At 64.5% G+C, this 454,660-nt stretch carries 401 protein-coding genes, 2 tRNA genes, 2 other RNA genes, 2 pseudogenes and 2 riboswitches (2 of these 409 cut by a window edge); of the genes and pseudogenes, 195 read left to right on the top strand and 212 right to left on the bottom strand.

All coding sequences use genetic code 11. The features are described from left to right. The 5 genes and pseudogenes from ACR42D_RS00280 to ACR42D_RS00300 all read left to right on the top strand — a co-directional run. Positions 1-619 carry the 3' portion of an EamA family transporter gene (locus ACR42D_RS00280; protein ID WP_484564876.1) on the top strand. It extends 227 nt beyond the left edge of the window, so only the last 619 of its 846 coding nucleotides appear in the window; its start codon lies beyond the left edge, outside the window; the stop codon is at positions 617-619. A gap of 204 nt (positions 620-823) precedes the next feature. Then, positions 824-2,167, top strand: a complete 1,344-nt coding sequence (locus tag ACR42D_RS00285) for a glutamine synthetase family protein (protein WP_484564877.1) — start codon at positions 824-826, stop codon at positions 2,165-2,167. A gap of 573 nt (positions 2,168-2,740) precedes the next feature. Further along, complete coding sequence (locus ACR42D_RS00290; protein WP_484564878.1) at positions 2,741-4,051, top strand: RHS repeat domain-containing protein; 1,311 nt, start codon at positions 2,741-2,743, stop codon at positions 4,049-4,051. 1 nt (position 4,052) lies between these two features. Continuing rightward, positions 4,053-4,244, top strand: a complete 192-nt coding sequence (locus ACR42D_RS00295; protein WP_484564879.1) for a hypothetical protein — start codon at positions 4,053-4,055, stop codon at positions 4,242-4,244. A gap of 72 nt (positions 4,245-4,316) precedes the next feature. Beyond that, positions 4,317-4,667, top strand: a pseudogene (locus tag ACR42D_RS00300) (RHS repeat-associated core domain-containing protein); the annotation flags it as partial. A gap of 84 nt (positions 4,668-4,751) precedes the next feature. Here the strand turns inward: ACR42D_RS00300 and ACR42D_RS00305 are convergent. The 5 genes from ACR42D_RS00305 to ACR42D_RS00325 all read right to left on the bottom strand — a co-directional run bounded on the left by ACR42D_RS00305 (position 4,752) and on the right by ACR42D_RS00325 (position 7,485). After that, positions 4,752-5,126, bottom strand: a complete 375-nt coding sequence (locus ACR42D_RS00305; protein ID WP_484564880.1) for a putative zinc-binding protein — start codon at positions 5,124-5,126, stop codon at positions 4,752-4,754. 24 nt (positions 5,127-5,150) lie between these two features. After that, positions 5,151-5,381 (bottom strand): thioredoxin family protein, encoded by a 231-nt coding sequence (locus ACR42D_RS00310; RefSeq protein WP_319582674.1) that lies wholly within the window; start codon positions 5,379-5,381, stop codon positions 5,151-5,153. A gap of 21 nt (positions 5,382-5,402) precedes the next feature. Beyond that, positions 5,403-6,485 carry a permease gene (locus tag ACR42D_RS00315; protein ID WP_484564881.1) on the bottom strand — a complete coding sequence of 361 codons (1,083 nt, stop codon included), beginning with the start codon at positions 6,483-6,485 and terminating at the stop codon, positions 5,403-5,405. A 152-nt stretch (positions 6,486-6,637) separates the two neighbouring features. Continuing rightward, positions 6,638-6,940 (bottom strand): ArsR/SmtB family transcription factor, encoded by a 303-nt coding sequence (locus ACR42D_RS00320; RefSeq protein ID WP_484568427.1) that lies wholly within the window; start codon positions 6,938-6,940, stop codon positions 6,638-6,640. A gap of 95 nt (positions 6,941-7,035) precedes the next feature. Continuing rightward, on the bottom strand, positions 7,036-7,485 hold the full coding sequence (locus ACR42D_RS00325; protein WP_484564882.1) for a hypothetical protein: 450 nt from the start codon (positions 7,483-7,485) through the stop codon (positions 7,036-7,038). Between the two features lie 187 nt (positions 7,486-7,672). Between ACR42D_RS00325 and ACR42D_RS00330 the strand changes: the two genes are divergently transcribed. From ACR42D_RS00330 to ACR42D_RS00340, 3 genes are all read left to right on the top strand, one after another. Beyond that, positions 7,673-8,107 (top strand): MOSC domain-containing protein, encoded by a 435-nt coding sequence (locus ACR42D_RS00330; protein ID WP_484564883.1) that lies wholly within the window; start codon positions 7,673-7,675, stop codon positions 8,105-8,107. Between the two features lie 67 nt (positions 8,108-8,174). Continuing rightward, entirely contained in the window at positions 8,175-8,633 is a 459-nt protein-coding gene (locus ACR42D_RS00335) for an NfeD family protein (protein WP_484564884.1), read from the top strand. Between the two features lie 2 nt (positions 8,634-8,635). Beyond that, positions 8,636-9,628 (top strand): SPFH domain-containing protein, encoded by a 993-nt coding sequence (locus ACR42D_RS00340; protein ID WP_484564885.1) that lies wholly within the window; start codon positions 8,636-8,638, stop codon positions 9,626-9,628. A gap of 549 nt (positions 9,629-10,177) precedes the next feature. Here the strand turns inward: ACR42D_RS00340 and ACR42D_RS00345 are convergent. Then, entirely contained in the window at positions 10,178-12,010 is a 1,833-nt protein-coding gene (locus ACR42D_RS00345; RefSeq protein ID WP_484564886.1) for a hypothetical protein, read from the bottom strand. Between the two features lie 203 nt (positions 12,011-12,213). On the opposite strand from ACR42D_RS00345, the gene ACR42D_RS00350 reads away from it, so the two are divergent. Then, a complete protein-coding gene (locus ACR42D_RS00350; RefSeq protein WP_484564887.1) occupies positions 12,214-12,840 on the top strand; it encodes a CatA-like O-acetyltransferase in 627 nt (208 codons plus the stop codon). A gap of 1,220 nt (positions 12,841-14,060) precedes the next feature. Further along, positions 14,061-16,043 (top strand): anaerobic carbon-monoxide dehydrogenase catalytic subunit, encoded by a 1,983-nt coding sequence (gene cooS / locus ACR42D_RS00355; RefSeq protein ID WP_484564888.1) that lies wholly within the window; start codon positions 14,061-14,063, stop codon positions 16,041-16,043. Positions 16,044-16,187: 144 nt separating this feature from the next. Here the strand turns inward: cooS (ACR42D_RS00355) and ACR42D_RS00360 are convergent, their stop codons facing one another. After that, positions 16,188-16,961 carry a DUF169 domain-containing protein gene (locus ACR42D_RS00360; protein ID WP_484564889.1) on the bottom strand — a complete coding sequence of 258 codons (774 nt, stop codon included), beginning with the start codon at positions 16,959-16,961 and terminating at the stop codon, positions 16,188-16,190. A 619-nt stretch (positions 16,962-17,580) separates the two neighbouring features. Here ACR42D_RS00360 and cooS (ACR42D_RS00365) point away from each other — a divergent pair. The 5 genes from cooS (ACR42D_RS00365) (at position 17,581) to ACR42D_RS00385 (ending at position 24,186) form a co-directional block, all read left to right on the top strand. Beyond that, a complete protein-coding gene (gene cooS / locus ACR42D_RS00365; protein WP_484564890.1) occupies positions 17,581-19,584 on the top strand; it encodes an anaerobic carbon-monoxide dehydrogenase catalytic subunit in 2,004 nt (667 codons plus the stop codon). A gap of 195 nt (positions 19,585-19,779) precedes the next feature. Beyond that, positions 19,780-20,544, top strand: a complete 765-nt coding sequence (locus ACR42D_RS00370; protein WP_484564891.1) for an HPP family protein — start codon at positions 19,780-19,782, stop codon at positions 20,542-20,544. A 166-nt stretch (positions 20,545-20,710) separates the two neighbouring features. Further along, positions 20,711-22,336, top strand: coding sequence for a sigma-54-dependent Fis family transcriptional regulator (locus ACR42D_RS00375; RefSeq protein WP_484564892.1), 1,626 nt, complete (start codon positions 20,711-20,713; stop codon positions 22,334-22,336). Positions 22,337-23,105: 769 nt separating this feature from the next. Continuing rightward, complete coding sequence (locus tag ACR42D_RS00380; RefSeq protein WP_484564893.1) at positions 23,106-23,855, top strand: hypothetical protein; 750 nt, start codon at positions 23,106-23,108, stop codon at positions 23,853-23,855. Then, positions 23,806-24,186 (top strand): tyrosine-type recombinase/integrase, encoded by a 381-nt coding sequence (locus tag ACR42D_RS00385; RefSeq protein WP_484564894.1) that lies wholly within the window; start codon positions 23,806-23,808, stop codon positions 24,184-24,186. The genes ACR42D_RS00380 and ACR42D_RS00385 overlap by 50 nt, the downstream gene beginning before the upstream one ends. 202 nt (positions 24,187-24,388) lie before the next feature. Here ACR42D_RS00385 and ACR42D_RS00390 read toward each other — a convergent pair whose 3' ends face one another. From ACR42D_RS00390 to ACR42D_RS00480, 19 genes are all read right to left on the bottom strand, one after another. After that, complete coding sequence (locus tag ACR42D_RS00390; RefSeq protein WP_484564895.1) at positions 24,389-25,609, bottom strand: phosphopentomutase; 1,221 nt, start codon at positions 25,607-25,609, stop codon at positions 24,389-24,391. Continuing rightward, positions 25,609-26,952: a thymidine phosphorylase gene (gene deoA, locus ACR42D_RS00395; RefSeq protein WP_484564896.1), complete on the bottom strand. Its 1,344-nt coding sequence runs from the start codon at positions 26,950-26,952 to the stop codon at positions 25,609-25,611. Before deoA ends, ACR42D_RS00390 begins: the two co-directional genes overlap by 1 nt. 155 nt (positions 26,953-27,107) lie before the next feature. Further along, the gene (gene deoC, locus ACR42D_RS00400; protein ID WP_484564897.1) at positions 27,108-27,893 is read right to left on the bottom strand and encodes a deoxyribose-phosphate aldolase; all 786 of its coding nucleotides are present in this window, start codon (positions 27,891-27,893) and stop codon (positions 27,108-27,110) included. A 2-nt stretch (positions 27,894-27,895) separates the two neighbouring features. Further along, positions 27,896-28,309 carry a cytidine deaminase gene (locus tag ACR42D_RS00405; RefSeq protein ID WP_484564898.1) on the bottom strand — a complete coding sequence of 138 codons (414 nt, stop codon included), beginning with the start codon at positions 28,307-28,309 and terminating at the stop codon, positions 27,896-27,898. Next, positions 28,310-29,284: an ABC transporter permease gene (locus ACR42D_RS00410; protein WP_484564899.1), complete on the bottom strand. Its 975-nt coding sequence runs from the start codon at positions 29,282-29,284 to the stop codon at positions 28,310-28,312. Next, positions 29,281-30,378, bottom strand: a complete 1,098-nt coding sequence (locus tag ACR42D_RS00415) for an ABC transporter permease (RefSeq protein ID WP_484564900.1) — start codon at positions 30,376-30,378, stop codon at positions 29,281-29,283. The genes ACR42D_RS00410 and ACR42D_RS00415 overlap by 4 nt, the downstream gene beginning before the upstream one ends. Continuing rightward, positions 30,379-31,947, bottom strand: a complete 1,569-nt coding sequence (locus ACR42D_RS00420; RefSeq protein ID WP_484564901.1) for an ABC transporter ATP-binding protein — start codon at positions 31,945-31,947, stop codon at positions 30,379-30,381. It abuts the gene before it with no gap. Position 31,948: 1 nt separating this feature from the next. Continuing rightward, entirely contained in the window at positions 31,949-32,938 is a 990-nt protein-coding gene (locus ACR42D_RS00425; protein WP_484564902.1) for a BMP family lipoprotein, read from the bottom strand. A gap of 176 nt (positions 32,939-33,114) precedes the next feature. Further along, positions 33,115-34,107 carry a BMP family lipoprotein gene (locus ACR42D_RS00430; protein ID WP_484564903.1) on the bottom strand — a complete coding sequence of 331 codons (993 nt, stop codon included), beginning with the start codon at positions 34,105-34,107 and terminating at the stop codon, positions 33,115-33,117. Between the two features lie 631 nt (positions 34,108-34,738). Next, the gene (locus ACR42D_RS00435) at positions 34,739-35,524 is read right to left on the bottom strand and encodes a hypothetical protein (protein WP_484564904.1); all 786 of its coding nucleotides are present in this window, start codon (positions 35,522-35,524) and stop codon (positions 34,739-34,741) included. A 353-nt stretch (positions 35,525-35,877) separates the two neighbouring features. Beyond that, positions 35,878-37,146, bottom strand: a complete 1,269-nt coding sequence (locus ACR42D_RS00440) for an amidohydrolase family protein (RefSeq protein ID WP_484564905.1) — start codon at positions 37,144-37,146, stop codon at positions 35,878-35,880. A gap of 15 nt (positions 37,147-37,161) precedes the next feature. Beyond that, a complete protein-coding gene (locus ACR42D_RS00445) occupies positions 37,162-38,103 on the bottom strand; it encodes an ABC transporter permease (protein WP_484564906.1) in 942 nt (313 codons plus the stop codon). 1 nt (position 38,104) lies between these two features. Next, the gene (locus tag ACR42D_RS00450; protein WP_484564907.1) at positions 38,105-39,154 is read right to left on the bottom strand and encodes an ABC transporter permease; all 1,050 of its coding nucleotides are present in this window, start codon (positions 39,152-39,154) and stop codon (positions 38,105-38,107) included. Next, positions 39,145-40,689 (bottom strand): ABC transporter ATP-binding protein, encoded by a 1,545-nt coding sequence (locus ACR42D_RS00455; protein WP_484564908.1) that lies wholly within the window; start codon positions 40,687-40,689, stop codon positions 39,145-39,147. The genes ACR42D_RS00450 and ACR42D_RS00455 overlap by 10 nt, the downstream gene beginning before the upstream one ends. Before the next feature lie 54 nt (positions 40,690-40,743). Continuing rightward, positions 40,744-41,736 carry a BMP family protein gene (locus ACR42D_RS00460; RefSeq protein ID WP_484564909.1) on the bottom strand — a complete coding sequence of 331 codons (993 nt, stop codon included), beginning with the start codon at positions 41,734-41,736 and terminating at the stop codon, positions 40,744-40,746. A 362-nt stretch (positions 41,737-42,098) separates the two neighbouring features. Then, positions 42,099-42,174 (bottom strand) — tRNA-Phe (locus ACR42D_RS00465). Positions 42,175-42,265: 91 nt separating this feature from the next. Further along, on the bottom strand, positions 42,266-44,026 hold the full coding sequence (locus ACR42D_RS00470; RefSeq protein WP_484564910.1) for an aldehyde ferredoxin oxidoreductase N-terminal domain-containing protein: 1,761 nt from the start codon (positions 44,024-44,026) through the stop codon (positions 42,266-42,268). After that, the gene (locus ACR42D_RS00475) at positions 44,019-44,450 is read right to left on the bottom strand and encodes a 4Fe-4S binding protein (protein WP_484564911.1); all 432 of its coding nucleotides are present in this window, start codon (positions 44,448-44,450) and stop codon (positions 44,019-44,021) included. Before ACR42D_RS00475 ends, ACR42D_RS00470 begins: the two co-directional genes overlap by 8 nt. A 34-nt stretch (positions 44,451-44,484) precedes the next feature. Next, positions 44,485-46,107: a glycosyltransferase family 4 protein gene (locus tag ACR42D_RS00480; protein ID WP_484564912.1), complete on the bottom strand. Its 1,623-nt coding sequence runs from the start codon at positions 46,105-46,107 to the stop codon at positions 44,485-44,487. Positions 46,108-46,371: 264 nt separating this feature from the next. Here ACR42D_RS00480 and ACR42D_RS00485 point away from each other — a divergent pair, with 264 nt between their 5' ends. The 6 genes from ACR42D_RS00485 (at position 46,372) to ACR42D_RS00510 (ending at position 52,323) form a co-directional block, all read left to right on the top strand. Next, a complete protein-coding gene (locus ACR42D_RS00485; protein WP_484564913.1) occupies positions 46,372-47,853 on the top strand; it encodes a sensor domain-containing diguanylate cyclase in 1,482 nt (493 codons plus the stop codon). Positions 47,854-48,511: 658 nt separating this feature from the next. Continuing rightward, complete coding sequence (locus tag ACR42D_RS00490; RefSeq protein ID WP_484564914.1) at positions 48,512-48,745, top strand: hypothetical protein; 234 nt, start codon at positions 48,512-48,514, stop codon at positions 48,743-48,745. A 1-nt stretch (position 48,746) separates the two neighbouring features. Next, positions 48,747-50,510: a portal protein gene (locus tag ACR42D_RS00495; RefSeq protein WP_484564915.1), complete on the top strand. Its 1,764-nt coding sequence runs from the start codon at positions 48,747-48,749 to the stop codon at positions 50,508-50,510. Next, positions 50,503-50,733 carry a Bbp19 family protein gene (locus ACR42D_RS00500; protein WP_484564916.1) on the top strand — a complete coding sequence of 77 codons (231 nt, stop codon included), beginning with the start codon at positions 50,503-50,505 and terminating at the stop codon, positions 50,731-50,733. Before ACR42D_RS00495 ends, ACR42D_RS00500 begins: the two co-directional genes overlap by 8 nt. Then, positions 50,730-51,572: a hypothetical protein gene (locus tag ACR42D_RS00505; RefSeq protein ID WP_484564917.1), complete on the top strand. Its 843-nt coding sequence runs from the start codon at positions 50,730-50,732 to the stop codon at positions 51,570-51,572. The genes ACR42D_RS00500 and ACR42D_RS00505 overlap by 4 nt, the downstream gene beginning before the upstream one ends. Before the next feature lie 406 nt (positions 51,573-51,978). Next, positions 51,979-52,323: a hypothetical protein gene (locus ACR42D_RS00510; RefSeq protein WP_484564918.1), complete on the top strand. Its 345-nt coding sequence runs from the start codon at positions 51,979-51,981 to the stop codon at positions 52,321-52,323. Between the two features lie 33 nt (positions 52,324-52,356). Here ACR42D_RS00510 and ACR42D_RS00515 read toward each other — a convergent pair whose 3' ends face one another. Further along, complete coding sequence (locus tag ACR42D_RS00515) at positions 52,357-52,773, bottom strand: hypothetical protein (RefSeq protein WP_484564919.1); 417 nt, start codon at positions 52,771-52,773, stop codon at positions 52,357-52,359. Positions 52,774-53,030: 257 nt separating this feature from the next. Here ACR42D_RS00515 and ACR42D_RS00520 point away from each other — a divergent pair, with 257 nt between their 5' ends. Both ACR42D_RS00520 and ACR42D_RS00525 read left to right on the top strand, forming a co-directional pair. Further along, positions 53,031-54,518, top strand: a complete 1,488-nt coding sequence (locus ACR42D_RS00520; protein WP_484564920.1) for an MBOAT family O-acyltransferase — start codon at positions 53,031-53,033, stop codon at positions 54,516-54,518. Beyond that, complete coding sequence (locus ACR42D_RS00525) at positions 54,518-55,582, top strand: hypothetical protein (protein WP_484564921.1); 1,065 nt, start codon at positions 54,518-54,520, stop codon at positions 55,580-55,582. Before ACR42D_RS00520 ends, ACR42D_RS00525 begins: the two co-directional genes overlap by 1 nt. Positions 55,583-55,618: 36 nt before the next feature. Here the strand turns inward: ACR42D_RS00525 and ACR42D_RS00530 are convergent, their stop codons facing one another. The 7 genes from ACR42D_RS00530 to ACR42D_RS00560 form a co-directional block, all read right to left on the bottom strand. Then, positions 55,619-55,837 (bottom strand): hypothetical protein, encoded by a 219-nt coding sequence (locus ACR42D_RS00530; RefSeq protein ID WP_484564922.1) that lies wholly within the window; start codon positions 55,835-55,837, stop codon positions 55,619-55,621. Further along, positions 55,834-56,697, bottom strand: a complete 864-nt coding sequence (locus ACR42D_RS00535) for an NAD(P)H-hydrate dehydratase (protein WP_484564923.1) — start codon at positions 56,695-56,697, stop codon at positions 55,834-55,836. Before ACR42D_RS00535 ends, ACR42D_RS00530 begins: the two co-directional genes overlap by 4 nt. Next, complete coding sequence (locus ACR42D_RS00540) at positions 56,685-57,236, bottom strand: putative Se/S carrier protein (protein WP_484564924.1); 552 nt, start codon at positions 57,234-57,236, stop codon at positions 56,685-56,687. The genes ACR42D_RS00535 and ACR42D_RS00540 overlap by 13 nt, the downstream gene beginning before the upstream one ends. A 2-nt stretch (positions 57,237-57,238) precedes the next feature. Further along, positions 57,239-57,457, bottom strand: a complete 219-nt coding sequence (locus ACR42D_RS00545) for a sulfurtransferase TusA family protein (protein ID WP_484564925.1) — start codon at positions 57,455-57,457, stop codon at positions 57,239-57,241. 9 nt (positions 57,458-57,466) lie between these two features. Continuing rightward, complete coding sequence (gene yedE, locus ACR42D_RS00550) at positions 57,467-58,552, bottom strand: YedE family putative selenium transporter (RefSeq protein WP_484564926.1); 1,086 nt, start codon at positions 58,550-58,552, stop codon at positions 57,467-57,469. A gap of 202 nt (positions 58,553-58,754) precedes the next feature. After that, positions 58,755-59,708, bottom strand: a complete 954-nt coding sequence (locus ACR42D_RS00555; protein ID WP_484564927.1) for a PA2778 family cysteine peptidase — start codon at positions 59,706-59,708, stop codon at positions 58,755-58,757. Positions 59,709-59,718: 10 nt separating this feature from the next. Then, positions 59,719-60,120 (bottom strand): PA2779 family protein, encoded by a 402-nt coding sequence (locus tag ACR42D_RS00560; protein ID WP_484564928.1) that lies wholly within the window; start codon positions 60,118-60,120, stop codon positions 59,719-59,721. A 152-nt stretch (positions 60,121-60,272) separates the two neighbouring features. On the opposite strand from ACR42D_RS00560, the gene rlmN reads away from it, so the two are divergent. After that, positions 60,273-61,313: a dual-specificity RNA methyltransferase RlmN gene (gene rlmN / locus ACR42D_RS00565; protein ID WP_484564929.1), complete on the top strand. Its 1,041-nt coding sequence runs from the start codon at positions 60,273-60,275 to the stop codon at positions 61,311-61,313. A 3-nt stretch (positions 61,314-61,316) separates the two neighbouring features. On the opposite strand, the gene ACR42D_RS00570 is transcribed toward rlmN, so the two are convergent. Beyond that, positions 61,317-62,123, bottom strand: coding sequence for a substrate-binding periplasmic protein (locus ACR42D_RS00570; protein ID WP_484564930.1), 807 nt, complete (start codon positions 62,121-62,123; stop codon positions 61,317-61,319). Between the two features lie 245 nt (positions 62,124-62,368). Here ACR42D_RS00570 and ACR42D_RS00575 point away from each other — a divergent pair, with 245 nt between their 5' ends. The 4 genes from ACR42D_RS00575 (at position 62,369) to ACR42D_RS00590 (ending at position 66,476) form a co-directional block, all read left to right on the top strand. Next, the gene (locus ACR42D_RS00575) at positions 62,369-62,650 is read left to right on the top strand and encodes a hypothetical protein (protein ID WP_014323020.1); all 282 of its coding nucleotides are present in this window, start codon (positions 62,369-62,371) and stop codon (positions 62,648-62,650) included. Between the two features lie 16 nt (positions 62,651-62,666). After that, positions 62,667-63,512 (top strand): deoxyribonuclease IV, encoded by an 846-nt coding sequence (locus tag ACR42D_RS00580; protein ID WP_484564931.1) that lies wholly within the window; start codon positions 62,667-62,669, stop codon positions 63,510-63,512. Between the two features lie 175 nt (positions 63,513-63,687). Beyond that, a complete protein-coding gene (locus tag ACR42D_RS00585; RefSeq protein WP_484564932.1) occupies positions 63,688-64,353 on the top strand; it encodes an HAD family hydrolase in 666 nt (221 codons plus the stop codon). Between the two features lie 137 nt (positions 64,354-64,490). After that, positions 64,491-66,476 (top strand): methyl-accepting chemotaxis protein, encoded by a 1,986-nt coding sequence (locus ACR42D_RS00590; protein ID WP_484564933.1) that lies wholly within the window; start codon positions 64,491-64,493, stop codon positions 66,474-66,476. An 84-nt stretch (positions 66,477-66,560) separates the two neighbouring features. On the opposite strand, the gene ACR42D_RS00595 is transcribed toward ACR42D_RS00590, so the two are convergent. From ACR42D_RS00595 to ACR42D_RS00605, 3 genes are all read right to left on the bottom strand, one after another. Further along, a complete protein-coding gene (locus ACR42D_RS00595) occupies positions 66,561-67,463 on the bottom strand; it encodes a TIGR01777 family oxidoreductase (RefSeq protein WP_484564934.1) in 903 nt (300 codons plus the stop codon). 274 nt (positions 67,464-67,737) lie between these two features. Then, positions 67,738-69,930 (bottom strand): sensor histidine kinase, encoded by a 2,193-nt coding sequence (locus ACR42D_RS00600; RefSeq protein WP_484564935.1) that lies wholly within the window; start codon positions 69,928-69,930, stop codon positions 67,738-67,740. 11 nt (positions 69,931-69,941) lie between these two features. Beyond that, positions 69,942-70,529: a DUF4390 domain-containing protein gene (locus tag ACR42D_RS00605; protein ID WP_484564936.1), complete on the bottom strand. Its 588-nt coding sequence runs from the start codon at positions 70,527-70,529 to the stop codon at positions 69,942-69,944. A 117-nt stretch (positions 70,530-70,646) separates the two neighbouring features. Here ACR42D_RS00605 and ACR42D_RS00610 point away from each other — a divergent pair, with 117 nt between their 5' ends. Next, positions 70,647-71,531 carry a universal stress protein gene (locus ACR42D_RS00610; protein ID WP_484564937.1) on the top strand — a complete coding sequence of 295 codons (885 nt, stop codon included), beginning with the start codon at positions 70,647-70,649 and terminating at the stop codon, positions 71,529-71,531. Positions 71,532-71,938: 407 nt separating this feature from the next. Here ACR42D_RS00610 and ACR42D_RS00615 read toward each other — a convergent pair whose 3' ends face one another. Then, complete coding sequence (locus tag ACR42D_RS00615; protein ID WP_484564938.1) at positions 71,939-72,508, bottom strand: dienelactone hydrolase family protein; 570 nt, start codon at positions 72,506-72,508, stop codon at positions 71,939-71,941. Positions 72,509-72,643: 135 nt separating this feature from the next. Further along, entirely contained in the window at positions 72,644-73,276 is a 633-nt protein-coding gene (locus ACR42D_RS00620; protein ID WP_484564939.1) for a peroxiredoxin, read from the bottom strand. Between the two features lie 217 nt (positions 73,277-73,493). On the opposite strand from ACR42D_RS00620, the gene ACR42D_RS00625 reads away from it, so the two are divergent. Then, the gene (locus ACR42D_RS00625) at positions 73,494-76,403 is read left to right on the top strand and encodes an insulinase family protein (RefSeq protein ID WP_484564940.1); all 2,910 of its coding nucleotides are present in this window, start codon (positions 73,494-73,496) and stop codon (positions 76,401-76,403) included. A 467-nt stretch (positions 76,404-76,870) separates the two neighbouring features. On the opposite strand, the gene ACR42D_RS00630 is transcribed toward ACR42D_RS00625, so the two are convergent. The 7 genes from ACR42D_RS00630 to ACR42D_RS00660 all read right to left on the bottom strand — a co-directional run bounded on the left by ACR42D_RS00630 (position 76,871) and on the right by ACR42D_RS00660 (position 83,451). Next, complete coding sequence (locus ACR42D_RS00630) at positions 76,871-78,106, bottom strand: glycosyltransferase family 2 protein (protein WP_484564941.1); 1,236 nt, start codon at positions 78,104-78,106, stop codon at positions 76,871-76,873. A gap of 5 nt (positions 78,107-78,111) precedes the next feature. Next, positions 78,112-78,828 carry a class I SAM-dependent methyltransferase gene (locus tag ACR42D_RS00635; RefSeq protein WP_484564942.1) on the bottom strand — a complete coding sequence of 239 codons (717 nt, stop codon included), beginning with the start codon at positions 78,826-78,828 and terminating at the stop codon, positions 78,112-78,114. Positions 78,829-78,949: 121 nt separating this feature from the next. Next, on the bottom strand, positions 78,950-79,504 hold the full coding sequence (locus tag ACR42D_RS00640; RefSeq protein WP_484564943.1) for a MarR family winged helix-turn-helix transcriptional regulator: 555 nt from the start codon (positions 79,502-79,504) through the stop codon (positions 78,950-78,952). 2 nt (positions 79,505-79,506) lie between these two features. Beyond that, positions 79,507-79,953, bottom strand: a complete 447-nt coding sequence (locus ACR42D_RS00645) for a hypothetical protein (protein WP_484564944.1) — start codon at positions 79,951-79,953, stop codon at positions 79,507-79,509. A gap of 334 nt (positions 79,954-80,287) precedes the next feature. After that, positions 80,288-81,691, bottom strand: coding sequence for a sigma-54-dependent transcriptional regulator (locus ACR42D_RS00650; RefSeq protein ID WP_484564945.1), 1,404 nt, complete (start codon positions 81,689-81,691; stop codon positions 80,288-80,290). 102 nt (positions 81,692-81,793) lie between these two features. Then, the gene (locus ACR42D_RS00655) at positions 81,794-82,942 is read right to left on the bottom strand and encodes an NAD(P)/FAD-dependent oxidoreductase (protein ID WP_484564946.1); all 1,149 of its coding nucleotides are present in this window, start codon (positions 82,940-82,942) and stop codon (positions 81,794-81,796) included. A gap of 23 nt (positions 82,943-82,965) precedes the next feature. Then, complete coding sequence (locus tag ACR42D_RS00660) at positions 82,966-83,451, bottom strand: hypothetical protein (RefSeq protein WP_484564947.1); 486 nt, start codon at positions 83,449-83,451, stop codon at positions 82,966-82,968. A 172-nt stretch (positions 83,452-83,623) separates the two neighbouring features. On the opposite strand from ACR42D_RS00660, the gene ACR42D_RS00665 reads away from it, so the two are divergent. Then, on the top strand, positions 83,624-85,393 hold the full coding sequence (locus ACR42D_RS00665) for a 6-hydroxymethylpterin diphosphokinase MptE-like protein (RefSeq protein ID WP_484564949.1): 1,770 nt from the start codon (positions 83,624-83,626) through the stop codon (positions 85,391-85,393). Here ACR42D_RS00665 and ACR42D_RS00670 read toward each other — a convergent pair. Continuing rightward, positions 85,390-87,048 (bottom strand): NAD+ synthase, encoded by a 1,659-nt coding sequence (locus ACR42D_RS00670; RefSeq protein WP_484564950.1) that lies wholly within the window; start codon positions 87,046-87,048, stop codon positions 85,390-85,392. The two genes, ACR42D_RS00665 and ACR42D_RS00670, sit on opposite strands and share 4 nt — an antisense overlap. Positions 87,049-87,353: 305 nt before the next feature. On the opposite strand from ACR42D_RS00670, the gene gmd reads away from it, so the two are divergent. The 23 genes from gmd to ACR42D_RS00785 all read left to right on the top strand — a co-directional run bounded on the left by gmd (position 87,354) and on the right by ACR42D_RS00785 (position 114,360). Continuing rightward, positions 87,354-88,448, top strand: a complete 1,095-nt coding sequence (gene gmd / locus ACR42D_RS00675) for a GDP-mannose 4,6-dehydratase (protein ID WP_484564951.1) — start codon at positions 87,354-87,356, stop codon at positions 88,446-88,448. 292 nt (positions 88,449-88,740) lie between these two features. Next, a complete protein-coding gene (locus ACR42D_RS00680; protein ID WP_484564952.1) occupies positions 88,741-89,772 on the top strand; it encodes a glycosyltransferase in 1,032 nt (343 codons plus the stop codon). A gap of 95 nt (positions 89,773-89,867) precedes the next feature. Further along, a complete protein-coding gene (locus tag ACR42D_RS00685) occupies positions 89,868-90,854 on the top strand; it encodes a class I SAM-dependent methyltransferase (protein WP_484564953.1) in 987 nt (328 codons plus the stop codon). A 10-nt stretch (positions 90,855-90,864) separates the two neighbouring features. Further along, positions 90,865-91,914 carry a glycosyltransferase family 4 protein gene (locus ACR42D_RS00690; RefSeq protein ID WP_484564954.1) on the top strand — a complete coding sequence of 350 codons (1,050 nt, stop codon included), beginning with the start codon at positions 90,865-90,867 and terminating at the stop codon, positions 91,912-91,914. Beyond that, the gene (locus tag ACR42D_RS00695; RefSeq protein WP_484564955.1) at positions 91,911-93,317 is read left to right on the top strand and encodes a B12-binding domain-containing radical SAM protein; all 1,407 of its coding nucleotides are present in this window, start codon (positions 91,911-91,913) and stop codon (positions 93,315-93,317) included. The genes ACR42D_RS00690 and ACR42D_RS00695 overlap by 4 nt, the downstream gene beginning before the upstream one ends. Further along, a complete protein-coding gene (locus tag ACR42D_RS00700; RefSeq protein ID WP_484564956.1) occupies positions 93,310-94,281 on the top strand; it encodes a glycosyltransferase family 2 protein in 972 nt (323 codons plus the stop codon). Before ACR42D_RS00695 ends, ACR42D_RS00700 begins: the two co-directional genes overlap by 8 nt. 2 nt (positions 94,282-94,283) lie before the next feature. Beyond that, complete coding sequence (locus ACR42D_RS00705; protein WP_484564957.1) at positions 94,284-96,902, top strand: radical SAM protein; 2,619 nt, start codon at positions 94,284-94,286, stop codon at positions 96,900-96,902. A gap of 10 nt (positions 96,903-96,912) precedes the next feature. Then, positions 96,913-98,157, top strand: a complete 1,245-nt coding sequence (locus tag ACR42D_RS00710) for a glycosyltransferase family 4 protein (protein WP_484564958.1) — start codon at positions 96,913-96,915, stop codon at positions 98,155-98,157. A gap of 88 nt (positions 98,158-98,245) precedes the next feature. Further along, positions 98,246-99,628 carry a B12-binding domain-containing radical SAM protein gene (locus ACR42D_RS00715; RefSeq protein WP_484564959.1) on the top strand — a complete coding sequence of 461 codons (1,383 nt, stop codon included), beginning with the start codon at positions 98,246-98,248 and terminating at the stop codon, positions 99,626-99,628. Continuing rightward, on the top strand, positions 99,618-100,205 hold the full coding sequence (locus ACR42D_RS00720) for a class I SAM-dependent methyltransferase (protein ID WP_484564960.1): 588 nt from the start codon (positions 99,618-99,620) through the stop codon (positions 100,203-100,205). The genes ACR42D_RS00715 and ACR42D_RS00720 overlap by 11 nt, the downstream gene beginning before the upstream one ends. A gap of 53 nt (positions 100,206-100,258) precedes the next feature. Then, the gene (locus ACR42D_RS00725; protein WP_484564961.1) at positions 100,259-101,137 is read left to right on the top strand and encodes a glycosyltransferase family 4 protein; all 879 of its coding nucleotides are present in this window, start codon (positions 100,259-100,261) and stop codon (positions 101,135-101,137) included. 4 nt (positions 101,138-101,141) lie between these two features. After that, entirely contained in the window at positions 101,142-101,957 is an 816-nt protein-coding gene (locus ACR42D_RS00730; RefSeq protein WP_484564962.1) for an NHL repeat-containing protein, read from the top strand. A 24-nt stretch (positions 101,958-101,981) separates the two neighbouring features. Next, positions 101,982-102,677, top strand: a complete 696-nt coding sequence (locus ACR42D_RS00735; RefSeq protein WP_484564963.1) for an acylneuraminate cytidylyltransferase family protein — start codon at positions 101,982-101,984, stop codon at positions 102,675-102,677. Beyond that, a complete protein-coding gene (locus ACR42D_RS00740; protein ID WP_484564964.1) occupies positions 102,665-104,161 on the top strand; it encodes a hypothetical protein in 1,497 nt (498 codons plus the stop codon). Before ACR42D_RS00735 ends, ACR42D_RS00740 begins: the two co-directional genes overlap by 13 nt. A gap of 6 nt (positions 104,162-104,167) precedes the next feature. Further along, a complete protein-coding gene (locus tag ACR42D_RS00745) occupies positions 104,168-105,109 on the top strand; it encodes a GDP-L-fucose synthase family protein (protein ID WP_484568428.1) in 942 nt (313 codons plus the stop codon). Positions 105,110-105,114: 5 nt separating this feature from the next. After that, the gene (locus ACR42D_RS00750; RefSeq protein WP_484564965.1) at positions 105,115-105,936 is read left to right on the top strand and encodes a glycosyltransferase family 2 protein; all 822 of its coding nucleotides are present in this window, start codon (positions 105,115-105,117) and stop codon (positions 105,934-105,936) included. Next, positions 105,936-106,877 carry a class I SAM-dependent methyltransferase gene (locus tag ACR42D_RS00755; RefSeq protein ID WP_484564966.1) on the top strand — a complete coding sequence of 314 codons (942 nt, stop codon included), beginning with the start codon at positions 105,936-105,938 and terminating at the stop codon, positions 106,875-106,877. The genes ACR42D_RS00750 and ACR42D_RS00755 overlap by 1 nt, the downstream gene beginning before the upstream one ends. Before the next feature lie 50 nt (positions 106,878-106,927). Then, complete coding sequence (locus ACR42D_RS00760; protein ID WP_484564967.1) at positions 106,928-107,944, top strand: elongator complex protein 3; 1,017 nt, start codon at positions 106,928-106,930, stop codon at positions 107,942-107,944. A gap of 216 nt (positions 107,945-108,160) precedes the next feature. Next, complete coding sequence (locus tag ACR42D_RS00765) at positions 108,161-109,291, top strand: amidohydrolase family protein (protein ID WP_484564968.1); 1,131 nt, start codon at positions 108,161-108,163, stop codon at positions 109,289-109,291. A 22-nt stretch (positions 109,292-109,313) separates the two neighbouring features. After that, a complete protein-coding gene (locus ACR42D_RS00770; protein WP_484564969.1) occupies positions 109,314-110,243 on the top strand; it encodes an aspartate carbamoyltransferase catalytic subunit in 930 nt (309 codons plus the stop codon). Positions 110,244-110,493: 250 nt separating this feature from the next. Further along, on the top strand, positions 110,494-111,777 hold the full coding sequence (locus tag ACR42D_RS00775; protein WP_484564970.1) for a dihydroorotase: 1,284 nt from the start codon (positions 110,494-110,496) through the stop codon (positions 111,775-111,777). A gap of 135 nt (positions 111,778-111,912) precedes the next feature. Then, positions 111,913-113,247: an HD domain-containing protein gene (locus ACR42D_RS00780; protein WP_484564971.1), complete on the top strand. Its 1,335-nt coding sequence runs from the start codon at positions 111,913-111,915 to the stop codon at positions 113,245-113,247. Between the two features lie 267 nt (positions 113,248-113,514). Beyond that, positions 113,515-114,360: a hypothetical protein gene (locus ACR42D_RS00785; protein ID WP_484564972.1), complete on the top strand. Its 846-nt coding sequence runs from the start codon at positions 113,515-113,517 to the stop codon at positions 114,358-114,360. Between the two features lie 70 nt (positions 114,361-114,430). Here the strand turns inward: ACR42D_RS00785 and ACR42D_RS00790 are convergent, their stop codons facing one another. After that, positions 114,431-115,297 (bottom strand): LysR family transcriptional regulator, encoded by an 867-nt coding sequence (locus ACR42D_RS00790; protein ID WP_484564973.1) that lies wholly within the window; start codon positions 115,295-115,297, stop codon positions 114,431-114,433. A 112-nt stretch (positions 115,298-115,409) separates the two neighbouring features. Between ACR42D_RS00790 and ACR42D_RS00795 the strand changes: the two genes are divergently transcribed. Next, positions 115,410-116,690, top strand: a complete 1,281-nt coding sequence (locus ACR42D_RS00795; RefSeq protein WP_484564974.1) for an APC family permease — start codon at positions 115,410-115,412, stop codon at positions 116,688-116,690. A gap of 156 nt (positions 116,691-116,846) precedes the next feature. Here the strand turns inward: ACR42D_RS00795 and folD are convergent, their stop codons facing one another. The 5 genes from folD to ACR42D_RS00820 form a co-directional block, all read right to left on the bottom strand. Then, on the bottom strand, positions 116,847-117,704 hold the full coding sequence (gene folD / locus ACR42D_RS00800) for a bifunctional methylenetetrahydrofolate dehydrogenase/methenyltetrahydrofolate cyclohydrolase FolD (protein WP_484564975.1): 858 nt from the start codon (positions 117,702-117,704) through the stop codon (positions 116,847-116,849). 176 nt (positions 117,705-117,880) lie between these two features. After that, a complete protein-coding gene (gene eno / locus ACR42D_RS00805; RefSeq protein ID WP_484564976.1) occupies positions 117,881-119,167 on the bottom strand; it encodes a phosphopyruvate hydratase in 1,287 nt (428 codons plus the stop codon). A gap of 136 nt (positions 119,168-119,303) precedes the next feature. Then, the gene (locus ACR42D_RS00810; RefSeq protein WP_484564977.1) at positions 119,304-119,843 is read right to left on the bottom strand and encodes a hypothetical protein; all 540 of its coding nucleotides are present in this window, start codon (positions 119,841-119,843) and stop codon (positions 119,304-119,306) included. Between the two features lie 16 nt (positions 119,844-119,859). After that, the gene (locus ACR42D_RS00815; RefSeq protein WP_484564978.1) at positions 119,860-120,630 is read right to left on the bottom strand and encodes a type III pantothenate kinase; all 771 of its coding nucleotides are present in this window, start codon (positions 120,628-120,630) and stop codon (positions 119,860-119,862) included. Between the two features lie 98 nt (positions 120,631-120,728). Next, positions 120,729-122,960, bottom strand: coding sequence for a methyl-accepting chemotaxis protein (locus tag ACR42D_RS00820; protein WP_484564979.1), 2,232 nt, complete (start codon positions 122,958-122,960; stop codon positions 120,729-120,731). 189 nt (positions 122,961-123,149) lie between these two features. On the opposite strand from ACR42D_RS00820, the gene ACR42D_RS00825 reads away from it, so the two are divergent. From ACR42D_RS00825 to ACR42D_RS00845, 5 genes are all read left to right on the top strand, one after another. Continuing rightward, positions 123,150-124,193 (top strand): hypothetical protein, encoded by a 1,044-nt coding sequence (locus tag ACR42D_RS00825; protein WP_484564980.1) that lies wholly within the window; start codon positions 123,150-123,152, stop codon positions 124,191-124,193. Positions 124,194-124,196: 3 nt separating this feature from the next. After that, entirely contained in the window at positions 124,197-126,707 is a 2,511-nt protein-coding gene (locus tag ACR42D_RS00830; protein ID WP_484564981.1) for a multiheme c-type cytochrome, read from the top strand. Positions 126,708-126,723: 16 nt separating this feature from the next. After that, positions 126,724-127,620 (top strand): pirin family protein, encoded by an 897-nt coding sequence (locus tag ACR42D_RS00835; protein WP_484564982.1) that lies wholly within the window; start codon positions 126,724-126,726, stop codon positions 127,618-127,620. Positions 127,621-127,988: 368 nt separating this feature from the next. Beyond that, positions 127,989-128,897: a hypothetical protein gene (locus tag ACR42D_RS00840; protein ID WP_484564983.1), complete on the top strand. Its 909-nt coding sequence runs from the start codon at positions 127,989-127,991 to the stop codon at positions 128,895-128,897. Between the two features lie 10 nt (positions 128,898-128,907). Beyond that, the gene (locus ACR42D_RS00845; protein ID WP_484564984.1) at positions 128,908-129,294 is read left to right on the top strand and encodes a hypothetical protein; all 387 of its coding nucleotides are present in this window, start codon (positions 128,908-128,910) and stop codon (positions 129,292-129,294) included. 97 nt (positions 129,295-129,391) lie between these two features. Here the strand turns inward: ACR42D_RS00845 and ACR42D_RS00850 are convergent, their stop codons facing one another. The 4 genes from ACR42D_RS00850 to rocD form a co-directional block, all read right to left on the bottom strand. Then, entirely contained in the window at positions 129,392-131,125 is a 1,734-nt protein-coding gene (locus ACR42D_RS00850) for a PTS fructose-like transporter subunit IIB (RefSeq protein WP_484564985.1), read from the bottom strand. 5 nt (positions 131,126-131,130) lie between these two features. Beyond that, on the bottom strand, positions 131,131-132,090 hold the full coding sequence (gene pfkB, locus ACR42D_RS00855) for a 1-phosphofructokinase (protein ID WP_484564986.1): 960 nt from the start codon (positions 132,088-132,090) through the stop codon (positions 131,131-131,133). 11 nt (positions 132,091-132,101) lie between these two features. Next, positions 132,102-134,570, bottom strand: a complete 2,469-nt coding sequence (ptsP, locus tag ACR42D_RS00860; RefSeq protein ID WP_484564987.1) for a phosphoenolpyruvate--protein phosphotransferase — start codon at positions 134,568-134,570, stop codon at positions 132,102-132,104. A gap of 205 nt (positions 134,571-134,775) precedes the next feature. After that, positions 134,776-135,975 (bottom strand): ornithine--oxo-acid transaminase, encoded by a 1,200-nt coding sequence (rocD, locus tag ACR42D_RS00865; protein WP_484564988.1) that lies wholly within the window; start codon positions 135,973-135,975, stop codon positions 134,776-134,778. Positions 135,976-136,144: 169 nt separating this feature from the next. On the opposite strand from rocD, the gene ACR42D_RS00870 reads away from it, so the two are divergent. Continuing rightward, positions 136,145-139,234, top strand: a complete 3,090-nt coding sequence (locus ACR42D_RS00870; protein ID WP_484564989.1) for a PAS domain-containing hybrid sensor histidine kinase/response regulator — start codon at positions 136,145-136,147, stop codon at positions 139,232-139,234. Positions 139,235-139,240: 6 nt separating this feature from the next. On the opposite strand, the gene selD is transcribed toward ACR42D_RS00870, so the two are convergent. Continuing rightward, on the bottom strand, positions 139,241-140,290 hold the full coding sequence (gene selD / locus ACR42D_RS00875; protein ID WP_484564990.1) for a selenide, water dikinase SelD: 1,050 nt from the start codon (positions 140,288-140,290) through the stop codon (positions 139,241-139,243). 158 nt (positions 140,291-140,448) lie between these two features. Here selD and ACR42D_RS00880 point away from each other — a divergent pair, with 158 nt between their 5' ends. Then, complete coding sequence (locus ACR42D_RS00880; protein ID WP_484564991.1) at positions 140,449-141,255, top strand: YkgJ family cysteine cluster protein; 807 nt, start codon at positions 140,449-140,451, stop codon at positions 141,253-141,255. Position 141,256: 1 nt separating this feature from the next. Continuing rightward, positions 141,257-141,739: a D-glycero-beta-D-manno-heptose 1-phosphate adenylyltransferase gene (gene rfaE2 / locus ACR42D_RS00885; RefSeq protein ID WP_484564992.1), complete on the top strand. Its 483-nt coding sequence runs from the start codon at positions 141,257-141,259 to the stop codon at positions 141,737-141,739. Between the two features lie 491 nt (positions 141,740-142,230). On the opposite strand, the gene ACR42D_RS00890 is transcribed toward rfaE2, so the two are convergent. Further along, entirely contained in the window at positions 142,231-144,660 is a 2,430-nt protein-coding gene (locus ACR42D_RS00890) for a glycosyltransferase (protein ID WP_484564993.1), read from the bottom strand. A gap of 51 nt (positions 144,661-144,711) precedes the next feature. Continuing rightward, positions 144,712-145,062 carry a TraR/DksA family transcriptional regulator gene (locus ACR42D_RS00895; protein ID WP_484564994.1) on the bottom strand — a complete coding sequence of 117 codons (351 nt, stop codon included), beginning with the start codon at positions 145,060-145,062 and terminating at the stop codon, positions 144,712-144,714. 212 nt (positions 145,063-145,274) lie between these two features. On the opposite strand from ACR42D_RS00895, the gene ACR42D_RS00900 reads away from it, so the two are divergent. The 10 genes from ACR42D_RS00900 to metW all read left to right on the top strand — a co-directional run bounded on the left by ACR42D_RS00900 (position 145,275) and on the right by metW (position 153,242). After that, the gene (locus ACR42D_RS00900) at positions 145,275-145,718 is read left to right on the top strand and encodes a DMT family transporter (RefSeq protein ID WP_484564995.1); all 444 of its coding nucleotides are present in this window, start codon (positions 145,275-145,277) and stop codon (positions 145,716-145,718) included. A 13-nt stretch (positions 145,719-145,731) separates the two neighbouring features. Next, on the top strand, positions 145,732-146,595 hold the full coding sequence (locus ACR42D_RS00905) for a UbiA-like polyprenyltransferase (protein WP_484564996.1): 864 nt from the start codon (positions 145,732-145,734) through the stop codon (positions 146,593-146,595). 23 nt (positions 146,596-146,618) lie between these two features. Continuing rightward, the gene (locus tag ACR42D_RS00910; protein WP_484564997.1) at positions 146,619-147,992 is read left to right on the top strand and encodes a mechanosensitive ion channel family protein; all 1,374 of its coding nucleotides are present in this window, start codon (positions 146,619-146,621) and stop codon (positions 147,990-147,992) included. A 3-nt stretch (positions 147,993-147,995) separates the two neighbouring features. Then, positions 147,996-148,391, top strand: a complete 396-nt coding sequence (locus ACR42D_RS00915) for a rhodanese-like domain-containing protein (protein WP_484564998.1) — start codon at positions 147,996-147,998, stop codon at positions 148,389-148,391. Beyond that, positions 148,388-148,804 carry a FosX/FosE/FosI family fosfomycin resistance hydrolase gene (fosX, locus tag ACR42D_RS00920; protein ID WP_484564999.1) on the top strand — a complete coding sequence of 139 codons (417 nt, stop codon included), beginning with the start codon at positions 148,388-148,390 and terminating at the stop codon, positions 148,802-148,804. Before ACR42D_RS00915 ends, fosX begins: the two co-directional genes overlap by 4 nt. Positions 148,805-148,815: 11 nt before the next feature. Beyond that, positions 148,816-149,976: an aminotransferase class III-fold pyridoxal phosphate-dependent enzyme gene (locus ACR42D_RS00925; RefSeq protein WP_484565000.1), complete on the top strand. Its 1,161-nt coding sequence runs from the start codon at positions 148,816-148,818 to the stop codon at positions 149,974-149,976. Positions 149,977-150,082: 106 nt separating this feature from the next. Further along, a complete protein-coding gene (locus ACR42D_RS00930; RefSeq protein ID WP_484565001.1) occupies positions 150,083-150,931 on the top strand; it encodes a sulfite exporter TauE/SafE family protein in 849 nt (282 codons plus the stop codon). Between the two features lie 11 nt (positions 150,932-150,942). Continuing rightward, entirely contained in the window at positions 150,943-151,353 is a 411-nt protein-coding gene (locus ACR42D_RS00935; protein WP_484565002.1) for a MarR family winged helix-turn-helix transcriptional regulator, read from the top strand. A gap of 93 nt (positions 151,354-151,446) precedes the next feature. After that, a complete protein-coding gene (gene metX, locus ACR42D_RS00940) occupies positions 151,447-152,628 on the top strand; it encodes a homoserine O-acetyltransferase MetX (protein ID WP_484568429.1) in 1,182 nt (393 codons plus the stop codon). Continuing rightward, positions 152,625-153,242 (top strand): methionine biosynthesis protein MetW, encoded by a 618-nt coding sequence (metW, locus tag ACR42D_RS00945; RefSeq protein ID WP_484565003.1) that lies wholly within the window; start codon positions 152,625-152,627, stop codon positions 153,240-153,242. The genes metX and metW overlap by 4 nt, the downstream gene beginning before the upstream one ends. 87 nt (positions 153,243-153,329) lie before the next feature. Here the strand turns inward: metW and ACR42D_RS00950 are convergent, their stop codons facing one another. Continuing rightward, a complete protein-coding gene (locus ACR42D_RS00950) occupies positions 153,330-154,211 on the bottom strand; it encodes a LysR family transcriptional regulator (protein WP_484565004.1) in 882 nt (293 codons plus the stop codon). 137 nt (positions 154,212-154,348) lie between these two features. On the opposite strand from ACR42D_RS00950, the gene ACR42D_RS00955 reads away from it, so the two are divergent. Beyond that, positions 154,349-155,197 carry a DUF169 domain-containing protein gene (locus ACR42D_RS00955; protein WP_484565005.1) on the top strand — a complete coding sequence of 283 codons (849 nt, stop codon included), beginning with the start codon at positions 154,349-154,351 and terminating at the stop codon, positions 155,195-155,197. A gap of 103 nt (positions 155,198-155,300) precedes the next feature. Here the strand turns inward: ACR42D_RS00955 and ACR42D_RS00960 are convergent, their stop codons facing one another. The 3 genes from ACR42D_RS00960 to ACR42D_RS00970 all read right to left on the bottom strand — a co-directional run bounded on the left by ACR42D_RS00960 (position 155,301) and on the right by ACR42D_RS00970 (position 158,969). Further along, entirely contained in the window at positions 155,301-156,572 is a 1,272-nt protein-coding gene (locus ACR42D_RS00960) for a glycosyltransferase (protein WP_484565006.1), read from the bottom strand. Continuing rightward, on the bottom strand, positions 156,572-157,735 hold the full coding sequence (locus ACR42D_RS00965) for a glycosyltransferase family protein (RefSeq protein WP_484565007.1): 1,164 nt from the start codon (positions 157,733-157,735) through the stop codon (positions 156,572-156,574). Before ACR42D_RS00965 ends, ACR42D_RS00960 begins: the two co-directional genes overlap by 1 nt. A gap of 121 nt (positions 157,736-157,856) precedes the next feature. Further along, on the bottom strand, positions 157,857-158,969 hold the full coding sequence (locus tag ACR42D_RS00970; protein WP_484565008.1) for a radical SAM protein: 1,113 nt from the start codon (positions 158,967-158,969) through the stop codon (positions 157,857-157,859). Positions 158,970-159,083: 114 nt separating this feature from the next. Here ACR42D_RS00970 and ACR42D_RS00975 point away from each other — a divergent pair, with 114 nt between their 5' ends. The 8 genes from ACR42D_RS00975 (at position 159,084) to ACR42D_RS01010 (ending at position 166,908) form a co-directional block, all read left to right on the top strand. Beyond that, on the top strand, positions 159,084-159,848 hold the full coding sequence (locus tag ACR42D_RS00975; protein ID WP_484565009.1) for a polysaccharide deacetylase family protein: 765 nt from the start codon (positions 159,084-159,086) through the stop codon (positions 159,846-159,848). Between the two features lie 118 nt (positions 159,849-159,966). Beyond that, complete coding sequence (locus ACR42D_RS00980) at positions 159,967-160,824, top strand: GNAT family N-acetyltransferase (protein WP_484565010.1); 858 nt, start codon at positions 159,967-159,969, stop codon at positions 160,822-160,824. A 43-nt stretch (positions 160,825-160,867) separates the two neighbouring features. Further along, on the top strand, positions 160,868-161,446 hold the full coding sequence (locus ACR42D_RS00985; protein ID WP_484565011.1) for a WbuC family cupin fold metalloprotein: 579 nt from the start codon (positions 160,868-160,870) through the stop codon (positions 161,444-161,446). A 73-nt stretch (positions 161,447-161,519) separates the two neighbouring features. Continuing rightward, a complete protein-coding gene (locus ACR42D_RS00990) occupies positions 161,520-162,431 on the top strand; it encodes a DMT family transporter (RefSeq protein WP_484565012.1) in 912 nt (303 codons plus the stop codon). An 815-nt stretch (positions 162,432-163,246) separates the two neighbouring features. Beyond that, a complete protein-coding gene (locus tag ACR42D_RS00995) occupies positions 163,247-164,233 on the top strand; it encodes a glycosyltransferase family protein (protein ID WP_484565013.1) in 987 nt (328 codons plus the stop codon). A gap of 10 nt (positions 164,234-164,243) precedes the next feature. After that, positions 164,244-165,062 carry a TatD family hydrolase gene (locus tag ACR42D_RS01000; RefSeq protein WP_484565014.1) on the top strand — a complete coding sequence of 273 codons (819 nt, stop codon included), beginning with the start codon at positions 164,244-164,246 and terminating at the stop codon, positions 165,060-165,062. 83 nt (positions 165,063-165,145) lie between these two features. Next, on the top strand, positions 165,146-165,976 hold the full coding sequence (locus tag ACR42D_RS01005) for a substrate-binding periplasmic protein (protein ID WP_484565015.1): 831 nt from the start codon (positions 165,146-165,148) through the stop codon (positions 165,974-165,976). Positions 165,977-166,020: 44 nt separating this feature from the next. Beyond that, the gene (locus ACR42D_RS01010) at positions 166,021-166,908 is read left to right on the top strand and encodes a DMT family transporter (RefSeq protein ID WP_484565016.1); all 888 of its coding nucleotides are present in this window, start codon (positions 166,021-166,023) and stop codon (positions 166,906-166,908) included. Between the two features lie 10 nt (positions 166,909-166,918). Here ACR42D_RS01010 and ACR42D_RS01015 read toward each other — a convergent pair whose 3' ends face one another. Then, complete coding sequence (locus tag ACR42D_RS01015; RefSeq protein ID WP_338669008.1) at positions 166,919-167,275, bottom strand: PilZ domain-containing protein; 357 nt, start codon at positions 167,273-167,275, stop codon at positions 166,919-166,921. A 102-nt stretch (positions 167,276-167,377) separates the two neighbouring features. Between ACR42D_RS01015 and ACR42D_RS01020 the strand changes: the two genes are divergently transcribed. Continuing rightward, positions 167,378-168,232, top strand: coding sequence for a 4Fe-4S ferredoxin (locus ACR42D_RS01020; protein ID WP_484565017.1), 855 nt, complete (start codon positions 167,378-167,380; stop codon positions 168,230-168,232). A gap of 175 nt (positions 168,233-168,407) precedes the next feature. Here ACR42D_RS01020 and glpX read toward each other — a convergent pair whose 3' ends face one another. The 7 genes from glpX to ACR42D_RS01055 are packed head-to-tail and all read right to left on the bottom strand — an operon-like array spanning position 168,408 to position 175,904. After that, positions 168,408-169,391: a class II fructose-bisphosphatase gene (glpX, locus tag ACR42D_RS01025; protein WP_484565018.1), complete on the bottom strand. Its 984-nt coding sequence runs from the start codon at positions 169,389-169,391 to the stop codon at positions 168,408-168,410. Positions 169,392-169,400: 9 nt separating this feature from the next. Continuing rightward, a complete protein-coding gene (gene tkt, locus ACR42D_RS01030) occupies positions 169,401-171,362 on the bottom strand; it encodes a transketolase (protein ID WP_484565019.1) in 1,962 nt (653 codons plus the stop codon). Positions 171,363-171,387: 25 nt separating this feature from the next. Then, positions 171,388-171,828, bottom strand: a complete 441-nt coding sequence (gene rpiB, locus ACR42D_RS01035) for a ribose 5-phosphate isomerase B (RefSeq protein WP_484565020.1) — start codon at positions 171,826-171,828, stop codon at positions 171,388-171,390. Further along, positions 171,825-172,130 carry a hypothetical protein gene (locus ACR42D_RS01040; protein ID WP_484565021.1) on the bottom strand — a complete coding sequence of 102 codons (306 nt, stop codon included), beginning with the start codon at positions 172,128-172,130 and terminating at the stop codon, positions 171,825-171,827. The genes rpiB and ACR42D_RS01040 overlap by 4 nt, the downstream gene beginning before the upstream one ends. Positions 172,131-172,153: 23 nt before the next feature. Further along, entirely contained in the window at positions 172,154-173,029 is an 876-nt protein-coding gene (locus ACR42D_RS01045; RefSeq protein WP_484565022.1) for a hypothetical protein, read from the bottom strand. After that, the gene (locus ACR42D_RS01050; RefSeq protein WP_484565023.1) at positions 173,026-174,780 is read right to left on the bottom strand and encodes a tetratricopeptide repeat protein; all 1,755 of its coding nucleotides are present in this window, start codon (positions 174,778-174,780) and stop codon (positions 173,026-173,028) included. The genes ACR42D_RS01045 and ACR42D_RS01050 overlap by 4 nt, the downstream gene beginning before the upstream one ends. Before the next feature lie 29 nt (positions 174,781-174,809). Next, positions 174,810-175,904 carry a sigma-70 family RNA polymerase sigma factor gene (locus ACR42D_RS01055; protein ID WP_484565024.1) on the bottom strand — a complete coding sequence of 365 codons (1,095 nt, stop codon included), beginning with the start codon at positions 175,902-175,904 and terminating at the stop codon, positions 174,810-174,812. A gap of 296 nt (positions 175,905-176,200) precedes the next feature. Between ACR42D_RS01055 and ACR42D_RS01060 the strand changes: the two genes are divergently transcribed. From ACR42D_RS01060 to ACR42D_RS01105, 10 genes are all read left to right on the top strand, one after another. Then, positions 176,201-178,612: a homocysteine S-methyltransferase family protein gene (locus ACR42D_RS01060; protein ID WP_484565025.1), complete on the top strand. Its 2,412-nt coding sequence runs from the start codon at positions 176,201-176,203 to the stop codon at positions 178,610-178,612. 474 nt (positions 178,613-179,086) lie between these two features. Beyond that, positions 179,087-179,617 carry a TlpA family protein disulfide reductase gene (locus tag ACR42D_RS01065; RefSeq protein ID WP_484565026.1) on the top strand — a complete coding sequence of 177 codons (531 nt, stop codon included), beginning with the start codon at positions 179,087-179,089 and terminating at the stop codon, positions 179,615-179,617. 6 nt (positions 179,618-179,623) lie between these two features. Further along, the gene (locus ACR42D_RS01070; protein ID WP_484565027.1) at positions 179,624-180,082 is read left to right on the top strand and encodes an N-acetyltransferase; all 459 of its coding nucleotides are present in this window, start codon (positions 179,624-179,626) and stop codon (positions 180,080-180,082) included. A 14-nt stretch (positions 180,083-180,096) separates the two neighbouring features. Beyond that, entirely contained in the window at positions 180,097-180,627 is a 531-nt protein-coding gene (gene hpt / locus ACR42D_RS01075) for a hypoxanthine phosphoribosyltransferase (protein ID WP_484565028.1), read from the top strand. Positions 180,628-180,660: 33 nt separating this feature from the next. Then, entirely contained in the window at positions 180,661-181,890 is a 1,230-nt protein-coding gene (locus ACR42D_RS01080; RefSeq protein WP_484565029.1) for a DUF3426 domain-containing protein, read from the top strand. A gap of 315 nt (positions 181,891-182,205) precedes the next feature. Beyond that, entirely contained in the window at positions 182,206-182,508 is a 303-nt protein-coding gene (locus tag ACR42D_RS01085) for an AtpZ/AtpI family protein (protein WP_319583697.1), read from the top strand. Further along, the gene (locus ACR42D_RS01090) at positions 182,492-182,893 is read left to right on the top strand and encodes an ATP synthase subunit I (RefSeq protein ID WP_484565030.1); all 402 of its coding nucleotides are present in this window, start codon (positions 182,492-182,494) and stop codon (positions 182,891-182,893) included. Before ACR42D_RS01085 ends, ACR42D_RS01090 begins: the two co-directional genes overlap by 17 nt. A gap of 28 nt (positions 182,894-182,921) precedes the next feature. Continuing rightward, a complete protein-coding gene (atpB, locus tag ACR42D_RS01095; RefSeq protein WP_484565031.1) occupies positions 182,922-183,644 on the top strand; it encodes a F0F1 ATP synthase subunit A in 723 nt (240 codons plus the stop codon). Between the two features lie 71 nt (positions 183,645-183,715). Next, positions 183,716-184,024, top strand: a complete 309-nt coding sequence (locus ACR42D_RS01100) for an ATP synthase F0 subunit C (protein ID WP_484565032.1) — start codon at positions 183,716-183,718, stop codon at positions 184,022-184,024. Between the two features lie 115 nt (positions 184,025-184,139). Further along, positions 184,140-184,772 carry a redox-sensing transcriptional repressor Rex gene (locus ACR42D_RS01105; RefSeq protein WP_071545634.1) on the top strand — a complete coding sequence of 211 codons (633 nt, stop codon included), beginning with the start codon at positions 184,140-184,142 and terminating at the stop codon, positions 184,770-184,772. Between the two features lie 943 nt (positions 184,773-185,715). On the opposite strand, the gene ACR42D_RS01110 is transcribed toward ACR42D_RS01105, so the two are convergent. Next, on the bottom strand, positions 185,716-186,402 hold the full coding sequence (locus ACR42D_RS01110) for a response regulator (protein ID WP_484565033.1): 687 nt from the start codon (positions 186,400-186,402) through the stop codon (positions 185,716-185,718). A gap of 256 nt (positions 186,403-186,658) precedes the next feature. Here ACR42D_RS01110 and ACR42D_RS01115 point away from each other — a divergent pair, with 256 nt between their 5' ends. The 3 genes from ACR42D_RS01115 to ACR42D_RS01125 all read left to right on the top strand — a co-directional run bounded on the left by ACR42D_RS01115 (position 186,659) and on the right by ACR42D_RS01125 (position 188,790). Then, complete coding sequence (locus tag ACR42D_RS01115; protein WP_484565034.1) at positions 186,659-186,874, top strand: hypothetical protein; 216 nt, start codon at positions 186,659-186,661, stop codon at positions 186,872-186,874. 149 nt (positions 186,875-187,023) lie between these two features. Then, the gene (locus tag ACR42D_RS01120) at positions 187,024-188,211 is read left to right on the top strand and encodes a sensor domain-containing diguanylate cyclase (RefSeq protein ID WP_484565035.1); all 1,188 of its coding nucleotides are present in this window, start codon (positions 187,024-187,026) and stop codon (positions 188,209-188,211) included. Between the two features lie 132 nt (positions 188,212-188,343). Then, positions 188,344-188,790, top strand: a complete 447-nt coding sequence (locus ACR42D_RS01125) for a VOC family protein (protein ID WP_484565036.1) — start codon at positions 188,344-188,346, stop codon at positions 188,788-188,790. A 63-nt stretch (positions 188,791-188,853) separates the two neighbouring features. On the opposite strand, the gene ACR42D_RS01130 is transcribed toward ACR42D_RS01125, so the two are convergent. Then, positions 188,854-190,017, bottom strand: a complete 1,164-nt coding sequence (locus ACR42D_RS01130; RefSeq protein ID WP_484565037.1) for a DegT/DnrJ/EryC1/StrS family aminotransferase — start codon at positions 190,015-190,017, stop codon at positions 188,854-188,856. A 130-nt stretch (positions 190,018-190,147) separates the two neighbouring features. Here ACR42D_RS01130 and ACR42D_RS01135 point away from each other — a divergent pair, with 130 nt between their 5' ends. The 3 genes from ACR42D_RS01135 to hisG all read left to right on the top strand — a co-directional run bounded on the left by ACR42D_RS01135 (position 190,148) and on the right by hisG (position 192,550). After that, entirely contained in the window at positions 190,148-191,185 is a 1,038-nt protein-coding gene (locus tag ACR42D_RS01135; RefSeq protein WP_484565038.1) for a PrsW family glutamic-type intramembrane protease, read from the top strand. 112 nt (positions 191,186-191,297) lie between these two features. Continuing rightward, positions 191,298-191,675 (top strand): phosphoribosyl-AMP cyclohydrolase, encoded by a 378-nt coding sequence (gene hisI, locus ACR42D_RS01140; RefSeq protein WP_484565039.1) that lies wholly within the window; start codon positions 191,298-191,300, stop codon positions 191,673-191,675. After that, positions 191,672-192,550: an ATP phosphoribosyltransferase gene (gene hisG, locus ACR42D_RS01145; RefSeq protein ID WP_484565040.1), complete on the top strand. Its 879-nt coding sequence runs from the start codon at positions 191,672-191,674 to the stop codon at positions 192,548-192,550. The genes hisI and hisG overlap by 4 nt, the downstream gene beginning before the upstream one ends. Before the next feature lie 979 nt (positions 192,551-193,529). Here hisG and ACR42D_RS01150 read toward each other — a convergent pair. From ACR42D_RS01150 to ACR42D_RS01160, 3 genes are all read right to left on the bottom strand, one after another. Beyond that, the gene (locus ACR42D_RS01150; RefSeq protein WP_484565041.1) at positions 193,530-194,255 is read right to left on the bottom strand and encodes a TerC family protein; all 726 of its coding nucleotides are present in this window, start codon (positions 194,253-194,255) and stop codon (positions 193,530-193,532) included. A 201-nt stretch (positions 194,256-194,456) separates the two neighbouring features. Next, positions 194,457-195,077: a class I SAM-dependent methyltransferase gene (locus ACR42D_RS01155; protein WP_484565042.1), complete on the bottom strand. Its 621-nt coding sequence runs from the start codon at positions 195,075-195,077 to the stop codon at positions 194,457-194,459. Positions 195,078-195,080: 3 nt separating this feature from the next. Next, complete coding sequence (locus ACR42D_RS01160; protein WP_484565043.1) at positions 195,081-195,872, bottom strand: substrate-binding periplasmic protein; 792 nt, start codon at positions 195,870-195,872, stop codon at positions 195,081-195,083. A gap of 137 nt (positions 195,873-196,009) precedes the next feature. On the opposite strand from ACR42D_RS01160, the gene ACR42D_RS01165 reads away from it, so the two are divergent. After that, positions 196,010-196,669, top strand: coding sequence for a Crp/Fnr family transcriptional regulator (locus ACR42D_RS01165; RefSeq protein ID WP_484565044.1), 660 nt, complete (start codon positions 196,010-196,012; stop codon positions 196,667-196,669). On the opposite strand, the gene ACR42D_RS01170 is transcribed toward ACR42D_RS01165, so the two are convergent. Then, the gene (locus ACR42D_RS01170) at positions 196,670-196,918 is read right to left on the bottom strand and encodes a hypothetical protein (RefSeq protein ID WP_484565045.1); all 249 of its coding nucleotides are present in this window, start codon (positions 196,916-196,918) and stop codon (positions 196,670-196,672) included. It abuts the gene before it with no gap. A gap of 428 nt (positions 196,919-197,346) precedes the next feature. Between ACR42D_RS01170 and cooS (ACR42D_RS01175) the strand changes: the two genes are divergently transcribed. The 3 genes from cooS (ACR42D_RS01175) (at position 197,347) to ACR42D_RS01185 (ending at position 202,487) form a co-directional block, all read left to right on the top strand. Then, positions 197,347-199,224 (top strand): anaerobic carbon-monoxide dehydrogenase catalytic subunit, encoded by a 1,878-nt coding sequence (cooS, locus tag ACR42D_RS01175; RefSeq protein ID WP_484565046.1) that lies wholly within the window; start codon positions 197,347-197,349, stop codon positions 199,222-199,224. Between the two features lie 302 nt (positions 199,225-199,526). Further along, positions 199,527-200,303, top strand: a complete 777-nt coding sequence (locus ACR42D_RS01180) for an ATP-binding protein (RefSeq protein ID WP_484565047.1) — start codon at positions 199,527-199,529, stop codon at positions 200,301-200,303. Between the two features lie 153 nt (positions 200,304-200,456). Beyond that, complete coding sequence (locus ACR42D_RS01185; RefSeq protein ID WP_484565048.1) at positions 200,457-202,487, top strand: methyl-accepting chemotaxis protein; 2,031 nt, start codon at positions 200,457-200,459, stop codon at positions 202,485-202,487. Positions 202,488-202,497: 10 nt separating this feature from the next. On the opposite strand, the gene ACR42D_RS01190 is transcribed toward ACR42D_RS01185, so the two are convergent. From ACR42D_RS01190 to ACR42D_RS01205, 4 genes are read right to left on the bottom strand one after another with little or no spacing between them, the layout of a single operon-like run. Next, entirely contained in the window at positions 202,498-203,166 is a 669-nt protein-coding gene (locus ACR42D_RS01190; RefSeq protein WP_484565049.1) for an HAD family hydrolase, read from the bottom strand. Between the two features lie 2 nt (positions 203,167-203,168). Next, complete coding sequence (locus tag ACR42D_RS01195) at positions 203,169-204,266, bottom strand: ABC transporter ATP-binding protein (protein ID WP_484565050.1); 1,098 nt, start codon at positions 204,264-204,266, stop codon at positions 203,169-203,171. A gap of 1 nt (position 204,267) precedes the next feature. Continuing rightward, positions 204,268-206,376, bottom strand: coding sequence for an ABC transporter permease (locus tag ACR42D_RS01200; protein ID WP_484565051.1), 2,109 nt, complete (start codon positions 206,374-206,376; stop codon positions 204,268-204,270). Between the two features lie 30 nt (positions 206,377-206,406). Further along, positions 206,407-207,429, bottom strand: coding sequence for an ABC transporter substrate-binding protein (locus tag ACR42D_RS01205; RefSeq protein ID WP_484565052.1), 1,023 nt, complete (start codon positions 207,427-207,429; stop codon positions 206,407-206,409). Between the two features lie 383 nt (positions 207,430-207,812). On the opposite strand from ACR42D_RS01205, the gene ACR42D_RS01210 reads away from it, so the two are divergent. Both ACR42D_RS01210 and ACR42D_RS01215 read left to right on the top strand, forming a co-directional pair. After that, positions 207,813-209,993, top strand: a complete 2,181-nt coding sequence (locus ACR42D_RS01210) for an MASE3 domain-containing protein (RefSeq protein WP_484565053.1) — start codon at positions 207,813-207,815, stop codon at positions 209,991-209,993. Positions 209,994-210,370: 377 nt separating this feature from the next. Continuing rightward, on the top strand, positions 210,371-212,521 hold the full coding sequence (locus ACR42D_RS01215) for a methyl-accepting chemotaxis protein (protein WP_484565054.1): 2,151 nt from the start codon (positions 210,371-210,373) through the stop codon (positions 212,519-212,521). A 422-nt stretch (positions 212,522-212,943) separates the two neighbouring features. Here the strand turns inward: ACR42D_RS01215 and ACR42D_RS01220 are convergent, their stop codons facing one another. Then, entirely contained in the window at positions 212,944-213,336 is a 393-nt protein-coding gene (locus ACR42D_RS01220) for a winged helix-turn-helix transcriptional regulator (RefSeq protein WP_484565055.1), read from the bottom strand. 140 nt (positions 213,337-213,476) lie between these two features. Between ACR42D_RS01220 and ACR42D_RS01225 the strand changes: the two genes are divergently transcribed. The 9 genes from ACR42D_RS01225 to ACR42D_RS01265 all read left to right on the top strand — a co-directional run bounded on the left by ACR42D_RS01225 (position 213,477) and on the right by ACR42D_RS01265 (position 228,387). After that, complete coding sequence (locus ACR42D_RS01225) at positions 213,477-214,415, top strand: alpha/beta fold hydrolase (RefSeq protein WP_484565056.1); 939 nt, start codon at positions 213,477-213,479, stop codon at positions 214,413-214,415. 574 nt (positions 214,416-214,989) lie between these two features. Further along, a complete protein-coding gene (locus ACR42D_RS01230; protein WP_484568430.1) occupies positions 214,990-215,235 on the top strand; it encodes a TNT domain-containing protein in 246 nt (81 codons plus the stop codon). After that, complete coding sequence (locus tag ACR42D_RS01235; RefSeq protein WP_484565057.1) at positions 215,235-215,627, top strand: Imm63 family immunity protein; 393 nt, start codon at positions 215,235-215,237, stop codon at positions 215,625-215,627. Before ACR42D_RS01230 ends, ACR42D_RS01235 begins: the two co-directional genes overlap by 1 nt. A gap of 537 nt (positions 215,628-216,164) precedes the next feature. Next, positions 216,165-216,239: riboswitch (cyclic di-GMP riboswitch) on the top strand. Positions 216,240-216,327: 88 nt separating this feature from the next. Further along, positions 216,328-218,124, top strand: coding sequence for a ShlB/FhaC/HecB family hemolysin secretion/activation protein (locus tag ACR42D_RS01240; protein WP_484565058.1), 1,797 nt, complete (start codon positions 216,328-216,330; stop codon positions 218,122-218,124). A 15-nt stretch (positions 218,125-218,139) separates the two neighbouring features. Continuing rightward, the gene (locus tag ACR42D_RS01245; RefSeq protein WP_484565059.1) at positions 218,140-223,851 is read left to right on the top strand and encodes a two-partner secretion domain-containing protein; all 5,712 of its coding nucleotides are present in this window, start codon (positions 218,140-218,142) and stop codon (positions 223,849-223,851) included. 1 nt (position 223,852) lies between these two features. After that, a complete protein-coding gene (locus ACR42D_RS01250; protein ID WP_484565060.1) occupies positions 223,853-224,785 on the top strand; it encodes a hypothetical protein in 933 nt (310 codons plus the stop codon). Positions 224,786-225,144: 359 nt separating this feature from the next. Continuing rightward, on the top strand, positions 225,145-227,136 hold the full coding sequence (locus ACR42D_RS01255) for a hypothetical protein (RefSeq protein WP_484565061.1): 1,992 nt from the start codon (positions 225,145-225,147) through the stop codon (positions 227,134-227,136). A gap of 9 nt (positions 227,137-227,145) precedes the next feature. Beyond that, on the top strand, positions 227,146-227,541 hold the full coding sequence (locus tag ACR42D_RS01260; RefSeq protein ID WP_484565062.1) for a hypothetical protein: 396 nt from the start codon (positions 227,146-227,148) through the stop codon (positions 227,539-227,541). 171 nt (positions 227,542-227,712) lie between these two features. After that, the gene (locus ACR42D_RS01265; protein ID WP_484565063.1) at positions 227,713-228,387 is read left to right on the top strand and encodes a transposase; all 675 of its coding nucleotides are present in this window, start codon (positions 227,713-227,715) and stop codon (positions 228,385-228,387) included. Positions 228,388-228,683: 296 nt separating this feature from the next. Here ACR42D_RS01265 and ACR42D_RS01270 read toward each other — a convergent pair. The 3 genes from ACR42D_RS01270 to ACR42D_RS01280 form a co-directional block, all read right to left on the bottom strand. Next, positions 228,684-228,760, bottom strand: a tRNA-Arg gene (locus tag ACR42D_RS01270). A 57-nt stretch (positions 228,761-228,817) separates the two neighbouring features. After that, positions 228,818-229,234, bottom strand: a complete 417-nt coding sequence (locus tag ACR42D_RS01275; protein WP_484565064.1) for a secondary thiamine-phosphate synthase enzyme YjbQ — start codon at positions 229,232-229,234, stop codon at positions 228,818-228,820. 16 nt (positions 229,235-229,250) lie between these two features. Further along, on the bottom strand, positions 229,251-229,847 hold the full coding sequence (locus ACR42D_RS01280) for a hypothetical protein (protein WP_484565065.1): 597 nt from the start codon (positions 229,845-229,847) through the stop codon (positions 229,251-229,253). A 497-nt stretch (positions 229,848-230,344) separates the two neighbouring features. On the opposite strand from ACR42D_RS01280, the gene speD reads away from it, so the two are divergent. Continuing rightward, positions 230,345-230,752, top strand: coding sequence for an adenosylmethionine decarboxylase (speD, locus tag ACR42D_RS01285; protein ID WP_484565066.1), 408 nt, complete (start codon positions 230,345-230,347; stop codon positions 230,750-230,752). Beyond that, positions 230,734-231,675, top strand: a complete 942-nt coding sequence (locus ACR42D_RS01290) for a spermine/spermidine synthase domain-containing protein (protein ID WP_484565067.1) — start codon at positions 230,734-230,736, stop codon at positions 231,673-231,675. Before speD ends, ACR42D_RS01290 begins: the two co-directional genes overlap by 19 nt. A 255-nt stretch (positions 231,676-231,930) precedes the next feature. Here the strand turns inward: ACR42D_RS01290 and ACR42D_RS01295 are convergent, their stop codons facing one another. Further along, positions 231,931-232,356, bottom strand: a complete 426-nt coding sequence (locus tag ACR42D_RS01295; RefSeq protein ID WP_484565068.1) for a pyrimidine dimer DNA glycosylase/endonuclease V — start codon at positions 232,354-232,356, stop codon at positions 231,931-231,933. A 6-nt stretch (positions 232,357-232,362) separates the two neighbouring features. Next, the gene (locus ACR42D_RS01300) at positions 232,363-232,911 is read right to left on the bottom strand and encodes a hypothetical protein (protein ID WP_484565069.1); all 549 of its coding nucleotides are present in this window, start codon (positions 232,909-232,911) and stop codon (positions 232,363-232,365) included. 359 nt (positions 232,912-233,270) lie between these two features. On the opposite strand from ACR42D_RS01300, the gene ACR42D_RS01305 reads away from it, so the two are divergent. Continuing rightward, positions 233,271-235,136, top strand: a complete 1,866-nt coding sequence (locus ACR42D_RS01305; protein WP_484565070.1) for a 30S ribosomal protein S1 — start codon at positions 233,271-233,273, stop codon at positions 235,134-235,136. 18 nt (positions 235,137-235,154) lie between these two features. Further along, on the top strand, positions 235,155-236,051 hold the full coding sequence (gene sppA / locus ACR42D_RS01310; protein WP_484565071.1) for a signal peptide peptidase SppA: 897 nt from the start codon (positions 235,155-235,157) through the stop codon (positions 236,049-236,051). Between the two features lie 132 nt (positions 236,052-236,183). Here the strand turns inward: sppA and ACR42D_RS01315 are convergent, their stop codons facing one another. The 7 genes from ACR42D_RS01315 to ACR42D_RS01345 form a co-directional block, all read right to left on the bottom strand. Then, positions 236,184-238,478 (bottom strand): PAS domain S-box protein, encoded by a 2,295-nt coding sequence (locus ACR42D_RS01315; RefSeq protein WP_484565072.1) that lies wholly within the window; start codon positions 238,476-238,478, stop codon positions 236,184-236,186. 103 nt (positions 238,479-238,581) lie between these two features. After that, positions 238,582-239,460: a zinc dependent phospholipase C family protein gene (locus tag ACR42D_RS01320; protein ID WP_484565073.1), complete on the bottom strand. Its 879-nt coding sequence runs from the start codon at positions 239,458-239,460 to the stop codon at positions 238,582-238,584. A gap of 136 nt (positions 239,461-239,596) precedes the next feature. Then, positions 239,597-240,403 (bottom strand): helix-turn-helix domain-containing protein, encoded by an 807-nt coding sequence (locus ACR42D_RS01325; protein ID WP_484565074.1) that lies wholly within the window; start codon positions 240,401-240,403, stop codon positions 239,597-239,599. Between the two features lie 12 nt (positions 240,404-240,415). Then, entirely contained in the window at positions 240,416-240,799 is a 384-nt protein-coding gene (locus tag ACR42D_RS01330; RefSeq protein WP_484565075.1) for a cupin domain-containing protein, read from the bottom strand. Positions 240,800-240,865: 66 nt separating this feature from the next. Then, positions 240,866-241,435: a GrpB family protein gene (locus tag ACR42D_RS01335; protein ID WP_484565076.1), complete on the bottom strand. Its 570-nt coding sequence runs from the start codon at positions 241,433-241,435 to the stop codon at positions 240,866-240,868. Next, complete coding sequence (locus tag ACR42D_RS01340) at positions 241,432-242,205, bottom strand: HD-GYP domain-containing protein (protein ID WP_484565077.1); 774 nt, start codon at positions 242,203-242,205, stop codon at positions 241,432-241,434. Before ACR42D_RS01340 ends, ACR42D_RS01335 begins: the two co-directional genes overlap by 4 nt. Position 242,206: 1 nt before the next feature. Continuing rightward, positions 242,207-243,067 (bottom strand): NmrA family NAD(P)-binding protein, encoded by an 861-nt coding sequence (locus ACR42D_RS01345; RefSeq protein ID WP_484565078.1) that lies wholly within the window; start codon positions 243,065-243,067, stop codon positions 242,207-242,209. Positions 243,068-243,294: 227 nt separating this feature from the next. Between ACR42D_RS01345 and ACR42D_RS01350 the strand changes: the two genes are divergently transcribed. Both ACR42D_RS01350 and ACR42D_RS01355 read left to right on the top strand, forming a co-directional pair. Further along, entirely contained in the window at positions 243,295-244,998 is a 1,704-nt protein-coding gene (locus ACR42D_RS01350) for a hydantoinase/oxoprolinase family protein (RefSeq protein WP_484565079.1), read from the top strand. A gap of 3 nt (positions 244,999-245,001) precedes the next feature. Beyond that, positions 245,002-246,336, top strand: a complete 1,335-nt coding sequence (locus ACR42D_RS01355) for a histone deacetylase family protein (protein ID WP_484565080.1) — start codon at positions 245,002-245,004, stop codon at positions 246,334-246,336. Between the two features lie 703 nt (positions 246,337-247,039). Here ACR42D_RS01355 and ACR42D_RS01360 read toward each other — a convergent pair. Together ACR42D_RS01360 and ACR42D_RS01365 are read right to left on the bottom strand one after the other, a co-directional pair. After that, positions 247,040-247,615 (bottom strand): flavodoxin family protein, encoded by a 576-nt coding sequence (locus ACR42D_RS01360; protein ID WP_484565081.1) that lies wholly within the window; start codon positions 247,613-247,615, stop codon positions 247,040-247,042. Positions 247,616-247,624: 9 nt separating this feature from the next. Beyond that, positions 247,625-248,134, bottom strand: coding sequence for a nitroreductase family protein (locus tag ACR42D_RS01365; protein WP_484565082.1), 510 nt, complete (start codon positions 248,132-248,134; stop codon positions 247,625-247,627). A gap of 164 nt (positions 248,135-248,298) precedes the next feature. On the opposite strand from ACR42D_RS01365, the gene ACR42D_RS01370 reads away from it, so the two are divergent. Both ACR42D_RS01370 and ACR42D_RS01375 read left to right on the top strand, forming a co-directional pair. After that, on the top strand, positions 248,299-248,676 hold the full coding sequence (locus ACR42D_RS01370) for a winged helix-turn-helix transcriptional regulator (protein ID WP_484565083.1): 378 nt from the start codon (positions 248,299-248,301) through the stop codon (positions 248,674-248,676). Between the two features lie 89 nt (positions 248,677-248,765). Continuing rightward, positions 248,766-249,137: an Hpt domain-containing protein gene (locus tag ACR42D_RS01375; RefSeq protein ID WP_484565084.1), complete on the top strand. Its 372-nt coding sequence runs from the start codon at positions 248,766-248,768 to the stop codon at positions 249,135-249,137. Positions 249,138-249,223: 86 nt separating this feature from the next. On the opposite strand, the gene phoU is transcribed toward ACR42D_RS01375, so the two are convergent. The 5 genes from phoU to ACR42D_RS01400 all read right to left on the bottom strand — a co-directional run bounded on the left by phoU (position 249,224) and on the right by ACR42D_RS01400 (position 253,634). Beyond that, entirely contained in the window at positions 249,224-249,889 is a 666-nt protein-coding gene (gene phoU, locus ACR42D_RS01380; protein WP_484565085.1) for a phosphate signaling complex protein PhoU, read from the bottom strand. A 27-nt stretch (positions 249,890-249,916) separates the two neighbouring features. Continuing rightward, a complete protein-coding gene (pstB, locus tag ACR42D_RS01385; RefSeq protein ID WP_371386606.1) occupies positions 249,917-250,678 on the bottom strand; it encodes a phosphate ABC transporter ATP-binding protein PstB in 762 nt (253 codons plus the stop codon). A gap of 120 nt (positions 250,679-250,798) precedes the next feature. Continuing rightward, positions 250,799-251,524: an AMIN domain-containing protein gene (locus ACR42D_RS01390; protein WP_484565086.1), complete on the bottom strand. Its 726-nt coding sequence runs from the start codon at positions 251,522-251,524 to the stop codon at positions 250,799-250,801. A 74-nt stretch (positions 251,525-251,598) separates the two neighbouring features. Beyond that, positions 251,599-252,870, bottom strand: a complete 1,272-nt coding sequence (locus ACR42D_RS01395) for an Hpt domain-containing protein (RefSeq protein WP_484565087.1) — start codon at positions 252,868-252,870, stop codon at positions 251,599-251,601. 215 nt (positions 252,871-253,085) lie between these two features. Next, positions 253,086-253,634: a chemotaxis protein CheD gene (locus ACR42D_RS01400; protein ID WP_484565088.1), complete on the bottom strand. Its 549-nt coding sequence runs from the start codon at positions 253,632-253,634 to the stop codon at positions 253,086-253,088. A gap of 229 nt (positions 253,635-253,863) precedes the next feature. Here ACR42D_RS01400 and ACR42D_RS01405 point away from each other — a divergent pair, with 229 nt between their 5' ends. Continuing rightward, positions 253,864-256,437 (top strand): PAS domain S-box protein, encoded by a 2,574-nt coding sequence (locus ACR42D_RS01405; protein WP_484565089.1) that lies wholly within the window; start codon positions 253,864-253,866, stop codon positions 256,435-256,437. Here the strand turns inward: ACR42D_RS01405 and ACR42D_RS01410 are convergent. The 4 genes from ACR42D_RS01410 to ACR42D_RS01425 all read right to left on the bottom strand — a co-directional run bounded on the left by ACR42D_RS01410 (position 256,434) and on the right by ACR42D_RS01425 (position 261,140). Further along, a complete protein-coding gene (locus tag ACR42D_RS01410; RefSeq protein ID WP_484565090.1) occupies positions 256,434-257,447 on the bottom strand; it encodes an HD domain-containing phosphohydrolase in 1,014 nt (337 codons plus the stop codon). The two genes, ACR42D_RS01405 and ACR42D_RS01410, sit on opposite strands and share 4 nt — an antisense overlap. Next, the gene (locus tag ACR42D_RS01415) at positions 257,447-258,595 is read right to left on the bottom strand and encodes an HD domain-containing phosphohydrolase (protein WP_484565091.1); all 1,149 of its coding nucleotides are present in this window, start codon (positions 258,593-258,595) and stop codon (positions 257,447-257,449) included. Before ACR42D_RS01415 ends, ACR42D_RS01410 begins: the two co-directional genes overlap by 1 nt. 2 nt (positions 258,596-258,597) lie before the next feature. After that, a complete protein-coding gene (locus ACR42D_RS01420) occupies positions 258,598-259,851 on the bottom strand; it encodes a response regulator (RefSeq protein ID WP_484565092.1) in 1,254 nt (417 codons plus the stop codon). A gap of 134 nt (positions 259,852-259,985) precedes the next feature. Continuing rightward, positions 259,986-261,140, bottom strand: a complete 1,155-nt coding sequence (locus ACR42D_RS01425; RefSeq protein ID WP_484565093.1) for an MFS transporter — start codon at positions 261,138-261,140, stop codon at positions 259,986-259,988. A gap of 74 nt (positions 261,141-261,214) precedes the next feature. On the opposite strand from ACR42D_RS01425, the gene ACR42D_RS01430 reads away from it, so the two are divergent. The 4 genes from ACR42D_RS01430 to ACR42D_RS01445 all read left to right on the top strand — a co-directional run bounded on the left by ACR42D_RS01430 (position 261,215) and on the right by ACR42D_RS01445 (position 263,636). Further along, on the top strand, positions 261,215-261,646 hold the full coding sequence (locus tag ACR42D_RS01430; protein WP_484565094.1) for a 2-thiouracil desulfurase family protein: 432 nt from the start codon (positions 261,215-261,217) through the stop codon (positions 261,644-261,646). Beyond that, complete coding sequence (locus ACR42D_RS01435; RefSeq protein ID WP_484565095.1) at positions 261,643-262,362, top strand: M48 family metallopeptidase; 720 nt, start codon at positions 261,643-261,645, stop codon at positions 262,360-262,362. Before ACR42D_RS01430 ends, ACR42D_RS01435 begins: the two co-directional genes overlap by 4 nt. A 51-nt stretch (positions 262,363-262,413) precedes the next feature. Continuing rightward, positions 262,414-262,752 (top strand): ArsR/SmtB family transcription factor, encoded by a 339-nt coding sequence (locus tag ACR42D_RS01440; RefSeq protein ID WP_484565096.1) that lies wholly within the window; start codon positions 262,414-262,416, stop codon positions 262,750-262,752. 233 nt (positions 262,753-262,985) lie between these two features. After that, a complete protein-coding gene (locus ACR42D_RS01445; RefSeq protein ID WP_484565097.1) occupies positions 262,986-263,636 on the top strand; it encodes a flavodoxin family protein in 651 nt (216 codons plus the stop codon). 248 nt (positions 263,637-263,884) lie between these two features. On the opposite strand, the gene ACR42D_RS01450 is transcribed toward ACR42D_RS01445, so the two are convergent. Then, positions 263,885-264,124 (bottom strand): hypothetical protein, encoded by a 240-nt coding sequence (locus tag ACR42D_RS01450; protein ID WP_371387565.1) that lies wholly within the window; start codon positions 264,122-264,124, stop codon positions 263,885-263,887. A 90-nt stretch (positions 264,125-264,214) separates the two neighbouring features. On the opposite strand from ACR42D_RS01450, the gene waaF reads away from it, so the two are divergent. Beyond that, a complete protein-coding gene (waaF, locus tag ACR42D_RS01455; RefSeq protein ID WP_484565098.1) occupies positions 264,215-265,258 on the top strand; it encodes a lipopolysaccharide heptosyltransferase II in 1,044 nt (347 codons plus the stop codon). A 481-nt stretch (positions 265,259-265,739) separates the two neighbouring features. On the opposite strand, the gene ACR42D_RS01460 is transcribed toward waaF, so the two are convergent. From ACR42D_RS01460 to ACR42D_RS01520, 13 genes are all read right to left on the bottom strand, one after another. Beyond that, positions 265,740-266,159 carry a F0F1 ATP synthase subunit epsilon gene (locus ACR42D_RS01460; protein WP_484565099.1) on the bottom strand — a complete coding sequence of 140 codons (420 nt, stop codon included), beginning with the start codon at positions 266,157-266,159 and terminating at the stop codon, positions 265,740-265,742. A gap of 12 nt (positions 266,160-266,171) precedes the next feature. Then, positions 266,172-267,569, bottom strand: a complete 1,398-nt coding sequence (gene atpD, locus ACR42D_RS01465) for a F0F1 ATP synthase subunit beta (RefSeq protein WP_484565100.1) — start codon at positions 267,567-267,569, stop codon at positions 266,172-266,174. A 16-nt stretch (positions 267,570-267,585) separates the two neighbouring features. Then, complete coding sequence (locus tag ACR42D_RS01470) at positions 267,586-268,467, bottom strand: F0F1 ATP synthase subunit gamma (RefSeq protein WP_484565101.1); 882 nt, start codon at positions 268,465-268,467, stop codon at positions 267,586-267,588. Between the two features lie 16 nt (positions 268,468-268,483). Further along, a complete protein-coding gene (gene atpA / locus ACR42D_RS01475) occupies positions 268,484-269,992 on the bottom strand; it encodes a F0F1 ATP synthase subunit alpha (protein WP_484565102.1) in 1,509 nt (502 codons plus the stop codon). A gap of 4 nt (positions 269,993-269,996) precedes the next feature. Continuing rightward, on the bottom strand, positions 269,997-270,548 hold the full coding sequence (gene atpH / locus ACR42D_RS01480) for an ATP synthase F1 subunit delta (protein WP_484565103.1): 552 nt from the start codon (positions 270,546-270,548) through the stop codon (positions 269,997-269,999). Next, positions 270,545-271,132 (bottom strand): F0F1 ATP synthase subunit B family protein, encoded by a 588-nt coding sequence (locus tag ACR42D_RS01485; protein ID WP_484565104.1) that lies wholly within the window; start codon positions 271,130-271,132, stop codon positions 270,545-270,547. Before ACR42D_RS01485 ends, atpH begins: the two co-directional genes overlap by 4 nt. Positions 271,133-271,152: 20 nt before the next feature. Further along, complete coding sequence (locus ACR42D_RS01490; protein WP_484565105.1) at positions 271,153-271,575, bottom strand: ATP synthase F0 subunit B; 423 nt, start codon at positions 271,573-271,575, stop codon at positions 271,153-271,155. A 124-nt stretch (positions 271,576-271,699) separates the two neighbouring features. After that, the gene (locus ACR42D_RS01495) at positions 271,700-272,074 is read right to left on the bottom strand and encodes a bactofilin family protein (RefSeq protein WP_484565106.1); all 375 of its coding nucleotides are present in this window, start codon (positions 272,072-272,074) and stop codon (positions 271,700-271,702) included. A 56-nt stretch (positions 272,075-272,130) separates the two neighbouring features. Then, complete coding sequence (gene rodA / locus ACR42D_RS01500) at positions 272,131-273,243, bottom strand: rod shape-determining protein RodA (protein WP_484565107.1); 1,113 nt, start codon at positions 273,241-273,243, stop codon at positions 272,131-272,133. Further along, positions 273,233-275,107 (bottom strand): penicillin-binding protein 2, encoded by a 1,875-nt coding sequence (mrdA, locus tag ACR42D_RS01505; RefSeq protein WP_484565108.1) that lies wholly within the window; start codon positions 275,105-275,107, stop codon positions 273,233-273,235. The genes rodA and mrdA overlap by 11 nt, the downstream gene beginning before the upstream one ends. Further along, complete coding sequence (locus tag ACR42D_RS01510) at positions 275,091-275,576, bottom strand: hypothetical protein (RefSeq protein WP_484565109.1); 486 nt, start codon at positions 275,574-275,576, stop codon at positions 275,091-275,093. The genes mrdA and ACR42D_RS01510 overlap by 17 nt, the downstream gene beginning before the upstream one ends. After that, positions 275,560-276,471 carry a rod shape-determining protein MreC gene (mreC, locus tag ACR42D_RS01515; RefSeq protein ID WP_484565110.1) on the bottom strand — a complete coding sequence of 304 codons (912 nt, stop codon included), beginning with the start codon at positions 276,469-276,471 and terminating at the stop codon, positions 275,560-275,562. Before mreC ends, ACR42D_RS01510 begins: the two co-directional genes overlap by 17 nt. Before the next feature lie 92 nt (positions 276,472-276,563). Further along, positions 276,564-277,607, bottom strand: a complete 1,044-nt coding sequence (locus ACR42D_RS01520; protein ID WP_066799352.1) for a rod shape-determining protein — start codon at positions 277,605-277,607, stop codon at positions 276,564-276,566. A 180-nt stretch (positions 277,608-277,787) separates the two neighbouring features. Here ACR42D_RS01520 and mnmL point away from each other — a divergent pair, with 180 nt between their 5' ends. The 3 genes from mnmL to ACR42D_RS01535 are packed head-to-tail and all read left to right on the top strand — an operon-like array spanning position 277,788 to position 279,570. After that, positions 277,788-278,768 carry a tRNA modification radical SAM protein MnmL/YtqA gene (mnmL, locus tag ACR42D_RS01525; RefSeq protein ID WP_484565111.1) on the top strand — a complete coding sequence of 327 codons (981 nt, stop codon included), beginning with the start codon at positions 277,788-277,790 and terminating at the stop codon, positions 278,766-278,768. Next, positions 278,765-279,268, top strand: a complete 504-nt coding sequence (locus tag ACR42D_RS01530) for a methylated-DNA--[protein]-cysteine S-methyltransferase (protein ID WP_484565112.1) — start codon at positions 278,765-278,767, stop codon at positions 279,266-279,268. Before mnmL ends, ACR42D_RS01530 begins: the two co-directional genes overlap by 4 nt. 17 nt (positions 279,269-279,285) lie before the next feature. Further along, complete coding sequence (locus tag ACR42D_RS01535; protein WP_484565113.1) at positions 279,286-279,570, top strand: hypothetical protein; 285 nt, start codon at positions 279,286-279,288, stop codon at positions 279,568-279,570. Here the strand turns inward: ACR42D_RS01535 and ACR42D_RS01540 are convergent. The 4 genes from ACR42D_RS01540 to ACR42D_RS01555 all read right to left on the bottom strand — a co-directional run bounded on the left by ACR42D_RS01540 (position 279,567) and on the right by ACR42D_RS01555 (position 283,349). Further along, complete coding sequence (locus ACR42D_RS01540) at positions 279,567-279,764, bottom strand: heavy-metal-associated domain-containing protein (RefSeq protein ID WP_319582411.1); 198 nt, start codon at positions 279,762-279,764, stop codon at positions 279,567-279,569. The two genes, ACR42D_RS01535 and ACR42D_RS01540, sit on opposite strands and share 4 nt — an antisense overlap. 54 nt (positions 279,765-279,818) lie before the next feature. Continuing rightward, complete coding sequence (locus ACR42D_RS01545; protein ID WP_484565114.1) at positions 279,819-280,253, bottom strand: hypothetical protein; 435 nt, start codon at positions 280,251-280,253, stop codon at positions 279,819-279,821. A gap of 89 nt (positions 280,254-280,342) precedes the next feature. Continuing rightward, a complete protein-coding gene (locus ACR42D_RS01550; RefSeq protein ID WP_484565115.1) occupies positions 280,343-282,847 on the bottom strand; it encodes a heavy metal translocating P-type ATPase in 2,505 nt (834 codons plus the stop codon). A gap of 73 nt (positions 282,848-282,920) precedes the next feature. Beyond that, the gene (locus ACR42D_RS01555; protein WP_484565117.1) at positions 282,921-283,349 is read right to left on the bottom strand and encodes a MarR family winged helix-turn-helix transcriptional regulator; all 429 of its coding nucleotides are present in this window, start codon (positions 283,347-283,349) and stop codon (positions 282,921-282,923) included. A 58-nt stretch (positions 283,350-283,407) separates the two neighbouring features. On the opposite strand from ACR42D_RS01555, the gene ACR42D_RS01560 reads away from it, so the two are divergent. After that, complete coding sequence (locus tag ACR42D_RS01560; RefSeq protein WP_484565118.1) at positions 283,408-283,893, top strand: GNAT family N-acetyltransferase; 486 nt, start codon at positions 283,408-283,410, stop codon at positions 283,891-283,893. On the opposite strand, the gene recQ is transcribed toward ACR42D_RS01560, so the two are convergent. Further along, entirely contained in the window at positions 283,890-286,106 is a 2,217-nt protein-coding gene (recQ, locus tag ACR42D_RS01565; RefSeq protein WP_484565119.1) for a DNA helicase RecQ, read from the bottom strand. The genes ACR42D_RS01560 and recQ overlap by 4 nt on opposite strands. 119 nt (positions 286,107-286,225) lie before the next feature. On the opposite strand from recQ, the gene ACR42D_RS01570 reads away from it, so the two are divergent. After that, on the top strand, positions 286,226-288,046 hold the full coding sequence (locus tag ACR42D_RS01570; RefSeq protein WP_484565120.1) for a PocR ligand-binding domain-containing protein: 1,821 nt from the start codon (positions 286,226-286,228) through the stop codon (positions 288,044-288,046). A 165-nt stretch (positions 288,047-288,211) separates the two neighbouring features. Then, positions 288,212-289,633, top strand: a complete 1,422-nt coding sequence (locus ACR42D_RS01575; RefSeq protein ID WP_484565121.1) for an MFS transporter — start codon at positions 288,212-288,214, stop codon at positions 289,631-289,633. 48 nt (positions 289,634-289,681) lie between these two features. Here ACR42D_RS01575 and ACR42D_RS01580 read toward each other — a convergent pair whose 3' ends face one another. Continuing rightward, positions 289,682-290,098, bottom strand: a complete 417-nt coding sequence (locus ACR42D_RS01580) for a hypothetical protein (protein ID WP_484565122.1) — start codon at positions 290,096-290,098, stop codon at positions 289,682-289,684. Between the two features lie 294 nt (positions 290,099-290,392). Here ACR42D_RS01580 and ACR42D_RS01585 point away from each other — a divergent pair, with 294 nt between their 5' ends. The 3 genes from ACR42D_RS01585 to ACR42D_RS01595 all read left to right on the top strand — a co-directional run bounded on the left by ACR42D_RS01585 (position 290,393) and on the right by ACR42D_RS01595 (position 295,628). Continuing rightward, positions 290,393-291,244 carry a sulfide/dihydroorotate dehydrogenase-like FAD/NAD-binding protein gene (locus tag ACR42D_RS01585; RefSeq protein WP_484565123.1) on the top strand — a complete coding sequence of 284 codons (852 nt, stop codon included), beginning with the start codon at positions 290,393-290,395 and terminating at the stop codon, positions 291,242-291,244. After that, positions 291,231-292,643, top strand: coding sequence for an NADPH-dependent glutamate synthase (gene gltA / locus ACR42D_RS01590; protein WP_484565124.1), 1,413 nt, complete (start codon positions 291,231-291,233; stop codon positions 292,641-292,643). Before ACR42D_RS01585 ends, gltA begins: the two co-directional genes overlap by 14 nt. 669 nt (positions 292,644-293,312) lie before the next feature. Further along, a complete protein-coding gene (locus ACR42D_RS01595) occupies positions 293,313-295,628 on the top strand; it encodes a cache domain-containing protein (protein ID WP_484565125.1) in 2,316 nt (771 codons plus the stop codon). Between the two features lie 294 nt (positions 295,629-295,922). On the opposite strand, the gene ACR42D_RS01600 is transcribed toward ACR42D_RS01595, so the two are convergent. Next, a complete protein-coding gene (locus tag ACR42D_RS01600; protein ID WP_484565126.1) occupies positions 295,923-297,284 on the bottom strand; it encodes a TAXI family TRAP transporter solute-binding subunit in 1,362 nt (453 codons plus the stop codon). Between the two features lie 167 nt (positions 297,285-297,451). Here ACR42D_RS01600 and ACR42D_RS01605 point away from each other — a divergent pair, with 167 nt between their 5' ends. The 3 genes from ACR42D_RS01605 (at position 297,452) to ACR42D_RS01615 (ending at position 301,479) form a co-directional block, all read left to right on the top strand. Then, positions 297,452-298,324: a LytR/AlgR family response regulator transcription factor gene (locus ACR42D_RS01605; RefSeq protein WP_484565127.1), complete on the top strand. Its 873-nt coding sequence runs from the start codon at positions 297,452-297,454 to the stop codon at positions 298,322-298,324. A gap of 159 nt (positions 298,325-298,483) precedes the next feature. After that, positions 298,484-300,400 (top strand): acetate--CoA ligase, encoded by a 1,917-nt coding sequence (acs, locus tag ACR42D_RS01610; RefSeq protein ID WP_484565128.1) that lies wholly within the window; start codon positions 298,484-298,486, stop codon positions 300,398-300,400. A gap of 371 nt (positions 300,401-300,771) precedes the next feature. After that, positions 300,772-301,479 carry a metallophosphoesterase family protein gene (locus ACR42D_RS01615; protein WP_484565129.1) on the top strand — a complete coding sequence of 236 codons (708 nt, stop codon included), beginning with the start codon at positions 300,772-300,774 and terminating at the stop codon, positions 301,477-301,479. Between the two features lie 183 nt (positions 301,480-301,662). On the opposite strand, the gene ACR42D_RS01620 is transcribed toward ACR42D_RS01615, so the two are convergent. Together ACR42D_RS01620 and ACR42D_RS01625 are read right to left on the bottom strand one after the other, a co-directional pair. Beyond that, the gene (locus tag ACR42D_RS01620) at positions 301,663-302,241 is read right to left on the bottom strand and encodes an OmpA family protein (RefSeq protein WP_484565130.1); all 579 of its coding nucleotides are present in this window, start codon (positions 302,239-302,241) and stop codon (positions 301,663-301,665) included. Positions 302,242-302,250: 9 nt separating this feature from the next. Beyond that, complete coding sequence (locus ACR42D_RS01625) at positions 302,251-302,757, bottom strand: FecR family protein (RefSeq protein ID WP_484565131.1); 507 nt, start codon at positions 302,755-302,757, stop codon at positions 302,251-302,253. Between the two features lie 278 nt (positions 302,758-303,035). Here ACR42D_RS01625 and ACR42D_RS01630 point away from each other — a divergent pair, with 278 nt between their 5' ends. From ACR42D_RS01630 to ACR42D_RS01655, 6 genes are all read left to right on the top strand, one after another. After that, positions 303,036-303,356, top strand: coding sequence for a cytochrome c (locus tag ACR42D_RS01630; protein ID WP_484565132.1), 321 nt, complete (start codon positions 303,036-303,038; stop codon positions 303,354-303,356). 169 nt (positions 303,357-303,525) lie between these two features. After that, complete coding sequence (locus tag ACR42D_RS01635) at positions 303,526-305,721, top strand: molybdopterin-containing oxidoreductase family protein (RefSeq protein ID WP_484565133.1); 2,196 nt, start codon at positions 303,526-303,528, stop codon at positions 305,719-305,721. Continuing rightward, a complete protein-coding gene (locus tag ACR42D_RS01640; RefSeq protein WP_484565134.1) occupies positions 305,721-306,455 on the top strand; it encodes a 4Fe-4S dicluster domain-containing protein in 735 nt (244 codons plus the stop codon). Before ACR42D_RS01635 ends, ACR42D_RS01640 begins: the two co-directional genes overlap by 1 nt. Beyond that, entirely contained in the window at positions 306,448-307,179 is a 732-nt protein-coding gene (locus ACR42D_RS01645; RefSeq protein WP_484565135.1) for a formate dehydrogenase subunit gamma, read from the top strand. The genes ACR42D_RS01640 and ACR42D_RS01645 overlap by 8 nt, the downstream gene beginning before the upstream one ends. A gap of 66 nt (positions 307,180-307,245) precedes the next feature. Further along, entirely contained in the window at positions 307,246-308,337 is a 1,092-nt protein-coding gene (locus tag ACR42D_RS01650; protein WP_484565136.1) for a rhodanese-like domain-containing protein, read from the top strand. 68 nt (positions 308,338-308,405) lie between these two features. Beyond that, positions 308,406-309,410 (top strand): rhodanese-like domain-containing protein, encoded by a 1,005-nt coding sequence (locus ACR42D_RS01655; RefSeq protein ID WP_484565137.1) that lies wholly within the window; start codon positions 308,406-308,408, stop codon positions 309,408-309,410. On the opposite strand, the gene ACR42D_RS01660 is transcribed toward ACR42D_RS01655, so the two are convergent. Next, positions 309,407-310,024, bottom strand: a complete 618-nt coding sequence (locus tag ACR42D_RS01660) for a TorD/DmsD family molecular chaperone (protein WP_484565138.1) — start codon at positions 310,022-310,024, stop codon at positions 309,407-309,409. The genes ACR42D_RS01655 and ACR42D_RS01660 overlap by 4 nt on opposite strands. Before the next feature lie 100 nt (positions 310,025-310,124). Between ACR42D_RS01660 and ACR42D_RS01665 the strand changes: the two genes are divergently transcribed. Both ACR42D_RS01665 and ACR42D_RS01670 read left to right on the top strand, forming a co-directional pair. Then, the gene (locus ACR42D_RS01665; protein WP_484565139.1) at positions 310,125-310,418 is read left to right on the top strand and encodes a metal-sensitive transcriptional regulator; all 294 of its coding nucleotides are present in this window, start codon (positions 310,125-310,127) and stop codon (positions 310,416-310,418) included. A 25-nt stretch (positions 310,419-310,443) separates the two neighbouring features. Continuing rightward, the gene (locus ACR42D_RS01670) at positions 310,444-310,701 is read left to right on the top strand and encodes a hypothetical protein (protein WP_484565140.1); all 258 of its coding nucleotides are present in this window, start codon (positions 310,444-310,446) and stop codon (positions 310,699-310,701) included. Between the two features lie 81 nt (positions 310,702-310,782). Here the strand turns inward: ACR42D_RS01670 and era are convergent, their stop codons facing one another. The 4 genes from era to ACR42D_RS01690 form a co-directional block, all read right to left on the bottom strand. Beyond that, the gene (gene era, locus ACR42D_RS01675; protein ID WP_484565141.1) at positions 310,783-311,691 is read right to left on the bottom strand and encodes a GTPase Era; all 909 of its coding nucleotides are present in this window, start codon (positions 311,689-311,691) and stop codon (positions 310,783-310,785) included. 3 nt (positions 311,692-311,694) lie between these two features. Then, complete coding sequence (locus ACR42D_RS01680; protein ID WP_484565142.1) at positions 311,695-312,114, bottom strand: DnaJ family domain-containing protein; 420 nt, start codon at positions 312,112-312,114, stop codon at positions 311,695-311,697. Between the two features lie 661 nt (positions 312,115-312,775). Next, a complete protein-coding gene (locus tag ACR42D_RS01685) occupies positions 312,776-314,164 on the bottom strand; it encodes a B12-binding domain-containing radical SAM protein (RefSeq protein ID WP_484565143.1) in 1,389 nt (462 codons plus the stop codon). A gap of 5 nt (positions 314,165-314,169) precedes the next feature. After that, a complete protein-coding gene (locus ACR42D_RS01690) occupies positions 314,170-314,346 on the bottom strand; it encodes a hypothetical protein (RefSeq protein ID WP_484565144.1) in 177 nt (58 codons plus the stop codon). A 197-nt stretch (positions 314,347-314,543) separates the two neighbouring features. On the opposite strand from ACR42D_RS01690, the gene ACR42D_RS01695 reads away from it, so the two are divergent. After that, positions 314,544-315,725 (top strand): hypothetical protein, encoded by a 1,182-nt coding sequence (locus ACR42D_RS01695; RefSeq protein WP_484565145.1) that lies wholly within the window; start codon positions 314,544-314,546, stop codon positions 315,723-315,725. A gap of 140 nt (positions 315,726-315,865) precedes the next feature. On the opposite strand, the gene ACR42D_RS01700 is transcribed toward ACR42D_RS01695, so the two are convergent. Further along, entirely contained in the window at positions 315,866-316,630 is a 765-nt protein-coding gene (locus ACR42D_RS01700) for a purine nucleoside phosphorylase YfiH/LACC1 family protein (RefSeq protein WP_484565146.1), read from the bottom strand. Beyond that, positions 316,618-317,199 carry a 5-formyltetrahydrofolate cyclo-ligase gene (locus ACR42D_RS01705; RefSeq protein WP_484565147.1) on the bottom strand — a complete coding sequence of 194 codons (582 nt, stop codon included), beginning with the start codon at positions 317,197-317,199 and terminating at the stop codon, positions 316,618-316,620. The genes ACR42D_RS01700 and ACR42D_RS01705 overlap by 13 nt, the downstream gene beginning before the upstream one ends. A 141-nt stretch (positions 317,200-317,340) precedes the next feature. Between ACR42D_RS01705 and ACR42D_RS01710 the strand changes: the two genes are divergently transcribed. Together ACR42D_RS01710 and ACR42D_RS01715 are read left to right on the top strand one after the other, a co-directional pair. Next, positions 317,341-318,720, top strand: coding sequence for a sigma-54-dependent transcriptional regulator (locus ACR42D_RS01710; RefSeq protein WP_484565148.1), 1,380 nt, complete (start codon positions 317,341-317,343; stop codon positions 318,718-318,720). Beyond that, positions 318,720-319,883, top strand: coding sequence for an ATP-grasp domain-containing protein (locus ACR42D_RS01715; RefSeq protein WP_484565149.1), 1,164 nt, complete (start codon positions 318,720-318,722; stop codon positions 319,881-319,883). Before ACR42D_RS01710 ends, ACR42D_RS01715 begins: the two co-directional genes overlap by 1 nt. Positions 319,884-320,186: 303 nt before the next feature. Here the strand turns inward: ACR42D_RS01715 and ACR42D_RS01720 are convergent, their stop codons facing one another. Then, complete coding sequence (locus tag ACR42D_RS01720) at positions 320,187-320,786, bottom strand: HD-GYP domain-containing protein (RefSeq protein ID WP_484565150.1); 600 nt, start codon at positions 320,784-320,786, stop codon at positions 320,187-320,189. A 148-nt stretch (positions 320,787-320,934) separates the two neighbouring features. On the opposite strand from ACR42D_RS01720, the gene ACR42D_RS01725 reads away from it, so the two are divergent. From ACR42D_RS01725 to ACR42D_RS01735, 3 genes are all read left to right on the top strand, one after another. Continuing rightward, a complete protein-coding gene (locus ACR42D_RS01725; protein WP_484568431.1) occupies positions 320,935-323,799 on the top strand; it encodes a DEAD/DEAH box helicase in 2,865 nt (954 codons plus the stop codon). A 366-nt stretch (positions 323,800-324,165) separates the two neighbouring features. After that, positions 324,166-325,398 (top strand): MFS transporter, encoded by a 1,233-nt coding sequence (locus ACR42D_RS01730; RefSeq protein ID WP_484565151.1) that lies wholly within the window; start codon positions 324,166-324,168, stop codon positions 325,396-325,398. A gap of 116 nt (positions 325,399-325,514) precedes the next feature. Continuing rightward, on the top strand, positions 325,515-326,285 hold the full coding sequence (locus tag ACR42D_RS01735) for a tetratricopeptide repeat protein (protein WP_484565152.1): 771 nt from the start codon (positions 325,515-325,517) through the stop codon (positions 326,283-326,285). A 263-nt stretch (positions 326,286-326,548) separates the two neighbouring features. On the opposite strand, the gene ACR42D_RS01740 is transcribed toward ACR42D_RS01735, so the two are convergent. After that, positions 326,549-328,327, bottom strand: coding sequence for an N-acetylmuramoyl-L-alanine amidase (locus tag ACR42D_RS01740; RefSeq protein WP_484565153.1), 1,779 nt, complete (start codon positions 328,325-328,327; stop codon positions 326,549-326,551). Between the two features lie 154 nt (positions 328,328-328,481). Beyond that, positions 328,482-329,219 carry a metallophosphoesterase family protein gene (locus tag ACR42D_RS01745; protein ID WP_484565154.1) on the bottom strand — a complete coding sequence of 246 codons (738 nt, stop codon included), beginning with the start codon at positions 329,217-329,219 and terminating at the stop codon, positions 328,482-328,484. A gap of 87 nt (positions 329,220-329,306) precedes the next feature. On the opposite strand from ACR42D_RS01745, the gene ACR42D_RS01750 reads away from it, so the two are divergent. Both ACR42D_RS01750 and ACR42D_RS01755 read left to right on the top strand, forming a co-directional pair. Continuing rightward, on the top strand, positions 329,307-329,786 hold the full coding sequence (locus ACR42D_RS01750) for a chemotaxis protein CheD (RefSeq protein ID WP_484565155.1): 480 nt from the start codon (positions 329,307-329,309) through the stop codon (positions 329,784-329,786). Then, positions 329,783-330,652, top strand: coding sequence for an HDOD domain-containing protein (locus ACR42D_RS01755; RefSeq protein WP_484565156.1), 870 nt, complete (start codon positions 329,783-329,785; stop codon positions 330,650-330,652). The genes ACR42D_RS01750 and ACR42D_RS01755 overlap by 4 nt, the downstream gene beginning before the upstream one ends. Positions 330,653-330,662: 10 nt before the next feature. Here ACR42D_RS01755 and ACR42D_RS01760 read toward each other — a convergent pair whose 3' ends face one another. Genes ACR42D_RS01760 through ACR42D_RS01770 form a run of 3 tightly spaced genes read right to left on the bottom strand, consistent with a single transcriptional unit; the run spans position 330,663 to position 333,072 of the window. Beyond that, entirely contained in the window at positions 330,663-331,307 is a 645-nt protein-coding gene (locus ACR42D_RS01760; RefSeq protein ID WP_484565157.1) for a peptidylprolyl isomerase, read from the bottom strand. A 24-nt stretch (positions 331,308-331,331) separates the two neighbouring features. Further along, positions 331,332-332,141 carry a shikimate dehydrogenase gene (gene aroE / locus ACR42D_RS01765; RefSeq protein WP_484565158.1) on the bottom strand — a complete coding sequence of 270 codons (810 nt, stop codon included), beginning with the start codon at positions 332,139-332,141 and terminating at the stop codon, positions 331,332-331,334. Between the two features lie 4 nt (positions 332,142-332,145). After that, entirely contained in the window at positions 332,146-333,072 is a 927-nt protein-coding gene (locus ACR42D_RS01770) for an ACP S-malonyltransferase (RefSeq protein WP_484565159.1), read from the bottom strand. Positions 333,073-333,308: 236 nt separating this feature from the next. On the opposite strand from ACR42D_RS01770, the gene ACR42D_RS01775 reads away from it, so the two are divergent. The 3 genes from ACR42D_RS01775 to ACR42D_RS01785 all read left to right on the top strand — a co-directional run bounded on the left by ACR42D_RS01775 (position 333,309) and on the right by ACR42D_RS01785 (position 334,994). After that, complete coding sequence (locus ACR42D_RS01775; RefSeq protein WP_484565160.1) at positions 333,309-333,926, top strand: acetyltransferase; 618 nt, start codon at positions 333,309-333,311, stop codon at positions 333,924-333,926. A 327-nt stretch (positions 333,927-334,253) separates the two neighbouring features. Further along, the gene (locus ACR42D_RS01780; protein WP_484565161.1) at positions 334,254-334,679 is read left to right on the top strand and encodes an HIT family protein; all 426 of its coding nucleotides are present in this window, start codon (positions 334,254-334,256) and stop codon (positions 334,677-334,679) included. Between the two features lie 30 nt (positions 334,680-334,709). After that, positions 334,710-334,994: an integration host factor subunit alpha gene (locus ACR42D_RS01785; RefSeq protein ID WP_319582363.1), complete on the top strand. Its 285-nt coding sequence runs from the start codon at positions 334,710-334,712 to the stop codon at positions 334,992-334,994. 64 nt (positions 334,995-335,058) lie between these two features. Here ACR42D_RS01785 and ACR42D_RS01790 read toward each other — a convergent pair whose 3' ends face one another. Beyond that, complete coding sequence (locus ACR42D_RS01790) at positions 335,059-335,811, bottom strand: SPOR domain-containing protein (RefSeq protein ID WP_484565162.1); 753 nt, start codon at positions 335,809-335,811, stop codon at positions 335,059-335,061. 400 nt (positions 335,812-336,211) lie between these two features. Here ACR42D_RS01790 and ACR42D_RS01795 point away from each other — a divergent pair, with 400 nt between their 5' ends. Beyond that, the gene (locus ACR42D_RS01795) at positions 336,212-337,585 is read left to right on the top strand and encodes a protein kinase domain-containing protein (RefSeq protein WP_484565163.1); all 1,374 of its coding nucleotides are present in this window, start codon (positions 336,212-336,214) and stop codon (positions 337,583-337,585) included. Between the two features lie 407 nt (positions 337,586-337,992). On the opposite strand, the gene ACR42D_RS01800 is transcribed toward ACR42D_RS01795, so the two are convergent. From ACR42D_RS01800 to ACR42D_RS01815, 4 genes and pseudogenes are all read right to left on the bottom strand, one after another. After that, entirely contained in the window at positions 337,993-338,784 is a 792-nt protein-coding gene (locus tag ACR42D_RS01800) for a hypothetical protein (RefSeq protein ID WP_484565164.1), read from the bottom strand. A 250-nt stretch (positions 338,785-339,034) separates the two neighbouring features. Then, positions 339,035-339,283, bottom strand: a pseudogene (locus ACR42D_RS01805) (RHS repeat-associated core domain-containing protein); the annotation flags it as partial. Further along, positions 339,247-339,633 carry a hypothetical protein gene (locus ACR42D_RS01810; RefSeq protein WP_484565165.1) on the bottom strand — a complete coding sequence of 129 codons (387 nt, stop codon included), beginning with the start codon at positions 339,631-339,633 and terminating at the stop codon, positions 339,247-339,249. The gene ACR42D_RS01810 and the pseudogene ACR42D_RS01805, both read right to left, overlap by 37 nt. Positions 339,634-339,679: 46 nt before the next feature. Continuing rightward, positions 339,680-340,903: an RHS repeat domain-containing protein gene (locus ACR42D_RS01815; protein WP_484565166.1), complete on the bottom strand. Its 1,224-nt coding sequence runs from the start codon at positions 340,901-340,903 to the stop codon at positions 339,680-339,682. A gap of 432 nt (positions 340,904-341,335) precedes the next feature. Here ACR42D_RS01815 and acs (ACR42D_RS01820) point away from each other — a divergent pair, with 432 nt between their 5' ends. Beyond that, on the top strand, positions 341,336-343,321 hold the full coding sequence (gene acs / locus ACR42D_RS01820; protein WP_484565167.1) for an acetate--CoA ligase: 1,986 nt from the start codon (positions 341,336-341,338) through the stop codon (positions 343,319-343,321). 93 nt (positions 343,322-343,414) lie between these two features. Here the strand turns inward: acs (ACR42D_RS01820) and ACR42D_RS01825 are convergent, their stop codons facing one another. Both ACR42D_RS01825 and ACR42D_RS01830 read right to left on the bottom strand, forming a co-directional pair. Beyond that, the gene (locus ACR42D_RS01825; protein WP_484565168.1) at positions 343,415-343,738 is read right to left on the bottom strand and encodes a hypothetical protein; all 324 of its coding nucleotides are present in this window, start codon (positions 343,736-343,738) and stop codon (positions 343,415-343,417) included. Positions 343,739-343,740: 2 nt separating this feature from the next. Then, on the bottom strand, positions 343,741-344,367 hold the full coding sequence (locus ACR42D_RS01830) for a TetR/AcrR family transcriptional regulator (protein ID WP_484565169.1): 627 nt from the start codon (positions 344,365-344,367) through the stop codon (positions 343,741-343,743). A 305-nt stretch (positions 344,368-344,672) separates the two neighbouring features. Here ACR42D_RS01830 and ACR42D_RS01835 point away from each other — a divergent pair, with 305 nt between their 5' ends. After that, positions 344,673-346,187 (top strand): catalase, encoded by a 1,515-nt coding sequence (locus ACR42D_RS01835; protein WP_484565170.1) that lies wholly within the window; start codon positions 344,673-344,675, stop codon positions 346,185-346,187. Between the two features lie 376 nt (positions 346,188-346,563). Here the strand turns inward: ACR42D_RS01835 and dapF are convergent, their stop codons facing one another. Both dapF and ACR42D_RS01845 read right to left on the bottom strand, forming a co-directional pair. Beyond that, positions 346,564-347,415 (bottom strand): diaminopimelate epimerase, encoded by an 852-nt coding sequence (dapF, locus tag ACR42D_RS01840; RefSeq protein WP_484565171.1) that lies wholly within the window; start codon positions 347,413-347,415, stop codon positions 346,564-346,566. A gap of 89 nt (positions 347,416-347,504) precedes the next feature. Next, a complete protein-coding gene (locus ACR42D_RS01845) occupies positions 347,505-347,876 on the bottom strand; it encodes a hypothetical protein (RefSeq protein ID WP_484565172.1) in 372 nt (123 codons plus the stop codon). A 210-nt stretch (positions 347,877-348,086) separates the two neighbouring features. Here ACR42D_RS01845 and ACR42D_RS01850 point away from each other — a divergent pair, with 210 nt between their 5' ends. The 4 genes from ACR42D_RS01850 to ACR42D_RS01865 all read left to right on the top strand — a co-directional run bounded on the left by ACR42D_RS01850 (position 348,087) and on the right by ACR42D_RS01865 (position 352,165). After that, positions 348,087-348,260 (top strand): hypothetical protein, encoded by a 174-nt coding sequence (locus tag ACR42D_RS01850; protein WP_484565173.1) that lies wholly within the window; start codon positions 348,087-348,089, stop codon positions 348,258-348,260. Positions 348,261-348,336: 76 nt separating this feature from the next. Beyond that, complete coding sequence (locus ACR42D_RS01855) at positions 348,337-349,089, top strand: MBL fold metallo-hydrolase (RefSeq protein WP_484565174.1); 753 nt, start codon at positions 348,337-348,339, stop codon at positions 349,087-349,089. A gap of 126 nt (positions 349,090-349,215) precedes the next feature. Beyond that, entirely contained in the window at positions 349,216-350,550 is a 1,335-nt protein-coding gene (locus ACR42D_RS01860; protein ID WP_484565175.1) for a tetratricopeptide repeat protein, read from the top strand. A gap of 151 nt (positions 350,551-350,701) precedes the next feature. Further along, on the top strand, positions 350,702-352,165 hold the full coding sequence (locus ACR42D_RS01865; protein WP_484565176.1) for a tetratricopeptide repeat protein: 1,464 nt from the start codon (positions 350,702-350,704) through the stop codon (positions 352,163-352,165). A gap of 301 nt (positions 352,166-352,466) precedes the next feature. Here ACR42D_RS01865 and ACR42D_RS01870 read toward each other — a convergent pair whose 3' ends face one another. Beyond that, complete coding sequence (locus ACR42D_RS01870) at positions 352,467-353,351, bottom strand: DMT family transporter (protein WP_484565177.1); 885 nt, start codon at positions 353,349-353,351, stop codon at positions 352,467-352,469. Between the two features lie 24 nt (positions 353,352-353,375). After that, positions 353,376-354,215, bottom strand: coding sequence for a helix-turn-helix domain-containing protein (locus ACR42D_RS01875; protein WP_484565178.1), 840 nt, complete (start codon positions 354,213-354,215; stop codon positions 353,376-353,378). Between the two features lie 121 nt (positions 354,216-354,336). Here ACR42D_RS01875 and ACR42D_RS01880 point away from each other — a divergent pair, with 121 nt between their 5' ends. From ACR42D_RS01880 to ACR42D_RS01900, 5 genes are all read left to right on the top strand, one after another. Then, on the top strand, positions 354,337-355,368 hold the full coding sequence (locus tag ACR42D_RS01880) for a DUF2157 domain-containing protein (protein WP_484565179.1): 1,032 nt from the start codon (positions 354,337-354,339) through the stop codon (positions 355,366-355,368). A 115-nt stretch (positions 355,369-355,483) separates the two neighbouring features. Continuing rightward, complete coding sequence (gene argS / locus ACR42D_RS01885; protein WP_484565180.1) at positions 355,484-357,127, top strand: arginine--tRNA ligase; 1,644 nt, start codon at positions 355,484-355,486, stop codon at positions 357,125-357,127. Between the two features lie 31 nt (positions 357,128-357,158). Continuing rightward, positions 357,159-357,872 carry an SPOR domain-containing protein gene (locus ACR42D_RS01890; RefSeq protein WP_484565181.1) on the top strand — a complete coding sequence of 238 codons (714 nt, stop codon included), beginning with the start codon at positions 357,159-357,161 and terminating at the stop codon, positions 357,870-357,872. An 84-nt stretch (positions 357,873-357,956) separates the two neighbouring features. After that, positions 357,957-358,745: an alpha/beta fold hydrolase gene (locus tag ACR42D_RS01895; RefSeq protein WP_484565183.1), complete on the top strand. Its 789-nt coding sequence runs from the start codon at positions 357,957-357,959 to the stop codon at positions 358,743-358,745. 22 nt (positions 358,746-358,767) lie between these two features. Continuing rightward, positions 358,768-359,418 (top strand): CatB-related O-acetyltransferase, encoded by a 651-nt coding sequence (locus ACR42D_RS01900; protein WP_484565184.1) that lies wholly within the window; start codon positions 358,768-358,770, stop codon positions 359,416-359,418. 226 nt (positions 359,419-359,644) lie between these two features. On the opposite strand, the gene ACR42D_RS01905 is transcribed toward ACR42D_RS01900, so the two are convergent. The 18 genes from ACR42D_RS01905 to ACR42D_RS01990 all read right to left on the bottom strand — a co-directional run bounded on the left by ACR42D_RS01905 (position 359,645) and on the right by ACR42D_RS01990 (position 381,559). Continuing rightward, positions 359,645-360,334, bottom strand: coding sequence for a queuosine precursor transporter (locus ACR42D_RS01905; RefSeq protein ID WP_484565185.1), 690 nt, complete (start codon positions 360,332-360,334; stop codon positions 359,645-359,647). A 309-nt stretch (positions 360,335-360,643) separates the two neighbouring features. Further along, on the bottom strand, positions 360,644-361,921 hold the full coding sequence (gene tyrS, locus ACR42D_RS01910; protein WP_484565186.1) for a tyrosine--tRNA ligase: 1,278 nt from the start codon (positions 361,919-361,921) through the stop codon (positions 360,644-360,646). Positions 361,922-361,959: 38 nt separating this feature from the next. Beyond that, the gene (locus ACR42D_RS01915; RefSeq protein WP_484565187.1) at positions 361,960-362,739 is read right to left on the bottom strand and encodes a TIGR00282 family metallophosphoesterase; all 780 of its coding nucleotides are present in this window, start codon (positions 362,737-362,739) and stop codon (positions 361,960-361,962) included. 64 nt (positions 362,740-362,803) lie between these two features. Then, positions 362,804-363,694, bottom strand: a complete 891-nt coding sequence (locus tag ACR42D_RS01920) for a CheR family methyltransferase (RefSeq protein ID WP_484565188.1) — start codon at positions 363,692-363,694, stop codon at positions 362,804-362,806. 145 nt (positions 363,695-363,839) lie between these two features. Next, positions 363,840-365,396 carry a ribonuclease Y gene (gene rny / locus ACR42D_RS01925; protein WP_484565189.1) on the bottom strand — a complete coding sequence of 519 codons (1,557 nt, stop codon included), beginning with the start codon at positions 365,394-365,396 and terminating at the stop codon, positions 363,840-363,842. A gap of 187 nt (positions 365,397-365,583) precedes the next feature. Continuing rightward, positions 365,584-365,767, bottom strand: a non-coding RNA gene (ssrS, locus tag ACR42D_RS01930) — 6S RNA. Positions 365,768-365,793: 26 nt separating this feature from the next. Then, positions 365,794-366,063: a cell division protein ZapA gene (zapA, locus tag ACR42D_RS01935; protein WP_484565190.1), complete on the bottom strand. Its 270-nt coding sequence runs from the start codon at positions 366,061-366,063 to the stop codon at positions 365,794-365,796. 12 nt (positions 366,064-366,075) lie between these two features. Further along, positions 366,076-366,252: a hypothetical protein gene (locus ACR42D_RS01940; RefSeq protein ID WP_484565191.1), complete on the bottom strand. Its 177-nt coding sequence runs from the start codon at positions 366,250-366,252 to the stop codon at positions 366,076-366,078. Between the two features lie 73 nt (positions 366,253-366,325). Beyond that, complete coding sequence (gene glmU, locus ACR42D_RS01945) at positions 366,326-367,705, bottom strand: bifunctional UDP-N-acetylglucosamine diphosphorylase/glucosamine-1-phosphate N-acetyltransferase GlmU (RefSeq protein WP_484565192.1); 1,380 nt, start codon at positions 367,703-367,705, stop codon at positions 366,326-366,328. Between the two features lie 252 nt (positions 367,706-367,957). Next, entirely contained in the window at positions 367,958-369,913 is a 1,956-nt protein-coding gene (locus tag ACR42D_RS01950; protein ID WP_484565193.1) for an OPT family oligopeptide transporter, read from the bottom strand. A 20-nt stretch (positions 369,914-369,933) separates the two neighbouring features. Then, positions 369,934-370,776 (bottom strand): substrate-binding periplasmic protein, encoded by an 843-nt coding sequence (locus tag ACR42D_RS01955; protein WP_484565194.1) that lies wholly within the window; start codon positions 370,774-370,776, stop codon positions 369,934-369,936. A 10-nt stretch (positions 370,777-370,786) separates the two neighbouring features. Then, on the bottom strand, positions 370,787-371,575 hold the full coding sequence (locus ACR42D_RS01960; protein ID WP_484565195.1) for a substrate-binding periplasmic protein: 789 nt from the start codon (positions 371,573-371,575) through the stop codon (positions 370,787-370,789). 14 nt (positions 371,576-371,589) lie between these two features. Continuing rightward, positions 371,590-373,602 carry a DUF6785 family protein gene (locus ACR42D_RS01965; protein ID WP_484565196.1) on the bottom strand — a complete coding sequence of 671 codons (2,013 nt, stop codon included), beginning with the start codon at positions 373,600-373,602 and terminating at the stop codon, positions 371,590-371,592. Continuing rightward, the gene (locus tag ACR42D_RS01970; RefSeq protein ID WP_484565197.1) at positions 373,599-377,948 is read right to left on the bottom strand and encodes an ABC transporter permease; all 4,350 of its coding nucleotides are present in this window, start codon (positions 377,946-377,948) and stop codon (positions 373,599-373,601) included. The genes ACR42D_RS01965 and ACR42D_RS01970 overlap by 4 nt, the downstream gene beginning before the upstream one ends. Beyond that, positions 377,885-378,517, bottom strand: a complete 633-nt coding sequence (locus ACR42D_RS01975) for a hypothetical protein (protein WP_484565198.1) — start codon at positions 378,515-378,517, stop codon at positions 377,885-377,887. Before ACR42D_RS01975 ends, ACR42D_RS01970 begins: the two co-directional genes overlap by 64 nt. Before the next feature lie 3 nt (positions 378,518-378,520). Next, on the bottom strand, positions 378,521-379,285 hold the full coding sequence (locus ACR42D_RS01980) for an ABC transporter ATP-binding protein (protein WP_484565199.1): 765 nt from the start codon (positions 379,283-379,285) through the stop codon (positions 378,521-378,523). Between the two features lie 9 nt (positions 379,286-379,294). Further along, positions 379,295-379,954 (bottom strand): ABC transporter permease, encoded by a 660-nt coding sequence (locus ACR42D_RS01985; protein ID WP_484565200.1) that lies wholly within the window; start codon positions 379,952-379,954, stop codon positions 379,295-379,297. Positions 379,955-380,080: 126 nt separating this feature from the next. Next, positions 380,081-381,559, bottom strand: coding sequence for a PP2C family protein-serine/threonine phosphatase (locus tag ACR42D_RS01990; protein WP_484565201.1), 1,479 nt, complete (start codon positions 381,557-381,559; stop codon positions 380,081-380,083). Between the two features lie 210 nt (positions 381,560-381,769). Here ACR42D_RS01990 and ACR42D_RS01995 point away from each other — a divergent pair, with 210 nt between their 5' ends. The 3 genes from ACR42D_RS01995 to ACR42D_RS02005 are packed head-to-tail and all read left to right on the top strand — an operon-like array spanning position 381,770 to position 383,661. Continuing rightward, a complete protein-coding gene (locus ACR42D_RS01995; RefSeq protein WP_484565202.1) occupies positions 381,770-382,375 on the top strand; it encodes a hypothetical protein in 606 nt (201 codons plus the stop codon). 1 nt (position 382,376) lies between these two features. Continuing rightward, positions 382,377-383,306 (top strand): hypothetical protein, encoded by a 930-nt coding sequence (locus ACR42D_RS02000; protein ID WP_484565203.1) that lies wholly within the window; start codon positions 382,377-382,379, stop codon positions 383,304-383,306. Next, positions 383,284-383,661: a PqqD family protein gene (locus tag ACR42D_RS02005; protein ID WP_484565204.1), complete on the top strand. Its 378-nt coding sequence runs from the start codon at positions 383,284-383,286 to the stop codon at positions 383,659-383,661. Before ACR42D_RS02000 ends, ACR42D_RS02005 begins: the two co-directional genes overlap by 23 nt. Positions 383,662-383,821: 160 nt before the next feature. Here ACR42D_RS02005 and ACR42D_RS02010 read toward each other — a convergent pair whose 3' ends face one another. From ACR42D_RS02010 to ACR42D_RS02020, 3 genes are all read right to left on the bottom strand, one after another. After that, a complete protein-coding gene (locus ACR42D_RS02010; RefSeq protein WP_484565205.1) occupies positions 383,822-384,031 on the bottom strand; it encodes a DUF4911 domain-containing protein in 210 nt (69 codons plus the stop codon). A gap of 930 nt (positions 384,032-384,961) precedes the next feature. After that, positions 384,962-385,972: an HD-GYP domain-containing protein gene (locus ACR42D_RS02015; protein WP_484565206.1), complete on the bottom strand. Its 1,011-nt coding sequence runs from the start codon at positions 385,970-385,972 to the stop codon at positions 384,962-384,964. 57 nt (positions 385,973-386,029) lie between these two features. Further along, positions 386,030-386,104, bottom strand: a riboswitch (cyclic di-GMP riboswitch). A 65-nt stretch (positions 386,105-386,169) separates the two neighbouring features. Further along, positions 386,170-386,631: a hypothetical protein gene (locus ACR42D_RS02020; RefSeq protein WP_484565207.1), complete on the bottom strand. Its 462-nt coding sequence runs from the start codon at positions 386,629-386,631 to the stop codon at positions 386,170-386,172. Between the two features lie 120 nt (positions 386,632-386,751). On the opposite strand from ACR42D_RS02020, the gene uvrA reads away from it, so the two are divergent. The 3 genes from uvrA (at position 386,752) to ACR42D_RS02035 (ending at position 391,023) form a co-directional block, all read left to right on the top strand. After that, the gene (uvrA, locus tag ACR42D_RS02025) at positions 386,752-389,514 is read left to right on the top strand and encodes an excinuclease ABC subunit UvrA (RefSeq protein ID WP_484565208.1); all 2,763 of its coding nucleotides are present in this window, start codon (positions 386,752-386,754) and stop codon (positions 389,512-389,514) included. Positions 389,515-389,717: 203 nt separating this feature from the next. Continuing rightward, entirely contained in the window at positions 389,718-390,008 is a 291-nt protein-coding gene (locus ACR42D_RS02030) for a YciI family protein (RefSeq protein ID WP_484565209.1), read from the top strand. Between the two features lie 268 nt (positions 390,009-390,276). Beyond that, entirely contained in the window at positions 390,277-391,023 is a 747-nt protein-coding gene (locus ACR42D_RS02035; RefSeq protein ID WP_484565210.1) for a substrate-binding periplasmic protein, read from the top strand. 90 nt (positions 391,024-391,113) lie between these two features. Here ACR42D_RS02035 and ACR42D_RS02040 read toward each other — a convergent pair whose 3' ends face one another. Together ACR42D_RS02040 and ACR42D_RS02045 are read right to left on the bottom strand one after the other, a co-directional pair. Then, positions 391,114-391,338, bottom strand: coding sequence for a hypothetical protein (locus ACR42D_RS02040; protein ID WP_484565211.1), 225 nt, complete (start codon positions 391,336-391,338; stop codon positions 391,114-391,116). A 94-nt stretch (positions 391,339-391,432) separates the two neighbouring features. After that, positions 391,433-391,828 (bottom strand): 3D domain-containing protein, encoded by a 396-nt coding sequence (locus ACR42D_RS02045; RefSeq protein ID WP_484565212.1) that lies wholly within the window; start codon positions 391,826-391,828, stop codon positions 391,433-391,435. 126 nt (positions 391,829-391,954) lie between these two features. Between ACR42D_RS02045 and ACR42D_RS02050 the strand changes: the two genes are divergently transcribed. Then, positions 391,955-392,701, top strand: a complete 747-nt coding sequence (locus ACR42D_RS02050; protein WP_484565213.1) for a substrate-binding periplasmic protein — start codon at positions 391,955-391,957, stop codon at positions 392,699-392,701. Here the strand turns inward: ACR42D_RS02050 and ACR42D_RS02055 are convergent, their stop codons facing one another. Continuing rightward, the gene (locus tag ACR42D_RS02055; RefSeq protein WP_484565214.1) at positions 392,702-393,418 is read right to left on the bottom strand and encodes a glutamine amidotransferase; all 717 of its coding nucleotides are present in this window, start codon (positions 393,416-393,418) and stop codon (positions 392,702-392,704) included. It abuts the gene before it with no gap. A gap of 166 nt (positions 393,419-393,584) precedes the next feature. Here ACR42D_RS02055 and ACR42D_RS02060 point away from each other — a divergent pair, with 166 nt between their 5' ends. After that, positions 393,585-394,916, top strand: coding sequence for a M48 family metalloprotease (locus ACR42D_RS02060; RefSeq protein ID WP_484565215.1), 1,332 nt, complete (start codon positions 393,585-393,587; stop codon positions 394,914-394,916). Positions 394,917-395,078: 162 nt separating this feature from the next. Here the strand turns inward: ACR42D_RS02060 and ACR42D_RS02065 are convergent, their stop codons facing one another. The 4 genes from ACR42D_RS02065 to ACR42D_RS02080 all read right to left on the bottom strand — a co-directional run bounded on the left by ACR42D_RS02065 (position 395,079) and on the right by ACR42D_RS02080 (position 400,576). Beyond that, positions 395,079-396,176: a linear amide C-N hydrolase gene (locus ACR42D_RS02065; protein ID WP_484565216.1), complete on the bottom strand. Its 1,098-nt coding sequence runs from the start codon at positions 396,174-396,176 to the stop codon at positions 395,079-395,081. Between the two features lie 66 nt (positions 396,177-396,242). Then, entirely contained in the window at positions 396,243-398,492 is a 2,250-nt protein-coding gene (locus tag ACR42D_RS02070) for a vitamin B12-dependent ribonucleotide reductase (protein WP_484565217.1), read from the bottom strand. 288 nt (positions 398,493-398,780) lie between these two features. Then, on the bottom strand, positions 398,781-400,097 hold the full coding sequence (locus tag ACR42D_RS02075) for a MerR family transcriptional regulator (protein WP_484565218.1): 1,317 nt from the start codon (positions 400,095-400,097) through the stop codon (positions 398,781-398,783). A gap of 17 nt (positions 400,098-400,114) precedes the next feature. After that, positions 400,115-400,576, bottom strand: a complete 462-nt coding sequence (locus ACR42D_RS02080) for an SRPBCC family protein (protein ID WP_484565219.1) — start codon at positions 400,574-400,576, stop codon at positions 400,115-400,117. Positions 400,577-400,758: 182 nt separating this feature from the next. On the opposite strand from ACR42D_RS02080, the gene ACR42D_RS02085 reads away from it, so the two are divergent. Next, positions 400,759-401,931, top strand: coding sequence for a pyridoxal phosphate-dependent aminotransferase (locus tag ACR42D_RS02085; protein ID WP_484565220.1), 1,173 nt, complete (start codon positions 400,759-400,761; stop codon positions 401,929-401,931). Positions 401,932-402,868: 937 nt separating this feature from the next. On the opposite strand, the gene ACR42D_RS02090 is transcribed toward ACR42D_RS02085, so the two are convergent. Both ACR42D_RS02090 and ACR42D_RS02095 read right to left on the bottom strand, forming a co-directional pair. Beyond that, positions 402,869-403,198, bottom strand: a complete 330-nt coding sequence (locus tag ACR42D_RS02090; protein ID WP_484565221.1) for a carboxymuconolactone decarboxylase family protein — start codon at positions 403,196-403,198, stop codon at positions 402,869-402,871. A gap of 247 nt (positions 403,199-403,445) precedes the next feature. Beyond that, positions 403,446-405,974 (bottom strand): ABC transporter ATP-binding protein, encoded by a 2,529-nt coding sequence (locus ACR42D_RS02095; RefSeq protein ID WP_484565222.1) that lies wholly within the window; start codon positions 405,972-405,974, stop codon positions 403,446-403,448. Between the two features lie 165 nt (positions 405,975-406,139). Between ACR42D_RS02095 and ACR42D_RS02100 the strand changes: the two genes are divergently transcribed. Together ACR42D_RS02100 and ACR42D_RS02105 are read left to right on the top strand one after the other, a co-directional pair. Further along, positions 406,140-408,731, top strand: coding sequence for a SpoIIE family protein phosphatase (locus ACR42D_RS02100; protein ID WP_484565223.1), 2,592 nt, complete (start codon positions 406,140-406,142; stop codon positions 408,729-408,731). Between the two features lie 20 nt (positions 408,732-408,751). Continuing rightward, positions 408,752-409,084 (top strand): STAS domain-containing protein, encoded by a 333-nt coding sequence (locus tag ACR42D_RS02105; protein WP_484565224.1) that lies wholly within the window; start codon positions 408,752-408,754, stop codon positions 409,082-409,084. Between the two features lie 179 nt (positions 409,085-409,263). On the opposite strand, the gene ada is transcribed toward ACR42D_RS02105, so the two are convergent. The 6 genes from ada to radA all read right to left on the bottom strand — a co-directional run bounded on the left by ada (position 409,264) and on the right by radA (position 416,022). Further along, on the bottom strand, positions 409,264-410,331 hold the full coding sequence (gene ada / locus ACR42D_RS02110) for a bifunctional DNA-binding transcriptional regulator/O6-methylguanine-DNA methyltransferase Ada (RefSeq protein WP_484565225.1): 1,068 nt from the start codon (positions 410,329-410,331) through the stop codon (positions 409,264-409,266). A gap of 135 nt (positions 410,332-410,466) precedes the next feature. Beyond that, positions 410,467-410,937, bottom strand: coding sequence for a LysM peptidoglycan-binding domain-containing protein (locus tag ACR42D_RS02115; RefSeq protein ID WP_484565226.1), 471 nt, complete (start codon positions 410,935-410,937; stop codon positions 410,467-410,469). Positions 410,938-410,989: 52 nt separating this feature from the next. Further along, positions 410,990-411,760, bottom strand: coding sequence for a hypothetical protein (locus tag ACR42D_RS02120; protein ID WP_484565227.1), 771 nt, complete (start codon positions 411,758-411,760; stop codon positions 410,990-410,992). Between the two features lie 29 nt (positions 411,761-411,789). Next, positions 411,790-413,211, bottom strand: a complete 1,422-nt coding sequence (locus ACR42D_RS02125; RefSeq protein ID WP_484565228.1) for a sensor histidine kinase — start codon at positions 413,209-413,211, stop codon at positions 411,790-411,792. A 4-nt stretch (positions 413,212-413,215) separates the two neighbouring features. Next, on the bottom strand, positions 413,216-414,556 hold the full coding sequence (locus ACR42D_RS02130) for a glucose-6-phosphate isomerase (protein ID WP_484565229.1): 1,341 nt from the start codon (positions 414,554-414,556) through the stop codon (positions 413,216-413,218). A gap of 143 nt (positions 414,557-414,699) precedes the next feature. Next, a complete protein-coding gene (gene radA, locus ACR42D_RS02135; RefSeq protein ID WP_484565230.1) occupies positions 414,700-416,022 on the bottom strand; it encodes a DNA repair protein RadA in 1,323 nt (440 codons plus the stop codon). 118 nt (positions 416,023-416,140) lie between these two features. On the opposite strand from radA, the gene ACR42D_RS02140 reads away from it, so the two are divergent. The 3 genes from ACR42D_RS02140 to ACR42D_RS02150 all read left to right on the top strand — a co-directional run bounded on the left by ACR42D_RS02140 (position 416,141) and on the right by ACR42D_RS02150 (position 418,296). After that, positions 416,141-416,836: an AzlC family ABC transporter permease gene (locus ACR42D_RS02140; protein ID WP_484565231.1), complete on the top strand. Its 696-nt coding sequence runs from the start codon at positions 416,141-416,143 to the stop codon at positions 416,834-416,836. Further along, positions 416,829-417,152 (top strand): AzlD domain-containing protein, encoded by a 324-nt coding sequence (locus ACR42D_RS02145; protein ID WP_484565232.1) that lies wholly within the window; start codon positions 416,829-416,831, stop codon positions 417,150-417,152. The genes ACR42D_RS02140 and ACR42D_RS02145 overlap by 8 nt, the downstream gene beginning before the upstream one ends. Before the next feature lie 139 nt (positions 417,153-417,291). After that, on the top strand, positions 417,292-418,296 hold the full coding sequence (locus ACR42D_RS02150) for a fatty acid desaturase (protein WP_484565233.1): 1,005 nt from the start codon (positions 417,292-417,294) through the stop codon (positions 418,294-418,296). 28 nt (positions 418,297-418,324) lie between these two features. On the opposite strand, the gene ACR42D_RS02155 is transcribed toward ACR42D_RS02150, so the two are convergent. Continuing rightward, positions 418,325-419,755 (bottom strand): sigma-54 dependent transcriptional regulator, encoded by a 1,431-nt coding sequence (locus tag ACR42D_RS02155; RefSeq protein WP_484565234.1) that lies wholly within the window; start codon positions 419,753-419,755, stop codon positions 418,325-418,327. A gap of 164 nt (positions 419,756-419,919) precedes the next feature. On the opposite strand from ACR42D_RS02155, the gene ACR42D_RS02160 reads away from it, so the two are divergent. After that, positions 419,920-422,061, top strand: coding sequence for a glycosyltransferase (locus ACR42D_RS02160; RefSeq protein ID WP_484565235.1), 2,142 nt, complete (start codon positions 419,920-419,922; stop codon positions 422,059-422,061). Next, positions 422,042-423,610 (top strand): glycosyltransferase family A protein, encoded by a 1,569-nt coding sequence (locus tag ACR42D_RS02165; RefSeq protein WP_484565236.1) that lies wholly within the window; start codon positions 422,042-422,044, stop codon positions 423,608-423,610. The genes ACR42D_RS02160 and ACR42D_RS02165 overlap by 20 nt, the downstream gene beginning before the upstream one ends. Before the next feature lie 871 nt (positions 423,611-424,481). On the opposite strand, the gene ACR42D_RS02170 is transcribed toward ACR42D_RS02165, so the two are convergent. The 3 genes from ACR42D_RS02170 to ACR42D_RS02180 are packed head-to-tail and all read right to left on the bottom strand — an operon-like array spanning position 424,482 to position 426,747. Further along, positions 424,482-425,264, bottom strand: coding sequence for an ABC transporter permease (locus ACR42D_RS02170; RefSeq protein ID WP_484565237.1), 783 nt, complete (start codon positions 425,262-425,264; stop codon positions 424,482-424,484). After that, a complete protein-coding gene (locus ACR42D_RS02175; RefSeq protein ID WP_484565238.1) occupies positions 425,261-425,914 on the bottom strand; it encodes an ABC transporter ATP-binding protein in 654 nt (217 codons plus the stop codon). Before ACR42D_RS02175 ends, ACR42D_RS02170 begins: the two co-directional genes overlap by 4 nt. Positions 425,915-425,919: 5 nt before the next feature. Next, positions 425,920-426,747 (bottom strand): tetratricopeptide repeat protein, encoded by an 828-nt coding sequence (locus ACR42D_RS02180; RefSeq protein ID WP_484565239.1) that lies wholly within the window; start codon positions 426,745-426,747, stop codon positions 425,920-425,922. A 225-nt stretch (positions 426,748-426,972) separates the two neighbouring features. On the opposite strand from ACR42D_RS02180, the gene ACR42D_RS02185 reads away from it, so the two are divergent. From ACR42D_RS02185 to ACR42D_RS02210, 6 genes are all read left to right on the top strand, one after another. Then, positions 426,973-427,533 (top strand): helix-turn-helix domain-containing protein, encoded by a 561-nt coding sequence (locus tag ACR42D_RS02185; protein WP_319582287.1) that lies wholly within the window; start codon positions 426,973-426,975, stop codon positions 427,531-427,533. Between the two features lie 9 nt (positions 427,534-427,542). Next, a complete protein-coding gene (locus tag ACR42D_RS02190; RefSeq protein ID WP_484565240.1) occupies positions 427,543-429,183 on the top strand; it encodes an AMP-binding protein in 1,641 nt (546 codons plus the stop codon). Between the two features lie 163 nt (positions 429,184-429,346). Further along, positions 429,347-429,895 (top strand): helix-turn-helix domain-containing protein, encoded by a 549-nt coding sequence (locus ACR42D_RS02195; RefSeq protein WP_484565241.1) that lies wholly within the window; start codon positions 429,347-429,349, stop codon positions 429,893-429,895. Between the two features lie 100 nt (positions 429,896-429,995). After that, on the top strand, positions 429,996-431,633 hold the full coding sequence (locus tag ACR42D_RS02200; protein WP_484565242.1) for an AMP-binding protein: 1,638 nt from the start codon (positions 429,996-429,998) through the stop codon (positions 431,631-431,633). A gap of 314 nt (positions 431,634-431,947) precedes the next feature. Then, positions 431,948-433,459 carry a hypothetical protein gene (locus tag ACR42D_RS02205; protein WP_484565243.1) on the top strand — a complete coding sequence of 504 codons (1,512 nt, stop codon included), beginning with the start codon at positions 431,948-431,950 and terminating at the stop codon, positions 433,457-433,459. A 166-nt stretch (positions 433,460-433,625) separates the two neighbouring features. Then, positions 433,626-435,101, top strand: a complete 1,476-nt coding sequence (locus ACR42D_RS02210) for a hypothetical protein (RefSeq protein ID WP_484565244.1) — start codon at positions 433,626-433,628, stop codon at positions 435,099-435,101. A 49-nt stretch (positions 435,102-435,150) separates the two neighbouring features. On the opposite strand, the gene ACR42D_RS02215 is transcribed toward ACR42D_RS02210, so the two are convergent. The 14 genes from ACR42D_RS02215 to ACR42D_RS02280 all read right to left on the bottom strand — a co-directional run bounded on the left by ACR42D_RS02215 (position 435,151) and on the right by ACR42D_RS02280 (position 446,630). Then, positions 435,151-435,408 (bottom strand): hypothetical protein, encoded by a 258-nt coding sequence (locus tag ACR42D_RS02215; protein ID WP_484565245.1) that lies wholly within the window; start codon positions 435,406-435,408, stop codon positions 435,151-435,153. A gap of 24 nt (positions 435,409-435,432) precedes the next feature. Then, on the bottom strand, positions 435,433-435,903 hold the full coding sequence (locus tag ACR42D_RS02220; protein ID WP_484565246.1) for a 23S rRNA (pseudouridine(1915)-N(3))-methyltransferase RlmH: 471 nt from the start codon (positions 435,901-435,903) through the stop codon (positions 435,433-435,435). Then, the gene (locus ACR42D_RS02225) at positions 435,904-436,560 is read right to left on the bottom strand and encodes a metallophosphoesterase family protein (RefSeq protein ID WP_484565247.1); all 657 of its coding nucleotides are present in this window, start codon (positions 436,558-436,560) and stop codon (positions 435,904-435,906) included. A gap of 148 nt (positions 436,561-436,708) precedes the next feature. Next, complete coding sequence (locus tag ACR42D_RS02230) at positions 436,709-439,126, bottom strand: Lon protease family protein (protein ID WP_484565248.1); 2,418 nt, start codon at positions 439,124-439,126, stop codon at positions 436,709-436,711. A gap of 179 nt (positions 439,127-439,305) precedes the next feature. Beyond that, complete coding sequence (fliQ, locus tag ACR42D_RS02235) at positions 439,306-439,575, bottom strand: flagellar biosynthesis protein FliQ (protein ID WP_319582273.1); 270 nt, start codon at positions 439,573-439,575, stop codon at positions 439,306-439,308. Between the two features lie 82 nt (positions 439,576-439,657). After that, the gene (gene fliP / locus ACR42D_RS02240) at positions 439,658-440,317 is read right to left on the bottom strand and encodes a flagellar type III secretion system pore protein FliP (RefSeq protein ID WP_484568432.1); all 660 of its coding nucleotides are present in this window, start codon (positions 440,315-440,317) and stop codon (positions 439,658-439,660) included. 94 nt (positions 440,318-440,411) lie between these two features. After that, a complete protein-coding gene (fliO, locus tag ACR42D_RS02245; RefSeq protein ID WP_484565249.1) occupies positions 440,412-440,756 on the bottom strand; it encodes a flagellar biosynthetic protein FliO in 345 nt (114 codons plus the stop codon). A gap of 31 nt (positions 440,757-440,787) precedes the next feature. Next, on the bottom strand, positions 440,788-441,345 hold the full coding sequence (fliN, locus tag ACR42D_RS02250; protein WP_484565250.1) for a flagellar motor switch protein FliN: 558 nt from the start codon (positions 441,343-441,345) through the stop codon (positions 440,788-440,790). Between the two features lie 83 nt (positions 441,346-441,428). After that, positions 441,429-441,932, bottom strand: a complete 504-nt coding sequence (locus tag ACR42D_RS02255; protein ID WP_484565251.1) for a flagellar basal body-associated FliL family protein — start codon at positions 441,930-441,932, stop codon at positions 441,429-441,431. 78 nt (positions 441,933-442,010) lie between these two features. Next, positions 442,011-442,736 (bottom strand): OmpA/MotB family protein, encoded by a 726-nt coding sequence (locus ACR42D_RS02260; RefSeq protein ID WP_484565252.1) that lies wholly within the window; start codon positions 442,734-442,736, stop codon positions 442,011-442,013. A 3-nt stretch (positions 442,737-442,739) separates the two neighbouring features. Further along, positions 442,740-443,561, bottom strand: coding sequence for an OmpA/MotB family protein (locus tag ACR42D_RS02265; protein ID WP_484565253.1), 822 nt, complete (start codon positions 443,559-443,561; stop codon positions 442,740-442,742). Positions 443,562-443,585: 24 nt separating this feature from the next. Further along, positions 443,586-444,347, bottom strand: a complete 762-nt coding sequence (locus ACR42D_RS02270) for a motility protein A (RefSeq protein ID WP_484565254.1) — start codon at positions 444,345-444,347, stop codon at positions 443,586-443,588. A gap of 19 nt (positions 444,348-444,366) precedes the next feature. After that, positions 444,367-445,074 carry a YggS family pyridoxal phosphate-dependent enzyme gene (locus ACR42D_RS02275; protein ID WP_484565255.1) on the bottom strand — a complete coding sequence of 236 codons (708 nt, stop codon included), beginning with the start codon at positions 445,072-445,074 and terminating at the stop codon, positions 444,367-444,369. Positions 445,075-445,499: 425 nt separating this feature from the next. After that, entirely contained in the window at positions 445,500-446,630 is a 1,131-nt protein-coding gene (locus tag ACR42D_RS02280) for a twin-arginine translocation signal domain-containing protein (RefSeq protein WP_484565256.1), read from the bottom strand. 390 nt (positions 446,631-447,020) lie between these two features. Between ACR42D_RS02280 and topA the strand changes: the two genes are divergently transcribed. Together topA and ACR42D_RS02290 are read left to right on the top strand one after the other, a co-directional pair. Then, positions 447,021-449,438 (top strand): type I DNA topoisomerase, encoded by a 2,418-nt coding sequence (gene topA / locus ACR42D_RS02285; RefSeq protein ID WP_484565257.1) that lies wholly within the window; start codon positions 447,021-447,023, stop codon positions 449,436-449,438. Positions 449,439-450,028: 590 nt separating this feature from the next. Continuing rightward, a complete protein-coding gene (locus ACR42D_RS02290) occupies positions 450,029-450,706 on the top strand; it encodes a 16S rRNA (guanine(527)-N(7))-methyltransferase RsmG (protein WP_484565258.1) in 678 nt (225 codons plus the stop codon). 271 nt (positions 450,707-450,977) lie between these two features. Here ACR42D_RS02290 and cysS read toward each other — a convergent pair whose 3' ends face one another. The 4 genes from cysS to rnpB all read right to left on the bottom strand — a co-directional run. Next, positions 450,978-452,435, bottom strand: coding sequence for a cysteine--tRNA ligase (cysS, locus tag ACR42D_RS02295; RefSeq protein ID WP_484565259.1), 1,458 nt, complete (start codon positions 452,433-452,435; stop codon positions 450,978-450,980). 43 nt (positions 452,436-452,478) lie between these two features. Beyond that, positions 452,479-453,360: a hypothetical protein gene (locus ACR42D_RS02300; protein ID WP_484565260.1), complete on the bottom strand. Its 882-nt coding sequence runs from the start codon at positions 453,358-453,360 to the stop codon at positions 452,479-452,481. Positions 453,361-453,362: 2 nt separating this feature from the next. Beyond that, complete coding sequence (ispD, locus tag ACR42D_RS02305; protein ID WP_484565261.1) at positions 453,363-454,559, bottom strand: 2-C-methyl-D-erythritol 4-phosphate cytidylyltransferase; 1,197 nt, start codon at positions 454,557-454,559, stop codon at positions 453,363-453,365. A gap of 62 nt (positions 454,560-454,621) precedes the next feature. Beyond that, an RNA gene (rnpB, locus tag ACR42D_RS02310) (RNase P RNA component class A) lies at positions 454,622-454,660 on the bottom strand; it runs 321 nt beyond the window's last position.

Consider the following 454,660-nt stretch of genomic DNA (forward strand, 5'->3'; position numbering starts at 1 on the left):
GCTGAACTCCTACCGTTTCGGCGACCTGAGCCACGTCTATCCCCTGGCGCGCGGGTTCGCGCCCCTGGCCGTGGCCGGGGTCTCGGTGGCGTTTCTGGGCGAATCGTTGTCGGGCGTGGAACTGGTCGCCGTGCTGGCCATTGCGGCCGGGATCATGAGCCTGGCCCTGACCCGGCGCGACGACGGCATGCGCAACGGCCGGGCCGCGCTCTTGGCGCTGGGCACCGGCGCGTTCATCGCGGCCTATTCCCTGGTGGACGGCCACGGCGCGCGGCTGGCGGGCACCGCGCTCGGTTTCTACGGCTCCCTGACCATCCTCAACGGCCTGGTCCTGGCCGGGTACATGCGCCTGACCCGGCCCGGTCTGGTGACCGCCTCCGTGACCCGCAACCTGCGCTTCACCCTGGCGGGCGGGGCGGCCTCGTTCACGGCCTACGCCCTGGTCACCTGGGCCTTCACCATGGCCCCCATCCCCCTGGTCACGGCCCTGCGCGAGACGAGCATCGTCTTCGCCCTGCTTTTCGGCGTGTTCGGCCTCAAGGAGACCCTCAACCTGACCAAGGTCCTGGCCACGGGCTGCACCCTGTTCGGGGCCTGCCTGTTGCGATTCGGCCGGTAGCCGCCCGAAGTCGCTTTTTCGCCCTCGAACCGCGTCTTTTCCCGCGTCCGTAACAAATTGAGGGACATTTCTGTTGATAGCCGCCCCGGAAAACGGGTAAACATCTAGGCATATCATCTCGAAAGCACCGGCATGGCCGTTTCGGCCCGAGGCCGCGCCCAGGAGGACGGCCCGTTGCTCCAACATCATAACCGGAGGAGTCTTATGAGTTTCCCTGTTTTCAACTGCAAAAACGCGGACGACGTGATGAAGGCGGTCAAGGACTACAACGTCAGCTTCATCCAATACTGGTTCGTGGATATCCTCGGTACCCTGAAGAGCTTCCAGATCACCCCCAGCGAGCTCGAGGCGTCCTTTGAGGAGGGCATGGGCTTCGACGGCTCGTCCATCCTCGGCTTCTGCCGCATCGACGAATCCGACATGGTCGCCATGCCCGACCCGACCACCTTCCAGATCTGCTCCTGGCGGCCCTCGGAAAAGCCCGTGGCCCGCATGTTCTGCGACGTGGTCAATCCGGACGGCTCCCCGTTCGAGGCCGATTCCCGGTTCGTGCTCAAGAAGGTCATGGCCCAGGCCGCCGAGAAGGGCTATACCTTCTATGTCGGCCCCGAACTTGAATTTTTCCTGTTCGCCGACGACCAGGACACCGAGACCCTGGACGCGGGCGGCTACTTCGACGCCCCGCCCCTGGACCTGGGCAACAACATCCGCCGCGACATCATCTTCGCCCTGGGCGCCATGGGCATCCAGGTGGAGTACTCCCACCACGAGGTCGCCCCGTCCCAGCACGAGATCGACCTGCGCTACCAGGAAGGCATGAAGATGGCCGACACGGCCATGACCTACCGCGTGGTGGTCAAGGAGACCGCCCGCAAGTTCGGCTGCTACGCCACGTTCATGCCCAAGCCCATCTTCGGCGAGAACGGTTCGGGCATGCACGTCCACCAGTCCCTGTTCAAGAACGGGCGCAACGTCTTCTACGACGCCAACGACGAGTACCATCTGTCCGCCGAGGGCAAGGCCTACATCGCGGGCATCCTCAGGCACGCCCCGGAGTTCGTCTGCGTGACCAACCAGTGGGTCAACTCCTACAAGCGGCTCGTGCCCGGCTACGAGGCCCCGGTGTACATCGCCTGGGCGCGGCGCAACCGCTCGGCCCTGGTGCGCGTGCCCATGTACAAGCCCGGCAAGGAGAACGCCACCCGCATGGAGCTGCGTTGCCCGGACCCGGCCGCCAACCCGTATCTGGCCTTCGCGGTCCAGCTGGCCGCCGGCCTCAAGGGCATCGAGGAGAACTACACCCTGGCCGATCCGATCGAAGAGGACATCTTCGCCATGAACGACCGCCAGCTCAAGCGCAACAAGATCAAGGCGCTGCCCGGCTCCCTGTACGAGGCGGCCATGAACCTGCAGAGGTCCACCTTCATGAAGGACGTCCTGGGCGAGCACCTGCACACCGCCCTGGTCGAGAACAAGATCGCCGAGTGGGACGAATATCGCACCCAAGTCACCGAGTATGAATTGGACAAGTATCTGCCGATACTTTAGGGGCGCTCAATCAACAATGAAAAGGGCCCGCTGTCGATGCAGCGGGCCCTTTTCTGTTGTGCTTTCGCGCAGGGGGGCGGCTTGGGATAGCGGGCCAACCGCACATTTTTCGAGGGCCCGCCTGATCCTCACGTACAGGGAGTACGCTGCGGTCAGGCAGACCCTCGAAAAATGCACGTCTGACCCACTCTCCCAAGCCTATCCATAGCGCGGTGAGAGAGCCGCTGTCGGGTCGCTGCGCTACCCGAATCGCTCCAGAGGAGAGAGGTATTTGCGGGTCCGCACGGTCCTGCCGCAGGCACACAAAAAGTTTGGAAGAGGAGTCCAGAGGGGAAACTTTCTCGAAAGTTTCCCCTCTGGCCGATCGCTGCTGTCCTCATCCGTAGGGCTCGAAGACTCGCCAACGGCTGTAGGCCCGGAGGCATTCTTCCTCCCCCTGTCAAGTTGCTTTTTTATGCTTATCGGGTGCTTTTGGGCGTCATTCTTCGACAAAACAGGGTGTTGGCGAAAATCGGGGGTATGCTGGTTTGGATTCCCGGGGGTGGACCTCGGGGGCGAAACCAGGAGGTTGCCATGGCAGCACCATATCTCTGTGATGTGAGGCGCGGCCCGGACGGGCGCATTGTGGAGAAAACCGAGACGGTCCGAGGGCGCAAGTCAACCTGGACCTATGCGTATGACTCCGGCGGGCGGCTGGCCGAGGCCAAGCTGGACGGACGGCTGATCTGCCAGTGCTGGTACGACCGTGAAGGCCGTCGGGTGCGGGATTACCTGCCCGCCACGGCCGGGGCGAATTATCGCGACTACCAGTACACCCCGGACAACCGGCTGATGCGTGCCGGGGGCGGGCAGTATTCGCACGACGAGCGCGGTTTCCGGTCCATCTGGTCGGACAAAGGCGTGTATACTTTGTACGAGTACAGCCCGGACTATCGGCTGCTCAAGGCCGAAGAGGAGGACCGCGACAAGGCCTTCACCTTTGCCCACGACGAGGACGGGCAGCGCGTGGCCAAGTACAGGAACGGCCAATTCGTGGAGGCCTACCAGTGGCTCGACTTCGTGCGCCTGGCCGCGTTTCAAGACGGGCGGCACCAATACGAATTCGCCTACCGCGACGGCGAGCGCACGCCCTTCGCCATGCGCCGCGACGACGGGACCGTGGCCGGACTCTTCTACGATCAGGTCGGTTCCCTGCGCGTGGTTGCCGACGTAGACGACAACGTGATAAAGGAAGTGCTGTACGACCCGTTCGGCGGCATCATCGAGGACACCAACCCGGACCTGCGCCTGCCCATCAGCTTTGCTGGCGGCCTGCACGACCGGGACCTGGGCTTCGTCCGCTTCGGCTGGCGCGACTATGACGTCAGGACCGGCCGATGGACCGCGTCGGACCCGCTGGGCGACAAGGGCGGGGACCCGGATTGGTATGGGTATTGTTTGGACGATCCGGTGAACGGGATCGACCCGCTGGGGTTGGAAGGCGGCTTTTGGGGAGGCGTGAAGAAAATCGGAGCCGGGCTTGGTAAGTTATGGGACAGGGCACCGGCCGGCATAGGCGAGGCCATTACCAAGGGCGCAAAGGGAGCCGGGGAAGCATTGAGCAAAACGGCTGAAGCCTTCAAGACGAATAAGGACTTGCAAAAATATACCGCCATTGCCCTGGGGGCCGGGGCGGTTCCCATCGTCGCGGCGGGAGCGGTTGAAGCGGCCCCTGCGGTCATAGGGGCTGCCATGCGATACCCGGATAAGCTTGCGGCCGGGTCAAAGGTTGCAGCGGATTTCGTCTCTGGCGCTTTCGATCCGGGGCCGCCGCCTCCGAGCGAGGCTGGCTATGCGGGCGTGGCAGCGAGCAAAATATATGATCGGTGGAAAAACAGGAGATGACATGAGAATCAAACCTGGTGAAATTGTACTCAGCACTATTCTTATCGGGACAAGCTTGTTGGGTATCCTTTCCGGTGAAGCTTTTTTCAGGGGGTATCCTTCACCGATTTGGGTGGAATGGGTAATGTTGGCGGGAGGTGTTGCCATCCCAATCTTGGCTTGGTTCCTCCGCTCGCCTTCTCGAAATAAATAGAAATAACCATATGAAATGCCCTGGAAGCTGCTTTCCAGGGCGTTCCTTTAACCTTATGGCTCCCTCGGCTTCGCGGGCGGCCTGCACGACCGGGACCTGGGTTTTGTCCGCTTCGGCTGGCGGGATTACGACGTCAGGACCGGCCGATGGACCGCGCCTGATCCGATTGGGGAGAAGGGTGGGGACCCGGACTGGTACGTCTATTGTCTGGACGACCCGGTGAACGGGGTGGATCCGCTGGGACTGGAAACAAATGGGTTGGGGCTCGGCGCTGCCCTTTCCGCCTTGGGTCTGACTGTCGGGGGCAACGCCATGCTTTCCGAGGATGAAGATGGAGAACGGGCCCTGGAGTTCAGCATCGAGGCAGGCGGAGAAAAGAGCGATGATTACCCCCCTGGGCCTCCGTTCTCCAAGGACGATTAGCCCGTCCAGCAGAGCTCGATTTTGACCACGAAAAAGCCCCCTGCGGCATGCGCTGCGGGGGGCCTCGTTCGCCTATGAGGTGGGTTATTTCGAGAACGCTTCGGAAACGGCCCGCATCACGGTCTGGATGTTTTCCGGGGTGGCCGGGGTCTCGCCTTTCTTGAAGCCGAGGCCGTCGAGTTGGATATGTTCGAACCCGGTGAAGCCCGCTTCCTCCAGGGTCTTGCGCGCGCAGTTCAGGGGGCAGCCGTCGATGGCCACCACCTTTTGCGCCGCTTCGGTGGACTTGACGATGCCGGACACCCGGCCGCCGATGCCCGCCAGGCAGAACATCTTGGCCGTTCCCTCACGGGACACGGACCGGGCGGCCTGGTCCGCCACCTCGCCGACGTCCGCCGCGCCGGAGCAGGAGAACACGAATTTCGGGGCCGCCTGACACGAGCAACCGCAATCTGACATGATGGTTTCCTCCTTGTTATACGGTTACTTCAGCCAGCCGAGCACGTCTTTTTTGGACGGGGCCTTGCCGACCACCTTGACCTCGCCGTCGATGACCACCGCCGGGGTGGAGAAGATACCGTACTTGGCGATTTCCTGGAAATCCTTGACCTTTTCGATGTCCGCCGCGATGCCCGCTTCGGCCACGGCGTCGCGCACGGTCTTTTCGGCCTGTTCACACTTGGGGCAGCCCGGGCCCATGACCAGAATCTTCATGATAAACTCCTTTGAAATCGGTTAGATGACAGCATTGAAAAGATAGCCGACGATGAGGATGCCGCAGCCGACCACCCCGATGAAGGCGGCGATGAGCCTCGGCTTGAGGACCTTGCGCAGGATGACCATCTCCGGGAAGGACAGGGCGATGACGGACATCATGAAGGCCAGCGTGGTGCCCAGCGCCGCGCCCTTGCCGAGCAGGGCTTCGACCACCGGGATAATGCCCGCCGCGTTGGTGTACATGGGGATGCCGAGCAGGACGGACAGGGGCACGGACCACCACGTATCGCTGCCCATGATCACGGCCAGTTGGCCTTCGGGCACGTAGCCGTGGATGGCCGCGCCCGCAGCGATGCCCAGGACCACGAACTTCCAGACCCGGCCCACGATGTCGCGCACGGATTCGAGCGCGTAGGTGAAGCGGTCCTTCCAGGTCATGTGCGGCTCGTCGGCCGCCTCGCCCGCGCGGATCTCGCGCACCCAGTCCTCGACGTATTGTTCCAACCGCATGCGGCCCATGACCCAACCCGCGACCACGGCGATGGAGATGCCGGTGGCGAAATACAGGGCGGCGACCTTCCAGCCGAGCAGCCCGTAGAGCAGGACCAGGGCGATCTCGTTGACCATGGGCGCGGCGATGAGGAAGGAGAAGGTCACGCCCAGCGGAATGCCCGCGGTCATGAACCCGATGAACAGGGGCACGGCCGAGCAGGAGCAGAACGGGGTGATCACGCCGAGCAGCGCGGCCAGCACGTTGCCCGCCGATTCCCGTTTTCCGGCCAGGAAGGACCGGGTCCAGTTGACGGTCACGAACGAACGCAGGATGCCCACGCCGTAGACCACCAGCAGCAGGAGCATGAGCACCTTGGGCGTGTCGTAGACGAAGAACTGCACGGCCGCCCCCAAGTGCCCGGCCGGGTCGAGCCCGAGCAGCCCGTAGGCGAACCACTCGGAGAAGGGCAGCAGTTGCAGGTAGAGGGCATACCAGGCGGCCACGGCCAGGACCTGCAAGGCCAGGATCCGCACGACACCGGCTTCGCCCTTGGCTCCCTTGCGCGCGTTGCTCTCGCAGGCGCAGGAAATGTTGTTCTGTTCAGACATGATTACCTCGTTTGGCGTTTTCGCCAAGTGTGTCTCCAAAAAAATATCCAACCCGCCCCAAAGGAATCAAATGGGTTGGAAGGGTGCGACCCCTTCCCCGCCGGAGGCGAAGTCACCCAACAAATCCCGCCGCAGGCGGCCTCCATAATTCTTCATTTCTCCTTGGCCTCGATCACGGACTCGATGCAGTGGAAGAAGTTGATCACGCAGGGCACGCGCAGCCGGTAGTAGATGTTCTTGCCGCGCCGTTCGTCCTCGACGATGCCCGCCTTCTTGAGCACGGTAAGGTGCTTGGACACGGTGGACATGTCGGCCCCGACCAGGTCGCGCAGGTCGCAGACGCACCGCTCGCCGCGCGAAAGCTCGTCGATCATCATCAGCCTCGACGGGTGGGCCATGGCCTTGACCACCTTGGCCCGCTCCTCGAAACGGTCGGCCAGCACGATTTCCTGCACCACATGCACCTCCATGGTCTACGCTTGGCAATATAGCCAAATGATCGCCCGAGTCAAGAGCGGGGGCGGAAAAAAGCGAAAAAAGATGTTCAGGCTCAGTCGCGGGGTGCGATGGTGGCCCTGCCGTGGCTGTAGCTCAGCCGGTAGGGCTCGTTGCGGACCACGTGGTCCAGGGCGGCATTCATGGGCGTGAAGCTGGTGATGGCCCCACCGTTGGTGGTCACGGTGACGAAGACCTTCTGGCCCGGCCGGGGATTGAAGTAGACCATGCCCTCGGCCCGCTTCTGCCAGCCGCCGGAAAAGGTCTTGCAGCCGCCGACAAAGGTGTCGGGTACGTAAGGCGTGACGGCGTAGACCTTCTTGAAGGTCACGTTGTTGAGGGTGCCGTCGGCGTTGTGGGCCATGGCCTGTACGGTGGCCACGGTGGCGATGGCCTTGATCTCCGATTCCTGGGCCATCATGGACAGGTAGTCGGGGTCCTGGGCACGCGCGGGCAGGGCCAGAATCAGAAGCAGCAGTATCGAGAGGAGTGTGCGGATTTTCATGAGTATTTATGGTTTCCGGGGGATGAGCGGCGGAAACGAATGCACCCTAGCCCAGATGAACGGCAGGCGCAACAATGTGCAAACCGCCCGGTGCACAAGGGTGGGGAATACCCTTGGGGCTTGCCTTTGCGCGGATTCGGATTAATTCTATACCACAGAAATCTGGATTATAACCCCGGAGGCGACCATGGGAACGGTACAGGCGGTCAATATCAGCGACAGGACCGGTGAGAAGAAGCATGAGGTGGAATCGATCACGCTCATCGAGGACTACGGCGTGGAACACGACGCCCACGGCGGGAGCGGGCGGCAGGTCAGCCTGCTGGCGCTGGAGCGCATCGAGGACATGAAAAAGGCGCTCGACACCCTCAAGGCGGGCGATTTCGCGGAGAACATCACCACTACGGGCGTGGCCGCGTCCGAGCTTGCGCCCGGTATGCGCCTGGCCGTGGGCGAGGCCGAGCTGGAGATCACCCAGATCGGCAAGACCTGCCACCACGGGTGCGCCATCCGCAAGCAGGTGGGCTACTGCATCATGCCCAAGGAGGGCGTGTTCGGCAGGGTGACAAAGGGCGGGGTCGTCAAGAAGGGCGACCGCATCGCCATCGTGCAAACCGCATAACCGTCGCCGGTCCGTATCGACAAACCGCGCTGAATCCGTTAGCTTTCATGGTGACCTGGGAGGTCCCATGGAATACTTCGCCTCGGCGCAAAACATACAGTGGCTCATCTGGCTCGGTGTGGGCCTGGTCTTCGTCATCGCCGAACTGGTGGTGCCCGCCTTTATCGTCGTCTTCTTCGGCGTGGGCGCGTTCATCGCCGGGGGAACGGCCTTTTTCGGGGCTACGGTTCCGGTCCAGCTGGTGGTCTTCGGCGTCTCGTCCGTGATCCTGCTCATCCTGTTCCGCAAGATGATGGCCGCCACCTTCACTGGTGAAAAGGCCGAGGACGAGAAAGAAGAGAACATCATCGGCCAGCAGGCTGAAGTCGTGGACGCCATCCGTCCTCCCCAACCCGGAAGAATCAAGTTCCAGGGCTCGTTCTGGAGCGCCCGGAGCAGCGAGGCTGTGGAGCGGGGCTCCATGGTCCGCATCGTCAAGCGTGACGAAAACGACGTGAACGCCTTTATGGTGGAAAAGGAGCAATAGATATGGATCCCGCAACCATGACTTCCCTGATCACGGCCCTGGTGTTCGTCCTCCTGGTGGTCGTCCTGATCATCAAGACCGCCGTGGTCGTACCCCAGAAAAGCCAGTTCGTCATCGAGCGGCTCGGTAAATACGCTAAGACCATCGGCGCGGGCCTGCACATCCTCATCCCGTTCATCGACCGCATCGCCTACAAGCGGTCCCTCAAGGAAGAGGTCATGGACATCCCGGCCCAGACCTGCATCACCCGCGACAACGTGTCCGTGACCATCGACGGCGTGCTCTACATACGGGTCATGGACGCCAAGATGTCCGCCTACGGCATCGAAAACTACTACATCGCCGCCTCTCAGCTGGCCCAGACCTCCCTGCGCTCGGCCATCGGCAAGATCGACCTGGACAAGACCTTTGAGGAACGCGAGACCATCAACGCCTCCGTGGTCCAGGCCGTGGACGAGGCCGCCCAGGAATGGGGCATCAAGGTCATGCGCTACGAGATCAAGGACATCACCCCTCCGGGCACCGTCATGGCCGCCATGGAAGCCCAGATGAAGGCCGAACGCGAAAAACGCGCCGAGATCGCCACCTCGGAAGGCGACCGCCAGTCGCGTATCAACCGCGCCGAAGGATTGCGCCAGGAAGCCATTCAGGTCTCGGAAGGCGAAAAGCAAAAACGCATCAACGAGGCAGAAGGGCAGGCCCAGGAAATTCTTCTCGTGGCCGAAGCCACCGCCGAAGGCATCCGCAAGGTAGCCGAGGCCGTCAACCTGCCCGGCGGACCCGAGGCCATGAACCTCAAGGTTGCTCAGCAGTACGTCGGGGCATTCGGCAACCTGGCCAAGACCAACAACACCATGATCATCCCCGCCGACCTCGCCGGCATGGGCGGCATGGTCGCCACTGCCACCGAAATTATCAACACCGCCATGCACAAGGGCCGCAAGGGCAACTGCAAGACCGCCGAGCCCGGCCAGGCCGAGTTCACGATAGAATAACCGCGACCACAACGTCTGCGAAAAGGCCCCGTTCGGATCACCGAGCGGGGCCGTTTTTGCGCGTGCGGGGGAGAGCGGGGAGCGCCTTCGGCGGGCCCTCGCCGGGCGGGCGTCTCCGACGGCCAGGGAACCCTTTGGGAAAAGGGTTCCCTGGACCCTCCCAAACCTTTTGTGTCGCCTGCGGCGAAGGTGGGGGCGCGGAATGTGGCTTGCTTTACGCTGTAGTGGGATGGGCGCGGCAGGGCGGTGTCCCGGAGTGTCCGCGCCGAACGTCCATGGAGCTCGGAGGGCCGTCCGGCGCGAATCCTCCGGGACGGTTGCCAACGCCGCAGGCGGGCATGGCTGAACTCGAAAAAACGTCTTGGCGGCGTTTTGTGACTATGGTGAAAAAGTAGGCCTTTTCGATCCTCTCCGCACGCGCGGATGCGCATACAAAAAGTTTAGGAAGGGAAAGGGGATGGGGGGTCCGGGGGGAAGGGGAAAGGGAAAGCCCTTTTCAAAGGGTTTCCCTTTCCCCTTCCCCCCAGCCGCCGGAGGCGCCGCCCGCCCCTACGCCAGATGGCCGCCGGAGTCGATGATGGCCTGGATCTGGTGGTTGAGGGTATCGGCTTCGGTGCCGGTATGGAGGAAGGCGTCGAGTGCGGCGGGTTCCATGCCCACGAGGGTGACTTCGATGGTGCCGGTGCCGTCGCCGATGAGCAGATGCAGGTCGCCGTCCGTGTAGCGGGAGTTTTGCAGTTGCAGGCCGTCGGCCAGGAAGATGTGGTCGGCGTTGAGCGACTCGCCGTTGCTTGCGGTGAAGTTTTCCACGGTCAGCTTTTCGCCGTCCACCAGGGCCTCGCGGTTGAGGATGATGGAATCGGCCCCCTCGCCTAGGCGCACGTAGTCGTTGCCCGAACCGGGCAGGATATAGCTCTGGCCCACAGGTTCGTCCGTGGCGTGGGATTCCTCCAGGTCTTGGTAGAGCGGGCGTCCGGCCACGATGAAGTCATTGCCCGAGCCGCCGGAGATGACGGTCAGGAAATTCTGTCCGCCGTACAGGGCGTCGTCTCCCGCGCCGCCGTCGATGACCTCGGCATAGGAGTAGATGTCCTTCAGCCCGTCGACCACGGTGTGGGCCGAGCCGAAGATGGCGTCGTTGCCGTCGGTCCCGGCCAGGAACTCGGCCTGGTGAAAGTCGTTCGACTCGCCGCCCACGGTCAGGGTGTCGAAATCCCGGTAGGCGGTCACGGAGTCGATCAGGGCGCCGTAGCCGTCATTGTGGGCCGAGAGTTCGGAAATGGTCAGGGCCGCGTGGTCCTGGGCCGCGGTCAGGGTGAAGCCGAGTTCGGTCCAGTCCGTGACCGACGCTCCATTCCCTTCGGCGTACCCCCAGTTGGTGAAATGGAAGCTGCCGGTCACGCCGTCGGTGGTGACCACGCCCTCGCCCAGGGTGACCAGCCAGGCCCCGTCCCCGTGGGTCGCGTCCCAGGTGATGACGGCCACGAGCTGATCGCCCAGCATGACCTGGAAATCGTTGGTGCCCATGCCGGTCGGATCGGCCATGTGATCCACGCGCGGGGTGAAGTTGAAGACCACGGTCACGGCCTCGCCCGCCTTGGCGGCGATGGCCTGGGACAGGGTGTCCACGGAACCGGACCGGGCGTCTAGCTCCATGAGCCGGTCGCCTTCCTGCGGTTTCTGGTCCATGTCCGCGCCCCAGGTCTTCATGGTCCCTTTCCGGGCCGAGACCATGAGCATACTGTCCATAAACATCAGGTCGCGGAACGGGGGAGAATCCGGCGCGCCGGAACCGCCGGTGTTGCGCCAGTGGTCCACGTCGTCGAGGTATGACCAGCGGTCGCCGTCGTAGCCCGAGGCCTCGAAGCTTGGGTTCAGCACCATCTGTACGGGCGTGGTTTCGGGAAAGATGGTCACCGCATCCTGGGCCGGAAGCGCTTCGCCATCCACGGACGGCGAGGACAGAGCTTCGCCTCGGGACGCCGCCGTGAACAGGGAGCTTTGGCCGTCCAGGGCGTCCAGGCCGTTGCCCAGCAGCCCGGGATTGTCGGCGTAGCTCCCGGCCCCGGACCCGTCCGGCACGTTTCCGGCCGCGGTCTCGGCCTCTCCCTCCCGGCCAAAGGCGAAGAGGTAGACGCCGCCGGGCACCAGCTGGCCGTCGAGCATCTCGAAGGCCGGCAGGGCGTCCTCCACGGCCAGGGTCAGGTAGCCCGCCAGGACAACGGATCCGTCGCCGGCCAGGGTGATGACCAGATCGTCCCCGGAGGGAGCGAAACCCGCCTCGGACAGGTCAAAGCCGAACCGCACCGGAACGCCCGCTTCCAGGCGATACATCGCCGTTTCGCCGGGTCCAGGAAGTTCCACCTTGATCTGTTCGGCCATGTCCGCGCTCCTCGAAATAGGGTTCACCAGATTATGCTGGGACTATTGGCTATAATAAGTAAAATGGGTGCTACTATTTGTCAATACGCGAATATCCTACAATACCTTGAAGTTATCCTGTGCAAAAAACCCAGGGTCAGTTCCCGTCCGGGCGGATGCGGCAGGGCTTTACATGCGCGGGCCGGTCCCGTAGACCGGAAAGCATGAAGACTCTCGACATGAACGACTGGCCCCGCAAGAGCCTGTACGACTATTTCCGGACCCTGCCCGCGCCCCATTTCTCCCTGACCGCCGATGTGGATGTGACCGCGCTCATCACCACGGCCAAGCCGCGCGGCGTCTCCCCGTTCAACGCCGTGCTCTACGCGGTCATGCGCGCCGCCAACCGCATCCCCGAGTTCCGCCAGCGACTCGACGGCCCGGATGTGGTCGAGTACGACATAGTCCACCCCGCGCCCACCGTGCCCATCGACGGCGACCGCTTCGCCTTTTGCTATTTCGACTACGCCGACGACTGGCCCGACTTCGACCATGCCTGCGCCCGGGCCATCGAAGCGGGCAAGCAACAGACCGAGCTCACGGACGACTCGTCCCACCGCCTGGACCTCGTGTTCACCACATGCCTGCCCTGGCTGCACTTCACCTCCATGCACCACCCGGTCCAGGGACCCGACGACTCCTTCCCCCGCATCGCCTGGGGCAAATTCACCGAACAAAACGGCCGCTGGACCATGCCCGTCAACCTCCAGGTCCACCACGCCCTGGCCGACGGCCTGCACGCCGGACGGTTCTACCGGTATGTTCAGGAGACTCTGGACGGGTTCGAGTAGGCGCGGACAGTGTGCCGGAGCTGACGCCTCCGGCGGGCCCTCGCCGGACGGGCGTCTTCGACGGCTTAAGAACCTTTTGAGAAAAAGGTTCTTAAGCATCTCAAAACTTTTTGCGTGCCTTCGGCTGGGGCGTGCGGACGCGGGCAGTGCTGGTTGTGCGGAGGGTGTGGAGGTAGCTCGGCCGGGTGGTGTCCCGAAGTGTTCGCGCCGGACGTCCACGGGCCTCGGAGGGCCGTTCGGCGCGAACACTTCGGGACGGTTGCCAACGCCGCAGGCGGCTGTGGGCGGAACGCGGGAAATGGGTATTGCGGCGTTTTCGGACGGCGGTGAAATAGTAGTTCTTACCGATTTTTTCTTACGTAAAAGAAATCGCCAACCGGCACGGCGGAAGGCGTCCCCGTCGCGGCCTTCCGCTGTCGCACGCCCCTGAGCAAAGCGAACATGGGATTCTTAAAAGTACCCACCACGTTTCTGAAAACCTGGTCCCTGCCGTGTTTTTTAAATATGGCAGGGACTTGCTTTTGGGTGTTTTATGGTGATCCCTAGTGATTTTCGGGAATTTCGGGGATGTTGTTACACATTTTTTCACACATGTCTTGATAGGAATATCCTTTTATTTTAGTGAATTAAAGTACCACCTCTAGCCGATGTCAACGCAGCCCGGGCATGGCTTCATGAAGCAAGGAGTACTTCGATTTAGGCAGGTGTTAACTTCGTGGAAAGCTGTAAAAAATCAAACTGTAGGCCGCATGCTTACGGTATTTCAATGAGTTGTAAACGCCATATGTACCATTAAAACCATGGGTGCCGCTTGGAATGGCACTTGGTTGATACGTGGTTTGAGCGAATCGCCACTGTTTGAGCTCAGATGCGCCAGTTCGGCCGGAAGCTCGTCGATGGGCCTTTCAATAGTGATTGTGCTGTGTGTCCGTGTACGCAAAGAGAGAGTTTCCATAGAAGCAATAATCAATTTGTTATCCTTTCCGTTTCATCGGAGAAAACGGTATTCCGTTGCGTTGACTGTGGGAATTGCGAGATCAACGAAATTCCGTTCACGGTTTTTGGTTTTAGAAACAAATCCACATTAAATTCAGTATATAACGAAATCAGCCCCGCTGGCACACCTCTTGCCTGATTACGGTTCTACTTCGCGAAAGGCCTTAGTGAACGCTAGCGTATTCCGAAGCCTTTCCGATCAATACAGCCAGAAGGGGTATTACATGGCAAAAGAACAGCATTCCCATGAGCATGGACATCACCATGACCATAATGACTTCACCGACTATACCGCAGCGGTCAAAGCCTACCGCGAGACCTTCGCCAGCAAGGCGGACGTGATGGACCAGGCCCCGGACCCGGCGGTTCGGGAGATGGTCAAATACATGGACGAACAGGGCGTCGAGAACTGCTTCGACCGTTTCGACAAGCAGAAGCCGCACTGCACCTTCGGCCTTGCGGGCGTCTGCTGCCGTATCTGCTCGCTCGGGCCGTGCAAAATAACGGAACGTTCTCCCCGGGGCACGTGCGGAGCCAATGCGGACCTGATCGTGGCCCGCAATCTGGTTCGCGCGGCGGCCGGCGGCGTGGCGGCCCATGGGGCGCGGGCGCGCGAAGTCATGCTGACCATGAAGAAGGCCGCCGCAGGGGAAGTCGATCTCCCCATCCTCGGCAAGGAGGCGGTCAGGAAAATGGCCGCCGCCTTCAACCTCGTCACCAAGGACAAGAGCATCGAGGATCTGGCCAACGAGATCGCGGACATCCTGCTTGAGGACATGAGCCGCACCGTGCCGGGGCCGCACAGGACGCTGGAGGCCGTCGCCACTCCCGAGCGGCGGCAGACCTGGGAGAAGCTGGGCGTGCTGCCTGTCGGCTCCTATCATGAGGTGTTCGAGGCGCTGCACCAGACCACGGTCGGCACCCAGGGCGACTGGCGCAAGGCCATGGATCAGTTCATGCGGCTGGGCATCGCCTTTTCCATGAACAGCGTGGTCGGCGGCTCCATTGCCAGCGACTGTCTCTACGGCACCCCGAAACGGACCACGGTCAAGGCGAACCTTGGCGCGTTGAAGACGGACACCGTCAACATCGCCATCCACGGGCACGCCCCCATGCTGGCCACCAAGGTCATCGAGGCGGCCCGCTCGGACAAGTTCGTGAAGATGGCGGAAGAGGCCGGGGCCGCGGGCATCCAGTTCTACGGCATCTGCTGTTCCGGGTTATCCTCGCTCTACCGGCTTGGCGGCGTCATCCCCCTATCCAACGCCAACGGCTCGGAGCTGGTGCTCGCCACGGGCGCCCTCGACCTGTGGCTGGCGGACATCCAGGAGGTCTTCCCCGGCATCATGGACGTGGCCGACTGCTACAAAACGGTGGTCGTGACCACCAACGAATCGAACCGGCTGCCCGGTGCCGAGCACATCGGCTACCGGCGCGACCTGGAGGATCTGGACAAGCTCCCCGAGCTGGCGGAGAGGATCGTCACCCGCGCCATAGAGAGCTTCACCAATCGCCGGGATGTCCAGCGGCACATCCCCGACCACGAGATGGAGGCCGAAGTGGGCTTCAGCCTGGAAACCCTCGACGCCCACTACGGCTGCATGGAGCGCGTGGCGTCCGCCATCATCAACGGGCAGATCAAGGGCATCATCAACCTCGCCGGATGCACCAACACCCGGATCGTCTACGAAAAGGCCATCGTGGAGGTCGTCGACATCCTGCTCAAGAACAACGTCCTGGTCTTCACCAACGGCTGCGCCTCGTTCCCCATGGCCAAGCTGGGATACTGCAGCAAGAAGGCCCTCAACAAGTGCGGCGAGCGACTGCAGATATTCCTCAGGGGAGAGCTGCCGCCGGTCTGGCATTTCGGCGAATGCATCGACAACGCCCACGCCGTGGCCACGTTCCGGGAGATCGCCGGGTATGCGGGGCACCAGATGAAGGACATGCCCTTTGCCGAGGTCACGCCGGAATGGTCCAACGAGAAGGGCGTGGGCGCCGCCCTGGCGTTCCGCATGCTCGGCTTCGATTCCTACCATTGCGTGCACGCGCCGGTGCAGGGCTCGGAAAAGGTGCGCGACTTCCTCTATGGCGGCACCCGTGAGCTGCTCGGCTCCAGCATGAAGGTGGACACCGATCCCAAGAAGCTCGCCGCGATGATCATTGCCGACTTCGAAGAGGCCCGGTCGAACCTGTGCTGGCGCTAGTCCCGGCCGCATAGCCCGACACGCGACGTAAAAGGGGCGGCCCGCCAACCAGGCGGGCCGCCCCATCTTTTTTGCGTCGGTCGTCGACGCGAAAAAAGGCGGCCCCGTCGGGAGCCGCCTGTCTTCTTGTGGTCCGGATGCGGTCTACTGCTTCTTGAAGATGATCAGGGGACAGTTCTTGCAGATGTCCGCGCCGGGGAACCCGTCGCCGGGCCGGGTGATGGAGCTGCTCGTCTTTTCGATGCGGTCCATGAGCCGCTGGAAGGTGGCTCCGAACTTGCTGCCGGGGATGATCACGTTGATCTCGCCGCGTTCGGTCTTGCCGGCGTTGTAGCTGCCGGCGCAGGCGGGAAGCATGTTGAACTCCTGCTCCATGAAGGAGAACACGTTGCCGCCGCAGGCGGAGGAGTTCATGGTGATGTTCGGGCGGAGCGGGTGGGTGTCGGTCGCGGCCATGTAGTCCACGGCCAGGTGATACGCCTGCATGTTGTCACAGTAGAAGTGCACCGTGTCCGGCTCGTACAGGCCGTCGATGGAACCGAGCGGGGCCACGGCAATACCGAGCGGCTTCGTCTCCAGCATGGGCTTGCTGACCACAAAGCGTTTGGCCTGATCGATATCCTGGACATACTTGGCGTGGCCCTTGATCTCGGCGTCATCCAAGTCCTTCCATCCGAAGCAGAAGCGGGCATTGCTGCAGCCAAGGCCGTCCACACCGGAATACACGATCTGGCCCTGCATGCGGGCGGCGATCTCCCACTGACAGAAGGTCATGGGCTTGAGCGGAGCGTGGATTTCCGGCGCATTCCGTTGGAATTCCTCCAGTTCGCCCTGGTCGAAAAAGAATTTGACCGCGACCGGGTAGTGGTACAGGCGCAGTTCCTTCATCAATACAGCTTGCATCTCATTATAGGTCATGATTTTCGTCTCCTGAGTTTGTTGTTCACTCCCGCAGTACGAAATCGGGGAGTTTTTAGGCTGGTTGATGGCGTTAATGAATCTCTGCCGACCTGCGGGAGTGAACTTTTGGAATGGATACTCGCAATGAGTCCTCATCACTGAGCAAGGAGCATGCCTGGTTTTGCCGCTTGCTGTCGCAGCCGGGCGCGTTTCGGGTAAGGCCACGGACAGCGTAAATAAAGTTCCCATGACGGCGGGTGGTTACCCTCGCCGGGGCCATCCGCGCAGGGTGCCATTCCCTCCCATACCAATTCGGAATATTCCGACGGCGGTCGCGCGTCCTCCCCTTCCATACCTTCCAGGCCATGCTGATCGACGGGAATTCGTTGAAGCGGAGGCGGAATGGCGTTGTCCAGCGGAATTCCGTTGTGTGGATTATATGCTTATTTGTGAATATATCGTTATATCAGTGTATTAACCAATACGAGGTGCTGGCACGTTGATTGCCTTGGATGGAAAGGGTTTGCGGTCTGGCGGCGCTGTCCGGGAAGGACGTCCGGCCGGTGCGGGGTTTCCGCTCCGCCTTGCGATACGCGCCGCCGCTTGCTGAATAATCTTCAAGCCAAGGAGTGTTGCAATGTGCGGCGACAACCATTCGCATGACCATGACCATGACCATGGTCATGGCCATCACCACCACGACAACGATTTTACCGACTACAAGGATGCGGTCAAAGCCTACCGCGAGTCCTTCGCCAGCAAGGAAGACGTGATGAACCACGCCCCGGACCCGGCGGTCCGGGAGATGCTCAAGTACATGGACGAGCAGGGTGTGGAGAACTGTTTCGACCGGTTCGACAGGCAGAAACCGCACTGTACCTTCGGCCTGGCCGGGGTCTGCTGCAGGATCTGCTCGCTCGGGCCGTGCAAGATCACCGAGCGTTCCCCGAGGGGCACCTGCGGGGCCAACGCCGACCTGATTGTCGCCCGCAACATGGTCCGTTCGGCGGCCGGCGGCGTGGCCGGGCACGGCGCCCGCGCCCGCGAGGTCATGCTGACCATGAAAAAGGCCGCCGAGGGCAATGTTGATCTGCCCATCGTCGGCAAGGACAAGGTCATGGGCGTGGCCAAGGCCTACGGGCTGGAGACCGAGGGCAAGACCGTCGAGACCCTGGCAGGCGAGATCGCCGACATCCTGCTCGAAGACATGAGCCGGACCGTGCCCGGCACGCACAAGACCCTCAAGGCCATCGCCCCGGCCGAGCGCCAGAAGGTCTGGGAAGAGCTCGGCCTGACCCCGATCAGTTCCTATCATGAAGTTTTTGAGGCCCTGCATCAGACCACGGTCGGCACCCAGGGCGACTGGCGCAAGGCCATGGATCATTTCCTTCGCCTGGGCCTGACCTTTTCCATGAACAGCGTGGTCGGCGGCTCCATCGCCCAGGATTGCCTCTACGGCGTCCCGCGCCGCAGCACCATCAAGGCCAACCTCGGCGCGCTGAAGACGGACACGGTCAACATCGCCATCCACGGCCACGCCCCGATGATGGCCATGAAGGTCATCGAGACCGCCCGCACCGACAAGTTCGTCAAGATGGCCGAGGAAGCCGGGGCCAAGGGCATCCAGTTCTACGGCATCTGCTGCTCCGGCCTGTCCTCCATGTACCGTCTGGGCGGGGTCATCCCCCTGTCCAACGCCAACGGCTCCGAACTGGTGGTCGCCACCGGCGCGCTCGACCTGTGGCTGGCGGACATCCAGGAGGTCTTCCCTGGCATCATGGACGTGGCCAACTGCTACAAGACCGTGGTCGTGACCACCAACGAGTCCAACCGGCTGCCCGGAGCCGAGCACATCGGCTACAAGCGCGACCTGGAGGACCTGGACAAGCTGCCCGAGCTGGCCGAAAAGATCGTCACCCGCGCCATTGAGAGCTTCACCAACCGCCGGGATGTCAAACGGCACATCCCGCCCTACGAGATGGAGGCCCAGGTCGGCTTCGGCCTCGAGGTGTTGAGCGAGCACTTCGACGGCAGCGTGGAGCCCATCGCCGAGGCTTTGAAAGACGGTAGGATCAGGGGCATCATCAACCTGGCCGGTTGCACGAACACCCGTATTGTCTTTGAAAAGGCCATCGTGGACATCGTCGATATCCTGCTGAAGAACAACATCCTGGTCTTCACCAACGGCTGCGCCTCCTTCCCCATGGCCAAACTGGGCTATTGCAGGCCCGAGGCCCGGGAAAAGTGCGGCGATAGTCTGAAGGCGTTCCTCGGCGACAGCCTGCCGCCGGTCCTGCACTTCGGCGAATGCATCGACAACGCCCATGCCGTGGGCACCTTCGCGACCATCGCCGGTTTCGCCGGGCATCCCATCAAGGACCTGCCGTTCGCAGAAGTCACGCCGGAATGGTCCAACGAGAAGGGCGTGGGCGCGGCGCTGGCCTTCCGCATGCTCGGCTTCGACTCCTACCACTGCGTGCACGCGCCGGTGCAGGGATCGAAAAAGGTCCGCGACTTCCTCTACGGCGGCACGAGAGAACTGCTGGGCTCCTGCATGAACGTCGATCCCGACCCGCAGAAGGTTGCCGCGATGATCATCAACGACTTCGAGGCCGCCCGCAAAAAACTGGGCTGGGCGTAGCCTGACCGGAGAAGGGAGGATGTCCGCGTCCGAGGCACCCCCCGGCGCGGGCCTTCTCCCTTCCCTAAACGGTTTTCAACCAACAGCCTGCATGCCCGCTCCCGGGCGGCGTCCCTCCGGACGGATGCCGGGAGCGGGCCGTGCAAACCTCCGGCCCCGCCTCCCGAGGTGGATCGGGGAATAAGGGACGTATCGATGTTGTTCAAATCCGGTTCGGTGCAATTCAGAGTGGCCTCCCTGTGCCGGGAGGAGTTCGCGCCCGAGGTCTACCGTCCGGGGGTGATCTCCCTATCGCGTCTGTTGTGGGGGTCCCTCGGCGGCGGCCTGCTGCTGGCGATCATCGCCCTCGCCTCCCGGCTGACCGGCATTGCGGTCCTGTTTCCTCCCCTGGCCGCCACCTGCTTCATCAACTCGACCTGCGTCTTCCTTCGCGTGGCCCGGCCCAAGCCGGTCATCGTCGGGCATTTCGTCGCCTCCATAGGCGGATTGGCGGGGTGCTGGGTCGGTTCCTTCCTGGGTGCGGAAACCGGGTATGCGGTCGCGCTCAAGCTTGGCTTCGCGGTGATGTTCGCCGCTGCCCTGATGCAGATTTTCGACGCCGACCACCCGCCGGCAGCCGCCACGGCGGCCATTCCGGCCATCCTGCCGCTGCCCATGCCCGCCTACCTGCTGCCTGTCCACATGGCCTGGGGGGCCACTCTGGCCGTGCTGTTCGCCATGACGTGGAACCGGCTGTGGTTTGAGTTCCCGGCATCCGACATCGACCACCGGGAAAAGACCTGCGGCCTGTATATGCACCGGCCGCAAATCGCGGGCCTGGCGATATGCGCCGCCGGTTTCGTTCTCCTGTGCCTGCAGCGCCTCCTTCCCGAGGCGCATATGGTCGGGACGGCGGTCATGCTTCTGGGGGTAGCGTTCCTTGGCACCCATCATTTTTTCGGAATCCGGCGCTTCCGGTAATGCATAGACACCCGGCCCGAAGAAAGGGAGGGCGCGTCGAGCCATGCTTGCCGTCACCTCGTCACCGCCCATGGCTCCACCATGGTGCGCCCTCCCTTTCTTCACCGCAGCCCGCGAAAGAACCATTTGTGTTGTGATGGCTGGTCGTTTGGTTTAATTACACGCCATGACCGCCGATCAGATTTTTCATTTTAGAAATATGGAAATCCAGTCATTGCTTTTGGCGATGGGAGAGCAACGGTCGACCGAGGCGCTCTTCAGCCGTGTCGTCGATCGTCTTTCCGCATTCGAGGAAGTGTCGCTTGTGCGGATCTGGCTCATCAAGGAAGGCGATATCTGCTCTTCCTGTCTCATGGCCGACGAGTGCCCCAGCAGGGAACTCTGCCTGCATCTGGTGGCCAGCGCGGGACATTCGTCCTCTGATGGGTCGCGCGAATGGAATCGCCTGGACGGTAAATTCAAGCGGTTCCCCATGGGCGTCAGGAAAGTCGGACATATCGCCGCGACCGGACAACCCGTGGTCGTCGAGTCGATTCCCGAAGACTCCAAATGGATAGCCTACCCGGAGTGGGCCAAGGAAGAAGGGATCAACGGCTTCGCCGGGCAACCCATGCGGTTCCACGGCGAGATTCTCGGCGTGCTGGCCGTCTTCACGACGACGAGGATCAACAAACCGGCCTTGGACATTTTGCAAATCCTCGCCAACCACGCGGCCACCGCCCTTGTGAACGCCCGGGCATTCGAACAAATTGAGGACCTGAAGGGACAGCTTGAGGCGGAAAACACTTTCCTGCGCGAAGAACTAAGCGAGACCAGCTTCTACGGGGGATTCATCGGCCGTAGCCTGGCCTTGCAACGGATCGTCCAGCAGATCGACCTGGTCGCTCCCACCGACGCCAACGTGCTCATCCAGGGCGAATCGGGTACCGGCAAGGAATTGGTCGCCCGGGAGCTGCATCAGCGCAGCAAGCGGAGCAACAAGCCTCTGATCAAGGTCAACTGCGCTTCGGTTCCCAAGGAACTCTTCGCCAGCGAATTCTTCGGGCACGTCAAGGGTGCGTTCACAGGAGCGCACGCCCACCGGGAAGGCAAGTTCGGCGCGGCCAACCAGGGGACCCTCTTCTTGGACGAAGTGGGCGAAATCCCGCTCGAGCTCCAGGCCCAGCTCCTCCGCGTCCTTCAGGAAGGGGAATACGAGCGGATCGGAGAGGAAAAGGTCCGCAAAGTGGACGTGCGCGTCATCGCGGCCACCAACCGGGACCTGCAAAAGGAAGTCGAGGCCGGACGTTTCCGGGAGGACCTCTATTTCCGGCTCAACGTCTTCCCCATCACGGTCCCGCCCCTGCGCGCCCGGAGAGAGGACATCGCCCCGCTGGCCGAGTATTTTCTCAAGCGCTCCCTGAAGGCCATGAATCGCCCGGCTCTCAGATTCAGTCCGGAACAGCTTGCCCAGCTTGTCGAGTACAATTGGCAGGGGAATGTCCGCGAACTGCAAAACATTGTCGAACGGTTCGCCATTTCGTCCATTGCGGGGGCGGCTCGGGTCGAGTTGTTCGGTGGAATCGGGGAAGAACGCAAGCCCTGTCCCGGGTCGGTCGTTTCAGAGGCGGGTGACGCTGTGTTGACCGAGGAGGAAATGATCCGGTTGCAGGCGAACAACATCGCCAAGGCATTGGCGCGGTGCAAAGGGAAGATCTACGGCCCCGACGGCGCCGCCGCCCTGCTGGGGCTGAAGCCGACCACCTTGTCGACGCGGATACGAAAAATGAATATCCGGCGAGTCGCAAAGTAGCCGCCAGGGAGATGCGGACTGTCAGGCCACGGAGCTGTTGTTTACACCGTAAAGGATGGACCGCTTGGTTGGCGTCTTCTATAGGGAAGGTTGCAGTGAGACCAGAAGGATAACTGCCCTCGGATAAAGTCGAGCCGGGCAGTAGGCTTCGCCCTGAATATTGAACTGGCTTCGTTGAACTTGGCTCCACTTGACCACGAGCCCATCTCATGTCGTAATGTGGTTTCGGAAACCGTACTCGGTCATTTTGAATCTCCAGATCAACGTATTGGCTGCTACCCCGAGGACCGCGGTTCCAAGGAAGAATTTAGGAATCGTGACGCGTTCTTCGCTCAATGCGGCAATCGGAGCTTCTGCTACTTTCATCGGTTTCAGCCTTTCTTGAGCTATCCCTTGAGCCCGAGTCGAAACCGTCCTCCCCGCCCGTCGGCTTGCGGCCGATGGGCGGGGAGGACTTTCGCCCCCTGATGAGCGACTCATCGAAAAAGTGAAAATACCCTATCCCGATTCCTTGAGTTCGAAGATGCCGGTGTGATCTGACTGAAGGGTTGGCCGAGTTGGCGGGCGGTTCGGAGGCCGTCCGAGGGAGAACGAAGACAATCCGGAAGGCACATGACTTTTGACACCAAACTGAAGACCCGCGTATTATGCGCCCAGGACGTTGCCGCGTTCCTGGGCAAAAGCGTGGATTGGGTCTACGACCATGCCGAAGACGTCGGCGGCGTCAAACGTGGTGGGTCATGGTTCTTTCCGAACGAGGAAGACATCTATGACCGTCTATTTCAAGGCCGGGAAAGAGTACCGGTACGATTTCATGGTAAAGGGCAAGTGCTACACCAAGGCGTGGTTCAAGGGGAAACAGGCCGCAAAAACGGCCGAGGTCAAAAGAAGGGAGGCCGTCGAGAAGGAACTGGAACTGGAAGCGACGGGCGACATGGCCTTGCTTGATCTGCTCAACCTGCGGCTGGATTATTTGCAGGACCGTGCGTACTCGGAGTCGCACTACAAGAAGACCAAGCTCGCGGCAAAACGGTTGCTGGACTACTTCGGCAAGGTACCGTGTGCCGCCATCACCCGCCTGAAGGCCGACGACTTCCTGATGGCCGTGGTCAAGGAACGCACCCCGGTCGCCGGCAACAACGACCTCAAGGTGCTCCGGGCGGCGTTCTCCTGGGGCATGAAGCGGGGCCAGCGGTTCATTCAGGACAACCCCTTTGCGGGGCTGGAGACGTTCCCCAGCGACAAGCCTAAGGAACGGAAGGAGACGCCCAGGAGCGACGAACTGGACCGGATGATCGAAGCGGCCCAGCCGAAGCACCGCCCCTACCTGTGGGTGCTGCGGGAAACCATGGCGCGGAGCATCGAGGTCCACCGGCTCACCTGGAATCGGGTCAACTTCGAAGAGCGGTACGTCGAATTGGAAACGCGCAAGAACAAGAACCGGGAAACCGGTGCTGCGCCGGGTGCCGATGACGGACAAGCTGTACGAAGTCCTCTCAAACCTGTACGCCGACCGTGATCCCGGCAAGGAATGGGTGTTCTGGACTCGGAGCTACAACGCCAAGACCGGCAGGATGGAAGAAGGCCCCTACAGGCGCGGCCGGTATTCCATGCTCCGGAAGATCTGCCGGGATGCGGGGGTGGATTACTACTCCTTCCACCGCTTCCGGGCATCGGGCGCATCCGTGATGGACAACAGCGGAGCCCTGCTCCCTGGCATCCAGCGCATTCTTGGCCACGCGGACCGGCGGAGCACGGAAATCTATCTGGAAAAGCTTCGCGACGTGGAACGCGATGCCATGGACGTCTACGAAAGGGAAAGCCGCAAGGATGATGACAAGGTCGCCTGACAAATTCACACATGCGGTTCACACACGCTGACAAGGCGGCTTGCGGGTGCCAGCCTGCAAGCCGTTGAAAACCAAAAGGAAGACCGGATAGTCACACACAAAGAACGTGACTATTCTTAAAGCCCTCGGCCTTAAGCGGGTGCAGGGCAGCGCCCTGGTTTCTCCGAAGGAGACCGCCGGTAGGCCCGCCGGAGGCATTTCCCTAATCCAACGAAATGGCCTCCCCCCACTCAAGCGGCGCAATCCCCAGATGTGCGGCCACGGTCTGGCCGACGTCGGCGAAGGTATCGCGCACGCCTGCGGAGCCGGGCAGGACCGGGGGGCCGAACAGGAGTATGGGCACGCATTCGCGGGTGTGGTCCGTGCCTTTCCAGGCGGGGTCGCAGCCGTGGTCGGCGGTGATGATCGCCAGGTCGCCGGGCTTGAGCCGGGGGATGAAGGCGGCCATGCGTGCGTCCATGCGCTCCAGGGCGGCGGCGTACCCGGCCACGTCGCGGCGATGGCCCCATTCGGAATCGAACTCCACGAAATTGGCGAAGACCAGCGAACCGTCCGGGGCGTGGGCGGCTTCGTGGTCCACGAGGTCGAAGAGGGCTGTGGAATCCGGGCCCTTGACCGCCTTGGTGATACCGCGATGGGCGAAGATGTCGCTGATCTTGCCGACTGACACGACCTCGCGCCCGGCGTCTTTGAGCTGGTCCAGGAGGGTGGGCGCGGGCGGTTCCAGGGCGTAGTCATGGCGGTTGGCGGTACGGGTGAAGTGGCCCGGCTCGCCGACGAACGGGCGGGCGATGACCCGGCCGATGTTGTAGCCGTCGAGGAGTTGGCGGACGAGTTCGCAGAGTTGCAGCAGCCGGTCCAGGCCGAAGGTCTGTTCGTGGGCCGCGATCTGGAAGACCGAGTCGGCCGAGGTGTAGCAGATGGGCTTGCCGGTTCGCATGTGCTCCTCGCCGAGCTCCTTGAGGATTTCAGTGCCCGATGCGGCGCAATTGCCGAGGATGCCGGGCAGACTACCCTGTTCGATGATGGTCTCGGTCAACTCCTTGGGGAAGCTCGGGTACTCGGGCGGGAACAGGCCCCAGTCAAAGGGCACGGGCACCCCGGCCAGCTCCCAGTGGCCGCTGGGCGTGTCCTTGCCCCGGCTGACCTCGCGGGCCGCCGCGAACCGTCCGCGCAGCACCGGTGACTTGAGATTCGGCGGCACGGTCCCGGTGACCAGCTGGGCGGCCAGGCCCAGGCCGAGGGAGGCCATGCAGGGCAGGTCGAGCGGGCCTGAGCGCAGCCCCTCGCGGTCCGCCTCGCCGCGCGCGCACGCCTCGGCGATATGGCCCAGGGTATCGGCTCCGGCGTCGCCGTATTGGTCGGCGTCCGGGGCCCAGCCGATGCCGAGCGAGTCGAGGACCAGGATGAAGGCGCGCGGCATCAGCGGGATTCCTTGCTGTCGGCGGTGATCCGTTCGCGGACGACCGGACGCGGGGCCGGGGGCGCGTCGCCGACGGTCATGGCCGCGCGGATGCGTTCGGCGGCCATGACCGCCTGGGCCTCGTCCCGGGCGCGGATGGTGCAGAGCGGATTGTCGGGGCCGACCGCATCGCCGATGCGGGCGAAGCCGGTCATGCCCACCGCGTGGTCGATGGCCTGGTCCGCGCGGGTGCGGCCGCCGCCCATGGCCACCAGGGCCATGCCCACCGCCCGGCTGTTCATGGCCGTGATGAAACCCGGCCTGTCCGGGAACACGGGGTGTTTCACGGGCGCGATATCGAGGTATTCGCCGGACCGTTCCAGAAAATCCGTGGGTCCGCCCAGCCCGGCGACCATGCGCTCGAACCGTTCGGCCGCCGCGCCGCTGGCCAGGGCCGTCTCCATCTTGCGCATGGCCTCGTCCATGTCCTCGGCCGCGCCCGCCAGCACGAGCAGTTCGCCGGTGCAGGCCAGGGTGACCTCGGCCAGCCTCGGCTCGCGGCTCACGCCGGTCAGGAAACGCACGGCCTCGCAGACCTCCACCGCGTTGCCCACGGTGTCGCCCAACACCTCGTTCATGTCCGTGAGCAGGGCCGTGGTCGGCACGCCCGCGCCCGAGGCCACGGTCACGATGGACTCGGCCAACGCCCTTGCATCAGCATACTCCTCCATGAACGCGCCGCTGCCGAACTTCACGTCCATGACCAGCCCCTGCAGTCCGGCGGCCAGCTTCTTGGACAGGATCGAGGCGGTGATCAGGTCCATGGATTCCACCGTGGCGGTCACGTCGCGCACCGCGTACAGCCGCCGGTCGGCCGGAGCCAGGTCCGAGGTCTGCCCGATGATGGCGCAGCCCGCGTCCCGGACCACCCTGGCGAAGGTCTCCAGGTCCGGCGCGGTGTCGTACCCCGGGATGGCGTCGAACTTGTCCAGGGTGCCGCCCGTATGCCCGAGCCCGCGCCCGGAGATCATCGGCACGAACGCCCCGCACGCCGCCGCAAGCGGCCCCAGGATCAGGCTGACCTTGTCGCCCACGCCGCCGGTGGAGTGCTTGTCCGCCACGCCCCGCACGATGCCGAGCGACGGCCAGTCCAGCACCCTGCCCGAGTCGCGCATGGCCTCGGTCAGCGTGATGCGCTCGTTCAGGGTCATGCCTTGGAAAAAGACCGCCATGGCGAATGCCGCCACCTGGCCCTCGCTCGCCGCGCCGTCCGTGATGCCCCGGACCATGGCCCGGATGTCGGCCTCGGACAGTTCCAGGCCGTCCCGTTTTCTGCGGATGATCTCCTGCGGTATGAACGTCATGTGTGGTGCCTCCGGCGGCCGGGGGAAGGGGAGGAAAAACCCTTTGGAAAGGGTTCTTTCCTCCCCCCTTCCCCCGGACCCCCATCCCCTCCTTTTCCCAAACTTTTTGGTGCCGCTTCGCGGGGTGTTGGGGGGGGGGATTGTCGGTTGCTCGGTTAGAGGCCGAGGTGTTGTTTCACGTCGTTGAGCAGGCCGGATGCGCCGAAGCGCAGGGTCTGCGGGGTGGCCCAGCCCTCGCCCATGATCGTGTCCGCCAGGTAGAGGTAGCCAGCCGCGTCGGCCACGGTCTTGAGGCCGCCGGACGGCTTGAAGCCGAGCCTGCGTTTGACCTTGGGGGTCATCTCGCGGATCGCCTCGAGCATGACCGCCGCCACCTCCAGGGTGGCCCCGCCCGGCACCTTGCCCGTGGAGGTCTTGATGAAGTCCGCGCCCGCCTGAATGGCGTCCCGGCTGGCCTCACCGATGATCTTGAGCGACTGCAGCTGGCTCGTCTCCAGGATGACCTTGAGCAGGACCGTCTCGCCGCAGACCTCGCGCACCTGATGGAGCAGGGCGATGGCCTGATCGCGGTGGCCCGCCTTGTACCGCTTGTACGGCAGGACCACGTCCACCTCCTGGGCTCCGGCCGCCACCTGCGCCCTGGCCTCGGCCACGGCCTTGGCCGCGTCGGGCAACCCGTGCGGGAAGTTGCAGACCGTGGCCACGCGCACCCCGGTCCCCTTGAGCTCGTTCAGGGCCAGGGGCACGAATCTATCGTAGACGCAGACCGCCGCCACATGCCCCCTGGGCGTGACCGCGCGCGAGCACAGGTCGCGGATTGTCTCGTCGGTGTCGTCCTCGCCCAGCGAGGTCAGGTCCATGGAGGTCAGGGCGCGCAAGGCGTACGTTTCGTCGGCTCGGACCTGTGCGGCCTCTTTCGTCAATGTCTTCAAATCGTTCATAATCATCGTTGGTTGAGGTTTTCCGGCCCGAAGGACTCGGGCAGCAGTTCGTCCAAGGTCATGGTCCGCAGGACCCCGCGTTCGTTGCAGGCATGGATCAACGTGTCCGGCCCGGCGAATTCGCGGATGCGCTGGCGGCAGCCGCCGCACGGCGTGCACGGTGCGTCGGTCGGGCCGACCACCACCAGTTCGCGGATGGCCTTGCCCCCGCCGAGCACCATGGCGGAGATGGCCGACTGCTCGGCGCAGCTGCCCAGCGGGTAGGCCGCGTTCTCCACGTTGCAGCCGGTGTACACCTCGCCCGCGTCCGTGACCAGGGCCGCGCCCACCGGGTGGTTGGAGTAGGGGGCGTGGGCCCGGTCGCGGGCCGCCGTCGCCAACCGGATGAGTTCCGTGATGTCGAGCAAATCGGGCATCTAGCGCTCCTTGACGTAGGGTATGCCGTCCGCCTTGGGGGCCACGACCTTGCCCACGAACCCGGCCAGCAGGATCACGGTCATGACGTAGGGCAGCATGATGATGAACTGGACGGGGATCTCGCCCACCAGGGGCAGGGACACGCCCTGCAGCCGCGCCTGGAGCGCGTCGGTAAAGGCGAAGAGCAGGCAGGCGGTCACGGTCAGGCCGGGCCGCCACTTGCCGAAGATCATGGCCGCCAGGGCCAGGTACCCCTTGCCCGCGGTCATGTCGCGGATGAAGCTCGCGCCCAGCGCGGTGGAAAGGGAGGCCCCGGCCACGCCGCACAATGCGCCCGCGATGAGCACCGCCCGGTAGCGCAGCCACGTGACCGAGATGCCCGCCGTGTCCACGGCCTCGGGGTTCTCGCCCACGGCACGCAGCCTGAGCCCGAACCGGGTCTTGTAGAGCATGAAGGAGACGCACGGGATCAGGGCGAAGGTCGCGTAGGTCAGCAGGGTGTGGCCGCTGATCATCTCGGCGTAGATGGGGCCCAGGACCGGCACCCCGCGCAACGCCTCGGCGCCGGGCAGGGTCAGGGCCATAAACCGCGCTCCCTGCGGCAGGGGCGGGGTGTCGCCGTTGATGTGGAAGATGGCGTGGCCCAGCGTCGGGGCCAGCCCGGCGACCACGATGTTGATGGCCATGCCCGAGACCACCTGGTTGCCTCGGTGGGTGATGCAGGCGAACCCGTGCAGCAGGGCGAGCAGAAGGCAGGCAGCAATGGCGCAGACGAGCCCGAGCCAGGCCGAGCCGGTCAGATAGCTGACCGTGGCCGCCGTGAACGCCCCACCGAGCATCTTGCCCTCCAGGCCGATGTCGATGACCGCCGCCCGTTCCGAGCACAGCCCGGCCAGGGCGGCCAGGATCAGCGGCGTGCTGATGCGCAGGGTGGCGTCGGCCGTGAGCAGCAGCTGCATCCACAGGTCGGTCATGCCGTGGCCTCCCTGCGCAGGAAGATGCGTTCCAGCCGGTGGCGGTAGAGGTGCTCCAGCGCGCCGGTGAACAGGATGACGAATCCCTGGATGGTCCAGATCATGTCTCGGGTGATGTCCGGCATTTCGAAAGCCAGCTCGGCCCCGCCCTGGAACAGCGCGCCCATGAGCAGGGAGGCGAGCACGATGCCCGCCGGGTGGTTGCGCCCCATGAGCGCGATGGCGATGCCCACGAACCCGCACCCGTTGGTGAAGTTGATGACCACCCGGTGCTGCTCGCCCATGAGCTCGTTCACGCCCATGAGCCCTGCCAGCGCCCCGGACAGGAGCATGGAGACCATGATCGCCCTGGCCGGGGAGATGCCGCTGTAAACGGCCGCCTCCGGGTTGCGGCCCACGGCCCGGATCTCGAAGCCCCAGCGGGTGTGCCAGATGAACAGCCACACGCCCACGCAGCAGAGCAGGGCGATGACCAGGGCCAGGTTGGCGGGCGAATGGGCCATCTTGATGCCCAGCGACCCGGCCAGTTCGTGCAGCTTGGGCATCCAGGCTGACTGGGGGAAGGGCGAGGTCTCGGGCAGCTGGGAGCCGGGCCGCTTGAGCCAGTCCACCAGCAGGAAGGTCATGACCGACGAGCCGATGAAGTTGAACATGATCGTGGTGATGACGATGTGCGAGCCGCGTTTGGCCTGGAGGTAGGCGGGAATGGCCGCCCAGGCCGCGCCGAACAGGGCCCCGCCGAGCACGGTCAGGGGCAGCACGGCCCAGAACGGCAGGTCGCCCAGGTACAGGCAGACCAGCCCGATGCCCAGACCGCCGAGGTACGCCTGGCCCTCGCCGCCGATGTTGAACAGATAGCAGTGGAAGGCCACGGCCACGGCCAGGCCGGTGAAGATGAAATTGGTGGCGTAGTACAGGGTGTAGCCGATGGCCTCGCCGTAGCCGAACGCCCCGTAGACCAGGTAGCCGAACGCCTTGACCGGGTCCTGGCCCATGGCCAGGATGACCAGGCCCGAGACCAGGAAGGCGGTCAGCAGGTTGAGCGCCGGGATCAACCCCGCGTTGACCCAGCCGGGAAGCTTGGACTGCGCCATCTACGCCGCCTCCCCGCCGTCCGGCGTCCCGGTGCAACCCGCCATGAGCAGCCCCAGGGCGCACTCGTCCGCGTCCTTTGCGGCCATTTCGCCCACGATGCGCCCGTCGAACATGACCACGATGCGGTCGGCCAGAGACAATATCTCGTCCAGCTCCACCGAGACCAGGAGCACGCCCTTGCTCCGGTCGCGCAGTTCGATGAGCTGTTTGTGGATGAACTCGATGGCCCCGATGTCCACCCCGCGCGTGGGCTGGCCCACCAGCAGCAGGTCCGGGTCGCGCTCCATCTCCCGGGCCAGGACGAGCTTCTGCTGGTTGCCCCCGGAAAATCCCGAGGCCGCAAGGTCCGGGTCGGGCGGGCGCACGTCGAACCGCTCCATGTACTCGCGGCACAGCGCCCGGACCTTGTCCCGGTCCATGAGCACCGTCCCGTTCACGTCGCGCCCGGTGTGGTAGCCGAGGATCATGTTCTCGGCGGCGGTGAAGTCCATGACCATGGCCGTGCGGTGCCGGTCTTCGGCCACATGCCCCACGCCCAGCCGGTGCATGCCCTGCGGGTCAGTGCGCTTCCCGTCTCCGGCGATGACCTCGCCCTTGAATTTGATGGTCCCGGAGGAGGGCGCGGCCACCCCGGCCAGGACCTCCAGCAGCGCGGATTGGCCGTTGCCCGAGACCCCGGCCACGCCGAGTATCTCGCCCCGCCTGAGGGTCAGGGAGACGTCCTTGAGCCGGTGCACGCCCGCCGCGTCCTTGAAATTCACCTTGTCCAGTTCCAGGAGAGGCTCGCCGGGCGCGCCCTCGGTCTTGTCCACCCGGAGCAGGACCTTGCGCCCGACCATGAGCTCGGCCAGCTCCTCCTTGCTCGTCTCCGAGGTCTTGCGGTGGGCGACCATGGCCCCGCGCCGCATGATGGACACCGTGTCGGTGGCGGCCATGATCTCGCGCAGCTTGTGGGTGATCAGGATGACCGTGCGCCCCTGGCCGCGCAGGGTGTCGAGCATGGCGAACAGGCGGCTCGCCTCCTGGGGCGTGAGCACGCCCGTGGGTTCGTCCAGGATCAGAGTCTCGGCACCGCGATACAGCGCCTTCAAAATCTCCACGCGCTGCTGCAACCCCACGGGCAGGTCGCCGACCACCACGTCCGGGTCCACCTCCAGGCCGTATTCCCGGCCGAGCCGTTCAAGCTCCTGGCGGGCGTGGCGCAGGGAGGACTTTATGAGCCCGCCTTCCTCGGCGCCAAGGACCACGTTTTCGAGCACCGTGAACGGCTCCACGAGCATGAAGTGCTGGTGAACCATGCCGATGCCCTGGCCGATGGCCTGGGCCGGGCTGGTGATCCGCACGTCCCGGCCGTTGATGCGGATGCGCCCGCTGTCCGCCTGGTAGAAGCCGTAGAGCATGCCCATGAGCGTGGACTTTCCCGCCCCGTTCTCCCCCACGATGCCGTGGATGGTGCCCTTGGACACCGCCATGGACACGTCCCGGTTGGCCCGCACCGGTCCGAAGGACTTGTTCAGCCCGATGAGTTCGACCGCCGGAGGGGCCGTATGGTCGGAAGAGGAACCCACGCTACCGGTCCATGATGTCGAAATAATTGGTGACCACAATCCGGCCCGCGATGATGTCCGCTTTGGCCCGGTCCACGCGTGCCCGCATGTCCGGGGTGATCAACGCCTCGTTGTATTGGTCCAGCGCGTAGTCCACCCCGCCCTCGGCCAGGCCGAGCAGCCGGACGCCCGGCCTCCAGGTGCCGTCGTTTGCGTCGCGCAGGGCCTCGAACACGGCCAGGTCCACGCGTTTGACCATGGAGGTCAGCACGCTGCCGGGATGCATGTAGTTCTGGTTCGCGTCCGTGCCGATGGAGAACTTGTGCAGGTCGGCCGCCGCCTGGAGCACGCCCAGCCCGGAGCTGCCCGCGGCCTGGTAGATCACGTCCGCGCCCCGGTCGAACTGGGAGCGGGCCAGCTCGCCCGCCTTGATCGGGTCGCCCCAGGCCGCCGGGGTGTCCCCGGTCATGTTCTCGAACACCTGGATGTCCTTGTTCACGTACCGCGCCCCCTCCTTGTAGCCCAGGGCGAACTTGCGGATCAGCGGGATGTCCATGCCGCCCACGAAGCCGATCTTGCCGGTCCGGGTCTTCATGGTCGCGATCATGCCCACCAGAAACGATCCCTCGTGCTCCCTGAAGACCACGGATTGCACGTTGGGCCGGTCCACTGCCATGTCCACGATGACGAACCGGGTGTCCGGGAACTTCGGGGCGATCTGTTCCAGGACCGAGGCGTACGAGAACCCGACCACGATGATCGGGTCATACCCCCTGTCCGCGAAGCGCTGCATGGCCTGGGCATACTGCGATTCGTTGGTCGGCGTGAACTCGTGGTACGGGAGGCCGGATTCCTCTTTGAACATCTCCGCGCCGCGAAAAGCGGCCTCGTTGAACGACCGGTCGGACTTGCCCACCTGGTCGTAGAGCAGGGCGGGCTTGAAAGCCGACGCGGTGCCCGAGCAAAGAGCCAGGGCCAGGATCATGAGGGCGGGTATGAGCGAGCGGGACATGAATCCTCCACCAGAAGCGGAACCTGCGCGGTAGCGGTTTCGCCGGATTGTCGAAAAAGGGCCTGGGCGCGGTGAAGGATGCTACCCCATACGCCGCGCCGCGCCAAGCGGCCGACCGGCCGGAATCCCGGCGGCCAAGACTTGCCCGCCGCCGGAAAACCGTCCGTCACTACCGGCTAGCGGTCCATGATGTCGAAGTAGTCGGTGACGATGATCTTGCCCGAGATGATGTCGGCCTTGGCCTGGTCCACTCTGGTCTTCATCTCCGGGGTGATCAGCGCCTCGTTATACTTGTCCAGGGCGTAGTCCACCCCGCCCTCGGCCAACCCCAGGACCTTCAGGCCGGGCTCCCAGTCGCCGTTGCGCATGTCCTGCATGGCCTCGAACACGGCCAGGTCCACGCGCTTGACCATGGAGGTCAGCACGCTGCCGGGGTGGATGTAGTTCTGGTTGGAGTCCACGCCGATGGAGAATTTCTTGGCGTCCGCAGCGGCCTGGAGCACTCCCATGCCGGACCCGCCCGCCGCGGTGAAGACCACGTCCGCGCCCCGGTCGAACTGGGAGCGGGCCAACTCGCCCGCCTTGATCGGGTCGCCCCAGGCCGCCGGGGTGGTCCCGGTCATGTTCTCGAATATCTGGATTTTCTTGTTCACGTACTGCGCGCCCTCCTTGTAGCCGAGGGCGAACTTGCGGATCAGGGGCACGTCCATGCCGCCCACGAAGCCGATCTTGCCGGTCCGCGTCTTCATGGCCGCGATCATGCCCACCAGAAACGAGCCCTCGTGCTCCTTGAAGACCACGGACTGCACGTTGGGCTGGGTCACGACCATGTCGATGATCACGAACTTGGTGTCCGGGAACTCCGGGGCGATCTTTTCCAGGGCCGAGGCGAACGAGAACCCGACCACCACGATCAGGTCGCTGCCCTTGTTCGCGAACCGGCGCAACGCCTGCTCGTACTGCGACTCGTTGGTCGGCTCGAAGTCCCGGTACTTGATGCCGGTCTCCTGCGAAAATTTTTCCGCGCCCATGTGCGCGGCCTGGTTGAACGACTTGTCGAACTTGCCGCCCAGATCGTAGATCACGGCGGGATTGAGAGCCAGTGCGTTGCCGGCGAACAACGCCAGAATCAAGGCAACCACGGCGGGTATCATCAGCTTGCGGAACATGCATCCCTCCCAAACGGTTTCGCGGAAACTTCCCCGTTCCCGCCATCATAAACGCCAACCGGGCCGGTTCGCACCCGCCCCCGCACCGCACGGCGCGGCGGTATACCACGCTATACTCCAACACCGCCTGAACGCCAACCGGAAGATAACTCGGGCAGGCCGAAAGGCATGCCTTCGGCGGCTTAAGAATCTCCCAAACCTTTTGTGTGCCTTCGGCTGGTGCGTGCGGGCGCGGGAAGACGTGCCGGTTGCGCGGAGGAAAGGGAGCGGCTCGGCCATGCGGTGTCCCGAAGGGCTCGCGCCGGGCGGCCCTCCGAGGCCCGTGGGCGTCCGGCGCGAACCCTTCGGGACGGTTGCCAACGCCGTAGGCGGGAGAGGCTGAACTTGATAAAACGGCTTTGCGGTGTTTGGGGACTGCGATTCAAGAGGGAGGGCGCATTCGGGCTCCTCCCCGCGAAGCGGCCCAAAAGTTTAGGAGGGTGAGAGGGGATGGGGGGCTGGGGGAAGGGGAGAGAGGGAAGCCCTTTTCAAAGGGTTCCCTCTCTCCCCTTCCCCCAGCCGCCGGAGGCGAAAAAGCCCGCGCCGCGAAGGCTCTTCGCGGCGCGGGCTGATATCGCAGATGATCGGTGAGCTAGTTGAAAAGGTCGCTGATGGCGTTGCGGATGCTGCCCTTGATTTCGTCCTTGGTGGTCTCCTTGGCGTCCGCGCCGATTTCCTTGGCGTCGTCGTCCAGGCCCATGTCGTTGTCGTTTTGTTGCGGGGGCTGTTGCATCTGGGCCTGTTGGGCGTTTGCCGGGAGCTTGTAGTAGGCGGTGTCGAGGTTGCGCACGGACAGTTTGGTCAGGCGCATTTCATCGCCGTAGCGGAGTATGCCGCCGTAGCCCATCTTCTTGGCCTCATCCAGGGAATCCTGGAAGGACTTGCCCATGGACTGGGTCATGGCCTCGGCCATGGCGATCCAGGCGTCGGTGACCTTCTTGATGTTGGAGTGGGTGGACAAGACCATTTCGTCGCGGCGCACGACCTTGCCGTCCTCGAAGACCACGGCGTTGTAGACCGCGCCCTTGTATCCGGCGATGGATTCGGTCTTGCCGGTCTTTTCGTAGCGCACCTCGTATTCGGGTTCGGACCCGCCGCCGAACATGGAGGTCAGGCCGCCGGCCATGCCCGAGCTCATGGCCCCGAGGTCGTAGACCTGGCACTGGCCGGAGTCGCAGTTCACGGAATAGACCTTGCCGCCTGAGAGCAGGGTGTAGGCCGTGGGCGAGGTGTCCATGCGCACGTGCTGCGCGTCGCGGGTGCAGAGGGTGACCACGGTCCCGTCCGTGTACTTGTAGGTGGCGACGATGTCGGACGCGGCCAGGGCGGCCATGGGCACGGCCAGGACAAGACAAAGTAACAGAATACATTTGCGCATCATGCTGCTCCTCACGGTTCTCCCCGCGGTTGTTCACGATCCCGCCCGGCACGACGCCGTTCTCGGAACAACGTTAATCATAAAAAAGGAAATATTTCAATTTATGAATGGATACCCGGCAACGGTGGGGGGAGATGGAAGCGGCTTTCCGCGCCTGCGGCGTTTCGTCGCGCAGTTTTTTGGGCTGTACCCGTTTCAGCGCCTGTTTTCCCTGACGTGGACGGCATACTGCGGCCGGAGCGGGCAGACAGTCCCGCCCGGAGGCAAGTATATTGGCCGGAAAGAAGGGGGGCCTGGAACGTCGGGCGGCGTTTTCGGGGCGCAGGGACTGCCTATGGGCCGTTCGGCGGGGCCTACCTGAAATCCACCGGGAACGGGCCGTTGCCCAGGTCCACGGAGGCCTTGACCTCGGGCGTGGCGGAGATGATCCGGCCGCGCCGGATGACGAAGAGGCGGGCCGGGTGCAGGCGCAGGGCCTCCATCCGGTCGGCGGCCTGGAGCACGACCATGTCGGCGTTGTTGCCCGTGGCGAGGCCGTAGCCGTTCAGCCCCAGCGTCTTTGCGCCGTTGACCGTGACCGCGTCGAACAGGCTCTTTTGCTGGTCCACGCCGGTCATGTGCAGGGCGTGCGCGCCCATGTGGGCCACCTCCAGCATATCGTGGGTGCCCATGGGGTACCACGGGTCCATGACGTCGTCGTGGCCCAGGGAGACGTTGACGCCCATGGCCATGAGTTCGGGCACGCGCATGAGCCCGCGCCGCTTGGGGTAGGTGTCGTGGCGGCCCTGCAGGTTCATGTTCACCAGCGGGTTGCACACGCAGTTCATCTCGGCCTCGGCCATGAGCGGCAGGAGCTTGGACACGTAGTAGTTGTCCATGGAGTGCATGGAGGTCAGATGCGAGCCCGTGACCCGTCCCTGGAGCCCGAGACGCTGCGTCTGGAAGGTCAGCGTCTCGATGTGCCGGGAAAGGGGGTCGTCGGACTCGTCGCAGTGCATGTCGACCATCAGGCCGCGTTCCGCCGCGATCTCGCAGAGGATCTCCACGGACCGGCGTCCCTCGTCCATGGTCCGCTCGAAGTGGGGGATGCCGCCGACCACGTCCACGCCCTTGTCCAGGGCCGTTTTCAGCAGGGCGACGCCGTCCGGGCAGCGCAGCACGCCGTCCTGGGGGAAGGCAACCAGCTGGATGTCGATGAAATCCTTCATCTCCTCGCGCACCTCGAGGAGCACGTCCACGGCCATGAGGGTCGGGTCCGTGGTGTCCACGTGGGTGCGGATGGCCAGGTTGCCCTTGGCCACGGCCCAGGAGCAGAGCTTGAGGGCGCGCCGCTTGATGTCCTCGGGGGTCAGGTCCGGTTTGAGCTCGCCCCAGATTTTTATCCCCTCCAGGAGCGTGCCCGATTGGTTCAGCCGGGGCGTGCCCATGGAAAGGGTGGCGTCCATGTGGAAGTGGGACTCCACAAAGGGCGGGGTGACCAGATACCCCTTGGCGTCGACGGTCTCGCGGCTCTCCCCCTCGATGGCGGGAGCGATCTCCAGGATTTTCCCGTCCGCGCAGGCGATGTCCGCCAGGTCCTTGCGGCCCGCCAGGCGGGCGTTTTTCACGAGCAGATCGAGCATGGACAATCTCCGGGGTTATCGTTCTCCCTTGCGGAAGGGGATGAGCAGGGCCTTGGGGTAGGCCGCGCGGCGCGACATGACGATCAGCGCAATGATGGAGAAAACGTACGGCATCATCAAGTAGAATTGGTAGGGGATGGCCATGCCCGACTCCTGCTGCACGCGCATCTGGATGGCGTCGAAGGCCGCGAAGAGCAGGCAGCCGAGCAGCGCCTTGCCCGGTTTCCAGGACGAGAAGACCACCAGGGCGATGCAGATCCAGCCGCGCCCGTTGACCATGCCGATGTAGTGGGCGTCGAAGGCGGACATGGTCAGGAAGGCCCCGCCCACGGACATGAGCGCGCTGCCCGCCACTACCGCGCCCGTGCGGATGGAGAAGACGGACAGCCCCTGCGCCTCGGCGGCCATGGGGTTCTCGCCGACCATGCGCACGGCCAGGCCGAAGGGGGTGCGGAACAGGACGTAGCTGACCACGATGACGGCCGCGAAGGCCAGGTAGGTCAGGATGGTCTGGTGGAACAGGGTCTCTCCCAGGAAGGGGATGTCGGACAGGAAGGGAATCTTGAGCGGCACGAAGGGCACGATCTTGGGCGGCGTGGTGGCCTTGGGCAAAAGCATGCGGAAGACGAAGGCCGCCAGGCTGGACCCGAGCATGGTGATGCCCAGGCCGCTGACGTGCTGCGACAGCCCCAGATGCACGGTGAACAGGGCGTGGAGCAGGCCGAACAGCCCGCCCACGAAGGCCGCGAACAGCACGCCGGTCCACAGGTCGCCGCCCAGGTAGACCCACATCCATCCGGCCATGCACCCGGCGGACATGATGCCCTCGATGCCGAGGTTGAGCACGCCCGCGCGCTCGCAGATGAGCTCGCCCAGGGTGCCGAAGATAAGCGGCGAGGCCATGCGGATGGTGGCCAGCCAGAAGCCGGTTTCGAGGAGGAAGTTCAGGATACCCATGCTACCTCCACCGGATGCGGTATCTTGCCAGGAACATCGAGAAGAGCACGGAGAGCAGGCAGACCGCCGTGGTCACGTCCGCGATGTAGTTGGAGATGTTGATGGCCCGGCTCATGGAGTCCGCGCCGATGTAGATGACGGCCACGAAGATGGACGAGGCGACCACGCCCAGCGGGTTCAGTCCGGCCAGCATGGCCACGACAATGCCGGAGTAGCCGAAGCCCGGGGACAGGTCCAGGGTCAGGTACTCCTTGACCCCGCACAACTCGGACACGCCCGCCATGGCGGCCAGTCCGCCGGACAGCAGGGCCGTGCGCACGATGGTGGCGTTGACCGGCATGCCCGCGAACCGGCTGGCCCGGGGGCTGATGCCCACGGCGCGGATCTCGAACCCCCAGGTGGTCGCCCGCATGAACCACCAGGCGCCCACGGCGCAGGCCAGTGCGAGGAGAAAGCCGAGGTGCAGCCGGGTCTTGGCGATCAGCTGCGGGAGCAGGGCGGAGTCGACCACCGGGGCGGCCTGGGGCCAGCCCATGGCCATGGGGTCCTTCCAGGGGCCGAAGACCAGCCAGTTGACGAACAGCAGGACGATGAAGTTGAGCAGCAGGGTGGTCACGACCTCGTCCACCTGGAGCTTGGTCTTGAGCAGGGTGGGCAAAAGCAGGAGCAGCCCGCCGCCCAGGGCCCCGGCCAGGAAGAGATAGGGGATCATCAGGTACGGCGGCATCTCGAACGGGCCCGTGCCGAGCCAGGTGGCCACCACCGCGCCGATGTACAGCTGCCCCTCGGCCCCGATGTTCCAGAGCTTAGCCCGGAAGGCCACGGCCGCGGCCAGTCCGGTGAAGATCAGCGGCGTGGCCCGGGTCAGGGTCTCGGTGACGGCGAAGGTGCTGCCGAGCGCCCCCTTGAGCATCAGGGCCCAGCCCTCAAGGGGCGAGGCCCCGGCCCAGACGAGCAGGGCGGAGCAGACGGCCATGGCGGCGGCCACGGCCAGGACCGGGGCCAGAGTCTTCATGGACAGGGAAACCTGTTCGCGGGCTTCTATGCGCATGCCGGGGCCTCCTTCGCGCCCGCCTGGGCGGGCTGGTTGCCGGACATGAGCAGGCCGAGGTGCGCGCGGTCCACGTCGGCCGTGGCCATGGGCGCGGACAGCGCGCCCTGGTACATGACCTGGATGCGGTTGGACACCTGGAACAGTTCGTCCAGGTCCTCGGAGATGAGGATGATGCCCGCGCCGCGCTTGGCCGCGTTCAGGAGCTGCTGGTGCACGTAGGCCGTGGCTCCCACGTCCAGTCCCCAGGTGGGCTGGTTGACCATGATGATGCCGGGCGCGGCCGAGAAGACGCGGGCCAGGATGAGTTTCTGCATGTTCCCGCCGGAGAGCTTGCGCACCGGGGTGTTGATGCCCGGGCAGCGGACGTCGAAGGCCTCGACGAGCTGTTTGGCGCTGGAGGCCAGGGCCTTGGAATTCAGGATGCCCCGTTTGGCGAAGCCGGGTTTGCGGTATTTCTCGGTGGCCAGGTTTTCCATGATGGTCATGTCCGAAACCAGGCCGGTGCCGGTGCGGTCGTCCGGCACCCGGCCCACCCCGCGCGCCAGCATGGCCGCCGGGCTGGGGTTGTGCACGGCCTTGCCGTTGATGACGATCTGTCCCTGTCCGGGGACGATCAGGCCGGACAGCAGGTCGGCCAGCTGGGCCTGGCCGTTGCCGGACACGCCCGCGATGCCGAGGATCTCGTGGCTGTTCAGGCTCAGGGAGAGGTTGTCCAGCAGCGGCTTGCCCCGGCCGTCCTCCACCCGGACGGAGTCGAGGTACAGGATCTCCTTGCCCTGTTCCAGGTCGGTGAACCGCGCCTTGGGGATGTCGCTGCCGACCATGGCCCGGGCCAGTTCGTCGGCCGTGGTGTCGGCCGTGGCCGACTCGAAGACCACGCGCCCCTGGCGGAGCACGGCGCAGCGGTCGGACGCTGCCATGACTTCGCGCATCTTGTGGGTGATGAAGATCACGGACAGCCCTTCGCGGACCATCTGGCGCAGGGTGACGAACAGGTGGTCCGCCTCCTGTGGGGTCAGGACCGAGGTGGGCTCGTCCAGGATGAGTATCTTCGCGTCGCGGTACAGGACCTTGAGGATCTCCACGCGCTGGCGCTCGCCCACGGACAGGTCGGCCACGCGGGCGTTGGGCGAGACATCCAGGCGGAACCGCTCCATCAGGGTTTCGAGCTTGGCCCGGGCCCGCTTGCGGTCGTGGCTGGGGGCGAGCAGGGATTCCGTGCCGAGCATGACGTTTTCGAGTACGGTCATGTTGTCGGCCAGGGTGAAATGCTGGTGGACCATGCCCACGCCCGCGTTGAGCGCGGCCCGGGGCGAGCCCTGGGGCAGGAGCTTGCCGAAGACCTCGACCGTGCCGGAGTCGGCCACGTAATGGCCGAACAGAATGGACATGAGCGTGGTCTTGCCCGCGCCGTTCTCGCCCAGCAGGGCGAGCATCTCCCGTTCATGCAGGGCCAGGGAGACGTCCTGGTTGGCGACAACCGGGCCGAAGGTCTTGGTGATGTTGTTCAGTTCAAGAATGGGGGAGGACATGCTGCTCCGAAAATCGGGCCGCCCCGGATGAGGCGGCCCGATTTGCGTAACCGTTTAGAAGGTGGATTTGGGTTCGCTGTCGTCGATCTTGACGACAAAGGCCCCGGATTTGATCTCTTCGGTCTTCTTGGCCACGGCTTCCTTGACGTCGGCCGGGATCTTGGCGTCGAACTCGTAGAACGGGGACAGGGTGGCCCCGCCCTTGGCCATCATGGTGTACTCGCGGTAGTCCTCGGCCTTGAACTTGCCTTCCTCGACCAGTTTGACGGCCTGGGCCACGGCGGCGTCCATGCTCCAGAGGGCGGAGGCGACGACCACGTCCTTGCCGTTCTCTTCCTTGTTCATGTCGTTGACGTTGCCGAAGGCCACGATGCCCTTTTCGCGGGCCGCGTCGACCACGCCGGCGCGCTCGGCGTACAGGACGTCCACGCCGGACTCCACCTGGGCGAAGGCGAACTCCTTGGCCTTGGGCGGATCATACCAGGAGCCGATGAAGGAGACCTTGAACCGCACGTCCGGGTTCACGGATTGAGCTCCGGCCATGAAGGCGTTGAACAGCCGGTTGCACTCGCCGATGGGGTAGCCGCCGACCATGCCGATCTTGTTGGTCTTGGTCATCTTGCCCGCGACCATGCCCATCAGGTAGCACGGCTCGTGGATGTAGTTGTCGAACACCGAGAGGTTGTCGCCGCGGGGGCCGAAGGTGTCGCCCATGAGGTAGGCCACATCGGGGTAGTCCTTGGCGACCTTGGTCACGTCGCGGGAGATGCCGAACGCCTCGCCCACGATCAGGTCCACGCCCTTTTCCGAGTACTCGCGCAGGACGCGGATGTAGTCGGTGTTGGAGACCTTTTCGGAGTACACGTACTCGATCTCACCGGCGTCGGCGGCCTTCTGCAGGGCCTTGTGCAGGCAGGCGTCCCATTTCTGCTGGATGGGCTGGGTGTAGATGCCGGCGACCTTGATCTTGCCCGCGGCCATGGCGTTGCCCGCGCACAGGGCGACCGCCAGGCACAGGACGAGCGCCAGGGAATGAATATATTTCACTTGTAATCCTCACTGGTTGTGGTTGATGCGTTGAGCCAGGGGCTCCATGAATCCGTTACCGTCCGAATCCATGGCCAGTGCAATGCTAGTGCCAGAAATTCCCTGAAAGGGAAATACCAACAAACACCCGCAGGTAGCGGGCCGCTGGCCGCATGCGCACGGAGGAGCGGCGAGAAAAGGTTACATTTTTGAAATTTTATTTTTTGACAAAGTCGTAGACTTTAACGGGATTGTCAAACTCCGCCCGACCCGTTCCAGAGCAGCGCCGAGGTCCCGAACAAGCCCCGGAGGGCCGGGAAGGTCCGCCCGCCAAAATGAAAAAGGTCTTGCGAAGCAGCGTTCGCAAGACCTTGATTCCAAGATGGTGCTCGGGGACAGAATTGAACTGCCGACACGGGGATTTTCAGTCCCCTGCTCTACCGACTGAGCTACCCGAGCAACCGGTCGAGAAGTTGGGGTTTACCGAAATGGACGGCGGTTGGCAACCCCTTTTTTCAAGAAGGTGTTTTTTTGGTCCGGGGCAGGGGGGTTATTCCTGGCCCTCGTCCTCCGGGTCCGCGCCCATCTCCATGATACTGGCCGCGTAGGCCCGGCGCAGGGCGTCCATGTAGTCCACGTCCACCGGGCCCTTCCAGGTGGTGATCTCGGTGTACCGCTTGGGGATGACGACCTCGTCCGGGCGGTAGCCCATCTGCAGGCGCAGCCGCCAGCGCATGCGCTGGACCCGCCTGCCGATGTCGTCCACGGACCCGTTCAGCTCGCCGTAGCCCACGGATTCGAGCGCCTCGGCCAGGAGATCCTCTTTATAGACCCCGCGCGAGAACAGGCAGCCGACCATGCAGTTGAGCACGATCCGGCCCCGGCCGTCCTCGAGCAGGAAGTTCAGGGCCTTGTCCACGTCCTTCTCGTCGTGCTTCTGGTCATAGGCGTAGCCGCCCGAGTCCAGGTGCGAGTGGCGGAAGCCCAGCCCCTCGGCCACGAAAAAGACCTCGCCCGTGGCGTAGCCGGCCATCTCCTGGCCGAGCACGCAGGCGTAGTCCTCGCCGCCGTACTCCTTGGCGCACTTCAGGGTTCCCTGGGCCAGCAGCCGGTAGAAGTCGTTGTCCGGGCGGCCGAGGTGCTCCACGGCGCGCATGTAGGTCTCGGAGTCGCCCCACTTGAGCGGCTCCAGGGTCTCCTTCTCGGAGATTTCCCCGCGCTCCAGGGCCTCGGTGGCCCAGGCCAGGGCCACGCCCGCGGACATGCAGTCCAGGCCCTCCTTTTCGATGACGTCGAGGATGCGCAGGACCTCGGTGGCCTCGGTCACCTCGAGCATGCCGCCGCAGGAGAAGATGGGCTCGTAGTCGTAGCCCACCTGGCGGTAGAGATACTGGTTGTTGGTCTGGAACTGCTCGCGCACGAAGCCCACGTGGATGCAGCCCACCGGGCAGCCCGCGCAGGCCGCGTTTCTGAGCAGGGTGTCGTCGGCAAAGGTCTCGCCCGAGATGTTCTCGGCCTCCGGGCTCGAGGTCTGCTGCAGGTTCTTCCACGGCAGGGATTGCAGGGCGTTGAGCGGGTTGATGTTCACCGCCGTGCCCAGGCCGTGGTACTTGGCCATCATCTCGGTGGTGGTCAGCTGTTCGAAGATGTGCTTGTACAGCTTGGGATACGCCTTGCCCTGGGGCAGGTCGAAACCCCGGTCGCCGAGCACGCAGATAGCCTTGAGGTTCTTGGCCCCCATGACCGCGCCGCCGCCCATGCGCCCGAAGTGGCGGAAGGTGTCCACGTTGATGCAGGCGTAGGCGGACAGGTTCTCGCCAGCCGGGCCGATACGCATGATCGAGCGGCGGCCCGAGCCCGGAAATATCTTGCGCAGCACGCGGCCGGTCTGGATGGCGTCGAAGCCGCGCATGTACTCCACGTCGCGGACGTCCACCAGGCGCGAGCCCACGCAGATGGCGGTCAGCCGCTTGGCTTTGCCGGTCACGACCAGGGCGTCCAGGTCGGCGAAGCGCAGGGACAGGGCGGATTTACCGCCCGCGTAACTCTCGGTGTACTGGTTGTGGTAGGGCGAGCGGAAGGCGCAGCAGGTCTTGCTCATCAGCGGGAAATAGCCGGTCAGCGGACCGATGGCGAAGATCAGGGGCTGCTCGGGATCGTCCCAGTCGCGGTCGATGTGCCCGAACTCGCGGAACAGGTGCGCGGCCAGACCGGAACCGCCCAGGTATTCACCCCGGCCGGGGATCTCCTTGAGCCGGGTCTTGCCCGTGGTCAGGTCGACCACCATGACGCGGAAGAAGTCTCTAATCATCGCTTCCTTCCTCCTCTTCCCGGGACGGCAGGTCCACCAGCTCCAGGCAGTCGTGGGGACAGTAGGTCACGCACTGGCCGCAGTGGATGCAGACGTACGGATTGACCAGGTGGTCCAGGAAGATGGCGTCCACCGGGCAGGCCTGGGCGCACTTGCCGCAGCGGATGCACAGGTTCCGCTTTTGGATCACGCCGCCGTCCCGGCGCTGGGAGAGCGAGCCGGTGGGGCAGGCCTGGGCGCAGGGGGCCGGGTGGCAGGCCAGGCAGACGCGCGCCTCGAAGCCGGTGGACAGGCCGCCGGACGAGGAGATGCGGATGCCCGCCTTGTTCCAGGAAAGGACCTTGTGGACCTGCCTCGCGCAGGCCAACGAACAGGAATGGCAGCCGATGCATCGTTCCATGCGGGCCGCTCTGAGCGCTTTCATCAAATGCCTCCGGGTCGGAAACGCCGGGTTGGATTTATTCCATGATCTGCAGGATATCCTGCTTGAGCGCCCACAGTATATGATTTTTGATTCGGGTGACATTCAGGTGGGGCGCCACGTCCGAAACCTTGCGTATCAGGGTGGCGCTGTCAACCGGGTTGCGGGCGAAAAAGGCCAGCCGCCGGACGGCCTCGAGGTCGATGGCGTCCTTCAGCCCCGCGTACACGTTGGGAAAATCACGGTTTCGGTAAAATGCCTCGCCGGTACGGCCGATGGACAATTTCACGCCGTCGTCCAGGGTCCGCGAGGGGTAGTGGCCGAAGATGCGCCCGTATTGCGGGGCCAGGGGGTGGGCCAGGCCGCGCAGGGACTCGGCGTCCGCCGGCTCCTCCCACAGCGCGTCCCACAGGGCCGTATATTGCCCGATGACCTCGGGCCAGTGGAACAGGCTCCGCACCCGGTCGCGCCCGGCCGCGCCCATTGTCTTGCGCAGTTCCGGGTCGCGGATCAGCCGCCCGAGCGCCTCGGCCAGGGCCGGGACGTCCACGGCCGTGGCCTGGGCCAGGGCCAGGTGGTACTGGTTGTCGAAATTCAGCGGCGCGGCCAGGTCCACGTCCGGGGTCTCGGCCGGGCCCGTGGTCGGCACCAGCCAGCCGGTCTCGCCGTGGGCCACGATGTCCCGGTATCCGTCGTAATCCGAGGCCACCACGGGCAGGCCGAACGCCCCGGCCTCGACCAGGGTGATGCCGAAGGTCTCCTGCGGGTTGTCCGCGATGGACACGAACACGTCCGCTTTCCGGAACAGCTCCCGCTTGCGCGCCTCGTTCGGCCGCAGGACCACGCTCATGGGCAGGCCCGCGTTGGCCGCCAGGTGGGTCAGGGTGTCCAGGACGTGCGTCTCCTGCTCGGCCCAGCCCGCCAGGACCAGCTCCACGGACCGCGGGTCGAGCCCGTCCAGGATCAGCCGGTGCAGGGCGCGGACCAGCGGCACCAGGTCCATCTTCGAGTGGTGGGAGATGCGCCCGAAGACCAGGATGCGCGTCGGGCCGTCCTCCTCGCTCACGCCCGGCGCGTAGGTGTCCGCGTCCACGGCCAGGGGGATGCGCGCAAGCCCCGGCCCGGGGTGGGTCGCCTCACTCAATCCGAACCCCTCGCGCAGTTGCCCGAAGAATCCCTCCACCGCGCGCTGACCGGCGGTCGAGGTGCAGACGATGGCGTCGCGCCGTGTGGCGCCCGGCCACAGGTGCTGCAAAAACGCCTTGGGATAGCCCGCGTAGCTCAGGGAATGGATCGGCCCGGTGACCGGGAAGATGCGTTCGCTCAGGCGGTTACGCATGGCCGACAGGTACGGCTGGCTGGTGATGCAATCCGACAGGTGGAAACAGTGGTAGGCCGTGCCCGCCAGCATGCCGGGCAGGTGTTCCCGGAGCATGAGCCGGACGCGCTCGCCCTTGAGCATGGCGGGCGCGGTCCGCTCCAGATGCTCGCGCAGCGGGTTCAGGACGCGCTGGCCGGGCAGAAAGAAGTGGTATTCGTCGAACGGGTCGGCCCGGAGCAGGGCCTCCAGAAAGCCCACGTTGGCCACGGTGCGGCCCAGGGCGGGACCGCCTTCGTAGAACGGGTCCAGCGTCCCCCAGATGCGTTTTGTGCCGGTCATGATTAGGTAAAGACCGTTCCAGGCCCGTTTGTCAATGGCCGGGCGCTTCCAAAAGGGGGCAGATTGTGCCGTTTCGCCACGGGCCGCCTCTTGCCCGGACATTATTTTCCCCTGCCATATCAATTCACTGCCGCGTCGATTGCGCCTGCTTTCCCGCCTGCGGCACCGCGTGGCCCCGATTTTGCTCAATCCCTTGCAAGGCGGGGCTAACCGCCAAAGTTTTGACGTCGTAAAGGAGCACGATGCAAAATGCCTAGACAGTCCATGAAACGAGGAAGACGGCCCGAACTCATGTGGGGGCTTGGTCTTGACGAATCCGTGGTGCGCCAGATCGTCGACGGCGTCGGACCCGGCTTTCACGTCCGCAATTTTCCCGAGGACGCTCTGCCCGTGAGCCGCGAGCTGGATCAGGAGGAAAAGCCTTCGGCCGCCTGGATTCCCTGGTCGGTCTGGTCCGCCTTCCCCGAATCCCGCAAGCAGGAATACCGCGATCACGACGAGACCCACCGCATCCTCATCCAGGACGGCGACGCGGAGCTCGAGATGGAACAGGTCCTGGCCGAAGGGTTCCTGACCGCCGTGGACCTGCCCCTGACCCGGCCCAAGATCCAGGACGTCATGTTCCGCGCCAAGGAAGTGAAGAGCCTCTACTCGGACATCTACCGGATGACCGAGGAGATCATGCTCGAGCGCGAACTGCTGTCCCGCAAGACCGATCAGCTCATGTTCCTGAACAAGCTGCTCGCCTCGGCCACCGAGAGCCTCGACGCCGGCACCATCCTGGCCAACGCCAAGAACTCCCTGGGCCTGATTCTGCCCGTCAAGGTGCTGCACGCCGCCTTCTGGAACACCGGCTCGGACAACGCCGCCGACGTGGAGATATTCCTCAACGGCAAGATGACCCCGGCCTCGGAGTCCGAGTGGATCGAGCGGATCATGACCTCGGCCAGCTCCCTGGGCTCGGGCGCGGTCAACGGCTTCCAGCTTTCCTACACCGATCCGGTCCGTCGGCCCGAATATTCCCTGGCCCCGGACCAGGGCAAGCTCGTGACCATGCCGCTCACCGCCGGGCACCAGACCTTCGGCTGTCTGTCCCTGCTCTGCGAACCTGGCTACCGGCTGGGCAAGGACCAGGTCGAAACCCTGCGCTCCGCCGTCAACCACGTGGGGTTGGCCCTGCGCAACGCCCTGGCCTTCAAGGAGGTCAAACTCCGCGCCGACCGCGACGGTCTGACCAAGCTCTACAACCGCCGCTCCTTTGACGAACGCCTGGTCTACGAGATCAAGCGTAGATCACGTTATCATCACGACCTTTCGCTGCTCATGGTCGATCTCGACCACTTCAAGTCCGTCAACGACACCTACGGCCACAAGGCGGGCGATCTCGTCCTGCGCAAGGTCGGCGAAATCCTGTCCACCGTGTTCCGCACCACCGACCTGGCCGCCCGCTACGGCGGCGAGGAGTTCGTCGTGCTCCTGCCGCACACCAGCGAAGAGGCCGCCTGGAAACTCGCCGAACGCGTGCGTACCGCCGTGGAAAACTGCGCCTTTGACTTCAACGGCCAGAGTTTCTCCGTGACCGCCTCCATCGGCGTCGCCTCCGTGGAAGGCGGCTCCCTGGCCGCCACCGACGACGACCTCGTGCTCAAGGCCGACAAGGCCCTCTACCAGGCCAAGAACAACGGCCGGAACATGGTCGTGGTCTCCGGACAGAAATCCAGGTCCGCACACAACGCCATGCAATAGCGCGCCACAGTGAACAAAAAAGCCCCGCCCGGAGTGAATCCGGGCGGGGCTTTTTTTGCGCCTCCGGCGGGCCCTCGCCGGGCGGGCGTCTCCGACGGCCAAAGAACCTTTTGAGAAAAGGTTCTTTGGAATCTCCCAAACCTTTTGTGTCGCCTGCGGCGAAAGTGCGGACGCGGAGTGGCGGATTGTTGCGCGAAGCCGCACGGCCTCGTTCCGTTCCCTCCGTCCAAATCGCCAACCGGCACGGCGGAAGGCGTCCCTTGCCAGCCTTTCGCGGCCGCTCGTACCTGAGCGAAGCGAACATGGGATTCTTAAGGCCTTCGGCCTTAAGCGGGGCCGCGTCGGGCCTTCGGCCGAGCTTGCTCGGTCTTAGAGCCGTCGACAGCAGCGATAGGGCAGCGCCCTGGTCTCTCCGAAGGAGACCGCCGGTAGGCCCGCCGGAGGCATCCTTCTCTCCGCCGTACCGGCCTTCCCGCCGCTGATATCCGCCACCCTGTCAAGTTGATTTTTTATACCTCTCAAGCGTTTTTCCCATACATTCGCCGACATTTCGGGGTGGCCCGTAAAAGCGGGGCTATGCTCCTCCCAAACACTTTAACAGGAGGATTTCCCCATGGGAGGAACCGTAAGTTTGATCGGAAGCGTTTTGGGAACCCTGATGAGTTCGAACAAGAGGCCTGACAACTCCATGAAGGATGAGCGGGAGGCCCGCGAGCGCGAGCAGGCCCGGCTGGAGGAGGACGAGCGCCGCCGGGACCGCGACAAGGTCCTGGAGGCCCGCCAGTTGGAGGGCAAGCGCAAGGCGGAGAGCTTGCTTTCTCAAGGTGCGACGTCGCTAAAGGACGCCCCGGATGTCTCCGGCAAGGCGTTGAAGACCAAGTTGGGGGAGTAGCATGGACAGAACCGAACTGGCCCGTTCCCTGTTGACGCGCTTCTCCGGTTTGGAGGAGGCCCGCCGCCCGTGGGTGGGATCGTGGCAGGAGCTGACGGAATACATGTTGCCCCGCAAGAACAGTTTTACCGGGCTCGGCGGGAGTTCCATCGGGCGCGGCCGGGCGGGCGACGAGCGCATTTTCGACTCCACGCCGCTGCACGCGCTGGAGTTGCTGGCCTCGTCGCTGGGCGGGTTGCTGACCAACCCTTCGCTGCCCTGGTTCGACATCTCGGTGAAGGACCGGGCCGTGGGCGACGGGGACGAGGTCCGCGCCTTTCTGCAGGAGGCGCGCGAGCGCATGGTGGCGGTGTTCAACAGCGAGGATACCGGGTTCCAGGCGCACGTGCACGAGCTGTATCTGGACGCGGCCCTGCTCGGCACGGCGGTCATGTACGTGGAGGCGGATCCGACCACCGTGGTCCGGTTCTCTTCCAGGCCGCTGGGCGAGGTCTTCGTGGCCGAGTCCGCGCGCGGCCGGGTGGACACCGTGTACCGCAAGTACGAGGTCACGGCCCGCCAGGCCATCCAGGAGTGGGGCGCGGCCTGCTCGGACGAGACCAGGCGCAAGGGCGAAGACCGCCCCGAGGAGCCGGTGGAGGTCCTGCACGCGGTCTTTCCGCGCCTGGACCGCGACCCGGCGGGCTTCGGCTCGGCGCATTTTCCGTTCGCCAGCGTGTACCTGGAGGTCAAGAACAGCCACGTGCTGGAGGAGAGCGGCTATCTGGAGATGCCGTACATGGTCCCGCGCTGGGCCAAGGCCGCGGGCGAAACCTACGGCCGGGGGCCGGGGCAGACCGCGCTGTCCGACGCGCGCGTGCTCAACGCCATGGCCCGGACCGCGCTCATGGCCGCCGAGAAGATGTCCGACCCGCCGCTGATGGTCCCGGACGACGGTTTTCTCGGACCGGTCCGGTCCGGTCCGGGCGGGCTGTCCTATTACCGGGCCGGGTCCTCGGACCGCATCGAGGCGTTGCCCGTGAACGTGGACCTGCGCGCTGCCGAGGAGATGATGAACGGCCGCCGGGAGTCCATCCGGCGGATATTCCTCGGGGACCAGCTGGCCCCGGAGGGCCCGGCGGTCACGGCCACCGAGGCGGTCATCCGCCAGGCCGAAAAGATGCGCGTGCTCGGCCCGGTGCTGGGCCGGTTGCAGACCGAGTTCCTCGGCCCGCTGGTCCGGCGGGTCTTCCGCATCATGCTGCGCGGCGGGTCGCTGCCGCCGTTTCCCGAGGGGCTTTCGCCCGACGACCTGGAGGTCCGCTACACCTCGCCCGTGTCCCGCGCCCAGAAGCAGTACGAGGCCCAGGGGCTGGCCCAGGTCATGGAATACCTCGCGCCCCTGGTGGGCGCGCAGGACGCCTTCGGGATCATGGACAACTTCGACACCGACCGGGTGGCCCGGCACGTGACCGAGCTGTTCAACACCCCGTCCGACTACCTCAAGTCCGAGGAGCGCGTGGCCCAGGGCCGGGAGCAGAAGCAGCGGGCCGCGAGCACGCAGCAGACCGCGTCCACCGTGGCCAATGTCGCGGCCATCGCCAAGACCCTGTCCGAGGCCTACACGGACCGGCCCAGCGCCCTGACCGAGCTGTGGGGGATGCTGACCGGCATGCTCGGGGCTGGGGGCCAAGGCATGACGCCCGATGCGGCGCAGCCCGATCCCGAACAACCTTCCCCCGCACAATCCGACCCTGCGGCATACGAGGAGGCCCCCCATGCCTGAGACCAGCCCGCTGGAACTGCACCGGGCCTACAGGCGGCTCTTCGCAACCGCTGACGGGCGCACGGTCATGGCCGACCTGGAGCGGCGCGGCTGCTTCATGCGGCCGACCTATTCCACGGACCGGGGCCGGACCGAATTCAACGAGGGCCGCAGGTCCCTGGTCCTGCACGTGAAGCAGATGCTTGAACCCGAAAACTTCATTGAAAAGGAGAACAACCGATGACCGACAAGAATGAGAAGCAGAAGAATTGGCGGATGACCCTGCCCGAGGAATGGACCGTCCGCCATGTGGGCGATGACGGCGCCGAGACCGATATCCCCCTGCGCGACCACCCGGCGCTGAGCAAGTACGCCACCAAGGACGAGGCCGTGAAGGCCCTGGTCCATGCCCAGCGCATGCTCGGCAAGACCCCGGAGGGGTTTGTCCGCGTGCCCGGCGACCAGGACTCGCCCGAGGATCTGGACGCCTTCTACGCCGCTTTGGGCAGGCCCGAGAAGGCGGACGGCTACGAGCTGCCGGACATGGAGCTGCCCGAAGGGTTCGCCCTGCGCGAGGATCTGGTCGGCGGCCTGCGCGAAAAGGCCTTCGAGCTGGGGCTGACCCCCAAGCAGGTGGCCGGGCTGTACCAGTGGTTCCTGCCCCGGGTCCTGGACACCCACCACGCCATGGAGGCCGAGGCGGGCAAGCTGCGCGAGTCCGAGCTGGAATCCCTGCGTTCCGTGCACCGGGGCGACACCCCGTCCCTGCTCGATTCGGCCCTGCGCGCGGCCGAGGCCGTGGGCGGCGAGGAGCTGCTGGCCGCCCTGGACGACACGGGCGCGGGCAACCGGGCCGCGGTCATCAGCGCCTTCGCCAAGATCGCGCCCCTGGTCCTGGAGAGCGGCCTGCGCGGTTCGGCCCGTGGCTGGGGCGAGGATCTGACCATCGAGCGGCTGCGCGAGATGATGCAGGACCCGCGCTACAAGGACCCGACCAAGCGCGAGGATTCGTTCGTCAAGAAGGTCAACCAGGGCTTCGAGCTGCTCTATCCCGGCGACTACGTGCCGGGCAGCCGCATTTAAGACTGTTGAAAAGGGGCCGTCTGCGTCGTCAAGTGAATTGTCTGCGAGTCTTCGAGCAGAACAAGACCTTGCGCCCCAGGTGTGCTCGGATAATCCGCCTCCTCACGTATGGAAGGATACGCTGCGGGGCGGATTATCCTCGCGCCTAGCATCCAACTCCTTTTGAACAGTCTGCAAGATGCTGCGAGGGACCGCCGGTCCCTCTTCGTCATACCCCCTGGAGGGCCGGGGGCGAAAGCCTCCGGCCCGTATGCAAAGGGACGGAATATGAATGAGTTATTGAATACCGATACATTCACCCGCACTCAATCCGGCCGGTCCCGGAGCGGGCCGGACGCCCGGCTCCCCGAGCGGCAAGGCCTAAGAGGCCAACGACGCGGCCGCCAGCGCCGGAGCCCTCGGCGGCATGGTGCAGTCCAAGGGACAGCATGGGAAGGGGAAGGTCACCGGGAGTGATAAAATCATAGACGATTTTAAGACAGAATACGAAGCCGCAGCGCCTACGGACAAACCAAAAGTTAAGGCCAAGTTTCAAAAGAAAATTGGTGCATTAAAGGAAGAAGCCAAACAAGCGACGGGGAAAGAGCGGAAAAAACTGCTTAAGCGGGCGGATCAGTGGAAGGGGGCATTGAAGATCATCACCGACGGAAAGATCCGTCCGGGGGCACCGTTGATCTTGTTCGATGTCCCCCTTTTTCAGCGGTTGCTCGACAATCACTTCTCCGACCCGAGCCTTCCGGACAAGACGTAAGCTGAACGGGCGGCCTTCGTGCCGCCCCTCGCTTTAAGTCTGTTCAACGACCAGTTCACTGTCAACCAGAGAGGCTGTGTAAAATTGGTCTTTCATGCGGCGCACGTTTTCCGCGTCTTCCAACTCCTTGAGCCAGCTCGCAAAGTTGTTCAGGAGGTCTTTCTCAACTATGAGTTCTTTAACTCGCGGAGAGATTTCGGCCGGGACGGTCGAAATGATGATGTAGGGGGAACGGTCGGCCCATCCGCCGCTCGTATAGGCCTCGCCGAGCATCCGTGAGGAAAGGAACGTGCTTTCGTTGCGGTACTCGTGATTATAGGAGAAAGCGACAAAACGGAGTTTCGTGACTCCTGCCCGTTCCAATGCCGCGTCCAGATCTCTCCGTCTTATGGGATAGGTGTATCCCTTGACCAGCTTGTCGCGGCCCAGAAATTCGTATTCCAAAACCATTGCGGCCTCCTTTGCCGAGTCAATATATGGTATACGATTGAAGGGGGCAAGGATGGTCCGGAGCGCACCGCTGCGGGGGAGGGGCAGAGGGCGGGCCATGCCCTTTAGTTCCGGGGCGTTGAGGGTCTTTGAGAATTCCCATGTAATCCTTGCGTTTCTGACCTGAACCGGAGTATTCTTGACATTTTGCCCCGTTGCCGTAGAAAGGGCGGACCGGCCCGGAGCCGTGTCCCGTCAATTCAACCAGCGCCGCACCTATGCTTTTCAACTCACCGGAATTTCTTTTCCTTTTCCTGCCAGCGGCCTGTCTGATCTTTTATTTCGCCCGGCGCGTTTCGCCCACGGCCCAGGTGGTTGCCATCATCGGGCTGTCGCTTTTCTTTTATGGTTACTGGCGCATAGAATACTTGCCTGTGCTCCTGTTCAGCCTGGCGACCAACGGGCTGTTCGCGTTTTTGATCAGCCGATCCCGGTCGGACGCCATGCGCAAGACGTGGCTCGTCCTCGGCGTGGCCACGGCCCTGTCCGTGCTCGGCTTCTACAAGTACACCCACTTCCTGCTGGAGAACCTGAGTCTCCTGTTCGGCTTCGAGTACACGGGCCAGGCCGGGGAGATCCCGATCGGCTTGTCGTTCTACACCTTCACGGCCATCGCCTTTCTGACAGACATCCACACCCGGCGCATCCAGGGCTACACCTGGCCGGAATACGGGGCGACCATCACCTACTTCCCCCACCTGGTGGCCGGGCCCATTCTCTTCCATCACGACACCATCCCGCAGCTGCGCGAGCCGGGCGGCATCCGCTTCTCTCCGGAGCGGGTCATGCTCTTCCTGTTCTTCTTTTCCGTGGGGCTGCTCAAGAAGACCGGGCTGGCCGACAATATCGCCCACTTCTCCGACCCGATCTTTGCCCAGGTGGCGGGGGGAGGCATCCCGAACCCGGGCCAGGCGTGGCGGGCGGCGCTCTGCTACTCCATGCAGCTCTATTTCGACTTCTCAGGCTATTCGGACATGGCCATCGGCCTGGGCTGCCTGCTCGGCATCCGCATCCCGGCCAACTTCTATTCGCCTTACCGGTCCAGGAACATCGCCGAGTTCTGGCAGCGCTGGCACATTTCGCTCGGCTATTTCCTGCGCACCTACCTGTACATCCCGCTGGGCGGCAACCGCAAAGGGGCTTCGCGCACCCTGGTCAACCTGTTCATCGTCTTCTTCCTGTGCGGGCTGTGGCACGGCGCGGGCTGGACCTTCGTGGTCTGGGGCGTCATGCACGGCGCGGCCATGGTTGTGCAGCGCGTCTTCTCCACGCGCGTGAAGCTGCCGGACACCCGATTGGTCGCGGTCAGCTCCATCCTGGTCACCTTCGTTTTCGCGGTCTTCGCCTGGGTGGTCTTCCGGGCCGAATCCTTCCACTCGGCGTGGGTCATCATACAGGCCATGGTCGGCGTGTCCGGTGACAGGCTGCACAACCTGCCCGACACGCACGTCGAGCTTTACCTCGGCCTGCTCATGCTCGTGGTCTGGTTCATGCCCAACACCCTGCAGGTCATGCGCCGGTTCGACCCGGCCATCCTGCTCGGCAGGCGCAACGAGTATCCCTTTGCCCGGCTGGTGCCCGCCGTCCTGCGCGAGGGACACGCCTTCGCCTATGCCGCCGGGGCGTTTTCCGCCCTGGCCCTGGTCACGGGCACGGTCTTCATGTTCGTCAACGGGCAGGTCCGGTACCTGTACTTCGATTTCTGATGCTCAAGCGATTTTTCATAACCTTCGGACTGGTGGCCCTGGTCTACGGCGGGTTCGCTGCCTTCAACTTCGCGCTGGTCTACCTGGCCGGAGAAACGCGGCCGTACACCGACATAGCCCGCGCCCAGGCGGAGAATCCGGACATCCTGTACGGCCCGCTTTTCAACAACAGCCACGCGGCCTACAAATACGCGCTCATGGAGGCGCGGCCCCACGAGGTGGTGGTGGCCGGGTCGTCCCGCGCCCTGCAATTCCGCCAGGCGTTCTTCGGCAAGCCCATGGTCAATTGCGGTCGGATCATGTCCAGCGTGCGCACCGCGATCAACTTCTTAAAATACATGGAGCGACAGCCACCTCAGACGATCCTTGTCCTGGTCGACTTCTGGTGGTTTCGTGAACCGTTGAGCAAAGTCACAGGGGGGCACACGTTCACCCATCCGATCGGCACCGAGCGCAGCCTGGACATGTTTTTCCTGCCTTCCTGGTACGTGATCGAGGGCAAGGTCGGCATCGGCCCGGTCCTGCGCGGCTCCGCCTTGTTCAACAAGCGGCCGCTGCGTATCGGCCTGCGATCCATGAACCAGGAGGCCGGGTTCGAGGCCGATGGTTCGCATCTGGAGCCCGCGGGTTCCCAGCAGACCCACGAGGCCATGGTCGCCAACGTCAAGACGCGCATCGGGCGGACCGAGTTCCGCTACAACGACAAGCTCCAGACCGGGGCCCTCGAGGCCCTCTTCGGCGAGGTGTCCAAGCTGGAGGGACTGGGGCACAAGGTGGTCGTGGTCTTTCCGCCCATCTCCCCGGCGTTTCAGGAGGAGCTGGAAACCAACGCGGGATACGCCTACGTGGGTAAGACCCTGCAATATGCCGCCCGGCATGGGGCCGTGGACCTGCAGGACCCGGCCCGGCTCGGCCTGACCCCGGACTATTTCCAGGATTCCCTGCACACCACCCAGCGCGGCGACGCCAAGGTTCTCCTTGAGCTGGCCCGCCTGCATCCGGAACTGCGTCCGGTCCTTGACCTCGGCGCGGTCGAACGGTTTCTGGCCTCCACCGGAAACTGACCGGTCAACGCCCGGTCTCCTCTCTGTCCGGGTTATCTATTCTTCTTCTTCGGAAACAACGGCCTCGAGGTCGGCCATGAGCGCGTCGAGGTCCAGCCCGTAGCGGGTGGCCGCGTCGGCCACGGTCTCGAACAGGGCCTTGCAGAGCAGGCATTCGCCCGCCTGTTCGTCGCGGGCGCGGAAGACCGCTTCGGTGGCGCGGTGTTGGTGGACGATGTCCAGCAGGGTCATGTCCGGGGTGACACGCCGGGTCACAGGATCTCTCCCATGGCTCGGGCCAGGGCCTGAGGGATGTGCGGGATCAGCTCGCCTATCTGCGAGGCCGGGGTGGGGCGGGCCGCCTCGCCCGCGTAGCGGTTGGCCTGGGCCGCCACGTGCGCGGCCTTGTGCGCCGACAGCCCGGCCGCCATCAGGGCGCAGGCCATGCCCGTGACCGTGTCGCCCGTGCCGCCCATGGCCTCCATGGCTTCCACGGACGGCGCGCTCACCTCGGCCAGGACCCCGGTGCGGTCCGCGACGCGGTCCACGCGTCCCTTGACCAGCAGGCAGCGGGCCGCGTTGTCGTGTTCATAGGCGCGCCCGATCAACTCCGGCACCCGGTCCTCGTCCTGGAGAATGAACCCCCGTGTGTAGAAGGGGTGCGGCGCGGCCTCGTCGGCCAAAAAGGCCAGCTCCCCGGCGTCGGGCGTGAACAGGGCGTATTCCCCGGCGTACCCGCTCATCTTGGCCGCGTACATGAACCCCGCGTCCGCCACCAGGGCGGGCGGCCCGGCCATGGCCTGGGCGGTCAGGAGCACGCGGTTGTGCCAGTCCACGTCGGGCTGGAGATAGTGGAAAGCCAGGACCGCGCAACGCCGCGCGGGCAGCACCTCGACCAGATGGCGGTACAGCTCGCGGCTGCCGTTGCCCAGCCCCTCGTCGCCCGCCAGCAGGGCGTGGGGCGGGTTGGCCCCCAGAAAATCGCAGGTTATAGCTGCGGCGGCCAGCAGGGCCGGGGTGCCCCGGTCCGGGGGCAGGGCGCGGCCGCCCACGGTGAGCGTGTCGCCCGCCACGGCCGCCAGGGCGTCCAGCACGGGCACGGCCGGGTCCGGTATGGTGCCGACTACGATGAGCACAGGCGCACCATCTCCTCGTGGGCCAGCTCCAGGGCGTAGCCGCACAGGGTATGGCCGATCTCCCGGGGGGAGGGGGCCTCGTCCAGGGTGCGCCCGATGAGACGGGCCGCGATGTACGGCACGTCCGGGCAGCCGCCGCCGGACACGTTGACGATGCGCCGGGTGCCTTTCTCCACGGTCAGCTTCATGTTGGCCGCGCGGACCATGAGATGGTCGCCGAAATCCTTGACCTGGAAGAGGTCCACCGGGGAGAGCAGAGGGCCGGTCACGGGCACGCTCTCCAACGGCTCGGTCCCGGCCTCGGCCAGGATGCGCAGGATGTCGAGCTTCTCCATGAGCGGGAACTCCACCACCAGGTCGCAGCCGCGCTGTATCTCCGGGGGCGGGCCCATGACCCGGATGTCCCGGCCGGTCTCCCTGAGGAGCTTCTCGGCCCGGATTACCTCGCTGGTGTGCTCGAACACGAGCAAGCCCCGGTCCGCCCGCGTCCGGGCGGGCGGGCCGGAAGCCTTTTTTCTGAACAGGTCGGCCAGGGCCAAACCTAGCCTCCGAGCAGTTTCAGGCGGTATTCGCCGCCTTCCTCGGATATGGAATCCACCTTCCAGCCCTTGCCCTGGGCGGCGCGGGCCACGTTTTCCTTGGACGCCTCGGTGTCCACCAGGACTTCGAACTCGCCCGAGCCCATGGCCGCGATCTTGGCCAGGGTATCCAGTACCGGTTGGGGGCACGACAGGCCCCGCGCGTCGACTAATTCACTCATGGCGTCCCCCTATGCCGCTTTCTTGCGCATGGTAAAACCGATGAACAGGCAGACCGCCAGGCCGATGAAGACCGCCGCGATGCCGTGCGGGCCTACGCCCTTGGGCGAGCTGGCCAGACCGAAGTTGTGGGAGAAACCCGCTCCCACGATCATGCCGAGCACGAACACGGCCGCGTCGCCGTCGCCCTCGCCCGCCATGAACAGCTGGCGGCCCGGGCAGCCTCCGGCCAGGGCGAAGCACAGCCCGGCCAGGACCATGCCCATGCAGTTCCACAAACCCTGGGTATGGGCCACCGGCTGGTTCGCGAAGCCCACGTGGAACTGGCCGAGGATCAGGTTGACCGCGAAGGCGGCCACCAGCAGGGCGATCACGCCCGAGAGCAGGTGAACTTGCTTGAACAGGATCAGGTCGCGGAAGGCTCCCATGGTGCAGAACCGGCTGCGCTGGGCCAGGATGCCCACCAGCAGGCCCACGGCCAGGGAGATGAACAGGGGCGCGTGCATGGCTCCGGGGCCCTTGAGGCTGTAGAAGAGCACGCCGGACTTGGCCTCGTCGGCCACCTGCGGGTAGATGAACATGAGCGCCAGGAATCCGGCCATGATCAGGGGCATGATCACCCCCACGGACAAATAGGTCTTCTGGGCCCGGCCCAGGTTGTAGCCCTGGCGGAAGAACAGGGTGCCGATGCCGATGCCCACGATGAGCCCGGCGATGCCGAACAGGGCGTTCAGGTCGCCGCCCGCCAACCGCAGGATGGCGCGCCAGGGGCAGCCCAGGAAGACCAGGGCCCCGATCATGGCGAACACGCCGAGCACGAAGCGGACGATGGGCGCGGAACCGGCCCGGGGCCGGAAGTCCCTGCCCATGAAGGCCGCGCCCAGCGCGCCGAGCACGAAGCCGATGATCTCCGGGCGCATGTACTGGACCACGCCCGCCCGGTGCAGCCCCACGGCTCCGGCGATGTCCCGTTCGAAGCAGGCCACGCAGATGCCCATGTTCCCCGGATTGCCCAGGTATTGCAGCAAAGCGGCCAGGCCGCCGATGACGAGCCCGACGGAAATGATCCCTTTCCGTGAGGCGAAAAAGTTGGTCATACCTCCTCCTTGAGTAAAAAGCGGACTTTCCCCCAATAAAGAGCAGACCTTCCCTCAATTCCGACACGAAACATAGAGGAATACAACCGGTCGGGCCAGACCTTTTTATATACGTACGCTTTTGCACCCATAGAGTATATCAATGCAAGCGGCGCAAACAGCGGGAGGGCGGAAGGAGTATGCGCTGGAGGCCGGAAAAGGACTACGGGCGGGGAGGTTCGTTCTCGATGTCGGACAGGGTCTGGCGGAAGGTCTCGACCTGCGGGCCGCCCAGGGACACGGCCTTGCGCGCGGCTCCAAGCGCCTCGTCGCGTCGGCCCAGCTCGTCCAGGACAAAGGCCAGGTTGTTGAAGGCGATGCCGCTGTCCGGTTTGGCCTCGGTGGCCTTGCGGAAGGCCGTGGCCGCGCCGGGCGCGTTGCCCAGGGTGTAGCGGACGTTGCCCAGGCCGATCCAGGCGTCATGGCTGCCGGGCCAGCGGGCCGTGGCCGTGGCGTAGGCCTGCTCGGCGGCTTCCCACTGTTTGGCACGCTCCAACCCCACGGCCCCGTCCAGCCATTCCTTTTCCCGCGCCGTGGCGGGCAGGCGCGAGGGCGGCAGGACCAGGAGTCCCCAGAAATCCGGGCCCCAGGTGTTCTCGAAGACCCGCCACGGGGTGCGCTTGGACCGGATCGCGCCCGAGTTGAGCAGGACCTCGCCGGTGGCGTTGTCCAGGCCGGTGACCACGGCGTAGTGCCAGACCGGATACCAGGAAAGCGCGAGGTTCTGCAGGACGATGACCGGATTGCCCGCGCCGATCTCGGCGGACAACCGGTCGCCCCCGTGGATGACGTAGGCCATGCGCCCGTGGCGGCGGGCGGCGGTGATCATGTCGGGCTGGATGCTGCCCTTGCTCGCCGGGGTGTAGACCTCGGCGGTCAGGTCCTCGGGCGCGGCCCGGAGTCCGCTCCAGGTCATGGCCATGGCCAGGGCGGCCGGGCCGCACTGGTACTCCTCCTGGGGATAGAAGGGCACGTCGGGCACGCGGGTCAGTTCCGCGCCCGTGGGCGAGGGCGGCATGACGCCGCCGTACAGGCTGCAGCCCGATCCGAGGGCAAGGAGGAACAGGGCGAGACAGGCGGTGGCCATGCGGCCGCCGCCCGATGTGATGCGGTGCATTGCGTTCCGGCTATCTGGCCTTTTTCACGAACGGGAAGACGTCCGTGGCTCCGGCCATGTCCGTGATGAGCAGGATGATGAAGACCAGGAGCACGGCCCCGATGACCACGCCGAAAGCGCCGCCGCCCGCGGGCATGTCGTTCATGCGCTCCGCGATCTGGTTGACCTCGGCGTCGGACAGGGCGCTGACGCGCTGTTCGACCTCGGACACGGACAGCCCCTTGCTCTGCAGGACCTGGCGCACGTCGTCGCGTTGCAGCTGGCTTAGGACCATGGCGCGGTTGTCCGCGCTGCGGCTGGCCGACAGGGCCGCCTCGGTGGAGACGAGCCCGGCCCGGGCGGTGGCGACGTTCAGGACGAGCAGGGAAAAGACCACGGTCAGGCAGACGATTCTGCTGAACTTATTGTACATTTTGAGGATTCCTCCGGGTTGTCGTTTTTCTCGGACAGGCGTGTTATAACCCACGGCGGACCTTACCGCAAACCCTTGGCAGACATTTGCACAAGAAGTCCGGTCCGCCATCGGCCTTGACACCGCCCGCCCCTGTCCTGCAAGGAACGCCCATGCATAATCTCATAGAGCTGAACAAGAACGACCTCGAGGCCTTTGTGGCCGAGGACCTGAAGGAACCCCGCTACCGGGCCGAACAGATCTGGCAGTGGCTGTGGCAGAAGCGCGTGCGCGGCGTGGAGGCCATGACCAACCTGTCCAAGCCCCTGCGCGAGAAGCTGGCCGCCATGGCGCACATCGTCTGGCCGGAGATCGCCCGCGTGGCCGAGAGCCGGGACGGGACCATCAAGTTCCTGCTCAGGCTGGCCGACGGCAAGCTCATCGAGACGGTGCTCATCCCCATGCAGGACCGCTACTCCCAGTGTTTGTCCACCCAGGTGGGCTGCGCCATGGCCTGCACCTTTTGCAACACCGGCAAGCTCGGGTTCGAGCGCAACCTGACCTACGGCGAGATCATGGGGCAGATTCTGGTGGGCCGCCAGTACCTGGCCGACCGGGGGATGAACGAGCTCAAGAACCTCGTGTTCATGGGCATGGGCGAGCCCCTGCTCAACCTGGACACGCTGATCAAGGTTTTGACCGACCTGCCGTGCGAGCGCGGGCTGTCCCTGTCCTGGCGGCGGTCCATGGTCTCCACCGTGGGCTTCCCGGACAAGCTCAAAGTTCTCGGTGATCTGGAGATAGCCTTGCCCGCCATTTCCCTGCACGCGCCCACCCAGGAGCTGCGCGCCAAGATCATGCCCAAGGCCGCCAAGGTCCACCTGGACGACCTCATGGCCGTCCTGGCCGCCTATCCCATGCGTCCGCGCGAGCGGATCACCTTCGAGTACCTGCTGCTCAAGGACGTCAACGACTCCATGGAGCACGCGGACCAGCTGGCCCGGCTCATCGACCGCAGGAAGGGCAAGATCAACCTCATCGCCTACAACGCCACCGAGGGCATGCCCTACGGCGCGCCCGACCGCGACCGGGTCGAGGCCTTTGAAAAGCGTCTGTGGGATCACGGCCTGACCGCCTTCATCCGCCGCTCCATGGGCGCGGATATCAAGGCGGCCTGCGGCCAGCTCAAGGCCGACAGCCTCGAGAAGGAATAGGGCCTAGCGGTCCAGTCCGTGTTTTTTCTTGAGTGAGTCCACCAGCTCGGACCGTTTCTGGAGGAACTCGTCGAACTCCCGCAGAACCCGGGGGTGCTTGATGGTGGACAACCGGTAGGAGCCGGTCACGTGCGGCAGGTCCGGGTCGAGGACCAGCTGGTCCCGGCGGCCCATGGCGGTCAGCAGATGGCGGGCCGCCTCCATGTTGGCGTATACCCCGTCCACCCGGCCCACGAGCCCTTTGGCCAGCAGCCCGGAGATGGAGGCGTTTTCCGACACCTTGATCGACTTGGGGCTGATGGGCGGATCGAGCAGCCAAGGCTTGAACCCGGCGAGGATGCCGAGCGTCCTGATGGCTCCCATGCCCTTGCCCAGGTTCTCGGGCTTGACCAGGATGCCGTCCGTGTACGAGCAGGCCGGATCGGAATAGACGATGTTCAGCCCTTTGCGCCTGCTCGGGTGCCAGTCAGGGGCGTCCGGGAACTTCAGGTCCAGGTCGCGGGTCTCCAGGAACTCCTGGTACAGCCGTTTCACGGGCAGGGCCACGTAGACCATGGTGTAGCCGTATTCGATGGCAAAGGAATCGAGCAGGTCGCGGGCGTACCCTTCGTAGTCGCCGTGGCGGAAGGAGCCGTAGGGCGGATAGTCGATGCGCTCCACGCCCAAGGTCAGCGCCTCGGACTCGGCCGGGGCCTTTCCCGCGCACAGCAGGGTCAGGGCGCAGAAGGCCAGCAGGGCCGAGGCCAGGAGCGGAAGGCGGCGTGGGGCCGCGTGTCTTTCGGGGGGGCGTCTTGCGGGGTGCTTGGGCATTCTCGTCGTCGTATCCTCGGCTCGGCTCCCTCGGGCCTCGGCAGGTGGATACCTTGTATTCGCCCTTCTGACAATGGTTGGTTTCGCGCGGGCGCAAGACCCTCGGGAGCGGGCGCGCGTCCACCAGCGCCGTGGTCCGACCGCCGGAAAGGCCCGAAATACGGGGGTTGCCATCCCTCCACTACATATGTATGGGTAGCGCCAGCCGCAGAAGCACTGCGGACATCATATATCAGGAGTGCAGCATGGCAGCCACCGTGGACGAAATCACCATCAACTATTCCGAAGACAACCAGCTCATCGTCAAGGAGCTGGACAAGGTCGTTCTTTCCAAGGGCGCCTGGACCACCATCGTGTTCCGCTACCAGGAACTCAACCGAGCCAAGGGTGAATACGGTCCGGACAAGTACACCATCCGCCGCTACCAGAAGGTGGACGGCACCTACCGCCCCAAGTCCAAGTTCAACATCTCCTCCCAGGCCCAGGCCAAGAAGATCGTGGACGCCCTGGGCGCCTGGATCGACTAGCCTGGCGGATTGCTCCATGTTCCTGGGCTCGCACATGTCCATCGCCGGAGGCCTGCACATGGCCTTTGAGCGGATCATGCGGGTGGACGGCACGGCCCTGCAGATTTTCACCCGCAACCAGCGGCAGTGGAAGGTCCCGGAGCTGACCGAGTACGACGCGGAACTGTTCGCGGCGGCCCGCGCGCAGTGGGGCGACTACCCGGTGGCGGCCCACGATTCCTATCTGATCAATCTCGCCTCGAACAAGGAAGACCTGCTCAAGCGCTCCACCCTGGCCTTTGCCGAGGAACTGCGGCGCATAGAGATCCTGTCCATCCCCTACCTGGTCACCCACCCCGGCTCCCACCTGGGCGAAGGCGTCGAGGCGGGCATAGCGCGCTACGTCGCCAACCTGGACCGGGCCATCGAGCTATCCGGCACCAAGAAAGGCATGGTTCTGCTCGAGACCACCGCCGGGCAGGGCACCAATCTGGGGTCCTCCTTCGAGGAACTGGCGGCCATCATCGAGGCCTCGGCCCATCCGGACCGGTTGGGCGTGTGCTACGACACATGCCACACCTTCGCTGCCGGATACGACATCCGCACCCCGGATACGTACGCGGCCACCTTCGAGGCCTTCGACCGGATCATCGGCCTGGACCGGTTGAAGTTCTTCCACCTGAACGACACCAAGAACGGGTTCGGCTCCCGCAAGGACCGGCACGAGCACATCGGCCAGGGCGAGATCGGCGTGGAAGGGTTTCGCAACCTCATGCGCGACCCGCGCTTCGCGGACATCCCCAAGACCCTGGAGACCCCCAAGACGGAGGACCTCCAGGACGACGTCCGCAACCTGACGCTCTTGCGCGAACTGGCGAAATAGTCTTTCATTCCCCGACCACCCGAACCCGAACCACACACCCCGCCCTCGTACCTTGCGCAAAGCGCACCCGAAAAGTTTGGGAAAAGGAGGGGATGGGGGTCCGGGGGAAGGGGAGAGGGACAACCCTTTTCAAAGGGTTTCCCTCTCCCCTTCCCCCGGCCGCCGGAGGCCCCACTTGAAACTCGACGCCATCATATTCGACTTTGACGGTACCCTGGCCGACGTGCCCCTGGACTTCGATTTCATGAAGACCAAGATCGCCGCGCTCGGCGAGGTGTTCATGGACGAGCGCCCGGTGCCGGACGGCACGCCCGCCCTGGAATGGCTGGAAAAGCTGTCCGCCCAGGTCATGGAACGCGATCGGGCCGAGGGGATGGAGTTTCTGTCGCGCGGACGGCTGGTCATCGCGGCCATGGAGCTGGACGCGGCCCGCGACGGCTGCCTGTACGAGTTCACCCGGCCGCTGCTCGACGACCTCAGGGCGCGCGGCGTGGCTACGGGCGTGATCTCCCGGAACATCTCGGCGGCCATCAAAAGGGTCTTCCCGGACATCGAGGACCACATGCAGGTGTTCCTGCCCAGGGAGAGCTCGGACCGCCTCAAGCCCGACCCCGCCCACCTGCTCCGGGCGCTCGAATGCGTGGGCGTGCCGCCCGAACGGGCGCTCATGGTCGGCGACCACCCCATGGACGTCCAGACCGGCAAGGCCGCCGGAACCCTGGCCGCCGGGGTGACCACCGGGCGCATCGACGCCGCCGGTTTTGCCCCTTTCAAGCCCGATTACGTCGCCAGCGACGCGGCCGCCCTCATGGCCGAGCTACGGCGGTCCGGGCTGATCTGACCCTGGCGCGATTGCGGCCAGCCGTTCACTGGTGAAATTTCTCCGATACGCAGAATATAATTTCTGACTGCGCGGTAAGCGTCATACGTTACCGCGTCGGCCAGACGGTATTTCCATCTCAAAGCAAGGAAACGTACATGCGATTCAAGAACTGGAGCCTTCGGCTCAAGATACTGGTTCCCACCTTCACCATCGTTTTTCTCCTCATCGCGGCCAGTACCGTGATCATGACGATCAAGGCCACGAACCTGGCCGTCAGCCAGGCCGAGGATCTGGCTCGGGACCGCGCCCGGGGATACGCCACGGACGTGGGCCAGGCCATCGACCAGGCCGTCACCGTGACCCGCACCCTGGCCGTCATGTTCGAGAAGGGCGCGGTCCACGCCACCGTGCCCGACCGCGAGCTCCTGGACTCGGTGCTGGTCGGCGCACTGCAGCAGAACGACGCCCTGGCCGGGGTCTGGTGCGCCTTTCCGCCCGACGATTTCGACGGTCGCGAGGCCCACTACAAGGACAAGTACAAAGGGGCCTACCGCAATTGGTACTACCGTGACGGCGGGACCATCGCCTCCAACTTCGCGGGTGCCGGGTTCGAGTCCGAGGCCTGGTATGCCGAGCCCATGTCGGGCAGCGGCGAGACCCTGACCGAACCCTATCCCTGGGACGTGGCGGGCAAGCAGTTCTGGCTGGCCTCCACCGGCTACCCGGTGAAGAAGAACGGCAGAAACATCGGCGTTGTCGGCGTGGATTTCTATCTGAACGACCTGCAGAAGAACGTCCTGTCCATCAAGCCCTTCGGCACGGGCTACGCCTTCCTGGTCACCGGCCAGGGGTTCATCGTGGCCCATCCCCAGGCGGACTGGGTGGGCAAGAATCTCAAGGAGGTCCTGGGCGAACGCAGCGGCAAGGTCCTGAGCGCCGTTCAGGCGGGCAAGAATTTGTCCTATGAGATCACCTCGCCCATGGACGGCGAGGAGTCCTTCGTGACCTATTCGCCGTTCGAGATCGGCAAGTCCGGCAAGTACTGGGCCCTGGCCGTGGTCACGCCCATGAGCACGGTGCGCAGCCATGCCGATTCGTTCACCGTGATCAGCGCTGGCATAGGGGTCGTGACCCTGGTCGTGCTGCTGGCCGTCCTGTGGGTCATCGCGAAGATCATCACCGGGCCGGTGCTCAAGAGCATCGACCTGGCCCGTTCCCTGGCCGACGGCGACCTGACGCGGGACATCGACGTGCACCAGTCTGACGAGGTCGGCCAACTGGCCGACGCCTTGCGCTGCATGGCCGCCAAGCTCAGGCAGGTCATCGGCGAGGTCTCCGAGTCCACCGAGAGCGTGGCCGCGGGCAGCGAGGAGCTGTCCGCCTCGTCCCAGAGCCTGGCCGAAGGCGCCAACCGGCAGGCGGCCAGCGTGGAGGAGGTTTCGGCCTCCATGGAGGAGATGGCGGGCAACATCCGGGCCAACTCGGAGAACGCCACCGAGACCGAGCGGATCGCCACCCAGGCGGCCGAGCGGGCCGAGGTCAGCGGCAAGTCCGTGGGCGAGGCCATGGCCGCCATGACGGATATCGCGGAACGCATCTCGATCATCGAGGAGATCGCCCGGCAGACCAATCTGCTGGCGCTCAACGCGGCCATCGAGGCGGCACGGGCGGGCGAGCACGGCAAGGGATTCGCCGTGGTGGCCGCCGAGGTGCGCAAGCTGGCCGAGCGCAGCGGCAAGGCCGCGTCCGAGATCAGCGAGCTGTCCGGGGCCACGGTGAGGAAGGCCGAGGAGGCCGGAGCCCAGCTCGGGGAGCTCATCCCGGACATCGAGCGCACCGCCGACCTGGTGCGGGAGATCGCCGCGGCCAGCGCCGAGCAGGAGACCGGCGTGGACCAGATCAACAACGCCATCCAGCAGTTGGACCACGTCATCCAGCAGAACGCCTCGGCCTCGGAAGAAATGGCTTCCACCTCCGAGACCCTGGCCGGAGAGAGCACCCAGCTGCAACAGTCCATCAGCTTCTTCCATCTGGGCCACTCCCGGCCTGTGGCGGTCGGCCAACGCAAGGCGTCCCGCCCCTCGCCCCTCGCCCTTCCCCGGGCGGCGGACGCTGACGACAGCGGGTTCGAACGGTTCTAGGCCGCGACGTCCCGACGTATAAACGGAAAAAACCCCGGGCCGACCAGTGTCGGCCCGGGGTTTTCCTCGCTTGGGCGGGGAGGCTTAGCCGAGCACGTCGCGCAGGGCTTCGGGGAGCTCCGGGAAGGAGAATTCGAAGCCCGCCTTGGTCAGCCGCTCGGGCAGGGCGAATTGCCCGGACAGGAGGACCTCGTCGGCCATCTGCCCGAAGAGCAGGCGCAGGGCCAGGGGCGGGACCGGGGTCTTGTACGGGCGGCCCAGGATGGCGCCGAGGACGTGGGCGAACTTGGCGAAGTTGACCGGAGTGGGGGCGCAGAGGTTGTAGGGCCCGCTGGCCTCGGGGTTTTCCAAAAGGAAACGGATGGCCCGGGCCTCGTCCTTGATATGTATCCAGGAGACGCCCTGCAACCCGTCGCCCGGAGGCCCGCCGAGGTAATACTTGAAGGGCGGGAGCATGCGCTGCAGCGCGCCTCCGTGACCGAGGACCATGCCGGTGCGGATGATGCAGCGCCGGGTGCCCCTCTTCTCGAGGGCGGAGGTGGACCCCTCCCACTGCCTGCAGACATCGGCCAGGAAGCCGGACCCGGACTCGGCGTATTCGTTGATCGTCGTGGTTCCGCGCGGGCCGTAGTAGCCCACGGCCGACCCCTGGATGAGCACGCCCGGAGCCACGCCCGCCCGCTCCACCGCCTTGACGATGCGCTCCCCGGCCTGGACCCGGCTCTGGAGGATGCGCTGCTTGCGTTTGCGGGTCCACCGCCCCCCGGCAATGTTCTCCCCGGCCAGGTTGACGATGGCCGTGTCCGGGCCGAGCACGTCGGTCCAGCCGTTATCCCAGGGCATGCCGATGACGCCCCCGTTTTTGAACACGTCGGCGACCTTGCCCGGTGTGCGCGACAGGATGAGAATATCCCAGCCGTGTTCCCGCAGTTCCCGAACCAGTTCCCTGCCGATGAAGCCGGTTCCACCGGCGATTATTGCACGCACGTATCCTTCACCTTGTCAGTATTGCGGTCTTCGAGCGTCATATCCGGGACCCAGAATACCACGAGTGGATATTCATTACCAGACACTTATAAATTTTAGGCGGTTGTGCGTTCGGGTAAAGATCAGTTCACGGATCGGACCGGCACGTCGCCTTTGAGGACGTTCGAGGACAGGACAATGCCCCGTCGCGCCGGCCCGTTACGGCTGGACACGAGCCGCCCGCTCTCGGGGGCATAGGGGGAGTGCGGTCCGGATTCGCCGTCCGGGAAGGCGGCTAGGCGTCGTGCAGTTCGACGATGAAGACCGTGCCCTTGGGGTGGTTGGAGGCGGCGCGGACCATGCCGCCGTGGTCCGCGACGATGGACCGGACGATGGTCAGGCCCAGGCCGGTGCCGCCCTTTTTCTCGGTGTAGTAGGGCTCGAACATGCGCGAGGAGTCCTTGGGCAGGCCCGGGCCGTTGTCGGCCACGGAGATGGTCACCGTGCCCGCGTCCGCGTCATGGACGGCGCTGATGCGGACCTCGCCGCCGCGCATGCCCTTGAGCGCCTCGGCCGCGTTGGTGAACAGGTTGATGAGCACCTTGCGGATGCCCTCGCGGTCAAAGGGGAACTCGCCGATGTCCGACGGCAGGGACAGGTCCCACTTGATCGCCCGGTGGGTGTTGGCGAACATGGCCGTGACCTCTTCGAGCAGCGGGGCGAGCTTGTCCGGCCGGGGCTGGACCTCGGGCAGCTTGGCGTAGGCCGAGAACTCGGTGACCATGTTCTGGAGCCGCTCCACCTGGTTGACGATCAGGCCGGTGCACTCGTTGAAGGTGTTCTCGTCAATGCGCTCGCCGTATTTACGCTGCAGCCGCTGGGCGGACAGCTTGATGGGCGTGAGCGGGTTCTTGATTTCGTGGGCGATGCGCCGGGCCACCTCGCGCCAGGCGGCCAGCCGCTGGATCTTCTCCAGCTCGGTGATGTCCTCGAACACGGCCACGTGGCCCGCGTCCCGGCCGCCCACGTTCTTCAGCGAGACCACGTTGACCAGGACCTTGATCAGCTTGCCGCGCACGGGCAGGTCCAGCTGGCGCTGCCAGACCCCGCCGGGCTTGGTGGACAGCTGGGCCAGGGCCTCCTCGACCATGTTCGCGAAATCGCCGGACAGGAACCGGTAGGGGACCTTGCCGATGAGCAGCTCTCCGGGGATGCCCAGGATGCTTTCGGCCGCGGTGTTGACAGTGCCGATGCGCCCTTCGGCGTCCATGGAGATGACGCCCGAGGTGATGTTGTTGAGCACGGCCTCGATATACTGGCCGCGCCGCTCCAGTTCCTGGTTCTGCTGGGCCAGGCGCTCGTTGGCCTGCTGCACAGAGTTCTGGCTCTGCTCCAGGTCCTCGGCCATGCGGTTGAAGGACTGGACCAGGAAGCCGAGTTCGTCATCCGAGCGGTCCTCCAGGCGCACGGACAGATCGCCGCGCCCGATGCGCTCGGTGCCCGCGGCCAGCGCCTGGACCGGGGCGGACAGCTCCTTGGCCAGCCGGAACCCGAACCAGATGGCCCCCAGGATGATGAGCAGGGCCATGACCCCGAGGGTCAGGTACAAATTCATTTTCCACGGATATTTGCGGGTCTTGAGCTTCTTGTACTCGTCCAGGCCGCGCACGATCTGGTCGAGCCGGTGCAGCAGCCCCTGGCCCACGGTCTCGCCGACCACCAGATAGCCGGTCTTGCCCTCGTCCACCGGGGTCACGCCCAGGACCAGGTCCGAGCCGGGCTTGGGGATGATCGTCGTCCAAGAGCGCGGGTCGGCGCGCAGGGACTGCCAGTCGATCTTCTCCTTGATCTCGGGCCAGGCCTGGCTCCACTGGGCCGAGGCGTGGGTGTTCTGCTCGTTGCCCTCCGGGGTGATGACGCCCACCAGGCTCAGGTCGTACTCGTCGAACTTGCGGTTCAGGTACTTGTCCATGGCCTTGCCGCCCCAGGCGAACTTGGAGTCCACGATGTCCTTGATCATGACCGCGCCGCGCCGCTCCAGACGGTCCTGGGCCGAGCCGTAGAAGGCCCGCCCGAGCTCCAGGGCCTGCTCCATGGACTCCTCCACCTGGCCCTTGAACCAGTAGTCCACCGAAGTCTGCACGAACTTCACCGAGACCAGGTAGATGAGCACCGTGGGGATGAGCGACAGGGAGATGAAGGCCAGGACCAGACGGGTGCGCAGCTTGGAGCCGAGCACCCGGCGGCGGCGCTCCAGGACCAGGCGCACCGCGTTGCGGGCCACGTAGAAGAGCATGGCCAGCAGAAAGACCACGTTCAATATGAGTAGGTTGAGGATCAGGTAGTAGTCGCCGCTCAGGTACTTGAGCTCGGCCCAGGTCAGCCCGGCGATGAGAAAGATGAAGATCAGCGCGATGATGTACTCGCGCCGGTGTCGCCGTTGGTCCCGGCTGCTGGTCGGGCTGATGCGGATCGGATCGGGGGTCACGCGTCAGCCCCCTAGAAGGTGAAATCCAGCTGGAAGGCGTTGTCGGCCCCGGCGTCCCAGGACCAGAAATAAAAGAAGCGCATCATCCCCTCGGGCGCGTCCTCCTCGTTCATGGAGGTGTGCAGCCGCAGGGAGTATTTTTTGCCCCGGTCGAGCAGAGCCCAGGAACCCAGGGTAACGCCGATGGACCCCCAGCCCTCGTCCAGGACCGCGCTCAGGTCCGTGTCCCGCAGCGGCGTCTGCCTGCCGGGCAGAGTCATGACGAATTCGCGGGTCAGCGGGTCGAAGCTCAACCGGCTCTGGAAATGGACCTCGGTGATCTCCCTGTCCAGCCAGTAGTCGCGCGGCTCGGACAGGCTGACCTCGCACTTGAGCACCAGCACGGCCCCGTCCTCCAACTCGCCCTTGAGGATCGGCCTGTCTTCGACCACGATGCCGAAGCGCGCCGTGAGCCGCCCGTTCTCGTTGGCCAGGGTCGGGGCCTTCAGGCTCAGGCTCTGGGCCATGGCCGCGCTGGCCAGGATCAGGGCGGCCAGAAACGCGGTCGGGAGAAGGACGGCCGGGAACGATCCGGCCCGCATGTGGTCAGGGGTACGCATAGTCCTTGAGGATGTATCAGCCCCCGATTTAAAGGACAAGTACCGGGCCTTGTCTTTTCCCGGCCCCACACGTTATGGCTGGTCTCAGGATTCCACCCATTCAACAGGAGTTCCCCCGTGCAGAAAGAACTGCTCCTCGCCATCGGCGACGACCGCGCCGCCTCCTACAACCTGCGGTTTCTCAAGGACACCTTCGACTCGTTCTGCGACCTCAGGCTGACCCTGTTCTACGCCGCGCCGCGCTCGGTCCTGTGGGACCGGCAGGAGGCCGGGCTGCCGCCCTCGGACGAGGCCGTGGACCGCCTCGTGGCCCACAAGAAAAGCAAGGGCAAGAAGGCCCTGGAAGACGCCAAGCGGTGGATCATGGACATCGCCGGGTGCGACGGCGAGAACATCCGCACCAAGATCGTCCACTCCCGCCTGGGCACGGCCCGGGAACTCATCGCCGAGGCCCGCGAAGGCCTCTACGACGCCCTCATCCTCGGCCGAAAGGGGTTCACCTGGTTCGAGGAGATTTTCGAAAACTCCGTGTGCCACGACCTGCTGTGGCAGGACATCGACTTCCCCATCTGGGTCTGCAAGCGCCCGTCCCAGGTCTCCCACCGGAACGTCCTGCTCTGCCTCGACGGCTCGGAACCGGCCCTGCGCATGGCCGACCACGCCGGCTACATGCTCGCCGAAGAGCCGGGCCAGTCCTTCACCCTCTTTCACGTGGCCCAGACAGGTTACGCCGAGGTCCGGTCCGCCCGCATCTTCGACGAGGCCCTGGCCATCCTCGGCGAACACGGCATCCCGGAAGAACGCATCGACATCAAGATCGTCACCGGCCGCAACCCGGTCAAAGCCATCCTCAAGGAGGCCCGCGCCGGACACTACGCCGCCGTGGCCGTGGGACGGCGCGGCACAGGCTCCCAGACCCGCATGGAGAACCTCTTTCCCAGCACCGTGTCCGTCAACCTCCTGCGTCAGCTCCAGGACACCGCGCTGTGGATCAGCAAGTAGGGAGGGGCATGGGGGAGCCTCCGGTGGGCACTCGCCGGGCGGGCGTCTCCGACGGCTTAAGAACCTCCCAAACTTTTTGTGTGCCTTCGGCAGGGGCGTGCGGGCACGGGATGGCGAAGTGCTTCGCGTGAGGTGGGGGGGGGGAGTTCGGCCGGGTGGTGTCCCGAAGGGTTCGCGCCGGTAGCCAACGCCACAGGTGGGAAGTTGCGGGCTTGAAATTTCGGTCTCGCGGCGTTTTTGAACGGCGGCGAAGAAATCGCCCACCGGAACGGCGGAAGGCGGTCCCACGCCCTTCGCCGCAGGCGACCCAATAAGTTTAGGAGAGTCCAGAGAACCCTTTTCAAAGGGTTCTTTGGCGGGTCCAGGGCAGCGCCCTGGTCTCCCCGAAGGGGTCCGCAAAGCCGGAGTTATCTCCCCAGCTCACCCGTCAGGCGCACCAGCCAGTCCGTCCAGTGGCGGCTGGCGGTTTCGTCGTAATTGGCGGACAGGGGGTTCATGAAGCCGTGGCCCGCTTCGGCTCGGTGGCAGGAGATCAGGGGAATGGCTTGGAGCGTGGTTGCCAGTTCGTCCACGTCGAAGTGGGGCTCGGCGTCCGGGAAGATCAGGTCCACGGGGGCGGAGGGGACGCGGTCGGTCATGGTCCGGATGGCGGAGCCGTAGAAGCAGCAGGCGCGGAGTATGGGGAGACCCCGGGTGCAGACGGCGGCCCAGGCGGCTCCGGCCCCGGCGCTGAAGCCGATGAGGAGCGCCGGGTGCGCGGCTTGACGGGCCAGGTCCGTGACCCGGCGGGCGTAGGGTTCGAGTCCGCCGTGGTCGAGATAGGCGGCGTAGGCCTGTTCTTCGGAGGCGAAGCGCGGGTCGCGGCCGTCGAAGGGGTCGGCCACGGTCACGCGGTCGGCGTACGGGCGCAACCGGTCGGCCAGGGCGTCGGTGTGGGGCGTGCGGCCCCAGATTTCGGTGGCCAGGATGATCTCCATGTTCGCTCCGTGGTTGCGGGTGCGCCGAACATAGGCCGTGCGTGGCCGGGCCGCAACCAAAACAGCCCCCTGCCGGACCGTCCGGCAGGGGGCGTTTCATGCAACAGGTCAGCGAGAGTGTGAGATCGCTGCCGTCTAGTCGTTGAGCGCTTCGTAGACCTTGCCGACCATCCCGTCGTTGGGGGTCAGGGTCTTTTCGCCCGGCGTCCATTTGGCCGGGCAGACCTCGGCGGGGTGGTCGATCAGGTAGGTGTTGGCCTCAACCTTGCGGACCAGCTCATCCGCGTTGCGGCCGACGTTGTAGAAATTGATCTCGGACGAGACCAGCACGCCCTCGGGGTTGATGACGAAGGTGCCGCGCAGGGCCAGGCCGGTGTCGTAGTCCCAGACGTCGAAGAACCGGGAGATCTCACCGGTGGGGTCGGCGGCCATCTTGAACTTGACGTTTTCCAGCATGCGCTCGTCGGACCGCCAGGCCATGTGCGAGAATTTGGTGTCCGTGGACACGGAGATCACCTCGGCTCCGAGTTTTTTCAGGTCCTCGTGGCGGGTGGCCAGGTCGGCCAGTTCGGTGGGGCAGACAAAGGTGAAGTCCGCGGGATAGAAGAACAGGATGGCCCATTTGCCTTCCTTGCGCAGCGCGCCCAGGTCCACCTCAGTGAAACCGCCCTCGGTGGGGTCGAAGGCCTCCATCGTGAACTCGGGCACGGGCTGGCCCACTTTGGCGAAATCAGGCATGGTATCGTTGGACTCGAATTCGTTGCTCATATTATTTTCCCTTTCTTTTTTCAGAGGTTGAATTTTTTGTAGGAATGATTACCGTTTTCAAGACACTAAGGACAGGCCGGGTCTCCGTCAAGGTTTTTTTGCATTTTTCCGCACTTTGCCCGGCGGGTCATGGTAGTGTATACCGGGGCTTCCTGCGGGGCGGCTCCGGCTTAGGGCGCCCGGCGCATGATCGAATACAAAAGAAAAGAGAGCGTTTATGACTTTCGGCTTCACCAAGATACGGGAAATGGAAATCACGGAGCTGGCCAGCACGGCCATTGTCTACCGCCACGACAAAACGGGCGCGCGCGTCCTGTCCATGATCAACGACGACGAGAACAAGGTCTTCGGCATCTCGTTTCGCACTCCGCCCGAGGACTCTACGGGCGTGGCCCATATTCTGGAGCACTCGGTGCTCTGCGGCTCGGACAAGTATCCGGTCAGGGAGCCGTTCGTGGAGCTGCTCAAAGGGTCGTTGCAGACCTTCCTCAACGCCCTGACCTTCCCGGACAAGACCTGCTATCCCGTGGCCTCGGCCAACGTGCAGGATTTCTACAATCTGATCGACGTCTACCTGGACGCGGTCTTTCACCCGCGCCTGACCGAGAACACCCTGAAGCAGGAGGGCTGGCACTACGAGCTGGAGTCCCCTGACCGCGACATGGCCTACAAGGGTGTGGTCTTCAACGAGATGAAGGGCGCGTACTCCTCGCCCGACTCCCTGCTCTACGAACACTCCCAGCAGTCCCTGTTCCCGGAGACCACCTACGGCCTGGACTCGGGCGGCGATCCGGCGGTCATCCCGGACCTGACCTTCGACAAGTTCATGGCCTTCCACCGCGACCACTACCACCCGTCCAACGGGTACGCCTTCTTCTACGGCGACGACGATCCGGAAAAGCGACTTGAAATCCTGGACGCGGTCTTTTCGCGGTACGAGGCCATCGACGTGGCCAAGACTCGGGTGCCGCTCCAGCCGCGTTTCGCCGAGGCCAAGACCGTGCGCAAGGGCTACCCGGCCTCGGACCGGCTGGCCAAGGGCATGTTCACGGTCAACTGGCTGCTGGCCGAGACCGCGGACGCCAACTTGAACCTGGCCCTGCATATTCTCGAGCACATCCTCATCGGCCTGCCCAGTTCGCCGCTGAAAAAGGCGCTGACCGATTCCGGCCTGGGCGACGACCTGGCCGGCGTGGGGTTGGAAGCCGATATGCGCCAGATGTTCTTTTCCGTGGGCCTCAAGGGCATGCACCCGTCCAACGCGGTCAAGGTGGAGTCGATCATCTTCCATACCATCAAGGAACTGGTCGAGAACGGCATCGACGCCCGCGACATCGAGGCGGCCGTGAACTCTGTGGAGTTCTCCCTGCGCGAGAACAACACCGGCTCCTATCCGCGCGGCCTGTCACTCATGTTCCAGGCCCTGTCCACCTGGCTCTACGATGACGACGAAAACGAGGGCGATCCCCTGGCCCTGCTGCCTTTTGAGAAGCCGCTGGCCAACATCAAGACGTGGCTGGAAAACGGCGACAAGATCTTCGAGGAACTCCTGGCCCGTCTGTTCCTGCATAACCCGCACCGGACCACCGTGCTCCTGGAGCCCGACCAGAAGCTGGCCCGAACCCAGGCCAAAGCCGAGTCCGACCGGCTGAAAGCGGCCAAGGAGGCCCTGACCCCGGACGGCATTCAGGCGGTCATCGATGACGCGGCCGAACTCAAGCGCCTCCAGGCCGAGCCCGACGCGCCCGAGGCCCTCAAGACCATCCCACGCCTGTCCGTGGCCGATCTGCCCGCCGAGAACCGGCCCATCCCCACGGAAGTGCGCACCCTCGGCGGCCGCGAGCTGCTCTTCCACGACCTGGCCACCAACGGCATCGCCTACCTGGACTTCGGCTTCGACCTGTCCGTCATCCCGGACGCGCTGCTGCCCTATGCGGGCGTCTTCGGCCGCGCCCTGACCGAATCCGGCACCACCGAGCGCGACTATGTCGACCTGTCCCAGCGCATCGCCCGGACCTCGGGCGGCATCTGGGCCCAGCCGTTCGCTTCGCCCATCCGCGACTCCAAGGACGCCGCCGCCCGCCTGTTCCTGCGCACCAAGGCCACGGGCGAGCGTATCGTCGACACCTGCGGGATCGTCACCGAGATCCTGACCTCGGCCCAGCTCGACAACAAGGAGCGCATCGGCCGCATCGTTTCCGAGGCCCGCGCCCGCGCCGAGCAGCGCCTCGTGCCCTCGGGCCACATGATCGTGGCCACCCGGCTGCGCGCCCGGACCCACGCGGCCCACGCCATGGACGAGGCCATGACCGGCCTGACCAACCTGTTCTTCCTGCGCGACCTGGAAAAGCGCATCGAGGACGACTTCCGCAAGGTCGCCAAGGACCTGGAGCAGTTCCGCACGCTCCTGCTCAACCAAAGCACCCTGATCCTCAACGCCACCATGGACCAGGACCTCTTCGCCCTGGCCGAGCCCGCCATGCAGGCCGTGGTCGAGGCCCTGCCCGCCGCCGGTCCGGCCATTGCCGAACGCGCCGTCCCGACCCTGCCCGCGCGCGAAGGCCTCGCCATCCCGGCCCAGGTCAACTACGTGGGCAAGGGGTGCGGCCTGACCGAGCACGGCATCCAGCTCACCGGCGCGGCCCAGGTGGTCAACAAGCTTATTCGCACCGGCTATCTCTGGGAAAAGGTCCGCGTGCAGGGCGGAGCCTACGGCGCGTTCTGCATCATGGACCGCCTGGCCGGGGCCCTGGCCTTCGTCTCCTACCGCGACCCCAACGTGGCCGACACGGTCAAGGCCTTTGACGGTCTGGCCAACTACCTCGAAACCGTGAGCATCGACGCGGACGAGCTGGAGAAATCCATCATCGGCGCCATCGGCGAGATCGACGCCTACCAGCTGCCCGACGCCAAGGGCTTCACCGCCCTGGCCCGACACCTGACCAACCAGGACGACGCCTACCTGCAAACCGTGCGCGAACAGGCCCTGAACGCCTCGGTAAACGACTACCGCCAACTCGCCCAGGCCGTGCGCACCGTCGCCCAAAACGGCGACATCTGCGTCCTCGGCGACTCCCTCGCCATGGAAAACAGCGGCCTGGACCTGGATATCAAACAGGTTCTGTAAAAGAATGCCTCCGGCGGCCGGGGGAAGGGGAGGAAAAACCCTTTGAAAAGGGTTCTTTCCTCCCCTTCCCCCGGACCCCCATCCCCTCCTTTTCCCAAACTTTTTGTTGCCGCTTCGCGGGCTGCGAATGCGGTTAAAGCGTCTTTTCCCCCATTAGAAAACGCCGCAACGTGGGATTGTCATGTTTCCCCCGCAGGACAGGGCGGGGTTGGCAGCCGTCCCGAAGTGTTCGCGCCGGGCGGCCCACCGAGGCCCGTGGGCGTCCGGCGCGAACACTTCGGAACACCACCCGGCCGAGCTCCCTCCACACCCCACGCGCAACAATCCGCCTCTCCGCACCCAGCCCTTTCGCCGCAGGCGACACAAAAAGTTTGGGAGAGTCCAGAGAACCCTTTTCAAAGGGTTCTCTGGCGGGGTCTGGGGCAGCGCCCCAGCGGGGTTTGGGGCCGCGCCCCGATTCCCCGGACCTATTCGGCCAGGAACGTCTCGATCTGCAGCCGGACGGCCGCATCGCGGGTGGTGTGGAGCAGGGAGCGGGCCTTTTTGCGCAGTCCTTCGCGGTCTGCCAGGGTGTGCTCCAGGGCATTGAGCCGGGCGGCGAAGCGGTCGGCCATGCGGGGGATGCCGCACAGGCGCAGCAGGCGCGTGCATTGGCGGAAGGCGTCCGGACCGGGGCAGAGCAGGGAGCGGAGGTAGGCCACGGCCATGGCCTCGCGGGGGCTGCCCTGTTGTTCGAGCAGGGCGGCCAGGCGGGCGTGGCCCTGGTCCCAGAGTGGCTCCTGGAGGAGCAGGGCGTGGAGGCGGTCGGCGTCCTGTGTGGCGTCGAGTTCGGCGTCGAGTTCGGCCAGGCGCGGCTCGGGCAGTCGCACGGCGAGATCGAGCCATGGGGTCAGGGCGGGTTCGAAGCCGTCCTCGCGCAGAAAGGCGCAGAAGTCTTCGCGGGCGTCGCGGCAACGGGAGCGGAGCAGGCGCAGGTTGGCGGACTCGTGATCGAACCGGCCTTCGGTGCCGTGGGTGTGGTGGTGGATGACGCTGTGCGGCGCGACCGAGAAGCGGCCGCCTTTTTGGGCGATGCGGCAGCACAGGTCCACGTCCTCCATGCCGTTGACGAACCCTTCGTGGAAGCCGTTGTGGGCGTGGAACAGCGGGGCGGGCATGAGCAGGGCGGCGGCGGTGATGACGCTGAAGGCGCGTTGCCGGAGCACGGCCGGATGGCCCTGCGGGAAATATTCGTAGAGGTGGCGGAACTCCATGTTGTCGGCCACGGCGATGCCCAGGTGCTGGACCCGTCCGGCGCGCACGGAGTCGTCTTCCGGGAACAGGAGCAGGGGGCCGACCCCGGCCAGTCGGCGGTCGGCGCGCAGGGTGTCCATGAGCGGCGGCAGCCAGTTCGCCGTGACTCGGGTGTCGTTGTTCAGGAAGAAGAGATGCGCGGCGGATGAGGCTTTCGCGCCCGCGTTGCAGGCCTTGGCGAAGCCGAGGTTCTCGGGCAGGCGGTGGTGGACGAAGCGGTCGCCGAACAGGGTTTGGCCCAGGGCGGGCGCGGCGGTCGGGGTCTGGTCCGTGGAGCCGTTGTCGGCCAGGATGACCTGGAATTCGTCGCCCGGGGTGTGCTCGGCCAGTGATCGCAGGCACGGTTCGGTCAGGTCCCAGCCGTTCCAGACCGGGATGACGACGGACAGTCGGAAGCGGGACCCAGCCATGCCGCCTAGCCCATTTCGGGCTCGCCCTTCCAGGCGAAGAGCGGGGTGAGCGGCTTCATGTTGACGAAATCCACGCGCACGGCCACGAACGCGCCCAGGGCCGGAGGCAGGAGATGGCCGTTGGCCAGGTTGGACAGGGTGGAGGATTTCCAGGTCTTCATGGGCCCGGCCAGGACCGAGCGGGCCATGGTGGGCCGAAAGCCCGTGGCCCGGTGCACGAGGTCCTGCATCTCGCACCAGGTGAACCAGTGGGCCCGGGCCAGGGAGGACTCGGTGCCGCGCACGTTCATGTAGTAGTAGAGGGAGTTCTTGTTCAGGAAGCCGATGACCAGACCCTTTTCGGCCACGCGCGCTGCCTCGGCCAGCATGGCCTCGGGCTCGTCGGAGAATTCGAGCACGGACCAGAGCAGGGCGTAGTCGAACTCGTTGTCCGAATAGGGCATGTGTTCGCCGTGGCCCACGTGCAACTCGGCCCGGCTGCCGAACCGCTGGCGCGCGGCCGCGATCATCTCGGGAGACTTGTCCATGCCGGTGACGTCGAGCCCCATCTGATAGAGGGTCTCCATGAACAGGCCGGTGCCGCAGCCGATCTCCAGGATCTTGCGCTTGCGCCGGGGCCATCCGGCCAGGACGTCCTGGAGCAGCATGACCTCCCGATCCAGGGCGTAGCGCCCTTCGGGGGTATCGAACCATGCTTCGTATCTATCCGGGTCCCAGCTCATGGCGGCGTCCTTGGTCGGTTTCGTCTTCTCCGGAAAGTATGACCATCATACCCCTCTCTGTAAACAGGGGGGGCCGGAAAAGTTGGTCGAAGCCGCCTGAAGCGCGCCTGCTGGAAGCCGTCTAGCGCCCGCCGCGCCGTCCTCGGCCCATGCCCTGGCCGCGTCCGCCCCGGCCCTTGCCGAAGCCTTGTCCGCGACCGCCCGGACCATTGCCGCGTCCGCCTCTGCCGAAGCCGCGTCCAGGGCCGCCGGTCATGGGGTCCTCGCGCAGGGTGGCGACGAGCTTGCCGAGGATGGTGCGCAATTGATCGCGCTCGGCCTGGTCCAGGCAGTCGAACTGACTGTCCGTGCCGCTGTCATTGTCCGGGGCCAGGGAACGGGCCTGATCCGTGGGGGAGATGATGAAGCCGCGCCGGTCCTCGGGGTTGCGCTCGCGGAGGATGAGTTCCCGGTCCTCGAGCTTGCGCAGCAGCTCGCTCAGGGACGAGGAGCGCACGTCGAGGATCTCGAGCAGTTCGCCCTGGGGCATGGGCCCGTTTTCGAGCAGGATGGACAGGACCTGGTGCTGGGCGTGGTGGGCGGAGTCCTGGCGGTGGGAGGCGCGGGCCATGAGCCGGGAGGCCAGGCGGAAGAGCCCGGCCAGCTCGGCGTTGCTTGCGTGATTGTCGGGGCTCATGGCTAGCGCATCCTCGCGGCGTAGGCCTCGCCCTTGGGGCAGGAGGGGGCGCTCAGCGGGCAGTGCTGCTCGCACAGCGGGCAGACCCCGGCTTCGGGTCCGAAACTACTGCCGAAACCGTCGGCGGTGTCCATGGCCTGCCGGTACGCGCCGCTTCGGCCCGGCCAAAACCGGTTCAGCCCCATGCCGCACGGCCCGCGCCCCATCCGGCTCTGGCCGAAGTCGTCGAATCTCTCCTGCGACTGGCCGTAGCACGGGCCGAAGCCGTCGCCATAGCCGGACCGGTTCCGTCCGCGACCCAGGCTGCGCCCGACCCCCTTGCCCGACCGGCCTCTGCCGTCGCCCTGGCCGAATCCGGCCTCCGCGCCGCCGCGCCGTCCACGGCCCTGCCCGCGATTGCCTCGTCCGAACCCTCTGCCGCCGTATGCATCGTTATTCCAGCCAAACATGTTCTTACTCCTTTCGGTTTATGATTATGGCGCCGATTTGCGTAGGTGCCTTCCTTTTCTCTTCGAATATAGTCCCCCAATCCCGCCTGTCAAGATAAAAAGGTACCTTCCTGTTTTGTTCTTATCTCATAATTATCGGGTTCCCACACAGAATCGCAAAGAAAGCAGTCCGTTAAACTACTCCCGAACCCACCGCGAAGCGGCCCCAAAAAGTTTAGGAAGGAGAGAGGGGATGGGGGTCCGGGGGAAGGGGAGAGAGGGGATGGGGGTCCGGGGGAAGGGGAGAGAGGGAACCTTTTCCCAAAAGATTCCCTCTCTCCCCTTCCCCGTGCCTTTAATCCGTCTGGATATTATAGGCCTTGAGTTTGCGGTACAGCGAGCTGCGTTCCAGGCCGATGGCCTTGGCGAGCTGGGAGATATTGCCGTCGAACTCGCGCAGTTTGGCTTCGAGGAACCGGGCCTCGAAGTCGGCGCGGGCCTGTTTGAGGTCGGCCGGGCCCTTGTTGATGAGGTCGTCCATGGGGGAGGCTTTCGGGGCCTGGGCGCTGTCCGACGCGGCGGCGCGCGGCGCGGGCTTGAACTCGGGCGGCAGCCGGTCGGCGGTGACAGTGTCGCCGGCAAACATGATGAACATGCGCTCCACGAAATTCTTGAGTTCGCGCACGTTGCCGGGCCAGGGGTACTGCTGGAGCACGTCCAGGGCCTCGGGCGAGAAGGCGATGGGCTTGAACCCGTGCTGCCGGACCAGGGTGTCCATGAAGTCGTTGATCAGCAGCGGGATGTCGCCGGTCCGGTCGCGCAGGGGCGGCAGTTCCAGGGGAAAGACCTTGAGGCGATAGTAGAGGTCCTCGCGGAAATTGCCCGCCTCGATCTCCTTGGCCAGGTCCTTGTTGGTGGCCGCGATGACGCGCACGTCCACCTTGATGGTCTTGCGTCCGCCCACGTGCTCGAAGGCCTGCTCCTGGAGGATGCGCAGGATCTTGGCCTGGGTCTTGAGGGACATGTCGCCGATCTCGTCCAGGAACAGGGTGGACCCGTCGGCCAGCTCGAACTTGCCTTCCTGGGCCTTTTCCGCGCCGGTGAAGGCCCCTTTCTCGTGGCCGAACAGCTCGGACTCGATGAGTTCCTCGGGGATGGCCGCGCAGTTGACGGCCACCAGGGGGCGGTCGGCGCGCGAGGACTGGTTGTGGATGGACCGGGCCACGATCTCCTTGCCCGTGCCGTTCTCGCCGGTGATGAGCACCCAGGACTCGGTGGGCGCAACCCGGCCGATGACCGCCTTGAGGTCGGCGATGGGCTGGGACTCGCCGGTCAGGGTGATGGGCTGCTCCGAGGAGATGCGCGTCTTGAGCGCCAGGTTCTCCTGGCGCAGGCGGGAGAATTCCAGCCCGTTGCGGGCCGAGACCACGACCTTTTCGAGAGACAGCGGCTTTTCGATGAAGTCGAAGGCCCCTTTCTTGAGCGCCTTGACCGCCGTCTCGATGGTCCCGTGGCCCGAGATCATGATCACGGGCAGCCCCTCGTAGTCGCGGGAGATGATCTCGAGCGCCTTGAGGCCGTCCATGCCGGGCAGCCAGATGTCCAGGAAGACCATGTCCGGGATGTCGGTGCCGAGCAGTTCGAGCCCTTGCTCGCCGGACTCGGCCTCGACCACGGAAAACCCCTCGTCCTCGAGGATGCCGCGCAGGGAAAGGCGGATGGTCTCTTCGTCGTCGATGATCAGGATGTTTGCGGCCATGGGTGCTCCCTTGCGAGGTCGTGCGGCGCGGTCGCGCCGTCCCTCCTTATAGATGACCCGGCGCGATGATTCAAGCCGGGGGCTTGTTCGCGGCCGGGACTATCAGAACCCCCAGTCCTTTTTCTTCAGCCAGTGGTAGGAGCGCTTGCCGTGGACCATGTCGCCCAGCGGGCCCGCGCCGAGGTTGACGAACCGGCTGATGGCCCTGTTGCCGAACAGCTTCATGGCCCGGAACAGGACCCAGCGCAAGGTGTTGGAGCCGTTGAGTTCGGGCAGGATGGTATGGTGCAGGCGGCGGAGATATTCGGGGCCCGGATCGGTGTCGGTTTGCAGCGCGTCGGCCACGGCCCGGCCCGCGTACATGCCGGTGCACAGAGCGTAGAAGATGCCCTCGCCGAGGAGCGGCTCCACGTAGCCGCCCGCGTCCCCGGCGAGCAGGGCGTTGGCGTGCACCGGGTCGTGCAGGAAACTGCCGTAGGGCAGGGGATGGCCGCGCTGGTGGGTGAGCACGGCCGGGTCCACGCCGAGCACGTCGAGGTAGGCCCGGAACAGCTTGGCGAAGTGGGTGTCCTTGCGGCGCAGGCCGCAGATGCCGACGAGCAGATGGTCGCCGTTGGGAAAGACCCAGCCGTAGCCCGCTTCCAGGAAACCGATGTACAGGATGGGCCGGTCCACCGGCTCGGGGAAATCGGCGGCCGGAATCCTGACCTCGATGGTCGCGGCCGTGGAGCGGCGCATGGCCCTGATATTAACCTCCGGGAAGGACGCGCGCACCGTGGAGTGGGCCCCGTCCGCGCCGATGATGTATCGGCCTCGGACGACCTGGCCGTCCTTGAGAAAGACCTCGCCCGTTTCCGGGTCGCAGCGGACCACTTCCTCGCCCTCCCGGACATGGGCCCCGGCCCGGCGCACGTGGTAGAGCAGCCGGTTGTCCAGTTCGGCCCGGTCGGTCAGGTGGAAGGGGTAGGACACGGTCCCTTCGGCCAGGGTCGAGGTGAAGGAGCGGATGGTGTAGCGGTCGGACACGTACTTGACAATGCCGTGCTCGCGCAGGGTCTCCGGGGTCTCGCCGAAGAGCAGGTCCAGGAGGCGCATGGTCTTCCAGGTGAGCAGGCCGCCGCAGAGCTTCACGCGAGGGAACTCGGCCTTGTCCAGGACGACCACGGAGCGGCCCTGCCGGGCCAGGGTCGCGGCCGCGGCGCTGCCCGCCAGCGACCCGCCGCAGACGATGGTGTCGAAAATCTTGGTCATAGCGTCGGCATGCCCTGGAGGGATCACATGAGATTGATCATGGACGAGGGGTTTTTCCCTTCCTTCTTCAGTTTCTGGTAGGCGCGCAGGTCCTTGTCCAGCTTGTTCAGGAGGGAGACCACCAGGTCGCGCCGGGCCACGCGCCGGGTCGGGGTGGAAAAGGTGAACCCGTCGGCCATGGTCACATGGAGTTCGAAGAGGACGTCCGTATCGGGCGTGACCGCCTTGTACCGGTCCTGGGGCGAGGCCTGGACCTTGACCTCCTGGAAGAGGTCGTTGCGCGCCTTGATGTAGCCGAGCATGCGCTCGATCTCCCGCCCGGTGTAGGCCTTGCGCCCGAGCCCTCCGGTAAACTGGAGCTTCTTGGATGCGGTGTTGGAGAACACGGACTCGCCCTTGCGCACCAGGTCCAGGTTGAAGAAGATGGCGATGATGGCGGCCGCCACCAGGACCAGGAAGATGTTCCGGATCCATTCCGCCGATTTTTTCCGCCGTTTCGAGTCGTGCATGCGTCCTCCCTGAAAACCGTGTTCCGCGTGGTTCCTATACTATGAAACCCGGCAAGAAAAAAGCCTTGCCTGCGGCTGCGGCCCGGAGAGGCCCGGTTCCCTTGACAAAAGCTGCGGGCCGGGGCCAAGTTGCACAGTGTGAAACCGTGAACCGGGAAGCCCGGGGGGAGAAATGGAGAACAGCAAGATAGCCGCCCTGGTGGAGCTGGGCATCCTCTGCCGGGGGGTGCAGGTCGAGCCCGTGGGGGACGGCCACGCCGACCCCGGCCCGCATCGTTTCTCCGATCACCCCCAACTATGCCGGTTCGAGAACCCCGCCTTCCGCCATCCCTTTGAGGACCCGTCGACCGCCGCCTACACCCTGTTCGCGCCGGCCACCTCCATGGAGGAGGCGCTCTCCGGCACCAGGCTGGTGGTCCTGCTCGGCACGGCCGACACCCCGCAGCTGCGCGCGGCCCTGGCTTCCAAGGCCACGGTGGTGATCCTGTTCGAGCCGGACGAGCGGGTGCTCATCCGGTTTCTGGAGGAATTCAAGCTGGCCGGGCTGAACCGGGCCAACCTGTTCTGCTTTACCGGTGAACCCCGCTCCTTTGATCCTCCCCTGCAGGAGATGCTCCCCGGCGACATGTTCCGGTTGGGCACCCCGGCCTTTTTCGTCACCGACCGCGTGCGCGAACTCTACGGCGGATGGGCCGACCGGGTGGTGGAATATCTGGAAACCCTGCACTACCGGCACGCCATCTACGGACTGTCCGGCCAGGCCCTGAGCCTGTCCCGCCCCCTGCGGGAGATCCACCGGGGGCTGCTCTACGACCAGCAGCTGCACGCCTTCGAGAACGTGGGCGAATACCTGACCGCGCCGCCCATCAACGGGTTGCGCAACCGGCTGCGCGGGACCGAGGCCGTCCTGGTGGCCGCCGGGCCGGATTTGCCAGAAAAGCTCGACTGGATAAAACGCAACCGGGATCGCGGCGTGATCATCTGCGTGAACAACGCGGTCAAGCCCCTGGCCGATGCCGGCATCCAGCCGCATTTCGTGGTCATCAACGATACATCCGTGGCCTCCGGGGTCGTCTTCAAGCACATCCCGAAGATGCCCGGGACCATCCTGGTGGGCCACTGCCTGTCCGACCTGGGCGGGGACCGCTTCCGCCAGAAGTACCTGTTCGGCTCGTTTCTGCCGCAGATATTCGGGGAGCGGGACTCCCTCCGGCTCCACGGCTCGGTCATCTCCACGGCCTTTTCCCTGGCCCGTTACCTGGGGTGCGAACGCTGCGTGCTCATCGGGGCCCAGCTGGCCTCGGCCAACCCGTGGGGGCTGAGCTACGCCCGGGGCACGGTCAAGGACGCGCCCGGCACCAAGGAGAGGGAGCTGATCAACGAACATCCCCAACTCTGCCCGGTGACCACGCCCTTCGGGGAGCCGCTTTTCACCACGCTCAACTTCCTGGACGCGGCCCTGTGGCTGACCGAGGAGATCCGCGTGTCCGGGGTGCCCTGCGTGAACACCTCGAAGGCGAGTATCCTTTACGGGGAAGGTATCGAGTTCGACGAAGAGCCCGTTCTGTCGGGCACGGTGCCGAACATGAAGGATCTGTACAGGCCCGAGCCGCCGCGCGTGGACGCAGGGGAGGCGGGCCGCTGGCTGCGCGGCGAGATCCGGCTGTGGACCAGCGTGGCCGAGGCCGCCCGGGCCATGCTGGCCGACGACACCCCGGCCATGACCGCCAAGGGCATGGCCATCCTGGACCAGCTGGACAAGAACAACGTCACCTATCTGGCGGAACGGCGCGGGGGCTTCCACAACCGTCTGTTTCATAGGCAGGTTTTCGACGGAGACGAATCGTCCCGGCGCAAGGGGCTGCGCCTTTATTTCCGCAACGTACTGGCCATGAGCGGCGAGTTTCTCGACCTTCTGCGCCGGGCCGTCAAATCCCTCTAGAGGTCGCGGCGGCAGGCCAGCGGCATGCGCCAGCCCGTGCCGAATGAGCGCGGGGTGAGCTTGATGCCGGGCGCGGCCTGGCGGCGCTTGAATTCCGCCGCGCGCACCAGGTTGAGGACCCGGTTCACCGTGGCCTCGTCAAAGCCCTCCGCGACGATCTCCTTGCGCGACCGGTGGTGCTCGATGTGGAGGGCCAAAATGGCGTCGAGCACGGCGTAGTCGGGCAGGGAGTCCTGGTCTTTCTGGTCGGGCCTAAGCTCCGCGGACGGGGGCTTGGTGATGATCGCCTCCGGGATGTTCGGGGCGACGTTCGCGTTGTACCATTTGGCCACGTTGAACACCCCGGTCTTGTCCACGTCCGAGATGACCGCGTACCCGCCGGACATGTCCCCATAGATGGTGCAGTAGCCCACGGCCAACTCGGACTTGTTGCCCGTGGTCAGGAGCAGGGCCCCGAACTTGTTGGACATGGCCATGAGCAGGTTGCCCCGGATGCGCGACTGGATGTTTTCCTCGGTGGTGTCCGGCTTATATCCGGCAAAGGGTGCGGCCAGGGTCTTCTCGAACTGGGCCATGATCGGCTCGATGGGCAGGGTCACGGTCTTGATCCCGAGGTTCTCGGCCAGTTCCAGGGAGTCGTCGATGGACCCCTTGCTGGAGTAGGGAGAGGGCATGAGCACGCAGGTCACGTTGTCCGCGCCCAGCGCCTCGGCGGCCACCGCGGCGGTCACGGCCGAGTCGATGCCCCCGGACAGGCCGACCAGGGCCTTGGAAAAGCCGCTCTTGCGCACGTAGTCGCGGGTGCCGACGACCAGGGCGCGCCAGGTTTCGGCCTCGCGGCAGAAATCGTCGTCGGCCACGGTGTTGGCCGAGGGGGTGTCCGTGTCCACCACGATGACGTCCTCCTCGAACCCCTTGGCCCGGGCCATGAGGCCGCCGTCGGACGTGAACGCGCAGGACCGGCCGTCAAAGACCAGGTCGTCGTCGGCCCCGGCCTGGTTGACGTAGACCATGGGCGCTCCGTACTTGCGGGCCACGGCTCCGAGCATGTCCTCGCGCAGCTGCTGCTTGCCCAGGAACAGGGGCGAGGCGGAGAGATTGACTATGATGTCCGGGTTCTGGGCAGAGGCCTCCTCGAGCGGGTCGCGCGCATAGGTCCGGGTGTCCCAGTAGTCCTTGTCGTTCCACGCGTCCTCGCAGATGGTCACGGCCAGTGTCAGGCCGCTCATGCGGATGATGTTGGCCTCCGGGTCGCCTTCCGGGCCGGGCTCGAAGTAGCGCGCCTCGTCGAACACATCGTAGGTGGGCAGCAGGGTCTTGCGCACGGACCGCGTCACCCGGCCGCCCTCGCAGAACAGGGCGCAGTTGAAGACCGGCTTGCCCTGGCCCGTGCGGTTGCGTTCCACCGCGCCCAGCAGCAGGGGCGGGCCGTCCGCGAGCGCCTTGGCCAGCTCGTCGGCCCGGTCGCGGACGCGGTCCACGAACCCTTCGTAGAGCAGCAGGTCGCGGGGCGGATAGCCGGTCAGAGCCATCTCGGAAGTCACGCAGAGGTCCGCGCCCAGGGAGTGCGCGCGGCGGGCAGCGTCCAGTATCCTGGCCGCGTTGCCGTCCAGATCGCCGACAATGGGATTGAGTTGCAGGACGCCTATTTTCATGGGGACCTGATACGCCAAAGCCGCGCCGGGGGCAATACGCACCCGGGTTCTTTCCTGGTTCGGGATGGATGGACGCGAGGTGGGCCCGATCCTTGCAAAGTCTTATCCTGGCGTCATGGAAATGGCGTCGAAAAGGCCGTCCTGCCCAGCCTTCGGGTCGGGTATCGTTTGGTCGGTGAATAAAATGAGGCAAAAAACCTTAAGACATTTGGCTTTTGTGCCGAACAATCATACAGTCGGTTGATGATTGAAACGAGAAGGTTGCGCGGACTTATTGGGAAACCGTTGGCGGTGATAGGTAGAATATGAAGAAAAAGGCTTTGATCACCGGGGTAACCGGGCAGGACGGCTCCTATCTGGCGGAGCTCCTGCTCGGCAAGGGGTATGAGGTCCACGGCCTGAAGCGCCGGGCCTCGCTGTTCAACACCGAACGGGTGGAGCATCTGTACCAGGACCCCCACGAGGCGGACCAGCGGTTCATCCTGCATTACGGCGACATGACCGACGCCACGAACCTCATCCGGGTCGTGCAGGAAGTCCAGCCCGACGAGATTTACAACCTGGCCGCCCAGAGCCACGTGGCCGTCTCCTTCGAGACCCCGGAATACACGGCCGACACCACCGCGCTCGGCCCGTTGCGGCTGCTCGAGGCCATCCGCATCCTCGGGCTGGTGGACAAGACCCGTTTTTACCAGGCCTCCACCTCGGAGCTGTTCGGCAATTCCGGGACGGCGGTGCAGAGCGAGATGACCCCGTTCAGCCCGCGTTCCCCCTATGCGGCCGCCAAGCTCTATGCCTACTGGATCACCGCCAACTACCGCGAGGCGTACGGCATGTACGCCTGCAACGGCATTCTCTTCAATCACGAGTCTCCCCGCCGGGGCGAGACCTTCGTCACCCGCAAGGTCACACGCGGCCTGGCCCGCATCGCGGCCGGGCTGGAGTCCTCGGTCTGGCTGGGCAACCTCGACGCCCGGCGCGACTGGGGGCACGCGGCCGACTTCACCGAAATGATGTGGCTCATGCTCCAGCAGGACACGCCCGACGACTACGTCATCGCCACCGGGACGAGCTACTCTGTCCGCGAGCTGGTGGAAATCGCCGGGGCCAGCCTGGATTACGACATCGCCTGGAGAGGCGAGGGTGTCGAAGAAGTGGGTTTCGACATGAAAAGTGGTGTCGAGTTGATCAAGATCGACCCGAGATACTACCGTCCCACCGAGGTGGACAGCCTGACCGGCGAAGTGGCCAAGGCCAGGGAGCGGCTGGGCTGGACGCCCAAGATCTCCTTCGTGGACATGATCGCGGAAATGGTCGCTTCCGACCTGGAAAAGGCCGGGGCCGAAGTGCTCTGCCGGGAAAACGGCTACGGCTATTCGCCCTGTGGGGAGCGCCGGTAGACCCGAATCGGCCCCGATTCCCTGGTATGTTTTCTGCAAGCGTCGGGATGTGGGCGGGTTATGCCTGCGGCGGGGACGATGGACTATTGCGCTGAAGCGGGGACGTTTCGAGGATAAATCGTTAATTGAATTAATGAATACCACGGATCCAGGGTTGCCGGAGAGGGCGGCCGGGGAGCCGGGGGATACTGTCAAGAAATTGAAGTCGTATGCGGAACCAGCGGAAAATATTGACCACCTTGCCGATTGAACCGGCCGGGACGCCGCCAGGTAAGGGAACCAGGAAGCGAAAATGAGTTCAGGCCGGTACAAAGTGGGTTGGCTGCTCTTCGACGATCCCCGCAGGCATGCGGATGTCTCCTCCGTGGATACCTATATCCGCATGCGCTTCCTGGGGATCGCGCGGGAACTGCACGATGCGGGCGTCTGCCAGTGCGAGCCGTATACGGAAGGCGTTCTCTACGACGCCATCGTCGTCACCAAACTCGGCCTACGCGAGTTCGACCACGCGGAAGCCGTGGTCAGGACGCACAAGGAACACGGCAAGGCGGTCCTGTTCGACCTCAACGTCAATTATCTCGAGGATTGGGGTGAGCATACCGAGGCCTATCTCAAGCCCAAGCCCCGTCATCTGGAGCACGCGCATTTCATGTGCGACGCGGCCGACGTCGTGGTCGCGGATTCCGCGTATCTGGCCACCGTGGCATCGCGGTACAGCCGCAACGTGCACGTGGTCACGGACAATATCGCCCCGGAGATGTTCCGGGGCCTGAAGAAGCACGGTTCGGCCGACCCGCTGACCATCGGCTGGTGCGGCGTGTCCGTGAAGAGCTATCACCTCGCCATCGTGGACGAGGTCCTGGCCGAATTGTCCAAGCGGTATCCCATCAGGCTCCTGCTCATTTCCAACGAGCCTCCCCGGTTTGTGCCCGGCGTGGAGTACGAGTACAGGCCCTACGATTACGACCGGTTCCCGGCGGACATCCTGGAGTGCGACCTGGGCATTTCCCCCAAGGTGCTCAACAACGCCTATGAATTGGGACACACGGAGTTCAAGGTGACCACCTTCCTGGCCCAGGGTGTGCCTGTCGTGGCCTCGCCCCAACCTTCTTACCTGCAGGCCGTCCGCCACGGGGAGAGCGGTTTCATCGCCTCCACCGGGAACGAATGGAGGACCTGCCTGGAACAATGCTTCGCCGATCCTGCCCTGCGGAACCGGCTGGGCTTACGGGCCCGTGAGGACGTGTTGGAACGATACGCCACCGAGGTCGTGGCGCGACGCTACGCCGCCGCTATCCGCTCGGCGCTGGGCGAAACGGATTGATGGCGGGGGAAAGGCGCGTGTCCTTTCCGATCGGGGGCCTCAACGGGATCAGAGGCGGGGTCGACCATCCCGCCTACAACCAGACGGAGGAACGCATGGCGGATTTCATGATTATCACCGATTCGTGCGACACCACGTGCGAGCGGCTCGTTGAAGCGCTGGAGCGGTTCGGGATGCGCCCCGAGAATTCGGTCCTGGTGTGCCCCGAGGGGCTGGACGCCGGGGAGGAATTCAGCCGGGCCGTGCGCTTTGAGCCGCCCCTTTCCCAGTGGCGGCACACGGATGTCGTCGACGTGATCAACACGGAGATACGGCCCAGGACGATAGTTATCCTGGTCGAGGCCCCGGCCCTGCGTCCGGCGGGCAACGACATCATGTCCTTCGTTTATTTCATCCGCGGTGTGGAGGAAATCCATTACCTGACCAGCGACGGCGTTGCCACCGACATTTCCGCTGACGTTCTGGCCCGCATGCGGCAGACCCGCAACTGGACCGATTCGGGGCAGGGGTTCTATGTGCGCCAGTACGAGAGCTACGAGGACTACGTTCGGATCCAGTGCTCCAAGTACATGAACGACGAGGAGAAGATAAGGCAGGACACCGAACGGTTGCTCTACCCCCGGTTCAAGGCCCGTTTCGAGACCGTGGCCCCGCTGCTCCCGCAAGGGGCCAGCGTCATGTGCATCGGCGCCCGTTCCGGCTGGGAGGTCAAGGCGTACCGCGACCTGGGCCACAACGGCATCGGCATCGACCTGTATCCGGGCAACGACAATCCCTATGTGGTCTACGGGGACGCCCACAGTCTCGAATGGCCCGACGGGTTGTTCGATCTGGTGTACTGCAACGTCATCGACCATCTGCCCTACCTGGATCGGTTCCTGGGGGAGGCCAAGCGCATCTCCAGGCGCGACGGACTCTGCTTTTTCGAGTTCGGCAGAGGCATGCGCGCCGAGCAATGCGAGGCCCTGGCCTGGGAAAGCGCGGACGCCCTGATCGATTATCTGAAAGCGGCCTGCGGCAAGGTGGAGGTGCTCCAGGACAAGTTCGGCGTGGTCCAGTTCGTGGCCCGGCTGCACCCGTAGGAGACGCTAAATGCGCATTTTCTTTCCCTACAAACCTTCGGAAAGGATCGGCGGGCCCACGGCCTTCGCCAATGCGTTCCTGCGCAACGCGCAGGACCTCGATCTCACGGCGGACATGCGGGAGGAGGTCGATGCGGCCCTGTTTTTCGTGCACATTCCCGAGGAGGCCGCGCGCCGCTATGACAGCCGGGGCATCCCCAAGATCCTGCGGCTGGACAACATCTACCATGACCCGGCCATCGACTACCCCGGTCTGAACGCGCCCATCTTCGAGGCCATCGACCGGGCCGACGCCGTCGTCTTCCAGTCGGAGTTCTCGCGCCGCTTCATCACTCATTACTACGGCAAGCCGGTGGACAAGCCGTGGGCCGTCATCCACAACGGTGTGGACAATCGGTTGTTCCGGCCCCGCCGGTCCACCTTCCGCCCGGACCGCGCGCGCCTGCTGTTCACCGGGGCCATCCATCCGCAGAAGCGGCTGCACGAGGCCCTGCGCCTGTTTCGCGCCTGGGACAGGCCCGGCTGGAAGCTCCTGGTCGCCGGTGGGCTGCTGCACTACCCGCCGTATCTGGTGGATGCGTTGCAGGACGAATACGGGGACGCGGTCCTGCAACCCCGGCCGAACGTGCATTTTCTGGGCAACCAGCCCCGGGCGCGGCTGCCCCGGCTCATGGCCGCGTCGCACATCTGCTTTTTCCCCAGCTACCGGGACTCCTGCCCCAACGCGGTCCTTGAGGCCCTGGCCAGCGGGCTGCCGGTGCTCTGTGAACGTTCCGGCGGCATTCCGGAACTGGTGGGGGACGGCGGCGTGGTGGTCGAAGGCGGCGCGGACGACCTGGAGCCGAGGCCCTACCAGACCGCCTGGCGCGAGATCGCCCGCCTGGACGAGGCCCGGTTCACCGAGGCCGTCATGGACATCGTGGATAATTACGACGAATACCGGCAACGCGCCCTGGACCGCGCCCGGGACCTGGATATCTCCCTGACCGTGCGCCGGTACGCCGAATTTTTCCGGGCCGTGCTGGGCGGCGCTGCCCAACCCATGGAGAAGGCGTCATGAGAGTGCTGCTGATCAAACCGCCCTGGGCGAGCCTGACCACCGGCACCGCCTCCTTCCCTATCGGCCTGGCTTACCTGGCCGGGGCCCTCAAGCGGTTGCCGGCCGACGTTGTCGAGGAAGTGGGCGTGTTCAACGCGGACTTCTGGGAGGGCCGACGGCCCGTGGACGAGTATGTCTTTATCGAGGGCGAACAGGTGCCGGACGCCGAGGAGCGCGCCTACGGCCTGCTCAGGCGGGTGATCGAGGAGTTCAGGCCCGACCTGGTGGGCATGACCCTGATGACCCCGGAATACGAGAATGGCAAGAAGTGCATGGCCCTCATCCGCGAGGCCGCGCCCGGCGTGCCCGTGGCCGTGGGCGGCGTGCACGTCACCCTGCTGCCGGGCGAAACCCTGATCGGCCTGGGCGCTGACTTCGCCGTCCCCGGCGAGGGCGAACGGGCCATGACCGATCTTGTCGCCGATTTGGCCGGCGGCGGCGACGGGTGCGGCATCCCCGGCGTGTGGGTCCGCGAGGGCTCCTCCGCGATTCCGCCCCTGACCATGCCGGAACCGTTGGCCATGGACGATCTGCCCCTGCCGGACTACGGCTCGGTCATCAACCCGCACGCCCAGCACTACAACAAGGCGATCATCGCCACGGCGCGCGGCTGCCCCGGCAAATGCACCTATTGCGCCACCAAGAATCTCTGGCCCGGCAAGGTGCGCTTCAGCTCGGTGGAGCGCGTCATGGCCGAGGTCCACCGGCTGCGCGACGAGCACAACGTGCGCGAGGTCCGGTTCGTGGACGATACCTTCACGGCCAGCCGCAAGCGCATCCTGGCTCTGTGCGACGAGCTGGAGAAGATGCCCGATTTCTTCTGGAGCGCGGACACCCAGGCCCGGCTGGTGGACGGGCCGCTGCTCGAGCGCATGATGCGCGCGGGCTGCCTGCAGCTGAACATGGGCGTGGAGAGCGGTTCGCCGCCCATCCGCGAGGCCATCCGCAAACCCGGCACTCTGGAGGAGACCATGGCCGCCGTGGATATGGCCGATTCCATGGGCCTGGGCGTGGTCGCCTACTTCATGATCGGCTTCCCCGGCGAGACCGAGGCGGACATCGAAAAGACCTACGACCTGCTGACCACCATCAAGGCGTACCCCATCGTCTCCCTGCTCACTCCGTACCCCGGCACCGCCCTGTACAAGGCGGCCGAGGACCGGCTGAAGGGGCTGAACGTCTCCTGGTCCGAGCTGTTCCACCACAGCCGGTTCCCCCTCAACCTGACCGAGGTGGAGCCCGAACCGTGGCTGGCCATCCAGCGGCGGTTCCACGACACGGTCAAGCGGCTGAGCGCGGCCTACGACATGGCTGCGCGCAAGGAACTGCTGCGCGCCCGGCGGCGGGAGGCGGCCCATGGCTGATCCGCGCCTGACCGTGCTCATGCCCGTGTACAACGGCGAACGTTTTCTGCAGCAGGCCCTGGACTCCATCCTGGCCCAGACCTGCGGCGATTTCCGGCTGTTCGTGTGCAACGACGGGTCCACCGACGGCACCGCCGAGATCCTGGCCCGGTGCGGCGATTCGCGCCTGCGGGTGTTCGAGCAGGAGAACCGGGGCGTGGTCGAAAGCCTCAACCGGATGCTCGAGGCCGCCGGGACCGAACTGGTGGCCCGCCACGACGCGGACGATGTCTCCCATCCCGAGCGGTTCGCCCGGCAGATAACCCATCTCGACGCCCATCCCGAGGTGGGGCTGCTCGGCACCTATGCCTGCAAGATATCCGAGGCCGGGGACGAGGTCGGCTGCATCACCCCCCACGTGGCCCACGAAGACATCGTTCGCTGCCTGCCGGACTACAACCAGTTCGTGCACGGCAGCGTGATGATGCGCCGGGCGGCGTGCGAGCGGGCGGGCGGGTACGCCTCGGTGTTCGTGCACGGCGAAGACTACGAGCTGTGGTTCCGCATGACCCGCGTGACCAGGGCGGGCAACCTGCCCGAGAAGCTCTACCGCTACCGGCTCCACGGCAGCCAGATACAGGCCCTCAGGACTGTGGAGCAGCAGCGCATCCGGGATTTCGTGGGCCGGTTTTCCATGGGCAACGCCTACGACGCGCTGATGGACGGCGGCCGCGGGGCCGGGCCGCGCAGCCTGTATCTCGTGGACGACCGGAGCGCGCTGCCCGAGCACGGCGTGGGGCTGGCGGTGGAGGATGCGGAGGCCATCGGCCTGCATCTGGACCGCGCGCTCGAATTGTATGAACCGGATGAGGTGGTCCTCTCCCCACGGCACGACGCCCGGTGTCTGGACCTGGTCAAAGACAGGACCGCGGCCCGTTCAAAGCATCCGGTGATCCGGGTGCAAACCGCTGGGCAGGCAGGGTAGGCATGAAGATATTATTCGTTTACACGCACATCAACGTGGACCACACCCTGGCCTATCCCTACGGCCTAGCCTCGATCATGGCCTATGCCCGGCGGCTGGGGCACGACATCGAACTGGCCTACCTGACCGACCTGGATGCGGGCCGCGCCGCCGCCGTGGAGCAGGCCAAGCGGTTCCGGCCCGACCTGGTGGCCTACAGCTCGGTCTCGTCCCAGTTCAGCTACGTCCAGGCCGTGGCCCGGGCGTTGCGGACGGTCTGCGACGCGCCCCACGTCTGCGGCGGCGTGCACGTCTCCCTGTGCCAGGACGAATTTCTCGGCGACGCCCCGTTCGACGCCATTGTCATCGGCGAGGGCGAGGAGCCCATGGCCGAGCTGCTGGCCTGCATGGAGAGGGGCGAGGCGTACACCGGCATCCGCAACATGTGGGTCAAGCTGGCCGACGGCACGGTGGTCCGAAACGGGCAGCGCCCGTTCATGCGCGATCTGGACGCGCTTCCCTTCCCGGAGCGCATCGGCTTCGACTACCAGCGCATCATCGACGCGGACTACGAGTCCGCCCGGTTCCTGTTCAGCCGGGGCTGCCCGTTCAAGTGCACCTACTGCTCCAACGACTCGCTGAGCAGGCTGGGCAGCGGGAAGTATTTCCGCCTGCGTTCCGTGGAGAACGCCCTGGCCGAGCTGGACGCGGTTCTGACCCACTATCAGGTCAAAAACGTGCTCTTCGACGACGACATCCTGCCGCTGGACAAGGAATGGTTCCACGAGTTCATCGGCGAGTATTCCCGCTGGATCGGCATGCCGTTTGCCTGCAACGTGCGCCCGGCCATCTGCGGGGCCGAGGAGTTCGCCATGATGAAGAAGGCGGGCTGCTTCGTCGTAGGCATGGGCGTGGAGTCCGGGGACGACACCTACCGCAACACCGTGCTCAAGCGCAGCTTCACCCGCGAGAAGCTGGTCAGCTCCATCCACGAGGCCCGCGAGGCCGGGCTGAACGTCAAGTCTTACAACCTGATCCGGCTGCCCGGGGAAACCCCGCGCATGTTCCTGGAGACCATGCGGGTCAACGCTCTGGCCGAGACCTCCTGGCGCAGCCTGAACACCTTTTATCCCTATAAGAACACGGTGCTCGGCGACTACGCCTACTCCGAAGGCCTGGTCCTCGGCGAGCAGGAGAACGTGCGCGAGCGGCGCGAGTCCATTCTTGACGACGGCGACTTTCCCAACGCCATTTTCGACCACCTGTCGAGCCGGTTCAGCCCCACAGTGGATCTGATGATCGAACAGAAGTCCTGGAACGAGATCGACCGCGAGAACGAGCGGGACGATCTGGCCGAGTACGTGGAGCAGGCCCGCGCCCTGAAGGACAAGCGGAACCGGGCGCACGACCTGATGACCGACGCGGTGCTGGAGGCGGTGTCCGTGGGCGGCCAGGTGGTCATCCTCGGCGATGACGTCCTGGTGGACGACGCGGCCGACCTCTGCGCCAAGCTCAAGGCCGAGGTCCTGGCGACGGCCACGGAACTCCCGGTCGACGGGGGCGTGCCCGCCTGCGTGGCGGAGAACCCCGGAGCCGTCGTCCTGGTGGCCGAACTGGCCGGGCAGGGCAGGTTCGGCGCATTGCTCGCCGGACAGGGGGTCGGGTTCACCGACGTCCTGCGCACCCTGCGCGACGCCCCGGCCGGACCGGGCGAGGTCAACCCCGAGATCACGGCGGTCATCTGCCGCACGGACGAGGAGACCTTCGAGGACTGCCTGGCGAGCCTTGAGCGGCAGACCATGCGTCCGGGCCGTATCGAGGTGGTCGACAACGTCACCCCCATGCACCGGGCCTTCAACCGGATGCTCGAACGGGCGACAACCAAATACTATCTCCACGTGGACGCGGACATGGTCCTCGCCCAGGACTGCGTGGAAACCCTGTACGACACCATGCGCGGGAACGAGGACTGCTTTCTGGCCCGCGCCTACCTCAAGGACGACCTGCTCGGCAGGATTCCGTTCGTGAAGCTCTTCGACCGGGAGCGCGTCGGCGACGTCCGCTATAAGGACACCATCGGCTGCGACCGCGACTTCGAGGGCCGGATCATGGACAAGGGACATGCGGCCGTCATCGTGGAGCGCGTCCTGGGCCGCCACATCTCGGGCCGCAGCGCCCGTGCCGTGTTCCTCAAGTACAAGCGGTCCATGGAGAAATGCCGCAGCCTCAACGACCCGGTGGAGGTATACACCAAGCCGTTCTTCGAGAACGCGGTCAAGCGTCGGCCCGCCATGGCTCTGTACGCCCTGGCCGGTTTCTTCTCAGGTATGCATTCGGCCGGTGACGAGTTCAGGGGCGAGCGTGACGGCGAGCGCGCCGACAAGTGGCTCGAAGCGGCCAGAGCGTGCCTGGACCACACGAAGACGGGCAAAAGCCTGTCCGCCGAGCAGGCCCGTTATTTTCGCGGAATCGGCATGCACCACATGGCCGTGGCCGGGTATGCCGCAGCCCTGAAGGACGGCGCGGTGACCGCCGAGGACGCGCGGTCCTACCTGGCGGAGCTTGACGCCGAGGCCCCAGAACTGGCCCCCCGCCTGGCCGAGGCTCTGGCCAACCACCCGGCGGAAGCCGAAGTCAACTAGAGGCCGTCCGATGAAGGTATTGTTCCTCAGCACCTACGACCTCCTCGGCGGGGCCTGTCGCGGCACCTACAAGCTGCTCACGGCTCTGCGCCGCATCGGCGTGGACGCCGTGGAATACGTGCAGGAGAAGTCCGGGGACAATCCGGCGGTCACGACCACCTCGAGCCCCTTGCTCCGGCACGCCGCGCCCCTGCGCCGTTATTTCGACCTGTTGCCGCTCAACCTCATCCATTCCCGGCGCGACCGCATCCCGTTCTCGCCGCACTGGGTGCCGGACCGCCTGGCCGGAGCGGTGCGGGCCATCGACCCGGACCTCATCCACCTGCATTGGGTCAGCGCGGGGTTCCTGCGCATCGAGACCCTGGCCAAATTCAGGAAGCCCATCGTCTGGACCTTCCGCGACATGTGGGCCATGACCGGCGGCTGCCACTACAACGGGGACTGCCGGAGGTTCGAGAACGGCTGCGGCGACTGCCCCGTCCTGCACAGCGGGCGCGAGCGCGACATGTCCCGCTGGATCCTGAACCGCAAGAAGAAAGCGTGGGCCGACGTGACCGTGCACGTGGCCGCCCCCAGCCGCTGGATCGGCGAGGAGGCCCGCCGCAGCGCACTGTTCCGCGACGCGGACGTGACCAATATCCCCAACGGCGTGGACCTGAACCATTTCCGGCCCATGGACAAGGACACGGCCCGCTCCGTCCTCGGGCTGCCCCGTGACAAGACTCTGCTCCTGTTCGGCGCCGCCCATGCCCTGGCCGACCGGCGCAAGGGCGTGCACCTGCTCCAGGAGGCGTTGCGGTCCATCGCCGCGAACCCGGCCTGCAAGGACGTGGAGTTGGTGGTGTTCGGTTCCTCCGAGCCTGCCCAGCCCGTGGATTTCGGGTTCCGGACCCACTATCTCGGGCGGCTGGAGGACAACCTGACGCTGTGCCTGGCCTACAATGCGGCGGATGTCTTCATCGCACCGTCCCTGCAGGAGAATATGGCCAACACCGTGCTCGAATCCCTGGCCTGCGGCGTGCCCGTGGCGGCCTTCGACGTCGGCGGCATGGGCGACATGGTGCGCACCGGGCGCAACGGCCTGCTCGTGCCGGAACCGACCGCCGAAGGACTGGCCGAGGGCATCCTCTCGCTGCTCGCCGACGGCGGCCTGGCCGAGCTCGGGCGCAACGGGCGCGTGGACGCCGAGGACCGCTTCGACATCCTCAAAGTGGCGCGGCAATATCTTGAATTGTATGAGGAAGTCGTAAAATGATTTTCACGGCGCACACGGCGTCGGGACGCATGCATCAGGGGCGTGCGCAGGGTTCAACCGAAGAATCGGCGAAACAGGAGCATTGGCTATGCACATAACATTCATTGGAAGCTCGACACTGGGACCCCTGTTCATCATGGGGCTGCTCAAGAAAAGCGGTTTTTCCTGCAACGGGATATACCAGGGCATCGACAGGACCTTGGGCGAAAAGCCCGCGAGCGGCTTCCACCGGTTTATCGCCATGGACGATCTCGTTGCGCAGCAACCCGATATCGTGGGCTTTTCCGCCAGCTCATTCGACATCGAAGACCAGTATCTCATGGCCGCCGAGGTGCGCAGACGGCTGCCGGAGGCCTTCATCCTGTTCGGCGGCGTGCACCCCACCCTGTGCCCGGAGGAGGTCATCGCCAAGTCGTTCGTCGACGCCGTATGCGTCGGCGAGGGCGAGTACCCGATGCTCGAGCTCTGCCAGGGCCTGGCCGAAAACAAGGCCATCACCGGCATAGAGAACCTGTGGGTCAAAGAGGACGGGACCGTGCACAGGAACCCCACCCGGGCCTGGGTCCAGGATCTCGACGCACTGCCCATGGACCGGACCGGCCTCCGCTACCTGGGGCTGTTCACCGGTCGGGGCTGCACCGGCAATTGCAGCTTCTGCTGCACGCCATCGCTGAAAAAGCAGGGGCACGGCAAGTACTACCGCAAGCGCAGCGTGGGGAACATCCTCGAAGAGATCGCGGGCATCGTGGAAATGGAGCTGAAAAACCTGCCTGAGTCCGCGCCCAGGCGGCTGGAGGACGTGCCGCCCATACGGATCAAGGACGACACCTTCCTCGCGGACAAGGGCTGGTTCCTGCAATACGCGGAGCAGTTCACCCAAACATTCCCCGGGCTGGGCTACATCTGCCAGGCCAGGGCGGACGAACTGGACGCCGAGGTGGTCCAGGCGCTCAAGGATTCCGGCTGCATGATGACCTCCCTGGGCATCGAGTGCGGCAACGAGCGGTTCCGGAACACCATCCTGAAGAAACGGGTCGGCAACGACGACATCAGGAAGGGGGTCGCCCTGCTCCAGGAAGCGGAGATTTCGGTTCTGGGCCAATGGATTCTGGGTTCGCCCGGCGAAACCGTGGAGCTCGCCATCGAGTCGCTGCAGTTCCACAAGGAGCTCGGGGACATACCCCAGGTTCACATCGCGACGCCGTTTCCGCACACCTACTTCGCCACCATTGCCGAGGAGATGGATATCTTCCGGAATCACCGGTCGTCGAAGAGCCTGTACGACCAGTTCGTCTTCCCGAAACGGGAGGAGGTGCCCCTGTTCAACATCATCTACAGGCTGTTCCCCATCTCCCGCATGACCGTGCCGGACGACTTCGTGGACATTTCCTTCAATGAACGCTCTGGCAACTACAAGAACGGCGCGATGCTGGCGGACATACTGCTGAAAGGAGTTTTCGATGCGGAGTAGCGAAGCTGAAATCGTCTTCGACAAGTACGAGAAGAAGGGCGCGTACCACTGGGACCTCTACAATGCAGAGGACCCGAACTATTACCAGGCCATCGTGGACCTGGTCGTGGACTGGGCCGGACCGGACCTCGAGGTCCTGGACATGGGCTGCGGCGACGGCCTGGTCGCCAACCGCCTCCACCGGGAACGCAACGCGACGGTCTGGGGCGTGGACACCAATGCGGAGGCTATCCGCCTCGCCCGGGACATGAACAGGGAGACGCCCAACGTTTTTCTGCTCCAGTCCGCCTACGATCCGCTCGACCGGTCCTTCGACCTCGTGCTGGTGGTGGATATCTTTGAACACGTCCGCGATCCGCTCCGGCTGCTGGACAATGTCGAGCGATCCGTGGCCCCCGGAGGCCGGGTCGTCGTTAGCACGCCGCTTTTCGAGGAGGGCAAGATCCAGGACAGCTACCACGTGAAGGAATACAGCGAGAAGGAGATCGACGCCTACTTCGGCGGCCGGTTCCGCAAGGTCAAATCGAAGATATTCCACTTTCACGAAATCAACTACGTGTCCATGTGGCAAAAGTAAGCGGGCGGGCCATGCACTTCTGTATTCCCATACAAGACAGGCCGGAAGGCGGGATGTTCACCTTCCTGCGTCTTTTCAGGAGGTTCCTGGAGAGCCGGGACATCCCCTGCGACGTGGAGCCCGACGGCTCCCAGGACGTGCTGTTCCTCAACTCCTTCGCGACGCCCGTCGAGGAGGTCAGGGGGCTGATCGCCCGGCTGCCCAGCGCCCTGGTGGTCCACCGCATCGACGGCTCCACGCGGGATTATGGGAACTACGAGGTGGGAGACGAGCGGCAGAGGGAGATCAACACCCTCGCCGACCTGACCATTTTCCAGAGCGAATACTCCCGCTATTCGACCGTGCTGAAGTACCCGATCATCGGCAACGACGGCCCCATCGTCTACAACGCGACGGACTGCGGCCTGTTCAAGCCGGCCGCATCCCCGCCCGCCATGGGGCCGGTGCGGGTGTGCGTGACCAGCTTCAGCACGAACCCGCGAAAGGGGACCGGCGACATCGGCGCGCTGGCGGCGGACAATTCCGATGTCGAATTCGTGCTCTGCGGACGGTTCCCGAACCGGACGGACCTGCCCAACGTCCGCTACATGGGGCTGGTCCCCAACCACGAACTGCCCGGGGTCCTGGGCGGCTGCCATGTGTACATGCACCTGGCGGAGAACGACCCCTGTCCCAATGTTGTCATCGAGGCGCTTTCCACCGGCCTTCCCGTGCTGTACCGGGACAGCGGCGGCACGCCGGAACTCGTCGGGGACTGCGGCTGCGCGGTCACCGCAAAGACCTTCCGGACGCAACTCGACAAGGTCGTGTCCAGCCTGGAGGAGATGCGGGCCATGGCGCGGGCGCGGGCGTTGTCCCACTTCGATTACGAAAAGAATTTCCAGGCGTATCTGGACCATATCGGCGAAGCGCTGCAAGGCGGAAAGCGGTAGCATCATGTCCACCAACATCTTCAGCAGCATAATACGCCCGCAGGGCGTCGTGGACCTCCACCCCATCCTGCGCTTCAGGATAAAGAGCATGGTGGCCTTCGCCGTCTCCGACGACGGCTGGTGCTACATGTCCGGCAAGCCGCTGCGGGACACGCTGTACTGCTGGAACATGCGGACGGACGCCTTCCGGGAGTTGAAGATACCCGGTTCCGAAATCCGGTACATGCGCGCCGCCGGGCGGGAGGTGTACTATACGGACGCCCGCAGGGGCGAGCTTTGCCTCGTCTCTCATGGCGGAGAACACGAAACCAGGGTGTCGGGACTTGCCAACCCCGCCGGATTCTGCTTCGACGGGCCGGATTGCTATGTCGCCGAATACGCCGACAACAGCATAGCCCGCGTCCGGGACGGTGAGATCGTCGAACGGTTCGCCCCAGGCGAAATCTACCATCCCGTAGGCATCGCCAAGGTCGGCGACCGTTTGTATGTCGCCAATTCGGGCAACGGGAAGATCCTCGAACTCGACGCGGGGGGCATTCCCCTGGGGGCGTACGGGTCCCACGGCCCCGGGGACACGCAGTTCAACTACCCGCACAGCGTCCTCGAGCTCCCCGGCCGCATGCTGGCCGTGAGCGATTCGTCGAACAAGTGCGTAAAGATCCTGGGCCCCAACCTGGCCTTTCGGTCCTCTTCGTACGGAGCGGACGGTCGCTACATGGAATGCCCCCAAAACATGGCCCTGGCCGGAGGTCGGCTCCTTGTGTGCTGCTCCCACAGCATGAGGATATTCCAATATGAGCTGTGGTCCGGGAAATTTTAATCGCTGCATCGCTGGAGAAGAGGCGTGTCGAAACCGCATGTGACGGCCATAATCCCCGCTCGGGGAGGATCCAAGGGGGTCCACAGGAAGAACCTGGCGCTGGTCGACGGACGCCCCCTGATCGAGTATTCCATCCGGGCCGCGCGCGGGGCCGCGCTCATCGACACCGTGGCGGTATCCACGGATGACGAGGAGATCCGGGATGTGGCGACCTCGCTGGGGGCCCTTGTCCCCGGACTTCGGCCCAAGGCGCTCGCCGGCGACACCGCCCTGATCGGCAGCGCCATCGACTACACGCTGGGGCGGCTGCTCGATATCGGGATCGTCACGGACATAGTGGTTTCGCTGTACCCGACCAGCCCGTTCCGGCCGCCCGGAATGATCGATTTTCTCGTCTCCAGGCTTCTGGGCGGATGTTCGCCGACCTTCACCGCGAAAAGCGAGATGTTTCCTCGGGAGTTCTGCGTCATCGATTCGTCGGGCCGGATCCGACCGCTGCCCGGCGGGACGCCGAGCGACCTGACGGGCGACGCCGTCGCGTACAAGAGCACGACAGGGCTCTTCGTCGGCTACAACTGCCGGACGGTGAGTTCCAACACGCCGTATATCCATACCGTCGACAACCCGGTCGCCAATATCGACATCGACACCTATGAGGATCTGGCCCTGGCCAACAGCGTCGCCGGATCGTGCCGGATCAACGAGGTGTGGTTCCCATGAAGGCCCTGATCCCCTGTTTTAGAAGCAGCTATATCCCGTTCGTGGGGGGGGAAACCCTCCTCGGGCATCTGGAGCGCCTCGCGGCCGTCGTCCTCGAAGCGGAGAACATCGACGGGGTCATCGTGGCCAGCGACGACGGGGCGTTGCGCGAGCGGCTCAGGAAGAGACGTGTATCCGACGTTCTCCCCGCCGAGAGCCCGGACGACGAAGGGCGGTCCATGCTGCCTCCCGGCTCCGCCTCCGCGCTGCGGGCCTTTCTTGCCGTCCATGGCAATGAAAGGGTGCTTGTGGCGAACTGGAACCTCATCGGGGTCACGCCGGCGTTCGTCGACCGCATGGCGCGCGAAGTCGAAGCCAGGGACGCGACTGTCTGCGGTGTGCTGTCCGAAAAGGGCAACCCCTGCCGCTACAACCTGTATCGGCGTCTGACGGACATGGACGTGGTGCTGCGGCTGCAACCGGCAAATGATTCCTCCGCACGGGTCTCGGCCCCGGTCCACTGGGACAACCCGGAGGACATCTCCTCCATCCGGTTCTCGTGCAAGGTTGTGTCCGCGTGCGCGTCCTGTCCCGAGCCCCGGCCGGGGTTCGGGCCCATCGGGCTGCGCGCGGCCCGGGAGGCGTCCAGCGTCTCGTTCCTGTTCGACCCGTCGCATGTGGACGGGGCGGTGGATTCGGTGAACCTCTTCGGGTCGCGCACGGTACTGACGGATCGGGGGCCGTCCCGGTCCCGGGTATTGAAAATCAGCGAAGGGGATTTTTCGGACGCGGACTTCCTGCTGGTCGTCCCCTTTGACGGGAGCGGGTTCATTCCCGGCGCGAAGCGAACGGTAAAGCCGCTGAAGGGGCGGGAGACCCTGGTCGAGGTCGCCGCCCCGCAGTGCAGCGGCGTGGCCATCCTGTCCGGCAACAACATCAGCGACGGAATCTATCACAGCAAGACGCACTTCCCGGCCATAGACGGCGTGCTCCGCTGGGAAGGGAACAACGCGTACAACTGCAAGACCGGCAAGCTCGTACACGGTCGCCAGGAATTCCCGGACATCTTCTCCGCCATGGGCGTTTTCTCCGGCGGTTACGCCTCTGATTTGGCTGAGGGGGTGACCCTCGAGGACGGCCCGTACGGGGTGCCGCTCCCGGAGGGGATATCCCTTATCAGGACCCAGCTGGACCTGATCGGAGAACGTATGGACTGCGGGCTGGAGCCGGCGGCCGCCGCCTCAATGGTCGACGACGCCTGCCTGGAGAATCCCGTCCCGCCGTCCTTGTTGCGGGAGGATGCCGCGCTTGAGGGCAAGCTGTTCGCGTTCGACTTTCTCATCAACAAGACCAACGACACCCACCTCGGCGGCAACATGGCGGAATTCAATGAACTGCGATATCTTCGCGACGCAGTGAACGCGGAACTGGTCAATGCGCGGATCAATGCGCTCAGAGCGAAACAGGAGCCGGGCCGTTGCAACGGCCGACAGCGAGGCGATTAATTCATGATGAAGCGTGATTCGAAAATATACGTTGCCGGACACAGGGGCCTGGTCGGGGCCGCGCTGGTGCGCAGGCTGGAGGCCGAGGGGTGCGGCGACATTCTGAAGCGGACCCATGCCGAGCTGGACCTGACGAACCAGGCCGCCGTGCGGCGGTTCTTCGCAGACGAGCGGCCGGAGTACGTATTTCTGGCGGCGGCAAAGGTCGGGGGCATCCACGCGAACAACACATATCCGGCGGACTTCATCCGGGACAACCTGCTGATCCAGACCAACGTCATCGACGCCGCCTTTGCCAACGGCGCGCGCAAGCTCATGTTTCTCGGCTCCTCGTGCATCTACCCCAGGGACGCGGTACAGCCGATCGTCGAAAGCGCGTTGCTTTCCGGGCCGCTTGAGCCCACCAACAAGGCATACGCCGTGGCCAAGATCGCGGGCATCACGCACTGCCAGGCCCTGCGCAGGCAGTACGGGTTCGACGCCATCAGCGTCATGCCGACCAATCTCTACGGTCCGGGCGACAACTTCCACCCCGAGAATTCCCACGTCATCCCCGGCCTGATTCGCCGTTTCCATGAGGCCAAGGTCAACGCGGCTCCCGAGGTCGAGGTCTGGGGGACGGGCAGGGCCACGCGGGAGTTTCTGCACGTGGACGACCTGGCCGACGCCCTGGTTTTCCTCATGGGCGGCTATTCCGACGCGGAACTCGTGAACATCGGCTCGGGCCGGGAAATGACCATCGCGGAATTGGTGGAGCGGATCGCCGAGGTCGTGGGCTACGTCGGGAAGGTCCGTTTCGGCTCGGCGGACATGGACGGCACCCCGCGCAAGGCGCTGGACGTCTCCCGGATTACGGCCATGGGCTGGAAGCCCTCCATAGATTTCCGGGAAGGGCTGGCCGCGACCTACCGGTGGTTTCTGGACAACGTCTGCGGAGAGGGAGAGTGAGCGCCATGCGGCACAAAAAGGTTTCCGTGATCGTCCCGACCTACAACCAGGCCGAGTATCTCGGCGCATGTCTGGATTCCATCTGGTTCCAGGATTACCCCGAGCTCGAGATCGTGGTGGTGGCCGATCCGTCGCCCGACGATACGTCCGCCGTGCTCGCCGAGTTCGCCGCGGGCATCGAGCGGGACATGGTCTCCTACGCCTCCAAGGCCGAGGCGGACGGCTCGGTCAGCCGCACGCAAGAGCGGCGCTACCGCGGCGAGGGCAGAGAACTGGTCGTCATCGAAAACCCGGAGCGGTTGGGCCACACGCCTTCGTACAACCTGGGCTTTAAGACGGCCACCGGGGAGTACGGCACCTACGTGGCCTCGGACGACATCTGCCACCCGCAGATGATCTCCACCCTGGCCTCGGCCCTCGAGGAGCGGGACGTGGATTTCGCCTATTCGGACATGTTCATCGTGGACGACGCCATGCGCATCCTGCGGGAATTCCGGCTGCCGGACTACAGCTTCGAAGCCAGTTTCTGCGATTGGTACCTCTGCGGCGTGTCCAAGCTGTACAAGCTCGCCCTGCACGACCGGTACGGCCTGTACGACGAGGCCTACACGGCCAACGACCACGAGTGCTACCTGCGCTTCGCCATGAACGGCGTCCGCTTCCACCATGTGCCCAAGGTCCTCTATTCCGTCCGGAGCCATGACCAGCGGACCAAGGACGTCCACTCGTCCGCAGGCATGGACAAGCTCTTCGCCGAATCCCGCAAACTGGTCGAAACGGCCCGAGCCTTCGCCCGAAGTCGCAAATCCGCCGCCGGAGATTCGTGATGCGCTATTTGAAACGACTGCTGGATGCCTACGGGATCCGCGGGGACGTCGCCGAGATCGGCTATTTCCACGGCGAAGGCAGCACCGAGATCCTGCTCGATCACGTCGCGGAGCACGGCGGGAACTTCTATTCCATGGATATCTTCCCGGACGACGCCTACTATCAAAAGGCGCTCGAACAACTGAAGGCGCCCAACTGCCATGTACTCAAGGGGTCCAGCGTGACGGCCGGCGAGGCGTGGCCGGGCGGCAAGCTCGACTTCCTGTTCGTGGACGGTGATCACGGTTTCCCCCGCATCGGCCCGGACGGGGCGCAGTCGGGCATAGCTCTGGACGTGCTGGCCTGGCACCGCCACCTCAACGTCGGCGGCCTTATGGTCTTTCACGACTACACCGGCACGGAAGCGGAGTACGGCGAGGCGGGCGTCATGGCCGTGGAGCACGCCGTGGATAGCCTGATGCGGGAGCCCCTGTACTCCTTCGTCGGGCGGGAGTCCGTGCTGATGGCCTTTCGCAAGGAGCGCGAGGGCGTGCTCCTGCCCCGGTGGAACCAGAAGCGCCCGGCTCCCGAATACGCGGACGCCTGGGCGTCCCTGAACGAGCGGACCGGCGACCTGGGCGAATTCTTGATCTACGGCTCGGGCTCGGCGGGCAAGCAGGTTCTGGACTGCATCCGGGAGGTCTGGGGCAAGGACGTGCCCGTGGCCTTCACCAATTCCACGGCCACGGAGCCGGGCAGCGCCTTCGGGTGTCCGCTCGTTCCCTTTGCCGGGGTCCGGGACTTTCCCGGCACGGTGGTCATCGCCTCGGTCCACGAGGAGGCCATGGCCGGGGCCCTTGAGACCCTGGGCAAGGAACGGCTCAAGGACTTCTACCGCTACTATGAGTTCGTGGGTTGGGTCCACGTGGGTCGCTACGGGTGCCCCGACGGACCCAGGTAGCCCGCGCGGCAGGGGATGCAAAACGCGGCGAAAGCCCGTATCCTCCGCCCATGCGCTTCACCCACCCCGAGCCCGCTCCCGCCTCCGTCCGTATCTGGCCGGTCTTTCTGCCGTTCGCGGGCTGTCCGTACCGCTGCGTGTTCTGCGCCCAGGACAAGCAGACCGGGCGGGACCATGCGGACCTGGCAGTCATCCTCGACACCCTGGAAGGCGATCTTCATAGCGCGCTTGAGCGGGGGCGCGGTCCCTATGAGCTGGCCTTTTACGGCGGCACGTTCACGGCGTTGCCCAAGCCGTGGCCCGAGCGCTTTCTTGATCTCGCGGCGCGTTTCCGGGAACGCGGTCTGATTACGCGCGTGCGCTGCTCCACCCGGCCGGATTGCGTGGCCCCGGACGGCCTAACGCGTCTGTCCTCCTTCGGCCTGGACATGGTCGAGCTGGGCATCCAATCCTTTGACGACGAGGCGTTGCGCGCCTCCGGGCGGGGATATTCGGGCGAGACCGCCCTGGCCGCCTGTGACATGGTGCGCGATTCCGGGCTTGGCCTGGGCATCCAGCTTTTGCCCGGCCTGCCCGGCGACCGGCCCGGCCTGTTCCAGGCCGACGTGCGTACTGCCGCCGCTCTTTCGCCCGAGACGGCCCGGCTCTATCCCTGTCTGGTGGTTCGGGGCACGCCCCTGGCCGACCTGTGGGAGCGGGGCGGCTATGTTCCGTGGACCACGGACCGCGCGGTGCGCGAACTGGCCGAGGCCCTGCCCGTGCTCTGGGCAAAAGGAGTCCGGGTCATCCGCCTGGGGCTGGCACCGGAGCCGACCCTGGATGAAAATATCCTGGCCGGGCCGCATCATCCCGCGCTGGGCCAATCCGCCCGCGCCCTGGCCCTGTTCGAAGTCGTCAAGGGCAAGGTCCGGGAACTGGGCCAGCGCCCGTCCCTGCTCGAAGTGCCGCGCCGCTACTCGGGCGAGTTCTTCGGCCACGCCCGCGAGTTGGCCCCGGCCTATTTCGAACTGGGGTTCATCGAGGGGACGATCCGTTTCGCGGAAGCGGAAGTGTTCTCCCTGAAATAATACCGCCCGCCATCAAGGTCCGCAGCCGAATCACGGCGCGCATTCCGGCGTGAAATGCGGTTTTGCGGGCCCGGCGAACGGCAGGGGCGGCCGCCAGGGGTTTTGCCGGTTTTCCTTTACCCCGGTCGCAAAACATACTACGAAATATTCTCAGCCCGTGCGCGGGCACTTCACCGCAGACATTGAACCGAAAGCAGGGGAGACGAATTAACCGAAATGGTTGAACTCGTTCGCGCGGCCAGAGCCGCGACCATGATACCCGGCGCGCCCGTCATCCAAGACGCCGCCATCCTCGTCGAACAGGGGATCATCAGGGAAGTCGGCACCTTCGATTCCCTGCGTAAGGTCCATACCGGCGGCGTCCTCGATCTCGGGGACGTTTTTCTGTGTCCCGGCCTGGTCAACGCCCATTCCCATCTCGAACTGGCCCACCTGCGCGGCAAGTGCCCCGCGGGCCAGGGGTTCGTCACCTGGGTGGAAGACCTGCTCAAACAGCCCATCTTCGATCTCGAACCGGACCTGCTCGATCAGGCCGTCGACGAGCTCAAGCGAACCGGCACCGTCATGGTCGGGGACATCGCCACCCGTTTCGCCAAGGAGATGGCCGGAATGCTCGAAGCATCCGGCCTTTTTTTCGCGGTCTTCTGCGAGGCCATCGGCGAGACCGTGCCCAAGCGGACCTTCATCCCGTCCGGCGAGTTCGAGGCGGGCTTCATCTCCGTGGCCGGGCACTCGCTCTACACCACCCACCGCGACGTGCTCCGGGCGGCCAAGGCCGAGTCGCGCGAAAAGGGGCTGCCCTTTTCCCTGCACCTGGCCGAGCACGACGACGAGGCGGCCATCATGGCGGGCCGGCCGAGCGCCTTTCTGGATCTGCTCCAGGCACGCGGGCGTCTGCTCGATTTCGAGCCGCCGGGCAAGCGCCCGGTGGAGCAGGCCGCCACGCTCGGCCTGCTGGACGAGACCACCCTGGCCGTGCACTGCGTCAAGGTCACGAGTGATGACATCGACACCGTGCGCCAATCCGGCGCCACGGTCTGCCTGTGCCCCCGCTCCAACGAGTTCATCGGCGTGGGCCGCGCCCCGTGGGAGCAGTGGTTCGCCTCGGGCACGCCCCTGTGCCTGGGCACCGACTCCCTGGCCTCGAACACCGACCTCGACCTGTGGAACGAGGCCCAGTACCTCAAGGAAAATTTCAACGGCGGGCTGTCCCTTGACGACGTGCTCGCCATGGTGACCCGCAACCCGGCGCGCATCCTGGGCGCGGGCAACACCCTCGGCACGCTGGAGCCGGGCAAGGCCGCGGCCTTCGCCCGGGTTCCGGAGACTCTGCAAGCGTTATTCTAGGATGCCGGAGGAAAGAAACGGTATGAAATGGTTACACAAGGACCTTCTGGACGTGTCCCAGCTCTCCAAACCGGAGGTCATGGCGATCTTCGAGACGGCGGGGCGGTTCCAGGAACTGCAGGAGAGGCCGGTCAAGAAGGTGCCCACCCTCAAGGGCCGCAGCGTGGTGCTTTTCTTCGCCGAGCCGAGCACGCGCACCAAGACGAGCTTCGACGTGGCCGGGAAACGGCTGTCCGCCGACACCTTCTCCCTGGCCAAGAGCTCATCCAGCCTGACCAAAGGCGAGTCCCTCAAGGACACCGCCCTGACGCTCCAGGCCATGGCCCCGGACGCCATCGTCATCCGGCACTGGTGCTCGGGCGCGGCCCGGTTCCTGGCCGATCGGCTGGACTGCTCGGTCATCAACGCGGGCGACGGCAGGCACGCGCACCCCACCCAGGCGTTGCTCGACTCCTTCACCCTGCACCAGGAGTGGGGCGACGTGGCGGGCAAGACCGTCCTCATCCTCGGCGACATCGCCCACAGCCGCGTGGCCCGGTCCAACGTCATCCTGCTGACCCGGCTCGGGGCCAAGGTCCGGCTGTGCGGGCCGCGCACCCTGCTGCCCCCGGCGCTGAAAACCTGGCCGGTCAAGGTCTTCTCCGACCTGAACGAGGCGGTCAAGGGCGTGGACGCGGTCATGTGCCTGCGCCTCCAGCTGGAGCGCCAGAAGGACGGCCTGTTGCCCGACCTGCGCGAATATTCCCGGACCTTCGGCCTGGGGGCGCGACACCTGGAGCTGGCCAACCCGGACGTGCGCATCATGCATCCGGGCCCCATGAACCGGGGCGTGGAAATCAGCTCGGAACTGGCCGACTCGGCAGGCTCCCTGGTGCTCGATCAGGTCGCCAGCGGCGTGGTCGTGCGCATGGCCCTGCTGTTCCTGTACATGACCAGGAAGGGCGAAGAGTAGGGGTGCCGCCTGCGGCGGCGATAGTCGGGTGACTTCGCCTCCGGCGGCCAAAGAAGCGGGCCCCCCTTTGGAAACTCTGTGTCGCCTTCGGCGAAGGGGTTCATTGGAAAACAGGATGTTCGCGGATAACGCACCCCGCGAAGCGGCAATAAAAAATTTTGGAGATTCTTAAGAACCTTTTTCAAAAGGTTCTTAAGCCCCCGGAGGGGCCCCCGGCAGGGCCGCCGGAGGCACACACAGGAGGCTCAATATGGCCAAGATCGATTTGATAGTCAGACGCGCCAATCTCAACGGCGAAGACGTGGATGTTTTCGTCTCCAAGGGCAAGATCGTCGAGGTGAAACCCTCGGCCGAGTCCCTGGACGCGGGCGAGGCGCATGTGGAGGAGGCCTACGGGCTGACCCTGCTGCCGTCGCTGACCGACGTGCACGTGCACCTGCGCGAGCCCGGGTTCGAGTACAAGGAGGACGTGGAGTCCGGCCTGCGGGCGGCCGCCTGGGGCGGGTTCTCCAACATCATGTGCATGGCCAACACCAAGCCGGTGAACGACAACGGCTCGGTCACCGAGCTGATGCTCGACAAGGCCCGCAAGTACTGGCCCAAGGGGCCGAGATTGTTCCCCATCGGCGCGCTGACCAAGGGGCTCAAGGGCCAGGAACTGGCGCCCATGGCCGAGCTGGCCGAGGCGGGCTGCGCGGCCTTTTCCAACGACGGCGTGCCCATCGAGTCGACCAAGATTTTCCGCCTGGCCGTGGAGTACGCGTCCGACTGGGACCGCGTGGTCATCGACCATTGCGAGGATCCGTACCTGGGCGTGGGCGTGGGCGTGAACGAGGGCGAGGTGTCCAGCCGCCTCGGGCTGCCCGGCCAGCCGGACGTGGCCGAGGCCATGCAGGTGGCCCGCGACATCCTCCTGGCCGAGTACCTGGACCTGCCCATCCACCTGGCGCACATCTCCTGCCGCAAGTCCGCCGACCTGATCCGCTTCGCCAAGGCGCGCGGGGTCAAGGTCACGGCCGAGACCACGCCGCACTACCTGACCATGACCGAGGCCGTGCTGGAGGCCGAAGGCACCGAGTACGACACGGCGGCCAAGGTCAATCCGCCCCTGCGGCCCGAGGACGACCGGCTGGCCATGATCGAGGCCCTGAACGACGGGACCATCGACTGTCTGGCCACGGACCACGCGCCCCACGCGGGCCACGAGAAGGAGACCGAGTTCGACGTGGCCCCGTGCGGCATCTCCGGCCTGGACACGGCCCTGTCCGTGACCTGGGGGCTGGTGCGCGACGGCGTCCTGACCCGTGAGACGTTCCTGCGCGCCTGGACCACGGCCCCGTGCAAGGTTTTCAACCTGCCGGTGAACACCTTCGTGCCCGGCGATCCGGCGGACTTTTTTCTGTTCGACGAGGACGAGGAGTGGACTGTTTCGGCCTCCACCCTGCATTCCAAGGGAAAAAACACGCCTTTGCTCGGTTCCGCGCTGAAAGGACGGGTAAAAACCCATTTCATTGCGGGGAAAAAGATTGTATAGCAGGGATTCCCGTCGGCCGACCACGAGCCCGGGAACAGCGCCGGGGCGAAACCAGCCCGCAGGGCGCCACCTTGCAACGAATCAATGTCAGGCCGTTCGTCCGAGAACGGAGCGATCGGCCGAGAGAGGAGAGATATGAGCCAGCCTTTCAAAGATGCTGTCGGCTTTTGCAAAACCATAATGCGCAACGGGTTTGACGCCTATATCATCAACGTCCGGCTCCAGGCGCTCACCCTGGACGAGACGGGCAGCGAGCAGGAACTGGATATCTGCACCGAGGCCCCGTTCGACGAGTTGAAGAAATATTTCCCCAGCATGGAGGAGTCCGCCGACAAGGGTACCGTCGGCACCCTGGTCGAGGGGGGCGTGACCTACTTCTTCTACCCCGCCTCCACCGAAGAGGCCGCCTACACCGACGAGACGGTAGCGACCATGACCCCGCGCCTGCTCAAGCGGCTGGAACAGCGCGGCGACATCCCGCTGTCCGCGGTCTGCCCGTTCATCCCCAAGGCCAAGGAGACCTACGCCGACTTCGCGGACTTCTCCGAGGGCCAGATCCGCTTCAAGGGCATCCCGGACCAGGCCCTGAAAAAGGACTACTCCCTGGCCTACCGCGCCATGCGCTTCGCCGCCAACTTCGACAAGGAGATCGAGGCCAACTCCTGGGCCGCCATCGTACGCTGCTCCCGCCGCGTGCTCGACTACGTGCCCATGTCCGACTTCCTGGACGAGTGGCGCAAGGTCGAGGCCGAGTCCATGCACAAGTTCTTCGGCCTGCTCTTCGATTCCATGCTCCTGCACGGGCTCATCCCCGAAATCGCGGCCCTGTCCCGCGTCTCCCAGATCAAGAACCCCGACGAGGGCACCGAGGAGACCGTCCTGGCCCATACCCTGGACGTCATGAGGGCCTATCCCGAGGAGCTGCCCTACGACTGGTTCGGCACCGTGGCCTGCCTGTTCCACGACATCGGCAAGCTCTACACCGCCGAGTACTACGGCGGCCGCTGGAATTTCCTGCAGCACCACCGCGTGGGCGCCAAGGTCACCCGCAAGGTCTTGAAACGGCTGCATTTCGAGGAGCAGGACATCGACCTGATCTGCGATCTGGTCCAGAACCACATGCGCCCGCACTTCATGCTCACCGACAAGGGCATCCGCCGGCTGCGCTCCCTGGACGAATATCCGCGTATCATGGAGATGGTCCGCGCCGACATCAAGGCGCGCGACGGCTCCTGGCGCGAGTTCAACCACAACCTCAAGATGGCCGAACGCGCCGACATCCCTGACCTCGAGCTCGAACCGCTGCTCGACGGCAACCGGATCATGGAACTGGCCAAGCTCAAACCCGGCCCGGCCATCGGCAAGATCCGCGACCAGCTCCTGGAAGCCCAGGTCCGCGACGACGTCTCCACCGTCGAAGAGGCCGAAGACTTCGTCCTCGATTACGTAGAAGAACACCGCCTGTACTAAAAGGCGACAGCACACTGAGAAAACCCCGGTCCGGCCCCGCCGTACCGGGGCTTTTGTTGTGCCTCCGGCGGCCGGGGGAAGGGGAGGAAAAACCCTTTGAAAAGGGTTCTTTCCTCCCCTTCCCCCGGACCCCCATCCCCTCCTTTTCCCAAACTTTTTATCGCCGCTTCGCGGGGTGGGCGGGTGCGGGAAAGTTTTTTGCCGGATGGGTGTAAAGAAAGAGGCGGGAGCGTCGATAAGAGGTGTATGCAAATCTCCGGCGCACATATGAACTACGGGTTCATGCAGCAGCTCAAGGCGAAGAAGGACCAGGGCAAGGACCTTGGGGCCGCGGCCTCGCTGCTGGACAACGCTCCGGGCATGCGGCTCGGCAAGATGGCGGAGATCAACCCGGCCAAGGACGGGCTGACCCCGGCGGCCATGGCCCTGGCCAACGCGCCGGGTCAGGCGGACAAGCGGTCCGGCGATGCTCCCGGCACCCTGGGCGAGACCCTGGCCAACGAGATCGTCCGCCGTATGGGCGAGGTAAAGGACGAGAACGGCGAGATCAAGGACAGCGACGGCCTGCGCAGCCAGCTGGCCTCGACCCTGGACTGGGTGCGCGAGCGGTTCGGCGACGAAACCGCAGCCGCCGCCTCGGGCATGCTCATCAAGGCCACCTCGTCCGGCGTCAACGAGGACACCCTGGGCAACGGGCTGCTCAACACCCTCAAGTTCATCGACCGCAACTTCGGCGTCAACGCGGGCGACACGGCCATCGCCCATTTCAACTCGGGCATCAACACCGCCCTGAACGACTTCTTCGACAACGGGCAGAACGAGATTTTCCACGTGGCCGAGGCCACGGACAACGCTTCGGCCGCCCAGGTCGCCGGTACCCGCATCTTTTCCCAGGTCGCCCGGGAAACCGATTCCTCCGAGGCCCTGGACCAGCTCAACCAGCTCCTGGAACAACTCAAGGCCGAGCTGGACAACACCGCCCAGCTCCAGGACCTGACTTCCCAGCTCGAAGAGCAGTTCAGCCCGGCCAAGGCGTCCAGAGACCAGGCCGTGGCGGCCTACGGGCAGGTGCCGGGCGACACCTCGCCCCAACTGACCAGCGTAACAGTCTAGGCTCCACCCTGCCGGACTTTTTGCGAGCCGACTCACCGTGAGTCGGCTTTTTCGTGCGCGGCGGGGCGGATCAGGCCACCATGCGCTGTTCCGCGCTCCAGACCGTGCGCACCGCGTCGCGGAACTCGCGCAGCGGCGAGCGGGCGCCCTGCGCCTCGGGGAAGGACAGGCAGAGCGGGACCTGCAGCCGATCGGGCCAGAGCACGGCCAGCCCGGCCGCTTCCAGCCGTCGCCCCTCTTCCTCGCGGATCACGGCCACGCCCATGCCCTCGTCCACGGTCTGCTCCACCGGGTTGGGCTCCACCCCGAAGGCCGACATGCGCTCGCGCAGGGCCACGTGGAACGGGCAGCCCCGGAAGGTGTAGATCCACGGCAGGGCGGCCAGGGCGCGCCAGTCGCCGGGGGCCAGCCCCTCGGCCAGGGCGGTGGGCACGGCGATGACCAGCGGCACCGAGGCCACGTATTCGTCGTGCACCCCCTCCTCGTTCCACACGCCGAAACGAAAGCCCACGTGCATCTCGCCGGAGCGCAGGGAGGCCGCCGTGTAGCGGCTCTGCGAGACGACGAAGGACAGCTGCACGCCCGGCGCACCGGCGCGCATGACCCGGGCCAGTTCGGCCATGCGCAGGAAGGCCGGGTCCGAGTTCAGCCCGACCACCAGGCGCGAGGACGCGGTCTTCTTGAGCTCCTCGCCCCGGACGCGGAAGTCCTCCATGGCCTGGATGGCCGCCCGCGCGTAGGGCAGCAGCGCCTCGCCCTCGGGCGTCATGAGCATGCCCCGCGCCTGGCGCTCGAACAGGGGATAGCCCAGCGACTCCTCGAGCTGCTTGATCTGCCCGCTCATGGCCGACTGGCTGAGAAAGACCGACTCGGCCGCCCTGGTCAGGTTCCCGGAAAAGGCCACGGCCACGAAGCACTGCAATTTGCGTATATCCATGTCGTCTCTCTCCCGAGCGTTCCGGATATCCGAATGGATCCACGGAAAATTTGAATTGGCTTTTTTCAACCTTTCGCATGATAACAGGGGCGAATCAAGAAGGAGAGGTTGAATGAGCCAACGGAAAATCGGAACGGTTCCTTTGTGTTGCCTGATGACGGGGGCGGTGCTCGGCTCGGGCATCATCATCCTGCCGCCCCTGGCCATCGAGGTGGCCGGGCCGTGGGCCTTGCCCGCCTGGGGCGCGACCATGCTCTTCGGCGTGGTCTTCGCCTACATCTTCGCCAGGGTGGGGACTCTCTTTCCGGGCGAGGGCGGGGCGGCAGACGCCGTGGCCAGGACTTTCGGGCCGTGGGCCAGGGACCTGGGGGCTTACTCACTGGCCGGGGCGGCCCTGTTCGGTCCGGCCGCGGTCATGCTGACCGTGGCCAACTACCTGCCTCCGGGGCTGCTGCCGGGCACTCCGGCCGCGCACGGCGCGGCCGCAGCCGTGATCCAGGTGGTCAGCGCCCTGCTTCTGGCCGGGGGGCTCAAGACCATGAGCCGGGTGACCACCGTCCTGGCCGTGACGGCCACCGTGTTGCTCCTGGCTGGAGCCGCCGTCACCCTGGTCTTCCATCGCTCCCCCGAGGCCGTGGACGCCTTGTTCGCCTTGCCTCCGCTGTCCGTGCCGACCCTGGGCTATACGCTGCTGTTGCTCTTTTTCGCCGTGGTCGGCTGGGAGGTGGTCGGCAACTATGGGGCCGAGGTGCTCGACCCGCGCCGGACCATGGTCCGGGCCGCCGTCCTGGCCGGGCTGGTCGTCGGCCTGGTCAGCCTTGCCGTGGCCGCCGGGCTCCAGCTCGGCTCCTTTCCGCAGGGGGCGGGGCACGGCGTGGCCGGATTGCTCCACCCGCTGTTCGGTCCGGCCGCCCCATGGATCATGGCCGCCCTGGTGGCGGCCCTGTGCGTGACCACCTATCTCATGTTCGTGGGCGCGGTCATCCGTCTGGTGGCCCACCTGGCCCGGCAGAGCGGCCTGCCCGCCTGGCTCGACCGGCGCAACGGGCGCGGGGTACCGGTGGCCGTCCTGGCCGTCTACACCCTGGTCCACCTGGGCCAGTTCGTCCTGGTCTCACTCGGCGTGCTCGACATGGCGGGTATCTTGGCCATTGCCGACGGCTTCTTCCTGGTCAACGCCCTGCTCGGGGCCCTGGCAGCGGCCAGGCTCCTGGCGTCGCCCCTGCCGCGCATCGTGTCCCTGATCCTGGCCCTGTGCCTGTTCGCGGTCCTGCTCAGTTCCCGCTGGCCGGTCCTGGCTGCCATCGCGCTCATGGCCTTGGCCCTCGCCCTGCGCACCCGCCATCCCGCAAGGGAGAGCGGTGTTGCGGAGCGGGTCGAGGCCGAGCCGTAGGTCCGTCGCCGCGAAGAGGACTGCCGCTCTCGTTGCTTCCCGTCAGGAAGGCCGATTGCTTTTTGCCAATAAAAAAGGGCCGGATTATTCCGGCCCTTTTCGTTTTTTTAGAAAATCCCTTCGCCGCAAGGCTCCCGCGAGCCGCGTACCGTGCACCTAGGCGCCCACGTGGAGCTTGAAGGCTTCGAGGGTGTTGACCATGAGCTGGGCGATGGTCATGGGGCCGACGCCGCCGGGGACCGGGGTGATGGCGTGGACCTTGTCCTTGAGCCCCTCGAAGTCGCAGTCTCCGGCCAACCCCTCGTCGGTCCGGTTGATGCCCACGTCGACCACGACCGCGCCTTCCTTGACCATGTCGGCGGTCACGAAGTTGGGCTGGCCGATGGCCGCGAAGATGTAGTCCGCTTCCAGGCATTCGGCCTTGAGGTCGGCGGTGCGCGAGTGACACAGGGTCACGGTGGCGTTGGCGCACGGGCCGCTCTGGGAGAGCATCATGGCCAGGGGCTTGCCCACGATGTTGGACCGGCCGATGACCACGGCCTTCTTGCAGGCCGGGTCCAGGCCGTAGCGCTTGAGCAGGTTGATGACGCCCGCCGGGGTGCACGGCTTGAAGCCGGGCAGGCCGAGCGACATCTTGCCCACGTTGACCGGGTGGAAGCCGTCGACATCCTTGTTCGGGTCGATCATGTCGAGAATTTTCTGGGAGTTTAGCCCCTTGGGCAGGGGCAGCTGGACCAGGATGCCGTCCACGGCGACGTCGTTGTTCAACTCGTTGATGAGGCCTTCCAGCTCGAGCTGGCTGGCGGTCTCCAGGCGGTGGGGGATGGAGCGGATGCCGCAGTCCTCGCAGGCGCGCTCCTTGTTGCGCACGTAGACCTGGCTGGCCGGGTCGTCGCCCACCAGCACCACGGCCAGTCCGGGCTTGCGGCCGAACTTGGCTACGAGCTTGTCCACCTCTTCCCGAATTTCGGCGCGAATGGTCGCGGCCGTTTCCTTTCCGTCAAGCAGGATCATGTCTCTCTCCGCGGTTGAAATATTGGGATGCCGTACAAGTGCTGGTCGCTACGTAGAGAAAAAGGCGGCTGATGGCAAGCCGGTGATTGCGCGATCGTGGATTTTCCGCAGCGGGCCGCGCTTTGGCGGCGCAACGAGAAGGGGGAGAGCCGTGCGGCCCTCCCCCTTGTGATCTTCTATTCGTCGAAGAAGCTGCCCGCCAGGATGGGGCCGTAGTAGACGCCGTCCTCGTCGAGCTCCTCCTCGATGCGCAGGAGCTGGTTGTATTTTTCGAGCCGGTCGGAGCGGCACAGGGAGCCGGTCTTGATCTGGCCCGCGTTCACGGCCACAGCGAGGTCCGCGATGAAGGTGTCGCCGGTCTCGCCCGAGCGGTGGGAGACCACGTTGGTGTACCCGGCGGTCTTGGCCAGCTCAATGGTGTCCAGGGTCTCGGTGACCGTGCCGATCTGGTTGAGCTTGATCAGGATGGAGTTGCAGATGCCCCGGTCGATGCCCTCGGCCAGGATGTCCGGGTTGGTGACGAAGATGTCGTCGCCCACCAGCTGGATGCGGTCGCCCAGCTTTTCGGTCATCAGGGAGAAGCCGTCCCAGTCGCCTTCGGCCAGGCCGTCCTCGATGGAGATCAGCGGGAAGCGGGAGACCAGGTCGTCGTAGAAGTCGATGAGCTCGGAGGCGGTCAGGATCTTGTCCTCGCCCGCCAGGACGTACTTGCCGTCCTTGTAGAACTCGCTGGCCGCCGCGTCGATGGCCAGGCCCACATCGCGGCCGGGCTCGTAGCCTGCGGCCTCGCAAGCGCGGATGATGTATTCGAACGCCTCGGCATGGGAGGCCAGGTTCGGGGCGAAGCCGCCCTCGTCGCCCACGGAGGTGACGTGCTTGTCCTTGGCCAGGATGGACTTCAGGTTGTGGAAGATCTCCGCGCCCATGCGCAGGGCCTCGGCAAAGGTCTCCGCGCCCACGGGCATGATCATGAACTCCTGGATGTCCAGGTTGTTGGGCGCGTGCTCGCCGCCGTTGATGATGTTCATCAGCGGCACGGGCAGCAGCTTGGCGTTGGTTCCGCCCAGGTACTGGTACAGGGGCATGCCCATGAAGCTGGCGGCGGCGCGGGCCGCGGCCATGGACACGCCGAGGATGGCGTTGGCGCCCAGGCGGTCCTTGTTCTCGGTGCCGTCGAGGTCGATGAGCGCGTTGTCCAGGGTCAGCTGGCGCACGGCGTCCATGCCGATGACCGCGCCGGCGATCTCGCCGCGCACGTTCTCCACGGCCTGGAGCACGCCTTTGCCGCCGTAACGCTCTTCCTTGTCGCGCAGCTCAAGCGCCTCGCGCGAACCGGTGGATGCGCCCGAGGGCACGGCCGCCCGGCCGATGTCGCCGGATTCCAGAACCACTTCGCATTCCACGGTGGGATTGCCGCGCGAGTCGAGAATCTCTCGCGCCCAGACGCCGGTGATGATGCTCATATCGATCTCCTTGAACTCAGGGTTGTACACGTTGCAAACAGCGAAACCGGGCGAATCCTAGAGGATTTCCGCCCAATGCTCAATTCCTTACTACGGATGCGCGGGAATGGGCAGTTATTATTTGGTGACGATCGTTCTACAGGGTCAGGTCCGGGGCCGGGGCCAGGCTGTCCATGATGGCCCGCGCCTCGGCTATGGTCTCCGGAGCGTTGAGCGGGCACATGACGTCGGACTGGATGTACCCCTTTTTCGTGTAGACGCGACGCATGAAGAAGACCGCGTCCCGGTGGTAGCTTTCCACGGCCATGGTTCCCTTCCCGTCATCCAGAAAGCTGACCACCTTGAGGGGGGCCTTTTTGACGGGGCGTCTGAGATATCCGGCAAGGTGGCGCTTCCTGTCGGCCTGCGTGTAGGGGCCGCCCCTGTCGGAGGCGATGATCAGAATTGTGGCCGCACCGCCTTCGTCCCGGTGGAACAACATGTGCTCGGTGACGGTGCGGTCGGACATGACGGAGTTGAACAGTACCTGCACGACGTCGTTGTGGGTGTCCTGCCAGTCAGCGGGCAGGGTGAAGGTGTAGTCGTGCCTGCCCATGAGCGTCGGCAGGGGACCGTTGTCGCCGCAGCCGGTGAGCAGGGCGGCCACAGCGCACAGGAGGAAAAGGGTCTTTCTCACTGTCGGTTCGATTCGGCTAGCGATTGTAGTAGGCCATCCACAGCCCTTCCATGACCAGGTCGGGGCGCAGTTCGTTGATGGACTCGGAGAGCTGGGCGATGGTCGGGGCCAGGCCGCCGGTGGCCACCACGAAGGGGTTCTTGAGCTGGGCGGAGAGCTTTTCGACCAGGCCGTCGATCATGGACGCGAACCCGAAGGCGAAGCCCTGGTTGAGGCATTCCGCCGTGCTCTGGCCCCAGTGCAGGGTCGGGCTGGTGACCGTGAGGTCCACTTTGGGGAGCTTGGCCGTGCCCGAGGCCAGGGCCGAGGCCGAGGAGAGCAGGCCGGGGCAGATCAATCCGCCCTTGAAGGCGTTGCCCTGGACGCAGGCGCAGGTGGTGGCCGTGCCGAAATCCACCACGATGAGGTTCTTCTCGTCGTAGGTCATGCGCGCGGAGTAGCAGCCCACCAGCACGTCCGCGCCCACCTGCTCGGGGTGGATGTATTCGTTGTCGATGTCGAGTTCGAGGTCGCGGCCCGCGAACAGGCACTCGCACTCCAGGAAACGGGCGGCCATGCTCTTGATCAGCGGGTCCAGCGGCGGGACCACCGAGGAGATGACGCACGCCTCGATGTCGGTGGGGTCCACGCCCTCGCGCAGGAGGATGGATTCGATCTTGATCCCCCAGTCGTCGTCGGTGTTGGCCGGACGGGTGGGGAGGGTGTAGCACTCGTTGAGTCCCTGGTCGTCGGCCAGGCAGAGCTTGGTGTTGGTGTTGCCCGCGTCGAACAGCAGCGTCTTGCCCATAACATCTCTCCTTTCGGAGTGTTTCTATCCTTTTTCAGGCAAAAAACAAGGCCCGCGCCCTGGAGGGAGGTGGCGCGGGCCTTCGGTCTGCGGGACCGTTAGAACTTTTCGAATTCGGTGTCCTCGCCCATGTCCATGTCGAGGTCCAGGCCGCCCGCGTCGGCGGGGTTGCCCGCCGACACGGCCTTGGGCGACGGCTTGGATGCGGCTGCGGCCTTGGGAGCGGGGGCCGGGCCGGTCCGGGCGGGCAACGGCTTGGCCTTGGGCCGGGACGCCTTGACCGATACCCTGGGCCTGGCCGGTCCGGTGACGGAGCCGCCCAGCCGGAAGTAGCCGATGGTCTGCTGCAGCTGCATGGCGTGTCCGGCCAGGGTCTCGGAGGCGGCGGCCACGTGCTCGGATTCGGCCGCGTTCTGCTGGACCACCCGGTCCAGCTCCAAGACCGCGTCCTTGATCTGGGTCGCGCCCGTGTTCTGCTCGTCCGAACTGGCGGCGATCTCCTGGATGAGCTCGGCCGTGCGGGTGATGTCCGGGACCATCTTGTCGAGCATGGTCCCGGCCTGTTCCGCGATGGCCACGGACTTGGCCGACAGCTCGCTGATCTCGGCCGCGGCCACGCCGCTTCGTTCGGCCAGCTTGCGCACCTCGGCGGCGACCACGGCGAATCCCTTGCCGTGCTCGCCCGCGCGGGCCGCCTCGATGGCCGCGTTGAGCGCCAGAAGGTTGGTCTGGCGCGCTATCTCCTCGATGATGGCGATCTTGTCCGCGATCTGGCGCATGGCCTCCACGGTCTGGGTCACGGACTTGCCGCCTTCCCCGGCGTCGCCCGCCGCCTGGCGGGCGATCTTCTCGGTCTGCTGGGCGTTGTCCGTGTTCTGTTCGATGCTGGAGGTCATCTCCTCCATGGAGGCCGAGACCTCTTCCACGGCGCTGGCCTGGTTGGACGCGCCCTCGGCCAGGGCCTGGGAGGTGTTGGTCAGCTCGCCGCTGCCCGCAGTCACGGATTCCGCCGCGGCCTGGACCTCGGAGACCACCTCGCGCAGCTTGTCGCCCATGGCGTTGACCGCCGCGCCGAGGTCGTCCATCTCGTCGCGCATGCGCCCGGTGCGCGCGGCCAGCCGGGGCACGTCCAGGTCGCCCCGGTTGATGTCGGCCATGACCGTGACCGTGGCCCCGATGGTCCCGCTCATCTTGCGGGCGAAGAGGATGAAGACGAGCACGCCCAGGAGGAGCATGACCGCGCCGATGCCCACGGTCCACCAGTTGGTGGACTTAAGCGCGTTCTCGGTGGCCCGCTGGCCCTCCATGAATTCTTCGAGATAGCCGGTGCCGAGGATGACCCAGTCCCAGGGCTTGAAATACACGGCGCTCAGGATGGCCGTGCGCGGTCCGTCCGCGCCTTTGAGGTCGGCCTCGATGGTGACCACCTTGCCTGCCGCCCCCTTGGCCTTGGCGGCCAAATCCTTGTACACGGCCCCGCCCGAAGCGTCGGTCTCCTCCAGGAGGTTGGTGCCCTCGGCCTTGTCGTCCTTGTGCATCTTGACCACGCCCTCGGACGAGCCGGAGCCGCCGAACACGGTCAGAAAGCCGGTCCGGCCGAGCTTGACGTTCTTGAAGGCCAGGCGCAGCTGCTCCACGCCTTCCTGGAGGATGCCCACGTACAGACAGCCGATGACCTTGCCGGACCGGTCCTTGATGGGCCGGTACTGGGTCAGGTACCAGGCGTTGACCACGAACGCCGTGCCCCGGTAGGTCTCGCCGGACATGACGGTCTTCGCCACGATCGAGGAGCCGGGGATGTAGGTGCCCACGGCCCGCTTGCCGTCGGTCTTGAGGATGTTGGTGGCCACGCGCAAGAGGTCGCCCTGGCCGTTCATGGCCTGGAAGACCGTGCAGGTAGTCCCGGTCAGCTTCATGATCTCGTCCACCAGGGGGGTGGGCTTGTTCGGGTCGCTGTTCTGGCCCAGCCAGGCGGACCCCAGGGCCATCTTGGGCAGCGACACGGTGGAGGCCGCCTTGGTGATCTGGTTGACCGCCTTCCATTCCACGGTCTCTCCGAGCTGGTTCAGCCCGCCGCCGCGTTGTTCCAGGTCCAGGACCACGCGCATGTCGTTTTCGAGCTGCTTGGCCAGGGTGGCGTGCTGGGTGTCCAGCAGGTTGCGGGCGTCGTCCACGGCCAGGGTCATCTCGGCCTGGGCCCGGAGATCGAAGTGCGTTGCAAGCGTTTCCGAAACCTTGGAGCTCTGCCACAGGAGGATGCCGAGGATGCATGCCGCAGTGGTGCCCACCAGCGCGGTGCCGAGCAGGGTCAACTTGGGGCCAATCTTCATAAAGAGTTCCTTTGGGGTCAATCGGTTATGTTTGGAGAAAAAGATAGCAAGGCAACACCTGGAATCAATTATAATTCTACCTGATTCGGGTCCGTGCGTATACGCGACAATGAATGGCCGAGTTGTGCCCGACGGGTAAATCACCTATAACGTCGATGTTGTACCAGCCATGCCACAAGGAGTGACGTCGTGAACCCAGCCTCCCTCATCCCAATGGCCGAACCCATCCCCATACACTGGGCCTGGTTCGATATCCTGCTCATCGCCACCTTCGCCGCCCACGTGCTGTTCATGAACGCCATGCTCGGGTCCGCCGCCATCGGGCTGGTCCGGGCCGCGCGCGGCCAAAGCGAACTCATCCGCGCCGTGGGCATGAAGCTGCCCCCGCTGCTCGCCCTGACCATCAACCTGGGCGTGGCTCCGCTGCTCTTTCTCCAGGTCAACTACGGCAACTTCGATTACGTCAGTTCCGTGCTCATGGGCGGCTGGTGGCTGGCCGTCATCTTCGTACTCCTGTATTCGTACTATGGCTTTTATCTCTATAAATTCAAGTACGAATCCATGGGCGCGGGCATGCGCCTGCTCCTGTTCGGCTCGTCCGTGCTCGGCCTGCTCTACGTGGGCTTCATGTTCTCGAACAACATGACCCTGATGCTCAGGCCCGACGAGTGGCAGCACTATTTCCAGGGCTACGCTGGCTTTCTCAACTGGCGCGATCCGGCCCTGTACCCTCGCTTTCTGCACATGATGGTCGGGGCCCTGGCCGTGGGCGGGCTGTTCGTGGCCCTGCTCGGACGCCACCTGAAGAACGACGATTTCGCGCGCACCGGCATGTGGTGGTTCACCCGGGCCACCATGGTCAACCTGGCCGTGGGCGTCTGGTTCCTGATGGCCCTGCCGGACAAGGTCCTGCTGGCCTTCATGGGCTCCAACCTGCCCGCCACCCTGACCCTGGTGGCCGGGCTGGCCTCGGCGGGCCTCATGCTCTACGCGGGCTTCCGCATGGAGCCCATGCGCGTGGCGGGCTGGGCCGTGCTGACCGTGTTCCTCATGGCCTGCATCCGCCATTGGGTGCGCGTCCTGTACCTGGACCCGTGGTTCTCCATGGACACCGTGCCCGTGACCAATCAGTACGGCTCCTTCTATCTCTTTCTCGGCTTCGTGGTCGTAGGTGGGGCGATCATCACCTACATGCTCAAGCTCTATTCCAAATCCGGGCAGGGGAGGGCGTAGACCATGGAATATCCCATCTGGCACCTGACCACCCTGGGCGGCGGCTTCTGGATCGCGGTCATCGCCACCCTGCACGTCTACGTGGCCCACTTCGCCGTGGGCGGCGGCCTGTTCCTGGTCCTGACCGAGCGGGCGGCCTACAAGTCGGGCAACGTCCACCTGCTGGAATACGCCAAGAAGCACACCCGCTTCTTCCTGCTCCTGACCATGGCCTTCGGCGGCGTGTCCGGCGTGGCCATATGGCTGACCGTGGCCCTGCTCGCGCCCGAGGCGACCATTACGCTGATCCACCAGTTCGTCTTCGGCTGGGCCGCCGAGTGGGTCTGCTTCCTGGGCGAGATCGTGGCCCTGATCATCTATTACTACGCCTGGAACCGCATGGACCGGCGTGACCACATGATCGTGGGCTGGCTCTATTTCCTGTTCGGCTGGCTGTCGCTGTTCCTGATCAACGGGATCATCGGCTTCATGCTCACCCCGGGCGACTGGCTGCAGACCAAGAACTTTTGGGACGGCTTCTTCAACCCGTCCTTCTGGCCCTCGCTGGTCTTCCGCTCCTTCTTCTCGGCCGTGTGCGCCGGGCTGTTCGGCTTTGTCACGGCCACGCGCATCGCGGACGAGCCGACCCGGCTGCGGACCGTCCGGGTCTGCGCGGCCTGGACCGTGCTCGGCGTGCTGGCCGTGTTCCTGTCCGGCTGGTGGTACGTGGCCGCCATGCCGCCCGAGCAGTACGAGATGATCCTCTACAAGTCCAACCGCGTCGCCTACTTCATGCGCTACTTCTGGATCTTCGGCACGGCCACGCTCATCGGCGGCCTGCTCCTGGCCCTGAAGACCCCCAAGACCCTGTCCTTCACCATGGCCCTGGTGGTCCTGGTCGTCGGCCAAGGGCTGTTCGGCTCCTTCGAGTTCATCCGCGAGGCGGGTCGCAAGCCGTACCTCATCTGGGATACGGTCTACTCGAACTCCATCCTCAAGGCCCGCGTGCCGGTCATCGACCAGCAGGGGGCCATCGCCTCGGCCAAATGGTCCCCGCCCGAACTGGCCGGCGGCATCACCGAGGCGAACGTGAAGGTCGCGGGCGAATTCCTGTTCCAGCTGGAGTGCTCGGCCTGCCACTCGGTGCACGGCCCCATGAACGAGATCACCAAGGCCACCGCCCAGTATGACGTGAACGGCATGGACGCCTTCCTGACCGGCATGGGCAAGCTGAACAAGTACATGCCGCCGTTCGCCGGCACCCCGGCCGAGCGCAAGGCCCTGGCCCGGTATATCGCCGAGGACCTCAACGGCAAGGCGCCGGTGCAGGCCGCCCCGGCTCCGGACCAGGCACAACCCGCGTCCGCGCCGTTCGACACCGAGACCTCGGAATACACCCTGGTGGGCTGGTGTTCGCGCGGCATGGGCTTCTTCTCCCAGAACGACACGTGGACCCTGCTGCCCCCGTCCAACGTCATCCGTGCCCAGCTCGTGCTCCGCGATCCCGCGCCCGAGCAGGTCATGGACGACGTGACCATCACCTACGCCATTGAGCCCGACCAGGCGGATAAGACCCTGACCGGCACCCTTGAGCTCAACGAGGGCGCGGGCCGGTTCGAGGCCAAGGTGGCCATCCCGCCTTACGTCAAGAACGGCGAGTACAACCCGCTGCCCATCGTCACCCTCACGGCCACGGACGGCTCCGGCAAGGTCCTGGCCACGGCCAGGCTGGCCGCGCCCACCTCGGACCAGATGGGCTGCTTCAACTGCCACAGCGGCAAGTGGAACCAGGACGGTTCGGGCGTGACCAAGGGCACGGTGGAGAACATCCTGGCCACCCACGACCGCATGAATTCCACCCGGCTGGCCCAGACCCGGGGCGTGGTCGAGTGCACCAGTTGCCACGACGATCCCCTCCAGGGCGTGGAAGGCAACGCGGACAAGCCCAACCTGTCCGCCGCCATCCACGGCGTGCACGCCATCTACATGGCCGGGCGCGGGGCCGAGGACTCCTGCCTCAAGTGCCATCCGCAGTCCACCCTGCGTGGCCGCCACGAGGAAGTGGGCTTCACCTGCACCGACTGCCACGGCATGATCGAGGACCTGGGCATCTCCCTGCTCAAAGCCGAGCAGGAGCGGGGCGTGCCCGGCGCGGGCCGCATCCTGGCCCGGATCACCCCCAGGACCATGGCCAACAAGGAGGCCATCAAGCCCCGCAAGCCGTGGGTCAACGAGCCCGACTGCCTGACCTGCCACGTGGACTTCGGCCCGCCCGAGACCGACTCGGCCTTCAACGTCTGGACCGAGGACGCGGACAAGCTGTTCGCCGCCCGGCGCGACGAGATGGACGCCATGCACTGCGGCGCGTGCCACGGCTCGCCCCACGCCATCTATCCGGCCACGCCGCGCGACAATGTCATGCCCCTGCAGTACATGGACGAGGCCCAGCCCTTGGGCGCGGGCGGCAACTGCACCGTCTGCCACAGGGAATCCATGGACTACCCGGCCCACCATCCGGGCATGGGACTGGAATAGGGCGGGACACCCGCAAATGAAATGGAACAGGCGGGATACCCGCCGGGAGGTCAAGATGCAGCGGACCATCAAACAGCTCTTCAAGGGACGGCCCGTAACCGAGGGCGCGGGCGTCAAGCTGCGGAGGCTGTTCAGTAACTTCGAGGCCGAGCTGTTCGACCCGTTTCTCATGCTCGACGATTTCCGCTCAGACAACCCCGGCGATTTCCTGGCCGGGTTCCCCTGGCATCCGCACCGGGGCATCGAGACCATCACCTACGTCACCCTGGGCGACGTGGAGCACGGCGACAGTCTCGGCAACAAGGGCGTCATCACCACCGGGGCCGTGCAGTGGATGACCGCCGGGAGCGGCATCATCCACCAGGAGATGCCCAAGGGGGACAGCCAGGGCCGCATGCACGGCTTCCAGCTCTGGGCCAACCTCCCGGCCCGCGACAAGATGATGGATCCGCGCTATCGCGACATCACCGCCGCCGACATCCCCGTGGTCCGGCGGCCGGACGGCACGACCATCAAGGTCATCGCCGGCACCGTGGACGGCACACGCGGCCCCATGGAGGAGATCGTCATCGATCCCGAATACCTGGACTGCGCCCTGCCTTCGGGGGCCGCCTTCCTGCACCCCGCCGCGCCCGGCCACACCGTGTTCGCCTACGTCATCGGCGGCAGTGCGGAGATAGACGGCCAAACCGTGGCCGACCGCGACCTCGTCCTGTTCAACGACGGCTCCCAGCTCCTAGTCCAGGCCGGGGAAAAGGGAGTCCGTTTCCTGCTCGTCTCCGGCGCGCCCCTGCGCGAACCCATCGCCTGGCGCGGCCCCATCGTCATGAACACCGAAGAGGAGCTCGACGTCGCCTTCGAGGAGTACCGCAAGGGCACGTTCATCAAGCATGCGCCCGAGGGCAAGGCGTAGGCGTAGGAGGGGCCTCCGGCGGGCCCTCGCCGGGCGGGCGTCTCCGACGGCCAAAGAACCTTTTGAGAAAAGGTTCTTTGGAATTTCCCAAACTTTTTGTGTGCCTTCGGCAGGGGCGGAGAACTGTCAAAGGGTGGGTGTTAAACTCAGAATCCTTTCGCGGTTGCGCGGCATAATGACGTGGAAAGAGGGTTGGAGATTCGCTCCGGCCCTTTTTGTTTGGATAATATATTGGTTTTTAAACGAGACTTTTCAAGGGGCTTTGTTGGGCGAAATTCTAATACCAAATATAGCTCTATTCTATAGGGTGAGGGCTAGGCGTGTATTGGGGAATCAATGGTCTGTTGGTGAAGAGCACAGGAGGATCTATGAGGAAAATTGGTCTGTTAGTGCTTGTTGTCGTCTTGGCGATGGCGGGTTGTGTCAAGGTCTCCAACGTGAAGGTCTACGCGGACGCTATCGTGGATACCCAAAGCGAAGTGGAGAAGATGGTCGTCGAGTTCGTGGAATCGCCCAGGCGGACGACCATGTACGCCTGCAAGATGAACGTCCCGACCAAGGCCGGGGGGGAACTTGATCAATACAAGGAGGATGTGGCTACGGAAAAAATATGGGCGGACTGCGGGCAGGTGTTCAACGAGTTGCACTTTGCTCTCATCTACTATGGGCTGGCCCTCCAGCAGCTCACCCAGGGTGAGGCGATCGATTTCAGCGATGAAATCATGGGGTGCTCATCCAGCATCAACGGCCTGATGAACGCCAACGGCGTGAACATAGAAGCAAAAATGGGCACAGGATTTACCAGCGCCGTCAACTCGGCATCCTCCGTTGTTGCGAAATGGGTTTCCGAAGCCTACCGCCGCGACGAGCTCACAAGGGTCTTTGCTGACGACGGAAAGCCCATCCTCGCGTTCCTGGAGGCTTTGAGGACGGCCAGTATCGACGGGTACGGGAAACTGCTGCGAGCGGAAAAGTCGGAAGGGAAAGCGTACTTTGTGGAGATGCTTGAAATCCTGCCGCCCGCCGACGCCCATACTTTGGCGCTTTTCAGGGAGCGGAAATTACAGTTTGAAGCAAATGTGAAGGTGCGTGAAGCGGTCTTGGATGCCTATTCGACAAAGATGGACAACATCATAGCCGCACACCGGGCGCTCATGGAACTCGCCTGGCGTCGCAATCTAGACGTGGAGGAATTGGTCGAGGAGGTTAAGGTTCTGGCGACTGATATCTATACGATAAGAGACAATTTCAAGGCCATTGAAAAGCCTGAATCATAGGGAGGTCAAAATGGCTACCGATACTGAAATAGTTGTGAATGATCTGTATGAGCAGGCAGAGCGGATTGTCCAATTCTGTGTGGACCGGAAAGATTCCCTGTCCGATGAAGAGAAACAGGACCTGTTGAACGAAGCCGGCTCCTTACGCCGGAAGGCCCGAAGGATCGATGCCGTGGGCGTGTTCGAAATTTTTTCCGAAATCAGGTCGCTGGCCCCGGCGGTCCAGGCCGCGACCTCCCGGCTCAATACGGTCTCGGAGAATCTGCAGACCATCAAGGATATTTTGGTCGCCGCCGCTGCCGCGATCAACCTTGCCGCAGCGATCTCCATCGGGAATGCCGGTGGTGTCATTTCCGCTCTTCAGCAGGCTGAATCGGCCATCGAAGCGCTTTCCTGACGCCCCTGCCATTTGGAAGAAATAGGTGCCGCTTCCCGGACAGGAAGCGGCGCCTTGCTTTGCATTGGGAATGAAACTGGGGCGGTGCCCCACCGTCCTATTCGGCTTCTGTCTTCAACGGGCGCTTGGCCACGAACAGGGCTCCGGCGGTGATGATGGAGCCGACGACGATGGTCGCGGCGTAGGCCATCAGGCTGCCGACCGCGTTGGGGATGGGCAGGACGAAGATGCCGCCGTGGGGGACCATCAGGGTGCACTTGAAGGCCATGGACAACGCCCCGGTCACGGCCGAGCCGAGCATGATGCACGGGATGACCCGGAACGGGTCCCTGGCCGCATACGGGATGGCGCCCTCGGTGATGAAGGAGATGCCGAGCACGAAGGCGGCCTTGCTGGCCTCCCGCTCGTCCTCGGTGAACCGGTTCTTGAACAGCGTGGCGGCCAGGGCCAGGCCGAGCGGCGGCGTCATGCCCGCGGCCATGATCGCGGCCATGGGCGCGTAGATGTTCGACGAGAGCAGCCCCACGCCGAAGGTGTATGCCGCCTTGTTCACCGGGCCGCCCATGTCGAAGGCCATCATCGCGCCCAGCAGCAGCCCGAGCAGCACCGCGCTGGTGCTCTGCATGCTCTTGAGCCACTCGGAAAGGGCGGTCAGCACGATCTTCACCGGCGGGCCGATGACGTAGATCATCAAGAGCCCCACGATCAGCGTCGAGACGAACGGCAGGATGAGCACCGGCTTGAGCCCTTCCAGGTTCTGGGGAAGCTTGATCTTGTCGTTCAGGAACTGGGTCAGGTAACCGGCGATGAAACCCGCCACGATGCCGCCCAGGAACCCCGAGCCCACGGTGGTGGCCAGCGCGCCGCCCACCAGGCCCGGCGTGATGCCCGGCCGCTGGGCGATGGAATAGGCGATGAACGCGCCGAGCACCGGCACGAAGAGCGAGAACGCGCCCCCGCCGCCGATCTGCATCAGCGCCCAGCCGAAGGTCCCGGTCTTGTCGCCCGCGTAGATGCCGCCGAAGGCGAAGGCCAGGGCGATGAGCAGGCCGCCCGCCACGACCACCGGCAGCATGTACGACACGCCGGTCATCAGGTGGCGGTAGGGCCCGGTCCGGCTGGCGGACCGCTCCTTCTTGAGTTCCGAGACCTGTTCGGCCAGGTCCTTCTTCGCGCCCGGCGCGGCGGACAGGGCGGACTTGATGACCTGCGCGCCGTCGTGCAGGGCCGCCTTGGTGGTGGTCTCGTACAACGGCTTGCCCGCGAACCGGTTGGTGTCCACGAAGGCGTCGGCCGCGATGACCACCGCGTCCGCGCGGGCGATGTCCTCGTCGGAGAGCACGTTCTTGGCTCCCACCGACCCCTGGGTCTCGATCTTGACCTCGTGCCCGAGGCCCTCGCCCGCCTTGCGCAGCGCCTCGGCGGCCATGAAGGTGTGGGCGATGCCCGTGGGGCAGGAGGTCACGCCGACGATGAACCGCTTCCCGGTGACGGCCGTCTTCTCGGCCTTGGCCGCAGCCATCTCTTCGGCCTCGGCCAGGGCCGCGTTGATGACCTCCTCGGTATTGCGGATGGCCTCGCTGGTGGTCACGGCGTAGAGCGGCTTGCCCTGGAACCGGGTGGGGTCCACATGGATGTCGGCCGCGATGATGACCACGCTCGCGGCGTTGATGCACTCCTGCGAGAGGACGAACTTGGCCCCCTCGGCCCCCTGGGTCTCGACTTCGACCACATGGCCCATGCTCGCGCCGACCTTCTTGAGCGCCTCGGCGGCCATGATGGTGTGGGCGATGCCCGTGGGACATGCTGTGACTGCGACGATTCTGGACATGGCGATTACCCTCCCACCTGGAGATTGGTGATTTCTATCCGTGATTCCAATATCTCTGCAGTGTTGAGATCATGCAGGGCCGGTCCGGCCTGCATGACCGTGGCCGCGGACAGGGCCGTGGCCTTGCGGACTCGCTCCTCAAGTGACAGGCCCAGCGCCATACCGGCGACCAGGCCGCCGATCATGGCGTCCCCGGCCCCGACGGTGCTGACCGCCTCGACCTTGGGAGGCCGCGACAGCAGGGCCCGGCCGTCTTCCACGAAGACCGCTCCGCGCGCGCCCAGGGACACGGCCACGGTGGCGATGCCCTTCTCGTTCAGGCGGCGCGCCTCGGCCACCAGGTCGTCGAGGGACTCCATGGGGCGGCCGACCAATTCGGCCAGTTCGTCGTCGTTGGGCTTGATCAGCCACGGCGTCGCGCCGACCGCGCCGGCCAGGGCCGGGCCGCTGGTGTCGACCACGGCCTTGGCCCCCTGTTCCTTGATCACGCCGACCAGGCGGCCGACCATTTCCGGGGCCACGCCCACGGGCAGGCTGCCCGCGATGACCACGATCGCGGCCTTGCGGGACAAACGCTCCACAGTCTCGGCGAGGCGGTCCAGATGGTCCGCATCCGGCGTCAGCCCCGGGAAGTTGATGTCCGTGGTGGACCGGCTTTCGGGGTCGAGGACCTTGATGCCGATGCGCGTCTCGCCCTCCACGCGGACGAATTCGTCGGCCACGCCCAGCTCCGAGAACCGTTTTTCGAAGATCCGGGCGTTCTCCGTGCCCAGAAAACCGGTCACGGTCACCGGCAGGCCGAATTTGCGCAGCAGCCCGGCGATGTTCACGCCCTTGCCCGCCGCGTCGGATTGGTACTCGGCCACGCGGTTGACCTCCCCGGCCGCGAAGCCGGGGACCGTGCAGGCCAGGTCGATGGCCGGGTTCATGGTCACGGTGACGATGCGTGTCTTTTCGCTCTGCATACCGGCCTCGCCTAGGGCAGCTTGAGGGCCCGGACCTGGTTGTTGTCGGAGCAGGCGAGCGCCATCCGCGCGATCTCCCGGGCCTGCTCCATGGAGATGGACCGGATTCGGGCCTTGACCGAGGCGATGCTCGGGATGACCATGCTCAGTTCCTTGACCCCCAGCCCGGCGAGGATGACCGCGCCCAGCGGCTCACCGGCCAGCCCGCCGCACACGCCGGTCCAGATGCCCGCCTCGTCGGCGGCCCGGACTACCTGGTCGATCATGCGCAGAACCGCCGGATGCAGGCTGTCCGCCTGCACGGCCAGGGTGGGGTGGACCCGGTCCATGGCCATGACGTACTGGGTCAGGTCGTTGGTCCCCACCGAGAAGAAGGCCACCTCTTTCGCGAACTCGCGGGCCATGACGGCCACGGACGGGACCTCGACCATGATGCCTATGTCCACGGGCTCGGCCCCGACCTCGATGCGCGCCTTTTCTGCCAGCCGCTTTGCGGCGGCCAGTTCGTCCAGGGTGGCGATCATGGGGAACATGATGCGCAGCGGGCCGTGCTTGGAGGCGCGGTAGATGGCTCGCAGCTGGGTCAGAAAGAGTTCCGGCCGGTTCAGGCACAGGCGGATGCCGCGCTCGCCCAGGAACGGATTGTCCTCGGCGGGCAGGTCGAGATAGGACACGGCCTTGTCCCCGCCGATGTCCAGGGTGCGGACGATCAGGGGCAGCCCGTTGAGGGCCTCGACCATCTCCTTGTAGTTTCGGTACTGCTCGTCCTCGTCCGGCGCGGTCTCCCGGTCCAGGAACAGGAACTCGGTGCGCAGCAGGCCGACGCCTTCGCCGCCGCCCTCCACGGCCTTTTCCGCCTCGCTGGCCTTGCCGATGTTGGCCGCCACTTCCACGCGCACCCCGTCCAGGGTCAGGGCCGGTTCGTAGCGGGTGCGGTACTCGGCGTCGCGCTCCTCCTGGATGCGCTCCCGGGTCTGCGCCGCGGTCTTAACGTCCGCCTCGCTGGGTTCCAGATAGAGGTTGCCGGTGTCGCCGTCGAGGATGGCCATGGTCCCGTCCTCGATATCGAGCACGGCCGGTCCGGCGGCCACGATGGCCGGGATGTCCAGGGAGCGGGCGATGATCGCCGAATGCGAGGTGGGCCCGCCGCCGGCCGTGCAGAAGCCCAGGATGAGGGCGGGGTCGAGCAGGGCGGTGTCCGAGGGGGTCAGGTCCTCGGCCGCGAGGATGACCGGTTCATCCGAGGTGAACGGCTCGTCCTGGAGCACGCCCGCCAGATGCCGCAGCACCCGTCGGCCCACGTCCCGCAGGTCCATGGCCCGGGCGGCCAGGACCTCGTCGTCGTGCTGCTCCATGGCCCGGACGCGGTCGTCGATGACCTGCCGCCAGGCGTAGCCCGCGCTGTAGCCGTTCTGGATGCGGCCCTTGGTCTCGGCCATCAGCTCCGGGTCGTCCAGAAAGGCCTCGTGGGCGCGGAATATGGCGGCCTGCGGCTCGCCGGACCGGGACCGGACCTCGTTGTAGAGCATGCGCAGGTTGCTCTTGGCCGCTGCAATGGCGTGGCCCAGTTCGGTCAGCTCGTGCTCCGGGTCCTTGGCCATGGCCTCGACCACGATGCGGCGGTGGGTGAACTGTCGGATGGGGCCGCAGGCCAGGCCGGGGGAGGCCGTGCAGCCGGGGATGGTCCGCTTGACCTCGGCCGGAACCCAGCCGTGGGCCGTGCGGACCGCCGCCTTTTCCTCCTCGATCTCGCCCAACCCCGCGTCCACGGCGTCCTTCAGGGCGGTCAGGGCCTGCCGCGCGTCGTCGCCCTTGGCATGGATGCGGATGATCTTGCCCGACCCGACGCCGAGCTTGAGCAGGGAGGCGAGGCTCTTGCCGTTGCCCGAACGGCCGTCGTACTCGACCACGATGGTCGAGTCGAAGAGTTTGGCGATGTCCAGGAAGAACGTGGCGGGGCGCGCGTGCAGTCCGTGCGGGTTCATGACCGTCACGTCCAGGGAGTGGTCGAAGTCGGCCACGTCGAGCTGCGGGGCCGGACGCTGCCTGGCCCCGGCCTCTCCGCTGAGCGCCCGGATGATGTAGGACGGGTCGTCGGTCGTGGCCATCCGCTCCACGGTGGCCGGGTCGTCCAGCACGTGGGTCAGATTGGTCAGGATCTCGATGTGCTCGTCGGATTTGGCGGCGATGCCCACCACCAGGTTGACGACTTCGCCGGGGTTCCAGGTCACCCCGCCGGGCACCTGAAGGATGGCGATCCCGGTCTTGAGGATGTCGTTGCGGTTCTCGGGGAGGCCGTGGGGGATGGATATGCCGTTTCCCAGAAAGGTGTTGGCCACCTCCTCGCGCCGCTTCATGCTGGCTATGTACGCGGGCCGGATGTAACCCTCGCGGACCAGGAGTTCGCCGACCTGTTCGATGGCCTGCTGCTTGCCGGACGGCTCCGCGTTCAAGACGATGTTGCCTTTGGTCATCTCCATCATGAACCTCCTCGGGTGTCGGTCCCGCCGATGCGTCGTGTCGGGGAGCGGGGGGCGGAGGTTGTCGGCCTGCGCGACAACGGAAGCGGCATCCCCAGATCCCCGCGCCGGTTCGCGGCGGGCGGACATTTCCACTGTTATCAAAACAATAGGCCGCGGGGGAGGGGGCGTATATTATTTTCCCCGGTTCCTCGGCCGCCGCCGACTACTTGCCCAGCACGGGCGCGATGCGCTTCAGCGCCCAGTCGACCTCGTCCCTGGTGATGACCAGCGGCGGGGCGAAGCGGATGATGGTCTCGTGGGTCTCCTTGCAGAGCAGCCCGGCCTCCTTGAGTTGTTCGCAGTACCGGCGCGCGCCGCCCGCGTCGGGGTGGAACTCCACGCCGATGAGCAACCCCTTGCCCCGGACCTCCCTGATCTTGGGGTTGTCGATGCTTCTCAACCCCTTCAGGAAATATTCGCCCATCTCGCGGGCGTTTTCGATGAGGTTCTCCTCGGTCAGGACCCTGAGGGCGGCGCGGGCCACGGCGCAGGCCAGCGGGTTGCCGCCGAAGGTGGAGCCGTGTTCGCCGGGCTTGAGCACGCCCAGGACCTCGGTGTTGGAGAGCACGGCCGAGACCGGGTAGAAACCGCCGGACAGGGCCTTGCCGATCAGCGTCAGGTCGGCTTCGATCCCCTCGTGCTGCTCGGCCAGCAGCTTGCCCGTGCGGCCCAGGCCGGTCTGGATCTCGTCGAGGATGAGGACGATGCCCGCGTCGTCGCAGATGCGCCGGACCTCGCGCAGGTAGCCTTCGGGCGGGATGATCACGCCCGCCTCGCCCTGGATGGGCTCCGCCAGGAAGGCCACGGTGTTGGGGGTGATCGCCTTCTCAAGGGCTTTCGCGTCGCCGAAGTCGACGACCTTGAAGCCCGGGGTGAACGGACCGAAGCCGGTGGTGGACACCGGGTCGGTGGAGAACGAGATGATGGTGATGGTCCGGCCGTGGAAATTGTTGCGGCAGACGATGATCTCGGCCTTGTCCTCGGGCACGCCCCTGACCTGGTAGCCCCACTTGCGCACGGCCTTGACCGCGGTCTCCACGGCCTCGGCCCCGGAGTTCATGGGCAGGACCTTGTGGGAATTGGTCAGGTCGCAGAGCTCCTTGTAGAGCGGACCGAGCTGGTCGTTGCGGAAGGCGCGCGAGGTCAGGGTCAGCTTCTCGGCCTGCTCGACCAGCGCCCGCCTGATCTTCGGGTGGCAGTGGCCCTGGTTCACGGCCGAGTAGGCGGACAGGCAGTCCATGTACCTGTTGCCGTCCACGTCCCAGACCCAGACGCCCCGGCCGCGCTCGATGACCACGTCCAGCGGCTTGTAGTTGTGGGCCCCGTATTCGTCTTCCAGCAGGATGTAGCGGTCGGATTGCATGGCGTTCCTCGCGGTTGCGGGTGTCTATCGGCCCGCTCGGCCGAGGGGCTCTTCCAGAATACCTCTCCTTTGCGCCGGATTCAACCCGTGACGAATAATTATGGGTTTTTGAGTGGCGAAAAACGTTAAATTCCATTAGGTGATAGGTACTGTCACATGGAAAGGGCCTATGACGCATCCCGATACACGCGAAAGGACCGAAACGCCCTGCGAAGAATCGCCCCGGACCGACCGGGGGGAGTCCTTCATCGACCCGGCCTGCTTCAAGGGGCTGTGCGACGCATTGGGCGACGGCGTGGTCAAGACCGACGCCAAGGGGTTCATCCTCGAGGCCAACCCGGCCTTCTGCAAGCTGCTCGGGCGCAAGCGCGGCGAGCTGCTCGGCAGGACCGTGCTCGACTTCACCCCGGAGAACGAGCGGCGGCGCGAGCGTGAGACAATCCGCAGCCTGCTCAAATCCGGCCGTTCCTCCCATGAATTCGAGAAGGGCCTGATCACCGGCGACGGCCGCGAACTGCTGGTTCGGGTCAACTGCTGGCTGCAGCGCGACGGATCGGGCGAGCCCTCGGCCCTCTGGGGCATCTTCCGGGACGTCACCGACCGGCGCACGGCCGAGAAGATGGCCCGCGAGAGCCTGGAAAAGTACCGGTTCCTGGCCGAGAACGCGGCCGACGTCATCTGGACCATGGACAACGACTGCCGGTACACCTACGTCAGCCCGTCGGTGAAGCGCGTCCGGGGGTACACTCCGGAGGAGATGATCGGCATGCGCGCCGACGAGGCCGTGGCCCCCGACTCTCTGCTCGCCAGCCGGAAGGCCTGGGAAGAGGCCGACGCGGACGGGCGGGCGGACGCCGCCGCGACCATCCGGCTGGAGATGCGCTTCCGGAAGAAGGACGGCGCCGAGGTCTGGGGAGAGTCCATGGCCCGGAGGCTGTGGGACGAAGACGGCAACGCCGTGGGATACATCGGCACCACCCGCGACATCACCGGGCGCAAGCGCATCGAGGAACGGCTGCGCACCAGCGAACAATTTCTGCAGGCCATGATCAACGCCACCGAGGACTCCGTGGGCCTTTTCAAGGTGGACGGCACGGTCCTGGCCATGAACCGGAACATGGCCCGGTTCCTCGGCCTGCCCAGGGAGGCGGACGCCGGGCAAAGTGTCTTCGACTTCATCCCGGAAGGGCTGCGGCCCACGGTCCGCAACGCCTTTGCCCGGGTGGCCGAGGCGCGCGCCCCCATGACCGAGCAGGTGGTCTGGTCCGGCAGGATCCTCGACGGGGTCATCTACCCCGTGGTGGACGGCGACGAGGCCACGGCCATCGCCGTGTACGGCCGGGACGTGACCGAGGCGCGGTTCGCCGAGGAGGCCCGCAAGAAGACCCAGGAGCAGTACCGGCTCATCGTCGAGACCGCCAACGAGGGCATCCTCGGCCTGGACGCGAACCAGGTCATCACCTACGCCAACAGGATCGTGGCCGACTTCTTCGGCTGCCGGGTGGAGGAGGTCATCGGCCGGAGCCTGCTCGACTTCGTGGCCCCGGCCGACTGGGAGGACAACCTGCGGCGCATCGAGGACAAGCTGCTGATACGCCGCGAGCGGTACGAGCGCCGTTTCCTGCGCAAGGACGGCGTCGAGGTCTGGGGCATGGTCTCGTCCACGCCGCTCATGGCCGAGGACGGCAGGCTGCTCGGGGCGTTCGCCATGATCGCGGACATCACCGAGGTCAAGCAGGCCCACGAGCGGCTGCTGAACATCCTGGACGGCATCAGCGCGGACATCTACGTCAGCGACTTCGAGAGCAACGAGGTTCTGTTCATGAACGCGGGCATGAGCAATTTCTACGGCCCCATCGAGGAGGGCATGCCCTGTCACAAGACCATCCGCAACCTGGACCGCCGCTGCCCGAGCTGCCCCAAGGAAAAGCTGGTGGACGAGAACGGCGAGCCCGTGGACACCCTGGTCTCGGAGCGGTTCTATGAGGGCCGGGGCCGCTGGCACCTCACCCACGACAGGGCCATCCGCTGGCTCGAGGACCGGCTGGTGCACATGCACATGGCCGCGGACATCACCGAGCTCAAGACCATGGCCGCCGAGTTGGAAAAGGCCATGACCAAGGCCGAGGCGGCCAGCCTGGCCAAGAACGAATTCCTGGCCAACATGAGCCACGAGATACGCACCCCGCTCAACGGGCTCCTCGGCATGCTCCAGCTCATGCAACTGAGCGAGCTGGAGCCCACGCAGCGTGACTACCTGGAGACGGCCCTGAACTCCGGCCGCAGCCTGCTCCAGGTGCTCAACGACATCCTCGACCTGTCCAAGGTGGAGTCGGGCAAGCTGGAGCTGGAGTCCATCCCCTTCGAGCTGGGCGAGGTCCTGGACCAGGTGGTCTCCACCTTCCGCCACAGCGTGGAGGAGCGGGGCGTGGCCATGCGCTGGGAGATCGACGAGGGGCTGGCCCGCCATTTCGTGGCCGACAAGGGGCGGCTGCGACAGATTCTCTTCAATCTGGTGGGCAACGCGGTCAAGTTCACGGAGAGCGGCTCCATCGAGGTCCGGGCTCATCCGCTGGAATCCGGGGCCAGGGACGGCGGGATACAGCTGCTCTTCGAGGTCGCGGACACCGGCATCGGCATCCCCCGCGACAAGGTGGACGCGGTGTTCGACCCGTTTACCCAGGTGGACGGCTCGTCCACGCGCAAGTACCAGGGCACCGGTCTGGGGTTGGGCATCGTCCGGCGGCTGGTCCAGCTCATGGGCGGCTCCATCAGCGTGGACACCGAGGAGGGCGGGGGCACGACCATCTATTTCACCATCCGGGCCCGCGCCGCCGAGCAGCCGGACGATCCCGCCGGGGTCCCGTTGGCGGTATCCGGGAACGGCGGGCTGTCCATCCTGGTGGCCGAGGACGAGCGGGTCAACCGCGTGGTCGTCCAGCGCATCCTGGAGAAGCTCGGCCACCGGGCCGTGTGCGTGGGCAGCGGCGAGGAGGCCATCAAGGCGCTCAGGGGGCAATCCTTCGACGTCTTCCTGTCGGACATCCAGATGCCCGGCCTGGACGGGGTGGCCACCACCAAGGTCATACGCGGTGACCTCGGCCTGGATATCCCGGTCATCGCCCTGACCGCCCACGCCATGCAGGGCGACCGCGACCGGTTCATCGAGGCGGGCATGAACGGCTACGTGTCCAAGCCGTTCGAGATAGACCGTTTGCAGCAGGAAATCGAACGGGTCATGGACAGACCCGAATCCTAGAAGACCTTAGATGATAGCCAGGGGATGGCCCCCGGCGTCGGCAGGCAGGGCCCGTCCCACCAAGGCAGCGGGTTCCCCGGCCTCTTCGAGCATGGCCATGGCCCTGTCCGCCAACCTGGGCGGCACGGCCAGGATCAGCCCGCCCGAGGTCTGGGCGTCGAACATCATGTCGAAATGGATGGGGTCAAGCCCGTCGGCCACCTTGACTTTGGGCAGGTAGTGGCGGCGGTTGCAGATGGACCCGGCGGGCAGGAGCCCCATGGAGGCCATGTCCAGCGCGCCGGGCAGAAGCGGCACGTCATGCATGCGCAGCTCCAGCGTCACCCGGCTGGCCTCGGCCAGCTCGATCATGTGCCCGCCCAGGCCGAAGCCGGTGATGTCCGTGGCCCCGGTCAGGCCGAGCTCGCGGATGACCTCGCCGCCGGTCTTGTTCAGCCGTCCGCAGGTCTGAAAAAGCAGATCCTCCATCTCGTCGCAGCCGGGCATCTCGCCCTTGACCGCCGTGGCCAGCACGCCCGTGCCGATGGGTTTGGTCAGGATCAGCTGGTCGCCGGGCCTGACGCCCCGGTTGGAGGCGAAGCGGTCCGGGTCCACGGCCCCGGACACGGCCAGGCCGTACTTGATCTCCGGGTCGTCGACGCTGTGCCCGCCGCTGGGCACCGCGCCCGCCTCCTCCACCGTGTCCTTGCCGCCGCGCAGCACCTCGGCCAGCACGGACATGGGCAGCTTGTCCGCCGGGAAGCAGACGATGTTCATGGCCGCCCACGGCTCGCCGCCCATGGCGTAGACGTCGGACAGGGCGTTGGCCGCCGCGATGCGCCCGAACTTGTAGGGATCGTTGACCACCGGGGTGAAGAAATCCACGGTCTGAACCAGGGCCTTGCCGGCGGGAAAAGACAAAATGGCCGCGTCCTCGTTGTCGCCGGGGCCTCCGGCGAGCACGCGGTTGTCTGGCCGGACCCCGAGGCCCGAAAGTGCGATCTCCAGGTCCCCTGGAGTGATCTTCGCCGCTCAGCCCGCGGCTTTGACCATCTGGACCAGTTTCAACTTTTCCATGATTTCTCCTTGGGATGATCTCTACCAGAGGTCAGGGGGAAGGGGAAGTGGGGCGGGGGACGGCCATCCTTTGCCTTTCCCCCCTTCAAGTGATACGAGGACTCACGCCCGCCGCCCCCCGGCGGGGACAAAGGGCCCAAGCCCCCTGGAGAACCATCATGCAACAAGACGAGACCAAGGAATTTCTGGACTCCCTTCCGGAACTGGAAGAGGGCAAGACATACTGTTTCAAGTGCTACCCCGGCATCGAATGCTTCAACGCCTGCTGCTCGGACCTGGACATGGTCCTGACCCCCTATGACATCCTGCGCATGCGGGCCGCGCTCGGCATGTCGTCCGTGGACTTCCTGCGCGTGCACACCACGGCCTTCCACGCGCCGGACACCAACTTTCCGGTGTTCAAGTTCAAGATGCTCGACAACGCCCGCCGCTCCTGCGCCTTCGTCACCCCGGAAGGGTGCCGCATCTACGCCGACCGCCCCGGGGCCTGCCGCATGTATCCGCTCGGCCGGGCCACCCGCCCGGACGGCAATGGCGGCGTGCTCGAACAGTTCTTCATCGTCAGGGAGGACCACTGCAAGGGGTTCCTCGAAAAGGACGAATGGACCGGCGAATCCTGGAAACAGGACCAGGGCTTCAAGGACTACACCGCGTTCAACGACCGGTACATGAACATCCTGTCGCGCACCCGCCAGCTCGGCCATCCCATCTCGGACAAGCTCAACCAGATGGCCATCCTCGCCCTGTACCGCATCGACGATTTCCAGGGATTCATCCAGAAGATGCAGCTCTTCGAGCGCGTGGAAGTGGACGAGAAGCGCCAGCAGGCCATCATCACCAACGAGAACGTGGCCCTGTCCTTTGCCATGGACTGGTTCGAACTCGTGCTCTTCCAGGATACCTCCAAGCTCAAGCCCAAAAACGTCCCCATGCGGCGCAAGGGCGTCCGCCCCGAAGGAAACTGACATGTCTCTGCCCGATAATCCCAAGCTGATGTCCATCCGCACCTTCCTCAAACGGAAGGGGGCCTTCGCGCCCGGCCATCGGCTCGTCTTCACCAACGGCTGCTTCGACATCCTCCACCCCGGCCACGTGGACCTGCTCCAGCGCTGCCGCGCCATGGGCGACTCCCTGGTGCTCGGCCTCAACTCCGACGAGTCCGTCAAGATGCTCGGCAAGGGCGACGACCGCCCGCTGAACAACGCCGAGGAACGCGCCTTCGTCCTGGCCGGACTCAGCTGCGTGGACCACATCATCATCTTCCACGAGTCCACCCCGCTCGAACTCATCAAGGCCTGCCGCCCCCAGATCCTGGTCAAGGGCGGCGACTGGCCCGTCGACCAGATCGTGGGCGCGGACGTGGTCCAGAAAGCGGGCGGCGAAGTGCACAGCCTGCCGCTGCTGGAGGGGTACTCCACGACTGCGTTTCTGGAGAAAGTGCGGGGATAAGGGGAGGCCTCCGGCGGGCCCTCGCCGGGCGGGCGTCTCCGAGCCTCCAGCCGTTGGCGAGTCTTCGAGCGCTACGGATGAGGACAGCAGCGATCGGGCAGGGCGCTGCCCTGCACCCGCTTAAGGCCGAGGGCCTTAAGAATCCCGTAGCCGAGCTACGCTCGGGGGTGCGGGGTCGAAAGGCTGGCGAGGAACGCCTTCCGCCGTGCCGGTTGGCGATTTCGGATAGAAAAAACGGATTTTACGGCGTGCTTCTTTGCAAAAAGGGGCACGCCGTTTTTTCTATCCGAAATCGCGGGTGTTATTTTTTGGAAAAGGCGTTACGCTTTAAAGATTATAGCTACTTCCGTCCTACTCGCGCAACGATCCACCACCCCGCGCCCGCCCCTTCGCCGCAGGCGACACAAAAAGTTTGGGAGGGTCCAGGGAACCCTTTTCAAAGGGTTCCCTGGCGGGGTCTGGGGCAGCGCCCCAGCCGCCGGAGGCATCCCCTAAGCGGCCACGTGGTCGCCGAAGATTTCCCAGGTCTTGAGGAAGGTCGCGTCGAAGGTGCGGTTTTCCACGTGGGAGCGGGCCTTGCGGCGCATGTATTGGATGCGTTCCGGGGTGTCGATCATGTGGAGGATGGCGCGGAGCAGGGAGTCCGCGTCGCCTGCGGGCACGATGAGGCCGGTTTCGTTGGGCAGGACGTTTTCGGCCGGGCCGCCCTTGTCGGTGACGATGACGGGCAGTCCCGAGGCCTGGGCTTCGAGGACCACGTTGCCGAAGGTGTCGGTGGCAGAGGGGAAGACGAACAGGTCGGCGCTGGCGTAGGCCTGGGCCAGCGCCTCGCCCTTGAGCACGCCGGTGAAGGTGGCCGGGGTGGAGCGCAGGGCGCGCTGCATCTCTGCCAGGTAGGGGCCGTCGCCGACCACGATGAGCTGGATGGCGTCGCGCATGCGGGCGGCCTTGCGGAAGGCCTCGGTCAGGGTGTCCAGTCCCTTTTCCTTGGACACGCGGCCCACGTAGAGGAGCTTGGTTCCGCCGCCGATGTCGAACTTGTTGAAGAAGCCGTTGCGCTTGGCCGGGTGGAACCGTTCGGTGTCCACGCCGCGCGGGTAGGTGACGATCTTGCCGGGGTCGATTCCCCGGTCGATGAGTTCGAACTTGGTCGCCTCGCTGGGCGCGTAAATGACCTGCATCTGGTTGTAGAACCAGGACATGTAGCGCCAGCACCCGTCTTCCAGGCCCGCGTCCTCGGTGAACGCCCCGACGTATTCGGGGAAGGCGGTGTGGTAGGTGCCGTGGAAGGGGAGCTTGAGGATCTTGGAGATGGCCAGGGCGGCCAGGCCGACCGGGCCGGGCGTGGCGGCCAGGATGCAGTCGTATTCCTGCTCGAAGCAGTGGGTGAGCATGTCGAGGAACGGCGGGTAGGCCAGGGATATTTCGGGATATTCCGGGATATCGAAGCGGCCCACGGGCTCGAAGGAGACCGCGCCGGGCACGTCGGCCCTGGCCCCGCAGGTGATGACGGTCATGTCCTTGCCGTGGCGGGCGACCATCTTGAGCTGCTGGCGGATGGTCCGGGCCACGCCGTTGATCTCGTCGAAGGTGTCGGTGAAGTGGGCGATCTTGAGATCGTCGCTGGTGCGCGCGTTCTTCTTGCGGAAGCGGTCGAGGCACTGGTTGGAGAAGGCGCGTTCGGTGGAAAAGAGGTCGTAGCCCACGAAGTAGGGGGCGAGCAGGGTGTAGAGCGAGCCCGCCGAGCCGATGGAGTGGAAGACGTCGAAGAGGTTGGCCCCGAGCACCGAGTTGAGGGTCCGGTCCGCGAACTGGGCGAGCACGCGGTTGGCGGCCAGGGAGACGAAGCGGGCCCATTCGCGCTCCAGGGTGATGACGTCGTCGACCTTGCCGCGCGCGATGCGCAGCAGGGTGGGGTCGTGGGCGATGATGTCGGCGGCCTCCTTGAGGAGCAGCCCCTGGACCGAATCGGTGGGGCCGTATTCCCGGTGCAGGGTGGCCTTGCCGCGCCCGATGATGCGCTGGAGCAGGGTGGACAGGGTCTGTTTGGGCTCGTCGCCGGGGTGCAGCGCGGCCTTGATGAACCGGAAGCAGAGGTGTTCGGAAACTTCGGGCGAGAGGGAGCCGGTGCGCGAGCGGTAGAACTGGTAGGCGATGCCATAGAGGTTGTGGGCCATGGTCCGGGGCGTGGCCGGGGCTCCGGCGGGCCGGGTGGTGTGTTCGGTCAGCGCGGTCAGGACGTTGTTCAGGCAGGGCTGGCCCGGAAAGAGGGTGTGCATGCGCGCGATGTTCAGGGAGGAGTGGTCGTCGGACCCGCCGGTGATGCCCTTTTCCCACGGCTCGTCGCCGTAGGGTTCGATGTCGTGGGAGTTGGCCAGCCGGTCGATGTCCAGCGGGGTGAGCCGGGCCACGATGTCGCGCAGGGTTTTGTTCTGGCGGGCGTCGCGGGTGCCGTTCTCCTCGAGGATGTTGAACAGGAGCAGGGCCTGTTCGAAGTGGGCCGGGGTGAGCCGGTCGTTGACCGCGAAGAGCGGGTGGGCCAGGACGTGGACGATGTTCTGCTCGCGCAGATAGGGCACCAGGTCGAAGACGTTGTCCCGGCAGCGCTGGATGTCCTCGTGCTGGGCCTCGGTGATGCCGTAGGCCAGCACGTGGAGCTTGCAGCGGTCTTCGGGGAAGTAGGTGGTGATCTCCTCGCTGATGAAGGTGTTGGGCAGGTGGGCTATTTCGAGCGCACCGGCGATGGTGTTGTGGTCGGTGATGGTGACCATGTCCATGCCCCGCGAGAGCGCGATGTCGTAGAGGCGTCGCGGCTCGGTGAAGCTTTCGGGGCAGCCGATCTTCTGCAGTATCCACTGCGACGGGCGCGTGGAGAAGCGTGAGTGGACGTGCATGTCCACCTTGAACAGGGGGTCAGCCATGGGTGTCTCCGTTGCGGCGGGCGGGCCGCCGCGGGTAAGTCGTTCGGCGGCCTAGGCGCAGCGCCGGTTCAGGCCTTCGTCCTCGGCGGCCTGGCAGTGCACGCACAGGCGGGCCGAGGGGTTGGCCTTGAGCCGGGCCACCCCGATCTCCTCGCCGCACTCCTCGCAGATGCCGTAATCGGAATGGGACAGGCGCTTGAGGGCCGCCTCTATCTCGTGGATGCGGGCCACCCGGCGGCGCTGCATGGCCACGGAAAGGCCGTGCTGGGCGAGCTGGGAAGCGAAATCGGTGTCGTCGGGGCAGTTTTCGAGGGCGGTGATGCCGCCGGTCAACTGGCCGTTGATGCTGTGCAGGCCCTGCATGAGGTGGGACCTGATTTCCCTGATCTGGTTCCTGGTCATGATACCTCCGTCCGATTGAGTATGAGTTGATTCTTCCTATTCCCTCCGGGCTGGCCATGGGTGGCGCTTTGGTGACAGGCTTTCGACGTTTTCGTGCATTCCAACCGTTCGAAATCGTGGACTCCCAGGCCAAAGGCCGCTACCATTCACAATGGATGCGAGGGTTGTCTTGAATAACTCTTGAAAAAATCTAGACCAATGAAGAGGCAGACATGAAGTGGCTATATCTTCTTTTCGCCATGGCGGCCGGGGCGATGATGCCGGTCCAGGCGGGCATCAACCTCCGGCTGCGCGGCGCCCTGGGCGATCCGGTCTGGGCCGCGGCCATATCCTTCGGCGTGGGCACTCTGACCCTGCTCGCCTATCTGCTGGCCACGCGCACGCCCATGCCCTCGCTGGGCATGGCCTCCACGGCCCCGGTCTGGGCCTGGACCGGCGGGGCGCTCGGCGCGTTCTTCGTCTTCGCGACCATCGTCCTGGCCGGGCAGATCGGGGCCACGAGCATGATGGCCTGGCTGCTGGTCGGCCAGCTGGTGGCCTCCCTGGCGCTGGACCACTTCGGCGCGGTCGGGTATCAGGTGCATACGGTGTCCTGGCCCCGCGTGTTCGGTGTGTGCCTGCTGCTGGCCGGGGCCGTGCTGGTCAACAAATACTAACCGAGAGAGAACAATGAGCTTCGCCAAGGACCTGGCCACCGTGTGCCGGATGGTCAAGATCGAGCACTCGGTCTTTGCCCTGCCCTTCGCCTACATGGGCGCGTTCCTGGCCGCCGGAGGGTGGCCGGGGTTGTACAACATGGTCGTGCTGACCGTGGCCATGGTGGCCGTGCGTTCGTTCGCCATGGCCTTCAACCGCTACGCCGACCTGGACATCGACCGCGAGAACCCGCGCACCCAGAAGCGCGAGCTGGTCACGGGCGAGCTGTCCACCCGGTTCACCCTGGTCTTCATCGGGGCCACGGCCCTGGTCTTCGTGGCCGCCTGCGCGCTGATGAACTCGCTCTGCCTGCTGCTTTCGCCCGTGGCCCTGGTCATGGCCGCGTCCTACAGCTTCTGCAAGCGGTTCACCTACTGGTGCCACTTCGTGCTCGGCTCGGTCCTGGGGCTGGCCCCGGTGGCGGGCTGGATCTGCGTGACCCCGTCCATTTCCCTGCCCTCGGTCCTGCTGTTCTGCGGCGTGACCCTGTGGGTGGCCGGGTTCGACCTGCTCTACGCCAGCCAGGACGCGGACTTCGACCGGGGCCGGGGGCTGTGGTCCATTCCGGCCCGGCTGGGCATCCCGGCGGCCCTGTTCATCTCCACCCTGAGCCATGTGGTGGCCGCCGCCTTCTTCCTGCTGGCCGGCTGGGCCGCGCAGCTCGGCGCGGTCTACTTCGCGGTGGCCGCGCTCACGGGCGCGACCCTCATGGCCGAGCACCTGCTGGTCAAGGCGGACGACATGGGCCGCGTGAACGTGGCCTTCTTCGCCATGAACGGGGTCATCTCCGTGGTCCTGTTCGCGGCCACGGTCATTGATCTGGCGGCCCGGGGCTGATAGTCTCGGCCCCGAGGTTCCCCATGGAAGAACAGCTTTCGCCGGTCATGGCCAAGATAACCGAGATTCTCCTTTTCCTGGAGAACTGGCTGCATGCCAACGTGCTGACCTGGCGCACGGCGGCCCAGTGGCTATGCGCGCTGGGGGCTCTGCTGCTTTCCCTGGCCGTGTGGCGCGTGATCCGGCCCCGGCTGGAGCGCTGGCGCTTCGCCCACGTGCAGAACACACTGGGCCGGGGAGCGCTCTACGTCGTCATCCAGACCGGCGGGCTGGTCCTGTTCATCCTCCTGGCCCAGATGGCGGCCGGGGTCTTCGAGTTCCTGGAGTACCGGCCGTGGGTCCTGGACGCGCTCAGCCAGCTGACCGTGGCGGGCATCGCCATCCGGCTGCTGGCCCTGACCATGCCCAACAAGGGGCTGGCCCGGAGTACGGCCACCGTGGTCTGGATCTTTGTCGGCCTGCACATCCTCGGCCTGCTCACCCCGTTCACCAATTTCCTGCAGAACCTGTCGTTCTCCATGGGCGAGACCAAGTTCACGGCTCTGGGCGCGGTCAAGGGGCTGATCCTGGCCGTCATCTTCCTGCAGGCCGCGGTCATGCTCTCCAGGTTCGCGGTGGGCCGCATCGGCAACATGCGCGACGTCTCGCCCTCGGTCCAGGTCCTGCTCGGCAAGACGGTCAAGGTCGCGCTGTTCACCATCGCCATCCTCATGGCCCTGTCCAGCGTGGGCATCGACCTGACCAGCCTGGCCATCTTCTCCAGCGCGCTCGGCGTGGGCATCGGCTTCGGGTTGCAGACGATCATCTCCAACTATGTGGCCGGGATCATTCTGCTCATGGACCGGTCCATCAAGCCGGGCGACACCATCGAGGTGGGCGGCGTGTTCGGCGTGGTCAGCGGGGTGTACGGCCGCTTCTCGTCGGTCAAGACCCGCGACGGCAAGGAATACCTGATCCCCAACGAGCACTTCGTGACCAACGAGGTCATCAACTGGACCTACTCGGACACCAACATCCGGCTCAAGATACCGGTGGGCATCGCCTACGAGTCGGACGTGGACAAGGCCCTGCGCCTCATGGAAGAGGCCCCCAAGGGCATGAAGCGCATCCTGACCTCGCCCGAGCCCAGAGCCATGCTCATCGAGTTCGGCGACAGCTCGGTCAACCTGGAGCTGCGGGCCTGGATCGCGGACACCAACGACGGGGTGACCAACATCAAGAGCGACGTGCTCAAGCGCATCTGGGACCTGTTCCACGAAAACGGCGTCACCTTCCCGTTCCCGCAGCGGGACGTGCTCCTCAAGCCCGGCTCGGCCCTGGCCGTGACCGTGGACCGGGGCCAGCCGTCCGAGGGTGCCGAAGCCCCGGGCGAACCCGCCGCAACCCCCAAAGAGTAGCCCGTGCGCGTCCTGACCGCCGTCCTCATCGTCCTCGCCCTGTTGGCCCTGTGGGACGTGGGCTGGTGGCTGGCGGGCGTGCGCCCCATGTCGCCATGGGCCCTGAAGGCGGCCCTGAAAGCGGACGGTCCGCCAACCGTCATCGACGTGCGCACCCCGGCGGAATACGATTTCTTCCACATCCCCGGCGCGGTCAACGTGCCGTATCCGGCCACCCTGAACGAGCTGGCCCTGGCCGCGCCCGACCCGAGCAAGCCCGTGGTCGTGGTCTGCATGACCGGGCACCGCTCCCCGCCCACGGTCCGGCAGATGCAGCAAGGCGGGTACACCGACGTGCGCAACCTGACCGGCGGCATGGCCGTGTGGAAGCTCTTCGGCGGGGAGACGGTCTCGCCATGATCGAGGGGCTCAGCCACATCACCTTCATCGTCCGCGACCTGGACCGCATGGAAGCGTTTCTGCGGGCCGTTTTCGGGGCCGAACGGGTCTATGACAGCGGCCCGGACACGCACTCCCTGTCCCGCGAGCGGTTCTTTGTCATCGGCGGGGTCTGGGTGGCGGTCATGCAGGGCGATCCGCTCGGCGAGCGGACATACAACCACGTGGCCTTCCAGATTCCGGACAGCGAGTTCGCGGACTACGAGCGCCGCGTCCGGGAGTACGGCGTCGAGGTCCGCGCGGGCCGCTCCCGCGTGGACGGGGAAGGGCGCTCCCTCTACTTCCACGATCACGACAACCACCTCTTCGAACTGCACACCGGCACCCTGGCCGACCGGCTGGCCGCCTATGCGCAGCCGGAATCAACACCCTGACGAGGCATGCCATGAAGACCTTTCCCTTTCCCGGCTACGAACCGCTGCTGCCCGACATCGTCCGGGCCGAGAACTGCTCCCTGTACGACGCCGGGGGCAACCGCTACGTGGACCTGGAGTCCGGCGTGTGGTGCACTTCGGTGGGCCACGGCAATCCGGCGGTGAAGCGGGCCCTGGTCGAACAGTTGGAGTCCGTAGCCCACGTGGGGTTCAACTACGGCTCCGGCGTGGTCGAGGAGGCGGCCGGGGCGGTTCAGGAACTGCTCGGCCATGAGGGCGGGCGGTGCGCCTTTCTCTGTTCGGGCAGCGAGGCCGTGGAGTACGGGATGCGCGTCATGCGCTGCGTGCTGGATGGGGCCGCGGTGATGACCTTGGGCGATTCCTATTGCGGGGCCTACGGCGACGCGGCCCGACGCAGGGAAGGGTGGTTCGTGTTCGACTGGTTCGATTGCGACGGGTGCGGGCGGCAGGCGTGTTCCCCCGACTGCGACCGGTGGGCGTCCATCCCCTTTGACGACATAGGCGGCTTTCTCTTCGAGCCGGGCAGCTCGTCCGGCCTGGTCCGCTTCCCGCCCGCGCAATTCATCGAGTCCATCGCCCGGACCCTGTCGGCCAAGGGCGGCCTGTTCATGGTCAACGAGGTGACCACCGGCATGGGGCGCACGGGCAAGTGGTTCGGCTATCAGCACTATGCCGTGCAGCCGGATATCGCGGCCCTGGGCAAGGGCGTGGGCAACGGCTATCCCGTGTCGGTCGCGTCTCTGAGCGCGGGCGTGGCCGGTCGGCTGGGCAATGCGCCCATCCCCTACGGCCAGTCCCACCTCAACGATCCCCTGGGCACGTCCGTGGTCCGGGCCGTGGTGGGCGAGATCAGGGAACGGGGCCTCATCGAACGGGCCGGATACCTGTCGGATATACTGCTCCCCGGATTACGGGCCATCGCCGAGGCCGTCCCGCGCGGCATCGCGGTGCGCGGGCGCGGGCTCATGGCGGTCATGGACCTGGACATGGACCCTGCGGACGCGGCCGAGCTGCATCGGGAGCTGGTCCGTTCCGGCTTTGTCTGCGGCCTGCGGCCAGGGACCTGCGTGCTCCGCCTGGACCCGGCCATGACCATCGCCGAGCCGGATCTGCGCGCTTTCCTCCACTCCCTCTATCCTCTCGTGGCCTGACCCCCGCTCTCGGGCGGTTCCGCATTTTATCTTGACACTCAAACTAAACCACGCTTAGAAGGTTTGAAAATCAAACTATACACACTTCAAACAAGCTGGACGGAACATGCAATTCGATTCCATATTCTGGGTGGCCCTGCAGTCGAGCGTGCTGCTCGGGCTGGTGCACGGGATCAACCCGTGCGGCCATTCCTGGCTGGTCCTGGCCCCGTTCGTGTACGGCGAGAAGCGCGGCGGGCGGGTCCTGGCCCTGACCCTGTCGTTTATCGCCGGGACCACCCTGGCCTGCCTGCTCATCGGGCTGACGCTGGGCTCGGTCTCCCTGGCCATCCCCAAGTCCATCACCCTGTACGTGGATGTGGCCACCTTCGCGGTCCTGTTCGTGCTGGGGCTGATCCTGATCGTTCGGCCGCACCTGCTGCACAGCCATGACCACGACCATGACCACCACGGGCACTCCCACGATCACGATCACGATCACGACCACGGACATGGTCACGTCCATGAGCATGCGCACGCCCTCGAGCATGAACACGGCCACGCCCATGCCCACGAAGATCACGGGGAGCAGGGCCATGATCACGATCATCACCACCACGACCACGATCATCACGGCCCCGCCTGCGCGGGGCACGGATGCAGGCCCGCCGCCCGGACCATGACCGTCTGGGGGCTGTTCACCATCGGGTTCGTGAACATGATCGTGCCCTGTCCGACCGTGGCGCTCATGTATACATATGCACTGGACTCGGGCAGCGTGCTCAAGGGCACGGCGGTCTTCGGGGTCTATGCCGTGGCCACCGCGCTGACGCTGGGCGCGGTCATCTTCGCCATCTACAAGGCCGCCGGACTGATGCGCACCCTGACCCAGGAGTGGATCGAGCCGTTGGTCATGCGCACGGCCGGGGTCATGACCATCGTGTTCGGGGCCTACAGCCTGTACACGTCCATCTAGAGGGAGGGGACATGGTCGGCAGAATCAACCACGCCATCGTGGAGTTTTTCGAGAAGCTCTCGTCCTGGGAGCACGACGTGGTCCGCGAAAAGGGCATGACCCTGCCGCAGATGCACACCCTGGAGGTGCTCGGCATCCACGGGGCCATGCGCATGAAGGAGCTGGCCGAGGCCATGGGCATCACCACCGGCACCCTGACCGTGTTGGTGGACCGCCTCGAGGACAAGGGCTGCGTGCGCCGCGTGCCCCACGACACGGACCGCCGGTCCATCAACGTGGAGCTCACGGACCAGGGCAGGGCGCTCTTCGAGGAGCACGACCGCCTCCACCTGCGCCTGACCGAGGAGTTGACGGCCGCCTGCCCGCCCGAGGACCGTGAGGCGCTGTTGCGCTGCCTGACGTCCATGAACGCGCAGTTCTAGGCCGCCCGCCCCGGCCCGCGCGCCTCCCGCCCATCAGGCATCCTGATGGGCGCGCCATTGACCGCCGGGGCCGCCTGCCTTACTTTCTCCAACATGAGCGAATATATCGACCAGATCGAGACCGGCGAGTCCGTGGGACTGGTGGAGAAGCGGTTCTTCACCTTCGGCGCGGACGAGCCGCTGGTGCTCGAATCCGGGCGCAGGCTCGGGCCGGTCACCCTGGCCTATGAGACCTGCGGCACCCTGAACGCGGACAGGACCAACGCCATCCTGGTCTGCCACGCCCTGACCGGCGACTCCCACGTGGCCGGGTTCTACGATCCGGACGACCCCAAGCCGGGCTGGTGGGACCTCATGGTCGGGCCGGGCAAGCCCATCGACACGAACAAGTATTTCGTCATCTGCTCCAACGTCATCGGCGGGTGCATGGGCTCCACCGGGCCCTCCTGCGAGAACCCCGAGACGGGCAAGCCGTTCGGCGCGGCCTTCCCGGTGGTGACCATCGGCGACATGGTCCGCGCCCAGCGCCGCCTTGTGGACTCGTTCGGCATCGACACGCTGCTGGCCGTGGTCGGCGGGTCCGTGGGCGGCATGCAGGTCCTGGAATGGTCCGTGCGCTACCCGCACCGGGTGCACGCGGCCATCCCGCTCGCCACCACCACCAAGCACTCGGCCCAGGCCATCGCCTTCAACGAGGTCGCCCGCCAGGCGATCATGGCCGACCCCAAGTGGAACCGGGGCGATTACTACGAATCCGGCCGCCCGGAGCACGGGTTGGCCGTGGCCCGCATGGTCGGGCACATCACCTACCTGTCCGACGAGTCCATGCGCCACAAGTTCGACCGCAGGCTCCAGGACCGCGTGGAGCTGTCCTTCGACTTCGAGGCCGACTTCCAGGTGGAGAGCTACCTGCGCTACCAGGGCAACAAGTTCGTGGACCGCTTCGACGCCAACTCGTTCCTCTACCTGACCAAGGCCGCCGACTATTTCAACCTGGAGAACCACTACGGCGACGGCTCCCTGGTGGCCGCCTTTTCGCGCGCCTCCTGCCGCTACCTGGTGGTCTCCTTCACCTCGGACTGGCTCTACCCGACCTACCAGTCCAAGACCATGGTCAAGGCCATGAAAAAGAACAGCCTGGACGTCTCGTTCTGCGAGATCGAGGCCCCGTGGGGACACGACGCCTTCCTGTTGCCCAACACGCGGCTCTCCGACCTGCTCTCCGGGTTTTTGAACAAGGTCTGCCTGTACTGCCGCATCGGAGACGCCGCATGAGATTCGACCTCCAAGTCATCGCCTCCTGGATAGAGCCGGGCAGCCGCGTCCTCGACCTCGGCTGCCGCACCGGTTCGCTGCTGGCCCACCTGACCGAGAAGAAGTCCATCCTGGGCACCGGCATCGAGATCGACGAGGAGGCCGCCGGGCAGGCCATCGCCAAGGGGTTGTCCGTCATCCACGGCGACATCTACGAGGAGATCGAGGACTACCCGGACAACGCGTTCGACTACGTCATCCTGTCCCAGGCCCTGATGCAGGTCCTGGACCCCGAGATGCTGATCCGCGAGATGCTCCGCGTGGGGCGGCTGGGCGTGGTCTCGTTCCCGAACTTCACCCACTACCGGAACCGGCTCCAGATGCTCTTCACCGGGCGCGCGCCCATGTCCAAAGAGCTGCCCTACGAGTGGTACAACACGCCCAACATCCGGGTCATTCCGATCATCGACTTCCGCCGCTTCTGCAAGCACCTGGGCGTGCCCATCGTCAAGGAGGTGGCCATCTCCACCCACCACCACGACGAGCAGGGCAAGGTCATCACCTTCCTGCCCAACCTGTTCGCCACCTTCGGCATATTCATGCTCGGCCAGGCGCGGCGGACCGGGGCGGACTAAGGCCCGGCCCGACTTTCGGCACGAAAAGTCCCCGCCATACGTCCGTATGGCGGGGGCTTTCCCCTTCCGAGTATCTCCGCCCGGCGCTCACGGCTGGACGCTGGCCAGGATGTGGTCCACGAACAGCCGGACCCGCTGGGGCAGCTGGCTGGACCCCATGACCAGGTGCACGTCGTGCGCGAACCCGCCGCTCCAGTCCGGGAGCACCCGGACCAGCCGCCCGGCCTTTTCGTCCTCTTCGGCCCGTTCCTTCCGGATCAGGGTGACGCCGTGCCCGGCCAGGGCGAAATCCCGGCACATCTCCACGGAGCTGAAGGTGTATTGGGGAGTCACCTCCACGGTCACCTGGCGCTGGCCGTTGTGCATGGGCCAGCGCCGCCCGAACCGCTGGAGCACGATGCACGGCAGGCGGTCCAGGTCATGGGGCTCCCCGGGCACGGGGTAGCGCTCGAACAGCGCGGGCGAGGCGTAGAGATACGGCTCCACGGTAAGCAGCTTCCGGGCCACCAGCGACGGCGCGATGGACGAGCCGATGAGGACGGCCACGTCATAGGGATCGGTGCGCATGTCCACCGGGTGCTCCGCGAAGGACAGCTCCATCTGGATGTCGGGCCACTTGGCCGCGAAGTCCAGCAGGGCGTCCTTGAGCAGGTGCTCGTAGGTGTCCTGGAACATGCAGATGCGGATCAGCCCGGACGGGTTCTGCATGTTCCCGACCACGGCCTCGTAAGTCTTGTTCACCTCGTCGAGGATGTAGCCGCAGCGGTCCAGGAGATACGCCCCGTTGTCCGTGGGTTCCACGTTGCGCGTGTCCCGATAGAAGAGCAGCACGCCCATGCGCTCTTCGAGCAGCTTGATGCGCCGGGACAGGGTCGAAACACCGATACCCAGTATTTCCGCCGCCTTGGTGAAGCTCTTCTGTCTGGCGACCTCCACCAGCAACGGAACGTCGGAAAGGAAATCCTGCATGATTATGCCCACCCATGGAATAGAGTTTTCCGTGCAGCCCATTTATTTTATACACGGGCATGGTATGGAAGGGCATGTCGAATGGCAACATTCCCGCGCGCCAGCGGGTCACGGACGTACAACCACGGGAGTTGGATATGACGATGCAATCCATACAGGACGGCACGGCCGCATTTTTGGAGTATCTGGGACTGGGCGAGGAGCCCTTCGGCGTCCACTACGCCGACACCTTGCCGGAAAACGCCTATGGTCCGAAAAAGGGCGCACCCATTTCACGCGAGCTGGAGGACAGGCATGAACTGGATATGCAGGAGGTCATGAAGTGTTTCTCCTGCGTCATGGGCAACATCTGGCTGGCCCGCAAGAAGGGCGGGGCCGCGTTCATCTCCGCCGAGGAGTATGGCTGTTTCGGCGGCGTGTACTATTCCGGCATGTTGAAGCCCCATCTGCGGTTCATTGAGCATTACGTGTCCACCGGCTTCGAGGGCACCCCGCTTCAGGGGGAACGGTACATGCCCAACCCGGACGCCATGCGCGATTTTCTGCTCGCGGTGGAGCCCCCCCAGGCTCCCGGCAAGTACTGCGTCTTCAAGCCGCTCTCCCGGTTCAAGGACGGCGAGGAGCCCGAATTCGTCATCTACTTCGCCCGGCCCGAGGTCCTGACCGGTCTGCACACCCAGGCGAGCTTCGCCACCGGCGACATGAACTGCGTGGTCTCGCCGTTCGGCGCGGGCTGCACCAACATGATCGGCTGGCCGCTCTACTACAGGGAAAAGGGGCTGGAAAAGGCCGTCATCGGCGGTTTCGACCCCTCGGCCCGGAAGTTCATGAAGACCGACGAGCTGACCTTCACGGTCTCCCTGAACCTCTACGAGAAGATGCTGGCCGCCCTGCCCGAATCCATGTTCACCCACGAAACCGATTGGAAGAGCGTGCGCAAGAAGGTCGAGCGCAGCGCCAAGGCGTGGGGCGAGGCCGAGTCCTGAGAACGGGTATGCCGGTGATTGCGCCGGACGGCTGCGGTTATCGTGGGGGAATTGACAAACTAGCTGGGCGCGGCGATCAAGGCCGCGCCCTTTTCCTGCCCGGCTATTCGCCGCAGGGCACGCCGTGGGACTTGTAGATCTCGCCCAGGTCGCGGATGAGCTTCTTGTTGTTGAAGACCGCGTGGGCGCGTTCGACCGCCGCCGGGATGATCTCGCGGCGCAGGCCGTCGTCGGTCAGGGCGCGGCGGATGATCTCGGCCAGCCCGTCCGGGTCGTTGGACGGGCAGAGCAGGCCGGTCCGTTCGTGGTCCACCAGCTCGGGCACGCCGGACACGTCGGTGGCGGCCACGGGCACGCCGGTGGCCATGGCCTCGGCGACCACGTTGGGGATGCCGTCGCGGTCGCCGTCAGCGGCCTCGCGACAGCCCAGGGTGAAGCAGTCCGCGTGGTTCAGCAGCTCGATGACCTCGTCGTGGGTGATGGTCCCGGGCAGGGTGGTCACGTCCTCCAGTCCGAGTTTGCGCACCAAGTCTTTGATTTTGCGATTGAACTTCGCCTTGCCCTCGCCGACCAGGGTGTAGTGGAAGTCGAGCCCCTGCTCGCGCAGTCTGGCCAGGGCCTGGAGCACGGTGTCCAGCCCCTTCTTCTCCACGAACCGGGCCACGGTCAGGATCTTGTAGGGCGGCCTGGCCTCGGGCGGGCGGCCGTTGGGCGAGAAGAGGTCGAGGTTGATGCCGTGGTACACGCAGTGGATGGGCTTGCCGCCCGCCACGTGGCCGCGCAGGTACTGTTCGTTGTACCGGGTGCAGGTGACCACGAACTCGGCCCGTTCCACCTTGTCCCGGATGCGCTCCGGGTCCTGGGTGTAGATGTCCTTGGCGTGGGCCGTGAAGGAAAAGGGCACGCAGGCGAGCTTGGCGGCGTACATGGTCACCGTGGTCGGGGTGTGGGCGAAGTGGCCGTGCAGGTGGGCCAGGTTCACGCCGTCGTCGATGACCGACTTCTGGACGATGTAGCCCGCCTGGAGCATGTGCTTGATCCAGGTGTGCTTCTTGGGCGCGAGCCTGAACCGCTTCTTCATCAGCTTGAGGCACTCGCGGTAGCGGCCGGGCATGCGCAGGAACAGGCGGACGTTGTGGTAGACGAGCCGGGGCAGCCCCCAGAACATGGATTCGGGCAGGTAGGTGACCCTGGCCTTGATCCGTTTGATGGATTCGTGGGTGAAATTCTCGCGCGGGGCGCGCATGGAATAGATGTGGATGGTGAAGCCCATCTCCTCGAGCAGGCGGATCTCGTTGGAGATGAAGGTTTCGGAAATGCGCGGATACCCCTTGAGCACCATGCCCAGGGTCTTCTTGCCGGAAGGTGCGGACATCAGCAGTTCTCGCGGAAGTATTGCAGGCGTTCGCGCATGACCTTGAGCCCGGTCATGGCAAAGGAGCTCAGGGCCGAGGTGTAGGGCGAGGGATCGTCGAGCAGGGCGTTGATCTTCTCGCGCATGGTCTCGGGCGAGACGTCGCCCCAGCGGATGTAGTCGCACAGCCCCTGCCCCTTGAACACCCGGGCGCGGATGAGCTGCTCCATGCGCGGGTTGTCGCGGGGGATGATCAGGGCGGGCTTCTTCAGGGAGAGGATCTCGCACATGGTGTTGTAGCCGCCCATGGAGACCACCAGGTCGGATTTGGCCATCCGTTTTTCCATGTTGCGCACGAACGGCTTGATCTGGACCTTGAGGGCGCGGGCGCGGTCGGCCAGCTCGTCGAGCCGTTCCGGGGAGAGGAACGGGCCGGTGATCATCAGGGTCTTGAAGTCCACGGTGCCGTTGGTCTCGAGCATCTTGAGGTAGGTGTCGAGCACGGTGTAACCGTCACCGCCGCCGCCGATGGTGACCATGACCTGCTTGTGCTTGCGCTTGGTCTTGCGGGAGCGGGGAATGAAGCGCGGGATGTAGCCAGTGAACACGGTCTTGGCCGCGATGTCCTCGGGAAAGGCGTACTCGGTGATGGGATCGTACATGGACTTGGTCCCGTAGACCCATATCTCGGAGTAGAGGTCGCGCAGGACCTCGGGAAATTTCTTGCGCTTCCAGTCGGCGCGGGTGGACTCGGCGTCGTCCAGGATGTCGCGCAGGCCCAGCACCACGCGGGAGCAGGGCAGGTTCTTGCGCATCCACTTGAGCGTCGGCAGGACCTCGCCCTTGAGCCCGGTGGGGACCTTGTCCACGATGAGCAGGTCGGGCTTGAAGCTCTTGGCCGTGGCCGAGATGATCTTGGTCCGGATGGAGATGGCGATCTTGGGGTCGACCTTGATGGAGTGGGGCACGTAGACCACGTTGGTCTTCTTGATCATGCCCGGGATGCGCACGAAATCGATGCCGCGCGGCATGGTGTACCGGCCCACGATGGGCGATCCGGTGACGATGAGGATGTTCACCTCGGGCCCGACCAGGTTTCTGGCGATGGCCATTGTGCGGCGGATGTGCCCCAGACCGTAGGTGTCGTGGGAGTACATCAGGATGTTGTAGGCTTTCGATTCCATGGATATCCGTGGGTCACAAAAAAAGCCGGACAGCTCATTTTCTCCGGCAACCACCATACATTATAGGCTTGTGCGCCTTCTGTCCAGAACCGGTCGGGGGTAATCCGGGATTTCCCGGAAATCACCGGGAAGCGGCGTCCGCATTGACGTCCAGGCAGATGCCGGGGTCGAAATCCGGCCCGTCCGCGCGGGTTCCGTCGAGGTTGGCGGCATACAGCGCGTTGTCCGGCCGCGACCGCAGGGCGCGCTCGAACCGGCGCGCGGCCGCGTTCTTGTCGCCGCGCCGCCAGGCCAGCACGCCGAGGTTGTTCTCGCCGCACGGGTGGCCCGGGGAGATGGCCATGGCCCGTTCGAAAGCGGTCAGGGAAGCGCCGTTTTCGGCCACCACCGCGAACTGGACGCCCTCCACCAGGGCGGCCTGGGCGTCGCTCAGTCGCACGTGGTCCAGTCCTCGGCAGGGGCAACGTTTCTTGGTGCAGGGCGGGCACCCCTCATAGAGCGTGACCTCGTCCATGACGTTGCCGAGCACGGTTTTGTCGCCGGGGCAGCGGAACACGGTCCCGTCCGGCTCCATGCGCAGCAGGGTGCGGCCCGCCGAGCAGGGCAGGTGTTCGAAGTTGAAGGCCACCTTTCTTCCCTGTTCCGGGTGGTCGGCGAAGATGGCCCGGGCCCGGTCGCCGTACGCCTCGGGGTAGCGCCGCCCTCCGAACTCGCCCCGGAAGGGGCGCGGGGTGATGGTGATGCCGTGGCTTGCGAAAAAGGCGACGTCCCTGTGGAAGCGCTCCTCCAGGGTGGGGTGGACCACGTAGTTGACGATGATCTCGAATCCCTTGTCCAGGAGCAGGCGGGCGTTGTCGATGAAGGCGTCCACGCCCTTGACCCGTTCGCGCTCCTCGATGTGCAGGGCCACGTACAGGTTGTGGACCCGCGCCGGGTCGATGCGCTCGGCGAAATCGCGGACCTTGGAGGACACGGACAGGTTGGTGTCGATGCCGATGACGTGGGTCCGGGTCAGGGTCTCGCAGATGTCGATGATCCCGGGGTAGATGAACGGCTCGCCGCCGGTCAGGCCGACCTTCCAGGTCTCGCCCGTGCCGTCGAGGAACGTCTTGATGCGGTCCGCGTCCAGGGTCTCGGTGACCGGGCTGTTGTCGTGGGGGAAGTAGCAGTATTCACAGCGGAAATTGCATTTCCGCGTCATGTTCCAGATCAATGCGTTGCAGGGGACGTTCATACCGGTGTGGCCTCCGTGCATGGTCCTGCCACATTGCCGGTAAAAATGCCAGCGCGGGTGGTGGCTTTTATTTCCAAGCTCTGTTACAACTATCGTCCCATGACTGCCGACTCCATGAATATACTGCTGCGCGAACTCGACGCCTGGAAGGACGCGGGTGCGACCGCCGAATTCTGGTGGCGCGACGACGACGCGGCCGAGCCCACCGTCCCCTTGGACCGGCTCATCTCCCTGAGCGGCCGCTTCGGCGTGCCGTGCGGCCTGGCCACGGTCCCGGCCAAGGCGGGCGAGCCGTTGCGAAAGACCGTGTCCCACGCCCACCTCGTGTGGGTCCTGCAGCACGGCTTCGCCCACAAGAACCACGCCCAATCCGGTGCCGGAGCCTGGGAGCTCGGCGGCCACCGGCCCAAGTCCGTGGTCATGGACGAGCTCAGGCAGGGCATGGGCAAGCTGACCCAGCTGTTCAAGTTCCAGTTCGTGCCCGTCCTGGTGCCGCCGTGGAACCGCATCGACCCCGAGCTTTTGCCTTACCTGCCGGTTTTGGGCTACCGGGGGCTGTCCTCCAGCTACAAGAAGTCGCGTTCCGCGCCGCCCGCCGGGCTGCGCGTGGCCGACGCCCATTGCGACGTGCTCCATTGGAAGGACAAGCCGAACGTGCGCTTTGCCGGAACCGAGAAGTGCCTGAAGCTGCTGGTCGACCACCTGCGGGACAAGCGCACCGGCGAGGCCGACGCGAGCGAGCCCACCTGCGTGCTGACTCACCACATGGTCATGGACGCGGACGCCTGGGCGTTCGTCGAGGCCCTGTTTGCGGCGACTGCGGCCCACTCTGCGGCCGAGTGGCTGTCCCCGGCCGCCATCTGGCCCGCCAAGGATTGATCCTGCCCCTGATTCCGGTCGATTATCCCCTGTTCGGCACCGAACAGGTAGGTTTCTGCTTGCACACGGCGGGCGAACGATCTACCGTCCCTGTCGAACCACTTCCCAGAGGATTGCCATGACCGCTACACTGCGCCCCATGAAGGCGGCGGACATAGACGCCGTCTGCACGCTCCTGCATGAGCATATGAATCCGAATTTCACCGCCAAACGCTGGAGGGCGCTGTTCTCTCCGGGGTGGTGCGAGGACAAGCCCGATCTGGGCATCGTGGCCGAGGACAACGGCCGCATCGTGGGCGTGCACGGCCACGTCTGCTCCTACCGGGTCATCGACGGCCACCGGGAGCGGTTCCGGAATTTCTCCTCCTGGTACATCCTCAAGGACTACCGCAAAAACGGGCTGGGCTCGGCCATGGTCGAGATGGCCTGCGCCGATCCCGACGTGACCTGCACCGTCTTCTCCCTGTCTCCCAAGCAGACCGATTTCTTCAAGACGCTCGGCATGAACGTGCTCGAGGAGGAACGGCTGCTGTGGCGCAAGACCGGCAAGGAATACGACAATCTCGAGTTGGTCAGCGACCCGGTCAAGATCCGCCAGTGGTGCGACCTGGGGGACATCCGCGTCTTCGACGACCACCACGACCTGCCGATCATCCCGGTCCTGGCCATGACCCGCTGCACCCAGTGCCTGCTCTTCCTGTCCCGGGCCGTCAAACACGGCGGCCAGATTTACTACGACGTGCTCTACCGCTCCAATCCGGGCATGTTCACCGACCGCATCCAGGACATCGCCGAGGCGCTTTTGCCCGACGAGGACTGCGTGCTGGCCGCTGACCGGCGGTTCGTGGACCACGACGCCGGGGGCGAGGTGGAGGTCATCAAGTCGCCGCGCTTCTTCAAGTCCGCGCGGGTCAAGCCCCGGGACATCGACCTGGCCTATTCCGAGATATCCCTGCTGGGGCTCAAACTCGACTAGCGCCGCTCTTGCCCAAAACCGCCCGGCAGGGTAGTTATCGGGCATGAGCGAAGAAAAAAAATATCCCACGGCCCTGGAAGCGCCCGAAGGCGACGTCACGCCCCTGACCCTGAGCCTGGTGGGCCGCCTGCTGGCCCAGTCCCGGCAGAGCCCGCGCAAGCGTATCCTCCAGAAGCTGCACAAGTCCCTGGACGCCACGGCGCACCGCATGTTCAACGCCCTGCAGCCCGGCACCTACGTCATGCCCCACCGGCATATCGATCCGGCCAAGGAGGAGACCCTCCTGGTCATGGCCGGGTCCATGCTCTTCATCCGCTTCACCGACGACGGCGAGATCGCGGAGCAGATCCTGCTCCAGCCGGGCACCGAGACCTTCGGCGTGGATGTGGCCCCGCATGTCTACCACACCTACGTGCCGCTCAAGACGGACACCCTGGTCTTCGAGTGCAAGACCGGCCCGTATTCGCCCGAATCGGACAAGGACGTGCCGGACTGGGCCCCGCGCGAAGGGACCCCCGAGGCCGAACCGTACCTGCTGGAGATGCTCAAGACCCTGGCCGCCAAGGCCAACGCCGAGGCCGAGGCGGCCAAGGCGGAGCGGGGCGGGGAACCGGACCAATAGCCGTCCGGCGGTCTTGCCGCCCGGCACCGAATACAGTACACGGGGTAAGTTTTTCCCGTAAGGAGACCACCCCGTGAACACCCGCGCCCTCCGCGCCGACATCCTGCTCTTCGTCACCGCCGCCATCTGGGGGCTGGCCTTTGTGGCCCAGCGCGTGGGCATGGAACACGTCGGCCCCCTGACCTTCAACGGCATCCGCTTCGCCCTCGGGGCCCTGGCCCTGGTCCCGCTCATTATGGCCTTGGAGAAACGGCGCGCGCCCGGCAACGCGGGCGCGGACCGCAGGCGCATGGCCATCGGCGGCGGCCTCCTCGGTCTGGCCCTGTTCGTCGGAGCCACCCTACAGCAGATCGGCCTGGCCGGTCCGCAGCTGGCCGGGTTCGGCCTGGAGGCGTCCACCGCGGGCAAGGCCGGGTTCATCACCGGGCTGTACGTGGTCCTGGTGCCGCTGTTCGGCCTGCTCCTGGCCCAACGGCCGGGCTGGGGCACATGGCTCGGCGCGGGGCTGGCCGTGGTCGGCATGTACCTCTTGTCCGTAACCTCGGATCTGACCATCTCCTTCGGCGACCTGCTGGTCTTCATCGGCGCGTTCTTCTGGGCCGGGCACGTGCTGCTCGTGGGCAAGCTTTCACCGGGGCTGGACGGGGTGGACGCCATCAAGCTGTCCACCATCCAGTTCGCGGCCTGCGCAATCCTGTCGCTCATCGGCGCAGTGGCCACCGAGGAGATCACCCTGACCGGCGTCGTGGGAGCAATCCCGGCCATCGCTTACGGCGGGCTCATGTCCGTGGGTGTGGCCTACACCCTCCAGGTGGTCGCCCAGCGTGACGCCCAGCCCGCCCACGCGGCCATCATCCTCAGCCTGGAATCGGTCTTCGCGGCCATCGGCGGCTGGCTGATGCTCGGCGAGGTTTTGTCCACCCGGGGCATGATCGGGTGCGGGTTGATGCTCACCGGCATGGTGTTGAGTCAGTTGAAGCCGTGACGGCGTCTTCACCGCCTTGAAGAGATAAGGAAGGCCGCCCGTTGGGCGGCTTTTTTGTGGGATGAAATGCGCGGTTGCACCGCTTGAGAGCCAGTGTGGAGGCTGCGCCTCCACAGCTTCCATGCCCTCCCGGCGGGGTCCATTTTTTTGCTGGCCCAAAAAAATAGACGAAAAAAAGGGCCTGGGGGGTTGGGTGGCCGCCCGGAGAACGGGAGGCAAGAAGCTGATCCGCTCGGGGCGGCTCCCGAATCGAGGCTCGCTGCGCTCACTGCGATTCAAAGAGCCGCCGCCCCTCGCGGTCAGCTTCTAACCTCCCGTTCAAGGGCTGGTTTGGGTGAAGGAAAGAGGTGTGGCGGGACGTAGTAGGGCGCGCCTCGGCGCGGGGCTGGGGAGAGCCGCTGTCAGGTGCTGCGCACCTGAATCGCTCCATGGAGGCATTAAGTGTGCCTGCCCAGCCTTGCTCCAAACCAAACGCCATGGGCCAATCCATTTATACGGGGGGCGGCAATCGGAAGCGCCCCCCAAGAGCCCGTAGGCGGCTTTCGCTGGCCGGACCGAAGGTCCGCTGCGCGGACGGTCAATCGCGTTCGCCCTGGCCCGCCGCCGGGCGAATCAGCCCGCCCTGCCGTTACCAGATTGTCGCCCACTCGTGATGGGATCGACGGGCGTGTCACCGGCGGGGCGGGTAGAACATCTTCAGCCAGCACGGAAAGCGAACTCCTTCCCTCCACTGCGGGGCGGGCCTCCCCATTGCACGCCCGCCCCGCAGCCTCTCCTTGCCAAACATGCCCGTTTGTGGTTCACAGAAAGCGACCATGCGAACATATATCTTCCTTCCGCCGGTCTCCAAACCGACCGGGGGCGTCACCGTGCTTCGGCAGATGGCCGACATTCTCCACCAATCCGGGCACGAGGCCTATCTCGTGGCCAGGGAAAAGGGCGGCTGGCGGCCCGAGGGGCTGGCCGACGCCGCGCCGGTGCTGGAATGGCGTGACCTGAAACTGACCGAGTCCGACGTCTGGGTGGTCCCCGAGGGGTGGATCAACGCCCTGGCGCCCGGGCTGTACGCCAACGCGCAGTGCTTCAGCTACGTCCAGAACTGGGCCTACCTCTTTTCCTCCATGCCCGACGGCGTGGACTGGCACAGCCTGCCCGTGGAATTCCTGGCCGTGTCCGACCCGGTCTCCAGGTTCATCAAGGAGACCACCTGCAAGGATGCCCCGGTCCTGCGGCCCGGCATCGACCGGTCCATCTTCCACGCGCCCGATTCCAAGCCCGATGGCCGGGTGAACGTGGCCTTCATGCCGCGCAAGAACAAGGCGCTGGTGGAGCAGATCAAGGCCATCCACGAACACCGCTGCGGCACGCACCAGGTCAATTGGGTGCCCATCGAGGGCATGGACGCGCACGGCGTGGCCGAGACCCTGCGCGCGGCGCACATCTTTCTGGCCACGGGCTTCCCCGAAGGGTGCCCCCTGCCGCCGCTCGAGGCCATGGCCTGCGGCTGCCTGCCCGTGGGGTTTGCCGGTTTCGGCGGCTGGGACTACATGCGCCAGGTCCAGGCCAAGCCGCGCTACACCCCGTGGATTCCCCTGCGCAAGGTCCCCTGGAAGGGCAACGGGTTGTGGTGCGCGGACAGCGACGTGCTCGACGCGGCCCTTTGCCTGGGCGAGGCCGTGACCATGTTCCAGGAGCGGGACCCGGCCCTGATGGCCGCCCTGGCCGCGGGCCAGAAGACCGCCAACGCCTATTCCCCGGAGGCGCAGAAGACCGCCATCCTCGAACTCTGGGAACAGCTGTGAGGGCGGATTGATGGGAAAGACCAAGCGCCCGGAACCCGAATCGCTGAGCCTGCCCCCGGTGGGGGTGGACTCCCACGCGCACCTGGATCTCGAGGATTTCGACGAGGACCGCGAAACGATCATCCGCCGCGCCCATGACTCGGGCGTGGGCCGCATGGTCAACGTCTTCCTGGGGCCGGACGCCTACGAGCGCGGGCGCGGCCTGTTCGACGCCCATCCGGAGATCAGCTTCATCATGGGCGTGCACCCCAACAACGCGGGCGACCTGACCGACGAGGCGCTCGAGCGTATGCGCGCCCATTTCAAGGCGGACCCGCGCCTCAAGGGCGTGGGCGAGATCGGCCTGGACTACTATTGGGAGCGCGTGCCCCACGACATGCAGAAGGACGCCTTCATCCGCCAGGCCGCCCTGGCCCGCGAGCTCTCCCTGCCCATCGTCATCCACTCGCGCGACGCCAACGACGACGCGGTGGACATCCTGGAGGCCGAGGGGTTCAGGGACTATCCGCTGCTCTGGCACTGCTTCGGCGCGGGCATCGAACTGGCCGAGCGGTTGGTGGCCAACGGCTGGCACATCTCCATCCCCGGACCGGTGACCTTCCGCAAGAATTCCGACGAGGTCCAGGCCGCCGTGGCGCGCATTCCCTTCGAGCGGCTGCTCATCGAGACCGACTGCCCCTACCTCGCGCCCGAGCCGTGGCGGGGCAAGCGCAATCATCCGGCCCTGTCCGTGTTCACCGCCCGCCGCGTGGCCCAGATCAAGGGCCGTCCGCTGGAGGACGTCTGGCGCATGGCCGGGGACAACGCCCGGCGTTTCTTCGGTCTGTAGACCGTCTCCCCCATGCGTCAAAGGGCGTAAAAAATCGCAAAAATCCTTCCGCTGGGAGCGGTTTGAGGCTACGGTTGCCAGCGATGATGCAAACAGCCGTTTCCGCCGTTCGATCGCACCGCGCGAACCTCCGCCGCCTGCCGCTGGTCCTGCTGGTCGGCCTGATCCTGTCGGGCCTGGCCCTTTTGCTGTTGCCCCACCGTGCATGGGCCGAGCTGCACGGCGTGGATCACCGGCTGGTCTTCTCCACCTTCCCGGCCGGCGGCCTGCACGACCTGTTCGACCACATCCTGAGCGAGGCATACGCCCGGCTCGGCTACGAGATCGAGCTGCAGGGCTACCCGGCCGAGCGCGCCCTGCTCATGGCCAACGACGGGCTGGTGGACGGCGAGGCGGGCCGGGTGAGCGTGGTGGAGCAGTCCTATTCGAACCTCATCCGGGTGCCCACGCCCCTGTACATCAACCGCATCGCCATACTGACCACCGACACCGAAGTCGACCCGAAAAAGGGTTGGGGCCAGTTCCAGAACTGCCGGGCGTGCATCCGCAACGGCTACAAGTTCCTGGAGAGCCGGGTCAAGGGAAAGCACCGCCATATGGTTTCGTCCTACGAAAAGATGCTCGAACTCCTCAGGAACAAGCGGGTGGACGTCGGCCTGGCCGAATTTTTCGATATCCTGCCCGTCCTGAACAAGGTCGGCATGGGCGGGGTGCGCATGCTCTGCGAGCCCATGGCCTCCAACCCCATGTTCCACTACCTGAACAAGCGCCACGCCGACCTGGTGCCCAAGATCGACGCCGTGCTGCGCGACATGACCGCCGAAGGACGGCTCAAGGCCATCGAGCTGCACCTGATGCAGGTGCACTTCAGCAATCTCGCCGGTTCCTGCCCCCTGGTCGAGCCCGCGCAGTAGCTCTTTCCCCTTGACTAGGAAAGGGAAAGGCATAGTCTCCGGCCATGAATTTTCTGACCCCCGGCATGCGCTTCATGCTGCTCGGCACCTTCTTCTTCTCCTTCGGCTCGCTCTTCGTCAAACTGGCCGGGAGCCGCTTGCCCACCATGGAGATTCTCTTCTTCCGGGGGCTCATCGGTTTGTTCCTGTGCCTGATCATGCTGCGCAAGTCCGGCGTGGGCATGTTCGGCAAGCGCAAGTTCCTGCTGGCCGCGCGCGGCCTGCTCGGCTTCGGGGCCATGTTCGCCGACTTCTACGCCATCGTGCACCTGCCCCTGGCGGACGCGCTGGTGCTCATCTTTTCCCATCCCATCACCGTGGCCCTGCTGGCCTGGCTGCTCATGGGCGAGACCCTCTCCAAAGGCGGGTTGGCCGCCATCCTGACCTCCGTGGCCGGGGTGGCCCTGGTCTGCCGCCCGGACTTCCTGTTCGGAACGGGCAGCCCGGACCTGGACACCTGGGGGCTGCTGGCCGCGCTGGTCAGCGTATTCCTGACCTCCTGGGCCATCCTGGCCGTGCGCGTCCTGGCCAAGACCGAGCGGCCCGCCGTGGTCATGCTCTATCCGCCCATCGCCATATCCCTGCTCTCGCCGCTCTTTGCCGACGGCTGGGTGACGCCGACCCTCGCGGAATGGGGGGTACTCTGCGGGGTGGGTCTGTTCATGAACCTCGGCCAGTTCTTCATGACCAAGGGGTACGCCATCGAGTCCGCGGCGCGCATCAGCGGGGTGTCCACCCTGGAGATCGTGTTCGCGTCCATGTGGGGCATGATGTTTCTGGGAGAGGTCCCGGACAGTTGGACCATCGGCGGCGGGGCGCTGATCGTCTTCGGCATCCTTCTGCTCGGGCGCAGCGGGATGAAGGAGCGGCAGCGCGAGCGCGAGGCCGCCTGATTCGTCGAACTCAGAACTTCTCGAATATCCGCAACAGTTCCTCGTCCACCTCTTCGGGATGGTCCGCGTTCAGCGTCACCAGCCGGTGCAGGAAGGTGAAGGACAGCTCGTCCATCTCCTTGAAGGACATGGCGGCATAGCTTCCCTTGATGCGCACGATCTCGCCCGAGACCACGATGCGGATGCCCGGCGACAGCGGCAGGTGCAGTTCGCACGGGGTCCCGGCCACGCAGTCCTCGCAGCCGTAGAGCAGCGCGCCCTTGAGGCTCAGGTTGCGGGTGGAAACGGGCGTGACCACCTCGCCGATGGTGATGTAGGCCTCGAAATCCGCCTCGATGCGTGTGCTGTTTCGCTTGTTCCTGTCCATGGCGTTTCCCTCTTACTGAGAACCATATCACAATAAGCGGAGCGGACTCAATGTTTCCGTGAGGGGATTGACCGCGCCGCGCCGCCGCTCTACGTTGAAACCATGAATATCCAAACCCTCTCCGCACGCATGGCCGACTGGATGGGCGATCCCGCGAACAACTCCCTGGGGCCGGACCTCGATCTGCCCGCCTTCGACGCCCCGCTGGTGGGCTGCGCGCCGGGCGACGACCCCTTGTTCGACTTTCTCAAACAGGACATCGGGCCGGACTTCTACTGGACCCCGGCCCAGGCCTTCGCCAAGGCGTTCCCCGAGGCGTCCGCGTCCGACCTGAGCGTCATCTCCTGGGTCCTGCCCCAGACCGAGCACACGCGCAAGGCGCACGGCCGGAACAAGGAGATGCCCAGCGTCGAATGGAGCCGCGCCCGGCACTACGGCGAAAAGGTCAACGAGGCCCTGCGTCGGTTCGTCACCGGCCTCTTTGCCGAGCTCGGCGTGGACGCCTGCGCGCCCGCGCTGCTCCCCGACTGGACCCGTGCCGAGTCGCCCCGCTACGGGTTCGCCTCCACCTGGTCCGAGCGGCACACGGCCCATGTCTGCGGACTGGGCACCTTCGGCCTGTCCGACGGGCTGATCACTCCCCGGGGCAAGGCCATCCGCGTGGGCTCGGTCATCGTCCGGGCGCAGCTTGAACCCACCCCGAGGCCGTACACCCGCCACAACGAGTGGTGTCTGTTCCACGCGGGCGGTAAATGCCGGGCCTGCATGAAGCGCTGCCCGGCCGGGGCCATCTCCGAAAACGGGCACGACAAGGTCAGGTGCAAGACTTACATCCGCTCCATCACCGCGCCGCACGTGGAGGAGAACCAGCTCGGCTTCCGCGTCAACAGCTGCGGGTTGTGCCAGGTCAGGGTGCCGTGCGAGAGCAGGAACCCGACTGTTACGCGCGGGGAGTAGGGCGCAAGAAGGAAGGGATGCCGCTTCGCGGCGGTTGTCGGGTGACTTCGCCTCCGGCGGGCAAGGGTGTAACCCTTGCATCCCACTGGGCGCCTTCGGCGCGGGAGTTTTCATAGTAAAAGGCCGGTTCCCATAGCGGGAACCGGCCTTTTGTTGTCTTGGTGTGAAGATCGGCCTAGTCGTATTCGACGGCCGAGAAGCGCATCAGGGTGTCCCAGTTGTGGATGGCCTCCACGTAGCGGATGGTCCCGGTCTTGCCGCGCATGACCAGGGATGAGGTCTCGGCGCCGTGGCCGTGGTAGGTCACGCCCTTGAGGAAGGTGCCGCCGGAGATGCCGGTGGCCGCGAAGAACAGGTCGTCGGACTTGACCAGGTCGCCCACGGTCAGAACCCTGCGGATGTCCATGCCGAACTCGGCCAGGTTGTTCTTTTCCTTCTGCTTCTGCGGGTCGAGCTTGGCGAACATCTCGCCGCCCATGATGCGGATGGCGATGGCCGAGAGCACGCCCTCCGGGGTGCCGCCGGTGCCCATCATGACGTCCACCTCGCAGCGCGGGTCGATGGCCATGAGCGAGCCGGTGATGTCGCCGTCGGTGTGCAGCTGGATGCGCGCGCCCGCCTCGCGGATCTCGGAGATCAGTTTCTTGTGGCGCGGCTTGTCCAGAACGAAGACCACCAGGTCGTCCACGTCCTTGTCCAGGGCGCGGGCGATGAGCTTCAGGTTGTGGCCGGTGGGGGCCTCGATGTCGACCACGTCCTTGGCGTGGGCCGGGACGACCAGCTTCTGCATGTAGTAGCTCGGGCCCGGATCGAACATGGCGCCCGCAGGGGCCACGCCGACAACGGAGATGGCGTTGGGACGGCCGTTGGCCAGCAGGTTGGTACCCTCCAGCGGGTCCACGGCGATGTCCACCTTGGGACCGGTGCCCAGGCCGAGTTTCTCACCGGCGTAGAGCATGGGCGCGTCGTCCTTCTCGCCTTCGCCGATCTTGATCTGGCCTTCGATCTCCAAGGTGTTGAAGCACAGCCTCATGGCGTCGACCGCCGCCTGGTCGGCTGCGATCTTGTCGCCTTTGCCGAGCCAGCGGGCGCAGGCCAGGGCGGCGGCTTCAGTGACACGGACCAGGTCCAGTGCGAGGTTTTTCTGTGGTGCTTCCATGTGCGTCTCCTAGTATTTCTCCCGGATCATCCGGGCGAAGTTCTCCGGGGTGAACCCGTACTTGTCGGACAGGGTCTTGCCCGGGGCGCTGGCTCCGAAATGGTCGACGCCGAGGACAACGCCGTTCAGGCCGACATATTTGTGCCACAGGGTGGTCCGGCCGGCTTCGGCCGCGGCCCGTGCGATCACTTCGGGCGGCAATACTGCATTTTTATACGATTCGGGCTGATCGTCAAACAGTTTGGCCGACGGCATGGATACCACGCGCACTTTCCGCTTCAAAAGCTTGGCCGTTTCCAGGCACAGCGAGACTTCGGAGCCCGAGGCGACGAGAATCAGGTCCGGGGTGCCGTCGCAGTCCTTGAGCACGTAGCCGCCCTTGCGCGGGCCGTCCACGATGGCCGGGTATTCGGCCGGGTCCAGGATGGGCAGCCCCTGGCGGGTCAGGAACAGGGTGGAGGGCATCTTCTCCTGCTTCAGCGCGATGTCCAGGCAGACCTTGGTCTCGTTGGCGTCGGCCGGGCGCAGGTCGATGAGGTCCGGGATCAGCCGCAGCGAGCTGACGTGCTCGATGGGCTGGTGCGTGGGGCCGTCCTCGCCCACCCAGAAGGAGTCGTGGGTGAAGACGTACAGGACCGGCAGCTCCTGCAGGGCGGACATGCGGATGGCGTTGCGGCAGTAGTCCGAGAAGGTCAGGAAGGTGGCCCCGAACGGGAGCAGGCCGCCGTGCAGCTGCATGCCGTTCATGATCGCGGCCATGTTGAACTCGCGCACCCCGAAGGCCAGGTTGCGCGCACCATAACCGTCCACGGCGAAGTCGCCGTAGGTGTTGCGGAAATTGGCGGTCTGGTTGGACGGGTCCAGGTCGGCGGAGCCGCCCACCAGGGTGGGCAGGGATTCCATGACCGCGTCCAGGCAGGTGCCCCAGGCCTTGCGGGTGGCCATGGACTCGCCGGGGGTGAACTCGGGCCAGTCGATGGACAGCTCGGCCCTGGCCTTGGTCACGTGGCCCCACATCTGAGCGAATTCCTTGTCGGACAGCTTGCCGTCGACCATGGCCTGCCAGTCGGCCGCGTTCTTGCGCATCCCGTCGAACCGGGACCGGTACTCGGCGACCACGTCCTCGGGCACGTAGAAGTCCTCCTCGGGCAGGCCGAGCTTCTTCTTGGTGGCCTTGATCTCGTCGGCCTTGAGCGGCTCGCCGTGGGTCTTGTGGCTGCCCTCCATGGAGGCGCATCCCTTGGCCATGGTGGTGTGGCCGATGATCAGGGTCGGCTTGCCGGTCTCCAGCTGCGCGTCCCTGATGGCCTTGCGGATCTCGTCGTGGTTGTGGCCGTCCACTTCCAGGACCTGCCAGCACAGCCCTTCGAAGACCTTGCGGTGGTCGGTGCAGTCCGACTTGCAGGTCGGACCGGCCAGCTGGATCTTGTTGGAGTCGTAGAAGACGATCAGCTTGCCCAGGTTCCACAGGCCGGCCAGGGCGGCCGCGCCCATGGCGATGGGCTCCTGCAGGTCGCCGTCGGACGAGAGCACGTAGGTGTAGTGGTCCATGACGTCCGCGCCGAGCTTGTCGCGCAGGTACGCCTCGGCCGAGGCAAAGCCCACGGACATGGCCAGACCCTGGCCCAGCGGGCCGGTGGTGGCCTCCACGCCCGGAGTCAGGTGGACCTCGGGATGGCCCGGCGTCAGGGAGCCGAACTGGCGGAAATTCTTGATGTCGTCAATGGAGATGAAGCCGTTCAGGTGCAGCAGGCTGTAGAGCAGCATGGACTCGTGCCCGGCCGAGAGGATGAAGCGGTCGCGGTTGAACCACCGGGGGTCGTCGGGATTGAAGTTCAGGAACTCGGAAAAGAGGATGGTGGCGTAGTCGGCGGAGGACATGGCCCCGCCCGGATGGCCGGAGTTGGCCTTGGCCACGCCGTCCATGATCAGTCCCTTGACCACGGCGATGGTCTTGTCCGTCTGTGTCATTGGTCGATACCCTTGTTTAGTGATGTTATTGGGAGACGGTTTCGATGAGGTCGATGCGCCGCTGGTGCCGGTCGCCCTCGAAAGTCGATTCCAGGAAGACCTTGAGGACGCTCAAGGCCAGCCCCTGCCCGGTGACGCGCTCGCCCATGCACAGGCACTTGGCGTCGTTGTGCGCCCGGGCCATGCGGGCGTGAAATTCGTTGGTGCACAGCGCGGCGCGCACGCCCATGCGGTTGGCGGTCATGGTCATGCCCTGGCCCGTGCCGCAGATGAGCACGCCGAGCTTGTCCCCGTCCGCCTTGAGCTTGTCGCAGACCTTGGCCGCGAAAATGGGATAGTCGCAGGAGTCCAGGCAGTCCGGCCCCTCGTCCTCCACGGTGTAGCCCCAGTCCTTCAGGGCCTTGATGAAAACCTGCTTGAGATGGTAGCCCCCGTGATCGGAGCCGATGACAATGGTCTTGCTCACTGTTCCCCCCCTTGGGATGCGCCGCCGTCCTCGCGGCGGATGTGCTTCATGCGCTCTTCGCGGTCGTTGGCCAGTTCATCCTTCAGGGCGTCGATCTCCTCCTTGAGAAAGGCGATCTGCTTGAGGCAGAGTTCCTTCTCCGCCGCCTTGCCCCGGGGCGCCTCCGCGATACGCCCGAGGATGCCATATTCCCGTTCCAGTTCTTTTTCAAGCCTGCCGACCTCGAACCTCCCGGACAGGGAGCGGACCAGCCATTTCATCTCGGCCAGCCAGGTCTTCAGGCCGAGGATAAAGATGTCCATCACCGTTTCCTGCGGATGCTCGCTCATTGCTTGTCCTCGTGTATGACGGGGATTTCCCCGGTTTGTTCATCCGTGTACCCATTGTCCAGCCGGATGGGGACGATCTCTTCGGGCAGTTCCAGGGCCAGGGATTTGGCGGGCCAGGCCGCCAGCATAAGCTCCCGGGACTTTATGTGCAAGACGCCGCGCTCTCCGTTGTCCAGGGACAGGGTCAGCTTGTCGGGCAGGGGGACCTGCCCCTCGGGCGCGTCCTCGTAGCGGTCGACCGTGAAGACCCATTGCCGGGCCTCCTGCGAGCGCGAGGTCAGCCCCTCCAGCCGCACCGGGCGGCCCCAGCGGTCCAGGACGATGCGCCGGGTGAGCCCGCCGGAAAAGGTATAGGCGTAGTTCTCGCCCTCGACCCCGGCCTCGGCGTAGCGCCGGGGGGCGAGCTTGGAGAAGTCGCCGGACAGGGCGTTGCCCAACTCGCTTAAGGAAAAGGGGAAGGGCATGCCCAGGCGCGTGGCCCCGAGCACGGAATTCTTGTGCGCGTACGCCTTCTGGTCCTCGGGGTAGAAGACCAGCAGCCCGGACCTGTCCTCGCGGATGTGGGCCAGCAGGGTGCCGATGGAGGCGGACACGTCCAGCCGCATGGGGCCGTCGAAGTCGCCCCACAGGGAGATCAGGGTCCGGTTGGTCTTCCTGGTCGGTTTGGTCCGGGAATAGTACAGGCTGGCCCGGACGCGGACGCCCTTGCCCGCGGGCCGGACGCAATAGTGCTGCCGGAAGGCGGACCAGGCCGCCCTGGGGGTGTCCAGTTCCAGGCCGGGCGGTATCCTGGTGGCGCAGCCCGAGAGGACCGCCAGTATCAGGACGGCCGCGGTCGCCGCCGGAACGAGCGTCGATCCGTAGCGGCTCATAATTTCTTCAACTTCTCCCTGACGGCCTCGGCCTCGGGCGAGTGGTGCTTGAGCGCGTAGTTATAGCCCTTGCGCGCGGCCTTGGTCTTGCCCAGGGCGGCGGCGATGTCGCCGTAGTGCTCCCAGATGGTCGGGTCCTTGTCGACCATGTCCACGGCGTAGCGGATGTACTCCCAGGCCTTTTCCAACTCGTTCCTCTTGAAGTGGACCCAGGCCACGGAGTCGAGGATGTAGCCGTTCTCCGGGTCGAGCTTGGAGGCCTTGGTCACCAGGACCAGGGCGCGGTCCAGTTCGCGGCCCTCCTCGGCCAGGGTGTAGCCCACGTAGTTCAGCGCGTTGGCGTGGTCGGGGTGGGAGCGGATGATGGTCTCCATCAGGGCCAGCCCCAGGGCGCGGCGGTCGGTGACCTCGTAGACCATGGCCAGCTCGTAGGTCAGTTCGGGGTCGTTGCGCAGGCGCGTCAGCCCCTCCTTGAGGGCGGCCTCGGCACCGGCCATGTCGTCCTGGTTCTTCTTCAGCCCGGCCTCGAGGATGTAGAAGATGGAGGCGTTGGGGTAGAGCTTCTTGCCCCGGGCGGCCATGGCCAGGGCCTCGTCCATCTTGCCCTGGACGGCCAGCAGCTGGGCCTTGAAGCGCAGGGCGTGGGGGTACAGCCGGTCCGTGTCCTTGACCTCGTCGAGATAGGTCAGGGCCTTGGCCGGGTCGTTCTCGCCCTCGTCGGCGATGACCGCCTTGTAGAAATAGTATTCGGCGGGCACGGTGCCATCGGAGGTCAGCATGTCCAGGACCGTGGACCCCTGGGCGAAGAACCCGTCGTTGATGAACATGAGCACCGCGTCCAGGATGAAGGACTTGGTCGGCGGGCCGCTCAGGGCCAGCTCCAGGGCCTTGGCCGGGTCGTTCAGCTTGAGGTTCAGGTTGATCAGCCTAAGGCGCGCCTCGGGGAAGGAGTCGCTCTGCTCCAGGATGGAGCCGTAAATCCGCTCGGCGGCCACGTAATCCTTGGCCAGCTCGTACTGGTAGGCCAGTTCGACCATGGCCTCGGTGAACTCCGGGTCCATGGCCACGGCCTTCTTCAGGTTGTTGATGGCCGACTTGCGCATGCCCAGGTTCCCCTGGACCCGGCCCATGGCGTACAGGGCGTCGGCCGAGCGCTGCTTCTCCGGGATCAGCTTGAGCACGTCCAGGGCCTTGGCGTCCTGGCCCGCGTCCATGAGCATCTGGCCCAGCCGTTCCCTGGCCTCCATGTCCTTGGGGTGGCGGCTCAGGAAGCCGTCCATGATGGCGATGGCGTCGTCCGTGCGGTTGTCGGCCACGTAGGAGTTGGCCAGGTACACGGTCAGCAGCCGGTTGTCCGGAAATATCTCCAGCCCCTCCTTGAGGGCCTCGCGGGACCGGCTGGTGCCCTCGGGGTGGTTCCAGAACATGCCCGCCTTTTCCACGTAGAGCTCGGGCGTGGGGGCCAGGGCCAGGACGCGGTCCAGGGCGGCCACGGCCCGGGCGTGGATGTCGTTGACCTCCTGGGTGGTCAGGGTGGACCGCTCGCCCTCCTGGGCGTGCCGCTGCAACTGGTGCAGGAGGTCCTGGTAGGTCAGGTAGTCGTAGTCGAGCCGGGCCGAGTCGGTCATGGTCGGCGCGGGCATGGGCTTGGCCGCGCCGGTTCCGGCGGCGCAACCGGCGACGGCCAGGAGCGCGAGGAGCGCCAGGGCAGCCAGTGCTGTGTGTGAGTCAGGCCTTGAGAATCGTTTCATCCGTCCGTCCCGATTGGCGTCGCCGCCGATTAATCGTGTTCCAGTACCCAGTCTCTGGAGAAATCCTTGACCTTGTCCGTCAGGTGTTCGCGGATCTTGGCCATCAGTCGGGCCTCGATCTGGCGGACGCGTTCCCTGGTGACGCCGAACTCCTCGCCGATCTCCCGCAGGGTCACGGGGTCCTCGGAGAGCAGCCGGCGATCGAGGATGGCCACTTCCTTGTCGTTCAGGGAGGAGCGGATCTCCCTGATGTTGTCCAGGAGCAGGTCGACGATCTGGTCGTTGGCGATGGACTCCTCCACGCCCGGGGAGAGCGACGGCAGGAAGTCCATCCTGGTGGCGTCGGAATCCTCGCCCAGCGGCGTGTTCAGCGACATGTCGTTCTTGGACAGCCGCTGGTCCATCTCGTCGATCTCGGCCTCGGACACCCCGAGCCGCTCGCTCAGCGCTTCGGTCGAGGGGTCGAACCCCAGCGTCTGGAGGCGCTGGCGCTCCTTGTTCAGGTTGTAGAACAACTTGCGCTGGGTCTGGGTGGTCCCTATCTTGACCATGCGCCAGTTGTCCATGATGTACTTCAGGATGTACGCCTTGATCCAGAAGGCCGCGTAATAGGAGAACTTGATCCCTTTTTCCGGGTCGAACTTGGTCACCGCCTTGAGCAGGCCGACGTTGCCCTCCTGGATGAGGTCCAGGCCGTTCTGCATCCAGCGGCGCTGGAAGTCCATGGCGATCTTGACCACCAGGCGCAGGTGCGAGGACACCAGCTTGAAGGCGGCGTCCTGGTCGTTCTCCTCCTGGACCCGTTTGGCCAGGGCGTATTCCTCTTCCGGTTCCAGCATGGGAAACCGGGCGATTTCCTTGAGGTACAGCTGCAGCGGGTCGCGGACCCGGACCGCCTTGGAGGACGGGGCGAGGTTCAGCGCCGGGAGCTTGTTCTCCAGCCCTTCGGCCTTGGCCGGGGCGTTGGGGGATATATCGGTGGCCTCGTCGTCGAGGTCGTCCTCGTCAAAGCCGTCTGCGTCGAAGTCCTCTCCGTCGAAGTCGTCTTCGTTGAAGTCGGTCTCCTCGAGATCATCCTCGACGATTTCCGGTTCGACCACCGCGGTCGTTTTTTCAGATGTCATTGCTACGTTGGATGCGGCGCAAAGGCGCCCGGTTCAATACAAATATAAGAGCAAGAAGGTCACACTATAGATTTTGGCCGACCTTATCAATGATTTTCAGGCAAGGGCAACTTGTGCAAAACCGTGCCTGCACAAGGGGTGCAACGGTTCGGGAGGCCCGAGAAAAAGCTTGATTTCCGGTCGGGTCGCCGCTATATCGAGATATCTTGATATAAGAATACATCGGCCTGTGCGTCAAGCGCCCGTCCCCGGCGGGGTTCGGCCCGGCCGCACGCCCGATCAGACGGAGGATACCAGTGCCCGATTTCAGGTCAATACTCGACGACGACAGGATCTATTATTTCGACGGCGGCTACGGCACCCTGCTGCAGAGCAGGGGGCTGCCCGCCGGACTCTCGCCCGAGCTCTGGGGGCTCAAGGAGCCCGACGTCATCCGCGCCGTGCACCGGGACTACCTCGAAGCCGGGGCGAACATCCTGACCACCAACACCTTCGGCGGCTCGCGGCCCAAGCTCGGCCTGAACGCCGATCCTTTCGAGCTGAACCGGGCCATGACCGCCATCGCCCGCGAGGTGGCCGGGGACAACGCCTTCGTGGCCGCGTCCATCGGACCCACCGGGCACTTCGTCAAGCCGCTGGGCGAGATGACCTTCCGCGAACTGGTGGACATCTTCAAGGAGCAGATCGAGGGCTGCGTGGCCGGCGGCGCGGACCTGATCCTGGGCGAGACCCATTTCGACCTGGCCGAGGCCAAGGCCGTGGTCATCGCCGCGCGCATGGTCTGCGACCTGCCCGTGGCCATCTCCATGACCTTCGAGGGCGAGGCCTCCCTGACCGGCACTTCGCCGCAGACTTTCGTGGACACCATGCAGAACATGGGCGTGGAACTCATCGGCACCAACTGCTCGGCCGGGCCCGAGCAGATGCGCGACACCCTGCGCGCCTGGGCCCCGCGCCTGGAAACCCCGACCTTTGCCGAGGCCAACGCGGGGCTGCCCGAGCTGGACGCGGACGGCAACACCGCCTTCCGGCTGCAGCCCGAGCCCTTCGCCGAGCAGGCCGCCCAGTTCGCGGACCTGGGGGCCAAGTTCATCGGCGGCTGCTGCGGGACCACGCCCGATCACATCCGCGCCCTGCGCAACAAGGTTGGCGACGCGGCCTGGAAGCGTCCGCAAAAGACCGACAACGCCCAGCTGGTCCTGACCTCGCGCTCGGTGTCCGTGCCGGTCGGTTTCGACCATCCCGGCGTGATCATCGGCGAGCGCATCAACCCCACAGGCAAGAAGCAGCTCACCGCCGAGTTGCAGGAATCCGTCTTTTCCGAGGCGCACCGATTTGCCGCCGAGCAGGTCGAGCTGGGCGCGCCGGTGCTCGACGTCAACGTGGGCGCGCCTCTGGTCGACGAGGTCGCGCTCCTGCCCGAGCTGATCACCTCCCTGCTGGGCCGCGTGACCACGCCCCTGTCCATCGACTCCAACGACCCGGCGGCCGTGGAGGCCGGACTATGGGCCTATCCGGGCTCGCCGCTGGTCAACTCCATCTCAGGAGAACCGGGCAAGATGGAGCGGCTCGGCCCCCTGTGCAAGCTCTTCGGCGCGCCGTTCATCCTCCTGCCCATCGTGGGCAACAAGCTGCCCGTGACCGCGGCCGAGCGGATCAAGGTCATCGAGGGCCTCCTGGCCCAGGCCGACGCGCTCGGCATCCCGCGCCGTCTGATCATGGTCGACGCCCTGGCCCTGACCGTCTCGTCCAAGCCCGAGGCGGCCCGCCATTCCATGGAGGTCATGCGCTACTGCCGCGACGAGTGGGGCTTGCCCACGACCATCGGCCTGTCCAACATCTCCTTCGGGCTTCCGGCGCGCGAGCTGCTCAACTCCACCTTCCTGGCCCTGTCCATGGGCGCGGGGCTGTGCTCGTTCATTTCCAACCCCAACTCCGCGCGCATCCAGGAGTCCCTGCACGCCGCCGAGGTCCTGCTCGGCCGCGACCCGCAGGCCGCTCGCTACATCGACAAGTTCTCCGGCTGGGTCGGCGGGGGCGGGGTCCAGGCCGCGTCCACCCAGGCCGCACCGTCCGGAACCGCCGCCATGCCGCCGGTCCAGGCGGCCGTGGTCAAGGGCGACAAGGACAACGTGGTCGGGCTGGTCGAGGCCGAGCTGGACAACGGCAAGTCCGCCATGGACATCGTCAACGACCTGCTCATCCCCGGCATCCTCGTGGTCGGCGACAAGTACGAGACCAAGGAATACTTCCTGCCCCAGCTCCTGCAATCGGCAGAGACCATGCAGACCGCCTTCCAGCGCCTCAAGCCGCTGCTCGAAGAGGACGGCGGCGCAGGCGCCAGGCCGGTGGTCGTCATGGCCACGGTGGAGGGCGACATCCACGACATCGGCAAGAACATCGTCTGCCTGATGCTCAAGAACTACGGCTTCGAGGTCGTGGACCTGGGCAAGGACGTGCCCGCCGCCAAGATCGTGGACGCGGCCGCCGAACACGACGCCGCCATCATCGGCCTGTCCGCGCTCATGACCACCACCATGGTGCGCATGGAAGACACGGTCAAACTCGTGGCCGAACGCAATCTGCGCGCAAAGGTCATCATCGGCGGGGCCGTTGTCACCGAAAAGTTCTGCAACGCCATCGGCGCCCACGGCTGGTCCACCGACGCCGTCGCCGCCGTCAAGCTGGCGCAAAGGTTGACGCAGTAAGCGTGCCTCCGGCGGCCGGGGGAAGGGGAGAGGGAAACCCTTTGAAAAGGGCTTTCCCTCTCCCCTTCCCCCGAACCCCCATCCCCTCTCCCTTCCTAAACTTTTTGGTGCCGCTTCGCGGGGCGGTTCGTGCCGTTCGGGGCCTTGATCGGTATTGGTCGAAGGCCCCGCCGACCTCTCCCCCCACATGGAGCGATTCGGGTGCGCAGCACCCGACAGCGGCTCTCCGCGCTAGCACAAGGCTTTCGAGAGTGGGTCAGCCGTGCATTTTCTTCCGGCCGCGGCAACCGCAGCGTAGCCGTCTACGTGAGGATTGGCGCGGCCGGAAAAAATGTGCGGATGGCCCGCTATCGGAAGCCGCCCCCCGAGAAAGTTGCTTGACCTGAAGGGCCGTCAATGTTTTGAGAGAGGGCCTTGCTTCAATTTGGTAATCAACTCTGGTAGAGTGGCGCAAATCCACTCCCGAGGTGCTTCATGAAAAAAACGTGGTTCATCATAGTCCTGGCCCTGGGGCTCCTGGCCCTGACTGCCTGCTCGGGCGAATCCGGCGACGACGCCAAGACCGGCGGGGCATCCATGGCCCCCTCCCACGCGGCGGTCGCCTCCAACAACGGCTCCTATCCCTTCATGGGGGTGGCCGAGCTCGGCCAGTACCTCAAGGCCAACGCGGGCAAGCCCACCATGCTCTTCTTCTGGGCCACCTGGTGCCCCTCCTGCAAGCAGCAGATTCCCGAGCTGGAGACGCTGCAACAGGACAAGGGCGGCCAGGTCAACCTCGTGGCCCTGTCCGTGGACGAGAGCCAGGGCGCGCTGAAGCGCTACCTGGGCAAGCACCCCATGGACGTGCCCGTCTACTGGGGCAGCCAGGACCTGGCCCGCGAGTTCCAGGTGGAGGCCATCCCCACCCTGGTCATCTTCGACAAGACCGGCAAAAAGATATTCTCCCAGGCCGGGGTCTTCCCCGGTTCCATGCTCGGAGCCATGGCCGACAAACTGAATCAGTAGAATTACATGATCCGCAAGGCACGCATAGAGGACGTCAAGGCCATCCACGGGCTGCTCATGCTCACCGACCAGCATGACGGCCTGGTCCTTCCCCGGTCGTTCAGCCAGCTGTATTCGCATCTGCGCGACTTTCTGGTGGTCACGGACGACGAGGGCACGGTCATCGGCTGTTGCGCCCTGAACATCATCTGGGACAACCTGGCCGAAATCCGCTCGCTGGTGGTCACCTCGACCCACCGGGGCAAGAATCTCGGCCGCAAGCTGGTCGAGGCCTGCCTGTCCGAGGCGGTCACGCTCGGCATCTACAAGGTCTACACCCTGACCGAGGTCCCCGGCTTCTTCGAGAAGGTGGGCTTCGTGCCTGAGGAAATGGACAACCTGAACCAGAAGATATTCCTGGACTGCCTCAACTGCCCGAGGTTCCCGGACCACTGCAACGAAGTGGCCATGATCATCAACCTGTAAACACCCACAGCGCAATGGCACATAAACTCACACCGTTCATCACCGCGGAGCAGATCGCGAAGCGCAACGCGGAACTCGGCCGCGAAATTTCCGCGTCCTACTCCGGCGAAACGCCCCTGGTCTGCATCTGCGTGCTCAAGGGCGCGTTCCTCTTCTTCGGGGACATCATCCGCCAGATCGACCGCGAGATCGAGATCGATTTCGTCCGGCTGGCCAGCTACGGCTCGGCCACGTCCCGGTCCGAGGACATCGTCTTTTCCAAGGACCTGGAGATCTCCATCGAGGGCAAGGACGTCCTGGTCATCGAGGATATCGTGGACACCGGCCACTCCATGGACTTCCTGCTCCACGTGCTCAGGCGCAGAAATCCAAAGAGTTTGAAAATTTGTGCGCTTATTGATAAGCATGAGCGACGGGAAAAAGCCGTGACCGTCGATTTCGCCGGTTTCAAGCTGAGCGACGGGTTCATCGTCGGCTATGGCCTGGACTATGACGAGCGGTACAGGGAATTGGGCGGAATTTTCGAGCTGTCCAACGAGTCTTAGAGCCAATTAACCGGATTTTCTGGAGATCTTGCCATGATCGTCACCTGCCCGAATTGCGAGACCAGCTACAACCTGCCCGATGAGAAAGTCCCGGCCACCGGGGCCAAGGTCAAGTGCTCCAAGTGCGCGCACGTCTTCAAGGTCGAGGTGCCCACGGCGTCTCCCGAAGACGAGTTCGAGGCCCTGCTCGAGGACGAGGGGGGAGACGCGGGCGATCGGTTCGACGAGACCTTCGACGACGTGGCCGCCGGTGCCGCAGAGGCCGCCGACGTAGCCGAAAAGGCGCAAGCCCCGGCCCCCGACCCGGCCGACGAGGTCGTTGAGGAGATGGCCGACGCGGACGACCTGTTCGACGACACGGACGAGGAGCCCGAAGCCGGGGAGCCCGGTGAGGACGAGGACGACCTGTTCGCCGACATGGGCGGCGAGGACGAGTCCGAGGACCTGTTCGCCGACGAGTCCGGCGAGGGCGAGGAATCCGGCGACCTGTTCGCCGACGAGGGCCACGAGGACGACGGCGATCTTTTCGCGGACGAGGATGAGGCGGAGACCGACGACTCCCAGGCCCTGTTCGACGCGGACGAGGGCGAGGACGAGGACGAAGAGCCCGGCGCCGACGAGCCCGTGAGCGGGCTGGGCGGCAGCCTGGAGCTCGACGGGGAGCCGGAGTCCGGCGGGCGCAAGTCCCTGGGCTGCCTGATCGTCCTGCTCGTCCTGGCGGTGGGCATCGGCGCGGCCATCTATTTCCGGGTCTGGACCTATGCGGGCGTGGACCTGGCCGACATGCTCAAGAACGTGCCCTTTGTGGGCCAGATGTTCATGGAAAAGACCGGCGGTGACGAGGCCGCGGCCCCGGGCGAATCTCCGGCCGAGCGCGTGCGCAAGATCGAGCTCAAGAACGTCAAGCAGTACTACGTGGCCAACGAGAAGGTGGGCAACCTGTTCGTGGTCGAGGGCAAGGCGGTCAACAAGTTCTCCAAGCCCAAGGAGCGGATCAAGGTCGAGGTTATCCTCTACGACGCGGCCAACAACGTCCTGACTTCCCAGTCCTTCCTGTGCGGCAACGTGCTCTCCCAGTTCCAGCTCCAGGTGCAGACCGAAAAGGAGATCACGGACGGCCTGGCCTCGGACGTGGGCATATTGTCCAACAACACCTTCATCCGGCCCGGTGCGTCCACGCCGTTCATGGCCGTGTTCTTCTCGCCGCCCGAAGGGGTCAAGGAGTTCATGGTCAAGGTGGTGGACGTGGGCGACCCGAAGTAGGGAGGCCGAGGGGCCGAAAAACGGAAAAACGAGCGGGTGGACGACGGCGTCCACCCGCTTTTTTACCGGCTCGGAACAAAAATCGGGATTTTTTTCACATTTCCCCCTGGAATGGGGGGTAACGTAGCGGAACCAAAGGGTTTACGGTCTTTGTGAAAAACGCGGAAAAGTCCCGCGGTTTCGGAAAAATACGTTGACGGGAATTGACGGCGTGTGCTACTCCTCCTCCACTTGTGAAGGATTGCACGAAATGCCGATACAGGGTGTTTGACAGCCGCGGGCGTGCGTGGAAAACAATCTTCGCGAGGTGCGAACATGCTCTTTTCAAAAGACGATCGAGTGGTACAGATCACCCAGCTGGGTGGCACCGCCGGAACGATGGGACTGCACATCGTCTCGGCCACCGTCGTCGGCCTGACCATCGGGTATTTCCTGGACGACTATTTCGGGACCAAGCCCTGGCTGCTCATGATCTTCTTCTTTCTGGGGATTATCGCCGGGTTCAAGATGATTTTCGAGGATTTCCGACGTCTCCAGAGGCGTGAAGAGGCAAGAAAAGCAAGTTCTTTGAAACAGGACGGAGAAGAGAGTGCTGGGCAGGATGAACCAAAGGCTTGAGCGGCTGCTCGTTAAAAGCGGCTTCACCAAACCGGACGTACGCATCGTTGTCCGCAATCAGATCTATGTGTCGCTGGGGACCTCTCTAGTGATCATGCTGGTAACACTGTTTTCCCGGTGGTCCCTGGCCTATCTGGCGGGGGCGGTTATCGCCCTAGTCAACTTCTGGACGCTTGCCCGCGTGACCCAGTCGTTGGTGTACGACCAGAAGAGGGGACCATATCTACTGTTTGTCATATTCATGGGAAAAATGACTCTGAGCGGGCTGGCCCTTTGGTGGTTGATCGGAGTCGAACGGGTTCCCCACTGGGGGTTGATAACAGGTTTGGGAACCGTGGTGGTCAACATCACGGCAACGGGCCTGAGTCAGTTGGGGAAGAAATAGCCGAGCTGCTTTTTAAGGAGGCTTCGATATGGGTTTCGCAGGCGGATTGCCGCATCCTCTCTTGTACATGGACATGCTGAAAGGCATCGGTCACTGGGGCGCACACGTTGAACAGGCCCTGGGCGTGGACAGCATCAACCACGTTCTCTACATGTGGCTGGTCATGGCCATCATCCTCGGTCTGGGCCTGATGGTCCGCAGCCGCCTGCAGCTGGTTCCCGGCGGAATGCAGAACGTGTTCGAAACCATCATCGGTGGGCTGGAAGACTTCGTCGTCGCCAACCTGGGCGAGGAAGGCCGCCAGTTCATGCCGCTCCTCATCACCATTTTCCTGTTCATCCTCGGGATGAACTGGATCGGCCTGGTGCCCGGCTGCGACGCGCCCACCGCGAATATCAACACGCCGGCGGCCATGGCCATCATCGTTTTCTGTTTCTACCAGTTCGTGGGTATCAAGAAATGGGGCTTCGGGTACATCAAGCACTTCATGGGCCCGGTCGGTTTCCTGGCTCCGCTGATGCTCATCCTCGAGCCCATCTCTCACCTCGCCCGCCCGCTCAGCCTGACGCTTCGTCTCTTCGGCAACATCCGCGGCGAGGAAATCGTCCTGATCCTGATGTTCTTCCTGGCGCCGATCCTCGGCTCCCTGCCGATGTACTTCCTGTTCATCCTGGCGAAGACCATCCAGGCATTCATCTTCTTCATGCTGACCATGCTGTACCTGCAGGGCGCCATCGAGCACGCTCACTAGAAGAAGACCGCTTAATTTGGGGAAATGGTCCTTGGACCAAAACAATATTACGATCCATTTTGGAGGATTACATGAAAATCGCTAAGATTCTGTTCACCACCCTGGCTATGGTTCTGGTTGCTTCCGTTGCTTTCGCTTCCGAAGGCGCCGACCCCGTCATGGCCGCCAAGGCCTACGCCACCGCCATCGGCATGGGCATCGCCGCCGGCCTGTGCGGTATCGGCCAGGGCATGGGCGTGAAGGGCGCCTGTGAAGGCATCGCCCGCAACCCCGAAGCCGGTGGTCAGCTGTCCACCACCCTGATCCTGGGCCTGGCCTTCATCGAGTCCCTGGCCATTTACGCCCTGGTCGTCAACCTGATCCTGCTCTTCGTCGTCTAGTTTCAGGTTTACGAAAAGCTTTTGAAGGGGAGGCTTCGGCCTCCCTTTTTCAGCCTCTTTCATGTTAAGAATTTCACATGGCTAGGCCCATCTTGACCGGAAAGAGCAACAAGATATGAAAAGCGAACACATCCCCAAAGCGACCATCGGACGGCTTGCCGTCTATATCCAGGTCCTCGAAAATCTGTTGCGGGACGGCAACGAGGTCATCTCCTCGGAACGTCTGGCCCGCGCCTGCTCGGTCAATTCGTCCCAGATCCGAAAGGATCTTGCTTATTTTGGTGAATTCGGCGTGCGCGGCGTGGGGTACTACGTCCAGGAGCTGATCACCTCCATCAAGCAGTCCCTGGGCATCGACCGGCAGTGGAAGTGCGCCCTGATCGGCGTGGGCAACATGGGCAGCGCGCTGCTCAGGCATCACGATTTCGAAAAGCGCGGGTTCAAGATCTGCGCGGCCTTTGACTGCGACCCGGACAAGATCGGGCTCGAGTTCGAGGGCATGGAGATCGTCTGCCCCACGCACCTCAAGGAGCAGGCCCCCGAACTCAACCTTGAGATCGGCATCATCGCCACGCCCCCGGATCGCGCCCAGCGCGCGGCCAACCACCTGGTGGAGGCCAACATCCGGGGCATCATCAACTTCGCCCCGTCGAGGATCAATGTGCCCAAGCACATCCCGGTGGAGTATGTGGACTTTTTCGACCACCTCTATTCCATCGCGTTCCAGATAACCCTCGGCAACGACTAGGTTCGGGATCGCGGGGGTCGGCCCCCGCACCCCTTTTGGAGAGCGCGCCCTTGGCGCGCACTTGGTGCTTGGTATGTTGTAGGGTGCTTCCGGCGCCGGTGGTGAGGCGGACCTCATTACATTGCGTAAGGCGTAAGAGCGTGCCTGCGGCACGCGAGAGCCAGTGCGGAGGCTGCGCCTCCACAGCTTCCATGCCCTCCCGGCGGGGTCCATTTTTTTGCTGGCCCAAAAAAATAGAAGAAAAAAAGGGCCTTGGCGTGTGGGGCGGCCGCCCGGAGATTGGGCGATAAGAAGCTGACCGATTCGTGTCGGCTCCCGATTCAAGGCTCGCTGCGCTCGCTCTGAATCGAAGAGCCGCCGACCCTTATCGTCACCTTCTAATCCCCCGATCAAGGGCTCGTTTGGGTGAAGGGAAGAGGTGCGGCGGCGAGCAGTTGGGCGTGCCTCGGCGCGAGACGGGGCAGAGCCGCAGTCGGACGCGGGCGTCCGAAGCGCTCCATGGAAGCTTCAATGCGTTGCTGCCGGGCTTCATGCCGAGCTCATCGCGGCAGGCCAATCCATCCAAACGTAGGCCAGCAATCGGAAGTGGAATCTAGAGCCCGTCTCCGGTGGCGAAGCGTCGGCCGAATCGCGCCTGCGCAGCAGACATCGATCCGGCCAGCGAAAGCCGCCTACGGGCTCTAGGGTCCGCTTCCGCGCGCTCGCACCACAGCGCAGTTTTTGCTTCCTTTTTTCTGCGCCAGCAAAAAAGGAAGTCGCCGTAAAGGCGAAATACAATGTAAGGTCAACAGCTACAATCCCGGACGCGAACGCGCGGCCAATCTCCCGAGCTACTTCCTCTTCCAGCGAGCTTCAAACCAAGCCTTGGCTGCCCGTCGCCAACAAAAAAGCCCCGGCAAGCGCAAAGCTCGCCGGGGTTTTGCCGTTGGCGTAGGGTGCCGGGCTAGGACTTGAAGCGGTACCCCACCCCTCGGATGGTCTCGATCCACGGGGCGTAGGGGCCGAGTTTCTGGCGCAGGCGGCGGACATGGGTGTCCACGGTGCGGGAGTAGCCCTCGAAGTGGGTGTCCCAGACCGTGTCGAGCAGATTGTCGCGGGTCTGGACCTTGCCCGCTCCGGACACGAGCACGGTCAGGAGCTTGAACTCCGTGGCCGTGAGCGCGGTCTCCTCGCCGTCGATGGTGATCTGGTGCGCCTCGAAGTCGATGCGCAGCCCCTCGCGCTCCCACAGCTTGGGAGCGTTGGGCTCGGGCGCGCCGTAGCGGCGCAGGATCGCCTTGATGCGCAGGACCAACTCGCGCGGGGAAAAGGGTTTGACCACGTAGTCGTCCGCCCCGAGTTCCAGGCCCACGATCTTGTCCACCTCTTCACCCTTGGCCGTGAGCATGATGACCGGTATGCGGGCCGTGCCCGGGTCGCCCTTGAGCTGGCGGCAGACCTCCAGGCCGTCGGTACCGGGCATCATCAGGTCGAGCAGGATGATGTCCGGCTTGAAGGCATGGGCCAGGTTGAGGCCGAGCTGGCCGTCCTCGGCAGCGGCCACGTCGAACCCGGCGGCGGTGAGGTTGTATTTCAGCAGTTCACGCGTGTCTCTGTGGTCTTCGACCACCAGGATTTTCTGGGCTGACACTGTTGGCTCCTTTCGGTGTGATGGGACTGCTATACCCCATGTCTGTAACAATCAGTGTTACATATGGGCAACAATTTCGCAACTTGGCATCCCTGCGGCATCGATTTGGAAACAGCTAGGCGCATTGGATCGGCCGCATATCCAATCAATTGAAATCATGCGCCAAAAATGTCTCGTCCGGGCATAAAGCGGATCGCCCGCGCGGCCGATAAGTAGGCATCGACCGGAACCATAAAGCATCATCGGAGCACGCCGCATGTATTACCACGGATTCGACAAGAAGTTTCCCTCGGGCAGCAAGTACTGGACCCTGTACGACGACCAGCTCATCGGCATGCTCTTCTCCAAGATCGTGAACAGGACCGTGAGCGTGGATTCGGACACCGCGAGCCGCGAGGGCATGGTCGACGAAATGGTCCAGAATCTCTTCGACCTCTGCTTCTACATCAACAAGGATTTTCACGACTGCTAGCCGCCGCTCCGCGAAATCAGTTTGAACAGCCCGGTTATCCGGGCTTTTTTTTGCCGTGCACAGGGTAATAATTGACTCCGGCGCGTACTTGGGCAAAAGTCCGTATTGTGAAATAGTCTGTACGATATCCTGAACCAGAGGACCCACTCATGCATATGCAATCAAAGCTGACCGCGAGCTATGTCGTCATCGGCCTGATCAGCTGCCTGACGGCCGTATTCATCGCGCGGGACATCATTCGCAGTGATTTCAGGGACTATGTGACGCAACACGAATTCGCGCTGTTCCGCGCGAACATGGAGGATTACGTGGCCCGGTACGGCAGCCTGGACCGGGCCATGCACATGGCCCCGTTCAGCACCTTCGCGGCCCCGGCCGAAGCCACCCGGCGGTGGCAGGGGCAGCCGTTCCGCTTCCTGGTCATGGACCGGAACGGGGCGGTCCTGTTCCCGGCGGGCGGCTACAAGGCCGGTGAAATCGTGGACGGCGAAATCCTGGCGCAGGCCGTGCCCGTGACCGTGGACGGCAAGGTGGTGGCCCTAGCCGCGCATACGGGAGTGGCGCGGATGGAGGCCGAGGACACGGCCTTCCTGACCATGGCCGACGCGGGCATGCTCATCGGCGGGGTGTGCGCGGCCGTGCTCACCGCGCTCCTGGCGCTGGTCCTGGGCTGGCGGCAGTCCGCCCCGGCAATGGACGTGATCCGTTCCGTGCGCACCCTGTGCAATGGAGACAAGGATGGCGCCTGCATCGAGGTGCCCGCGGACGAGGACCTGGGAGAACTGGCCGAGGCCTACAACGCCATGAGCCAGGAATTGTCCCGCTGCCGCTTCGAGCTGGATGAACTGTCCGTGCTCGACCCCCTGACCAACCTGTACAACCGCCGCCATTTCGACGAGCAGGCCAGGCAGTTCTTCGAGAGCGCCAAGCGCTATGAGCAGTCCCTGTCCGTGGTGATGGCCGACCTGGACCATTTCCGGGCCCTGAACGAGACCTTCACCCGCGAGGTCGGGGACATGATTCTGGAAAAGGTGGCCGAGATCATCTCCCGGCACACCCGCAAGAGCGACGTGGTCGCCCGCTACGGGGGCGAGGAGTTCGTGGTCCTGTTCACCAACACCGCCCGCGACAAGGCGGCCATCGCCTGCGAGAACATCCGCCTCGCCGTTGAGGAATACCCTTGGGACGAGTTCCACCACGACCTCAAGGTCACCATCTCCTTGGGGCTGGCCGACAACACGGATACCGACAGCGCCACATCCATGATCGCCCGCGCCGACCAGTACCTGTCCGCCGCCAAGGCGGGCGGCAGGAACCAGCTGGCCGGGGCCGAGTAGCGATCGGCCGTCGCCGTCCCCGCGTGCGTCCGCCACGGACTGGAGCGGGAAAAGATGCCTGCCTTCAATAACGGCGCAGGTTGTTCCTGCTCGGCAGAAGAAGAACTTCCCTTAACACACTGAGAGATACATATGCCGCATACCATGCCGGATGGAATCAACGTATTGTTTGTCGCCGGGTTCGGACCCATTGTGACCGACCAGGAGAAGAGTGAACGGCTTTTTAAGGATATCCTGCGCCTGCCGCTGGCCTCAATCGAAGGGTATGCGGGCTATCTATATTCGGCGGACATCCAGGGAGTGAAGCACTTTGCGCTGTGGCCGTTGGACAAGGCGGCGCTCTCCTGCTTCGGCAAGCCCGAATGGCCGGAGAACCTGCCCGTGCCGCAGGCGTGGCTCGAGATTGATGTCGTTGATATCGAATCCGCGACGGAAATCCTGGAAGCGAACGGGTATGAACTCCTGACACGCTTGCGGAAAGAGCCCTGGGGGCAGACCGTCACGCGCTTCCTCAGTCCGGAAGGCATCCTGCTCGCCGTTGCCCACACCCCCTTTTTGAGGGACGAGCAGACGGACTAGGCGCGGCCGACAAGCGGGGCTCTCTCCGGACGGCCGGCATTCGGTCTTCCGAGCGTTGCGGCGCTAGGCCCCCAGGCAGATGTTCACGGCCTCGATGACGTCGGCCACGTCGTCGTCTGTCAGCTTGGCGGACAGCGGCAGGCTCAGGGTCTCTCGGCCCAGGGCCACGGCGTGCGGGGTGTCCGGCAGTTTCCAGCCGAACCGTTCCTGGTAGTAGGGGTGCTCGGGCACGGCCAGGTAGTGGACGCCCGCGCCGATGTTCTCCTTGGTCAGCCGAACCAGGAACTGGTCGCGGTCGATGCCGCAGGCCACCGGGTCGATCATCAGGGTGTACAGGTGCCGGGCGTGGCGGGTGTCCGACTCTTCCGGGGCCGGGGTGCCCACCGGCAGGGCGCGGAACGCCTCCTGGTACATGTCCCAGATCTCGCAGCGGCGCTTGAAATTCTCCTCCACCCGCTTCAGCTGGTGGATGCCGATGGCCGCCTGGATGTCCATCATGTTGTATTTGAATCCGGCGTGGACCACCTGGTAGTGCTTGTATCCCTCGTCCGAAAATCGTTTCCAGGCATCGGCCGACATGCCGTGCAGGCCGAGCACCTTGATGTCCTGGATGTCCGCCTCGTCGCGGGCGACGACCATGCCGCCCTCGCCGGTGCACACGTTCTTGGTCACGTAGAACGAGAAGCAGCCGAAGTCGCCGAAGGTGCCCGCGTGCCGTCCCTTGTAGGTGGTCTCGATGGCGTGGGCGCAGTCCTCCACCACCTTGAGGCCGTGCTCGTTCGCGATGGCCATGATCGGGTCCATGTCGCAGGACCGGCCCGCGAAGTGCACGGGCAGGATGGCCTTGGTGCGCGGAGTGATCTTCTCGCGGATGCAGTCCGGGTCGATGTTCTGGGTGACCGGGTCCACGTCGGCCAGCACGGGGGTGCCCCCGGCGTGGATGATGGCGTTGACCGAGGCGCAGAAGGTCAGCGGCGTGGTGATGACCTCGTCGCCGGGCTCAAGCCCCAGGGCCACCAGGGAGAGGTGCAGGGCGGCCGTGCACGAGTTGCAGGCCGCGGCGTGGGAGGCCCCCACATAGGCGGAAAAATCCTTCTCGAACCGGGCCACCTTGGGGCCGGTGCCGAGCCAGCCGGTCTTCATGGAGGCGACCACCTCGTCTATCTCCTCCTGGCCGATGAGGGGGGAGCCGAAAACCAGAAAATTATCCTTGGAACGAACGGGCATGTCCGTATTCTCCTTGTATGGGTTGCGTGTGGCGAGGTTTAGCAGATTCCGGCCGGGGGGTAAACGTTGACCGCATGGCCCGACGCCGGTATCCAATACGGGTCGCGTTCAAACCTTACAAGAGGCCCCCGTGGATTTTCTGCTCTTCCTCATGGCCGTGGTGCCGTCCGTCGTGCTGCTCTGGCTGTTCGTATCGAGCGACAAATATCCGGAACCGGCCGGGGCCCTGATCTCGTCCTTCCTCCTGGGGGCGCTCATCGTCCTGGGCATCTATCTGCTGTTCCCCTTCCTGTCCCTGGTGGCCTCGGGCGTGCCCCGGGACAACCCCTACCTGGTCGGCGCGGCCCACGCCTTTTTCCTGGCGGCCCTGCCCGAGGAGGCGCTCAAGCTCATCGTGCTGCGGCGCTACTGTGTCAATCACCCGGCCTTTGACGAGCCCATGGACGGTATCGTCTACGGCGTGACCGTGTCGCTCGGCTTCGCCACGGCCGAGAACCTGCTCTACGTCCTGGACGGCGGCGTGAACGTGGCCGTGGGCCGGGCCTTCCTGGCCGTGCCGTGCCACGCCCTGGTCGGCGCGGTCATGGGCTACCACGTGGGGCTGGCGGCCTTCTCGCGCGGCGAGCGCAGCGGGCTCTACGCCAAGGCGCTGCTGCTGTCCATCCTGTTCCACGGGCTGTACGACTTCACGCCCCTGACCTTCCGTAGCGCCCAGGCCATGGGCGTGGCCATCCCGGCCTCCGTGTCTTTGGGGCTGAACATCCTGTTCGGCGCGGTCCTCTTCGTCCTGGTCCAGTACGTGGCCGTGCTGACCCGGTCCATGAAGGCCATCCAGCGCGAACAGGCCGGGCCGAGCTTCGGCTTCAGCCGGGTCCTGCCCAACCGGGTGCGCAACCTGGACCCGGCCGCTCGGCGCAGCCGGGTCAGGCGGTGGATCAAGGCGTACAGGGACGAGACCGCGCCCATGGACCTGCTCTTTTCCGCCCTGTGCCTCATGGGCGTGTTCTGCGCCCTGGCCGGCGCGGCCCACATGGGCACCCCGGGCGATCCGCTGTCGCGCATATCCCTGGCCGTGGCCGTGATCTTCTTCGTCTACGGCATCGGGTTCGCCGCGCGCGGCATGGGCAAGCTCACGGCCAGGCTCCTCCGCGAGCGGAACGGTCGATGACGATCGGGTTACGCCCGGGCGCGCAGGTTGCGCTTTGACACTGCATTGGCTATATAGCCTGCCCCGGCCCAATCCCGGGCCGATGAAACACATCTGATACGAGGTACCGCAAGTGATCAGACCAGATTTCGAAAAGATGAACGGACTTGTGCCCGCCATCGCCCAGGACGCCGACACCGGCGAGGTCCTGATGATGGCCTACATGAACGAAGCTTCATGGGATAAGACGTTGGAGACCGGCGAGGCCCATTACTGGAGCCGCAGCCGTCAGGAGCTATGGCATAAGGGCGGTACCTCGGGCCATACGCAGAAGGTGAAGTCCATCCGCATTGACTGCGACGACGACACCTTGGTACTTCTGATCGAACAGATCGGCGGTGCGGCCTGCCACAAGGGCTACCGCTCCTGCTTCTACCGCGAACTCAAGGAAGGCGTGGTCGGCGAATGCTCGCCCCTCGTCTTCGATCCCAAAGAGGTATATAAGAAATGAGTGAACAATTCCTTCGACTCGGCGTTCCCAAAGGCTCCCTCCAGGACGCGACCATAAAGCTGTTTGAAAAGGCCGGATGGAAGATCAAGCTGCACGAGCGCAACTACTTCCCGGATATCGACGACGACCGCATCAAGTGCTCCCTGGCCCGCGCCCAGGAGATGTCCATGTATGTGGAGAACGGCACGTTCGACGTCGGCCTGACCGGCATGGACTGGATCCGCGAGAACAAGTCCGACGTGGTCGTTGTCGACGACCTGATCTACTCGAAGGTCAGCAACCGCAAGGCCCGCTGGGTGCTGTGCGTGCGCGGCGATTCCCCGTACAAGCGGCCCGAGGACCTGGACGGCAAGAAGATCTCCACCGAGCTCATGGGCTTCACCAAGGAATACTTCGAGTCCCAGGGCATCAACGTGGACGTGTCCTTCTCCTGGGGCACCACCGAGGCCAAGGTGGTCGAGGGGCTGTGCGACGGCATCGTCGAGATCACCGAGACCGGCACCACCATCAAGGCCAACGGGTTGCGGATCATCGCCGAGCTGATGCAGACCAACACCCAGATCATCGCCAACAAGGACGCCTGGGCCGACCCCAAGAAGCGCCAGCTCATCGAGGAGATCAACATGCTCCTGCAGGGCGCCCTGCGCGCCGGCAAGATGGTCGGGCTCAAGATGAACCTGCCCAAGGACAAGCTGGCCGAACTCAACGGTACGCTCCCGTCCCTCAACTCCCCGACAGTGGCCGAGCTCCAGGACCCCAACTGGCTGTCCGTGGAGGTCATGGTCGAGGAAAAGATCGTCCGCGAACTGATCCCCCGGCTGGTCGGCTTCGGCGCCGAGGGCATCATCGAGTATCCGCTCAACAAGGTCATATAAGCGTCCGGCGCGACGTTGCAAAAACAAGACGCGGTCCCTTGCGGGCCGCGTCTTTTTTTGCGCCGTGCGCCGGAGTGGCGGCTTGGGATAGCGGGCCGCCTGCACATTTTCCGGGAGGAGATTTGATCCTCATGTACGTGGGGTACACTGCGGTCGAATCCCCTCCCGGAAAATGCACATTCGACCCACTCTGCCAAGCCTTGATATGGCGGGTCACGGGGGAGGGAATGTACGCGGGGGATTGTCCGCGCATCCGCGTTGGGAATATTGGCTGTTTCCCTTATATTGTTTTTCGCCTTTACGGCGACTTCCTTTTTTGCTGGCGCAAAAAAAAGGAAGCAAAAACTGCGCTGTGGTGCGAGCGCGCGGAAGCGGACCCAAGAGCCCGTAGGCGGCTTTCGCTGGCCGGATCGATGTCTGCCGCGCAGACGCGATCCGGCCGACGCTTCGCCGCCGGAGACGGGCTCTAGGGTTCGCTTCCGATTGCTGGCCTCCGTATGGACCTATTGGGCTTATGCGCTTGGCACGGCGTAAGGCCCGGCAGCAACTCATTGAAGCTGCCGTGGAGCGCCTCGGACGCCCGCGTCCGACAGCGGCTCTCCCCCGCCTCGCGTCAAGGCACGCCCAACCGCTTCCCGCCGCACCTCTTCCCTTCACCCAAACGAGCCCTTGATCGGGGGATTAGAAGGTGACGATGAGGGTCGGCGGCTCTTCGATTCAGAGCGAGCGCAGCGAGCCTTGAATCGGGAGCCGACCCGAATCGATCAGCTTCTTATCCCCCGATCTCCGGGCGGCCGCCCAACACTCCAAGGCCCTTTTTTTCGTCTATTTTTTTGGGCCAGCAAAAAAATGGACCCCGCCGGGAGGGCATGGAGCAAGTGCAGGGGCGCAGCCCCGCACAGCGGCTCTCGCGCCGCAGGCGCGTCTTGGAGCGGGCGGGCCTCGCCACAGTCACGTCCTCCCCCAATTTCGCCTAAGTTCAGGAAGCGGCCGCCTTCCCCCGCTTCCTGACCTTGAGATTCATGAACTCCACGAACAGGGAGAAGGCCATGGCGAAGTAGATGTAGCCTCGGTCGATGTGCTTGTGCAGCCCCTCGGCCATGAGGAATATGCCGACCAGCAGGAGGAAGGAGAAGGCGAGCATCTGCACCGTGGGGTGGGCGGACACGAACGTGGAGACCGGCCCGGCGAACAGCAGCATCACCCCCACGGCAATGACGATGGCCGCGATCATGACCGTCAGGTGCTGGGCCATGCCCACGGCGGTGATGACCGAATCCAGCGAAAAGACCATGTCCAGGAGTACGATCTGGACGATGGCCCCGGCATAGGAATGCACGGCCCGGGCCGCGCCCTCGCCCGGAGGCGGGCCTTCCAGCTTGTCGTGGATCTCGTGGGTGGCCTTGGCCAGCAGGAACAGCCCGCCGGCCAGCAGGACCACGTCGCGGCCCGAGACCACATGGCCGAACACGGAGAACAGCGGGGCGGTCAGCCCCATGATCGCCGAGATGGCCAGCAGCAGCGCGATGCGGGTGATCATGGCCAGGCCGATGCCCAGCCGCCGGGCCGTGTCGCGCGAGGCCTGGGGCAGCTTGTTGGTGACCACCACCACGAAGACGATGTTGTCGATGCCGAGCACGATTTCGAGCCCGGCCAGGGTGATCAGGGCGATGCAATTTTCCAGGGTCCACAATCCTTCGAACATGACGCTCCCTCGGTCGGGGTTGCAGTAGCTTTATTTGCCTGGTTTTTTTAGGAGGAAAATCTGGAGTTGAAGGCCGCTTCGCGGCGTTTGACTGGTGATTTCGCCTCCGGCGGGCAAGGGCTCGCACCCTTGCATCCCTTTCTTGCGCCTTCGGCGCGTCTCTTTTCAATGGTGACACTATGAAGAATGCCGGGCGTGAAATCAATCGGCCGGGGCCGCCTTGGCAGCGTACAGGCCAACCCAGCCGTCCATGAAGGTGCGCTCCAGGTGCGCGGACAGTCCGGCTTGTTCCAGGAGCGGGAGCGCGCCGCCGCTCGCCATGTACTCCAGGAAGCGGGCGTGGTGGTCGCGCCCGGCCAGCCGTTCCACCAGGCGGATGGCCCGGCCCGTGAACCAGGACTGGCCCGGCCCAGGCGGCAGGTAGTCGGCGATGAGCACAAGGCCGCCCGGCCGGACCACGCGGCGCGCCTCGGCCAGGATGGCGCGGGCGGTCTCAAGCGGTTTTTCGTGCAGGGCGAAGCTGATGGCCGCGCCGTCGAAGCTCGCGTCGGGCAGGGGCAGGGCCGAGGCGTCGGCCAGGATGTATTTCGCGCCGGGCCGCTTGGCGCGGGCCACGGCGAGCATGTGCGGTGACAGGTCAGCCCCGGTCACGGCCAGGCCGCGCTCCAACATCTGTCCGGCGAGCAGGCCGGTGCCGCAGCACAGGTCCATGACGGTCGCTCCGGTCCGGGCCAGGTGTTCGGCCATGGCCCGGTGGATGGGGCGCAGAGGGCGGCCCACAAGCGGATCGTATAGGGGGGCGATGCGGCCGTATTCGTCCATGGATCAGGGCGTGTCGGCCTTGAGGATGTGGAGGATGCGGTCCTCGGGCAGCCCGTATTTCCTGAAGATGGCGGCCAGTTCGCCGGACGCGGCCATCTCGGTCATGCGCCTGTCGAAGATGTCGCGCAGGCGGAACCCCTCGGCGGTGGGGGCGAAGACCGGGATCACGTCCATGCTCATGAACCGGGCGAAGCCGAATTCGGTCGGGGGCAGGCCGGTCTCCCGGACGGCTTCCCTGAGCAGGGTCTCCTCGCCGATGACGTACCGGGCGTGCCCCCGGTCGAGCATGTGGATCGCCGAGGTCCGGTCATAGGTGGGCTGCGGCCGGATGGGCACGGGCAGCAGTTGCTGGAAATCGAAGCCGTACAGGTAGGCGACCTTCTGGTTCGTCAGGTCCTTGATCCCGGAGAAGCCGTCGGCCGCGATAAAGGCCACGGACAGGTCGCAGGCGGCGACAACGGACCGGGCCGGGGCCGCCTGGTCGCCGCCGCCCTTGGTGGTCAGGCTGCACAGGATGCGTCCCTTGGCCAGTTCACCCCGGGCGCGCCGGTAGGGCATGTCCTTGTGCACCAGGTCGTACCCGGCCGGGGCCAGCGCGGCCCGGAGCACTTCGGTGACATACCCGGTGTCGTCGTCGCGCACCGCATGGCCGGACTCGGGCATGCCGAAGACGCAGACGGGCGGCTCGTCCCAGTCGTCGCCGGTCGCGACGGAAGCGGGGGACGCGCCCGGCGCGGCCAGGACCAGCCGCGCGGCGAAGAGGACGGCGAGCAGGACGCCGGGTATTATCCGCAAGGGTATCATGGGCAAGATTGATAGCATCCCCGAACAGGCAAGTCACCCCTTTGTCCGGTGTCGGATCGGAACAAGGCCGGTGCCCATTGGACGGCCTTCCGGCAAGCATGTTACCAGGGGCAGAACAGGGGGGAGGAATGAAATTCACCGGGGTCAATCTGCTCGATGAACTGGAACGGCGGGAAATGGCGGACCTGCGCGCGGTCTTCCGCAAGCGGTCCGTGGCCAAGGGCGAGGTCGTGTTCCGCCCGGACGGGGACGAGGACCTGGTCTTCGTGGTGGCCAAGGGGAGGGTGCGGGTCTACCTGGCTTACGAGGACAAGGAGTTCACCCTGGCCATTCTCAACCCCGGCGACCCCTATTCCACCCACTCCGGGTGCTACATCCAGGCCCTGGAAGACGCCGAGCTCCTGCTCACGGACGTGCGCTCGGTCAAGCGCTGCATGGCCGAAATCCCGCTCTTCACCCGGACCATGGTCCGGGTCCTGGGCCACATCCTGCGCAACTCCTTTTCCATCATCGGCGGCCTGGCCTTCAAGGACATCTACAACCGGCTCATGGATTACATCCTGAGCGAGGCGCGAAGCTCGGGCACGCCCGAGGACGGCGGGCGGCTGCTCCAGCTGAACCTGACCATCGAGCAACTCTCCCAGCTCATGGGGGCCAGCCGCCAGACCGTGTCCACTCTGCTCAACGACATGGAGCGCGCGGGGTTGATGTTCAAACGCGGGCGCGGGATCTATTTCATCCCCGACCTGGACGCTCTGGCCCGGGCGGCCGGGGATGATTTGAAGTAATCAGTCGAACCAGTTGTTTATCCGCTCATAGACCGGCCCGCTGACCACCAGGTCGCTGTTCGCCGGAAAATCCCCCCGCCAGAAGCGGGCGCGGGTGTTGATCGCCCGGAGAACGTCCCGGGCCTGTCTCTCCGTGATGCCGAGCTCGCCCACAATGTCGGCGACCGTGAAGCTGAAGGAATCGTCGCCGTCGGTATATCCTTTCCGGATGAACTCCAGAGCCTCTTTGATGTCATGGTGGTTCGCCATTTCTTTCTCCTCGATACGAGTTGCAAGGTGATATCCGTTCGTTGGTGATCCTCTGCCGATAGAATTACCGCCAGCCTAAGACACTTGGAACAATGTGTCACCTTGGAACTCGCCGATTTCATCAAATTTGTTTCGCCCGCCCGGCAGCGGTCCGGGGTACGCGCTCGCGTGAACGATTTTCCATGTGTTCACGGTTAGACAAGCGGAATCGGCCTGATTTTGGCCCGTTTTTCAAAAAAATCACCCTCCGAACCCCCTTTTTTGCCGTCTGTTTTTCGAAAAGCTCGATTTTTTCGCCTGTTTTGTCGGCTATCCGACATACGGGATCGCCCCGATCTGGTACCATGGAATCCACTGTCTGCATCACCAACTGTACGGCCGGGGGGTTGCTTCGATCAGACCCGGCGAAAAGGGATAGGAGGTACATTTTGGCTAAAGAACCGAGACCTATTGAAGAACTGTCTATTTGGGACGACGCCAAGGCCATGCTCGAAAAGGCCCGCGCCGAAGGGATCCAGACCGTGCACGACCGGCTGGACCGGCAGACCCCGCACTGCAAATTCTGCGAGCTGGGCACCACCTGCCGCAACTGTACCATGGGCCCGTGCCGGGTCAGCGAGAAGAACCCGCTGGGCGTGTGCGGGGCGGACGCGGACGTCATCGTGGCCCGCAACTTCGGCCGGTTCGTGACCGGCGGCGCGGCCGGTCACTCGGACCACGGCCGCGACCTCATCGAGGTCCTGGAGGCCATCGTCGAGGGCGAGACCAAGGACTACAAGATCACCGAGGAGAACAAGCTGCGGGCCATCGCGGGCGAGGTCGGCATCGAGACCGACGGCCGCCCGACCATGGACGTGGCCCGTGACGTCATGGAGTGTTTCTTCGCGGACTTCGGCTCGCGCAAGAAGGAGGTCTCCTTTCTGTCGCGCGTGCCCCAGGTGCGCAAGGACAAGTGGGCCGGGCTCAAGATGACCCCGCGCGGCGTGGACCGCGAGATCGCCGAGATGATGCATCGCACCCACATGGGCTGCGACAACGACGCGCCCAACACCCTGATCCACGCGGCCCGCACGGCCCTGGCCGACGGCTGGGGCGGGTCCATGATCGGCACCGAGCTGTCCGACGTCATCTTCGGCGTGCCCACGCCCAGGATGTCCACGGCCAACCTGGGCGTCATCAAGGCCGACAAGGTCAACCTCCTGGTCCACGGCCACAACCCCGTGGTCTCCGAGATGATCCTGGCCGCGGCCCGCGACCCGGAGCTGGTCGCCCGGGCCAAGGAGCTGGGCGCGACCGGCATCAACGTGGCCGGACTGTGCTGCACCGGCAACGAGCTGCTCATGCGCCAGGGCATCCCCATGGCGGGCAACCACCTGATGACCGAACTGGCCATCATCACCGGCGCGGTCGAGGCCATCGTGGTCGACTACCAGTGCATCATGCCCTCGCTGGTCCAGATCTCCGGCTGCTACCACACCAAGTTCATCGACACCGCCAACAAGGCGCGCTTCACCGGCGCTACCCACTTCGACTTCCAGCCCGCGACCGCCATGAAGCAGGCCAGGGAGATCGTGTCCATCGCGGTCGAGGCGTTCGCCCAGCGCGACGCGGGCCGGGTGGACATCCCCTGCGAACCCATCGAGATCATGACCGGCTTTTCCAACGAGGCGGTCACCGCCGCCCTGGGCGGTTCGCTCGATCCGCTGGTCCAGGCCATCGCCGCCGGCGACATCCGGGGCGCGGTCGGCATCGTGGGCTGCAACAACCCCAAGATCAAACAGGACTCCATGAACGTGAAGCTCGCCGAAGAGCTGATCAAGAAGGACATCCTCGTGCTCGTCACCGGCTGCGTGACCACGGCCGCGGGCAAGGCTGGGCTGCTCGTGCCCGACGCCATCGAAAAAGCCGGGCCCGGCCTGAAAAAGGTCTGCGGCGCACTCGGCATCCCGCCGGTCCTGCACTACGGGTCCTGTGTGGACAACGCCCGTATCCTGCAACTCTGCGCGGCCCTGGCCAACGCCCTGAACGTGGACATCTCGGACCTGCCCGTGGGCGCGTCCTCGCCCGAATGGTATTCGGAAAAGGCCGCCGCCATCGGCCTCTACGCCGTGGCCTCGGGCATCTACACCCACCTGGGCCACCCGCCGAACATCCTCGGCTCGGAAACCGTCACCAACCTGGCCGTGTCCGGACTCGAAGACCTGGTCGGCGCGACCTTCTTCATCGAAGGCGACATGGTCAAGGCCGCCGACATGTTCGACGACCGCATCAAAGCCAAACGCAAGGCCCTCGGCCTGAGCGAGTAGGGGGAATGCCTCCGGCGGCCAGGGGGGAACCCTTTGAGAAGGGTTCCCCCCTGGACCCCCCTCCTAAACTTTTTGTATGCGCATCTGCGCGTATGGAGGTTATGGGGAGGGGGGCCGGGGCACCCGACTTCTTGTGATAGCGTCATTACGGCAGGACATTTTGCCGCTTTCGTACACCCCTCGCGAAGCGTCATAAAAAGTTTAGGAAAAGGAGGGGATGGGGGTTCGGGGGAAGGGGAGGAACCAACCATTTTCAAAGGGTTTTTCCTCCCCTTCCCCCGGCCGCCGGAGGCATCCTCATCATGAAAATAGCGTTTGCGGGCAAGGGGGGCGTTGGCAAGACCTCGTTGTGTGCGTGGGTGGCGGACTGGTTGGCCCGCAGCGGCAGGAACGTCTGGCTGGTGGATGCGGACACGGCGTTGTCGCTGGGCCAGGCATCCGGGCTGGACGCGGACGCGTTGCCCGAGCCGCTGGTTTTGCGCGGCGATCTGGTGCGCGAGCGCATCCACGAGGGCGGATTCCTGAATCTCAATCCCGAGGTGGGCGATTTGCCCGAGGAACTGGCCGTGGACGTGCCCTTGGGCGGCGCGCCGCTGCCGGGCGTGGAGCCGGGTCGCAAGCGGCTGATCGTCATGGGCGCGGTGACCAATGCGGGCGGCGGGTGCGCGTGCGACGCCAACGCGTTGTTGAAGGCGCTGTTGGCGCACATCGTCATGGACCGCGACGAGTGGGTGCTGGTGGACCTGGAGGCGGGCGTGGAGCATCTGGGACGCGGCACCGTGGCCCATGTGGACGGACTGGTGGTGGTCTCCGAGCCGTCCATGCGCAGCCTGCGGACCGGGGCCGAGGTGGGCCGCATGGCCGCCGACCTGGGGCTGTCCAACCAGGTGTTGGTGCTCAACCGGTACATGGGCGGCGAGCCGCCGAATCTGGACGGATTGCCCGAATGGCGGATGTCCGTGCCGATTCTGGATGGCCTGGCCGAGCGCCAGATGACGGACGCGTCCGTGCTCGGCCTGCCCGAGAGCGATATCCTGGACGGGCTGGCGCGCGCCCTGCTGGATCGGTTGGCCGGATGAAGGCGGCGCGGAGTCGGATTATATGGGTGATCGATATTTTGAATATTGTTTTTTCCCGGCGATTTATAATTGCATTCAGCTATACGTAAGTGCAATTTCTATGCACGAGGATAGGGTGTTGATATGCAATGGCGCGTGGCCGGGAGGTAGGAGATGGGATGGAAGGACTGTAAACTCTGTTTGAAATTCGGCATAGGATTCGGATCGGTACTGCTACTGTTGCTGGTGCTGGGGGGGTGGTCGTTATTCGGCATCAGCGGCATCGTGGGCAATGCCAAGGAAGTCATCACCGGCAACAAACTGCGGGGGAACTTCACGCAAAAGGTGGTGGACCACCTCAAGTGGTCGGAGAAGGTCAACGAACTGTTGACCGATTCCCACGTCAACGAACTGCACGTTCAGACCGACCCGCACAAATGCGCCTTCGGCAAATGGTTTTACAGCGACGCCCGGACCGAGGCCGAGAAGCTGGTCCCCGGGCTGAAGCCGCTCATGAGCGAGATCGAGGGGGTCCACAACACCCTGCATGAATCCGCAGTTGAGATCAGCGAGAAGTATGCCCCGGCGGATGTGGAGCTGGGCGCTTTTTTGCGTGACAAGAAACTCGATCACCTGAGCTGGATGGGCAAGGTCAAGGACGCGCTCATCGACCCCATGAGCACAAGCACCGGCGTGCAGACCGACCCGCACAAGTGCGATTTCGGCAAATGGCTCTACTCCGACGAAACGGCCCAGCGCATGAAGAATGACCCCGAGTTCGGGGCCCTGGTCCAGAAGATTTTCGAGCCGCATCGCTCCCTGCACGAATCCGCCGCCGAGATCGACACCGAACTGGCCGTGGGCAACCGGGCCAAGGCCCAGGAATGGTACCGGGACATCACCGCGCCGCTCGGCATGGAGACCCTGGCGGCCATCGACGGCGTGCTCGGCCTGAACGACGCCCGGATCAAGGGGTATGACGCGGCCAAGGACATCTACGCGGGCGTCACGGTCCCCGCCCTGAACAAGGTCCAGGACCTGCTGAACAAGAGCATGGATATCATCGCCGCGAACATCATGACCGATGAGGAGATGCTGCAGAGGGCGGCCAGCACCCGCTTGGGCGTCATGATCTTCGGTGTCGTCTCCGTGCTGGTCGGCGTGCTCCTGGCCTGGATCATCGCCCGGGGCATCATCGGGCCGTTGCGCAAGGGCATGGACTTCGCGCAGATCGTGTCCACCGGCGACCTGACCGCCTCGGTGGACCTGGAGCAGAAGGACGAGGTGGGCCAGTTGGCCAAGGCCCTGACCGGCATGGCCGACCGCCTGAACAAGGTCGTGGCCGACGTGAACTCGGCCACGGACAGCGTGTCCGCAGGCAGCGAGGAGTTGTCCGCCTCGGCCCAGTCCCTGTCCCAGTCCGTGGTGGAGCAGTCCGCGTCCATCGAGCAGATTTCCGCCTCCATGGAGGAGATGAGCGCCGGAGTGCGGACCAATGCGCAATCCGCCCAGGAGACCGAGACCATCGCCTCCAAGGCCGCCGAGGGGGCCAAGGAGAGCGGTCAGGCGGTACAGGAGGCCATGGACGCGCTCAAAGCCATTGCCGAGCGGATCACCATCATCCAGGAGATCGCGCGCCAGACCAACCTCCTGGCGCTCAACGCGGCCATCGAGGCGGCCCGGGCCGGAGAACACGGCAAGGGATTCGCGGTGGTCGCGGCCGAGGTCCGCAAGCTGGCCGAGCGCAGCGGCAAGGCGGCCGAGGAGATCGGCGACCTGTCGGCCGCGTCCATGGGCGTGGCCGACAAGGCGGGCCGGATGCTCGACGAACTGGTGCCGCAGATCAGCCGCACGGCCGAGTTGATCCAGGAGATCGCCTCCAGCTCCGTGGAGCAGGAAAAGGGCGTGACCGAGATCGGCAAGGCCATCACCCAGCTGGACGACGTGGTCCAGGGCAACGCCTCGGCCTCGGAGGAGATGGCCTCCACCAGCGAGGAGCTGTCCGGTCAGGCCCAGATGCTGGCCGAGGCCATGACCTTCTTCAAGGTGGCCTCGGGCGGTGGCGGCCGGACCACGGTGGTGGCCCGGCGGCCCACGGCCAAGTCCCTGCCCGCGGCTCCGGCCAAAGGCAGGAGCGGTGCGGGGAGCGGGGATACCGGCCTCGCCCTGGACATGCACGACGACGAGGATTTCGAAAAGTTCTAGGACGTCCGATCTAGTCCGGCAGGAGCGCGAGCAGGCGGCCCGGGGTCAGCCCGGCCAGGGTGGATATCCTGAGGGCGGCCCGGCTCAGGTCCTGGCCCGGCGAGTTGGGGTTTTCGAACCCCACCGGGGTCATGCCCGCGCGCCGGGCGGCCAGGATGCCGTTGGTCGAGTCCTCCACGACCACGCAACGGGCCGGATCCGCACCCAGTCGGCTCGCGGCCAGCAGAAAGATGTCCGGCGCGGGCTTGGCCACGGTCACGTCGTTGCCGCCCACATAGGTGGTGAACAGCGGCGTAAGGCCGGTGGCCGAGAGCGTGGCCTCGATGACGTCCGTGGTGTTGGACGAGGCCAGGGCGAATGCGACGTTCTCGGCGCGCAGCCCGGCCAGCAACTCCGGCACGCCGGGGATGGGGGTAAGCCCGCTGGCCCCGCGCAGGAACGCCTTGTACCGCTCCATCTTGGCGTCGGACAGCTCCTGGGGCGTGCCGGGCAGCCCGTACCGTTCCTTCATCAGCCGCCACTGGCTGACGCTGGAGGTGCCGATCAGCTTGGCGTACTCCTCGGGCGGGCAGGCGAAGCCGAGTTCCTCGGCGAATTCCGTAAATATTCTTTCATGGATCGGCTCGGAGTCGAACAGGACTCCGTCCATGTCGAAGAGGACCGCGAATTCCGTGACCATGATCAGACGGCTCCCGCGCCGTTCCCGTTTTCCGGGATGATGATGACCTCGTCCGGGCGCACGCGCACGTGGACCTCGTCGCCGGGCTGGAACAGCCCGGCGTAGGCCGGGGCGCGGGTGAACACCGGGCCGCAGTCCGTGTCGATGGTGTACTCGATGACCGGGCCCATGTAGGCGTTCTGGCGGACCACCCCGGACAGGGCGTGGGGCGCGTCCTCCGCCTTGGGCACGATCTCGATGACCTCGGGCCGCAGCGACAGGCTGACCGGACCGTCGGCGTGCTCGGTCCTGCCGTTTGCGGGCAGCTCCACCTCGGCGTCGCCGAAGGTGACCACCTTGTGCCCGTCCCGGCTGGACAGCTCTCCCTTGACCACGTTGGACTCGCCGATGAAGTTGGCCACGAACGCGGTTTCCGGCTTATGGTACAGGGAGCGGGGCTCACCCTGCTGCTCGATCTTCCCCTTGCGCATGATGATGATCTCGTCGGACACGGCCAGCGCCTCGGCCTGGTCGTGGGTCACGTAGATGGAGGTGATGCCCGAGTCCTGCTGCAGGCGGCGGATGTCGTCGCGCATGCTCCGGCGCAGCTTGGAGTCGATGTTGCTCAGCGGTTCGTCGAAGAGCAGGACCTTGGGCGACAGGACCATGGCCCGGGCCACGGCCACGCGTTGCTGCTGCCCGCCGGACAGCTCGTTGGGGTAGCGGCTCTGGTAGCCGTCCATGTCGACCATGCGCAGGACCTCGCGGACGCGTTCGCGGATTCTGTCCTGGGGCTGCTTCATGACCGTCAGGCCGTAGCCCACGTTCTGCTCCACGGTCATGTGCGGGAACAGGGCGTAGGACTGGAAGACCATGCCCACGTCGCGCCGGGTGGCGGACAGCTTGGTGACATCCTCATCGCCGAACAGGATGCGGCCCGAGGTGACCGGCTCCAGGCCCGAGACCAGGCGCAGCAGGGTGGTCTTGCCGCAGCCGGACGGGCCGAGCAGGGTGGTCAGGGTGCCCGGGGCGAACTCGATGTCGATTTCGTCCACGGCCCGGACCTTGCCGAAGTGTTTGGAGACCTTGTTCAGGGTCACCTTGATGGAGCTTTCGTTCATGTCAGCCTCGGGTTGTTTCCACCTGGCGGTCGGTCTTGGACCTGCCGGTGAAGGCCTGCACGAGCAGGGTGAAAATGAGCATGGTCAGGATCAGGACCGAGCCGTAGGCCACGGCCACGCCGGTCTCGCCGCTCTCCACGCGGGAGAGGATGTAGGTGGTGGCCACGTCGGTCCCGGCCGTGGCCAGGAAGATGACGGCGGACACCGTGGTCATGGCCCGGATGAAGCTGTAGGCCATGGACGAGACGATGGTCGACTTGAGCAGGGGCAGGAGCACGGACCTGAGGGTTCGGAAGCTGCCCGCGCGCTGCAGCAGCGACGCCTCCTCGAGGTTGGTCGATATCTGGCTTAAGGCCGACATGCCGCCGCGTATGCCCACGGGCATGGCCCGGATGGCCATGGTGATGATCAGGATGGCGGCCGTGCCGGTCAGCTCGATGGGCGGGGTGTTGTAGGCCAGGATGTAGGCCACGCCGATGACCGTGCCCGGGATGGCGAAGATGAGCACCGTGCCGAAGTCGATGGCCGCCCGGCCCGGGAACCTGCGCCGGGTCAGGATGAAGGCGATGAGGATGCCGAGCATGGTCGTCAGGGGCGCGGCGATGACCGAGTAGGTGATGGAGTGGAAGAAGGACGGCCACGCGCCGGACGAGAAGCCGTTCAGCCACAGCTCGGCGTGGTGCTTCATGGTCAGGGTGTAGTCCGCGCCCCACTGGCGGACGAAGCCGCCCAGGAAGATGGACACGTAGAGCACGCCCACCAGGACGAGCCAGACCCCGATGAAGCCGGTCAGCCCCTTTTGCAGGCCGCGCGGCAGCGGGGTGACGTTGCCCGAGGTCTCCACCCCCGTGACCGTGACGTAGGACCGCTTGCCCACCCATTTCTTCTGGATGAGGAAGACGGCCAGGGACAGGATCAGCAGGATCAGGCCCAGCGCCGCGGCCTTGGTGAAGTCGAGCTGGGAGCCCGCGATGGAGAAATAGATTTCCGTGGACAGGACGTCGTACTCGCCGCCCAGGACCAGCGGGTTGCCGAAGTCGGCGGCCGACGAGATCATGCCCAGCAGGAAGGCGTTGGCGATGGCCGGGCGCAGCAGGGGCAGGGTGACGTTTTTCAGCGTCTGCCAGCGGTCGGCGCGCATGGTCAGGGAGGCCTCCTCCATGGCCGGATTGATGGAGGTGAGCATGCCCGAGATGACCATGTAGCTTATGGGCGTAAGCGACAGGACCTGGGCCACGAAGATGCCGGTGAAACCGTAGATGTACCCGGACCGCTCGAAGAACCAGGTGGCGTTTTCCGGGGTCAGTATGCCGTGGGGGCCGATCAGGTACATGAGCGCGTCGTTGATCATCCCGGCCCGGCCGAAGAGCAGGATCAGGGACATGCCGACCACGAACGGCGGGGTGATGATCGGCAGGATGTAGAAGACCCGGATCAGATAGCGCAGCCTGGTGGTGGCGCGCACGGCGTAGAGGGCGAAGAGCAGCCCGAACAGGGTGGTGGCCGCGCCCACGGAGAAAGCCAGGCGCAGGGTGTTCCAGATGACCCTGCCGATGCCGTGGACCGTGGCGATCTTGAAGAACTGGAAGGGGGCGATGTTGCCCGCCTCGTCGAAGATCAGCCGGCTGAAGATCTCCCAGACCGGAAAGAAGATGAACGCGGCGACCATGAGGATGACGAAGATCACGGCCCCGGCGATGAAGGTGTCGCCCCGCTGGAAGCCGAGTTCGGACAGCCCTATGGCCCCCAGGGTGGCCAGGGACATGACCACCACGCCCGCTCCCAGGCCGATGGAGGTGTTCGTGTGGATGAAGGCGTAGAGCACGGCGACGATGCCGACCCCGGCGGCCAGGGTCAGGAGCCAGCCCCGCGCCCTGTTGGACAGGCGAGCGACGGCCACGGGGACGATCAGGCAGAGATAGGCGGGCACGGCCAGCGTCAGGTTGCTGTACTTCCAGCCCAGGGCGTCGACGATCTCCTCCCAGGTGGAGTCGGTCAGTCCGTAGTCCAGGGCGATCCAGGGCAGCAGCCAGTAGGCGAGCAGGGCGACCGCCACCCAGGAGAGGATGACCCAGGGGCCAACCTCTCCCGGTGCGGTGTGTTTCTTCATGTGCATTGCGGGCGGCTTGGGGGCTGAGGGCTAGCGCTCCAGGGGCTTGATTTCCACGACCCAGCGGTCGATCAGGTGGGCGCGCATCTCTTCGGAGCCGTACTTGACGAAGTCGTAGTCGATGAGCTTGACCTGATCCAGGCGGATGGCCTCGGGGGGCACGGTGGCGTTCACGTTGGTCGGAACCTGGAACATCTTCACGCGCTGGGGCACTTCCTGGCCTTCGGCGCTGAGCATGTAGTCCACGAACAGCTTGGCGTTGTCCATGTTGCGGCAGTCCTTGATGATGGACAGGCCGCCGATCTCGTAGCCGGTGCCCTCGGTGGGCACGACCAGCTCGAGCGGGAAGCCGTTGGCCTTCTGCAGGGCGTGGTCATGCAGGAAGCCGATGCCGATCATGGTCTCGCCGCGCGCGGCGGCCTTGCCGGGCGCGGAGCCGGACTTGGTGTACTGGTTGATGTTCTTGTGCAGCTTGGCCATGTACTCGAAGGCCTGGTCCTCGCCCATGATCTGGACCATGGTGGCCAGCACGGTGTAGGCCGTGCCCGAACTCTGCGGGCTGGCCATCTGGATGGTGCCCTTGTACTCGGGCTTGGTCAGGTCGGCCCAGGAGTGCGGCATGGGCAGCCACTTTTCCTTGAGGACCTCGGTATTCACCGAGTAGCCGAGCACGCCCGCGTACACGCCTGCGGAGTGGTGCTGCTTGGAGGTGGCCGGGTTCTGGAACTCGGGCTTGATCTCCTTGAGCATGGGGGATTCGTAGGATTCGAGCAGGCCGTTCACGCCCGCCTGAGAGTGGGGATCGAGCGTGCCCGCGTACCAGACGTCGCCCTTGGGGTTGTCCTTTTCGGCCAGGATCTTGGCGTAGGTGGAGCCGGACCCGGAACGGGTCATCTGGACCTTGACGTCGTACTTCTCGGCAAAGGCGTCGGCCACGGCCTGGCAGGCGAAGGGCTCGTTGGAGCAGTAGATGACCAGGCGGCCCTTGGCGAAGCCGGCGGTGGCCATGCCGAGCACAAAGGCGAGCACCAGAAACACGGTGAACCGTTTCATTGTCGTTCTCCTCGAAAGTTGGTTGGTTCGGTGGCTTGATCCCCAAAGGATTTCCGGCTTGCGTCACACAAACGTAACACAATTGTTACAACTATGTAACATAGCGGAATAAACGGGGCAATACGTTTCCGCTGTTTTCGTATGGATAAACGATGGGATTTCGGTGTGCCGGGAGCCGGGGGGAGGCTGAACAGCGCGCTGCGGCCCGCGCCTCCCGCCAGGGAAAAGGCGGAAGGTCTTCAGGGGCCGGGGTACGCTGGCTCCAGTGGCGTTCGGCGGTTTGGTTCCTTATAATTGTACATTGGAGCCCGAGTCTCGTATAAGACCGTATTACCCCCTGTCTGTTGGAAACGAAGAATGGCGCCGCAACCACAGAGGCAAACTTGCACACCACGTCCACATCGCTCCTCTTCAAGATCACCCTGGCCGTCGTCGTCCTCCTCGGGCTGTACCTGGCCAGTCTCAAGAATTATCTCCTCTTCCACACCATGGTCGAGATGTTCTCCATCGTGGTCGCCTTCGGCATCTTCACCATCGGCTGGAACTCGCGCTACTACATCAAGAGCAACTACCTGCTCTTCCTGGCCGTCGCCTATCTGTTCATCGCCTTTCTCGACCTGCTGCACACCATGTCCTACAAGGGCATGGGCATCTTCACCGACTACGACTACTACGCCAACCAGGTGTGGATCGCCACGCGCTACATGGAGAGCCTCTCCCTGCTGGCCGCCTTCCTGTTCCTGAGGGAGAGCCGGTCCGTGAACGCGGTCCGGGTGTTCTCGGCCTATTTCGCCCTGACCGCTGTGATCGTGGCCGCCATCTTCTGGTGGAAGATATTCCCGGTCTGCTTCGTGGACGGAACCGGGCTGACCCCGTTCAAGAAGATCAGCGAGTACGTCATCTGCCTGATCCTCGGCGCGGCCACCTGGCTGCTCTTCCGCATGCGCGACCGGTTCGACCCGGTGGTCCACCGCTGGCTGGTCTGGTCCCTGGTGTTCACCATCTGTTCCGAGCTGGCCTTCACCTTCTATATCAGCAACTACGGCTTCTCGAACCTGCTGGGCCACTACTTCAAGCTCTTTTCCTTCTATTTCATCTACCGGGCCCTGGTGGCCACGGGCATCACCGCTCCGCACGCGGTGCTCTTCCGCGCCTTGCAGGACTCGGAGACCAAGTTTCGGGGGCTGGTGGAGAGTTCGCGGGACCTCATCTGGGAGGTGGACGAGGCGCTGCGCTACACCTACGTCAGCCCACAGGGCAGGGCCATCTTCGGCTACGCCCCGGAGGAGATGCTTGGCCGGACGCCGTTCGACTTCATGCTCCCCGGCCAGGCCGGCTTGGCGCGCGAGGCCTTCGCCAAGGCGGCCGAGAGCGGGGCGCCGGTGCACAGCGAGAACACCTTCCAGGCCGCCGAGGGGCGGGAGATCGTCATGGAGACGCGCGGCGTGGCGATCCTCGACCAGGACGGCCGGGTGGCCGGATACCGGGGGGTGGACCGCGACGTGACCGAGCGCCAGCTCCACGAGCTCAAACTCAGACAGTTGAAGCGGGCCGTGGAGAGCAACCCCATCGGCATCGTCATCACCTCCCTCGACGGGATCATCGAGTACGGCAATCCGGTCTTTTACGGGCGGCGGGAAATCACCGGCGCGGACGCCCTGGGCCGGGACATCGTCCTGTTCCTGGGCGACGACCCGCAGGACCCGGCGGTGCGCGAGGCCAGGGAGGCCATGCGCGCGGGCAGCCTGTGGCAGGGCGACCTGCCCCGGCGCAACAGCCGAGGGGAGCGGGGATGGGAACAGATCATCATCGCCCCCGTGACGGACCGCCAGGGCGATCGGGTCAACTACGTGGCCACCTTCGAGGACATCACCGACCGCAAGGACCTGGAAAAGCTCAAGGAGGACGTGGAGCAGATCATGCGCCACGATCTCAAGAGCCCGCTCAACGGGATCATCGGCATCCCCCAACTGCTCCTGGACGAAGGGAACCTGTCCGAACAGCAGGTCACGCTGGTGGAGCTGATCGAGAGCACGGGATACAGGATCCTGGACATGGTCAACCATTCCCTGGACATATTCAAGATGGAGACCGGGGTCTACGAATACACCCCGGCCGAGGTGGATGTGGCCGAGGTCGTGCAGACGGTGCTCAACGACAACGCGGGGCCGGCCCGGACCAAGGATATCTCCATGGAACTGTCCGTGGAGCAGGCGGCCTGCGACGGGGACTGCCTCATCCAGTCGGACAAGGACCTGCTCTACCACATGCTCTCCAACTTCGTGGCCAACGCGGTGGACGCCTCGCCCGACGGCAGCCCGGTCAAGGTGAGCATAGAGGGAATACCGTGCCGGGTTATCCGCATCCGCAACCGGGGGGCGGTCCCGGCCGAGATCCGCGACCAGTTCTTCGAGAAGTACAAGACCTGGGGCAAGAAACGCGGCACCGGGCTGGGCACCTACTCCTCCAAGCTCATGGCCGACGTCATGGGCTACGGCCTGCGCCTGGACACCTCGGACGAGGACGACGTCACGGTCATCTCCATCCTCCTGCCCGGGACGTGACCGCTCCGGCCTTCCCCATTTTCTCCGGATTGGCCGTGACAGGGTCCCGGCTTGGACCTGCTCGGACGCCGCCACCTGTCCAACCCGCACGTATCCCTACGCCCTGCCCGAGTCCCACGCTCACCGGCTGGACCGCTACAAGGCCAGCGACGAGCGGTAGGCCCGCGCCGAAACAGCAGTGAAAACGCCCCGGAAGGACCTCCTTCAGGGGCGTTTTCGCGTTCCGGGCCGGGGACAAAAAAAGTAGGTTACAAATGCGTTATAATAATGGCTCGAAATGCCTGGGTCGAATATTATAGGGATAAGTTATATTGATATGGTGGAATTGACCCCCTGAGGGTGTCAGTGGGAAATCCGTCAAACAAACAGGTGGGGATATGCAGTTTAAGTCCATTAAGACAAAGATCGTGTTCATGGCCGGGGGGTGTCTCCTGGCCACCGTTGTGGTTTTGGTCGGCATCCAGATGCTTGCGCAGTCGCGGTCCGAGCGGTTCGTCAGCGAAAAGGTCAACGAACTCATCGAGGAGCAGACGCGGCAGAGCCTGATGGCCGTGGCTCAGCGCGAGGCCGGGATCATCAGCAACAAGCTGAACATCAACCTGGACACCGCCAGGACCATTGCCGATGCGTTCAACTCGGTGCGCAAGGCTTCGGGCGCTGGTTCCACTTTGGATCTGCGTACCGCCTTCAACGACATTCTGCTCCGGGTCCTGGAGAACAATCCGGAATTTCTGGGCGCCTACAGCGCGTGGGAACTCAACGCGCTGGACGGGCGGGACTCCGTCCACGCCGGGAACAAGGCCTCGGGTCACGACGACACCGGGCGGTTCGTTCCCTACTGGAATCGGGACGAGGAGGGCCGCATAGCCCGCCAGGCCCTGGTCGGATACGAGGACGCGTCCACGCACCCCAACGGGGTGACCAAGGGCGGCTGGTACCTGTTCCCCCGCCAGCGGCACAGGGAGAACATCCTCGATCCCTTCCCCTACATCGTCCAGGGACGCCAGGAGTGGCTGACCACCATGTCCGCCCCGATCATGCTTGACGGGAAGTTTTTGGGCATCGCCGGTACCGACCTGCGGCTCAAGTTCATCCAGCAGTTGAGCGAGAAGGTCGCCAAGTCCCTGTACGACGGCAAGGCCCACGTGCAGGTCGTCAGTTATCTCGGCATCATGGTCGCCGACAGCCAGAAGCCCGACTCCGTGGGCAAGCCGCTCAAGGACGTTTTTGACGGCGACTGGAAGCAGGTCGTGGACAGCATCCAGGCCGGCAAGTCCTTTATCGACATGGCCCCTGGCAAGGAGTCCGTGGAGATCAGCGCCCCGATCGAGCTGGGCCGTACCGGGACGCCCTGGGGCATCCTGATCGAGGTCCCCCGCGCGGTCGTCTTTGCCGACGCCCAGCAGCTCACGGAGATCATGGCCGACAGTTCGCAACAGAACGTCGTCATCGGCGTGAGCGCGGGCGCGGGCATCGTGGTCCTGGCCTGCCTGGTCCTCTGGTTCCTGGCCAACGGCCTGGTCGCGCCGGTGCGCAAGGCCGTGGCCTTTGCCGAAAAGATCGCGGGCGGCGACTTCGTGGACAACCGCATCGACGTCAAGCAGAAGGACGAGATCGGGGTTCTGTCCATGACCCTGAAGGAGATGGCCGACAAGCTCAAGAGTGTGGTCGTGGACGTCAAGAACGCCTCCGAGAGCGTGGCGGCCGGGAGCACCGAGCTGTCGTCCTCGTCGCAAACCGTGTCCGAGGGCGCCACCGAACAGGCCGCCTCCATCGAGGAGATCACTTCGTCCATGGAGGAGATGACCTCGAACATCTCCCAGAACGCCCAGAACGCCCAGGATACCGATACCCTGGCCACCAAGGCGGCGGACGACGCGCGGACCAGCGGCGAGGCCGTGGAAAAGACCGTGGTGTCCATGCGCAGCATCGCCGAGAAGATATCCATTGTCGAAGAGATCGCCAGGCAGACCAACCTGCTGGCCCTGAACGCGGCCATCGAGGCGGCCCGGGCCGGCGAGCACGGCAAGGGATTCGCGGTCGTGGCCGCCGAGGTCCGCAAGCTGGCCGAACGCAGCGGCACGGCCGCGGCCGAGATCAGCGAGCTGTCCAGCAGCAGCGTGGAGGTCGCCGAAAAGGCGGGCGAGATGCTCAAGCTGCTGGTCCCGGACATCGAGAAGACCGCCATGCTCGTCCAGGAGATCACCGCGGCCAGCAACGAGCAGAACGCAGGGGCGAACCAGATCAACCAAGCCATCGCCCAGCTCGACAACGTCATCCAGCAGAACGCTTCGGCGTCCGAGGAAATGGCCTCCACCAGCGAGGAGCTGGCCGGCCAGGGCAGCCATCTGCAGGAGGTCATGGCCTTCTTCCACGTCGAGGAAGGCGGCTCCCGCCGCACGACCACCAAGGTGGTCAAGCGGAAGTCCGGCCCGGCCATCACCCAGGGCAAGGCCGCCCCGGCCCGGCCCAAGGGGCTGGCCCTGGAAATGGACATGGACGAGCAGGACGACTTCGAGCGCTTCTAGCCGTAACACCCACCGATCAAATCAGGAAGGCGGGGCCGTGAGGTCCCGCCTTTCTCATTTGATCGGTGGGGCGGCTTCCGCACCGGCAAGTACGGCATGCCCACCTTAAAATCGTCGCTCAGTGGTCCGAAGAACCGAGGCCACTTCTGGCACCTAGGTCTGCGTCGTAGACTCATGAAGGGCAGCGATGCTTCTCCTATCTTGCCCACGTATGGCTTCGCAAATTATGAGGCAGGCAAATGGGGATGTGCACCAGAATCGTCCCTGCATGCAACCCCACCCGATCGGGTTGTGGCTTGGTTTTATTTCCCGGATCCCCCCCTGCTCTCTGCCAGCCTCACCATGGATTTTTTCCTAAACCTCCCCATGGGCTTTCTGGGCCAAAATCTCAGGAAATCTCCGTATGCTCCCAACGTCCGATATCACCGGCCACCAGAAGCAGCGTGATGTTCCGCTTTAGTGTCATAGTGTTTACGTGCTTCTTCGATTTGAGGCAGGTGTTTTATCGCCCAAGTGAAGACGGCCTCCAAAGGTATCTGCAGCGTTCTGCCAAGCTCGGTGATTGAGTATTCTACGGCGACGGGCGAAGTAGCAATCACCCTGCGCATGATTAACCCATTTCTTTCCAGTCGCCTCAAGGCCTGCGTTAGCGCCTTATGTGTAATTCCTTCAAGCCTGCGCATGAACTCGCTAAATCGAACCGGTTTCTCTTCTAGAATAGTCAAAATCATCACAGACCATTTGTTTGCAACTTGGTCAAAGAAGGACCGCGCCGCGCAGTCCGCGAAGAAAACAGAGTCCACTTGATCTGGCATGGCAATATCCTTCAGTATATCTACTAGCATTAAGGTGCGTAATTGACGCTATGAGAAAAACATATTTAATACGCATAAGTCCAATTCATTAATGGTTGCCGATGTTGGTGTCGGCAGAAAGCTTTCAAAGGATGTCAGCAGTGAAAATACAAAACATGACTATGTCCCGGCGCGGCTTAATGAAGCTGCTAGGCATGACTGCAGCTTCGTCAATCATTGCCAAGCCCCAACGCGCCATCATGTCGTTGATAGGGTTGGCCTCCGCTACAGCCACTCCAATACCGGCTTTTGCCGCAAGCAAACGAATAGCTAAGCTCTTTTATACCGACACCGGGAAAGGGAGAAATATGATGCTTCTCCACGGTTGGACTTGTGATTCCCACGATTGGAGTTGGCAACTCCCAGTGTTGGAAAGCCGCTATCGCGTTGTTGCGATAGATCTGCGCGGACACGGTAGCTCCGAGGTGATGCCGTCTGGTAATTACATGCCGGATGACTATGTCGCAGATATCGAAACTCTTATCGAAACAAGGTTTTCAAGTGAGACATTTGTGCTGGTGGGGCACTCGATGGGAGGGCAAATCGCAGCCCGCCTAGCGAGCAAGCGACCGGACCTGATTGAGGGAGTTGTCTCGGTTGATGGGTCGCTTGGTTTTTCCGACAAGCTTGCCCCCATATTCCAAAAGGCAGTTGATGATCTGCAACGCGACAATCCAGCCGATGTTGGGCCTGCGTTGTTCGCTGGATTTTATGACAAAACCACAGACCCTGCTTTAAAACGATGGCATGCAAGACGCCTTCAGGGCACATCGGACTATCCTGTACGTGAATCTTTCGGCCCTTTGTTCTTTGGCCCCAATCAAGTCGGGCTTGGAAAGCAAAGCGAGGTATTCTGCAAAACCATTAACATTCCATTCTATCATCTTTGTAGAGGTAAAGGGCAAGCCGAGAGGATGCGTACATGGTTTTCTCACCCGAAATCAAAGGTCGATCAGTGGGAAGCCGCTGGACATTGGATCATGCAGGATCGGAAGGATGATGTGAATGCGTCGATCATCGCCTGGGTTGATATGCTTTGAGTGACCTGCGCGGTTTCTTCATATCAGTGGAGCTTGCGAATATGGTTCACCGAGCAAAGGGTGGTCAGCGATGGCCACCCCTTTTGTTGCTTGTGGAATTAGGGGGATGGAATTAGGGGGACACCTCCCTTGAATTAGGGGGTCACCTCCCTAATTGTTGACGTTGAATAAGTGGCGTTGATATGAAGTGGCATGCCAAGAATTGCACGGATAGTAGTTCCAGGAGAACCCCACCACATTATTCAGCGTGGGAACCGACGCCTTCCGACTTTTTTGCAAGGATGATGATTGGCAGGGGTTTTTGGCAGAGGATACCAATGATCGCGACCGTGACTTGTTAGGAGGACACGGGCGTACAGGCCGTCCTCTGGGAGGCAATCCGTTCTTCGACAAATTGCAGTCGATATTGGGGAAGGATGTAAGACCCAAAAAGCCTGGCCCAAGAAAGAGAATTAGGGAGGTGTCCCCCCCCTAATTCCCGGGAGGTGTCCCCCTTAATTCCCGGGAGGTGTCCCCCTAATCCATCCCCCTAATCCCAGGGAGGTGGGGAGGTGTCCCCCTAATCCCTCCAGTAATTGATAGGTATGGACCCCCAACTGGAAATAATCTTTCTCCTGTCGGAACTCCATTTGAGAAGAGGTCTTTGCCTGCAATAATTGCGAAAGAATATCCAATAAAATATAAAGTGATTAAGCCTCTGCCCGTGAAAGAAGGGTTGAGCGAGCCTTGGTTTGGTCAACCGGGCAAAGGAACTCAATTTAAAACAGAAATGACGGTTCAAGAGCTTTTAGATAGAAAATTCATTGAAGAGGTGGACTAATGAAGAGCGTAGAAGAATTACAGTCTGAAATTTTACAAATAGGTAAAATTATTAATGCTCCTAAAGAGTATTTAACCATCGGAGATAATTGTTCAGACATAGTTGTTAACGTGGAACTACATGATAATATGTACCATTATTATATTGTTGAAAGAGGTGTCGAACAAAAAAGAATTATAACATCATCCGCTTCAGATATTATATTTTTGTTTATTGAACAGGCCTCCCATGCTGTAGCTTCTAGGTACGCAGCTCAAAATAAAACCTCTGGACTCGACTTCAGAGAACTGATGTTTCAGAAACAATTGGAGCTATTGCGAGCAATAAACCCTGAATGGGCGGAGAGGCGAAAAAAAGAGATCGATCGAATTCTCGTAGAATATCCTGACTAGCAAGGAAATTCAGGGACGCAATACAGATTTTAAATCTGGCAAATCTGAGGGGAAATCTAGGGACACAACTTATTTTAAGCTAAAGGAGTCTTTTGGCGAGATTTGCGAGAGTTGTGTCCCCGGGGTGCCCGTACCACATAACGCAGCGCCCGCAATCGCAGACAGCAAGTCTTCTTTTGCGAGGAGGATTACTAAGTCTACATTGAGTGGATACGTGAATGGTGCGTAAAACACGAGGGTGGGGATAATCACCGGCTCCGCTCCTGATGCCAGCCCCGCTTGGGAGGTCTCAACCTCGATGTTGCCAAGGAACTGGATATCCCGGCGGATGAGAATACCTCGGTTGGAATCGGTACTACCGAATGATGCTTGGCCCGCATGCGCTGTCGGCTGGTTCGTGCTTTTATATCAAGTTTAACGATGCATACAGCTGGTTACTTACTTTTTCTCTATGTATGAACAGTTTTCTTGACATTAGTAATGATTCGTAGAAATTTGCGGCGTCTGCTGAACTTCCAAGGGGTGGAACTTCAGCCGCAAAATTATAGCCAAATCCGTCGTGAGGCGGAGACGGAAAGCCACGGGTCTCAAGAAGACAGCCGGGTTGCCGTATGGGAACTGCGTCACGGTCCCCGATCTCCTGTTCTTGATGGTTTTGGAGTAGTCGACTTGCCCTTGGGCAAGTCGCGGGGGAGTTTTTGTGGCCATCAAGCGGGAGACGCTTCCTCATGGTATTGGGGAAGCATGGTGGGGGGCTGTCCGTCCTCGGCCATTGTTTTTGATATGCATTCTGGCCCTGGTCATGCTGGCCAGGCCCGGCTTTGTCATGGGGGCACCCGTCGACGAAGCCATTCGGCAGCAACAGCAACTCCAGCAGCAGGAGGAGCAGCGGCGTCTCGAATTGGAGCGTAGACACCGCGAAGAGCTTGAAAAGGCCCCTTCGGGCCAGGAGTTGCCGCCGCAAAAGCCCACTGAAAAGACAGAGCCGGAAAGCTGCTTCGAGGTCCGGACCATCGAATTCTCCGGCATGACGTTGCTCGGAGCGCGGGAGATAGCGCCGGTTAAGGCCAAGTACCAGGGGCGCTGCCTGACCATCACGGACATCAACAACCTGGTCCGTGACGTGACCAATCTGTATATCCAAAAAGGCTATGTCACGACCCGCGTGGCCGTGCCCCAACAAGATCTTTCCAGCGGTATTCTGCGACTTCAGGTTGTAGAGGGGAAAGTCGAGAAAATCGAATTCAAGGAGGGGGACGGGCACCCTCGGGAACTCAAAGGAGCCATGCCGGGGCTTGAGGGCGAGGTGCTCAACCTGCGTGACATCGAGCAGGGCCTGGACCAGCTCAACCGGCTCCCTTCCAACAACGCGACCATGAAGCTGCTACCGGGAAACAAGCCCGGAGGCACAAAGGTCGCCGTCGAAAACAACCGCTCCAAGACGTGGCGGATCTCCGCGGGCATGGACAACTCCGGCCAGGAATCCACCGGCCGAAATCAATATCTCCTCTCCCTGGGCAAGGACAATCTGTTCGGCATCAACGATCTGCTGAACGTCTACCTGAATGGCGACGCGGAAAAGTTGTTTTCCGACGAGCGGCAGCGCAGCTCGACCTGGAACCTTTTTTATTCGGTCCCTTATGGGTATTGGACCTTTTCGAGCTCAGTCAGCTATTACGAGTATCGTACCGATATCAAGGGGGGCGGGCTGACCTACAGCTCGGCAGGCGACACCACCACGACCTCGCTGACCGTGGACAGGGTGTTGTTTCGCGATCAGGACAGCAAGACCTCCCTTGGGATGGGGCTGACGGTCCGGGATACCCAGAACTACTTTGCCGGGGACAAGCTGAGCACTACCAGTCAGGTTCTCTCCGCGCTGTCCGTCTCCCTCGCCCACTACACTCGCCTTCTCGGCGGCATGGCCTCGGCGCAGGCGGGATTTTCGCAGGGCGTGCCCATCCTCGGCGCGAAGCGGGACCGCAACCCTTCGCCGGATACCCCACGGTCCCAGTTCAGCAAGGTCACCTTCCTGGCAAGCTACTACCGTCCCTTCAATTTGGGTGAAACCCGTTTCTCCTGGTCCACCCGCGCCTTCGGGCAGTGGTCGCCCCACACGCTGTACAGTGCGGAGCGGATCAGCATCGGCAGTCGGTACACGGTGCGCGGCTTTGACGAAGACAGCCTGAGCGGCGACATCGGGGGATATGTTCGCAACGAATTGGCCCTGCTGCTGCCAAGCGGTCCACAGAGTTCGTCCTTGCGGAAGACTTGGGTGGGCGATCTGGCCTTTTACGCCGGATACGACGCGGGCGTAATCAGGCGAGATCCCAAAGAGGCGGAGGAACAGGGCTTGCTTCAGGGGGCCGTGCTCGGAGTCCGCACCAGCGGGGCCCGGCTGGTCATGGACATGGCCGTATCCCGGCCCCTCGACGCCCCCGCGTTTCTCCAGACCGACAACCTCGAAATCTACACTTCCTTCCAATTTTCCTTTTAGCGACCGGAGTTCCAGATGCACAACGCCATGAAGCACATCCTCATCGCCTTCCTCGTCGGCCTGATCCTCTGCCCGCCGTCCATGGTGCATGCCGGAGGCATCACCCCGGACGCGGCCGCCCAGGCGAGCAATCGGCCAACCATGGACGCTGCCCAGAACGGCGTTCCGGTGGTCAACATCGCCGCTCCCAACAGCGGCGGGTTGTCTCACAACAAATTCAGCGACTTCAATGTGGATCACCAAGGCGTTATCTTCAACAACGCGACGGCTCCGGGCGTGTCGCAGCTTGGCGGAACCCTGGCGCCCAATGCCAACCTCGGGGGACGCGCGGCGTCCTCCATCCTCACCGAAGTGACCGGGACCGGGCGCACGTCCATCGGCGGCTACATAGAAATCTTCGGTTCCAGGGCGAATTTCATCCTGGCCAACCCCAACGGCATCTCCATCAACGGCGGCGGATTCATCAATACGCCCAAGGCGACCCTGGCCACAGGCAGGCCGCAGTTCGACAACAACAATTTTCTCGGCATCGATGTGCGGGACGGCGACATCCTGGTGGAAGGGAACGGCGTCAACGCAACCAATATCGACGCGTTTGAACTGATCACTCGGGTCGCCAGCATCAACGCGGATGTCTATGCCAACAGGCTGAAGGTCGTCACCGGCCAAAACCGGTACGATCCGCTAACGGGGGCCGTTGTCCCCCTTGCCCCGGACGGCTCTCCGGCTCCCGTCGTCTCCATCGATTCCACGGCGCTGGGCGGCATGTACGCGGGGCGCATCGAACTGGTCGGCACCGAGGCCGGGGTGGGCGTCAACACCCAGGGGATCGTGCAGGCCACCCAAAATCTCGTCATGACGGCGGACGGGAAGCTCCAGGTCAAGAACACCGCCTCCTCAGGCGATCTGGCCCTGACCTCGGAGAACGGTGAAGTGGCCGTCTCCGGCACGGTCCAGGCGGTGGGGACGGCCGATCTGACCGGCAAAACCGTCACCGTTGCCAAGGTCGAGGATACGGATACCCCCCTGGTCAAGGGCGGGGCCGTGGAGGTTCACGCCGAAACGCTGACCAACAGCGGCCTGATCGCGGCCGACGACACCCTCTCGGTTGAATCCGACTTCCTCGAAAATACCGGTACCCTCTACTCCGGCGGCAGCGGCCTGTTCCGTGTCAGCGACACCCTGCACAACAACCAAGGGGTTATCCTCTCCCGGGGTGACATGGTGTTGGAAGGGACGGCCGGTGGGACCAGGATGGCCACTCTGCAGAATGATTCCGGCAACATCGAGTCCCTGGACGGCGGCCTGGTTTTTCGGGCGGACACCTTTGCCAACAACAATTCCCTCTTTTCCCTGACCCCCGGGGCCACCGAGTTGTCCTATGCCGAGGGCGGTTTCTGGCACTACGGCGACGAGGGTGACAACTGCTACAGGCTCTTCAACGATCTCTTCGGCGCCCCGCGCGTGGCGGTCCGCAATAATGCCAACCGGATAGCCGAGGCCGCCCTGGCCGTAGTCGGGCTGGATACATCGCGGGACATCTTTTCCATCGAGGAGTTGCAGGCCGCAGTGGCGGCCACGGAGGCCGAACTCGCCGCCGATCCCAACTACCTGACTGCGGATCAGATGCCGGCGTTCGACTCGGCGCGCGCGGTGGCTGCCTCCGGCCGTCTCTACGTCGGCAAGATCGTGGGGAGGACCGACGGTGTCATCTTCCAGGCCGTGACCACCCGGGACTCCGCAACGGGTCAGGACCAGGGCGCGACCATCGCCGCCCAGGGCGACATCCGCATCGAGGCTGGAGATGCGCGGAACGTGGTCAGCCGGATATCCTCGGCCACGGGCGACATCGTCATCAACGCCGATTCCTTCGACAACGTGGGACAGGGCATCTACGAACGGACCTCCGTCGGCTGGGGGCGCGGCATTTTCCACAACCACGAGTCGCCCGACCGCATCCTTACCGGCAGCGGCACCGAAGTCCTGCTCAAGCCCATCGACTACGCCTACGGCACCCTCGACGCGGGCAATCGCGTGCTCATTTCTTCCGGTTCGGTGACCAACGGCGTCACCGAGCACAACGGCATCTACAGCCCGCCCGACCCGGCCACGCAGCAGCAGAAGGTCGCGGACGTGACCGCCCTGACCGACGGCCTGCCCCAGAACGGCCTGTTCCAGGAGAACACGAATCCGGCGCACAATTACCGAATCGAGACCAATCCGGCCCTGACCAATCTCGACACATTTTACGGCTCGGACTACGCCCTTGCGCACATGGGCTTTAACCCCAACGAGGAGGCCTACAAACGGCTGGGCGACAAGTTCTACGAGACTCGGCTGGTGCGCGAGCAGATTTTCGCGCTGACCGGCCAGCGCTTTTTGGAGGCGGCGAGGACCACCGACACGGATCAGTTCCTCGCGTTGATGGATAACGCGGTCCAGGCCCATACCGATCTCGGGCTCACCGTGGGCATCGCCCTGACCGCTGAACAGGTGGCCGCCCTGACCGGCGACATCGTCTGGTTCGAGTATCAGGAAGTGGACGGCGAACAGCTGCTGGTGCCCGTGGTCTATCTCTGCCCGGCCAGCCTGGACAAGATCGCCCAGGGCGGCGCGGTCATCGCGGCCGGAGAGGTCCAGGTGGACACCACCGGCAATACCGCCAACGCGGGTCTCATCGCTTCGCGCGGCCAGGTGACGATCAACGCGGACAACTTCCTCAACAACAAGGGGACGCTCGCGGGCCAGGGCGTGACCGTCGCCGCGGCGGATTCCATATACAACACCGGTGGCGACATCAGCGGGACGGACGTTGCCCTCAAGGCGGACAACAACGTGGTCCTGGCCGCCGACACCGTCGGGTTCTCGGGCAAGGGCTCCAGCTACACCCGGATAGCCAAGGCCGGGAAGATCTCGGCCACCGGCGATCTCACGGTGGAGGCCGGGAAGGACGTCGGCGTCCTCGGCACCGAGCTGGAGGCGGGCGGCGACGCCACGCTCAAAGCGGACGGCAACCTGGCCGTCTCGACCATGGAGACGACCTTCAAGCACCGTCTGAGCGGTTCCAACTACAACACCCGGACCGATTCCACCTACAATCATGGCAGCTCCGTCAAGGCGGGCGGCGCGTTGACCTTGGAAGCGGGTGAGAACGTGGCCGTCCACGGCAGCGAACTCGAATCCGTCGGCGACGCCGCCCTCAAGGCTGGCGGCAACGTCTCGATCACCGCCGCCACGGACAGCACCGACTTCTATTCCCACAACCAGGGCGGCTCCGGCGGCTTCTTCGGCGGCAAGAAATCCACTACCATTGCCGCGAACACGCAGACCTCGGTGTCCTCCGCCGTCAAATCCGGCGGCTCCCTCTCCGTGGAGGCCGGTGCCGCCGACGCGGACGGCGATCTGTCCGTCCTCGGCAGCGAGCTGAGCGCGGAGGGCGACGTCGACCTTAAGGCCGCCGACGAGATACTCGTTGTTTCGGCCCAGGAGAAGCACTACCGCAAAGAAGAGGCGACCCACTCAGGATTCATGGGCACCGGCTCCATGGAACTAGGCGAACACAATGGTGTTGCCACCGTCCGCAGCGAGATTGAAGGCGGCGGCAAAGTAGCCCTCAAGGCGGAGGGGGACATCACCCTCCAGGCCGCTTCCATCAAGTCCGGCGACGAGACCGAGATCACCAGCACCGACGGCCAGGTGGCCATGCTGGTGGCCAAGGACAGTGAATACGAGCGCAAGATTGAATCGGGCACCGGTTTCTTCTCCTGGTCCAGTTCGGACGAGGGAACCAACGACGAGACCGTCCAGCACACCAAGATAAACGCAGCCAAGGGGCTGACCATCACCACTGCCGAGGGCGTGGTGGTCCAGTACAAGGAGACCGGCAACGTCCAGGAGGACATTGCCCAGCTGGCCCAGGCACCGGGCCTGGAATGGATGGCCGAGATCGCCGATCGCGACGACGTGGACTGGCGAGCCGTCCAGGAAGTGCACGAGCACTGGAAGAAGACCGACAGCGGCATCGGTGGGCCGGGCATGCAGCTTGTGTCCCTGGCCATGGCCGTTGCGTTGTCGTTCACTCCGGGCGGCCAGGGATTCGCTACCAGCGTACTCGGCATGGCGAGTGATTCAGCCATGACCGCCGCCGTGGCGGCCGGTTTCAACTCCCTGGTCATGCAGGCGGGCATGCAGGTCGTGGGCAACGGCGGCGACATCGGGGCCGCACTCGAGGCCCTGGCCTCCATTGACACCGTGCGCGCTTTGGCCACGGCCATGCTCACCGCCGGACTGATGGAAGGCATCTCGGACACGGATTTCATGAAGGAATTTGTCGGTGACGGTGCCGCCAAGGGTGCCACCGGCATGGATAAGTTCATTGCCGACCTCGCCCAGAAGCTGAGGCAGAACGCCATCCAGGCGGGCGTCAACACCGGCGTGGGCACCGCCATCAACGGCGGCGACCTGGGTGAGAATCTCGTGATGAATCTGCGTGGCGCGGCGGTGTCCGCGCTTGGGGTGCAGTTGGCGAATGAGATCGGAGAAGCCTACGCGCCGGATGAGAATGGAAACAGGGATATCGACTATGTGACTCACAAAATCGCCCACGCGGCGCTGGGCGGGGCCATGGACCTCGCTATGGGCGGTGACGGCGTCTCCGGGGCGATCGGTGGGGCCGTGGGAGAGATTACCGGTGAGGCTTTAGCAAACGAACTCCTGGCGAAATATGATGCAGGAGAAATGTCCTTCCAAGATTTGATTGCTTGGCAGGGGCGTGGCGTCAATATCTCAAGGCTTCTGGCAGGATTTGCTGCAGCTGCGGCAGGCGGTGATGTTGACGCTGGGGCCGAGACTGGTGGCAACGCCGCCGAGAACAACTCTTTTTATTATATGATAGCTAAGCTTTACGCCGAATCTGTCGGCGATGGGGATATCGTTAAAGGTTTTGCCATTATTGGAAATGGCGAAGATCCTCTAAGCCAAGGGTTGGATGAAGCCATTACGACTGGGATTTCGAAAGGGGTTCAATTGGCATACGACCTTAACCCCGAGGCGACAAAGCAAGCTTTGGAAATGCTCATTAAGTTGGACGGTGCGATTGATGCGACCGTGACATGGGTTGACGAGAAAACCGGAAAGGTGGTTAGCGGAACTTGGAACTCTCTGGATCATGATACACAGGGTTTGCTCAAGATAGGTGGGACCATTTCTTCTATAACATTATCTGGTCCAGCCGTTAAGGCATTGGCGCAATTGAAAAAAGCAGAGAAAGTGACCTTAGCCTTAGAAGCGATCGTACCTGATAGCATTAAGAAGTCAAAGCTCGTTAAGAAGTTGATGGCTGCGAAGGGCGCAGTTGATTTTCCCGAGAATGTTTGGGCAAAGTCGCCTATCGAACGAGGTACGGTTATTGAAGATTACTTAGCAAAAACCGAGTACAAAGATTTTTATCATGTTGGTGCAGAAGATAACGGTTTTTTCCCTTTGGTGGATTTTAATGAAGGACATGAATTAATCAGCTTAAAAACTGTAGATACAACTGGAAGTACGTGGTTGAATAGGATGTCAGAACACATAAAAGAACTTGGTACCTCTGGAGCTACAGTTGGAGGTTCCCCAGCGGAAATGACGTTAGACCTTCGGGTTCAACCGGGAGGGGTAGAGGCAGCGCGAGGTCTGCAGGCCATAGCGGACAAATATGGCGTTAATTTGAAAATAAGTGAATTCTAATATGTCTATTGAATTGGAAATTGTTGTTGCGGCGAATAGCTTAACCGACCTTGAAGTTTGGGGAATTGTTTGTGACGTGTTGAGTGGGTACAATGCGATGCCAGACAAATTCCATGCATACGGGAAAGCATACGCTTTCCAAGGCGCTACCTCCCTTGTGAAAAGGCATGGTATTTTCCCAAGAACAGGCGAATACGAAATTCAGTCAGGGACTGTTACGGCATGGAAACATCAATTTGTATCTATCAAATCATTGTCGCCAGTCCCGAAGGTCCCTTGGGTGGCATGGGTGGACGCCTTTAAAAATAAGAGTATATTTTTGCAAGGCTGGCTTAGCGACAGTGAGTATACGGTGTGGCAAAATTGTACCGATATAGAGCATTGCACAAGACATGGACATGACCTGTCAAAGCTTTCAACAGTTCCCAATTCTTCCAGAATACCAAGCGCTCCAAGTCTATTGATTGACATCTCTGGGAATCCGGGACGGCGAACGCTCCGGATGGGGATTGTTGAGGCTGTAGGTAATATCATGTGGTTAGGCCCCGAGTTTTGGGAACGATCAGGTGCTAACAAGGCATCAGTGCTTAGCGAGGGCTGGATTGATAGTTGGGAAGAAGCTGATGGTGTCGTTGTTATCAAGGTGGCCGAGGCTGTGTTCACTGCAGAGAGTTCGCCAGAGCTCCAGCACCGTTTGCGCAGATTGTTGTATCCCTATACTTGGAACATCCCCGTTAAGTGGCGTAAATATAAAGGTTGGCGGCCTGTTGAGATCCCTTCTGAAGGACAACCATCTAGCTATGAAGACGAGGAGATTCAATTCCCTATTGTATTGGAAATACACGGTGAAAAAGGCGGGAAAAAAGGAATTTTCCGACTAACTCGAAAGAGCAGGGGGGAAACTGATATGGAATTTAATTCAGATCAAGAATAGACCAATAGCTGGAGGGGCTGGGGACACAATACTTATTTTAAGCTAAAGGAGCCTTATGGCGAGATTAGCGAGAGTCGTGGCGCCGGGGTATCCGCACCATGTTACACAACGCGGTAACCGCAGACAGCAAGTTTTCTTCTGTGAGTGATATTACCAAGTCTACATTGAGTTGATGCGTGAATGGTGCGCGAAACACGCGGTCTAGATAGTCACCCGCTACGATCTCGACGCCAGCTTGGAAGGCCTCAGCCGAGACCTGCCCTAGGCGCAGGAGTAGCAAGTTGCGAACTGGCCCGGCTTAGCCCGGGCCTTTCTTTTGCCCTTTGACATAGCCAGCCATCACCACCGCCGAAGGCGTGGTGGTCCAGTACAAGGAGACCGGCAGCGTCCAGGAAGACATTGCCCAGCTGGCCCAGGCTCCGGGCCTGGACCCGACCGCCTCGACGGGCGATTCCGCCAACGTCGGCATGGGCAAGGGCACCGGCTCCTCGGCCTGGGTGCACAACCAGACCTCGATCATCGGCAAGGAGCAGGTCGACATCCGCGTGGAGGACAACACCCACGTGGAGGGCGCGGTCATCGCCGCCGAAAACGGCAACCTGAAGCTCGATACCGATACGCTCACCTACAACGATATCCACGACCACGACAAGGCCTCGAACTACCAGGCCAGCCTGTCCGTCTCCAAGAGTGCGGAGAACGCCAAAAACAGCGCGAATCGCCAAGGCTCGGATAACGCGCAGGCCTCCGCCGACTCGTCCCAGGAAGGCGCGTCCAACGACGCCAACAAGGACGTCAAGCAGCAGGGCAACCCCTATTCGGGCACCCTGGACGGCTCCGCCTCCTCCCACGACCGCCGCCAGATCAACCGCGCCACCATCGGCGAAGGCGAAATCATCATCCGCTCCGACCCCGACGCCGGACTGGAGGGTCTGAACCGCGATCTGGCCAAGGCGCAGGAGATCACCAGGGACGAGAAGACCTCGGTTACGGTGTATGTGGATTTGAGCGCCATTGATGAGGTCGCGAGCGGGTTCAAGGGGATTCAGGAGAATACAAAGAAGACGGCCACTGCAATCAAAGACCTTATTGCAGACTTGAAAGGCAAGGATCAACTGACACCTGCAGAAATGACTTGGTTGAAAAATGGGATTGCCGAGGAGCTAAAAAAGTCGAACATTTGTGGTTCAGATAGATTGGCCGAAGAGATTGGTGGAGAAATTGGTGATAGAGTTGCGAAAGTTTATAACGACTTAAGGAAAAAGGGGTGTTCGAATTCAGCGGCATTGGCTGAAATTGAAAAAAGCTTTCAGGCTGTTGGGAAATGGGCGGATGAGAGCGTAACGAATAAGGTTGCCATAAAAAGTGTTGGTGGGCGCAACTATGTCATGCTTCCTAACAGAAATGGCAATGTAAATGTAGTCGCAGGGTTCGATGATGCGACTTTCGTCATTGGTGCCGTAGCTTGTCTCGCAACGATTGCTATCCTTTATAAAACGAACCCAGAGCTGGCCAAGCAGTTGGGAGATGGACTTGCTAATACCGTTGAATCCTTGGCGCCAAGCATTAACAAGAAGTTGACCGCCGTATCTGATTTGTATGCTTCATTGACGAATCAGGTCATTGTCCGTGTCCCAAAAGAGTTTGGAGATGGCGTATTTGAGGACACCCCTATGGATGTCTTGAAATATGACGAAGCGACAGGAACACCTACCAGAGTTAAGATAAAAGGTTCAAATAAGGTTTATGAAGTAACATATGACCCCAACTCGAAAATATGTTATCTTAATTACGGACAAAAGGATTTGGTCTATGAGGACGGGCATATTGTTGAGGCAACACATTCTCCCGGCAGCTTAAGCGAACAGGATAAGGAGGAAAATGGAGGGATTCCAGCCTCCACTCCAACCGACGGTGTTGATACATCCTTACCTGGTTCGGATAGTGATGCCGATGTCAACACCGGTCCAATCACGACTCCTGTAAGCGGAGAAGGTTCGGATTCCGTCCCGATATCCGAAGATCAGAATGGGCAGGTTGATGGCAGTGGTATTATTACTCAGGACGGTAATCCTGGGGCCAAAGCCAAGGAGATAACTCACAACAATCCTCTGACAGCCAAGAAAGGGGATGTGATCGCCACGCCGGATAATGATGAGGAATTGTTTGATAGAATAGGGAAAGGGAAATGGAAACATAAAAAATCTGGCGCGATTTATGAAAAAAGTACTTCAACCCATAAGGGCAAGAATGGAGAGTGGAAAGTGGGGCTAAAGAAGGGTAAGACGCCATCTCCTAGCAAGAAGATAACTGTTGATATCGACGGAACAGTGTTGACTATTAATAAATAAAGAGGTGTTATGGTGCTTCTGACACAAATTTTTGAAGATGTGATAAAGCAATGGCCAAAAGAGATTGTAATTAAAGACTGCATATTGTTTGATGATGGGAGATTTGTCTGCCCGTGTCTGGATAAACTTTTTTGGGATATAGATGAAGAATGTGTCCATGGGGAATGGGGCAGCTTGATGTGCTGGGGAATTTTTTGTGGGATAAAACAATATATCAAATTTTTAGAAGAACCATACCCATGCAAAATTAGCATCAATAAAATTGATATAGGGTATGCAATTTATAAAATCAATGAAAGCATCTATTCTAGTGACTCTGTTTACTGGTCAGAGCGCCACAAGTACGAAAACGATTTGCATACTTTGTACGAAAAATATTGGGGAGAAGGAAGGCCTCTAGATTAACAAGCAACGCGACACACGCTCAATACCCAAACCTTTAAGTAAGGATAGAATCGTCGAATCCTGCCCGTTCTTCTAATCTGGTGGAATTAGGGGGGGGGTAGGGGGATAGGGGATTAGGGGGACGCCTCCCTAATTGCCGACGTTGAATAAGTGGCGTTGATACGAAGTGGCATGCCAAGAGTTGCACGGATAGTAGTTCCAGGAGAACCCCACCACATTATTCAGCGTGGGAACCGACGCCTTCCGACTTTTTTCAAGGATGATGATTACATCCATTATTTGGAGAGCATGCGCTTTTGGTGTGACAAGCATGAAGTCGAAATATGGGCATATTGCTTGATGACAAATCATGTCCATTTAATTGCCACGCCGAAAACCGAGCAGGGCCTGAGTTTGGCTATTGGCGAAGCGCATAAACGCTATACTTGCCGAATCAATAAACGTGAAAAATGGACGGGACATCTGTGGCAAGGGAGGTTTTCCTCCTTTGCGATGGATGAAAAGTATCTTATCGCCGCCGCCCGATATGTAGAGCGAAACCCGGTTAGGGCGGGGATGGTCCCAAACGCCGCAGACTATCGATGGAGCAGCGCCCGAGCGCATTTGACAGGTATGGACGATGTGCTTGTGAAAACGGCTCCATTACTGTCGTTGGTTGATGATTGGGAGGTTTTTTTGGCAGAGGATACCAGTGATCGCGACCGTGACTTGTTAAGAGGACACGGGCGTACAGGCCGTCCTCTGGGAGGCAATCCGTTCTTCGACAAATTGCAGTCGATATTGGGGAAGGATGTAAGACCCAAAAAGCCTGGCCCAAGAAAGAGAATTAGGGAGGTGTCCCCCTAATTTTTTCCCCCGAATTCCTTCTTCTGTGAGGAAGATTACCAAGTCTATTTTGAATTGGTGCGTGAATAGTGCGCGAAACACGAGGCCGTGATAGTCACCTGCTCCGATTCCTATGCCATGGAATGCCTCAGCTGCGACTACGCCATGGCGCAGTTGATACCCGGGGGGCGAGAAGATCTCGGTTGTGTACGCCCGGGAAGTATTTGCCTGAAGTGCCGAGTAATTGGCGCAAGCACACGGAAGGCTGAAAGCCAAAGAAAAAGGATTCAAGCAGTAGGCTTGAATCCTTATGTTTTTGGTGCGCCAGGTAGGATTCGAACCCACGGCCGTCGGCTTAGAAGGCCGATGCTCTATCCACCTGAGCTACTGGCGCGCGTGGATGTCTCATTAATCAAGGCGGGCGGCAGAGGTCAAGGATATTCGGCGGGGGTTATTCGCCGATGATCTTGACCAGGACCCGTTTTCTGCGGCGGCCGTCGAACTCGCCGTAGAAGATGCGCTCCCAGGTGCCGAAGTCCAGTTTCCCCTCGGTCACGGCCACGACCACCTCGCGGCCCATGACCTGGCGCTTCATGTGCGCGTCCGCGTTGTCCTCGTACCCGTTGTGCCGGTACTGCGAGATCGGCTCGTGCGGGGCCAGCTTCTCCAGCCATACCTCGTAGTCGTGGTGCAGGCCGGACTCGTCGTCGTTGATAAAGACCGAGGCGGTGATGTGCATGGCGTTGACCAGGCACAGCCCCTCGCGGATGCCCGACTCGCGCAGGCACGCCTCCACGTCCTCGGTGATGTTCACAAACGCCCGGCGCGTCGGGACCTCGAAAAAGAGTTCTTTGCGATAGGATTTCATGACGTTCTCGCGGTTGTTATCCGGACAGGGCGCGTCCGTCCGCCTTCAAGAGGTGGCTCTGGTCTTCCGGGTCGGCGAGCCAGTCCTGATAGCTGGACCGGTACCGCGCCATGATTTTTCCCCGGTTGTCCTCGAACCACTTCATCGACTCCGGGGTGTTCTGCACGAAGGAGCATTCGGCCAGGTCATCCTTGAAATCCTGGGTGTCGAGCTGCGACGCGGTGACGGGCTCGAGGGAGAATCTGGTTTTCATGAATCCCAGGTGGGGCTCGACGATCACGTAGTAGATGTGGTTGGCCGCCAGATCGGCCTTCAGGTAGTCGGTGTTCTCCCTCATGATCATGAACAGATGCTCGCCGGGGGAGGTCTGGAAGGCGATCTTGTAGTTGGTGGACACGATGCCGATGAATTCCGGGGTCTCGTTGTCGTATTGGACCGCATAGGACTGGACGGCCCCGCCGAAGGCGGACGGCCGCATGAATACCACCGTGGATTTGTCAGGGGAAGCGGTGTAGGGCGCAACGCCTTCGGGCAATTGCATCATCTGGGACGAGGCGCAGCCCGTCAGGAGCAGGAGGGAGAAAAGGACCAGGGCATGGATACAGCGTTTCATAGGGCATCTCCGGTTACCGGTTTTTGGTGCGATGCTATAGAAATGTTAATTTGCTGTCCATCAATGCTGTCTATGTGCTCATGCGTCTAGGCGACCGAATCGTGCCGGGGCATCGACGCAAAAACGTCGTTCCGTTGCAACCAACGGGGCGCTTGGAGCGTATACAGAAGGGCGCAGCTTGTGGTTGGCCCCGGGAAACCGTGACCGGCCGGGATCGGGCGCAGAAAAAACTTGCATTCGCCGACGATTCATATACAAGCTCGGCTCAATTGGCCCGGCGCAAATGGATTGACCGATCCAGTGCGACGGGCGCGCGGGACGCCCCTGGGGTATGCACTCCCCCGGATGCGGCTCCCGCCGGGTTCGCGCCATGTCGGCGTGGGCCAACCGTACCAAGGGGGTTTTATGTTTTTTGTTGAAGGCTGGACGGGTTGTCCGGCCGCCAAGGCAAGGAGGTGTTTCGGTCACTGAACCATTTAATCACGAGGTGTTGATGAATGAACACTGTCGGTGTGCATTGTATTCTTGAACTCAAAGGTTGTCCTTCCCATCTGCTCGACGACGAGCAGCTCATTCTCGAAACCATGATCTCCGCTTCCCAGCGGGCCATGTCCACCCTGCTCGACATCACGAGCCATAAATTCGAGCCCCAGGGAGTCACCGCCCTGGCCCTGCTCGCGGAATCCCATATTTCCATCCACACCTGGCCCGAATCGGGCTATGCGGCCGTGGATATCTTCACCTGCGGCGAAACCGCCAAGCCCAGGCTCGCCTGCGAATATTTCGTCAGCGAGTTTCAGGCCGCGGACCACACCCTGACCGTGCTGCCGCGCGGCAACGGCTGCGGGTGCCACCATCCCCTGACCCCGAAAGAGGAGGCGACGCTGTGGCAGGTTCGAGGCTGAGTAGCGACTATTGGATCACTGAATACATGACCGAGGACGACGTCCACCTCCATGGGGTGGAGCAGATCCTCGAGTTCAAGCGGACCGAATACCAGGAGATGTCCATCGTCCGCTCCAAGACCTTCGGCGCGGGCCTGGTCCTGGACGGCAAGTGGCAGGTCTCCGAACGCGACGAGTTCCTCTACCACGAGCCGCTCGTCCATACCGCCCTGTACCAGCACGGCGCGCCCTCGCGCGTTCTGGTCCTGGGCGGCGCGGACGGCGGGGCAGTGCGCGAGGTCCTCAAGTGGAAGTCCGTGACCAAGGCCGTCCAGGTGGAGATCGACAAGGTCGTGTACGACGCCTGCCAGGAGCACCTGGCCGGCATCCACCAGGGCTGCTTCCAGAATCCGCGCGCCGAGATCCGCTTTGGCGACGCTTTCGAAGTGCTCGAAAAGGAGGGCGGCTCCTGGGACGTGATCGTCTGCGACCTGTCCGACCCGCTCGAGGACAGCCCGGCCATGGACCTCTTCACCAGGGAGTTCTTCACCACCTGCCGCGAGGCCCTGGCCCCGGGCGGCGTGTTCGTCATCCAGGCGGGCCCTGTCACGCCCCCGTTCGACGACGGCCACGCCCGCATCGTGCGCTCCCTGGGCACCGTGTTCGAGAACGTCACCCACTTCTTCTCCTGCACCCCCACCTACGTGGTCCCGCTCGGCTTCGCCCTGGGCTCGCTCAAGCCCATCGACACCGACCCGGAGCCCGCCAAGGTGGACGCTTTCCTGGCCGAAAAAGTGGACGGCGAACTCAAGTTCTTCGACGGCATCGCCCTGCGCGGACTCATGAGCCCGCCCAAATACCTGCGCGACAAAGTGGCCAAGGGAGAAACCCTGTCCACCCTCGACGACCCGGCCCGCTATACCGGTACCGGCGTCAAGTCCTAGGCGCGCGCATAGTATATAAGAGGCCGGGCCGGTGCATGCGCACCGGCCCGGCCTTTTTTGATGCCTCCGGCGGCCAGAGGGGGAAACTTTCGAGAAAGTTTCCCCCTCTGGACTCCCCCTTCAAAGCTTTTTGTGTGCCTTCGGCAGGGGCGTGCGGGCGCGGGGAGAAGGATGAATCATCGTTTGTGACTACCGCGAAGCGGCACAGAAAGTTTAGGAGGGTGAGAGGGGATGGGGGGGGGCGGGGGAGGCGTCTTACCGCTTTTCCCAGTCTTGTACGTCGCCCTTGATCAGGACGAACAGGGGGTGGGGTGCCGGGCGTAGATTACGTGAGTCCTCGAACCGTTCGGGGTCTCGTCGGTCGAGCTTATTGAGCAGGTGGCGCCATTCGTAGTCGAGCTGGCCGGTGGTTTCCTGGATGGGCGCGGCCTGGGCGTGCTCGTCTATTTTTGAGGCGTCGAAGTTGTAGCCCCGGTTGCGGGCTTCATTGAGCACGGCCGCGAGAAAGACGTCGATGGCCGACAGCGGGTCGGGGTGGTTGCGGAAGCGGATGAGTTGGGGGTGGTTGGTGTAGCCCCTGGTCTGGCCGCGCAGGACCTTGCGGGCCAGCAGGCCTTCGCGCCACGCGGCGGTCAGTCCCTTGGCGTCCAGGAAGCGGGGGTGGACGGTCCACAGCCGCATGGCGGACTACCTCGTCTCGGCCAGGTAGCCCAGTTCGCGGGCAAAGTCGTCGGTTTCGGCGGGCAGGCCGTGGAGCAGGTGGCCCAGGCGCATCATCTCCCCGGCCGGGAAGTCCTTCTGCCAGCGGGCGTAGTAGCCGGTGAAGCCGTACATCCAGAGCAGCTCCGAGGCCTGGGTGAAGACCTGGCGGGCGAACTCGTCCCAGGTGGTGGAGGTCTCGATCTTCCAGACGGGATACTCCTCGCCGCCTACTTCGCGCTTGCCCTTGAAGTCGACCATGATGTCGAGCACGCCGCCGGGCCGGGGGGTGACCACCCAGTAGTAGAGCCAACCCTCGCCGCCCCATTCGAATTCGGTGTGTCGGTAGTCCGCCTCCATGTCCGTGGGCGCGTCGAGCCCGCGCACGTCGCACAGGCAGCGGAACAGGTCTTTGATGGGCTCGGAAAAGTTGGAATTGACGCTCAGGTCGAAGTGGGAATCGTTTGACACCAACCGGGCCTCCAGCCACCCGGCCCGCGCTTCGGTAAGGAAGATTTCAAAACGATTATCAGACATCCCGTCCTCCATGTCACAGTCTCCCGGCACACTACACAACTCGCCGGGGATAGGCAAAGGCAGAGTGGGTGAAAGCCGCGCCCGCCGGTGCCGAATCCTTGCCAAAAAAGGGTTTACAGGGTCCTATATTTCCGCTACGTACATGACTCTTCTTAGTATGGGAGAATAGCTGATTCATAACTTGTTTGAATTGTTTATTTTCCTCAAAAGGAGCGTAAAGATGTCGGGATCGGCCGTGAAGGCCGACCTTGCGAACGGGGCTCGCCTGCCTCGGAAACGATGACCCGCCAGCACGGAACCAGCATCTTGAAAATATACGTTAAAACTACTTTGCCCGAGGTCCGTTGTGGAGGTAACCCATGGAAAAAACTAACGAATCTGTTGAAATGCCTGAGATGGAAATGAACTTTGCCGATGCTCTTGACGAGTATCTGAACTCCGATTTCGGAGATCTGGACGAAGGGACCATCGTCGCGGGTGAAGTCGTCAAGGTCGACAAGGACTACGTGCTGGTCGACGTGAACTTCAAGTCCGAAGGCCAAATCCCCGTTTCCGAATTCACCGAGCCGGACGGCACCGTGTCCGTGTCCGTCGGTGAGAAGGTCGACGTGTTCGTCGCCCGCAAGAACGAAGCCGAAGGCACCATCTACTTGTCCCGTGACAAGGCCAAGCGGATGCAGCTTTTTGATAAACTGGAAGAGCTCCAGGAGAAGGACGGCGAAGTCGTCGGCCGCATCATCCGCCGCATCAAGGGCGGCTACACCGTCGACCTCGGCGGAGTCGAGGCGTTCCTGCCCGGTTCCCACGTCGACCTCCGTCCGGTTCCGGACATGGACGCCCTGGTCAACCAGGAGTTCGATTTCAAGATCCTGAAGATCAACCGCCGCCGTTCCAACGTCATCGTGTCCCGCCGCGTGCTCCTCGAGGAGATGCGTTCCGAGCAGCGCGACAAGCTGCTGGAGACCCTCGAAGAGGGCCAGGTGGTGCAGGGCAAGGTCAAGAACATCACCGAGTACGGCGTGTTCATCGACCTGGGCGGCCTCGACGGCCTGCTGCACATCACCGACATGTCCTGGAAGCGCATCAAGCATCCCAAGGAGATGGTCGGCCTGGGCGACGATCTGGAACTGAAGATCCTCAACTTCGACCGTGAAGGCCAGAAGGTCTCCCTGGGTCTCAAGCAGCTCGTCCCCGATCCGTGGGAGAACATCGCCGAGAAGTACCCCGAGGGTTCCCGCTTCACCGGCGTCATCACCAACCTGGCCGACTACGGCGCGTTCGTCGAGCTGGAGAACGGCGTGGAAGGATTGGTCCACATCTCCGAGATGTCCTGGACCCGCAAGCTCCGCCACCCCTCCCAGATGGTCAAGGTCGGCGAGGAAGTCGAAGTCATCGTCCTGGGCGTCGACCCCGAGAAGAAGCGCATCAGCCTCGGCATGAAGCAGATCTCCCCGAACCCGTGGGATGTGGTGGCCGAGAAGTATCCCGAGGGCACCGTCCTCGAGGGCGCCATCAAGAACATCACCGAGTTCGGCGTGTTCATCGGCATCGAGGAGGGCATCGACGGCCTGATCCACGTGTCCGACATCTCCTGGACCAAGAAGATCCGCCACCCCTCCGAGGTCTACAAGGCCGGTGACTCCGTCCAGGCCAAGGTCCTCACCGTGGACAAGGAGAACGAGAAGTTCACCCTGGGCGTGAAGCAGCTGACCGAAGACCCGTGGACCCAGGTCCCGGCCAAGTACCCCGTGGGCCAGAAGGTCAACGGCGTGGTCACCAACATCACCGACTTCGGTCTCTTCGTCGAGGTCGAGGAAGGCATCGAGGGCCTGGTGCACGTCTCCGAGATCAGCCGCAAGAAGATCAAGTCCCCCTCCGAGATGTTTAAGGAAGGCGACACCATCGAGGCCAAGGTCATCCACGTGTCCGCGGACGAGCGCCGTCTGGGCCTGTCCATCAAGCAGACCAAGGAAGAGCCCGCCCGCGCCGGCGGCGGCAAGTCCAAGTCCTTTGGCGGCGACAGCGTGAGCGCCGGTTCCACCCTGGGCGACCTGCTTCGCGAGAAGCTGGAGGAAGCCGCCGGTGACGCCCTGGCCGCCGCCGAAGAGGAAGAAGCCGTGGCTGCCGCTCCCGTCGAGGAAGTCGAGGAAGCCCCGGTGGAAGAGGTTGTCGAATCCGAAGCTCCGGCCGAGGAAGCCGCTGCCGAGGAAGAAGAGACCAAGTAAGGCAAAAACGTCATGCGCATGGCAGGGACCAAAGACCGTTTCTCCCAGCGCCACCCCCTTCTGTTCGGGGTGATGATGATCATACTGGCCATGGCCCTCATTACGGGGGTCATGGCCTTTTTCCGTTCCATGGGCTGGATGCCGGGGACCTTCGCCCTGTCCGGCGACAAGATCGGCGTCGTCCACGTTGACGGCATGATCGTGGACGCCTCCCCGGTGGTCTCGTTCATCCGCACCCTGGAGGATGATGATTCGGTCAAGGGCGTGCTGCTGCGGGTCAACTCCCCGGGCGGAGCCATCGCTCCTTCCCAGGAGATCTACGCCGCGGTCAAGAAGCTCAACGAGGCCAAGCCGGTCATCGCCTCCTACGGCACGGTGGCTGCGTCCGGCGGCTACTACTCGTCCTGCCCGGCCCGGCTGATCTACGCCAATCCGGGGTCCATCACCGCCTCCATCGGGGTCATGGCCGAGTTCGTCACCGTGGCCGACGCCATGGAGAAGTTCGGCATCAAGCCCGAGGTGCTGACCACCGGCAAGTACAAGGCCGCGGGCACGCCCCTGCGCAACCTGACCGACGCCCAGCGCGAGCAGATGCTCGACCTCATGCAGGATCTCCACGACCAGTTCGTGGACCATGTGGCCGAGGCGCGCGGCATGGACCGCGCCCGGGTGGCCGCCATAGCCGACGGCCGCGCCGTGACCGGACGCCAGGCCGTGTCCCTCGGGCTGGTGGACCGCATCGGCACCCAGGCCGACGCCATCGCCGAACTCAAGACCGAGTCCGGCATCACGGGCCGCGCCCGGCTGGTCGAAGGGCCGGTCGAGGAGCGCACCTTTGTCCAGCAGCTGATGGGCTCCCTCAAGATCGATCTCTCGTCCAGTCTGCCTCAGGGCTGGTCATTCTTCTATAAATAGGCGGGCAAAGCGCCCGGATGCGGATGGGCCGTGGAGTGGCCGGGAGCGCGGGCGCGCCCCGCGTTCTTCTGTTGCGCCCGCGTTCGTGTCGCGGCCGATCAGGCCCGTATGCGGGAGGGATGCCCGCCTGCGCTATTGCGGCAGGGTCACGACCACGCTGGTCTCGCCCGGCGTGCCGGTCTCGACTGCGATGTCGCCGCCGTGGGTGCGGGCGATGAGCCGGGCGGAATAGGTGCCCAGGCCCGATCCCCGCGCCGGGCTGGAGGTGGAGTACTTGTCAAAAAAGGTCTCGCGCACGGACAGGGGCACTTCGCCCTGGTTGCGGATGGTCACGGTCAAACCGTCGTCCTTGTCCAGGACGATGGACACGGAGCCGGTCTCCGGGGAGGCCTCCAGGGCGTTGGTCACCAGGTTGGCGAGCATGGAGTGGAAGAGCTCGGCGTCGGCGGACACGGGCAGGGTGCCGTTCTCTGCGCCGCCCAGGACCTCGATGCCCACGCTGATGCCCTTTTCGCTGATGTGGGGCAGCGCCTCGGCCTTGATCTTTTCCAGGACCTCGAGGACGTCCACGGTGGTCCGGTCCAGGACGTAGGTGCCGCATTCCATCTTGTACAGGTCAAGGGAACGGTTGATCAGTTCGAGCATGGTGGAGCCCGCGTTCTCGATGGTCCCGAGCATGGCCTCCTGGGCCGCGTTCAGGTTACCGTGGCGGCGGATCTCCTCGGGCAGGCCGATGACCGCGCCCAGCGGGGTCTTGAGGTCGTGCCTGGCCATGCGCTCCACGTCCTCGCGCAACGCCTCGGCCAGCTTGCGGTCGGTGATGTCGCGGCTCACGCCCTGCAGGCCGATGCGCTCGCCTTCTTCGGAGAAGAGGATGCCCAGGTGGGATTCGAGCCAGACCGAGCCGCCCTCCGCGCAGGTGAACTCCAGGTCCTCGGTGACCGAGGCCTGCGAGCCCTGGGCGTCGGCCAGGTCGTCGAGCACGCGCAGGATGTCCTTGAACCGGGTCTTGGACGCCGGGGTCAGGAATTCCTGGATATAGCGGCCGAGCACGTCCGAGCGCTTGAAGCCCCGCACGGTCTCGTCCGACGGGCTGACGAATGTGAAACGGTAGTCCGCGTCCAACCCCCAGATGATGTCGGTCACGTTCTCGGCCAGCAGGCGGTACTGCTTCTCGCGCTGGCGCAGGGCCTCCTCCATGAGCTTGCGGTCGGTGATGTCCGTGCCCACGCACAAGAGGCCGACGGACGTCCCGTCCTTGGCGCGCACCGAGTCGTTGGCCCAGGCCACCCAGACGATCTCGCCATTCTTGCGCACGTTCATGGTCTCGTTGAACGGGTGGGCCGAGGGGTTCAGGAGCAGGCGGGCGAGGTAGCGGCGCATGGAGCGGCCCTCCAGGGTCCTGCGCGGGACCAGGGTGCCGACCAGGGGTTTGCCCAGCAGCTCGCCGGGTTCGTACCCGTAGAAGTCCTCGGCGTATTCGTTGCAGAAGACGATGTCGCCGTCCATGTTGATGCGCATGATGATGGACTTGGCGTTGTGCACCAGCTGGTAGTAGCGCTCGCGGTCCTTGAGGCGGCCCATGAGGATGACGGCCACGGCCCACAGGGAGGCCGGAATGAGCACGATGGCCAGCAGCCCGAAGCCGAGGATGTAGTTGGCGTAGGGTGAGGCGGACCAGCCGCCGCGCGGGGCCGCAGACAGGAGCCATTCGTCGGACGGGACGTAGACGGTGCGCTCCATGGGGGCCATCTCGAAAACCACGGGATCGCCCGCGAGCTCGGGGTTTCGGCCCTCCAGCGGCCGTTTGTCGCGCAGGGCCAGGAGGACGTCGCCGGACAGGCCGATGTTGGCCGTGCGATACAGGGCCATGGCGTCGAGGTGGATGCTGATCATGCCCCAGTAGCCTTCCGGATGCGGCTTGCCGGGCAGAAAGACCGGGGCCAGGATGACGATCTCCTCGCTCTCGATGGAGTCCCCGTTGGGGGTCAGGATCTGCCTTCGCCCGGTGGTTTTGGCCCGCTTGAGCAGGGTGCGCTGGGCCATGGGGCCGATCTGGCTCAACGGGCGGCCAAAGGTCTTGTCCGCGCTCCAGGAGGGGTAGGCGTGGGAAACGGTGTCGTCCTTGGCCAGTTGCAGGGAGCTGACCGCGGGCATGTTCACCAGCAGGGCGTCGGCCAGCACGGCGAACTGGGACTGGTTCAGGCCCGGATTGACCTTGAGAAAGGCCTCCATGGCGCTGGCCAGGTGAATCCCGGAGCCGATGGCCGCGTCCAGGCTGGCCTTGCTCTCGTTCAGGGACTGGACCACCCGGGCGCGGACCTGCTGGGCGTGGTAGTCCTGATCCGCATGGTAACCGACGTAGACCATCACGGCGACGATGAGGCCGATGAACGGGGGGATCAGGTAGGTGGTGCGCTTGAGCATGGGGACAGCCATCCGTTGTTAACGGCCGCGTATCGCGCCGCGTATCCGTCCTCATATCAAAAGGACGGGCGAATTGAAACGGATGAGAGGGTCCCGGCGAGGATCAGCCGCCGACCTTGGCCAGGACGGCGTCGGCCCCGTCGATGGCGGGACGCGGGATGGACAGCAGGGACTCGTCCGGGGAGAAGAAGGTCACGGCCCGCCGCTCCAGGCGCATCTCGCGCACCCGGCGGAGATTGCCGCTGCCGATGGGGTCGAAGGCCACGGCCGGGGACAGGTCCGGGCCGTTCAGGAAATCGAAGACCAGGTTTTCGGACAGGGAGAACATGTCGTCGAGCTGGCGGTTGACCTTGGAGGAGTGCAGCAGCCGTTCGGCCAGCCGCAGGGAGTCAGTCCAGGACTTGCGCCCGGTCAGGGACAGGCTGCCCTTGAGCAGCTGTTTCTTGACCAGGAAGGGGAACCTGCGGCGGTCCATGGCCGTGAGCAGGGAGTCGTCCTGGACGCGGTTGGGCATGCGCAGAAGGCACAGGGCGGTCTCCTGCTCGTTGCGGAAGCGGCGGTCGGCCTGGGCCTCCACGTAGACGTGGGAGAGTTTGGAGCCGGACTTCATGGCCGCCAGGGCGTTGGGCACGAAATAGTTGTGGGCCACCACATCGGCGGCCAGGTGGGTCAGGTAGCCGTAGGCGTAGGCCGCCACGCGGGTGTCCCCGGCGGACTTGAGCAGCTTGAAACCGGTCACCCAGTTGTGGCTGTGGCCGGGCTTGATCCGGGTGCCTTTGCCGATGAAGATGTCCGCGGACAGGGAGCCGTACAGGAAGGCCTCGCGGTGGCGCGAGATGATCGCGGCCAGCAGCGGGGGCAGGCAGCCGAGATTGGACAGCACGGCGTTGCCCAGGGCCAGATGCACCCCGGGGCCCCAGGCAAGGGCCTGGTCGGGCAAAAGCGCCACGAAAAGGCAGGCAAGGATCAGGACAAGCTTCATCAAATAGGGTCTCTCCGAAAGGAGAGGTAAGTGTCTGCCCCGAAAAGTCAACGATAATCGTGCGAAGATTCCCCTCCGGGAAAAGGCTGTTTCGGCAACATGCCGTTCCGTCTGGATAAAGGACTGGAGCGGGTTTTCAGTCTTTTGGGGCGGTCGCCGCCCCGGCCGCGAAAACGCCGGGCGTCATGCCCATGACCTTGCGGAAACAGCGGGTCATGTGGCTCTGGTCCGAGAACCCCGCCTCGGCCGCGCTCTCGGCCAGGCCCAATCCCCTGCGGATGCACGCCTTGGCCATCCGAACCCGTTGCAGGACCTGGTATTCGTGCGGGGGCATGCCCACGGCGCGGGCGAAGAGCCGGTTCAAGCGGCACGGGCTGTACCCGGCAAGGCGGGCCAGGTCCTCGAGGCGGACGTCCTCGGCGCAGGCCGTTTCCAGATGGCGGCGGACCACGGCAATGCGCTCGGGCTCCGCGTCTTCGTCACGTGTGGAGCGGTCCCGTTCCCGGCATAGGGGGGCCATGACCGCGAGCAGGGCGGCCTGCCGCTCCAGGTGCGAGGCCGCGCGCCCGGCCAGTTCGGCCAGCCGGAGCACGTCCCCGAAACGGATGGGGTCGTCGACCACGGCGGGCCGGTCCGGGGCGAGGCTCGGGGTCAGCCCGGCTGCATGGAAACAGGCCGGGGCCAGGCTGACCATGACGTATTCGCTCCTGCCCGCGTCCGGGCAGACGTGGGCCAGGCCGGACGGAATGACCAGGACCTGCCCGGCCACGGCCTCGCATCCGCCGCCCGGCCCCCGGACAGTGCGCGTCCCGGACAGGACCGCGCCCACGCATACGGACTGGTGGGCGTGGCGCGCGGCGGTGGCCGCCGCGCCCGCATGGCGGACCACGCCGACCCCTTCCAGGCCCGGAATCTCGCTGTATTCGGTGATGCGCTCTCCCATGGACGTCCTTTGTCAGAGCAGGGCGGGCACGAACTTGGCCAGCAGTCGGAGCCCGTCCTTTCCGGCCCGCACCCGATGGGGGGCGTTCTGCGGAATGACCGCGACACGCCCCGGTTCATAGGGGATGGCGCTGCCTTCGAGCAGGCATTCGCCGTCGCCTCCGGCCACCTCGTGCAGTTCCCAGCTGGTTTCGTGGACATGGTCGCCGATTTCCGCGCCGGGTTCAAGGCGGACCAGGTGGGCGCTGAACGCGCCGCCGGTTTCGGCTCCGGTGATCAGGTGTTTGAGGGCCACCCCGGCAAAGGTGGGGTGCTGGCGCCACGGCAGGTCCGTGGCGGATTTGGCCGCGCCGTCGGCGGTCACGGCGCCGTTGTCGAACAGGGTGAAGAGTTGCATGATGCCTCCTTGGTTTTCCAGGGAGGATAGGGTTTCGGACGCGGCCGGTCTTGGACGATCTTGCCGTCAGCGCCCGTCGGCGGCCCGGGCCGCGATGGCGCGCACGAAATCGGTCTTGCCCTGGGTGTAGGCCACGCGGTCGCCGGGGTGGTCGGCGATCAGACGCCGCTTGAGCCGTTCGTATTCGGCCGCCGCGTCCGGGTGGGCCCGCAGGTAATCGCGGAAGACCAGCCCTGCCCACAAGGTGGAGTCGGCCAGGGTCATGTGGATGTGGTGGGTGCGTTCGCCGCCGGGCCCGCGCCGGATGAACCACGGGTAGTGCGGCGGGGTCGCCCCCTCGGGCTGGGGCCGCCAGAAATAGTCGTAGCCCAACGCCTCCAGGATGGGCGCGGCCTCGTCGCGGGCCCGGTCCAGGTCCGCGACCTCCACGAGCATGTCCACCACCGGCTTGGCCCAGATGCCGGGAATGGCCGTGCTGCCGAAGTGTTCCACGCGCACGATCAGCCCCTCGGGCAACAGGTCGAGCAACCGCCCCTTCTCCTCCTCGAACCGTCGGGCCCAGGCCGGGTCGGGCGGGACCAGCTCGATCCGGTCCTTGAGGACCCGCGCGATCTTCTCTTCCAGGGTCTCGGTCACGGCCGTTCCGCCGTGCCGCCTTCCTCGACCTCGGCGATGAAGGTCTCGACCAGGTCCGGGTCCAGGGACGATCCGGCCAGGCTGCGCAGGATGGCGAAGGCCTCTTCCACCGAGCGGCCCCGCTGGTAGGGGCGGTCCGTGGTCATGGCGTCGAAGTAGTCGGCCACGCACAGGATGCGCGCGCCCAGCGGGATGTCCTCGCCCTTGAGCCCGCGCGGGTAGCCCGAGCCGTCCATGAGCTCGTGGTGGGCGTAGACGTATTCGAGCGCAGGACCCAGGAAATCGAGGTTCTTGAGGATGTCGCGCCCCCACTCCGGGTGGCGGTGGATCTCGTCGACCATCTCCTTGGTCAGGGGCGTGTCCTCGCTGTTGAAGATGCGGTCGGAAAAGCCGATCTTGCCGATGTCGTGCAGGGTTCCGGCAATACGGATGCGCTCCACCTCGTGGGCCGGGAGCCCCAGCCGCTGGGCCAGCCGCCGGGCGTAGACGCCCACGCGCTCGCCGTGCCCCTCGGTGTAGGCGTCGCGCGCGCCCAGGGCGTGGGCCACGGCCGTGATGGTGTTGACCATGTCCTTGCGGATCTTGGCCAAAAGCTGCTCCAGCCGGTCCTCCCTGGCCTCGATCTTGGCCAGCATCAGGGCCACGGCCTCGGCCAGCTCCTGGATCTCCGGGTCGTACTCCGGCCCGGTCAGGGCCTCGATGCCGACGGCCGAATCGCCTATCGAGATATTCCGGATGATGCGCAGCAGTTCCTTCTGGCCCTTGAGCATCCTACCTCCATGCGCCCGCGTGGTCGGCCACGAACTCGGCGAAGGGGCGCGCCGGGGTGCCGGTCAGGTATTCCACGGCCTGGGTGACGTTGCCCATCATGCCGAGCTTGATGACCCGGCTCAGGGAGACCAGCATGTTGCGGTTCCACTCGGCCACGCCCGCCCGGTCCAGCCCCTCGATGTACGCCTCCTCCTCGATGGGGGTGTACGCGACCTTTACCCCGGCCTCCGAGCCGATGGTCTCGGCCACGTCCGTCAGGGTCAGCCCCTGCGGGCCGGTCAGGGCGTAGAAGCTGTCCGTGTACCCCTCGTTGTCCGCAAGCAGCCGGGCCGCGCAGGCCGCGATGTCGCGCACGTCGATGTAGCTGACCTTGTAGTCCTCCTCGGCCAGGGCGATGGTCCCGGACTTGATCATGTCCGCCAGGACGGTGCTGAAATTCTGCATGAAGGAGTTGGGCCGCAACACGGTGAACGGGATCTTGGAGTCCTCCACGAACTGGTCGATCATGCCGTTCTTGCGCCCCAGCCGCCAATGGGCGTCCGAGGACGCGCCGTACGCGCTGGACCGGACGATGTACCCGATGCCCGCCTCCTTGGCCGCGTCCACGGCCAGGCGTCCGAACCGGGTCATCTTCTCCAGCATGGGCACGACCAGGAACATGCGGTCGCACCCGGCCATGGCCGCGACCATGGAGTCCTTGTCCCCGAAGTCGAAGACCCGCGCCTCCACGCCCCTGGCCTTGAGCGCCTCGCCCTTTTCCGGTGAGCGCACCCCGGCCACGATTTCGGCCTTGTCGGGAAGTGTATCGATCAGGGCGGAGCCGATGTTTCCGGCCGCGCCCGCTATGAAAATCCTGCTCATGGAACCGCTCCTTTCCCCCGTGGACTCGAACCGTCGCGCGGGGATTTTCCTTGTGACTTTCGCACGCTACACGAAGATGCCGGGGAAAGGCAAACGGTCCTCCGCCGCATCCCGATTCTCGCCCGACCATTCCCCGGCCCTATTCGACCATTGACCGAAAGGACACTTGCGCAGCGCGGCCAAGGGGGGTAACCCGGAGAGAAGCCAGAATAAACCATGGAGTGGAAATGCTACTAGGAATCGACGTGGGCGGCACCCACACGGACGCGGTCGCCATCGACATCGGGGACGCGCCCGCCGTGGCCGCCTCCTGCAAGGTGCCCACCCGGCACCACGACCTGCTCTCCTCGGTCACCGAGGCCCTGACCACCATCCTCGGCCAGGTCGACAGGAACGCGGTCACCCAGCTCAACCTGTCCACGACCCTGTCCACCAACGCCATCGTCCAGAACAAGACCGAGGACGTGGGCGTCATCGTCTCGGCCGGGCCGGGCATCGATCCGCACAATTTCATGCCCTGCAAGGATTTCCACGTCATCGACGGGTCCATCGACCACCGGGGCAACGAGGTCCGCGCCCTGTCCACCCGCCAGCTGGCCGAGGCCGTGGACGCCTGCCGCGACAACGGCGTGCGCGTCTTTGCCGCGGTCTCCAAATTCTCCACCCGCAACCCGCGCCACGAGAACCTCATCCGGCGCACGGTCTGCAACTGCAAGTCCGTGGAGGTCTGCGAACACGCCGACTTCGTCACCCTGGGCCACCAGCTCGGCGGGGCGCTCAACTTCCCGCGCCGGGTGGCCACCGCCTATTTCAACTGCGCGGTCTGGCGGCTGTACAACGAGTTCGCCACGGCCGTGGAAAAGGCGTTGGACGAGATGGGCCTGGGCCACGTCAAGGTCAACATCCTCAAGGCCGACGGCGGGACCATGCCCCTGCCCCAGTCCCGGACCCTGCCCGTGCAGTCCATCTTTTCCGGCCCGGCCGCCTCGGTCATGGGCATCATCGCCCTGACCGACATCTTCCACGACTCGGTCATCCTCGACATCGGCGGGACCACCACCGACATCGCGGTCTTCGCCGACGGCGCGCCGCTCATCGAGCGCGAGGGCATCGACATCGGCTCCCATCCCACCCTGGTCTCGGCGCTCAAGGTCCACTCCATCGGCATCGGCGGCGACTCGGCCATCTCCGTGGTCGGCCCAGAGGTCCGCGTGGGCCCCAACCGGCTCGGCCCGTCCGTCTGCCTGGGCGGGGAGCGCGTCACCCTGACCGACGCCCTGAACTACACCGGGGCGAGCTCGGTCGGCGACGTCAAGGCCTCCCGCAAGGCCATGGACGCCTACGCCGCGGCCCGCACCCTGACCGGCGAAAAGCTGGCCCGAGGCGCGGTGGCCTACGCGGCCCGGGCCATCCAGGACGCCACCCGCGCCCTGGTGGAGGAGATCAACTCCAAGCCTGTCTACACCATCCACGAACTGCTCGAAGGCAAGAAGATCGTGCCCAAGAAGGTCTACCTCATGGGCGGCCCGGCCGAGGCCATGAAAGACGAGCTCTTCCAGCGCTTCCAGCTGTCCACCGAAGTGCCCGCCAACTTTGACGTGGCCAACGCCATCGGCGCGGCCCTGACCCGGACCACCTGGGAACTCGAGCTGTTCGCCGACACCCAGCGCCACGTCCTGTTCATCCCGACCCTGTCGTACCGCGAGAACGTCCCCTCCGGCTACGACCTGGACGACGCCAAGCGCGACGCCGTCAACCAGCTGACCATGCAGCTCGACTCCATGGGCGTGTTCCTCAAGCCCGAGGACGCCCTGATCACCCACGCGTCGAGCTTCAACATGGTCGAGGGGTACGACCGCGTGGGCCGGAACATACGCGTCAAATGCCAGGTGCGGCCCGGCGTAATCAAGACCTTCGGGGAGGGACGCTAAACCATGCTCAAATCCAACAACACCCTCGGCATCATCTTTTTCCCGGCATTCGACTGGGCCATCTCGCCCACCCACCCCGAGCGGCAGGAACGGCTGCTCTACACCCAGGACCAGCTGCGCGAGGAAGGGCTTTTCGACATCGAAGGGATCACCGAGTTCAAGCCCGACGTGGCCTCGGTGGAGGACGTGGAGCGCGTCCATTTCTGCTTCCCGGACGTGCCCTCCGTGGCCACCCGCTCGCACCTCATCTCGGCGGGCGGGGCCATCAAGGCGGGCGAACTGGTCATGGAAGGCCGGACCGACCGCGCCTTCGCCATGGTCCGGCCCCCCGGACACCACGCCATGAAGGTGGTCCACGGCTCGCGCGGCTTCTGCACCATCAATATCGAAGCGATCATGATCGAGCATATCCGGGAGAAGTACGGGCACAAGCGCATCGCCATCGTGGACACCGACTGCCACCACGGCGACGGCACCCAGGACATCTACTGGCACGACCCGGATACCCTGTTCATCTCCCTGCACCAGGACGGCCGGACCCTGTATCCCGGCACCGGCTTCCCCCGCGACTTGGGCGGGCCCAACGCCATGGGCCGGACACTGAACATCCCGCTGCCGCCCAACACCTCGGACGAAGGTTTTCTCATGGCCGTGGAGCGCATCGTCCTGCCCATCCTCGAGGACTTCAAGCCCGACCTGGTCATCAACTCCGCCGGGCAGGACAACCACTTCTCCGATCCGATCACCAACATGAACTTCTCGGCGGGCGGCTACGCGGCCATGAACGACATGCTCAAGCCCGACATCGCTGTGCTCGAGGGTGGCTACTCCATCCAGGGCGCGCTGCCCTACGTCAACCTCGGCATCTGTTTGGCCATGGCGGGCGTGGATTACTCCCACGTGCGCGAGCCCAATTACAACAGCGAACGCATCCGCCAGGACGCCCGGACCACCGCCTACATCGAGGAGCTCTGCAAGCAGCTCCCCGCCCTGTACTTCGACCCGCCCGAGTTCGTGTCCAAGGACGACAGCCGACAGGGGATCATCTCCGGCGACAAGTTCGTTCGTCACAAGCAGATCTACTACGACACCGACGGCATCAACGAGGTCCAGCAGGAATCCGTGACCCTGTGCAAGCAGTGCCGGGGACTCTACAAGGTCGAAACCCGCGCCGACTCCGGGCCGCTCTGCCTGGGCGTGGAAATCCCGGTGGACGCCTGCCCCGAATGCCGCGCCAAAGGCTACCAGACCGTGGAAGACGCCCAGATCAAAGGCGCCTACCGCTACATCCAGCTCATCAACCGGCTGGACAAGGAGTACGTCCGGTACGGATTTTAGGCATGCCCCCGGCATGCCCTTGCCGGGCGGGCGTCTCCGACGGCCGGGGCGCTGCCCCGGACCCCGCCAGGGGGAACCCTTTGAAAAGGGTTGCCCCCTGGACCTCTTCCCAAACTTTTTGTGTCGCCTGCGGCGAAGGTGCGGGCGCGGGGTGAGGAGGTGTTTCGCGGGAGGGCGGAGGCAGCTTGGCCGGGTGGTGTCCCGAGGGGGTCGCGCCGGACGTCCGCGGGCCTCGGAGGGCCGCCCGGCGCGAACCCTTCGGGACGGTCGCCAACGCCGCAGGCGAGGCTGGGCGGACACGGCCAAGCGGTCTCGTGGCGTCCTATTGCTACTGGCTGGTATCTTTTTCGGGAAAGCCTTTCTTCAAAAACAACCCTGCGATTTCGGGCAGAAAAAACGGCGTGCGTCTTTCGGCGAAAAAGCCCGTCGTTTCATCCGTTTTTTCTGCCCGAAATCGCACACCGGCACGGCGGAAGGCGTCCCTGTCGCGGCCTTCCGTCGCCGCACATACCTGAGCGTAGCGAACATGGGATTCTTAAGGCCCTCGGCCTTAAGCGGGTCCAGGGCAGCGCCCTGGCCGTCGGAGACGCCGCCCGGCGAGGGCTCTCCCCCGAAGGGGCCGCCGGAGGCCTCCCTTTGCACGCAACAAGGCCCGATCCGGTATTGCCGGGTCGGGCCTTGTTCGTATGGAGGAGACGGTCGGTTAATCGTTCAGTTTGTGCATGAGCCAGGCCATGTTATCGCCGAGGATGTCCATGGTCTGCATGCCTTCCTGGTCGTTCAGGACTTCGCCTTTTTCCCGTCCGAAGCCCATGTTCCAGTAGCGGGAGCCGGGCACGACCATCTGTTGGATGAAGAAGAAGGAGTTGAGGGTGTTGAAGGTCTGCATGGCCCCGCCCCGGCGGGCGGTGACGATGGCCGCGCCGACCTTGCGGGCGAACATGGAGCCGTTGACCAGGCCGACCATGCCGGCGCGGTCGATGAGCGCGCTCATTTCGGTGGTGATGGTGGCGAAGTAGGTGGGCGAGGCGAGCAGGATGCCGTCGGCCGCGTCCATGGCTTCGATACACTCATTGACGAAGTCGTTGTTGACGGCGCAGCGGCGGTCCTTGTTTTCGGCGCATTTGTAGCAGGCGATGCAGCCGTGCATTTTCTTGCCGCCCAGTTCGATCATTTCGGTCTCGATGCCCTGGGCCTCGAGTTTGGCGAGGGCGCGTTCGATCATGTTTGCGGTATTGCCGCCCTTTCGGGCGGAGCCGTTGAATGCGACAACTTTCATGAGGGTCTCCTAGTAGGTGTTGTAGTGTACCCGTTTGGGATTGAAGCGGCTTTCGGATTTGGGTTGCTGTGCGGGCCAGCCGATGGGCGCGAAGCCGAGCGGTATGACGTGGTCCGGTATGTTGAACATGGCCCGGTAGCCGGTGACCCGGTCCTCCTTGGGGTATATGCCGGTCCAGACCGCGCCCAGGCCGAGGGCGTGCACGGCCAGGAGCATGTTCTCCATGGCCGCGGCGCAGTCCTGAACCCAGTAGCCCGGGTACTTTTCCTTGGACAGGTCGCCGCAGACGATGACGCCCACCTGGGCTTGGAGAACCATTTTGACGTAGGGATGCAGGTCGACCATGGCGTCGAGGCGTTTGCGCTCATTGACCACGATAAACTGCCAGGGCTGGCCGTTGCCCGCGCTGGGGGCCATCATGGCCGCTTCGAGAATCTGGGTGACCATCTCGTCGGGAACGGGCTTGTCGATGAATTTTCTTATGCTGCGCCGGGTGCGCAGGGCTTCCAGGGTATCCATGTTCATCCTCCGTGTTCGGGGTGTGTGGCGCTATTTACCTTGACCATGTTCTCTGCTAGTGGAGAGAAAAGATCAAGTACGCACTTCAAAGTTCTATAGTAACCCAAAATATACCACTGAGGCCGACGGAGACTCCGGGCGGGTGTCGGTCGGCGGGAGGAGTCATGAGCACGGCGTGTTCGCAGAAGATTTGCGGTGACAAGAAATACTATTGTTCCATGGAGTTGACCCTTCAGGTCATCGGCGGCAAGTGGAAGCTGATCATTTTGCACAAGCTGGGCCAAGAGGGGACCATGCGTTTCAGCGAGATCAAGCGGTCCATCCCGAACATCACCCAGAAGATGCTCACCCAGCAGCTGCGCGAGCTGGAGTCGGACGGCGTGGTCCGGCGAGAGGTCTATCCCCAGGTGCCGCCCAAGGTGGAATATTCCCTGACCGAGCTGGGGGAGAGCATCCTGCCGCTCATCGGCAGCCTGTGTCGCTGGGGCGAGCAGTACGCGGAGTGGTATGACGGGCAGATGCCCGAGGCCGAGGCGGTTTAGGCGGCGGTTGAAAGAGCGGCGTCACCGGGATTGCCGCATGGCTCCCGGTGGGTTGTCCGCTATTGTCCAAGGCGAGGGGGAGAACGGAAATGCACAGTAATTTCAGACGGGATGGAGCACCCGTGCCGGGCGGCGCGGTTTTTGACGCGGTTTCGGCCAGCCAGGACCTCGGGCTGACCCTGGAGGAGTTTGCGCCGCTGCTGACCAAAGCGGCGGTGGAGATTCGGCTGCGGCTGGACGCGGTTCAACAGGGGGTCTCCGGGAGCGATCTGTCGGCCGTGGCCCTGAACAGCCACACCATGAAGAGCGTGGCCGCCACTCTGGGGGCGGAGGCCGTCCGGCAGGCCGCGTACGACCTCGAACTCTGCGCCAAGGGCGGCGACCGGACGCGCTGCTCCGAGCTGCTGGCCCGGCTGGAGCTCAGAGTCGGCGATCTGTTGTTCGAACTGGATCGCGCCTAGGTTTTTGTACAAAGCGGAATCAACGGGAAAGCCCGCCCCGTCCGGTTGGACGAGGCGGGCTTTTTGCTTTGTTTCGCGGTGCGGGGTCAGCCGCGGCAGTTGTGTTTCATGCTCGTGCCTTCGACGATGAAGACCACGGTCTCGGCCACGTTGGTGGCCAGGTCCCCGACGCGTTCCAGGTGGCGCGCGCCGATGATGGCGTGCACGCCCCGCTCCACGATGCGGGATTCGGCGACCATGTCGGAGACCATCTGGCGCAGGATGGCGATGGTCAGGTCGTCGGCCTTGTCGTCCATGCGGCAGATCTGCCCGGCCAGGGAGACGTCGTCGTCCACGTAGGCCTTGAGCGCCTCGGAGAGCATCTTCTTGACCGTGTTGGCCAGGTCTTCCATCTTCGGGTTGTGCGGCATGGGCGGCCTGGTGGACAGGAAGATGGCCCGGTGGGCCAGGTTGACCGCCTCGTCGCCCAACCGCTCCAGGTTGACCGTGATGCGCTGCGCGCCGACGATGGTGCGCAGGTCCACGGCCATGGGCTGGTCCAGGGCGAGGAGTTCCAGGCTGAAGTTGTCGATCTCGTCTTCCATCTCGTTGATGGCTTCATCACCGACGATGACCTCTTCGGCCAGATCGGCGTCGTTCTCGAGGTAGGCCCGGACCGCCTTGTGCACGGCGGATTCCGACAGGGCCGCCATGCGCAGGACCATGACCTTGAGGTCCTCGAGTTTCTTGGAAAAATGTGCGCGTTGTTCCATGATGCGTTGCGTCCTTTGCTGTTCAGCTTAACCGAAACGGCCCGTAATGTAATCTTCCGTCTGCTTGTTGGCGGGGTTGGTGAACATGGTCTTGGTGTCGTCCACCTCGATCAGCTTGCCCATATAGAAAAAGGCGGTTCGGTCGGACACGCGGGCCGCCTGCTGCATGGAGTGGGTCACGATGATGATCGTGAATTCCTTTTTGAGCTCGTGGATCAGGTCCTCGATCTTCTGGGTGGCGATGGGGTCCAGCGCCGAAGCGGGTTCGTCCATGAGCAGGACCTCGGGCTCCACGGCCAGGGCGCGGGCGATGCACAGCCGCTGCTGCTGCCCGCCGGACAGTCCCAGGGCCGAGGTGTGCAGCCGGTCCTTGACCTCGTCCCACAGCGCCGCGCCCAGCAGGCTCTCCTCGACCTTCTGCTCCATGAACTGCTTGTCCTTCACGCCGTTGACGCGCAACCCGTAGGCCACGTTTTCGAAGATGGTCTTGGGGAAGGGGTTGGGCTTCTGGAAGACCATGCCGATGCGCCGCCGCAGGGAGACCACGTCCAGTCCCGGGGCGTAGATATCCTGGCCGTCCAGGGTCATCCTGCCGTCCACCTTGGTGCCGGGGATGAGGTCGTTCATGCGGTTGATGCAGCGAAGATAGGTCGACTTGCCGCACCCGGACGGTCCGATGAGCGCGGTGACCCTGTTGGACTCGAAGTCTATGGAGATGTCCTCCAGGGCCTTGAAGTCCCCGTAGTGGAAATCAAGGTTGGTGGAGGAGACCTTAATGGTCGTCGTCATTGTTCGTGCTCCGTGGCAATAAATGAGATGTGTTCCGCCATCGGCGCAACGCACCACGAGTAACCCGGTGGAGTTACGAGCCAATGACTCGCATGTTACAATTGCGCGACAGCCGCCCGGCTAGGGCAGGGCGACCAGGATGTGGAGCTCGTCGCCGGCCTTGCGGATTTCGGGGGTCACGTTCTTTTTCGGCGGGGTGCGGAAATGGACGACCATGCGGAAGCGGTCCGGGTGTTCGCCCATGACCATGTGCCGGACCGCCCCCTCGGAGCGGAGCACGTTGACGCCCCTGCGGGTCCATTTGCCCGGGATGTCCACCACCAGCCGCCTGGGGTTGTTCAGGTTCATGAACGTGGCCTGGCCCACGGGCCGGTCGGCGACCACCTTGATGGCGAAGCCTTGTCCGGTCTCGTCCAGGGCCACGGACCGGATCACGCCGGGGCCCTCGGCCGGGCCGATGGCCGGGACTTCCGCCTGCTCGGCGGGCGCGGGTTCCGGGGCGGGCCGGGTCTCGGCGGCCGGAGGGGCGGTCGGGGTTTCGGCGGCGGGCTCTTCGGCGGGCGCGGGGGGAGCGGCGTCGGCCGCGTCCGGGAGCTCCGGCTCGGGGGTGAGGGGCTCCTCGGCGGGGGCGGCGGACGTGGCCGGGGCCTCGCTGCCGTCGGGCAGAACCTTGGGCAGGACCGTGAAGTCCACGTCCATGCGCACGGCGTTGCGCGTTCTGTCGCGCATTCCCTCGGACGCCTGGTCCTGGGCCAGGCCCGGACGGATGGTCAGGGTCAGGGCGAGAAGCCCGGCCATGGCGCAGGCCGCCGGGAAAAGGAACCAGTGCCTGAACGTATTCGACATGCATACCCCTTGCGGATTGAAAAACTCCAGTGGTCTATACTGGAATTGTCGTCCAAAGGCAAAGCCGGAACGGGTCAGAGGGAGTCGTAATAGTCGGCCAGATCCGAGGCGATGCGCTTGTCGGACCAGCACGCCTCCATGAAGCTGCGACCCGCCGAGCCGGTCTGTTCGCAGTAGTCGCGGTCCTTGGCCAGGCGCAGCAGCAGATCGGCCAGTTCGTCCTGGTTCGTGGCCGTGAGCCATGGCAGGTCGCCGGTCCCGGCGAACTCCGCGATGCGCTCCCGGTTCCAGTCGTCCAGGGCGGCGATGACGGCCAGCCCCTGGGAGAGGCCCTCCAGACTGGACACGCCGTAGTACCCCTGCATGTGGTCGAACAGGGCGTGGCAGCGCCGCTTGCGGGCCAGACACTCGTGGTTGGGCACGTCGTCGATCATGTCCACGGAGATGTAGACGTTGCGCCGGTTGACGTACTTGACCGCGGCCAGGAATTCCTCGGTGTTCTTGAGGTCCTTGCGCGTGGGCGAGTGGCAGACCTTGAGCTGGCCCGGGTCGTCGAAACGGCCCCCCATGGGCTTGAGCAGCGGGTCGTCGATGGGCACCAGGTTGGGTTGCCAGCGCGCCTCGGGCAGGAGCTTGAGCAGGTCCGGCGTGGACACGAGCAGGTTGGTCCGCTTGAGCCTGCGGTACTTCTCGCGGAAGGATTCGGGGTTCGAGCGGAAGTCGTGGTGCCCGTGGTGATGGTGGACCACCGCCTTGCCCCTGATGTAGTCGGCCGGTTTGAGCGGGCCGAAGGGCTGGTTCTCGTCGCAGGTCATGTGGAAATGGAAGACGTCGGCCTCGCGCATGAGAATGGCGACCTCCTCCATGCCGTCCGGGCCGAGGTCAGGGACGTGCAGGTCCTTTTCCCAGTCGTGGGTGTAGCGGGTCTCCAGGGTGACCAGCCGGGCCGAGTGGGCCGTGTGCCGGTTCAGCGCCTTGCAGAACTGGATGGCGGTCCCGGCGGGATCGTTAATGGCGAGCATGAGGATGCGCATTGCGGGCTTCCTTTCTTGGTAACTGATGTCCACGTTGTCGATGAACTCCTCCACGGCGTCGGCCAGCCGTCCGGCCGCCGCCCCATCCATTTGCCGTCCCGCGTTTTCCATGGCCGCGCCCAGCTCGGTCAGCCGGGGCAGGCCGTAGGAACCGCCGCTGCCCCGGAGCACGTGCCCCTGGCGTCGCACGGCCTCGAAATCGTCCGCCCGTATTGCCGCCCGCAGCGCCGCGAGCCCCGCGCGCCGCAGTCGCAGGTAGCGGTCCATGATGGGCGCGAGCTCGGGATCGACTGTCACCGGATATTCCTGCATGGCGGCTACTCCATTCTTAAGGCCCCCTTCCCCGGGGCCTCAACGCCTTGCCGCCGCCATGTTCCGTCTGCCGGAGTCGGGCGAGTCGGGCAAGTCTAACGTGAATGAGCGTATATCGTCCAGGCGGGGCCCGGTCGAGGCGAGGGCATGCTCCCGGGCCGGGATCGGGACCGAGGCGTCGAAGAGGGCTGATCGGTCCGGACGCGTGCCGGTTCCTAGAATTTCGAGCCCCGTGAACCGCCTTCGTTCACGGCCGCGAGCTGGGTCTTGTTCAATTTCTTGACCCAGACGTCCCCGGTCTGGGTGTTGAACATGAGCTTGCGGCCCTGGGAGCCGCCCACGTCCTGGGCCTGAACATCCAGCCGGGCGAACTTGAGCAGCTTCTTGGCCATTTCGATATTGCGCCTGCCTATGTTGTACGAGCCCGAGGGCTCCATGTTGTTGACCGCCACGCCCTGGCCGCCGCCGAACATCTTGATGCACAGCTCCCGGCGCGGCACGCCGATTTTGTCCATGGTCTCGAGCATGTTCTGCAGGGCCGTGTCCACGTAGCGGCAGATCTGCGGTTCCGGGCTCTGGTGGCGGGTTGCGGAACTGTCCGGCAGAAAGGCGTGACAGATGGTGCCGATGCCCATCTTGGGGGCGTGGATGGTTACGGCCAGGCAGGAACCGAGGATGGTCGTGACCAGTGTGGGCTGTACGCCGATGAAACAGTCGCCCGTTTGTAAAAAGACCTTGGCCATGTCCGGCCTAATCGTGTTCATTCGCATCTCCGGTTAAGGGGGCGGTGCCCCAGAGGATTTATCATACTATAAAATGCTTCATTTTTGTGTCTAAAGTCAACCGCCCACCGACTTTCCGGCACGCCTTGTACACAAATAATACCGGAAATCCAAATTATAAAAGAGCGCGTATGGAAAATCCGCCACGATTCATGTAACCAGCAAGGTTCGGAGGGACCCCATGAAGGGACGGAATCGGAGAATTCTCACATTGCTGCTCATCATGGTGGCGCTGGTGGCCGCGGTGTCCATGTACGGCACGCAGTTGATGTTCAGGACGGCCATCGAGGAGGAGCGGGGCCGGCTCCAGGAGCTGGTCCAGAGCCAGGCCAGACTGGCCGAGGAGATGGCCCGGATACCCCGGGCCGAGCAGGCCCCGGCCGTGCCCACGGCCACCCGGGATGCGATCCTCTACCACATAGGCCGGGCCCAGCGGAATTTCAAACTCCAGAGCCTGACCTGCGAATTCATCGTGGCCCGGATCGACGGCCCGAGCATCCTCCATCTCCTGAAGAACGGCATGCCCGTGTCGCTCTCCGCGCCCGATGCCCGGTCCCCCCTGGACGGGGTAGGCGAAGAGCCCATGAGACGGGCCCTGTTCGGGAAGTCCGGGACCATGGTCGGCCCCGATCACCAGGAGGTGGACGTCATCGCCGCCTACGCGCCCATAGACCTCGGCAAAGGCAGGCTCGGCCTGGTGGCCAGGGTCGACCTGAAGGAAATCCGCGCACCGTACATCCGGGCCAACGTGAAGGTCTTCGGAGTGGGCCTGGGCCTGACCCTGGTCTGCGCCTTCCTGTTCCTCAAGGTCAGTGAGCCGCTGATCCACGACCTGCAACTGAGCGAGAAGAGCTACCGCGACCTGGTCGAGGGGGCCAACAACCTGATCCTGCGCATCAACGAGGCGGGCGAAATCACGTTTGCCAACTCCTTTGCCCGCACCTTTCTGGCCGGCAGGGACGGGGAACTGCTCGGGGGCACGCTCATGTCCTTCTTCGACGTGGAGTCCGAGGGCCATGGATTGGAGCAGGTGGTCGAGGTTATCGGCGGCGAGAACCGCCAGAACGAGATCCCCGTGCGCATGGCCGACGGCCGGGTGGGCTACGTGTCCTGGACGGTCAAGCTGATTATGGACCAGGGGCGGCCCGTCGAGCTGTTGTGCATCGGCAACGACGCCACGCGCATCCACAAGGCGAGCACGGCCCAGAAGGAGTCCGAGGAACGCTTCCGGGGGTTGGCCAAGGCCTCTCCGGTGGCCATTATCATCACCGACATCGCCGGGAACCTGCTCTACGCCAACGAAAAGATGCATCAGATGACCCGGGCCACGGCGGTCCAGCTGGCGGGGCAGGGATGGCTGAACAGCGTGCACCGCGAGGACCGCAAGCTGGTCTGGAAGCACTGGCTGGAGCGGGTCGGCCCGGCCACGGACAAGGTCGAGCTGCGGCTTATGTCCGGCAACGACGAGTTCGCCTGGGCCCTGTGGCAGGTGGTCGAGATGGGCAACACCCGGGGCGAGGTCGCCGGAAACATCCACACCTTCACCGACATCACCGAGATCAAGGAGGCCCAGCTGGCCATGAGCCGGTTGACCGCGGCCATCGATCAGGCGGCCGAGATGATCGTCATGACCGACCTCAACGGGGTCATGACCTACGTGAACCCCGCCTTCGAGGCGGTCTCCGGCTACTCCCGGGCCGAGTCCGTGGGCAGGGCCACCAGCCTCCTGGCCAGCGGGGAGCATAAGGACGAGTTTTTCGCCAACATGTGGGATACCATCACCAGCGGCAAGGTCTGGAAGGGGCGGATCGTCAACCGGCGCAAGGACGGCGAACGGTACACCCTGGAGTCGAGCATCGGGCCCATCCGCAACCACGCGGGCGAGCTGATCGGCTTTGTCGGCCTGGGCCGCGACATTTCCCAGCAGCTGGTGGTGGAGTCGCAACTGCGGCAGTCCCAGAAGCTCGAGTCCATCGGCGAGCTGGCCGCGGGCATCGCCCACGAGATCAACACCCCGACTCAGTACGTGACCTCGAACCTGCAGTTCCTGCACGACTCCTGCGGTACCTATTCCAAGGCCGTCGAACGCTGCCGCGAGCTGGTCCTGTTCGTCAGGGAGCACCCCGACCTCTTCCCGGACGAGGGGTTCCGCGAGCGGGCCGAGGCGGCCCTGGACGAGGAGGAGATGACCTATCTGGCCGAGGACGTGCCCGCCGCCCTGGAAGAGTCCGAGGCCGGGCTCAAGCGCATCGCCGAGATCGTCCGTTCCATCAAGCAGCTGGCCCATCCCGGCGAACTGGCCAAGGCGTTCCACGACCTCAACGAGATCGTCCAGAACGCCATCACCGTGTCCACCAACGAGTGGAAGTACGTGGCGTCCATGGACTTCACCCCGGACGAAACCCTGGCCCCGGTCTTCTGCCTCAAGGGCGAGGTGGGCCAGGTGGTCCTGAACCTGATCGTCAACGCGGCCCACGCCATCGAATCCAGGATCAAGGGCAGCGAAGGGCAGGGGACCATCACCATCCGCACCCGGAGCGAAGGGGAGTTCGCGGTGCTCGAGGTCAACGACACGGGCACGGGCATGTCAAAGGAAGTGGCGGCCAAGGCGTTCGACCCCTTCTTCACCACCAAGGAGGTGGGCAAGGGCACGGGGCAGGGGCTGGCCATCTCCCACAACGTCGTGGTCGGCATGCACGGCGGCCGCATCGAGATCGATACCGTGGAGGGCGAGGGCACGACCTTTACGGTCCGCCTGCCCTTTGAGGAGCCTCCGGCGGATTAGTCGCCGGGTTCGCGGATGAGCCCTTCCTCCATGAGTTCCAGGGCGATGTCCACCACCCGGGGGTCGAACAGCCGCTCCCGTCCTTCGAGCAGGTAGCCCATGGCCTCGCTCTTGCCCAGGCCGTGGCGATAGGGCCGGTGGGTGATGATGGCGTCGATGATGTCGGCCACGCACAATATCCTGGACTGGAGCAGTATCTGGTCCCCGAAAAGACCGTCCGGGTAGCCGGATCCGTCCAGCCGCTCGTGGTGCTCCCGGATCATCCGGGCGATGGGCCATTCCACGCCCAGCCCCTTGAATATCTCGGCCCCCACCTCGGCGTGGGCCTTGATGATCGAAAATTCGGCGTCGGACAGTTCGCCCAACTTGTTCAGAATGTGGGACGGCACGGCCACCTTGCCGATGTCGTGGACCATGGCGCCCAGGCGCAGGCCCGCGATGTCGTCCTCGGCCATGCCCATGCGCTGTGCGATCATGACCGCGATGTCGGCGGTCCGGTCCATGTGGCCCGAGGTGTACGGGTCGCGGAACTCCACCAGCCGGGTAAAGGCGTGCAGGGTCTGCTCGAAGCCGTCCTTGAGGCGGCGCATGATTTCCAGCTCCCGGGCGTCGCGGATCATCTCGGCCTGTTCGATGCCCGCGGATATGGCCATGATCAGTTCTTCCGGGGCCGACGGCTTGGTCAGGAAACGGAATATGGCCCCCGTGTTCACGGCCCGGATGGCGGTGTCCATGTCCGCGTGGCCGGTCAGGATCATGCGCACGGTGTCCGGGTAGCGTTCGGCGACCTTGGCCAGCAGGGAGATGCCGTCCAGGTCCGGCATCTTGAAGTCCGCGACCACCACGGTGAACGGGCCACGGGCCTGGATGAGATCCAGGGCCTCGATTCCGCCCCGGGCGGTGTGCAGATCGAAATTCGCGCGCAGGGTCCTGCGGTGGGCGTCGAGGACCTTCTGCTCGTCGTCCACCATGAGCACCGGGACGGTTTTGTATGCTTCGCGCCAGGCCATCAGTCCACCTTCTCCGGCACGAGCACGGTGAAGGTCTCGGGGATGCCGACCTTTTCCGCGAACAGGTGCATGCGGTCTATCTTGTCCTTGGTCAGCTCCAGGCTCTTGCGCACCAGCAGGGCTCCCTGCCTGGAGACCACGTCCTCGTGGAGGACCATGCCCGGGATGAGCTCCTGCAGGGTCACGGTGCGGATGGCGTATCGCGCCTCCACCCCGAGCATGCCTTCGAGGTAGTACATCAGCTCGGGGTCGTACTCCTCGATGCTCTTCTCCATGCTCAAAAAGGCCTTTTGCGGATTCTCCTCGCGCTGCCGGGCCATGTCGTAGTCCAGGGCGACCTTGAGGATGCGCCCGCCCAGCGGGATGTCCTCCTCCTTGATGTTGTCGCGCGGGGTGCCGGTGCCGTCGAATCCCTTGAGCTGGTAGGCGATCATGTCCGCGATGGACTGCAGCCGGGGCAGCTTGGCCACCAGGCTCTGGGCGATGACCGGGTGCATCTCCCACATCTGCACCTGCTCGGGGGTCAGCTCCCCGCCCCCCTCCAGGGTCTCCAGGGTGCCCGGCGGCAGGATGAGCGTGCCGAGCTGGCAGAGCATGGCCGCGATGTCGTAGCGCCACAGGTCCTTGAGCTCCTTCTTCTCGGCGAAATAGCGCACGTAGCGGCGCACGCGGTTGATGCGCTCGCCCGCGTGGGGGTTGACCATGGCGGTGATCTCGCTGAGCAGGTCCACGCTGCCCTTGAGGGTCTTTTCCAGCAGGACCCGCCTGGCCGTGACCAGTTCGTACTGGCGGACCGCGTCGGCCACGTTCCTGAGCAGGTTGTCGCGCTCGCACGGCTTGGTCAGGAAGCGGAAGACGTTGCCGTCGTTGACCGCGCGGATAGCGCTGTCCAGGTCCGCGTAGCCGGTCAGCATGAGCCGGGTGGTGTCCGGGCTCAGATTCTTCAGCTCGTTGAGGAACTCGATGCCGTTCATGCCCGGCATGCGGTAATCCGACACGGCCGCCGCGTACGGCCTGGCCCGGTCCAGCTGCTTCACCGCCTCGGCCGGGGAGGACTGCACGTCGACCTCGTACAGTTCGCGCAATTGGCGGCGCAGGGCGGAGAGGACGTTCGGTTCGTCATCGACGAGCAGGATGCGCGGTTTCATGGCTACCCCCTGTCCAGGATGTTGTTGAGAAGGTTGTCGTCGGCGCAGTTGAAATCGTCGATGTCCCGCCAGTGATCGGCGATATAGTCCAGCCAGGTGTGCAGCCGTCTCTCCTCGAACAGCCCCGGCGAGATGTCCTCCCGGATGCGGATCCGGGAGTAGTCCTTGTGGAAGATCACGCAGTGGTGGTCGATGGAGTTGGCCGCGGTGACCACGTTGGGGATGTAGTCGTTGGAGGGCCGGTGGTCGTGGTGGTAGCCGATGGCGTGGACCACCTCGTGGGACATGCCCCACAGTCCCATGAGATAGGCCCCCATCTCGGCGTGGGAGGTGCCGAAGACTTCGCGTTCCATGCGGAAGACCGGGCCGCCCTTTTCGCGGACCGACTTGAGGACCTGGCCGTACCGCTCGGGGAAGTAGTTGATCAGGATGAGCTTGCCCACGTCGTGCAGCAGCCCGGCCATGCGGCAGTGAACGATGACGCTCTTGTCCGCCTTGTCGCACTCGGCGATGAGCCGGGCGATGCTGGCCACCCGGAAGCAATGCTCCCAGAGCATGTTCAGCTTGAGCCCGGACAGGGCGTGCTGGTCGTAGGAGGTGAACAGGTGCGTGGACAGGATCAGCGCCTTGATGGTCTCCAGCCCGAGCATGGTGATGGCCTTGTGCATGGAGTCGATGTGCGTGGGCAGGCCGAAGAAGGGCGAGTTGACCAGCTTGAGGATCTTGGCCATGAGCCCCACGTCCTGGGTGATGGAGTCCGCGATGCGGTCGATGGACGGCTCGGGCTTGGCCAACTCGTCGCGGATATCCTGGAACACCTTGGGGATGACCGGCAGGGCGTCGATCTCGGTGACCAGCTTGAGCATCTCCGGGTCGGTCAGGACCTCCTTGGACTGCAGGGCCCCCTCGATGCGGGCGACCAGGGCCTCCGCCGTGCACGGTTTGGAGATGTACTGGTGCACGGAGCGGATGGAGCGGATGACCTCGTTCAGGTCCACCTGCCCGGACAGGGCGATGCGGATGGTTCCGGGGTAGGCGTCCTTGACGCGGGTGAGCAGTTCGGCCCCGTCCATGCCCGGCATCTTGATGTCGGAGACGATGACGTCGAATCGGGCCTTTTCCAGGACCTCCAGGGCGGCCTGGCTGGAGTTGACCAGGACCATGTCCCAGTGGTCCCTCTTGTTCCGCAGCATTCGGCGCAGCGCGGCGAGAACGTTGGTCTCGTCGTCCACGAAGAGCAAGCGTATCTTCTTCATCGGGTGGCGTTCCTTGTTCCGGTGCGGAAAAGTATGTTTCCAATACACCGTACACGAAGACGCGGGCGTGGAGAATTATAAGATTCCCTTTTCTTCCGACGAATTCCGGCCCCTGCGCCGGTCCGGTTCCGGGATCAGCCCTGTTCGCTGGCGCGGACCTGCCTGGTGACCAGCTGGGCCAGGGCCAGGGAGGCCAGGGAGAGGCCCACGGCCACCAGGAAGACCAGCTTGTAGTCGGCCATCCAGATGAGGCCGCCGGTGACCGGCACGACCACGGCCGCGATGTGGTTGATGGTGAAGCCCACGGCCATGCCCGAGGCGATGTCCTGCGGGTCCGCTATCTTCTGGTAGAAGGTCTTGATGGCGATGGCGAAGTTGAAGACGATGTTGTCCAGGATGTAGAGGGACGCCGCCAGCAGTGGGCTCTCGGTCAGGGCGTAGCCCAGGAAGATGACGGCCAGGGCGGTGTATTCCACGGTCAGGACCGAGCGCTCGCCGAACCGGTTGATGGACCGTCCGATGATCGGGTTGGCGAAGTAGTTGATGACGTTGTTGCAGACGAACAGGATGGTCACCTGCTCGATGGTGTAGCCGAACTTGGTGACCAGCAGGAACACTGCGAAGACCGTGAATATCTGCCGCCGCGCGCCGCTTAAGAAGGTCAGGGCGTAGTAGAGCCAGTAGCGGGAGCGGAAGGTCATCTTCTTGACCTGGGGCGGCAGGTCGGCCCGCGACGGGTCGCGGGTCAGCCCCCATAGCCCGGCGGCCACGGCCACCCCGCCGAGCAGGGCGAACATCTCGGTGTAGCCCAGGACCTTGGCCAGGAAGTAGATGATCGCGCCCACACTGATGTTGGTCAGGGCGGTGATGGACCGCAGCCGGGCCATGACCACCGGGGCCTCGGTGCGGTCGAAATACTGCAGGGTCAGCGACTGGTTCATGGTCTCGTAGTAGTGGAAACCGAAGCTCATGAGCAGAGTGGTGAAGACCAGCCCGCCCAGGGAGGGCAGGGCCCCGGTCAGTCCCACGCCCAGGCCGAGCACGACCACGGACAGGGCGGCCAGGCGGTGCTCGGAGATGATCAGGATCATGTAGATGGCCAGCAGGGCCAGGAAGCCGGGCACCTCGCGCACGGACTGGACCACGCCCATGCCCAGGCCGTCCAGCCCGGCCACCTCCACGGCAAAGTTGTTGAGCAGGGTGCGCCACCCCTGGAAGGCTGCGCCGGTGCTGACGACCAGCACCAGCAGGAAGATGTACATTCGCCGTTTCTTGTCCGCGTCTGTCATGAGAATGATTCCTTGGTTGGGGGAGCAAGACAATAGGACTTGGACCCGGCAAAGATCAAGTGTAGAATCGGCCCATGCCCGATACCCCCATTCTCGTGTCCGCCTGCCTGGCGGGCATATTCTGCCGCTACAGCGGCGATGCCTATCCCTGTGAGCCCGTGGTGGACCTGGTCCGCAAAGGACTCGCCGTGCCGTTCTGTCCCGAGGTCTACGGCGGTCTGCCCACGCCCCGTCCCCCGTGCGAAATCCTGGGCGACAAGGTGGTCGACGCCGAAGGCGCGGACCGCACCGTCGAGTTCCGTCGCGGGGCCGAGGAGGGGCTCAGGCTGGCCAGGCTCATGGGCTGCCGCCAGGCCGTGCTCAAGACCCGCTCCCCGTCCTGCGGTTCGGGCGAGGTCTACGACGGAACCTTCACCTCCACGTGCGTGGCGGGCGACGGGTTGTTCGCCCGGCTGCTCAAGGAGCACGGCATCACCGTGCGCACCGAGGAGGACCTGGCCGGGTGAGCGGAGGGCTGCAATTCGCCGGGCTGCCCCTGGCCGTCAAGGCCAACCCGCGCGCCAAGCGGGTGCTGGTCAAACTGATCCCGGGCCGGGGCCTCGAGGTGGTCGTGCCCAAACGGTTCGACCCTTCGCTGGTGCCGTCCATCCTGGAGGAGAAGCGGACCTGGATCGAGCGCACCCGCGACCGCATGCTCGCCGCCGGGACCGACCTTTCGGGCGCTCTGCCCGAACTGCCCGAGGTCATCGAATACCGCGCCTGGGAGCGGACCGTGCGGGTGGACTACCTGGACCGGCCGGGCGCGGTCCGGCTGACGGAGAACGCCGCCCGGTGGCAGGTGTCCGGCCCCCTGGCCGACCGTGAACCGATCCTGGAAAAGCTGCGCGCCCTGACCGTGAGAAAGGCGCGCGAGGTGCTCCTGCCGTGGCTCGACCGGACCAGCCGCCGGACCGGCCTGCCATACTCGGCCCTGCGCGTGCGGCGGCAGAAGACCCGCTGGGGCAGTTGCTCGTCGCGCGGGACCGTCTCGCTGAACGCCAAGCTCCTGTTTCTGCCGCCCGACCTGGTGGACCACCTGCTTCTGCACGAGCTCTGCCACACCCGCCACATGAACCATTCCCCGGCCTACTGGGCCTGCGTGGCCGGGTTCGAGCCCGACTACCGGCGGCTGGAGAACGAAGTCAGCCGGGGCAATCGCTACGTGCCCGCCTGGTTTCGCTGAGTCCGCCGCTTCGGGTTGACGTCGCGGCACGGTCGCTGTAGGCTTCGGAACATGTCGAAGTCAAAGGCCGAAACACCGCCCGCCGCCCCCGAGGATGAACTGGAGCAGATGGCGCGCATGTTCAAGGCGCTGTCCAATCCGCACCGGCTGCGCATCTACCGCGAGCTGGCGTCCTGCGTCTGCAAGTCCGTGGCCAAGTCGCCCGAGGAGTTCCGCAACTGCCAGTGCGGGTTCGCCGAACGGTTCGGCCTGGCCCCGTCCACGGTGTCGCATCACTTCAAGGAACTGCGCGAGGCCGGACTCATCCACATGAAACGCGAAGCCAAGACCGTGCTTTTCTGGGTGGACCAGGAAGCCGCCGACAAGCTGCGCCATGTGTTGAATGGGTAGAGTTGGCAGCCCTTGTTGAAATCGGGAATTGAAGGCCGCTTCGCGGCGATGGTCGGGTGACTTCGCCTCCGGCGGGCAAAGGTTCGCACCTTTGCATCCCGGCTATACGCCTCGGCGCGGTGTCGGGTTTGTTGGGTTGAGAACGCCTTTTTTTTAGCCGGTGCCTTCGATAATTCGTGAAGTCTAGAATGATCAAACCCGTGCGGCCGGACCGCGCGGAACAAGGAGTTTGTATGAAACTGATGGCCTTCAACGGCAGTCCGCGGAAGAAGTGGAATACCGCGACCATGATCGAGCATGCACTGGAGGGCGCGCGCGAGGCCGGAGCCGAGGTGGAGCTGATCCATCTCTACGACCTCGATTTCAAGGGGTGTTCGAGCTGTTTCGCCTGCAAGCGGCTGGGCCGCAAGGAGATCGGCGTGTGTGCGCTCAAGGACGAGCTCAAGCCGGTGTTGGATCGGGTTCGTGAGGCGGACGCGCTGCTCGTGGGCAGCCCGGTGTATTACGGCACGGAATCGGCCTGTGCGCGGGCCTTCTTGGAGCGTGTGCAGTTCCCGTATCTCAACTACGCGGACTATACCAAGTCGCATTTCCCGAGAAAGATCGCGACTGGTCTGATCTACACCATGAATGTGCCGGAAAGCATGCTCGAGACCCTGGGCTACCCGGTCACCTTTGAACGGACCCGGGCCTTCCTCGCCCGCCATTTCGGAAGCTGCGAGCTTCTGTTGTCCACGAACACGAGCCAGTACAAGGATTTCGACAAGTATGAAACCGGCTTCGACAAGCAGGACAAGGCCCGCCATCACGCGGAGCAGTTCCCCAAGGACTGCCGGGCGGCCAGGAAACTCGGCGCACGCCTGGCCCGGGGATACCAGGCCTGATCAACACCCACCCCTAATCCTGTCCAAAAGATCGGGGCCGACACGCACCAGCATGTCGGCCCCGATCTTTTCTCCATGACGTCCTAGTCTCGGTAAAAAAAGCACGACAAAAGCCTGCACGCCCCCGCGAAGCGGCACCAGAAAGTTTAGGAAAAGGAGGGGATGGGGGTCCGGGGGAAGGGGAGGAAAGAACCCTTTTCAAAGGGTTTTTCCTCCCCTTCCCCCGGCCGCCGGAGGCCGCCTTTCAGCTAACTCTCGGCGTCTTCGAATTTGGTTTGGATGATGGCGGCGTCTTCGGGCCCGGCTTCGAGTTGCAGGGATTTGGACTGGCCGTGGCAGCGCACGCCCTCTGAGGTCAGGGTGATATATCCGGCGGACAGGGCGGTGGTGTATGGCATCTGTTCGCGCATCTCGTCGAAGTTGATGCGGCTGGGGAAGATGATGGGCACGGCGGCGCCGGAAAAGTCTTCGAACATGATGTATTTCATGGTTGGGCTCCTTGCGGTAGACAGTAGCCGTTGGCCGTCCGCAGATCAAGATGTTGCCTGAACCTGTCCGACAGGATACATCTACACCCCATGCGCGAATACAAAAAAATCGGCGTCTGGCAGACCGCGTTCCTGGGCGACGCGGTCCTGACCCTGCCTCTGCTCAGGGCGCTGAAGGACCGTTATCCGGACGCGGAGATCCACTTTTTCGTGCGCGCCGGGGTGCAGTCCGTGTTCGAGGGCCAGCCCGAGATCGCGCAGGTGCATCCTTTTGCCAAGCGCGGCACGCAGAAGTCCTTGAATGCGGCGGTGCGGCTGGGCTGGGACATCGGCCGCCAAGGGTTCGACCTGTGGATATCCACCCATACCAGCCTGCGCTCGGCCCTGGTGGCCGGGGCCACGGGCGTCAGACGGCGCATCGGCTACAACCGGCCGTGGTACAACCGGCTGGCCTACACCGAGACCGTGGACCGGCGTTTCGAGGAGCTGGCCGAGATCGAGCGGCTCATGGAATTGGTCCGGCCGCTGGGCATCACCGGCCCGGCCCCGCAGGCGCGGCTGGTCCTGCCTGAAAAGGCGGTGGGCGCGGCCGACCATTTCTGGGAGACCTTCGGGTTCGACCGGCCCGTGCTCGGCGTTCATCCCGGCTCCACCTGGCCGACCAAGTGCTGGCCCGTGGAATATTTCGGTGAGATCGTCAGCCGCGCCGTGAACGAGGGCGCGCACGTGCTCGTCTTTGCCGGGCCGGGCGAGGAGCAGGTGGCCGCGCAGGTTATCGACCTGGCCCGGACCGACCCGCATAGGGTGACCAACTTGGCCGGGCAGCTGTCGCTCCCGGAACTGGCCGCCTACCTGGGCAGGCTCGACGCCTACCTGACCAATGATTCGGGTCCCATGCACCTGGCCTGGACCCAGGACGTTCCCCTGGTCGCCCTGTTCGGCCCGACTGTGGAACGGCTCGGTTTCTTCCCGCGCGGGAACAACTCCACGGTCCTGGAAAACAACGGCCTGGACTGCCGCCCCTGCGGCCTGCACGGCCCGAGGAAATGCCCGAAAGACCACTTCAAGTGCATGCGCGACCTCACCCCGGACCGGGTCTGGAACGCGCTCAAGGTCAAGCTCGGCCTGGCCTGATCGAAGCCGACTGACCGGGACGGGGATGCCTCCGGCGGGCCCTCGCCGGGCGGGTGCCTCCGGCGGGCAGGGCGCTGCCCTGCACCCGCTTAAGGCCGAGGGCCTTAAGAATGCCGTTGCCGAGCTGCGCTCGGGGGCGGGGACGCCTTTCGCCGGGCTGGGTGGCGATTTCGGATGCAAAAAAAGGTGGGACGGCGTGCTTCTTCGTGAAAGGGAGCACGCCTTTTTGGGCGCCCGAAATCGCGTTTTTTTTAGGGGATACAACGAGCCAGCGCAACGTTGCTAACCGTATCTGCCGAAGGCACCCAAGAAGTTTAGGAAGGGAGAGGGGATGGGGGTCCGGGGGAAGGGGAGAGGGAAAGCCCTTTTCAAAGGGTTTCCCTCTCCCCTTCCCTCGGCCGCCGGAGGCGCCCAACGCATGAAAAAGGGCGGTTCCTTGCGGAGCCGCCCTTTTGTTATCGGGTGGGGGAATAGATCGGTATCAGCAGGTGCCTGCGCCCTGTCCGTTGGACTTGCAGCTCATGCGCGTGATGGCGCGTTTCAGGGCTGCCTGGTTGCGGGCTGCCTCGATCTTTTCCTTGGCGGCCTGGGCGCGCTGTTCGGCGCGTTCCTTGGCCTTCATGGCGCGTTCCACATCGATCTCCGTAGCCTTTTCGGCAACCTCGGCCAGGATGGTGACCTGGTTGTTGCTGACTTCGGCGAAGCCACCGGAGACGAAGACGTAGTACGCCTTGCCGTCTTGTTTGTAGTGAAGATTGCCGATCCCGAGAGCGGACAGGAAGGGCACGTGGTTCGGCAGTACGCCGAATTCGCCCATGATGCCGGGCGCGCCCACGTAATCCACGTCCTCGGAAAGAACCTTCCGGTCGGGAGTGACAATTTCAAGCTTCATAGTGGCCATGAGTTACCTCGCTTACTGCTTGGCTTTTTCGATGGCTTCCTCGATCGGGCCGCACATGTAGAAGGCCTGCTCGGGCAGGTCGTCGTACTTGCCGTCCAGGATGTCCCGGAACGCCTTAACGGTGTCCTCGGTCTTGACGTACACGCCGGCGACACCGGTGAAGACCTCGGCGACGTGGAACGGCTGGGACAGGAAGCGCTGCACGCGACGGGCGCGGGCGACGGTCAGCTTGTCCTCGTCGGACAGTTCGTCCATACCGAGAATGGCGATGATGTCCTGCAGATCCTTGTACTTCTGGAGCACGGACTGGACTTCACGCGCGGTGTTGTAGTGCTCCTGGCCCAGGACGTCCGGGGAGAGGATGCGGGAGGTGGAGTCCAGCGGGTCGACTGCGGGGTAGATGCCCAGTTCGGCGATCTGACGGGACAGAACCAGGGTACCGTCAAGGTGCGCGAAGGTGGTGGCCGGCGCGGGGTCGGTCAAGTCATCGGCGGGCACGTAAACGGCCTGGACCGAGGTGATGGAGCCCTTGTTGGTCGAGGTGATGCGTTCCTGCAACTTACCAAGGTCGGTGCCCAGGGTGGGCTGGTAACCAACCGCGGAAGGCATGCGGCCGAGCAGTGCGGAGACCTCCGCGCCTGCCTGGGTGAAGCGGAAGATGTTGTCAACGAAGAGCAGCACGTCCTGGCCTTCCTCGTCACGGAAGTATTCCGCACAGGTCAGGGCGGTCAGGGCGACGCGGGCGCGGGCTCCCGGAGGCTCGTTCATCTGACCGTAGACCAGGGCGGCTTTCTCCAGAACGCCGGCTTCCTTCATCTCGTGGTAGAGGTCGTTGCCCTCACGGGTACGCTCGCCAACGCCGGCGAACACGGAGATACCGCCGTGCTGCTTGGCGATGTTGTTGATCATCTCCATGAGAATAACGGTCTTGCCGACGCCGGCGCCGCCGAACAGGCCCATCTTGCCGCCCTTGGGGAACGGGATGAGCAGGTCAACGACCTTGATGCCGGTCTCGAGCAGTTCGACCTTGGTGGACTGCTCGGTGAAGGCAGGGGCTTCACGGTGAATGGGGAGACGCTTTTCGCAGGGAACCGGGCCCATTTCGTCAGCGGGTTCGCCGACGACGTTCATGATGCGGCCCAGAGAACCGGAGCCGACGGGAACGGTGATGGGAGATTCGGTGTCCACCGCTTCCATGCCGCGGACGAGACCTTCGGTGGCGTCCATGGCGATGGTCCGAACCACGTTGTTGCCCAGATGCTGAGCGACTTCGCAGACCAGGTTGGGTGCGTCTATGTTGTTGGGGTTTTTAATATCCAACGCAGACAGAATGTTGGGAAGATTCCCTTCGGCAAATTCGACGTCGACAACGGCGCCGATTACCTGAACGATTTTACCAGTATTAGCCATTTTTCATAGCCCCCTTTTATCCTTTCAGCGCTTCCACGCCGCCGACAATGTCCATAAGATCGCCAGTGATGGCGGCCTGTCTTGTCTTGTTGTAGAGCAAGGTCAGGCTGCCCGTCAGTTCGTCGCACGCCTTGGTGGCGTTATCCATGGCCGCCATGCGGGCCGCGTGCTCGGATGCCGAGGTATCCAGCAGGCCGCGGTAGACCTGGACCTTGATGAACCGAGGCAGAAGCTCGGCCAGCAGTCCCTCTACGGACGGTTCGTACAAGTAGTCTCCGGAGGATCCGGACTCGCCTTCGCCCGCGGCCTCTTCCTGGGCCGCCATGGGCAGGACCGTCAGATCGACGGGCGGCTGCTTGGCCATGCTCTGGAATTCGCCGAAGCACACGTGGACCTCGTCGAGGTCGCCCTCGACGTACCCGGCGATCAGCTCGTTGCCGACGCTGGCAGCCAGGGTGAAGTCGAAGCTGGTCATGGCGTCGGCCTCGGCGCGCACGATCTCGAAATCGAGCTTGCGGAAGGCGTCGCGCGCCTTTTTGCCGATGCACCAGACCTTGACCGTCTTGCCCTCGGCCGCTTTGGCCTGGGCCAGTCGCTTGGCCGTGTTGATGATATTGATATTGAACGCGCCGCACAGGCCGCGGTCGGAGGTGACAACCATGATACCCACGGTCTTCACTTCCTCACGGACCTCCAGCAGCGGATGTACCGATTCGTCGGCACCGGCCGCCAAGTCGCCGAGCATCTCGTAAAACTTGTTCGCATACGGACGGAAGCGTTCGATACGCTCCTGTGCGTTGCGCAGTTTTGCCGAGGCCACCATGTTCATGGCCTTGGTGATCTGCTTGGTTTTCTTGACGCCAGTGATCTGATTCTGGACGTCTCTTAACGAAGCCATTCAACTACCCCTTAGGTTAAGCGCTGAAGCCTTTCTTGAACTCTTCAATAGCGGCCTTGAGGTCGGCTTCGACGGCGTCGTCGATCTTCTCCTTCTCGGCGATGGCGTCGAGAACGGCGGACTTGGCGTTGCGCATGAACTCGAGGAATTCGGCCTCGAACTTGATGACGGCATCGACCGGCACGTCGTCAACGAAGCCGCGGGTACCGGCGTACAGCACGGCGACCTGCTCCTGAACGGTCAGGGGCTGGTACTGGGGCTGCTTGAGCAGCTCGACCATGCGGGCGCCGCGGTTGAGCTTGGCCTGGGTGGCCTTGTCCAGGTCGGAGCCGAAGGAGGCGAACGCCGCCAGCTCGCGGTACTGGGCGAGGTCGAGGCGCAGGGTACCGGCGACCTGCTTCATGGCCTTGATCTGGGCGGAACCGCCGACTCGGGAGACCGAGAGACCGACGTTGATGGCCGGGCGGACGCCGGACAGGAACAGGTTGGGCTCCAGGTAGATCTGGCCGTCGGTGATGGAGATAACGTTGGTCGGGATGAACGCCGACACGTCACCGGCCTGGGTTTCGATGACCGGCAGGGCGGTCAGGGAACCGGCGCCGAGGCCGTCGTTGACCTTGCAGGCGCGCTCCAGCAGGCGGGAGTGCAGGTAGAAGACGTCGCCCGGGTAGGCTTCACGTCCCGGGGGGCGGCGAAGCAGCAGGGACATTTCGCGGTAGGCGGTGGCCTGCTTGGAAAGGTCGTCGTAGCAGATCAGGGCGTGCTTGCCGTTGTCACGGTAGAACTCGGCCATGGTCGCGCCGGTGTAGGCGGCGATGAACTGCAGGGGCGCGGGCTCGGAAGCGGTGGCCGAAACGATGGTGGTGTATTCCATGGCGCCGTGCTGGCGGAGCACGTCGGCGACCAGGGCGACGGAGGCCTTCTTCTGGCCGATGGCCACGTAGAAGCAGTGCACGTCGGTGGTCTTCTGGGCCAGGATGGCGTCGACACAGACGGCGGTCTTGCCGGTCTGACGGTCGCCGATGACCAGTTCGCGCTGGCCGCGGCCGACCGGGGTCATGGCGTCGATGGCCTTGAGACCGGTGTAGCAGGGCTCGTGAACGGACTTACGGGCGATGATGCCGGGGGCCTTCATTTCGACCGGACGGGTCTCGGTGGACTCGATGGGTCCCAGGCCGTCGATGGGCTGGCCCAGGGGGTTGACCACGCGGCCCATGACGCCGTCGCCGACCGGGACCGAGTAGATCTGGCCGGTACGCTTGACCGGATCGCCTTCCTTAACGCCGGTGTCCGAGCCCAGCAGGGCGACACCCACGTTGTCCTCTTCCAGGTTGAGGACCATGCCCATCAGGCCGCCGGGAAATTCCAGCAGCTCCATGGCCATGACGTTCTCAACGCCGTGCACGCGAGCGATGCCGTCACCCACGTAGAGGACGGTACCGGTCTCGCTCATTTCAACACGAGATTCGTAATTCTGAATCTGGTCCTGAATGATTTTGCTGATTTCTTCTGCTTTGATCTGCATTGCCCTACTCACCCCTTTTAATATTTTCTTTCAAAATCTGCAGCTGAGCCTTGAGGCTGGCATCCATGACCTTGTCACCGACCTTGAGGACGATACCGCCGAGAATGGACTCGTCGGTGGAGAAGGACAGTTCCAGCTTCTTGCCGGCCTGTTTCTCCAGCTGGGCCTGGATTGCAGATTTTCTTTCCTCGTTGAGTTCGCTCACCGTGACGAGTTCACCGGTGACGACGCCGGATACGGCATCCATCATAGCCTTGTAGTCGGCGGCGATGGCGGGGAGCATCTCGACCCGGCCGCGGTCGGCCAGCAGGTCGCAGAAGTTCTTGACCATCGGTTCCACCGACATCTTCTCGACCAGCTGGGTCACCACCGCTTTCTTCTCCTCGGCGCTGAAGGCCGGGTTCTTGAAGAAGGCCATGGCCTCGGGAGCTCCCTCGAGGGAAGTCCTGATGGCGGCCAGCTGTTCGCCGTATTTCGCCTGTTCGGCCTCGCCCTTGGCGGCGCCGACGGCAAAGAGCGCCTTGGCGTAACGGCGGGAAACTACGTTACCGATCAATTGAGCACCACCTTTGTTAAATAGTCATCCACGAGCTTGTCGTGGTCCGCGGCGCTCAGCTTCTCGGCAACGATCTTCTCGGCGGCGGCCACGACCATTTCGGCCATTTCGGCGCGGATGGTCTCGACGGCGGCCTGCGCCTCGTTGGAAGCGGTGCGCTTGGCCTGTTCGGTCAGGGCCGCGGCATCATGCTTCGCCTTCTCGATGATGGCGGTCTTGATGGCTTCGCCCTGGGCCTTGGCGTCGTCCAGGATCTGCTGCTTTTCCTGCGCCATGTTGGCGATGCTCGTCTCGACTTCCTTGAGCTTCTTCTCGGCGTCCATCTGACGGGACTGCAGGTCGTCCAGATCCTGCTTGATGCCGTCGCGGCGTCCGACGAAGAAGTCCTTGATCTTGGAGCCGGCGGCCCAATAGATGACCGCGAGGAACAACACCAGGTTGATCAGCCGGAAGATGTACCGCTCCAGCTGATAGTCCGCCAGGAACCAACCCTCGAGATGGGGGCCGTGCTCACTGGCGAAGGCGACCGCGGAGATCGCCAGGGCGGTCAGCAGAACCGTAAAAAACAGGTACGTCCGTTTCAAAGTGGAAACCCTCCTCTTGTCTAAGCCTGGCCCAGGATCTTGCCTGTCGCCTTCTCAGCGTAGTCGTACACGTCCTTGGTCAGCTGCTCCATGGCAGCCTTGACCTCGGACTGGATCTCGGCGCGGTTGGCCTTGATCAGGCTCGAGGCTTCCTTGCCGGCTTCGGCCAGCATGGCCTGTTCCTGGGCCACGCCTTCATCCTTGGCGGCGTTGCGGATCTCTCCGGCTTCCTTGCGCGCCTGGGTCAACTGGGCCTCGTAGTCGGCCACTTTTTTCGCGGCGCTGGAGTTGAAGCCCTCGATCTTCTCCAGTTGGTCGGACATCAACCCCTTGCGCTTCTTGATGATTTCGCGGATCGGACGGATCAGCACGAGATTCAGCAAGAAGATCATGACAATGAAGTTCAGACCTTGGATAAAAATTGTTTTGTCAGGTACTACCATACCATATGCCCCCGATGAGGTTGTGAATTTTGGCGCAAAGTCACTGCGAATTACCCAATTTCGCGGGTTGTGTCAAAGGCTTTTTGCCTTTGAACCCATACGAATTCGAGGTTTTTAAATCGGTCTATGACGGATCGGAATTCTTTTGCGGCTTTGCGCTCGCGGCGGTGTCCAGGCTGCCCATGACGAGTTGGCCCTCGAGCACCGCGCCTTCCTCGACGACCAGGACCGGAGTCCTGATGTTGCCCTGCAGATTCGCGGTCTTATGCAGGACTACCTTGTTCTTTGCCTCCACCTCGCCCTTGATCCTGCCGGAGAGCACCAGCTGGCCGACCTTGACCTGGCCGTCCACCACGGCGTCCTGACCGATGACCAGCGTTCCTTCGGAAACCACCTCTCCCTCGAAGTTGCCGTCGATGCGCACCGCGCCCTGGAAATGCAACTTGCCGTGATAGTTGGTTCCCGCCCCCAAAAACGCATTGATCTCATCTCTGGCCATGAAAACCCGCTCCTGCGAAATCCTGGTTGTGAAAAAAGGGGCTAGTTGCGTGCCGCCTATGCCTGTTTGAACAGGAATCGGCGCATGGACACGTTGAGCACAAGCCCGACTAGGCAAAAATTCACCAGGGTGGCGCTGCCCCCGTAACTGATGAACGGAAGGGGTATGCCGACCACTGGCATTAGCCCGAGGACCATACCTGTATTAATCAGGATTTGCCAGAAAAAATAGAAGAACACGCCGGCCGCGAGGTAGGATCCGAACAGCCCCCGGGCGTCCCGGGCGATGACCACCATTTGGTAAAGGAATACGCAGAATAAGGTCAAAAGGACCATGGTCCCGACAAAACCCCACTCCTCGCCGAAAACGGCCACCGCGAAGTCGGTGTGGCGCTCGGGCAGGAAGCGCAGCTGGGACTGGGTCCCCTCCAGGAAACCCTTGCCCCAGAACCCGCCGGAGCCGATGGCGATTTCCGACTGGATGATGTGGTAGCCCGCGCCCAGCGGGTCGGTGGTCGGGTCCAGGAAGGTCATGATCCGCTGCTTCTGGTAGTCGTGGAGAAAGAACCAGGACAGGGGCAGCAGGCAGGGGATGGCCACCAGGCAGGTCTTGAAGACCTTGGCGGTCACGCCCCGAAAGAGGATCATGCCGCCCAGGATCATCAGTATGGACAACCCCGAGCCCAGGTCCGGCTGCTTGATGATCAGCCCGGCCAGGACCAGGCCCACGCCGAGCACGTAGGCCAGGCGGGTGAAGTTCAGCGGTTCGCGCTCCCTGGACAGTATTCGGGCCCCGACGATGAGGGTGGCGATCTTGGCCAGCTCCGAGGGCTGGAAGTTCATGAACCCGAGGTCGAGCCAGCGGCGCGCGCCGTAGATGGTCTTTCCCGCGAAGAACACGGCCACCAGCAGGGCCACCGTGGTCCAGAACAGGGGCCAGGCCAGGGTCTTGAGGTGGCGGTAGTCGAAGAACATGAAGACGAGCATGCCGAACAGCCCCATGCCCCCCCAGAGCAACTGGCGGTGGTAGAAGGGGGCCATGTTCATGCCCTCCTCCAGGCGGGTGCCGCTGGCCGAGTAGAGGTTGAGCACGCCGATGAGGAAGAGGATCACGGCAAGGCCGAAGAGCGGCCAGTTTATATACAAGAGCAGCCTGCGATCAATTGGCATGGCGCTTCTCCTTGTGCTTGAGGGACAGGGCGCGCACGGCCCGGGCCTTGGCCTTCCGCTCCTCGGGGTTGGGCGTGACCTTGTCCAGGAAGAGATAGTCGATGACCGCCTTGATAATGGGCCCGGCCCCGGAGCCGCCGTGCAGGCCGTGCTCCACCAGGCAGGCGATGGCGAAGCGGCGGCCGTCCTTTTCGGCGATGGCCGCCATCCAGGCGTGGTCGCGGAATCTGTAGGGTATCTGGTCGTCCTTGAGCGCCTTGAGCTCGTCGGTCAGCCGGACCACCTGGGCCGTGCCGGTCTTGCCGCCGACCACCACGCCCTTGGTGCGGATGCGGCGGCAGGTGCCGTGGGGGTCGTCCACGGTGTCCACCAGGGCCTGGCGGAGCAGCCCGATCTGGTCGGGGCGCAGTGGGATGTCGGCCTGGACCACGGTCTTCTCGTCCTTGAGCAGCAGGGGCTTGAGCAGCTTGCCGCCGTTGGCGATGCCCGCAAAGAAGCGGACCACCTGCAGCGGCGTGACCAGGGTGAACCCCTGACCGATGGACATGTTCAGGTTGTCGCCGCCCTGCCAGGACTCGCCGAACCGCTTGAGCTTCCACTCGCGGGTGGGGATGTTGCCCGCCTTCTCGTGGGGCAGCCGGATGCCGGTCCTCTCGCCGAAGCCCACGGCCTTGGCGAATTCGCTCATGCGGTCCACGGTCAGCTTTTTGCCGAGCTTGTAGAAATAGACGTCGCAGGATTCCACCAGGGCGCGGTTCATGTCCACCTTGCCGTGGCCCCCGGCCCGCCAGCAGCGGAACACGCGGCGGCCGAGCTTGACGAACCCGGGGCAGAACACCGTCTCCCTGGGGTCGACCATGCCGTAGTGCAGTCCGGCCCCGGCGACCACGTGTTTGAAGAGCGAGCCCGGCGGGTAGACCGACTGGATGACCCGGTTCTGCATGGGATGCAGGGGGTTGTCGCGCAGCTTGGCCCACTGCTTGGAGGACAGGCCCGAGGAAAAGTCGTTGGAGTCGTAGGACGGGGCTGTGGCCAGGGCCCAGAGCTGGCCGGTGTCCGCGTCCATGACGGCCACGCCGCCCGCCTCCTCGGCGAGCCAGTCCATGCACAGCTTCTGCAATCCGAGGTCGATGGACAGGGATATCTCGTGCCCGGCCTGTGGGTGCTTGAGAATGCGCTCCTTGAGCCGTCTGCCGTTGACGTCCACCTGGTACTGGGTCAGCCCCTTGCTGCCGCGCATGCGGTCCTCGAGCATGAGCTCGATGCCCTGTTTGCCCACGTAGTCGCCGAGCGCCAGATTGGGCCGCTTGGACAGGTCTTCCTCGTCCGCCTCGGCCACGTAGCCGAGCACGTGGGCGAGCAGGGTGCCGTAGCGATACAGCCTGCGCGGCCGGAACTGGATCTCCAGGCCGGGCCAGCGCAGCTTGTTGGTCTCCACCAGGGCCAGCTGGGCAAAGGTCAGGTCCGGGACGATGATCAGCGGCTCGAACGGTTTCACCCGCTTGCGGTTCTTGTTGTACAGGGTCTTGAGCTCGAAGTAGTCCTTGCCGGTCCAGACCGCGATCTGGTGGACCAGCCGGTCCACGTCCGGGCAGTCCTCGCGGATGATCCCGAGCGCGTAGGCGGGCTCGTTCACGGCCAGGAGGTCGCCGTTGCGGTCGCGGATGAGCCCGCGCGGCGAGGGGATGGACTCCTGGCGCAGCTGGTTTTCCAGGGCCTGGGCCTGGTACGCCTCGCTGCGGTGGATCTGGAGATACCACAACCGGATGGCGAACAGGCAGAAGAGCCCCAGGATGAGCGCCTGGAGCAGGATCAGGCCCGAGCGCGGGGCCTGCTGTTCGGATTCGTTATAGAGGTCTGACATCGTGTCGCAGCCTCGCGGGGAAGAAACGGTCCACCAGGAACCAGACGATCGGGAAGGCGGCCGCCTGGATCGCGCCCTGGATCAGGACGGGCCGCATGGGCACGGACAGGTTGGCCAGGGAGGACAGCCCGAAGATCAGGGCCGGATGGAGCAACCCCAGCCACAGGCCGAGCAGGACCATGAACAGGTAGGAGCGTGCCTCGAAGAGCCAGCGCCCGGCGAAAAACGCGACGGCCAGCAGCCCGTACCAGGCCAGGCCGTAGCCGAAGGGCAGGTTGCCCGCGCCCTCGATGAGCAGGATCCAGATCACGGTCAGCACGGCGGAGCGCTGCCCGCTCTCCTCCTGGAGGGAGACGATAAGGGCCGGGGCGAAGACGTCGACGCCCGGCACGGTCCGCTGGGCCCAGATGCCGAGGACGGTGTAGACGCCCCACCAGAGCACGGCCAGGGCGCTATTGGTCGGCAGCACCGGTCGTGTCCTCCTTTCCGGCTTCGGACCCGGAATCGGGCGCGGCCGCGTCGCCGGTCCCGGCCTCCACGGCGGCCTCGGGCGCGCGGCTGAGGAGCAGGACCTCTTCGAGCCCGGCCACGTCCACCAGGGGCTCGGCCTGGACCGTCAGGAACAGGGAGATGTCGGACCGCCTGATCTTGGTCACCTTGGCCACGGGCAGTCCCTTGGGATAGATGCCGGACAGGCCGGAAGAGAGCAGCAGTTCGCCGGGGTCCACGTCCGCGTTCTGGTTGACGTAGCGCAGCTGCAGCGGCTCGCCGTATCCCTGGCCCGAGAGCATGCCGGGCGAGCGGTTGTGCGCGCCCATGACCGCGATGCGGGAGTTGGGGTCGGTCAGGAGCAGGACCGTGGAGGTGGCCGCGCCCGAGCGCAGGATGCGCCCGACCAGCCCCTGGAGGGAGACCACGGGCATGTCGTCGGTCACGCCGGACGCCTTGCCCTTGTCCACGACCACGGTGTCCAGCGCGCCCACCGGGCCCATGCGCTGGCCGATGACCCGGGCCCCGGAAAAGGTCCACTTCTCGGGCGGGCGGAAATCGAGCAGGGATTCCAGGCGCGCGGCGGATCGGGCCTGCGCGCCCATGAGCATGTTGGTCCGCCGCAGCTCGGCGGCCTCGGCCCGCAACGCGTCGTTGTCCTGCTTCAGCCCAACCAGGTAGATGTAGCGGTGCCAGAAGTCGGAGACCTGCTCCGCCACCCAGATGCCGGGCTTGAGCACGATGCCGGAGATGTCCAGCCCGGTGTGGGACGACAGGGCGTCCAGGTGTCCGGTGCGCAGATTCCAGGTAAACAGGGACAGATACACGAAAAGACAGGCCACGATGAGGATGGAGATTTTCTTGAGTCCTCTCATGCGCCCTTCCCTGCAGACTTATGAAAGCGCACAATTGCGGCTTCGGGCAATCGTGCGCTTTCGGATAAACGGTGTATGGCCATATCGTCCGGTTAGTCGGTGGTGATGTCCTTGTACAGGTCGATATTGTCGAGCGCCTTGCCCGAGCCGAGCACGACCGCGGTGAGCGGGTCCTCCACCACCGTGATGGGCAGCTGGGTCTCGTGCTGCAGCAGCTGGTCGAGCCCCTTGAGCAGCGCGCCGCCGCCGGTCAGGACGATGCCGCGGTCCACGATGTCCGCCGCCAGTTCGGGCGGGGTCTGCTCCAGCGCGATGCGCACGCCCTGGACGATGCCCTCCACCTGCTCGGAGATGGCCTCGCGGACCTCCTCGGCGGTGATGGGGCGGTTCTGCGGAATGCCGGTGACCAGGTCGCGGCCCTTGACCTCCATGATCGGCTCCTCGTCACCGAGGGGATAGGCGGACCCGATGTGGATCTTGATCTGCTCGGCCGTGGATTCACCGATGAGCATGTTGTACTTGCGTTTGACGTGCTGCATGATCGCCTCGTCCATCTTGTCGCCGCCGATGCGCACGCTTCGGGCGTAGACGATGCCGGACAGGGAGATGACGGCGATCTCGGTGGTGCCGCCGCCGATGTCCACGATCATGTTCGAGGTCGGTTCGGTGATCGGCAGGTTCGCGCCGATGGCCGCGGCCATGGGCTCCTCGATCAGGTAGACCTCGCGGGCGCCGGCGGATTGCGCCGATTCCTTGACCGCCCGCTTCTCCACCTGGGTGATGCCCGTGGGCACGCAGATCATGATCCGGGGCCGGACCAGCCTGCGCGAGTTGTGGACCTTGGAAATGAAGTGGCGGAGCATGGCCTCGGTGACCTCGAAGTCGGCGATGACGCCGTCCTTCATGGGTCGGATGGCCACGATGTTGCCGGGCGTGCGGCCGAGCATCTTCTTGGCCTCGGCGCCCACCGCAAGGACGGTCTTGCCGCCCCGCGAATCCTTTTTGACCGCCACCACCGACGGCTCCGAGAGCATGACGCCCTTGCCCTTTACGTAGACCAGGGTGTTGGCCGTGCCCAGGTCGATGGCCAGGTCGTTTGAAAAGGAGCCGATGATTCTGTTGAGTAGGTTACCCATGTACCCCCCGTTCGAAATTCGAAACTGTGTCAGAAACCTATGCGTGAAACGCGCTTTCCAATGGACGGGAAGTGCGCTAGCGTACAATATGAACTGCAGATTCGTACCAAATGAAATCGGGTCTAGCAACAGGCCAGCACTGGTTTGCCATTTTTTTCTCGAGTTTTTCTAAAAAAAATCATGGTTCGCATCCATCGCCTGTCCGCCCATCTCCGCCAAAGGTTCGGCGAACGGGTCCAGAAGATCCCCCTGGACGCCGGTTTTTCCTGCCCCAACCGGGACGGGACCCTGTCGCGCGAGGGGTGCGTGTTCTGCAACCCGCAGGGCTCGGGGTCGGGCATGCTCGACCGGGGACTATCCATACGGGAACAATGGGGTTTCTGGCGTGACATTCACGTGAAGAAACACGGCCTGTCCCGGTTCACCGCCTATCTCCAATCCTATTCCAACACCCACGGCCCGGCCGCGAAGCTGGCCGCCGCCCTGGACGGGCTGGCCGGTCTGCCCGGCCTGACCTGCCTGGCGCTCGGCACCCGGCCCGACTGCCTGGACGAGGAAAAGCTCGATCTGCTCGCGGCGAGCAAGGAGCGGCTCGGCCTGGCCGAGGTCTATCTGGAGCTCGGTCTGCAATCGGCCTGCGACATCACGCTGCGACACATCAACCGGGGCCACGACGCCGCCGCGTTCGCCAAGGCCGTGCGGGCCGCCGCCGGACGCGGCCTGACCGTGGTCGCCCACGTCATGGCCGGGCTGCCCGCGCCGGGCGGCCGCGAGGGGCTTGCCGAGCTGCTCGACACCGTGGCCTATGTGGACGCGCTCCCGGTGGGCGGCATCAAGTTCCACAACGTCTTCGTCTGCCGGGGCACGCGCCTGGCCCGCTGGTTCGAGGAGGGGCGCTACGTCCCGCCCACCCAGGAGGAGTACCTGCACTGGCTGGGCGAGGCGGTCATGCGCCTTGACCCGCACACGGTCATCCACCGGCTCAACGGCAACCCGGCCCAGGGCGAGCTGGTGGCCCCGGCCTGGTCGGGCAACCTGCGTCGGGTGCACAACGCGGTCCGCGACCATTTCGAGAAACACGACATCTGGCAGGGCAAAATGAACGGCGCGGAAAATGGCCCGCCCGAGTGGTTCGGCACGGACGCCGGGGAGGTGCGATGACCCGGACGTACAGCGAATGGGTGCGCGGAGGCCGATTCGGCCTGTGCCTGGATTGGCAAGACGGGCTGGTCCGCCGTATCGAGGTGGCCTGGGCCGAAGACGTGCGCGAGGCCGAATCCCTGTCCGCAGCCGCCGAGGAGCTCAAGGCGGCCCTGTTGCGCTACGAGGCCCGGCAGGACCCGGTCTGGCCGGATCTGCCGTTCGATTTCTCGGGCATGAGCGAATTTCAAAAGGCCGCCATCGAGGAGCTGCGCCGCATCCCGCCGGGGACCACCCGGACCTACGGCCAGATGGCCGCCATCCTCGGCCGCCCCAAAGGCGCGCAGGCCGTGGGCCGGGCCATGGGCGCGAACCCGTTCCCCATCCTCTACCCCTGCCACCGCGTGGTCGGCTCAGGCGGCGCCATGACCGGCTTCTCCGCCACGGGCGGCATCGCCATGAAGAAGGCCCTGCTCCGCCTGGAAGGCGCGGAACAGGGCTTGTTGCCGGGTTTGGGCTGACCGGCCAGGAGATTGTCATGAAGTACGATTATTCCCCGTTGCAGCAGGATGGTGATTGTCCATTCTGCGCTACCGAGGTCCCCGCCGGGGCCAGTGTCTGCACGGGCTGCGGAGCCGTTTACGTGACCAAGAGCCGGGTGAAGGGCATGGCCGGCGCTTTTTTTGTGGGAGGCCTGGTTATCGGACAGGACTTGCCCTTTGGCCCCATGCTCCTTTTCGCTCTGGTCCTGGGCGGCGTGGGTGCCTGGGGCGTCAACTGGTCGGACGCGCGCAGGCCCTTCTGGCTCAGGGTCGAGCCCTAGTCCACGTATTCGAAGCCGATCTGGTCGATGGCCTCTTTTATGGCCTTCTTGTCGATGGGCGCGGGCTCCTCGTATTTCACGTCGCCGGTCAGGAGATCGACGGACACGTCCTTGGCTCCCAGTTTTTCCATGGTTTCGGTCACGGATTTCACGCAGTGCTGGCAGGACATCCCTTTTACTTTGATGACGGACATGCTGTGTCTCCTTGGTTTCGGTTGTGTCCGGGGCGTTGCTGGCCGGGCTTGGGTTTAGAGCTTGTCCAGGTCCATCCTGTCCGCGATGGCGGTCAGGTCGGCGGCGGTCAGCTCGGTATCGGAATCGAAGCCGGCCATATACAGGATGGTCAGGCTTTTCTCCGGAGCGAGCAGGACCATGAGGCCGCCGGCCCCGGGCATGGTCTCGAAAAAGTAGGCCTTGTGTCCCTTGTAGTCCAGGGGCTGGGCGTCGGGCATCTGCGGATCGGTGTCCCCGGCCAGGGTGAACTGGTAGTTTTTGCCGTCCTTCTGCATCCCCACGAAACAGCCCATGTCGTCGGCTTCGCTGGACAGGACCTGTCCTCCGGGCACGGCCTGGGCGGCCTGGGTTTGCAGGGCGGCCTGGTTCCAGGAACCGGCCAGGGCGGTGAGGGACATGCCGAGCACGGCGGCCAGGGCGAAGGCGAGGGCGAGAATCCGTTTTTTCATGTTCAGCTCCAGTAGGTTCTTAAAAGGGTCCGGCGAAACGAGTCTCCCTTCATACCCGAGTCCGTAAAAGTTTCAAGATGAAAAAACGGCTATGCCACGCCCTTGAAGAACCTGAGTCTGAGCGCGTTGGACACGACGGTCACCGAGCTCATGGCCATGGCCGTGCCCGCGATCATCGGGTTCAGGGTGGGGCCGCCGAAGATGTGCAGCACGCCCGCGGCCACCGGGATGCCGATGACGTTGAAGGCGAAGGCCCAGAACAGGTTCTGCTTGATGTTGCGCATGGTCGCGCGCGACAACCCCAGGGCGGTCAGGATGGCGTGCAGGTCCGAGTGCATCAGGACCACGTCGCCGGACTCCACGGCCACGTCGATGCCCGAGCCCATGGCGATGCCGATGTCCGCCTTGGCCAGGGCCGGGGCGTCGTTGATGCCGTCGCCGACCATGGCCACCTTGCGGCCCTCGGTCTGCAGCCGGTCCACCTCCTCGGCCTTGCGGTCGGGCAGGACCCCGGCGATGACCTCGTCGATGCCCGCGCGCCCGGCGATGACCCGGGCGTTGGTCTCGTTGTCGCCGGTGAGCATGACCGGTGTCAATCCGGCCTTTTTCAGCGCGGCGACCACCTCGGGGGTCTCCTCGCGCATCTCGTCGGCGATGGCGAACAGGGCGTTGAGCTTGTTCTCCGAGGCGAAGTAGACCACGGTCGCGCCCTGTTGCTCGTAGTGGCCCACGGCCTCCTCGGCGAATCCGTCGTCGCCGAAGCCGAGCCCGTGTTCCTGCATGAACGCCCAGTTGCCGATCATGACCTCGCGGTAGCCCACCTTGGCCTTGATGCCCTTGCCCAGGATGGCCTCGAACTCGTCGGGCGCGGGGAATTCGAGATTCTTTTCCTTGGCGTGGCGCACGATGGCCTGGGCCAGGGGGTGCTCGGACTGGCTCTCCGCCGAAGCGGCCAGGTAGATCGCCTCGGTCTGGGCCATGGTGCCCCGGACCATGGTCATGGCCGCCACCTCGGGACGGCCGTGGGTCAGAGTGCCGGTCTTGTCGAAGACCACGGTGTCCAGGCTGCCCGCCTCCTGCAGGGCCCGGCCCGACTTGATCAGCACGCCGAGCTGCGCGCCGCGTCCGGCCGAGACCATGATGGACACGGGCGTGGCCAGCCCCATGGCGCAGGGGCAGGCGATGACCATGACGGCCACGAAGATGCGCAGGGAGAAGGGGAAGCCCGCCTGGCCGATGAAGTACCAGGAGAGTCCGGCGACGAGTGCGGTGAGCATGACCGCGGGCACGAAATAGAAGCTGATGCGGTCAGCCAGGTTGGCGATGGGGGCCTTGGACCCCTGGGCCTCCTGGACCAGCCTGACGATGCGGGCCAGCATGGTGTCGTTGCCCACGCGGTCGGCGCGCATGGTCAGCGCGCCCGAGCTGTTCAGGGTGCCGCCCGCCACCGGGTCGCCCGCCTGCTTGCCCACGGGCATGGGCTCGCCGGTGAGCATGGATTCGTCCACCGCGGAGCGGCCGTCGGTCACGGTGCCGTCCACCGGGATGCGTTCGCCGGGCTTGATCAGCAGCAGGTCGCCCGGCTCCACCTCGGCCACGGCGATGGCCACCTGCTCGCCGTCCCTGAGCAGGGTGGCCGTGTCCGGGGCCAGCTGCATGAGCGCCCGGATGGCGTCCGAGGTCTTGAGCTTGCTGCGGGCCTCGAAATACTTGCCCAGCGAGATCATGGCGATGAGCACGGCGGCGGATTCGTAGTAGAGGTCCATGGCCAGGACGTGCGGGTCGCCCAGGCCCAGGAGCAGGGCCAGGGTGTTCCACAGGGAATAGAGGAAGGCCGCGCCCGTGCCCATGGCCACCAGGGAGTCCATGTCCGGGCCGCCGCGCAGCAGGGCGGGCACGCCGTGGAGGTAGAAATTGCGGCCCGACCAGACCACGGGCAGGGTCAGCAGCAGCTGGACCACGGCGAAGGTCGCCGGGGAGTGCGCCGGGTCGAGAAAGGCGGGCAGGGGCATGCCCCACATGTGGCCCATGGACAGGATGAGCAGGGGCAGGGCGAAGCAGAAGGCCGGGATGAGCGCCCGCTTCTGGGCCTTGAGCCTTTCCTCCGCCTCCTGGCGGCGCTTCTCGAAGAGGTCTCCCTCTTCGGAACGCACCTCGGAGGTGAACCCGGCGTTCTTGATGGCGTCGCGGATCTCGCGGCGCGAGACCAGCGAGGGGTCGAAGACGAACTTGCCGGTCTCGGCGGCCAGGTTGACCGAGGCCGTGTCCACGCCGCTCAGCTTGCCGACCACGCGTTCGATGCGCGACGAGCAGGAGGCGCAGTGCATGCCGCCGATGTTCAGGTCCAGGGCGGACAGGCCGCCCGCCACCGGTTCTTGCGGCTCGTCGAACTCGGCCTCGAACCCGAGGGTGTGAATCTTTTTGCCCACCTCCTCGGCGGACACGGCGTCCGGGTCAAAGGACAACGCCATGGTCTCGGCGGCCAGGTTCACGGACACGTCGTCCACGCCGTCCATGTTGCCGACCACCTTTTCGATGCGCGCCGAGCAGGACGCGCAGTGCATTCCCCTTACCTGTGCCGTAACTTTCTTCATATTGAGAATCCTTTTCAATTGTGGTTCCAATATGGACACTTGAGGCCGCTTTGGCAAGGGGGGCGGGGGATGTTTATCGGGACAGGACGGCCTCTATGGCGGACATGGCCGTGAGCAGGCGCTTGCGCTCGGCCGGGCCGAGCGAGGCCAGGGCGCGGTCCGCCTGCTTGGAGGCGGACCGGTGCAGCTCGGCCATGAGCGCGTGGCCCGGCGCGGCCAGACGCAGCTCCTTGACCCGGCCGTCCTCGGCCGAGGGATGCTCCTCCACCCAGCCCTTGCGGACGAACCGCTTGATCATGCGGCTGACGTACCCCTTGTCCAGGCCGAGCCGGTCCCTGAGGTCGCGGGCGGACGCGCCCGGGTTGCTGTCCAGCTCGAACAGCACGCGCGCTTCGCTCAGGTTCACCGGGCTGTCGTACAGGTGGTTGCCGAGCAGGCCGAGGTAGTCGGTGTAGAACCGGTTGAAGTGCCGGAAACGGTCGATTTCGTCGGAGCTTGTCATAGGGACAGTCTGGAATATTTAGTTGACAAAGTCAACCTTATTGGCGCAAGGTCCGGTCATGCAATCCATAGTCATTCATCCATACCGGCCCGGGATAGAGCGGGAAGTGGTTCGGCTGCACGCCGAGTACTACGCCGCGCACTGGGCGTTCGACAAACGTTTCGCGGCCCAGGTCGAGCGCGAACTGGCCGAGTTCACGGCCGGGTTCGACGCGGACCGGGACGGTTTCTGGTGGGCGGAGGCGGACGGCGCGTTCGCCGGGGCCGTGGCCGTGGACGGGTCCCGTTACGGCGGCAGCGCACGGTTGCGCTGGTTCATCGTGGACGAGACGGTCCAGGGGCGCGGCCTGGGCTCGGCCCTGATCGGACGGGCCATGGCGTTCTGCCGCGAGCGGGCCTTCGAGTCGGTCCACCTGTGGACCTTTGCCGGGCTGCATGCCGCGCGCAGGCTCTATGAGCGCAACGGGTTCGTGCTGGTGGAGGAAGTCGTGGGGGACGGCTGGGGCCCGTCCATCACCGAGCAGAAGTTCGAGCTGGCCCGCTAGCCCCGGTTCAGGCCCGCGGCCACCAGGCGGATCAGGTCGTAGGGGTAGGCCCCGCCGAGCGCCTCGAAGACCGGGGTCATGGCGGTCACGCCCTTGGAGCGGTACTCGCCCAGGGCGGCCTCGATCCGTTCCCGCTCCTCGTCCGGCAGGTTGGCCACGCGGCGGTAGTCTATCTTTCCCATGTTCACGGCCAGGATGAGGTGCCGCCAAATGGACGAGGGCTTGAGCCCGCGCGACTCGGCCACCCCGTCCACATCGCCCAGCTCCAGGAAGAGGTCCAGGGTGGACTGGGCCGTGGCCGTGAAGTCCGGCTTGGCGTCGGCCTCCCGCTTCTTGGCCTCGCGTACCTCTTGCGGAATCTCCGGGATGTTGTCCGGGCGGCCGTGCTCCTCTTCGTGGGCCTTAAGGCTCTCCAGAAAGGTTTCGCCGAACCGCTCCAGCTTGCTCGCGCCCACACCGCTCATGCAGGCGAACTCCTCCAGGTCGCGCGGCCGATAGCGCACGAACTCGAGCAGGGTCTTGTCCGCGAAGATGGCGTAGGGCGGCACGGACTGGGCTTCGGCCAGGGACAGTCGCAGGTCGCGCAGCCGCTCGAACAGCGCCTCGGCCTCCCAGTTGGTCAGGATGTCCTCGGCCAGGACCGGGGCGCGGCGCTTCTTCTTTTTGTCCCGTTTGGGCAGGGCCGGGTCCTTGCGCAGCCGCACCGGTGCCTCGCCCTTGAGCACGGGCCAGGACCGTTCGTTCAGGGTCAGGGCGTTGAACCGCTCCAGGTCCACCGAGCACAGTCCGGCGGCCAGGAGTTGGCGGTAGACCGATTTCCATTCGTCCTGGGTCATGTCCTTGCCGATGCCGTAGGTGGACACCCGGTCGTGGTTGAAGCGGACGATCTGGTCGGTGCTCGCGCCGGTCAGGACCCCGGCCAGGTGGTTGACCCCGAAGCGTTGCTCGGTGCGGAAGATATTGGATAACGCCTTCTGGGCGATGACCGAGCCGTCGTAGGTGTCCACCGGGCTCAGGCAGTTGTCGCAGTTGCCGCACGGCTCGATGTGTTCGCCGAAATAGGCCAGCAGCGCCTGGCGGCGGCAGGACGCGGTCTCCAGGAAGGCGAACAGCGAGCCGAGCTTGGCGTGTTCGATGCGCTTGCGCGACTCCACGGCCTCGCCCGAGTCGATCATGGAGCGCAGGATGGCGATGTCCTGCATGCCGTAGCACATCCAGGCCGAGGCGGGCAGGCCGTCGCGCCCGGCGCGGCCCGTCTCCTGGTGGTAGGCCTCCAGGGACTTGGGCGGCTCCAGGTGGCAGACGAAGCGCACGTTGGGCTTGTCCACGCCCATGCCGAAGGCCACGGTGGCGACCATGATCACCCCCTCCTCGCGCATGAACCGTTCCTGGTTGTTGAAGCGGTCACCCGCCGACAGCCCGGCGTGGTAGGGCAGGGCGTTGTACCCGTTCTTGCGCAGAAATTCGGCGGTCTGCTCGACCTTCTTGCGGCTCAATCGGTAGACGATGCCCGCGTCGCCCGGGTGGTTCTCGTCGATGAACCGCTTCAGCATGCGCGTGGGGTTCTTCTTGGGCAGTACAGTATAGGTAATGTTCGGCCGGTCGAATCCGGTGGCGAAGACCCGCGCGTTTTCCAGTTGCAGGTTTTTGACGATGTCCGCCTGGGTGGGCTTGTCCGCCGTGGCGGTCAGGGCCAGGCGCGGCACGTCCGGGAACCGCTCGCGGATGATCGAAAGCTGGGTGTACTCCGGCCGGAAATCGTGCCCCCACTGGGACACGCAGTGGGCCTCGTCGATGGCGAACAGGGCCGGGTTGCAACGGGCCAGCATATCCAGGAAGCTGGGCCTGCACAGCCGCTCCGGGGCCACGTAGAGCAGGTCGAGCTGGCCGTTCAGGGCCATCTGCTCGATGTCGTAGGCCGTGCGCGGGTCCATGGCCGAGTTGAGGCAGGCCGCGCGCACGCCCATCTGGGTCAGCCCCTGGACCTGGTCCTGCATGAGCGCGATGAGCGGGGAGACGCAGACGCCCACGCCGGGCCGCAGGATGGCCGGGATCTGGTAGCACAGGGACTTGCCCCCGCCCGTGGGCATGAGCACCAGCGAGTCGCCGCCGCCAAGGACGTGGTCGATGATCGATTCCTGGAGCCCGATGAACTCGGGGTAGCCGAAGATCGAGGAGAGGATTTCGCGCGGTGTCGCGCCTGAGCCGGACATGGGGAGCCAGCCTAGGGCAAAGGGGATGGGATGGCAATGGCCTTGACGCTCGTACTATTTGACTTGGGTATCGATTTGATGGACAAACTTTATGGATGTCCGACCCGAAGGAGGGATTCTTGAAGAGGGAAGAACTTGAACGGAAGGTGGCGGATCTGCGTCGCGAGTTGACCAGGGCCGAGGGGGAGTTGTCGGCATTGACCGGCGGGGAATCCGCTGCCTCGGTCGGTTTTCTCGATCTGTTCGAGCTGGACGAGATCCAGGCTATTCAGGACGCCTTTTCCTCGGCCGTCGGGGTGGCCTCCCTGATCACCACGCCCGATGGCGAGCCCATAACCAAACCGAGCAATTTCACCAGGCTGTGCGAGGATATCATCCGCAAGACCGAAAAGGGGCGGTGCAACTGCAGGCGGTCCGACACGCTGCTTGGACGGTTCAACCCCAGGGGCGCAACCATCCAGCCGTGTCTGAGCAGCGGACTGTGGGACGGAGGGGCGTCCATCTCCGTGGACGGCCGCCATATCGCGAGTTGGTTTGTCGGCCAGGTGCGCAACGAACACATGGACGAGGAGCGGACTCTTGCCTATGCCCGGGAGATCGGGGCCGACGAGGTGGAGTTCGTCCGCGCCTTCGAGGAGGTTCCGGTCATGTCCCTGGACCGCTTCAAGGCGGTGGGGCGGGCCCTCTTTCTGCTGGCCAACCAGATGTCCTGGATCGCCTACCAGAATCTCATGCTGGGCGACCACATCCGAGAAATCCAGGCCGCGCAAAAGGAAGTCCTGACCCTGCGCAACTACCTTTCCAACATCATTGATTCCATGCCTTCGCTGGTGGTCGGCGTGGACGCCGAGGGGCGCATCACCCACTGGAACATGCGCGCGGCGGCGGCCACCGGGTTCGAGCAGGGCGAGGTGGAAGGGCGGCTGCTGGCCGACGTCATGCCCGACCTGGGCCTGGAGCTGAGCCGGGTCTCCTCGGCCATAGCCAAGGGGGCCCCGGCCGTCCGCGAGCGGGTGCCCGCCGAGGTGGAGGGGGAGCGCCGCTACCGCGACGTTTCGGTCTTCCCGCTGGTGGCCAACGGGGTCCAGGGCGCGGTGGTCCGGGTGGACGACATCACCGAAAAGGTGCGCATCGAGGAGATGATGATCCAGTCCGAGAAGATGGTCTCGGTGGGCGGGTTGGCCGCGGGCATGGCCCACGAAATCAACAACCCCCTGGCGGCCATCCTGGGCAACGCCCGGCTGTTGCGCAAGCGCCTCCTGGAGGAGAGCCGCCGCAATCGCCGCACGGCCGAGGAGTGCGGCACAGACCTGGACCGGGTCATGGACTACGTGCGCGCCCGTGGCGTGGACGCCATGCTCGACGCGGTCATCGAATCCGGTGAGCGGGCGGGCCGGGTGGTCACCAACATGCTCGGCTTCTCGCGCAAGACCGACGGCGAGGCGAGCGACGTGGACGTGGCCGCCATCCTGGACAAGGCCGTGGAGTTGGTCAAAAGCGGCCACGATCTGGAGCACAGCTACAATTTCAAGGATATCGCCTTTGAGCGGGAGTACGGGGACGGGCCGTTTCTCGCCCGCTGCGACGCGGGCAGGCTGGAGCAGGTCTTCTTCAACATCCTGAACAACGGGGCCCAGGCCATGACCTTCGCCATGAAGGATACCGGCCGGGAGCCGCGCTTCGTGCTGCGCCTGGGGCGGACCGGCGAAACCGTCCGTGTGGAGATAGAGGACAACGGGCCGGGCATGACCGAGGTGGTCCGCCGTCGTGTATTCGAGCCGTTCTTCACCACCAAGGCGGCGGGCGTGGGCACCGGGCTGGGCATGTCCGTGGCCTACTTCATCGTCACCGAGCATCTGGGCGGGGCCATGCGCGCCGAGTCCGGCCCGAACCAGGGCGCGACCTTCATCATCGAGTTCCCGGCGTCCGGGGCCGAGTAGCGAGCGGGGCGAGGTCGCAGCCGGGCTGGGAAACCCGTCCGCAGGCCCCTTGCCTCGGACCGGGGCCGTGTTTATTCTCTACGTCATCGGCGGTGCGCCGGGCCCAGAATCCCGCGTTCCCTCATATGCGTCCCCAACCCTGCAACCCCGGGATAATCCTCGAACATGTTTCAATTCGTCCACGACGACCGGACCGCCGGTCTGTACACCATAACCGTCTCCCAGTTCGCCCTGGTCTTCATGCTCTCGGCCGTGGCCGTGGCCGTGCCCGCCCTGGGCCGCGAGTTCGGTGCCAGCGCCTCCCAGCTCGGGCTGGTGGAGTCGGGCTACATCTCAGCCGTGGCCATGCTCCTCTTTCCGGTCACCCGGCTGTCCGACAAGATCGGGCGCGGGGCCACGTTCGCCGCGGGCATGGCCCTGTTCACGATAATGAGCGTCATTCTGCCGGTCTGCCACACCATCAACCAGTTCATCGTCCTGCGCGTGTTCCAGGGCGGCGGCGGGGCGATGATGGTCTCCACCGGCCTGGCCATCATCGCCGACCTCTACCCCGGCTCGGGCCGGGCCCGGGCCATGGGCATCGCCTCGGCCGGGGTCTACCTCGGTCTGTCCGTGGGGCCGTGGCTGGGGGGGCTCATCGTCACCCATCTCGGCTGGCGCTGGATATTCTACGGCGGGGCCATCCCCTGCGCCGTCGGCCTGTTCCTGTCCCTGAAGACCTTGCCGGTCAAGCCGGTGATCGCGCGCGGCGTGCGCTTCGATTTCGGCGGGGCGCTGTTCATCGCCCTAGGCATGATCCTGCTCTCCCAGGGCGGCTCGCACCTGGACGATACCGGCGGCGGCATCATGCTCGCCGTCGGCGTCTTCTTCCTGCTCTGCTTCGTCTTCTGGGAGGGGCGGGCCAAGGCCCCGCTGCTCAGCCTGGCCCTGTTCAGCGGCAATCCGGCCTTTTCCCTGGGCTCGGCCGCCCAGTTCATCAGCTACGCGGCCATCTACGGGATCACCTTCCTGCTCTCCCTGTATCTCCAGGTGGCGCAGGGCATGACCGCCAGCGAGGCCGGGCTCGTCCTCATGGTCCAGCCGGTCATGCAGGTCATCTTTTCCCTGACCAGCGGCAAGTGGTGCGAGCGTTGGTCACCGCACCAGGTGGCCACCGCGGGCATGGGGCTGGCCACCGTCGGCCTGGGCGCGGCCATCTTCCTGGGCTCCGAGCCTTCACTGCTGTTCACGGCCGTTATCCTGGCCCTGTGCGGCGCGGGCTCGGCCATGTTCGCCACGGCCAACATGGCGGTCATCATGGGCGCGGTGACCCGCGAGAACTACGGCGTGGCCTCGGCCGTGGTCGCGGCCATGCGGACCACGGGCATGACCGTCTCCCTGGTCTTCATCAGCGGCGTGTTCGCGCTGATCATCGGCCCTGTGGCCCTGACCCACGACAACGCGGGCGTGTTCATCACCGCCATGAAGCTGGCCTTCATCGCCCTGACCGTGTTCAGCGCGCTGGGCGTGCTCATGTCGGCCAAGGGGCGGCTGGAGACGCGCAAGGGTTCGGCCGGTGCCGGAAAGGGCCCGGAAGCGGGAGACTAGATACATTCCATGAAAAAAGACCGCCCCGAAAAGGCGGTCTCGTCGCTTTTAGACCACGCCGGCCAGCATGTTGCCGGGCGGCGGCAGAATCTGGGCCTGGGCCCTGGCGTAGGCGGCCAGGGCGGACCGGACCCGTCCGGCGGACGGGGCTTCGCGGTCGGTACCGGTGGCCTGCCGTTCGCGGTAGACCGCTCCGTCGGCGCCGACCTCGGCGCGCAGGTCCTCCACCTCGGCCTGGGCCTTGAAGGCGCGGGCCTGGCGGTTCTGTTCGCGCACCGAGCGGGACAGGGACGGGTCGAGGACCGTGGTCTCCTCGCGGTAGTCCACGCCGAACTTGCCCAGGCGAAAGCCGAACGACGTGGTTGTCGTCCTGGCCTGGGGTTGCACCGCCTTGCGCTCCTTCCGGCGTTCGGCCAGGGAGTCCGTCTTGCGGTATTGTTCGGCAGCCTGCGAGGGTATCCTCATGCCCGTCTCCCATGTCCGGCCCTTTTTTTGCGACAAAAAAAGGCCGAGGCATTGCATAAGGCAGCCCGGCCGTCCCTGTGACTTTCGTCACGCTCTATCCTGAGGGACCCGTGGTTTTCCGTCTCCCGTCCGTGGGAGTTGGCAAATCCGAAATCGGTCAGTCGAATATTATCTTAATCCTTCAGTGGCGTTTTGACAACCCCGGGGGTTTGGCGCTACTAGCAGGGGCCCCGTCGCTGAATATCTTTCGGGTCCTGCGGAACGGGGTTTTTTTCTAACCGCAAGAGAGAGCACATGGGTTACGAGATTCTGAAAAAAGAGGAACTGATCCCGGGCCAGACGACCATGATGGTCATCGACGCGCCCCAGATCGCCAAAAAAGCCAAACCCGGCAACTTCGTCATGCTCAGAGTGAGCGGACACGGCGAACGCATCCCCCTGACCATCGCGGATTGCGACCCGGGAAACGGCACTGTTACCATAGTCTATCTGGTCGTCGGCAAGACCACGGCCGAGATGGACAAACTCAGGCAGGGAGACCGGTTCGCGGACGTGTGCGGACCGCTGGGCAAGCCCACGCACATCGAGAAGTCCGGCACCGTGATCTGCGTGGGCGGCGGCACCGGTATCGCGGCCATGCACCACATCGCCAAGGGGCACGTGGAGGCGGGCAACCGGGTCATCGCCATCATCGGCGCGCGGTCCAAGAACCTGCTCCTGTTCTGCTCCGAACTTTCTTCGTTTTGTCCCGAGGTGCGCATCGCCACCGACGACGGCTCCGAGGGCCACAAGGGGTTCGTCACCGAGGTCCTGCAGGACATCCTGGAGACCGAGGACGACGTGGCCGAGGTGGTCGCCATCGGCCCGGTGCCCATGATGGAGGCGGTCTGCCGCGTGACCAAGCCCTTCGGCACCAAGACGACGGTTTCGCTCAACTCCATCATGGTCGACGGCATCGGCATGTGCGGCGCGTGCCGCTGCACCGTGGGCGGCAAGACCCTGTTCGCCTGCGTGGACGGGCCCGAGTTCGACGGCCACAAGGTGGATTTCGCCGAGCTCAAGGCCCGGCTGTGGCAGTTCAAGCAGCAGGAAGAGGAATCAATGGAATTGTTCAGCAAGGAGTGCCACTGCCATGGCGGAGACTAAGAAGAAAATTCGCAGCCGTACCCCCATGCCCCTCCAGGACCCCCAGGTCCGGGCCGGGAACTTCAAGGAAGTGGCCCTGGGCTACACCCGCGAACAGGCCCTGGTGGAGGCCCGGCGGTGTCTGCAATGCAAAAAGCCCACCTGCCAGGACGGCTGCCCGGTGAACATCGACATCCGTTGGTTCATCGCCTGCCTGGTGGACGACGACCTCGAGGGCGCGTTCAACGCCATCCGCAGGACCAACTCCCTGCCCGCCGTCTGCGGCCGGGTCTGCCCCCAGGAGACCCAGTGCGAGGGCAGCTGCATTCTCGGCAGGAAACACGAGCCCGTGGCCATCGGGCGGCTGGAACGCTACGTGGCCGACACCTACGCGGCCCGCTCCGTTTGCGAGGAGGTCACCGACCTGGCCGCCTGCGCGCTGGAGCGCGACGGCATCAAGGTCGCCTGCATCGGTGCCGGCCCGTCGTCCCTGACCGTGGCCGGCTACCTGGCCGGGCGCGGCATCAAGGTCGACGTCTTCGAAGCCCTGCACGAGCCGGGCGGCGTGCTCGTCTACGGCATTCCCGAATTCCGCCTGCCCAAGACCGTGGTCGCCAGCGAGCTGGAAGGGCTGCGCAAACTCGGCGTGACCTTCCACACCAACTGGGTGGGCGGCAAGACCATCACCATCCAGGAGCTGATGGACCAGGGCTACGACGCCGTGTTCATCGGCGTGGGAGCCGGGCTGCCGCGCTTCCTGAACGTGCCGGGCGAGAACCTGGTGGGCGTGTTCTCGGCCAACGAGTACCTGACTCGCGTCAACCTCGGCCGGGCCTACGAATTCCCCAACTACGACACCCCGGCCTATCGGGCCAGGCAGGTGGTCGTCCTGGGCGCGGGCAACGTGGCCATGGACGCCGCGCGCACCGCCCTGCGCATGGGCGCGGATGAGGTCTCCATCGTCTACCGCCGCAGCGAGGACGAAATGCCCGCCCGCCGCGAGGAGATCGAACATGCCGTGGAAGAGGGCGTCCAGATCCGCTGCCTGTGCGGGCCGCTGAGCTTCCACGGCGACGACCAGGGCCGACTCAAGGCGCTGACCGTCCAGAAGATGGAGCTCGGCGAACCGGACGAGTCCGGCCGCTGCGCGCCCGTCTGCCTGGAAGGCGAGACCGAGGAGATCCCCTGCGACATGGCCATCATCGCCGTGGGCACCCGGCCCAACCCCATCCTGCTCGAGGCCACACCGGACCTCGAACTGAACAAATGGGGCTACGTGGAGGCCGATCCCGAAACCGGCGAGACCTCCATCCCCAACGTCTTCGCGGGCGGCGACATCGTCACCGGCGCGGCCACCGTCATCTCCGCCATGGGCGCGGGCCGACGGGCCGCCAAGGAAATCGCCGAACGGCTCCTGTAGCGCCGGCTCCATTTAAGTCTGAAAAAGTCCTCGGCGCGGTGCGCCGAGGGCTTTTTTTGCCTCCGGCGGCCGGGGGAAGGGGGAGAGGGAACCCTTTGGGAAAAGGGCTTCCCTCTCCCCCTTCCCCCGGACCCCCATCCCCCTCACCCTCCTAAACTTTTTGTTTGCGCATCCGCGCGTGCGGAGGGGCGAGGCAGGGGTTGCGTCTTAACGAGAAAGTGTGCGTCAGAGGCTGTTCGTTAAGAAGAGGTCGCTTTGTCGCTTTCGCAACCCCGCGAAGCGGCGACAAAAAGTTTAGGAGGGGGGGCAGAAGGCATTCTTGTGCAACCGTAACGCTAAAAGGCGCATAGAGAACGGGGAAAGTTGCATAAGGAAGCGGTTGTTCCAGTGCGTTTAGTCCTGTCGGATCGGGCTGGTCCTGTCCTCGGGCGCGGACCGGCCCGGCATGTCCCCCGACGTAAGACCACTGCACCTTCCGTGACGCATGAGAGAGCCCCGCGCGCGCCGGGCTTCCGGTCATGCGAGATCGACGAGGTATTATAATCGTCAATTTATCATGGGATGTAAAAATTCGTTGCTCTATAACAAAGATGTGGCGGCCGGGAGCCTGTCTCCCGGCGCATTCGCCAGGAACCGTTTGGGGCATCATTTGCGCGCGGATATGAGATAATGGGTTGGCTTCGCCGTTACATGCAAGGGACTTCCTTCAAGATGCGGTTGTTCCTCGGAACGACCGCCCTGGTCCTGCTCGTCATAAGCATAGCCAACGGCGTTCTGTACCATATCTTCCGGGCCAGTCTGGAAGTCGATTTCCAAATCCGGCTCAACGAGGGCAACGAGGCCATCCGCAACCTGGTCCAGACCACGGTCTCGACGGCCATCCGCAACCACCTTCGGGCCGTTGCGGAGAAGAACGTGGAGATCGTGAGCCATTTCTATTCATTGGCCGAACAGGGGGCCATCAGCCAGGAACAGGCCAAGGAACGGGCCGCGGAGGTGTTGCTGAGCCAGACCATCGGTTCCACCGGATACATCTTTTGCATGGATAGCGAGCGCACGGTTCAGGTCCATCCCGACAGGCAGCTGCGGGGGGTGGATCTGTCGCAATTTCCCGTGAGCGAAACGCTGGTGCGGGCAAAGACGGGGTATTTCGAATACGAATGGGCGAATCCGGGAGAGGATCTTCCCCGGGCAAAGGCCCTGTACCTGGCCTATTTCGAGCCTTGGGACTGGATTATCGCCGCGTCCAGCTACCGTGAGGAATTCCTTGAGCTCGTGCCTCTGGAGGATATCCGCCAGGGGATAAGGGACCACTCCTTCGGCGAATCCGGCTACGCCTACGTCATCGACAGCAGCGGCAAGATCCTTATCCACCCGAAGTTCGAGAACCTGGACCCCGCTGTTGTAAGCGGATACATCGACGACAAGTATTTCCAGGACGTCCTGAAGCGGCGCAACGGCGTCCTGTATTACCGGTTGCAGGTTCCGGGCGATACGGAGCCGCGGGAAAAGGTGGCCATCTTCAGCGAAATCCCGGAACTGGGCTGGATCATCTTCTCATCCGGTTACCTGGACGAATTCCAGCGGCCCCTGCGCGTCCTGCTCTACGGCATGGGCGGGGCCACGGTGAGCATCATCGTCGTCCTGGTCGCCCTGACCTGGTGGTTCGGCGACATCATGACCCGGCCCCTGTCCTCGTTCATGGAGGTCCTGGAAAAGGGCTCGCAGGGCGACCTCTCGCAGCGCATGGAAGAATCCGGCGGCCTTGAGATCAGGCGGCTTGCCATATTCTACAATCAATTCATGGACAATCTGGAAGTCTCCCAGCGCCAGCTCGCGGACTCCGAGGAGAAATACCGCCTCATTTTCGAAAACGGAGTGGAGGGCATGTTCCGCTTCCACATAGAGGAAGGGCTGATAACCGCCAACCCGGCCATGGCCGCCATCTTCGGCTATGCCGACGCGAAGCAGATCATGGCCGAGGTCACCGACCCCGGCAGACAGTTGTACGTCGATTCCGAGGAACGGGCCGAGGTGCTCAGGACCCTGGCGGCCCGAGGGCAGATCATCGGCGTGGTCCTCCGCTTCAAGCGCCGCGATCAGAGTGAATTCATGGGGGAGATTTCGGCCAGGGCCGTGCGGGACGAGGATGGCAACGTGCTCTACACGGACGGCTTCATCAAGGACGTCTCGGCCCAATACGAGGCCATGGAGGCCCTGACCCAGGCCAAGGAACGGGCCGAGGCCGCCAGCCAGCTCAAGTCCGACTTCCTGGCCCTGGTGTCGCACGAGTTGCGCACGCCGCTGACCTCCATCCAGGGATTCACGCAGCGGGTGAGCAAGAAGCTCGGCACCGTGATCGAACCGGCCTTAGGGGACTCGTGCCAGGAGGCCAAGCGGGCGGCCAGGCAGGCCATCGAAAACATGCGTATCGTGGAGGACGAGGGCAAGCGCCTCCAGCGCCTCATCGACGACGTCCTGATCCTCTCGCAGGCGCAGTCCGGGGAACTGGACATCTCGCCAGACCCCCTCGCGCCGCTGCTCATCCTGACCACGGTGGTGGAGGCCAAGTCCGCCGTGGCCAGGGCCAAGGGCGTCGGGCTGGTCTGCTCCGTGGAGGAGCAGCTGCCCGAAGTGATGGCCGATGCGCCTTACGTGGTGGAAATTGTTGCGCGCCTGGTAGACAACGCCATCAAGTTCACCTCCAAGGGGAATATCACCGTGTCGGCCAAGCGCCGCGACGGGTTCGTGGAGTTCATGGTCCGGGATACCGGGCCCGGCATCCCCCAGGAGGCCCTGGAAGGCATCTTCGACAAGTTCACCCAGCTCGGCGACGTGCACGTGGACAAGCCCCTGGGATTGGGCCTGGGCCTGGCCCTGTGCCACGAACTCGTCATCCTGCAGGGCGGACGCATCCGGGTCGAATCCACCCTGGGCCAGGGCAGCAGCTTCTACTTCACCCTCCCCGTGGCCGATCGGGAATAACCCGCGAGGGGGTGTGTGGCGCCTCCGGCGGCCGGGGGAAGGGGAGAGGGGAAACCTTTGAAAAGGTTTCCCCTCTCCCCTTCTAAACTTTTTGGTTGCGCATCCGCGCGTGCGGAGGGGCGAGTCAAGGCTTGCGTCTGCACGGTAAGTCGTGCGTTAGAGGCCGTTCGTTAAGAAGAAGCCGCCTGTTCGCGCCCGCAACCCCGCGAAGCGGCGACAAAAAGTTTTGAAGGGGAGTCCAGAGGGGAAACTTTTCCAAAAGTTTCCCCTCTGGCCGCCGGAGGCATTCTCTTATTAGTCCGCCGGGTGGCCGGTGTCCTGGACGGGCTGTCCGGCGATTTTTTCCAATCGCTGGCGGATCATGCGGATATGCAGTCTGAGGGAGTAGATATAGTCCGTATAGGACAGGGGGACCGAGGTCTCGAGCACAAGGCGGTCCATCTGTTCGAGTTCTTCGAGCATGGCGCGCGCCTCGGCCGGTTCGGTCAGGTCGTAGGCGTGCATGTCCAGTTTCTTGAGCTGCTTGTACCACTTGAAGATGCGCCGCCGGATCTGCCAGCGGTAGGCGGGCGGGGTGATCTTGAACAGCGGGAAGAGCAGGGTCAGCAGGGGGATGAGCAGGATCTTGAGCCGTTCCACGGTGATGGCCACCTGGAAGGGCAGGTAGCGCATGAGGAACGGGGGGCCGGATTTGTAGAAGTTTTTGGCCTCGTCGCTCAGGGGGAAGAGCACGGCATGGTCGTTGGGGAACTGCTTGGTGGCCGCGAACATGTCGCCCTTGCCGTGGATCTTGGCCGCGGCGAGCAGGAACAGGTATTGGAGCGCCGGGTGCAGGTCGTCGCGGATGACCAGGTTGGCGGTGGGCGCGAGCAGGGTCACGTCGCGGGCGGGCAGGTCGCGCATGAGGTCGATACCGCCCTGGGGCAGGGTCAGCTTTTCGAGGTAGCGGTGCGTGCGCACGTATGTCTCGGCCCGGTTGAAGGAGTACAGGTTCACTTTCCTGTGGGCCTCGCTCAGGGTGCGCACGGCCTCGGAGTTGACCCCGGCGATGACGAACAGGCCGTCGATCTTGCGGTCGAGCAGTTCGGGGATGGCCCGGGCCGTGCCTTCGGGCAGCAGGGTGGCGGTCTCGGCGGTGATCCCGTTCTCCTTGAGCAGCTGGAGGACCATGTGGCTGGTGCCGCTGCCTTCGGCCCCGACCGCTATTGTGCGGCCCTTGAGGTCGGCCAGGGTCTTGACGCGCAGCCGTTTGGAGGTGAACAGCCAGACCGGCTCGAAATAGAGTGAGCCGAGGCTCTCCAGGTCGGGGTGTTCCTCCGGGGTGGCTATGCCGCCCTGCATGAACGCGGCCTGCACCCCGGATTCCGGGTCGTCGATGATGGCCAGGTTGTCCATGGAACCCTTGGAGGCGCGGACCTCCAGCTCGAAGCCGTGTTCCTTGAAGAACGCGGCGTACTCCTCGGCGAATGCGTAATACGCGCCGCCCTCGCCGCCGGTGGCCATGACCACCTTGCCCGGAGGCAGGGGCTTGACGAACTGGAAGGTCACCCACAGGGCCAGGGCGAGCACGCCGATGGCCGCGCCGTAGATGATGAACGACATGAGCACGTGGGAGCGCAGGAACCTGACGAGCTTCTTTATATAGGGATTCTGCATGATGCCCGAATGTAAATAAAAGCCGGACATGGGGCAAGACGGCAGATGCAATTTTCGGCACATGGCGCCGGGGCCGTATGGCGGGTCGTCTTGCGTAGAGCGCGGAATATGGGTAGGGATGGAGGTGTGTTGGAGTTTCCCGCCACGCAACCCGGACCGGATACGCCATGCCTAAGCTGAAAACCCTGCTCGTCCATCCAGACCCCGAGGTCCGCACGGCCCTGCGCGACGTGCTGGAGGAGGTCCCCTTTGTCCAGGTCCTGGGCGAGGCGGTCTCGGCCTTCGAGGCCTTCGAGCTGCTTGAGGCCATCCCCTACGGGGTGTTCTTCGTGGGCGTGGACCTGCCGGGCGGGGCGAGCGGCATCGAGATGGCCCAGATGCTCGCCGGGCGCAAGAACAAGCCCGCCCTGGTGTTCATCTCCGATTCCGAGTCCCAGGCCTACGCCGCCTTCGAGCTGGGGGCCACGGACTACCTGCTCTGGCCGCCCGCGCCCGGACGTATGGCCCGGACCATGGACCGGCTGCAGACCTTCAAGACCCGGTTCCGCGAGGTGCCGCCCCCGGCCCCGTATCCGGGCGACCCGGACGACGAGCCGAGCGAGGGCGACGAGCAGACCGTGAAGCTGCCCCTGCCCGAGGAGGAGCAGGACTCCTTCCTGGCCGCCCTGCAGGCCGCCTGGGACCAGACGTCCAGCCGGAGGCCCGAGATCGACAAGCTGGCCGTGAACCAGGACGGGCGGACCATCCTCATCCCCTACGACCAGATCATCTTTGTCGAGGCCTTCGAGGACTACTCCTACGTGCACACGGCCAACCAGAAATTTCTCTCCTCCTACCGGCTCAAGAACCTTGAGGACCGGCTCGGGCCGCACCGCTTTTTCCGCGTGCACCGCAAGTATCTGGTGAACTTGGACATGGTCACCGAGATCGCGTCCATGCCCGGCTCCAACTTCATGCTGCGCACGGCCGGGCGCACGCGAATCGAGCTGCCCATCAGCCGTCGGCGCATCGCCGAGTTGAAGAAGATCATCGGGCTGTAATCCGATGGATCGACCCCGGAACCGGGCCGTGGCGGCCGGTCCGACCGTTTAACCCGCCGCTGCTACCGCTGGCCGAATAAGCCGGGAGTTGCGGAATGAAAATGCTATGAATGAGACTCGCAAAACCGGGTATTCCGGTTGACCCTGCGAGGAGGACACATGGACCAGTCAGGCGCAATAGATAATCTGCTTCAGGAGGAACGGGTATTCCGTCCGCTCCCGCAATTGGTCATCGAAGCCAACGTCAACCCCCAGGAGCTGGAGGGAGCGCGCAAGTTCGCGGCCATGGACCCGACCGGGTACTGGGAGGAGGCCGCCGACGAGCTGGACTGGTTCAAGAAGTGGGACCAGGTGCTGGACGACAAGGACGCGCCGTTCTACCGCTGGTTTCCGGGCGCGCGCTGCAACATCGTCTACAACGCGCTCGACCGCCACATAGAGACCGCCAACAAGAACAAGCTCGCGCTCATCTGGGAAGGGGAGCCGGGCGACCAGCGCAAGTACACCTATTTCGAGCTTTATCGCGAGGTCAATCGGTTCGCCAACGCCCTGCGCTCCCTGGGCATCCGCAAGGGCGACCGCGTGGTCATCTACATGCCGCCCCTGCCCGAGACGGTCATAGCCATGCTCGCGGCGGCCAAGATCGGCGCGGTCCATTCCGTGGTCTTTGCCGGGTTCTCGGCCAAGGCGCTCAGAAAACGGATCAACGACGCCCAGGCCAAGCTCCTGATCACCTCGGACGGGTTCTACCGCAACGGCCGGATCATCAGCCTCAAGGAGACCGCCGACGAGGCGCTGGTCGGTGCGTGCGCCGACTGCGTTGAGGCCATGGTCGTGGTCCGGCGCTGCAACATCGGCGTGGACATGGTCGACGGCCGGGACTTCCAGTACGAAGACCTGGTTCGTCAGGAGCGCAACGAGGCCCCCACCGAGGTCATGGACGCGGACGACCCGCTCTTTCTGCTCTATACCTCCGGTACCACGGGCACGCCCAAGGGCGTGGTCCACTCCCACGGCGGCTATATGGTCGGCGTGCACCGCACCCTGATCACGGTCTTCGACATCAAGCCCACGGACATCTTCTGGTGCACGGCCGATCCCGGCTGGGTGACGGGCCACTCGGCGGGCATCTACGGTCCGCTCATGGCCGGGACCACCTCGGTCATGTACGAGGGCCACCCCAACTACCCCCAGGCCGACCGTCTCTGGTCCATCGTGGCCAAGTACGGGGTGACGATCTTCTACACCGCGCCGACCATGATCCGCATGCTTATGCGTTTCGGCGCCCAGTACCCCAAGCAGCACGACCTGTCCTCCCTGCGCCTGCTCGGCACCGTGGGCGAACCCATCTCGCCCGAGGCATGGATATGGCTGTATAAGAACATCGGCCGGTCCGAATGCCCGGTGCTCGACACCTGGTGGCAGACCGAGACCGGCATGTTCATGATCTCGCCCCTGCCCATATCCGTGCTCAAGCCGGGCTCCGTGACCAAGGCGCTGCCCGGTGTGGAGGTGGACGTGGTCGATCGCGACGGCAACCCGGTGCCGCCCGGCAAGGGCGGCCTGCTCGTGGTCACCGCGCCCTGGCCGTCCATGATGACCGGCCTGTGGAACGACGACGACCGCTTCAAGGAATACTGGTCCCAGATTCCCGGCGTCTACTACGCGGGCGACGTGGCCCGCAGGGACGAGGACGGCTATATCTGGATCCAGGGCCGGGCCGACGACGTCATCAACATCGCGGGCCACCGCATCGGTTCCGCCGAACTCGAGGCCGCCTTCGGCGTGCACCCGGCGGTCTGCGAATGCGCCGCCATCGGCGTGCCCGACCAGATCAAGGGCGAGGCCGCCAAGGCGTTCGTCATGCTCAACGACGGATTCGAACCGGGCGACGATCTGATCAAGGACCTGAAAAAGACCATCCGCAACGAACTCGGACCCGTGGCCGTGATCAAGTCCATCGAGTTCCGCGACTCCCTCCCCAAAACCCGGTCCGGCAAACTCATGCGCCGCGTGCTCAAGGCCGAGGAAAACGGCTTCGAGATCGGCGACCTGACTGGACTGGACGAAGATTAAATAGGGCGCGGCTTCCGATAGCAGCGCATCTGCACATTTTTTCCGGCCGCGCCAATCCTCACGTAGACGGCTACGCTGCGGTTGCCGCGGCCGGAAGAAAATGCACAGCTGCACCACTCTCGAAAGCCTTGTGCGAGCGCGGTAAAAGAGCCGCTCTCGGATAGCTGCGCTTTCCGGATCGCTTCACTAGAAGGTTTGTCGCGTCCGCACGCCCTTGCCGAAGGCACACAAAAAGTTCTGGAGGGGGAGTCCAGAGGGGGAACCTCTTCCAAGAGGTTCCCCCTCTGGCCGCCGGAGGCATTCCCTGGTGCCCGTGCCTTGCGCGGGCACCAGGGAAAGAGTAGGTTCGCGGCATGACTCGGATAGCGATCATGTCGGATGTGCATGGCAATTTGGAGGCCCTGAAGGAGGTTCTGGCGGACCTGGAGGGGTATTCCGTGGACGCGGTGTATTGTCTGGGCGACATGATCGGGTACGGGCCGCAGCCGCAGGAGTGCGTGGATATGTTGCGCGGGCGCGGAGTGGAGTGCACCATGGGCAACCATGAGCAGGGGCTGATCAATATCCATTATCTGCGCGGCTTCAACCAGCCCGCGGCGGACATGCTGCGGCGCACCCGCGAGATGATTTCGGAAGAGACGTATCAGTGGCTGACCTCGCGGCACAAGGCCATTGTCGAGCACGGTTGCCGGTTCGTGCACGGGTTGCCGCCGGATTCGGTCTCGGAGTATTTGTGGAGATACCGGGACGAGATGGCCGGGGTCTTTGCGCGCTACGCGGAGGATGTGTGCTTCGTGGGCCACACCCATGACCTGGGGCGCTACACCTGCCTGCGCGGCGAGCCGGTCCGGCATTCCCTGCCCGAAGGGGAGACCGGGCTGGAGCAGGGCGTGCGGCATCTGGTGAACATCGGTTCCGTGGGCCAGCCGCGCGACGGGGATAATCGGGCCAAGTACGGGGTCCTGGACCTGGACAGCCGCGTCCTGACCATGCGTTTCGTCCCCTACGACATCAAGAAAACCGCCGACCTGATCCTCGCCCACGGCTTCCACCGAGGCTTCGCCGACCGCCTCTGGTAAAGCCACCCGCGCCGCAGGCGCAAAACGGAGTGCAGGGGTGCGAACCCCTGCCCGCCGGAGGCGAAGTCATCCGACACCGCCGCGCAGCGGCCTTCAAGTCCTGACTTTCTTAACTCATGAAGCGAGAAGCCCCCGCGCAATGTCGCGCGGGGGCTCTACTGTTTCGTGTTCGGGATCGGGCCGTCAGCGGACCAGCACTTCGACGCGGCGGTTTCGGGGTTCGGACTTGCCGTCCGGGGTGGGGATGAGCGGGTTTTCCTCGCCGTGGGAGGTCATCTGGATGATGTCTTCGGGCATGCCCGCCTTGACCAGCAGGTCGCGGACCTTTTGCGCCCGGCGCACGGAGAGGTCGTAGTTGTACTGTTTCTCGCCCATGGTGTCGGTGTGGCCGATGACGGACACGTCGGTTGAGTTGCGGTCGCGCCAGCTCTGCATGATGTCCGGGATGAGCTTTTTGGACTCGCTGGTCAGTTTGGACGAGTCGCTGAGGAAGTTGAGGATGAACCGGGCGGTGGGCAGGGGCTGCGCGGCCATGGCCGCGCCGAACTCGGATTGGACCTGTTCGTCGCTCAGGGTGGTCACCTTGGTGGTGCCGGTGACGGCCTGGTTGGCCTGGGTCAGGGTGGCGGTCTGGCCGCCTTCGGAGGTCACGGTGACCTCGCCCACGTGGCCGTCCAGGTCGGGCAGCAGGACGATGGTCTGTCCGCCGCCGCACCCGGCGAGCATCAGGCCGACAAGAAGGATGAATGCGAATTTCTTCATGGTGCGCTCCTAATCGACCTTGATCAGGAACCGGGTGCCCCGGATTCCTATGGTGGACAGCGGGGTCTCGACGGCCATGGATCCGGGCTTGAGCTTGGCGATCTGGCCGGAGATGAACTGGACCGTGCCCTTGTTCACCCGGGTCAGGAAGTCGAGCTGGTCCTGGGCCGGGTCAAAGACGAACGAATCGATGGTCACCCTGGAGCCGGGCCCCAGGGAAAGGAGCGTGTCGTCGCGGAAGATCACGCCCAGGGAGGAGTTCTTGCCCGTGATCAGGGTGTCTCCCTGGAGCAGGTAGTCTCCCACCGCGGCGGGCAGCCGTTCGGCGAGTCGCTCGACGAACGCCTCGCCGGTCACGGTCTTGATCGTGCCCACGGCCTGGGCGCGGTCAATGGCCGGGGACGCCTGGACCAGGCAGCAGGTGAGGAGAAGGGCCAGGGCCACGATCCCGGCCCGGGGGCGTTTGCCTTGACGCGGCCTGACAGGCGGCGGGGCGGCGGTTTCTGGTCGAAACATGGGCGAGACCTCCGGATTGGATACTAATTGCCAATTTTCCCATATGCCTATCCCCCTCAAAAGTCTACGTCTATTATAATAGGCTTTTATTTTTCGCTCCGGCCATCAAGAATTTCGATGTGACCCGCTTGACACCTATACCCCGTATGGGTATACGGGAGTCGAGGGCGCCATATAGGGTGCAGGTTATAATGTCCAAGGATTTAAACAGGCCATATGGTCTGTAAGAGTGTGAAAACCGTTTTTTGAACGTGCAACAAGCCAACTTTGGAGGGAGCATGAAAAGCAAGCTCATCCTGGCCGTGGCCACGGCCCTGATCACCGTCTTCGCCGTATCCATGGCCTTTGCCATGGGTGGGGGCAACGCCCGCAAGGGCAAGTTCCTGTACCGCAAGAACTGCCGTTCCTGCCATGGCTCCACCGCCAGCGACCTGAGCCCGGCGGACAAGACCCAGGCCGAATGGACCGCCCTGTTCTCCGACACGGGCAAGATCAAGTGCAGCCCGGACTGGACCGTCAACGAGAAGGATCTGAACGACATATTCTCCTATCTGCACGACTACGCCAAGGACTCCCCGTCCCCGGCCAAGTGCAGCTAGCGCTGTGCGGCAAAAGCCGCGCCGGCGGTTGTTCGGCGCGGCCATTGCGCCTCTCGTGGAGGAGACGGGGGCGCGGCTCGACACAAACGGTCCTCCTCGCCCCGAGCCGGGAAGCCGGGGCGGGGGAGGAACCCTACCCGACAGTAGTGCGGACAGCTGGAGGTACTCAGTGCCAAGTTCTAAGCAGACGATGTCCCGCCGCGATTTCTTCCGGGCCTCCGGCCTGGTGGCGGCAGGGGCTGTGGGCGGCCCGGCCCTGCTCGGCGGCCTGACAAAGGCCCGCGCGGCATCGCCGGCCAAGCCCGCCTGGGATTCCAGGTTTTCGGCTTGCGACATGTGCTTCAACAAGTGCGGGCTCATCGCCCGCGTGGAAGACGGGGTGATCACCAAGCTCGACCCCAATCCCAAATTTCTCAAGTCCCGAGGCATGCTCTGCGCGCGCGGCAACGCGGGCCTGGCCCAGGTCTACGACCCGGACCGCCTCAAGCATCCGCTGTTGCGCAAGGGGGCGCGCGGCGAGGGCAAGTGGCAGCGCATCCCCTGGGACGAGGCCCTGGACATGGCCGCCGCCAAGATGGCCGAGGTCCGCGAGAAGTATACCCCCTGCGGACACCTGTTCACGGCGGGCTCGGACCTGCAGTCGCAGTTTGTGGGCCGGTTCGCCGAGGTCTACGGCTCGTTCAACGTGACCTCGCACGAATCCCTGTGCCTGGTCTCGGGCAGCCGGGCCTTCCTGGACACCTTCGGTGAGGTCCCGTTCGCGGACGTGCTCAATTCCAAGTACGTCATGATGGTCGGGGCCAACCGCTTCGAGGCGCTGGTCACCCCGGACTCCATCGACCTGATGACCGCCATCCGCGAGAACGGCTGCAAGCTGGTCACCCTGGACCCGCGCTACACCAAGACCGCGGCCCTGTCCCACGAGTGGTATCCGGTTCGGCCCGGCACGGACATGGCCTTCATGCTGGCCCTGGCCCACGTGATCATCAACGAGAAGCTCTACGATCCGCAGTGGATCGAGGACAAGACCTTCGGCATGGAGCAGCTCACGGCCCACGTGCAGCGGTACACGCCCGGCTTCGCGGCCGAGCAGTGCGGCATCCCGGCCGAGGACATCGCCCGCATGGCCCGCGAACTGGCTGCGGCCGCCCCGGCCTCCATGGTCTATCCCGGCCGCCGCACCTCGGACTACGAGGACTCCACCCAGATCCGGCGCAGCTTCGCCATCGTCAACGGGCTGCTCGGCAACTGGGACAAGCCCGGCGGCCTGCTGGCCGCGCGCCAGGTGGGCCTCAAGGGCGTGCCCTTCGACGCCCCCTGGTACGACGAGAACCAGGAGGACCGCATCGACGCGGGCAAGGTGCCGATGATGTTCGAGCACGAGGGCTCCTTCGTGGTCACCCGCGACTCGGTCCTGGCCGATGACCCGTACCCGGTGCGGGGCTGGTTCATCTACAAGACCAACCCCATGGGCACGGCGCCCAACCGCAAGAAGACCATTGAGATGATGAACAAGATGGACTTCGTCACCGTGGTGGACATCGCCATGTCCGACACCGCCTGGATGGCCGACCTGGTCCTGCCGTCGCAGTCCTACCTGGAGCGCAAGGACCCGTGTTCGGGCCTGCAGGGCTCCGTGGCCTGCGCCTGCGTGGTCAAGCGCGACCCGATCATCGATCCGCTCTACGAGTCCCGGCCTTTGTTCGATATCATGAAGGGCATCGCGAACCGCATGGAGCTGGGCGAGTTCTTCGACTTCACCATCGACGAATACCGCGAGAAGCAGACCCGCGAGATTCCCGAGGCCCTGGCCGTCATGGACCGCGACGGGGTGTACTACAACCCGTCCAAGGTCTACGGCATCTATGAGGGGCGCATCTACAAGACCCTGTCCAAGAAGGTCGAGCTGTACAACCAGCGTTACGAGCAGATGGGCCTGGATCCGCTGCCCAACTACACGCCTCCGGCCGCGCCGCCCGAGAACCGGTTCCGCATGGTCATCGGCCGCAACGCCATGATCACCCAGTCCTCCACGGCCAACAACGCGCTGCTGCACGAGTTCGTGCCGACCAACACCCTGTGGCTGCATCCCGAGGCCGCGAACCGGCTCGGCGTCGGCGACGGCGACCTGGTCGAGGTGTCCAGCCCGGTGGGCCGCCAGGAGCTCAAGGCCGAGGTCACGGACCGCATCCGGCCGGACACGGTGTTCATGCTCTCGGGCTACAACACCCTGTCCACCATGCAGCACCTTTCGCACGGCAACGGCGCTTCCATCAACGATCTGCTGGACGACGACTTCGACGCCATCACCGGCAACGCGTCCATGCACACCACGTTTGTCTCCGTAACAAGGAAGGTGGCGTAATGGCACAGCAACTCGCCATGGTCATCGATGCGGCCAAGTGCATCGACTGCAAGGGGTGCGTGGCCGCCTGCAAGGTCGCCAACAACGTGCCCGAGGGCCAGTTCCGGAACTGGATCAAGCACGCCGAGCTCAGGCCCATGCCCGGCATCGCGGACAACAAGGCCCGGTTCCAGCCCGGCGCGTGCATGCACTGCGAAAAGCCGACCTGCGTGGAGGCGTGCCCCACGGGCGCGACGTACAAGGACATGGACACCGGGGAGGTCGTCATCGACGCGGCCCTGTGCATCGGCTGCGGCAACTGTATTCCGGCCTGCCCGTACGACGCGCGCTACCGCAACGAGGCCACGCGCAAGGCGGACAAGTGCAACTACTGCCCGGAGCGCCGGGCCGCAGGGCTGCAGCCCGCCTGCGTGGACACCTGTCCGACCAAGGCGCGGGTCTTCGGCGACATCAACGACCCGACCAGCGCGGCGGGGGCCCTGTACCGCAAGAACAAGGAGCGGCTGACCCGTGTGGCGGCCAAGACCGACACCCTGCCGAACATGTACTACCTGGGCGATCCCGGACCGGGCGCCTGGGGGCGCGAGGCCGTGGTGCCCGCCTCCATGGTGGTCATGAAGGAGTCCGCGCCGTTCATCAAGGGCATCGTGGCCCTGTCCGGCCTTGGCGTCCTGGCCATGCTCGGCCGCCAGCTTTTTGCCGGGTCCGATCACAAGGAGGACAGCGATGCCTGATAAGACCTACAAGCGGCACGACCGCTCCGACATCTTCATCCACTGGTTCAACGCGGCCTGCTGGCTGCTGCTTCTGCTGACCGGCGTGGGGCTGATCAGCAACCCGGACATCGACCCGTTCGGTTCCGGCTACCCGGCGTGGCTGCGCTCGGTGGTCGGCGGCGGGGGCAACCTGCTGGCCATCCACGAGGGCATCGGCCTGGTCTGGATAGCGGGCTTCGTCCTCTACATGCTGGTCAATTTCCGGGGGGCCAGGTTCTTCCTGGCCGAGGTCTTCGCGGTCAGCCCGGCCCGCGACATGGGCTGGATGCTCAAGAAGATGGTCCTCATGACCCTGGGGCCCAAGGCCCTGAAGATGGTCGGCGTGGACCCGGAGCTGCCGGACCAGGGATATTACAACATGGGCCAGAAGGCGTTTGCCCAGGCCTCGGTGGTCGGCGGCGTGGTCATTGCCGCCACCGGGGTGATCATGTACCTGTCCGACCGGACCTTCGGGGCCGAATCCACGGGCATGATCGGCTGGGCCGTGGCCGGGCACTTCATTGCCGTGGGCCTGGTCTTCGCGGGCCTGTTGGTCCACGTATACATGGCGGCCATCTCGCCCGAAGAGCGGCCCGGCTTCAAGTCCATGTTCACCGGCGTGGTCCCCGACGGCTACGCCAGGCATCACCACAGACTGTGGTGGGAAAAGGTCAGGACCGAGTCCGAACAGGGCTCGGAGTAGTGGAATAAGGTCCCGCCCCGGGAGGAGGCGGGAAGGGAAAACAATCCTTTAGGAAGGGAGTGTCTCATGCACAGGAAGTTTATCGCAGCCGTCATGCTGCTGGCGTTCGCCGTGGTCGCCGTGGCCGCACCGGCCATGGCCCAGGAAGGGGCCAAGTTCAAGCAGTTCCATTCCATTGTGGACTACAAGTTCGTGGCCAAGTACGCCAAGATGCCCAAGCCCAAAAACGTGATGATCATCGACTCCAGGCCGTACAAGCCCAAGTACGTGGACGGCTACATCCCCACGGCCGAGTCCATCCCGGCCAGCCAGTTCGACAAGATGACGGACAAGCTGCCCAAGGACAAGGACGCGCTGCTGGTCTTCTACTGCGGCGGCCTGGCCTGCCCGCTGTCCCACAAGTCCGCCTTTGCGGCCGAGGCCATGGGCTACACCAACGTCAAGGTCTACGCGGCCGGGTTCCCGGACTGGAAGAAGCGCGCGCCGTACTATTCCATCGGCCTGGAGAACCTGAACGCGCGCATCAATGAGGGCGGCAACTACATGCTCGTCGACGCCCGTCCGTACAAGAAGTTCCTGGGCGGGGCCATCCCGTCCGCCATCGGCATTCCGGAGAAGGACTTCGCGGCCAAGCGCGGCCTGCTGCCCGTGGACAAGGTCAACTCCACGCTGATCTACTACTGCGGCGGCTATGCCTGCGCCCTGTCCCACAAGTCCGCGATCATGGCCCGTTCCCTGGGCTACAAGAACGTGCTCGTGGCCGAGGCCGGCTACCCCGGCTGGAAGGAGATGTTCGGCGCGTCCGAGACCGCTGTCCAGGCCGGAGAGGCCGAGGGCGCGGTGGACACCGCCTGGTTCCTGAAGACCATCAAGGACAACCCGTCCGCCATCCTGCTGATCGACGTGCGCGATCCCGAGGAATACGCGGCAGGCCATTTCCCGTCCGCCATCAACATGACCGTGGACATGATCGAGAAGCAGGCCAAGGATATCCCCACGGACAAGCCCATCGTCTTCTCCTGCGCCACGGGCGCGCGTGCGGGCGAGGCCTTCTACCTGTTCAAGGACCTCCGTCCCGATGTCGAGAAGGTCTTCTATCTTGAAGCCACCAACTCGTTCGGCGAAGACAACAGCTACGAGGTCCATCCCAACAAGTAGGGATTGACCATAGACAGACGTCCGGGGACGGTCCCGGCACGCCGCAAACATCAAGGCGGGGAGCGCATATGCCCAGAATCATCACCTGTGTCGCATGGCTGCTCCTCGCCTTTTGCCTGCTCGCCGCCCAGCCCGCCCGGGCCGGGGAGGACGAAGCCTGGTGGGCGTCGGCAGAGGCCGAGGCCCGGCGGGACGACTACCGCCTCCTGGACGACGACGGCCTGAGGGAGCTCCTCGACGCCAAAAAAGACATGGTCCTGCTCGACGCCCGCGCGGACTACGAGTTCGCCGCGGGCCACATTCCGGGCGCGGCCAACCTGGAGTTCGACCTGGGCGACGACCTGGACCTGTCCGACGACAAGCGCCGGGCCCTGGCCGAGCTGATGGGCCCGGACAAGGACCGCCTGCTGGTCATCTACTGCCGGAGCTTCAGGTGACTGCGCAGCTCCATTGCGGCGCGCTGGGCAGTGCGTCTCGGTTACACCCGGATTTACCGGTATCCGGCCGGGTTCCACGGCTGGAAGGCCAAGCATCCCGATCTGGTGGAGGGCAGGCCCGAAGAGGTTCACGTCCTGGCCGTGGGCGACGACTTCCCCACCTGCCGGGTGGCGGTGCTCAACGGCGACGAGGACCGGGAGTACCTGGAACTGCCGGACGGGGCGAAGTTCCTGCAGCTCTCCGAACTCAAGGCGGACTTCGTGCTCATCCAGCTCTACAACACCCTGTGCAGCGACTGCGTGGCCGAGACCAAGAAGCTGACGCGGTTCTTCCAGCGGGTCGAAGAAGACCCGGAACTGGCCGGGCGGCTCAAGATCATCGGCATCGGGGTCTACGACTCCAACCTGTCCGTGGTCCGTTTCCGCAAGCACTACGACGTGGCCTACCCGCTGTTTTCGGACAAGAGCGGGCAGATATTCGAATGCCTGGGCCAGGCCGAACTGCCGCTGGCCTACCTGGTCCGGTCCAGGGGCGACGGCACCTGGCGCATCGAGTTGATCAAGCGGGGGTATTTCGAGCCGGACGAGCAGTTCCTGAACGTCCTGCGCTCGGCGGTCCGGCGGACCGGGGGCTAGCTCCGGGCCACGGCCGAAAGCAGGGCCAGCACGGTGTCGGCGGCGGCCAGATAGACCGGATCGGGATCGGCCCCGGCCAGTCCGTCGCGGAACCGGCCCACCCACGGCTCCATGACCTCGTCCGCGAACCGGGCCGCCTTGTCGGCCAGGGCGGGATCATTGGTCCACCCTTCGGCGCAGAGGTGGAACAGGTATTCCAGCTCCAGGGCGAGGTGGTCGGGCGGCTCATTGGAAGGCAGCGAGATTTCGAGCCCGGCCTCGGCCAGGCGGTCGCGCATGGCCAGGGCGTTCTGGCCCATGGTCCGGCCCGCGCCGCCCTGGTGGCAGGACTCGTAGAGCGGGGCCGGGACGCCGCCGGGTCCGGCGATGAACAGGCGGACGTACTCGGCCTCGAGCGGGGAGAAGTCCCCGGTTTCGACAAGGGGCGCAAGGGCGTCACGCAACGCCTCGATCGGCCCGGCCGGGATCGCGGGAAATTCCTGGACACGATCGAGGAGATCGGGCAATCCATGGGTTGCCAGTTCCCTCCATCCCTCTTCGTCCGGTCCGCGAAACACGGCTGCGCACAACTCCACAAGGTTGAGCAGCACAATTTTCGATTGGGAAATTGACATGGTAGGAGCTCCCGGACATGCGATGGAAGATACCCTACGACAGTACGGTAAAGCGCACGGCAGGGCAATGGGAACATGGCTTGAGACAAAGGAGAGACAGATGGACGAGCACATATGCGCCGAAGAGCAGGCCCTGAAGAAAAACGTGTTGTCCCGCATGAAGCGCATCGAAGGACAGGTGCGCGGCATCCAGGGCATGATCGAATCCGGCAAGGAGTGCCAGGACATCCTGGTCCAGGTACGGGCCGTGCGCTCCGCCCTGCAATCGGCCAACAAGCTCATCCTCAAGCGCTACCTGCTCAGGTGCTATGCCGAGTCCGTGGACAGCGGCCAGGACGCCAAGGAGTCCCTGGACAAGTTCATCTCCGTGGTCACCGGCTTTATTGAAGGCTGATATACCGAACTATTTGGAGTAATTGATGAAGAAACTGCTTTTTGCGCTGGCCTTCGCCCTGCTGTTCTGCCAGCCCGTGGCCGCGAAGACCAACTACAACGTCTGCTTCAACTCCCTGGATGCGGACGTGGACGGCCGCATGTCCAAGGGCGAGTTCCTGGTGGCCTTTTCCGACGGCGACACCTCGGTCTTCGACCAGGCCGACGCCGACAAGGACGGCACGGTGTCCCACGAGGAGTGGGAGGCCTACAAGTCCGGTCAGGGATACGAGAGCAACGAGTAGCCGTCCGGCCTGAAACGGCGAAGGGGGCGCGGTCCATGCGGACCGCGCCCCCTTCGCCGTTTCAGGCGTCAATCCTCCGGGCTATTCGCCCAGTCCCAGGGCGCGCAGGAAGCCCGGGTCCTCGGTCCAGCCCTCGCGGACCTTGACCCACAGCTCCAGGTGGACCTTCTGGCCGATGAGCTCGGCGATGTCCATGCGGGCCTGGGAGCCGATGGCCTTGAGGTTCGCCCCCTGCTTGCCGATGATCATGCCTTTGTGGCTCTTGCGCGAGGTGTAGATGACCGCGTTGACGACGACCATGTCCTCGCGGGATTTCTCGTCCCACTCCTCGATCTCCACGGCGGTGGAGTAGGGCAGCTCCTGGCGGAGCGAATAGAACAGCTTCTCGCGGATGATCTCCGAGGCCATGAAGCGCAGGGGCACGGTGGAGATCTGGTCCTCCGGGAACATCTGCGGCCCCTCGGGCGTGTGGGCCAGGATGCGCTCGAGCAGCTCGCTGGTGCCCTTGCCCCGCAGGGCCGACACCGGCACGAACTCGGCCTCGGGCCACAGCTCGGACAGCCTGGCCATGAACGGCAGCAGCTGGTCCTTCTCCTTGATGCGGTCGATCTTGTTCACGGCCACCAGCACCGGGCGGCCCGCCTCGCTGACCGGCTTGACCAGCGGCGCGATCTCCTTGTCCAGCAGGTGCGGCTTGGCGCAGTACAGGGCCGCGTCCAGGAGGACCACCACCGCGTCGGACGAAGCCAGGGCGTTCCAGGCCGATTCGAGCAGGAAGCGGTTCATCTTGCCGCGCAGCCGGTGGATGCCCGGCGTGTCCAGGAAGATGAGCTGGGCGTCGTCCGTGGTCAGGATGCCGCTGATGCGGTTGCGCGTGGTCTGCGGCTTGGGCGAGACAATGGCCACCTTCTGCCCGAGATAGGTGTTCATCAGCGTGGATTTGCCCGCGTTGGGCGGCCCGATCAGGGCGATCATACCGAATTTGTGCATGTATTACCTTTGGTTGTCCGCATCGCTTGCGGGCTTGCCAAACCGTTCCTCGGCCAGGCGCACCTTTTCGACAATGCGGCGATAGTAGTCGCTGGACGTATCCAGGGTTATCGGGCGGCGACGCCGCTCGTTCATCTGCATGATCATCACGTTCAACTTCTGGACCTGCCGGTACCGCTCCTGCTCGTCTTCCATGCTTTCGAGCAGGTCGATGGCCGTGTTGATCTCCTTCTCCTCCAAGACCTCGGCGGGAAGGTGCCCGGAACTCTTCAGGATCCGGTAGGCCATGCGCAGGTCCGGCGGCAGGTTGGCGGCCTCGTCCGGCATGAGCGGCTTGCCCATGCCCTCCAGGTCCTCGAACTTGCCCTCCTGCTCGGCCTTGCGGATGAGCTCTTCGGCGATAATGGCCGTTACGTTGAACATGACAATGATTTTCCCACACTCCCGTAGGCGAGTCAAAGGGTGGATTGGCCCTCGGGGAGGGGCAATCTCACCCATGTTTTCATAGAAAGGATCAAGAGGGGAGAGATAAGGAAAGCCGCCTGGAAGGCGGCGATTGATGGAAAGATGCGCGCCTGCGGCGCGAGAGCCGGTGGGACGGCTGAAGCCGTCCCAGCCTCCGAGAGCCGCTGTGCGGGGCGCAGCCCCGCACTTGCTCCATGCCCTCCCGGCGGGGTCCATTTTTTTGCTGGCCCAAAAAAATAGACGAAAAAAAGGGCCTGGTGGGTAGCGCGGCCGCCCGGAGAACGAAGGGCAAGAAGCTGATCCGCTCGGGTCGGCTCCCGAATCGAGGCTCGCTGCGCTCGCTCCGATTCGAAGAGCCGCCGCCCCTCGCGGTCAGCTTCTAACCCTTCGTTCAAGGGCTGAATAGGTGCGAGGAAGAGTGACGGCGGGGCGAGGGAGGGCGTGCCTTGGCGTGAAACGGTGGAGAGCCGCTGTCGGACGGGGACGTCCGAGGCGCTCCATGGGAGCCTCTAAGGTTCTTTTGGGCGCTTGGGGGCCGTTTCCGCGCGTTCGCACCACAGCGCGGTTTTTGCTTCCTTTATCTGCGCCAGCAAAAAACCTCGAAAAAGGAAAGAGGTCCCTAACCACGCTCGCCGTGAAGCAGCATCTTCCATCGTTTGGCCTCGTCCCAATTGAATCCGCCCGGCACGCAGGGCCAGATGGAGTTGTTCTGGAAGAGCGGTTCGTCCTTGAGCGGGTACGGGCTGGCCGTGCAGGCCGTCTCGAACATGGGCGAGCCCGGGATGGGGGTGTAGTGGGCCAGGTGGGGACGGAATCCGTAGGCGCGGACGTGTTGGACCGCCTTCTCCACGTTGACGAGGTCCTGGCCGGGCAGGCCGAACAGGATGTACACCCCGATGTCGTCGAGGTCGAAGCCCGCATTGAGCAGGTTGCGCGCCCCGGCCTCCCACTGCTCGCGGGTCAGCTTGACGTCGTGGCGGTGGTCGAAGTCCGTGGTCTCCAGGCCCAGGCGGACCGTGGTCAGCCCGGCCGCCTTGAGGCGGTGGCAGACATCGGCGGTCAGGTGGCGGACGTGCATGGCGTTTGGCGTGTGCAGGCGCAGGTCCATGCCGGACGCGGACAGGCCGTCCAGGACCGGCCAGAGCCAGCGGTCCGGGTTGACCAGCAGGGCGTCGTCGTAAAAGGCGAAGTCGCGCACGCCCCGTTCGTACTCCGCTTGGATGTCCTCCATGACCGCCTCCGCCGTGGACTGGCGGAAGCGCGGATACAGGGCGTTGCTCGCGCAGTACTCGCAGGAGAACGGACAGCCGCGCGAGCCGAGAATAATGGAATAGGCGGGCTCGACGTAGAGGTCGAGTGATAATGAAAGACCATGTTTATCAGCTTGTTGTGGGGTGTCGAAATCAATCAACTCCCAGAAGCGTGACCAGTTGTCCGGCCGTTCCAGCGGCCCCTGCTGGAGGTGGGCGTCAGCGTGGCGTGCGGCGTGGTCCCCGCACAGGGTGGCGTAGGTGCCGCCCAGGAAGCGGGGCACGTCGGGCCACAGCTCGGCGCAGATGTCGAGGATGTCCAGGGCCCCGGGATACCAATAGGTCATGATGGTCGTGACCAGCACGGCGTCGGGGATGGGGTCGAGCGCGGAAAGGGCCTCCACGACCCGGTCGCGCGGCAGGCCGTAGCGCGAAAAGCGGCGGTCCATGGAGGTGAGCGGCGCGGGCGGTTCGATCTCCTCCTTGGGATAATGGCCGGTGCCATACTTGCCGGGTTTCGGCCATTTCAGGCCGAGGTCGGGGGCGGCTTCCCAGGTCGGGTCCAGGCAATCGAGCAGGGCCACCGAGGCCCCGGCGGCGCGGAGCATGTCCAGGCAGGCGAGCAGTCCGGCTGGGCGCGACCAGACGTTGAAGGCCGCGAAGTCGGTGATCCACGGGTTGACGCCGAGTATGCGCGGGCCGTGGGCCCGGCCGGGGAGTGCGGACCACGGGATGTGCGGAAACGCGGGGCGGGCCATGGCGGCTAGCGGGTCAGGAGGTTGGTCAGGATGGTCAGGCCGAGCATGATGATGACCACGACGAGCAGGATGTTGGTCATCTTGTCCCGCCGCTTGACCCGTTCGGCCTTGGACCGGGTGAACTGGCCGACGATGAGAAAGACCAGGCCGAGGATGATGATCAGTTTGACGAGCGTGCCCATGGGGAGGGTGTAGCGGGTTTTTTGGAAAAAGTCTTGCGCTCGCGCAGGCGGGCCGTCTATATGTAAAACGCTCTCGGCTGCTTCGGGGTGTGAACCATGTCCGCGAAGCGATCTTTCTTACGTGCGCCGGCGCGCCTTGCCGGGCTCCATATTCCGACCCGTATCCCCCGCGCCGCCCGGCGCGAAGGGGGGCTGACATGCTGAGGTTCCTCAAGCGTCCCGAGGTGGTCTATTGCCTGGTCGTGGCGGTCATATCGGTTGGCCTGTGTCTGCTCGCGAGCCCGCTCAGCGCCTATTTCCTTTTCTTTTTCGTCTATGCGCCCTTTTACAAGGCGCCGTTTCTCCTCATCCCGCTTATGGGCATTCCGTTCCTGGCCTACCTCTTCGGCGGGCCGGGGGTCAGGAACGCGGCCAAGTGGTTTTCCCTGACCGCCGGAGGCGCCGTGCTCGGCATCGCCGGGCTCCTGGTGGTGTCTCAGGCCCCCAACTGGGCCGAGCGGAACCTGACCTGGAGCACGGCGTACACCTACCGCCTCATCGTCGAGGTGGACACGGCCGACGGGCCGAAGAGCATGGACCGCCTGCTGACCGTCGAGAGGAAGACGTCCACCCTGACCGGGCAGGCGACCGGCTGGATAGGCGTGCGCGGCGTCTATGTGCCTGGCGGTTTCGATGTGGCCAAAGGCATCACCGTGGGTATCCCCAGCCACGCGACCCGCGTATTCAACCACCTCTATACCGACACCCTGCGGCGGCTGAATCTGCCCTTGGACGGCGAGTACAAGGGCAGACGGCTCGAGGTGGACAAGGAGCTTTTTCCCCGGATCACCGCGAACCACCTCAAGTATTACGACGAGGCGATCCTGGCCCTGTATCGGGACGCGCTGGCCCAGGGACGCTACCGGATCTTCGTGGAACTGGTGGATGGTACGCCGCAGGTGGCGCGGTTGTCGGACCAGGTCTGCGAATACCTGCTGACCCTCACTGTGGAGACCCCGGACGGGACCAGACGGTCGGAGATCTCGGTCCGGCTGGCCAGAGACGAGAGGGGACAGACGCCAGACTCGCTCAAGCTCCACCGGATCAGCGATATGTTGCGCATCCCCCTGCGGTCAGGCGCGGGACTATCCCTGGAGTTGCTGCCGCGCGAGCTGGCGGAGCTGCCCCGCCAAGTGGCCAGGGCCGAGAAACTGAGCGAACTGACCAAGGGAACGCGAGTGCCGGTCTCGCATACGATACTTGAAGCCACCCACTTCGGCGGCCTGCAACTCAAGGGCGACAAAGTGTGCGACCTGCCCGAATCATACCGCCCGTTGCTGGAAGGCAGAGGCGAGTACACCCTGCTGCTGGAAATGATCGATGGATGGGTCCGTCCGTGAGAAGCGTATGCGCAGCGGGGATGACCCGGCATGCGCGGCACTCACGAAGGGCGTGCCGCCGGTTCCCATGCTGCCGGCGCAGCCGCCGGGACGCCGACCGTGTCCCTTTTGGCGGGTATGTGCTCTGTCCCGGTCCCGGCTTAGGGCTTGATCCAAATGATCCCGCACTGCCGCCCGGTGTCCCGGACCGGGCTGGCGCACGCCTTGCGGTAGGAGAAGAAGGTCTCCTCCATGGTCAGGGTGCACAGGTCCAGGCCGAATATCTGGCTCTCGGGCACGCCCGCGTTCGTGAGCTGGTCGCGTGTCAACCGCCAGAGGTCCATGGTCCGGGCTACGCTGTCGTACCAGGGGCGGAACGCGGGGCCGAAGTCGGTTTCGAAGTTGACGAACTCGGCGGCCGTGGGGCCCAGGGACGGGCCGCGCACGGCGAAGACGTCCTCGGGCTTCAGGCCGTAGTGCTCGCAGAAGCGGCGCACGCCCGAACCGGGAAAATCACACTTGTTGCCCCGCCAGCCCGCGTGCAGTCCGGCCACATACCTGCCCGAGCGGTGGGCCAGGAGAATGGGCTGGCAGTCCGCGGTCTTGACCACCAGGCCGTGCCCGGGCGTGGCCGTGGCCATGCCGTCGCCGTCCTCCGTGGCGTGCTCGTCGGGCGAGTGGGGAGCGGGATCGAAGCGGATCACGTCGCCATGCACCTGGTTGAGTTCGCACCAGCCGGTCAGCCCCATGCGCGAAAAGACCATGCGCCGGTTCACGGCCACGGCGTCCGGGTCGTCGTTCACGTCAAAGGAGATGTTGGCCGAGTCGTGGGGCGGTTCGGACACGCCTCCCCTCCGGGAGGTGAAGGCGCAGGCGACTTGCGGAATTTCTGGAAATTCGAACGGGAAAAAAGCTATGGCCGCCATAGTTCCTCTTCGGTGCAGACCACGTGGACCGGCTTGTCCCACGGCTGGGTGGGCACGCTGTCGATGAGCTGGAATTCATGGGCCACGCCCACCACCAGGGTGTCGCGCAGGGGGGGAGTGGCCAGCAACCGGTCGTAGTATCCGCCCCCGAATCCGAGCCGGTTGCCCTTGCGGTCGAATCCCACGCCGGGCACGAGCGCTATCTGTGGGCAGCAGCTGTCCACGGGCGGGCAGACCTCGGCGTCCGGCTCCATGATGGAGAACGCGCCGGGCACCAGCTCGTCCTCGCAGGCCGCGCAGGCCATGTCCATGTGGCCGGGCTGGTCCGGACGGCAGCGGGGCAGCAGCACGCGGCAGCCGCGTTGCCACAGCTCGGCCAGCAGCGGGCGCAGGTCGATCTCGCCGCGCACCGGCCAATAGAGCAGGGCCTCGGTGGCGTTCTTCCACTCGAACAGGGTGCGGATCATCGACACGGCCCCCTCGCTGGCCCGGGCCACCTCGTCGGCGGACAGGGCGGCGCGGCGCTCGATGAGCCGCTTGCGCAATACGATTTTTTCTGTTTCAGCCATGGGCGGACAATAGCATGGCCCGGTGCGACAATCCAGCCTCAAGCGGTGAAATCCGGGTGACGCCCATATGCCCCTTGGATTTCGGGCCGTCTTGTTCTATCTTGACGGTTGCCACGAATAAGCCACCCATACGGAGACCGAATGGCCGCGAATATACTGATACTCGACGACGAAAAGAACTATCTGCTCATCCTGGATTCCATCCTTGAGGACGAGGGGTATCATGTGACCACTCTGTCCGACCCGGAGATGGGGCTGGCCTACCTCGAGGATTCCGAGGTGGACGTGGTCCTGACCGACATGAAGATGCCGGGCCTGACCGGCCAGGATGTGCTTGAACACTGCAAGAAGAACTACCCGCACATCCCGGTCCTGATCATGACCGCCTTCGGCTCCATCGAGGCCGCCGTGGAGGCCATGCGTATCGGGGCCTTCGACTACATCACCAAGCCGTTCGCCAACGAGGAGCTGCTCCTGTCCATCTCCAAGGCCGTGCAGTACGCCTCCACCCAGCAGGAGAACATCCGCCTGAAAAGGGAGATCCGCGACCGCTATTCCAAGGACAACATCATCGCCCGGGGCAAGGGCATGGAGCAGGTCCTGGACATGGTCGACCGGGCCGCGCCCTCCAAATCCACGGTGCTCATCCTCGGCGAATCCGGTACCGGCAAGGAACTCATCGCCCGGGCCATCCACACCTCCTCGCCCCGGCGCGAGGCCCCGTTCGTGACGGTCAACTGCATGGCGCTTAATCCCGGCGTGCTCGAATCCGAACTCTTCGGCCACGAAAAGGGCTCCTTCACCGGGGCCACGGCCATGCGCAAAGGCCGCTTCGAACAGGCCAACAAGGGTACGCTCTTCCTGGACGAGATTGGCGAACTGACCCCGGAACTTCAGGTCAAGCTCCTGCGCGTGCTCCAGGAGCACCAGATCGAGCGCGTGGGCGGCACCGAGACGTTCGACGTGGACATCCGTATCGTGGCCGCCACCAACAAGAATCTCCAGGACTCCGTGGCCAAGGGCGAGTTCCGCGAGGACCTCTTCTACCGCCTCAACGTGGTCTCCATCTTCATGCCGCCCCTGCGCGAGCGGCGCGAGGACATCCCGCTGCTTGCCGCGCACTTCCTTGAAAAGTACAACAAGGAAAACCAGATGGAGATCACCGGATTCACCTCGGCGGCCATGGACTACCTGTCCGCCTACGAGTGGCCGGGCAACGTCCGCCAGCTGGAGAACGTGGTCGAGCGGTGCACGGTCCTGGCCCGCGCCGACGTCATCGACGCCGACGACTTGCCGCCCGAGATCAAGGACGAGGAGGCCCAGTTCAAGTCCGCCGTGGACCTGTTGCCCACCAAGCTCAACCTGGCCGACACCATGGACAAGATCGAGGGCGCCCTGGTCAAGCGCGCCCTGGTGCGCACCGACTTCGTCCAGGTCAAGGCCGCCGAGATGCTCGGCCTTTCCAAGTCCAACCTGCAATACAAACTGAAGAAATACGGCCTGACCGGCAAAGCCAAATAATGATCGTCCTCGATTACCCGTACGTCTCCCGGTTCCTCACCGATTCCGTCCTGGAGCTCGGCCAGCCCGTGCTCGACACCCCGCAGGCCCGCCTTCTTGCGGGCGACGCCCCCCTGGACTACATCGACGAGATAGAATTCTCCGCGCGCCTGGCCTTGGGCGGCAAGGTCTACACCAACTCCGAAAACGGCCTGGAGCACGTCCTGCGCTGCCGCTGCAACGAGGACCTGGCCCGGCAGATCGACATCTGCAAGGACAAGGCGCTGTTTCGCGAAACCGTGGCCGGGTTGCACCCGGACTACCGGTTCCAACGCCTGCCCTTCGACCAACTGGCCGACTTCGACCCCGAGTCCATGCCGTGCCCGTTCATCGTCAAGCCCACGCGCGGCTTCTTCTCCCTGGGTGTGCACGTGGTCGACACCCCGGCGGACTGGCCCGCCGTCACGCAGGCCATCGGGGCCGAACGCGCGGCCCTGAACGCCGAATACCCCGAAGCCGTGGTCAGCGGCGGCGAGTTCATCGTCGAGCAGGCCATCCATGGCGAGGAGTACGCCATCGACGTCTACTATGACGCCGAGGGCGACCCGGTGATCACCAACATCCTGCACCACACCTTCCTGTCCGCCGCCGACGTCTCGGACCGCCTCTACTACACCTCGGCCCGGATCATGGAGACCTGGCTGCTGCCGTTCACCGACTATCTGCGCGACGTGGGCCGCCAGTGCGGGTTCCGCGACTTCGTCACCCACGTCGAGGTCCGCGTCACCGACTCGGGCGACATCCTGCCCATCGAGGCCAACCCGTTGCGCCTGGCGGGCTGGTGCGTGGCCGACCTGACCCACCACGCCTGGGGCATCAACCCCTACGAGTGTTATTTCAAGGAACTGCGCCCGGACTGGGACGCCATCCTGACCGAAAACCAGGGGCTGGCCACGGTCATGGTCATCGGCGACCTGCCGTCCACGCTCGACCGCACCGCCATCCGTTCCATCGACTACGAAGGATTTCAGTCGATGTTTTCCAATGTCCTGGAATTGCGAAAGATCGATTACCACCAATACCCGGTCTTCGCCTTCGCCTTCGCCTCCATGCCCGAAGCCGAACTCGACGCCCTCAAGTCGACCATCATGCAGGACTTCACCCGCTTCGTGGTGAAGAAGTAGGGGGGGACGCCTCCGGCGGCCGGGGGAAGGGGAGAGGGGAAACCTTTGAAAAGGTTTCCCCTCTCCCCTTCCCCCGGCCCCCCATCCCCTCTCCCTTTCTAAACTTTTTGGTGCCGCTTCGCGGGGTGCGGATGGACGCGGGAAAGTGTCCTGCCGGATTGACTATGCCGTACGGAGTAGGGCCTCCGGGCACTCCCTTCCCTTAACCCGCCGCACGCGCGGATGCGCAAACAAAAAGTTTTGAAGGGGAGTCCAGAGGGGAGACTTTTCCAAAAGTTTCCCCTCTGGCCGCCGGAGGCATTCTTAAAATAAATCGATACGGCCGTCGGTCTTTTCGTACCAGGTGAGGAAGCCGTCCACGCATTCGGGGCAGAGTTGTTTGCCGTTTTCCTCGGCGATGATTTCGGCGGCCACGGGCCGGGGCAGGGAGTCCCGGTGCGGGCGTTCGGAGATCATGGCGCAGTAGGAGTCGGCCACGGAGATGAGCCGGGCCAGGCGGGGGATTTCGGTTCCTGCCAGGCCGTTGGGGTAGCCGGAACCGTCCCACCGTTCGTGGTGGGACAGGCAGACCTCGGCCACGTCGGCCAGGGCCGGGATGGGGGCGAGCAGGGCCGCGCCCAGACGGGTGTGTCCCTGAATGTGCTTGAATTCCTGCGGGGTGAGTTTGCCTGTCTTGCTCAGCACCGCGTCGCTGATGCCGACCAGGCCGATGTTGTGCAGCCTGCCGACGATCAGCAGCCGCTCCAGGACGTTCTTGGGCCGGTCCAGGGCCTTGGCGATGCCGTGGGCCACGCGGGCGACCTTTTCGGAGTGGAAAGCTGTGGATTCGGTGCGCGCCTCGGCGGCGCGGGCGATTTCTATCAGACTGGCCAGTATTTCTGCGGAACAGGTTTCGGGTGACATGGTTCGCTCCGAGTTTTGAACAATTTTGTCTGGGGCAGTATGTGGCGGCCTGCGGGCCGGGTGCAATTATATTTCGCGGCTTGCCTCGCCCGTCCGCCCGAAGTAGGATTTGCGTGTGGAAAGCCCTGTCCTTGAATACGTCTCGGCCATGCTCGATTCCGAGCGTATGGCCCACCAGATAGCCCACCATCGCGTCGTCGAGGGCGCGGACGCCCGTTTCGGCGAGCCGCGCAGGCCGTGGCCCGCCGCCCTGCAAAGCGCGCTCTCCCTGCTCGGCATAGATCAACTCTACGACCACCAGGCCGAGGCCGTGGACTATATCCGCGCCGGACGGCACGTGGTCGTGGCCACGCCCACGGCCAGCGGCAAGACCCTGACCTACAATCTGCCCGTGATGGAGCAGATTCTGGCCGACCCCGAGTCCAAGGCGCTCTATCTCTTTCCGCTCAAGGCATTGGCCCAGGACCAGCTCAAGGGGTTCAACGAACTGGCCGCGCTCCTGCCGTTGGAAGGCCACGAGGACCGCAGGCCCACGGCGGCCATCTACGACGGCGACACCTCGCCCCATTTCCGCAAGAAGATCCGCAACGCGCCGCCCAACGTGATCCTGTCCAATCCGGAGATGGTCCATCTGTCCATGCTCCCGCATCATGCGGGCTGGGCCGAGTTCCTGTCCGGGCTGACCCACATCGTGGTCGACGAGGTGCACACTTACCGGGGCGTCATGGGCGGGCACATGGCCATGGTCTTCCGCAGGCTCATGCGGCTGTGCCGCTACTACGGGGCCAGTCCGACCTTTGTCTTCTGCTCGGCCACCATCGGCAATCCGGCGGAGCTGTGCAGGATGCTCACCGGGCTCGATGCGCACCCGATCCTCGAATCCGGGGCCGCGCGCGGCGGGCGGCACATGGTCTTCGTCAACCCGGACGGCAGCCCTTCCGGGGCGGCCATCTCGCTGCTTCGGGCCGCCCTGGCGCGCGGATTGCGGACCATCGTCTACTGCCAGTCGCGCAAGATGACCGAGCTGATCTCCATCTGGGCGGCCGAGAAGAGCGGGGAGTTCAAGAGCCGCATCTCGGCCTATCGGGCCGGGTTCCTGCCCGAGGAGCGGCGCGAGATCGAGGCGCGCATGGCCGACGGCGAGCTGCTGGCGGTCATCTCCACCTCGGCGCTCGAGCTGGGCATCGACATCGGCGGCCTGGACGTCTGCATCATGGTCGGCTATCCGGGCTCGATCATGGCCACCCTGCAGCGGGGCGGGCGCGTGGGCCGCAGTCGGCGGGATTCGGCCGTGGCGCTCATCGCCCAGGAGGACGCCCTGGACCAGTATTTCATGCGCAACCCGGACGACTTCTTCGCCCGTCCGCCCGAGTCGGCCATGCTCAACCCGTTCAACCCGGTGGTCATGGACCGGCACCTGGTCTGCGCGGCCGCCGAGCTGACCCTACGGCGCGGCGAGCCGTTCCTGGCCGAGGAGCCGGTGGCGGCGCGGGTGGAGCAGATGGTCGCTGCCGGGCACCTCTTCGAGGTGGAGGCGGACCTGCCCGGCCACCCGACCGAGATCGTCACCCACCGCAAGCGGCCCCACCGGGACGTGGACCTGCGCGGGGCGGGCAGCCAGATGCACATCGAGGACAACTCCCTGAGCGAAGCGAAAGCGCCGGTCATCGGGACCATCGACCAGTATAGGGCGTTCCGCGAGACCCATCCGGGCGCGGTCTACCTGCACCGGGGGCGGACCTTCGTCATCCGCGACATGGACCTGGCGACCAACGCGGTGCACGCCGTGGCCCAGCGCGTGGGCTATTACACCAAGCCGCGCGGCAGCAAGGACACCGAGATCCTCGAAGTGCTCGGCCAGAAGGCCAGCTTCGGCACGCGCGTCTATTTCGGACGGGTCAAGGTCACGGACCAGATCACCGGCTACGAGAAGCGTTCCGTGCGCGGCGGCAAGCTGCTCGGCATCGTACCGCTCGACCTGCCGCCCCAGGTCTTCGAGACCGAGGCCATCTGGTTCGAGATCGGCCACGACATCCGCCGCCGCTGCGAGGAGGAGTTTTTGCACTTCATGGGCGGCATCCACGCCTTCGAGCACGCGGCCATCGGCATGCTCCCGCTGCTGGTCATGACCGACCGCAACGACCTGGGCGGCATCTCTACGCCCATGCACCCGCAGGTGGAGGGCCCGGCCGTGTTCATCTACGACGGCATGCCCGGCGGCGCGGGGCTGACCCGCCAGGCCTTCGAGCGGGCCGACGAGCTTATCGAGACCACGCTTTCGACCATCCGGGACTGCCCGTGCGAGCTGGGCTGCCCGTCCTGCGTGCATTCGCCCAAGTGCGGGTCGGGCAACCGGCCCATCGACAAGCGGGCCGCCCTGTTCGTGCTGGAGACCATCCGCTCCGGCGACCCCCAATCCATCACCCCCAAGGAGATCGACGTGAACACGCTCCCCGGCATCGACATGAAGCGGCCCGCGCCCAAGCGATACGGCGTCCTGGACATCGAGACCCGCTACTCGGCCGACGAGGTGGGCGGCTGGAACCGCGCCGACCGCATGGGCGTGTCCATCGCCTGCCTGTGGGACTCGGGCGAGGAGGCCATGTTCGACTATGAGCAGGACGACATGGACGCCTTGGTGGACCACCTGCGGAAGTTCGACCTGGTCATCGGCTTCAACCACGTCAAATTCGACTACGCGGTGCTCGGCGGCCTGCACCCCTTCGGGTTCCGCTCCCTGCCCAATCTCGATCTCCTGGTCGAGGTCAACAACCGGCTGGGCTACCGGATCAAGCTCGACAACATCGCCTCGGCCACCCTCGGCGCGGGCAAGTCCGCCGACGGCCTGATGGCGCTCAAGTGGTGGAAGGAAGGGCGGCTCGACCTGATCACCGAGTACTGCCGCCAGGACGTGGCCGTGACCCGGGACGTGTATCTCTTCGGCCGCGAGCACGGCCACATATTCTTCACCAACAAGGCGTCCCAGAAAGTTAAGCTGCCCGTTGATTGGTAGGCCGCTCGGGATAGCGGGCCATCTGCGCATTTTCCGAGGGCCCGCCTGATCCTCACGTACTGGGGTACGCTGCGGTCAGGCGGTCCCTCGAAAAATGCACATCTGACCCACTCTACCGAGCCTAATCAGAGCGCGGAGAGCCGCTGTTCGGGGCGTTTCGCCCCGAAGTCGCTTCGGAAGGAAGAAAAGAGGCATAGACTTGAAGCGCGGTGCCTGCGATCGGATATCGTTCGTTGGAATTTACACCGAAAAACAAGTGTAATATGGTCCGGAATCCGTGCGGCGGCGGTATTGTTCCGCATGTTGTTCGTGTTTTTTCGGCCGTCCGAGACGCCGGACGGCCTTTCCTGATTCCCTTGGAGGCGCATGCGCGACCAGGCCATCTCTTCGCGGCATTACGGCTGGACCATCTGCATCGTGGGCTCGGCCGTGGTCTTCGCCTGCCTGGGGTTGGGGCGGTTCTCCCTGGGCATGCTCCTGCCGTCCATGGGCGCGTCCCTGGGCCTGGACTACGGGCGCATGGGGTGGATCGGCACCGGCAATTTCATCGGGTACATGCTCGCGGTGGTGCTGGCCGGGACCGTGACCCAGTCCCATGGTGCGCGCCGGACCATTGCGGCCGGGCTGGCCCTGGTCGGGGTGTCCATGGTGCTCATCAGCCGCGCGGCCGGGTTCGAATCCGTGCTGTTGCTCTACTTCGCCACCGGCATCGGGTCCGGGTTGGCCAACGTGCCGCTCATGGGGCTCATCTCCCATTGGTTCCTGCGCGACACGCGCGGCCGGGCGGCCGGGTTCATGGTCGCGGGCAACGGCGTGGCCATCATCTTCGCGGGTTTGTTCATTCCCTGGGTCAACCTCGGTTCGGGCGGGCAGGGCTGGCGCACCGGCTGGCTGGTCCTCGGGCTCGTCGCTCTGGCCGTGGCCGCGCTGGCGGGCTGGCTGTTGCGCAACCATCCCCGCGACAAGGGTATCGCGCCCCTGGGACGGGCCAAGGCCGACACCGCGCCGCGCCGGGCACGCCAGTCTCCGGCCGGTCCGCCCGGCTCGCGGCGCGGGATCATCGCGCACCTGGGGATCATCTACCTGCTCTTCGGGGCCTCGTCGGTCATCTACGCGACCTTCATCGTCACCGCCCTGGTGGACGTGCACCACTACGGCGAAGACGCGGCCGGGCGGTTCTGGGCCGTGGTCGGCGGTTTGTCCGTCCTGTCCGGGCCGCTGTTCGGCGGTCTGTCCGACCGTCTGGGCCGCCGGTTCGGCATGATCGTGGTCTTCACTTTGTTCACCCTGGCTTACGCCTTCGCGGCGTTGAGCGGCTCGCCGTTCTTTCTCTACGCTTCGGTCGGCCTTTTCGGCATCGTGGCCTGGAGCATCCCGACCATCATGTCCGCCGCCGTGGGCGACTACATGGGGCCGGACAGGGCGGTCAGGGCCTTCGGGCTGATCACCCTGTTCTTCGGCGCGGGCCAGATCGTCGGCCCGGTGATCGCCGGATACCTCGCCGATCTTTCGGGCGACTTCACCGCCGCCTTCTGGCTCTGCGCCGCGCTCACAGGCTGCGCCCTGGCGCTCACCGCGCAGTTGAAGCAGCCGGAGTAGGGGGGGGCTTCGTCTTGGGCGTCAGGGTGTATTTGCTACACTGTTTTTGACAGGGCGCGCCTTGCCGTATTAGACCGGGTATGACGGTACTGTGTCGAAACACCGAGGTGGTGCGCATGTTTAAACGGATGTTCCAGTTTCTTTTCTTTGCCTACCTGCTTCTGGCGGGCGTCCACTATTCGGCCCTGCCCGAGGTCGCCCACGAACTGAAGGCCGCGGCCCGGTCCGGCGACGCCGAGGCCCAGCTTGTTTTGGCGCGCAAGTATTTCGAGGGCGACTTCGGCAGCCACGACCCGGCCGAGGCTGTGCGCTGGCTGCAGCGGGCCGCCGACCAGGACAATGCGGACGCCCTGAACATCCTCGGGCGGTTCTACCTCGCCGGGCTGGGCGTGGAACGGGACCCGGCCAAGGGCTTGGACCTGCTCCGTGCCGCCGCCGAGAAGGATCAGCCCCAGGCCCAGGCTTACATGGCCTACGCCTACGGCCAGGGCGACGGGGTCAAGCGCGACGCGGCCGAGTTCCTGCACTGGACCCGCAGGGCCGCCGAGAACGGCGACGCCCAGAGCCGTTTCAACCTGGCCACCCTGTACCTGACCGGCAGCTTGGTCTCCCAGGACGTCCCCGAGGGACGCCGTTGGCTCGAACTCTCGGCGGACCAGGGCTTCACCCAGGCCCAGGTGGCCCTGGGCGAGATGCTCATCCGGGGCATCAACCAGCCCCCGGACCTGGTCGAGGCGTGCAAGTGGTTCGCCATCGCCGGGACCAAGGGGAACGCCCAGGCCGAACAACGCCTCAACCAGATCGTCGAGCACATGACCAAAGAGGAAATGAACGAAGCCGCCCACCGCGCCAATGTCTGGCTTGAAGCCAAAACCGGCTTGCGGTAGCGGGCCATCTGCACATTTTTCCTGGTGGGCTTTCATCCTTACGTAGACGGCTACGCTGCGGTGAAAGCCCACCAGGAAAAAATGCACAGCTGACCCACTCTCCCAAGCCTAAGTGGAAAGCGGTAGCTTGGCATGTTGAAGAGAAAAGGGCTCTGCTCTCCGAATGAACTGTTTGCCGGAAGTCAACCGATAAGCCTGACTGCAAGCGACCTGCTGAAGTCGCCTCCCGAAAACCCGCAGATGGTCGGCTATCGCAGCCGCCCCTAATTCATCGCGTATCGTTCGATCTGGCTCTTGTAGGTGAGAATGCCGTCGACGATGCCGTCGGCCAGGTGGTTGAGGTACTTGTCGGAGCGCAGCCGCTTGGACTCGGTGCTGTTGGTGATGTAGCCGATCTCCACCAGGACCGAGGGCATCTTCGCGCCCATGAGCACGTAGAACGGGGCCTCGCGGGTGCCCTTGTTGTTCAGGGGGTAGGCCTTGCGCACGCGCTTGATGGTGCTGGACTGCACGTCCCCGGCCAGGTCGCGGGACTCCTTGATCTTGGAGTTGACCATCAGGTCGGTCAGGATGAACTGCAGGTCCGAGATGGCGCGCGGGTCCACGGCGTTTTCGCGGGCCGCGATGCGTACGGCCGCGTCGGTCTTGGCCAGGTTCAGGCTGTAGGTCTCCAGCCCGTTGACCTTGCTGCTGCGGTTGGCGTTGCAGTGGATGGACAGGAACAGGTCCGCCTTCTGCGCGTTGGCCATGGCCGTGCGCTTTTCCAGCGGGATGAACACGTCCGTGCTACGCGTGTAGATGACGTTGAACCCCTTGTTGCGGAGCTTGCCGCCGACCAGCTTGGCGAACTTCAGGTTGATGTCCTTCTCGCGCAGGCCGTGGGCCATGGCCCCGGGGTCCTTGCCGCCGTGCCCGGCGTCGATCATGATCGTGCGCACGGTCAGGCCGAGCTGCTCCAGGAGGTTCCCGGCCATCTGCTTGCTGCCCTTGGGCGGGCGGTAGTCCGAGTTGGCCGTGGTCTTGTGCTCGGGTTCGGCTTTGGCCGCGGTCCGGTCGGGCGTCTTGCCCTCCGGTCCGTACACGTCGATGACGATGCGGTAGGGATTCTGCAGGGGGAATACCTTGTAATCCTGCATGTTCAGGAAATCGAGGACCACGCGGGTGGTGTCCTTGGAGTACTGGCCGGTGCGGATGGACCGCAGTATGCCGTCGGACACGGTGGTGGCCGCGGTCACGTCGTGGCCCAGCCGGGATTCCTGCAGGTCGATGTACAGTCGGTGTGGGCGGTTCACCTTGGGGTTGGGCCCGAGCACCTGGTAGCGGTACTTGACCTGGGCGTCGAGCTCCAGGACCACGCGGGTGTATTCGTCGCTGGAGGTGAACCGGACCACGTCCAGGTGGGCCATCCCCGTAGGATCCTTGAGCTTGGCGGTCACGGCCTGCTGGCGGACCGGGGCGGGCTTCTCCTCGGCCGGGGCGCTGCCTCCCGAGGCGGCCCTGATGGAGGCGTCGTATTTGCCCAGCCGCTTCAGTGCGACCTCGGCCTTGGCCCGCATGTCCGAGCGCGGGTAGTCGACGATGATGGCCGCCAGGTCCTGGCGGGCGTTGGCGGTCTCATGGAGCCGTCTGGCGTAGATGTCCGCCCGGCGGTACAGGCAGTCGTCGGCCCATCCGTGGCGCGGATACCGGGCCAGGACCCGGCCGTAGTAGTCCACGGCCCGGCGGAAATCGGACTTGAGTCCGGAGCGGGTTCCCAACTCCTCGTAGACCCGGCCGATGTAGTACAGGGCCTTGGGCGCGTAAGGTCCGTTGGGCGCGGTCTTGAGGCAGCGGGTAAAGGTCTTCTCCACCTTCTGCCAGTTGGAGCGGTATTTGGCCTTGCGCGAATCCTTGGCCAGGGCGTGGAATTCGGAGTGCCCCACGGTGAAGTAGGATTTGGCCGAGGCGGCATGGGCCGGGGAAGAGCACAGGAAAAGAGCCGCAAGGGCGCACAGCGCCAGAGCGGAAATCAGACGTATGTTCGCGGCGTAAAGCTGCTTCATGGCATTTCGGACCGGGGCTCGGGTCAGGCCTGCCCGGCATCGCCTTCCCGCAGGCGCATGTCCGGCAGGTTCATTAAGCCCGTATTTTCCAGAAGATTCTAAAAAAAGTCCAGAAAAAAAGGGGAAAGGTTCATAGAAGGCCGCGCCTCCCTCGTCAGGCCAGGCCGGTGGACAGCCAACGCGCCCAGTCCTCGCGCCCGTTTTCGCGGGCCAGCCGGGCCGTGGACTTCCAGTCGTAGTCCACCTCCACGAACTCCGCATCCCAGCCCGAGGCCGTGCGCGAGACCACGGCGTAGGCGGCCCGGGGCGAACCGCTGGCCATGACGTGGGGCGGGTCGTCGTCATCGTAGGCGGGCAGCCCCACGCTGCCCGGGTTGACCACGGTCATGCCGTCGACCCGGGCCAGCCCCCTGTGGTGGCTGTGCCCGGTCAGGACCAGGGAGCACCCTTGGGCCCCGGGCAGCAGATCGGCCAGTATCGCCTCCGGCTCGCGCGGGGCGGGCAGGCCTGTGGTCACGTCCTCCAGCAGGTAGGCGGCGTCGTCCTCGGGCGTGCCGTGGCAGAGCAGGATGTCCGGCTCCATGCGCAGGACCTTGGGCAGCCCGGCCAGCCAGGCCAGGGGCTCGGGACCGAGCAGGCCGCGCACCGCTTCCACGGCGGGCGGGGGAGCGTCGTCGAGGAGGATGCGGTCCTGGTTGCCGAGCACGGTCGGCATGGGATTGGCCTTGAGCAAGGACCAGGTCTTGGCCGGCTCCAGGGGGCCGTAGAAGGTGTCGCCGAGATTGACGAAGCGGGCCAGGCCGCGCGCCTTGGCATGGGCCAGCACGGCCGCAAGCGCGGCCGCGTTGCCGTGGATGTCGGCCAGGACGGCCAGGGGTTCTTGATTCCGCATGGTCGCACTATCCGCAAAACAGGGGCAGAATGCAAGGGTGTCGGATGAGCTTTACTCTACGGCCTTGCCGATATATGAGGACCGGAAATGAACAACACGCTTGTCGTCGGCATATCGGACATGAAGCTGTCCACCAATCCGGGAGACGTCATCGTCACCTATTCCCTGGGCTCCTGTCTCGGCGTCACGGTCTACGACCCCAAGGCGCAGATCGGCGGCATGGTCCACTGTCTGCTGCCCTCGGCCGCCGCGGCCAGGGAAAAGGCGCGGGCCAATCCGTTCATGTTCGTGAACACCGGGGTGGCCATGACCGTGCGCCGCCTGGTGGACCAGGGGGCCGACAAGAGCCGGTTGGTCTTCAAGGCCGCGGGCGGGGCGAACATGCGCAAGGACCGCATATTCGACACCGGGCTGCGCAATTTCGAGGCGCTCATGCGGTTGTTGGAGCGCAACGGCAGGCTGCTGTCGGCTCGGGACGTGGGCGGCACGATTCCTCGGACACTCTTCCTGTACCTGGACACCGGTCGTGTGGTAGTAAGGTCACTGGGGAAAGAGAGTGACTTATGAGCCGACGAGATGAAATCCTGCTGGCCTGTGAAAAAGTCGTGGCCATGCCGACCTGCGTGCGCAAGGCCGGGTCCCTGCTGGACGGCCCGGAAACCGACCTTGCCCGGCTGTCGCGGATTATCGAGCACGACCCCGGCCTGACCGCCAACCTGCTCAAGGTGGTCAACGCCTCGGATCTGGCCTCGGACCGCCCGCTGTTGACCGCGGGCGACGCCCTGGACGTGCTCAAATCGCCCGAGGTCCTGCGCTTCTTCATCTCCACGGGCGTGGCTCCCTATTACGTCCACGTCATCGCGGGCTACGATCAGGCCCCGAGCCAGTTCCTGCAGCACTCCACCACCGTGGCCATCGCCTCCCGCGAGCTGGCCGCCGCGCTGAAGATCGACGCGCCCGACTACGTCTACACCGCCGGGCTGCTGTCCGGCATCGGCAAGCTCCTGCTCGGGGCGTACGTCCAGGTGGACCTGCGCCAGATTCTGCATATGGTCTTTGACGAGGGCATGGCCTTCGACCGGGCCGAGGAGCGCATGCTCGGCATCAACCACGCGGAGCTGGGCGGCATCGTGCTCGAGCGCTGGGGGCTGCCCGACGCCCTGACCAGGGTGGTCTGCCACCATCTGCGCCCGGACGAGTACGAGGGCCGCGACGTGGTCCTGGACCTGGTCCACGTGGGCAACGTGCTGGCCAAGATGATCGGCGTGGGGCTCGGCGCGGACGGCCTCAACTACGAGGTCTCGCCCCGGGTGGTCGAGCGGCTGGGCATCACGTCCGCCGTCCTGGACAGGGCCTCGGCCGAAGTGGTGGTCGAGCTGCAGTCCCTGTGGGACCTGTTCCTCGAATGCTCCGACGACTTCTGCAGCCTGTAGAAACGTCTTCCTACCGGGCCAAGTAGGCCTTCTTGATGAACACTGGATTGACCGGCACGTCTTCCATGCGGCCCGCCCGGGCGGTCTGGACCTCGCTGATCTTCTCGACCACGTCCATGCCCCGGATGACCTTGCCGAAGGCGCAGTACCCGGCGGTGGTCTTCTGCGAATAGGAGCCCGCGCCGGTGGCCGAAGAGGTTTGGCGGTAGTCGAAGACCGGGTTGTCCTTGACGTTGAAGAAGAATTCGCAGGTGGCCGAGTCCGGGTTGTCGGTCCGGGCCATGGCGATGGTTCCCTTGGCGTTCACCAGACCGGTTGCCGACTCGTTGGGCACGGGCGGAAACAGCGGGCGCTTGCGGTTGATCGGGAAGGTGTAGCCCCCGCCCTGAACAATGGCCATGCCTTCGTCGCCCCGGCCTTTTTTGACCACCCGGTGGAAGACGGTGTTGTCGTAGAATCCGGCGTTCACGTACTTGAGGAAGTTGGCCACGGTCTTGGGCGCGTCCTTGGGCGAGAGCATGACCATGATCCGGCCCATGGAGGTCTCCATGACGACCACGGGGTTGGGCCCGGCCAGGGCCGGACGGGCGCAGAGGGCAAGGATCAGGGAACAGGCCAGCAGCAGCGGCGCGAACCGGAGACGGAAGCATTTCATGGGAATCGTCCTTTCTTTATGTTCTTATGACCGGAGGGCCGCGAGGAGCAGTTGCCGCGCTCCGGCCTCGTCCATGTCTCGCCCGGTCCACAGCCGGAACTGGGCCAGCCCCTGGTGCAGGAACATCTCGAGCCCCGAGACGGTGCGGCACCCGGCGGCCCCGGCCTCGGCCAGGAAGCGGGTCTCAAGCGGGTTGTACACGATATCATAGGCCACCGCGCCCGGCGCGAAGCGGTCCGCGTCCCAGGGGGTCAGCCCCTCCATGTCGCCGGACATGCCCAGCGGCGTGGTGTTGCAGATCAGCTCCCAATCGGTGTCCATGCGTTCACTCCAGGGGACGCACTCCACGCCGAAGTCGGCGGCCAGCGAGTCGCCCTTGGCCTGCGTGCGGTTGGACACGGCCACGCGCTCGATGCCCAGCTCCAGGAACCCGGCCACGGCCGCGCGGGCCGCGCCGCCCGCGCCGAGCACCATGGCCGAGCGCGGCAGGGGGGCGAGCGAACGCAGGGGTGCGACCACGCCGATGACGTCGGTGTTCTCGCCGCACAGGGCGTCGCCGTCCCAGTAGACGGTGTTCACCGCGCCGATGGCCAGCGCCCGGTCGGATATGCGGTCCAGGTGGGCCATGACCGCCCGCTTGTGCGGGATGGTCACGGACAGCCCGTGGACCGGTTCGGTGCGTACGCGCTCCATGAACGCGGGCAGGTCGTCGGGCTCCAGCGGCCAGGCCGTGTAGCGGGCGTCCAGGCCGAGCTCGGCGAATCCCCAGTTGTGCAGGGCCGGGGACATGGTGTGGCCCAGCGGCCAGCCGATGATGCCGTAGGCGCGGGGCACGGAGTTAGAGCTCCCCGGCCTGTTCGAGATTGCCGATGTTCAGCCCGGACCACTTCTCCTCTTCGGAGCCGAGGTTGGCTTTGAGCATCTTGAAGAGCACGCCCTTGGGGCCGACCTCGATGAATTCGCGCACCCCGGCGCCCCACATGGCCCGCATGGTCTGGATCCACAGGACCGAAGAGGTCATCTGGCGCTGCATGACGGACTTGATGGACGCCGCGTCCGGCTCGGGCAGGGCGGTGGCGTTGTGGAAGACCGGGAAGGCGGGGGCCTTCCAGCTGAGCGTGTCGAGGAAGGCGGCGAACTCGTCGGCGGCCTCCTGAATGAGCGGGGAGTGGAACGCCCCGGACACGGCCAGGCGGATGGCCCGGCCCTTGGCATCCTTGACCAGCGCCTCGGCCGCGTCCAGCGCCTCGGCCTCGCCCGAGATGACGAACTGGGCCGGGGTGTTGTAGTTGGCGATGCGCAGCTCCTTGCCGGACCGCTCCACGGATTTGGCCACGATCTCCTCGACCTGGTCCTGGGCCAGCTTGACCACGGCAGCCATGCCGTGGCCCGCGCCGCCGCAGTCGGCCATGAGCCGTCCGCGCAGGGTCACGGCCCGGATGCAGTCCTCCACGTCGAGGATTCCGGCCGCGCCCAGGGAGGTGAATTCGCCCAGCGAATGCCCGGCCGTGGCCGAAGGTACGAGTTTGTCCTTGACGGCCAGCCACAGGGTCAGGTTGACCACGGTCAGGGCGGGCTGCAGGGCGCGGGTGTCGGCCATGTCGGCCGGTTCCCCGTCCCAGTAGATTTCGCGCAGGGCCAGGCCGGACTCGCGCTCGGCCAGCTTCCAGAGGTCCAGGGCGGCGGAATCCGCCTCGGCCACGTCGCGGCCCATGCCCTTTTCCTGGGATCCTTGTCCGGGGAAGAGAATGCCGGTCTTGGTCATGAATAACTCCTTAGGGGATACGCGGGCGGACGTTCCCGGCCGCGCGATGGTGTCTGATTTCGGTGGCACCGGGATACCGCGCCGCGCAACGGCGCGTCAAGGGTGTGCAGGGGCGGGCGGTCCTTCGGTTGACACTGAAAAAGCAAAGCGGGTAGGACTCATGGCATGACCATTCATGACCACCGCACCGGAATCCCTGGCCTTTCGCCTGGGCGGGCGGCCTCAAGGGGGCTTTCATGAAGATACTGATCATCGGCGGCGGGGGCCACGCCCGCGTGGTGGCGGATATCCTGCGGGCCATGGACGGCATAGAGCCGTTGGGCTTCGTCACCTCGGACACCGCCCCGGGCACGCCCGGTCCGCTCGGGCTCCCCGTGCTCGGCCCGGACGAGGCGGTCGAGGCCATCCCCCACGACGGCCTGGTGGTGGCCGTGGGTGACAACGGAATCCGCGAACGCCTCTTCATGCATTTCGCGGCCTTGGGCGAGAACCTGGTCAACGCAATCCATCCCTCGGCCGTCATCGCCCCGGACGTGGTTCTGGGCCGGGGCTGCATGGTCTGCCCCGGGGCCATCGTCAACACCGGAACCGAGATCGGCGACAACGTCATCCTGAACACGGGCAGCATCGCGGATCACGACTGCCTGATCGACGACCACGCCCATGTGGCGCCCGGAGCCAAGCTGGCGGGCGGGGTGCGCATCGGCGCGGGCGTGCTGGTCGGGCTGGGCGCCGCCGTCCTGCCCGGCGTGGCCATGGGCGAGCGGGCCGTGGCCGGAGCGGGCGCGGTGGTCCTGGGCGACGTGGTCCCGGGCCTGACCGTGGTGGGCGTCCCGGCGCGCCCGAAAACCTGATTGTTTCCCCCGGGTTCGCCTTATTGGCCCGCAATGTCGGGGCTTTTCTCAATAGACCGCACAACAGACTGGAATTGTTTCACAATTGAGTTGAACAACAATTTCAATTGCCTGGCTTCTGTCAACTGTCCGATTTTTCAGACAATATCTAGACTTCGCCGCAGCCCTTGCCGGGCGGGGTTTTTCGGGAAAGTGGACGAACTGACTTGATTTAACTGGATATCCCTAGTATGAATGCGAGTAACGGTCAAAAACTGTCATCGCAAGGCCGTGGATTCCATGCGCTTGAAACGCTTGGAATTCGGTTCTGACGGAGGAAAAAGACGAATGCCGATTGCGGATTCCGAGTGTATCTTTTGCAAGATCGTGGCCGGGGAGATTCCCTGCGCCAAGATCTTCGAATCGGACACGGTCCTGGCCTTTCTGGACATCGCGCCCGTGCATCCGGGTCATGCCCTGGTGCTGCCCAAGGACCATCATCCGACGCTCATGGACATCCCCCCGGCGCTCGGCGAGGACCTCTTCAAGGCCCTGTCCGCCGTGGGCGGCGCGGTCATGGAGGCCACAGGCGCCGACGGGCTCAACCTCATGCAGAACAACTACAAGGCTGCCGGACAACTGGTTCATCACGCGCATTTTCATCTCATACCGAGGTTTGCGGACGACGGCCTGAAACTGTGGGCCCAATCGTCCTACGAGACCCCGGACGACATGCAGAAACTCGCGGCCACTATCGCGGGATTGCTGAAGTAAGTTATTGAAAACCCTTTTTGGAGGCAATCGATGAGCACTCTCACCAAAGCCGGAATCGTGGACTACATCTACGAACGCACCGACAAGAACCGCGCCGAGATCAAGGACCTGGTGGAGACCATCCTCGAGGTCATGAAGAAGTCCATCAAGAAGGACCATGCCCTGCTGATCTCCGGTTTCGGCAAGTTCGAGGCGTACGACAAGCGCGCCCGCAAGGGCCGCAACCCGCAGACGACCCAGACCATCACCCTGCCCCCGCGCAAGGTGGTCGTGTTCCGGTTGTCCCGCAAGTTCCGCGCCGAACTGAATCCCTAGGCCGAGGACGCGAAAAAGGGCCGAGTGACGACACCCGGCCCTGAAGTTCGGTCAACCGCCGGACTTACGGCTTCTTCAGCACAAACCCCTTGGGGTAGTCCGCCTTGAGTTTGTTCAGGGCGGCCCCGGCCGTTGCCTCGTCCGGGAACGCACCCGCCTGCACGCGGAACAGCCCCTCGTCGGTCTTGACCATCACAGAGCCCTTGTAGCCGTCCGCAATGAGACGAGCGAGGGCTCTGTTCGCGTTCTGTTCGTCCGAGAACGCGCCCACCTGGACATAATACGGTCCGCCCGCAGCCACGACCGGTGCCGTTGCCGGTTCGGCGGCCCGAGTGGAGGCGTCCGCTCCGGCCACGTCGCTGATGCCGACGACCTCGTCCTCGGGATTGGCCGGCGCGCGCACCGGAGCCGGCTGGGTCACTGTGCTCGCGGCCTCCTTCACGGCCGGTTCTGCAGCCGGTTTCGCTACCGGTTCCACGGTAGGCGGCGCGCCCTGGGCAGCGGCGGCCTCGGCCTCGCGCTTGAGCTGGTCCGCGTCGGGCAGGGGCTCCTCGGCCAGGTCGGCCTCGCCCACGGCAGGGGCCTTGGTCCCGGCCTGCTTGGCCGCGTCCACCTCGTAGACCTCGTCGATAGGCTCGTCCAGAGGCTTTTCCTCGCCCACCACGTAGGTCTCCTCGATGACGGGCGGCTCCGAGGCCGTGACCGTCCTGGCCGGTTGCTTCACCGGCGGCGCGGATTCGATGTGTTTGCGGAAACAGCCGCCGAGGACAAGGACGGCCGTGGTCAGCACCGCCAGGGCCAATATGATTTTCTTCATGGGTAACTCCCCCCTGTTCTGTCTCTGTGGCGTATATGTCTAGAGTATGTCTAAAGTATACGTCAAGGGAGGGCTTGGCAAGCCGGTGGAAGGCCGGGTTCTCCCGCCTGGGCCGGATGGTGCGCGGTCGACCCCGTCAAGTTGATTTTTTATGCTTATCGGCCGCTTTTCCCTGTCATTTGATCCCGAAACCGCGTTTTGCCGAAAACAGGGTGTAGGCTGTCCGGGAACTCCGGGGATCGGCCCCGGAACCCATCCCGGTCAGGGGCGGGGACTCCGGTTCCCGCCCCTTCAGGGCAGGGGGGCGTCGCCACTCTCCTGCCCACTCTATGACGGACGGCCCGCCCGGCGTCAAACGCGGGATGGACGCGGGCCGCCGCCATGGGCTACCCTGCACCCCATGCGAATCGGACGATACGAGATACGCGGCCTGCTCGGCCGGGGCGGCATGGGCGCGGTGTACAAGGCGGCCATGCCCGTGACCGGCCGCATCGTGGCGCTGAAGGTCCTCAAACCGGCTGAGATCATGGAGGCCCTGGTCGGCCGGGACGCCCTTCGCGAGATGTTCCACAAAGAGGCCTCGGCCATGGCGTCCATCAGCCATCCCAACGTGGCCGCCGTGCTCGACGTGGGCGGCGGGGCCGACTGCGCGGACGGCGCCGCCGTGCCCCCGCACTTCACCATGGAGTATTTCTGCGGCAACCTCGGGGTGCTCATGGGCGAGACCTACGAGGTGGAGCGCGAATCCCGGCCCCTCGGGGTGGAGACCTCCCTGTCCATCGTGCGCGGCATGGTAAGCGGCCTGGACCGGCTGCACTACGAGGGCGTCATCCACCGCGACGTCAAGCCGTTCAACGTCATGCTCGCCGAGGACCAGGGCGGACCGGGGACGGTCAAGCTCATCGACTTCGGCCTGTCCAAGCTGCGCGGTGAACGCACCGCCCACCACAAGGGCATGGTCGTGGGCTCCCCGTACTACGCCGCGCCCGAGCAGGAGGCGGACCCGGAATCGGCCGACGCCCGGTCGGACCTCTATTCCGTGGGCGTGACCCTCTACCGCATGCTTACCGGGTGCTTGCCGAACAGCAAAGGCGCGTCCTCCATCCGCGAGGTCCACGCCGACCTGGACCGGACCTGGGACGATTTCTTCGCCACGGCCCTGGCCCGCGACCCGGCGGCCCGGTTCCAGGACGGTCCGGCCATGCTCGCGGCCTTGGATGAGCTCGAAGCCCGCTGGCTCAGGCAGCGCGACGCCGTCTGCGCGGCCCCGGACCTCCTGGCCGAGCCCGAACCCATGAAAACCTGCCCGCGCCCCCGGTCCAAGCCGCTCAAGGCCGGGCTGAAGCAAGGGCGCGCGGCCTTTGGCCTGGACGCGTTGTGGCGGCCCGAGTGCTACGCCCACGGCGAGTTCGCGGACCAGGGTGACGGCACGGTCCTCGAACGGACCCGGGGGCTGGTCTGGGAGCGGTACGGCTCCCGCTATCCGCTGACCTGGGAGCGGGCCAACGCGCACGTCGCCCGCCTGAACAAAAACGGCTACGGCGGCCGCACCGACTGGCGGTTGCCCACCGTGGCCGAGCTGGCCACGCTCTTCACCGGTCGCACCGAGCCCGGCGAGTTCTGCCAGGAACCCATTTTCGACCCGCAAAAGGCCCGCCTCTGGTCCTCCGATTGCAAGGCCTTTACCGCCGCCTGGTACGTGGACGCCGAACTCGGTTTCGTCTGGTGGCAGGACCTGACCTGCCGCTTCTTCGCCCGCGCCGTGGCCGGGTAGGGGGTGCCTCCGGCGGCTGGTGGAAGGGGAAGGAAAACCCTTTGAAAAGGGCTTTTCCTTCCCCTTCCCCCAGACCCCCCATCCCCATCCTTTCCTAAACTTCTTGGGTGCCTTCGGCAGGGGCGGGGGAGAACGGTTGGGTATGTCGATGTTCGTTTTATTGCGTCGAGGTGCAAGCCGTCTCTTGAGAGTTGGCCCAGGTTGGAGGCGTACCGGCAGGCCCCGTCGTCGCGGCGCATGGAGAAGGGGAGAGGCAAAAGAAAAAACCGCCGAATTTTCGATCGGCGGTTTTATATGTGTGGAGCCGCTAGGGTCCTACTGTTCAATACCTTCCTTTTCACCTGTCCGAGGAGTATTCGCGGTGTACTCTATACGGGTCAAGTGCATATCCGCTTCTTGAATCAAGCCTATTCCAGAGGCATACTTGCGCGGCATGCAGTATTCCCCTCCGACAGTGAGTACTGTTCTTGTCTCTCCAAATAATTCACATTTACCAATTGATACAATGGTGAATCCGTTACAATCCGTTTGCCCGTATCCATCCGTGTGACAGGGTTTCCCCACTGTTTGCGCTCGGTATCAAGACTTATTAGCGGAGGGATGCTCCCTCCCCTGGAAAGGGGTGCTTCCATGACCCGCGAGCCTTCGGTGTATTGGATGTATTCGCGAACATCTTTTCTCACTCCGATATCGGGTATGGTTGTTATCATTTCTTCCTTTATCAAGCAGCCCCCCTTGGCGTCTTTGCGTACCCCCGTAAGGGTCATTGTGGCTGGTGTGAACTGAAAAGAGTAATGATAAACCGTTCCGGGAGCCGGTCCCATGAAATCAGCAGGGATCAATGTTGGTTCCGCACCAAAGGCATTGGCGGCAAAAGTAAGATTCACCAGGCAAAACAACAGCAGGCTACGGCCCAGGAGGCGGAGTGCAGCGCTCTGTCTTATTCGTCCAAGGGTTCTTGATGAGGTAGTATTCACATCCCGATGGATCACCTCCCCCGGCCCAACAAATACCGTTGTTCCACCTGATTTCATACGCATAGCGTTTGCGTTGCTCCTTTTGATCTTCCAGGACTGTTCGCTCTCCGTCACATATTCGAATTTTCTTTTTCGTTCTTTCCTCAAGAACAGCATATTTTCTGGACCACCGAACGGAAAGAGCCGCCCCAGTGAGATTTGAACTGAAAACCACGTAATCATATTCGAGTGTAGGGCCTTCCCACGTTGTTATCCAGTCACCAAACTCAACTCCTTCTCGGGCCTTTTTCGCTTCACATTTGCAGTTGGGATGAGGGTGCATGGAGTCAATATCTGTACCCTCCGGGATAATGGCACCATCAAGTGCTTGGCATTTTTCACAGGCATTCTCTTTCGCTCTCCATATCCAGACCGTTTCCCATCCAAAATTCTCCTCAATCACATCTGACAGCCACGGTGCGAGACCCATAGGGTCATTCCCATCGACCGGGTCGTCCAGACAGTACCCATACCAGTCCGGGGCGCCACCCTTCTCCCCAATCGGATCAGGCGCGGTCCACCTGCCTGTCCTGACGTCGTAGTCGCGCCAGCCGAAGCGGACGAAGCCCAGGTCCCGGTCGTGCAGGCCGCCCGCGAAGCCGATGAAGGTGTGAACGGTCGGAGGCGTTTCCCAAGGTGTTGCGCCTATTGCGACTTCCTCTGAATCAGGGATTTCAGCCAGCCAAGAAACGTCGGGTACTCGATATGTCGCTCAACAAATACCCCGACCGCCAAGGCCTTGGTGACAGCATCATTGTCGTCTTGTTGGTACTCTTCATGGTAGGCCAGATGCTCCCGTAAGCGAAGCATGAGTTGATCATGCTGTCCTTGATGTGAAGCCAGGGAGCAGTGGACAATCCCGTCTTCCCGGACCTCGAAGGCAAGCGCACAGCCGTCATAGTCGAATCCGTAATATGTGCCATCGGCGACGTCTTCACGCTCCAGAAATACACCAACGTCCTTCTGGTTGAGAAAAACGACGGCATCATTGTCACCAAAAACGAATATAGGGAAATGGGGCTGTTCACTCATGGTTAAGTCTCCTTGGCGGGGCGCTTCATACGGCGCCCCGCCATTCTTAAAACCTATCTTTATTCCCGCTGTCGTGTTCGCTTTTTTCCCAGGGGCGATGCCTGCCTATGCCTTGTCCCGGTTTCGTCTGACCGGTTTTCGGGTCCATTCCGCGCCGATGATAATGCGGATACCGTCCGATTTCGTGCTTGGTCCTGTTTCCGAATGGGGCAATACGGACGTTTTTCCCAAAGCGGAGTTCCTTGCCGAGTTCGTAAGCTTTCTTAGTTGCCCGCCCGGCCCTGACCGAAGCTTTGCCGATGGGAAACGCCGGAACCCAGTCCATCACGGGATCCAACAGGAAATCCGGAGGTTCCAGGCCTATTTCTCCGGTTGGAATCCCATTCTTATCGAACGCAACCCCAGGTACTGGCGACGAGCCTTCCAACCCCAGCGGATCAACCCCGTTCACCGGGGCATCAAAACGATACCCATACCAATCCGGGTCCCCGCCCTTGTCCCCGATGGGGTCTGGCGCGGTCCACCTGCCGGTCCTGACGTCGTAATCCCGCCAGCCGAAGCGGACGAAGCCCAGGTCCCGGTCGTGCAGGCCGCCCGCGAAGCCGAGGGGCAGGCGCAGGCTAACGTTGGTGTCCTCGATGATGCCGCCGAACGGGTCGTACAGCACTTCCTTTATCACGTTGTCGTCCATATCGGCAACCACGCGCAGGGAGCCGACCTGATCGTAGAAGAGCCCGGCCACCTCACCGTCGTCGCGGCGCATGGCAAAGGGCGTGCGCTCGCCGTCGCGGTAGGCGAATTCGTACTGATACCGCCCGTCATAAAACGCGGCCAGGCGCACGAAGTCGAGCCACTGGTAGGCCTCTACGAGTTCGCCGTTCCTGTACTTGGCCACGCGCTGCCCGTCCTCGTCGTGGGCAAAGGTGAAGGCCTTGTCGCGGTCCTCCTCTTCGGCCTTGAGCAGCCGATAGTCCGGGCTGTACTCGTACAAAGTGTACACGCCCTTGTCCGACCAGATGGACCGGAAACCGCGCTCGTCATGCGAGTATTGTCCGCTCCCCGCGCGCATCAGCCGGTTGTCTTGGGTGTATTGATAGTCGCGGTAGTTGGCCCCGGCCGTGGCGGGCAGATAATCCCGTATCCGGCGGCCTTCACGGTCGTACCAGCACTGGCAGATCAGCCGTCCGTCCAGCTTGGCCTCGGCCGGCCGCCCGCCGGAGTCATACGCATAGGTCCAGGTGGACTTGCGCCCCCTGTACCCCCCTTCCAAACTTTTTGTGTGCCTGCGGCAAGGCCGTGCGGACCCGCAAATACCTCTCTCCTCTGGAGCGATTCGGGTAGCGCAGCGACCCGACAGCGGCTCTCTCACCGCGCTATGGATAGGCTTGGGAGAGTGGGTCAGCTGTGCATTTTTCGAGGGTCCGCCTGACCGCAGCGTACTCCCTGTATGTGAGGAGCAGGCGGGCCCTCGAAAAATGTGCAGATGGCCCGCTATCCCAAGCCGCCCCCTGTACCACGCCCCCCTCCCAAACCGTTCACCGGGTGGTTTGTGACCGTTCACCTAAAAAGAAGGGCGGTTGGCTTTTGCTTTATATAGATGATAACGTGTCGACGGCGGTCTCCGCCATGGTTGACATCCCAGTGGGTTGCGGCCCGTGCCAAGCGGGCGAGGCGAACAAACGATCAGCTCAGGAGCATCTCGATGACCGAAGAAGAGAAGAAAATCGAAAGCATGCAAAAGGATGGACAGATATTTCAGCCCGACGTTTCCATGGCCGAGCAGGCATGGATTCCGAGTATGGACGCCTACCGGGCGGACCACGAGCGGGCCCTCAATGACCCGGAAGGGTACTGGAGCGAGCGGGCCAAGGGGCTGATCGACTGGTTTTCCGATTTCGATTCCGTGCTGGAAGCGGACTACGACAAGCCGGAGTTCAAGTGGTTTTCAGGCGGCCGGACCAACGTGGCCTACAACTGCCTGGACCGCCACCTGACCGGCAACCGCCGGAACAAGGCCGCGCTCATCTGGCAGGGCGAGCCCGAGGAAGACGTGCGCGTCTACACCTACCAGATGCTCCACACCGAGGTCTGCCGGTTCGCCAACGTCCTGAAGAAGAAGGGCGTCAAGCGCGGCGACCGGGTCTCCCTGTACATGCCCATGATCCCGGAACTGGCCATCGCCATGCTGGCCTGCACCCGGCTGGGCGCGCCGCATTCCATCGTGTTCGCGGGGTTCTCGTCCATCGCCCTGCAGTCGCGCATCGAGGACGCCGAAGCCAAGGTCCTGGTCACGGCCGACGCGGTCCTGCGCGCGGGCAAGACCATCCCGCTCAAGCCCAACGCGGACGAGGCCCTCAAGGACTGCCCGTCGGTGGAGCAGTGCATCGTGGTCAAGCGCGGCGGCAACGAGATCAACATGGTCGAGGGCCGCGACTCCTGGTGGCACGACGAGATCACGGCCGAAGACATCACCTCGGACTGCGGCTATGAGGAAATGGAGGCCGAGGATCCGCTGTTCATCCTGTACACCTCCGGGTCCACGGGCAAGCCCAAGGGCGTGCTGCACACCACGGGCGGCTACCTGACCTACGCGGCCCACTCCACCCAGATTGTCTTCGACGTCAAGGACGACGACGTGTACTGGTGCACGGCCGACGTTGGCTGGATCACCGGCCACACCTACATTGTCTACGGCCCGCTGGCGCTCGGGGCCACCTCGGTCATGTTCGAGGGCGTGCCGAGCTACCCCAGGCCGGACCGCTTCTGGCAGATCGTGGACAAGTTCAAGGTCAACATCTTCTACACCGCGCCCACTGTCATCCGCGCGCTCATGCGCGAGGGCGAGCAGTGGACCAAGACCTACGACACCACCTCCCTGCGTCTGCTCGGCTCGGTGGGCGAGCCCATCAATCCCGAGGCGTGGCTGTGGTATCACGACCACGTGGGCAACGGGAAACTGCCCATCGTGGACACCTGGTGGCAGACCGAGACCGGCGGCATCATGATCTCGGCCATGCCTTACGCCACCCCGCTCAAGCCCGGCTCCGCGACCCTGCCCTTGCCCGGCATCTCGGCCCAGATCGTGCGCCGCGACGGCACCCGCGCCGAGCCCAACGAGGGCGGGCACCTGATCATCGACAAGCCGTGGCCCGGCATGCTGCGCAACGTCTGGGGCGATTCGGATCGCTACAAGTCCACCTATTTCGCCGGGTTCCCCGGGGCCTACGAGGCGGGCGACGGCGCGCGTGTGGACGACGACGGCTACTTCTGGATCATGGGCCGTCTGGACGACGTCATCAACGTGTCCGGCCACCGCATGGGCACGGCCGAGATCGAGTCCGCCCTGGTGGCCCACCCGGACGTGTCCGAGGCCGCCGTGGTCGGTATGCCCCACGACATCAAGGGCGAGACCATCTACGCCTACGTGACCCTGCGCTCGGGCGTGGAGCCCGACGACGACATGGTCAAGGATCTCAAGGTCTGGGTGCGCAAGGAGATCGGCCCCATCGCCACCCCCGAGTTCATCCAGTTCGCGGACGGGCTGCCCAAGACCCGCTCGGGCAAGATCATGCGCCGGGTGCTGCGCAAGATCGTCGAGGGCTCCAGCGACTTCGGCGACACCTCGACCCTGGCCGATCCGGGCGTCGTGACCGATCTGGTCGAAGGCAACAAGGATTTGCTCGGGTAGCGTCGGCTTCCGAAAGCGGCGCAGCTGCACCACTCTCGGTAATGAAGAGGCCCCCGCTCTGCGGGGACCTCTTATTGTTTGGAGAAGGGCGACCTATTCGTCCTGGCCCTCCCGCAGGGCCCGGATGCGGTCGGCCACGTAGTGGCTGAGGTGGTAGGCCCCGGCTTTTTCAAGCCGGGCCGACAGCTGGACCTGCACCCGTTCCGCCTCCTTCAGCGTCTCCCGACCGGCCTGCGGGGGCTCCTGGCGGGACCGCAGGATGAGCCGTTTTATGTCGGCGAAAAGCTGCTTTTCCAGGGAGTCGCCGGACTCCACGGATAGGGCGGCCCTTTTCGCGGACGGTTTGGCCACGCCTTCCTTCTTCTCCTTTTCCCACTGGCGCATCTTGGCCTCGGCCAGGATATCGAACGCGTGCATGGCTACTTGCCCTCCAATGCCCAGGCGACCAGGGCGTTGATGCCCGCCATCCGGCAGCGCATGGCCGCTGCGAACGCCTGGCCGATGTCGGCTTCGTCCTCGAATTCTGCGAGGATGGCGACCATTCCCCGGACAGACTCCTTCAGGATGCGCCGGAACAAAAAGCGGAACGTCCGGGTCTGGTCGAGCTGCGGGAATTGCTCGCTCATCTGGGCCTGGGCCTGGGTCTCCATGTCCCGGATATAGTTCGGAACGAAGTCCGCGTATTTGGTCCATTGTCCCCAGCCCAGCAGGATGACGGCCTTGAGCCGATTGCGGGCCAGGAAGCCGAGCAGTTTCCCGGCAGGTCCTGTGGTCGTGTCCTGGTCCACGGCCATGCCCTCGGGCCTGGCGAAGCCGGCGATCCGTTCCCTGGTCAGACGCGACAGTTCGGCCACGAATTCCTCCGTGACGATCGAGTAGAACAACGCCTGCTTGTTGGGAAAATACTTGTACACCGTGCCTGCGGCCACGCCCGCGTCGCCGGCGATCGCTTCTATGGTCGCGCTGTCGAACCCCTGTGCGGCAAATCGCGCTTCGGCGGCGTCCGTGATGCGCCGCCGGACGCTCTCCTTGAGAACCTGCGCCATGGGTCTTGCTCCTTCCGTTTAAAAATGAATGTTGTATTCGCTTTTCATAAATGAACACTATGTTCATTTTTACGTTGAGTCAATGGCGGACGGAAAAAGGGCGCATGGCGGTATCCGTGGCCGGGGGGGGGGGGGGGAAGAAATATGCCGTGAAAAGCGCCGGTTGGGACTGTGTCGGAACGTCGAAAAAGAGAAAGCAACAAACGCTATCGATTACTGTTTTCCTGTGCTACGTTGGACACGATACCCTGTGGATGGACAGGGGGTTCGATTAGCCGATCATCACGAGAGAACAGGAGACAACCATGTCAAAAGACAAGAAAAAATTGACGAGCGCCTTTGGTTGCCCCGTTGGCAACGATCTGAATACCGTGACCGCCGGTTCGCGTGGACCGGCCTTGATGCAGGACGTGCATCTGCTCGAAAAACTGGCCCATTTCGACCGCGAGCGCATCCCCGAGCGGGTGGTGCACGCCAAGGGTGCCGGGGCCTACGGCTACTTCGAGGTCACGGCCGACGTGACCAAATACACCAAGGCCGCCTTCCTGTCCGAGGTGGGCAAGAGGACCGAGGTCTTCGCCCGGTTCTCCACCGTGGGCGGCGAAAAGGGCAGCGCGGATTGCGAGCGCGACCCGCGCGGCTTCGCCTTGAAGTTCTACACCGAAGAGGGCAACTACGACATGACCGGCAACAACACCCCGGTCTTCTTCATCCGCGATCCCCTCAAGTTTCCGGACTTCATCCACACCCAGAAACGCGACCCCCTGACCAACCTCAAGAGTCCGACCATGGCCTGGGATTTCTGGTCGCTCACCCCGGAGTCCATGCACCAGGTGACCATCCTCTTCTCCGACCGGGGCACCCCGGCCACCTACCGGCACATGAACGGCTACTCCAGCCACACCTACAAGTGGTACAACGACAAGGGCGACTACTTCTGGGCCCAGTACCACTTCAAGACCGACCAGGGGATCAAAAACCTGACCGGCCCCGAGTCCGACGCCATGCGCGGCAAGGACCCGGATCACGCCACCCGCGACCTGTTCGACGCCATCGAGGCCGGGGACTATCCGTCCTGGACACTGGAGATGCAGATACTCACCCCGGAACGGGCCAAAGACTTCGCCTGGGACATCTTCGACATCACCAAGGTCTGGCCGCACAGCGAAGTGCCGCCCATCACCGTGGGCAAGCTCGTCCTCGACCGCAACCCGGAAAACTACTTCGCCGAGGTGGAGCAGGCCGCCTTCAACCCGAGCAACCTCGTGCCCGGCATCGGCGTGTCGCCGGACAAGATGCTCCAGGGTCGCCTCTTCTCCTACCACGACACCCATCTGCACCGGCTGGGGCCCAACTATCACCTCATCCCGGTCAACCAGGCCAAGAACGCGCCCGAGAACAACTACCAGCGCGACGGCAACATGCGCGTGGACCAAAACGGCGGGTCCGGCCCCAACTATTGGCCCAATTCCTTCCACGGTCCCGCCCCGGACAACGTCTCCAACGAGCCGGACATCCCTCTGGACGGCGTGGGCCAGCGGCATGAATACGCCCATCCCAACAACGACTTCGTGCAGCCCGGCACCCTTTATTCCGTGGTCATGACCGACCAGGACCGGGCCCATCTGGTCGGCAACATTGTGGGCAACATGGAAACCGTGCCCAAACCCATCCAACTGCGGCAGTGCGCCTTGTTCTACCTCACCCACGAGGACTACGGCACCCGCGTGGCCCAAGGCCTCGGCCTCGACGTGACCGAAGTCAAACGGCTGGCCGCAATGACCCAGGAAGAACGGGTGGCCGCGACGCCGGTCAAGTAGGAAGAGGAATGCCTCCGGCGGCCAGGGGGGAAAATTTTGGGAAAAAGTTTTCCCCCTGGACCCCCCTTCCAAACCTTTTGTGTGCCTTCGGCAGGGGCGTGCGGAAGCGGGGAGGGGCTGATTGTTTGGGGGGGCAGTAGTCGCTTGGCTATGCGCCGTTTCCCTAGGATGCAAACACAGATACCCCTCCGCGCCCGTACAAACCGCTAAGCGGCAATAAAAAGTTTAGGAAGGGAGTGGGGATGGGGGGCCGGGGGAAGGGGAGAGGGAAAGCCCTTTTCAAAGGGTTTCCCTCTCCCCTTCCCCCGGCCGCCGGAGGCAAAAAAAGTGGCCGCTCCGGGAGGAGCGGCCACTTTAATTTGTCTTCGGCGCGGGGCTACAGGCTCAGGCCGAGGGGCTTGAGGTAGAGTTCGCCTTGGAAGGTGAGTTCGGCGGCGCCCTGGAGGAAAACGGTGTCGTTTTCGAGGAACACGGTCAGGACCTCGTTGCCGGTGGTGGTCAGGTCGGCGTGATCACTGGTCAGGCCGAGGGTATGGGCCAGGAGCTGGGTGGCGGCGGCACCGGTGCCGCAGGCGTAGGTTTCGGCTTCCACGCCGCGTTCGTAGGTGCGCAGGAGCATGGTGTTCTTGTCGATGACCTGGGCGAAGTTGACGTTGGTCCCGGCGGGCGCGAAGTGGGCGTGGTACCGGATCTTGGGGCCGAGATCCATGATGTCGATCTTTTGGACGTCGTCCACGAAGACAACGGTATGGGGCACGCCGGTGTCGGTGAAGTGCACGGTCAGGGACTGGCCGTCGATGTCCAGGGTGATGTCGGTCTCGGTCTTGAGCGGCGGGGTGAGCTGGACCTTGACGCGTCCCTCGTCCGGACCGTCCAGGAGCACCTTGGCCCGGATGGGTCCGGCATCGGTGCCGAAGGCGTGTTCAGCCGGGGCCAGGCCGATGGCGTGGGACAGCTTGGCGGCGCAGCGCGAGGCGTTGCCGCACATCTCGGCCCGGGAGCCGTCGGAGTTGTAAAAGTGCCAGCGGTAGGCCAGCGCCGGGTCGTCGGTGTTTTCGAGGAAGAACAGGCCGTCGGCGCAGACGCCGAAGGCGCGGGCGCACACGGCCTTGGCCCAGTCGGCCATGGCGTCTTGGGGGACACCCAGCTCTCGGTTGTCGATGACCACGAAGTCGTTGCCGCAGCCCTGCATCTTGAAGAAAGGCACGGAGTCGGTGAATATGTTCATGGGAGAATCCTCGTATTTTTCTTGAGGGGTATACGCGCGGGGCCGGTATGGTCCAATTCTTTTTGCGTATGGATGGCCGGAGAGGGCGGTCAGCGGGTCAGCCAGGCCTCGGCTTCCGCTTCGTCGTTGAAGACCCGGTAACTGATGGACCGGTTGTGCAGGATGGTCTCTATGTTCCTGGCGAGTTGCAGTTCCTCGGGGTGGGGCAGGCTGGCCAGGCGCACACCCCGCGCGGCGGCCTCCACGGCGATGTCGGCCTCGGCCAGATGGTAGATGTCGAGGACGTCGAGGTGCCTGCGCAGTTTGCGTTCGTCGAGCAGTATCCAGTTCAGGCCGTACTCGTTGCCCAGCTTGCGGAGCAGTTCCACGAAGTCGGTCAGGTCTTCGAGAGATTCCATGGTGCCGGAGACGGTTACCTTGAGGTGGGTCTCCATGGGTTGTATGCAGGCGGTGTAGTTCATTGTGTTAATTTGGACATAGCTCCCGTAGCGATTGTTTATGAATGCGAGTGAACGATCTGTCAAGATGGCTATTCTTGCTTTTCGTGGATGGGGACGGTATCGCTGTGGCAACTTGACCGGGAGAACGAGATAATGTCCAAACCGTGCGTCGGTTGCGGGTGGTGCTGCCTACAGGACCCCTGCATGGAATCCCATAGGAGATACGGCTACATGCGTCGCTGCCCCGACCTTTTCTGGGACGAGGAGGCGGGCCGGTACATGTGCGGCCTGATGCTCGATCCCGAGACCGCCGAGCAGGTCAAACGGTCCCAGCACGCCGGGCAGGGATGTTACGCTCCGCTCAATTCCTGGCGCGAGGATGTGCGCAATCGTGACCGCGATTGATCCCCCGGTCTTCCACTCCAGCGCCGTTTCTGCTAAATAGTCTCCTCTTCGGGAACATCAGAACACGGAGCAGCTAATGCGCGTCACTTTTGTCGGGGTGGGCGAGGCCTTTGACGAACGTCTGCCGAACACCTCCCTGCTGGTGGAATCCGGCGATTCGTCCATCCTGCTCGATTGCGGCTTCAACGTCTCCTGCCGTCTGTGGGAGCACGCGGAAAACCCCATCGACCTGGACGCGGTCTTCATCTCCCATTTCCATGCGGACCACTATTTCGGCCTCCCGGCCCTGATCGTCCGCTCTATGCAGGAGGGGCGCACCAAGCGGCTGACCATCCTCGGGCCGAGCGGCATCGAGTCCCGGGTCAAACGCCTCATGGAGCTGGCCTATTCCAATGCCCTGTCCAAGGCCGGGTTCGAGATATTCTTCATCGAATGCGTGCCCGGAGAGGACTTCAAGCACAGCGGCTTCCGCTTCCGTTTCGCGCTCAACGACCACTCCATGCCCTGCCTGGCCATCCGGCTGGATGCCGGGGGCAAGTCCCTGTACTACTCGGGCGACGGCAAGCCCACGGACGCCACCGTGGACTTGGCCGAGGAGTGCGACCTGGTGGTCCACGAAGCCTTCACCCTGGACGAAATCACCCTGGGCCACGGCGACGTGGGCACCTCCCTGGACATGGCCCGCAAATCCGGCGCCAAGGCGTGCGCCCTGGTGCACATGAAGCGGACCATTCGGCACACCATGATGGACATGATCCGCATGGCCGTGGACACCCGGCCCGAGGTCAACGCATTCGTGCCCGAGCCGGGCGACGTGCGCGAACTCTAATCCCTACCAGCGTGGTCGGGGAATAATCATTCCATTTTATGTTGGCCCATGCCATCCTCTGTTTGGCGCACCGGCGGTAACCGGGTGCGCTGAAATCAATGTCGCCCGGCGCGACCAGGGGAGAATATGGCCGGAAAATACGACGCCATCGTCTACGATTATTTTGAAAAGGCTAATGGTTCCATCATACTCATCAGTGAGGATCCGCTCTTCAAGCGGATGCTCAACGCAACCATTTTCAAAGCGATCGGCACCAAGCGTGACTGCCTGACCGTGACCGAGACCGTGCATGCGGGGTTGAAAAAGGTCCAGGCCATGAACAAGCTGGGCCAGGAGTTCATCGTCTTCATCGAGCGCATGATCGGCGGCAACACCAGCACCGACACCATCCTGACCCTCAAGCGGTTGCTGCCCGATCTGAAGATCATCGTCCTGGTGGGCGAGACCAAGCGCGAGAACATAGCCTTTTTTTACGAGATCGGCGTGGCTAACGTCATCTCCAAGCCCGCCTCCATGAACAACATCATCGAGAAGCTGGCCTTCACCGTCAAACCACAGGGCAAGCTCAGCGAATACATGGACCTGGGCAAACGGAGCCTGGACGCGGGTAAGTTCATGGAAGCCATGAAGATCGCCCAGAAGGTCCTCTCCCTCAAACCGGAGAGCCCGGCCGGGCTGATGCTCAAGGGCGACGTGCATCTGGCCCAGAAAGAGCTAGACAAGGCGCTGGAGAGCTACCACCGGGCACACGAAAGCTCCAAGATCTACCTGGAGCCCATCAAGAAGCTGGTGGACGCCTACCGGGGCGTGGACGAGAACGAGATGCTCAAGTACATGAAGAAGCTCGACCGCCTCAGCCCGCTCAACGCCCAGCGCAAGACCGAGATTGGCAAGGTCCATGCCAAGCGGCGCGAGATGGACCAGGCCGAGTCCTACTTCGACCAGGCCCTCGAGACCGTGACCCGCGAGGCCATGGGCATGATCAGCGCGGTGGCCGAATCCATCTCCGAGGCCGTGGCCGAGGACCCGGGCATGTCCGAGAAGTACCTGACCAAGGTCCTGGAGGCCAAGGGCAGCCGGCTGGACAAGGACGATATCTCCCTGTTCAACAAGCTCGGCATCGCCCTGCGCGGCCAGGGCAAGTGGCGGGAGGCCATCGACAACTACGCGGCGGCCCTGCGCATCTCCCCGGAGGACGAGGGGCTGCACTACAACATGGGCATGGCCTTCTATGACGGCGGCGACAAGCGCCGGGCGGGCCAGTGCTTCATGAAGGCCCTGAAATACAACCCGGATTTCTACAAGGCCAGCGAGACGGTCTCCATGAACATCGGCACCCTGTTCGCCGACCTGCGCGAATACGAATACGCCATTCCCTGCTTCGAAAACGTCCTGGCCCTGAACCCTGACAACGCCCTGGCCGCGCGCAAGCTCGCCTTGCTCAAGGATTCCGTGGGCTGACCCTTCGCCTGTCGAACACATCGGAAAAGGGACCGGCGGCGCTCCGCCCGGTCCCTTTTTTGCGTCGGGTTGACCCGTTTCCCCCACTTCACGTACTGTTCAAGTGTGGAGCGGATCGCCGCTTCGTCACCGGCAGCCAAAGGGGATGCGCATGCCGCCCGAATCCGCCGACAGCATAGTCCGCCACTTCATCGAAAAGAGCGGGGGCGTCATCGTCTACGTCTCGGACGACTACGGGTTCACCCGCGCCCTGCGCAACATGGTCTCGCGGGTCATCGGTCTGCGCGGCGACGCGCTGCTGCCCTACACCTCCCTGGACGCGGCCGTGGACAAGTGCGTGGAACTGCGCGAGCAGGACATTCCCTTCGTGGTCTTCATCGAGCGCATGATCGACGGTCGGCCATCCACGGACTTCATCATCCGGTTGTCGCGCGAATGCCCGGAGGCGCGCATGATCGTGCTCACCTGGGAGGCCACCCAGGAGACCGTGGCCTATTTCTTCGAGCTGGGTGTGTCCCGCGTGCTGGTCAAGCCCGCCTCGGCCAACAAGGTCATCGAGGAGCTGGCCGCGGCCATCTCCCCGCCCATGGAGCTGCGCCGCCAGATGGAGCACTGCGCCAAGCTCCTGGAGGCGCGCAACTACGCGGCCGCCCTGACCGCCTCGGACCGCATCCTGATGATCCGGCCCGACTCGGCGCGCGGCCTGGCCATGCGCGGCGACGCGCTCATGGGCACCGGCCGGGTGGACTCGGCGGTCCAGGCCTACATGGCGGCCCACGAGGCCAACCCCATCTTCATGGCCCCGCTCATCCGGCTGGCCGAGGCCTTCCGCGACATGGAGGACGAACGCGCCCTGGCCTACCTCAAGGAGCTCGACGCCCTCTCGCCCCTCAACCCGGACCGCAAGATCGACATCGCCGAGCAGCACCTGCGCCAGGGCGAGCACGAACAGGCCGAGCGCTACCTGGACCAGAGCGTCCAGGCCGCCGAGCGCGAAACCCGGTCCATGGTCGGCGACCTGACCGAACGCATCGTGGACGCCGTGTCCGGCGTGGCCCCGGACCTGGCGGTCAAATACCTGAACCGGGTCATCGACACCAAGCGCGTGCTCGGCCGAGACGACCTCATTCACTTCAACCGGCTGGGCATCATCCTGCGCGGCGAGGGCCGTTGGGCCGAGGCCGTGGAGGTCTACAAGAAGGCCTTGAACATCGCCCCGGAAGACGCGGTCATCCATTACAACATGGGTCTGGCCCACTGGGAGGGCAACGAGCGGATGACCGCGCTGGAATGCTTCGAGAAAGCACTCAGGATCGACCCCCATTTCTACTCCGGCAGCGTGGGCGCGGCCCTGAACATCGGCTCACTCTACCTGGACCTGCGCTACACCGAAGACGCGGCCCCGTTCTTCGAGCACGTCCTCACCCTGGACCCGGAAAACGACCTGGCCCAGACCAAACTCGCCCAGGCCCGACGCCTGGCCCGGTCCCAACCCGAATCCGCCCGCCGCCATCAGTCGGATAAGGAACAAACCCTCAATCTCGACGCCCTGGCCGAACCGCCGCAAAAAAAGAAAAAAAAGAAACGCCGCCCGTTCACCAATCTGGAGTTGTGATGCCTCCGGCGGCCGGGGGAAGGGGAGAGGGAAACCCTTTGAGAAAAGGGTTTCCCTCTCCCCTTCCCCCCGGACCCCCATCCCCTCTTCCTTCCTAAACTTTTTGGAGCCGCTTCGCGGATGGTGCGAGCGCGGGTGTTTTTCATGGCGTATGAACAACGGCGCACGCGGTAGGGCGTATCCGCAGATACTTCCGACACCCACCGCACGCGCGGATGCGCAAACAAAAAGTTTTGAAGGGGAGTCCAGAGGGGAAACTTTTCCAAAAGTTTCCCCTCTGGCCGCCGGAGGCATTCTTCCCTTATCTCGATATCAGGACGATGCCGCCCAATACGCAGGCGCAGCCGGTGAGTTGTTGCCAGCCGATGGGTTCGCCCAGCACCAGGGCGGACAGGACCAGGGCGGCCACGGGCATGATGGCTGTGAACACGCCTGCCGTGGACGGCGGGACCTTGGTGATGCCCGCGAACCAGAAGAGGTAGGCGAGCACGGTGACGAACGCGCCGTAGTAGAAGACCACGAGCCAGCCGGTCGGGGAGATGGCCGTGAGATCGGTGTGCGCGGCCTCGTATATGCCCATGGGCAGGAACCAGAGCAGGCCGAACAGGGAGATGATGGTGGACACGGCCAGGGGCGAGAGCGGTTCGGGCACGGTCTTGCGGATGAGCAGGAACAGGGATTCGAAAAGCACGGCGGCCAGGACGAGCAGGTTGCCGAGGATGGGGTTCGCGCCGCCGGGCTCGCCGTGCGGGGCGGCCTGGACCAGGTTGATGACCAGCACGCCCGCCATGGACAGGGCGATGCCCATGAGCACTTGGCGCGATGGGCGGTCCTTGAGGAAGAGCCAGGCGATGAGCCCCATGCAGGCCGGGGTGGTCGAGGTGATCACGCCCGCCGAGGCCGGTCCGGTCAAGGTCAGGCCGTAGAGCAGGAAGACGGTGAACAGGAACGAGCCGCACAGGGACTGGACGGCCAGCTTGGCCCAGGTCGGGCGGGACAGGCGCGGCAGGCCGCCTTCGCGCAGCCGGATGATGGGCAGGAGGATGATGAGGGCCAGGGCGAAGCGCAGGGCCGAGGCCATGAACACGGGCAACTCGTCGACCATGATCTTCCCGGCCACCACGGAACTGCCGACCAGGATCATGGCCAGGGACAGATTGAGATAGGCGAAGTGTTTTTCAGGCATGGCCGGAGCATGCCCGAAACCGGCTTACGGGTTTTGAAGCATCTTGCGGTATTTTGCGGGCGTGACCCCGATCTGGCGTTTGAACAGCCGGGTCAGGTGCGCCTGGTCCGCGAACCCGCAGTCCATGGCGATGTCGGCCACGCGTTCGTCCCCGGCCAGCCTGTGACGGGCGCGGGTGATCCGGGTCTGGGTCTGGTAGGCGTGGGGCGTGATGCCGAGCTGGTTCTCGAACACGCGCACCAGGTGGAAGGGGGACAGCCCGGCCTCGCGGGCCAGCTCGGACAGGGGCAGGTCTTCGGCGAAGCGGTCCTCTATGATCTCGCGGGCCCGGTGCACGGCCCGGTGTTCGCTTCCGGTTCGGGGATCGTTGCCGGGCTCGTCCGCGTGCCGCCTGATCCAGGCTTCGAGCAGATTGAGCAGGCGCGTCTCCTTTTCCATGAGCGAGGTCTCGGCCGTTTCCAGCCGCCGGTGGGTGCGGTCGATCATGGCGGCCAGGGCCGGGTCGTCCAGCACGCCCGCGCGGAAATGGGGCAGGTTCGGGCGGGGCATGAGCTCGCGGGCGGCGGTCATGAGCGCGTCGGGCGTGAGGTAGAACATGCGGTAGGCCCAGCCGGACTCCTCCGCGCCGTGGCCGTCGTGGGGCTCGCCCGGCACCACCAGATTGACCTGTCCGCGCGCGGCCACCACGGACTCGCCGCGATAGGAGAAGCGCATGGCCCCGTCCTCTATGCAGCCCACGGCGTATCCCTCGTGAAAGTGCCGGGAGAAGCGCTGGGTCACGAAGCGGGCGCGCAGCAGTTCCACCCCGCCCCAGAAGGGCAGGGTGCGGACGTACGCGGCTTCCTTGGACGGTGAACGTGCCATGGCCTGATCATCGCCCAGCCCGGCCGGAAAGGCAATGGCGTGAGCGGGCGGCGCCGGTCTTGCCCAAGGTGTTGACCGGGAAGGACATTCCCGGCTAGGAGGGAGGAAACCGGGAGAGCCGATGAAATTCACGCACAAGGATCTGGACCACGCGGTCCGGGCTGGCGTCATCGCGCGGGAGACGCGCGACGCCCTGGTGGCCTTTTTCGAGGACGGGCGCGCGGGGGCCCCGGCCTTCACCATGGCCAACGTGCTCTACTACCTGGGCGGGCTCATCGTCATCGGGGCCATGACCATCTTCGTCACCGACGCCTGGGGACGTCTCGGCGGGTTGGGCCATCTGCTCATCGGCGCGGGATACGGGCTGGCCTTCCTGTTCATGGGCAACTGGCTGTGGAAGGGCAGGGGACAGCGCGTGCCCGGCGGCATCCTGGTCACGGCGGCGGTCTGCATGACGCCTCTGGTCGTGTTCGGCCTGCATGAACTGTCCGGCTGGTGGGTCTGGGACGCGCCCGGCATGTATGAGGATTTCTACCGCTGGATCAAGGGCGGCTGGTTTTTCATGGAGATCGGCACCGTGGCCGCGGGGCTGTTGGCCCTGCGCCGTTTCCGGTTCCCGTTCATCACCCTGCCCATCGCGTTCTCCCTGTGGTTCCTGTCCATGGACCTGACGGCCGTGCTCTTCGGGCAGGACTTTTCCTGGGACCAGCGCAAGGTCGTGTCCCTGTGCTTCGGGCTGGCCATGCTCGTGGTCGGCTATCTGGTCGACCGCCGCACCCGGCAGGACTTCGCCTTCTGGCTGTACCTGTTCGGCATGATCGCCTTCTGGGGCGGGCTGACGAGCCTGGACAGCGACTCCGAGGTCGGCAAGTTCGTCTACTGCTGCGTCAACCTGCTGCTCATGGCCGTTTCCGTGATCCTGCAGCGGCGGGTGTTCATCGTCTTCGGGGGGTTGGGCGTGTCCATCTATCTCGGCCATCTCGCGGCGGACGTGTTCGACGACACCCTGTCCTTTTCCTTCGCCCTGAGCGGCCTGGGGCTGCTGGTCATCCTGGCCGGGCTCCAGTACCACAAGCATCGGGAGGCCATCGAGGAGAAGGCCCTTTGCCTGCTCCCGGCCGCCATCCGACGAACGCTCCCCCGATACCGCTAAAGACAGCCCCCGGCCCGCGTTTTCCGGCCGCCGGGGGCCCCGCTTCTATACTTGGATTGCCTCGGGTTTCGTGCTAGAGGCTTCGCCACGAGCTTTGTTTAAGGAGAATACTCGGATGAGAGCGAAAATACATTTGGAAGGGGCGCTGAAACAGGCGCTCGAGAACTTCGGCTGGCCCTGGCCGGAAAAGGCGGTCATCGAGCCGCCCAAGGCCAGTTCCTTCGGCGACATGTCGGCCAACGTGGCCATGATGCTGGCCAAGGAAGCCAAGAAGGCCCCGCGCGCGGTGGCCGAGGACATCAAGGGCGCGCTTGAGGGCGATCCGCTCATCGACAAGATCGAGATCGCCGGGCCCGGTTTCCTGAACTTCACCTTTGCCCCCGCCTTCTGGCGCGAGACCGTGGGCGTCATCCAGGATCAGGGCGAGGCGTACGGCTGCTCGACCATGGGCAACGGCACCAGGGTGCAGGTGGAGTACGTGTCCGCCAACCCCACCGGGCCGCTGCACATCGGCCACGGACGCGGCGCGGCCCTGGGCGACTCCCTGACCCGCATCCTGGAAAAGGCCGGGTACGACGTCCAGGCCGAATACTACATCAACGACGCGGGCCGCCAGATGCTCATCCTGGGCGGTTCCATCCTGTACCGCGCCCGCCAGGTCGCCGGACAGAACCCGGCCGAGCCCGAGGACTACTACAAAGGCGAGTACATCACCGACATCGCCCGCGACCTGATGGCCGAGCGGCCCGACCTGCTCGACCTGCCCGAACCCGAGGCCACGGAGGTCTGCAAGGTCTACGGCAAGGACATCATCCTGCAGGGCATCAAGGACGACCTGGCCGCCTTCCACGTGCGCCATGACGTCTGGTTCTCGGAGAAGTCCCTGGTGGACGACGGCAAGGTGGACGAGACCTTCGCCGACCTGACCGCGTCCGGCATGGGCTACGCCGCGGACGGCGCGTTCTGGTTCAAGTCCACGGAGCTGGGCGACGACAAGGACCGCGTGCTGCGCAAGAGCAACGGCGACACCACCTATTTCGCGTCCGACATCGCCTACCACGACAACAAGTTCAAGCGCGGCTTCGACCTGGTCGTCGACATCTGGGGCGCGGACCATCACGGTTACGTGCCGCGCATGATGGCGGCCTGCGAGGCGCTCGGCAAGCCGGGCGGCCTGTCCGTCATCCTGGTCAATCTGGTCAACCTGCTGCGCGACGGCCAGCCCATCGCCATGAGTACCCGCGCGGGCCAGTTCGAGACCCTCAAGGACGTGGTCGACGAGGTCGGTTCCGACGCGGCCCGGTTCATGTTCCTGTCGCGCAAGTCCGACTCCAAACTCGATTTCGACCTGGAGCTGGTCAAGCAGAAGTCCATGGACAATCCGGTCTACTACGTGCAGTACGCCCACGCGCGCATCCGCTCCCTGGACCGCAAGGCCGAGGAGGCGGGCGTCAAGGCCGCTGCCGTCAGCCCGGAATCCCTGGCCCTGCTCGACACCGAGTGGGACCTGGAGATGCTCAAGCTTCTGGACCAGTACCCGGACTATGTGGAGGCCGCTGCCAAGGCCCAGAGCCCGCATCTGATCTCTATGTATTTGCAGGAGCTTGCCTCAACGCTCCACAGGTACTATACCAATTGCCATGTGCTCAGCGCCGAGCCCGAGGTCGCCTCGGCCCGGCTCATGCTGCTTCACTGCGTGGCCGGCGTCGTGGCCGGCGGTCTCGGCCTGCTGGGCGTGAACGCCCCGGAGTCCATGTAGCCCCCGGCGAAACCCGAATCGGACGAGGAAAATGGCGGACAATCTGGAACCGAAATACAAGGTCAAGGTGCCCAAGCTCAACGCGGCCAAGAAGAAGTACGACTTCTCCCTGTCCCTGTCCGGGCTGATCAGCATCACCGGGGTGGGCGTTCTGGCGCTGACCTTCTTCTTCGTCATGGGCATCCTCATCGGGCGTGGCTACCGGCCCGAGGCCGATGTGCCTCCGCTCCAGGAGATCATGCCCAGTAGCGAACACGGCCAGCTGGCCGCCGAGTCCAAGCCGCCCGAGGTCCTGACCCTGGAGGAGCTGGACTACCAGGACCGCCTCAAGGCCTCGCCCCAGCAGCTGCTCGACACCCGTGACGAGACCCAGCCCGCGCACGCGCCCAAGCCCGAGCCCAGGCCTGCGCCCAAGCCCGAGCCCAAGCCGGAGCCTGCGCCCGCCGCCTCCGCGCAGCCCGAGACCGTCAAGACCACACCGGCCCAGCCCGGCGAACCGGTCTTCGACTACGTCTACCAGGTGGCCTCGTTCCGCAAGGCGGACATGGCCGGTGCGTTGCGCGACAAGCTGGCCGGCGCGGGGTTGAACGCCCGGGTCCAGTCCGGCCAGGCGAACGGGTCCACGTGGCATCGGGTGCAGGTCCTGCACCACGGCACGCCGGCGTCCACAGCGGACATGAAGGATGTGCTGGCCAAGTTCGGCATCGGCAAGCCGCTGCTCAAGAAGAAGACCGCCGCGAACTGACGGGCGGGATGAAATATCCAAAAGGGCTGTGCGGTAAACCGGACAGCCCTTTTTTATCGGAATGCAACCGGGAAGGAAGAATCAATGCAAAAAAACGCATCGACCAACGGCGGACGGGGTACAATTCTGTTCGTGCACGGCGCTCTGGCCGACGAGAGGATATGGCGGGAGCACATCCAGTTGCTCAAAGGTGAATGGGAGGCCTCGGCCGTGACTTTGCGCCATTTCGGCATAGACGGCGATCGGGACCGGGGCGGGTTTGGCCTGAACACCCACGCCGACGATCTGGCGGGCGAGATCGCTCGGCTGGCCGCCCACGGCCCGGTGCACGTGGCGGCATGGTCCTACGGGGCGGATGCAGCCCTCAACGCCGTGGTCCGCCACCCCGGCAAGGCCGCCAGCCTACTGGTCTACGAGCCGGGGTATCCCGGCTGCCTGAGCGAGGAGGAAATGCACGTCTTCGGTCGGGATGCCGGGGCCATGTTCGGCCCGATTTTCGAAATGGTCGGGGAGGGGCTGACCCGGCAGGCCGTGGAGGCTCTGGTGGACAAGTCCGCCGGTCGGGTCGGATACTTCGCTGCCCAACCCGAGCCCGTGCGCGGCCAGCAGCTCGAAAACGGCCACACGCTGCGTCGCCAGCTGCATCAGCAGGAGACTCCTGACCTGGGTGTCGAGCGGCTCTCCTCCATCGATATCCCGCTTACCGTGGCCTGGGGCGAGAACTCCCGACCGCTCTTCAAAACCGTTTGCGCGGGCGTGGCCCGCGCCGTACCCCAGGCCCGGGTCCTAACCGTGCCCCTCGCCAACCACATGCTGCCCATCGAGGACCCGCGCCGCTTCACGGATATCGTGCGCCAACACCTCGGGGCCTGACAACCGACCAAAGGAGCCTCATATGCTCGATCCCAACACCCGCCATCCCATGGTTCTGCCGGACGGCACGGTGGTCAAGACCGTGGTCAACCTGAACCAGGTCATCGACCATCCGCGCATGGAGATCGGCGATTTCAGCTACTATTCCAACTTCAACCCGGTGGAGGACTACGCGGCGGCCATCGCCCCGTATCTGTTCCCGCTCAGCCCGGAGCGGCTGGTCATCGGTCGGTTCGTCCAGATCGCCCATGGCGCGGTCTTTGTCACCAGCTCGGCCAACCACGCCACCCATGGGTTCTCCACCTACCCGTTCTGGAACTTCACCATGACCCCGGAGACCGGGTTCGACGAGGTCAAGGCATTGTTCAACATGCCCGGCCGCAAGGGCGACACGGTCATCGGCAACGATGTCTGGATCGGTATGGAGGCCGTGATCATGCCCGGCGTGACCATCGGCGACGGCGCGATCATCGGCGCCCGCGCCGTGGTCTCCCGCGACGTGGAGCCCTACACCGTGGTCGCTGGCAACCCGGCCCGCGAGATGCGCAAGCGGTTCGACCAACAGACCGTGGACAGGCTTCAGGCCATCCGTTGGTGGGACTGGCCGCTGGAGAAGATCATGGCCATGCGCGACGCCATCTGCGGCGCGGACCTGGATGCTTTGGAGGGCTGAGGGTTTTAAATCAGAAAGGGAAGGCCGCTTCGCGGCGATTGTCGGGTGACTTCGCCTCCGGCGGGCAGCCCCAGCTCTTAGCGAGTCTTCGCGCTCTAGAGATGGCGACAGCAGAGATAGGGTTCGCACCCTTGCATCCCATATTGCGCCTTTGGCACGGAGACAGTGTAAAAAAAGGCCGCCGGAATAATCCGGCGGCCTTTGTCATTCCGATGTATGGATCGGTCTACGCGGACTGGGCGGCCTGTTCCTTGTGGAACATGCGCTTGGCCAGGTAGATGAACGGGGTGTCCAGGGCGGCCACCACGAACTTGATGAGGTAGGTGGACAGCAGGATTTCCAGGAACACGCCCACCGGGAACACGCCCCAGAAGGCGATGACGCAGAAGATCGCCGAGTCGAGCAGCTGGCTGACCATGGTCGAGGCGTTGTTGCGCAGCCACAGGTGCTTTGCGCCGGTGCGCTCGCGGATGGCGTGGAAGGCCCAGACGTCGTGCAGCTGGGAGACCAGGTACGCGGCCATGGAGGCCAGGGCCACGCGCGGCATGAACCCGAACAGCACCTCCAGGTGCGGCTGGGCGAAGTCGTCGGCAGCGGGCTGGAACAACAGCGCGATCTGCATGTACGCGACCATCATGACCAGGGTCACGAACCCGAGCAGCACACCCTTGCGCGCCTCTTTCTTGCCGTAGAATTCACTCAAGAGGTCCGTGGCCAGGAACACGCTGGCGTACAGCACGTTGCCCAGCGTGGTGGTCAGCCCGAACAGCTGCACGGTCTTGAGCACCTGGATGTTGCACAAGAGCAGGTTGAAGACCATCAGCCCGAACAACCCGACCTTGCCGAACAGCCGGTACACCACCAGGACCATGCACAGGTCCACCAGTGCGAATAGAATCCATAATGTCTCGTTCATGAGGGGTGACTTGCCCCCATTTTGGGGGAAGGTCAAGTTTTGAGTGGGGGGCGGCTTGGGATAGCGGGCCATCTGCACATTTTTCGGGGGCAAGACAATCCTCACGTAGACGGCTACGCTGCGGTTGCCTTGCCCCCGAGAAAATGCACAGCTGACCCACTCTCCCAAGCCTATTCCGAGCGCGGGGAGAGAGCCGCTGTCGGGTGGCCGCGCTACCCGAATCGCTCCGAAGAGGTAAAAAGAAGGGCACGGCTTGTGTTGCAAGCCGTGCCTCTCATCAATTTTGAGTGAAGTGGGGCGAGAACTGGCCTAGCCTTTTGTGACCAATCCGTAGTTCTTCTTGCCCTTGCGGATGACCAGGAGTTCTCCCGCGATGAAGTGGGTGTCGAGAATCTCGTCGCCCTCCACGCGGTCGCCGTTGATGTACACGCCGCCGCCCTGGATGTCCTTGCGGGCCTGGCCCTTGGACTTGACCAGGCCGAGGTCCACCAGCATCTGGGGCAGGTCGGGCACGTCGCCCGGGGCGTAGCGCATGGCCGGGGCGGATTCCAGGGCCGAGCGCAGGGTGGCCGGGTCGATGGCCTTGAGGTCGCCCTTGCCGAACAGGGCCTCGGTGGCGGCCAGGACGCGCTCCAGTTCGTGCTTGCCGTGGATCATGGTGGTGACCTCTTCGGCCAGCCGTTTCTGGGCCACGCGCAGGTGCGGGGCCTCCTCGGTCTGCTTCTCCAGTTCGGCGATCTCCTCCTGGTTGAGGAAGGTGAACAGCTTGAGGAACTTGATCACGTCCGCGTCGTCGGTATTGATGAAGAACTGGTAGAAGGCGTAGGGCGAGGTCAGGTCCGCGTTCAGGTACACGGCGTTGCCCTCGGACTTGCCGAACTTCTTGCCGGAGGCCGTGGTGATCAGCGGGAAGGTCAGGGCGAACGCCTCGGCCGATTCGCCGTCTACCGCGTAGCGGCGGCGGATGAACTCGCAACCCGCGGTGATGTTGCCCCACTGGTCGCCGCCGCCGATCTGCAACCGGCAGTCGTGGTTCTTGTAAAGATGGTAGAAGTCGTAGGACTGCAGGATCATGTACGAGAACTCGGTGTAGGAGATGCCGGTCTCCTCGCGGCCGATGCGGCCCTTGACCGACTCCTTCTGGAGCATCCAGTTGATCGTGAAGTGCTTGCCCACGTCGCGCAAAAGCTCGATGCAGGTCATGTCCTTGGTCCAGTCGTAGTTGTTGACGATGGTCGGGCGCTCGCCGGTGTTGCGTTCCACGAAGCGGCGCACCTGGTGCTTGATCAGTTCGAGGCGCTCGTCGAGCTTCTCGGCGTCGGACAGCTCGCGCTCCTTGTCCTTGCCCGAGGGGTCGCCGATGCGGCCCGTGGCCCCGCCCATGAGGTACAGGGGGTTGTGGCCCGCCTTCTTCATGCGCACCAGGCAGAGCAGGGGGACGAGGTTGCCCACGTGCAGGGATTCGGCGGTGGGATCGAAGCCGCAATACATGGTGGCTCCGGGCTCGGACAGATACTCGCGCACCTTGTCTTCGTCAGAAACCTGATTGATCAGCCCCCGCCATTTCAACTCGTCGAAAATATTCACTTTAGTCCTCGTTTATGTGGGTTGACAGTGGTTCAGGGCTAGCCTTCCCGCTGGAAAGTAGCCATGGATACCGCCTTGCCGGTGCTCTCATCTATGTCAAAAATCGCGCCTTGTAAAACCCCGGGGCCGGTGGCCGCTTCCAGTTGCCTGGGCAGGCCGGTCAGGTAGCGGTCCAGGATGATCTCGGGCTTCATGCCCAGGCAGGAGTCGGCGGCCCCGCACATGCCCAGGTCGGTCAGGTACCCGGTGCCGCCGGACAAGACCTTGGCGTCGTTGGTCTGGACGTGGGTGTGGGTGCCGACCACGGCCGAGACCTTGCCCTCCAGGAAGTAGCCCATGGCGATCTTTTCGCCCGTGGCCTCGGCGTGGAAGTCCACGATCTGCACCGGGATGTCGGCGGGCAGCGCGTCGAGCACGGTCTCGGCGGCGGCGAACGGGCAGTCTATGGGCGGCATGAAGGTCCGGCCGATGAGGTTGATGACCGCCACCGGCGGGAAGCCCTCCTTGCGGAAGACGCGCACGCCCGAGCCGGGCAGCTGCTCCGGGTAGTTGTGCGGGCGCAGGATGCGGCCGTCCCCGTCGAGCATGGAGTAGAGGTCCTTGTACTTCCAGATGTGGTTGCCGCCGGTGATGCCGTCCAGCCCCGCCTTGAGCAGCTCCTTGGCGTGTTTGGCCTTGAGGCCGTACCCGCCGCTGGCGTTCTCGCCGTTGGCGAAGATGAAGTCCAGGGACTCCTCGTCCCGGATGCGGGCGAGGTTGCGGAGGACGGCCTTGCGGCCGGGCACGCCTACGATGTCGCCGAGAAAGAGAATGCGCATGACGCTCCTTGGGATGGTGCGAAGGGTTTGCCGACCGCGATCGGCGAAATGTTGTGCTGGGCGGTCAGAGCCGCTGGAAGACCGTGGGGGCCACCTGCCGGATGGGCAGGGTCATGCCGGACAGGCTCTCCGAGTGGCCGATGAAGAGGTACCCGCCGGGCTGCAGGTTGTTGCAGAACTTGTTGAAGAGCACTTCCTGGGTGGCCCGGTCGAAGTAGATGACCACGTTGCGGCAGAAGATGATGTTCTGGCTGTTCTGCAGCTTGAAGTCCTCCATGAAGTTCAACTGCTGGAACGAGACCTTGTTGCGCAGGATGGCGTCCATCTTGACCAGCCGCTTGTCCTTGGACTTGAGCATGTACTTCTTCTTGTACTGCATGGGCACGTCCTCGACCTTGTCCATGGAGTACACGGCCCGCTTGGCCTCGGCCAGTATCTTCTGGGAGATGTCCGTGGCCAGGATGGAGAAGTCGAACCCCTGGCGCGAACCGCCCCACTCGTGGAGCACCATGCCGAGCGTGTAGGGCTCCTCGCCGCTGGAGCAGCCCGCCGACCAGATGCGCAGGGCCGAGGACCGGCCCACGCCCCGGCTCCACAGCTCGGGCAGGACGATGTTGTTCATGATGTCCCAGTGCTTGGGCTCCCGGAAGAAATGCGTGGTGTTGGTGGTGACCACGTCGATCAGGTGCGTACGCTCCTGTTCGCGTCCGGCGTCCGAGAAGACGTAGTCGCAGTACTCCTTGTACCCGGACATGCCCAGGGCGCGCAGCCGCTTCTGGAACCGCGACTGGAGCAGGACCTTCTTGGAGGGCGGCATCTTGATGCCGAGCTCGGACTGGATCAGGTCGCTGAACCGCTTGAACTCCGCGTCGCCCATTTCGGAACGCACGAGGTTCATGGACTGGTCCATGGCCTTCTTGAGCATTTGGTTGGTCGGGTCTGTGCTGCGGCTCATGTCTGTCAAGGCTCCGTTTGCTGCCGGGTGCAGTGACGCAACCATATAGGATCATCATATTCGTGGGCTATGATTTTTTTCGAATATGTGGCCGAAGAGGGAAAAAGCGCACCCGGAGATTCCCCCGGGTGCGCATCGGAATGCCTTATTTGGCGTAGCCCACGGCCCGCTTCTCGCGGATGACCGTGACCCGGATCTGGCCGGGATAGGTCATGTTGTTTTCGATCTTTTCGGCGATGTCCTTACAGAGCACGTAGGTGTTCTCGTCGCCGACCTTCTCGGAATCGACCATGACGCGGATCTCGCGTCCGGCCTGGATGGCGTAGGCCTTCTGCACGCCGTCGAAGCCGGTGGCCAGCCCTTCCAGCTCCTCGAGACGTTTGACGTAGTTCTCGAGCAGCTCCTTGCGCGCGCCGGGCCGGGCGCCGGACAGGGAGTCGGCGGCCTGGACCAGGTTGGCCAGGATGGACATGGGCGGGGTGTCCTCGTGGTGGGCGGCGATGGAGTGGATGATCTCCTTGGTCTCGCCGTGCTTCTTGGCCAGGTCCGCGCCGATGATGGCGTGGGGGCCTTCGATCTCGTGGTCCACGGCCTTGCCGATGTCATGCAGCAGCCCCGCGCGCTTGGCCTCCTTCTCGTTCAGGCCGAGCTCGGCGGCCATGACGCCGCACAGGAAGGCGACCTCCATGGAGTGCTGGAGCACGTTCTGTGAGAAGCTGGTGCGGTAGTGCAGGCGGCCGAGCAGGTTGATCAGCTCGGGATGGATGCCGTGCACGCCCACGTCGAAGGTGGCCTGCTCGCCGATCTCTTTCAGTTTGGTGTCCATCTCGCCCTCGACCTTGCGGACGATCTCCTCGATGCGGGCGGGATGGATGCGGCCGTCGTGGATGAGACGCTCGAGCGCCTGCTTGGCCACCTCCCGCTTGAGCGGGCTGAAGGCGGACAGGACCACGGTCTCGGGCGTGTCGTCGATGATCAGGTCCACGCCGGTGGCCGCTTCCAAGGCGCGGATGTTGCGGCCCTCGCGGCCGATGATGCGGCCCTTCATGTCTTCGGAGGGCAGGGTCACGGCGGTCACGGTCTGTTCGCCCGCGTAGTCGCCCGCGTAACGCTGCAGGGCCAGGGAGAGAACCTCCTTGGCCTTCTTGGAGGCGTTTTCCTTGGCCTCCATCTCGATGTTGCGGATCATTTTGGCGGCTTCGTGCCGGGTGCGGGATTCGATCTCCTTGAGCAGGCTCTCCCGAGCCTCCTCCACGGTCAGGCCGGAAATCTCCTGGAGCTTGCGCTCGTGCTCGTCCGCTTTCAGGGTCAGGTCCTCCTCCAGCTCGCTCAGGTGTTTCTCCTGTTTGATGAGCTGCTTTTCCAGCTCGACCACCTGGGCTTCCTTGTCCGCAACTTTTTCACGCTTGGCGTCGAGGCGCTCCTCCTTGGAGTGGAGGCGCTTCTCCTCGTTCTTGAGCTGGCTCTCGCGGTCCTTGAACTCGCGCTCCAGCTCCTTCTTCTGATTGAAAATCTCGTCCTGCGCCTGGAGACGCGACTCCTTCTTCAGGGCCTCGCTTTCCTTGCGGGCCTCTTCCACGATGCGTTCCGCAAGCCCCTTGGAGTCGGAGACCTTTTTGTCGGTGATGTATTTGAAAAGGATTATCCCGACGGCGAGGCCGAGGATCAATGCACCGCCGACCATGGCGATTTGGGGTAACATGTGGTTCTCCTTATTTATGTTAACAGGCTTTTGAACAGGCGGCCTGTTTCCGCCGTGCCGCGTTGAAGAGCACGCAACAAAGACGCACTCTGCCCTGAAGGGAAGAGAGGAGGGTGGTTTCGGATATGGCTGTAGGGTGTATATCGCCGCCCGAAAGCGCCGGTCTTTGCCGGTCGGGCGGAGTATTTAAATCCCCGGGAAGCCGTGTTGCCTGTATGTTTTGAACCTGGCATGTCCAGGTGGGCATGACTCGCGCGCCTTCAGGCTTCCCGGTCGAACCGGGCCTGCTCACCAGCACGCTGGAGTCGTCGCCCTTTTTCAGAGCATTGGCTCAATAACACTCCGGGCAATCACGCACGCCCCAGGGTAATTCCTTGCCGACCTCGGCCCCGCCCAATTATCGGCTCGGGTCCGTTGAGGTCTTTTCCAAAATCTCTCCGATCTTCCCTTCCAGTCGCTTCAGTCTATCCTCGGCGACCAGATAATCGTCCGCCAGGCTCAGAAGCAGGTACGTGAGCAGCTTTTCCTTGCTGATGTCACCGGCTCCGGAAACAAGCTCCTTGTGCTTGTTCTCGATAAACGCCTGTGCGGCCTCGATACGGACATGGTCCGCATCCGTCTTGAAGGATATCTCGAGTCCCATCAGGGTCAGCGTGTAACGCGGCATCGTGATCCACTATCATTCCAGCTCGGTTTCGATCTTCTCAAGCAGGGTGTCGATACGCGATTCGATGTCGGTACGCAGACGCCTCTCGGCCTCGGCCTCCTCCCTCAAGCGCTCATTTTCTTCTTTCAGTTCCGCAATTTTATTCAATAATCCGTTGAAACGCTCTTCAAGCTTGGCAACTAATTCCATATCTTTTATCTATGCTTTTTTCGGGTCCAAGGCAAGATTTCTTTCCACAGTTATTTGAAGGGTTTTCCACCGCTCACTCGTTTCTCTTCAGGCTCCGTTTCAGGTTGACCTGCTTGCCTCTGGCGATGCCGGTCTGGTTGTCCGGCACGTCCTTGGTGATGGTGGACCCCGCCCCGATCAGGGCGTTGTCGCCAACGCTCACCGGGGCGACCAGGGCGGTGTTGGAGCCGATGAACGCGCCCGCGCCGATCCTGGTCGTGAATTTGTTCTTCCCGTCGTAGTTGCAGGTGATGGTTCCGGCCCCGATGTTGGCCCCGGCTCCGACCACGGTGTCGCCCAGGTAGGTCAGGTGGCCGGCCTTGGCCCCTTCGCCGAGGGTCGCCTTTTTCATCTCCACGAAATTGCCGATGCGCGCGTTTTTTTCAAGCTTGGCGCCGGGCCGCAGCCGGGAATAGGGCCCCACGGTCGCGCCCTCGCCCACCTCGGCCCCCTCGATGTGGTTGAATTCGCGGACCACGCAACCTGCGGTGAAGGTCGCGTCGGTGATGTGGTTGTACGAGCCGAGTTTGGCGCCGGCGGCCACTCTGGACGCGCCGTAGATTTCGCAGTGGCCGAAGATTTCCGCGCCGGGCTCGACTTCGGTTTTGGGGCCGATGATCACGGTGGCGGGGTTGTGGATCAGCACCCCGGAATCGATGAGTTCGTCCACGATGCGGGCGCGCAGGGTGTTTTCGGCGTTGATCAGCTCGCGCGGGGAGTTGATGCCCATGAGCGAGATGTCGTTGCCCGCCTGGACGCCGTCCACGGACAAGCCTTGTTCCACGGCCAGCTCGACCAGGTCGGTGATGTAGTACTCGCCGGATTTGTTGGCGTTCTCCAGCTTGTGCAGGAGCGGTCCGATGGTCGCGATCTTGAGCAGGTAGATGCCCGCGTTGACCTCGCCGGTGACCGGCCCGTGCAGGGAGAAATCGTAGTCCTTGGCCTCGACGATGGCCCGGATCCGGCGCTCGGGGTCGCGGACCACGCGGCCGAACGCCCCGGTGTCGCGCGGGGTGATGGTCATGAAGGCCAGGTCGCAGCACCCTTGTGCCGCCACCAGCCGGTCCAGGGCCTCCACGGTGACCAGGGGGGTGTCGCCGTTGATGACCAGGCAGTGGGTGGCCCCGGTTTTTTCCACAGCCTCCCAGGCGACCTGCAGGGCGTGGCCCGTGCCGAGCTGCTCGGCCTGCGTGACGAAGCGGTCGGCCATGGCCGGAAAGGCCTTGGCCACGTTGTCGGCGTCGTGCCCGACCACGGTCAGGACGTTGTCGCGGACGATGGGCGCGAGCGCCTCGTACACGTAGAAGAGCATGGGTTCGTTGAGCAGGGTCTGCAACACCTTGGCCTTGGGCGAACGCATCCGCGTCCCCTTTCCGGCGGCCAGCACCAGGGCGGTCGTCTTGGTCTCGGGCATTCTGTTCTCCGTATTGGGTTCCTTGTACCGTTATGCCGGGGATAAATTACTCGCTCGCAAGGGAAAGGACAAGCCCCCTCGGCAAAATAGCGTTAAGTTGTCGGACAGTTCCGGCGGCAGTGCCCGCATGTCCCGGAATCCATGCCGCATCGTCCGCACCGATGCCCAAAAGACCACCCCACCACCCCCGCGCCACCCGCGAAGCGGCACCAAAAAATTTAGGAAGGGAGAGGGGATGGGGGGCGGAGACGCTCAGTAGGCCAAGCGGCCCAGGGATTTCATGATCAGGGTGCAGCCCATGGCGAACATGCCGGTCAGCCCCATGCCGCAGGAGAAGCCGGCCAGCAGGACCGGGGCGTAGTGCCGCCACTTGGTGCCGTATTTCTTCAGGAAATAGAATCGGCCGAGGAGCGCGCCCACGACCTCGAGGAGCATGCCGTGGGGCGTGGACTGGCCGAGCCCCCGGACCACGCCGTAGACCAGGAGCACGGGCAGGCCGAGCACATTGAGCACGGAGTAGAGGATCAGCCCCAGGCCCAGGCCGGACAGGACCACCGGGCCGGACAGCGCCTCGAAGAAGAGGGAGTTGCCGTCCAGCGTGGAGGTCTGGAGCAGCAGGGAGTTCAGGGCCTGGAGATGCCACAGCTGCTGGGCGAAGGGGTACTCGGGCGAGGGGATGGGCGCGAGCTGCCAGAGGAACTGGGAAAAGAGCAGGGAGGAGACCATGACGATGGGGAAGACCAGGATCTCGGCCTTGATGATGCCCCGCAGGCTGGTGCCGGTTAGCTCGATCTGGCGGAACTGGACCGTGGCCTCGCCGTAGTTGTGCACCGGGATGGGCGCGTACCAGATTTCCAGCCCGTGGTAGCCGAAGAACTTGGCCCCGGCGATGAACGAGAACTCGCGGACCATGGGCAGGGCCACGAACTGCCCGGCCACGCCCTCCATGCGCGCGGAGATGTACGAGATGACCGGGGTGTAGACGAAGCCGTAGAGGACGAAGAAGATCCACGGAAAATTGGGCACCAGCCAGAGGCAGAACCCGATGTAGCACAAGGTCGAGAAGACGTAGATGGCGATGGACACCCAGAAGTTGATGTCCCCGCGTCCGGCGGGCGGGTTGAACAGGGCCGAGAAGTCGAGGCCGCCGGAGGAGCTGCGGAAGGATTTGGCCACGTAGTAGATGCCCACCGCGCCGATGGCCAGGCCGAGCCCGATGCCGAAGCTCATGTAGAAGTCGAAATTGTTGGCGAAGACCGTCTCCACCGTGGCCATGCCCGGGTGCCAGCGGTGCAGGATGCCGTGGGCGTAGAGGATCGGGTTGGAGACGATGGTCACGATCAGCCCGAGCAGGCCGCCGATGACCGCCCAGAAGGGCAGGACCATGCCGATGAAGACCAGGCCGAGATCGAACTGGATGCCGGTGGCCACGGCGGGCAGGACGTCCTCGGTGTACCGGGTCATCTCGACCCACGGGATGGGGATGAGCCGGATGGGTTCGGTGAAGAGCAGCCCGGACAGGGCGGGCAGGAGCACGTAGAAGAAGCCGAAGGCCAGGCCGATGACCCCGCCGATGGAGAAGACCCGCCACTTCCAGCCGGTCTTCTTGTCCTCGGTGGATTCGGCCAGGGCCATGGTGCCCAGGGCGCCCACCGGGGCCATGGGGAAGGGCAGCTTCTCCACGTCCGAGGTGATCCGGTAGAGGGAGTAGCCCAGGCCGAAGTGGTCGATGCGCTGGACCAGCTGGGAGCCGATGAGCAGCAGGATGGGCACCAGCCAGTCGCGGTGCAGGAAGGTCCGCTCCAGGTAGGAGCCCGAGCCCAGCGCCGGGGCCACCCAGTGGGGAATGAACTCGGTCAGGCCGAGCATGCGCGCCGCGTCGGACTGTACCAGGTACTGGTTCCACAACAGCCCCTGGAACGGCGATGCCAGGGCCGCGCCCGCCATGTAGTAGAGCAGGAAGATTTCCTGTTCCTTGAGGTGGGTGTAGGAACGCTTGGCGATCTCGGCGAACAGGATGATGGTCACCCAGCGGGCGGCCGGGCCGATGCCCTGGCCGATGACCAGCTGCAGGTACATGGAGCCGGGCATCATCAGAAAGCCGATGAAGATGGCCCCGACGATGGTCTTCCAGTCGAAGCCCTCCTCGAACTTCTCCGGCGGCTGCATCAGGTCGCGATATTCTTTCAGTTCCTTGTCGTCGTACATGCGTCAGGCTCCGTCAGGCGCTATCTGTACCGGTCGAGTATGGTCTTGAGCGAGCCGTCCCGCTTCATGGCCGCGATGCGTTTGTTGAAAAGGGGAATATACTCCTCCCAGCCCCGTTCCCTGGGCAGCATGAAGCGGTACCAGGCGCTGTCGAACGGGGTTTCGTCCATGCGAAAGCGCTCGGGGCGCAGTTCCGGATGGTTGCGGAAGAGCCACAGGGTCTCGCTGCGGTTGACCAGGGCCGCGTCCACCCGGCCCCGGTCGAGCATCTCCAGCATCTGGTAGGGCGACCCGCAGTCGATGCGCTTGATCGCGCCTTCCCGGAAGAACGGCTCGAGGACAGGGTAGACGAAATCCTCCATGGCGGCCACCCGCAGCCCTTTTATGGAGGCCGGGGATACGTAGCGCAGCGTGCTGCCCGCCCGGAAGAGCAGGACGTCCTCGTTGAGCATCAGCGGGCTCGTCCAGAGAAAGCGGTCGGTGTCCTCGATCCACTCCCGGGCCAGGAAAGCAATGTCCACCTCGCCGTGATCGAGCATGTCCCGGCCCCGGCGCTCCGGCAGGACCCGCACCTTGAGGTTCAGGCCGAGGGGGGCCGCGATCTCCCCGAGCACGTCCACGATCACGCCCTTGCCATCCGCGGCCGGGTCGCCGATTTGATAGGGGGGCCAGTCCTCGTTGGTCATGAACAGGACGAGGTCGCGCGCGTGGGCCGTGCCCTGGGCGCAGACAAACAGCAGCCAGGCGAAAGCCGCGGCCGCCAGGGCCGGAGCGCGGCGGGATGCGTCGGAGGGCGGGACGGCCCCTGCCTGCCCCGGGTTGCCGGCAAGTTGCCGGTGTCGTGTCGAGTCCTTGTCGTGCATGTGTCGGCGCCTATTTGTACCGGGCGAGTATGGCCTTGAGGCTGCCGTCCTTGCGCATGGCGCTGAGGCGGCGATTGAACTGATCGACCATGGGCTCCCAGCCCCGGTCCCTGGGAAAGAGAAAACGGAAAAGGGCTCGGCCCACGGGCTCGGGGTCGATGCGGAAACGGTGCGGCTCCAGGTCCTTGTTCGTGCGGAGTATCCACCGTATTTCCGTGTGGTTGACCAACACGGCGTCGGCCCGGCCGCGAACCAGGAGCTCGAGCATGGCCTCGGGCGAGGTTGCGTCGATGCGCATGATCCGCCCCTCCCCGAAGTGGTCTTCCAGGGGAGGATAGACGAACCCCTTTATGCAGGCCACGGTCTTGCCGTACAGGGACTCGGGTCCGCTGTATATCTGGGGGCACCCCGCGCGGTAGACGAGCACGTCGTCGTTGTGCATGAACGGGTCGGTCCACAGGAACCGGTCCGGGTTTTCGATCCATTCCCGGGCCGTGGCGTAGACGTCCACCCCCCCGTGGGCGAGCATGTCCCAGCCCCGCTTGTCGGGCAGCCGCCTGAAGGTCACGGTGCAGTCCAGCGGCTCGGTCACGGCCCGGAGCACGTCCATCAGGATGCCGTTGCCCTCCTTCTCCTCCTCAGAGCCGCTGATGAAGTAGGGGGGCACGTCCGCGTAGGCGATGAACATGACCATGCCGCTCTTCCCGATTGCCGACGGAGCGGCCAACGCCATCCCTCCCGCGCCCTCCATGAGCAGCAGGAAAAAGGACAGGGGAAGCAGTTTCAGTATGGCTCGCATGGCTACGCTCACGGCTACATGGGAAAGACGCTGTACGCCTGGCTGGAGAACATGCCGAGGACGGCGTACGCGCCGCCCATGAGGAAATCGCCGAGGATCAATCCGATGAACAGGAACCGGACCTTGTTGTAGAGCCGGGTGCCGCCGTAGTGCAGGACCAGATGGTTGCACAGCCAGCCCAGGAAAAACGGGTACCACAGGATTTTCATGCCCGCCGAATAGGCCGCCAGGTAGCCCAGCGGGTGCAGGGGCCACCAGGGCAGCTTGTAGTAGCAGTAGATGAGCACGAACATGACCAGCGCGCCGAAGCCCGCGTAGGTAAGCAGCCACTGGTTGGGACCGACGGGTTGATCCACCAGCCGCTGGGCGTTTTCGAGATTGGCCAGCACGGTCTGTGTGGCCCAGTCCAGGCGCAGCTCGCGCAGTCCGTAGCGGTGGCCGAGATAGAGCATGGTCGCGAACGCGGCGGCCAGGGCCAGGACCAGGGACAGCCCGATGGCCGCGAGTATCAGCCCGCGCCGGGCCGGGGCCGCTGATTCGCGTATCTTGGCTCCGTGGAACAGGGTCGGGGCCACGGCCTCGCGCACGTCCAGGAACAGGACCTTCTGCATGACCGCCGTGGCGGCCACGCCCGCCGAACCGAGCACGCCCGTGCCGAACAGCCCCATGATACCGTCGGACGGGGCCGCGGTCAGGGTGAAGTAGGGCAGGCCGCCCTGGCAGACCAGTCGGCTGATGACCAGCATGACCAGCATGAAGGCGAGGGGCAGCAGGACCGCGCCGGTCCAGGGCAGGCCGAACCAGCGGCACCAGGCCACCAGGAAGAGCATGCCGAGGATCAGCCCGGCCAGCGGCCAGGCGGGCGGCCCCCATTCCTGGGGAGGCGTGGCGCGGCCCGACCGGTTGATGGCCTCGCCGCCCTTGCAGACCGGCCGGATGAGGCAGGTCACGGTCTCCTTGAGGTGGTGGCGGGCCAGCCAGAGCAGGAAGGCGAAGAACACGGCGTAGGAGCCGATGGTTTGCGCGCCCTCGGGCCGGGCCAGGTCGGGGCCCAGCGTGGTCCCGAGCGCGGCCTCGGGCAGTTGCCAGCCGAATACGTAGAGCAGACCGAAGAGCAGCCCGGCGGCCAGGTGGAAGAACCACATGGAGAAGGATATCTGCCGGGTGGTCAGGAAGGCGAAGCCCACGAAGGCCGGGATGAAATAGAGTTTCAGCTTGTAGAACCCGGAGAAGAGCCCGAACTTCGGGAAATAGGACCCGGCCAGGATCAGGGTCGGCAGCTGCGGCACGGACGGGTAGTAGAAGTGCAGGCCGTTTAAAAGGTGCAGGGCCCCGGTCAGGACCAGGCCGGTGAGCAGGAAGCGGTCCGTCCACCAGGAGGAGAACGTCCTCTGGTCCAGGGCCTCGCCCATGAGCATGGGCACGCGCAGCAGGGGGAAGTTGACCCGCTCGTTGACCACCCACTGGCGGCCGAACAGCGCGGTCAGGCAGATCATCACGAAATACGCGCCCAGGATGAACAGGGACCAGACGATCAGCGGCGGCAGCCAGACTCCCCACGGGATGGACGAGAGGACCTGGAGCACGGACATGTCCCGCCCGTCCTTGAGCCCCTGGAAGAGCTGGCGCACGGCGTCGCCCGAGTGCGGATACCAGGAGTCGGGCAGCAGCGGGCCGAGGACCTCGGTCCAGCGATAGGCGTCCCTGGCGTAGCGTTGGGGCGCGGTGACGTTGACGAAGAAGGTCTCGGTCAGCCCTGCGTAGCCGATGGCCGTGAACAGGGTCATCATCAGCCAGACGACCAGCAGCTCCACCCCGGACAGGACGGGCGGCCTCTTGGTCAGGCGCGCGATCCCGCCGTCGATGAGGAACAGCCAGGCCAGGATGAAGAACGGGGCCAGGGGGAAGTGCCCGCCGCCCAGCGGCACGCCGCCCAGGACCGCGTTGTTGTACGGGGTGAAGACGCACAGGATCAGGCCGAGAACAAGCCCGGCGACCAGTGCGCGCAGCCTCAGACGTCCGTTCATGCCCGGGCCTCCTCTGCTTCCTCGCGCTCCAGGCGCTGCCGTTCCTCTTCCAGGTTCTCGGCGTAGTGGTGCACGGCCTCCTCGTCCAGGGAGCGCCAGGCGAGCAGTTGCTTGCGCAGGTCGTTGATGAAATTGCGGTTGAGGTTCTCCCAGGCCGTGAGCTCGCCCGCCTCGCGGTCGATGAGCACCTTGATCTGCCGGAATCCCTTGTAGATGTCGGACGGGCAGAAGACCAGCTTGACCTTCTGGCGCACGCCGAAGTCGAAGGGGGCCAGCCAGGCGCGCAGGTCCATGGAGAAGCACAGGTCGTCGCTCAGGGGGATGTCCTGGCCCGCGCCGGTGGTCAGGCCGCCGGCCGCCTCCCGCTCTTCCAAGTCCAGGAAGTTGCAGCGCATGTCGTCGGTGCAGAACGTCCCGTGGGACACGTCGTGGTGGGCCAGGTAGTACTGGCGCAGGAATCCGCCCGCGGACTTCATCTCGGCCATCTTGATCAGAAACGGCAGGATGACGGTCATGCGGTCGCCTTCGGCCTCGGGCATGGTCCACGACTTGTTCACGTCCGGGATGGCGATGTTGGCCGCCACCCGCGCCGGGTAGATGGCCGAGACCAGGACCACGCCGATGACCAGGACCATGGCGGCCACGCCCGCGGTGGACGAGTAGTTGGCGGTCATGCCCGCCCACAGCGGCGTTCCGGCCAGAAAGGCGCTGGACGTCTGGGCCAGGACGTAGCCGACCACCACGGAGATGACCGCGAAGGCCAGGGACTCGGCGATGAACAGGAAGGCCACGTGCGGCGGGGCCAGCCCCACCGAGGTGTAGACCGCGATCTCGGGGCGGCGCTCGTAGACCGAGCCGATCATGGTGTTGAGCACGATCAGGATGGAGATGGCCAGGGGAATCAGGATGTTGGCCACGCCCGAGTAGTTGACCGCGTCCGACGCGAAATATAGGGATGTTCCCTCGGGCCCGCCCTTGAACAGGAGCAGGCCGAAGCGGTCGCCCAGGTCGTCGCCCACGCGGTGGCCCGCGTCCGGGTGCACGGCAATGCCCTTGAGCCGCCCGGCGGACAGGGAGAGCAGTTCCTCGGCCGGAATGACCACGGTCTCGAAGCCGGGGATGTGCTGGTAGCGGGACTCGGTGGCCATGACGTCCTCGCCGTTCTCGATGGCCTCGGCCTCCACCTCGGAGAGCTGGGTGGCCGCCTGGTTGGGGAAGACGATGGGGGTCATGGGCTCGCCGTCCAGGTCCGGGTTGTCGCGCAGTCCCTCGTCGCTGAACACGCCCACCAGGGTCAGGGGCAGCCCCCAGATGACCACTTTGTTGCGCTTCGGGTCGTCCGGGTCGGCCCCGATCCGTTCAGCCATGCGCTGCGGCAGCATGACCGCCTGGCGTTCGCCCTCCCTGAACCAGCGCCCCTTGACCAGGATGCGGTCGAGCCCGCTGACCTGCGGCTCGCGCCAGGACAGGCCGATCAGGCCGCGTCCCTGGGTCTCCTTGCCGTCGCGGACCACCGGGATAAGCGGGGCGCGGGATTTGTCGGAGGTGAATCCGGTGTCGTACCAGACGCGCGGCGCCACGGCCCCGGTCCCGGCGAACGCGGTGCGCATGACCGACAGGGCCTCCACCGGAATGTCCTGCCAGTTGAGGTACTTGACCATGAGCCCGTCATAGGAGGCGTGGTCGTTGAAACGGGCCCATCCGGCCTGGCGCACGGATTTGACCGTGGTGAAGTTCATGATCGTGAAGGTCAGGATGACCAGTGTGGCGAAGGTCAGGAAGGTGCGTACCGGCCGCCGCTTCAGGTTGCCCACCCCGAGCACGAAGGCCGCGCCGAAGGCGGCCATGGGGCTGATGCCGGTCAGCTTGACGTGGGACGAGCGCTTCTGCAGCTCGACCATCTCCCGCTCGAACCTGAAGAAGATGATCATCGAGACCAGCAGCGACAGGGCCAGGATGAAGAAGGCCAGGATGACCACCAGCGGTGAATAGGTCAGCTGGAACGCCGGGTGCACCAGGTAGATGATCCCGATGATCAGGACCAGGAAGCCGAGGAACGCCCCGATCCGTTTCTTGATGTCCACGAAGGAGAAGAAGAGCCGTTCCATGCAGTAGGCGAACGGCACGAACAGGGCCACGTAGAAGAGCACTCCGAAGAGCACGTCGCGCTGGGTCTTGTCCACGTCGTTGTACACCCGGCTGGCCTTAGCCAGGGAGGCGCGGGAGGACTCGACGAACTTGTCCCACTGCTTGGCCTCCTTGTAGCGCACGGCGTCGGCCAGCTCGCGGTCGCCCTGCCTGCGCAGCAGCCGGATGCGGTCGTTGACGATGCCCTTGTCCTCGAGGTTGTCGATGCGCGGGCCGAGCAGGGCCCACATGTCGCGGGCCGCCCTGAATTCGGTCATGGGGATGACCGGCCACTTGCGGGCGATGTAGCCCAGGCCGTCCGGGTGCTCCGCGTCCGCGTTGAGCAGCAGGACCTTCTTGTCCAGGACCGTGTCCGACAGGGTCAGCTTGACCGGGGTGTCCGGCTCCAGGAACAGGGTGCCCAGGGTGGACGAGCGGGTGTCGAGGCGGCTGTACCAGTAGCTCACGGGCGGGGCCTCGGTGCGGCCGTCGATCAGGGTCGGGCGGTAGAGATACTTGAATGTCCGGGGCTCGAACATGTCGAACAGGGTGGTCTGGGTGCAGGCGAACAGGATCAGGTCCGTGGCCTGCACGGCGCGGGACAGCTTGATGCGGTAGGCGTCCTTGCCGGTCTTGGGCTTGTCGATGGCCCACTCGGCCAGGCCGGTCTCGTCGTTGAACCGGAAGGCCTCGATCACGCCCTTGTGGTAGCTGACCTTCTTGCTGGCCAGGCCGGGGATGCGGAAGTTGCCCTGGGTGTCGACCATGCCGTAGCTGCGCGTCTGCCACTGGAAGGCCAGGACGACCAGGCCGGTGCCCGGTCGGTCCGGGAAGATTTCGCCCTTGCGCAGGAGATTGGCCCGTCCTTCCAGGGTGACGAAGTTGTTCTTGCCGCGCTTGCCCGCGTCCGCGATGGGCTCGGCCGTCAGAGCCCGGATCAGGGTGCGGACCAGCCGGGACTGGCGGGCCAGGAAATCGAAGTCCACGCGGCCGGGCCGGTCGTAGGGGGTGCCCCAGGTCGGGCGCACGTCGTGGACCGTGGCCAGGGTGAAGCCGGGCAGCCCGGCCAGGGCCATGGGCTCCCCGCCCAGCTCGGGCCGGTCGGGCAGATAGCTCTGCCAGGCGCGCTTACCGGGCCTGAGCGTGTCGCGGAACAGCTTCGCCGTGGCCGGGTCGGTCTGTTTCAATCGCTCCACTGCGCCCTTCATGACCGTGTCCAGGGGGCGGAAGAAGCCGGTCCGGTTGACGTCGGGCTTGAGGTCTACGAGGAACCCCTGGTCGAACCCGCCCAGGCCGTTGCCGTGGGAGGAGAGGAACAGGGAGACGTGGGCCGCGATGCTCGTCTCGCCCAGGGCGTCGCGCACGGCCCGCGCCGAGGCGATGTCCCCGAGCTGGCCCGAAGCGTCGGCCAGCACCTGCGCGCGCAGTTTCCTTGCGGGGTCGAAGAACCGTTTGAGCGCGGTCCGTTCCTCCGGGGGCAGCGGGTAGTCGTCCACCGTGGAGCTGATCCAGGTCAGCCGCTTGAGCCGGATGCGCTCGTCGGCCAGGGCCTGGATGCGCGTCTGGTCGGCGGTGGCCGTCTCGGCGCGGGCCCCTTCCTGCGGCCCGGCCAGCAACCGCAGCCGCATGAGCTCGCTGGTGATGTCGTCCTCGCGGTTGCGGACCACGGCCTTGAGCGCCCTCTTGAGCAGGGCCGCGTCCGCCGGATCGGCCAGGTCGGCCGGGGCGAGTGGGGCGGGCGAAGCCAGCAGGGCCAGGGTGCGCTCGGTGTCGCCCACCAGCCGCCTGAGCTCGTTGCGCCGCTCCTTCAAATCCTCGCCCTTGGTCACCAGGGCCCAGGTGAATTCGCGCATGCCCGCCTGGGCCGAAGATTTGCCCGCCGTGGCCAGGAAGAGGACGGAGCGCTTGGGCCGGTGCGCGGCCAGGTCGGCGGCCAGGTCCATGAGCGCGGCCATGGAAGCGCCTTCGTCCGCGCCCGGGGAATGGCCCTCCACCAGGGCGGTGGAGTCGTAGAACGCCTCCACGATGACGGTCTCTTTCGAAAGCTCGGGATCGGTCCCCGCAATGCGGCAGTAGACGTTATCCAGCCGCTCGTTGCGCCACTTGCCCTTGGAGGTCAGGACCGCCTTGCCCAGGACGCGCGGCCCGCCCGAGGTCAGCCCGTGGCCGAACAGGGCCTCGGCCCGTTCGCGGGAGATCCAGAAGATCGGGAAATCCACCGGCGTGAGCTCGAACTTGTCTCTGAAACGGGCCCTGGGCCCCGGGCCGCCGTCGCCGCCGCGCCCACGAAGATCAGGCCGCGCGCGCCGAGCATGGCCGCGTTGTTCCAGTTCTTGCCCGAGTCCATGTCCATGAGGACCACGGAACCCTGGACCGCCATGCCGTCGAAATCGACCACGCGCCCGCCCGCCGCGTAGAGCAGCGGTCCGTCGATGCCGGGCGGGGCCACGGCGCCGGGGGACAGGGCGTTGGCCCGCAGCTGGCGCAGGGGCTCCACGCGGCCGGTGGCCGCCATGGTCAGGGTCGCGCCCTCCTGGACCTGCACGGGCAGGTGGAAGGACTGTCGGCCCACGGTTCCGTCCGGGAACAGCCGCCGGAACTCGTTCTCGACCATGTCCGCGGCCTTGGCCAGCCCCGGGCTGCCCGGCGAACGGTCGCCCAGCCCGCTCAGTGCGCGCAGGAACGTTGCGCCGTCGGCCAGGGCCGGGCAGGCGGCTGCCAGGAGCAGGCCGAGCGCCAGGAAGGCGGCCGGGAGGGCGGTTGAGAAGAGCGGGCCGCGCCGGATCATGGTCTACGCTCCGGTTTCCCTGTGGCCGGTCAGTTTTTCGCCGATGCCGCCGATGGAGATGTCCAGTTCCTCGCGCCGCTCGATGCGGTCCACCTGGCCGTCGCGCACCCAGACCACGCGGTCGGACACGTTGAGCATCTTGTAGTCGTGGGTGGCCGAAATGACCGTGACCCCGCGTTCCTCGGAGAGCATCTGCAGGAGCTCGATGATCTCCTCGCCCGTGGACAGGTCCAGGTTGCCGGTGGGCTCGTCGGCCAGGACGATGGACGGATCGTTGGCCAGGGACCGGGCCACGGCCACGCGCTGCTGCTGTCCGCCGGACAGCTCCAACGGTTTGTGCTGGAATCGTTCGCCCAGCCCGACCAGCTTGAGCAGCTCGATGCCCTTGTCCTGGGCGTCGTCCGCGTTCATGCCCGCAAAGGTCATGGGCAGGGTGACGTTCTCCAGCGCGGTCATCACCGGGATGAGGTTGAAGGTCTGGAAGATGTAGCCGATCTTGCGGTTTCTGAGCCAGGCCAGCTCGAAGGCGTCCAGCTGGGAGATGTCCACCTCGTCGATGAAGACCTTGCCCTCGGTGGGCTTGTCCAGGCCGCCGATCATGTTGAACAGGGTGGACTTGCCCGAGCCGGACGGGCCCATGATGGAGATGTACTCCCCGGCGAATATCTCGAGGTCCACGCCCTTGAGGGCCTGGAGTTCGACCTTGCCCATGGTGAAGGTCTTCTTTACGCCGATGACGCGGACGATGGTGCGTTTTTCGTCACTCATAAACTATCCTCAATGTTCCGCCCGGATGGCCTTGATGGGGTCCATGCGCGCCGCCAGCCAGGCGGGGTAGAGCACGCCGAGCAGGCTCAGGCCGCAGCCCGCCAGGGTGGCCAGCCCCACGGAGCCGAGCAGGGAGACGGGCGGCAGGCTCGCCAGGGACGCGAAACCGAAGCGCACGGCCCCGGTCAGCAGGGAAAACAGGCAGCCCAGGAGCGCGCCGGTGAATGCCCCGGCCAGCCCCTGCATGGCCGCTTCCATCAGGAACAGGCGCAGGATCATGGAGTCCAGTGCGCCCAAACACTTCATGACCCCGATCTCGGAGAACCGCTCGGTCACGGACATGAGCTGGGCGTTGACGATGCCCACGGTGCAGACCAGCAGGGACAGGATGACGATCCAGCGTTCCTTGGCCGACATGGCCACGGCCCCGTGGGCCAGGTCCACGTCGTAGCCCGCCTGGGACAGGGCCCGGGCCGCCTCCCGGCCGCCGTGCAGAAGCATGCCCGTGGCGATATCCAGGTTGACCAGCACGAAGCTCAGGAACGAGACGGCCAGGACCAGGCTCGACACCGTGATCATGGAGCGGAAAAAACGGACCTTCAGGCTCTTGTAGCTGATCTCGAGGGATTTCGAGAACGGCAGCGAAATGAGTCGTTCCGGTTTGTGCATTGATTTCCTTTCAATTCGAACGTGCTGGATTCGTTCATTCTCATCATATAGTTTCGGGCACTCGGAAACAAGTGGAAACAGGAATCATTGTACGCATATCACATTCCCGGCAAAAATGCTCCCGGCTCAGCGGAACACGCCCTTGACCACGACCAGGGTCAGGTCGTCCTCGCGACCGTTCTTCCCGGAGAATTCGACCACCTGCGCGCTGACGGCCGACAGGATTTCTTGCGCGCTCTTGTCGCGGTTGTCGCGGATGATCCGGCGCAGACGCTGGCGGCCGAACATGCTCCCGTCCGGGCCCCGGGCCTCCCACACGCCGTCCGTGGTGATGCACAGGATCTGTCCCGGACCGGGCAGGGGGATGGACCGCTCGTGGTAGTCCCAGCCCGGCTCCACGCCGAGCGGGATGTCCACGCCCTTGAGTTCGGTGAATGCGTCTGTTGCCGGGTCGTACAGCTGCGGCGGCTGCTGGCCCGCGTTGACCCAGGTGATCGCGCCCTCGGCCGGGTCCATGACCATGAAGAACAGGGTCATGAACCGCCCGGTGTCGCCGATGTCGCGGCTCAGGTGCAGATTGGCCCGGCGGATGCTCTCGGCCGCCGAGCCGGGCGTGGCCGCGTTCTGGCGGATGACGGCGCGCCCGGCGGTCATGAGCAGGGCCGCGCCGATGCCGTGGCCCGACACGTCGCCCACGGCCACGGCCAGCTGGCCGCAGTTGTCCGGGTCGCACTCGATGAAGTCGTAGAAGTCGCCGCCGGTCTCGTCCGAGAACAGGCTTGCGCCCGCGATGTCCAGGCCGGGCATGGCCGGGGCCTCCCGGGGCAGGAAGTGCTGCTGGACCTCCTGGGCGATGAGCAGTCCCTCGCGCATGCGCACGCCCTCCCGCAGCCGGGCGATCATGGTGTTGGTGTGCCCGGCGATGACCCCCATCTCGTCGGATGTGGTCACGGGCACGCGGCGGGACAGGTCGCCCCGGCTGACGTTTTCCAGGACCTCGGTCTGGGTGTCGAAGACCATGCGCATGTTCCGGGCGTAGGAGACCACCAGGTTGACGAGCATGACCATGAGAAAGCCCATGACGAAGAGGATTTCCACCAGGACGGAACGGCCGATCATGTCCAGGGTCTCGAGGTTCAGGTCCTGGGTGGCCAGCCAGCCGATGTCGCGGATGATGACCAGCAGGACGATGGCCGTGCTCAGGATCAGGACGAGCATGGCCACGATGGAGAACTTGCGGGTCATGGAGATGAGCCGGGAGGGCGGGGTGTAGCTGGCGTCGCCCGCCAGGGCGCTGCGGATGACCTGCCGCTCGCGGGCCAGCCCGAGGTCGAGCCCGGCGAAGAGCCCCACGGTGAAGAGGCCCAGGACCAGCTTGAGGCCGCTCTCGATCAGCGGATAGTGGTAGACGGCGAAGAGGATCCCCCCGGCAATGAGCCCGGCGGCGAGGAACAGGCCGAGGTCCATCTGGAGCTGGCGCAGGGGGCGGCGCAGGGGGCGGACCCGCTCGACCGTCCGGCGCTGGACGTAGGGCCGGACGACCCAGGCCGCGGCCATGGGGACCAGGATGACCACCGCGAGCTCCCAGACCGGGAGCTGGGCCATGAACGGTCAGACCTGCCCGCCGTACACCGCGCCGCCGACCACGGCCAGCGCGTAGTACAAAAAAGGTCGCCATGCGGGCATGGCAGGTTCGTTTCGCATCCGCCCTTCCCTGTTTGTCGCCTATTCCTTTGCCAATCTGCTTGATCTTGTTTAATCATAAGTGGTGTCCACAGCGCGGACAAGCGTAAAAAACAAACGTAGGCGATGAATATGAGAAGAGCATGTTTCCTGTTGCTGATTCTGACGGCCCTCTTCGCGACGCCCGCATTGGCCGGCAAGGGGTTCCCGACCACCCTGGCCGGGTTCACGCTGGGCGATCCGATGGAGGACTACGAGGACTATTGCCGCGAGGGAGACCCCATCCCGGTGTCGGACGCGCCGTTTTTGTCCGAGGCCCAGCTCAAGGCCGAGAATCTGCCGGGCGTGCGCGCCGGCAGCCTGGCCTTCGGCAATTGCGGGGGCGACGAGAGGCTGGTGCGCATCAAGCTCAAGTTCAACGATCACGGCCAGGGGCTGTTCAATCGGCTCTACGACCGCTACGAGGCGGACTTCGGCAAGCCGGACAAGTACCTGGGCGACACCTTCAAGAACGTCATCGCCTGGGAGTGGCGCTTCACGGACGGCAAGGGCGGGCAGATCTCGCTGGTGCTCATGTGGAGCCGCGACAAGGAGATCCGGCCCGGCGTGTCCATCAAGATGACCCACGAGACCCTGATGGAAGAGGAATTCAAGTGCTACAAGTCCAAGCGCAAGGGGAGCATGGGCAAGATGGGCATGACCAGGATCGGCTCCCTGGACGCCTACGTGCCGCGCTAGCATGCCTGATTTCGCCTGGAACGGGATCGGGCTGGCCGCGCCTTCCGGCTGGGAACCCTCGGCCATAGAGCGCGACGGGCTCCTCCTGGCGGACGGCCTCGGTCCGGTCTGCGAGCTGAAGTGGAACCGCGTGCAGGGCTCCTTCTCCTTTGACAAGCATCTCAAGAAACTGACCAAGGGCAACAAGGGCGCCGTGGTCCTCGCGGCCGGGGCGGACGAGGTGCCGGACGCCTGGGCCCGGGCCGAGGACCGGCTGGCCGAATCCGGCCTGCGCGCCAAGAGCTTTCTGTGGCGGGCGGACGGCAACCGTGGGCTGGGCGCGGCCCTGCATCATCCCGGCACCGGGCTGGCCTGCCTGGTCCAGTTTTTCATCCGCTGCGAGGACGACGAGCCCGTGGCCGCTGAAGTCCTGGCCACCCTGCGCGATCACACCGGGGGCAAGACCGTGCCGTGGGCCATGTTCGGTCTGGCCGCGCGGGTGCCCGCCGACTTTGCGCTGGACACCTTTTCGTTTCGGCCCGGCCACTACCGGGTGGCCTGGTGGCGGACAGCCTCGGGCAAGCGCAACGAGCGCGTCCCCACGGGCAAGGGGCCGGGCGCCCGGCTCGACTTCGAGCGCTTCGCCCCGGCCTCGGTCCTGCTCAAGGGGGCCACTTTGGAGGCGTGGTGCCGCGAAAGGCTGGCCCACGCGCCGCCCGCGTCCGTGACCGTGGAAAACGGCCCGGGCCGGATCGACTGGCGCGGCGCGGCCAAGACCTCGCTGCTGCGCAAGGCCCTGCGCCGGGAGGTCAAGACCTGCGGCCGGGCCTGGACCCCGGAAGCGGGCAACGCCGTATTGGCGGTCATGGCCGAGGGCACTACGCTCCCGGCCGAGTCCACGTTCAACGACATCTGCGGGAGCTTCACCCTTGTTCCGGAAGAAACGGCCTGAGCCGACCATATCCCGCGCCGAGGCCCTGCGCATGGTCCCGGTGCGCAACCAGGCCGTGGAGATCACCGAGTTGCCCGACGGCCTGGTCCAACTGGCCTATCCCCTGGCCGTCAAGCCGTGGTTCGGCCACCTGGCCGACAAGGTCGGCCTGTGGGACGGCACCCCCATGACCAAGACCGTGGAACTCGACGAGATGGGCACGTTCGTCTGGCGCCACATCGACGGCGAGCGGTCCGTGCGGGACATCGCCGAGGCGTTCACCAAGGCCTACGAGGTCCAGCCCCGGGAGGCGGAGCTGGCGGTGACCGCGTTCATCAAGACGATCGGCCAGCGCGGCATCATCGGTCTGAAATAGGGCGGCTTCCGATAGCGGGCCATCCGCACATTTTCCGCAAGGGCCTTTCATCCTCACGTAGGGTGTCTACGCTGCGGTGAAAGCCCCTTGCGAAAAAAGCACGGCTGCCCCCCTCTCGAAAGCCTTTTCCGAGGGGACAGCGGCAACAGGCCGCCGGGAATCAGGACTCTTTGAGGGGGGCGGGCAGGATTTCCACCTTCATTTCGGTGGCCGCCGCCTTGAGGAACACGCGCACTTCGCGGGCCAGGTGCGGGCTGTAGCGGAGCAGGAGAATCCCCTTGAATTTGTTGACCACGGTGAACACGCCGAGATTGTCGTACCCTTCCAGCAGGAACCGGAAGAGCCCGATGTCGCTCGGATCGATGCGCACGTAGGTCCGCGCGGACCACTGTGGGGGAGGGGGGCAGACCCTTTTGCGGGGTCTTCGACGCGACGGGGATGCCATGGAGGCTGTCTAGCCTCCACCAGATGAAAAGGCAAATGCGTTTTCCGGGGTCCGTCGCTTTGGGCGAAAGAGAGATTCGCTGAACTCGGGGGGGAATGTCCGCGCATTCGCGTCGGGACGTTGGATTGTCCTCCTTACATTGTTTTTCGCCTTTACGGCGACTTCCTTTTTTGCTGGCGCAGAAAAAAGGAAGCAAAAACTGCGCTTTTGGTGCGAACGCGGCGGAAGCGGCCCCAAGAGCCCGTAGCGGCTTTCGCTGGCCGGATAGATGTCTGCTGCGCAGACGCGATCCAGCCTGCGCTTCGCCGCTAAGACGGGCTCTAGGGTCCGCTTCCGATTGCCGCCCTCCGTATGAATGGATTGAGCTGCCGCGTTTGGCTCGGCGTAAGGATCGGCAGCAACTCCTTACGGTGGCCATGGAGCGATTCGGACGCTTGCGTCCGCCAGCGGCTCTCCATAACTTCGCGCTGAGGCTCACCCTTCCACTCCATGCCACACCTCTTCCCTTCACCCAAACGAGCCCTTGAACGAGAGGTTAGTAGCTGACCGCGAGGGGCGGCGGCTTTTCGAATCGTCGCGAGCGTAGCGAGCCTCGATTCGGGAGCCGCCCCGAGCGGATCAGCTTCTTGCCTCTCGTTCTCCGGGCGGCCGCCAACACTCCAAGGCCCTTTTTTCGTCTATTTTTTTGGACCAGCAAAAAAATGGACCCCGCCGGGAGGGCATGGAGCGAGTGCGGGGGCGCAGCCCCGCACAGCGGCTCTTAAGCGGTGCAACCGCGCATTTTCCTCTTTGTCCCACAAAAAAAGCCGCCCCAAAGGGCGGCCTTCCATATCTCTTCAAAAGCGAGCCGCAGGCTTACGAAGTCAAATCCGCCTTGGCCAGGACCTCGATCAGCCGCCGGAGCATGTCCATGTCGAACGCGCTGCGCATGGACTTGATCCTGGCCAGGGCCTCGAACGGGGTCAAACGCCGGCCTTCGCGGCCGCGAGTCAGATTGTCGTACTCGTTGCACAGGATGAGCGCCTTGACGTAGGACGGCAGCATGTGCCCGGTGGACCCGGACGGGTAGCCCAGGCCGTCCTCGCGCTCGTGGTGGAAGAGGATGCACTGCAGCGTCTCCTGGGGCAGGGGCAGGGCCGAGCATACGCCCACGCCAAGCGCCGGGTGGGACTTGACCAGGTCCATGTCGGCCCGGCTCAGCGTGTCGAATTTCTTTCGGAAAATCTCCTGCGGCAGTTCCAGCTTGCCGATGTCGTGGAGGATGGCCCCCATGCCCACGGCCACCAGCAGGTCCGAATCCTCCTTCATGAACGAGCACAACGTGGTCACGGTCAGGACCATGACCCCGATGCCGTGCTGGAATATCTCCTCGCCCTCGCGGATGAACCGGGAGAGCTCCTTGAGGGCGTCGTCCCGGGACAGGAAGCGGAGCGAGTCGGTGATCAGCGAGCGGATGCGCTGGAAACGGCGCTTGTCCACGGGTTTGGGCAGGGAGCGGTCGAACGCCTCGCGGGCCAGGGACACGGTGGCGTCGCTCCATATCCGGGCGCGTTCGCCCACCGGGATGGCCTCGTCGTCCATGAGCTCCAGGATGTTCTCCTGCACGTAGCGGGTGAAGTGGGCGTAGTCCGAGGCCCGGACATAGAGGTGGTCCACGCCGAGCAGGCTCAGGCGCTGCTTGTGCTCGTCGGTGAACAGCTCGCCCTTTTCCGCGTACAGCACGAGCTTGCCGCCCTGCTTCAGGAACAGGGAAAAGCCGCCCACGCGGGACGGGATGACCATGTAGGGCGAGACCTTGACCATGCCCTGGCCGTTGCCGTTCTTGTCTTTATGTGCGCCGTTTCCGGCGGAAGGGTTGTTGCCCATGCGTTCTCCTTGGGGAAGGCCGGGATCGGGTGCGGGGCGCGGGGTGTCGGAAGGAGCGTCGGCAACCCGGCTGCCTGCGTGAGGCCCGTGGCTTTCCGTCCCCGTCTCGCGACGGGTTTGGCAATCTCTCTATTAGGGCCTATACGCGCTGCGTTGGTGGCTGTAAAGCATCTGCAAAAGGGCGTCCGCGCACGGGTTCAGCCCAGGGAGCGGAGCAGCCGGTAGACCTTGTTGGTGTGGTCCACGGCCTGGTTGCGCACATAGCGGCAGGTGAAGTCGAATTCGATCTCCGGGACGTTGATCAGGGACAGGACCACGTCGAATTCCATGGCCTCGATCCGCTCGATGGCCGAGCAGGTGGCGTCGGTGCACGCGAACAGCTCCTCCTCCCGGCCCAGGACGGACCCGAGGATATTTTCCAGCCGGAGGATGACGTCGGGCGGCACGGGCGTCGCCCGACGGAAATCGGGCAGGGAGCGGGCGATGTCCTGGACCACGCGGGCGTGGAGCAGTTCGTCCTCCATGATCTCCGACAGGAGCTCGACCGTCTCCGGGTTGTCCGGGCAGCGCTCCCGCAGCTTGGCGTAAAAGCCGTAGGCCGTGTCCTCCAGCCGGGCCACGAGATCGAGCAGGGTGCCGAGTGTATTGGATTGCGCCATGATGGACATATTGTCCGGGATAAGGCAGCCCGTCAACCCGGGGGCGGTTTCCTTCGCACCGACTCCGATTGTTCACGTTCCGGCGCTTGCCTTGCTCTCAGGAATGGTTACTCTCCCCCGATGAACACGACCGACTCCAAATCCATTCATATAGAAGGCGCCCGTCACCATAACCTCAAGGACCTGACCCTGGACATCCCCCGCGAAAAGCTGGTGGTGGTCTGCGGCCCGTCCGGGTCGGGCAAGTCCACGCTGGCGTTCGACATAGTCTATGCCGAGGGCCAGCGCCGCTACGTTGAATCGCTTTCCGCCTACGCCCGCCAGTTCCTGCCCCAGATGGACAAGCCGGACGTGGACAAGGTCGAGGGGCTGTCCCCGGCCATCTCCCTGGAGCAGCAGACCGCCACCCGCAACCCGCGCTCCACGGTGGGCACCGTGACCGAGGTCTACGATTTCCTGCGCGTCTTCTTCGCCCGGCTCGGCAAGTTCTACTGTCCGTCCTGCGGCAAGCCCATCGAGGCCCAGACCACGGACGAGATCGTCGAGACCGTGCTGGCCATGGACGAGGGCACCAAGTTCATGCTCCTGGCCCCGCTGGTGGAGCACCAGAAGGGCACGCACAAGGACCTGTTCGCCAAGCTCAAGAAGGACGGTTTCGTGCGCGTGCGCGTGGGCGGCCGGCTCTACTCCCTGGACGAGGTGCCCGAGCTGGAAAAGAACAAGAAGCACACCATCGACCTGGTCGTGGACCGGCTGGTCATCAAGGACGGCATCAAGAAGCGGCTGGCCGACTCCGTGGAGCTGGCCCTGGAAAAGGGCGACGAGCGCATGATCGTCTCGGTGGTCGGCGGCGACAACGCGGGCGACACCTTCATGTCCACCCTGTCCACCTGCCCGTCGTGCAAGATTTCCATGCCGCGCCTGACCCCGCAGCTCTTCTCCTTCAACTCGCCCCAGGGGGCCTGCCCCACCTGCAACGGCATCGGGTCCGTGGAGTATTTCGAGCCTGACCTGATCGCGCCCAACAAGGGGTTGTCGCTCAACGAGGGCGGCGTGATCCCCTGGAACAACGCCACCCGCCAGCGCCAGTACGGGCCGCAGCTCAAGAAGCTCGGCCAGCGGCACGGCTTCACCCTGGACACGCCCCTGGACCAGTTCTCGGCCAAGGCCTGGGCCGCGCTCTTCTACGGCGACAGCGATACGGGCTGGCACGGCGTGGTGCCCATCCTGGAATACGGCCGCGAGCAGGCCGGCGTCTGGGACCACTGGACCGCCCGGTTCCAGCAGTCCAAGCCGTGCCCGACCTGCGAGGGCGCGCGCCTCAAGCCCGAGGCCCTGGCCGTGCGCGTGGCCGACAAGAACATGGTCGAGTTCACCTCCATGTCCATCCAGCGCGCCCTGGAATGGCTCCAAGGGTTGGAATTCTCCGGCCACGACACGCTCATTTCCGAGCCGCTCCTCAAGGAGCTGACCCACCGCCTCGGGTTCATGGTCAACGTGGGGCTCGAATACCTGTCGCTGGGCCGGAACATGGCCACGCTCTCGGGCGGCGAGGCCCAGCGCATCCGCCTGGCCTCCCAGCTGGGCTCCGGTCTGGTCGGCGTGACCTACGTGCTCGACGAGCCGTCCATCGGCCTGCACCCGCGCGACAACCAACGTCTGCTCGACACCCTGCGCTCGCTGCAACAGCGCGGCAACACCGTGCTCGTGGTCGAGCACGACGAGCCGACCATCCGCGAGGCGGACCACGTCATCGAGATCGGCCCCAGTTCGGGCTGGCTCGGCGGCGAGATCGTCTTCCAGGGCAAGGTCGACGACCTGCTCAAGGCCGACTCCCTGACCGGCAAGTACCTGCGCGGCGACCTGTTCATCGCCCCGCCCGAGACCCGCCGCAAGCCCACGGGCCACATCACCCTCAAGAAGGTCCAGACCAACAACCTCAAGGACCTGGACGTGGACATCCCGCTCGGGGTCATGACCTGCGTGACCGGCGTGTCCGGTTCGGGCAAGTCGTCTTTGGTCATGGACTCCCTGTACAAGCACCTGCTCCTGCGCCAGGGCCAGAAGGCCAACGACCCCGGCAAGATCGGCGGTATCCAGGGGATCGACAAGATCGAGAAGGTCATCTCCATCGACCAGTCGCCCATCGGCCGCACCCCGCGTTCCAACCCGGCCACCTATACGAAAATCTTCGACGAGATCCGCAAGATATTCGCCGGGGCCAAGGAGTCGCGCACGCGCGGCTATCAGCCGGGCCGGTTCTCCTTCAACGTCAAGGGCGGGCGCTGCGAGGCGTGCAAGGGCGACGGCCAGATCCGCGTCGAGATGCACTTTCTGCCCGACGTCTACGTGACCTGCGAGACCTGCAAGGGCAAGCGCTACAACGCCCAGACCCTGGAGGTCGAATACCGGGGCAAGAACATCGCCGACGTGCTGAACATGACCGTGCGCCAGGCGCGCGAGTTCTTCGCCAACCACCCGGCGCTCATGCGCAAGCTCGACGTGCTCGCCGACGTGGGGCTGGAATACGTCCGCCTCGGCCAGCCCGCCACCACCCTGTCGGGCGGCGAGGCCCAGCGCATCAAGATATCCCGCGAGCTCGGCAAGCGCTCTCTGCCCGGCGCGCTCTACATCCTGGACGAGCCCACCACCGGCCTGCACATGCACGAGGTCGGCAAGCTCATCCGCGTGCTGCACCAGCTCGTGGACAAGAACGCCACGGTCATCGTCATCGAACACAACACCGACGTGATCATGGCCTCGGACCACGTCATCGACCTCGGTCCGGGCGGCGGAGAACACGGCGGCCGGATCGTGGCCTCCGGCACCCCCGAGGAGATCATCGCCAACCCCGAGTCGGTGACCGGCAAGTTCCTGGTGTAGGAAGGCCCTCGCCGGGCGGGCGTCTCCGAGCCTCAGCCGTTGGCGAGTCTTCGAGCCCCTACGGATGAGTCCAGCAGCGATCGGGCAGGGCGCTGCCCTGCACCCGGCAGGGAGCAAGGCCCCCGCACCCCCCATCGTCCGCCTGTCGGCGGGGGGGTGTTTTAGTTTGACATGTAATATTATTTAAACAAGGAAGTTACCCAATGTTCATTCTTCGTCTGACCTATGTGAAGCCCCTCTCGGAAATCGACCGGCTCCTTCCGCCGCACCGGGAGTATGTCGCCAAGTATTTCGCCTCCGGGAATTTTCTGTTTTCCGGACGGCAGGAGCCGCGCACGGGCGGGGCGATCATCGCCCGGGCCGGGTCGCGGGCCGAGGTGGAGGCGATCATCCAGGAGGACCCGTTCCTGATCGAAGGGGCGGCCGAGTACGAGATCGTGGAATTCTTGGCGGCCACGACCGCGCCGGACCTGGAAGGGTACAGGGAATCCTAGGGCTTTTCGTGCCGCGAAACAGCGGGTGCGGCGGTTCGTCCTTTGGGGCGGGCCGCCGCTTTGTGCGTTTAGTGGGCGTAAAGGATCGAGGCTGCGCCGGGACGCGGGAGGCGGTCGAAACGATTGTCGCTGAGGGCACCTTCCAACCCACCCGCGTAGAGAGCGGGGACACAGCCGGATAGGTCGAATAGCCATTTTTGTGGGAATATGCGATAATGGAAAATGGTCTTAGTCCATTGCGCCGACTTTGGGGCGGGGCCGGAGACGCATGAAAATGAGAGTGAGGTTCATTCTGGCCGCCGTGGCCGTGCTGGTCTGTCTGGGCGCGGGGATTCCCCATGCGACCGGGGTCTTGCGTATCGGCTACAACCCCGATCTCAACCTCCATGAGCGGTTGCGCCAAGCCCTTGCCATGCTCGGCCTGGAGGTGGAGTTCGTCTCTCTTCCGCCCAAGCGTTCCCTGGCGGAGGCCAATGAGGGCGTGCTGGACGGCGAACTCGGGCGGATAGGCGGATTGTCCGAGGATTATCCCAACCTCGTTATCGTGGACGTCGAGTTGTTCCATGGGGTGGGCCGGGCCTATGTCCTCGAAGAGAGCCCCTATCGTCGGTTCGACGTCGGGATGCTCAAGGTCGTCAGAGTCGGTTCGGTCCGGGGAACCCTGTGGGCCGAAAGGCTCATGGGGGACTTGGCCCTGGAGACCGTGAACAACTACAAAACCCTTTTCAACATGCTCCTGGCCGGGCGGATCGACGTCGCCCTGTGCGGCGACACCAATTACGAGGAAGCTATCGGCGCTGATCGGACACGGTTGGAGGCCATCCGTCGGCTCGACCCGCCGGTGTATGTCACGCCCCTGTATCTGTACCTGAACAAGAAGCATGCGGACATTGTCCCGGCGTTGGAGAAGGCTTTGCTGGAAATGTCCGGCGGGAATGGGTGGCACGATATCGACACGGAGCACACCCCGTTGCCGGTCCTTGGGCCCGACCCGGCCGAGCCTCCCGCGCAATGATGCCGCAACCCGCCCAGCGGAAAGGGCGGCCTGGTCAAGCCGCCCTTGGTGAGTGAATCGTTTTCACCCGCACCTGTTTAGGGTGCGCGCTCAATCGATCCAGGTTCCGGAGTACAGGTAGCGGCCGGTCCGCTGCGCGTCCGCGCATACCGCCGCCCCGACGAGGAAGCGGGCGGCGTTGTCGGCAACGGTCCGCGACAGGGGCAGCTCGATGGCGCTGCCCTTGTACTCGACCTCGACCGTGGACGGCTTCTCCGTAACCCTGACCTCACCCGGGTCGAGCACGGCCATCCCGGCCAGATGCGCCTCAGCCATTCGAATCACTTTGGAACGCATGGCAGCCCCTTTGTTTGGGGGCCACGGTATGGCATTTTCGCTTTTTGGGCAATGCGGGGGCCGAATCCGGCCGTTATCGCCAGTAGATTCGCGTCTTGCGGCGGCCGAACTCGCGGGCCGCGCGGACGTCCTGGCCGAAATAGATGTCGATGCGTCGCCGGTAGCGCCGGTTCATCTTGTCCAGAACCAGATAGGGGCCGTCGAATCCCTCGATCCAGACCTCGGTTTGGTTGTCCAGGCCGAGTTGGATCAGGTCGCGGGAGACCGCGATGGCCTTCATGCCCGGTTTGAGGCGGTTGTTCCAGGCCGCGCGGCGCGGGTTGCCGTCGGTCTGGGCGCGGGTGGAGTTGTAGGCCGTGACCGTGACCTCCAGGCTGTTCCAGAAGGCCACCCGGTTGGGCTGGCTCATGACATAGCCGAGCAGGATGAGCAGGCAGGCGACGAGCAGGGGGATGAGAACGCGCTTCATTGGTCCCTCTGTACCCGGACGTGGGCGGTAGGGCAAGCAGGGCAAGCCGGGCGGTCTCGGCGGGCCGGATGCCCTTCCGTCAGGTTCCCTTTGCCCGGGGCGCTGGATCCATGCTATTCATGCGATATGATGATAAGCGTCCAGCGCCATCCATCCCGCTTCGGGCTCGTGACCGGGGTCATTCTGCTTGCCGCCGTGTGCGCGGCGCTGAGCCTGTCGTTTGCGGCGCGGGTCCTGGCCGTCGGGCCGTACCGCATCGGCTATACCCCGGGCGTGCCGGTTTCCGAGGAGGCCAGGGATCGCCTGGCCGCGGTCTATGAACGGGCCGGGCTGCCGGCGGAGTTCGTGCCCATGCCGCAGAAACGCTCCCTGCTCTTGACCGAGGACGGCACGCTCGACGGGGACGCCGGGCGTGTGGCCGGGCTGGAGAGCCGGTACCCCTCCATGGTCCGGGTGGGCGTCAAGCTCATGGATTTCTACGGGGTGGCCTATGTGGCCGAAGGGCGGCACACGGGCTCGTATCGCGACGAGCTGCTCGACAAATGGAAGGTGGGCTCGCTGAGCGGGGTGGTCTGGCCCGAAAAGATCATGAAGGGGCGGTCGCTGGAGAAGGTCCAGACGTACGACGCCCTGTTCGGCATGCTCCTGGAGGGCCGTATAGACATCGCCCTATGCAGCAGGAGCGGCGCGCGGAAGGCCATGGCCGCCAATCCCGGACGGTACGGTCGCGTCCGCCAGCTGGAGGCGCTCGTATACAAGACCCCGTTCTACCATTATCTCAACAAGAAGAATGCGGCCATCATTCCGCAGCTGGAAAAGGGGCTGCGCGAGCTGCGCGCCGAGGATTATTGGCGCGACGGCGACGGGAACTGACTAGCGGGCCAGGCAGTAGTCCGCGAACAGCCTGAGCAGGGAGGCGGACTGCGGGGTGTCGCGCACCGTGGCCCGGATGGCGGCCACGTCGCGGCCCGAGGCCGAGAGGTCCGCTTCGCGCCGGGCGATGTATTCGCGGATGGCGGGCGCGTCGAACTCGGGATGGAACTGCACGCCCCAGGCGGACTGGCCCACGCGGAAGGCCTGGTGCGGGTCGTGGGAGCCCGTAGCCAGCAGCGTCGCGCCCTCGGGCAGCTTCAGCGCGGTCTGGGAGTGGGTCACGTGGCCCGGAAAGACCTCGGGCAGGCCGCGAAACAGCGGATCGTTCTCCGAGGCGCGGGTGCGGGTGATGGCCGCGGTGCCGATCTCCACCCCATCCGGGTGGTAGTCGGCCCGGCCGCCCAGGGCGTCGGCCATGAGCTGATGCCCGAAGCATATGCCCAGCAGGGGCAGCCCGGCCTCCACGGCGCGGCGCACCCAGGCTGCGGCGTCCCCGATCCAGGGGAGCGCGTCCGTGACCATGTCGTGGGAGCCGGTGATCACGGCGCCCGCATAGTCCGCCGGGTCGGGCAGTATGTCCCCGGCCTGCGCGTTGGCGCACACCCATGAGCCGTCCGCAAGGGCCATGCCCCGCACGGTCCAATCCTCGAAATCGCCGCGTTCGGCGGCATAGTCGGCAAAGGTGCCGCCCGCTTTCACAATCAGGATCTTTTGCATTTCTGTCCTACGAAAATGTAGTTAAATGGCTGTACTAGGGAGATGATGGCCCAACCAGAGTGGGGTGTCAACACCGCCCGGCCAAGGGGGCCCGGCCCGTGTCCGGGGTTGAACAGGCGCGCGGGTTTGCGGTACGCTGGGCCAGACCGAACACAGGGAGACGACCATGAAACCGATGCATATACGTCCCCGCCCGTCGCGGCGGGAATTCCTCAAGGCCGGGGCCATGAGCCTCGCGGCGGCCGGTGTGGCCGGGTGCGCCAAGAACCCGGTCACCGGCCAGAGCCAGTTTATGCTGGTCAGCGAGGAGCAGGAGATCCGGATGGACAAGGAGGCGTCGCCCCAGCAATTGTCCAACGACTACGGGACCACCCTGGACACCTCGATGAATGACTACGTGTCCGGCGTGGGCCGGTCCCTGGCGGACGTGTCCCACCGGCCGCAGATGCCTTACAACTTCCACGTGGTCAACGCCAACTACGTCAACGCCTACGCCTTTCCGGGCGGGACCGTGGCCTGCACGCGCGGCATCCTGCTCAACGTGGACAACGAGGCCGAACTGGCCGCGCTGCTCGGCCATGAGATCGGCCACGTCAACGCGCGGCACACGGCCTCGCGCATGAGTTCGCAGATGGTCATCGGCGGGCTGGCTTCCCTGGGCGGGGCGGCCGTCGGGGCCAAGTACGGCGGCACCTGGGGCACGGTCGCGGGCGGACTGGGCGGCCTCGGGGCCGGACTGCTCCTGGCCTCCTACAGCCGCGACGACGAGCGCCAGGCCGATGCCCTCGGCCTGGAGTACATGACCCGCGCCGACTACAACCCTGAGGGCATGGTCGGGCTCATGGAGATGCTCAACGAGCAGCACTCCCGCGAACCGAGCGCGTTGGAGGTCATGTTCGCCACCCACCCCATGAGCTCCGAGCGGCTGGCCACGGCGCGCGAGGTCGTGAACAAGAAATACTACGGGGCCAAGAAGTACGCCTTCTACCGCGAGCGGTACATGGACAACACCGTGGACCTGCGCAAGCTCGGTCCGGCCATCCGGGACATGCAGGACGCGGAAAAGCTCGGCGGGGAAAAGAAATACGCCGAGGCCCAGGGCAAGATGGGCCAGGCCCTGAAACGGGCCCCCAACGACTATACCGGCCTGCTGCTCATGTCCAAGCTGCTCATCGCCCAGGAGAAATACGGCGCGGCCCTGCCCTATGCCGAGCACGCCCGCGACGTCTATCCTTCCGAACCCCAGGCCAGCCAGGTGGCCGGCGTGCTCCAGCTCAAGGCCAAGAAATACGACCAGGCCCTGGCCAGCTTCGAGGCCTATGACAAGGCCCTGCCCGGCAATCCCTACGTGGGCTTCTACAAGGGGTACGCCCAGGAGGGCATGGGCCACCAGAGGGACGCGGCCGAGGCCTATTACAAGTTCCTGCAGAAGGTGAACAAGGGCCAGCAGGCCCAGCACGCCTACAACCGCCTCGTGGAATGGGGGTATGTAAGGTGAGGTAGGCGGCTTCCGATAGCGGGCCATCCGCACATTTTTCCAGGGGGGCTTTCTCTGTCGGGGATGGTGTCCCCTGTTCCTTTAAGGCGTTGGAAACAAGGAACCCTGCCGCCGGACAATCATCGTCCGGCGGCAGGGTTTTTTTTAGGGTGGGGTGGGATTCTACCGGGCTCCGGCTTCGAGGAACGCGAACGGTTTCACCGGGGTGCCCAGCCGCGCGGCGTCGCCGGAAAACGGCTTGCCGTCGACCAGCAGGACCGAGCCTTGGGTCAGGCTGATTTTTTGCGTCGGGGCCTTGGGCGAGAAATCGATCTCGTCCAGGGGAATCCAGATGATGTAAGGGCTGCGCGGGGACTCGAAGTAGTAGACCTTGTTTTTCTGGTCCGAGACCGCGCGCCATTGCGTCGAACTGATGTTGGGTTGGCCCGGCGTGGTGATGCCCAGGGGCACGGATACGTTGCGGATCACGCCGAACGCGCTGGCCAGCGCCTCGTTGATGTCGGCGGTCTGCGGGATCGCCTTGATGTAGAAGGAGGCCCGGACAAAGCGGTCGCTCGCCCGGTTGGTGCCGGGGAGCATGGTGGTCCCGCCGATGGTGTCCCAGTAGGCCGTCAGGGCGAGCTGCTGGTCGAAGGTGGGCGAGTTGGTCATGACCTGGAACCGGCGGCCGTGATGGATGACCAGGCGGCCGTCCAGGTATTCGAATATCGCCGAATCGCCGCTCGGGTCGGTGATCGACAGGTGCGCGGTTCCGGCGTGTCCGTCCGGGGTGCTGGGCGCGGCGATGTAGAATGCCGCCTTGCGCAGCTCCTCCACCGCCTCGGCCACGGTGGCGAAGCTGTCCAGCACGTATTGGCCCCAGGCCGACAGGGACAGGGCCTTCTTGCCCGGGACCGGCTTTCCGTAATCGGATTCGGCCAGATAGAGGACGTTGGCCACCAGACCGGCCTCGTTCATGCCGTCGATGGTGGTCAGGTCCCATCCGGCCACGGTCACGCTGCCGTATTTCGAGGTCCAGCGGAGGGAATTCGCCCCGGCGGCTCCGTCCCGTTCGATCCCCCGGGGGTAGATCCAGAGGTTCGAGTGCTGCGAGCCCACCCAGTCGTTCGAGCGGGTCGTTATGACGGTATCGTCGGGACCGAGATAGGTGGCCCGGCTGCAGGCGGACGCCGCGCGCGGGCGGGCCAGCAGGACCACCGCGAATACCGCCAGCGCGGCCACCAGGCCGAGGGCCGGCAGGTTGCTTGTCGTCAGATGCATGGTATCGGCTCCTTCATAATGACTACGGAATGTCGTGTCCGGTGATCCGAATCCCCCGGTGCGGCGTTAGCCGCCGCACTTGGTGTAGGCGCAGGATTTGCACATGTGGCAGCCTTCCTCGAAGACCAGGGGCTCGCCGCACTCGGGGCAGAGCTCGCGGTTCAGGGAGGCGACTTCGCCGTCCACGTGGTCGCCGCTGAGGTAGCGGGACTCGAACACGTAGGCGATGGCGTCCGGGATGGACTTGACCAGGTGCTTCTTCATGAACTTCGGATTTTCGCCGCCGATGCCCTTGAGCTGCTGGACGATCTCGCGGACCTCCACGCCGGAGCGCAGGGCCAGGGAGACCAACCGGCCGATGGCCTCGGCCTTGGCGGTGATGGAGCCGCCGGACTTGCCGATGGTGGCGAAGACCTCAAACGGCTTGTTGTTGATCTCGTTGACGGTCAGGAAGAGCATGCCCAGGCCGGTGGGAATCTTCTGAGTGAAGCCGTAGATGACGTCCGGGCGGTCCTTGACGATGGACTTGCCCTTGGCGGCCTCTTCCTTTTTCTTCTCCGCGTCGCCGGTGCACAGGACCTGGGAGGTCTTGGAGCCGTCGCGGTACACGGTCACGCCCTTGCAGCCGTACTCGTAGGCCTTCCAGTAGATGTCCCAGATGTCTTCCTTGGTGGCGGAGTTGGGCAGGTTCACGGTCTTGGAGACCGCGTTGTCCGTGAATTTCTGGAAGGCGGCCTGCATCTTGAGGTGCCAGATGGGCTCCACGTCCATGGAGGTCACGTAGACCGAGCGCAGGTGCTCGGGCAGGTGGTCCATCTTCTTGATGGACCCGACCTTGGCGATCTCCTCCATGAGCTTGCCGGAGTAGGCGTCGGCGTCCTTGAGGGCGGCCTCGAAGTACGGGTTGGTCTCGACCAGCTTGTCGTTGTCCATGACGTTGCGCACGAAGGACAGGGCGAAGAGCGGCTCCACGCCGGACGAGCAGCCCGCGATGATGGACAGGGTGCCGGTGGGCGCGATGGTCGTGGTGGTGGCGTTGCGGTACGGGCCCAGGTTGGCCGCGCCGAAGGTGGACTCGGGGTAGGTGGCGAACTCGCCGCGCTCGGCCGCCAGCTGTTTGGAGGCGCTACGGGCCTCGGCCTGGACGAACTTCATGACCCGCTCGGCCATGTCCACGGCGGTCTGGGAGTTGTAGGGGATTTTCAGCTGGTAGAGCAGGTCGGCCCAGCCCATGACGCCCAGGCCGATCTTGCGGTTCTTGCGCACCGTGTCGGAAATCTGGGGCAGGGGGTAGACCGAGGCGTCGATGACGTTGTCCAGGAAGCGCACGGACAGGTGGATGATCCGCTTGAGCTCGTCCCAGTCGATCTCGGAGTCCTTGCCGTTCTTGCCCTTGGCAAAGCACAGGCCGAGGTTGATGGAGCCCAGGTTGCAGGCCTCGTAGGACAGCAGGGGCTGCTCGCCGCACGGGTTGGTGGACTCGATCTCACCCAGCTTGGGGGTCGGGTTGTCGCGGTTGATGCGGTCCAGAAAGACGATGCCGGGGTCGCCGGACTCCCAGGCCTTCTGGACCAGGATGTTGAAGACCTCGCGGGCGTTGAGCGTGCCCACGGCCTTGCCCGAATTGGGCGCGATCAGGTCGAAGTCCGCCTTGTCGTGCACGGCCTGCATGAAGGCCTCGGTCAACCCCACGGACAGGTTGAAGTTGTTCAGGTCGCCGTCGCGCTCCTTGGCCTTGATGAACTCCATGATGTCCGGGTGGTCGATGCGCAGGATGCCCATGTTGGCCCCGCGCCGAGTGCCGCCCTGCTTGATCTGCTCGGTGGCGCAGTTGAAAATTTTGAGGAAGGACAGGGGGCCCGAGGCCACGCCGCCGGTGGAGCCGACCACCGAGTCCTTGGCCCGCAGGCGGGAGAAGGCGAAGCCGGTGCCGCCGCCGGACTTGTGGATCATGGCCGCGTGCTTGACCGCGTCGAAGATGCCCTCGATGTCGTCCTCGACGGGCAGGACGAAGCAGGCGGCCAGCTGGCCGAGGTCGGTGCCCGCGTTCATCAGGGTCGGGGAGTTGGGCAGGAAGCGGTAGGAGGTCATCAGGTCGTAGAAATCCCGGGCCAGCTTGGCGGGCTTGGTGGTGGATTTCTCGTACTTGGCCTCTTCCTGGGCAATGGCCGAAGCCACTCGCCAGAACAGCTCCTTGACCGTCTCGTACACCACTCCGTCGAGGTCCTTGCGCTGGTATCTGCGCTGCAAAACTATCTTTGCGTTTTCATTGACGATCGGGTCCGGAAGATTGGCGGGCATTTTGAGTTCTGGCATGAGTGAACCTTTGTAACTGTTTAAAATACTTTGAAATTATTGATGATCGCGCCGACGATTGTATCTGGCGCTAGAGAATGTCTAGACTACAGAAACCGACCCAAAAAGACCAGTCAAAATTCGGTTGAGCGAACAAAAAACCGGGAACCCGCATGGTCCGTGAGCTCCCGGCTTCATCGCGCATATGATAATCAATACTATTTTGAAATTGTCTTGTCGGAGGAAACGATTTTGTCGGCGGGAGGGTGGAAAAAGGCCCCCGCGCCGGGGCGCGGAGGGCCGATTGAGCTAGTCGTGGGAGGAAGGTTTTCTCAGGACGTGGAATTGGTAGCCGTATGCGCCGGGATACCGGCGGTGGAGGTCTATCTCGTGGCGGGTCATGTCGATGATGGTCCGGCCGTCCGGGTCGTCGCCGTAGACCGGCTCGATCGCGTCCAGCCGTTTCTCCACGTCGCCGTAAAAGGCGTCCCAGCAGGCCGCGTCGATGGTGAAGTCGCCGAGCACGTCGTAGCCCGCCTTGCGGGCGGCCGCGTTGTTGGCCTGCGCGGTGCGCATGGCCGGGTAACCCCGGGACCAGAACTCGCGCAGTTCATCCGGCGCGGATTCGGGTTCGATCAGCCAGACCGCGTCCGTGAAGCACAGGCAGCCGCCGGGCTTGAGGAACGGCTTCCACTGCGCGAGCGCCTTGTTCACGCCCAGGATGTAGGCTGCGCCCTCGCACCAGATCAGGTCGAAGGACTCGGGCTCGGCCCGGACGTCGCCCATGTCCATGACCGCGGCGATGGTCCGGTCCGCCACCCCGGCGGTTTGGGCACGCGCCACCAGCGCGTCGAGGAACGGGCGGTACACCTCGGTGGCCGTGACCGTGCCGCCGGATAGCTGCGCCAGGGGGACGGTCGCCCCGCCCGAGCCGCAGCCCAGCTCCAGGATTTCCGGCTTGTCCGGCAATCCTTCACACAGCCGGTAGGCCCGTTCGGTCATGGCGAAGCTGCCCGGCCCCTCGCGGTCCAACCCTTCGTATATCTTGAAGAACAATTCCATAAATCTACCTGATTCCCTGTTGATGTTGAGGATTTCATGGGGCGCGGCGGCCATGGCCCGGATGGCCGATATCTCGGAGTCCGGGATGCGCAGGGCGCGCAGGAACCGGTCGTGCCTGTCCGGGTCGCTGTGCTCGAAGCGGACGTGCCAGTCGCGCATGTCCGCCTCGGTGAACCCGGCCGCGGCCAGCAGGGAGACCCAGGTCGCCTTGTCCATGGCCTCGGCCTCGGCCAGGAGGTCGGCCCGGCCGAGCAGCCCGGCCACCAGCCGCTGCTGCTCCCTCAGCCCGTCCATCTCCCGGTTCAGTTCCACGAGCCGGTTCTCCAGCGCCCCGGCCACCGAGGTTTCGGCGTGGCCGTCGAGCATGCGCCGGATCTCGTCCAGGGCGATGCCCGCCCGCCGGTATTCGCGGATGCGCGCCAGCCTTGCGTCGTCCGCGTCGGAATATTGCCGGTACTCGCCCTTGGCGTGACCGGTGGGGCGCAGCAGGCCGATGCGGTCGTAGTAGAGCAGGGTCGAGCGCGACAGCCCGTGCCGCTTGGCCAATCGTCCCACCGTGTACATGTCCGCGCGCTCCTTTGTTATGTCAGCATCTCGCAGGTATCCAGATAGTGTCCGAGCATACGCTCGAGCAGCGCCGTCTGGGCGGCGAAGGTTTCGGGCTTGCCGGCGAGCCCGTCGTTGCCCGCCTCGGTCAGGGCCGTGACGTGGTGCGTCCAGGTGAGCCGGGTCCCGCCGCCCTCGGGCGAGATTCCGATGACGAAATGGATGACCCGGTCCGGGCCCGTGCGCACGAACTCCAGCCGTTCGCACGGCTCATACCGGCTGGTCAGCCAGACCTCGGGCCCATGGTCCGGGAAATCGGTCCGGAACACGCAGCCGAGTTCGTTGACGCCGGATTCACTGCGCAGGACCTCGCAGCGCCAGTGGGCGATCCAGTCGTATTCACGCACCGGGCAGAGCAGGGGCCAGATGGCCTCGGCCCGATGATCCAGAAACATTTCGGCCGACACCGTGAGCCGTCCGGGGTTGAATGCAGCCATGATTTTCTCCTTTTGGTTGTTGGTCGCGAGGTCATGGCTGCGCTATGAACCTATAGACAGGTCAAGGCATCGGGCAACTTTTTTTCCCGGAGGGGGAAAACGCGATTTACCTCCGATTTTTTTTAGTCTATTGGCAAACCAGCGGTCCTGTACATCAATCATACTATCAAGTGAGCTTTTCCATGCGAATTTCCGAACGTCTGGCGAGAATCAAGCCGTCCGCCACCCTGGCGGTGAACACCAAGGCGCAGGAGCTGCAGGCCCAGGGACGCGAGATCGTCAGCCTGGCCGTGGGCCAGCCCGACTTCTGCACCCCGATCAACGTCTGCGAGGCGGCCAAGGCCGCCTTGGACGACGGCTTCACCCGGTACACCGCCGTGCCCGGCATCCCCGAGCTGCGCGAGGCCGTGGCCGGGTACTACGGACGGTTCTACGGGGCCAAGGCCGAAGCGGCCAACGCCATCGTCTGCAACGGGGGCAAGCAGGTCCTGTACAACCTGCTCATGGCCCTGGTGAACCCCGGGGACGAGGTGCTCATTCCGGCCCCATACTGGGTCAGCTACCCGGCCATGGTTCAGCTGGCCGACGGCGAGTCCGTGTTCGTGCCGACCACCGCCGACGACAGCTACCTGGTCACCCTGGAGGGGCTGGAGGCCGCGCGCACGGACAGGACCAAGGTGCTCATCCTCAACTCGCCGTCCAACCCCACGGGCTGCTGCTACACCCAGGTCCAGCTGGAGGCCATCGCCGAGTGGGCGCGCAAGCACGATATCTTCGTCATCTCGGACGAGGTTTACGACCGGCTGGTCTACGCCCCGTTCGAACCCGCCTCCCTGGCCAAGACCTGGGAGATGTACCCCGAGACCATCGCCATCGTGGGCGCGCTGTCCAAGTCGTTCTGCATGACCGGCTGGCGCGTGGGCTACGCCCTGGCCCACGAGGACCTGGTCAAGGCCATGACCAAGATACAGGGCCAATCCACGTCCAACATCAACTCCATCACCCAGCGCGCGGCCTTGGCCGCCCTGACCGGTCCGTGGGAGATCGTGGACGAGATGAAGCAGGCCTTTGTCCGCCGCCGCGACCTGGCCTACGAGATCATCACCGGCTGGGGCGCGACCTGTCCCAAGCCCGACGGGGCGTTTTACCTCTTCCCGGTGCTGGACAAGTTCTACACCGACGACGCCCCGGATTCGGCGGCCATGTGCACCAAGATCCTCGAAGAGGTCGGGGTGGCCCTGGTGCCCGGTTCCGCGTTCGGCGACGACAAGTGCATCCGCTTCTCCTACGCCGTGGACGACGAGGTGCTCAAGTCGGCGCTCGCCAAGGTGGGGTCGGTGCTGCTCGGGAAATAGCCCGAGCACCACGGTCTCGTCGAAATTGAGAGATATGGAAGGCCGCCCTCTGGGGCGGCTTTTTTTGTGGGACAAAGAGGAAAATGCGCGGTTGCACCGCTTAAGAGCCGCAGTGCGGGGCTGCGCCCCTGCACTTGCTCCATGCCCTCCCGGCGGGGGCCATTTTTTTGCTGGCCCAAAAAAATAGACGAAAAAAAAGGCCTTGGAATGTGGGACGGCCGCCCGGAGAACGCGGGCCAAGAAGCTGATCCGCTCGGGTCGGCTCCCGAATCGAGGCTCGCTGCGCTCGCGACGATTCGAAGAGCCGCCGCCCCTCGCGGTCAGCTTCTAACCCCGCGTTCAAGGGCTCGTTTGGGTGAAGGGAAGAGTGGCAGCGGGGCGCGGGAGGCCGTGCCTCGCCGCAGGCTATGGAGAGCCGCTGTCGGACGGGGACGTCCGAGGCGCTCCCTGGAAACCTCTCTGCATTCCTGCCGGGCCTTATGCCAAGCCAAACGCGGCAGGCCAATCCTCACAGACGGAGGGCGGCAATCGGAAGCGGACCCTAGAGCCCGTCTCCGGCGGCGAAGCGTCGGCGGGATCGCGTCTGCGCAGCGGACTTTCGATCCCGCCAGCGAGAGCCGCTACGGGCTCTTGGGTCCGCTTCCGCCGCACTCGCACCAAAAGCGCAGTTTTTGCTTCCTTTTTTCTGCGCCAGCAAAAAAGGAAGTCGCCGTAAAGGCGAAAAACAATGTAAGGAGTACAACCCAAAGTCCCGACGCGGATGCGCGGACATCCCCCGCGCTCGCCCAAGCCCGCCGCAGGCGATCCGCCACACCCCGACGCGGATGCGCGGACGAATCAATGCGTCCCCACCTCTTAAAAATAGGACGGCGCACCATGCCCAAGCATGGTGCGCCGTCCTATCCCGATATCTCGGGGCGGCGGGGTGAGCCGCCTTCTATTCGTACAGCTTGTCGAGTTCTTCGTAGACGTAGCGCATGTGCATCATCTTGGGGGAGCCGCCCATGGCTACCGCGAGCAGACCCGCGTCGATGATCTCGTCCTTGGTGGCGCCGTTGGTCACGGCGTTCTGCACGTGGAGCGAGATGCACATGTCGCACTGGGTCAGGATGGAGCAGGCGATCAGGATCAGGGACTGGTACTTGTCCTCGATGGCGCTGCCCTTCTTGATGGCGGCGGTGAACCCCTGGTACGCTTTGAAGACGTCGCGGCGGTTCTTGTTCATCTGGCGGAAGAGTTCGGTCGCTTTCTCTGCGGGTTCCGGCATGGCGGCCTCCTTTTAGTAGAGTCCGGTCCAGGAGAACGTCTCCTGGACCGGGCCTATGAGAGGGAGAGAGTCCCGATTGGGTTGCCCATTGGGTACATTCAAAAAAACGGGCTGTAAAGCGGAAAAAAGCAGAAAAAAATCTATTTTTGAAGAATTTTGTTGCGAATATTTTCACATAAGCAACCGATTCCGCGTCTTTGAGCGAAAAAAAACGCTTCCGCGGCCCCTTCGGGAAAAAAGTGGAGGGCTAGTCTTCCTTGCCGTGGAGCAGGGTGTAGAGCGCGCCCCTGCGGTCCAAGAGCTCCTGGTACTCGCCCTGTTCCACGATGCGGCCCGCCTTGAGGACCACCACCTTGTCGTAATAGGGCAGCATGTCCAGGCGGTGGATGACCGCCAGGACCGTGGACTTGCCCTTCCAGTTGGTGGTCAGGATGTTCTGCACCCGGGCCTGGGACTTGTTGTCCAGGGCGGCCGTGGCCTCGTCCAGGATGAGCACGGGCGGGACCTTGAGGAAGGTACGGGCCAGGGCCACCTTCTGGCGCTGGCCGCCGGACAGCCGGTCGCCCATGGAGCCCACCTGGAAGTTCATGCCCATTTCGACCACGGGCTCGAGCGCGCCCTGCATGATCAGCGCCTGCATGATCCGGTGGTTCAGCTCCTCCTCGGCCCCCTGGGCGTCGGTGCGCACGCGGCCGAACAGGATGTTGTCCTGGATGTTCAGGGCGTCGATGTATTCGTCGTTGGTGAAGAAGGTGAAGGCGCCCGGGTAGTTCCGGGAGACCTGGTCCATGAAATCCTGGCGGGAGCGGACCACTCGGTTGGAGAACCCCTTGTCCAGGACCACCTGCTTGTGGATGCCGGGGATGTAGGCCATGGCCAGCTTGAAGATCAGCTCCTGTTCCTGTTCGGACAGGGGCTCGCCCGAATCGAGCCGGTTGGCCACCTTCTGGTAGTCGCCGTACTCGGCCTCGGGGATGGGACAGTTCTTGAAATCGTCGTGGGTGGGCTCCGGACCGAGCTCGTCGGTGACCACGCGGGCCAGGGTCTCGCCCAGGACGGTCAGGTGCGCGCTCAGGCCGTGGTCTTCCAGGAAGGCCTGGAACTCGGGGTGGGCGTGCAGGTGCTCCTGGTCGAAGGCCTCCTCGTTGGCCGCGCCGAAGGCGATGTTCTCGGCCACGGTCATGTACCGGGAGTAGGACCCCATGTCGAAAAATTCGATGTGCTCGGCCACGTCCGCGTACATGCCCGCCTCGCCCTCCTGGAACTCCTTGCGCGAGGCCAGAATGGCCTCCTTGAGGATTTGGTTGTCGGCCTTGGGGGCCAGGCGGGAGCGCAGGGCGAAGGCCAGCACGTCGGTGAACAGCCCGACCTGCTGGGTGATCTTGATCAATTCGTCCAGGCTGGCCTCGTCGCCGCCCGGACAGTGTCCGCCCTGCATGGTCAGGGAACGGCAGGAGTAGAGCAGGTTCTCCTTGACCGTGCCGTCGAAGATGAACGGGTGCTGCGCGACCATGCCCAGGTTGTAGGAGATGTCCTGCTTGGTCAGCTCCGAGACCTCGCGGCCGCCGAGCATCACGCTGCCGCCCGTGTACTTGTAGAGCTGGGCCACGCACAGGGCCAGGGTGGACTTGCCCGAGCCCGAGAAGCCGACCAGGGCCACGTGCTCGCCGCCCTTGATCGACAGGGAGACGTTGTCCAGCAGCCGGACGTTGCCGCCGACCACGAAGGACAGGTTGCGGATCTCCACGTCGTTGTCCAGGTGGTAGGGCTCGCGGCCCTCGGCTACCTGCTTGAACTCCGGGGCGTGGTCGAAGGCGCGCATGATCTGCTTGTAGCGCACGGAGCTGTCCTGGTAGACCTGCCAGAACTCCATGAGCTCCTTCCATGGGTCGTAGAGCTTCTCGTAGGCGGACAGGAAGGCCACGATGGCGCCCACGTCGAAGCGGCCCTGGATGGCGTACCAGCCGCCGATGAGGAAGAGGACGAACGGCCCGAGGCTCATGAAGAAGTTGTTCACGAACTTGATGCCGAACTTGATCCCGTTCTGCAGCACCGTGGCCTTGTAGAGCTTGTCCAGAATCTTGGAGAAGCGCTGCTTTTCCAGGGGGATGGAGGCGTTGGAGTGGACTTCGTGCACGCCGGAGATGGCCTCGCCCACCAGCCCGGACAACGCCTGGGTGTGCTTGATGCGGCGGCGGTTGGCCCGGCGGAAATATTTCTGGATGCGCGGCAGGATGAACAATTCGATGGGATAGATGGAGATGGAGATCAGCCCGATGGTCGGGTTCAGGTTGATCATGTATCCGGCCATGGCCAGGAAGGTAAGGACGTTGACCGCGGGCACGGCCACGGCCTGGCCGATGAAGGAGGCCACCGGGATGAACTCGGTGATCAGGTACGAAATGACGTTGCCGGGCGAGGTGCGGCGGTAGAACTGGACCGGCAGGGAGAGCAGGTGCTCGTAGAGCCGCTCGCGGATGGTCTTGAGCGCCCGTTCGCCGATGTGCACCTGCATCAGGTTGATGGCGAACTTGAGCACCCCGGCCAGGGTGACGGACCCGATGTACAGGGCGCAGTAGCGCCACAGGGCCGGGACGTCCTTCATGCCGATGGCCTGGTTGATGATCCTTTTTTGCATTTCCAGCGGGACCACGCGCATGGCCACGGTGACCACGATGATGCCCACCACGACCAGCTGAAGCGGGACGCTCTTGTACAGAACCCATGAATAGAGGGAGGTTTTGGTGATGCGTTTCTGTTCGTTGGGGTGCGGCATGGGTCATCCGTTTTTAGAGTTCGGAACAGTACGTCTATAAACGGTCCGCACCGCTTTTCCAAGCATTATAATGGAAATGGGAAGCCCGGCGGTGGACAGTTGCCCCCTGTTTGTGGTCAAAATGCAAGTGCGGCGCAAACGGTGTCGAGGCGTCCGGAAAAGCGTATGAAGATATCCATCAGGTTAAAATTCTTTGCGGTGCTCCTGGCCTTCAGCCTGGCGCCCATCTTCATTTCGCGCGGGCTCATGAGCCGGGCCTCCCACGACGTGGTCGAAAAGACCGATCAGCAGACCCGACAGGAACTGCTGGACATCATGTCCAACGAGTTCGAGTACACGGCCTCCTCCCTGCTGACCCTGCTGGAGCGCAGCTCCGAGGCCATGCGCCTGGCCACCATCGGCGTGGCCCACGAGGTGGACGCGGCCATGAACAGGACCCCGTCCGCGGACGCGCCCGAACCCTATATGGCCAACGATTTCGGCGACCCGGACCTGACCCCGCCCGACGCGGCGAGGCGGCAGGGCTACGCCAAGCGGACCATGGGCAACGGGCAGCAACTCCTTCAGGTCAGCTTCGACCATCCCACTTTCCACCTGCCCGCCCACGTGGACGAGAAGGCCGTGATGCCCGAGATGCGCCGCCTGCTCCTGGCCGCGCCCGGCATCAGGAACATCTTCCGGAACCTGCCCAAGGCGCCGTTCTGGATCAACGTGGCCATGGAGTCGGGCGTGTTGATGACCTACCCCGGGCACGGGCGGCTGCCGATGCGCTACGACGCCCGCGATCAGGATTGGTACCAGGAGGCCCGGACCTCGGACGCCTGCCGATGGTACCACACCGTGGACCCGGCCAGCCGGTACATCGTCAACAAGGTGGCCTTCCCCCTGCTCGATACGTCCGGCCGGTTCCTCGGGGCCGTGTCCATCGACATCCCGGCCCACTCCATGATGCCCGACGAACAGCTCGAGGCCCGGTGGGGGGGCGAGGTGCGCACCTTCCTGGTGGAGCGCATCCTGGAAGGACAGCCCACGGACAAGGGGCTGCCCATCCTGGTCCAGCTGGAGTCCACCGAGAAAGGGCGTCGCCACTGGACGAGCGGGGTGGAGCAGGAGTGGCTGAGCTTCGACGAGCCCGTGGGCTACCAGATTCTGCTCCATGCCCTGGACACCCGCGAATCCGGCGTGGTGGACGTCTCCTACAGGGGCGAGCCGTCCCTGTGCGCCTTCGCCTCCTCAGAGAGGATGTCGTTTCTGGTCATCGCGCCCAAGACCGTGGTGGCCAAGCTGCCCAACGAGGTCTCGGCCACCCTGCGAAACCTGTTCACCGAGATGCGCGTCCTGTCCCTGATCATCTCCGGGGTCATGCTGCTCATCACCGCGCTCATCGCCTGGTTCGGCTCGCGGGCCATCACCAAGCCCATCTACTCCATCGTCGATGTGGCCAAGCGGCTGACCCAGGGGGATTTCAGCGCGCACATCGACCACCACACCGGCGACGAGCGCGACGACCTCATCCGGTCCATCAACGACATGGGCCCCAAGCTCAGGGAGCTCATGCACCTGAACCGGGACATGGAGGTGGCCCAGGAGGTCCAGCGGCTGCTGCTGCCGAACGCGGAGCCCGAGCTGGACGGGTTCGACATTTCGGGCGGCATCCTCTACTGCGACAAGACCGGCGGCGACTACTACGATTTTCTAAAGGTCTGCCGCAAGGGGCCCTCGTGCCTGGCCGTGATCGTGGGCGACGTGTCCGGCCACGGCATCCCCTCGGCCCTGGTCATGGCCGCCGCCAGGGGCCAACTGCACACCCTGTCGGACATCGATCTGGCCCCGCACGAACGGATGGGGGCCATCAACCGGGTGCTGTCGCGGGACCTGGACGGCACCGGACGGTTCCTGACCCTGTTCTACCTGCAGCTGAGCGCGGACTCGGCACAGGTGCAATGGGTCCGGGCCGGGCACGATCCGGCCGTCCGCTATACCCCGGCCACGGGCGAGTTCAGCGAGCTGCGCGGCAAGGGGCTGGCGCTGGGCGTGGACGAGAACTATGTCTACGAGACCAGCGAGGCCGCGCTCGAGGAGGGCGACATCCTGGTCATGGCCACGGACGGGGTGTGGGAGGCCCGCAACGGGGACGGCGAAATGTTTGGCAAAAAGAGAATGCTTGCCATCATCAGGGAGAACGCCCATAAAAGTGCAAAGGACATCCGTTTGGCCATGATGGCCCGGGTGGAGGACTTCCAGGGCAACGGCCAGGAGGACGACATCGCCGTCGTCGTGGTCAAGAAGGGTACAGGCGACATGTCCATGGCTCGGCATTCCATCTCCTTTCGCATGACCAACAAGGAAAACTGCTTCAAGTGCTTCCAACCCAAGGTGGAGGCCTTCGGCAACGCGCACGGCCTGCATCCCAAGATCGTCTTCCACCTGACCCTGGTTCTGGACGAGCTGACCACCAACATCATTTCCTATGGTTACGCAGATTTCGACGAGCACCCCATCGACGTGACCATCGCCCTGCAGGGCGACGACCTGACCATCCGCGTGGAGGACGATTCCGAGCCCTTCAACATCCTGGAGGCCCCGGAACCCGAACTGGACCTGCCCCTGGATGAACGGTCCAAGCCCGTGGGCGGCCTGGGCATCCACCTGGTCAAGAACATGGTGCACGGCATCCATTACAAACGAGAAAACGGCAAGAACGTACTGACCCTGCGCAAGAACATCAGCAAGACACACTGCCCGGTGCAGGGCTAGGGAGCATACGGAGGGAGCAAATGGCATTGAATCAGATCGACGAAAGCGGGGTGGTCATCCTCGCGGTGGACGGCAACCTGGACGGCGAGGGCACCCAGGCCCTGGAAGAGAAGGTCCTGGGCCTGCTCGAGAACGGCACCACCAAGCTGCTGTTCGATTTTTCCGGCCTGGACTACATCAACAGCTCGGGGCTGCGCGTTTTGGTCCTGGCCTACCAGCGGCTGAAGAAGAATTCCGGCGTCGTGGCCATCTGTGGGGTCAAGGACTACATCCAGGAGGTCTTCGAGGTCTCCGGGTACGACAAGATTTTCCAGCTCTACCCCTCCCGCGCCGATGCGCTCGGAGGCTTGTAGACCGCAGTCGGCCTTGTTCCACTAACTCGGGGAGCAAAAGCGTATACAGGCCTCGCCATTGGTTTGGCGGGGCCTTTTTTGCGCCTTTTTTCGGAACATGGCTCGGCCCGCCCCCGCGAAGCGGCACCAAAAAGTTTGGGAAAAGGAGGGGATGGGGGCCCGGGGGAAGGGGAGGCCTCTTACTCCCCGGCCCGTTCGTTGTCGAGCAGGGCCTTCTTCCTGTCCAGCCCCCAGCGGTAGCCCGCCAGTTCGCCGGTCTTGCGCACGACCCGGTGGCAGGGCACGGCCACGGCCAAGGGGTTGGCGGCGCAGGCCGTGGCCACGGCGCGGACGGCCTTGGGGGCGTCCAGGGCGCGGGCCACTTCGCTGTAGGTCCGGGTTTCGCCCGCCGGGATGCGCGCAAGCTCCTGCCAGACGCGCTGTTGGAAGGCGGTGCCCCGGATGTCCAGGGGCAGGTCCAGTCCCTGGTCCGGGCTGCGGACAAAGTCGGCCACCTCGGAGAGCAGCGGGGCGAGTTCGTCCTGGGCATCGCGCAGATCGGCCTCGGGGAAGCGTTCGCGCAGGGCGTGGACCAGTTCCTCGCGGGTGTCGCCGAGCTCGATGGCGCAGACGCCCAGGTCGGTGAATCCGGCCAGGACCGTGCCCAGGAAGCTCTCGGCCGTGGCGAAGCGGATGGTCAATCCCCTGCCGCCCTTGCGATAGGCGGCCGGGGCCATGCCCAGGGTCCGGTCGGCATGCTCGTAGAACCGGCTGGGCGCGCCGAAGCCCGCCGCGTAGATGGCCTCGGTCACGGATTGCCCTCGCGCCAGGGCGTCGCGGACCCGCTCGTCGCGCACGGCCCGGGCGTATTCCTTGGGCGTGATCCCGGCGCGGCTCTTGAACAACCGCTGGAAATGGGACGGGCTCAGGCCCGCGTTCCGGGCAAGGAGTTCCAGGGACGGGGCCGGTTCGCCGTCGGCCAGGGCGCGTTCGATGGACCGGCAGGCGGCGGCCATGCGGCCGGATGCGATGTCCCGGTGGGACGGATCGTCCGGGCGGCAGCGCTTGCACGGGCGGAACCCCGCCCGCTCGGCCTGGGCCGGGGTGTCGAAGAAGCGCACGTTCTCGGGCTTGGGCGAGCGGGACGGGCAGCCGGGGCGGCAGTAGATGCCGGTGGTGGCGACCGCGTAGACGAATCCCGAGGCCGAACCGTCCCGGTCCAGGACCGCCCGGAGGCGGCTGTCGTATGGTCTTTGCTGTGTGGTCATGGGTCCAAGATACCCGCACGGGCGCGGCAAAACCATCCGTTTCTTGCCCCGCAATCCGGGTTTGCGGGCGGGTAACGAAAAAACCCGCCCGTCCACAACGGACGGGCGGGCCTGTATGGCTGGTGAGGCTGGCCTTTAGAAGCTGTAGCCGAGTGCGGCGCGCATCTCCGCGGGGATGACCGCATCCTGGCCGGGCTCCAGGGCCTTCCAGGGAGCGCCGGCTTCCTTGCGGGACGCCTTCACTTCCTCGAGGTCAAAGCCGTAGCGGGGCACGTCGAACTGCTGGCCGGGGTAGATCAGATCGGGATTCTTGATCTTGTCGCGGTTGGCCTTGTAGATCAGGGGCCACATGAAGGGATCATTGTACACGTGTTTGTACTCGGAGATCCACCACAGGCACTCGCCCTTGGTCACGGTGTGGGTGACGGGCAGCGCATCGTACTCGGCCTTGTACACGGCCATGGGATCCATGGGGGGCGCGGGCTGCTCGACGACGACTTCCTTTTCTTCGACCACAACCACTTCGGGTTCGGTCTGGACTTTCTTGGAACAACCCCAGGCGAACACGACGCACAGGGCAATTGCCAGTAAAATCAGCTTCTTCATTGAAGGCCTCCTCAAATAAATCTCGGTTAACAATTTCCAGCGAAACGCTGGTTCATGTATGTATTCTATTTGCCCAATTATCAATAATTTTCTTTTCTTGCAACACCATTTTGCTAGCCGGGTTCTCCTTGATCGCCTCGTCCACCGCCTGGGCCGCCTCGTCCACCCATCCCCCCAGGCGCAGGGACTGGCTGGCCAGGATGTACATGCGCTCGGGCTCGTGCCCGTAGATGGCGAAGATCAGGCCCGCGTATTCGTTTGCGAACACGGCCCGGACCAGTTCGTTCTGAGAAAAAATATACCGCGCCAACAGGACGTTATCGCTGTAGCGGTGCAGGTAGTAGGGGAGCAGTTGGCGGCCTTTGGCGATGATGAACCGGATGCGGTCGATCTCGCGGCGCATGGACTCCTCGGTCTGGTTCAGGACCTGGAAGAGCTGTTCGGTGACGTCCTTTTCCGAGGTGTTCAGATCGCCCTCGTAGAGGCGGTGGAACCACGGCGCGTAGTTCTGTTTCTGGTAGGCGTCCTCCTTGAGCTTCAGGGTCTCGTGGAAGATGTAGCCCAGCGCCCAGTCCAGGAACTGCCCGCCCAGCTGCGCGTGCGGATCGTTGCGGAAGACGTGGTGGGCCGTGTCCTTCATGCGCCACAACAGCCCCTTGTTCATCTCGCTGCCGACCAGGTCTTTGAGCACGTCGAACTCGACGGTGCCGTCCTCGTCGAAGCGGACGAACTGCTTCTCCAACTGGTCGCAGGCCTGGCAGAAGAACTTGAACAGGTCTCGGACGAACTCCGGGTGCTTGGCCTGTATCCATGCTTTCGACATGCTGACTGTCTCCGTGGTTTGCGCGGCGTCTACGCGGGGAAGATGACGTCCACGCGCGCGCCGCCCTCTTCGGCGTTGCTCAGGTCCATCTCCGCGCCGTGGCTCTCGAAGATGGTCGAGACCAGGGCCAGTCCCAGGCCGGTCCCGGTGTCCTTGGTGGTGAAGAACGGGTCGCGCACCTGGTCCAGGTGCTCGGGCGCGAAGCCCGGCCCGGTGTCCACAAGGGTCACGTGCAGGCCCTTTTCGCCGCGCGCCGCCCGGATGGACAGCTCGCCCGGCCCGTGCATGGCCTGCAGGGCGTTGGCCACCAGGTTGTAGAAGGCGCGGTAGAGCAGGTCCTTGTCGCCCTTGACCATCATGTCGCCCTCGAACTCGCGGTCCACGGTCACGCCGAGCTTTTCGCACTCGGGCTCCATGAACACGGCCACCTGGTCGAGGATGGACTTGACGTCCACGTCGTGCATGGCCGGTTTCTTCGGCCGGGCGTAGTCCAGGAATTCCGTGACCGTGCGCGACAGCCGCTTGGCCTCCTCGTGCAGGGCCTCGAGGATGCGCACGTTGGAGTTGTTCTCCTTCTTCGCCTTTTTCAGGATCAGCTCGGAGCTGGAGCAGATGATCCCCAGCGGGTTGCGGATCTCGTGGGCCACGCCCGCGACCATGCGGCCCATGCCGGCCAGCTTCTCCTGCTGCTGCAGCTCGAAGATGAGCCGCTCCTTTTCGCGCAGCTGCCTGTTGGACAGCCGCTCGGCCCTGCGCAGCACGGTCAGAACCAGGAAGAAGAGGACCAGGGAGGTGACCAGGGAGAAGGCGATGATCAGCCGCTCGAAGTTCAGGGAGGCCAGGTAGTCGGCGGTGATGTCCTGCTGGAATTCCAGGATGCCCATGATCGGGTTGGCCTCCATGTCGGTCAGGCTGCGCTCCACCCGCAGGGGGTAGTATGCGCGCAGGACCATGGACCCGGGATCGAGATCGACCCGGAACAGGGAGGCCACCTTGGAGACCTTGGACAGGATCTCGGCGCTGAAATCCTCGGTCTCCCAGGTCTTGTTGACCATGTAGTCGGCGTTGCCGTCGTCGCCCACCTCGTTCTTGTTCAGGGAATAGGTGATGTTCCCCTCGCGGTCGTAGATGCGCAGGCTCGAAACGTGGAAGCTGTGGATGGTCGAGCGGACCACCTTGTCCATGGCGGCGGCCTGGTCCTCGTTGCGTAGCCGGATGGCCCCGAACTTCAGCACCGTGGGGATGACGAAGCGGGTGAACAGCTGGTGGCTGACGTTCTCGGCCAGGAGCAGGGCGAAGGCCTCCTGCTTTTCGAGCAGGGTCTGTTCCGCGTACTTGGAGATGAACAGGGACAACAGCAGGCTGAAACTCAGGATGATGACCAGCAGGGTCCAGGATATGACCCGGACGAACTGGAGCGGGCTGCTGCCCTCCTCGCGATTATTCGGCAATGACTCAGAACTCCCGTAAATCTCGTTGTGCGGTCAAGAACCCGCTCAGGTCCGCCTTCTCTTCGGCCAGCCCGTCCGCGTCCATGCGCGCCTTGGCCAGCCGCTTGCCCAGCTCCACCGCGGGCTGGTCCAGGGGGTTGATGCCCATGAGCCAGCCGGTCAGGATGGTGGCCGCGCCGAGCAGCCCTATGAGCTTGCCCGCCTGCTTCGGCCCGTCCGCGCCCATTTGAATCTCCACCAGGGGCACGCCGTTCTTGGACAGGGCCATGCGCGTGCCCAGCCCCTCGGCCTGGATCAGCTCGCCGAAGTCCTTGCCCCGAACATAGGCGAACTGGTCGGGCAGGTCGGCCGGGAACTTCGGCCCGGCGGGCAGGGACGGGCAGGTCAGGAACAGGCACGCCTTGTTGCGCACGCCGTCCATGAACATCTGGTTGACCGAGTGCTGGTCGGTCACGCCCACGGCGGGCACGGGCTGGCTGCCCTTGCCTTCCTTGCCGAGCGATTCGGCCCACAGCTGGGCGAACCAGTCGCCGAAGCTGGCCCACAAGGGGATATAGGCGAAAAAGATCATCTCCGTAAAGCCCTTGTCCATGAGCGCCGCGCCCCAGGCGGCCAGGCGGAAGGCCTGGGTTCCGGCCAGGGTCTCGCCGTCCAGGTTCGGGTCGGCCAGCACGTCGGCCACCTCGCGCGCCCCGGCCATGAGCGCGTCGGTGTCCATGCCCAGGAACAGGGCCGGGATCAGCCCCACGGCCGAGAGTACGGAGTAGCGTCCGCCGAGGTTGTCTGGCACGGGCAGGGCCTTGATGCCGAAGGCGTCGACCTCGCCGCGCAAAAAGCCCTGCTTCTCGTCGGTGACCAGGAGCATGTGGTTGGCCCAGTCGTCGCCGAGCCGCTCCTTCATCCATTCCTTGATGATAAAGTACTGGCCCACGGTCTCGATGGTTCCGCCGGACTTGGACACCGTGACCACCACGGTCTTTTCGGGCGGGAGTTCGGCCATGTAGGCGTCGAGCGCGTAGGCGTCCACGTTGTCCGCGATCCACAGGGACCTGCCGCCGTGGCCGGGGCGGTCCTGTTCGGGGTAGAAGGCCTTTTGCAGGGCGCGGGCACCCAGGGCCGAGCCGCCGATGCCGAGCAGGAGCATGTGCTCGAAGCCGTCGAGGTAGCCCGCCAGTTCGGCCAGCTGATTCTTCAGCTCGGCCTCGTAGGGCATGGTCAGGAAGGGCAGCCTGCCCGCCCCTGTCTCCTCGCGCAGGCGGGCGGCCATGCCGTCGGCCTTGCTTTCATAGGTCGCCATATCCAGTCGGTCGAGGTCCGCGTTGGTCCAGTCGAGAATGTCAGCCATGTCTTCCTCCGTATTGAGGTCGGTGTTCGCCGCGCCGTGGCGTTGCGGCACGCTCCCGCGCGTGCCGGTGCGGCATGCGTCCGTGCGGCGCAGGGCACGGTTGGGCAGAGGGTATCACTATTTCGATGAAAATGTCATGCGCGTCAGCGTTTGCCGAAGAGCAGCCGCTGCAGGTCGGCCAGGGTCGGGGCCGTGCCCGAGTGGCAGACCGGGCCGTGGCCCAGCCGACCGGCCTGCTTGAGGCGCACGCCGTGGGCGGCCACCGGACGCACCTGGCCGTTCAGATCGATCTCGCCCCAAAAGACCGAGGCCTCGGGCAACGGCTGGTCGTAGAAGGATGACATGACCGCAGCCACCACGGCCAGGTCCAGGCCGGGGTCCTTGGAGGCCAGCCCGCCGGTGATCTTGGCGTAGATGTCGTGGCCGCTCAGGTTCAGGCGCAGCCGCTTTTCGAGCACGGCCAGGAGCAGGTTCAGCCGGTTGGTGTCGAAGCCCAGCGCCGTGCGCCTGGGGATGGTCAGAAAGGACTTGGAGACCAGGGCCTGGACTTCCACGGCGAAGGGCCGCTGCCCGTCCACGGCCAGGGCCATGGCCGTGCCGGACAGGGACGGGTCCCGCGCGCCCAGGAAGAAGGTCGCCGGGTCCTCGACCACTTCGAGCCCCTGCTCCTTCATGGTGAAGACGATCAGTTCGTCGCTGGGCCCGAACCGGTTCTTGAGCACGCGCAGGATGCGCGAGAAATGCTTGCGGTCGCCCTCCAGGTACAGGACCGTGTCGACCATGTGCTCGAGCAGCTTGGGCCCGGCGATCTGGCCGTCCTTGGTCACGTGGCCCACCAGGATGAGGGTGGTCCCGGACTTCTTGGTCTTCTCCACCAGTTCGCTGGACACCGCGCGCACCTGGCTGACCGAGCCGGGGATGCCTTCGGCCAGGGGCGAGGCCAGGGTCTGGACCGAGTCCACGATGAGCAGTTCGGGCGGGTTGGGCCCTTCGAGCACGGCCAGCCCGTCCTCGACCTTGTTGGTGGCCACGGCCATCAGCCCCGGTCCGAGCAGCCCGAGCCTGCCCGCCCTGGACTTGAGCTGGGCCAGGGATTCCTCGCCGGACAGATAGACCGCCGTGTGCCCCAGCCGCGCCTGGCTGCCCGCCAGCTGCAGCAGCAGGGTGGATTTGCCTATGCCCGGCTCGCCGCCCACCAGGATGGCCGCGCCCGGCACCAGCCCCTTGCCGAGCAGGTGGTCCAGGGAGGGCAGCCCGGAGGGCCGGGCCCCCAGGTGCTCGCTCTCAAGATCCTCCAGGAGCTGGGGCGTGGACTGGGCCGCGGCCGCGCCCACCGGGACCGAGGTCTTCTTCGACACGGTCACGGCCTCCATGGTGTTCCATTCCTTGCACGACGGGCACTGGCCCTGCCAGCGGGGGGACTGCGCGCCGCAGGCGGCGCAACGGTAGGTTTCCTTGGTTTTCATTTCGTGAGTATCCCGCCATTTACGGGCAAAAGTCCAGCGCGGGAATAAGGTTGCACAATTAAGGCGTTGACGGCGGCAGGGCGCGGCTGTATTGCCATTGATCAGCGGATCAATCCACATGAACGACATCAGACATTCCTGCCTGTCCGGGGCGCGCGACTCCATCCCCATCCTGCTCGGCATGGTGCCCTTCGGGCTCATCTGCGGCGTGGTCAGTACGGGCGCGGGCATGTCCCCGTGGGGGGCGCTCGGCTTCACCTGGGCCATCAACGCGGGGGCCAGCCAGCTGGCGGCCCTGCAGCTCATGGAGCACCACGCCACCCTGGCCGTGGTCGTGCTCACCGGGCTGATCATCAACCTGCGCTTCTTCATGTACTCGGCGTCCATCGCCCCGCACCTGAAGGCCATGTCCCTGCCGGGCCGGGCCCTGCTCGGGTTCGTCCTGTCGGACCAGGCCTACGCCCTGTCCATCGCCCGCTTCCACCGGGAGGACGCCGAGGAGATCGACAAGCCGTTCTACTATCTCGGCGTGGCCCTGGCCATCTGGGCCTCCTATTCCGTGGGGGCCGTGTTCGGGGCGTCCGTGGGCGCTCTCATCCCGCCCGCCTGGGACCTCGGTTTCGCCGTGCCCCTGACCTTCATCGCCGTGGTCGTGCCCGCCATCAAGGACCGGCCCACGACCCTGGCCGCCCTGTCCGCCGGGACCGTGGCCTGGTTTGCCGACGGGCTGCCCTACAACCTCGGGCTCATGGCCGGGGCCGTCACCGGCATCCTTCTGGGATACGCCGCCGAAAGGAGGCTCGTCCGTGACTGACGCGTCCGATTTCTGGCTGGTGGCCGTCCTGCTCGGGCTGGGCACCTTCCTGATCCGCTTCTCCTTCATCCTCATCGTGGACAAGGTCGCCTTTCCCGAGGCCGTGGTCCGCATGCTGCGCTTCATCCCGGCCTCGGTCCTGCCCGCCATCATCGTGCCCGCGGTGCTGCTGCACGGCACGGACGGCGGCCCGGTCGGCCCGGCCCGTCCGGTGGCCGCCCTGGTCGCCGTGCTGGTGGCCTGGAAGACCCGCAGCATCTTGGTGACCATCCTCAGCGGGATGGGAACGCTCTGGCTTTTACGGGTCTTGTTCTAGCCGTCCGGGGCGGGTGTCCGAATCGCGTATACCGAGCGCACAGACCCTCCCCCCTTGCCGGAATCAGTCGATTCGGCTAAGTTTGAGACGATACCTATAGAACTCGTCCCGCTTCGCCCCGGGAACAAAAAGGGGAGATATGAGCGATACCGGCCAGTTTACCATTCAGGGGCTGCGGGCCTTGCTGAAACCCTTCGCAAAGGCGGCTTCGGGCCGTGCCCTTTGGCAGGTCCTCAACACGTATCCACCTTATCTGGGGCTTTGGGCCCTGCTCGTGTACCTGATCCGGACCGGGGCCTCGGTGTTTTTCATCTTGCCCCTGCTCCTCCTGGAATCTCTGCTTCTGGTCCGTATCTTCGTCATCTTTCATGATTGCGTACACGGGTCGCTCTTCGCCTCGCGCCGGGCCAACCTTGTTCTGGGCTATATATCGGGAATCCTGACGTTCACCCCGTTCACCTATTGGCAGCGCAACCACTTGGTCCATCACGGGGCCTACGCGAACCTGGACCGCAGGGGAGTGGGCGATCTGTGGACGTTGACCGTGGCAGAGTACAAGGCGCTCACTCCGGCCGGTAGGCTGGCCTACCGTCTCTATCGCAACCCACTCGTATTTTTAGGTGTCGGTCCCGGGTATTCCTTCCTGATAACGCAGCGCTTCCTGCACGAATGGGAGGGAAAGAAGGAACGTTTCAGCGCCACGTTCACCAACGTGGCCATCGTGGGGGTCGTGGTTCTGGCCAGCCTGACAATGGGCCTCAAGACCTATTTGCTGATCCATGTGCCGGTCATCCTTCTGGGCGGCGCGGTCGGCGTCTGGCTGTTTTATGTGCAGCATCAATTCGAGGGCGTGTACTGGGCGCATCCGGACGAGTGGGATCCGGTGAAGGCCGCCCTGGAAGGCTGTTCCTACTACAAACTGCCCCGGATTCTGCAGTGGTTCACCGGCAACATCGGGTTGCACCACATACATCATGTCCTGCCGAGGATTCCCAACTATCGGCTCCAGCAAAGCTACGACAGCACGCCGGAGATGCGGACGGTGCCGTCGCTGACTTTCCTGAAGAGTTTGAGATCGTTGCGACTGAACCTGTGGGATGAGGAACGGCGGGAGCTGGTCGGTTTCGGATCGCTGACGGCCTGATCGTCGCCGGACCATCCCGACTGTCGACCTACAAGTCCAGTCCCTGTTTCTTGTATTCGTTGAGCTTGTTGCGCAGGGTGCGCACGGAGATGCCCAGGAGCTCGGCCGCGCGGGTGCGGTTGCCGGTGGTCTCTTCCAGGCTTTTCAGGATGAGCCGCTTTTCCATTTCATGCAGCGGCATGACCGACATGGCCTCGTCCGGGGTGGACGGGGGCGCGGCCTCGCAGGCGGCCTGCTGGTCCGCGTCGATGGCCGACAGATCGTCCGGGGTCCACTGCTCGTCGCCCATGAGGAAGTGGCGGGGCCGGATGGGGCCCTGGCCCGCCAGGAGCACGGCCCGCTCCATGAGGTTCTGCAACTCGCGCACGTTGCCGGGCCAGTCGTAGTCCATGAGCCATTTCCTGGCCTCGTCCGTGAAGGCGAGCCTGGCCAGCCCGTAGGCGGCGGTGAACTTGTTGGTGAAGAATTCGGCCAGCAGGAGCACGTCGTCGCCCCGGTCCTTGAGCGCGGGCAGGGCCAGGGGGATGACGTTCAGCCGGTAGTAGAGGTCCTGGCGGAACTTGCCTTCCTTGACCGTGTCCTCGATGCGCCGGTTGGTGGTGGCCAGGACGCGCACGTCCACTTTGACCGTGTCCACGCCGCCCACGCGGTCGAACTCGGACTCCTGGAGCACGCGCAGCAGCTTGGCCTGGAGGCCCAGGTCCATCTCGGTGATCTCGTCCAGCAGGATGGTCCCGCCGTCGGCTAGCTCGAACTTGCCGAGCTTGCGCTGGATGGCCCCGGTGAACGCGCCCTTTTCGTGGCCGAAGAGTTCGCTCTCCAGCAGGTGCTCGGGCAGGGCTGCGCAGTTGATGGCGACAAAGGGCTTGTCCGTGCGGTCGGAGTTGTGGTGCAGGTAGCGGGCGAACATCTCCTTGCCGGTGCCGGACTCGCCGGAGATGAGCACGGTCGCCTTGGACCCGGCCACCTGCTTGGCCAGGGCGAGCACGCGCAGCACGGCGGTGTGGCGGCCGATGATCTGAAATTTGCCGGGGGGCGAGCCGTTGCCGGCGGGCGCGGCCTGCGCCTTGGGCGGGCAGGGGGTGGCTTCGGGTTCCGGCTCGGGTTCGTCGGCGGGCAGGACCATCTGGATCTTTTCCCAGGCCAGGGGCTCGATCCAGTAGTCGCGCGCGCCGAGTTCGAGAAACTCCGTGGCCTGTTCGGCGTTGCCCGAGGCGGAGAAGATGACCACGGGCGGGAATCCCGGGGTCTCGGCCGCCTTGGCGAGGAACGCCTTGGCGTCGAACCCCTGCAGCCTCGGACGGCAGAAGACCAGGCAGGGCCGGGACTTCTTGATGAACCCGAGGGCCCCGTTGAGGTTGTCGGCCAAACCCGCCTGCAACCCGGCCTTCTGCAAGGTGGGGAAGATGGCGGTCACGGACTGCGGCTCCGCGATGAATAGGACTGTTTTGGCCGTCATGGTCACTTCTATTAGCGGTATCTCGGAAAGTTTACAAGGGGTTCGCGTACTTGTCCACCTGCCGTAACCGGACAGCCCCATTGGGGCCTGCTCCATCCTTTCTTGCCCAGGTCCCGCCCATCTGCTACTTCTCGGAAGCCCGAGCGCAAACGAGAAAAAATACGATGAGCATATCCATACCCGTCCTTTGCTACCACAACGTGTCCGACGTGAACGGGCACACGCCCGAGATGTTTCGGGAACACCTCGACGCCATGACCGATGCGGGCTGGCGGGCCATCTCGGCCCGCGACCTGCTGGCCGTGACGCGCGGGGAGATGAAGCCCCCGAGAAAATCCCTGGTCCTGACCTTTGACGACGGCCACGTGTCCAACTGGATCACCGTGGTGCCGGAGCTGGAAAAGCGGAACATGACCGGGACCTTCTTCGCCCTTACGGACTTCACCGTGCCCGGCGGGGCGCGTACCGCCGGGACCGCGCCCGAAATGTTCCCCATGAAGCAGGCCTTCCGGGCCGCCTTCGTGGACAACGACTTTTCCCAGTTCATCAACGAATCCGAAATCCGGGCCATGCTCGACAAGGGCATGGAGGTCTTCGCCCATGGCTGCCGCCACCAGGCGGCCTTCATGAACCTCGCGCCGGACGGACATCTCGGGGACGGTATAACGCACTGGGGCGGCTGGTCCATCTACCCCGGCCACAACGATTTCTGGCCGACCTTCAAGCCGGGCAGCGGGTATGTCTACGACGGGTTCTGGCCCCAATTCGAGGACGGGAACGGCCCACGCTTCGTCAAGCGGACCGAGGACGAGCGCCGCGAATTCTGTCGCCGGGATTTCAGGCGGAGCATGGAGCGCATTCGTGAACTGAACGGGCTGGACGAGCAGCTCTTTTGCTGGCCGTGGGGCCAGTTCGATCCGGTTTGCGAGGGCGAATTGAAGGCGGCCGGGTTCGCCGGGGCCTTCACCCTGGAGCGGAGCGCCAACACCCGGGGCACGGACCCGTTCCGGCTCAACCGGCTCGGCGTGGCCGCCAAGAAGGACGGCCAGTGGGTGCAGACCCGGTTGCGCATGTACGGCACGACCGCCCCGGCCCGTGTGTTCTTCAAGAAATACCGCAAGAAGCCGGAGGTGTCCTCCGTGCTCTACGCCACGGACTCTAACAAGCTGTCCGGCGGTAGCCGCCAGATGGTCAACAACATCAAAGCCATGGCGGACATGGGGTTGAAGGTCTACGCCCTGGTCACCCCGGACACGGCCATCAACGGAGCCCTCGACCCTTTGAAGGGCGAGAACGTGGAGGTCATCCATTATGACGGCTTCAGCCGGTACATGGAGGCCGGGAAGTTTCTCAAGGCGTTGATCGCGGAAAAACGCATCGACGTGGTCCACACCTTCCACAACCGGGCGTACAAGATGGGTGTGCTGGCCCGGCTGTTGGGCGCGAAGTTCAAACTGTTCATCAATCGGGGGGTCATTTCCAGGCCCAACTCCGTGTTCTTCCTGTGGACCGCGCTGTCCGACGGGGTCATAGCCAACTCGGCCCAGTGCGCCGAGGTCATGCGCAAGTACTGGGTGCGCAAGAAGCGGTTGAACGTGGTTTACAACGCCTACGCCGGGCCGGATTTCGGCGAGCCCAAGCCGCGCAAGAAGCGGGGCACGCGCTACATCTACGTGGGCAACGCGGCGGACATCAAGGGGTTCGACGTCTTTCTCAAGGCCGCCGATCGCCTCTGCGAAGGCGGCGCTCGCGATCTGGAATTCGTGGGCGTGGGCGTGGGCGAGGACAAGCTCGCCAAGTTCGACGGCATCTTCACCCCGGTCGTGCGCGAGCGCTACCGCAATGCGGGCGAGATATCCCACGCCGAGGTCCTGGACGAGCTGCGCTTCGCCGACGTCCTGGTCATCACCTCGCGCAAGGAAAGCCTGCCCAACGCCCTGCTCGAAGGGTTCGATCTCGGCCTGCCCGCCGTGTGCACCCGCGTGGGCGGCATCCCCGAGGTGGTCCGCGACAACGTCAACGGCTTTCTCTGCGCGTCGGAAGACGCGGACTGCCTGGCCGACAAGATGCGCCTGCTGGCCGAGGACCCGCCCAAGCGGTTCGCCCTGGGATTGGCGGGCCGCCGGGTGGTGCGCAGTCTGCTCACGCCCGAGGCCAAGGGGCGCAACCTGATGCGCGTGTACATGGGCGGGCGGCTGTACGAGCCCCTGCCCGTGGAGGACATGGCCGAGCCCGAGCCGTCCGCCGAAGGCTCTGGCGAACCTTCAGGGATGGAGGAACATCCCCATGAGCACGGACCGCGCTGACGCCCCCGCCGTCTTCTGGCGCAACCTGCCCGAAGATCTCAAGGCGCTGCTGCGTCTGGGGTTCGTGGGCAAGTCCCATCTCTTTGAAGTGGCCGGGCGCAGTCTGCGCCCGGGCCGGGAAGACCTGGCCCCGGTGGCCCGCGACGCCCTGAACCGGCTGGCCGCCGACCATCCGCTGAACGGCGGGCTGGCAGCCGAACTGCTGGCCGCCGAACCGGCCGTGGCCCTGCTGGCTCCGCCGACCGTGGCCAGGCTGCGCGTCCTGGCCGATCACTGGGCGCGTCCGGCCGACACCGGCCCGCTCCTCGATGTCCTGAACTCCCGCGACGTTGAACGCACCCGCGCCTTTCTGGACCGGGCCGTGCGCGACGAGCCCGGCAACCTGTTCTGGCGTGAGCAGGCCGCCGCCGCGGGCGCGGTGGGCAACGACCCGGAGTTCGTCTTCGCCTGCCTGGCCGTTCCCGCCCCTGAACCGGCGGCTCCGGTCCTGTCCGCCGCCGTGGAGCAGACCCGGAATCTCTTCGCCTCCAAGGAACCCCCGGCCCCGGAGGAACTGCTGGCCGCCGCCCGAAAGTCCCCGTGGAACGCGAACCTGGTCCTGCGCGCCTTTGACACGCTCTCGGGCGTCGCCGACCGCCGTGAACCACTGCCGGGTCGGACCGCCGTGCTGCTCTATTCCTGGAACAAGGCGGACGAGCTCGACGCCACCCTGGCCTCGCTGCTGGCCTCGGACCTGATCGGAGTCTCGGTCTTTGTCCTGGACAACGGGTCCATGGACAATACCGCCGAGGTTCTGGACCGCCGCGAACCGCAGTTTGCGGACGCGCTGGGCGCGGACCGGTTCACGAGAATTTCCCTGCCGGTGAACATCGGGGCCGCCGCCGCGCGCAACTGGCTGCTCCACCTGGACGCGGTGCGGGAGCATGATTTCTGCTGTTATCTCGACGACGACGTGGAGCTGCCGCCCGACTGGCTGCTCCGTCTCGGCGCGGCGGTGCATCGCTATCCCGGTGCGGGCGTGTGGGGCTGCAAGGTCGTCAGCCATGCCAATCCGCTGTGCATCCAGAGCGCGGACAGCCATCTGTTCATGGACCACACGGCCTGCGTGGACCTGAACCGGCTGGATCCCAACCCGTTCCGGCTCTCGGGGCTGCACGCCCAGACCCTGGACACCGGCGGTTTCGACTTCATGCGCCCGTGCGCCTCGGTCACCGGCTGCTGCCACCTGTTCCGCACCAAGGTCCTGCTCGAATCCGGCGACTTCGCCATCCAGCTTTCCCCGTCCCAGTACGACGACATGGAGCACGATCTGCGGCTGTGCGAGGCGGGCCTGTTCGCGGTCTACCAGGGCCACCTGGCCGTGCACCACAAGAAGAACACCGGCGCGGCGTCCCTGACCTCGGCCCGGGAGCATGGCAACGCGCTGGGCAACAAGTACAAGATGCAGACCATGCACACCCGCGCCGATATCGCCGACGCCCTCAAGGCCGAACAGGCCCTGCTCGAAGCCGACCTCCTCGAAAAGCTCGAATACCTCGAGGGGGTGTAGGGGGGCCGCCTGCGGCGGGCCTATGTGCTCTCCTTCATATCGTCCGCGCATCCGCGTCAGGGCTTGTGATTATGTCGGTACATTGCGCTTCGTTGGTCCGCGCATCCGCGTCGGGACTTTGGGCTGTTCTCCTTACATTGTATTTCGCCTTTACGGCGACTTCCTTTTTTGCTGGCGCAGAAAAAAGGAAGCAAAAACTGCGCTGTGGTGCGAACGCGCGGAAGCGGACCCAAGAGCCCGTAGGCGGCTTTCGCTGGCCGGATCGATGTCTGCTGCGCAGACGCGATCCGGCCGACGCTTCGTCGCCGGAGACGGGCTCTAGGGTCCGCTTCCGATTGCTGGCCTCCGTAAGAAAGGAATGGGCTGCAGCGTTCTGCGTGGCGTAATGCCCGGCAGCAACTCATTGAAGCTCCCGTGGAGCGCCTCGGACGCCCGCGTCCGACAGCGGCTCTCCCCCGCGTCGCGCCAAGGCACGCCCAAATGCTTCCCGCCGCACCTCTTCCCTTCACCCAAACGAGCCCTTGATCGGGGGATTAGAAGGTGACGATGAGGGTCGGCGGCTCTTCGATTCAGAGCGAGCGCAGCGAGCCTTGAATCGGGAGCCGACCCGAATCGATCAGCTTCTTATCCCCCGATCTCCGGGCGGCCGCCCAACACTCCAAGGCCCTTTTTTTCGTCTATTTTTTTGGGCCAGCAAAAAAATGGACCCCGCCGGGAGGGCATGGAGCTAGTGCGGGGGCGCAGCCCCGCACAGCGGCTCTACGCGGCGCAGCCGCGTTCTTCGGCGCACGGAAGGCATCCGGCAACTTGCCGATATCCATGCCGACTCAAGGCGGGAGGGGATTCCCTCTTAATGAAGGAAGGGGGGCGGTTACCGGAGCAACAGTTGTTGCCCCTTGGAGAAACACCGCTTGCGGACCAGGTTGGTGACAATCAGCGCCCCCACGGCAGTGGAGGCCACCAGCATCAACATGACCACGATCTGGTAGCGGATGGCGATGAGCGGATCGGTGCCGGACAGTATCTGGCCGGTCATCATCCCGGGCAGAGACACTAACCCCACGGCCATCAGGGAGTTGATGGACGGGATCATGCCCGCGCGGATGGCCCCGGCCATGATCTCCCGCGAGGCCTCGCGATAGTCCGCGCCCAGCGCGAGCTTCATCTCCACCTCGCCGCGACGGGCCTTGAGGTCCGAGAAAAGCCGGTCCAGACAGATGGAGATGGCGGTCATGGAGTTGCCCACGATCATGCCCGCCAGGGGAATGAAATACTGCGGCGTCCACCACGGCCTGGCCCCCACGATGGCCCCGGTGACCACCATGGTGACCAGGGAGTAGGACACGAGCATGGACAGGAAGGTGGGCGCGGTGAACGGGATGGTCCGCTCCTTGACCCTCCCCCGGATGATGTGCACGGCGGCGGCGACCATGAAGGCGTACAGGAGCAGGACCAGCCAGGAGACGCGCACCTCGAAGACGAACTTGAGCACGTACCCCATGAGGAAGAGCTGGGCAAAGGTGCGCACCGTGCCCACGGCCAGGTCGCGGCCCAGGCCGAGCTTCTGGACAAAGGAGGTCGCGCCCGCCAAAAGCACGAAGCCGAGGCAGAGCGCCAGCTGCAGGGGGCCTATCTCGATGATGTGCGGGGTCATGACAGGGCCAGCCTTTTGTTCTCCAGGGTGATGAAATGGGTCACGCCCTCGGGCACGGTCTCGGAATGGGAGATCATGACCACGGTCACGCCGCTCTCGGCCAGCCCCCGCGTGCGGTCCAGGACCACCCCGGCCGAGTGGGCGTCCAGGGAGGCCGTGGGCTCGTCCAGCAGGACCGCCTCGGGCGAGAGGAGCAGGGAGCGGGTCAGGCAGACCCGCTGGGCCTGGCCCACGGAAAGCTTGTCCGCCGGGGAGTCCAGAGTCACGCCGTCCAGGAGGAAGCCGGACAGCTGGGCGGCCATCTCTACGTCGGACGGCGGGGTCAGCCTCGCGTTGGCCTTGAACGAAAAGGGCAGGAGCAGGTTGTCGCGCACCGTGCCGGGCAAGAGCGTGGGCAGCTGCTGTACGTAGGCCACGCAGCGGCGCAGTTCGGCTGGGGGGATGGCGTCTATGGGCGTTCCCTTGAAGGTGATGGTCCCGGCCTGAGCCTCTTCCAGGCGGCAGAGCAGGCGCAGCAGGGTGGACTTGCCCGAGCCGGACGGACCGCGCAGGAGGTGGTAGCCGCCCGTTGCCAGGGTGAGCGAGGCGTCTTCGAGGATGGCCGGACCGTCCGGATAGGCGAAGGAGACCCGGTCCAGGGCGAGGGACATGGCGGCTAGCCCGACTTCTTTTCGAGGAATTCCATGAAGCGGAGGGCCACGTCCATGTTCGGGTCGATCTCCAGGGCGCGTTGCAGATTTTCCCGGCACTCGGCCTCGTCGCCCCGTTCGCAGTAGGCCCTGGCGATGTTGTAGAACAGGTTCTCGTCGTCCTCGGTGATGGTCAGGGCGCGGGTGTAGTACTCCACGGCCTGGTCCGTGAGCCCGGACTTGCGCAGGCTGATGCCGAACTCGTTGAACAGGTGCTTGTGCTCCGGGGCGAAGGCCGCGTCCAGGGCGACCAGGCGCTTGAAGATGTCGGCCGCCTTATCCGCGTCGCCGCGCGCCATGTAGGTCAGGCCCAGGCCGAAGTTGGCCCGCACGTTCTGCACGTCCAGGACCAGGGCGGCCTCGTATTCGAATTGGGCGGAGTAGAAGGCCCCCTGGTCGCGCTGCTTCTCGGCCCGCACGATGGTGGCGTCGAGTTCGCGCATGCGCGGAAAGACCTCGGTGTGGTAGAACTCGATCTCCGGGTTGAACCGGGAGAGGAAGTCGGGCAGGGGGACCGGCTCCTTGGGGCCGGTGGGGACGTTCTTGCTGTTCAGGGGACGGACCTGGATCACGCGGGTGCCGTCGCTGTCGGGCTCGCCCTCTTCGGCGAACCAGTAGGCCTTCTGCACGGTCTTGCGCTGGGTGGTGCCGGTGCCCACCTGGGACACGGACTCGGTGGAGAACGCGCCGTAGATCTTCTCCACGCGGACGTCATCGGGGATCCGGGGGCGTTTCCCCCGGCCGTTTTTTTTCTTGGGGCTCGGGCCCAGGGTCAGGATTTCTTCGGCGGTCACGTCATAGCCTCTCGTTCACAAAAAAAATCGGGCGAAGCTAAAAGATACACCCGGCCCATTCGGATGGCAACCAGTCTAACGGTTGAGCCGGATGGTTTCCCAAAATGGTGACAATCTTCCTTATATCCGATACACGCAGGGGCGACAGTCCGTCCCCGACGTTTCTGTCAGCATCGGAAGAGTCCCTGCGCCAGCATTTGTGCCATCGACAACGGAGAACATTACATGAGTACTATCGGGAAGAGGATTCGCGCCTATCGTGAGAAGCAGAATCTGAGCATCGAGGATCTGTCCAACAGAACCACCCTGTCCGAGGACTTCATCCGTGCCGTGGAAGAGGAGGACATGTACCCCTCCCTGCGGCCCCTGGTTAAGCTGGCCCGGGCCCTAGGCGTACGATTGGGAACCTTCCTGGACGATCAGGTTTCGAGCGACCCGCTGATCACCCGCCTGGCCGAGCGCGAGGAGGAACTGGTCATGCACCCGGACGGCAAGGAGACCGGGCTGATCTTCCACTCCCTGGGAAAAGGCAAGACCGACCGCCATATGGAGCCGTTCTTCGTCGAACTGCTGCCCGAGTCGTGCAAGGACGACGCCCTGTCCTCCCACGAGGGCGAGGAGTTCATCGTGGTCCACTCCGGCAAGCTGCGGGTGCGCTACGGGCAGGAGGAGCAGATCCTCGAGCCCGGCGACTCCATCTATTTCAACTCCATCGTGCCCCACAACGTGGCCTGCGGCGGAGCGGAAAAGGCCGAGATCTACGCGGTCCTGTATTTCCCTGAATAAGGAGGGTGTATGAGCGCACTTCGAGAAATCACCCTCGGCAATCTGCTGAAGGAGACCGCCGGGAAATATCCGGATAACGAGGCCGTGGTCTATGTGGACCGCGACTTCCGCCTGACCTACGCCGAGTTCGACGAGCTGACCGACACCATCGCTAAGGGGCTGATGGGGCTGGGCGTGAAAAAGGGCGAGAAGGTGGCCGTGTGGGCCAACAACGTGCCCTACTGGGTGGCGTTGCAGTTCGCCACGGCCAAGATCGGGGCGGTCCTGCTCACGGTCAACACCCACTACCGGTCCCATGAATTGGAGTACCTGCTGCAGCACTCCGAGACCGAGAACCTGTTCATCATCGGCCAGTACCGCGACCACGATTACCTGACCACCACCTACGAGCAGATCCCGGAACTGCGCACCCAGGAGCGCGGCCAGCTGAAAACCGACAAGTTCCCGCACCTGAAGCGGGTCTTCTACCTGGGCCACCAGAAGCACCGGGGCATGTACTCCATCCCCGAGCTGCAGGCCATGGCCGCCATGGTCACGGACGAGCAGTACGCCGAGCGCCAGGCCGAGCTCGACCCGCACGACGTGGTCAACATGCAGTACACCTCGGGCACCACCGGGTTTCCCAAGGGCGTGCAGCTGACCCACTACAACATCGTCAACAACGGCTACTGGATCGGCGCGAACCAGAAGTTCGTGCCCGGCGACCGGCTCTGCCTGACCGTGCCCCTGTTCCACTGCTTCGGCTGCGTGCTCGGGGTCATGGCCTCGGTCAACCACGGGGTGACCATGGTCATCCTGGAGGACTTCGTGCCGCTGGAGGTCATGGCCGCCATCGACCAGGAGCGGTGTACCGCCGTGTACGGCGTGCCGACCATGTACATCGCCATTCTCGACCACCCGCTGTTCCCGCGCTTCGACTACTCGTCGCTGCGCACCGGGATCATGGCCGGTTCCCCCTGTCCGGTGGAGGTCATGAAGCGGGTCATCGACAAGATGAACATGCGCGAGATCACCATCTGCTACGGGCTGACCGAATCCAGCCCGGTCATGAGCCAGACCGTGGTCGGCGACTCCCTCAAGCACATGACCGAGACCGTGGGCCGGGCCATGCCCGAGGTGGAGGTCCGCGTGGTGGACCCCGAGACCTACGAGGAGTGTCCTCCGGGCGTGGTCGGCGAGGTCTGCTGCCGGGGCTACCTGGTCATGAAGGGCTATTACAACAACGACAAGGCCACCGAGGCAGCCATCGACAAGGACGGCTGGCTGCATTCGGGCGACCTGGGCGTCATGGACGAGGACGGCTACCTGACCATCACCGGCCGTCTCAAGGACATGATCATCCGGGGCGGCGAGAACATCTACCCGCGCGAGATCGAGGAATTCCTCTATTCCATGGACGGGGTCCTGGACGTGCAGGTGGCCGGCGTGCCGAGCCGGAAGTTCGGCGAGGAGTGCGGCGCCTTCGTCATCCGCAAGGGAGACGCGGACATCGAGGCCGAGGACGTCATCGACTACTGCCGGGGCAAGATCGCGCGGTACAAGATACCCAAGTACGTCACCTTTGTGGACGCCTACCCCATGACCGCATCGGGCAAGATCCAGAAATACAAGCTGCGCGACATGGCCGCCGAACTGTGGCCCGACGCGTAGCGAGCAAATGAATATCACGGGGGGACTTCCGGCAGGGAGGTCCCCCCGGAACCTCTTGCCGCTCGCGTCGGCAAGAGGTAGGCCTTGTGGACGCGTCGCCGTCCCCGGCCGGTCCGGGGTGGAGCCCGGCCGCCGGAGTCATCATCTTTCCAGGAGGTATGGAATGGAACAGTACAAGGAGATCGCGCCCCGTCTGGTGGGCGTGCGCGAGGGCGTCGGCTGGACGCCCAAGGAGATGGCCGACCTGCTCGGGGTGTCCGAGGAAAAGGTCACGGCCTACGAATCCGGGACCGTGGAGATCCCGGTGGGCTACCTGCTCGACGTCTCCCGGCTTTGCCGGGTGGACCTGACCACGCTCATCTCCGGCCGCGAACCGCACCTGAAGTCCTATTCCCTGGTGCGCAGGGACGAGGGATTCGCCGTGGACCGGCGCAAGGACTACGACTACAAGTCGCTGGGCTACAAGTTCGCCGGACGCGAGATGGAGCCGTTCCTGATCGTGGTTCCGGCCAAGTCCGGCGAGGAGATGGTCGAGACCTCCCATCGGGGCCAGGAGTTCATCTATGTGCTCGAAGGCCGTCTCGAGGTGCGCCTGGGCGGCGAGCCGATCATCGTCGAACCCGGCGACTCGCTCTATTTCAATTCGGAAACGCCCCACGCCCTGCGCGGCCTGGACGGCAACTCCGTCCGTTTTCTCGACGTGATTCTATAGGGTTGGCCGGGGACTCCCCGACCCGCCCGGAATAAGTTGACCGATTTTTGTTGCGGAAAAAATCACGAAAGCTGATCAGAATCACGGAGATATACAACCCATGTTTACCAAAGAAGAATACGCCGATTACAAGGATTTTTGCGCGCGGTTCACGCCCGAGTGCCCCGACAACTTCAACTTCGCCTTCGACGTCCTGGACGCCAAGGACCCCAAGGCCCCGGCGCTGATCCACGTGGACGACAACTACAACCGGCGCGACCTGGACTTTGGTTTCTTCCAGGAGTCCTCGTCCAGGCTGGCCAACGCCCTGGCCGCCCAGGGTGTGAAGAAGGGCGACCGGGTCATGGTCATCCTCTACCGGCGGCTGGAATACTGGGTGACCATGCTCGCCCTGCACCGCATCGGCGCGGTGCCCATCCCGTCCCCGTCCCTGCTGACCAAGAAGGACATCCGCGAGCGCGTCAACTACGCGGGCATCTCGACCATGGTCTGCGAGGACTCCATCGTGGAGCGGGTGGACCAGGCCCGGCCCGACTGCCCCGGCCTGAACCTGCTGGTCCAGGTGGAGGGCAAGGCCGAAAACGGCTGGCTCGACTACGGCGAGCTGCTCGCCTCGGGCGACCCGAGCTTTCCGCGCACTCCGGACTCTCCGGGCGGCGACGACCCCCTGGTCATCTTCTTTTCCAGCGGCACCACCGGTCTGCCCAAGATGGTCCTGCACAACCACAAGTACGCCGCGTCCCACTACACCACGGGCGCGCTGTGGCACGACCTGGAAGAGGGCGACGTGCACCTGACCGTGTCGGACACGGGCTGGGGCAAGTCGGTCTGGGGCAAGTTCTACGGCCAGTGGATGGCCGGTTCGATCATCTTCGTCTGGGACTTCCGGGGCAAGTTCCACCCCGGCGACCTGCTCAAGGTCATGGCCGACAACAAGATCACCACCTTCTGCGCGCCGCCGACCATCTACCGGTTCCTGGTGCGCGAGGACCTTTCCCAATACGACCTCTCGTCCCTGCGCCACTGCACCACGGCGGGCGAACTGCTCAACGACTCGGTCTTCCACGCCTGGGAAAAGGCGGTGGGCATGCCCATCTACGAGGGCTACGGCCAGACCGAGACCACCCTGCAGGTGGCCACTTTCAAGTTCATGGAGCCCAAGCCCGGTTCCATCGGCAAGCCGGTGCCCGGCTGGGACATCGCGCTCATGGACGAGGAGGGCGAGAAGGTGCCCCAGGGCGAGGAGGGCGAGATCTGCATCAACATCCAGTCCCCGGTGCTCGGCCTGTTCGACTCCTACATGGACGAGCCGGAAAAGACCGCCAGCGTCAAGTTCGACGGCTGGTACCACACCGGCGACAAGGCGTGGGCCGACGAGGACGGCTACCTCTGGTTCATGGGCCGTACCGACGACCTGATCAAGTCCTCGGGCTACCGCATCGGACCGTTCGAGGTGGAGTCCGCCCTGGTGGCCCACGAGGCGGTCATCGAGGCCGCGGTCACCGGCCTGCCCGACGACGTGCGCGGCCAGCTGGTCAAGGCCACGGTGGTGCTCGCCCCGGGCTACGTGGGCGACGAGAAGCTGACCAAGCAGCTCCAGGCGTTCGTCCGCGAACTGACCGCGCCCTACAAGTACCCGCGCGTCATCGACTACGTGGACGAGCTGCCCAAGACCATCTCCGGCAAGATCAAGCGCAAGGAGATCCGCGAGGCCGACCTCGCCAGACTGGCCAAGTAAACGGCATCCGCATAAGATTTAGCCGACCGCCCGGCGAGGAGGACCATTCCTCCTCGCCGGGCTTTCTCTTGTTCCCTCTCGCAACGACGGATGGCCCGAAAAACGGTTCCATTCCAGCCGGTGAGCCTGGTCGATATTGGCGCGATGTGTGGTTCTTGCGGCGGTGATCGGATTAAAGAATAACAAAAAAGAATACTTGATCAATGCTGCCCGACGTCATAACGGCATGTTCAACAAATAGGAATTTTTCCCGTTTGAGCCAGGAATTTTCCCTGTATCGAAATGCTAAAGCCAATAAAGCCAATGGGGCCGCCATGTATAATCGCCTGACAGTCCTTGTTTTCGCCTGTTTCCTGTTCCTGCCGTCCTGCCAGCACAACCTCGGCGACACGTCCGCCCCGCAAGCAGACGGGCCGGTGGATCTGCACTATGGGCCGGGCACGATGAACCTGCGTACGGCCATCAACGTGACGGTCGGCATGAACGGGGCGGAAGGGCAGGAGATCCCGGTCATCTCCTTTGACGGCCATTACACGATCAAGCGGAGTGGTTCGCGTCTCGCCTGGAGCATCGTCCTGGACAACCAGCAAACGCTCGGGGCTCCTCCGGCCCCGGCGCCGTTCTATTCGGTGTCCTTCACCACCGACGCCAAGGGGCGGAACATGGCCGACAAGGTCGTGCATGAGGTGCCGGGCAAGGACGAGATGGGGTTGGGCGAGACCGTCCTGCTCGGTATCGAACTTCCGCTGGAAAAGATCGTCAAGGGGCAACCGTCCATCGCCGTGCCGGTCGAGGCCCTGCAAGGCAAGGAGCTGCAGTTGATCCTTCCGGAACAGTCCCCCGCGTATATCTTTGACGGGGTGAAGGAGATCGACGGCAGGGAGTGCTACGCGTTTTCCTACGAGAGCGAGCTGACCGTCAGGCAGGACGGCGGTGAATACCCCGGTTCCATGCGCCTCTCCACGGTGTACAGCAAGCAGATGCTTCCGGTGAGCGAGACGAGCGAGCTGACCATGAACGGGCCCATGGAGAACATGGTCACGAAACTGGTCGGCACGGCCCGGGTGGTGACCCCGGAGGAGGCGGCGGCGGAGCAGGCCAAGGCCTTGGACGATCTGCGTACGGCACTGAAGAACGCCCCCCTGCAGCAGGTCACCGAGCCCATGACCTTCCGTTACGTTCCGTCCTCGGTCCGGCTCAAGGCCGTAGCGACCCTGTCCGCAGGGAAAAAGGGCAAGACCGGGGTCAAGCTCCCCTTCTTGGAGTTCATCATGCGGATCGACACCGCCGATCAGGGGCAGAGGATGGCGTGGAACGTGGAAATGTCCGACCTGAAGCTGCTGGGCAAGCCGCTGGAGTTGCCGGAGGCGCTCGGCTTTGCATTCACCACCGATGAACACGGCCGCGACATCCGCGATTTCCAGGACAATACGGGCGCGGATATCCTGACCGTGGCCGACATGCAGAGCGATTTCATCATCCCCGAGGGCGCGTACAAGTCCGGGGACGTCTGCATGCCCGTGAGGATGAAGGGCAAGAATACGAACATGCGGTATGATTTCCCGGAGGGCCAGGGGTTCGTCTTTCAGGGGGTGAAGCAGCTCGACTCCATGCGGGTGGGCATGTTCACCGCGGATATCGACCACTTCACGGGTACGGTCAAGGGAGCGAAGGGGGAGGATGTGGTCCGCCACGGCAGCCTGACCATGGTGCGCTACTACGACCTCGAGACCATGATGCCGCTGTGGTTCGACGGCAAGGTGGTCCTGGACATGACCGAGGGAACCCTGACGACCAGGGGCGGTATGGTCCGGATTATGGACTGATCCGTGGCCCGGCCAGATACGGTCCGGCCTACGATACCTCGCGCGGTCCGTTCGCCACGGGCCGCGCTTTTTTTCAAGGCTGTCTCCGGAAATCCCCTTTATCCGCTTTCGGGACAATCGAACCAAGCTTAACCGCTACCTCTACTTTCAATCCAAGGGATCAGCCATGAACTCCCGTATCGTCGCGCTCCTTTTCCTCTTCCTTTCGCTCCTGCCGTCCTGCGGACACAACCCCGGAGACCTGCAAGGCCGGGCAGACGACGCTTCGGTGAACCTTGAATACTCCTATGGAATGGCGATCATTCATATGGAAATCACCGGGACGGCGACCGGGGAGGGGGAGGAGGAATCGCCCCCGGTGGTCTCCTACGACGCGCATTACACGGTGCAGAGGGCCGGCGGTTGGCGCCTTGCCTGGGACATCGTCCTGGACAATCTGTGGTTGTTCGGCGAGTCCAAGGGAGCCTCCCCCTTCTATTCCGTGTCCTTCACTTCCGACGCCAAGGGCCGTGACGTGGCCGACATGGTCGAACATGATGTGGCTTTTGACGACGTGCTCCACCTGGGCGATGCCGTGCTGAAGGGGCTCGCTCTGCCCCCGGGAAAGACTGCGGTGGGCGAGCGGGCGATGCCCGTCAAGGTCGCGGCGTTGCGGTCCGGAGAGATGGAGCTGATCTTTCCGGAGCCGAATCCGGCGTACGTCTATGACGGTATGAAGGTGGTGGACGGCCGCAAATGCCACTCGTTTTCCTACAAGGGGGGCGTGACCGTCCGGCAAGGCGGCGTGGACACCCCCGGAGAGCTGTCCCTGACCTCCGTGCGGAACCGGGGCATGCTTCCGGTGGCGGAAGCGGGTACATTGGTCCCGCAGAATGATGCTCAGGATAATTTATTAAAATTATTGGGTAAAGCAAAACGCACGCCGAGCATAAGGGTGGCGGCAAAGAGTAAGGGAGCAAAACTGCTGGATGCGTTGCGGGACGCTCCGTTGCAGGCGGTCGCCGGGCCCGTTGAGTTTCGCTATTCCCCCGCGTTCTCCGGGCTCGCATCGACATCCGGGGTGCGCATAGCGGAAAAGGGCAGCAGGGCTGCCGGAGTCCCCGTTATGCTGCACTTACTAACGGCGAAAACCGCCGGAGGTGTGGACGATCTGGAGTGGACTCTCGGGACGTCCGGCCGGAAGGTCGCGGGCAAGGCGCTGCATTTGTCGCTTGGTATAGACATCCCGGGCTCGGCCTTGGAAGACAAGGATTTCGAGGCATTCGTGGACGGCCTCGCTCTCGGCGGCATACGCAATAACTTCGTCGTTCCCGAAGGCGTTCACCAAACGGGCGATGTCTGCATGCCGGTCGGATTTCTGCTGGATAATGCCCCGGCCGGGACCGGACTGTCCGCAGACAACGGGTATGTTTTCCTTGGCGTGAAAAAGGTCGAGGACAGGCGGGTGGCCGTCTTCAAGGCGGACATCGACCATTTTACCGTAAAAGACAAAACCACGGGCAGGGAATACGCCGGGAAGCTGTCGGACACGCGTTATTACGATCTCGAGACCATGAAGCCTTTGGGGGCCGATGGCAGGATACGGCTGGACCGGGGTAAAAGCGTCGTGAATATCCGGGTTCGCTTCACCGGCCATCGATAAGTCCGGGCGTCTGCCGCGAAATCGCTATCGTGACCCGCGCCCAGGCGCCCTACTGCTTCGTGCCCTTTTCCTCGGCCTCGGCGGCCTCGGCTTGGGCCACGCCCTCTTCGGTGAGCAGGCTCGCGTAGGCGTCCTTGAAGATCAGCTTGGTGGCCAGTTCGTCGGCCTTTTCGCCGAGCTCCATGAGCCGTTCCAGGAAGTCGAGGATGAGCAGGCGGCGTTCCTCCTCGCCGTTTTCGAACTCGAACTTGCAGTCGCCGGAGTCGAAGTAGTTGGCCACGCGTTCCAGGTAGTCGATGTCGAGCATGGGGTGTGCCTCCGTCAGTGGGCCCTAGTCGTGGTGATAGGGCATGTTTTTATGGATGGTCCCGGCGCGGTAGAGCTGCTCCAGGAGCAGGAGCCGGGCCAGTTCATGGGGCAGGGTCATGTCGGACAGCCGGATGGTGTGGCGGGCGGCCGCCTTGACCTCGTCCGACAGGCCGAACGGCCCGCCGATGACGAAGACCGGGCGCTGGTTGGGCGCGTCGGTCCACTGCTTGAGCTTCTTGGCCAGGGTGCGGCTGGTCAGCCGTTCTCCGAACTCGTCCAGGAGGATGAGCACGTCGCCGGGCTTGACCTTGGCCAGGATGCGCTCGCCCTCGACCTTGTTCTTGTCCGCCGGGGGCAGCTTGCCGGGCGCGTCCTTGATGACCGTCTCCTCCAGCTGGAAGAAGCGCGACAGCTTTTTCCAGTACAGGGCGCACCCGTCCCGGGAAAAGGACTCCTTGAGCTTGCCCACCCAGAGGAAACCGATCCTGCTCATCTACACGCTCTCAAGGCTGGCGGTCACGGTCTCGCCGTCGAAGTCGATGCGCACGAACCCGCCGCCCGCCAGCATGCCGGGGTTGATGACCGGGGTCCGCCCGATGCGGTCCGTGCCCGAGGCCTCGTGGATGTGGCCGGTCACGGCCAGGACGGGCTGGACCCGCTCCAGGAAGGCGCGCACGCCGGGGCTGCCCACGTGCTGGCCGTTGTCGAGACGGTCCACCACGGTATCCAGGGGCGGCTCGTGGATGATGCAGATGAGTTGTTTGAATCCGTTCGCCCGGGCATGGGTCTGGTCCAGCCACTGGGACAGGGTGGCTTCCGGGACCTCGCCGGGCGTACCGAACGGGGTCGGGGTGGACAGCCCCACGCCCATGAGCCCCAGGCCCGGGGCCAGCTCGCGCACGCGCAGGTGGATGTCCATGTCCTGTTCGCGGATGTAGGCGGTCACGCCGTCGGAATCCATGTTGCCGGGCTGGGCCAGGATGCGCGGGTTGAACCGGGCCACGGCGTCGAGCACGCGTTTGCCCGCCTCGCGGCCGCCCCGGTTGGTCAGGTCACCGGTGACGATGACCCCGTCGGCCTCGGCCAGGCCGGGCACGGACCCGAGCATGGCCGTTGATTCGTGTATATCGCCGAAGGCTATCCAGTACATTGGTTGCTCCTTTGCAAAGATCGCCTGACCCTAACGGCGGGGCGGTCCCGCGTCAACGCGGGCAAAGGAGTTATGGGGGACGCGGCGCTGTCCCGGCGGAATGATGCCGCCGGAATGACGGGCGATACGGGCCGCAGAATGGGACCGCCTACTTCTCGCAGCCTCCGGAGGTGGTCTTGAGGGCCAGCTCGGCCAACTCGGCCAGCCGCTGGTCCACCTTGCGGTACAGGGTGCCGAGCGGGTACTGGCCGTTCTTGCCGCGCGTGCCGCACTTGAGCCCGGTCAGGATGAACAGGGCCTCCTCGATGGACTTGACCGGGAAGATGTGGAACTTGCCTTCGTCCACGGCCCGGACGATCTCGTCCTTGAGCATCAGGTTGACCACGTTGTCGGCAGGCAGGATCACGCCCTGGCGGCCGGTCAGCTTGCGCCTGCGGCAGACCTCGAAGAACCCCTCGATCTTGCGGTTGACCCCGCCCACGGCCATGACCGCGCCGCTCTGCGAGACCGCGCCCGTCATGGCGTAGGACAGGTTGATGGGCGTGTCGGACAGGGCCGAGAGCAGGGAGGCCAGCTCCGCGCCCGAGGCCGAGTCGCCCTCGATGCCCGCGTAAGACTGCTCGAAGCACAACGACCCGGTCAGCACGATGGGCTTGTTCTGGGCGAACAGGCGCACCATGTAAGACTTGATGATCATCATGCCCTTGGTGTGGATGGGCCCGCCCAGCTGGGCCTCGCGCTCCAGGTCGAGGATGCCGCCGTGGCCCACGCCCACGGTGCACGAAATTTGGTGCGGCAGACCGAACTCGTAGTCCCCGAACAGGGTCACGGACAGCCCGTTGGCCCGGCCGATGGCGAACCCGTCGGTGTCCACCTTGATGACCTGGCGGTCGTAGTCGGCCATGAACTCCTCTTCATAGAGGTTCACGCGGTAGTCCTTGGCCCAGACCGCCTCGCTCATGGCCGTCTGGTCCACGGTCTCCTTGCCCGCCATGCGGGCCAGGGCCGAGGCCTCGATCATGCGCTCGCGGATCAGCGGGATGTACAGGGACAGCCTCTTCTGGTCCTCCACCAGCCGGGAGGCGAAGTCGATGAGTCCGGCCATGGCCTCGCGGGTCAGGGGCAGGACCCCGGCCTCGCGCGCGGTCTGGCCGATGATCGAGACATAGTTGCGGATGTTCGCCGCCGTGCGTGTGGCCGCGTGCTGCAGGTGCGCCTTGAGCTTGAAATACTTGGCGAAGCGGTCGTCGTTGTAGAGCAGGACCTCGTAGTGCTCGTCCGTGCCGATGAGGACCACCTTGAGGTCCAGGTCGATGGGCTCGGGCTGGATGGTCCGGGCGCGGACCTGCTCCGGGTCCACCGGATCCTCGATGCGCGACTGACCGGACCTGAGCGCCCGCAGCAGGCCTTCCCAGGAGCTCGGATTGGACAGCAGGTCTTCCACGTTGAGGATCAGGAACCCGCCGTTGGCCTGGTGCAGGGAGCCCGCCTTGATCAGGGTGAAGTCCGTGTACAGCGCGCCCATCTCGGCCTCGCGCTCGATGGAGCCGAGCAGGTTGAACGGCGTGGGGTGGTCCTCCACCACCACGGGCGCGCCCTTGGTCTTGCCGTTGTCCACGAACAGGTTGACCTCGAACCGGGTGAAAAAATCCTCGCCCGACGGCATGCCTTCGGGCAGCAGCCCGGCCAGGGAGGTGTCGCGCGGCATGAACTGGTCCACGTTGTCCACCACCTCGTCCACCAGGTCTTCGAAATAATCGGCCAGTCCCTCGATGTCCTTGAACTTGTCGGCGACAGGCGTGAAGCAGTCCTCCATGACCGTCTTGGCGGTCTCCCGCTGAAGGGCGCTCTCGGAGTCGCGCATTTCCATCTCGTTCTGGTTGATCTGGCGCAGGATGGAGCTGACCCCGGCCAGCAGCTCCTCGCCTTTGGCCTTGAGTTTCTTGCGCTGGGCGGGCTTGAGCTTGTCGAAATCCTTGTCCGAGACCACCTCGCCGTCCACGATGGGCGACAGGGTCAGTACGCCCTCGTCGTCCAGGGAGAGGGAGAAATTCTCCTTCTCGGCCGTGTCGTCCATCTCGTTGAACAGTTCCTCGCGCTTGGCGTTGAACTTCTTGACGATGCGCTCGTGCTTCTTCTGGAAGGTGTCCTTCTCGAACCTAGCCGGAATCTCCTGGCGGATGTGGGTCATGGCCTTGGTCTGGGCCAGCTTGAACTTGCGTCCCCGTCCGGCGGGCAGGGACAGGGCGATGGGCTTGTCGCTGTCCTCGAAGTTGTACAGGTAGACCCAGTCCACCGGCGGTGCGGCCTTGGCCGCGGCGGGCTTGAGGAACGACTTCACGAAATACGTGCGGCCCATGTTCGGCTCGCCCGCCACGTAGAGGTTGTGCTCGTTGCCCCTGATCTCCAGCGCCAGGGACAGGGCGTGGATCGCCCTCGGCTGCAATTGGGAATAGACGTTTCGCGCCGGAACGTCGGCGCTGGTGGCGTAGGGGATGGTGGCCGGGTCCATGGCCGCCCGCAGCTTGGAGCCGGGCAGGCTTTTGGGAAGGGTCGTTTTGGTCATCGGTACTCGTTCAGGTTGATTTTGCACGGCGTTCGCACCGTACCCCGTTTCTAAGCCCTTTCCCCCCGCTTGTCACCATTTGCGTGGCGGGGAAATCCGGCAGGGCGGGCGTGGGGAGGGGAGCGGTCGAGCCGGCCTATACTTCGGGCTCAGGGTGTGAAAACGGCCCGGCGCGCGGGCTAGCGGATGTAGTTGGGCAGGTTGAGAAAGAGATTGGTGGTGTAGGCCGTCATCTTGTCCATGATCCATGGGAAGGCCAGGAGCAGGGCGATGAAGATGGCGATGATCTTGGGCACCATGGTCAGGGTCATCTCCTGGATCTGGGTGGCGGCCTGGATGATGGAGATGAAGATACCCACGGCCATGCCGATGCCGAGCATGGGCAGGGAGATGACCAGGGTCATCTCGATGGCCTGTCTGGCGAATCCGACCACGAATTCCGGTGTCATGTCAGGCCCTCCTTGCCGGGGCGGTTGAGGTTACGGGGCATCCGCAGGGCGGACCACTCCCCGGGCAACGCGGCGCGCGCGGTCACTGGAAGGTGTTGACCAGCGAGCCCACCAGCAGGTTCCAGCCGTCGATGAGGATGAACAGGAGAATCTTGAACGGCAGCGAGATCATGACCGGCGGCAGCATCATCATGCCCATGGCCAGCAGGATGGAGGCCACGACCATGTCCAGGATGAGAAACGGGATGTAGATCAGAAAGCCTATGGTGAAGCCGGTCTTCAGTTCCGAGATGGTATAGGCGGCCACCAGCATGATGGTCGGCACTTGCTCCTTGTTCTCGGGACGCGGCTCCTTGGTGATGGAATAGAAGATGGACAGGTCCTTCTCGCGGGTGTGCTTGAACATGAACTCGCGGATGGGGACCTGTGCGCGGTCCAGCGCCTCGGTGAAATTGATGGTCTCGTTCATGTACGGCTGGAGCGCGGTCTCGTTGATGGTCTTGCCCACCGGATACATGATGACCATGGTCATGAAGATGGCCAGGGCCGCCAGAATCTGGTTGGGCGGCATCTGCTGCGTGCCCATGGCCTGCCGAATGAAATGGAAGACGATGATGATCCGGGTGAAGGAGGTCATGGTCAGCATGATGGCCGGGGCCAGGGACAGAATGGTCAGCAGGAAGAGGATCTCGAGCAGGGTCGAGACGTCCTGCGGGTCCGCCTGTCCGGCGGCCAGCTCCATGGTCAGCTTGGGAATGACCGGGGCCTGGGCCCAGGCCAGGGCCGGGAGCAGCACGGCGGCCAGCACCGTCAGCAGGGTGACGAGACGCCTGGTGCTAGTCACGGTCCGCGCTCCTCTTGAGCACCGAGGCGAACGACTTGCGCTGGGCGGGCTCCTTTTCCGGAGCCGCCTCTTCCTCGGCCAGCAGGGTGACGTTGTGCTCGGTCACGCCGAGCAGCAGGTCCTTGTCGCGGTAGCGGACAACGGCCACGGACTGGCGGTTGCCGAGCATCAGCCGGTTGACCAGCCTGGGGCCGTTGGGGCCGGAGGAGGTCAGCGCGCCGGGCACGCCGAATCGCTTGAGCAGCCAGTAGGCCAGAAAAATGACGCCGAGCAGCAGGAAGAGGTATCCGGCCGTGGTCAGGATGGTGGTTCCCGAATCCACTGCCGGAAGCTGCATGGGGGCGGCCGCGGCGCCGACCTGGGCCGGGCTAGCCAAGCTGTTTCACCCGCTCGATGGGGCTGATGATGTCCGTCAGCCGGATGCCGAACTTCTCGTTGATGACCACGGCCTCGCCGCGCGCCACCAGCTTGCCGTTGACGTAGATCTCCAGCGGTTCGCCGGCCAGCTTGTTCAGCTCGACCACCGAGCCCTGGCCCAGCTGCAGCAGTTCGTTGATCAGCAGCTTGGTGCGGCCCAGTTCGGCCGAGACCTCCAGCGGGATGTCCAGGATGAAATCCAGGTCGCGCTTGCCCGAGGAGCTGCCCGCCTTGGCGTCGGGGCCCATGTCGGTCAGATCGTAGTCGTGGGTCTGGGTGGACAGGAAGGCCTGTTCCTTCTCGTGCCTGACCTCTTCCTGTTCGGTCTCGGCCAGGGCGGCGGCCCATTCGTCGGCCAGGGTCTCGTCGTCGTTGCCCACGTCGGCGCTGCCCGCTTCCGACGGATCGGTCACGTTTTCCAGGTTTCCCAGCGGATCGTCGTCCGTGTCGCCGCCGTCCAACAGGGCGTCGGCCCACTCCTGTGCGAGTTTGTCCTGATCTTCAGCCATGTCGCTCACCTCGTTAAATTCGTTATTCGCGGTCGGGCCGTCAAAAACCGGGACGGTCCGCTACGGAACTAGCAAGAAGCGTGCTACTGGATGACCATTTCCGTGATATAGACCCGAAGCACCCCGCCGTTGCCGATGATCTGGTTCAGGCGGTCCGCGATCTCCTGCTTGAGCTCAACCTTGGCCTGCATGGTGGACAATCCCTCGTACGTCTTGCTCGAAAGCAGCAGGAGCAGGGTGTCCTTGATCTTGGCCTCGTACTTGGTCAGGGCGGCCTGGGCGTCGGCGTCGCGCACCTCCACCTCCACCCCGAGCTTGAGGTAGCGGCGGCCCAGCGGGTCGGCCAGGTTCACCAGGAACGTGGGCAGGGCCACCATCTGGCCCTCCAGCTGCTCGGCGGGCTTGCCCGGATCGCCCGCGGCGTCCTGTTGCGCCGCCGGGTCCTCCGAGGGCGCGGCAAAAAACATTTTGTATCCGAACCAGCCGCCCACACCCAGCGCCGCCAGCAAGACGACGATGATGATCCACTTGAGCAGGCCGCCCTTTTTCTTTTTCCCTTCTTCCTGGGCCAGTTCTTCTTGAGCCATGGCAGTTCCCTTTCCCGCTGGTTGTTATCAATCCCTTATCGTCAATCTTCCCATTTTTCCAGACTAACTTTAGACACGTCAGTAGCCGCCGATGGGCCGGGCGGTCTTGAGCAGTATCTCCACCCGCCGGTTCTTGGGCGACTCCACGGGCCTGCCCAGCTCGTTGATGACCGGGAAGGCGTCGCCGTAGGCGGACAGGGAGAAGCGCGAATTGGGCACGCCCTTGTCCACCAGGAAGGCGAGCACGGCCAGGGCCCGGTCCCCGGACAGTTCCAGCGGGGTCTGGGTGGCGTCGGACGCGTCCGAGTACCCGGCCACGTTGATGGGTGCGTCGGTCTCGGTCATCATCGGCACCAGCCGGGCGATGAGGTACTTACCCTTGTCGGATAGCTCGAAGCCGCCCGGGGCGAAGAGTATCCGGTCGGTGAAGACCAGGGCCACGCCGTCCTGCTTGGCCAGGACGTCGAGGTTGTCGTCCAGGTCGGCCTTGTTGATCTCCTCGGGCAGCGTGTCGTCCGGGAAGAGCAGGTCCTTGAGGCGCTGCTGCTTTTCCAGGACCTCCCACGGCTTTTCCATGAGCTCGACGATGAGCCGCTCCTTGGCGTTGACCCGGCCCGAGCCGCGTTTGTCGAGCAGGCCGAGGTCCGCGGTGGTCAGGGTCACCTTGGTCAGGATGGAGTTGTCCATGGAGGCCATGGTCAGGAGCAGGACGAAAAAGGTCAGCAGCAGGGTCATCAGGTCCGAGAACGTGACCAGCCACAGGGCGATGGGCGGACAGGGCGCTTCCTTCTTGTTCTTGCCCATGGCTTAGCGCAGCTCCCCGGGCGTGGAGACGTCGAACTCGAAGCCGTCCACGGTCATGGCGTCATTGCGCTCGGGCTGCGCGGGCAGGGCCTCGACGATGCGGTCGCCCAACCGGCTGGAGCGCTTGTCCAGGACGATGTCCACCCGCCGGTTGCGGGCGCGGTTCTCCGGGGTGTCCGGCGGATAGTGCGGCCGGTACTTGCCGAACGCCTCCACCCGGAGCATGTCCGGGCTCATGCCGTTGTCGAGCAGGTAGCGGTAGATGGTCAGGGTACGGTTGAGCGAGAGCTTCCAGGACAGGTCCGGGTTGGCCTCGTCATCGCCGGACTGGTAGTTGAGCCCGCGCTCGTCGCGCAGGTCCGAGGTGTGCCCTGCCAGGAGCAGGGGGTACTTGACCTGCGTGAGCAGGGGCAGGAAGCCGTTCAGGGTGGCCCTCCCCTGGTCGCTCAGGGTGTAGCCGTCCGGGCCGAAGAGCAGGCTGGCGTTGATGGACAGGATCTGGACGAAGCGGCTGGAGGAGAAGTTGATGTCCTTGTCCACGTTCTCCCATTTCAGGGATTGCAGGGGCTCCAGGTCGCCGGTGTCCATGGGGCCGGGCTCCACGGTCTTCTTGGTGTCCTTCTTGGTGAAGGCGTCGTAGCCCTGCCGGTTGAAACCGAAGGTGCCGATGATGGAGCCCAGCGCCACCAGCTTGCGCCGCTGGTCGATGGTGGCCATGGACACGAGCAGGATGAAGAAGGTCAGCATCAGGGTCATGCAGTCCGCGAACGTGACCATCCACAGCGGCATTTCCTCGCAGACCTGTTTTAACTTCTTCTTTGCCATGGCGCGCCCCCTCGGGCGGGATGGTTATTCGGAGACGATGCGGTCCTTGGGCGGGAGGTAGCTGTTCAGCTTCTCCTCGATGATACGCGGGTTCTCGCCCTTGGAGATGGACAGGATGCCCTCCATGATCATCTCGCGCAAGAGGATCTCCTCCTTGCTGCGCGCCTTGAGCTTGCCCGCCATGGGCATGAGCACGAGGTTGGCGATGATCGCCCCGTACAGGGTGGTCAGCAGGGCCACGGCCATGGCCGGGCCGATGGACGACGGGTCGCTCATGGTCTGGAGCATCTGCACCAGGCCGATGACCGTGCCGATCATGCCCATGGCCGGGGCCAGGGTGCCCAGGGCGGAGACCACATCCGCGCCGGTGGCGTGGCGTTCGGCCAGATAGGAGATTTCCGTCTCCAGGATCTCCTGGATGGTCTGGGGCTCCAGGCCGTCCACGGTCAGCTGCAGCCCCTTGCGCATGTAGTCGTCGTCGATTTCCTTGATCAGCGGCTCAAGCGACAGGATGCCCTCGCGGCGGGCGCGGTTGGCGTAGTCCTTGAAGCGGTCGATGATCTCGGCCGGGGAATCCAGGCTGGAGAAAAAGGTGTTCTTGATGACCCCGATGACGCCGATGATGTAGTTCATAGGGTAGTTGACCAGCCCGGCCCCGATGGTGCCGCCCACCACGATGAGCAGGGAGGGCACGGACACGAAGATGATCAGACTGGAGCCGGTCATGATGGCCGACAGGACCAGTCCGAACGAAAGGACGATGCCGATTATGGTACCCAGATCCATGCTGTCTCCGCTTTAGTTCTCAGTCGCGCGGCGGCCGCGCTCCGAAAATCCGCGTGCCGATGCGCACCAGTGTCGCGCCCTCCTGCACGGCCGGGACGAAGTCCCCGGTCATGCCCATGGACAGGTGCGGCAGGTCCATGCCCAGGCGCGTCCGCAGTGCTTCATGCAGTTCCCGCAGCCGGGCGAACACCGGCCGGGCGCGCTCGGGATCGTCGAAAAACGGCGGCATCGTCATCAATCCGACGAGCCGCAGCCCCTCCATGCCCAGGACCGCCTCGGCCAGTTCCGGCAGTTTATCCACCGTGATTCCGGACTTTTGCGTTTCTCCCGCAATGTTCACCTGAATCAGGATGTCCTGGACCGTATCCAGGCTCACCGCCTTTTTATGCAATGCCTGCGCCAGCTTGGAGGAATCCACGCTGTGCACCAGGGCGAACTTCCCGGCCACGTACTTGGCCTTGTTGGACTGCAGGCCGCCGATGAAATGCCAGTCGACGTTCAGCCCGGCCAGTTCCTCCTGCTTGGACAGGGCCTCCTGCACGTAGTTCTCGCCGAACTCGGTCTGGCCGGTTTCGGCCAGGTCCCGGATGTCCGAGGCGGGGTGCAGCTTGGAGACCGCCACCAGGGTCACGTCCTCGGGTGCGCGGCCCGCTTGTTTCGCGGCCTGGGCCAGCGCCTGCCTGACCTCGGCCGCCCGTTCGGCCAATTCCTGTTGTCTCTGACTCATGCTTGTTCCGTACGCCGGAGCCGGGCCGTCGGCCCGTTAAAACCGGTCCTGATGTCCCAATGGCTCTTATCGGCCCGATTATCAATTAGTTTAATGAATTAATGATGATTTTTCGCATCCGATCAACGCGTACCCGCTTATACCATGATTTTGCGTATCCTAACCACCTGAAATTTTACCGGAACTGTAACCATTCGGAATTCACCAATATTGTCGCAAAGTTAAGTCTAGATTTTCTCTAGTCTCCTCCGTTCCCCCAAATAACCGTTCACTCCTTGAATCGCCTCCCATCAACGGACGCACCGCGGCACTCGCTCCATCCGCGAAGCGGCCCCAAAAAGTTTAGGAAAAGGAGGGGATGGGGGTCCGGGGGAAGCCGGTGACGCGGCGCATCGCGCCGCGTCACCGACCGAATGCGACCGCCCTTAGGCGGGGGTGACGATGGTGTGGATGGTGCGGACGAGTTCGTCTTCGCCCTTGGCGGCGTAGGTCTCGTACAGGCCCATGATGGTGGCCTGGGAGTAGACGTAGTTGCGGAACTGCTTGAACGGCTTGGCCTTGAGGTCGTTCTGGGAGAGCTTGTAGTCGCGCACGGCCACCTTTTCCACGACCGGCAGGACCCACTGGTTGGCGGGCACGGTCAGAACCCAGTCGTGGTCGCCGAGGTGGGTGACGAACCCTTCCTGGCGGCGGGGCAGGGGCAGGGTCTTGCCGCCCTCGGCCAGCAGGCCGTACTGCACGGGATCGACGCCCGCGATGATGGAAGCGGCGGTCAGCCAGCCCACGACCTGGGCCTCGTCCTTGTCGGTGCGCGGGTGGTTGTGGGCGCAGGCCTGGGCCACGATGACCTCGGCGGGCATCTTGCGGGCGATGGACTCGGCCACGCCCAGGGTATGGTGCTCGCCGGTCCCGGCCAGGGGGCGCTCGGTGCGGGATTCGCCGTCGGCCGCCCACTGGAAGACCCACGGCTTGTGCAGGTCGTGGAGCAGCTGGGCGGCGATGACCACGTCGCGGTCGAGCATGTAGTCGTAGACCTCGCGGTAGCCGTCGTACAGGGCCAGGGACACGCGGGTGTTCAGCCCGGTATGGGTGCACAGCCCGCCGGGATAGGCGTGGTGGCTGCCGTAGCCGGAACCGGGCGCGGACCAGAAGGGCTGGGGCGCGGTGGTCGCTCCGGACGCGGGCGGCAGGAAATCGGCTTCGGATACGTCCTTGATCAACCCCTTGGCGGACAGCTCCTTGTAGATGGCCTTCTTCTCGCCCGCTCCGAGGGACTTGATCACCGTGGGCGCGGGATTGTCGAGCACGGCCAGGACCTTGGCGCGCAGGCCGGGGTTGCGGATCTGTCCGGCGGACTGGAGGATGGACTGCCAGGAGGCGGACACCGGACCCGAGGCGTCGGCCATGGCCTGGGGCGCCATGGCCACACACTCGTCAAAGGTGACGGTGGTCGGGGCGGCGTGGGCGCGCAGGGGCAGGGCGGTGACCGCTGCGGCCGCGCCGGCCAGGGCCCCGAATTTCAGAAAGTCACGACGGTTAAGATGTTCGGAAGACATGTTTTTCTCCTTGAATGCGGACGGGTTGTGTAGTCTTCCAAACATACCTCCGGCTTTCGTCGGCAGCCTGACGAACGGGTGACGGAATGTGTCCCGGGGATGAAAAATAGGTCACAACCAGGGAGCTGGACCGGCGCGGTGAGGGGTGGCGGCGCGGGCCGGGAAAATAGGAAAAAAGTGCATTTCACCCATTATCTATATATAGAGGCTTGACGAGTTGAAGCAAAAGCGGGCATAGACCCCCCTCAGTCTGTCGGGAACGGGTTTTGGATGTGCCAAGGCCCCGCAACCAGCAAGGCAGGCCGGATACCATCTTCAGCCTGTTGAAGAAGGCGCGAGTGCAGGAGCGCAATCGCGCGTTTTTCAACAGCCTGATAAGAGAGCCGTAACATGCCGAAAGACCTGATCATCGTCGAGTCCCCCGCCAAGGTGAAGACCATCTCCAAGTTCCTGGGGAAGGACTACATGGTCGATGCCTCGGTGGGCCACGTGCGCGATCTGCCCACCCGTGACCTGGGCGTGGACGAGGAAAACAACTTCGCCCCGCACTATGAGATCATCCAGGGCAAGGAGGACGTGGTCAAGCGTCTCAAGGCCGCGGCTAAGAAGGCGAACACCGTCTATCTGGCGCCCGACCCCGACCGCGAGGGAGAGGCCATCGCCTGGCACGTGGCCGAGCTGCTCAAGCCGGTCAACGACAACATCCGGCGCATCCAGTTCAACGAGATCACCTCCCGTGCGGTCAAGGACGCGCTCGAACACGCCCAGGACCTCAACGAGAACCTGTTCGACTCCCAGCAGGCGCGGCGCATCCTCGACCGGCTGGTGGGCTACAAGATTTCCCCGATCCTGTGGAAGAACGTCAAGCGCGGCATCTCTGCCGGGCGCGTCCAGTCCGTGGCGCTCAAGATTCTGGTCGAGCGCGAAAAGGAACGCCGCGCCTTCCGGGCCGACGAGTACTGGCCATTCAAGGTGCTGCTTGAGGGCGGCAACCCGCCGCCGTTCTGGATGGACCTGCACAAGCTTGAGGGCAAGGCGGTCAAGCCGGGCGTGAACCACGTGTCCAACGCGGACCAGGCCGAATCGTTGCAGCTGCAGCTGGAGAACGGCGAGTTCAAGGTGGACTCGGTGCAGGAGAAGCAGCGCAAGCGCCAGCCCCTGCCGCCGTACATCACCTCCACCCTGCAGCAGGACGCCAACCGGCGTATGGGCTATTCGGCCAAGCGGACCATGTCCATCGCCCAGCGTCTGTACGAGGGCGTGGAATTGGGCAAGCGCGGCACCACTGCGCTGATCACCTACATGCGTACCGACTCCGTGCGCATCGCCAAGGAGGCCCAGGAGGCGGCCAAGAAGCTGATCCTGGACAAGTACGGCGACGACTTCTACCCGTCCAAGACCCGGAATTTCAAGACCAAGGGCGGCGCACAGGACGCGCACGAAGCCATCCGGCCCGTCGACGTGACCATCACGCCCGAGAGCGTGAAGAGCTTTTTGCCCGGCGAGCAGTACAAGCTTTACCGGCTCATCTGGCAGCGGTTCGTGGCCTCGCAGATGGCCGCGGCCAGCTTCTGGGACACCACCGTGCTGGTCAACGCCCCGCAGACCGTGTGGCGCGCCAAGGGCGAGCGGATGCTCTTCGCCGGTTTCCTGGCCGCCATGGACAAGGCGGGCTCCGAGGACGACGTGGAGCTGCCCAAGCTGCATGAGGGCGACGTGCTCCAGCTCAACGAGCTGAAAAAGGAACAGAAGTTCACCCAGCCGCCGCCGCGCTACTCGGAAGCCTCGCTGGTCAAGACCCTGGAGGAACTGGGTATCGGCCGTCCGTCCACCTACGCGGCCATCATCTCCACCCTGATCGACCGAGAGTACGCCAAGCTCGAGGAGAAGCGGTTCGTGCCCACCGAGCTCGGGTTCACCGTGTCCGACCAGCTGTCCGAGCACTTCCAGGCGCTCATGGACGTGGGCTTCACCGCCCAGATGGAAGGGCTGCTCGACGACGTGGCCGACGGCAAGAAGAACTGGGAGGAGCTGCTCAAGGATTTCGGCGGCGATTTCTACCCGACCCTGGAAAAGGCGCGCACCGAGATGGGCCGCTCCCAGCAGGTCACGGACATCATGTGCGACAACTGCGGCAAGCCCATGGCCGTGAAGTTCGGCAAGACCGGCGAGTTCCTGGGCTGCACCGGGTTCCCGGCCTGCCGGACCATCAAGAACTTCACCCGTGACGAGCACGGCAACATCCAGGTGGTGGAGCGCGAAAAGCCCGAGGACACCGGCGTGCTCTGCGAGAAGTGCGGTCGTCCCATGGCCATCAAGCAGTCCCGGCGCGGCGAGTTCCTGGGCTGCACCGGCTACCCGGACTGCAAGTCCATCGTCAATTTCACCCGCGACGAGAACGGCAACATCCAGGTCGTGGAGTCGGAAAAGCCCCAGGTGGTCGGCACCTGCCCGGATTGCGGCGGCGAACTGCTGCTCAAGAAGGCGCGCACCGGCTCCCGGTTCATCGCTTGCTCCAACTACCCGGACTGCACCTATGCCGCGCCGTACTCCACGGGCGTTCCCTGCCCGCGCGAAGGGTGCAACGGCGAGCTGGTCGAGAAGTCCTCGCGCCGGGGCAAGATCTTTTACTCCTGCTCCGAGTACCCCAAGTGCGACTACGCGGTCTGGAACTGGCCCCTCAACGAGCCGTGCCCCAAGTGCGACCACCCCATCCTGGTGCGCAAGACCACCAAGGACAAGGGCGAGCACATCGCCTGCCCCAAAAAGGGATGCGATTATTCTCGTCCTTTGGACGAGAAGGAGTAGGCGCGGAGGGCGGCTTCCGATAGCGGGCCATCTGCACATCTTTTCCGGCGGGCTTTCATCCTCATGTAGAAGGCTACACTGCGGTGAAAGCCCACCGGAAGAAAATGCACAGCTGACCCACTCTCGACAAATCCGCAGGACAGCGGATTTGGACGTTGCGGTCTTTCCGCAACGCCCCGAAGGGGTGAGCCCCAGGACGGGGCGAATCAAAGCCTATCCCGAGGGCGGATTGGCGGTTGAAGAGAGAGCCGCTGTCGGTTGGCCTTGCCAACCGAATCGCTCCAGGGTGGAGAGGAATCCATCTTGTTTTGTGTGTAGGGAGCTGGGCTCCCTTTTTTTGTGGGAAAAGTCGTTGGTGTTGATCCAGGTCAATGTTTTTTGGGGCGGGGGGCTGTAGAAGGGAGGTGCGTGAGGGGCATGACCAACCCCGGCGCATGGAGACATTCACTACCATGGGCGGCCAGCCATTGCCGCCCGAACGTCACACCCTACATCCTCCCACGAAGGCCGCCTCCCCTAGGCGGTCTTCCTGGTTTTTGGGGAGTGGGGCGGGGCTGGATTGTTTCGGGGAAACAACGTATCTGCTGCCCATGCCCGATATCCAACCCAATGCAGAGGCCGTATTGGCCGCGGCCCGCAAGCTGGGCCGTCCCGTGGAGCCTGAACAGGCCGAGCTGCTGGCCGTGTACCTGGACCAGCTCATCAAGTGGAACAAGAAGATGAACCTGGTCGGCCCGGCCGACTGGCGGACCGTGTTCGACCGGCTGGTGGTGGATTCCCTGTTCCTGGCCGATTTCGTAGCCGGGCTGAACCTGCACGAGCGTCCGCTGTGCCTCGACTTCGGGGCCGGGGCCGGGCTGCCCGGCATCCCCCTGCGCGTGCTCTGGCAGGCGGGCGACTACTGGCTGGTGGAGGTGCGCGAGAAACGGGCCACGTTCATGCAAAGCGCGCTCGGCCGCCTCAGGCTGCCCGCCACCAGCGTCTTCCTGGGCAAGGCCGAGGACGCCCTGGACCGCCTGTCCAGGTCCGGCCATCAGGCCACGGCCGACCTCATCCTCAGCCGCGCCTTCATGCCCTGGCAGAAACTTCTGGATTTCATCCACCCCATGCTCCGCAAGGAACCGGGCCGCACCGGCACCGCCATCATCCTGGCCAACGACCCGCCCCCGGCCGAATCCGCCATCCCCGACGGCTGGCAACTCGGCAACGTCGCCTCCTACCCGGCGGTGGGCTCCGAGCGCTATTTCTGGTCGTTCAAGGTCGAGTAGGAAAGAAGAATGCCTCCGGCGGCCAGAGGGGGAACCTCTTGAAAGAGGTTCCCCCTCTGGACTCCCCCTCCAGAACTTTTTGTGTGCCTTCGGCAAAGGCGTGCGGACGCCAAAAAAAAACCCCGGCTCAAACGGTCCGGGGTTTCGCTATTTGTCAGCTCCGCGAAGCGGCACAAAAAGTTTAGGAAGGGAGAGGGGAAGGGGAGAGGGAAAGCCCTTTTCAAAGGGTTTCCCTCTCCCCTTCCCCCGGCTGCCGGAGGCATTCTTTTTCTTACAACACGTCCCAGGTGGCACCTTGGGGGGTGTCGTGGACTTCGACCTGCATGGCGGCGAGTTCGTCGCGGATGGTGTCGGACTTTTCGAAGTCCTTGTCCTTGCGCGCCTGGGCGCGGGCGTCGAGCAGCTCGGCGACCTTGGCCGGGTCGATGCCGGCGCGGGCGGCGCGGTTGTCGCGCAGCTCCAGGAGGAATTCGGCGGGTTCGCGTTCGAAGATGCCAAGGATGGTGGCCCAGTCGGCCATGTCGGCCTTGATGCGGGCGAACAGGTCGCGGCCGCCCTCGGACTTGCGCAGGTTCTTGTCTTCGGCCACGCGCCCGGCGAGGCGGATGGCTGAGAAGATGTGGCCCAGGGCCCCGGCGGTGTTCAGGTCGTCGGCCATGGTTTCGGTGAAGTGCTTTTCGATTTCGTCGAGCTCCGTGGTCAGTTCCTCGGGGGACGGGGACTTCTTCCACTTTTCCTTGGCCAGTTCCACGTCGATCTGGTTCAGGGCGGAGTAGATGCGCTTGACGCCCTTTTCGGCCTCTTCCAGGGTGTCGAAGGAGAAGTCCAGCGGGCTGCGGTAGTGCATGGTCAGCAGGAAATAGCGCAGGGTCTCGGGCAGGAACTTGTCCAGGATGTCGCGGATGGTGAAGAAGTTGCCCAGGGACTTGGACATCTTCTCAGAGTTGATCTGCACGAACCCGTTATGCACCCAGTAGTTGGCGAACGGCTTGCCCGTGGCGGCCTCGGACTGGGCCACCTCGTTCTCGTGGTGCGGGAAGGACAGGTCCTGGCCGCCGCCGTGGATGTCCAACGGCAGGGAGGAGTACTTTTCGGACATGGCCGAGCACTCCAGGTGCCAGCCGGGACGGCCCTGGCCCCAGGGGGATTCCCAGAACGGCTCGCCGGGCTTGGCCGCCTTCCACAGGGCGAAGTCGAGCGGGTCCTCTTTTTCCTCGCCCGGGGCGATGCGCGCGCCGGACTCGAGCTCGTCGATGTTGCGGCCGGACAACTTGCCGTAGCCGTCAAAGGAGCGGACCTTGAAATAGACGTCCCCGGAAGGGGTGGCGTAAGCGTGGCCCTTGTCGATGAGCCGCTGCGTCAGGTCGATCATCTCCGGGATGTGTTCGGTGCACTTGGGCTCCACCGTGGGGCGCTGGACGTTCAGCCGGTCCATGTCCACGTAGAACTCGCCTATGAATTTCTCGGCGATCTCGCTGGCCTCCTTGCCCACCTCGGCCGCGCGCTTGATGATCTTGTCGTCGATGTCCGTGAAGTTGCGGATGAAGTTGACGTTGTAACCCTCGTGCTTGAGATAGCGGTAGAGCACGTCGAAGACCACGCTGGAGCGGGCGTGGCCGATGTGGCAGAGGTCGTAAGCCGTAATGCCGCAGACGTACATGTTCACGTCGTTGTCGTTGGCCGGGGTGAATGCTTCCTTGTGCCGTTTGAGGGTGTTGTAGAGTCTCATTGGATTACTCCATTTTTATTATATTGAAATAATTGTGCTTTGATTAAACGCCATCCGCCGGGCCGGTCTCCACGTGGACGTTCAGCAGGTCCAGGTTCTCGAACATGTCGCGGCCCATGAAGAAATAGAGCACGGGCACGGACTCCGCCGGGTTGGCGGACACGGTCAGGGTGCCGGGATCGTTCAGGAACGTCTTCAGGCCGAGCATGGCTGCGCGGGCCGGTTCGTTGGCCTGGGTCTCGGCGTAGGCGGCCAGCCCGTCCAGTTCCAGGCTGATTCGGTTCAGGGTGGACGCCTCGGATATGCCGGTCCTCCTGGCCCAATCCTGGCTGACCAGGCGCATGAACTCGCGGTTGTCGAAGGTCAGGACCGCCGAGCGGATACCCAGAGCGAAGCTCTGTTCCGGGCGGAACCCGGTCAGATCCACGTTGTCCAGGGCGCCGGTCAGCTTGAGCGCGCCGAGCTTGGGGTCGTCCATGGACAGGTTCTTGAGCTCCAGGATTTTGGTCTCCGGGTCGTATGCGTAGTCCAGTGCGCCGTTTCCGGCCAGGGTCTCGATGCCCAGGCCTTTGACGTACCCGGCCCACTCGCCGAAATTCTGCGGAGTCACCGGAATGGTCAGCCCCTTGGCCAAGATGGTCGCGTAGTGGGGGATGGGGTTGTCACGGTCGAATGCGGAGATGGACACCGAATCGGCCTGGACGTGCTGGCCCGAGGGGAACAGGGCGTCCACCCTTTTGAGGGTCACGGTGTGGGCGGTGATGTCCACGGACAGGTCGGCGTAGGACAGGGCCAGGCCCGGGGTGTCGGCCACGGCCCGGGTCAGCTCCTTGTCCACCTCGGCGTTGACATACCATTTCAGGCCGAAGAAGCAGAGCGCGGCGAAGATGACGAAGGAGATGAGGGATTTCTTCAGGCCGGACACGATCACAACTCCCTGAGGCCGGTGACGCAGGCTACGGCCTTGATGCCTTTCTTTTCGCCGGTGAAGCCGAGCTTTTCCTCGGTGGTGGCCTTGAAATTGACCTGGTGTTGCTCCAGGCCGAGCAGCCGGGCCACGTTCCTGGCTATCTGCCCGGCGTGGGGGGCCAGGCGCGGCACCTGGACGATGACGGTCAGGTCCGCGTGCACGATGCGGGTCTCGGCCCGCTCGGCCATGGTCAGGACCTCGCGCACGAGCACGCCGCTGTCCGCGTTGTCGAAATTCGGGTCCGTGTCCGGGAAATGGGCGCCGATGTCCCCGCCGCCGAAGGTGCCGAGGACGGCGTCGGCCAGGGCGTGCAGGAGCACGTCGCCGTCCGAATGGGCCACGGTGGTCGGGCCGCCCGGAATGGGCACGCCGCCCAGGACCATGGGCCGGTCGTGCTCGCCGCCGAAGCGGTGCGCGTCGTAGCCCCAGCCCGTGCAGGGCACGGTGGTCCGGGCCTTTTCCAGACGTTTCAGGTCTTCGGGCACGGTGATCTTGACGTTGCCCGCCTCGCCCGGAACGACCATGACCTCGGCCAGCCGCTCGACCATGGAGGCGTCGTCCGTTACCTCCCAGCCTTCGGCCAGGGCGCGGTCGTGGGCCTCGCGCAGCAGTGCGGTCTCGAAGCCCTGGGGGGTCTGCACGGCGGCGAGTTCGGAGCGGTCTAGGGTTTCGGCGACCATGTTGCCGTCCACCCGCTTGACCGTGTCGGTCACGGGCACGGCCGGGATCGCGCCGCGCGCGCCGGAGTGCAGCGCGTCGATGAGTTCGCGGACCAGCCGGGCCGAGACAAAGGGCCGGGCCGAGTCGTGGACCAGGACATGGCCGCACGACTTGGGCAGGCCGGTCAGCCCGTTGCGCACGGAGTCCTGCCGCCGCTCGCCCCCGGCCGCCACGGTCCACTGCACGCCCAGGTCCTCGGTCTTGAAGAACTGGCGCAGCTTCTTGTCCATGGCCGGGGCGTCCTCGGGCGGGAAGACGAAAACCAGGCCGCGCACGCCGGCCACGCGGGAGAAGGTCCGGGCGCAGTGCCAGAACAGCGGCGCGCCCTTGTACTCGAGGTACTGCTTGCGCTCGCCGCCCGTTGCCTCGGCCAGCCGTGTGCCGGCCCCTGCGGCCAGGATGATGGCCCAAATGTCGTTCATGGTGCGGTCCATGCGGTTGCCTGTCGAAATTGGGCGCACGGGGGAGGGGGTGCCTCCCCCGTGCGGTGTACACAAGTCGGAGCCGGTCATAAGCCGGGTCTTGTTCCCCTTGC

The sequence above is a fragment of the Pseudodesulfovibrio sp. lm2024 genome, from assembly GCF_051175575.1.
Lineage (GTDB): Bacteria > Desulfobacterota > Desulfovibrionia > Desulfovibrionales > Desulfovibrionaceae > Pseudodesulfovibrio > Pseudodesulfovibrio caledoniensis.

What these genes read in the sequence shown, in the direction of transcription:
- ACR42D_RS00285 (WP_484564877.1), top strand. Translation starts at nt 824, where the DNA reads ATGAGTTTCCCTGTTTTCAACTGCAAAAACGCGGACGACGTGATGAAG.
- ACR42D_RS00290 (WP_484564878.1), top strand. Translation starts at nt 2,741, where the DNA reads ATGGCAGCACCATATCTCTGTGATGTGAGGCGCGGCCCGGACGGGCGC.
- ACR42D_RS00295 (WP_484564879.1), top strand. Translation starts at nt 4,053, where the DNA reads ATGAGAATCAAACCTGGTGAAATTGTACTCAGCACTATTCTTATCGGG.
- ACR42D_RS00305 (WP_484564880.1), bottom strand. Translation starts at nt 5,126, where the DNA reads ATGTCAGATTGCGGTTGCTCGTGTCAGGCGGCCCCGAAATTCGTGTTC.
- ACR42D_RS00310 (WP_319582674.1), bottom strand. Translation starts at nt 5,381, where the DNA reads ATGAAGATTCTGGTCATGGGCCCGGGCTGCCCCAAGTGTGAACAGGCC.
- ACR42D_RS00315 (WP_484564881.1), bottom strand. Translation starts at nt 6,485, where the DNA reads ATGTCTGAACAGAACAACATTTCCTGCGCCTGCGAGAGCAACGCGCGC.
- ACR42D_RS00325 (WP_484564882.1), bottom strand. Translation starts at nt 7,485, where the DNA reads ATGAAAATCCGCACACTCCTCTCGATACTGCTGCTTCTGATTCTGGCC.
- ACR42D_RS00330 (WP_484564883.1), top strand. Translation starts at nt 7,673, where the DNA reads ATGGGAACGGTACAGGCGGTCAATATCAGCGACAGGACCGGTGAGAAG.
- ACR42D_RS00335 (WP_484564884.1), top strand. Translation starts at nt 8,175, where the DNA reads ATGGAATACTTCGCCTCGGCGCAAAACATACAGTGGCTCATCTGGCTC.
- ACR42D_RS00340 (WP_484564885.1), top strand. Translation starts at nt 8,636, where the DNA reads ATGGATCCCGCAACCATGACTTCCCTGATCACGGCCCTGGTGTTCGTC.
- ACR42D_RS00345 (WP_484564886.1), bottom strand. Translation starts at nt 12,010, where the DNA reads ATGGCCGAACAGATCAAGGTGGAACTTCCTGGACCCGGCGAAACGGCG.
- ACR42D_RS00350 (WP_484564887.1), top strand. Translation starts at nt 12,214, where the DNA reads ATGAAGACTCTCGACATGAACGACTGGCCCCGCAAGAGCCTGTACGAC.
- cooS (WP_484564888.1), top strand. Translation starts at nt 14,061, where the DNA reads ATGGCAAAAGAACAGCATTCCCATGAGCATGGACATCACCATGACCAT.
- ACR42D_RS00360 (WP_484564889.1), bottom strand. Translation starts at nt 16,961, where the DNA reads ATGACCTATAATGAGATGCAAGCTGTATTGATGAAGGAACTGCGCCTG.
- cooS (WP_484564890.1), top strand. Translation starts at nt 17,581, where the DNA reads ATGTGCGGCGACAACCATTCGCATGACCATGACCATGACCATGGTCAT.
- ACR42D_RS00370 (WP_484564891.1), top strand. Translation starts at nt 19,780, where the DNA reads ATGTTGTTCAAATCCGGTTCGGTGCAATTCAGAGTGGCCTCCCTGTGC.
- ACR42D_RS00375 (WP_484564892.1), top strand. Translation starts at nt 20,711, where the DNA reads ATGACCGCCGATCAGATTTTTCATTTTAGAAATATGGAAATCCAGTCA.
- ACR42D_RS00380 (WP_484564893.1), top strand. Translation starts at nt 23,106, where the DNA reads ATGACCGTCTATTTCAAGGCCGGGAAAGAGTACCGGTACGATTTCATG.
- ACR42D_RS00385 (WP_484564894.1), top strand. Translation starts at nt 23,806, where the DNA reads ATGACGGACAAGCTGTACGAAGTCCTCTCAAACCTGTACGCCGACCGT.
- ACR42D_RS00390 (WP_484564895.1), bottom strand. Translation starts at nt 25,609, where the DNA reads ATGCCGCGCGCCTTCATCCTGGTCCTCGACTCGCTCGGCATCGGCTGG.
- deoA (WP_484564896.1), bottom strand. Translation starts at nt 26,952, where the DNA reads ATGACGTTCATACCGCAGGAGATCATCCGCAGAAAACGGGACGGCCTG.
- deoC (WP_484564897.1), bottom strand. Translation starts at nt 27,893, where the DNA reads ATGAACGATTTGAAGACATTGACGAAAGAGGCCGCACAGGTCCGAGCC.
- ACR42D_RS00405 (WP_484564898.1), bottom strand. Translation starts at nt 28,309, where the DNA reads ATGCCCGATTTGCTCGACATCACGGAACTCATCCGGTTGGCGACGGCG.
- ACR42D_RS00410 (WP_484564899.1), bottom strand. Translation starts at nt 29,284, where the DNA reads ATGACCGACCTGTGGATGCAGCTGCTGCTCACGGCCGACGCCACCCTG.
- ACR42D_RS00415 (WP_484564900.1), bottom strand. Translation starts at nt 30,378, where the DNA reads ATGGCGCAGTCCAAGCTTCCCGGCTGGGTCAACGCGGGGTTGATCCCG.
- ACR42D_RS00425 (WP_484564902.1), bottom strand. Translation starts at nt 32,938, where the DNA reads ATGTCCCGCTCGCTCATACCCGCCCTCATGATCCTGGCCCTGGCTCTT.
- ACR42D_RS00430 (WP_484564903.1), bottom strand. Translation starts at nt 34,107, where the DNA reads ATGTTCCGCAAGCTGATGATACCCGCCGTGGTTGCCTTGATTCTGGCG.
- ACR42D_RS00435 (WP_484564904.1), bottom strand. Translation starts at nt 35,524, where the DNA reads ATGCGCAAATGTATTCTGTTACTTTGTCTTGTCCTGGCCGTGCCCATG.
- ACR42D_RS00440 (WP_484564905.1), bottom strand. Translation starts at nt 37,146, where the DNA reads ATGCTCGATCTGCTCGTGAAAAACGCCCGCCTGGCGGGCCGCAAGGAC.
- ACR42D_RS00445 (WP_484564906.1), bottom strand. Translation starts at nt 38,103, where the DNA reads ATGGGTATCCTGAACTTCCTCCTCGAAACCGGCTTCTGGCTGGCCACC.
- ACR42D_RS00450 (WP_484564907.1), bottom strand. Translation starts at nt 39,154, where the DNA reads ATGCGCATAGAAGCCCGCGAACAGGTTTCCCTGTCCATGAAGACTCTG.
- ACR42D_RS00455 (WP_484564908.1), bottom strand. Translation starts at nt 40,689, where the DNA reads ATGTCCTCCCCCATTCTTGAACTGAACAACATCACCAAGACCTTCGGC.
- ACR42D_RS00470 (WP_484564910.1), bottom strand. Translation starts at nt 44,026, where the DNA reads ATGATTAGAGACTTCTTCCGCGTCATGGTGGTCGACCTGACCACGGGC.
- ACR42D_RS00475 (WP_484564911.1), bottom strand. Translation starts at nt 44,450, where the DNA reads ATGAAAGCGCTCAGAGCGGCCCGCATGGAACGATGCATCGGCTGCCAT.
- ACR42D_RS00480 (WP_484564912.1), bottom strand. Translation starts at nt 46,107, where the DNA reads ATGACCGGCACAAAACGCATCTGGGGGACGCTGGACCCGTTCTACGAA.
- ACR42D_RS00485 (WP_484564913.1), top strand. Translation starts at nt 46,372, where the DNA reads ATGAAACGAGGAAGACGGCCCGAACTCATGTGGGGGCTTGGTCTTGAC.
- ACR42D_RS00490 (WP_484564914.1), top strand. Translation starts at nt 48,512, where the DNA reads ATGAGTTCGAACAAGAGGCCTGACAACTCCATGAAGGATGAGCGGGAG.
- ACR42D_RS00495 (WP_484564915.1), top strand. Translation starts at nt 48,747, where the DNA reads ATGGACAGAACCGAACTGGCCCGTTCCCTGTTGACGCGCTTCTCCGGT.
- ACR42D_RS00500 (WP_484564916.1), top strand. Translation starts at nt 50,503, where the DNA reads ATGCCTGAGACCAGCCCGCTGGAACTGCACCGGGCCTACAGGCGGCTC.
- ACR42D_RS00505 (WP_484564917.1), top strand. Translation starts at nt 50,730, where the DNA reads ATGACCGACAAGAATGAGAAGCAGAAGAATTGGCGGATGACCCTGCCC.
- ACR42D_RS00510 (WP_484564918.1), top strand. Translation starts at nt 51,979, where the DNA reads ATGGTGCAGTCCAAGGGACAGCATGGGAAGGGGAAGGTCACCGGGAGT.
- ACR42D_RS00515 (WP_484564919.1), bottom strand. Translation starts at nt 52,773, where the DNA reads ATGGTTTTGGAATACGAATTTCTGGGCCGCGACAAGCTGGTCAAGGGA.
- ACR42D_RS00520 (WP_484564920.1), top strand. Translation starts at nt 53,031, where the DNA reads ATGCTTTTCAACTCACCGGAATTTCTTTTCCTTTTCCTGCCAGCGGCC.
- ACR42D_RS00525 (WP_484564921.1), top strand. Translation starts at nt 54,518, where the DNA reads ATGCTCAAGCGATTTTTCATAACCTTCGGACTGGTGGCCCTGGTCTAC.
- ACR42D_RS00545 (WP_484564925.1), bottom strand. Translation starts at nt 57,457, where the DNA reads ATGAGTGAATTAGTCGACGCGCGGGGCCTGTCGTGCCCCCAACCGGTA.
- yedE (WP_484564926.1), bottom strand. Translation starts at nt 58,552, where the DNA reads ATGACCAACTTTTTCGCCTCACGGAAAGGGATCATTTCCGTCGGGCTC.
- ACR42D_RS00555 (WP_484564927.1), bottom strand. Translation starts at nt 59,708, where the DNA reads ATGCACCGCATCACATCGGGCGGCGGCCGCATGGCCACCGCCTGTCTC.
- ACR42D_RS00560 (WP_484564928.1), bottom strand. Translation starts at nt 60,120, where the DNA reads ATGTACAATAAGTTCAGCAGAATCGTCTGCCTGACCGTGGTCTTTTCC.
- rlmN (WP_484564929.1), top strand. Translation starts at nt 60,273, where the DNA reads ATGCATAATCTCATAGAGCTGAACAAGAACGACCTCGAGGCCTTTGTG.
- ACR42D_RS00570 (WP_484564930.1), bottom strand. Translation starts at nt 62,123, where the DNA reads ATGCCCAAGCACCCCGCAAGACGCCCCCCCGAAAGACACGCGGCCCCA.
- ACR42D_RS00575 (WP_014323020.1), top strand. Translation starts at nt 62,369, where the DNA reads ATGGCAGCCACCGTGGACGAAATCACCATCAACTATTCCGAAGACAAC.
- ACR42D_RS00580 (WP_484564931.1), top strand. Translation starts at nt 62,667, where the DNA reads ATGTTCCTGGGCTCGCACATGTCCATCGCCGGAGGCCTGCACATGGCC.
- ACR42D_RS00590 (WP_484564933.1), top strand. Translation starts at nt 64,491, where the DNA reads ATGCGATTCAAGAACTGGAGCCTTCGGCTCAAGATACTGGTTCCCACC.
- ACR42D_RS00605 (WP_484564936.1), bottom strand. Translation starts at nt 70,529, where the DNA reads ATGCGTACCCCTGACCACATGCGGGCCGGATCGTTCCCGGCCGTCCTT.
- ACR42D_RS00615 (WP_484564938.1), bottom strand. Translation starts at nt 72,508, where the DNA reads ATGGAGATCATCCTGGCCACCGAAATCTGGGGCCGCACGCCCCACACC.
- ACR42D_RS00620 (WP_484564939.1), bottom strand. Translation starts at nt 73,276, where the DNA reads ATGAGCAACGAATTCGAGTCCAACGATACCATGCCTGATTTCGCCAAA.
- ACR42D_RS00625 (WP_484564940.1), top strand. Translation starts at nt 73,494, where the DNA reads ATGACTTTCGGCTTCACCAAGATACGGGAAATGGAAATCACGGAGCTG.
- ACR42D_RS00630 (WP_484564941.1), bottom strand. Translation starts at nt 78,106, where the DNA reads ATGGCTGGGTCCCGCTTCCGACTGTCCGTCGTCATCCCGGTCTGGAAC.
- ACR42D_RS00635 (WP_484564942.1), bottom strand. Translation starts at nt 78,828, where the DNA reads ATGAGCTGGGACCCGGATAGATACGAAGCATGGTTCGATACCCCCGAA.
- ACR42D_RS00640 (WP_484564943.1), bottom strand. Translation starts at nt 79,504, where the DNA reads ATGAGCCCCGACAATCACGCAAGCAACGCCGAGCTGGCCGGGCTCTTC.
- ACR42D_RS00645 (WP_484564944.1), bottom strand. Translation starts at nt 79,953, where the DNA reads ATGTTTGGCTGGAATAACGATGCATACGGCGGCAGAGGGTTCGGACGA.
- ACR42D_RS00650 (WP_484564945.1), bottom strand. Translation starts at nt 81,691, where the DNA reads ATGGCCGCAAACATCCTGATCATCGACGACGAAGAGACCATCCGCCTT.
- ACR42D_RS00655 (WP_484564946.1), bottom strand. Translation starts at nt 82,942, where the DNA reads ATGACCAAGATTTTCGACACCATCGTCTGCGGCGGGTCGCTGGCGGGC.
- ACR42D_RS00660 (WP_484564947.1), bottom strand. Translation starts at nt 83,451, where the DNA reads ATGCACGACTCGAAACGGCGGAAAAAATCGGCGGAATGGATCCGGAAC.
- ACR42D_RS00665 (WP_484564949.1), top strand. Translation starts at nt 83,624, where the DNA reads ATGGAGAACAGCAAGATAGCCGCCCTGGTGGAGCTGGGCATCCTCTGC.
- ACR42D_RS00670 (WP_484564950.1), bottom strand. Translation starts at nt 87,048, where the DNA reads ATGAAAATAGGCGTCCTGCAACTCAATCCCATTGTCGGCGATCTGGAC.
- gmd (WP_484564951.1), top strand. Translation starts at nt 87,354, where the DNA reads ATGAAGAAAAAGGCTTTGATCACCGGGGTAACCGGGCAGGACGGCTCC.
- ACR42D_RS00680 (WP_484564952.1), top strand. Translation starts at nt 88,741, where the DNA reads ATGAGTTCAGGCCGGTACAAAGTGGGTTGGCTGCTCTTCGACGATCCC.
- ACR42D_RS00685 (WP_484564953.1), top strand. Translation starts at nt 89,868, where the DNA reads ATGGCGGATTTCATGATTATCACCGATTCGTGCGACACCACGTGCGAG.
- ACR42D_RS00690 (WP_484564954.1), top strand. Translation starts at nt 90,865, where the DNA reads ATGCGCATTTTCTTTCCCTACAAACCTTCGGAAAGGATCGGCGGGCCC.
- ACR42D_RS00695 (WP_484564955.1), top strand. Translation starts at nt 91,911, where the DNA reads ATGAGAGTGCTGCTGATCAAACCGCCCTGGGCGAGCCTGACCACCGGC.
- ACR42D_RS00700 (WP_484564956.1), top strand. Translation starts at nt 93,310, where the DNA reads ATGGCTGATCCGCGCCTGACCGTGCTCATGCCCGTGTACAACGGCGAA.
- ACR42D_RS00705 (WP_484564957.1), top strand. Translation starts at nt 94,284, where the DNA reads ATGAAGATATTATTCGTTTACACGCACATCAACGTGGACCACACCCTG.
- ACR42D_RS00710 (WP_484564958.1), top strand. Translation starts at nt 96,913, where the DNA reads ATGAAGGTATTGTTCCTCAGCACCTACGACCTCCTCGGCGGGGCCTGT.
- ACR42D_RS00715 (WP_484564959.1), top strand. Translation starts at nt 98,246, where the DNA reads ATGCACATAACATTCATTGGAAGCTCGACACTGGGACCCCTGTTCATC.
- ACR42D_RS00720 (WP_484564960.1), top strand. Translation starts at nt 99,618, where the DNA reads ATGCGGAGTAGCGAAGCTGAAATCGTCTTCGACAAGTACGAGAAGAAG.
- ACR42D_RS00725 (WP_484564961.1), top strand. Translation starts at nt 100,259, where the DNA reads ATGTTCACCTTCCTGCGTCTTTTCAGGAGGTTCCTGGAGAGCCGGGAC.
- ACR42D_RS00730 (WP_484564962.1), top strand. Translation starts at nt 101,142, where the DNA reads ATGTCCACCAACATCTTCAGCAGCATAATACGCCCGCAGGGCGTCGTG.
- ACR42D_RS00745 (WP_484568428.1), top strand. Translation starts at nt 104,168, where the DNA reads ATGAAGCGTGATTCGAAAATATACGTTGCCGGACACAGGGGCCTGGTC.
- ACR42D_RS00750 (WP_484564965.1), top strand. Translation starts at nt 105,115, where the DNA reads ATGCGGCACAAAAAGGTTTCCGTGATCGTCCCGACCTACAACCAGGCC.
- ACR42D_RS00755 (WP_484564966.1), top strand. Translation starts at nt 105,936, where the DNA reads ATGCGCTATTTGAAACGACTGCTGGATGCCTACGGGATCCGCGGGGAC.
- ACR42D_RS00760 (WP_484564967.1), top strand. Translation starts at nt 106,928, where the DNA reads ATGCGCTTCACCCACCCCGAGCCCGCTCCCGCCTCCGTCCGTATCTGG.
- ACR42D_RS00765 (WP_484564968.1), top strand. Translation starts at nt 108,161, where the DNA reads ATGGTTGAACTCGTTCGCGCGGCCAGAGCCGCGACCATGATACCCGGC.
- ACR42D_RS00770 (WP_484564969.1), top strand. Translation starts at nt 109,314, where the DNA reads ATGAAATGGTTACACAAGGACCTTCTGGACGTGTCCCAGCTCTCCAAA.
- ACR42D_RS00775 (WP_484564970.1), top strand. Translation starts at nt 110,494, where the DNA reads ATGGCCAAGATCGATTTGATAGTCAGACGCGCCAATCTCAACGGCGAA.
- ACR42D_RS00780 (WP_484564971.1), top strand. Translation starts at nt 111,913, where the DNA reads ATGAGCCAGCCTTTCAAAGATGCTGTCGGCTTTTGCAAAACCATAATG.
- ACR42D_RS00785 (WP_484564972.1), top strand. Translation starts at nt 113,515, where the DNA reads ATGAACTACGGGTTCATGCAGCAGCTCAAGGCGAAGAAGGACCAGGGC.
- ACR42D_RS00790 (WP_484564973.1), bottom strand. Translation starts at nt 115,297, where the DNA reads ATGGATATACGCAAATTGCAGTGCTTCGTGGCCGTGGCCTTTTCCGGG.
- ACR42D_RS00795 (WP_484564974.1), top strand. Translation starts at nt 115,410, where the DNA reads ATGAGCCAACGGAAAATCGGAACGGTTCCTTTGTGTTGCCTGATGACG.
- folD (WP_484564975.1), bottom strand. Translation starts at nt 117,704, where the DNA reads ATGATCCTGCTTGACGGAAAGGAAACGGCCGCGACCATTCGCGCCGAA.
- eno (WP_484564976.1), bottom strand. Translation starts at nt 119,167, where the DNA reads ATGAGCATCATCACCGGCGTCTGGGCGCGAGAGATTCTCGACTCGCGC.
- ACR42D_RS00815 (WP_484564978.1), bottom strand. Translation starts at nt 120,630, where the DNA reads ATGGGCAAGACGCTGCTGTTCGACGCGGGCAACACCAACACCAAGCTC.
- ACR42D_RS00820 (WP_484564979.1), bottom strand. Translation starts at nt 122,960, where the DNA reads ATGAAGATTGGCCCCAAGTTGACCCTGCTCGGCACCGCGCTGGTGGGC.
- ACR42D_RS00830 (WP_484564981.1), top strand. Translation starts at nt 124,197, where the DNA reads ATGGAATATCCCATCTGGCACCTGACCACCCTGGGCGGCGGCTTCTGG.
- ACR42D_RS00835 (WP_484564982.1), top strand. Translation starts at nt 126,724, where the DNA reads ATGAAATGGAACAGGCGGGATACCCGCCGGGAGGTCAAGATGCAGCGG.
- ACR42D_RS00840 (WP_484564983.1), top strand. Translation starts at nt 127,989, where the DNA reads ATGAGGAAAATTGGTCTGTTAGTGCTTGTTGTCGTCTTGGCGATGGCG.
- ACR42D_RS00845 (WP_484564984.1), top strand. Translation starts at nt 128,908, where the DNA reads ATGGCTACCGATACTGAAATAGTTGTGAATGATCTGTATGAGCAGGCA.
- ACR42D_RS00850 (WP_484564985.1), bottom strand. Translation starts at nt 131,125, where the DNA reads ATGTCCAGAATCGTCGCAGTCACAGCATGTCCCACGGGCATCGCCCAC.
- pfkB (WP_484564986.1), bottom strand. Translation starts at nt 132,090, where the DNA reads ATGCAGAGCGAAAAGACACGCATCGTCACCGTGACCATGAACCCGGCC.
- ptsP (WP_484564987.1), bottom strand. Translation starts at nt 134,570, where the DNA reads ATGGAGATGACCAAAGGCAACATCGTCTTGAACGCGGAGCCGTCCGGC.
- rocD (WP_484564988.1), bottom strand. Translation starts at nt 135,975, where the DNA reads ATGCAATCCGACCGCTACATCCTGCTGGAAGACGAATACGGGGCCCAC.
- ACR42D_RS00870 (WP_484564989.1), top strand. Translation starts at nt 136,145, where the DNA reads ATGACGCATCCCGATACACGCGAAAGGACCGAAACGCCCTGCGAAGAA.
- ACR42D_RS00880 (WP_484564991.1), top strand. Translation starts at nt 140,449, where the DNA reads ATGCAACAAGACGAGACCAAGGAATTTCTGGACTCCCTTCCGGAACTG.
- rfaE2 (WP_484564992.1), top strand. Translation starts at nt 141,257, where the DNA reads ATGTCTCTGCCCGATAATCCCAAGCTGATGTCCATCCGCACCTTCCTC.
- ACR42D_RS00890 (WP_484564993.1), bottom strand. Translation starts at nt 144,660, where the DNA reads ATGGCTGACCCCCTGTTCAAGGTGGACATGCACGTCCACTCACGCTTC.
- ACR42D_RS00895 (WP_484564994.1), bottom strand. Translation starts at nt 145,062, where the DNA reads ATGACCAGGAACCAGATCAGGGAAATCAGGTCCCACCTCATGCAGGGC.
- ACR42D_RS00900 (WP_484564995.1), top strand. Translation starts at nt 145,275, where the DNA reads ATGAAGTGGCTATATCTTCTTTTCGCCATGGCGGCCGGGGCGATGATG.
- ACR42D_RS00905 (WP_484564996.1), top strand. Translation starts at nt 145,732, where the DNA reads ATGAGCTTCGCCAAGGACCTGGCCACCGTGTGCCGGATGGTCAAGATC.
- ACR42D_RS00910 (WP_484564997.1), top strand. Translation starts at nt 146,619, where the DNA reads ATGGAAGAACAGCTTTCGCCGGTCATGGCCAAGATAACCGAGATTCTC.
- fosX (WP_484564999.1), top strand. Translation starts at nt 148,388, where the DNA reads ATGATCGAGGGGCTCAGCCACATCACCTTCATCGTCCGCGACCTGGAC.
- ACR42D_RS00925 (WP_484565000.1), top strand. Translation starts at nt 148,816, where the DNA reads ATGAAGACCTTTCCCTTTCCCGGCTACGAACCGCTGCTGCCCGACATC.
- ACR42D_RS00930 (WP_484565001.1), top strand. Translation starts at nt 150,083, where the DNA reads ATGCAATTCGATTCCATATTCTGGGTGGCCCTGCAGTCGAGCGTGCTG.
- ACR42D_RS00935 (WP_484565002.1), top strand. Translation starts at nt 150,943, where the DNA reads ATGGTCGGCAGAATCAACCACGCCATCGTGGAGTTTTTCGAGAAGCTC.
- metX (WP_484568429.1), top strand. Translation starts at nt 151,447, where the DNA reads ATGAGCGAATATATCGACCAGATCGAGACCGGCGAGTCCGTGGGACTG.
- metW (WP_484565003.1), top strand. Translation starts at nt 152,625, where the DNA reads ATGAGATTCGACCTCCAAGTCATCGCCTCCTGGATAGAGCCGGGCAGC.
- ACR42D_RS00950 (WP_484565004.1), bottom strand. Translation starts at nt 154,211, where the DNA reads ATGCAGGATTTCCTTTCCGACGTTCCGTTGCTGGTGGAGGTCGCCAGA.
- ACR42D_RS00955 (WP_484565005.1), top strand. Translation starts at nt 154,349, where the DNA reads ATGACGATGCAATCCATACAGGACGGCACGGCCGCATTTTTGGAGTAT.
- ACR42D_RS00960 (WP_484565006.1), bottom strand. Translation starts at nt 156,572, where the DNA reads ATGTCCGCACCTTCCGGCAAGAAGACCCTGGGCATGGTGCTCAAGGGG.
- ACR42D_RS00965 (WP_484565007.1), bottom strand. Translation starts at nt 157,735, where the DNA reads ATGGAATCGAAAGCCTACAACATCCTGATGTACTCCCACGACACCTAC.
- ACR42D_RS00970 (WP_484565008.1), bottom strand. Translation starts at nt 158,969, where the DNA reads ATGAACGTCCCCTGCAACGCATTGATCTGGAACATGACGCGGAAATGC.
- ACR42D_RS00975 (WP_484565009.1), top strand. Translation starts at nt 159,084, where the DNA reads ATGAATATACTGCTGCGCGAACTCGACGCCTGGAAGGACGCGGGTGCG.
- ACR42D_RS00980 (WP_484565010.1), top strand. Translation starts at nt 159,967, where the DNA reads ATGACCGCTACACTGCGCCCCATGAAGGCGGCGGACATAGACGCCGTC.
- ACR42D_RS00985 (WP_484565011.1), top strand. Translation starts at nt 160,868, where the DNA reads ATGAGCGAAGAAAAAAAATATCCCACGGCCCTGGAAGCGCCCGAAGGC.
- ACR42D_RS00995 (WP_484565013.1), top strand. Translation starts at nt 163,247, where the DNA reads ATGCGAACATATATCTTCCTTCCGCCGGTCTCCAAACCGACCGGGGGC.
- ACR42D_RS01000 (WP_484565014.1), top strand. Translation starts at nt 164,244, where the DNA reads ATGGGAAAGACCAAGCGCCCGGAACCCGAATCGCTGAGCCTGCCCCCG.
- ACR42D_RS01005 (WP_484565015.1), top strand. Translation starts at nt 165,146, where the DNA reads ATGATGCAAACAGCCGTTTCCGCCGTTCGATCGCACCGCGCGAACCTC.
- ACR42D_RS01010 (WP_484565016.1), top strand. Translation starts at nt 166,021, where the DNA reads ATGAATTTTCTGACCCCCGGCATGCGCTTCATGCTGCTCGGCACCTTC.
- ACR42D_RS01015 (WP_338669008.1), bottom strand. Translation starts at nt 167,275, where the DNA reads ATGGACAGGAACAAGCGAAACAGCACACGCATCGAGGCGGATTTCGAG.
- ACR42D_RS01020 (WP_484565017.1), top strand. Translation starts at nt 167,378, where the DNA reads ATGAATATCCAAACCCTCTCCGCACGCATGGCCGACTGGATGGGCGAT.
- glpX (WP_484565018.1), bottom strand. Translation starts at nt 169,391, where the DNA reads ATGGAAGCACCACAGAAAAACCTCGCACTGGACCTGGTCCGTGTCACT.
- tkt (WP_484565019.1), bottom strand. Translation starts at nt 171,362, where the DNA reads ATGACACAGACGGACAAGACCATCGCCGTGGTCAAGGGACTGATCATG.
- ACR42D_RS01040 (WP_484565021.1), bottom strand. Translation starts at nt 172,130, where the DNA reads ATGGACATCTTTATCCTCGGCCTGAAGACCTGGCTGGCCGAGATGAAA.
- ACR42D_RS01045 (WP_484565022.1), bottom strand. Translation starts at nt 173,029, where the DNA reads ATGAGCCGCTACGGATCGACGCTCGTTCCGGCGGCGACCGCGGCCGTC.
- ACR42D_RS01050 (WP_484565023.1), bottom strand. Translation starts at nt 174,780, where the DNA reads ATGAAACGATTCTCAAGGCCTGACTCACACACAGCACTGGCTGCCCTG.
- ACR42D_RS01055 (WP_484565024.1), bottom strand. Translation starts at nt 175,904, where the DNA reads ATGACATCTGAAAAAACGACCGCGGTGGTCGAACCGGAAATCGTCGAG.
- ACR42D_RS01065 (WP_484565026.1), top strand. Translation starts at nt 179,087, where the DNA reads ATGAAAAAAACGTGGTTCATCATAGTCCTGGCCCTGGGGCTCCTGGCC.
- ACR42D_RS01070 (WP_484565027.1), top strand. Translation starts at nt 179,624, where the DNA reads ATGATCCGCAAGGCACGCATAGAGGACGTCAAGGCCATCCACGGGCTG.
- hpt (WP_484565028.1), top strand. Translation starts at nt 180,097, where the DNA reads ATGGCACATAAACTCACACCGTTCATCACCGCGGAGCAGATCGCGAAG.
- ACR42D_RS01080 (WP_484565029.1), top strand. Translation starts at nt 180,661, where the DNA reads ATGATCGTCACCTGCCCGAATTGCGAGACCAGCTACAACCTGCCCGAT.
- ACR42D_RS01085 (WP_319583697.1), top strand. Translation starts at nt 182,206, where the DNA reads ATGCTCTTTTCAAAAGACGATCGAGTGGTACAGATCACCCAGCTGGGT.
- ACR42D_RS01090 (WP_484565030.1), top strand. Translation starts at nt 182,492, where the DNA reads ATGAACCAAAGGCTTGAGCGGCTGCTCGTTAAAAGCGGCTTCACCAAA.
- atpB (WP_484565031.1), top strand. Translation starts at nt 182,922, where the DNA reads ATGGGTTTCGCAGGCGGATTGCCGCATCCTCTCTTGTACATGGACATG.
- ACR42D_RS01100 (WP_484565032.1), top strand. Translation starts at nt 183,716, where the DNA reads ATGAAAATCGCTAAGATTCTGTTCACCACCCTGGCTATGGTTCTGGTT.
- ACR42D_RS01105 (WP_071545634.1), top strand. Translation starts at nt 184,140, where the DNA reads ATGAAAAGCGAACACATCCCCAAAGCGACCATCGGACGGCTTGCCGTC.
- ACR42D_RS01115 (WP_484565034.1), top strand. Translation starts at nt 186,659, where the DNA reads ATGTATTACCACGGATTCGACAAGAAGTTTCCCTCGGGCAGCAAGTAC.
- ACR42D_RS01120 (WP_484565035.1), top strand. Translation starts at nt 187,024, where the DNA reads ATGCATATGCAATCAAAGCTGACCGCGAGCTATGTCGTCATCGGCCTG.
- ACR42D_RS01125 (WP_484565036.1), top strand. Translation starts at nt 188,344, where the DNA reads ATGCCGCATACCATGCCGGATGGAATCAACGTATTGTTTGTCGCCGGG.
- ACR42D_RS01130 (WP_484565037.1), bottom strand. Translation starts at nt 190,017, where the DNA reads ATGCCCGTTCGTTCCAAGGATAATTTTCTGGTTTTCGGCTCCCCCCTC.
- hisG (WP_484565040.1), top strand. Translation starts at nt 191,672, where the DNA reads ATGAGTGAACAATTCCTTCGACTCGGCGTTCCCAAAGGCTCCCTCCAG.
- ACR42D_RS01150 (WP_484565041.1), bottom strand. Translation starts at nt 194,255, where the DNA reads ATGTTCGAAGGATTGTGGACCCTGGAAAATTGCATCGCCCTGATCACC.
- ACR42D_RS01155 (WP_484565042.1), bottom strand. Translation starts at nt 195,077, where the DNA reads ATGGACGAATACGGCCGCATCGCCCCCCTATACGATCCGCTTGTGGGC.
- ACR42D_RS01165 (WP_484565044.1), top strand. Translation starts at nt 196,010, where the DNA reads ATGAAATTCACCGGGGTCAATCTGCTCGATGAACTGGAACGGCGGGAA.
- ACR42D_RS01170 (WP_484565045.1), bottom strand. Translation starts at nt 196,918, where the DNA reads ATGGCGAACCACCATGACATCAAAGAGGCTCTGGAGTTCATCCGGAAA.
- ACR42D_RS01180 (WP_484565047.1), top strand. Translation starts at nt 199,527, where the DNA reads ATGAAAATAGCGTTTGCGGGCAAGGGGGGCGTTGGCAAGACCTCGTTG.
- ACR42D_RS01185 (WP_484565048.1), top strand. Translation starts at nt 200,457, where the DNA reads ATGGGATGGAAGGACTGTAAACTCTGTTTGAAATTCGGCATAGGATTC.
- ACR42D_RS01190 (WP_484565049.1), bottom strand. Translation starts at nt 203,166, where the DNA reads ATGGTCACGGAATTCGCGGTCCTCTTCGACATGGACGGAGTCCTGTTC.
- ACR42D_RS01195 (WP_484565050.1), bottom strand. Translation starts at nt 204,266, where the DNA reads ATGAACGAAAGCTCCATCAAGGTGACCCTGAACAAGGTCTCCAAACAC.
- ACR42D_RS01200 (WP_484565051.1), bottom strand. Translation starts at nt 206,376, where the DNA reads ATGAAGAAACACACCGCACCGGGAGAGGTTGGCCCCTGGGTCATCCTC.
- ACR42D_RS01205 (WP_484565052.1), bottom strand. Translation starts at nt 207,429, where the DNA reads ATGAAACGGTTCACCGTGTTTCTGGTGCTCGCCTTTGTGCTCGGCATG.
- ACR42D_RS01215 (WP_484565054.1), top strand. Translation starts at nt 210,371, where the DNA reads ATGCAGTTTAAGTCCATTAAGACAAAGATCGTGTTCATGGCCGGGGGG.
- ACR42D_RS01220 (WP_484565055.1), bottom strand. Translation starts at nt 213,336, where the DNA reads ATGCCAGATCAAGTGGACTCTGTTTTCTTCGCGGACTGCGCGGCGCGG.
- ACR42D_RS01235 (WP_484565057.1), top strand. Translation starts at nt 215,235, where the DNA reads ATGAAGAGCGTAGAAGAATTACAGTCTGAAATTTTACAAATAGGTAAA.
- ACR42D_RS01245 (WP_484565059.1), top strand. Translation starts at nt 218,140, where the DNA reads ATGCACAACGCCATGAAGCACATCCTCATCGCCTTCCTCGTCGGCCTG.
- ACR42D_RS01250 (WP_484565060.1), top strand. Translation starts at nt 223,853, where the DNA reads ATGTCTATTGAATTGGAAATTGTTGTTGCGGCGAATAGCTTAACCGAC.
- ACR42D_RS01260 (WP_484565062.1), top strand. Translation starts at nt 227,146, where the DNA reads ATGGTGCTTCTGACACAAATTTTTGAAGATGTGATAAAGCAATGGCCA.
- ACR42D_RS01265 (WP_484565063.1), top strand. Translation starts at nt 227,713, where the DNA reads ATGCCAAGAGTTGCACGGATAGTAGTTCCAGGAGAACCCCACCACATT.
- ACR42D_RS01275 (WP_484565064.1), bottom strand. Translation starts at nt 229,234, where the DNA reads ATGAAATCCTATCGCAAAGAACTCTTTTTCGAGGTCCCGACGCGCCGG.
- ACR42D_RS01280 (WP_484565065.1), bottom strand. Translation starts at nt 229,847, where the DNA reads ATGAAACGCTGTATCCATGCCCTGGTCCTTTTCTCCCTCCTGCTCCTG.
- speD (WP_484565066.1), top strand. Translation starts at nt 230,345, where the DNA reads ATGAACACTGTCGGTGTGCATTGTATTCTTGAACTCAAAGGTTGTCCT.
- ACR42D_RS01295 (WP_484565068.1), bottom strand. Translation starts at nt 232,356, where the DNA reads ATGCGGCTGTGGACCGTCCACCCCCGCTTCCTGGACGCCAAGGGACTG.
- ACR42D_RS01300 (WP_484565069.1), bottom strand. Translation starts at nt 232,911, where the DNA reads ATGTCTGATAATCGTTTTGAAATCTTCCTTACCGAAGCGCGGGCCGGG.
- ACR42D_RS01305 (WP_484565070.1), top strand. Translation starts at nt 233,271, where the DNA reads ATGGAAAAAACTAACGAATCTGTTGAAATGCCTGAGATGGAAATGAAC.
- sppA (WP_484565071.1), top strand. Translation starts at nt 235,155, where the DNA reads ATGGCAGGGACCAAAGACCGTTTCTCCCAGCGCCACCCCCTTCTGTTC.
- ACR42D_RS01315 (WP_484565072.1), bottom strand. Translation starts at nt 238,478, where the DNA reads ATGCTCAAGCGCACCACCTACCTGATCCCCCCGTTCATCGGCCTCATC.
- ACR42D_RS01320 (WP_484565073.1), bottom strand. Translation starts at nt 239,460, where the DNA reads ATGAAGCTTGTCCTGATCCTTGCCTGCCTTTTCGTGGCGCTTTTGCCC.
- ACR42D_RS01325 (WP_484565074.1), bottom strand. Translation starts at nt 240,403, where the DNA reads ATGGGAGAGCGCATCACCGAATACAGCGAGATTCCGGGCCTGGAAGGG.
- ACR42D_RS01330 (WP_484565075.1), bottom strand. Translation starts at nt 240,799, where the DNA reads ATGCAACTCTTCACCCTGTTCGACAACGGCGCCGTGACCGCCGACGGC.
- ACR42D_RS01340 (WP_484565077.1), bottom strand. Translation starts at nt 242,205, where the DNA reads ATGCTCAAGGGCCAGAAGGAACTGCTGCGCATCATCCGGAATATCTCG.
- ACR42D_RS01345 (WP_484565078.1), bottom strand. Translation starts at nt 243,067, where the DNA reads ATGAGCAGGATTTTCATAGCGGGCGCGGCCGGAAACATCGGCTCCGCC.
- ACR42D_RS01350 (WP_484565079.1), top strand. Translation starts at nt 243,295, where the DNA reads ATGCTACTAGGAATCGACGTGGGCGGCACCCACACGGACGCGGTCGCC.
- ACR42D_RS01355 (WP_484565080.1), top strand. Translation starts at nt 245,002, where the DNA reads ATGCTCAAATCCAACAACACCCTCGGCATCATCTTTTTCCCGGCATTC.
- ACR42D_RS01360 (WP_484565081.1), bottom strand. Translation starts at nt 247,615, where the DNA reads ATGAAAGTTGTCGCATTCAACGGCTCCGCCCGAAAGGGCGGCAATACC.
- ACR42D_RS01365 (WP_484565082.1), bottom strand. Translation starts at nt 248,134, where the DNA reads ATGGATACCCTGGAAGCCCTGCGCACCCGGCGCAGCATAAGAAAATTC.
- ACR42D_RS01370 (WP_484565083.1), top strand. Translation starts at nt 248,299, where the DNA reads ATGAGCACGGCGTGTTCGCAGAAGATTTGCGGTGACAAGAAATACTAT.
- ACR42D_RS01375 (WP_484565084.1), top strand. Translation starts at nt 248,766, where the DNA reads ATGCACAGTAATTTCAGACGGGATGGAGCACCCGTGCCGGGCGGCGCG.
- phoU (WP_484565085.1), bottom strand. Translation starts at nt 249,889, where the DNA reads ATGGAACAACGCGCACATTTTTCCAAGAAACTCGAGGACCTCAAGGTC.
- pstB (WP_371386606.1), bottom strand. Translation starts at nt 250,678, where the DNA reads ATGACGACGACCATTAAGGTCTCCTCCACCAACCTTGATTTCCACTAC.
- ACR42D_RS01390 (WP_484565086.1), bottom strand. Translation starts at nt 251,524, where the DNA reads ATGTCGAATACGTTCAGGCACTGGTTCCTTTTCCCGGCGGCCTGCGCC.
- ACR42D_RS01395 (WP_484565087.1), bottom strand. Translation starts at nt 252,870, where the DNA reads ATGCAGGAATATCCGGTGACAGTCGATCCCGAGCTCGCGCCCATCATG.
- ACR42D_RS01400 (WP_484565088.1), bottom strand. Translation starts at nt 253,634, where the DNA reads ATGAACACGATTAGGCCGGACATGGCCAAGGTCTTTTTACAAACGGGC.
- ACR42D_RS01410 (WP_484565090.1), bottom strand. Translation starts at nt 257,447, where the DNA reads ATGGCCTGGCGCGAAGCATACAAAACCGTCCCGGTGCTCATGGTGGAC.
- ACR42D_RS01415 (WP_484565091.1), bottom strand. Translation starts at nt 258,595, where the DNA reads ATGAAACCGCGCATCCTGCTCGTCGATGACGAACCGAACGTCCTCTCC.
- ACR42D_RS01420 (WP_484565092.1), bottom strand. Translation starts at nt 259,851, where the DNA reads ATGAAGAAGATACGCTTGCTCTTCGTGGACGACGAGACCAACGTTCTC.
- ACR42D_RS01425 (WP_484565093.1), bottom strand. Translation starts at nt 261,140, where the DNA reads ATGACAGACGCGGACAAGAAACGGCGAATGTACATCTTCCTGCTGGTG.
- ACR42D_RS01430 (WP_484565094.1), top strand. Translation starts at nt 261,215, where the DNA reads ATGCCCGATACCCCCATTCTCGTGTCCGCCTGCCTGGCGGGCATATTC.
- ACR42D_RS01440 (WP_484565096.1), top strand. Translation starts at nt 262,414, where the DNA reads ATGTCGAAGTCAAAGGCCGAAACACCGCCCGCCGCCCCCGAGGATGAA.
- ACR42D_RS01445 (WP_484565097.1), top strand. Translation starts at nt 262,986, where the DNA reads ATGAAACTGATGGCCTTCAACGGCAGTCCGCGGAAGAAGTGGAATACC.
- ACR42D_RS01450 (WP_371387565.1), bottom strand. Translation starts at nt 264,124, where the DNA reads ATGAAATACATCATGTTCGAAGACTTTTCCGGCGCCGCCGTGCCCATC.
- waaF (WP_484565098.1), top strand. Translation starts at nt 264,215, where the DNA reads ATGCGCGAATACAAAAAAATCGGCGTCTGGCAGACCGCGTTCCTGGGC.
- ACR42D_RS01460 (WP_484565099.1), bottom strand. Translation starts at nt 266,159, where the DNA reads ATGGCCACTATGAAGCTTGAAATTGTCACTCCCGACCGGAAGGTTCTT.
- atpD (WP_484565100.1), bottom strand. Translation starts at nt 267,569, where the DNA reads ATGGCTAATACTGGTAAAATCGTTCAGGTAATCGGCGCCGTTGTCGAC.
- ACR42D_RS01470 (WP_484565101.1), bottom strand. Translation starts at nt 268,467, where the DNA reads ATGGCTTCGTTAAGAGACGTCCAGAATCAGATCACTGGCGTCAAGAAA.
- atpA (WP_484565102.1), bottom strand. Translation starts at nt 269,992, where the DNA reads ATGCAGATCAAAGCAGAAGAAATCAGCAAAATCATTCAGGACCAGATT.
- ACR42D_RS01490 (WP_484565105.1), bottom strand. Translation starts at nt 271,575, where the DNA reads ATGGTAGTACCTGACAAAACAATTTTTATCCAAGGTCTGAACTTCATT.
- ACR42D_RS01495 (WP_484565106.1), bottom strand. Translation starts at nt 272,074, where the DNA reads ATGGCCAGAGATGAGATCAATGCGTTTTTGGGGGCGGGAACCAACTAT.
- rodA (WP_484565107.1), bottom strand. Translation starts at nt 273,243, where the DNA reads ATGCCAATTGATCGCAGGCTGCTCTTGTATATAAACTGGCCGCTCTTC.
- mrdA (WP_484565108.1), bottom strand. Translation starts at nt 275,107, where the DNA reads ATGTCAGACCTCTATAACGAATCCGAACAGCAGGCCCCGCGCTCGGGC.
- mreC (WP_484565110.1), bottom strand. Translation starts at nt 276,471, where the DNA reads ATGAGAGGACTCAAGAAAATCTCCATCCTCATCGTGGCCTGTCTTTTC.
- ACR42D_RS01520 (WP_066799352.1), bottom strand. Translation starts at nt 277,607, where the DNA reads ATGGGTAACCTACTCAACAGAATCATCGGCTCCTTTTCAAACGACCTG.
- mnmL (WP_484565111.1), top strand. Translation starts at nt 277,788, where the DNA reads ATGGTTCGCATCCATCGCCTGTCCGCCCATCTCCGCCAAAGGTTCGGC.
- ACR42D_RS01530 (WP_484565112.1), top strand. Translation starts at nt 278,765, where the DNA reads ATGACCCGGACGTACAGCGAATGGGTGCGCGGAGGCCGATTCGGCCTG.
- ACR42D_RS01535 (WP_484565113.1), top strand. Translation starts at nt 279,286, where the DNA reads ATGAAGTACGATTATTCCCCGTTGCAGCAGGATGGTGATTGTCCATTC.
- ACR42D_RS01540 (WP_319582411.1), bottom strand. Translation starts at nt 279,764, where the DNA reads ATGTCCGTCATCAAAGTAAAAGGGATGTCCTGCCAGCACTGCGTGAAA.
- ACR42D_RS01545 (WP_484565114.1), bottom strand. Translation starts at nt 280,253, where the DNA reads ATGAAAAAACGGATTCTCGCCCTCGCCTTCGCCCTGGCCGCCGTGCTC.
- ACR42D_RS01550 (WP_484565115.1), bottom strand. Translation starts at nt 282,847, where the DNA reads ATGAAGAAAGTTACGGCACAGGTAAGGGGAATGCACTGCGCGTCCTGC.
- ACR42D_RS01555 (WP_484565117.1), bottom strand. Translation starts at nt 283,349, where the DNA reads ATGACAAGCTCCGACGAAATCGACCGTTTCCGGCACTTCAACCGGTTC.
- ACR42D_RS01560 (WP_484565118.1), top strand. Translation starts at nt 283,408, where the DNA reads ATGCAATCCATAGTCATTCATCCATACCGGCCCGGGATAGAGCGGGAA.
- recQ (WP_484565119.1), bottom strand. Translation starts at nt 286,106, where the DNA reads ATGTCCGGCTCAGGCGCGACACCGCGCGAAATCCTCTCCTCGATCTTC.
- ACR42D_RS01575 (WP_484565121.1), top strand. Translation starts at nt 288,212, where the DNA reads ATGTTTCAATTCGTCCACGACGACCGGACCGCCGGTCTGTACACCATA.
- ACR42D_RS01580 (WP_484565122.1), bottom strand. Translation starts at nt 290,098, where the DNA reads ATGAGGATACCCTCGCAGGCTGCCGAACAATACCGCAAGACGGACTCC.
- ACR42D_RS01585 (WP_484565123.1), top strand. Translation starts at nt 290,393, where the DNA reads ATGGGTTACGAGATTCTGAAAAAAGAGGAACTGATCCCGGGCCAGACG.
- gltA (WP_484565124.1), top strand. Translation starts at nt 291,231, where the DNA reads ATGGCGGAGACTAAGAAGAAAATTCGCAGCCGTACCCCCATGCCCCTC.
- ACR42D_RS01595 (WP_484565125.1), top strand. Translation starts at nt 293,313, where the DNA reads ATGGGTTGGCTTCGCCGTTACATGCAAGGGACTTCCTTCAAGATGCGG.
- ACR42D_RS01600 (WP_484565126.1), bottom strand. Translation starts at nt 297,284, where the DNA reads ATGCAGAATCCCTATATAAAGAAGCTCGTCAGGTTCCTGCGCTCCCAC.
- ACR42D_RS01605 (WP_484565127.1), top strand. Translation starts at nt 297,452, where the DNA reads ATGCCTAAGCTGAAAACCCTGCTCGTCCATCCAGACCCCGAGGTCCGC.
- acs (WP_484565128.1), top strand. Translation starts at nt 298,484, where the DNA reads ATGGACCAGTCAGGCGCAATAGATAATCTGCTTCAGGAGGAACGGGTA.
- ACR42D_RS01615 (WP_484565129.1), top strand. Translation starts at nt 300,772, where the DNA reads ATGTCGGATGTGCATGGCAATTTGGAGGCCCTGAAGGAGGTTCTGGCG.
- ACR42D_RS01620 (WP_484565130.1), bottom strand. Translation starts at nt 302,241, where the DNA reads ATGAAGAAATTCGCATTCATCCTTCTTGTCGGCCTGATGCTCGCCGGG.
- ACR42D_RS01625 (WP_484565131.1), bottom strand. Translation starts at nt 302,757, where the DNA reads ATGTTTCGACCAGAAACCGCCGCCCCGCCGCCTGTCAGGCCGCGTCAA.
- ACR42D_RS01630 (WP_484565132.1), top strand. Translation starts at nt 303,036, where the DNA reads ATGAAAAGCAAGCTCATCCTGGCCGTGGCCACGGCCCTGATCACCGTC.
- ACR42D_RS01640 (WP_484565134.1), top strand. Translation starts at nt 305,721, where the DNA reads ATGGCACAGCAACTCGCCATGGTCATCGATGCGGCCAAGTGCATCGAC.
- ACR42D_RS01645 (WP_484565135.1), top strand. Translation starts at nt 306,448, where the DNA reads ATGCCTGATAAGACCTACAAGCGGCACGACCGCTCCGACATCTTCATC.
- ACR42D_RS01650 (WP_484565136.1), top strand. Translation starts at nt 307,246, where the DNA reads ATGCACAGGAAGTTTATCGCAGCCGTCATGCTGCTGGCGTTCGCCGTG.
- ACR42D_RS01660 (WP_484565138.1), bottom strand. Translation starts at nt 310,024, where the DNA reads ATGTCAATTTCCCAATCGAAAATTGTGCTGCTCAACCTTGTGGAGTTG.
- ACR42D_RS01665 (WP_484565139.1), top strand. Translation starts at nt 310,125, where the DNA reads ATGGACGAGCACATATGCGCCGAAGAGCAGGCCCTGAAGAAAAACGTG.
- ACR42D_RS01670 (WP_484565140.1), top strand. Translation starts at nt 310,444, where the DNA reads ATGAAGAAACTGCTTTTTGCGCTGGCCTTCGCCCTGCTGTTCTGCCAG.
- era (WP_484565141.1), bottom strand. Translation starts at nt 311,691, where the DNA reads ATGCACAAATTCGGTATGATCGCCCTGATCGGGCCGCCCAACGCGGGC.
- ACR42D_RS01680 (WP_484565142.1), bottom strand. Translation starts at nt 312,114, where the DNA reads ATGTTCAACGTAACGGCCATTATCGCCGAAGAGCTCATCCGCAAGGCC.
- ACR42D_RS01685 (WP_484565143.1), bottom strand. Translation starts at nt 314,164, where the DNA reads ATGGCCCGCCCCGCGTTTCCGCACATCCCGTGGTCCGCACTCCCCGGC.
- ACR42D_RS01690 (WP_484565144.1), bottom strand. Translation starts at nt 314,346, where the DNA reads ATGGGCACGCTCGTCAAACTGATCATCATCCTCGGCCTGGTCTTTCTC.
- ACR42D_RS01695 (WP_484565145.1), top strand. Translation starts at nt 314,544, where the DNA reads ATGCTGAGGTTCCTCAAGCGTCCCGAGGTGGTCTATTGCCTGGTCGTG.
- ACR42D_RS01700 (WP_484565146.1), bottom strand. Translation starts at nt 316,630, where the DNA reads ATGGCGGCCATAGCTTTTTTCCCGTTCGAATTTCCAGAAATTCCGCAA.
- ACR42D_RS01705 (WP_484565147.1), bottom strand. Translation starts at nt 317,199, where the DNA reads ATGGCTGAAACAGAAAAAATCGTATTGCGCAAGCGGCTCATCGAGCGC.
- ACR42D_RS01710 (WP_484565148.1), top strand. Translation starts at nt 317,341, where the DNA reads ATGGCCGCGAATATACTGATACTCGACGACGAAAAGAACTATCTGCTC.
- ACR42D_RS01715 (WP_484565149.1), top strand. Translation starts at nt 318,720, where the DNA reads ATGATCGTCCTCGATTACCCGTACGTCTCCCGGTTCCTCACCGATTCC.
- ACR42D_RS01720 (WP_484565150.1), bottom strand. Translation starts at nt 320,786, where the DNA reads ATGTCACCCGAAACCTGTTCCGCAGAAATACTGGCCAGTCTGATAGAA.
- ACR42D_RS01725 (WP_484568431.1), top strand. Translation starts at nt 320,935, where the DNA reads ATGCTCGATTCCGAGCGTATGGCCCACCAGATAGCCCACCATCGCGTC.
- ACR42D_RS01730 (WP_484565151.1), top strand. Translation starts at nt 324,166, where the DNA reads ATGCGCGACCAGGCCATCTCTTCGCGGCATTACGGCTGGACCATCTGC.
- ACR42D_RS01735 (WP_484565152.1), top strand. Translation starts at nt 325,515, where the DNA reads ATGTTTAAACGGATGTTCCAGTTTCTTTTCTTTGCCTACCTGCTTCTG.
- ACR42D_RS01740 (WP_484565153.1), bottom strand. Translation starts at nt 328,327, where the DNA reads ATGAAGCAGCTTTACGCCGCGAACATACGTCTGATTTCCGCTCTGGCG.
- ACR42D_RS01745 (WP_484565154.1), bottom strand. Translation starts at nt 329,219, where the DNA reads ATGCGGAATCAAGAACCCCTGGCCGTCCTGGCCGACATCCACGGCAAC.
- ACR42D_RS01750 (WP_484565155.1), top strand. Translation starts at nt 329,307, where the DNA reads ATGAACAACACGCTTGTCGTCGGCATATCGGACATGAAGCTGTCCACC.
- ACR42D_RS01755 (WP_484565156.1), top strand. Translation starts at nt 329,783, where the DNA reads ATGAGCCGACGAGATGAAATCCTGCTGGCCTGTGAAAAAGTCGTGGCC.
- ACR42D_RS01760 (WP_484565157.1), bottom strand. Translation starts at nt 331,307, where the DNA reads ATGAAATGCTTCCGTCTCCGGTTCGCGCCGCTGCTGCTGGCCTGTTCC.
- ACR42D_RS01770 (WP_484565159.1), bottom strand. Translation starts at nt 333,072, where the DNA reads ATGACCAAGACCGGCATTCTCTTCCCCGGACAAGGATCCCAGGAAAAG.
- ACR42D_RS01775 (WP_484565160.1), top strand. Translation starts at nt 333,309, where the DNA reads ATGAAGATACTGATCATCGGCGGCGGGGGCCACGCCCGCGTGGTGGCG.
- ACR42D_RS01780 (WP_484565161.1), top strand. Translation starts at nt 334,254, where the DNA reads ATGCCGATTGCGGATTCCGAGTGTATCTTTTGCAAGATCGTGGCCGGG.
- ACR42D_RS01785 (WP_319582363.1), top strand. Translation starts at nt 334,710, where the DNA reads ATGAGCACTCTCACCAAAGCCGGAATCGTGGACTACATCTACGAACGC.
- ACR42D_RS01790 (WP_484565162.1), bottom strand. Translation starts at nt 335,811, where the DNA reads ATGAAGAAAATCATATTGGCCCTGGCGGTGCTGACCACGGCCGTCCTT.
- ACR42D_RS01795 (WP_484565163.1), top strand. Translation starts at nt 336,212, where the DNA reads ATGCGAATCGGACGATACGAGATACGCGGCCTGCTCGGCCGGGGCGGC.
- ACR42D_RS01800 (WP_484565164.1), bottom strand. Translation starts at nt 338,784, where the DNA reads ATGATTACGTGGTTTTCAGTTCAAATCTCACTGGGGCGGCTCTTTCCG.
- ACR42D_RS01810 (WP_484565165.1), bottom strand. Translation starts at nt 339,633, where the DNA reads ATGAGTGAACAGCCCCATTTCCCTATATTCGTTTTTGGTGACAATGAT.
- acs (WP_484565167.1), top strand. Translation starts at nt 341,336, where the DNA reads ATGACCGAAGAAGAGAAGAAAATCGAAAGCATGCAAAAGGATGGACAG.
- ACR42D_RS01825 (WP_484565168.1), bottom strand. Translation starts at nt 343,738, where the DNA reads ATGCACGCGTTCGATATCCTGGCCGAGGCCAAGATGCGCCAGTGGGAA.
- ACR42D_RS01830 (WP_484565169.1), bottom strand. Translation starts at nt 344,367, where the DNA reads ATGGCGCAGGTTCTCAAGGAGAGCGTCCGGCGGCGCATCACGGACGCC.
- ACR42D_RS01835 (WP_484565170.1), top strand. Translation starts at nt 344,673, where the DNA reads ATGTCAAAAGACAAGAAAAAATTGACGAGCGCCTTTGGTTGCCCCGTT.
- dapF (WP_484565171.1), bottom strand. Translation starts at nt 347,415, where the DNA reads ATGAACATATTCACCGACTCCGTGCCTTTCTTCAAGATGCAGGGCTGC.
- ACR42D_RS01845 (WP_484565172.1), bottom strand. Translation starts at nt 347,876, where the DNA reads ATGAACTACACCGCCTGCATACAACCCATGGAGACCCACCTCAAGGTA.
- ACR42D_RS01850 (WP_484565173.1), top strand. Translation starts at nt 348,087, where the DNA reads ATGCGTCGCTGCCCCGACCTTTTCTGGGACGAGGAGGCGGGCCGGTAC.
- ACR42D_RS01855 (WP_484565174.1), top strand. Translation starts at nt 348,337, where the DNA reads ATGCGCGTCACTTTTGTCGGGGTGGGCGAGGCCTTTGACGAACGTCTG.
- ACR42D_RS01860 (WP_484565175.1), top strand. Translation starts at nt 349,216, where the DNA reads ATGGCCGGAAAATACGACGCCATCGTCTACGATTATTTTGAAAAGGCT.
- ACR42D_RS01865 (WP_484565176.1), top strand. Translation starts at nt 350,702, where the DNA reads ATGCCGCCCGAATCCGCCGACAGCATAGTCCGCCACTTCATCGAAAAG.
- ACR42D_RS01870 (WP_484565177.1), bottom strand. Translation starts at nt 353,351, where the DNA reads ATGCCTGAAAAACACTTCGCCTATCTCAATCTGTCCCTGGCCATGATC.
- ACR42D_RS01875 (WP_484565178.1), bottom strand. Translation starts at nt 354,215, where the DNA reads ATGGCACGTTCACCGTCCAAGGAAGCCGCGTACGTCCGCACCCTGCCC.
- ACR42D_RS01880 (WP_484565179.1), top strand. Translation starts at nt 354,337, where the DNA reads ATGAAATTCACGCACAAGGATCTGGACCACGCGGTCCGGGCTGGCGTC.
- argS (WP_484565180.1), top strand. Translation starts at nt 355,484, where the DNA reads ATGAGAGCGAAAATACATTTGGAAGGGGCGCTGAAACAGGCGCTCGAG.
- ACR42D_RS01890 (WP_484565181.1), top strand. Translation starts at nt 357,159, where the DNA reads ATGGCGGACAATCTGGAACCGAAATACAAGGTCAAGGTGCCCAAGCTC.
- ACR42D_RS01895 (WP_484565183.1), top strand. Translation starts at nt 357,957, where the DNA reads ATGCAAAAAAACGCATCGACCAACGGCGGACGGGGTACAATTCTGTTC.
- ACR42D_RS01900 (WP_484565184.1), top strand. Translation starts at nt 358,768, where the DNA reads ATGCTCGATCCCAACACCCGCCATCCCATGGTTCTGCCGGACGGCACG.
- ACR42D_RS01905 (WP_484565185.1), bottom strand. Translation starts at nt 360,334, where the DNA reads ATGAACGAGACATTATGGATTCTATTCGCACTGGTGGACCTGTGCATG.
- ACR42D_RS01915 (WP_484565187.1), bottom strand. Translation starts at nt 362,739, where the DNA reads ATGCGCATTCTCTTTCTCGGCGACATCGTAGGCGTGCCCGGCCGCAAG.
- ACR42D_RS01920 (WP_484565188.1), bottom strand. Translation starts at nt 363,694, where the DNA reads ATGAGCCGCAGCACAGACCCGACCAACCAAATGCTCAAGAAGGCCATG.
- rny (WP_484565189.1), bottom strand. Translation starts at nt 365,396, where the DNA reads ATGTTACCCCAAATCGCCATGGTCGGCGGTGCATTGATCCTCGGCCTC.
- zapA (WP_484565190.1), bottom strand. Translation starts at nt 366,063, where the DNA reads ATGCCGCGTTACACGCTGACCCTGATGGGACTCGAGATATCCTTCAAG.
- ACR42D_RS01940 (WP_484565191.1), bottom strand. Translation starts at nt 366,252, where the DNA reads ATGGAATTAGTTGCCAAGCTTGAAGAGCGTTTCAACGGATTATTGAAT.
- glmU (WP_484565192.1), bottom strand. Translation starts at nt 367,705, where the DNA reads ATGCCCGAGACCAAGACGACCGCCCTGGTGCTGGCCGCCGGAAAGGGG.
- ACR42D_RS01950 (WP_484565193.1), bottom strand. Translation starts at nt 369,913, where the DNA reads ATGTACGACGACAAGGAACTGAAAGAATATCGCGACCTGATGCAGCCG.
- ACR42D_RS01955 (WP_484565194.1), bottom strand. Translation starts at nt 370,776, where the DNA reads ATGCACGACAAGGACTCGACACGACACCGGCAACTTGCCGGCAACCCG.
- ACR42D_RS01960 (WP_484565195.1), bottom strand. Translation starts at nt 371,575, where the DNA reads ATGCGAGCCATACTGAAACTGCTTCCCCTGTCCTTTTTCCTGCTGCTC.
- ACR42D_RS01965 (WP_484565196.1), bottom strand. Translation starts at nt 373,602, where the DNA reads ATGAACGGACGTCTGAGGCTGCGCGCACTGGTCGCCGGGCTTGTTCTC.
- ACR42D_RS01975 (WP_484565198.1), bottom strand. Translation starts at nt 378,517, where the DNA reads ATGATCCGGCGCGGCCCGCTCTTCTCAACCGCCCTCCCGGCCGCCTTC.
- ACR42D_RS01980 (WP_484565199.1), bottom strand. Translation starts at nt 379,285, where the DNA reads ATGAGTGACGAAAAACGCACCATCGTCCGCGTCATCGGCGTAAAGAAG.
- ACR42D_RS01985 (WP_484565200.1), bottom strand. Translation starts at nt 379,954, where the DNA reads ATGCACAAACCGGAACGACTCATTTCGCTGCCGTTCTCGAAATCCCTC.
- ACR42D_RS01990 (WP_484565201.1), bottom strand. Translation starts at nt 381,559, where the DNA reads ATGGCCCAGCTCCCGGTCTGGGAGCTCGCGGTGGTCATCCTGGTCCCC.
- ACR42D_RS01995 (WP_484565202.1), top strand. Translation starts at nt 381,770, where the DNA reads ATGAGAAGAGCATGTTTCCTGTTGCTGATTCTGACGGCCCTCTTCGCG.
- ACR42D_RS02000 (WP_484565203.1), top strand. Translation starts at nt 382,377, where the DNA reads ATGCCTGATTTCGCCTGGAACGGGATCGGGCTGGCCGCGCCTTCCGGC.
- ACR42D_RS02015 (WP_484565206.1), bottom strand. Translation starts at nt 385,972, where the DNA reads ATGGGCAACAACCCTTCCGCCGGAAACGGCGCACATAAAGACAAGAAC.
- ACR42D_RS02020 (WP_484565207.1), bottom strand. Translation starts at nt 386,631, where the DNA reads ATGGCGCAATCCAATACACTCGGCACCCTGCTCGATCTCGTGGCCCGG.
- uvrA (WP_484565208.1), top strand. Translation starts at nt 386,752, where the DNA reads ATGAACACGACCGACTCCAAATCCATTCATATAGAAGGCGCCCGTCAC.
- ACR42D_RS02030 (WP_484565209.1), top strand. Translation starts at nt 389,718, where the DNA reads ATGTTCATTCTTCGTCTGACCTATGTGAAGCCCCTCTCGGAAATCGAC.
- ACR42D_RS02035 (WP_484565210.1), top strand. Translation starts at nt 390,277, where the DNA reads ATGAAAATGAGAGTGAGGTTCATTCTGGCCGCCGTGGCCGTGCTGGTC.
- ACR42D_RS02040 (WP_484565211.1), bottom strand. Translation starts at nt 391,338, where the DNA reads ATGGCTGAGGCGCATCTGGCCGGGATGGCCGTGCTCGACCCGGGTGAG.
- ACR42D_RS02045 (WP_484565212.1), bottom strand. Translation starts at nt 391,828, where the DNA reads ATGAAGCGCGTTCTCATCCCCCTGCTCGTCGCCTGCCTGCTCATCCTG.
- ACR42D_RS02050 (WP_484565213.1), top strand. Translation starts at nt 391,955, where the DNA reads ATGATGATAAGCGTCCAGCGCCATCCATCCCGCTTCGGGCTCGTGACC.
- ACR42D_RS02055 (WP_484565214.1), bottom strand. Translation starts at nt 393,418, where the DNA reads ATGCAAAAGATCCTGATTGTGAAAGCGGGCGGCACCTTTGCCGACTAT.
- ACR42D_RS02060 (WP_484565215.1), top strand. Translation starts at nt 393,585, where the DNA reads ATGAAACCGATGCATATACGTCCCCGCCCGTCGCGGCGGGAATTCCTC.
- ACR42D_RS02065 (WP_484565216.1), bottom strand. Translation starts at nt 396,176, where the DNA reads ATGCATCTGACGACAAGCAACCTGCCGGCCCTCGGCCTGGTGGCCGCG.
- ACR42D_RS02070 (WP_484565217.1), bottom strand. Translation starts at nt 398,492, where the DNA reads ATGCCAGAACTCAAAATGCCCGCCAATCTTCCGGACCCGATCGTCAAT.
- ACR42D_RS02075 (WP_484565218.1), bottom strand. Translation starts at nt 400,097, where the DNA reads ATGTACACGGTGGGACGATTGGCCAAGCGGCACGGGCTGTCGCGCTCG.
- ACR42D_RS02080 (WP_484565219.1), bottom strand. Translation starts at nt 400,576, where the DNA reads ATGGCTGCATTCAACCCCGGACGGCTCACGGTGTCGGCCGAAATGTTT.
- ACR42D_RS02085 (WP_484565220.1), top strand. Translation starts at nt 400,759, where the DNA reads ATGCGAATTTCCGAACGTCTGGCGAGAATCAAGCCGTCCGCCACCCTG.
- ACR42D_RS02090 (WP_484565221.1), bottom strand. Translation starts at nt 403,198, where the DNA reads ATGCCGGAACCCGCAGAGAAAGCGACCGAACTCTTCCGCCAGATGAAC.
- ACR42D_RS02095 (WP_484565222.1), bottom strand. Translation starts at nt 405,974, where the DNA reads ATGCCGCACCCCAACGAACAGAAACGCATCACCAAAACCTCCCTCTAT.
- ACR42D_RS02100 (WP_484565223.1), top strand. Translation starts at nt 406,140, where the DNA reads ATGAAGATATCCATCAGGTTAAAATTCTTTGCGGTGCTCCTGGCCTTC.
- ACR42D_RS02105 (WP_484565224.1), top strand. Translation starts at nt 408,752, where the DNA reads ATGGCATTGAATCAGATCGACGAAAGCGGGGTGGTCATCCTCGCGGTG.
- ada (WP_484565225.1), bottom strand. Translation starts at nt 410,331, where the DNA reads ATGACCACACAGCAAAGACCATACGACAGCCGCCTCCGGGCGGTCCTG.
- ACR42D_RS02115 (WP_484565226.1), bottom strand. Translation starts at nt 410,937, where the DNA reads ATGAAGAAGCTGATTTTACTGGCAATTGCCCTGTGCGTCGTGTTCGCC.
- ACR42D_RS02120 (WP_484565227.1), bottom strand. Translation starts at nt 411,760, where the DNA reads ATGTCGAAAGCATGGATACAGGCCAAGCACCCGGAGTTCGTCCGAGAC.
- ACR42D_RS02130 (WP_484565229.1), bottom strand. Translation starts at nt 414,556, where the DNA reads ATGGCTGACATTCTCGACTGGACCAACGCGGACCTCGACCGACTGGAT.
- radA (WP_484565230.1), bottom strand. Translation starts at nt 416,022, where the DNA reads ATGAAAACCAAGGAAACCTACCGTTGCGCCGCCTGCGGCGCGCAGTCC.
- ACR42D_RS02140 (WP_484565231.1), top strand. Translation starts at nt 416,141, where the DNA reads ATGAACGACATCAGACATTCCTGCCTGTCCGGGGCGCGCGACTCCATC.
- ACR42D_RS02150 (WP_484565233.1), top strand. Translation starts at nt 417,292, where the DNA reads ATGAGCGATACCGGCCAGTTTACCATTCAGGGGCTGCGGGCCTTGCTG.
- ACR42D_RS02155 (WP_484565234.1), bottom strand. Translation starts at nt 419,755, where the DNA reads ATGACGGCCAAAACAGTCCTATTCATCGCGGAGCCGCAGTCCGTGACC.
- ACR42D_RS02160 (WP_484565235.1), top strand. Translation starts at nt 419,920, where the DNA reads ATGAGCATATCCATACCCGTCCTTTGCTACCACAACGTGTCCGACGTG.
- ACR42D_RS02165 (WP_484565236.1), top strand. Translation starts at nt 422,042, where the DNA reads ATGAGCACGGACCGCGCTGACGCCCCCGCCGTCTTCTGGCGCAACCTG.
- ACR42D_RS02170 (WP_484565237.1), bottom strand. Translation starts at nt 425,264, where the DNA reads ATGACCCCGCACATCATCGAGATAGGCCCCCTGCAGCTGGCGCTCTGC.
- ACR42D_RS02175 (WP_484565238.1), bottom strand. Translation starts at nt 425,914, where the DNA reads ATGTCCCTCGCCCTGGACCGGGTCTCCTTCGCCTATCCGGACGGTCCG.
- ACR42D_RS02185 (WP_319582287.1), top strand. Translation starts at nt 426,973, where the DNA reads ATGAGTACTATCGGGAAGAGGATTCGCGCCTATCGTGAGAAGCAGAAT.
- ACR42D_RS02190 (WP_484565240.1), top strand. Translation starts at nt 427,543, where the DNA reads ATGAGCGCACTTCGAGAAATCACCCTCGGCAATCTGCTGAAGGAGACC.
- ACR42D_RS02195 (WP_484565241.1), top strand. Translation starts at nt 429,347, where the DNA reads ATGGAACAGTACAAGGAGATCGCGCCCCGTCTGGTGGGCGTGCGCGAG.
- ACR42D_RS02200 (WP_484565242.1), top strand. Translation starts at nt 429,996, where the DNA reads ATGTTTACCAAAGAAGAATACGCCGATTACAAGGATTTTTGCGCGCGG.
- ACR42D_RS02205 (WP_484565243.1), top strand. Translation starts at nt 431,948, where the DNA reads ATGTATAATCGCCTGACAGTCCTTGTTTTCGCCTGTTTCCTGTTCCTG.
- ACR42D_RS02210 (WP_484565244.1), top strand. Translation starts at nt 433,626, where the DNA reads ATGAACTCCCGTATCGTCGCGCTCCTTTTCCTCTTCCTTTCGCTCCTG.
- ACR42D_RS02215 (WP_484565245.1), bottom strand. Translation starts at nt 435,408, where the DNA reads ATGCTCGACATCGACTACCTGGAACGCGTGGCCAACTACTTCGACTCC.
- ACR42D_RS02220 (WP_484565246.1), bottom strand. Translation starts at nt 435,903, where the DNA reads ATGAGCAGGATCGGTTTCCTCTGGGTGGGCAAGCTCAAGGAGTCCTTT.
- ACR42D_RS02225 (WP_484565247.1), bottom strand. Translation starts at nt 436,560, where the DNA reads ATGTACTGGATAGCCTTCGGCGATATACACGAATCAACGGCCATGCTC.
- ACR42D_RS02230 (WP_484565248.1), bottom strand. Translation starts at nt 439,126, where the DNA reads ATGACCAAAACGACCCTTCCCAAAAGCCTGCCCGGCTCCAAGCTGCGG.
- fliQ (WP_319582273.1), bottom strand. Translation starts at nt 439,575, where the DNA reads ATGACACCGGAATTCGTGGTCGGATTCGCCAGACAGGCCATCGAGATG.
- fliP (WP_484568432.1), bottom strand. Translation starts at nt 440,317, where the DNA reads ATGGAGCTGGCCGCCGGACAGGCGGACCCGCAGGACGTCTCGACCCTG.
- fliO (WP_484565249.1), bottom strand. Translation starts at nt 440,756, where the DNA reads ATGCAGCTTCCGGCAGTGGATTCGGGAACCACCATCCTGACCACGGCC.
- fliN (WP_484565250.1), bottom strand. Translation starts at nt 441,345, where the DNA reads ATGGCTGAAGATCAGGACAAACTCGCACAGGAGTGGGCCGACGCCCTG.
- ACR42D_RS02255 (WP_484565251.1), bottom strand. Translation starts at nt 441,932, where the DNA reads ATGGCTCAAGAAGAACTGGCCCAGGAAGAAGGGAAAAAGAAAAAGGGC.
- ACR42D_RS02260 (WP_484565252.1), bottom strand. Translation starts at nt 442,736, where the DNA reads ATGGGCAAGAACAAGAAGGAAGCGCCCTGTCCGCCCATCGCCCTGTGG.
- ACR42D_RS02265 (WP_484565253.1), bottom strand. Translation starts at nt 443,561, where the DNA reads ATGGCAAAGAAGAAGTTAAAACAGGTCTGCGAGGAAATGCCGCTGTGG.
- ACR42D_RS02270 (WP_484565254.1), bottom strand. Translation starts at nt 444,347, where the DNA reads ATGGATCTGGGTACCATAATCGGCATCGTCCTTTCGTTCGGACTGGTC.
- ACR42D_RS02275 (WP_484565255.1), bottom strand. Translation starts at nt 445,074, where the DNA reads ATGAGTCAGAGACAACAGGAATTGGCCGAACGGGCGGCCGAGGTCAGG.
- ACR42D_RS02280 (WP_484565256.1), bottom strand. Translation starts at nt 446,630, where the DNA reads ATGTCTTCCGAACATCTTAACCGTCGTGACTTTCTGAAATTCGGGGCC.
- topA (WP_484565257.1), top strand. Translation starts at nt 447,021, where the DNA reads ATGCCGAAAGACCTGATCATCGTCGAGTCCCCCGCCAAGGTGAAGACC.
- ACR42D_RS02290 (WP_484565258.1), top strand. Translation starts at nt 450,029, where the DNA reads ATGCCCGATATCCAACCCAATGCAGAGGCCGTATTGGCCGCGGCCCGC.
- cysS (WP_484565259.1), bottom strand. Translation starts at nt 452,435, where the DNA reads ATGAGACTCTACAACACCCTCAAACGGCACAAGGAAGCATTCACCCCG.
- ispD (WP_484565261.1), bottom strand. Translation starts at nt 454,559, where the DNA reads ATGGACCGCACCATGAACGACATTTGGGCCATCATCCTGGCCGCAGGG.